We start from the raw sequence: 377,721 nt of genomic DNA, 5'->3' as shown, positions 1-377,721 counted from the left end.
TAATAAAGAAGTACAAGGGAAAGAAGAAAAGCCAGTTCAACCACCTCAAAACAATCAAGATGGAAATCAGAAAAAAAATGAGGGGGAAAATAAGACTGTTGATGGAAAAACATATACAGCTCCTGAAGTGAAACAGTTGGCTTATTCATTGGGATTTTTCGATGGAGAACAAGGGTTAAAATTTAATCAGTATGGTAAACAAGGTGATAATTCTTACATTATTTCTAATTTATACACACCTGGAAATGGAGAATGGGATGTGACCATATTTATTTATAATGGAAACAAAGCTATTGATGAACCTTTAAAAGCATTATTCAATAAAATGTTACCGACAAAAGGAAATGAATTATACACTGTCGTAAATACACCAGAGGTCAAATCTCAAGAATTAATTTTAGATGGAAGAAAAATTAGAATTGATAAAACAAAAACATTGTCGATTAAATTTGGACCAATAGAAAATTAGTGTCGAATCATGATGTTTCATGTGAAACATTGTTAAATTTAAATGTACTTTTTGAAGAGTATCCTTTGGATACTCTTTTTATATAGAACTCGATACACATGAAAAAGTTGAATAAAAAGTAATATTATCTTCCTCAAGATAACTATAATGAAATATTAAAATAAAAAATATTTTTATTAATATAGATTTGAATATATTTCGAAAGGGGATGTCTATGATGAATAACAAAAATTTTGTTATAAGTATAGGTGGTGGTGTATCTTTGGGATTCTTAGCCTTATTAATGAGCCCTATGCAAGCTCATGCTTTTGATGGTGTGGAAGGAAATGAGGGACTAAACAGCACATTAGAATCGGTATGGGATGGGGTTCCTGAACACTTACAAGGAAAGATAAAGCCTCCTATCATGAGATTTACAGATAAAGATGGAAAGAGACAATCTTGGTATCATGGAATTGGTGGGAATCTTATGTTTAGAACGAATTATCATGGAGTTGTTTACTACTCACCAGTTCCACCTAAACAATTAGAGTATATGACTTCTATGAGAACCTATTTTTATGACTTTGAAAACTTCAATAATAGGAATGTGGGCGGTGGTTATGCGGAGAGATATGATAAGTCTTATCCTAATTTCAAAACGAAATCTACGGTGCTAAATCAAACAAATAGAGAGTCACTTAGAGCACCAAACTATTATAACCAATATAATGAATATCGCGGAGTAAGTGGTGAGTGGAGACACTTAGGATACACCCAATTTGGCTCACCTGTTGAGAACCCGTATTTCCCAGCAGATATCTTTACTGGTGAAACACCAGGTAGTTATCCTTGGGATTTATTTCCGTATAACTTAGGCTCAAAATGGTTACCAGATGGTCCTTCTGAATGGGATAAAACTGATAATAAAGATTTTTTCTCTCAAAAAATAAATGCGATTAAAAGATTGTTAGACCAAGAACCATCTATGAAGTATAAAAATCCAAATCCTTATTATTGGGCTGACAGATTATCTTTAACTTCGGACCCAGAGGCTGAAATGGCTGTATTTAACGGGACAAGAGAAGGTGGTCGTAAATATAGAACATTAACCGTAAAATCTGATGAATCGAAGAATCTTCGCATTACTGATTATACAGTTTTAGATGACAACGGTAATGTTGTAGGTACTTATACAAGAAGAGATGGTGTAGACAATGGAAGTTCTCAATCATTTAGAAAATTGATTAGAGGAGAGAAATATAGAATTGTTGTTAGAGTGAAAAATGATTCCCAACAAGAAACGACTTTAAAACCAACTAAATTAGACATTGGATATAGCTTATCATCTACAACAGCGAATAAAGGTTGGAATGACTGGGAAACAACTTTACCGCAAGAAAAAACACTCGTGCCAGGTGAATCTGCGACATTTACATATGATAATTTCGTTGTTCCACTAAATTCGAAAAAATATATTGGATTAACAGGTAATATTAATAAAGACCATTTCTTTGCAGGAGATAATACGAATCCGAATGATGATGATGCTAACTTAGTGTTACCAGTTGAGGGCTCAGGGAATATGAATGCTGAAAATATCACTTTAATTGATAGGAATGGAAATGAAGTTGCAAAGCCTATCCCAGGCGAAGACTACAAAATTAAGTATAAATTCAAATATCAAGGTGTTGACATTAGGGAAGCTGTTTATAGGGATGAAGGCTTTTGTGAAGCTCACAATGATAGTGGAGCATGTATATCTTGGGGGACAAGAGAAGTCTTTGACCATTACTACTATCCAGAGGTAAATATTGACGCTTACTACACTATTAATAGAAAACTACCTAAGGGTGAAAGTGATGCCCTTAATGGTCATCTAACACAAAGAATGCAATTAAGAAACGGTACAACTTTCGAATTCATCACTCCAGAGTATACAACTTATGAAGTGCCAATTATTGATACTTCTATACGTATGAGCTTAGAAAATAACTATGACTATGCGAATATAGATAAAGATGATGATACTTCCAGAAAAAAATGGCATAGTTTCTATAATTACAAAGTAAAAAATGTAGAAGTGCTTCCTAAAACAGAAAGACCTACAGAAGCTGGTTATCAAACCTTTGCGGTGAAATTTGATGTTGTAAACGAAGTACCTGACGAAGTGAATGATTTTGAAAAAGATGTTCAAATCGGTGTTACTGTAAATGGTGATAGACATGTATTTACAGAGCATCTGGGAATAGGAGAAAACAAAAACATTGTAAAAGAAGTTAAAGTATGGGTTGACCCTAAAACAACATCTAAGGTTGATGCTCAAGTTTATGTGAATCTTGATAAGAATGCATGGGAAGAAGACTTGAGTACCCAAGCAGATAACAAAGGAGATTCTGCGACAACTGTAAGAGACTCAGGAACAGCAGGAGCGAAAATAGAACAACCATTAAATCCGTTTGACAAGGCTTGTGCTCTTGGTAAAAACACAAAAAATACATGGAACCAATTCTACGAATTACATGGATGGAGTGGTCAATTAAAACGATACTCTGCGAATGGAAAATCGTATGAGTTCTATAAATATAGTGCAGGAAATACACAGAGGACAAATGTTCCACAACAAGAAGAATATAAAATTAATAAAGTCTTGTTTAAATCAAAGTTAACGGAAGACTTAAAACTTGGCTCTTCGAAAGATGGTTGGGTGGATTTAGCTAAAGGTGAAGTTGGTAAAATTAAAGCGGGATATGGCTATGAATTAAAAGTGGATGTAGATTATAATACAAATGCTTTTGAGACAGAGCCTCAACCTTGGGTTTCGAATGGGTCAGGTCAATGGGTTCGTCCGAAACATGTAGAGCCAAACATTCCGAATGAGCTCTATGTAAAAACTCCAGATGGAAAAATCTTATCTGTTTCAGGTGTTCATGGCACAAATAAGGGTCTTGATGTAAAGCGTACAGGTGATAAAAATAAGGTAATTATGACCTATTCGATAAAACCAAAAGACACATTGGGCATTAAAAAGACTCCAAAAATTTATGTTGACCCTAACACGAAAGATGGTACGTATAAATTACAGGTGTTTACGCCTGAAATTAATGGAATACCTACTAAATCAAAATTAGAAGGTAATACGTTAACGAGTATTGGAAATATGCTGTGTGACAATTTAACAGATTTAAAACTTGAAGTTACAGGCAGTGCAACAGATGATTTAAAAGGTCATATTGTTCAATAAAAAAAGAGGTGGAATTCTCCATCTCTTTTTCTCATTCTTATTTTTTTGAACTAAATTCAATTTTCATTGTTCCTTGTCTTGTAACTTTCATAGTTCTACCATCTAATTCAAATATTTCTGTTTTAGGTCCCTTTTTATTGATAGCGTTATAAAAATTCTCGCTTTGAGTAGGTAGAATAACTTTTAATATTGCTTTTAGAGGTTCATCAATAGTCGTATTCCCATTATAGATAAATAGATTCACTTCTAATTCTTTACCTTCGTTAATATACATACTCATTGAATTGTAAGAGGAATCCCCTTCCTTTCCATAAGGGTTAAAAGCATATCCGAATTCTGTAGTGAAGAATCCATTTTCTTCAGCAACACGTTTTAATTTGGTCATGTCACTTTGATTATCTTCTACTGGTTTTTGATTCTGGTCTTTATAGATGGAATTATACATAAACTTAGCGAATTGTTCCCTTGTTACATCGTATTGTCCACCATATTGATTCTGACCAACGCCATTTGTTACACCATTTGTATATAAAGCCTGAATAGCCTCTTTTGCCCAATGACCATTCGGAATATCATTAAATTTCATGTTTCCTTTAACTGCTAAATCAAATGCATGTTGTAAAACAGATGACATTTCATAGCGAGTTAGCGTAGCGTCTGGTCGGAATTTATCCGTTCCATCACCCTTCATAATCCCTGCTTGAATAACAGCGTTGATATTGTCTTCAAATGGGTGATTTTGAATATCTGTAAAGGAAGTATTTTGTGAACCATTATCTTGTAGTTTAAAGTATCGAGTCATAATAGAGGCTACTTGTCCACGAGTGACGTTATCACCAAATCCATAGACTCCATTACCGTATCCATACACAATTCCATTGTCAGCTAAATAGCTAATAGCTCCTTCAGACCAATGACCACTTGGTACGTCATTAAATTTTGTTGTTTGTGCCTGTGCTGTCATTGTTGCTCCAAATAGAGTTGCAGTGATTAAACCTGTTGCGATTACATTTTTAAATTTCATAATATTTTCCTCCTAAAGAAAATGTTTTATCTATAATTATATTTTTTAATTTTGTCTTATTGAATATAAATCATATATTTCTTGTATCTCTATAAACAATTATAGCAATTTTACTCTTATTTGTCAATTATTTTTTACTAAAATAAAAATCTTCTTTTTTCCTCGATAATAGAAAAAGAGATAGTATCTCTATCTCTTGGTATTTTTCTTGTTTTCTGTAACAAATATTGTAAAAAAATCATAGTTATATAATTTTGTTTTAGTAACAATTTGTGTTTTATTAGTATTGAACAATTATCACGTTCAAATCTCCACTGAATGCATTACATTCTTCATATATAATCTCCATGCATTTTTCTTCACTGAATTTTCCTGCACCACAGCCAATCAAAGGAACTGCAATAGATGTAAATGAGTGTTTTATACATAACTCCAATGCGTTCTTTACGGATAATCGAATGGCTTTCTCTGATGAATTCCATAGCATTCCGATTCCTGCAACATGTATGATGCCTTTGCACTTTAATTTACCTGCTGAAGTTAGCACCGCTTCCCCTAAAGACAATAGACCTTTACGCTGAACTTCATTAAATGGTTTTAAACCTGCTTCCTTCTTAATTGCTTTTGATACACCATGAGGAAGTAAAATCCAATAAGGAATAAAATTTCGATTCCATGCATTCACAATCACATCAACTTCTGTATGAAAATCTGTTATATTTCCACGTTTAACAATAATATTCATCTCGATAACTCACTCCGTTTACTATAATAAATAAAAGTATATTGTATTGACTATAGTCTATATGATATCATAAAAATAACAATTTAATATATAGGAAGGTTGTGCATTTATATGAAACAAAAAGATTCCTTTTTGAAGGGTTTCATCACTTGTTTTGTTATTACACTTATTATTTGGAGCTTGTATACATACCTGAATACAACGCCATTACACATTAGGTGGGGGAGTAAATTAAACATTTTCTTGATTCTTTTTATTTTGTTAAGTGGTGCATTTGCATACTTTAGTGAAGGTGTAACACAGAAGAAAACAATATATTCGGTGTTGATTGCCAGTGGTCTATTAGTAGTCTCGAATATTATCTTCTTTTGTATAACAACCCCTTTATTCCATAGTTCAGATTATCGAGCTTTAATCGGAAACGTTGAAGAAAAGAAATTTGAAAAAGATGTTTCTCATGTGGACTTAAAAGAGTTACCAATAATTGATAAAGAATTAGCGAGGAATTATGCAGACAAAAAGTTAGGTGAAATTCCTGCTTTAGGTAGTCAGATGGAGGTTGGTGATTTAACTATCCAACAGATAAAAGGGAAGTTGTATTATGTTGCTCCACTTGAACATACAGGGATTTTTAAGTGGTTTAAGAATAGCAAGGGTACGAAAGGTTTTATAAAAGTAAGTGCAACAGATTCTCAAGATGTTGAGCTTGTAACATCTGTAAAAGGAAAAGATGTAAATCTAAAGTATTTGCCAAGTTCTTATTTCAACTCAAATCTGTATAGACATGTATATTTAAATCACCCAACAAAGGGTGTGAAAGGTTATACATTTGAACTTGATGATGAAGGGAATCCTTATTGGGTGGCATCTGTTTACAAACGCACGATTGGACGTTCAGGAGAAGTCATTACAGGAACACTTGTTATTGACCCTCAAACAGGCAAGATGAAAGAATATAGTATAAAAGATACTCCTAAATGGGTGGATATTATTCAGCCGAAATCAACAATAGCGGATTACTTAGATTATTGGGGAGAATATGTACATGGCTACATTAACTTTTCAAATCAAGATAAATTAGAAACTACAGAAGGAATGCAAGTGATTTACAATAATGGCGAATGCTATTTCTATACAGGAATTTCTTCAGTAGGAAAAGATGAATCTACAGTAGGATTTGTATTAGCGAATACTCGTACAGGAAAAACGAGCTTCTATAAGGTATCTGGTGCTACAGAAACAGCGAGTATGCAATCAGCAGAAGGTAGTGTGCAACAATTAAGATATACAGCTACATTCCCTATATTGATAAACGTACAAAACGAGCCAACGTACTTTCTAACATTGAAAGATAAAAAAGGATTAGTGAAATCCTATGCAATGGTCAATGTAGAAAATTACAACATTGTAGCGATTGGAGATTCATTGCAAGCTACACTAAATAATTATGTCAAATCATTAGCGGGTAAGAGCTCGCATACAAACTTAAATTCAAATGGCCTTGAGAGAATTGAAGTGGGAACAATTGAAAGAATTGGCTCTCTAACAAATGAGAATGGACAAGTCTTTTATATCCTACTAAAAGAAAAGCCAAACACACTACTTATGGTTCCATCTTCTATTTCAAAAGAATTACCTTTAAGTAAAGAAGGCGATAAAGTGAAGTTTTCGTACATTGAATTGCCTAATATGAGTGGCATTACTGCTAAAGAATTTGAAAATGAAAATATGGATATTAAATAAGGAGAGTCTTTCTCCTTATTTTTCATGTAAAGAAGCGAGGTAAAAAAATGCAAAATGTAGAAAGTTGGTCTTTTGATGAGAAGGTAACAAAAATATTTGATGAACATGTGCGTCAATCCATTCCATCTTATGAAATGCTTCAAGACTTAATATGTGGTATTGCGCAATTTTTTATAGTTGAGAACGGTGTTGTAATTGATATAGGTTGTTCAACGGGTGAGACGATAAAGCAATTAAAAGAAGTTACACCTAAAACATTTAGAGCATTTGGATTAGATACCTCTCAATCTATGTTGGAAAAAGCAAAAGAAAAGTTATCTACCACTGAAGATGTTTATTTATTCGATGAAGATATTTCAAAAGTGGCATTACCAAAAGCAGACGTTATCATCAGTTGTCTAACAAATCCGTTTATTTCAGTAGATGAGAGAAAAAAACATATGAAACGATTAGTAGCAAAGCTGAAGAAGGGTGGAGCGTTGATTGTTGTTGAAAAGACTTACGCAAAACATTCCATGCATCAGGATATTTTCACGCAACTACATCATGATTTTAAAGAACAACAAGGTTTCTCAACAAAGGAAATTAGGAATAAAGATAAGTCTTTAAGGGGTGTGTTTCGAGTAAGTCAGGTAGAAGAAAATAAACGGTTTTTAGAAAGAAAAGGAATGCTCGTTGAAGATTTTTTTAGATGCTTGCATTTTGTAGGATACGTTGGGATAAAACAAGCTTAAACGCTTGTTTTATTTATGTCTACAACTATCCAAACTATAATTCTATTAACAATAGTTAATGGAATTAGGGGGATTAGGATGAGAATGAACGAAATGCGATGGGGGATGGTAGCAAGACCTCAAAACGGATTGATTTGTGTAGATTTATTTTGTGGAGCAGGAGTAGGTGCTTGTGGCGTTAAATTAGCAGGTTATCATATGGCTTATGCTGTAGACAATAACCCATATGCTGTTAAGACTTACAATAAAATGATTGGTCCACATGCTGTTTTATCTGATATTCGAAAAATAAATTCAAATGATATTCCAGACCATGATTTAATGATTGCTACACCTGTATGCAAGAGTTTTAGTGTAGCAGGAAAAGGAGACGGATTTGATAATAAAGATTTCGGAGATTTACCACATGAATTCTTAAGAATATTAAAAGCGAAAAAACCAAAAGCGTTTTTATTTGAAAATGTGAATGGAATGGTAAATAAGAAGAATAGACCAGGATTTGAAGCCTTTGTGAAAGAGATTGAAGACAGCTCATATAATGTTACATGGAAGCTTGTAGATTGCTATGAATATGGGATTCCACAACACAGAAAAAGAGTATTTATGGTAGGGATTCGAAGTGATTTAGGGAAGACATTTGAATTTCCAGAAATAGTTTCTATAAGTGAAAGGAAAACGATACGTGATGCAATAGGAGATTTACCTAATCCTGATAAGGTGATGAATTCTTTAAAAGATATACAATACGAAGCACAAGAGCAAAGTTCTGTTCATAACCACGTAGGATATGGAATTCGAAGTGATAAAAAAGAATTTGTACATAAAATTCCTGTGGGTGGAAATTGGAAGGATTTAAACGAAGAAGATGCTCGTAAATTTATGGGTGGAGCATTTGAAAGTGGTGGAGGAAGAACGGGATTCTTAAGAAAAGTATCCTTTGACCAACCTGCTTATACGATTACAAGTCTAATGAACGGAAAAAATAACGCCCAAATCATTGATAATCAAGATAAGTATTACGAAGGTGGATTTTCTCCAAGGTATGTAAGTAGGAATAGACAAAAACAATGGAATGAAGCATCCTATACAATTGTCTCTGAAGCCCGTCAATTACCTCTGTATCCTGAACCTGCTAATTATGATATTCGCAAAATGGATACATATGACGTCTTACCACCAAGGAGATTTACAGTGAGAGAATGTTTGAGGTTACAGACTGTCCCAGATTGGTTTTCTTTTGATGAAGATGTTCCGTTGAATAAGCAATATGAACGATGTTCTGGCATTCCATCATTGATGGCATATAAATTAGCGATTGAGATAGAAAAATATTTAATTTGAGATATTATGTTCATGAATGATTGGCATCAGAAATCAATAAAATGTAAAAAGGGGGTGAAAAGGATGGATACTACATATATCATTAAAGAAATTTATTTAACGAAGAAGATGGAAGATGTGTCATTGAGTGAAAAGGAGCGAAAATTAGCAAGAAATGAACTAAAGGCATTACAAAAAAGTCTAAATAAAAAAAGAGGTTAATTTAAATTAACCTCTTTTTTTATTTTAAGCTACTTTCATAGACCCTCTCTTGAAATCCGCTATTTGAAAAATGATGGATATTTCCTAAGCTGTCATATTGATACACAGCTTCATGAAGGGGCTTGGAATTTAATCGCTCTAAAGTTGTAAAGTATATATTTTTAATGCCTACCAAATCATTGGCTATTTCCAAATCGTGAAAAGCTTCTACTTCATTTTTAACGAGGATTAAATAACCGATTTCCCTACCAAACCTTCTGTGAAATGAAGCGATATTTCTTTCGTGATAAGCAATTTTTTTTAAAATAGAGAGTGGTTGAGAAGTGTAGTCATCAAATAGGAACTCTTGCACTCGACCATTTTCGATTAGTAGATTATTATCCTGTTTGATTTTTCTTATATAGAATCCATAATCCGTATCGTGTAAAGCTTTTCTTAATTTCTCCCCATTTGAAAAGTGAAATCCGTGTTTTTCATGGATAATTCTTAATACCTCTTCCTGTCTCCAATTACTATGTTGTAGATTTGGAATCAGCTTATTACACATTAACTCTAATAATTCCTTTGTTGTACCAATGTATAATTCAAATTCATTATCGAAACCATCCAATAAAGAATCTACGGCTGTAAAACGAACAAGGTCTTTTCTACTCTCAACCTTCTCTGTATTATCAATTAAAAATAATACAATAATCTTTTTATCTTTATCTTTATAGTAATACTCGCTTGATTGTAAAAAAGAACGGTAATGATTCCACTTTTCTTTCAGTTGTTTCTTGCTCTCTGTAGCCATGTCCATTTCTAAGAAAAAATCAGTATCAAATATTTGAATAAGCCCATCTGGTCGAATGTTTTTATATTGAGATACATATTTCTCATCGAAATATCTCCATTTAATATCACTTTCTTGTGTCTTTTCTTTAAAATCTAAAACAAATTGATTTAAATGAATTTGATGATTGATTAAACGTGGATTCATCTTTAGTTCTCCTGCACGGTAGTAACCTCTTTTGATTATTTTTCGTTTAGGGTCTAAGATATCGGTTGGAAGGTCAAACTGATAACGAACAATTTCAACACCTTGAGAAGTTAAGAAAACAGCTTGATTTGTTAAATTAAATTCTACACAATCAATAACCTCTAATTCGATTAAATCTAAAAACTTTGTCTCCATAAACAATTCAAAAGAATCAATTGTATCAGAGAAAAAATATTTATAAGCTTGACGTATTGTTAAGCATCTCAATAGATAGACATTATAAAGAAAATCTAAATCTTGATTTTTTAGCTCTTTTGCTATTTCGTAAGTTGAAGGTTTCAAAATCATGCACCTCTTTCATTTTGTTCTATATATACTATTTATACTAAAAAAAGCCCTATCTCATAACAGAGACAAGACCTAATTCATTAACTAAAGTTTGTTAAAAATTTAAATTAAGTTTTCAATGAATTTAATGAAATCTGATTGACATCAACATTAGTCAATGATAAGATATTTATGAATCACAGGTGAAAAATAATGAAAAAATCAAGAGTTTTTTACATATTTGTAAAAGTACATATCAATTTTTTCGAGGATACTTTTCGTTGTTTCTAAACCCATCCTCTTTAATTGGTAGTCTAAATTAAATCCTTCATATCGTTCTTCGACAATCTCAGCGATTTTTGCACAGATTTCATAACGATTATTTTCATAACCAGGCTTGACTTCATCTATTGCAGTCTGAATTAATTTTTTTGTACCTCTTGTTAATTTTTCTTGTTCCATAACTTCCATTTTTCCATTCTCCTTTCAAAATGAATGGAAATGCGTTATGGATGAACTAAATCCTACAAATAAATTATAACTTTTTCATAGACTAAAGTCAATGAAATTTCTCTAAAAATTAAGGGGGTTATTTGAATGGCTATTCAAGACCAATGGAAAGAATTAAATAACGAAATACAAAATGATGAAAATCATATTCTAAAAGATATTGTTGAAACAATTAATGACTCTTTAAGGGACCCTAAAGAAGAAGATGTTCAGTCTTTAAATGATAAATTCGATGAAATAGAAGAAGAATTAAAGAAACTATATAAAAAAACAAAATACTCTCAAGTAGAAAAAACAATCAAAACATATATAAATGACATAAGAGATACTGTATATAGAAAGAAAGGTATAAAACTATCTAAATGGGATGCTTTTGTACTGGAAGCGAAAAGGTATAATTGGGAATGTGTATTAGAATTAATAGACTTAGTAAATATAATAGATAATAGTTCAGATGAAGAAATGGAAGATTACGCAAAAAGGTTTGAACAAAAATATAAAGAAGATGTAATGCCGTTTATAGAGAGAAATTTATCTCCATTTAATAAAGATTTAGTGAAAAGGGAATTCAATAAAAAACAAAAAGCTTATGCAAATCTAACTAAGAAAAACGACCAAGAGAACTTTGGAGCATTACTTAAACATCTAAGATTATCAAAAGGATATGCTTTAGAAGATGTAGGGAGACTTTCAGGAGTATCTGCTTCTTATATACATTTACTTGAAAAAGGACAAAGACAAAGCCCTACACTTGAAACTGTTGAAAAACTGGCTGAAGGTCTTGAGGTACCTGTACAGTATTTCTTCAAAAACAGAGGACAAGGTAACGGTGCAAACGATACCGCTATGACAGGATTTGCTGAAATGGTTATTCTGCAAAACTTCACATTAAATGGAAAGAAAGCATCGAAAAAACAAAAAGAGGCTATAGTTTCCTTGTTTAATGGAATCATGAAAGCAGAATGGACACCTGAAACAAAACTTGCAGAAAGCATGGAATTGATTCAAAAAATTGAGGAATTCATCTCTCTAATGGACTAATAATCTCAGCATGGTTTTTCCGAAATTTTTATTTTGTAAATCTAATTAACATGTTTTTAAAATGGATTCTTAAACAAAAGTGTTGAAATTTGAATACTGAAACATGAGAAGTATTGGCATTTGCCGATACTTCTTTTTTTTATTCCATATAGAACATACCTCAATCAATAATCCTCAATAAATTTTCTTCTTTTTAAATAGTATGTTAATAAAAGTATGAAAGTTGGTGAAATCCATGGAAAAGGTTTTATTAGCGATTGGACATAGACAAGTTGAAGATTTTATAAAGGCAAAGTCAAACGGTGAGTATGCAATTGTAGGTACAACTGTGTATCGTGGAGGGATTATAAAAGCGATAAAAGAAAACAAACCAGATGTTATTGTGTTATTTGAATCATTAAAAGGGAATGAAAATATTTCAGACATTATTTATGAAATTAGAGCAAATTACAAGAATGTAAGAATTATTTTCGGTTCTAACAAACGTGAGCCAGGGGATGTACTGTTAGCAACTATTGTAGGGTATGGTATTTATGACATTTTATATGGAGAAAAAATAAATGCGAATGAGATTATTCGATTAATAAAAGAAAAGAACGAGTTTTCGGATGTGTTTCATTTACGACCTAAAACAACAGTAGACGAAAAAACAAATCAAAAATTGTATGATGCACCTACAAAAGTAATAGAAAAGCCAGTAATCAAAGAAATATATTTGGATAAAACGAATCCAAATGAATCTGGGAAAGAAGAGGATGAATCTCCTAAAGAAACAAATCTGAAAGCAGAAACGGAACAAACTATGGAAAAAATCGCTGAAGATGAAAGTGTGAATCTTGAAGAAACGAAATCAGAATCAAACGGTGATGAAGTAATTGACATTGAAGGTGACTCTGTAAATCTTGAAGAGGAAGTTTTCAATCTTGAAGAAGTTGAAAAGAAAGAAGAAAACATTAATCTTGAAGAAAAGGTAGTGGAAGAACATGAAATGACAGAAGAACCTCTTCCAGAAAGAAATACAGAATTAGATAAAAAAGTGGATGAGAAACTTCAGAATATCAATGAAAACCTAAAGGGAATGAAAAAAGAAAAGCCCGAAAAAATTGGATTTTTCGCAAGATTAATGGGTGCAAAAGAAAATACAGAAAAAAATACTGAGCACGAAGTTCAAACAATACAGGAACCAATCATTGAACAAAACCCACCTGAACCCGAAGTTGAAGTTAAACCTGAAATTATTCCAGAGCCTAAAATCGAAGTCCCAATTCCAGAACCTAAAATTGTCACAGAAACGATAATTAAGGAAACAATTATGCCAGTTCATATGAAACAAAAAATCCTAACATTCTTAGGAAGTGAACAAGGTGTAGGGAATTCTCAAATCGCCTTTAATACGGCATTACATTTGGCGAAAAGTGGCTTTAGAACAATGTATATTGATTTTAAAGAAACAGGCTCAACAGTGGAGTACTTATATCAATTAGGTACATTCGAAAAAGGTTTAGATATCGCTTTACGTGGCATGGAGAATCAAAACTATACACAAGTTGAAGATTCTATTATTTCAATGAGTAGCATTATCAGTAATACACCGAAAAATTCTATGATGCTGAAAAACTACAAACAGTTTCCAGACTTGTTAGACTTACTCTTTTACTCAGAAGATTATGTTACAAAAAAAGATAAAGAAAAGGAACAAATCAATAGTGCTTGCTTAAAAGATTTATTCATGTATTTCATTATTCAGAAAAACTATGATTTTATCATTTTAGATGTTCCTTCTGATTTAAAGAATGAATTCACGAAAATAGCCATGGCCTATAGTACAAAAATATTCTTAACACTAACACAAGATGTATCACACATTGGAGGATGGTTAAGAAAATTGCCCGAACTTACTAAACGAATAAATTTAGATAAAAAAATATATTATATTATCAACAAATACGAAAAAGCAGAATTAAACCAAAGGGATATTTCAGAGTGGATGAAAGTAGACATTCCTATTACCATTCCTTCTCTGAATAAAGATTTTATTAATGCAAATTATATTGGTCTTCCTGTTTTGTTGTATTCAAAGAACAAAGAGCTTAAAAAAGCTTTTGCTTCTATTGAGAAGATAATATTCGAATAAAGTTAAAAGGGGGAAGGATATATGAAAACTAAACAAGTAGCAATTACGATTGCTCAAATGGGAGCGGTTATTCTATTTGCAGGAGGGTTTTATTACTTCACACAAAAACAAATGGAGCCAACAACAGTATGGCAATTTAATCGAGATATCCCTGCTAATACGCAGATTACAGAGGGTGATTTAGTGAAAACAACTATTCCTGCTCAAGCAGTAACAAAAGGATTTGCTCTTTCACCAAAAGATATCGTTGGTAAATACAATAATTCAAAATTAGTTACGGGTGAATATGCATTGAAGAAAAAATTAGTTGATAAAAAGAATATCGACCCATTCGAAAGTATGGATTTAACAAAATATCGAAAAATTTCACTTCCTATTACTTATATTGATGGATTAGGTGGAAATGTGAAACGAGGAGATAAAGTAGACCTTGTATTTGTTGGAGAAGGTGAAAAGGCAGGAGAAGGTTCAGGAAAAGGATTTAAATATTCAAAAGCTTTCTTACAAGATATTCTTGTCTATAATGTCACAACAGATGATGGTTTCCGTTACACGGATAGAAGTGAGGGTGTGAAAGGAGACGAAGCAGGAGATATGCAAGATGGTAAAGACATTCAATCTGGTGGAGAAGGTGGTAAATTATCCACTGTAACATTAGCTGTAACGCTTGACCAAGCTGAACAAATTTCTGCTCGATTAAAATCTGGAAACATTCGCATTGTGGGACGATTTGACGATAGTCAAAACTATGACACAGCAGGATTTATTGTGGGTGAATATGACAAAGTATTCTCTGGAGAAGGTTTAGCTGAAAGCAATAAATAGTTAACAAATTTAATAACGGAGAGTCATTGTATTCTCCGTTATGTTTTTAATACAAAGGGGGAAGTAAATTATGAATAAAGTTCTATTAGCTACAGGTCATGAAGCTCTTGATAATGTAATTAAAAAAATAAAAGAGTATGAATTTGTCGGAAGCATTGAATATAAAAGGGACTTAGTAGAAGCGTGTTCTTTCTATAATCCTGATATTGTTCTTATCTCAGATTTTCTAACGGGAAAAGAATCTCTGTTAGAAGAAATGATTATGGTAAAACAAAAACACCCGCAAATTCGAATTGTTTACGTGACAAAAACATTAGACATGAAAAATGTAGAACGAGTAAATCAATTAGGAATGTTAGTACTATCTGGTATTTATGATATCTTAACAGAGAGCAAGTTAAATGCAGTGTTAATTAAACAATTATTAGATAATCCTCGAAATAAAGAGAGTGTAGATTATTTACTTCGTAATATCAGAAGTGCATCAACAGATAATACAGAAGATATAGAAGTAGAAGCGATTGAAGAAACAGAAGAATACGATATTGAAAAATACGGATATAAAAATGTATATCTTGTTTCATCTATCAAACCTGGAACTGGTAAGTCATTTGCTTCTACGAACCTTGCAACGACAATTGCAAAGTACGGAAAGAAAAAAGATGGAAAACCACCAAAAGTTGGATTGATTGAAGCTGATTTACAAAACTTATCTGTAGGTACATTACTTCAAATTGAAGACGATAAACACAATTTAAAAACTGTAATGGATAAAATAGCGACTATTATGACAAGTGATGGAAGGCTCATTGAAGATGAAGCAAGAATTGAAGAAGTAAATAAATATATTAAAACTTGTTTTAAATCCTATTACCCTTGCAAAAACTTAGAAGCATTAGTAGGGTCACAATTAACAATGAGTGAAATTGAAGATATTAAACCATTCCATTATATTTATTTAATTGAAGCTATCGTGGATGAGTATGATGTTATTATTATCGACACAAACTCCTCATTAGCTCATGTCACTACATATCCGTTGTTAAGATTATCGAATACTGCTTACTACATTATTAATCTGGACTTTAATAACGTTCGAAATAATGCTCGTTATAAAGAGACCCTAAAAGATTTAGATGTGTTAGACAGAGTAAAATATATTCTTAATGAAGATATTGAAGAAACTGGAGCATCTAACGAGAATGAAGGAGAGAAACTAATCTTCACTTCTGAGCATTTAAGTCAAAGTGGTTTTGATGTAGATGTAAAAATACCATTGCTACCAAAGAATATTTTCTTAAATAGATTATATGAAGGGACACCAGTAGTATTAGATAATAACGCAAATACATTAAAGGCACGATTAGAATTTGCAAAATTAGCTAACCAGATTTGGGAAATGGAAAATTTACAATTCTTAGAACAAGAATATGAAAACATAGACAAATCGAAAGAACGAAAAAAACGTTTCTAATTGAAACGTCTTTTTTTTATGCAAAACAAGGTAAACCCTCTTGTTTGTTATATTTCATCCCCTTTTTATCTACAACAACAATAGCAAATAGAAAAAGGGGGAATTTGAAATGGCAATGGAAACAGATTTCAAATCAATAAGAAAAGACTTACAACGGGTAAAAGGTGCAAAACATACTTCGGGAGTGTTAGGATTTGAAGATGCTTTAGAACTCGTTAGAGGGGAAGTAGCGAAAAAATTAACAACCGAGATGGATGAACAAAAAGAAGAAACAAAAGAAGATGCCATAATTAAAGATAAGAAATATCTAAGAAAGCGAAAAGAAGAGTATAAAAAGAGAATTGAATCTATTGTATATGGTCAAAACATAAAAGTTAGAGGTTATGAACACAACTCAGAGCTATTCATTGCAGAAATGGTTGAGGAATTTTCGGGATACTCAATTTTAGCTGATGCTCAGAACAACCCTGGCATATCGGATATATTCTGTCTTGAATGGGATAAAATCTATGTAGAACAAAATGGTGTCAATGTTAAATACAATAAAACATTTAGAAGTGCAGAACATTATAAAGCGTTTGTTGATAGATTGGTTCGAGAATCGGGAAACGAGATTAACAATGGTAATAAGAAAATTGTTAACTTTGAGCTATATGGTGATAGATATACTGCTACATCTAAGGCTGTTTCGCCTAAAGATTTCTCGTTAACAATTCGTAAACATAAAGAAGACCAACTGCAATTGAAAGATATTATTGCTTTCAATGTAATGAGTCAAGAAATTGCAGACTTATTAGGTACGATAATTTTAGGAGAATGTAACGTTATTTATGGTGGATTAACAGGTTCAGGGAAAACAACATCTATTCGTGCTTTATTAGACCACTATGTATCACAAGCAAATAAAAGAATGTTAGTGTGTGAAGATACGCAGGAGCTATTCCCAAAAAATGACCATACGTTAGAGTTAGTATCCGTAAGAAATGATGACCCTAAATTGGAAATTACATTGCAAGAAATTATCTATACTGCATTACGTTTAAAGCCGAAATATATTTGCGTTGGTGAGGTTCGTGGCTTAGAAGCGGAAAGTGCGGTAGAGGCTATGGAAACAGGTCACAGTACAATATTTACCATGCATGGTGGTAAACCTATGAATATTGTAAACAGGCTTGTAACGAAGTATCTGAGTGCTATGCCAACGTTAGGCATTGATGTAGTAGAGCGTATTATAGGTAGTGCAGTGGATTATATCGTATTACAAGATGACATCCCTGATATCGGAAGAAAAGTAACAAGTATTACAGAGGTTAGCTTTGATTTTGAAAAAGGTAGAGTCGCTTTAAAAACGATTTTCGAATATGACTTCTTAAAAGGAGACTTTGAAATGGTCAATAAAATCTCTCAAGAAAAAGCAAAAAATATGCTACGAAGAGGCGTGAAAATTGAGACATTGAAACCTCTTGTTGAGGGATGGTCTGAAGAGTTAAAAATTGCATAAACATGTCTTACTAAAAGAGAGCTTGTTCTTTATGACAAGCTCTTTTTGTAGAACGATATTCGCCAATGAAAGACTATTAAATAATTTTCAAAATGTAATAATAAAATAAAGAGATGCTGAAAAGGAACATGAGCATAAAAAAATAAAAAGGTGGTGTTGTATATATGGGATATGCGATAGTTGTATTTACAGTTTTTATGTTAGCCATTATTTTCATTTCTACCAAAGAAAAAATGAAAGAAGATAAATCGGTGTTAACAATGAGAAAATCTCAAGCATCTTCAAAGTTAAGGGAAAATGCATTGAAATTAAAGTTAGAAAGAATGGTAGAAACAAAAGCGAAAGTTTCCACAAAGAATACAGTAGAAACGATGTGTTTACAAGCGGGGTATAAATTGACATATGGTGAATTTAAATTAATGTCGTTCACATCTGCTATTGTACTACCAATCCTTGTACTGGTGATGACATCAAACCCAATTTTAGCTTGCTTATTTATTATGGTAGGGTATATGATTCCTGGTCAAATTATTGCGTTTATTAAAAATAGACGATTGAATATGATTGAAGAACAAGTTGGTTCATTTATGAATTTAGTCGTAGAACGTTATAAAGCCCAAAATGATTTCCCTAAGTCTATAAAAGAAAGTCTATATGATTTCAAGGGGCAAGAACCTATGTACAGTGAAATTAGACAAACTGTATTAGATATTGAGTTAGGGATACCAACAACAGATGCAATGGATAACTTAGCAAGACGTACAGGAAATAAATATTTAGAAAGATTATCTAACTATTATCAAATTGCCATGACCTTAGGTACAGAGGATGCAAGAGAAAACTTATTAGGTGAAGCATTCCAACAATTTGAAGAGAATCGAAAAATGAAATCTACTCTAAAAAAAGAAATAGCAGGACCTGTACGAGAAGCTTATATTATGGTTGCGGCCATTCCTCTGCTTATTAGCTATCAAATTGCAACCTCTGATAGTTATGTAGATTTTATGTTAAACACGACACCAGGGAAAATTGGTTCAACTGTAATTTGTGCAATCATTATGGGTTCTATTTGGTTCATTAATAAAAAAATTGGTGCACCATTAGAGTAAGAAGGGAGATGTTTTCGATATGGTAATAATGAAGTATATTTTTATGATTTTGGGGACGATATGTTTTCTGTTTTTTATTCGAAATGTTTTCATGTTCCTTTTTCTAAATGAAAACCATTCAACACATAAAAAACGGTTAAAACAACTACAATTCAATAATAAGGAAGAGTTAACAAATGATGAGCAAACAAGAGCGTTTATCGACAAAGTAACAAGACCTGTATTGAAATACGTTGTACCTAAAATGAAAGTTAGAGATAGTCAAGAATTGGAAAAAGATTTAAAGTTAACGAAATGGGATAAATACTTTAATGCGAGTCAATATATCGCAATGAATATTACTTTAAAAATTATAGGTGTAGTTGCTCTTATTGTACTAATACCTGTATCCGTTCCATTTGCATTAATATGGTTCTCTGCCTTTTTCTTCTTATTTGGATTTCTGTTTAATAATTCAGTTACAGAAGCGAAAGAGAAATTGCTTGGAGGATTTCCAGATTTCATTCGTATTACAAGAGGATATTTAACAGCAGATATTTCATTTACAAAAGCTGTTGAGGGTAGTATTCCTTATGTAGGTGACGCATGGAGACCGCTTCTTCAAGAGTTTATTGTAAATTGCGATATCCATTCTGTAGAAAAAGCAATTGATAAATTAAAAGACCAAGTTGATGTGTTTGCCGTAAAAGAATTATTATCTCTTGTACGCTTAAACTTAGAACAAGGTGTTGACGTTAGAGAAAGTTTCGAAAGACAGATTGATAAAGTAAGAGAAATGCAACTGGAAGCCATTATGAATAAAATTGCGAAACGACAATTGTTAGCGATGGTATTACAGGGACCTCTATTACTTACATTAATTGGTGCTTTTGGATTACCAACATTCTATTCTATGACAACTCTATCATCTATGTAAGTTATGTATTAGACAAGGTTCGGACAATAGTTCGACCTTTTTTTGTTATAGATGTTATCTATTTACAGTAAGATACATCAGTAAAAATAATTAAGGTTATAAACGATAGTAAACAGGTATTGAACAATTATCAGACGGTTTAATCGTTATAAACAAGATATAACTTTAATACAATAAGATAATAAATCAGAGAGGGGATGTTGCAATGAATAACTTAATGAATCGAGCAAAATTTGTATTAAATGGAGAAGATGGTGCGTCAAACGTAGAGATTATCGTTTGGATTTCGGTAGTATTAGTATTAGCAACTGCATTATTTATCTTTAAAGATAAAATCGTTGGCTTCTTAGGAAAAGCAGGTGGAACTGTAGATAAACTACAAGTTAAGTAGTTTAATATAAGCCATAAAAATCACAAAGAAGAAACAGAGGTGATAGAATGAATAACTTAATGAATCGAGCAAAATTTGTATTAAATGGGGAAGACGGTGCATCTAACGTAGAGATTATTGTTTGGATTTCGGTAGTATTAGTATTAGCAACTGCATTGTTCTTATTTAAAGACAAAATCGTTGGCTTCTTAGGTAAAGCGGGCGGAACTGTAGATGGCTTAAAAGTAGCTTAATACAACGTAAAAGGAGCGTATAGGTATAACGCTCCTTTTTTTATAGGAAAAGAGAAAGGGGTGCGAATATGAGTAGATTGAAAGAGAAGTTAAAAGAACAAAAAGGATTTGGTTTGTTTGAATATGTAATAGGCTTATTAATTTTTGTTGCTCTTATATGTTTCTTATTTGATGTTGTTACGATTACCTATAAACAATATGTTGTATCACAACAAACAAATGTCATAGCACGTCAGTTAGGTGTACAGGGAGGAATTGCGAATCAAGTACCAAAAGGCTTCCCAGGTGGAGATAAAGCGTATGTAGATTCAAGAGAGCTTGTGCAACAAGTGAATGACCATCTTGAGGGAATTGGTATAAAAAGCAATAAATGGGACCTGAATTTAATTCGATACGATAAAAATGGAAGAGTTGTAGAGACAAAGAAATTAACAACTGCCACAAACTTTAAAGTAGATTATCAATCTGCAATGGATATTGAGTTGACTTATAAATATAAATGGAACGTTTGGGGTCAAATCATTCCTGGTACATCAGATGAAAAAGAAGCAATACAAAAAAGATACGTAACATCCGAATTTAAGTATAACTACGATGTTTGGGAAGGTGAAAGAAATGAGACGAATTAAAAAAACATTAAAAAATACAAAAGGTGTCTTCTCTATCCTAATTGTAATAACTGTATTTATTGTTCTTTTAGCGATTACAGCCTTTTCAGATATAGCATCTAAATCTTGGGCTGTAAATGAAATCCAGTCTATTATGGATACATCAGGGATGAATGCCTTACAAACGACTGTAGATACAAATAAATTACGTGATGAAATATTCTCCATTGATAAGGAAAATGAAATAGACACTGAAATCAATTCTGTAAACTTAACAGATTATGAAAGAAAGATATCTGCTAAATATAAAGAAGAAATTCGAAAACACGTAAAAACAAACAAAAACATTGTTGCTTTAAACGTTGAGCAAGTAAAAGTGGATTGGGGCAATGATACTTGGGGATTAGGAGAAACAAAAAAGAAACGTCCTCAAATTGTTTTAGATACAGTGAGTAAAGTCAGAATTAAAAACAGTTCATATTTCGATGATTTAGGTGGATTATCAAAAGATATGTATAATGCACGTAATGGTTCAAACTTCACAGTAACATATAATGGTCAAAAGGAAGATGGTACTGTGGAATTAATTATTAGAAGTGTTACAAGAATGGTATACAGATAAAAACATCATGTGAAATGGTGTTTTTTTATTAGACAGAATCAAACAAAAATTAGGTATGTACTTGCTTCTAAAAATCTACTATAAAATAAAAGTTTTTAGGAGGGGATTTTGTGCCTGAGATACAACAATTCTTATTAAATATTAAAAATGAAATATTATATGTAAACAGTCATATTTTTATTGTAGCCATATTGTTATTATTTTTATTTATAGCGACTTATACGGATTTAAAAAGCATGAAGATTTATGATAAGTTTAATGCAGTGTTTTTTGCAACTCGATTATTAATAATTATTCTACCGTTTGGAATTACTTATCAATGGACCCATTTAATTGGTGGTCTGATAGGAGGTTTGTTCCTATTAATACCTGCAATGGTATTAATGCATAAAATGGGTGGAGATATCAAGTTCATGTTTATATTTGGGATGTATTTAGGAGGCTACTACACAATCGTCTTATTATTGTTATCTTGTCTCATTCACTTTATTTATTCTATTGTATCTATATTTATATTTAAGAAACAGAACAAGAAAACAATGGTACCATTCGCACCATTCTTCTGTATTTCGTATAGTATCTTAACTTTAGTAGGCTTTCTATATCTCTAATATATAGCATTCGGTTGTACTTTTTTTACAAAAGTCATCGGATGCTTTTTTTATGAAATGTAGTCTATATAAATTATAAAATTTTTATTTTTTATATTTGAATAAAACGATTACATACTGTAAAATAATCCCTATATATAAATATAATGTTTTTAGAACATGGGGGAGAAAAATGAATAAAAATGAACTCTTAGAAAAAATGAAGGAAAGGAATAGATTGTCAAAATCGGAGAATCAATTAGCTGTAGATACATTTATTAATATTATCTATGAAGCATTGCAAAATGGAGAAAAGGTATCTTTAAAAGGGTTTGGACAATTTGTAACAAAAGAAAGAAAAAGTAGGAGCATTAGAATCCCCTCTTCAGAAAAACAAGTGAGAGTTCCTGCAAAGGAAATTCCTGCGTTTGAGCCAGGTGAAGAATTTAAAAGTAAGGTGGAAAGAATAATTGAATGAAGCGTAATAGAACTTAATAGAGCATGAAACGCCTCTTTTTTTTATTGACTATATGATATGATTTTTTATATAGAAAAAGGAAGGGTGTGAAATTCATGATAAATATCGTGATTAGTAAAATGAGTTTTCAAGGAAAAACATATATTAAAGTTTTTTACGTTATGAATGAACATGTTATGAATATTAAAGTTTTAGAGAAAAAAGATGATACCTATAAATCGGTTAGCGTGGAAAGTTTAGGTAAGACGAAAGCGTTAAAATTGTTAACAGAATCAAAAGATGATGTTCATGTAGACCCAAAAGAATTAATTGACGTGTATGAATATATGGACAATGCTTTTGAGAACGCAAAGCATCAAATGATTAACCATGTGAATCAAATGGAGTCATGGGAACTACTTTCGTTTAATGAAATAGGAGGTCAGTATTTCGCATTAATTGATGACAGAAATACACCTATTCATAAGATGTTTGAAATCGGAGTTGATGATGTTGGTCAAGTTGATAGAATGTCACCAGTACCTTATTCGCATATTCATGAGTTAACAAAGCTATTGTTACCTGAGTTTCTAAAAAATAATAAACGATTCTTATTACATACCTCAGAAAATCAATACTTAGGAATTATAAAAGAAGGAAAAGATGTTGTTGCGTGTATTTTTTCTCTTAAACAAGGCGTGGAAAATGGACAAGAGGGAATGATTTATGCTGATGGTGCTTTTGCATTCAAAGAAACATCTGAAGGATACATGAGATATACAGAGTTCCCTGAGAAAATTGAGAAGAAAATTGAAAAGAGCTCTAAAACATTAATGAATTTCTTAATTGAATTATTTGAAAAAAAATAAGAGCAAGGGAGATTCCTTGCTCTTTTACTTATTAATCATATCTCTTACATCAAAATAATCTATTCCAAAAGAAGCTAATTCTTCCTTTGAAATAATATAGTTTGTAGTCGTATTTACATCAACACCACTCTTTTTAAATGCACGAGTTGCGATTCTTCTTGGTTGTCGAGATAGGGATGCAACGAATTTTTTTAAATTAATTACATGATAATTGTGCATGGTGTTTCTATATTCGTTAAGTAACGCTTGTCGCTCTTCTTTATCTGTTAAAGAAAAGATATAAGCTTCTAATGGGATTGCTTTTACTTTCTCCACTATGTATCAGTCTCCTCTCAAGTAAAAAGTGCTCTATAGAAGAGCACTACTTATTTACTTTATTTGTTTTCTTTATTAGTTTCTTCTTTTTTCGGTTCGACTTTTTCTTCTACGACTTTACCATTCTTGTCTACTTTTTCTGTTTTAACAAGGTCATATAGTTTGTTTTTACCGAATGCTGTATCCATTGTATCCTTGAAGATTTTCTCATCAGTTGAACCAATCCATGTATATGAAATTTTTCCTGATTCATCAATGAATACAAAGCTTGGAACGAGTTTTAAGTTGTAATTTTTAACAATAGATAAATTATCTCCGTTATCTTTTCCTGCAATAGAATTCTCATTTACTTCGAGATTCAAATCTTTAAAGAACTTCTCAACATCTTCTTTTGAATCTTTTGGGAAGATAGGTAGAAATACTACATCTTTATAAGATTCTTTTACTTTTGCTACAGTAGGCGAACTCTCTTTACATACAGGACAATCATCTCTCATAAAATCAAGAACAACTTTTTTTCCTTTTAATTCGGATAGCTTAACTATTTCTCCTTTGATGTTCTTATATTCAAAGTCAGGAGCAGTCTTACCAATAGACGTCAAAGCAAAGTCCATTGCCAATTTATCAGGGAAGTTTCTTTTGAATTCATTCATCCCTTTTTCGCTATAAGAAAGAAGAATTTCTTCAGCAGGTTTAGAATAGTCCACAGATACTTTTCTTTCTTTATATGTTACTTCTTTTTGTGTTTCCTTTTCTTTAGGTGCTTCTTTTGATTGACATCCACCCAACATCATTCCAACAACTGCAAACGCCATGAGTCCCATAAAAGACTTACGAAATTTCACATTATCAACTCCTTTTATTATGTAACTAAATTCTAACATTATCATTAACTATAGTCAATAAAATTGATGGATTGATGATTCTTACTAACCTACTCACATATAATATAAAAATTATAAAAACAGGTATTTATATAAATTAAATTTATAAGGAGTGGGGTTTTACAATGGGAAAATTACCAAACAGAATAGAAGGTTACAATCCAGAATTAGGGTTAAATGTTGTGGGATATCGTCTTCTTGGAAAGACTGACCAGTTTCCGATTTTTTCAAAATCTGCGGATTTCTTTTGTAATGGAGAAATTTTAGATTATAAAACATATTACAAAAGAGTATTAGAAAAAGGATATGGGGTTATATACAATGACTACATTATTTTTAAGAAAAATGCAGGTTCAATGGCATATAAAGATTTCATTAGAGAGTACAACTCTAAAACAAATGAAGGGAAAAGTTTCATGAATGGAAAGTTATATGATGCTTTGTTCGATATATACAACTTTGAAATGATAAAAGGATTGTTGTTATCAGCGAAACATAGTTTTATGAGCGTGAATCAACTAAGAGAAAAGTTATGTCAATTTGGTGACCCAACAACGATGAATAATCTATTAGAAGAGTGCTTACAATAGCACTCTTTTTGTTGTTTTAGTTATTGTTTTTGTATAGAACATTGTCAGTCATATTTACTATAGTTAATGAATAAAATATGGTTTATTGTAAAATTAATAACTTTGGAAGAGGGGATAAACCATATGACACACTTAACAGAAATGGAAAAAGAAATTATTGCAGTAGAAAATCAGAGGCTTGTTTATTATGTAGTAAAAATGTTTGAGAACTCTCAAATTGACCCAGATGAATTGGTAAATGCAGGGATGGTAGGGTATGCAAAGGCCTTAAATGCATTTGATACAACTCGTGAAGTAAAATTCTCTACATATGCTATTAATTGTATTAAGAATGAGATTTTATTCTTTTTAAGAAAAGAAAAGAAACATAGATTGAATAATGTTTCTTTAAACACTGTTTTATCTGTTGATAAAAATGGAAACGGTTTTCATTTAGAAGATATTGTTGCGGAGAAAAATAACGGGGAAAAGTCTTTAGAAGATAGAGTAGTAGAAGATGACCACAAGCGTTTGATTCGAGAAGCGATTAAGATGTTAAATCCAGAAGAACAATATATTATGACGTATCGTTATGGTTTAGATAAAAATGGAACAGAAAAGACACAAAAACAAATAGCTGAAGATATTAACATGAGTCAAGCGAATGTATCTAAAATCCAAAAACACTGCTTGTTAAAAATTAAGAGATTAATTAAAGAAGAAAAGGTTGCCTAATAATATTTTTATCAATGTACAGTAATAATAAAATTACTGTATTTTTTATGTCCTTAACTATTTCTGTTTTTTTGTAAGGGCGATTTTTAATAAATGAATTAAATTCTTAGATGAATAAAATATCTTGTATATAGGTTTATGTTTCGGAGGGGTTTTTCTTTTTAAAAAAACAGGAGGAATTTAATCCCCCTGTGAGTTACGAAATGCCAATTTAAATGTAATGATGTACGGTATAGTAAATAATAGCAATTCTACGAATATACGTCCCCACCCTAACAAGTAATAGTAGTGAACGAATAGAGAACTGTTGATGTACAGTGGAATACCTATGAAGAATACGCCACCACCACCAATATAAATATTACATAAAGCCCAAACAATTAGACTTATGATATATCCGTTTAATTCTTTTTGAGATTTGATTTTCAATCTCTTTATAAAAAAGAGCACACATCCGATTTCTAATCCAATACAAATTAAAGATACGACTCGATGTGATTCAAATACAATAGATAAAATCCAAAACGCTATGGTCATCAATAAATAATAGCTTGATAATAAAATGAAATTATTTACATGCCGTTCTTCGATTTTGCTAAATGTGTTAGTCATATTTTTCACCTCTTATAAAAACAAGGAAGCTAATAGCCCCCTTGTTTACTTTTTACTGTTTCCAGTATCTGTTTTTGTTAGTTTTGTAATTAACTCTTCCAGTTTTTTTGAAGTTTCTTTCAGTTCTTTAAGAGTTTTTTCTGATTGTTCATTCGAATACTTTGCAGTAATATACGCATCAATATGTGTTTTTACAACAAGGGCAAAACGTTTGAGGTCATCACCTTGCATTGGGATTCTAACCAGTTGTTCAGGAGTTGTGCCATAACGAGGTACAATTAAGCCTTTCTCATTTTTTTCCCCTTTACCAAGTTCTGCTTGGAAAAGGAACGGAAGTTTAGAACCTGGGAATAACTTTAGAACACGAGATTCACTCATTCCATCTTCACGCTCTTTCCCACGTTGTTTTAATGATTCAGCAGGTGTTCCACCCATATCATCAAAGATTTTACCAGGATACTTCGCACCTTTTGCTTTTTCATTCTCAGCTAACTTATGGATTTTTCCTGACATGATATCTGCGGAAAGAACTAAGAATTTATCAATGTCCATATAGATAGGGATTTTGGCTGTGTAGCGTTCTCCTGCTTTTTTGTTTTGGTCATAAGTAATGAAATTCATATAGACCTTTCCGATGTCAAATCCTGTGTTTAGAACCTCCATGAAACAATCTCTTCCATCGAATCGAATAATTTGTAACGGATTAGTTTCTCTTGCCATTGTTACATCAGCTCCTCTGAATATTAAGTTTTTCATCAATATGTAAAAGTAAAATTGGTTTAAAACAATTCATTTACTATAATTGATTTTGTTATTTTTCTTTGACAATAGTCAATGAATTATATAATCTTATTATAGTTTCTGATTCATGAAATTACAAGGTATTATTTTATAATTTGAGGTGTTTTTTAGTGAACTATTATGAAGATGAGATAGCTTTATTGCTAAAGGAAGAGCTAAGTATTCTGTATGGTATCAGTAGTTTTGATGTGCTATATCGTTATGTTGTGTTGCGATTTGGATGTGATAGTATAGATGATAAAAAAAAGAAAGAAGTGTTTATATATAAAAAGAATTTTATTCAATTCATATTGAATGAGTTACAGATTGAGGTTAAAAAGGATAACGTTAACTATAAGGGAGAGTTTATCTCTATCAATCCGATTATAGGGAGTTGTTTTGCAAATGCTATTGAAGATTGGTGTTTTTCATCAACGTTCTATCCTGTTACAACTGAAGAAGGTTTATCACAAGATGTAACTACGTATTTGTCTGATTTGGAAAAAGACTTGGTGAAAAGGGCTAAGAAGAAGAACAGGAAATATAAGAAGGAAAGTGATTACTGGTATCGAGTGAAGTACGAATATTTGATGTTATTAAATGAATTGTTTCAAGTGCAAATTTCAAGTCCAAATAGAATCAGAGGATTTGCTTGTGTTGATGGTAGGGTGTCAATTGAAACCTTAGAGAGTCGTTATAGTCGAATGTTTATATCTGATGTTCAATATAGTTCAAATGTCGAGTTGATAACAGAAGCGATGTTGGAAGAATATATGAAGCGTAACTTATCGTTAGTAGAGAGTGGACTTAAATTAATTGCTACTCAATACATGCTTCCAAAGGGAAGGATTGATATGTTAGCGAAAGATTCGAGCGGTTTGTATGTAATTATTGAATTGAAAGTAGAGGAAGATACTGACATTGTATGGCAGAGCTTGTATTATAGAAATGAGATTAAAAGAATAAAGAATGTGAACAAAGTTAGGTTCATAACTGTCATGCCGAAGTGTGAGAGTCATATTTTCGATTCCTTGCAATCTGTTGGTGGTGTGGAGATTTTTGAGTACATTCCAACGATAAAAAATGAACAATTAATTAAGGTAGAATTAAAGAAGAAATCTACTGACTCAACAAATATTAATAAAATTGCATAAATGGAGGTGTTTGTATGTTGATTCCTAAAAATGTTCATTCATCATGGGATGAGTTTTTGACAAAGGATAGAGAAGCAGAAATAGATGCTATTTTTAGTGAAATAGAAAAAGACTTTACACCTTCCAACCCAAAACTTGTACTGAGGTTTTTAGAGAGAGATTTAAGCAAAGTAAAAGTAATTTGGCTTGGACAAGACCCATACCCGATAGAGGGGAAAGCTTCAGGTCGAGCGTTCGAGGATGCAACGATAAAGGATTGGGGAGATAAAGAAGTAGGGAAATCAATTGAGAATATAATTAGAAGCATTTATCGAATGGAGAATAACATAAAAGATTATAAAGAGGTAAAGGCATATAAAAAAATCCAAAAAGAAATTAAGAATGGGGAGTTTGAAATCAAACCTCCTAAAGAATGGTTTAATTCTTTAGAAAATCAAGGTGTATTGTTCTTAAATGTATATTTTACCTGCAAAGTTGGTTCAGGTAATGAAGGGACTCATAAAGGGATATGGAAAGATTTTTCATTTGAACTGCTTAAGTATATTAAGAGTAAGAACCCCGATATTGTTTGGTTCTTATGGGGAAATCCTTCGCGAGAAATTGGAGAAAGATTGCAGTTTGTGAATACTTATTGTGGTATTCATCCTTCACGTCAGAACATAGCTTCAGGAGAGGATATATTAGATTTTGAGGGATTTAGAGGGACAAATCATATGATTAATTGGCTTGGAAAGTAGGAAAAGAAGCAGAACTAAAATCTGCTTCTTTTTTGTCTTTTAATCTACAAATTCAGCTAAATTCTCATTGATTAGTTGGTAAATCGCTAATGATAAGAATCCAGATAAGAGAATAAATACGTAGAAGAATAATTGATTCCATAAAAATCCTGCTCCAATAGCACATCCAATAGAAAAGATGAATAAGATGAAGCATGTAAATACTGTGGATTTTGTATGTTTTTTTATTTCATCAGGTAGGTGACTATGTACCTTAAAAGTTTTTGTTAAGTTAATAAGTGTTAAAATGATTGCCATGCAAGAGATGGCAACTAATAGTACATTAATGACAAGTATCAGCATATTTCATTTCCCCTTTCCTTTCATAGTTATATCCCTATTATATGATTTTATTATGGGGTTAAAACTTGTATGTTGTTTGACTACAACCTGTTATTTCATTGACAATAGTCAATATAAAATGTATCATACGTGGTGAAGAAAGACAGTAAGGAGATGATAGTATGAGTGAAGAATACAATGGAGATTCCATAGAGATATTAGAGGGATTAGAGGCGGTTCGTAAACGACCAGGTATGTATATTGGTTCAACGAATACCAAAGGTCTACACCATATGATTAAGGAAATCACCGATAATTCCGTGGATGAAGCAGTAGCAGGATATTGCGATGAAATTATTACTCGGATACATAAAGATAATTCTATTTCTATAGAAGATAATGGTCGGGGAGTCCCTGTTGATGTACATCGAAAAGCAGGGTATTCAACTGCAAGGGTGATTTATACTATCCTTCATGCAGGTGGTAAATTCGGTGGGAATGGATATAAGGTGTCTGGTGGTTTACACGGTGTAGGTGCATCTGTAGTGAATGCATTGAGTTCTTATTTAGAAGTAGAAATACATAGGAACGGAAAGATATATAAAGACCGCTATGAAAATGGTGGAGTCCCTGTTATACCGTTAACTGAAAATGGAGAACTTCCTTCAATTGGGGATACAGACAGACGTGGTACAAAGGTTCGTTTTTTACCAGATAACACAATCCTTGAAACTACAGAATGGAATATTGAAACCATTGAAAAGAGATTACAAGAATCTGCATTTTTAAATAAGGGATTGAAGTTTGTTTTTATAGATGAAAGAACAGGATATGAAAAGACCTTCTGTGAAAAAGATGGAATTGGGGGATTAGTGAAGGAAATAAATCATTCAAAACCTACATTAACAGATGTCATATCTTTTTCAGGTGTATCGAAAGATATTGAAGTTCAAATCGCTTTTCAATATGTACAAGAATATAACGAACATCTTATCAGTTATTGTAATAATATTATTACCCCTCATGGTGGAACTCATATAGTAGGTTTAAAATCAGGTATAACACGATTAATTAACGGTTATGCAAAAGAACTCGGTCTATTAAAATCGAAAGACAACACGATTGATGGTGCTCATATCCGTACAGGAATTGTGGCTGTAGTGTCAATTCGTCATTCGAACCCACAATATGAGGGGCAAACAAAAGAAAAGCTTGGCAGTACGGATGCGAAGGGTGCCGTAGAGGAAGTCATTAAAAATGAAGGCTCCAAGTTCTTTGACTTACATGTAGAAGAAGTTAAACGGATTATTGAAAATGCAATGAGGGTGTCCAAGATTAGGGAAACAGAAGAGAAATCGAGGGATAATAGTCTCCAAAAGAAAGATGCCCAATTACAGACGAATGGAAAATTAGCATCTGCTTCTTCAAAAACACCTGTAAAAAAGAAAGAGATTTACCTTGTAGAAGGTGATTCAGCAGGTGGGACAGCAAAACAAGCAAGGGATAGAAAAACGCAAGCTATACTTCCTGCAAAAGGTAAGATTATCAATGTGGAAAAAGCCAGAATTGATAAAGTTCTATCAAATGAAGAGATTCAAAGTATTATAGTTGCAATTGGTGGGGGTCACGGGGAGGCCTTTGATATTTCGAAAGTTAATTATGGTCGAGTTGTTGTTATGACAGATGCCGATGTAGATGGTGCTCATATTCGAACGTTATTGCTTACTTTCTTCTATCGTTATATGCGTCCTCTTATTGAAGAAGGGTATGTTTGGATTGCAGTGCCACCGTTATATAAGATTGTATATGAAGAACAGAAAGGAAGGAAAAAGGTTGAAACAGAGATGTACGCTTATTCAGTTGAAGAATTAGATTCGATTATGAGTGCAATAGGGAATAAAATAAAGGGTATTCAACGTTATAAAGGATTAGGGGAGATGTCTGCAACTCAATTATGGGATACGACATTAAATCCCGAAACAAGAAAGCAAATACAAGTAAGGATAGAAGATGCGAAAGAAGCAGATGCTGTAACGGAACTATTGATGGGTGACAAGGTAGCACCGAGAAGAGAGTTTATTATCAGTGAAGCTCATAAAGCGAATATAGATATTTAAAAGAAGGAGGAGAAATCTCCTTCTTTTTTACTAACAGCTATTTACAATTGTATAATCTTCATAATAATATATATATGTATACAAAAACTGTAAGTGCAACCTAATTAAAAAAATAACATTTTTAAGTAATAAATAATTGACTAATGAATGTTATTGAGTTACAATGAAATCAAGTTAGAAAAACAAAACAACTTTTAAAACTTTTAAGTAATAAATAATTGACTAAATAATACTAAAGAGTTATAATAAAGTTAAGATAAGAAACACGGAAACAATAAGGAAATTTAATTTTAATCAATTAATTATTATAAAAATATATTAGGATAATATAGGAGGAAACAAAAATGAAAAACATCACAAAAGGTAAAGTAGTAGGAACGGCATTAACAACAGCATTAGCTTTCGGAACATTAGGGGCTTTAGGAACAACTGCTCATGCAGACCAATTAAAAGATTCAGAGGTAAACTTACCAAAGACTGAAATCGTAGCTCCACAACATGCTCAAGTAGCACCAGTGAAAGAAGTAAAAGAAGAAGCGAAAGTTAAAGAAGTGAAGGAAACTGCTAAAGAAGTAAAAACTGAACAACCACAAAAGGCAGAAGCGAACAACGTGGTGGAAAATAAAAAGCAAGAAGTTAAGCAAACGGTAAAGCAAGAAACAAAGCAGGAAGTTAAGCAAGAGGTAAAACAAGATGCGAAGCAAGAAGTAAAATCAATTGCTCCACAAAAAAATGTAGTTGCACCTCAGCCGAAGGTAGCACAAGCACCACAACAACACACTGTTAAAGATGTGAAGTTCGTAGACCACTTCTATCGTGTGCAAGGTCAAGACCCGAAACGTCAACCTATTGAGAAATTTGTTGTAAGTGGTTTAGGGAATGGTGTAACAGCGAAAGTGTTACATTCATTTGAAGCTAATGACACTGAATATGTAAAAATTGAAGTAAAAGATGGATTCGGAAATACTATCACACATGATATTCCTGTTTCTGTAAATACAATGCCTGTCATTACGTTAGACAAACATAGAGTGCTTGTAGAACAAGGTCAAGGTGTTAATGTCTTAAATGCGTTAGGTGCAAAAGGTTATGATGAAGAAACTGGTGTTCTTAATATTAAAGTTACTGGTAATACAGATACATCGGTATTAGGCGAACGTTCACTTAATTTAAAAGTTACTGACAATACTAATCTATCGGTTTCTGAAAATGTTATTATGAACGTTGTTCGATTTAAAGGTGTTCTACAAATTGAACAAAACGAAAATATTAATTACATTGATGCTACTCGATTTGTTGAAGGTCTATCTAACACAGCTCGTGCAATTATCACAAATGTTGACGAAGTGAGTGGTATGGTAACTGTAAAAGTAACAGACGGTGAAAATTCAATCTCAAAAGCAGTAAAAGTAACAAAAGCTCATGTAAATGAAGAACCAAGTATTAGCGTTGAAAATGACTATGTATTTGCAAAACAAGGTGAGGTTAAAGATATTATTGCATCAGCGAAAGTAACGGCAAGTGACCGAGAAGATGGAGATTTAAGCAAATCAATTAAAGTAAGTGGATTTGACCCTCAGGCTTCAGGTGTACAAACAGTAACACTTACTGTAACTGATAGCGAAGGTGCGACTGTGGAACGAAAAGTGTATGTTCGCATGATTAATTTCGTAGACTCAATTAAAATTGAAAAAGGATTTAGAGTGGAGAACATCGCTAATGAGAAATTAGTTACAGGTCTAAAAGGTTCAGATGGTGTTTCTATTAAGGATAATGGAAATGGAACAATTACAGTTTCTGTAAGAGATAATGCCTTAAACACTACAATTCAATCTGTTGTAAAAGTTGAAGTAGAAGGTAATAAAGAAGAAGATAAAGGTACAAACGAAGATAAAGGCACTAATGAAGACAAAGGTACAAACGAAGATAAAGGTACAAACGAAGATAAAGGCACTAATGAAGATAAAGGCACTAATGAAGACAAAGGTACAAATGAAGACAAAGGTACAAATGAAGACAAAGGTACAAATGAAGACAAAGGTACAAACGAAGATAAAGGCACTAATGAAGACAAAGGTACAAACGAAGATAAAGGCACTAATGAAGACAAAGGCACTAATGAAGACAAAGGTACAAACGAAGATAATGGTACAGTAACGGAAGATAAAGGCACTAATGAAGACAAAGGTACAAATGAAGACAAAGGTACAAACGAAGATAAAGGCACTAATGAAGACAAAGGCACTAATGAAGACAAAGGCAACAAAGATGATAATGGTACAGTAACGGAAGACAAAGGCACTGTAACAGAAGACAAAGGTACACAAACAGATGATGTTGTAACGGAAAATAAAGATAATAAAATTGAAGACAAAGTAACTGCTGAAAAAGAAAACAAAGAAGACAAAGAAACAGTAACATCTACTAACAATGAAGGTAATGAAAAAGTTGCTGAAAAACAAGTGGATAAAAAAGAAACTGTTAAAAATGAAATTAAAAAACCTACTGATAAAAAAGTAGAAAAAGATACAAAAGCGACATCTAAAGAAACTGCGAAAGAAACGAAAGTAGAATCTAAAGATAAAAAATTACCAGAAACAGGCGGTGACCAATCTACTGCTATGGGAAGTTTAATTGCGGGTGGATTAGCGTTGCTTGCGAGTGTGGTAATGAGACGTAAATCAAAAAAACAAAACTAATTCGGTAAATTAACGTAAGGTAGTCCAGTAAATGGGCTACCTTTTTTGTGTTTAATTAATTTATTAAAGGAATGTGTCTTTTGAAATGAGAGGTGTGATAGTTATAAGTTTTATTGACAATAGTCAATAAAACTATGTTATAATTACTCTATATTTCGTGCATGTTTATATAGTGTGATACGAGTTCTATAGAATTATGAATAAAAAATAAATGTAATAGAATGTGTTGATAGATAGCAAGTTATATAGATTAACTTGTTGTAAAATAAAAGGAGTTGATACAATTGGGAGGAAAAATTGAAACTATATCATATACAAAAGAAATGAAGAGTTCATTTATAGATTATGCTTTGACTGTAGTTACAGATAGAGCATTGCCAGATGTTCGTGATGGACTAAAACCTGTACATCGTAGGATTTTGTATGCGATGGGTGATTTAGGGATGTATCCTGATAAGGCATATAAGAAATCAGCACGTATTGTGGGGGAAGTAATTGGTAAATATCATCCCCATGGAGATACAGCAGTATATGAATCAATGGTAAAGCAAGCACAGGATTTTGTGAAAAATGCTCCACTTGTTGATGGGCATGGTAACTTTGGTTCAGTAGATGGAGACTCTGCGGCCGCAATGCGTTACACAGAAGCGAGGTTATCTCCTGTAGCAATGGAAATGATACAGGATTTGTCGAAAGGTGTAGTTGATTTTAGAGACAACTTTGATGCATCTGAACGAGAGCCAGTTGTATTACCTGCGAAAGTTCCAAATCTATTAGTAAATGGTGGGGTAGGTATTGCGGTTGGTATGGCTTACAAAACACCACCTCATGGTGTAAATAGTGTTGTTGATACATTGATTGCATATGCAGATAAAAAGGATATTGATATAGAGTCATTAATTGATATATTGGAAGCACCCGATTATCCGTCTGGAGGTATTATTACAAATAAGAATGAACTGAGAGACTTATATAGAACGGGTATTGGTAAGGCGGTAATAAGAGCCAAAATAGATATAGAGGATGCAGGATATGGTAGGACGAATTTAGTGGTAAAAGAAATTCCTTATCCATATTCAGGCTCTAAAACGAATTTAATTAACAAGTTAATAACAATGGTAATTGAAAAGAAATTAGAGGAAGTTGTGAATGTAACAGATGAAAGCGATAAAGATGGCATTAGGATTGTATTGGAAGTGAAAAAAGGTGTAGATATAGATAATTTATTAAACAAGCTGTATAGCAAAACACCTTTACAATCAAGTGAGTCTTATCAATATTTAGTTTTAGTGAATGGAGTTCCAACTACAATTAATTTAAAGGATTACTGTAAGCATTATTTTGATTTCCAAAAAGAGATAACAAGAAAGAAGTATGAATATCTTCTTATCAAAGCACAATTTCGAAAAGAGATTTTAGAAGGATTAGTAAAAGCAGAAGAGGTAATGGATACTATTCTTGAAATGCTAAGAGGGGCAAAAAAATCTAAAGAAGCGAAAGCATGTTTGATAAGTGGGGATACAGAAGGAATTTCTTTTAAAACGAAAAAGCATGAAAAAATAGCGAAAGGTTTTTCATTTACAGAAAATCAAGCACAAGCAATTTTAGATAGGCGTCTGCTAAAACTAATCGGATTAGAAGTTGAGCAATTAAATCAGGAATATAAAGAGGTACTTGCTGAAATGGAAGAGTACGAATTGGTTTTAGGTAGTGAAAAAGAGATGTTAAAAGTTATTAAGAAGTATTTAAGGGGTTTTAAAAAGGATTTCGGAAGAGAGAGACGAACTGAAATTCAAGAAAAGAAAACAATTGAATATGTAGAAGAAATAAAAGAAGAAGATGTATGGGTATTGATTGATAAGTTTGGATACACAAAGTCAGTAGATACAATTTCTGTTGAAAGAAGTTCAGAAGAAACGTTGTCTGAGTATAAACAAGAGATTCTAACAAAAAATACATCTAAGCTTTCAGTTTTTACAAATCAGGGACGACTATATCAAATTAAATTAGCGGATATTCCGAAGGTAAAAATAAAAGACAAAGGTGTACCAATTCAGCGATTAGGAAAAATGCAAAAGAATGAGTATCCATTATACATTACAACAAATACTGAATTAGAAAAAGAAAGAGTAATCATGTTAACAAAGACAGGTTTGATTAAACAAACGTTATGCAGTGAATTAATTTCAAGTCGTTCAGTTGTAGTAGCGACTAAATTAGAAGAAGATGATGAAGTTATTCAAATAACTCCAATTAATGAAGTAGATGAAGATGTTCTTGTGTTTTCGAAAAAAGGTTATATCTTACGATTTAGCATTAATGAAATCCCTGTTCTGAGGAAAAATGCAAAAGGTGTTAAAGCTGTATCGCTTATGGAAGAGGATGTAATTGAAGGGGTTTACATTGTAAATGAAAACAATAAAGATGTGAAACAACTAAATGGAAAACAGATAGAATTATCGAAGGTAGAACGAAAGACGAGGGGTAAAAAAGGTATTAAGTTTTAGTGCATAATAAAAGGGTTTGTCTCTAAAAGGTAGAAAAGAGATGAACCCTTTTTTCGTTGACTATAGTTTATTAAAATAAGATAATTTAAGTACAAAAACAATAAAAGATAGAGGTGTCATAATGAATAAAATTACAGTAAAAAATACAGAGGATATTCAAAAATTATATGCGGAGATGCTATTGACTCCATTTATGATTTACTCGATGTTAAACAATCAGAATCAATTAGAATTAATGTGGACTAATCAAGAAGGTTATACTCGAATTTTAAACGTTTTATCCAGATATATTACAAAGGCAGGATTCAAAAAATACTGTGAAGATGAAATGAGAGAAAGAGAATTTGAAGAAGCATATATATCAGCTTGTTTAAGTCATGAATTACTCCAAGAAGTGGAGCAAATGTCCCCGCTTGTTGAAACTACCAGTAACAGGTTGAACGGGGTGTTAGAATCACAAAAGAAATTGGATGTTGAAACATATATTTTATTTAATACTTCTGAACTAAAAAGAAGTGCAGTTTTATTTGTGGATAGTATGGAGAATGCATTAACAAATGTCGAACAAGATGTAGTAGAAAAAGATGTTGCTTTAATTTGCTTTCAAACGTTACTGAATAAAGGGAAGTCATTACGTGCATTTGAACATCTGGAATTATTAGTTATAAATGAGCGAGTTGAAATAAAAGATTCAGATGGTGATATTTATACGTCTATTACAATGAAGGAATGTTTTGGGATAGAGTTGTATGATACCAGAGTGAAAATGAATTCGCTAATTCATGATTTGAGTTTTGTTACGGCACTTGCATTACTAATGGAGACAGAATCAATTACTATTTCTTATGCAAACCCAGAGTTTTTAGATTTATTAAAGACATCATTTGATGAATTTGGACTAACAATAGAAGTTCAGGTTAATGACTAAAATTATTGCATGTGGAATAGACCAAGGTTTGGCGAACTTGGGATATGCATTTATTGAATATGATATAGATACAAATCAATACACGAAACTTGATACAGGAACGCTAAAAACAAAATCCAGTGAATTGTTGGAAGATAGACTACTTACCATCTATGAAATGATAAAAACTTACAATCTTAAATATAATACAGATATCATAGCTTGTGAAAAGCTATTTTGTAATCCCAAACAAAAAAATGACAATAGAAATAAATCTGCATCTATTATGACGACAAATATGGTTACTGGTGTTGTATTTCTTGTAGCAGGAGAATTAGGTTTATGGATTAAAGATTTTGTTCCAGGTACAGTGAAAAAACACGTTGCAGGGTATGGGCGAGCAACAAAAGAAGACCTGCAAAAAGCAATAGAAGATTTTTGTGAACAACATGGGATAAAAGCCAAAACAAATCACGAAACGGATGCGATTGGTATAGCTTTAACAGCCATTAAAGCATATATCGAAGAATTTGTAAAAAAAGGAGCGTGAAAGTATGGATAGTACAAAAATGAAATATTTATTTCAAAAACATAAAGATAAATTACTTGTAGGATTAAGTATAGCTGTAACGATTGGGATTGGAACTGGTGTGTATTTTGTTTTCTTTCATAACAATGATACTAAAAGTAAAAATGAAACACTCTTTGATAAAAATATTAAACTGGCAGATACGATTGTCACAGGAGACAAAAATGGGAAGGTGTCATTATTGGATACAAAGAGTGGAGATGAATTAGACAATGTTTCTTTAGGCGATGGGAAAGGGAATGAATTTAAATTTGCAAGAAGTAAAAATTTAGAATCTGTGTATGCATACAATCAGAAGAATCACACTTTTTATGAAATCACAGTAAATGAAAAGCAGTTACATAAGAAAGAGATTGTATCTGTTTCAGATGCTTTAGTGGATTTTGATTCATTCCAATCAGATGGAAAGAATATTGTATTCTTGTCAAAAGATAAAAAAGAATTAACGCATGTCAAAGATAAATCAACGTATAAAAAATATGCATCTACTGAAGAAGTAAGTGACTTTTTAGTTGATAAAGGACAGTTGGTATTTGCTACAAATAGTTTCATTCATAGTGTTGATTTAAAAGATGAGAAAGAAAAGAAAATTGAAATTGGTGATAGTACAACAGGTTTATTTGCAGTTAAAAACGAGATTATTGCCTATAACAAATTCGGAAATGGAAAAGAAGACTCCATTGTGTTACGTTTACGAGCAGATGACTTATATGTAAAAGAGATGCATAAATTTGAGTCTAATCGGGTAGAACCATTAGTCCCAGATGGAGATGATGAAACACTTATTTATTCGCAAAAAGTAAATGAGAAAACACATCCAAAACAACTCATCCAAGTTTTAAATAATAAGGATAAGTTTAAGAAAGATGTACGACCATTCCAGACTCCTAATAATCGTAAGATTGTTGATTATGAAAAAAGTAACAGTGTTGCTTCGAAGGGATATGTGTATTCTAAAAAAGGAACTCGTTTAGAAATTACAGATATTCGTGGCGAGAAAATTGCATATACATTAGATGTTCCGAAAGAATTTGCAATGCCTATCATTCAATAGCAACAGGGAAGACAAGTAGAATATATCGCTTGTATTTTTTATTGACTTTAGTAAAAAAGTGTTTTATCATTAACTTTAGTTATAAAAAACTTATAGATAAAATACAATACATATAAGTATATAAATTAGGTATTTTTATAAAATCAAATAAAATCTGAGGAGTGTTATTTATTATGGCAGAGAGAAAATATTATTCATTCGTATCATTTCGAAATACTGAGGAAAACAAAGCGTTTGGTGCAATTGAAGGTTACATTACAAAACCTGTGGAATTAGAGGATACTACTAATGGCAAGAAGGTAGCTAAAGTTTCAATGGTTTCTCAAAATGTAACGAAGAAAATTGGTAAAGCTTTAAAAGTCGAAGTACAAGAAAAAGACAGCGAATTTATCAACATTACAGGTTGGGAACAATTAGGTGAACGTATGTCTAAAGCAGTTCAAAAAGGTGACACTGTAATATTTACTGGTGATTTAAAAAGTCGAGAATATAATGGCAACAAATATTTCGATTTAACAGCTTGGGATTTCACGATTAAACGTAAAGGTAACGGAAATCAAAGTTCTAATGAAGAGCCATCGGGTAACAATATTGGTCAGCCGATTGATATTGCTGATGACGACTTACCATTCTAAGTAAAAGGGATGTACAAAGGAAAGAGAGTAAGGACATGTCCCTTGCTCTTTTCTTTTGCATAATTTAAACAGGAAACGTTAAGGAGAGGTAATTATTATGAAAATGAATAGAGAAGAATTTATTGAAGAAGTTATTGCGAAGGTGAAACAACTTCCTATTTCAAGTGTGATGGAAACTCGCATTGATGTAGTGAGACGTGGACATTCATTTCAAGCCAAATGTCCATTTCATAATGACAATAAATTAGGTTCCTTTTCAATTAGTAATAAAAAAGGAATATTCAAATGCTTCTCCTGTGATGAAGGAGGAGATTCGGTAAAATTTATTGCGAAGTATGATAAGATTTCATTTGGTGCATCAGCAATTAAAATTGCACTGGAATTTGGTTTGATTACAAATGAAGAATATAAAGAAGCGTTTGGTGATAAAGCAGAGGTAGATGTTGCTGAAACAGTAAGAAAAACTTACATTGCATCTATGGATAAAGTGGATTATGAAGAAGAAAGAGCGGATATTGAAGTTCTTCATAATGTGTTTTCTGTATTTAGCAAAGGGATTTCTTTATGTGAAGGACATGATAAGTTAACGGAAGAACATAAAGCTTATTTGAAAGGAAGAGGCTTATCGGATAAGGATATTGAAGAAGATGGTTACTTTTCATTCCCTGGAAGACATTCTGCTTTCTTGACAAACTTTTATAATACAATGTATGAAGAGTTTGGTTATACGCCAGAAATTTTGAAGGATATCCCAGGTTTCTTCTGTACAGAAAACTGTAAGATGGACTTTCAAACGAAGGATGGAGAAATTACAGTTCCGATATATGCATATAGAAGACAAGAAGGTATCTGTATCCCAATGAAGAATGCAAAAGGTCAAATTGCAGGAATTCAAATTCGTTTAGATGAAGTGAAAGATAGTTCCAGACGTTATATTTGGTTCTCATCTACATTTGCAGATGCAGAAGATAGAAGTAATATGTACATCAATGGAACAGGTGCAGGGGCTCCTTTAGATGTTGTTTATCCAGAAAAGATAAAACATACAACATTATTTATTACAGAAGGACGCTTCAAAGCAAGAAAGATAGCAAGTACATATGGATGTATTGCTATTTCTGTTCAAGGTATTGGTAACTGGAGAAATATCGAAAAAGAAATCAAAGATATTGAGGAAAGAACGGGATATGATATTAAACATATTTGCATTGCTTATGATGCTGACATGTCATATAACATAAACGTCTATAATCAATTCAAAAAAATGACAGATAAATTAAAAGAAGAGTTTGATAAAAACATATATGTTTGTATGTGGGCAACTGAATTAGGAAAAGGGATTGATGATATTCTTGAGAATGATAAAGGGAATATGATTGATAAAATGGAAAAAACTCAATTTGACAGTTACTATGCTCAATATGTGAAGATGGTGACTGACAAAGAGGGGAAGAAAGCTTTTAAGGAAAAACCCAAACCATTATTAAAAGCTTACTTTGATAGAGAAGTCCTACCTAAATTCAACAAATACAAAGATATTGTGTAGACCGCTAATATAATGCGGTCTTTTTTTATTTAAAATATTATGTTTATAAAATAAAAATACTTTGTATTTTCTATTGTATTTCATATTAAATATAAAATTATAGATTTGTGAAATGTTATATAGATAACATTATTTTAATAAAATAAGAGGAATATATAAAACAGGTAAATGATGAATTTTAACTTAGGAGGTTAGTTTTCTTAGCAGGTTGTATTAAACAACAGGTATTCAATCAATTCTTGAAAATCCATCAATTTCAAGAGAATTTAAACAATTAAAAAGGGGAATTTTATTTTGATTAATGTAAATACGAAAGTAAAAGAACTAATTGTAATTACTCTAAAGGAAGAAAAAGATATGATTTTAGATAGAGTGAAAGGATATAGTCATACTATTAGTTCTCACGTATTACGTAAAATAGTTGCAGTTAATCCTTGTGTATTAAATGGGATTAATTACTTCATTAACACACATATTCATATGAATTAAAGTGATGTGCAAGACTATAAATTTATTATAGTCTTGTTTCTTTAGAAAGATATTTATAGTGTATAATAATAAAATCAGCAGGTATAAAGGAGTTAATTAATATGAGTTATGGTGCTTTTAGAAAGAGTATAAATTCAACGAGAATTGAAAATGATTTTATCGCATTGAAGACAATACAATCTATTGAAGAAAGAGAGAAAGCTCAGGAAATGGTTGAATTTAAAGTTCCTTTGTTTGATGAGGTTGTTGAAATTTGCGATGAATATGGAATTAATCCTGAAAACATGTATGTTTGTAATAATATTTCGAATCCATATTGGTATTGGGATGGAATCATATTTGTTTCTGTGTTTCAAATAAGTAAACAAGCATTTGAGATGTTTGAGATGGATAAACGAGTTAAAGTAAAAGAAGATATGGTCAAAAAGGCTTATGAAACAAAAGATTTTTATGAGGTAATTGCTTTTACGGAAGATTTTTTGAAGCCTTATATATTAAATGATATTTATAGAGAAGTACCTTGTGAAGAGAGATATGAACTATTCCGAGAAATATATACTTATATAGATTACAGTCATAAAGTCATAAAAAAAGAAGTGATAGATGAGGCGATTTCTTGTCAAACAGAAGCATTTAAGAAAGATTTAATGCTGAAATTGAATTCGTTAAGTAATAATGATTTCATCACAGTTTATAGAGGAGAAGGGACATATTCTATTTCTCATGAATCTGCAATGAGTTGGACTACAGATATTAATGTGGCCAGAAGATTTGCAGTAAAAGGTAGTGTATATAAAGGTGAAGTATTAAAGGGAAATGTAATTGATTATATAGAAGATAGGAATGAATCTGAAATACTGGTGTACCCCTCTAATGTTATGAACATAACTGAGGTTACAGAGAAAAAAGAATTTGATGTTATGAGAGAATTGAACTTAATGCAAGATGAAGGATTTACGGATGAATTCGCTATGTATAGAGATACTTTTGTATTGGACGAATATTATCACAACCCATCGAGTGTACATGGTCCATTACATGTGAAACGAGTTTTACTTCATGTATTATCTTTAGCTCGTACTTTAAAGTTATCAAGTGTAGAAAGAGCAATTTTAGCGAATGTAGCTGTTTTTCATGATATTGGTAGGACTCATGATGACCATTGTACAAAACATGGAGAATGGAGTTTAAAAAAGCATGAGGAACTGATTGAAGGGAGTTTTCCGTTTATTGGAGTGAATTATGTTACACCACGAACGGAAGGTCGTATGGATTATGATATTGAGTTTTTAACAGATGAAAGTATAGAAATTGTTAAGTTTATTATAGAGTATCATTGTAAAGATGATAAATTAGCGAAAAAGCACTTAAAGAAATCTAAATCTATTTTGAAAGAGAATAAAGAAATGGCTTGGAATCTTTATGAATGCTTTAAAGATTGTGATGCTTTAGATAGAGTTAGACTTGGTGATTTAGATGTAAGTTATTTAAGAAAAGAAGAATCAAAAGAAAGAGTTGCATTAGCCCATCAATTATTAACAGGTATTCGTTAAGAGAGATATTTCATCTCTCTTTTTTTATGTCCTCGAACAGAAATGATATTGAAGGGAGAGAGGGGATGTGTTATTTTTGACTAAAGTCAATAAAAAAGAAAGTAGTGGGATTAGATGTGACCTTTTAGAAAACAAGAAACTTCTCAAGTTCAATGGAAAGAACGAGTGAATATTAAAGACGATGAAGTAGATGAGTATGAAGAAGATGGTGATGATAAAGAAACATTGTCTTTCCTAATTCATTTCACGAAAAGTAAAGTGTATGTGTATGTTGCAGATGATGAGTTCTATGAAGATGAAGGAGTCATGAAGACATGTGGTAAGGATTACTGTGTGTATCGCTTTATGGGAGAATGTGTTTCCTTGCAAAAGAAAGTCTTAGTTTCAAGAACTGATACAATTAATGAAGTTTTAGATATGTATGATTTGAAAGAGTCAGAGAATACACCATATAAGATTATAGAAATTGAACCATATCAGGATGACGATGATGAATAAAATGAAAAATAGAAGAGCATACTGATTTTATGGTTGAGATGGAATGCATGTCAACCTTACATCAAGAATCGACAGAAAAAAGAGACTGTAGCAAACTACGGTCTCTTTTGTTTATTTGATATAAGAGTGCATTTCCATCAATGTCATTTCTGTATTCGTTGTTCGATTCAAATAGACAAGTTCTGCATTTGTCCTGTTAACTTCCTTCATAATTTTCTCGTAAAATGTATGATTAAAGTAATGTGTATTTACAAACACATAGTCCATGTTTTTAATAAATGAAATACTCTTGTTTAAACTATCAACATCTATTACTCGAACGTGAGGTAAAGACTCTCTTATTTTTAGTTGCCAATTCGGATGACCACCAAACACAGCTATTTTAACTTTCTTTAATGAATGGATAACGTCATCAAGTTTTATAGTATCTTGAGGGATGTCACTATTCATGCCATAAATAAAACTTCTTAAAGAAGAGAGTTCTTTCTTTTCTTTAGACAACGTTTCAACCTCTGACTCCAGTCGAGCGTTTTGTTTATCTAATTCTTTTACTTGTTTTTCCAGTGCTAAACGTTGCTCTTTCGCCTCTTTTAATTTGAATTCCGTTGTTTTCTTTAATTTCTTTAAAGATTCTTCTTTTTCTTTTAATTTTTTCTCTTTTATTTTATTAGCAAGGTACGTTTCTTCTTGCTTATCCTCTAAATATAGTTTTTTAAGGTCTTTATACATTTTTGCCATAGCCATCATGTAGAGGTATGCAGGTAACAGTAATTCGAATTTATTGGAAACATTCTCGTTTTCAATGTCTGCAATTAATAGCTCTTGGAATGTTAATTCCATTTCTTCTCTTGATAAGAAAACTTTATTTTGTATTTCTACAGGGTCTAAATCTAATGTTTCTATCCAGTTACCCAGTAACATAAAATAAGAGTTCATTTCTTCTTCTTTTTCGGGTAAAAATTTTCCTTCTTTTTCACTTATTCTTTTTAGATAGTTCACTGCCAACCAATGGAATAGGGATTGATTGGCATCTATTTTTGTTGTTCCAAATTGCTCCATGCATTCTTTTACACCTGCTTTATTCTTTGCTAAGAAAAATTTTTTAGACTGGTAAGAATGAGGACTGTTTAGCATTTCATCATATGTACTTAAGAATTCTTCAGGTATCAAAGCTCGCTTTTTCCATACGGATGCCAAGTAAATACAAATGGCAACAGAATAAATGAAGTCAACAGTGTACGGATTATTCCCCCCGCTTTTTTTCATAATATAATCTGTGTAATCAAGAAGGTTAAATTCAGACCTTTCATTTACAAATCTATAAGCCCTACTATATCCCTTTTTAATAATGGTTATGAGAGGTTCCATCTTTCTTTCTTCAGAAATGTTTCTACTATCATTTTTACAGTAGGCATAAATCCCAATAAGTTTTCGTAATACAGCTTCCGTTTCAATAAGGTAAATCTTTAATAATGGTTCTTTTGAATAAGGACTCTCTTTATACGCCTGATAATATTCCCATTCATTTTCTTTGTATTTTGCATGAATAAGAGAATGTGCATTTGGAGCAGAAGCTAAGGCAATAAACATGATGAAGTCAATATCAAGTTTATTTCGTTGCATATAATAATAATCATTTAATAGGGGGTTCGTTCCGTCATTTAAATTTATGTGCATGTAATCATCTCCAGGCAATAGTCATGATTTCATTGTATGAAGAAGTGAGACGTTCGTCAAACCAAATAAAAAAGTCGTTAGTTACTCTGGACTAACAACTTTATATTCATGTATAGAAGTGTCAATATTCTTTGTGGTTTTATCTGTGATGTTATTTGTATGACTTGAATAATTGATGACTAAAAACATGGAGAATGCAATGACTAAAGAACTGATAATCATAGATTCAATTGAAACATAACCTTTTTTATTTTTTAATGTATTCATTTTATCACCTCTCCTTTTATTGTTTATATATTATATGCGATAAAATCTGAAAAAACAGAGATTTAGGGTGAATATATTTCTATCATTTAGGAAACTACTAAGCACTCATTGAATTGACTATAGTTAATAAATTTAATACTATAATAGTATACTGTTGAAAGAAAGGAGGCGGTATAGATGAATCCGAATGTTGCTATTTTTGTGATGATTGGTTGCTGTATTGGTTCGTTATTAATGGGGCTTATTTTTGGCTATTTAATATGGGGATTTAAAGCAAGCGATTTAAAAGATGAATTAGAGGAAGAACAACGATTAGCGAAGATTGAAAGAGATAAACAAATTGCTGAAGTGGAACAATTAAAGAAGTTGAAACTTGAAGCTGAAACAGCGGTTTCTAATCAGGTTGAAAAGATGAAAGATATGGAAATTGAAAACAAAAAGTATGAGAAAGAGTTATCTGAAGCGAAATCACAACTTTTCGTATATGAAAAGTTATCACAACAAAATCAAAAATAGAGTGACTACAGTTGTAGTCATTTTTTGTAAAGAGAGGTGTTAGAGATGAATAAACAAATGTCTATTAATCAAAAAAGAGATTTAGACTTAGTGAGGCGAATTCAGTACCAATTAGAACTATATGGAATTCGAAAGGATATGTCTCCAGAAGAGCTGTCTGCATTGTTAGAGGAATTGGCAACATTGTCAGTAGATGTTGTTAGAGAGATGAAAGAGTTAACGGAATAGAATTTTTATATGGAGGAATGGATAAATGGTGAGGAACTCAAATGATACAGTGGAAGCAGGAATGATATTTTTCGCGTGTATGATAGTTTTTGCTTCAGTTATAGTTGGGTATCTTTTTTTAACGAAATTGTTAGACGAAGAGAATAAAAAGATTGAATATAAGCATGAGCAATCCCATAAGAACGCTGAAATATCAGAGGATTTAATAGCTAAAGAACTAAATACAGAAAAGAAAAAGTTTATACTTTCTGATAGAGGGGGAAAGGTGTTAGGTGAGTCTTATTCAAGTTCTTGGATAAATAAAGATTTGTCAGGAAATGTGAAGACAGATGACGGTGAATACATCGTGTATTTTGACACAGAGCAGGTAAAAAAAGAAGATGTGGAGATGTACAAGCCAGTGAAAATAAAAAAGATAGTCAAGGAGGGGTAAAGTGGATGGAAAACTAAAAAAAACGCTAAAGGAAATACATAAAGTACATCAAAAAAGAAAGAAACAAAAAGAAAATCCGAACAAGTTTTGGAATAAGTATGAAGAGGCAATTCAATTCCTAATTATTTTCTTTTTTACATTCATAGTGCCCTGCATTGTTGTTTATGGAGCTATTCATCTTATTGAATGGATTAAGAGCATAATACATTTCTAATGAGAATAATTTTCCTGCACATTCAAAATCAAAAGCCTTATAGTTGTGTATAAAAATAGACCATTGTTTTCATATGGTCTATTTTCTATGAAAATAAAATTGACTATAGTATAAAGTAAGTTATATAATTGACTATAGTAAATAAGAATGTGAGGGATAGAAATGTTATACGATTCATTAATTGGTAAGAAATTTGTAGAAGTAAAAAAGAAATTGCTAAATAGTCCTGATTTAAAACGATTTCCTTTTATGATTGCATTCGAATTAATGAAGGATGGTTTCGTTTGTATTTCTGAAAAAGATGGTGTGAAATATACCGTTTTGAATGGTTGTCTAAATAAACAAAATGAATTTGGTGCTTGGGAAGTTAGTTTGTTGTCCGTGTGGCAAGCAGATGGACTCTGGTATATAGAGCCAAAAGAGGATTTGACTGATGAACAAGAAGATAAAATTGAATCTCTCTTTTCTTCAAGTGAGCTGATTCGTCCTTATATTTCTGATGAATCAGAATTGGACTCTATGACATTAAAAGAATTAAAAAACAAATTAGCAGAGATGAAAATTCTGTTTGATAAAGGAAATTTAATGAATGCAACGGACTTTGTTTCTGTAAAAATGCAGAAAGAAATCATTGAGAAACTAATCTCAAATATAGAGAGTGATAAAAACAAATGGGAACAAATCAAAAGAATTGCATAAAGGAAGAGGATGTACTATGAAAAACATTACGATTGAACAACTACATGAATTAGATTCTTATGATTATGCATGGTTTGCTATTAAATTTATGGGTCATAGGAATTATAGAAATCCAGAATCTATGGATAAGCAAGTTTCCAAATCTTGTACACCGAAAAAAATGAAGGAATTCTTAGAAAGACAAGGTGTAGTTTCATTCGAAGAGTCAGATGATATTCATTCTCTTTGGGAGAAAGTAAAAGAAACTATTAAGCAACTAAATAAATAGAAGGTTTGTAAATTATGAAAAATTCGTCAAATATGGGTTCGAGTAAATATGAATATAATCCTGAAAAATTTGAAAAGGATGTTCTGAATAATGAAGAAAGATATCATGGGAAATTACAGGAGATTAAAGAGGAGCTTAGTATATTACTGAAAAATGAGCCTTCTCGAATGAACGAAACATTCTCCATGATGCTTCAATCCTTAAGAGAATTAAAGGAAGAATATCATTTATAAAAATAGTAAAGGTGGTTGTAACGATATGAATATTGAAATGGTTATTAACGAGGTACCTCTTACAGTTGTTGCTGATTTTGAAGGTATAAAAAAAGACCTGGAATTAAAGAAGGTAGAAGTACAAGAGGCAGAAGAACTATTTATGAAATTACATGAAGTTGATGAATATGCAACGAAAGAAGAATCTTTACGTGATATTGAACAAATGCTGAAGTTTGTAAATTCTCTTGAGCATAATGAAGACGCATTGATTGAACATGTTCGTGATGTTCGAAAAAAGAAAAACGGGAAGTTTTGGTTGAATTCAGGGACAACACTTTCTCGATTAGAGTGTGTAACAGAGTATTTTACAGATTATACAAATGCATGGAGCACACCGCAATTACGACTCGAAGTAATTGATGCTGATACATGTGAATTAGTCTTTAGAAATCGAACGGAAACATTATAAAAATGGAGTGAGAATTCATGGAACAAGGACAATATAAACATGTAAATGCATTGGTTGTGGAACGTTGTTTAAATTGGACAAAAAGAACAGTTCCTAACAATGACCAAGGACTTCCTTATTATGCAGAGTTTTGGGTAGATAAAAAAGGTGACAAGATGGAGCCTACAAACTTCTGGGGTCCTGCCTCTAATGAAGGTGATGGTATAAAATTCGCATCCATGCTATTAGGTATGGGATACATGGTAAATACATACAGGATTAGGGAACATCATACCATTGTTGAAATAGTTGAGGATAGAGAAGGTGGACAGAAGTGGACAGCAGAAGCAACTGTTTGGCAATTGGCTTTGTGTTTATGTGCATTGAAAACGAAAAATGTAGATGTCTCCGCATGGGAAGATAAAGAAAAGAAAGGCATTGAATATGGGATTGAGTTTTGTCAGTAGTATATTGGAGGGAGTAGGGTGATGAATAAAGTGAAAAATCTTGTAATTTATACAAATAAATATTTTAAAGATGATGAGAAGGCTTTGTTTGATGTTGATACAGAAACAGTCCTGTTAACAGGAGATTATTATCATGACAAAATTGATTTTAAGATAGAAGGATATCTACTGGCCTTAAATATTAATAAAGATGATGTTCCAACGGAGGAAATTGATAACTCCCACAAATATTTCGAAAAATTTAATTTTATGGAGGACTAAACAAACTAAGAAGAGAAAGATGCTTTTTCTAAAAACGATTAAATAGAAACTTCTACGAGATGAATAATAAGAACAGTAGCTTTCTTTATGTATATAAAAGGAGCAAAGAATCATGAGAGGGAATAAGAAAAATACAATTTATCACTCTGTTTTTTATTTTGATAAAAAAGAAGAGTATGGAGTAGAAGTTAGCTTTGAGCCCTATGGACTTATCTATAGGGTTCTTTTAAAAACATGTAATGTCTTCAATAAAGAAGATAAGTCACATCATTTTTATTTGCTACGAAATCCATTTTCTTCTCAAATATTTACAGAGAGAATTCAAAAAAAAGTAAGTTTGCATCTAAGGAAACTTCATTCGCATTATAAAAAATGGGGGGTTCCAGAAGATATAGTTGGGTTTCCGTGGAAACAAGAAGAAGAGAATTAAAGAGGTGAAAGTTATGAAGATAACAACATTCAAGGAGAAGCGGTTCAATTGTAAGTTTTGTGGTAGAGAAATGAATACAAATGATAGAACATATAGAGCGAACTCATTCTGCTCTCACTGTTACGAAGAGAGATTAGCTTCTTCAGGTGCTATAGACTTACGGGGGAATCATCAATCTCTACAAATGGATGTTGATTATTCTGAAGTGATTCCAGTAGATAAAGAGAAAGCATGGTGTAAGAAAGAATGAGTTACGTATGACAAAGAAAAAGACACATGAAGAATTCGTTGAAGAGGTTAAAACCTTTGTAGGGAATGATTATGTTGTTATAGGAACCTATAGGGGAAGTAAAGAAAGAATAAGAATAAAACACTTACTTTGCAATCATGAATGGGATGTGTTTCCGTATCAATTTTTGCATAGGAGTAAATGTTCTCACTGTGGAAAAGGTAGAAAGACAAAAGAACAATTCCAAAAAGATGTTTCAAATCAGTGGGGTGATGAGTATATTGTTATTGGAGAATATATTAATAACCGCACGAAAGTACAAATGAAACATTTGGTTTGTGGCAGGGAGTGGGCATTTACACCTTTGAATTTAAAAAAATGTAAAGGATGTACAACTTGTAATAGTAAAAGAATCAAAAGATACAAAAAAACACATGCCGATTTCATAAAAGAAGTCTATGAAAATGTTAAAAATGAATACAAAGTTTTAGGAACTTATAAAAATAATAGAGAGAAAATATTAATGCAACACACTACATGTGGTAATGAGTGGTTAGTCACACCTAAGAACTTTTTAACGAATAATAGCAGATGTCCAGAATGCAATTCTAAACAAAAAGGGATAAAAGATTTTAAAAAGAAAGTAAATCAAGCAGTTGGTGATGAATATATAGTTGTTGGTGAGTATATAAACAATAAGACAAAAATAAGAATGTTGCACAGAAAATGTGGTGAAATAGTTGAAATTGCACCTAATAATTTTTCAAAAGGGTGTCGTTGTTCTAACTGTTCATCTAAAAAAGCTAATATCAAAAAACGGAAAACACACGCAGAGTTTGTATGTGATATTTATCGTTTAGAAGGCGACAAATACACCGTTATAGGTATATATATTGATTTCAAAACTCATGTGTCTTTAAAACATAATGAATGTGGTCATATATGGGACAGTACACCACATAATTTTTTTGCAGGTAGAAGATGCCCGAAATGTAGAGCAAGTAAAGGTGAAAAAGAAATAGAAAAATTCTTACAAGAGCATAATATCGTTTATAAATCTCAATATATTGCACAAGGGTGTAGATACAAAAGAGACTTGAGATTTGACTTTGGTATTTTCAGTAATAATAATCTTGTGGCCGTAATTGAATATGACGGGCAACAACATATTACGCCAGTCTCTATTTTTGGTGGGAAAAAAGCTTTTGAAACTTTGCAAAAACGAGATGAGATAAAAAATAATTATTGTAAGGTAAATGGGATTAAAATGTTTAGAATACCATTTTGGGATATAGAGGATATTGATGAAATTTTATCTGACTTATTTATACCTTTTATCAGAGAAGCGGAAAAAATAGCATAATTTCCATACTTTATATTGACTATAGTAAATGAAAGTGAGAAGATATTGCTAAGATACTTGTACATAAATAAATAATAAATTTAGGAGAGATTTCATATGTTAGTAAAATTACCAGTTAATGTGTCAGCAAATTTGCCATTTAATGTGTTAGCAGATTTACCATTTCATTTATTAAAAGAACTACGAGTAAAACACTTTTCTCATAATGACTATGATGGGGTTGGTTGTGGCATTTTAACAAAATTAGCATTTAAGAACAGGAACGTTCGTTATTTAGATTATAAGCGAGTAGATGAGGAAGTTCAGAGGTTTATCACCAATGGCTCTTATAAGAAATATGATGTTGTTCTTATCACAGATATTTTTATTAGTGAGGAAAACTGTAAGGCGTTAGATAAGTTACATAAGAATAAGGACATCATTGTCATTTATATTGACCATCATGCAACAGAGAAGCGACCATGGATTCTTGAATATGAATGGGCATTGATTGAATCAGAGACATCTAAAACGAGCTTTTCTACACCTGTAGATGAAAGAATGGACGCTAAGACATCTGCTACCTCATTGTTGTTTGAATACTTCATGTCTCAAAATGTAAAGTTCAATGCTAATCTAAAGGCTGTTAAGAAATTTGTTGAATCTGTTCGAAGATATGACACTTGGGAATGGCATAAAGTGTATGACGATATTGAACCGAATAGATGGAATGCATTACTTTATTTATATGGTCGTACAGATTTTGAGGCGATGGTGTTGGAAAAATTAAAGACAGAATATACATTTAATCAATCGGAGTTAACAATTATTCAAATTGAAGAGAAACGAATTGAGAATTATATTAGAGGAAAAGAACAAACAATCATTGAAAAGAATATCTTGGGTCATACAGCAGGAGTTATTTTTGCAGAACAGTATCATTCTGAATTAGGAAATGTTTTAGCTGAAAGAAGACCTGATTTGGATTTCATCATTATTATTAATCCATCTCGAACAATTAGTTATCGAGGGGTGAAGGATGATATTCATATTGGAAATGATATTGCCTATGTATTCCGTGGTGGTGGACACCCACAATCAGCAGGTTCTCCAATTGATAAATATCTAATAAACACATTTATTGATATGTTATTTGGAGAGACACAAAAAAGAGATAACTACCCTTTATTAGCATAAAGGGTAGAATTCTAATGTATTTTTTGAAAAATAAGATATATTTATCTATAGAGGATAGAGAATGTTTAGGTATATGGTGGATTTCAAATTTAAACATTATTGATACTGACACTGCACATATAGAGTATTTTGTATTGGGAGTCGATAATGAACGTTTTTTGAAGGTAGTGAGAAGAAATTTTCTACAAAGAATAATGCGGATTGAGATTTCTACACTACTGGATAAAGAATTAAGCCTTTTAAAAGAATCCTTAATTCATTGGGAAAAGGAGTGTCAGCGGGTCAAAGAAAATGTAGAATTTTCATCTGATTAAACAAAAGTAAATTCATTGTCCGAGTGTATTTATGCAATGATTTATGATTTTTTGACTAATTGTTATTAAAATGACTATGACAAATCCAATCATGGATTAAGAAGCATTAGCCTATATAACTTTGTGTTATTATAATCTATCAAAATGTATCGCTCAAATTAGGGTTTAACTAAATGTTATTACGATTATCGTGGGATACATATCAAATCTGTTTTTTAAAATTTTATAACAAACTAATTGTTATTTAAAAGACCAATTCGAAGGGATTAGTGGGATTTTAAAGGAGTTTATTTTAACTATGTGTTATTGAAATATGTGCATGTTACGGCGGTCACCTTAAAACTATTTTTATAGAACTAAATGTTATTTTAAGGTGAAATTTTCGGAATGGATTATTTACTTTATTTTTAGGGAAACTTTATGTTATTCTTCCAGAAGAATCTTTATTGGAATTTTTGAAATGTAGCAGAGGATAAAAAATAATTCAAACGAATGAAAAACTCACTATAATTCAGTGAGTTTTTCATTTATTCCTGAGTAGTTATAGCTTATTCATTAGCAATCTAAAATAAAGAAATGATTAAAAAAGAGGTATTGCAAATCAATTATTTAAAAAGGGGGGTTATAAAATGAAAAATAAAATGTTTGATGTAGAGAAAGTTATTGCAACTGCTAAAGAAATGGGGATGGATGTAGAAATCAATTCTGATAATCCTGGATTTCATTTTATATCAGAAAATAAGGAAGAACGAATCGTTTCGTATGATGATGTTTTGATGAGGATAAACCTATTACAGAAACTAAAATAATAGATATTTAATGTGATTTTATTATTGGTATAATAAGAGAATAGAAATGAATAAAAAGGGGTTTTATAATATGAAAAAAGAGAATAAAGAATTATCATATATATTGGATTATGTCTTTGAACATTATTTGGACTGTGACCTTTCAGATGAACAAAGAGAGGACGTTGAAGCAGGATATAAGCAAATTAAGGGTATGATAGAACAGGCTGATAAACAGGGGTTTCTGCAAAGTGTAATTGAAGGAAAATGGTTTCAAACCAAAACAGAAAATAAACGAGTTTTCCTTGTAAAAATACAATTGGCCCATTCTGTGAAGTTAGATGGTGGTCGTAAAGAAAGAGAATTAAAAACTTTATGGTTATCAAAAGAAGACCCTGAAGGAATGGCGTTTAGTGATGTGAAAGAAAGCTCTTTTGATTTCAAAGAAGGGGTTTTAACAATTAATGAAGCATCATCTTATAATTTTGGTTCGATGGAGCCTGGTGATGATTGTATTTATGATGAAAATGGAGTGTTAGATGAATTTAAATTACAGAATGTTGTAGTTAGAAATAGTCGAGATGGTTTTGTTTATGAACCGGAATTTATTGAAGTGTGGAATAGATTAAAAGAATCTAATCTTGATGGGATTCCTGTATTAAAAACTAACTAATAGGATAGTAAAAAGTGTGAATATTAGTTTCGCACTTTTTTTATAAATAAAAATGGAAAGAGGTTGGACTATATGGAACTACAGGCAAATCATGTACAAGCATTAAGAGAAATAGATGGTGGAGCAACAATATTTGATTTTTTCCTTGCTAAAGACCTAAGAGAAGTACAAAAGGTAGATAGTGAATTGTTAACGATTGTAGACAATATGAATGAACTGAGTAAGATAACAGGAATTACATATAATGGGGCAGAACGTCTTCCTTATTTTGGGGCGATTTTAACTCAAAAGGGTAAGGATGTAATCTATAAATAGTATCTTTGATTATATATAAAAGAGCAGATAAAATGTCTGCTCTTTCTTGTGTTTATGCAATTTGTTTTAATTCATGAGAGTGGTTCCATGAATATACATAGTCATCATCATTCTCTTTAAATCCCATTCTCATCCAGAATGATTCTGCTTCAGATAAAGAGTAGAGTAATAGTGTTTTGCTTGCAAATACACCTTTTAAAAACTGAACGATAATATTTCCTATACCTTTTCCTTGATGTTTGTTTGCCAAAAATAAATTTTCGATGACTACAGTGTTTTCTTCCTCATGAAAGAACGATAAATCAAACGGCATGTCATCTTCTCCATAATCTTGTTGAAACGACTTGGAATTAAATTGTTTTAACTGTAAGAAGCCAATAAATTTATTATTTAAATAAATGATTGAAATGTTTTTGTTTGAAACATCTTCCATAATCCTTTTTTGTATAAACTGAAAAACCTCTTTATCAAATTCAAAATCTAAATTTAAAGGTTTTAATGAAAGTTTTCCATTAGTAAATGAATGAAAATTATGGTTAAATACATAAGCCATGATAGTATCTCCTTTTTATAGAATCTAATTGATTACCTGTTTTATAAACTCTATAAATCATATGTATTTCAAAAAGGAAATATAAAAGACAGACCCAAAAAAAGAGTCTGTCTATTGTTATAATTCTGTATGGGTGATAGTGCCTGTTGAATTTTTGCCACTGCGATATTCAATGGTATTACTTTCACTAAACGCTACCTGAGGTTGAATGTTTTCTGGAAGAATATATCGAATAGAAAAGTCCCCATTTTCTAAGTGTTTAATAATGAGCTGTTTTTCTTTGACATCTGGAGAACTACTAATATCAATATAATAACGGTCTTCAGGAAAAGTAAGATAACCATAATGTTTCATTTTGTCATTATCTGTAATCTTAGTATCATTTTTCAATTCGTATGGTACTAAGAATTGATAAGTTCTGTCACCTTGATTATCCGAAATGATATAAGAATGTGGGATGTCTGTATAAGTTCGCTCTTTCCCTTTAGGGATTGTGTCTAAAACTTTATGAGTTAACTCACGAGTCATCTTGTCGTACTTTGTATAATTGCTTATTTCTTTTTCTGCATCTTTAGATAAGTCACTGTCATTTCCACACCCGCTAATGAGTAACAAGGATAGAGCTGAAATGGCTAAAAATAAGGATTTTCTTTTCATCGTATAAATTCTCCTTTATTAAATTAATGGATACGTGTTAATAGCATGGGTAGTTGATACTTTCCCATTTGAAACTTTATATTTAAGTGTTTGCGTAGCAGTGAGTAGCTTCTCATCTTTTTCAGGAACCAGATATTGAACAAAATATCGAGACTCTTCTATTCTTTTAATTACAAGCTTTCTTGTATTTTCTTCTGTTGAAACAATAATATCAATGAATGCATTGTAATCATTTACTGTTAACTCTGTGTAATGCTTGCCTTCTGCTTTATCTGTTTCTTTCGCTTCTCCCGTAAAATCATAAGGAACTAAGAATGCGTATGTTTTTGTGCCATCTGAATTTACAATTACTGAAGCATTTCTCACATCTGGAATTTCTTTGGTATCTCCTATAGCAATACTATTCAAAATAGCTTTTGTCATAGTCGCTGAAATGTTTTCAAATTTTTGATATGTAATATCCTTTTTCTCTTCAACGGGTGGCTTGTTATCTATCTCGGTGGAGATAGAATCACATCCGTTCAGAGCAAGTAATGTACCAATTGAACAAGCGTATACCATCACTTTTTTTAGATGTATCATAATCCTCCTTTATTTTTATTGACTATAGTTAATATAATATCATATAATTCAGATTGAATACATAATGGATTAAAAAACAGAAGATAAAAGGTAGGGAAATACGATGAAAGAATTAGGACGGTATTTTTATCAGGTGTTTAGAAAGTCAGTCTTTGAATTAAGTAAACGTGGATATACGACAACTGCTTATAAGGCAAATGCAGAATATAAGAGAAGACCAAATAAATTCCCATTTATTGCTCCCTCTACACTGTATGTATTAGTGGGAACAGAGGATTCAAGAGATAATAATTGGATGGAGGTAGGAGTCGCTGAACAGCCGTTTATTGAATTGCTTTCTTATGTGATTACTTCTAAAAATAAAAAGAAAACATTTATGAAACTATTGAAAAGATTAGATGAAAAACCAACACCAAATAGATTTGTAAATTTACTACATTTTTTTAAAGCTCTAAAATTTTCATATGAAAAAGAAACGGGAAGTTTAGAAGAATTTGAGATTTTACAGATTGATAATGTTGCAATGCATAACCAAGCCAATGCAAGTGTTGTTCGCATGAAATTAGAGAAAGAACAAGCGTTATATCAAGCTTGTTTAGATAAAGCGGAGTTTCACAAGCGAAATATCAAGATGTATGAAGCAAGTTTATTGAATGGGGTTAAAGAATGAATATAATTCTATTGATAGAATACCGATAAACTGTTGATTTCTACTTAACAAGCATTAATGTTATTTCTTACTTCGGCAAAGATACCTCTACTTTTATGAAACCCTATAGCTAAATTGTGACAGGTACTATTGAAAACTTGAAACGTTATAGCTATATGGTGGCTACAACTCTTGTATTCGAGGGTATAAGATATAGGTTTTATTATAAACTCTTATGTTATTTCTATAATAAAAAGAAAACATTATAGAAGGGAAGGGATACTATGAGGAAATCACCTGTTGTAACAACATTGAAGTGGGTTACATTTGGAGTAGAAGCCTTTTTTGCTATTCCGATTGTAGGTGGAACGTTTATCTTGAGCTTCTTATGGATACCACTATTTATTGCTTTGCTTTTACATATTGCAACAATCGTTATGTGTAAAAAGGAAGAAGGTTCGATTGGGGGTAATGTGGTAGGTATTATTGCATCTGTTTTAGGAGCCATTCCATTCTTAGGTTGGCTATTACACCTAATGACAGCAATCGTCCTATTGATTGAAGGTATTAGAATGTCAAAATCAGAATAAAGCATGAAAAAAGCAGGTTGTGATTTAATTTCATGACCTGCTTTTCGTAGTGAATGATAAAGATTACATCTCCATCATTTTTAGTAACTCTGGTCTTTTACGCCAGTTTATCTTTTTAATTGTTCCTGCTTTTGTGTCAATCTTGAATAGGAAACCTTTACTTGATTTAAGTTTTTCACGGTATTGATAAAGAACTGCCTCTAACCAACTAACATCTTCATCTGCAATGATATGTGTTGCACACATTGAACACATCCAGTAGAATTCATGTTCTTCTTTTTCGTAAGCCTTTGTTAATCTTTGTTTATCATGAACCTCAAAATCATCCATATGAGACTTCATTACCATTTTTACGATAGCTTCCATTTTTACGAATAAATTATTCATTATAAAGCGCTCCTTTAAAAATAATTTTAATAAATACCTGTTTTATATAATCTATATATCTTATATAATCCGTATATTTTATATTCCTAAACTTTATATATATTTATGTATGTATTATACGATTATTAGATGTGATATCAAAATAATTCAGCTCTCACCTTGTTGCTGTGGGGAATATTCTTGCTAAATATGATAATAAATGAGAAAGAAAAGTAGAATAAGAAGAATTTATAAATTAGGTATATATGTACGTATCAAATGATAAAGGGGAGATTAAAATGTTAATAGTGTATGCTTCAAAAACTGGAAATGTAAAAAGATTTGTAGGAAAGACAGGGTTAGAAACTGTGCAAATTAGTGACGGATTACTTGTTAATGAAAAATATGTACTTATCACTTACACAACTGGTTTTGGTGCAGTTCCAGAAGAGGTATCAGCCTTTTTGAAGAAAAACAGTAAGAGTTTAGTAGGAGTAGTAGCGAGTGGCAATCGAAATTGGGGAGATATGTTCGGAGCAAGTGCAGATAAGATTTCAAAACAATATGGGATTCCTGTATTGATGAAATTTGAAATGTCAGGTACAAATAATGACGTAGAGATGTTCAAAACAAAAGTAAGAGAAATATCTCATGACGTTTTACAAGAAGCGGTTTAAGAAAAAGACTTCATTCTCTTTTTAGGAGAAGAAGTCTTTTTTATATTGAACAATTAGCTATTAATGAAATTCTTAATTTTCTCTACGGACTCTTTCTGATAAACGGTAATACTGGCAGTTGAGTATTTGTGTTTTCGAAGATATTTCTTATCTATATCTATTATAGATGAAATGGAATTCACTAACGATTCATAAAAAAAGGGCTCAGAATTAATAGTCAAATATCCCCGTTTGGATGCAAAGCTCGAAGAACCTTTTAGGTAACCTTTTAGAAAATGTTCTAAATATTTTTCTTCAAGAGCAGGAAATGTCATGTCACTTCTAAAATTTAACCCTAATTTTTTAAGAGAATTATACAATTTTAAAGAACAAATTCTATCTTTATAACAATTATCTGCGGAGACATAAAGCAATTCTTCTGTCTTTTTGTTTGTCAAAGCCTGAAATATTTCTTCTAATATCGAGACTCTATCTTTTTTTACAACCATGGATAAGGAATAAGATTTGTAGTGCTCCAGTAAGTTTCCAGAACTAAATACCAACCCTAATATATAAGCTTTATAAGCTGAGTCAATTTCTTCAAAAAACTCTTCATCGACTTCATATTTTCGAGAGGATTCACTATATGAGCGAATTTCAACTCCTGCGTCATTTAAGTAATTCAATATGGCTTGTCTGGATACACCTGTCTTATCGCTAATATAAGTCAAGTCATATCCTTCTTCATATAAAGATTTAAAAGTAGGTAGTAAATGCATCAACTCTTTTTTCCGACCTTGCATCTCTACTCCTTTTTCAGTACGTAGGATTTTGCCAACAGATACAGCCGAAACGTTGTATTTTTTGGCAATAGCAGATTTGCTCCATCCTGATAAATAAAGTTCATACCATTCATCGGCATATTTCTTATGAGGAGCCTTTTCTCTAAATGTAACGACACCAGTCAGATGCTTTCCTACAGTTGCTTTCGACACACCATGTTTTTCACCAATTTTCCGAAAGGATGCTCCTGCTTCGTATTCTTCTTTCCATATATAGATTAATTCAGCCGTTATATCCTTTTTTGTCATACTTTCAACTCCTGGTATACATCACTAATTAACTTTATTCATATAACTACACAATAAAATCATCACATTATCTGAGATTAATCATAATGCATTATAACTCCTAATTCAAATACATAGAATACAGAGATTATACAAAACAGGTATTTTAAAAATTTGATAAAACAGGAGATGTTTATTTTATGGTAACTTTATTTCATTGTTCAAATCGTGTATTTGATGAATTTAAAATCAGTAAGGAATTAGCGGTATATAAAGAATGTGAGCTAACAGAAGGCTATGGTATTTATATGACTGAAAACTTTTCAGTAGCAAGTCATTATGGGGATTTTGTTTATTCAGTTGCCATAAAGGAAGAAGATGTTTTTGATAGTACATCAAAAGAGGAAATACAGAATTTATTAGATAAGGTAGAAAAAGAGGTTAGAATCAATTTAGCTGATTATATGGATGTAGATGATGTGATTTTGGAAATTTTAGAAGGTGAAGCATCTGTAAGAAAGTTGTATAAAGAGTTGAATTTGCGATTAGATAGCAATGAATCTTTCTTTTCAGATTTTGAAGACAGAATTACATATGAATCTGATTGTATTCAACGACAAATTGAAGATGTTGTAATAAAAAATCTGAATAAGATAATTAAATATTATAGTAAGACACAGGGAGACGTGTATATTTGTCATAAGAATCCAGAGGTTTTAGAGATTGTTAATATGCAAGAAAAAAAGCTTATTGCATAGAAAAATTGGAATTAAAATTTTAAATATATAATATGTAAATAAAAAAGGCATTCGCTTATTGCGAGCCTTTTTTGTTTTGCGTTCAGGTTTTCATCCCTTATTTTGCATGTATAGAACAAAAGACATGATTGCCAATTGTCGTTACATATGCTCTTGTACGTTCCATCCAGTTATGAGGAGCGTATCGTGGGTCATAGAAGTATACAGTACCTTCAGGTAAATTCCTTACACCTTTGTCGAATACTTCTGCTACTGCACGTTTTGTTTCTTCACTTGGCGTTCGTTTGTAAATAGCACCATCCATCCAAGGAGAATACTGTTTAGGAGCTTTAATGACTTCCATCACTGTATCAGGAAACTCTGTTTTATCGTCTACTCGATATGCAATAGTTGTTGCAACAGCTATTTTTCCTTCATATGGCTCATCGGCCGCTTCAGCTTCTACTAACTTTTCTAACCAATAACGTTCGTCTTCCGTCATCTCGATAGAAGCGCCTTTATTAATAATAGTAGTCTTTGAAACTTCTTTTTCTTTTAGTTGAGTTTCAGAGATTTGTTCTTGCTCTACAGCTTGTGTTTTTTGAACTTGTTTTTTCTCTTGAACTACTTTTTTATCAATTTTTTCAACATTTTGATTTTCTTTTTGCTCTTCAATATGTTGTTCAGGCTTTGGAACCTCTACATTATCGGTTCCTTGAGTGGTATCTTCGGGTTGTTGTACTGGTTGTGGTTCAGTTTGTTGCACTTCTGGAGCAGGTTCAGGTGGTGGTGGTTCAGGTTTTTCATGATTAATATCACATTCAACAGGAAGAGGCTTTACCACCTCACAACCCTCGATAGGCATATATTTTTTAACCATATAATCCTCGATAATATCTTTACCTTCATCACTAATCTCGCAACCTTCTATAGAAGTATGTTTTTGCGTAAATGTTTTCTCTACATTATTTATGGGTTCTTTTTTTACAGATTCATGATTAATTGGTTCTTTTGATTCTGCATGAACGATATGAGGGAGTGTACATAGTGAAAATAGACCACATAATAACCATCTTTTTTGTAATTTCATTATTACCATCTCCTTTCTATGAATTAAAAATATCCATACTTTAAGGATATGTATTTCATTGACAATAGTCAACGTAAAGTTGGTTCTACTATGCGGAATGTTTTGGGCTAAAATGCAGTACATTAATATGTATAAAAAATAAAGATTGGGGTGACTTCATGAAAAAACAGTTTATTATGCAATGCTTTAAACACGCTATTTATGTATTATCATTCTTTTTTATGTTCTTAGCCTTTCAAGGGGCAATTCCTTTGTACGAGAAGTTATTCCGATTTGGCATCGTATTTTATTTAGTGGTTTTATTTAATTTATTTTTTGATAAAAAACCACCAACATATTTTGCCATTATACGATTCTTTTCAGATGAATATGAAAAAGAAAGCAACGAGGAGTATTTGAATAATTTAGTATCCATTTCTCACTGTGCATTAAGTGGAATGGGACAAGTACGTCAAAATAATTTATCAACAGAGGAAAAGAAAAGAGAATTTGATTTAAATATAAGAAAAGTCGAAGTGAGTTATGAAAGGATTTGCGAATTAAAACCTCCAAAAAAATATGCTGAGAGACATGATGAAATCATGCAGGATATTAAGGGCTTCTTATCTTTATATCAAAAAGACGAAATGTACACAGAAAGCAAGTAAGGAGGTGATACTATGAACATGATTATTGTATTCATCATTATAATTGCCGTACTTGCCATAATTGGGTTTGTCGTGAAAGAATTTGCGAAGTTAGCTTTAGTCGCTATGGCGATTGTTATTTTATTTGGAGCAGGATTTGTTTGGGGACCAAAAGACTTGAATGAAAAATTAGGGTTATCTGAGCTTTTAACCGAAGACTCCTCGCGTGAAGTAAACACATTTGCAACGGAATTTGATAAGAAACGAGAAGAAAATAAAATTGTTGATACACAACACATTGCAGATAAAACAACTGAAACTGGTGAAAATGTAATGACAAAAGCAAAAGATAAAGTGGTAGAACTGTTTCATTAATGAAAAATTGAATATAAGTATAATGAAATGTATATGATATAGGGTCATGACAAACAAGGTGCCAGGAGCGAATGAACGGAACGTCAAAATGGTTCTGACGCTCCTGCTCAATGTATTGTTATAACAACCGAAAGGGGGAGACTTCATGAAAAGAAAAAGAACGATAAAATTTTCAGAAGTAGTTCCTATGTTGTATCCCCTAACAGGAATTACAATTATTACATTTGATTTATTTACAAAACGAGAAAACGTAGTCATAGAATGTTATGGATTAGCATTTTTTTTATTTATTTTCAGAATGGAATATCTGACATTTAAAGAAAAACGCATAACAAATAACACGAATATGAACAGCACTTAATTATATAAGATGAAAGTAAAGTCAGCGAAAATGCGGGCTTTTTTTATTTGCCAAAAGTAATAATTCATTGAATATCTCCTATGAAATTTAATTAATATAAAGGGAATATAAAAAAACAGGTACTTTAATAACTTGAACTAATACCAAGATGTTAAAATTTGACATTTTTATTTTTGAGAGTTAGAATGAAGTTATCTTCATAACTTTGGTTTAATCATCAAACAGGTATTTAAAATTAAAAAGGAGTGTACATAATGAAAACAGTTAACACAGTACAAACAGAAGAGATTTTACAAGGATTACAAGATGATGGAGTAAATGTAACTGTAGAAAATGTAGATGAATATTTACAGAAACAAGGTGTTTTAGTAAAAGTTCATGTGGGACGTTTACGTAACTATGTAGAAGTTACACCTGGATTATTTGGGGTAGATGTAAGTCAATCTGAAGAGTTGGGTTCTTTCTTTAAGAATTATATTCGAAACGGAAGATTGAATTTCATTCCAAACGATTATGAGAAAAAGCTAAGAAGCATTGAAGCAAAAGTGAGAAAAATGAAAGCAAGTATGGCAATTGGTTATGATAATGAATATTTACCAATTGAAATATATAAAGATTTTTCAAAATACGTCAAGGAAGCAAGAGTTGAGTATTTTGAAGTGAGAGACAATATCTTAGCTAACTGGATTCAATTGATTAAAATCTTTGAAGAATCATTAGAAAGTAGTTTGGAACAAATGGGAGCTTTAAATAAAGAAGGCATTAAAAGAAGTATTATGAGTCGCATTCCATCAGAGGATAAATACGCTGAAAGCTTTTATTTACGAACAAGCTTAAAAGCATTTCCTGTTATGGCGAATGTAAACTTATTTGATGATGATGTGGCAGAAGAAGTAAGAGAAAGTCTTCGTCAAGAAAGTGTAAGAAGTGTATATGAAATTATGGGTAATGTATTAAATGATGCATTCCAAGTTGTAAACCGTTCATTATGTGTTTACGAAGAGAATCATCGTGTAACAAAAACAACATTAAACAGTATTAAAAATAATTCATATCAAATTAAGAAAAAGAATTTATTTAAAAATGCTTTTGTAGATGAGATTGCGAATGATATGTACACTTTATCTGGTACACCTCAATCAGACCTTTCGGAAGCAGGGGAGATTTTGTTAGCTAAAATTTATGGATACGCTTATGAAATTGGTGTTACAAATGAAATCGACATGAAGAAGAGTATCTTATCTGAAGAGGAATTGGAGATTTTATGTAGTACATTTAGTCAACAAACCAAAGAAGCAATGAGCATGTAAGAATATAGGGAAAAAGACTTTGACATCTGTCAAGGTCTTTTTTGTTGTCACTAATTAAACGAATAAAATCACTCAACTTTTCTATAATGAGTTAAATAAATTTTCAGATTGGAAAAGAGGTGATGGGTATGAATCATTGTGTGCTTTTTTCAACGATTTCTGCATTGTCTTATAGTGGTTATATTTATTCTTCAATGAATTGTGCATCTATATTTACGCAATTTGTATTTCTTTCAGTTAGTATTGTCCATGTATTGTTTGCGGTATACTTCTTAATTAAAGAAGCTCAAATGAATTAAATCATATTGACTATAGTTAATTAATGTTTTACTCTTAATATAGATTAAATATATGGAGAGTGAATAGGATGCAACAAAAATTAAACAAAATTCTTGAAGAAATCAAAGTAGAAACAGATAAATGGAAGTTAAAAGCTTTACATGAAGAAAAATCATCTATTTTAGAGGAGTTAAAGCCTTCCACAAAAGAACTTATTATTTACTTTGAGGAATCAGAAGTGGCATTTGTTCCAACTGGATTTACAAATATGGAAGCAATTATTGATGCTATGCAAACCGTTCCTGTATTAGTGGAACGAAGAAGTATCCTTGAATACAATGCGGTGCAAAGACATCCCATTCCGTATGTAATTGTAAAACATCAAAACAAATACTTCTTTATTATTCGAGAAGGTAATAGTGGTGAAATTCGATTGATTGGAAAAATGGGGATGCTTGGTGGTCATGTAGGTGAAGAAGATATCCACGTAAGCAATAAGGATGTAGACCTGTTTAAAACGATTGAGAATGGTTTGTATCGAGAGTTAATGGAAGAAGCGGGTATTACTTCAGAAATGATTGAATCTATTCATTTAGAAGGGTTAATCAAACTATCTGGCGGTGTAGAAGATGACCATTTAGGGTTTGTTTATATGGTAGAATTACGTACAGATGATATTCAAAGCCAAGAAGAAGGCGTGATTAAAGGACTTTGGGTAGATAAAGAAGACCTACCATCTATTAAAGACAAGTTAGAAAATTGGTCTAAAGTTGTATACGAAGAAATTCTCCAGAAAAAATAAGCACTGATAGTATCCGTACAAGAGACTGCAAATATTGTTTTGTGGTCTTTTTTACATGATAAAAGTTCTATAGCGTGAATAAATTTTGTAGATAATTAGAATGGGAGAGTGGAGTTTATGAAATTAAATGAACAGCAAATGAATTTATTAGTAAAGATACATAGCAATAAAGACCTCTTGGTAGGTTCTCCTAAGTATTTGGCGATGGATGATGATGGAGAGTTAAGGTCTTATGTAGGAGGTATTCCTACTAAAAACATGCATGGTTTTTGGGGAGATTCTTGGAACGCTATTCCGTTTGATTCATATTCTCAATCAGATGCAAATATTTTGTCTTTTATTCAAGTGAATCATGACGTTCCGTTCGATATCGAAAAAATGCTGAGAACTGGTTTAGTAAAAACAACGAATCCGCATCCTTTATTAGATGTACTTAACGAGTGTCAACTCAAAACGTATAAGAAAGAAAAGAGTGATATAGGTGGTTTTATTGAAGAATGTCTTTGTTATGACGAGGTAACAATTTTTGGGGATGAAGATAAGTTTTTCCCTGATGGATGTAAATCGAATGTTCACTTTTTTGATAAAGAAATTTTTCAGAATTCGCTTAGTAAAGGAGTAATTATGTTACTATCTCGCTCTAAATTAATTGTTGTAGATGCTACTTTGCAGAATCAAGAAAGTTCAATAACATTGAAAAATGCTAAGGAACTAAATCGAATTGGTCATTCAATTATATTCATTGAAGAACAAGAATAGACAAGGATTTTTCTTATCACAAAGGTCTTACATGTATTGTATAAGACCTTTGTTTGTAATAATTAGATTTACATAGTAGCTTGTCGTTTTAAAAGTGTGGTTAGTCCATCTAATTGATTAACCACAACACCATCAAAACCTAAGATGTTATCTTGTGCTAATTTTTTCAATTTATCATTAACAACACCTGACATTAGACAATTTTCAAAGCAACCTAAGTCTTTATTATAAGCACCAAGAACTATAACACCATATTCAGCTAACATGCTATCAAACTTTTCTTCAATGAAAATTTTCCCATAATATACATCGTTCATAGTTAACATAGAAATCCCTCCTGATTGTATAAGGTTACATATTTTCTGCATCTCTTTTTAATAAAGTTTTCCATAGAAACGCCTTATTTAATGTGTACTTTATATTATATATTCGAATGTGCTGAAAAATAAGGGAGTGAATGAGGATTTCGTTTGCAAAGGGAAAGATATATAAATATTTCTATTAATTTGATTATAAAAATAAGGGGGAAACAAAAGTGAAAGGGTTTGTTTGTATTACATCATTTGAGAATTTACACGACTTTGACCTACACCCATATGCTGTGCGTCTGCATATTACCCGAAGCATAAAACAAGGGATTATGGTTGGAAAAGGATTTGTTCATGTACCACATCTATCTCCATCCTTACATCTCTTTTTTCAAACAAAAGATAAATGGAAAAAGTTAAAATTTACAGAGGAAGAGAAAGAGAAATTAGAAAAAGGAAATACAGGGACATGGTATGATTTGTATGAAGAATCGTTTATTAAAGAAGCAACAGAAAGAAAGGACTTTCAAAAAGCGTATAAACGTCTTAAAGAGCGTTTAGAGGCAGGAGAAAATGCAGTATTGGTTTGTTATTGTGAGAACAAAGATAAGTGTCATAGGGGGATTGTAGGGCGTTTATTAGAAGAAGATGGTTATCAAGTAATCTATCAATAATAAAAATAAGAAGGTGAACCCATGCGTTCTAAAATTGTGCCGAAAGAAATGATACCTGAGATTACAAGAGGAGTATTTGTCGAATATGAACCAGAGTTGCCATATCCATTTGTTCACTATCCTACAAGAATGGGAGTATTTCATGCCTTCCAACAAGAGAAAGATGGTCCTTTATTTTATTGTTCGTGTCAAAAGCAAGGTGTTGAAAATTATTTAAAAGTAAAAGAACGTTTATCGTTTAGTGGTCTTCCGAAAGCATCACAGTTAGAATTAATGGAAATCTTTATTCAAAACATTAAATTCGAAGATAATTTATGCCACATCTGTAATAAAGTTTGTCCGAAGTATGGACATGGAAAAACAATGAATGAAACAAAGTTTTATTCTATTTATGGATATTATATAAAGGCATTGTCCTATTCTTATGGATTAGATAATAGATTTAGAGATATTTGCTACCCGAAGCATATTCCTGGGGACATTGTCCCGCTTCTAATTGCAGAAGAGCAATATGGGGGACGACTGGTTCTGGACGAGCAATCCTCTAAAGATTTCAAACGATACTGTGAAAATGTTATAAGAACTCGAATGGGGTACTTTGCAATAGGGAAAAAGTGGACATCTGAAATTAAACTTTTAGAATTAATTAAAGGGATTTTTCCTGGATACACGGTTATTCATCAATATGAGTTAGACCATCTAAAAGCGGATATCTATATTGAAGAATTACAGCTTGTCATTGAGTATCAGGGGGAACAACATTACAAACCTATTCCGTTCATGGGTGGAGAAGAAGGACTGAAGAAAAGGCAGGAAAGAGATAAGGAAAAAATAGATTTATGTAAGTATTATAATTTGGATTTAGTGTATGTAACATATTTAGATGAGTTGTCAGAGAAAGTGATAAAAAATAAAATATCTCCTTATTTGAGGGAGAGAATAAATTGAACGCAGGTTCTGTATAGAATCTGTGTTTTTTATTTGATTTATTGCTAAATAATCCTCTATAAAGATGATTTTGTTAATAGAGGATAACAAAAAGGCATATATTCTATAAAACTTCTTTTTATTGACTTTAGTCTATAAAATAAATAAAATTAAATAAGGGAGTTGATGTCGTGAATAAAACTGTAAAAAGGTGTCTATTAGGGATTCTAAGTATAGGTGTGTTAGCCATTTCTGTAGGTTGTGGGAATAATGAAGAAGAACAAAAAACACAAACTACAAAATTAACACAAGAGCAATTGCAAAAAGTTTTAGATTCTCAAAATAAGAAAAAAGATAAAACAGAAGAAAATAAAGATGATAATAGCAAAGAAAAAGAAAAGCCAAAGTTGGTAAAAGATAAATTCATAAACGAAGTGAATTTAATGATGGGTGGGGAATACATCAAGAAAATTGATGTGGCTGATACTCACGCTACCTTAACTTACTATGATTCTTATCAGTCTGTCGTCTCTGAAAACTCTGCAATGAAAGATTTAAAAGAAGAAACATATAAAGAATATTGGAGTACAGGAGATAAGATTGATAAATTGTTTGTAATTGAAACAACGAGACTCTTTAAAAAGAATCCTGCGTTAGAAAACTTAGAAGTTATCCTTCCATTTGAAGGGAAAACATATGAGGCTTCTATCAATAAAAAAGAATTAGAAAAAGTTCTGAAAGTAAAAATGGATACTTTGAATGAAAGTACAAATTGGAAAGAATTTACGGATAAATATGCCTATGGATTAGATAATGTAGAGAGACAAAAGGTATTCAAGCACTTTGTTACGATTGAATAGGTGTATGTAGAGAGTGAAAGGAGGTGGAATATATGATACAGATGCATCAACCAAGAATGAGAATTCCTCATTTCACAGTCCATTAGGTGGACCAAATAATGGTCCCTAAGAAAGGGATGTGATATATATGAGTAGAAGTTATAAAAAAGTACCATGTGTAAAAGATAATCAAAAAGCAGAAAGAAAATTTGCCAATCGAAAGGTTAGAAAGTTTAAAGGTGAGCTTGCAAACGGAAGTGCATATAAAAAACTATATGACCAATATGACATTTGTGATTGGAAAGTTACCTATTATTACAATACATATGTTAAAGATAAAGAAGCAGAAGAAAAATCATTATTAAACTGTGGGCAAAAATGGTCTTATTGTGATGATTATTCATATAAAGATTGGTACAAACGATACAAAAGAAAATAAAGGAGCTAATACATGAAAACAATTCAAGAAATACAGGACGAAATGCAATCTTGTTTCTTAACTATTAGAAACTATAAAAATGCGTTCAATAATAAAAAAATTCCTGAAGATGTCCTGCAATCTGTTGTCTTGGAAAATGAATCAATGATACTATCGCTTAATTCAGCTTTGGAGATGACAGCAGAGCAGGAGATAAGAGATAAGATTAAAGATTTGGATACCAACGAGAATGCTATACGGGATTCTTATAAGCAAGGGGAAATAGATAGACAAGTCTTTCGTTCGGAATTGTTGCAAAATAGCTCGCAAATTTCAGCTTTGAAATGGGTATTAGGAGAAAATGATAGATTTGATTAAAAGAACAGTAAAAAATTACTGTTCTTTTTTATTATGTATAAATACAGATGCAATAAAACCAATTGTGGAGCTTATAAAAACAGTTGTAGATAATACACTTACTCCTATAATAAACCAACCATCAAAAAGGAATGCAGACACATAAAAGGTTAAGCAGGACATAGCAATAAGAATTGTAGGTAGCACAAACTTTAGACCTGGCTTTTCAGGATATTTTTGTTCGATAAAAGCAGAGAAAGAAATAATCAATATAAATACAATAAGACCAAGAAGAATTATCTCGAAAAATCCATCCATACTATCAACTCCATTCTATACAGTTATACTTATTATATGGGGAATCAATGAAAGATAGATTGTTGTTTTTAATTATATTACTATATAAAAGAGAAAAAACACCTTTTGAGATGCTTTTCAGTGCTAACTTGTAAGGAATAGTATAATCCAAGGTATAAATATGATAGATGCAATAAACACTCCTATATGTGCGAATAAACTACCTATATTTTTTGTATTTGAACGTAGTAAGTAAATAAAATAAATAAGAGAGAGAACAGGGAATGCTAATACGAATAAACTAAACATGGATTTATTCTCTGCAAAAGGAATTGCAAGAGCAAAAATTCCTGATATCCCCACGCCTCCACCTAAAATTAAAGTTAGTAAAAAATGAATAAACTTGTTTTTATTATTCATTTTTTTATTTAAGATTCTGCATGGCATATAACTGCTCTTGTGATAGAATCATCGTTCCAATACATTCGTTATCTTTAAAGGAGAAAGAATGGATAACGCCATCTGCAAACACTTTAGAAAGCACCTCTGTACCATCATGTACACCCACACTTTCATATCCTGCTTTCTTTAAATTCTCATACATTTGTTTTCCGTCAATTGCTTCGTTCATTCATGACACAACCTTTCGTTTTTTCTTTTTTAGTTCTTCATTTTCTATTGCAAGTTATTTAATAATCTTCTAATACTTTTCCTTCAGTAATTTCAAGACTCTATGTATCTCATCATTTGTTAAGGCTTTTATATTAGGAGCATATCCTAAGGCTTCATTCATAACGAAATATTTTTCAGGAAGTGTAAAACCACGTTCTTTGAATTGTTTTTGAACTTCACGTCTTAGGTCATTTGTATTTTGAAAGAACTCTACCAGTAACATGTTGTATCCTCCTTTTATTTATAAGCGGTTGCTAAACGTCTTTTTATCCATGTGCTTATATTGTTTTTGGTCGTTGAATCCATTTCTCTTCTTTCAACATAAATACATAGTGTTTTAACGTCATATTTTCGGTTTTCAAGCTCTTTTAAAACATTCTTGAAGTAATCATTACCGATTAAGTCAAATGCAATGAGAGAGCCATCTGACTTGTTGGGATAGCGTATCATCCACTCTTTTGTTTGGTAGTTCCAGTAAACGGCCAGAACATTTTCCTTTCTAAAATGACTTGTTCGTTTTCTCGGATGGGATTCAGAAAATTCGTTTGTATGAACTCGGAACAAAAAAGTAGAGAGGTCATAATTTCTATTTAATAATTCCTGTAATAAAGAAAGGAAGAAACGTCTTTCAAGTAGTTGAGAATGTAAATAAGAACCACTTCCTGACCTTGGAAAATAAATCATCCAATCATTTTCTTTTTCTGACCATTTAAAACCTAATGTAGTCTTCGGGTTAAGAGAGTAGTTCATCGTACTTTTACTCCAAACTCTTCTTCAATTCGTCTTTCCATAATTTGAACTTCTTCATTCTCCGTCATATCATATGACCATCCTGTAAACAGTCTTTTTAAAATATCTTGTTTTGAAGAGAGAGCATCTTGAAAAGCTTTATTGCTTTTCTCCTTCATTTCTCGCAAGTGTGTTTCTGCTTCTATTTTGTCAAAGAAGTAGATTGTCCCAATATGATTCGCATCAAACCCGACACTATAATATTTCTCTTCCTCAGATAAGCATTTTAAATTCCATTGTTCATCATGATAAGGATTCGTTAATTTTCTTACTTTACATGGTTCAACTTTTTTGCCTCTATATGAATCCATGATTACGTATATAATCATGCCTTCTTTTAGCGGATATTCTTTTGTCATTTCATTCACTCCACTCTTTTTCGTTTCGGAACTTTCTATTTAATGTACTTGTAGAAAGGGTACTAAGGATGTCTATTAATGTAGAGCATAAATCATCTGCATATGGGGAGTCTTCATGCTTTAATGTCTCTTGAATAGCCCAAGCGTCATAATCTAAATAAGAGATATCCTCTTTGGGAATAGGTAGTTTTGATATGATAGTCTCTAAATGAGCAATCCCTTTATTTAACATCCACTCCGTACATAGTTCTGCTGAACGAGGCATCTCTAATTTTTTCACCTGTTCAAAGAAGTTCGTTATATTTGTAGATGTATGAATGTTGTAATACTTCATGAGTGCTGATTTATATAAGCGTAAAAGATTATTGAATGAAATATCGCCTGGATGTAATAAGTTAGATGATGTTGAGATGTTGAACCAATCCCTAATATCATCATCTTTTACTTCTATATTCTCTTTAATATTTATCCATATCACTGCACCGAGAGGGTGAGAGTAAGGAATCGGTTTTGGAAAGATAACCGGATTTCTAAAGACCCATGCGTGAGTTTTTTTATAAGGTGGTTCTGTATCTCCAGTCACAGGGATTTTATGGTGTTCATGAGTGCTATTAAAGGCTTCTTTCGTTAAAGGAATACAATCTACTAAATCGACAGTTCCAAATACCATACCTGAACCACTTTGAATCAACGCAATTGTTCCTCTGATTTTTGCATTTCTGCTTCGAATTTCCCAATCTTTTTGACCGCTTAATATAAGATTTATCCAATGTTTCTTAATTACAATGCCTTTCATAACCTTCTTTCACCGTCCTTTTGTTGATAATATTATAGTAACAATTTAGTTAACTATAGTCAATGAAAAAAAGCAACACCTATTAGGTATTGCTTTCATTCTGTTATGCTATTTTTTTAACGCTTTGATGAAATTCAAAGTATTCTTCAGGTTTTAACTGATGTGGAGAATCTAATAAAGTAGCACTTCGATAAAAACCGTTAGTTAATAAGTAATACATTACTCTATTATCTACTTTCTCATTTTCATATCTATTTAAATAATATTGAAGTGAAGAGTGATTTTCCTTTTGCTTCGTTGGATGCTTTAATTGTTCTTGAATTGCGTCACATAATTCTTTATTTCCCCAAAATGCATCCTCTTGTGCGAATAACAGATGAGCATAAGACGCTCCTTGTAAATATGGGTTACGCTCTAATGCCACTTTGAAATAATTCTCAATGATTTGCATCAGATTTTTATATCTTGGGATACCAAAAACCTGCTTGAATAGATTTTGAGCACAGATAAAATTATCTCCTTCGATTTTATCAGCTTTTTCTTCAATCAGAACACCATTCATATAGTGTCTAAAATAGCCTGTATCCGTTACGCTATGGAAATGGAAGACGATGAAATCCTGCAAAGGAATTCTTTCTGATAATTCCTTTGCTAATGTCTCATCAGCAAATGGTGTAATTTCGTGATTCAAAATACTTCCGTAATTGATAACCTTGAAATTATATTTTTCATCTACAGGTAGCGTGACTAAGCACTGACTTCCGTAGTTAACTTTTAATTCGTTGTCCTTTAAAATTTCTAATGTTTTTTCTGCTAATACTTTGTTTGAAATAGAACCATGAACCATGATTCCGTAAAATTGTCTACTCATATATTCATCCTCCTTCATTTTATGATGCGGTTGCTAATGGTTTATATTGATGATTCAGTTTTAGCACACAAGGGAATAATTTATCTATTTGCATAAACTGATTAACAGGAAGTCGATGAAGCTCTAATTGAGATGTAAAGATTACTCGTATGCCTTTCTCATTTAATCGTTCTACAAACTTTATAAATGAGGGGAAAGGTACTTCATTTAGTAGTTGCATTCCTTCATCAATCATTACCGTTTTTATTCCACTTTGAATTATAGTTTCAAAACTACTTACAAATTCCATGAATGAATGTTTGACTTCATCTAATGATTTTGAAAATGGATTAATTTCAACGATTTGAAATAAAGAACCATCAATATCATCATTTATTTTGGTAGAAGAAATCGTTCTACCATTAAATGTTGTAACAGGTGTTTTAAATTCATTTATATTAGGTGTTAGTAGTAGGGTGTTTTCGCTTTTCGTTAATAAATCCATAAGTGATTCATTTAAGAAAAAAGTCTTTCCCACTGCGATACCACCTGTAACCAGTAAGTTTTGATTTAAGATATGTACTCTGAACACAAGAAAAACCTCCGATGTGTATTTATAAGTTATATTATAAATAAATTATTAACTATAGTCAATAAAATTAAAGGAGGTTTGCTCGTGTGTATTAAATTGTAAGATTTCTATAATCCAATGTTAATTGGAAATAATTATTAGGTGATAGATAGGTGGGAGCATCTTTTAATGTTGCGTCACCCTCGAATCCATGCGTAAACAGATACATTTTTTCTAACGCTATATTTTTATTTGACTCCATTATGTAACGTTGATAATAAGGTCGAACGATAGAAGGCGGGAAACTGTGGGAACCTTTCAATGTACCTAATTCTTCATCCGTTACATTAGGATTTTGAATCAACGCTTGTACTTGTTCATACAATGCTCTACGCATCGGTCTTTTTTCGGATACAGAAGAGAAATGCAGGTGAGCATAAGAGATAAGAGAATAGGGATTTCTCTCATGCAGAAAAGAAAAATAAGAATCAATTGATGATAGGATAGATTCAGAAGCAGGGAAGTGTAAGGTATCAGTTAATAACTGTCGTCCTATTTCTAATTTATCGAGTTCTGGACTTTCAATTTTTTGCACAAGGCATCCATTTCTAAAATGCGAGATTAACCCTTGGGCAGTTCCGTCGCAATAATTGGCAATGATAAAATCCTCATTTCTAATTACGTTTGATAATTTCAGTGCGAATTCCCTGGGTGTAAAAACAGGAGATTCATAATTTCCAATAGAATCTAATGAGATTTTTTTGAAATAAAAATCAGGTGAGGGTGGGGCTACCATTAAAACATGGCTGTCCATTATTATCTTTGGTTCATCCTTAAGTATTTGATGCGTTGATTGAATTAAGTCTTCATTTTTAATTGTTTTTGGTAGTAATAATACTTCAAAACGCCAACCCATTTATATTCATCCTTTCTAATTACTGCTTGGTTTCATTTTCTTCCTCTATTTTGCGAATGATAGAGGAGATACTAATGTATGTATCTTGTGTTATTTGATGAAACTCTTTGATTAACTGTTTTGCTCTTTGATAGCAAGAAGGGCAAATATAAATAAATGTACCTCGATTAGAAGGGATTACACCCCATCCTGCATCTATTAGTTCTTTATTTAGAGAGTTTTTATTTGCCTCTATACTATGCTGTCCACATGTACAAGTTACTTTATGCATCATTCAATCTCATCCTCTAAGAATTGGTCTATAGATATATAAGGCTTTTCAAGAAGTTGATGCATGGCTACAGCATGTTCTTTTGCTTTAGTCCAACACGTAGGGCACAAATGAATGCACTCTGCATCAAAAGTAAATATAGTTTAAAATCCTGTATGTAAGAAGATATCTCCAACAGATGCGATACCTCTATCAATAGTTTTCTTCTCTCCGCATTTACATGTAATGGTTCTCATTAATAACTACTTCCTTTCTTTACATTTCTTTATTTTCTGAACTGGTTACAACTGATAAGCAATCAGCAGGAATAGGGGAGCTTAACCACACCTCGTCACCTGCATATTCAAAAGTTACGCCAATATTCTTGGCCATAATGGTATCTACTTTTAATAAAACAGGAAACTGATTGCGTTTCGCAGATTTATTTGCAAAAAAGGTTGTTTCTGCTAAGTGAACATTTACTCGTTTCATTGGCAGTAACCCCAATTTTTGAATAGAGTCCAAATGTTCCATACCAGTACCATGATAAAGAATATCTGGCAACACTCGATTTTGCTCTTCATCACTTTTTACCGAAATACTATGACCGTATCGAGCTTTTATTTTTGTTCCTGTAGAGTCGAGTTTGTAACGTTGTTTTTCGTCTGTTTTAACAACCTCTAAAATCATCTCAACAGTCACAAGATTAGCCCATTTTTCATTCGAAGAAATGGCATTTAATAGTTCATCAATTGGTGCATAACCATATTCATCTAAAGAAACATGGAATTGAGAAGGGGAATGACGAAGGATTTTACAAAGGAATCCACCGAGTTTATTTGCTTTTGTTTTTGATAAACGAGCCATGTGTAAAATACAATCCTTTCTTTAGTGGGGTTTTTTATTAGGTACAAAGAATATTAATAAGGGCATAGCAATAAAACAGACAAAAACATTTATTGTGAGTGCATAATATAAAAATCCATTATGAAACAAAAAAGATTCAAGCTCTTTATCATTCATTAACAAAAGAAATAGGGAGCTGAATATTACAGCCAATGTTGTCTGTAATAAAGTAAGATATGTATTTTTACTGCAAAAGTATAACTTTATTAATTGAATTCTATCATTTATAGAAGTCACGTCCTTTATCAGTGTTAATCGTATATAGCTATTGTAAAACGTAATTAAACTATTGTAAATAAAATATATAAAATAAGTAAAAAATATATTACTTAAATGGACAATCATTATTGTTTTTTGAGATTATATAAAATAAAAAACACCGTATTACAGTACGGTGTTTTTGTAAGAAGTATATAAGTTTATACTCCTATCTCCATATTGGATGTTTACCAATTAATCAACATTATATCTTACTGCAAAGAGAAAAACAAATGTTAGTTAACCTTGATTTTTCCGTTCTTCTTTAAGAAACGTAGTAATTTTCTTTCTTTTCTTTCAAGAGCCTGTTTTTCGGAGTTATTCATATCAAAATTATAGTTAAATTGAGAACCTGAAATTGTTTTGTTAATTCCTGCTAACGTTGTTTCAACTATGTAATTATGGCAATTTGGACATTCTTCTTTAACTGAGATTAACACACTACTATAATTAGAAGATTTCTCTACTAATGTAGACCCACAAACCATGCATACATTTTGTTTTATTTGTTTTTTCTTAATTCTCTTGTTCATCTGCTAAAACATCCTTTCAATGTATACAAGCTGAACAATGTATACACTTTCTTTTTTCAGCATATCGAGAAGAAACTTTTTCGTCAACTAATTTATTGTATAGATGTATTAGATTTATGAGATTTTCTCTAAGTTTTTCATATGTAAAGTAGAACCATTCTTGCTTTTGAATTGCCCGTTGCCTACATAACTTTCAATGACATGTGTTTTACCACTTATTTTGTTAAGAACTGAATCCCCTTTGAAAAACGGATATTTATCAGAATTATCTTCTTTAGGTTCAAAAGTTTCTAAAATACGGATGGCGAATTCAATTTTTTTGCTATTTAATTCGCTTTTAGGAATTAATAAATTTTGAATAATTTCCGTACTTGTAGGATTTTCCCGTGCTTGTTTCTTGTAATTCTCGATATCTTCTTTTATACACTCTAAGTGTTTATTAAGTATCATAAGAGGTGCATCTAATGTACCCATTCTATTCACTTCCTTATTGTTTTTAATAAATTTACAAAAAGGCATTCGGATGAACTGTAATGCCTTCTTTTTAGTTATTGAGTTATTCTTTTAATCAGTTCAGGGATAGGAGGGAGCAATACAGGTAGTTTTTCTTTAAACTCCTGCCAATTGTTCACTCGCGTAATATCCGCTGATACCTCTTGGTTCCATGGTTGATTCATACATACAGTAACACGCCCTAATGAATGAAACTCTTCTAAATTATGAGGAGCATCATCAAATAGTAATGAACCTGTTACTAAATATTTTGAAGAAGTAAAAACAATGTTCTTTTGCTGAACAAATGGAAAATATTTCTCCACCCATTTTCTTTTATCGTCAGCAGGGTTAGAGGTTTTACAATACTTGTGGCAGTGTGCTTCGCCATTAGCATGTCCTCTTGGGCTTGCTGAGACTAATACGATTTCATAGGTATCAGATAGCTCTTGTAATACGTCAACAGCCCCAGGCAAGGGTTTAGGATAGTGTAAGTATAATCCTGGATGTTTTAACAAGTCATAGATTTGTGCCCCGCAATAATCTTTCGTATAATGCTGAACATCCCAACTTAACAATTGTTCTTTTTTTAAATTATCTTGATAATGATTGTTGTAAATAGATAACCATTCATCTACAAAATTAGCAATCGTATCATCCATATCGAATAATAAGATTTCTTTTCCTTCACTTGTAAAAAATCGCTCTTTACCTTTATAAAATACTCTTTTAATCATGCTTTTTTCCTTTCTCGTATCCATACAATATCTATTATAAAATCAAAGAATTTCAAACATTACTTCGAATAAAACGTCTTCTTCAAAAACAAGTTCATCTGAGAAGTTACCCATGCCTAACTGGAACAAATTAGTTTCTCTATTATAAGAAATATGTAATGGTTCCGTAGGACGTGGAGTGTCAAATGAATCAGATTTAACATCGACACTTACATCGTTACAAGTTACTTTTGCAAGAAGTAACATTCGTTGGAATAGAGCTAATTGAATGGAAATCTTTCGTTCTGAATAACCTTCTGGTTCACAGCTATTTTCGCTACGAAATACAAGTCTAATATCTTCATCACCTAAGTATTGAATGACTTTTACTGTGTCATAGAAATCATATATGTGTTTGCTTTTATTCTCTAAAGTTACGGTTATTTTTTTGAGTCAACTCTTATCCCTCGCAATCTTTTATTATACGTTTAATTATATATTCGCATTTAACTATAGTCAATATTATGTTATATTTAAGTAAATAATAATTTGCGGTGGTGTAAACAGTGGAAGAACTAATTTACCTAAAAGGAGAAAACAAGACAGAAATAACAGCAATGCATATTGCTCAAGAATTAATTAATAAAAGCAAACCAAATACTAACGAATCTATCACACATCTAAAATTGCAAAAACTGCTGTATTATGCACAAGGATGGAATTTAGGAATTCATGGTGAGCCGATGTTTACTGATGATATTCATGCGTGGGTACATGGACCAGTTGTTCCAACCATTTATAACCGATTTAAGCGATATGAGTATTTTGAAATTGGGAAGATTAATTGTTTCTGGGATGAAAAAACAAATAAACCATTTGTAGACCATGAATTTAAACGAATCTATTGTTCTAAAGAATTATGGTGTCACATTATAAAGTCTGAAATCATGAATAAGTCCAAGGAAAGATTTTTTAATTTTGGAAGTAAGAATATAAGAGAAGAGAAGAGTGAAGAAATTATAAGGGAATTGAAAAAATATCAAGATTATAATTTTTATCCAGAAGGAAGAGAAATAACATGATTAAATCACTATTATATAAAGGACTTACCAAAGAAGGGAAATGGGTACGAGGTAACTTAGTATACACAACCGATTGCGAGAAAGAGCATCAGGCAATTATTATCCCTACTGAAAATAATGGTATGTATACACAAGAAAATACTTCATATCCTGTTTCAAAGAGTGATAAAGAATACTTAAGAAAGATGGGAAAGGAAAAGTTTGAATCGACTGATTTAGGTTTTGAGAAATGGTATCCAGTTGATATTAATACTGTAAAAGTTATTAATAAGATAGAAAACGAAAGTAACGCTGACCTACTCATGAAGAACGACAAAATAAAAGTTACGAAAGAAATTGCTGATGCATTATCTGAACTATTAAATATGTGCAGAAATGATATAGTTTGGGCAGTAAATGAATATTTTGATATGCGTTTTGAATGGGAGGAGCAAGGTGATGGACTTAAAGTTCTTACTGAATTAGGGACAGATAATTTTATAAAAGCGATGTACTTCGGTTATGAAGTTAAAAATGAAAGAGCAGAAAATGAAGTTGAATAGAAGTTGCTTGTAAAAAATTAGTACAGTAACCAGTATCCTTAAACGAAAAAATCACTTTCTCAATTATAGGAAAGTGATTTTCAAGGAGAATATGTTATACTTCTTGTAATGTGATTATTAACCTAATACTCTGGCAATTTAAAGTGATATCGGTGCGCTTGATATACTTATGCGTAGAATTAGACTATTTATCCATTATAATCATAAAAACAATTTATAACAATGATTAATTTTTATATTTTTATAATAAAATTTACGAATTTATTGCAAGCTTACAACAACCACAATCGTACAAATAATAGTTGTAAAAAAACAAGGGGCTAATTAGGCTCCTTGTTTTTGTTTTGCAACTAAATCTTCTGCGTAATAGGGTCTCAATATATCTTCAATTGTAAATTCTTCATTTTTATCTCTATTGAAAAACAGTTCGAATGGTGTTTCAGATGGCCTTTCTAAACGTAATTCAAATGTATATGGTGCTGTCATGATACTTACGGCACAATCACTGCCGATATAGCTACCGTTATCTGTTTGGATATGCTTTACAAATATTGATATAGTCAGTAATAACTGACTGTTATGTAAGTATGCATCTAAACATTGATATAACTGTTCATGAACGGAATGACCATTGTCTTGATATTCTGCTTCTGTAATTAAATCAAAGTTATCTTCATAAAAATGAATGAGTCGAGGTAGCCTATCTCCTAAGTACATTTCCTTCCATAATAAATTTGATTGCAATAGAAGTTGCTTGTGATTTGCATGACGATTTCGAATGGATGTTATATGTGAGCCATAACCAGTCCCTAAATTATCAAAATCAAAATCAATTAAATCTTCTTCACCAAAAACACGCAATTCATCGTTTTGCAACTCGTATATATCAAAGAATAAACCTGCGTAAAAAGCGAGTTGAGATAAATCAAGTTCCTTTCCAACAACTGCTTCAATAAACATCAAAATATGTTCTAATTTTTCTCCAGTCATTTTTGTAGCAAAGACCTTTTTCATTTTAGGTTCAGTTTGATGAATTGTAAATATTTTAAACTTATTTCCATATAATCTTTTTCCATTCACTGTTTTCATTACAGGGTTTAGCCCTCTGTAGTAGGAGTATATAGCATGAAGATTTTCTCTGATGCATCTTGCATTGTCATCATCGTCTTGTAGAAAATAATTACTTGCTTGTATGTATCGTTGCAAAACTTGCTTATAGGATTCCTCAGAAAAGGAATCTAATGATGTATCAATCCCTTTTAATATCGTTTCTTTTGCTATTTCATGAACAGAGAAGAAAGATTTATCTCCTAATTGATTGTATTTCATATTGAATTCTTTAATTAATTCAAGCATTTCTTTATCCATTATCATCACCTCAATTTTAGTTTTTATATGTTATTGATAAAGATAAGTGAATATTCCTCATACATTTCTCTATCGCATATTTATAAATCAAAGGAAATGTTCTTTTAACTTAAATAAAAAAGAACCCTTGGTACTATCATTTGGGCTCTTTAATCTGGTCTTTTATGGGTGCTACAAATAAAAAAAATATTAAAATACTGGCACTTGAGAAATAGGAGATGTCAAAACATAGATTTTCTCTACAAATTCTCATAGAAGAGCAGAGAACTAAAATGAAATAGATAAAAAACAGAAGTTTAATAGAAGAGGGGAAGCCCTTGATTTTTTGTAAATCTATTTTGTCTTTCATTTTTATAGATTCCCTAACCGATAATAGTTTCCATCACGCTTTGCTCTTAAATCCCAGACTTTAGAATAGGCTTCCTTGAACGTTAAACCTTTTTCTAATTGTACAATTTTTCCTAATTTGTCTTGCATGAGAATCCCATCTTTTTTTGGTTCTGTCATGTTATTCATCCTCTCTGATATATCTAATCTATTAAAATTATAAACATAATCATTTGCTATAGTCAATTAATAAACTTAATAAACTTAATTAAGTAAAGTATTCTTGATATTAATAATTGTTTCAAAGATGCGTTTTCTAATAAAAAAGACCTTTTCTATGAATATAGAAAGGGTTTTTTACCAAAAAATTCATGCCGTTATTTGGCTGGAAGAAGAGTATATGACGGCATATTCTTTTTTTGTGTAAAGATATTCATATCGAGCGTTGGTAACTGCACCGATTAAGGAAAGGGTATTGCCACCTTTGTATTTTTCCTTGCTCTTGATATTAGACGTTTTCGGTAGTACTGTTCCTTCTATATGGACAGTTGTATATCCATTATCTTTCCTTACAATAACGTGTACACCATCCCAATTCGAAATCTCTGAATGCATTTTGTAAACGGAAGCATGTTCTGATTTACTGAGTAAATGAATCAAATCAACCATTTTTATTCTCCTTTTTTTCAGAATCCTTATTTTTATATACAAAGAAAAATGCAAGAATGCAAAGCCACCATAGGAATATAGCAACTGCATAACTCTTTACAGCATCTTTGAAGTTAGAAGCTCCAAGCATAAGATTGATACCTGATTTTTCTTTCATAGTTCGTGCAAAAATCATAGATAATAAAAATAAAAACCCTGCCAGTAAATATAATTTTCCGATAAACACCAACATAAATATCCATCTCCTTTCCTATTAAACCCATCCACCACGTTTAGACATGCAGATGAATACAAATAAACAAAGCCACCATAAGAAAATAGCGAGTGCATAACATTTTATTGCATCCAGGTAAGTGTCTTCTCCGATTTTAAAATCAGGTTTTTCCTTATCTCTAATAGCCTTTGTAAATATCATTCCAAATGTAAAAATAATTCCTAAGGATATATATATGATGCAAATTAGTTTAAATAATTCCATTTCAATCACCTGCTTTCATATTTTTTTAAAGCCATCTACCACGACTCTGTGCAATAATGGCACAAGCAATGGCGATAGGCCATGCAAAAATGGAAATGCAATAGACTTGTATAATATCCACGAGTTTTGTTTCGCCAAATGTAAAATCTGGTTTTTCTCTATGACTAATGGAATTAAGGATAATACCTACTAATGGAGTTAGACATCCAATTAATAGATAAGTTTTTGCAATGAAAAAGAATGTATCCATATACATCACCTACTTTCTATTCTTCGTTTAGCTTTTTCATAAATCATGTCAAATCTCATTTTCGCCAGTCTTCTCTGTGCAATAGGGATATTAATATTATTTATTATATGTAGATTACGTTCTAATGATTTTATTTCTTCAATTGATACGTAAACCTTATTTGTCATATCCATCCTCTACACTTTCAGGTACTCGTTTAATATCCATATAAAACGTTCCTAAGAGTGGGTCTTTCGAAATAATATAGACTCTTGTTCCCGCATATGTCACGTTTTTAATGGATTCATTATCTCTCAATAAATCGGATATTTCTTCTGCTAAATAAGACCGATGATAAAGAGAGTTAATAGATAAGAACTCGCTTTTTGTAATTCGAGAATCTTCACGGTGATTAATTTTTTTAAATAAAATAGAATCATCCTCATACGAAATATTTAATACCTCTGCCCATTGTTTAGGAGTCAAGATAATAGGGGAAGAGGGTATATCTGTCCCTGAATTTGTGACATTCACTTTCTTTTTACCTAAAATAGATTTTAAAAATCGAAACATCAGAACCAACGCCTTTCCATCAAATACAAAACCCCTCCGAAACATAAACCTATATACTTAAATATTTTTTTCTTAAATTGAATTTATTTAAATAAAACATAAAGAAACCATTTACATAAAAACAATATAAATAAAAAACGGTTTTTGTTATTTCTGGATAAATTAATATCCTTATAAATAGATTACTATTTTTCGTTGACTATTGTCAATTTAATTTAGGTCATAGAAATAAAAAAGTCCTTCACATAAAAAGGTGAAAGACTCATTGAATAATTTATAGTAAATGTTAGTTCGTAAGAAAAGACCCTTTATAAAAAGAGTCTTTTCTTACGAACTTGTGGTAGATTGTATTTTCGTAGCCCAGAAGTTTAATACGTTTTTATGAACACTTTCATACAAATTATAGCATTTTTAATGAGCGACATTCAACAATATTTCCTTTATATATAAAGTGCCTTTATTCTGAAATTATTTCTTTTTCGTATTGAAATTTGATGATTGCATTTCTTTCAAAAATGCAGGTAAAATACAACTCCATATAATATGCTCCTATTCAAGGATTTCAGTATATAATGCTTCAACTTTTTCAAGATGTTCTTTATCCATAATACGACCAGTCTTATTAAGGCGAATAAAATATTCTAATTTCTGTTTTTCTGTTAGTTCGTTTTGACTTTCGGCTAATGAAATGGAGTAGTTCGCAAAATGATTCTGGTCCCGTTGTGTTAATTGGCTAAAGTACTTTCCTCTGTAAGTGAATCTATCTTCAAAAAACTCTTGTAATGCAGATAGCCGTTGTTTTCCATCTAACACTTCATACATATCGCCTTCGTATCCTTTAAAAACAAGAACGAATTTACCAATTTCAATGTGATTAAAAATGCTATCAATTAAAGATTCTTTGTCTTCTTGAGACCATACATAATCTCTTTGATAAAAAGGTGATGTATCAATACCTAAATGGTATAACTTGTGAAGAAGAGAATTGATAGTTACTTGAAAAAAATCCAAACGAACATTATCTTCTTTAACAAAATTCGTTGCAGATTCATCAGGAATAGCTCTTACCTTCATCCACTCAAACCAAGCGATTCTCTCTGTATATTTATGTTCTCCTCCAACTCTAAAACTTTTCTGATAAGAAATTTCATAAAAACGACCATCATCGTAAACAGCTTCTACTTTTGCATTTCTTAAATGACTAACATTTACGGTATCTCCAATTCTATGTTGATAAGTAGGAGTGGGAGTGAATGGCCGACCTGTTCTAAGCTTATGTAGCTCTATTTCTCTTATTTCTTCAATTGTTAATGGTTTGCTTTCTTCTGTTTTTCGAGTTTTTCTTGGCATGTTTATCACTCTTTTCTTTACTAATTAACTAAGTAGTATCCTTAGTGCAAATACCTCCAAAACTTTTTCTGGTGTATCTGGGTTGCAAGGCACAAAAACTTTATATTTCTCATTTTTAAAAATAATATTTACATATTTTCCGTACATGTTATCTCCTTGTATCTATCTGTAAAATCTAAGGTGATTATCACCGATAGTTCTGTTTGTCACTTTATATTTATGATATAATCATTAAAAACTATAGTCAATAAATTTGTATATAATAGTAAAAAATAAATTACTGAAATTAGAGAGAATGGAGAGGTATTCTTTATGAATGAAAATCAAGCAAAAGCAAAAGAGTATATTAGGAAACTATCAAAAGGATTAGTAAAATCTTTTTGCTATACGATATTGGTGAAAAGATTTAATCTATCAACGCAAGAAGCCATTGAAGTATGTGAAGAGCTTGTATATGAGGGATTATTGGTTCAGAAGAATGATATTTTATGCTATGAATGTTATCGAGTAATGGACTCGTATGTAGAAGGTGAAAAATCAAAGATTTCATTTCCCTATGATTGTGATTTATGTGGATTTGAACATGAAGAAATAGAGGATGCTTTAGAAAAATCGGATTCTTATCAGTTTGTCAAAAAGGGGGCGTGAGAGATGAAAGAGTTTGCATTTGATAAAGAAAAAGAAATTGCATTAGCTGAACAATTAGGTCTTACAGTGAAGTTGAATTCGGATACGCCTGGTATTTACTGTAATGGTAAAGAAGTGAATGTAAAAGAGATATTCCCTGAATTAAGGAAATCAGAAGAAGATAAGTGTCTAATTTTATCAGAAGATGAAGCGGTAAAACATCAATCAGAATGGGAATACCCTGTTCTAATTCGCATTGCAGATAAAGATGGGGATTTACCTCCACTGGATAATCAAAATCAATACAAAGGGATATTAGAACTCTGTTTCTATGATTTACGAATAACAGAAAAAGAATGGAGAGATAGAGAGTTGGAACAATATCCTATTTTTACAGATTTACAAGCATATCAGTTATTTTCATTCGTTAGGCAACATAAGGGGGCGGATTCCTTTGTAATTCATTGTGGAGCAGGGGTAAGTAGAAGTCCTGCAATTGCAATTGGTGTAGCAATATATTTGGGGGATACGGATTTGGAAAAAAGGATTATGGACAGCAATAGATATTCTCCTAATCAACATGTATTAGATGTGATAAATAAGAAAATGGATGAAACTATGTTATGAAGATAACTTCAGAAATAAATTTTATTTGAGGTATTTTCTAAAACGATTAAGAGGTGCTAAACATGACAACAAGCATAAATAAAAACAAATTAAGAGAAGTTGGAGAGGGATTTTTCCCGATTAGTAGTAAATTGCATGTACCTATTTTTGTGAGCCAACAAAACAAAGTAATTATACGAGATAAAACAGGTGTATATATAAATCAATTTCTTCCGTTTCCTACAAACTTACTGGTTGGTTCTGGAAAGAAGTGTACTTTAAACTGTATAGGTAAATCTTCAGATTATGAATGCGTACTTAATTGAAGAAGTTAATAAACAAACAATGCTCTTTCTGTTGATTATGATATAATAATGTAAAATTTAACAATTCAGGAGGTCTATATGAATAAAGATGAGAATGTAGAGTTAAGTAAGATTATAGAGAAATATCAATATGAGAAAAGCATTCGCAAACATGCAGAGAAATATTTTGATTATTATCAAAGAAGTAATATTCACAGTAAAATTAAGACCAATGATGATGTGTTATTGGAGAAAAAAGGGATTGAACATAGACTGCAAAGTTATAAAGAAGTATATCCTCTTGTTGCCGAAGACATCGCTGATATGGAACGGTCATTAGCACTATATGAAATTGCAATAGGGAAGGTAATCCAATGTCCTTCGAAATTCTCTTTTACTGGACAAGAATTATTAGATTTAATTTCAAATATATCAGTATATGAAAAAGAAATTGCAGGTTTTCGTATGAAACGTGCTTATCATGATTAACAACAGATTAGAAGAGACCTACTCAGGTCTCTTTTTATTTTCTATAAATTAATGGTTTCAGTGCAAAAATCGTTTATTCCAGGACATTTTATTTGTGCTTAGAGCGACTACACGAGTTGTTAGAGCGGAAAAAAGTTATAACATTCCTCTTCTATTTATATTATTAACTAAAGTCAATAATTAAGAAGGGGGAATTAACATGAAAAATAATAGTTTATTTGTTGGAACTGATAAGGAGAAGAAAAAGAAAGTCTTTTTAAAAGAATCGAGTAGAGGACTTAACACCTTGATTGTAGGCAGTGTAGGTACTGGAATATCAGGGATGTTTCACATACCAATGATAAAACAAGATATAGAACAAAAGAATCATGGTGTCACAGTCTTTGATAACCAAGGGGATGTAGCAAAGGTTGCTTATACATTAGCGAAAAGTAATCGAAGAAACGTGATTTATTTTAGTCCCTACCTTAAAAATGTGAAATTTAACCCATTAAGGGGAGAAGAAGAATTCGTTATTAATCTAATAAAAAAAATAGTGAAATGGGAAGGGAGAGATACCCCTAAATTTTTCTTAGACACACATGAACGTATATTAGAAGCATCTATCAAAATTCTAAACAAAATTTTTGATAATCATATTACATTGCAAGAATTAAGTGATTTTGTTAACAATACAAATAGAAAAGGAAAAGAATTATTTGATTTATATTGCTCATTAGAGGATGCTGATAGTCTTACTGTATTGTGTATTGGAAAATATTTTGAAGAAGGCAGTAAATCATTTGAGCATAATAGTGGATTGAGAATGATGTTGTCTCGCTTAACATCAAACGCTAAAGTTTCTCACATTTTTAATACGAAGGAAAAAGGTGAGTTTGAGGAAATTGATTTTGTTAAACACATCAAAAACAAAGAAGTTGTTATCTTTAATTTGGAAGGGTATTCATTAGATAAGGATATTGCGAGAATGCTCCCACAATTAATATCTGGTGTATATAAACAAGCATGTATTTGTAACAAACGAAATAATGGAAAGAATAACAATAATTTGTACGTTAAAGATTTAAATGCTTGGATGAATGGCTTTGAGGATTTCTTTTCAATTAATTATGCAATGGATGTTTCAATTATTGCCGATATCCAAAGTCTGTCATTACTAAAAATGAATGTTTCTGATTATGAGAATTACTTAATTGCTAATTTTAAAAATTTCATTTTGATGCCAGGTCTAAATCCTCAGGATATAAATGTATTCAAAGAATATTTTGTAATGGGTAATGAAATTCCTAAACTATATTTGTTAGAGCATGGTGAATTCTTCTTTTATCATTTCAATGATGAAGTTCCAGGGTTTGTAGAAAAAAGATTTTGTAAAGGAAGCCTTTTATCAAAGGAAGACCATGTTTTTATTGATAAACGTTGGAAACGATACAAAAGGGAATTTGAGAAATTAGAAAAAGGAATTGCTCATTTATAGAGCAATTCCTTTTGTATGTTTTAGATGATAATTTATTTATTATTCTTCTTATAATTTTTAATAGAAGCTATCATGTTCTCCCAATGTTCAGTATGTAGTTCATCGCTTTCAATGGATTTATTTCTTTCTATTTTGTAGTTATTCTCTTTTACTTCATTTAACAACAGAATTAAATCATTAATGTCTTGTTTATTTAGAATCATAGGTCTTGAATTTTTGAATAGGCAGAAACTGCCGTCAGTTAGGTCATGAATAGATAATCCTTTCTCAGATGAATCATTTAATGATAAATATCCATTTCCTTTTTTAATTTCATTCATAAGTAGCACTCCTATAGATAAATAATTTATTTCTATTATTATAGCATGTGTGTATGAATTTGAGTTCTACAACAAAAAAGCGTAATAAAAAGAACCTTTCTATAAAAGGAAGGTTCCCAATGTTTTATTAACTCTTTAGCTTTGAATAACTTTCTGAAATTTATCAATACTACAATCGCTACACCACTCTAAATCAGCACTTTTGGAAGTCGCCAATTTGAAGCATCTCTTTTTCCAATTGTAATTGAATTCGAAGGCAAATCCCACACGGTTACCATCTGTAACAATTTCCTCTTCTTTTATATCAGTTGTCAGCCTATACATCCCTGTTATTATTGCACGATTAATACTATCTTTTTGTTCTCTTGTATAAGAATTATATGTATCCCACATAGTTACATACTCTGTATCATGCATTTTACGTTTAGATGGTGTTTCGCAGTCCATGTAGTATTTTACGGCAAGCTCACCTTCTGGAAATTTATCTCTGTTTATTTTATGCAGTACCCACACAACAACTTTCTCATGTTCTGGTAAAATTACTGGTACATTCAATTCTTTTTTCATTTTATTCGCTCCTTCATTGTATAAATCTCTTATCCTATGCTTCTTCTTTTAAAGTGTACTTCGATAAATCAATATCTACTTTATTCCCATTTTTATCTTCAACCCATTCGCCTCTATAGTAACAATTTTTCATATTTTCAATGATTTCATCAATAGAATCAAATGGCATAGATTTTTTGTAAGTTCCCTCATCTCCCCATTTTGGTGTGTTAATCCAACATAATGAGTAAGAATTTTTCATAATAAAACACTCCTTGTAATTATATTTTTTAAAAATACCAGATATGTAAACTCTTTTTATTATAGACTGTTTAGTACTTTATATTAATATTAATTGATATATAAAAGCTACACTGAATACAAAGATAGAGAGCATGAGAGCTCTCTAATCAGAAGGTTTTATTTCAGGAACAACGGCCACTTCAACATCAATTTCAAAAATTACATAATTCCCTCCATCTGCTCCACGAATGACTTCTCCAATTACAAATGGACGATTTTCAGTAGGAAATGAATATTGACGAGTATAGTTGTTACCATCTTGTTTGTATACTGCTACTGTTCTTTCTGTGACCATATCGAATCACCTCTTTCTTTTTTATTAGTAAAAATAGTTTCTATTTCTTATACGCATTTCGTAATCGTTTTACGCTATATTTCTATTCGTTTTATTAATCTAATATTATCTTTGCCAAATCAGATATTCGAATTACATAGGGTAGGGATTGAATCATTTCTTTATCTTTTTGATTATCAATATCTACTCGCCATAAATATAAAGACTTGGTGTATTGAATTTTGTTAAAGAACCATCCTTGCTCATTTAAAAACGAAATAAATTGATTCTCTTGTTGTAAATCAATCTCAACTTTCAAACTAATTTCTGCTTGGGAAGGGTCATTCACTTTACGCCACCTTACAACCTTTTTTTGATTGTCAGAGTATGCCCATTTAACCAATAATTCCTGTTGAATAGAAAGGATAGACGTTTCTAACTCACGCATATTTTTAGATGTAATTTTTTCGTCATGGAATTTACCGCATCCATCAAAAAATCTAATTTTTGTTTGCATTCTATTTTTCACTCCTGAATAAACGTATTACACACTCAAAATAGAGAGCCATGATTACAATATTTTTGACCGTTAATCGAATTTGAACTTTTAATTTTTATAGATTTAGTTTATCATTATTTATATACTATAGTCAATGAAATAAGAGGTGTTTTGATTGGTTAGAATGAGTGATAAAAGTAGGTTGAAATTCATTTTTAAGTCCTATATGAAAGACAAGGGCATCGGATTGTCAATCATATTTGGAGCCGTTATAACGATACTCCTCATACAAATATATACAAACACAACGGATTGGGTAATGATGACAATGCTTATATCAATTTTAAGTATTGGTTTCGTTATTGGGTTTGTTCATTGTTATAAGATAATTTCGCCTATGATTGACGATTATGAAAAACGTATGTATTTAAAAGAAAAGTATCCAGATTTATTATACAAATTCAACAAAATTAACTAAGAGGGAGATGTGCATTATGTGTAAAAAACAAATGATTGTTTCACCGCAATTCACAAGAGATATACAGAACTGTTTATTTTGTAATGAGGTAGCAGAAATGCATGTGCAGGTAATAGATATGGGGTTTAAAGTATCAGGACATTTTTGTAAGAAGTGTGTAGATGAAATGGATTCAGAACAGATTGAGTTTTGTCCGTTTCAAAATCTTGTATCTGTTTTAAGAAAAAAAGGAATGCAAGAGTGGATAGTGGTTACGAATAAAAAATATGAAAATAATAGTGTGACTTTTAAAAAGATGCGTTTTCGTAAAAAGTCGAGATATTTTGTCGAAATAGAAGTCATATGTAGTGGAGAATTAAATCACACTCTAATTCATGAATCTGATTTTAAATTAATGTTAGAAGATATTGTATATGGAAATTGGTTCATTGAAAAAGAGAAAGAGGGCGGGAAGTAATGAATATCTTAAGTTTTATAGCAGATGTGATAGCAGAAAGATGCATGGGATGGAAAGAGATAGAAAGACCGTTTAGTGAGGAGAATTGGAATCCTATTCGTGTATATGTAGATAAAGAGGGACGAGAAATCATGGAAGTTCGCAAGTTTAATCCTTTGAGGAAAGAAGGGCAAGCTTTCATGATTTTAGATGAATTGAAGAAACAACATGTGAAATTCTCAATTGGAGTGAATGAAAAACAAACGGCCTATAATTTTAAAATATTCGATAAAGGGAACAACGTTATACATGAAAAAGAACATGTAGACATAATAGCTGTTATTTGTTTAGGAGTTCTGGCGTGGTCAGGTATTACTATTACATCTGAAATTGCTGGGGCTGTCGATATTGAGGTTATTTCCTAAAATGAATGAAATGAAAACCTATGATGTAATTCTACATAATACGAATGATGAAAAAAATGATATAGATTTTTGGATAGTTATAGAATGTTTGAATGGTACAAAGTATCGAATAGAAGATATCTACCTTTCTGTAGATGATATAGATAATACATTACAATTGATAAGAAAAACGATGAAAGAAGCAATACAACAAAAGTTGCCATTGTCCATTACTTATGCAAGAAAAGATTGTGATGAGAATCGCTATTTTTGTATAGATGGAAGTCAAGTTCTTTCTTTTCAAGTGCTTGCTTCAGGTATTAAGAGTAGAAAACAAAAAAATGTATCTTAAGAAAAATCTAACATGTATTACATAGAAAGAGAGAGATTCATATGAATAATATAAAAATACCTTACTTTGTAGCTATTAAAATACAAGAAGCGAAACAAAGCGTAACATCTACTGTTGATGTTTTGAAGAATGTTTACAAGGTATCTCAAGACAATGAGGAATTAAAATCCTGGTTGAAAATCGAAGGGAACTCCGTCAAATTGTTTATCGCAGTTGAAGAAGATTATGATGTTGAATACATGGACATTTTTGATGCTATAGAAAAATTAGAAGCAGGATATATTTGCTGTTGCATTCAGGCGGGAATAAACAAGTATTGCCGATTTAATAGTGAAAGAGGGATTTATGAATACTGGCATAAAGAAAAAGATACTCATGTAGATGAATGGAAAAAGATAAACACAGATTCTCTCGAAAACTTAAAAACGGGTTGGTATGTAGTTCCAAAACAATGTGCAGAAAAAATGTTCAAAAGTGAACCCGTTTAATGAATTTGTATATTTATTAATACATATTACTGAATAAAAAATGAAAGGGGTTTGATAATTATGTATGAATATGCTGAGAAATACGGAAGTATATATTTGTTTGATGAAAGGGGAGAGGTTCTGTTTGAAATGAAAGAACCTGCCATTCTGTTTGATAGAAACTTCTTTACTCGTCATCAATTAGGTAATAAGAAAGACGTTGAAAAGTATTATGAGGACTGCATAGAGAAGTGTAGGGTCGCAAACAGCACCTTATATGAAGATTGGATGATTATGGATTTACCAAAAGATGTAGAGTTGCTTAATAAGTTACTACATACGATTGATTACATGGAGGTTTTCTTACGGAAAGAGGGTTTAATGAAATTAATAGAAAAACAACAATAGACAATAAAGGGAGGGATAGAAATCATGGAATGTTATCATAACGCAATTTCACTTGCAAAAGGATACCCTCAATGTTTGGATTGTGGCAAAGAGTTTAAAAATGGAGAGTTAGGGAGAATCCGAAAAGAGCGGGAGGGCAAATGTAATCATCCACGTTTAGAGCATGGATATGCATCTAATCCACCTACGTCTTGGTGTCCTGATTGTGGAGGGTATTTCAGCGATTTAGAACTTAAGAAGATGAAAAATAAGCAGTTAAAGAAAGAGGAGATTTAGCTGTATGATGAAAGATTTTAGGGGCGTTGAAATAACGCACGTTCGTACAATAATGAGAATGAGAGAGAATGGGAAAATCCTCTTGTTTGAATATGACAAGCAATATGCAATTGAAAAAGTAACGAAAAAATATATGTATGTTCGAAATGAGTTAGGGAATTTAGACTCTTTTTCTTTGGATATGATGTCTCCTATATATTATGAAAGATTCTTCATTCCTGTAACACCAGATAATTTTTATGAAAGATTTTATGAAGCACAAAGAAAAGGAATATAACAAAAAAAGATGACTTATAAATAGTCATCTTTTTTATATGCTCTGTACATCTTTTAAAGATATTCCCTGCCTTGGGAATCTATCTTTTATTTCCTTATAGCTTTTTAATGGTTTTCTCGGATATAGTTTACTATCAATTTTCCCAATCCTCCATATATTATTCGAGGTAAAGAAAGCATCAGATATGGGTATCTCAGAGTTCATTAACTTAGAAACAGTAGTCTCATTTACTTCGCTGAATAATAATTCTCGAATGGTTATTACTCCAAAATTACTTTGTTTTGAAGTGTCTTGTAAAAGATAAACCAAATACGTTTCATTTTTATAATTCAACTCCCAAATAATTGGTTGAGAAATTTCTAAGATGACTTTTTTTTGAACAAAGGGATGATTTGTTAGTTCCCTAAAAATAGCGTCAAATAATATAGCATCCTCTATCTGTAAGTTCATATGCCTGTCCTCCTATTAGATAATTTGTTATTTTTGTAAAACCCACAAAGCATCATCTACAACAAAAGGTGTCATTCTTAATGTTCTTTTTTTGCCAAATAACCATCGAATAGAACCATCCTTATATTTCTTCACACAATAAGCATTGTTATATGCAGGACATAAGTCTAATTCATTTGTGCGTGGGCTATTCATACACTGTGCAATTTGCCCAACTTGTATTGTTTGAATCATCGTAGCGGTTGACACACCGTTTGAATCGAAGTACACATTTAGCAAATCAATTGCCTCTGAAAAATGTCCAATTTTATTTTTAAGCATTTGATATGAGGAAGAATCCTTATCAAGTTGGGATAGTTTCTTTTCTAATTCACTTTTAATTTCTTTTAATCTATTAATCGAATCTTTACGCTTCATTCTGCATCATCCTTTCATTTTTGTTTTTTCTTTCTTTTTCCTCGTAGTTTGAGTCAACTACAACTTTGGTTCCATCTTCATGGATTTCAATTAATTGGTTATTCGAAACTGCTCTAATTGGTTTTGTCATATCACCATCTTTAACCATATCCATTAATTCTCGATACAAACCAATGAAAGAATGGTTATTTCCTGCAATATACCCATCATAATCTGCACCAATCGCCCAAAACATCATTAAATGTTGCGTTGGATATTTTAATTGCCAAGAGCAAACCGTATTGTAAAATATATCAAAAAAATTCTTTATTTGTGCATCAGAATAAGAAGAGGGGTTACTTTCTATATCGAGAAGGATGTTGTTTTGTTTATGTAACCAATCTGTTTCTTCAGCGTTTGTTTGTAAAACCATTTTCATTCCCCTTTCCATTACTTCAAAATAGTAAGTCATAATCATTATTATACACAAAATAAAATAATTGACTATAGTAAATGAATGAAATAATATTAACTATAGATAAATAGAGTTCGGTAACTATTTTGATTGAGGTGAGTGAATGATGATATCGGCAGAAATGGGCTCTATATTTGGAAAAAACAAATTTGTCATTAAAGGGAAAAACAAGTGCTATGTATCAAAGGTTATAAGAGAAAGACATGATGGAGCGATGGATTGGGAAGGGAATGTGATTCGAAAATCTGAGTATATTGTCATTCTTATTCCTAAGTCAAAGATACAGAAGTTAGAGAAACGTGAAATGTATCAAAGACCATATAGATTTAGGCGTTCAGGATTTCAGATTGTTGATAGGGGTTTGTACATTGAGCTAAGTGGTTTTTTTGAAGAGTTATTGACGACAACATTTGTATTACATTACTTAAGAATGGATGGATACATAAAATTCGTAAAGAAAAATTACCCTGATAAAGCAGGAGAATATCCTATGTTTTTAGATGCTCATACACCATATCAAGTCACTTACAATGTCTTCTCTGTACTCGCAAGTGGGATATATAAATTATTTCATTGGAATAAAAAGAATAAGAAACAAGGGAATAATGGAGGTGATACAACATGTTAGGTAAAAAACAAGAACTTGATGAACTTGTAGAAAGCTCAAGAACATTGATAAATGAAGCAACTCTTCTATTAAAAGATAAAAGCATAGAAAATTGTTTGGAATTTATAAAGAATGAAAAATTGTGGAGTGTATTAAGTCATTCGAACAAAATGGTTATTACCAAAAATATTGAGGATTATTTAAACAAACATATAATTCCTTCAAATAGTATTTTTCGCTTTGGTATGCATGGTAGTTTTGAAGTGGTCATCTATTTGTATGTAGAGGATGAAGTTATTGGCTTTCTGCATTTGGGAAGTTCAGAACTACATATATATAATTCGTTTTGTAGTCAATATACAGTATTACCCGCAAATATACTTCAAACAAAAACAGAAGGAGCTTATTTCAAATATCAGCTAAAAGAAATGGATAAACATCAAAAGAAATTAGAAGGATTTCCAAAACGACTACTTAAAACAACTGCAAATGAACTAAAATCTCTCGTGGAGAAAAAACAAGAACTGGAGAAACGAGAGTCTTCTTTAGAAATGAACTTATCAAAATATCAAGATGCATATGAGAAAGCTAAAAGTGAAGAAACGATTCATAGGGCAAGAGCAGAACTTTTAGTAATTGCTGATAATTTGAAGGAGCTTCAGATACATACTCGTTATAGAGAATGGGAGCCTTCTAAGGTATATCAAATTTTCAAAAAGAAAGATAAAGAGATTTGCTACGGAAGTAAATGTTTAGCAGAAACAAAAAGTAGGGTCATTGTGTATCAAGGGGATTTTTCGAAAAAAGAGTTTTTGATTTGGAAATTAGATAAATTTGACTTTATAGATTTCAAGCAAGTATTTGAAAGAAATGGATTCAACTGTTCGATTAAAGATGAAGTTTTGTTTATTGAAAAGGACGGAATTATTTATGAGTTTTATTTGGATGGAACAATTGAGACTCATGATAGTAAAGCAAGTTTAGTTGATTTATTGCAAGTAGAAGAAGTATTACGAATGTTGTTAGGGGTTGACCTAAGTTGCTGTATGGCATAGATGAGGAAAAGGTATTAGTTATAGATTCCGAAGCAAAGGCATTACATGCAATGGATTTTACGTACAAAGGCTTTCTCTTTTATACCTATGATAAATGGGAAACAAAAGGTGTTCGTGTCAGTAGTTCATTACTATGTTTGAAAGCAATACATGAAAAAACAGGGATAGTACTTTGCGGACCAGAGAATAGCTCAGTTATTAAGAGTCGAAACATTATGTGTAGCTTTATAGATATGTATTCAAATTATGAATAGTTATTCCGCTATATTTTTTGCGTAATTTTTAATGCCACGTATATCTATAATAAATAGATATGAAAAACAAGGTATTAATACTAATTAATTTGAGAGGATGTTTTAAATGGAACGTATCTATGAAGATATTTTTTATGTGAGGGAATATACCTATGACTCTCCAGAGGAAAGAGATTTACATTCCAAGGAAATGAAAAAGAAAGGGTTTGAAATGGTAGCGGAAGACCATCCGTTATATACATACTATAGCAAATTTGAAAAGGCTGTACGTACTCTTAGTTTTACTGAAGGTCAAATTGTAACAAATGGCTCAATTGTTGGATTTGCAGAAAATATTAATAATGAGAACGAGACATTTGAATTATTTGCTTCAAAAGGAAAGGCGATAAGTTTGGGCATATGTTCAAAGGATAACTTTACTCCATTAATTAAACAGTAAATAAAATAAATCAATAGGATAAATTAATTTGAAAGGGTGTTTGTTATGGTAAAGGTAAACGAACAAAGATTAGAAAGAGTAGAAAGAGTAAAAATGGTAAATGAATTAATTAAGTTTATTGCAGATGTTGATATGGCTTGCACAGAAAAAAGTAGTGCAATGTTCTTTTCGACTGAATCAAGTAAAGGAACACAAAATCACTATGCATCGTTTGTTTTAGAAGGAAGAAATATTTATTACATTGATAATTATACGGAAGAAAGAGTATCTTTCCATCCTGCAAGTAAACATCGAGGATTTTCTTCTGGTGGAACAATGTGGGGTCTTGTTAGTGATTTTAAAGAGTGGATTAAGACAGGAGAACCATCAAATGGAATTCATGGATATAGTGGATTATACGCTTTAAATTGGGGCAGTCGTATTCCTTTATTAGTTAGGGACATGATTATTAACAAGGCAAAGGAGATGGGATATTTAAGAGCTGATGCAACGGAATTTAGTACGTATGTAATAGGCTATGTTGGTGAGAAATATGAGCACGTTATTCAGTGGCATTTAGAAGAAGCTAAAAGATTTATAGGTTGTGTTCAACCTGTGGAATCGTTAGCGGAGGTAATGATGGATAGAAATATTTCTCTAATGGATTTAGAAACTGTAACTGGAATTCCTGTTAAAAATTTATTGAAAATCTTAAGTGCAGAAACTCGCATTACAGAGGAAGTTGCAGAGAAACTTGAAATTGCTCTTGCTATAAAGAAAGAGTTTTGGATTAATCTTGAAAATAAATTTCAGAAATCTGCATTAACTAAGTAGATAAACAAATGAAAAGAGTGTGATGATTGCACTCTTTTTTATCTGTTAATAAAAAAGGAAAAGAGGAAATTAAGATGGCCAGAAAACAAAAAGATAAAATCGTAAGGGTTCAATTTGCAAAAGAAAATGTCATGATGTTTGGTAATTCCTATAAACCATGGGAAATGCAGTTTGAGGAATACTTACAGATATTGAGACAACACAATGAGCTTACATCTGTAGAACAAGTCAGTGTTTCTGATAATGCTTGGGTATCATGGGGCGGTTTAAAGTGGTGTCCTGAAGAGAATATGCAACATCAGTTCAATCGTGAAGGTTGTCAATCGAATGAAGAGGACAATCCGAATCCTCGAAATTATAACGAAATGCAATTCTACTCTGATGTAACTGTAGCTGAAAAGGTTAATAAACTCATTAAAAAATATAAAAAGAAATAATAAATATAGCGTTATTTCCGTTTATATAAATAAAATCGAAAAGGAAGATAGAGATGACTAAAAAAATTAGATTAATTCGAACAATGGTAACAGAATACGTACCAAACCCGGAGTGTTATGACAAAGGGATGACGATTGAAGAAATGGCTCAATCTGATGCAGAGCAGGATGATTTAGAAACTATCTTTAGTGAGATAGAAAAAGATGAAGTAAAATGGGAAATTATTAACGGAGATTCTACATGCTTTGTGAAAGATGTTAGTGAAGCAGAAGCAGTGGAAGTTATAAATGTTATACCGACAATCTTAGAAGAACAGGAAGTTGTTGTAGCCTGGGCACGAAAGAAAAAAGAAGATTATTGGAGTGTATCTTCAATTATTACAGCCTTAGTAAGTGAAAAGCCTTCTAAGACATTAAAGAAAGATGAAGAATATATGCGAGCAAGAGAAGTATACAGAGGAAAAAACAATAGTTGGCAAGATTCTGTTTTACTTGCGATTCAAATGAATATATATCGAATGGAAAATGACATTAAACAAGGACAGTTAGTTACAAATGGATGTGCAATTGGTTTTGCAGGGGAATTTAATTTCTCAGAAAGAAGCTTTCATTTATTTGCTACAAAAGATGAAAGTATCAAAATTGGGAAATATCTAATGGATGATTTCCAAGCTGTAAAATAATCTATCTAACTGCATTTCTCTTCTATATATGAAGAGAGTGCAGTTTTTTAGAGAGATTAGTAGAACTATACGAACAAAGAAAGATGGGAATAATAATGAAAAAACATTGATTGCATTAGGAACAGTATTTTTATTAAGTGGCTGTGTGGGGTTGCCAGAAAAGGATGTAAAGTTGCAATTTTTGAATAATAATGCTGAAGTAGTAAAAGAACTTAAAATTGATGACTATGAAATTATGGATGGAGAATTAAAATATCGTATTGGTAAAAAGGTATATATTTCTCAGTATGCACCATTTATCATTGAAGGAGAAAAAAGTACAGAGGATTAATTAAGATTGAGATTAAATATCTGATTATGTGTACAAAAACAATGAAAGAGCGGATATATCATTTGCTCTTCTTATATAAAGGGGAATAGAGAATGATTGATTTTACAAGTATTTCAGAAGAAGATTTGGCACGATTAGAAAAACAGAGAGAAAAACAAATTGAGCAAGTGATGAAAGGAATTTTTACTGAGAGTCAATCTGATAATCGCCTTATTAACGAGTTAAGGTTCAATCATAATTACTTGTATATGGGGAAGTTTTTAATACAATCGCAAACGGGAGCTAAGTTTGAAATACATGAGATTAATGATGAACATGTATTTATTGCTTTTATTGGTGTTCCTACTGAGAAGAGAGGACAAGGGTTAGGAACTCAAATGATGGAAGAGTTAACTCGCATTGCAGATACACATGGATTTAAACTGTCTTTAAATATTGACCCTAAATTCGGTGTAGGGAAAAGAGTATTGAAGAAGTTCTATAAAAAACATGGATTTGTAGAATCTGAATGGTATAAGAATAATGCGGAAATGATTCGAGAGGCTATTAATAATTAACAGAGTTATGAAGATAACTTAGAAAAGAAAGGGACAGTTTATAATGAAAAAATACGGAATTGTTAAAAACGGTGTAATTCTTGAAAGATTTTCTGATAGCGATGAAATGAAGCGGGAATTCATAAAACTTAGAGAAGAGGATAAAGAATTATGGGGTAGAGAATTAAAGTTTGATGAGCTTTTAGAGGATGAAAAACTGGAGGTAATGGAAGAGAGATTGAAAGGAATTCGTGACTTCTTGGACTTTGCACATGAAAACTATGATGGAAGAACAATCCAAACTCATACAAGAATCTATGCTGATGAGCTACAATGGCTGATAGAACATGCAAAAAGAAATATGGGACATAAAAAATAGTTAGATAAAGTACGTAAAAAGCAGAGAATAGTTCTTTGCTTTTTATTCTTTTTCTAATAGTATTAGAGGTTTTAATTTGTAATTTAATTATATATGAGAATAAAGAGATTTTGAAATATCTATTATAAAGAGATAAATATAGATAGGTATTTTATTAAATTCATTAAAAAGGAGAATGAAAGATGCTTAAAAAAGGTGACAAAGTAGTAATGCATACATGTGATGAGGCGAAGGCATATAACGGGAAAATATGGACTTGTAAAAGTGATGAATTTGTGCAAGCGGAAATACCATTTGAGCAAAATTTAGTCTTTTTAGAAGGATTCAGCGGGTCTTTTTGTACTCAATATCTTCAAGTAGTAAAAGAAGAAATAAGCAATAATACACTGAAAGAAACGCTAATAAAGCTGAATATAAAGCATGACCTGACAGTGTACGAGGGGGAAGAAGAAAAACTTGAAGAGTTCCTGAAAAATACTGGATTTAAAAGTTTATACGAATATTACAAATCAATGACTGAACAACAGTTGTTGAAGATTTATGATGATTATTATGGATTTGATAAGGAATTATAAAGTGAAAATTGATGAATAGTAGACACGTAACACGAAGAAAGAAAAAGGAGTGCATTTATATGATAAAGTTTTTTAATGGGATGCCAATTAGTATAAACAACACAATTACAAAAAGTAGTAAAGAAGAAAAGTATTATATCAGTTATAATCCTTCAAAAAGAGATTATGGAGTAGATACAACGGCTTTAGTTATAACAATAGGAAATAATGAAAGAGAGGTATTTTATATACTAAAGGGTAATCATAAAGAACAATATGCAAACTGTAAAAACTTAAAAGATTGTATTACTTATTATATAAGTAATAAGGAGTTTATACATAAATTTAGTGATATATTTGAGCATGAACATTTAAATTAATACAAATATAGTGAGCTCGAAATAAAAATAAAATAAAAACCACAAAAGAATTTTTGTTCTTTGTGGTTTTTTGTTTTTTTATTAGCTAAATCTTGTGTTAATTGCATTGTGCATATCGAAGCACCTCGTTATATTTGTTTATTTTCTTCTACAATCATATCTAAATATTTATCATTATCTGGAATATCTTCAACTTGCTTCTTGCAACATTTACATTCAAAAGAATTTTTATTTCCAAATTCGAAAGAAATCCAACCACCACCGATAAAATACCAGTCATGACCTCGGAGAGAGCAAAAGAAGTAACTTTTCCACCAACCTATCGTAACAAAGAACAGGAACCGTAATAGGTAATCAACTCCCATCAATAATAGGATAGGAATATAGCATATGTAATATAAAAGGGACGAAGTGAGATGTCTCATCATGTAAAATCTCCTTTCAAAGTATTATATTGTCTATCAAAAAAGGTAGAATGGTTACCATATCTACCTGCAAATGTTGAATTCTATTTTTCTTCTCTTATTTTTTTAATTTTAGAAAACACTTGCATGAATCGTTCGGTTTCATCTTGACTTAATCCGATAGATTCTGATTTTCTAATAGCTCGTTGTAAAACATAGAATAAATTATCATCTGTTAGAATACTCTTCATTTCCTCTGCGGTTTCTGTCAATTTGAACACCTCTTTCTGAGATTAGTATACTACTTTATATTTACTATAGTCAATATAAACTACATAATAATTCCGTGACTCTTTAAAGTTTCTTTTCCTAATTCGGAAGTAGGTGCATAACCTTTTTTAATTAATTCACGGATGTAAATCTTATTATAAAAGAAGGCAAAAATAATTCCTGCAAATCCATATGTGCAAAGTCCTGCAACGATAAGGATTAAGAACCATTTCCAATCACCACGTAGCAATGGGACAAGTGCTCCAAAGAAAAATGTTGTCCAACTAAATCCTACTTTTACTTCTTCTCTTAAATTGTTTTTAGCGTTTATCATTTCAATAATCATAGGTATCCCTCATTTCAATATGTATTTTATAAAGCTAATCTATTATAGTGAGAATCAGTTCGAAATAATCAAAAAAGAATGCTTACATATTTGTAATAAAAAAAGATAGTAGGTTTATATACTCTACTATCTTTGCTTCATCTTTTATTTTTCTTCTGATTTCGTTTCCCTTACTCGTACACCTGTTGTTTCTGCCGTATGTGAAGCCTCTAAAATTGCAGAAGGGTCAATTTCTAATACTGTATCTTTTAATTTTGAATAGGTTACTCTGCTTGTAATGCAGTAGATAACTTTCTTTGCATCTCCTTTGTAACCACCTTCGCCATGTAGGTAGGTGATAGAAAGATTCAATTCTTTCATTAATTCCTGTCCAATTGCTTCTGCTTTATCAGATATAATCATTACAGATTTTCCTTGATTGAATCCATCTAAAATAAGGTCAATCATTTTCGTTACAATATAGAAGATTGCTAATGAGAACATGGCTTGCTCTAAAGAAAATACAATTGCTACTGCAATTAAAATGATAGCATTAGCACTTAATAAAATGGTACTTACTGCAATACCATAATTTTTATTAACCCATACAGCTAACATTTCCAGACCATCAATCGCTCCTCCAAGACGTACGACAATACCAACACCAAGACCAAATAATAAACCGCCATATAATACAATTAATAATTCAGAAGATGTAATAGGCGGGAATTGTTTTAAGAACATCATAGAGCCTGTTGCAACTAAATTTGCATATAATGTTCGAATCGCAAATTTTTTCCCCATTGTTCTGGATGTGAATAATAGAATAGGGAGGTTCAAACTAATAAACAAGACATAAACAGGTAATCCAAATAATTCATTCCCTATAATAGATAAGGCGGTTACTCCACCATCTACTAAATTATTGGGGGATAAAATCAAATCAATAGCAACGGCTGAAATCATTGCACCAATGGTTAGTAATACGTATTCTATATATCTTTTCATTGAATCCACTCTTCTCTTTTTTTCGGTAATACTCCTGCGAGCTTTTCATTTCCTACCCATGCAGGATATACAAAACATGCAGAACATCTTGCCTCATAATCGGTTGTATCTCCAATCAAAACTTCATCTCCAGGAGGAGCAGGTTCATTGTTCACAAGTCTTTGTGTATGAATAGCATCATAACTTCCACACGAAAGACATACAGCAGATAGTTTATGAACAACGTTAGCAACTGCCATAAGTTGAGGTGTAAAACCAAATGGTTTCCCTTCATAAGACATGTCTAATCCACTCATATAGACAATTTTCCCTTGTAGTCGAAGTGTTAAAGCAATGGTGACAATCTCTTCAGAAAAAAACTGTACCTCATCAAAAATAACAATCTCATAAGAAGAAGATAGATTACAAATCTCTCTCGTCTCTTTTTCTGTAAGTTGCCTTGGGAGGTTATGACATGGTAATTCAAACATTCTATCTCTATCAGTAATTGTATTTTCACTAAATCGGTTATCAATCATTGGTTTAAAGCCAATAATACGTTTTTTTGCATACTGATGTCGTGTTACTTCTCTTCCTAAAAACTGTGTTTTTCCTGCAAACATGGGACCTACAATTAACGATATATTCCCTTCTTGTGGTGAAATCATGATTCCCTCTCCTTTTATTCAAACGTATTAAGCACATAGTAAATCCTAACAATTTTATTGACAATAGTCAATGTAAAAAGTACAATTATTCCATAGTTAATCTTATGTGGAGATGATAAATGATGAGTAAAACAGTCTTGTTATTAGTAAATGGAGGAGAATATGCTTCTTGTCGTTTTGAAGAGGACTATAACCCTCAAGAATTTTATGAGCAAATGGTCGATATCGGAATTACCAAAAAGGAATATCTGCACGAAGAGGGAACTACCATTGTGGTTTCTATTCATGAATTCCCTTATATTAGTCCTTTATTTATTGAACTGGTAAAGAAGGAACTGATGGATTATGAACATGTAAAGGATGTAAACATTTACGAGGTAAAAGGCATAGATGTGGAGCAGAAAATTAATGTTACTGAAGTTAGAGGTACAGAAGTATCAGGTTTAATAAAAGAGATGGGATTAGGAAATAAAACTGCTACGAGAGAGTAGTTGTTATACATGTGAAAATCAATATTAATTCATGTTGTAATCAATGAGAGAGGGATGGGTAGGTTTGAAGAAAATAATTTGTTTGTATATAGATGGAGATTATTTTGCTTATCAAAAATTCAAGGAAAAATACAATCCTGAAGATTTCTTTAATAAAATGAAAAAAGAAGGAGTTACCTCTAAAAATTTAGTTATAGAAGATGATTGTGATGAAACAGAGGTTTGTGTGGAAGTGGAAATTAAGGAGTTTATCAATGTAGATGAGGAATTCCTTGAATTTCTAAAATTTAATTTTATTCATAACTCTGCTGATGATAAGAATCTTTATATCGTCAAAGAAGAGGAAATGTGAAACGAAAACAATAGTATTTCAAAAAGATTAAAATGAAAGTAGGAGTTAATATGTCAGGTTTAATTTGCTTACATGTCAAGGGTGACGAGTATGCGGCCATGTACTTTAAGAAAAGATACGAGGAACAAGAATTTTATGAACGAATGAAAAAAGATGGTGTTGAATCCGAACAATTGAATGTTGATGGATTATATGTAGAAGTAGCGATTAAACGATTTGGAGCAGTAGACGATAAGTTTTTAGATTTTGTTACCGATACATTTATTGACTATGACAACGCTAAAACAGAAGATTTCTTTATTGTATACGATAAATAATTTGTTTTGTATATAAGGATTATATAATTTAAGAAAAGGTGTTAAAAAGTGAAATTAATTTTAAATATAATAAAAGGTCTTGGGATTCTGCTCTATTTATTAGTTGCATTTATTCTTGGATATGTGTGGGAATTTGTTTCTACTACAATCCTGATGATTGTAAAATTCCCAAGAAGATTTACCTGTAGAAAAGATGGTCATGAATGGATTTGCCATGGAACGGGTGGTTTCGGTTTTTTAGGTCCACTCTATCCATTTACTTGTGAAAAATGTGGAAAGCGTAGCAGAGGGGATATGAAAGATTTTGACAACCAACCTTTTACTGCGAAACTAAAAATTTAGGAGTGAGAAAATGTTAGTCTATGATTTTACGAATAAAGAAAATGAAGTAATGTTAGAAGCAAAAAGAAATACAGTTATGATTATGGCACGAGTACCAAAAATAATAATGTTTGAAACTGGTGATGAATTAAGCACTATGGCTGATGTGTTAGAACACCTTTCAGAACTGGCTGATGAGCGTGAAGACGGGGATGGTGAGATGGCTCTTGGTATGTTTGACGAATTCCAAAAAGAAAGCTATATGAAGGATGAAGACGAGTATTCCTCACGCAATTTAAAGATTTTTACTTGTAAAAATAATGCTCTCCTATATGATGATAAAGTTTCAATCTTTTTTGGTGTATTGAATAGTGGAGATTGTTTCATTGAGCCTGAGGATATCCAAGTAATTGTTAGATATTTTAAGGAGTTTACGGAAAGTGATATGTGTAAAGACACAACAAAAGAAATGTTATTACAAATTGTTCAAGTGTTAGAAGAAGACTTGCAAGCGTTAAAGGGAAATAAACCTTATTTCAAAGTTGAAGTTGATGGAAATTAATTCATTTCGAGAATCGTTTCTGACGATTCTTTTTTCTTGGATGCAGAATGAAATAATCTTAAATATCTATAATGTATAGATAACTATAAACAGGTATTTTCTAAAATTGATTAAAAAGGTGGAGTTTAAAGTGAGTGAGAAAACTTTATTTTTAGAGAAAGAAAAACATTGTACAAAAAAAGATTTATTAAATGCATTAGATGTTTTGAGTAATAATGGTTTGATTTTCATTTCGAATGGAGAGGATTTTTTCCCCATAAAAGAAATTGTCCAGGATGAAGAAGGGGACGACGTAATTATCAGAGTCTCGGATAAACCATATTGAGAAATGAGCTATATATATATGTTTAATAACTCTTTGCAGATATAAATATGTCTAAAATAAAAAATATAAAAGGTAGGTATTTTGAAATGAGCTTTAAAAGTATGATTAACAAATGGAAACAAGATGTAATGAAGGAAATTCATAAGAAACCGCATTTGATGGATAAAATCGGTTTGTATGATAAAGTTGAAATTCATGTAGATGGTTCATTAATTATTAAATCTCAAAATGAACATATCTCAAATGAAACGATTACTGATGTTGTAACACCGTTTAGAGATTGGAAGAAAAGAAGAACTGCTTAAATGCGGTTCTTTTTTTATGTTTCATAGAATATGTGGAGCAAATGATATCTATTATATAGAGATAAATATAAACAGGTATTTTATAAAATTAATTAAAAAGGTGGAGTTAATATGTTAGAACTTACTGAAAAGGAATTACAAATTGTAGCAAATGAATTTAAAAGGACTGTAGAAAGTTTGAAAGAGGATATTAAAAAGGAAGATATTCAGATTTTCCCTTCATATGAAGCGTTTTTCTATTGGTTACACGAAGATTTAAAACTACAACAGTGTCTTAAAATGTTGTTTGAGAAAAAGACATTAGTAGATGAAGCAGAATATCTTATTTTAGAAACTGGTAAAACGGTTTATGTGCGTTAAATTATAGTTTGGTATAAATAGGTGTTTTATAAAATTAATTAAAAGGTGGAATTGTAATGACACAAGTAAATGAAAATAAATCAATTAAATTCGGTTTAAATACTGAAGGAAACAATAATCAGACATTGAATGGTTCAATCATCGAACCAGGATATTTAGTAGGGTGTATTAATTCAATGAAAGTAGTTGGAGCAATTAAAACTCGATTCTTTTATCTTTCTATGGAAACGAAAGAAGTGAGAGATGTAACTCGTGAATTATCTTATGCTATTGATAAATTTAATGAAGAAGCCAAAAAGATTAGAGAAACTGGAGAATATTCTATGCTTATTCCATATGACTATGTAGATGGTTTAGTGGAATATAGTCATGGATGTGGTCTATCACATTATTTACAAGAAAATGTATTTGAAAGTTTAACGGAAGTAGGTAAAGATGTTTTAACCTTCCCTTTAATGGGTTGTACATTGTCTATGTATACACCTGCTGATGTTAAGAATATTTTAGGATGTGTCGGTAGTTTTGACTTGAACATTACAGATGCATTAAGAGAACAATTTCTATATTTCTAATATAGATAAACAGATTAAATAACGTTGCCTATAAGGTAGCGTTTTTTCTTTTCCTTTAAAGCAATGTCGAGTGAACATGTATCCACCTTCTTCAGTAAGGGATATTTTAGTGTTTGATTTAAAAATAGAAGATGCGTTAATGCGAGAACGTTGCCTATAAGGTACGTTCTTTTTTATTTTTTATATTTATAATGAATGCACCTATTTTCTATAATATAAAGATAACTATAAACAGGTATTTTAAAAAATTCACTAAAAAAGAAGGGGCTGTTTAAAAATGTTGAGTGTACAAGAATATCAATCTGTAATGCGAGGAAGTAACTATAAGGAGCATTTAGATTCTGCGGATAGTTTTTGGTTTGGGAAGCCAGATAAGGTAGATGAGACGGATTTTTTTGGTTCTCACAAATGGGTTTTTCGGTATTATGAAAGAAATGTAGGAGTAATGCATAAAACTGATGAGTTTTTTAAACCATCTGAATGTGAACCAGGGAAGTTTCTACACGATTTATTAACAGAAAATGAACAGTATTATATTTATAAACGATTTGAAAATGGAATTTTGAGAATAACAAAGGAAAAATATTTGTCTTAAATGGAGGTACTAACATGTTTCAAGTCTATACATATATAAATGGAATTAAGTATTATACAAATTACGATACGGAAAAAGAATGTGATGATTATGCAAAAGCAGAAAAATGGGACGTTTATTGGATTACAAAATTATAAACAATTATTTTAGTAAACAAGAATTATATTTCTTTGTAAGTCTATTTTAAATAGATTTATATAAATAGATATTTATTAAAAATTATTTAAAAAGGTGAGGAACTAAAATGAGTAAAAATCAAATTTCAACTTCAAAAGAGAATGTATATAGTGAAAAACTATTAGATGAATTATACGAATTAACAAAAATTGAATCTAATGATGAAAGAAAACTTACTGAAATTGAAGCGAAGCGATATATGGAAATTGTGGAATACTGCCAGGAAAACAATATAGAAATTCCTTTTGGAATACAATATTAAAATTCAGAAAAAGCAAGGAGTAATTTAATCCTTGCTTTTTATTATTTCATTGAGTAAAAATCAAATCATTACCATTTCTTAAGATAAAAAAACGCCCACAATGCCGGCAAGCGTTCGAAGGGCGATTCTAAGAAAAAATAAACTTTTTTAGCAACCATCCACCTTGCGGTAACAGTTACATAAGGCGAGATGTTGGAGCACTTCACCTTGTATAAATATTATAACATAATTGATATACTTTGTTACCTAAAATTCATTCAATAGTTGAATCGCTTCTTCTCGTTTTATTTCATCTAATCCATCTTCATAAGGGCTTGTCAGAATAAGTCTATCTGATAAGTGTAGCATGTCATCGCCATCATCTATAATAATAAATCTATCAATAGGTCTCTTAAACCCATTCATAAATGCTTGTATTTCAGCTCCTCTTGGTTCGCCTCTTAATTCAGGTGTTCTGCCTATAATATATTTTTGTAAACCGTAATGAGAGAAAATAGCCTTCTTGAGTGTTTTTACCGAGCCGAGTTTTCTCCAAGTAGAAGATACTACGATTTTCGCATTGCACTTTTCAAGTATTTCTTTTAGATTTGCTAATGCTTTTGGACAAAATGCCTGTAGCATATGCTGTTTGCTTCTCACAAAATAATTTGAATGATTCATAACACCATCAATATCTAAGAAAATAAGATTCATGTATATCACCTATTATTAATAATTTTAGTTAGTAGATTTAGATTCTCTTGAAATTTCCATGATAAATGCAAAATCATTTACAAATGACATTAAGTTAGCTTTTGCCCTATTTGATTTAACTTCCTGTATAGGGGAGTTATAAACCATATCCTGCTTTCTAATGTTTGCATCTGTAAAGTAAACTGGCTCACACATGAGAACCTGACAAATATAGTCCATATCTACTTCATGTACTTGTTTCATTGACAGTGAATTATTCAATAATCCATTTATAACATGAACATCCACCGTAGATTCTTCAGATAAATGATTCATGTCATACCCAAGAGAAGACATGCGTTGTTTCAGTATAGCTCCGATAAACATATTCATCACAACCTTTTACCAAAAGATAATTTCGAATCCATGATTTGCGGGACAATTCTTTGCCCATTGAATGATTTCTTTAAACATTTGTTCAGGCGTTGTAGCTTTTGAAAATTCTTTCTTTCCATCACGGAAGATTTTATTTCCTTTGGTAGGATAATGATATTTAAAACGTACCATTACATAAATTTCATCATCTACTCCATCATCTACATTTGCATCTAAGAATCCCATAAATAATAACTCTTCTTTTAAATCCATGTTGTATCGTATCCTTTCAGCATTCATTTGCTAAATGCTTTAATTTTTTGGCGTACTTTTCTAAGCTGATTTTTTCCTCAGTCAAAACTCGAATTGTTTCTCTGTTTCTTGCAATCTGGAATTCGTTAGCAAAAAAATCTTTTTCTTCTTCCTGTTTTAATAATCTTTGTTCCGCTTTAATCTTCTTTTTCAAGTGTTTTACACAATCTTTGACACCATCGCTCTTTGCTAATAAACGTTCTTTTTCAGTCATAATATGGTTCATCCTTATGTCAAATTTCAATTTCTTCTAATTTAAAATATCTTCCTAAGTGTTCGAATATAGGAGTAATTTGTAGCTCACCCAATGTAGTGTTTTTCTCTGTATCAACGACAGCATACTCACTACCATAAATAAGAGATGCCTTAACGATATAACCATTAAACAAATAGGAGTCCTTTAAAAGTTCATCTAAAACCTCTTGTTCGTCATCTTTCGAAACAAATGGAATGACTTCTGTATCTTCTCCAGGATGGAAGAGCAAATAGTTATTTCTCTTGATTTCAACTAAGTGTTTCATTTCCATTTATTACTCACTCATTTCTGATTTTATGTATTTTCAAACTTGACAACTTTCCTATAGCTACAATTTAAGCATCTTTAGATGGAGAAACTTCTTTATTAATCCCTAAAAACATATCAAATTCATCCTGCATTTCTTTTGTGGGAGGAGGGAAACGAATTGTTCCTCTATAGTTACCCTTAGAAGTAGGAAGTAGTGATAAAAGAAGTGCTATAGATAAAGCCCCCACCACAAATAGGTGGGAATTTTCAATCATTTTATGGATGAGTGTAAGCATGTTTATATGCAACTCCTTATATAGTAGTTAGCCTACGCTACAATCGAATCGTAGTGCTTTGATTTTTTAATTAAATTTTTTGAAACATCCATATAAACATCTAAATTAATTTCCACTGTATCTCCGAAAGTTTGGATAAAGACATATCGAAGAACAACAGCAAAGTCTGATAGAGTTTGGATAGAATGTTCTTTAAAAGCATCAAAAATTGTTTCAGTTATTGACCGTAATTCGTGGTAATGACTATTTTCAATTCTCTCTTTTTCACTTATATTACGGCAAGACGGAATCAAAATTTTAGAATCATAGTATTCACTCAATAAAGATTGAAGTTGTTCTTTTGGAAGATTCAGCTCAACTTTTCTTGAAATCATTTCAAATTCACTGAAGACATGTTGGTCAATATAATCTCTATCTTTAGAGAACTGAGGTGTGTTAAAGTCTACATCCCATTTTGTTCTTGTAGCAGTACCTTTTAAATAGGATTGTTTCGTAATACATACACCTCGTTTTTGCCAAATAGGGAGGTTGTTCCAGTTAATGTTCTTCTCTGTAAATAGTTTTTCTTGTAACTGAGAACCGTTATATCCTTGTAATTCTTTGTGTTTAAAGTTTGATTGAGCAACCATTGCAATACTATTTTTCGTAGCGTCTTGTTGTCTCCATAAGAAATAGTTCGTCACTTCTTCTTTCGGCAATACAAATGCTCTACTGTCAAAAAATGCAAGTGTTCCTGTAATAGGGAACATAATCTCATTGAATTTTGCAGTGGCCATAGAAGCAGATACAGAAACCATTTTTTGCAAGTCATTACCGAACCATGATTGAGTTGTTACTTTTTCATAGTTTGTTAATAATAATGAAATTTCATCGCTTTGGTGGTAAACCATTTTGCACCCCATAATGTTTTGAGCAAGATATTTCGCTGTTTCCCAGAATGCTTTTGCGAGTACCTCGTCAAACGGTTTTTTCATATTTTTTGTATATGTGTGAAAGTGTGTACCGTCAATACGAATAATTACGGGGCTTCTTTTTGTTAATTTTGTTTTATTTTCGTACTCTTTCATTCGAGCACCTAATTTGTTTGAACTCATAATTACATCTCCTAAAAATTAAAATTTATATGTCTTTTCATTTACTTTTTTCTTTATAATCTATAATCAATATTACATTTGTTATTAACTAAAGTCAATGATATACTATTAAAAAGTAAAAAATAATTTACGAGGTGTAACAATGGAAATACAAGAAATTTTAAAATTAAAAGAAGCATATGACGAAGCGATGAAGAAAGGGGAAAAAGAAGTTGCTCAAACGACGGCAATAATGCTTGTTGAAAAGGGAGTACCAGATTTATTGAAGATGTTAGAAAACGAGAAGTTTGCAGTGAAGCGAACAAAGAGTATTTTGAAGCGTAAAAAAAGTGAGGTGGCGTTATTTGAGCATTTGTTTTTAGAAGAACAACAAAAAGTTAGTGATTTAAAAGGGGAACCTGCATTGGTTGGAAATAAAAGAAGAATATATGGAGAATATTTTGATTTAGATGAGCTCTTGTTTGAAGGTAAGAACATTCAAATTATCACAGCATCACTGTGGAATCAAAGAGTGGAAAGAATAGAAGATATGTGGAAGGGAATTTATGCAAAATGGAAAGATTCCAGTGTTGAGTCCACTGAATTCTTAGCACAACTTGAAGGTTATGAACATAACGATTGGATTTTATTTACGTATAAAGGACAGAGAACAGCAAATGATACAAATTTTGAATTTGATGGGAAAATAACTGTAAAGCCTTATGAGATAAAAGAAGGAGAGTTGAATTTTAGATACTATTTTTATACTTATATAGAGTTCAAAAAAGTGGGAGAAGATGTGGTTAGTTATAAAAAAGTAGATGGTGTAACAGTAGAAGGTAAAGAAGAATTACTGGAAGGATTAAAACGTCATTTAAATGAACAAGAAAAAGCTCAATGATTACAAGTCATTGAGCTTTTCTATTTGTTATTTATTATTGAATGAAACCATGAGCTTTTGCTTCTTTAATCCAAAGAGGAAACTCATTCATAAGCTTTTCATATAGTTTTTCTTGAGACATGCTATTAATTTCTTCTTTGGTAAATCGAACAAAATTAGCGTTGTCAATTACACGACCACTCATATTATCTAATTTTTCAAGGAATGAAAAGTTTCCTTCTTGACCAATTCCAACAAATTGCCAGAAGATAGGTTGGTCAGAAGACTCGCGGATAATACGTTCTGCTTCTGGTTTATCGAAATTATCACCATCTGTAATGAATACTACAAAAGTTGGATGCTTTACAGGTCCCTGTTCTTTGTCAACTTTTACAACTTCTGTTTTTCCTAACAATTTTGATAAAAATCCGCTTTTAGGTTGTTCGATAGTTTTTGTTGTAGTTTTTGTTCCGTACTCGTTTACAATTTCGTTCATAACACCTGCATAAGCAGTATAAGGCTCTAAATCGAACTTCTTCAGAAAAACATTTTGAATGTAATTACGGTAGTTTGCTCGACTTACATCACCAATATTTCTGTGGCTTTTACCGAATCCATAAACATCAATAGAATTGTTATCATCAATATTTAAAGCGACAGCTAAGATGGATTCTGTAACGTCCTGTACAGTGTTGTTTTTATATAAATGTGTCATAGAAGTAGAACCATCGAGCACAAAAACAACTTGAGCAACGACCCCTGTAAGGTTTACCTTTTCTAATACAATTTTTGCAATTTCCGTTTTTTTCTCTAATGTAATAGCCATTTTAATATCTCTCCTTAGTTATCTAAACGTATGTATCTATAAATAATTATAAAACGTTTTATTAACTAAAGTCAATAAAATATTATTATTTATGTTAAATATAAATTTCTATACTTGTTATGGGATGAAGTCCATCTATCTATAATATAAGGATTATATAAACAGGTGTATTCAAAATACAAATTAATTTTAGGAGGAAATAATCATGACAACAATTTTATCAACAGGAGATTGCCAAGAAGCATATAACAAGGTTGAGGATGTTTGGCATATCGGTAATGACTTTAAAGAAGAAGATGGATTTGATGTGAGTACAATTCAATGGTCAGACTCTGCTTGGGAAAGTGAAAAACGATATTTTATGGATTTCTTACAATCAGAAATTGAACAGTACGAAAAACGATATAAAACAAACGTTGAACGTATTGCTCTTGTAGGTCATGTAGGACGTTGGAATGGAAATCCTGTAGGAGGCAGAATGTTATCGTATGATGAGAATCCATTAGAATGTATGGGACGAGTAGAATCTATTGACGTAAGTGTAGATAAAGATGGTTCAATTATCATTTCTGGTCATCATCATGACGGTTCACATGCTATGCAGATTTATTTCTTGTCTGAAAACAAACTAAATAAACTGGATAGAGAGTGGGATGCATGTTGGTTTGATTTTGATGCGAATCATTTTGAACAGATTTATAATGATTTCAAACCTTTGAAATTAAAAAAATCTGGTCGTGCATTTTACAATCCAATTATTCATTAAGTTGAAGGGCTTGTATTCGTTATGAATACAAGTCTTTTTATTGTGTCTTTATATGCGTGTGAAATAAAATACTTTTAACAATTTATCTACATGATATTTTATTTGTTGAAAATAAAATAAAAAGCAGAGAACTTTCTCTGCTTTAAAATATTTGTAATCGCAACTATTTCATCTTTTCAAATAGCTCTTCTTCAGAAATAATAGGACACTCAAACTTAACAGCATTTTTATACTTAGAGCTATTAGTTTCTTTTTCAGGTAATTCACCTGTTACATGATTGTATCCACCAAGAACTAAGAAGTCTGTCTTTGCAGATACTGAACCTGATACTTTTCCACCACGAGCTTCAATTTCTTTTTTGATATCATTACGAGGTTTAGATAATGAGCCTGTAATGACGAAAATCTTACCCTCAATTTCTTCAGAGGCGATAATTTCTTCTACTTCTTCCATCATTAAAAATCCAATTGAATACAAGAATTCAATAAGCTCAATGTTGTGAGATTCTTCAAAGTAACTTACCATACTACTTGCTACTGTCTCACCGATGCCATCAATTTTCATTAATTCTGTTTTTAGCACAACAGGGTCTTTTGAAAGTTCGATTAGATGTCTCATTGTTTTAAATTTATTTGCAATGTCTTTTCCTGTACTGGAACCAACGTTTGGAATAGCTAAAGCGTATAAGAATTTAGATAGGGGGACATGTTTGCTTTCCTCAATCCCTGCTAACATTTTTTGAATCTTCTTTTCCCCGAATCCACGTAATACAGATAATTTATCTAAGTTATCTTTTAAAGTATAAATATCAGAGATAGAAGAAAGGATACCTTTTTCGTAAAATGTTTCAACTGTTTTTGCCCCTAATCCATCAATATTCATTGCATTTCGAGATACAAAATGTTTTAAAATACGTTCTTGTTGAGCACTACATGTACTGTTAATACAGAAATAATGAACATTATCTTCTTCTTTTACCACTTCTCCATTACATACAGGACAACAAGTAGGCGGTAAGATTTCTTTTTCTGTTCCATCACGTAGTTCAGTAACAGCCGATACAATTTGTGGAATGACATCATTTGCACGAGCAACAACAATTGTATCTCCAATACGGATATCACGTTCTTTTATGTTGTCGTAATTTGCAAGAGAAGCTTTTTGAATAGTAACACCATCAATCTCAACAGGTTCAAAAATACCATTTGGTGTAATTTGTCCAGATTTACCAACGGTCTCTACGATATTAAGTAGTTTTGTTGTGGCATCAAGACTATCAAATTTAAAAGCAAAGCCCCAACGAGGGAACTTAGATGTATAACCTAAAGATTCTCGAACAGCTAAATTATTAAATTTAAGCACAAGTCCATCAATCATATGAGGAATTGTTGGTCGAACTTCTTTGTTGTATGTTAAGCAATATTGAATCAATTCTTTTATTCCTTCAGGTGTGTTTTTAAACACTTTGTATGGAACCACGTTAAACCCTTGTTCTTTTAAAAATTCCAATTGCTCAGTATCCTTTTCAAAGGTAATTCCCTCTGCTTTAACTAAATCAAAAGCAATAATACTTAAGCCACGTTCTTTAGCAATATTCGCATTTAATGTACGTACAGAACCAGAAACTAAGTTGCGAGGGGATTTATATTTACCATCTACATTAATTCGTTCAAACTCAGAGAAAGGAATAACGGATTCAGCACGAACCTCAAGATACCCTTTAAATGAGATTTTCTTAGGAAGGTTAGTAATAGTTCTTACAGTGTGTGTTACATCTTCACCAATATAACCATCGCCTCTTGTTGAAGCCTCATAGTAGATACCGTTATTGTACTTTAATACAATCGTTAATCCGTCTTCTTTATCTCCCGCAATAATTTCATCATCAGATTTGTTTGCGAATTTCACAATATCTTCTTCTGTATGGCCTTTATCTTGTGACAACATGGGTGTAGAGTGTTTTACTTTTTTTAAACTGTCAACTACAACTGAATAAATCCGTTTGGTAGGAGAATTTTCATCAGCAAATTCAGGGTGTTTTTCTTCCAATGAAACCAATTCATAATACATTTGGTCATATTCGCTATCAGTAATAATAGGAGTACCTTCATCATATAGCAAATCATGTTTCATAACTTCTTCACGTAATTGTTTAATTTGTTGTTCAATCATTAGTTTTGCTCCTCTTTTAATATCATTGGTTTTACTTTCCATCGTTTAATCCATTCTTTATCCGCTAAATCTTTAGCTAATTTTTTGCGTTCAGTTAAAGATAACTCTTCATTTTGATAATAACCTTCTCCATATTCATAAAAACGATTTGCTTCAGCGGTACAAGCACTTTTTGCAATTTGAATAGCTTTTCCCTCATCATAATATACCTTAGCAAATGTTTCTTGAGAAGCACCAGACCATGGTTTTCCGTCCTTTAATATGATATGTAATTCTTTATTCATGCTGTCACCACCTTTTGTTATCAATAACTCTCTATAACATTAACTATAGTCTATATAAATGGTAAAGTAAATAAAAAATATTTTACTTAACAACGAAGTGGGGAGAGGCTAAATTATGCGATTTATTTTTATGTATAAATAAAGTAATATATTTCTTCGATTTCTTAAAACATTAATAAAAAGAATGATAACTACACAGTTAGTTTTATGATAAACTTGAGGTAAATGTTGAATGGTATGGATTGGGGATGTAATAGATGACGACAGATACATATAAAGGTTTCTTAACAACTGAAATAGAAGGGGAGGATGTGCAATTACCTCCTGTTATTTTGAGAAATGATGAGGAAATTATTCGTTTTTGCTATCGAAATAGACAAAAAATGAAAGAAGTCATTGTCCAAGATAAAGATGAATTTTGTTTATTTCATATAAAAAATAACAAAACGATTTTTCCATTAGAAGCTGTTGAACATGAAAAACAATTAGCAAAGCAGTGGGGAGTAGAGGTTGCCGAAATAAATTGGGAGCAGTTATCTCGCATGTAAAGTTATGAACATAACATAGAAAAAGTCGCAGAGAAATTGATTTTCTTTGCGACTTTTTTATTAAATGAGATATAAACTTTCTAAACGCTCTTTTAGAGTGGTGTTACGCTCTCTTGACTTGTACGTTTTAATTGCGTGTTTAATCGCTCTTTCTTCACCAATTACCACATTAAATTCTTGAGCTCGTGTAAATCCAGTATAGAACAAGCTATTATCAAGCATTCTGTAGTGAAGCATAGAAATTGGCATGATACAAGCTCTCCATTGTGAACCCTGAGACTTGTGAATAGAGAATGCGTATGCATGGTCTAAATCTTCTTTTTCCTTGTTATCATAGAAGATATAACCATCATCGTATTTTACAATTATACGAATGATTTCCTTCGTTTTTGCAGGAATAGCACCCTTTATATTCTCCTTATTATCAACTGGTTCTTTGATTTTTCGGATTGCTTCAATTACACCAGTTTCACCGTTTGCAATGCCACCTTTAGCATCTTTATTCGGTGTATATTGGGTAAGAAGAACGTTACTGTCTTCAGTTGAAACGTAACTTTTTTTGTACCAAACTTTTAAGTCGTTATTACGCATGTTAATGACTTTATCGCCTTCTTTAAAGTACAGAGAAAAACGTTCATTATCTACAGTGAATTCTTTATTTAAAGAAGTAACAGTAGATTCAGTTTCGTTAAAAGCTTCTTGCATTAACAAGTTAATCATATATGTTCCTAAAATACCTGTTTTTTGAGGTGATAGAACTTGGATATCATCCAGTGTATAATCAGGGAACGTAAGGACACGTTTAACAGATTCGAGAATGTTCTTCAAAATAACCTTAGGTGAATCACGAAATACAGCATAGGAATCCTTTGTATCCTCGCAAGTTTCAATCATTTCACCATCAATGATTTTTTTTGCGTTTTTTGCAATACCTGATTGCTTTCCTTGACGCTTTACTACATCTAATGTAACAACTGGAAGAACTCCACTTTCAATGATATCTTTTAGAACACTGCCTGGACCAATACTCGGCAACTGTTTAATATCGCCCATCCAGATAACTGTAGCACCACGTTTAATTGCTTGTAGTAAATCCTTAGATAATTCCACATCTAAAAACGAGCTTTCATCTAAAACGATAATGTTCCCTGGTAAAGGATTGGATGCATTGAAGGTAAATCCTTCTCCTCCACGGAATTCTAATCCTCTATGTACAGTAAGACATATTTCATTTGTTGATTTCTTAGCAACTTTAGCGGCCTTTCCAGTTGGAGCCAATAATTGAAGGTAGGGAGTAATGCCATTTGATTTACATACAATATTGAAGATTTTTAATATGATTTTTAAAACGAATGTTTTCCCACAACCTGCGGAACCATTTAGTACATAAAAACCACCACGTCTTTTCGTGAATGTTAAAATGGCTTCTTCTTGTTTTTCTTCTAATTCAATACCTTCAGCAGATAGATACTTGTCTAATTCAGCCTTAATATCTATTTGATTCTTCCATTCTTGCGTATCTGAAAGACGATAAAGCTCTTCTGCCACACGGACTTCAGCACTATGGATGTATTCTAAATACACACGGTCTTGTTCTATGACAATTCTCTCAAAAGTAAGCAAATTCTCAATTTCTTCCTCAATCAGTTCATACGGAATATCAAATAAAGGATACAAACACTTTTCTTTTTCATTTTTATAACGAGCTGATTTCCAACGTTCATAATAAGCGTTTAGTTCATCCCTTGGAATCATAACTTGGATTGTACCAAAGTAATAAGAGATTTTTTCATCTATTGTTTCTTTTAATAAACGTTCGCTTTCTTTAGAAGGAAGTGTAACTCTCAATATCTCTCTTGTTTTTTCAATTAAATCATCTTTATGTAAGAAGCAGTGACCTTCTTTTGTTGCCTCATCAAGTCCATTAATAATCCCTTCTTGAATACGTTCATCACTTAGCATGTCAAAGTGAATATCTTTAGCGATTTTGTCACATTTTTTAAATCCGTATCCTGGAATTTTTCTTGCTAAAAGATAAGGATTTTCTGAAATTAAACGAATGATATCATCTTTATATTCGCTGTATAAGCTTTTTGATTGCTCAAACGACAAACCAATATCTAATAAATAAGACAATGTATACTGTGAATTTGTTAGACTTTCAAGTTGTTTTTTCCAAGCTTCCACACTTTTTTTACCAATCCCTTTAATTCTACTAACAACTTCTTCAGGGTTTTCTATCAACATATCAATAGATTTATCACCGAAAACGCTATAAATATCCTCTGCTCTATTTTTCAGACCTTTTAAAGTTCGTAAGTAACGAACGATGCCTCTTTTCCCAATTGGCTTTATAGGTGAAACCCGATTCATTTTTACTTGTTTTTCACCTTTATAAAATACAATAACTCCATTTACCTGATAGTGAATATTCGGATTAAGTGGCATGATGAATTTTCCGTTCATTTTAAATGACTGACCTTCTTCACTTTGACAAGCATAAACACGATAACCCGATTCTGAATTTTCGTAAATTGTATCAAGTGGAAGGGTGACAATGGTAATTTCATCATCGACTTCGAAATCATCTAAAGCTGACTTTGGTTCACTAAGATAATTTTCTAAATTAAATACAGACAAATTTTTCACCTCTCCTTTTCTAACTAATTCGTACATATTTTTTTATATTTGTATACATATATTTTAACTTATTTTATTAACTATAGTCAATGAAATAAAATTAATTCATAAAAAATAGAGGGGTTTTCCCTCTATGCATTTTCTTTCTTATTTCTTTTTGTCCGATTCTCTGTTAGTTTTTTTAATAAAATTTCATGTTCTTTTTCTTCAATAAAAGTAACGATAAAACATTCATCACACAACTCGCTAATATTTTTAACTTCAGAACGATAACGAGTGCCTTGAACGGTAGCTAATCGGTAGTAGTATTTGTTTTTCTGGTCTATATACATCTGGAAGAAGTGGTCATGATTTTTCTGATAGAAGTGACAAACATAAATGAGTAGTTCTTCTAAATGAGAGATGTATTTTTCTTCTTCTGTATTTTCGAATTCGTAAAAATCATATTTTGTTCTTCTCGCCATAATCTCAAATGGCATAGAGTCTTTTATATAAAAAGAAGTGTATTTCAATTTAGATATAGACTTAACAAGAGAAGCAAGGGGTAAAAATCCGATTTGTTCATATTCTGCGAATGCTCCATAGTGTTCAGTTTTCTGTAACTCTAAGAATCTATCAAAGTTATGTTGATAACCATCACTTACAAATATTAACCAATTCTCCAACGATTCAATATAGGCAGAAGGAGAGATAGTAAGTTTTTCTGCACCGTAAAATAAACTTTCAAATTCGGATTCAGATACAACAATAATGGAATCAAGAATAATAGATTTTTTTGTCTTTGGTTCAATTGCACCCATTGTAAAATATACACCCGTATCGTCTCGTTTTTCTAAATCGTCACACTTCATCCAATCATGATACATAAATGTTTCTATCGCCTTTTTGTTTGTTGCTTTTGTACTTTTAAAGAAATGATATATTGCTGAGATTTGCACTTGAAATCTGTTTTTCATGCGTTAAAACTCCTTTTTTAACGAAAATAAATTCATAAAATATTCTTTAGATAGTACCATAGATGAAACAGGGATGAATCGATTATCCTTATCGACAGCTTGTACTAAATAAGTAGTGGTGTCGTTAGGATAGGGAATAGGCATTGCTGTAAGATACCAAGTGTTTAGTTTTCTATTCAACATAAATGACTCTGCTAATTCTAATAGCTCTTTTCCCTCTAAAGCATCTATAAATGTTTTAGCTAAATACAATGGTGTATAGAAAATTTGTACTCTATCAAATTCTAATTCTGTCATTTTTGAGGCTCCTTTTTATCAACGCTTTCTAAAGCACCTGTAGAAAATAGGTTGAACCACATTTTAATATTCATTCTTCTTGTTAACGCTTTTTCTACAGGCTCTTTATCCCTAACTAAAGCTAAAACTTCTCCAAAAAAATAGCAGCAATTATTAACTTTGTTATATCTTTTGCAGGCATCGAATTCATTTTCTGCTTCAATAATTTGAAAATCATTATATGAGATATCAGGTCGCCCCACATCTCCACCTTCACACAATGCAACTAAATAATTATTCATTTTTTCATCTCCGTTTCGTTAAATTGAAAACATTTAATATATTTTTAGTTTGTAGTTAAAATATCGAATGTCTTCATTAATTGTTCTTTAGTGAAAATAATAGATTCTAAACCACTCACACCTTCATCTGTACCATTAGAAATTAATGGTGATACGACAAAATGAACTTCGTCATTGGAGTATAGAATAGGCATGGAAGTAGCGACCCAATTGCGATTAGAATTTAAGAATAATTTATTCTCTGAAAAGCTTGTTCCTTCTGATACTTTTAATTCTTCTTTCGCCTGTTCATTTACTTTTAACTTTGTTTCCCACATTCTAAAATTACGATATTCTTGCTCAGTCATTTTTCCACGTCCTTAATTATTTGTTTTATAAATAAATCATAACATTTTATTTACTATAGTCAATAAAATATATTATAATTCAAATGAAATGTTGTGAAAGGATGAATCGGAATGACATATAAAGAAGTTTGGAACGAACAAAAGGAATGGCTTATAAATAGCATGAATTATTTAAAGGGAAGAATAGCAAACACAAGTGGTAAAGAGAAAAAGAGACTGCAAGCGAAATTAGATGGATTGAATGTAGCTTATCAGCACATGGTTGAATCAGATAAGATATATCAATTTGAAGACGAATGAGAGAAAAGTAGGGATTAAGATAAGAAATCCGAAAGTAATCAATAAGTATTATTTGACCTTTTTATATGTAAAGAAGTTACTGATTGCAGATAGAACAAAACTAAACGGCAGGGGATAGAAGGTTCTGCAAATTCTTTCCTTTCGATATACGGAATACGAATGCTACAAGTTCTGTATCATACTATGACGTTAAAAAGACAGGTTCTTATACAAAGAAGAATAAAAAGGAGAGATTTAGAATGCTTTATGGTATGACTCAAATCGAATTATTTCAGAAAGAGGATAACGAGTTGTCCAATGGAAGTGGTGTATCTGGAATAAAGGATTTACTTAAAAATACAAAAGTTTTGTTTCCGAAATCATTTATTAACGATAGAAATGAATTGATTTTTGAACCAATAAACAACATTTATTTTAGATTGGAAGATACTCAAAATGAACTGGATTTCAAATGCAAAGTATTAGCTTGGTTATCAAGACCAAGTTGTAAAGGGACAACGATATACTGGCAAAGTAAAATCCTGAGAGGTGTAAATGGATTGTTAGGAACTCATTTTTCGAAGGATGAAATGAGAAAGGTATACACTGTTTTAGGAAACGATACAAATAGAGAATTATCTATAAAGTTTATCCGTTCAGATTATGACTTGGCTTTACTGAAGGAATAGACAAATAATAAATAAAAACGCAGGGAGATAAGTCTCTGCGTTTTTTGTCGTGATTTAGAGCTGAAAAGAAGTGTTTTGTTGAACTATGAATTCTTAATTGCATGACATAGATAATCGCAAACACCTTCTCGAACTTCTCCTACAACTATAGGTTTTGGCGGATTGTTATCAATAGATTCTTTAATCATTCGTTGCATCTCTTTGATGGAAACATTCATTGTAAATACACGCTTCTTTTTCTTCTTAACATGCTTATTGAATTGATTTATCATATAGTCGAACAAATCATTTATGTCTTCGTCCATATAACGCCAATCTCGTTGATTATTAGGGTCTTCTTTCTTCCAATAAGCATTAACCCATTCTGATATATTTTCCTTCTCAAGAACTTGATAAAAGCCATTGGTTAATGGAACAAGCAAGAATATATGTGTATGCCCTCCGCACATCAAATAATTATCAACAAAGAAGTATAGATTTGAAATCATTTCTTCTTTTTTAGATGTATAGGTAGCAGAATATGTTTCTTCGGGGTCTAATTTCATATGTTGAGAGAAAGTTGATAATTCGTCTTCTATTAAAACACTACCTTTATGATGAATATCTGCTTGAGAAAATGAAATGATAGGACTTCTTTTACTCATTCTTTTTAGGTGTTTTTTATATCTGCTTTTCATAAAAAGTCTCCTTCTGCAAGTTAATATTTATTTTTGTTTTATAATAGCATTCGTTATCAATAGATGAGATAATTCCAAATCAAAGGCATCGCTTTTCATCCAATTTAAGTTGTTGTAATAACTTAATAAATCGTGTAACTCATATTTTTCACAAGTTGTTTTTACAGCTTCCCACCAACCAATCGTGCATTCAAGATGAATATAGGTGTTCTCATAGGTAAGTAGAGAATCAGTGTTATTTATTTTAAAAGTAGTGTCTATATTTTTCTTGAAATCTTTCAAAAAATCTACGGTAATTTGTTTTTGATATTTTTTAAGAATTGCATTTTTAGATTTCTTTTTTACATCCTTTGTAGGGTGCATATCATCACCTCCTCAATTTTAAAAGGTAAGTAGTAACTTTTCACTTCAAAATAAAAAACAGGCATTTACCTGTTTAAAAATGCTCCATGAAGGATTCGAACCTTCGACCATCCGTTTAGGAAACGGATACTCTATCCTCTGAGTTAATGAAGCGTATATATAAGATTGATATTTTATAAACCTATAATTCAGTCTGTGTCTTACACAGTCCCTTATTCCGCATCGGAATCTATTTGGGTCCCTGTAACAGGTCTGAAAAAAACTTAAAATATCACAAAAGGAGGAAGTTGTACTTACCAAACATTGCTTCTCTTATACTTTCCTTTTGAAGTTTTTCATTTGCTTTTATCATGTAATTGGGTAAGTCCAATCAATTCACATGACTACTGTAAAAAGGGAATACGCCCCGTACAGGACTCGAACCTGTAGCCTACGCATTAGAAGTGCGTTGCTCTATCCTATTGAGCTAACGAGGCAAAATATGAAATAAGGAGCAGAAGGGATTCGAACCCTCGCATGATGTAAACATCACCTATCTGATTAGCAATCAGACCTCTTTACCAGTTTGAGTACCGCTCCATAATAGAAACTCCCTCGACAGGATTCGAACCTGCAACCTATTGGTTAACAGCCAACCGCTCTACCATTGAGCTACGAGAGAATAATTTAAATAATTTCAACAACTGCTAATACAAATAGTAGAGCAACTAAAACAAAGGGGTCATTCATTAAATAAGCTAATGTAGAAATTGAAATAACTCCTACACAAGCAGTCAGAGCCTTTGCCCAATAACGACCATTATTGTTTTTCTTTAAATCCATAAGTAACCACCGACTTTATAAAAATGAATTGGAGCGGATTAACGGAATCGAACCGTTCCTTCTATCGGCATATATGTACACTCGTCCAATAGCTGTTCTGCCTTATACTATTCCGCATAGGAAAGCTTTATCTATATAGATAAAGCGAATTATTCAGCGTGAGCATATTTGAAGTATACATTTAATACTTCGGAATGCTTATGTAACTCTAATTTACGAAGGTCTTGTGGATGTCGATTAAAGCCTTTTTCTTTTAAGGCTTTAATGCATTGCCCCTTTGTAGTTGGATACGTTGCCCCCATAGTAAACACCACCTTTTTGTTAATTAAAATCGTAAATGTAATACTTTCAAACCTGTAAATCAACAGCCCCAAACTGTCGAAACAGTAAAACCAGTCGATAACACTATCCAAAAGTAATATTCCATGAATAAACAAAAGCGATTATTTCTACAAAATATAGTGGGAATCGCCCAAAACCTCAAAGTGGTTTGAGTTGGAATCGAACCAACCTCCTCAGTGCTTCAAACTGATGCTAATCCATCTCAGCTATCAAACCATATAAAATGCTGAAGGGAGGAATCGAGCCTCCTACAAATTTGCATGTCTTTTATAACAATGGCAAAGATGTAATCCAATCAACAGCAATTGTTGTGACTGTTGGTGGGGTGGTAATCCCCACATCTCTTAGCAATTAAGCTTTTTTTAAGACTCGAACTGTTCGAAACATATTCAAGCGTGTAGCTACCTGTTCTACCTCAACAGTCTTAGATTTCTTATAAAACTCCCAACTTAGAAATCTTTCGTTATAAGAAGAAGTTCTACCTACTCAAGAGAGCTTCTTCAAGTATGCTATTATAACTACAAGTTTTTTCTACTGATAGCGGTAGGTTAGCACATGTATCAGTAGTATTGAAGAAAGTTCAAGCTTTGAAACTAATTAAATAGATGATTTTTCAGGTTCTCGCCATGACTCGAAAGAGTTTAATAATGAACGTGTATTTTCCACAACAAAATCAAAATCTTCTTCAGTTAAAATATTTTTTAATTCTTCAATAGAATTTGCTAATATTACAACTTTTACGTTTGATGAACGACCAAAAGCTAAAAAGTTCTTGGTAACCGACAAAACCAATTCTTTATTCAGTTCTTTTACAGGAACAATCAAAACTGATTCATCTTCTTTAAATCCAAACGTGTTACTTGCAACAACATGAGGTGTCATAATAAAAACTCCTTCATCATTATTAATTACAAAAGTAAAATTCACTTGTTAAAAACGGTAAGTAGAAGTCTTGAACTTCTCCAAAAGGATAAATAGACACGCAAGCGTTGGTCTTATTCATAATTCCTTCTTGCACTCCATACGTGCACAAACCGATAATAAAATTGGCAACGCATAGGGGATTCGAACCCCTGAATGCTCGATAGAAAGTCGAGTGTGTTAGCCAGTTTCACCAATGCGTCATATGGCTAAAAGGTTCATTTGGTTTTTTAATCGAACACCTTTTGAAGATAAAACTCTCACTGGAATATTTGGATTAGGGCATTATCCGTGCCTTCCGATAGAAAGAAACTCTTTAAGTTCTAATGCCAACTGTAGGAATCGAACCCACGACCTATTGATTACAAGTCAATCGCTCTACCTGTTGAGCTAAGTTGGCGAATAAAGTGCCATCGAAGATTCGAACTCCGACCTCACGACTGTTTTATGCTCAAAGAGTCATATGCAGAATTACGTGGCTCTACCAATTAAGCTAATGGCACATATGGGGGCAGGAGAGGGATTTGAACCCCCGAACTCCGAAGAGAACGGATTTACAGTCCGTTGCGTTTAACCACTTTGCTATCCTGCCATAAATTAAACATCAATTTATAATGTTTTATTAATATTAAGAAGAGGTTAGGGACATAATCCACGAATAGTATGGTTGCAACCTAAAGTGCTACTATTCTTTACCTCTTCTTAATGAATACCGACTAATGGATTCGAACCATTGACCTACGCCTTATCAAGACGGTGCTCTACCACTGAGCTAAATCGGTGTAATAAATATCATAGGAGGGTCGGCATATCCCTCATCTCTGGTGACTTAGTTATTACTAAGCGTGTAGAGAACCTTGTCTACCTCTATGAAATTTATAAGTTAACGCTAAAGAACGGTGACGGATTCGAACCGTCCATTACGGTTTTGCAGACCGCACTCCCGTACCATCAAGATTACCGTCCATGATAGGGAGCAAGAATGATTTTATCATTCAAAACTCCGAAAATGTGCAATTCGCACTGGCTCAAAAGGCCTAAGAAAAAATGCCTGGTCTCTAAACCTCTAAACTTGACCTGGTGGGTAGAATTGCTTGTGAGAACAATCTGAGTTTTTAAAAGCATAAGGACTCACTCACATTAAAATTGTCCTTAAAAGGAATCTCTATAGGTCACATTTACGGTAGTGAAACACCTTTTTATAGAGCTTACAAACCACTTGGACGACTTGGTCTCTAACTTCAGCTCTTGAGGACTCCGTGGTATACTTGCCATATGCCATAAACAAGTCGTTTTCGCCTAACCTATCCTCAGTTGCTCCCCTTTGCTACACCCCAAGATAGGCACATTCATCAATTTAAGAGGCAGGGAGTGGTATTTAATTTTGTAAGAATATATCCTTGCGAACAAAAGGCGCCCATATATAAATACGTAACCCTTTGCTAACTGGTCTGCAATATTTGCTGATTTGGATATTTCTTATAAAGCGACCAACGGGATTCGAACCCGTGACAACAGATTGGAAGTCTGTTATGTTACCACTACACTATGACCGCATGTGGTTACTGAGGTGAGTATCGAACTCACTCCCTTAAAAGGTATTAACTTTTAAAGTCCCATATGCTCAGTAATAATAAGTTTAAAAAGCCGAATGTAGGAATCGAACCTACGTCCAATAGTCATGTTAATGAGTACTCCTAATCGCTTTACCACTAAGCTAAATCGGCATGATAAGAAGGTGGTAGGGAATTGACCCTACGGTATCTGCTTTACACGCAGTCTCCAATTTCCAGTTCACCTTATAAGCTTCCATTTATTTAACGTGTTAGGATTCACCGCATTTCGCTAAGATGTTTTCACCTTAGACCGTCTGCTTGACTAAATAGATAACTTACTAAATCATGAAAATAATTGAGAGTCATCTTATGCCATTTGTTATGGCTCTAAAACTAAGCGAGAATAACGGGATTTGAACCCGTGCTACCTGGTAGACAGCCAGGCGTGTTTACCGCTACACTATATTCCCATATAAGCTCCCTATTTGACGTGTTAGGGTTCACGGGTACATACCAGTTCATTTTTTCTAAGATGTTTCACCTTAGACCGCCTGATTACTCAGCGTAGACTTTATCCTAAAAAGGAAACACGCCCAAGTGGAACATCGCATACAGGATTCGAACCTGCGAATGCTCGGTAGAAAGCCGAGTGTGTTAGCCAATTTCACCAATGCGACATGGTTACAAGGGTTATTTTCGTTTTTTTTTTAGGTCGGACACCCAAGCAACATAAAACTTTCTATAATTAGTGACACTTACAAGTTATTACACTTCATAAGTGCCTTAATTAGAAAGAAACGTATTAAGTCCTAAACGAGGATAACGGGACTCGAACCCGTGCTACTTGGTAGACAGCCAAGCGTGTTAAACCGCTACACTATATCCCCATGAATGGTAGGGTATAGGGGACTCGAACCCCTGAATCTCCGATAGAAAGTCGGATGTGTTAACCATCTTCACCAATACCCCATAAGTAGTGAGGGAGCTACCCTCACACTCTAATATCGCACAAACGATAGCGAATCATTTGCCGTATTGTGGCGAGACTTAGGAATCTAACCCAAGTTCGATTACATAAATCGAAAAGAACAATCCTCGCATGTTATAAAGCGGAAGGAGAGGGACTTGAACCCCCATAACGCTCCTCACGTCCACGCCTGTTTTCAAGACAGGTCTCTTACCAATTAGAGTATCCTTCCATGATAATAATGGCTTCTGGAGAAGGCTTCGAACCTCCAATGTCAATACTGACGCCTGTGTCAAAGACAGGTGACTTTACCAATTTGTCCATCCAGAAATAATATGGCGGTGCATACGGGATTTGAACCCGTGACCTCTTACGTGACAGGCAAGCGAGCACTCCAACTGCTCCAATGCACCATTTGGTTGAACTACCTGGGCTCGAACCAGGGCTAACAGGATTCAAAGTCCTGTGCCTTACCAACTTGGCTATAGTTCAATAGTAAGGAGAGTGAGTTGAGACTTATAACGGGCTATCAACTCAACCCCAAGTTTTTTCCGACTCTGTTAACAAACGTATCTCTCCGTTCTTTGTTAATGGTCGAATTGTCAAAGGTGGCAATGATGGGATTTGAACCCACAATTACCATATATGGCTCACCAGGTAGGACTTGAACCTACGACCTTTCGCTTAACAGGCGACTGCTCTAACCAACTGAGCTACAGGTGAATAATAAGATGGTTCAGGGTGGACTCGAACCACCGACTTAACGCCTATGAAACGCTCTCTCTACCAACTGAGATACTGAACCACAATAGAGAAAGTGTAAATTTCTCTATTAAAAAGGAGAGACAGAACAAGTTTAGTTTACACACTACTAATCGCAGGTAAATAGCGTGTAGATATCGTTCTGAATCTGTAACAACTTATATTAGTATATTAACATTTTTATTAACTATAGTCAATAAAAAATATTAAAAATTTTGTTCTACTAATTATTATTGTTAGAAAGTGGACCTGATAGGATTTGAACCTACGACTGTCATCTTGCAAGGATGGTGTTCTCCCAATTGAACTACAGACCCATAATGTAGAAACATATACTCGTCACAGTTTACGTCTTTTGCTATCGGGTTTTGAGGTTTTCCCTTAACCTTCGTTCATCGTGTGACCCCATGAGACACGACTTATGGCGATAGCGACCATATTTAGAGGCAGTCATCAATATAAGGATACAAGTCCTTAACGATACAGTTTGTTATCGGGATAACCCGCCCTCGATAATTGGATGATACTTTTCGGAAGATAGGACTCGAACCTACAACCCTGCCTACCTCGTTTCCTTCATGGGTATTTCACCAAACGGTTGGCTCCTCTACCAATTGAGATACTTCCGCATAAAAGGGTGAATGACAGGATTTGAACCTGCAAGGGATTTCTCCCACCTAATCCACAGTTAGGCGTGTCTACCAATTCCACCACAAACACCATAAATAATTGAGACTAAATGTACTCACACAGACTGCCCCACGCTATAGAAAAATATGATTCTTCTAATTTCAGGATTCGAACCCCACATCCATGGACTAAATTATTGCAAGTAGAACCAACTCTTTTAGGTAAACCCTTTTCTCTCGAATCGAACGAGCACTCACGCATTAGCCTGTGTCAATACACTTAATTTTTTTAGGACGCTTGGATGGAATCGAACCACCGACTTGTCTACACAGTTGGGTGTAGCTTCTACCACTGAAGTTACAAGCGTCATGAATATCAGGATAGCAGGACTTGAACCTGCATGAACCACATCCCAAATGTGGTGGGTGACCAAATTACCCTATATCCTGTTAATAAAAAGGGCTATATCGGAATCGAACCGATGTTTCCTGCTTGGAAGGCAGGGGTGATAACCGCTACACTAATAACCCGCAATGTAAATAAATAATATTCTTTTTGATAGAAATATATTCAATAATGATTGTTCTACCTGTTTTCTTTAATCTTTTCATAACCAGCTTCAATAAACATTTGTTCTATTTCTTTTTGAGAGAATAAATTCTCTGCATTTGGTATTAATTCGTTTAGCTTTATGCTCATTTTCGATACACCTCGCTACAAAAAGCAATATTATAGATTTTAAAAAGCGACTAACGGGAGTTGAACCCGTACTAACAGGTTGGCAACCTGTCGTGCTACATTAAACACTATAATCGCATATTGGAAGGGCGTATGGGATTCGAACCCACGAATAATTGATAGAAAGTCAATTGGCTTAAACCACTTGCCTAACGCCCCATAATAGATGTACTCACACAGACTGCTCCTTAAGCGTAAAAAGTAATTGCGTATATTACCTTTCCAGGAATCGAACCTGTAGTCTATGGGATGCGATAATGGTAACCATTTATAGAATTCTCGCCAGAATTCTTTTCGACTCGAACGAACATTATGCAGAGCCTGTGTCAATACACCTAATTTAATTAATGATACGGATAGTAGGATTCGAACCTACACGCCACGAACGGCAACTGCTCCTAAGGCAATCGTGTCTACCAATTCCACCATACCCGCATGTTATAGACTGATGTTTTAGCCGTACATCAGAAACGCTATTGCCCCTAATCAATGTTTAAATTGTACATTGAGAAACATTTAAGTGCGGATAGCAGGACTTGAACCTGCACGTCACAAGGACATCGGATTTTAAGTCCGATATGTCTGCCAATTCCATCATATCCACAAGATAATTTGGTTCGCCCGATAGGATTTGAACCTATGACCTCTCGATTAAAAGTCGATTGCTCTACCAACTGAGCTACGAGCGAATAATAGTGATAATATTATGTTCGGAATAAACCCACTCACCGAACTATGTCTGCTCCTCGTCATATATATCCATGCAGACTTTCCTAATCGCTTGGTTGAGCCAATCACAGCTCTTTCATGTGTGTGAAATCATACTACTGCACTCTGTCGTGCGGAGGCGTAAAGCCTAAAGTAATAGCAGGGGAGGTGTGTGGAATTGAACCACATTTAAATTAAAACCGTTCACCTCCATAATATTGGCGAGGGCAATAGGAATCGAACCTATATTCCTGGTTTTGGAGACCAGTGTCCTACCTAATTAAACGATACCCCCATAACATTTATAAACTAATATATATAATAGATAAGTTTATTTTTTTTATAACAACTTTTTTAAAAAAACTTGTCGAACCTATGATTTTTTTGTTCTATAAGCTGAATTAGTCAAAACAACTTATAGAACAATTAGGAGTTAAACAATTATGTTACAGTCATCACACTGCTGAATTTAATCCCCTCCAATTAAATTCTTATTGTAAGTTCAGGGAAATGGTATTCCTATCATTACTCCCAACTACAATACTTGTCACAACGACTAAGCATCAAGAATTCTCACAACAGTAATCCCACTTACATAGAGAATAGGACTCTCTATGTATAGCACTTACCTAAAATATAAATATTAGTTGTACAAAAGTTATTTAATGGAGCCTACAGGTTTCGAACCTGTGACCGTTCGGTTATGAGCCGAATGCTCTACCAACTGAGCTAAGGCTCCGTGATATGAATAAAGGAGGAGTTTCCTCCTTTATAAACAAGAGAAATACAACTAATAATAGAAAATCGTTTTTTTAAAGGTATTAATTACCTTACACTTATAATAACATTTTTATTTACTATAGTCAATAAAAAATAAAAGAAAAAGTGTCGAACCTAAGAAACATTATATATAAAGATATTTTCTTCTAATATATAGGAAGAAAACCTATAAGGAGATGATACCTTTGTTACAAGAACTGAATGAATTATTAAATGGGAGTGTAATTCAAATAGAAGAGTGTAAAAAAATATTAAATAAAATAGAGGAAACACCTTTTTGCATTATGACAGAATTATTTAGTGGAGATGAAAATCTATTACCGTATTTATTATTACCATATGGTGAGGATGCGTTATTGTCATTTCAAAACATGTTATATGAATATCTTATCCCTGAATTAGAAAAATTCATTGCTTTAGAAAAAGTGGAATTAAGTTATGATGCCAACATTTATCCTTCACCTATTATTATTTCAATAGATGGGATAGAAATGGGCTATATCAGTATTCAAGAACGAAAAATACATTGTATTGAAAATGAACAAGAAACCATTATTCAAATACAAATTAATGAGGCGTATTTAAAGTTAGAGCAATTAAGGGAAAGTAGAAAAGAAATAGACATATACAAGCAGAATCCGTTAGCAATTGGTGGAGGAAATCCATTCAAATTAGCAAAAATAGCATTACAAAAAAAGAAATACATAAAGAATTTAGATAAAGATTTGTTAAATATAGATAATGAAGCTTTTGAAATAACAAAACAAATACAAACATTAGAAAACAAATTACAAGCTATTCAAGATGATTTTATTGAACATGGATACTTTCTTGAACGGATTGTACGTAAGATTAAAAACAAATTTAATTACAAAGTCGAAAAAGAAGAAAACTTGTAATGTTAATAATAAACAGGGGATGAAGGTATATCTTCTGTTTTTTTGTAAATGATTATTTTTTTATTAAATTTATTAGAATTAAAAAATCATGTATATAGGTTTATGTTTCGGAGGGGTTTTGTGTATGTTGAAAGTCTCTAAAACAAGTGTTAATATATTGACTATAGTAAATAAAAAAGAGGTGTTTGATTTGGAAAAAGAGAATCGTGAAGAAAAACAAAATTATGGATTGATTTTTTGGGATTATTTCAAATACATGGCGGTTGCGGTAATTATCGCTATTGTTATTACTTGTTTTGTTGCTCCTGCCAAAGTTGTAGGTCATTCCATGGATAATACATTAGCAGATGGAGATTATTTGTTTGTTAATAAAACAGCATATAAAGTAGGAGAGCCACATTACAATGACATTGTTGTGTTGAAAGCTCCAAAATTGGATGGTCGCATTTTGATTAAACGGGTAATTGGTTTGCCAGGTGATGAAATTGAAATTAAAGACAATCATGTATATCGAAATGGAAAAGAGTTAAAAGAATCATATATCAAAGAAGATATGAAAAATAATGCAGATGCAAAAATAAAAGTAGCTAAAGAAAATGTATTTGTGATGGGGGATAACCGAAATAATAGTATGGATTCTCGTAGTCCTTTTGTAGGAACAGTGTCTATAAAAGAAGATGTAATTGGAAAGGTATTTGTTAGACTGTTACCTTTTGGGGATGTTAAATCGTTCTAAACAATATAAAATTATGTTTCTCGTTTTATTTGAATATGATAAGTCATTAGAATAAAAGGGGGAATGCCTACATGAATAAATATAACGTATTTGGAATGGAATTAATTAGCTATAAAACAGAGATTTTAAAAGATTATCCTGATATCGTAAAACGTTCGTTACATGATACATTTGATAAATTGTTAGAACATAATGCAATTGATGAAGATATTCATTTTTCATTAAAAGATGATGGGATGGATACTGATAGATTTAAGAGTTTCATTTTAACAAAAATAAAATGTATTAAATCAAATGAAGAATTATTAGTAGAATATGAAGTGATTAGAGAAAGATTAGAATCTCACATTCAAGAACTTATTCAGTCACAAGAATTAGAGACAGAAAGTTTTGTTGAAAAAGAAAATATTTCTATTATCAAGAAGTTTGTGATTGATACAGAATTTGCACAAGAGTATTTTGGTATAGAGGAAAAAGATTTGGAAAAATCAATGAAACCAAAAGGATTTGTGGAGAAATTTGCAGTATTACGTTTACCAAAAATTTTAAAGGATTTTGTCCAAATAGATGGAGTTCAATCAGAATACTTTAACTATGAAGCAATTAATTCTTTCTTGGTATATCGTGAAGAAGAAACAACTAACTACTGCATTGACTTATGCCTATCAATTCCTATTGATATTGCAGAAGATGAAACAAAAACGGTAGCTATTATGGAGGACGTTTCAAATGTCGTAAGTAAAGCAGAAGAGTATTTCGGTGAAAGATTAACAATTTAAGTTAGTGACTCCCTTTGAAAGGGAGTTTTTTATTGACTAAAGTAAATAAAAAAATTAGTATATTACATATATAGTAAATACGGGGGGTTGTTAAGATGCAATATATAATAGCGGTAGGGGTTTGTTTTTTCTGCTCTCTTCCTTTTGTTTTCTCAAAAAGTAAAAAGAGTCGTATGTTTAGTATCATTCTTTTAGTGATTGGTGCTTTAAGTGCCATCGTAATAGGTACTTCTACGTGTGAATCCTATTATAGAGATTTTAAAGTGGTAGGAAACTATTATATAACGAATTATTCTTTTGATGATAAGAATGATTCTTATACGATTGAAGCATTAGATGAAAACGGAAAAGAAATCAAAAAACGTGTTATCAAAAAGGCAGATGCAAACATTATGAATAATGGTGTTCAAGATACATTAGTAGAAAAAGAAATTGATAAAACTTTTGAAATTAAACTATTCAATACGTATACGATATTTACTACTACAAAGAAAGAGCCATATGTACCTGACTTAATTTTTGCGAATCAGCCTGAAATGTAAAAAAGCACCTAATAAGGTGCTATTTTTATTTACTATATTAAATAAAATATTATAGTATAGTATAGACACATAAATAAAAGGTGGTGTTGGTATGAAAATCTTAATACCTATGTTCACAGCCATTGCTCTTACTACAGGAGCGGTAGGTGATGTTCCAATTGCGAACGTAAACAAAACAGAGAGTTATTATAACGAAAGAAAAGTAGTAGATATAGATTTTGATAAAGAACGAATTGAAAATAAGATAAATAAAAAAACATATGATTCTTCGAATCAAAATGAGGTGTACGTACCTGGAAGTAAAAACAAAGGAATTCAATTGAATTCTGGAAAAGTTACAATTCCGTCTTCGGATTTAAAAATAGACAAAGAAGAAACAATCACAGTATCTCTTTGGATGAAATGGGATGGAAATGATAATGATTTTATACCATTTGCTTTTGGGGAATATACACTATGGTTTCACAATGGGAACTTTGGTTTCAATACAGGTAAAAATGATATTTATGGTATGGAGAAAGGCTTGAAAGCAGGACAAATGACGCATGTGTTAGCTGAATTTCACAAGAATGATGTTATGAAAAACAAGCTATTCATTAATGGAAAAAAACAAGAACTTTCACAATTGGAAGGAAGTCCTGATAATAAAAAAGCTACATTTGATGACTCGCTTCAAATAGGTGGATTGAAATATGATAACTATCACGATATGGATGAGGGTATCATACTTGATGAATTCAATGTTTTAAAAGATTCAATACAAGACGGAGAAGAGAAAGATTTATATCTTTTATCTAAAGTTCCAGAATTGAATGTGTATCAAAATGAATTATATGCGAAATCAGAATGGGCAATTGATATTTTAGATAGTGACTTACTGTATCAAACGGATTTTGAAACGAATGATTTTATACCGAATTTTAAATGGGGATATGATGAGTTTTATGGTGATGGAGGTCAGTCTATTACAACAGAGGATAAGTTCTCTGGCAAGCAATCTATTAGAACAGAAGATACGTTTAAAAATGGGAACTGGATTCAATGGCCGAATAGAAATAGAGAGCGTTCTATAAATGTATGGGAGAGGTTTAAATTTAAGAATGGAATACCATTAAGTGTTACTTACTATGCAAAGAATAATGGTGGAACTAAGTCGTTAATTATGGCAAATGGAGATGGTGGATGGGCAGAAAGTTTTTATGACCACGATTTACCACCAGTAAAGTTAACGAAACCTATGAAAAGGGGAGCTAAAGTTGCACATATTGACAATCCAGATGCTTTCAAAGTAGGAAAGCATGGATATACACTTGACCAAGATGAATTAAAAATTGGTGCGGTGATGCAAGTGGAAAGTGTAGATACAGAAAATAAGACGGTTACATTTCGTAATTCTGATGGTGTAGATAGAGATGTAGAAGAAGGAACGCCATTTCATTTTCGCCAATGGAGAGGAGCTTGGTCGTTCCCTGCTCGTAATGTAGCAAACGAGGAAGGGTGGAAAAAAGTAAGTGTTAACACCTATGTTACTGATTATAAAGATTATGATGTGAGTAAACGAGGAGGTTCCTATTACATGGCTTCCTTAACTGACAAGGTTGTGTATTTAGATAATGTAAAGTTTGGATATGCAACGGAAGTAGAATTATATCGTGATGGTAAAAAGGTATACAAAGGTTTAATGTCTGACTTTGCAGATAGAGAAGCAATTGATAAAGAAAAACCAGACATGGTTAGGAAGATAACTTTTAATGGAAATAAAGATGATTTATCTATTTCCTTTGATAAACCAAAGGATGTAGGCACGAAATATACGTACAACATTAAAGGATTATCAAAAAATGGAGAAACACCATTATCAAAAAATAAGGAAGTAGAGGTTACGGCGGGAATTAAAGGTTACAGTTATTTGATTGATAAGAATCCAACTACAATACCATCTAATAATGTGAATTTAGCAGGAGAATCATTAAAAACTTCATTAAGAGAGAGTGGACCGTATTATTTACACATAAAGACAGTTGATAATCAAGGAAATGCAAGTGATACAAAACATATTCCGATTGAGATTCCTACATTAGAGGCAAAGGCAAATCATAAAGATAATTTAATTGAGTTGAAGTGGAGTGGTGGTAAAACTGAGCCTTATACGTATAAAGTGTTTAAAAAGAAAGAAGGAGAAAAACAATTTCAAAGTGTGTCAGCAACGGATTATAAGAAAAAAGTAAAAGTTTTAAACTTGTATCCATATACCGCTTCTCTTATGAAAGACATTACTTTTCAAAACTGGAAAGGAGAGAATATCACTCTTCCTCAATCAGCATTGCTTAAGCAATGGATGGAAGAACCGAATATTGAGGATGCAAAAGGATATGGAAAGGGATTAATAGATGTTGACGCAGTAGAATTAAATCAGTTTAATAAAAACCCTAATGAATACCTAAAAAGCCCAGATGGTTCTTGGCGATATGATGTAGTTTATGCAGGGGCTTGGGATACAAATAGGCAACAAGATTTAAGCATTCAAGGAGAGCAAGTCATAGAGGATTTTATTAATTCTGGAAGAGGGTTCTTAGCAGGGCATGATACAATTACGCAATATCACAACTTAAAAAACTTTGTGAAATTGAGTGATTTCCTTAGAATAAAAACGTATCCGTTTAATGGAAATGTCTATGAAGCGAGAGCTTCAGCGATTCAAATGCCTTGGATTGGTAGTCAGAACATTGAGGTTAAGAAAAAAGGGTTGTTAACAAATTTCCCTTGGGCGATAGGTGATATAGGCTCTAAGTTATCTGTTCCAATTTCGCATACGAATTCACAAGTATCTTTAGGGGATGTGTGGATGAATTATTCAGATTGGAAATCGCCATTTGTGGACAAGGACGTTGGAGTGGGACCAGAGGTTTCAGACCCCGAAACAGGATTAGGAACAAATAATTTCTATCTGACCACATGGAGTAATACAGCGATGATTCAAACTGGTCATTCTAATGGAAAAGCAACACCAGACGAACAAAAGGTATTAGCGAATACCTTGTTCTACTTAGCTCAATTGACTTCAGATACAAAGTTAGCTGATAGAAGTGGTCAAGATGTAGACGCACCTACACAGCCTAATATTAATAAGGCTGTGTTGAATGAAAATGGTACAGTAGATGTTTCTTATAATGAGTCTGTTGATAAAGGGACTTCCTATGAGTATTATGTTGAATCAAAAGGTAGTGACACACAAAGTGTTGTAAAGTCTAACATTGCAAAAGCTGAAGTAAAAACAGGTCTAAAAGGATATTCTATTGCTATTGATGAAAACCCATATACTATACCCGATGAAAAAACGGAAACAATAACTGCTTCTTATCAGTTAACTGTTCCTAATACCAAAGATTTCTATATCCATGTAGCAAGTGTGGATAATGCAGGTAACATCTCGGAAGTATCTCACTATCACTATCAAGATAAATTTTCTCCTGAATTAACAATTACTGCAAGTACGAAGGATTGGACGAACAAAACAATAACATTACATGTAGTTGCTACAGATAAGGATAGTAGGGTGAAGAAAATAGGGTTACCAAATGGACAATGGATAAATGGAAGTAAAGCCGAATTCATTGTAAATGAAAATGGTATCTATTACTTTAAAGCGGTGGATGAAGGTGGTAATGAAACGATACAATCTATTATCATTTCGAACATTGATAAAAAGAATCCAACTGTACAAATAAATGCTCCAGATAAATGGGTAAATACAGATGTAAAAGTTGAGATAATAGGAAATGATGAATAGCACCTGTTAAGGTGCTATTTTTCATTGACTTTAGTCAATGTTTTTAGTCTATAATAGGTATAATGTTTTTTAGGGAGGCGAGTATATGAAAAAATGTATTGCAGTATTATCAACGGTAGCAATGATGACAGGAATGATAGCATCAACTCAATATGCCTATGCTTCCAGTTATGGAAGTGTAGATTCATATAATCAAAGAAAAGTATTTGAAATGAATTTTGATAATGAAAAAACGATAGATTCAGTGAGTGGTAAAGAGTATAAAACAACATCAAATAAAGAAACGTTCGTCCCAGGTAGTAAGAATAAAGGGTTACAAATAAATGGGGATGATATAAAAGTTCCGATTAAAGATTTGTCTATAGAGCAAGACGATACGATTACCCTTTCGTTTTGGTTTAAATGGGATGGAGATTTAAAAGGGAATTCAAATCGAGATGGAATCATTCCGATTGGTTTTGGTAAATATGGCCTTTGGTTAAATAATGGTGATTTTGGATTTAATACAGGAAATGATGATATATATGGTGTGAAAGATAAGATAAAAGTAAATCAATTTTCGCATGTCATTGCTGTGTTTCATAAAAACGATGTTGAAAAGAACGAATTGTATATAAATGGGGAAAAACAGGATATTAAGCAGATAAGAGGGACGGTCAATAATAAGAATGCAATATTTAATACGAATTATTTTCAAATAAGTGGTTGGAATGGACAAGAGGTTCATAAGGTCACAGGGAATTCTGTAATAGATGAAGTGAACTTATATAAAGGAAGTACAGATGAGAAGCAAGCAAAAGAAATGTTTCTACTTTCGCGGGTGCCTGATTTATCAGTAAGACAGAATAATTTACATGCACGAGTGGATTGGGCAACTGAAATTTTAGACACAGACTTATTTTATAAAACGTCTTTTGAAAATGGAGAAGAAAAACCTACGTTTCCTCCAAGGTCAAATACACCTGATGGCTCACAGAGTTTTACGAATGAAGAATCGTATGATGGAGAGACTTCTGTGAAAATTGGGTCAACAGTAAATGGTAAGGGGAATAATTGGTTTAATGAAAGTGAGGATAAGTCACAACATAAGTCTGAAACGAGCTATATGAATTTTAGTAGAAGACAAACCGCTCCAAATGGCTCTCACTTTAGTATGAGTGTAAAAGTGAAACCAAAAGGACATTCCACTATTACTTCAACTGCTATTGGGGGACCTATCAATAAAACTTTTACTTTAGCTTCTATATATGGGTATAGCAAACCGCTTACTTTATTAGAAGATGCAAAAGCGGGTAGTAAACGTTTAAAGGTAGATAATTTAGAACAATTCCCTATAGATGTAGTGAATAAACGAATGAGAAATTATTATTATGCCGATAAAATTATTCCTGAAGCTAACCCAGATAGATTTTATGATTACGGATATATTACTCACATTGATTTAGAAACAAAAACAATGGAGTTGAGTCGCCCTATTGCAGAAGATTTCCCTAAAGGGGCTGATGTACCAGGACATACACATTTTAACCCTGCATATTTTCCTACAAAAGAACTCTTTAACTCTGACACATGGAAAACGATTAATCTAAATACAACGGTTGATAACAAGGATTATTATGATACTGCGAAAAGAGGATTTACTTATTTTATTACCTCATGGGTTTTGAATGGAATGTATATAGATGATGTTCGAATGGGGTATGCAACAGAAGTTGAATTATATCGAGATGGAAATAAGGTATATAGAGGGTATAATTCTGAATTTGAAGATAAGGGAGCAACGGATAAAGAAAAACCAGACATGGTTAGGAAGATAACTTTTAACGGGGATAAAGATGATTTATCTATCAATTTCGAGAAACCTAAAGATTTAGGTACAAAATATGTTTATAACATAAAAGGGTTATCCAAAACAGGTGAAACACCACTTTCTAAAGAGAAAGAAGTCACAGTTACGTCAGGCGTAAAAGGATATAGTTATGTCATTGATAAAAATAAGAATACGATTCCTTCAGATAAGATTAATTTAACAACAGAAGCATTAAAAACATCTTTAAAGGAGAAAGGACAACATTATTTACATTTAAAGGCGATTGATGGTCAAGGGAATGCAAGTGAAGTAAAACATATTCCTATTGAAATTCCTGAGTTAGTAACAAAAGCAAATAATGAAGAGAACTTTGTGCATCTGGAATGGACAAAAGGTAGTGTTGAACCATATACCTATAAAGTATTTAAGAAACAGGAAGGTAGTAAAGAATTCCAAACAACATCAACAAGTAGTTATAAAGATGGGATACATGTATTAGAGATTTATCCAGAAACAAGAAGTCAAGATAATACAAATAAAGATTATATTCCAATGATAGATTTTTCTAATTGGAAAGGCGAGGCATTTACACTTCCAAAATCTGCTTCGCTAAAAAAATGGATGGAAGAGCCTAACAAGGAGAATGAAAAAGGTTATGGGAAAGGGTTAATTCATGTGGATGCTGTTTCTATCACTGAATTCAATAAAAACCCATCTATGATACATAAATATGATGAGCTTGTGTTTGGTTTGTGGAATAACAATAACTGGCAAGATATTTCTAATGATTCGGTAGCCGAAGTGAATACATTTGTCGCTTCAGGAAAAGGTCTTCTTTTTGGTCATGATACCATTCATCACTTACGACCAAATTTTATAAAAATTGGTGAGGGTAATGGGATAGAATATGTAAATGAAAATGTGAATATTTATAATGGGAATAATGATAAAAAGCAATTCGTAACAGGTAATTCTACTGTAGAAATTAATAAAAAAGGATTGTTAACAAATTATCCTTGGGCAATTGGAGATATTGGAACAAAATTAAAAATTCCCTTTGCACACACCTATAAACAAAAAACAGCAGGAGATATATGGCTACGATTTAATTATGAAAACATAGGTATGGATGACCCATTAAACTTCTATTTAACAACTCGTAATAACATAGCGATGATACAAACAGGTCATTCGAATGGAGAGGCTACTCCTGATGAGCAAAAAATATTATCAAACACACTGTTCTATTTGGCTCAGTTAACTTCTGAAACAGAGTTAGATGATAGAAGTAGCCAAGATGTTACATCGCCTACAATGCCATATATAACGTCGATGAATTTAGGTTCAGATGGAAATGTGTCTATTGACTATAAAAATGCAGTGGATAAAGGGACGGATTATGAATATTATGTAGAAGCAACTGGTGGAAATAGTAATAGTAAATTAAAGTCTAACATTTCTAAAGCAACTGTAACTTCTGGATTGAAAGGATATTCAATTGTGGTTGATGAAAAGTCAGATACAGTTCCTGATGCTGAAATAGAAACAAAAGGCACATCTTATACCGTTTCACCTCCTAATACAAAAGACTTTTATGTGCATGTAGCAAGTGTGGATAAGGTAGGAAATGTTTCAGCAGTTTCTCACTATCATTACGAGGATAAACAGGCTCCTGTATTAATGATTGAACCGAATGTAAAAGAATGGACTAATAAGGAAATTGTATTACACGTTACAGCTACAGATAAAGATAGTAGAGTGATGAAACTACAAATGCCGAATGGCGATTGGGTAAATGGCAATAAATCAACTTACATTGTGAAAGAAAACGGAATTTATTACTTTAAAGCAGTGGACCAAGGAAGAAATGAAACAGTACAATCTATCGTTGTATCAAATATAGATAAAAAGAATCCAAAAGCTGATATAAGTGCTCCTGAAAATTGGATGAATAGGGATGTTGAAGTGAAAATTGTAGGAACTGATGAATAACACCTTTTTAGGTGTTGTTTTTTTATTGACTTTAGTTGATGAAATGAGTCTATAATAGTAAGGTAGAATGAGTAAAGGAGGCGATAAATATGAGAAAATACACATCTATCATATCAGTAATTACAATGCTAACGGCTATGGTAAGTTCACCTCAAGTTGTTCAAGCTTCCAGTTATGGGGATATTGAATATTACAATCAAAGAAAAATACTTGAAATGAATTTTGATAAAGAGAAGATAGAAAATACAGTGAATGGAAAAGTTTATAAAACAAATGAAGGAAAAGAGAACTTTGAACCAGGGAGTAGGAATAAGGGATTAAAACCAAATGGTGACAAAGTAGAAATTCCTTTATCAGATTTAGACATAAAAAAACAGGATGAATTAACATTCTCATTTTGGATGAAATGGGATGGGAAGAAAGATATGTTTATGCCTATTGGTTTTGAAGAATATTCATTATATTTCATAGAAGGTTCTTTTGGTTTTAATACAAACAATGATGACGTATTTGGTGTTCAAGACAAGATAAAACCAAATGAATTAACCCATGTTGTGGCAGTATTTAATAGAAGTGATGTAAATAAAAACAAACTTTATTTAAATGGAGTAAAGCAAAATTTATCTCAAGTAAGAGGGAAACAATTCTCTGAAAAAGTTGGTTGGAACAACAAGTTAGTAATTAGCGGATATAGCTACGATAATCAGTATGGATTAGATGGAGAAAGTATTTTAGATGAGATTAACATATTTAACGGTGGGACAGATGACAAGGAAATAAAAGATTTATATTTAATGTCCAGAATTCCAGAATTAAGTGTTTCTCAAAATGGTTTACATGCAAGGGCAGATTGGGCTACTGAAATTTTAGATAGTGATGTACTATGGACAGTTGGATATGAAGAAAATGAAAAACCTAAACCAGAATTAGTCTATGATGGAAATAATGGTTTAGGTGATGGTGGACAAAAAATTGTTCATGAAAAAGAAAATGTTTATGCGGGTACAGGAGCATATATGACTCCGAATACATTCCCTGATAAAGGGAATTCAGTGTGGTGGCCATATGCTATAACTTCAAGTTGGAACCATACTTGGTTATACAACCCTATAGCCTTGCCAAATGGAAAGCCTGTTTCTGCTTCTGTAAAAGTAAAAACGGACAACGAAGGGACGGTTTCTCTCTTTACAGATTGGACATATAGAAATTCTTTTACATATAAGAACATTTATTTTGCAGAAGATGTAATGCCTGGAACAAAGACATTTAAACTGAATACAGTTTCAGGAATTGGATTGGGCACCCGTATTACGTCAGATACAGACCCGTATGACCAAAAAGAGAACTTAAGTGTAAGAGAGATTGATAAAGATACAAATACGGTAACATTAAATGCACCTATTAAAGGTAGTTTTAAAAAAGGTGAAAAATGGAAAGAAAGAAATATTGGAGAACCAATTAGATTTGCAACAAAAACAGTAAAGCATAGTGAAGGTTGGCAAATTATTAATATGAATAGCAATGTAACTGATTATCCAGATATAGATTGGTTAAAAAATCCAAGACAATTGAGGCAACAAGTAGAGTCAAAAAACGGAAATACGTATGTGGATGATATCAAGGTAGGTTATGCTACAAAAGTTCAGTTGCAAAGAGATGGTTCGAAGATATATGAAGGATATGGTTCCGAGTTTGAGGATATAAATGCGATTGATAAAGAAAAACCGAACAAAGTTATGAAGGCAACCGTAGTGAAAGAAGACAAAAACTTAAATGTAAAATTCGATAAGCCTAAAGATATAGGTACGAATTACAAATACAAGATAAAAGGTTTATCTGAAAATGGAGAAACACCTTTTTCAACAGAAAAATCAGTAGAAGTAATATCGGGGATAAAAGGCTATAGTTATGTATTAGATAAAAATCCAAAAACCGAACCAGGAAATACAATAAACACAACGGATGAAAATATTTCATTTAGAAATATCAAAGACGAAAAACAATTTCTACATATAAAGGCTATAGATAATCAAGGGAATGTAAGTGAAACAGCTCATATTCCAATTGAAATCCCAATATTAGAAGCAAAAGCGAATCATAAAGAGAATATGGTTCAATTAACTTGGGAAGGTGGAAAATCGGAGCCATATACGTATAAAGTATTTAAGAAAAAAGATGGAGAAAAAGAATTTCAAAGTGTTTCTGCTACTGATTATAAAAAGAAAGTAAAAGTATTAAACATCTACCCTACTAAATGGAAAGATACAACGCTTTCTACAATTGATTTTATAGATAGAGATGGCAAACGAAACGTAATGCCTGTATCAGCCAGTTTAAAGAAATGGATGGAAGAATCTAATTCTGAAAATAGTAAAGGTTATGGGATGGGAGTTATTGAAGTGGATGCAGTAACGCAAGAAGAATTCAATTCATCACCCAATTCCTACATATATGATGAAAAAGGAAAAGATAAATATGATGTAATGATGATAGGTACATATGATGCAAACGGATGGAGCCCTTTGGGAAAAGAAAGTATACAGGCAATAAAGGATTTTGAGCGGAGAGGAAAAGGGGTACTCGCAGGTCATGATGTAATGACAAAAATTTCATCCTCAGTTGATTTCTTTGATGCGGTCAAAGATGATTTCAATGTATCAGACCCTACAAAATTCAGAGGGATTGGTAGTGAAAAAATAGCAATTACTAAAAAAGGATTGCTACTGGAATATCCATGGAAAATAGGCAATGTAGGAACTGAATTAAAAATTCCAATGGCCCATACAATGAATATTCATTTTAATGGTGATACATGGATGAAATTCGTGGGAAACAGTTGGGGTAATCCTATTACGGGAAGTGCAGTTGATGATTCCTTAAATAGTAATACAAATGCTTATTTACACACATGGAATAACACAGCTATTATTCAAACTGGTCATTCTAATGGGCAAGCAACACCTGATGAACAAAAGGTGTTAGCGAATACGCTGTTCTATTTAGCTCAATTAACGTCCGATACGCATTTAGATGATAGAAGTGGTCAAGATGTGGATGCCCCTTCGAAACCTGATATTAACAAAGTGACGCTGAATTTAGATGATACGGCAATAATCAATTTTAAAGAATCTGTTGATAAGGGAACTACTTATGAATATTATGTAGAAGCTAAAGGTAGTGATACGAAAAGTCAATTAACATCTAATGTTGTAAAAACGGAAGTAAAAACAGGTTTAAGAGGATATTCCATTGTTATTGATGAAAAATCAAATACCATACCCGATGAAAAGATAGAAACGACAAGCACTTCTTATCAACTCGATGTTACAAACAAAAAAGAGTTTTATATTCATGTAGCGAGTGTTGATAATGCAGGTAATATTTCAGAAGTAGCTCATTATCACTATGAGGATAAATTCTCACCTGAGATAAGCATTACACCAAGTACAAAAGAGTGGACCAATAAAGAAGTGACCTTACAAGTGGTTGCCACTGATAAAGATAGTCGTGTAATCAAAATTTGTTTACCAAACGGAGATTGGATTAATAATGATAAGGCAACCTTCATTGTAAAAGAAAATGGGATTTATTACTTTAAAGCAGTGGACCAAGGTGGAAATGAAACGATTGCTTCAATTGTAGTTTCGAATATTGATAAAGAAAATCCATCGGTAGATATAGAAGCTCCATCTACTTGGCAGAATAAAGATATTCAGGTGAAAATAACAGGAAAAGATTAAGAGGAGGGGGAATACCCCTCCTTTTTGTTTTGACTATAGTTGGTAAAATTTTATATAATAAGTAAAGAAATAGAAACGGGGGGTGATGATATTGTTTAAAAAAAACATAGCACTATTATCAATAGGGGCACTATTATCTTGTTTAGCTCCTGTGCATATACATGCTGAAGAAAATCCGAGTCCTAAAAAGAATTTCTTAATCGAACAGTCTGCATCAGGTAGGAAATTATATGGGAGTTCATATTGGACGAGTTCAAATATAAGAGAATGGCTAAATAGTGATGCTAAGAATGTTCAATTTACAAATCAGCCACCAACATCAGCAAAAATAAAAAATTTCTCTTACGATAAAGAATCGGGGTTTCTACATAGTTTTTCAGAAGAAGAATATGACGCAATTGCTATTACAAAGCATAGAGTCAATGTTACAGGGTTTGATAAAAAGTCAGGAGTTCATGATGGAGGGGACTTAAAACTTCCGTTACTTAGGTATTACAATCCTTCTATTACGTTTAGTCAAAGTGGTTTAGTTATGAATCATGACAAGTATTATTATAAATATGAAAATGATAAGGTTTTCTTGTTAAACGTATATGAAGTTTATAATTACTTACAGAAAAGAGGTACACCTTTACGAAAAAACATCTCAAATGAAGCGAAACAGAAAAGAAATTACTATGAGGAATCTATAGAATGGTATACATCAAGTGGGGGAGAAGATGTAGGAAGTGAAGCCCTCTTAACGATTGATGGAATAACAGAGGCAAGTGTTAGAAGAAGAAACGCTAATAATTCAAAGGGTATTGTACCTGCCATTCACTTAAAGCCAGAATACAAGTTAAGTAATGGGACGATGGCAAAAGATTTAAAAATAGGTGATGTATTAAATTTCGGTATATACAATAATGTACCTATTAAATGGAAAGTTATTAATAAAACCGAAGATGGATATCCATTGCTTTTATCTGAAGAAATATTAGATATCAAACCATTTGATACGCAAGGTGACGAATCTTATGCTTATTCTGATACTGTAAACTTTAATAAAGAAGACGTAAGTGTTATAGATGAAACGTACACACCTAACGAAAATCAAAAAGATGTTCAACCACCAATCATCGAATTATTAAATAAAGAATTAATCAATCAGACCCAAAAGGGCGAATTCATATTAGATTTTAAAGTAACTGATAAAGAATCAGGGGTGGATTATATCCAATTACCAAATGGAAATAAAGTAAAGTCTTCATCGTTTAAATATACTGTTTCGGAGAACACGGAATATCTATTTATCGCAAAAGATAAAGCAGGAAATTACAGATATTATACAGTCCCTGTAGGAAACATCAATACACCTTCAAAGGTTCTGGTGAAGTCTTCAGGAAACGCAAATGGATGGACAAATAAAGATGTAAAAGTAGACATTAGTGCTTCTAACCAAGTTGGTTTACATACAAGCTATACACAAGACTATAGAAGTAAGTACCATTCGATTTGGGAAACTTATACAACCTACAAAGGGAAAAGAATAAAAGTATCGGGTTCTGTAGAATTACTAAATGCTACAGAATCCGTTGATAAGATAAATGCTCAGATAGGATATGCATATGCTTCAAATAAAGAATATGATTCAGAATATAGTTTGGTAAAAACATGGGTAATTCCCAAAGTAATTCCGCTAAAGACACTGAAGGAACAAGGAAAACAAACATTTGAATTTATCTCTACTGTACCAAATGATTATCACTCAAATTTCGAGCCATATACAGGTATGAATATTGATGTGTATAAAAAGGATTATAAAATAAAATGGACAGATTTAAAGTTCGAGTTATTGGATGATGATGACTTTAAAATAAATAAGATAGAGTTACCCAACGGAAAGGATATACTGGATTCTGTTTACACGGATACCTTATCTAAAGAAGGTGTTTATACGTATAAAGTACATGATAATCGTGGGATGGTAACGGAGAAGTCTATAGAAGTAAAGATTGATAAAACATCTCCTACCATAGAATTTGAGCAATCTCAAACGGAATGGACCAATACAGATATAAACATAAAAGTAAAAACTTCTGATGCTCAAAGTGGTATAGATTACACCATTCTCCCTAATGAGAGCAAGGTAGAGAAAGATATCTTTGATTTTAAAGTATATGAAAATGGAACCTATACATTTGAGGTACATGATAAAGCAGGGAATGTAACGAAAAAAGTTTTAGAGATTAAGAATATAGATAAAGAAGCCCCTACTTTTTCGACTCAGGAGAATTATATTTATGAGAACGATAAGTATGACAAGACTCGTAGAGTAATAACGGTTATAGGAAAAGATAATGATAGTGGTATGGATTCTATTCAATTGCCAAGTGGTGAATGGGTGAAAGGAGATAATGCGACATTTACTGTATCTGAAAATGGAAGATATCCATTTAAATTAAAGGATAAAGCAGGGAATATAAATAGCACATCAATAAACATTACAGAGATAGAGAAAGTATCTGTCTCTGGCATTCAAAAGATAGAATATAAGTTAGACGGTGCAGAAACTAAAGGATGGACTAATTACAGTGAGCCGTTTTTCGTAAGAAAAGAAGGTCTTACAACGATTACGTCCAGAACATATGACCAGGCAGGTAATGTTTCAAAAGAATCAACAAGAATGGTTAAATTGGATAAAACAAAGCCAGTTAACAACCAAATTTTAATAGAGTTGAAATAAAAGAGCTGATTCTAAGGCTCTTTTTTCTTATATATAATTTCATATACCGTATCTGGATTACTTGTCAACATATAAAGATTCATAGAGGTTTGGAATGAGAATCGGAATGATTTCGAATTTTGATTTCTATAATAAAATAATTGAATTTATTAGAAAGAATACAAAAATACGAGAGGAGGACTAAAAATGAATACATTTAAAAAAATAGTAAGTTCGTTTTTAGGAATTTCCCTTTTAACTATTCAATGTCAGCCTATTTATGCAGATGGTGTGAAAGAAAATGAACTTATTCAGCCATCCATGCAATCAAGAAAAACATATGGAAGCAATTACTGGACAACCTCTAATATTAGAGAGTGGTTAAATACTGATAAATCTTATATAAAGTATACAAATCAAGCACCATCTTCAGATAAATTAGGCAACTTTGCTTATGATAAAGAACCAGGTTTCTTGTCAAATTTTAATGTGGAAGAACAAGATGCAATTGCAGTTACTAAACACCGTGTATATGTTTCTACTACAGATGCACAAGCGGGAATGAAAGATGGAGGGAATACATCTCAATCAGATGTAGCCTATCCCAATCAATCAATGACCTTTAGTTTAAATGGCTTATTGAATAATAATAAGAATTTCTTTTATAAAATGGAAAATGATAAAGTGTTCTTTTTAAATGCTTATGAGGCTTATAGCTATTTACAAAAAAGAGGTTGGTCGTTACCTAAGGAATTAACGCCTGAAGCACAAAAGAAACATAGTTATTATAACAACTATGAACATTGGATGTTAAGTGGTGGAAGATCAAACATTGGATACGACCTGACATTTTTAATTACACCTGATTCATCGAGGTCACTTGTATTTGGTTACACAAATAGATTAGGAGGCGTAGTACCTGCTATACATATCAAACCAGATTATAAGTTTCCGAATGGGAAGATAGCTAAAGACATTCAGGTTGGAGAGAAATTATTATTTGGAAACTATAATGGGGCTCCTATTGAATGGAAGGTTGTCAACAAAACAGAAGAAGGATTTCCACTTTTATTATCTGAAAAAATCATAGACTTAAAGCATTATGATGCTCCTGGGGATGAGGCTTATAAATATTCAGAGGTTGTTGATTTCCAAAAAGAAGATGTGAATATCGTAGAAGAACCTTATCAAAATATTAATAACAGCAAGGATATAACCCCACCAGATTTTAAAATACTAAATGAAGATAAATTGAATAAAAGAAGCAATGATGAGTTTACACTTGAATTGGAAGCAAGTGATGAATCTGATATAGAATATGTCATTTTGCCAAATGGAAACAAGGTGTATAACAAACGAGTTTCTTACACGATGTCGGAGAATAAAGAATACTTATTTATTGCAAAAGATACGGTAGGTAATTTTAGATACTTCGTTATTCCAGTTGGAAACATCAATATACCACCAAAAGTAATTATTAATCCTTCTGCAAATGGATGGACAAATAAAGATGTAACGGTAGATATTTCAGCATCAAATGATGTAGGGAGTGCTTTTGCAGAAAAAATTCAAAATAATCGTGATAGAACAGAAGCGATGTGGCCGAATTATACAACATATAAGGGGAAAAGAATTCGTATATCAGGAGATGTTGAATTTATTGAAGCGAAAAAACCTGTAGGAGATTATTTTACAGGGATGGGATTCGTTTTTACTTCGGTCAATAAATCAGGTTCAGAATATAACTTGCAAAAAAATTATCATTTACCAATACGTTATTCTCTAAAAGAATTGCAAGAGAAAAAGAAAGCTCATTTTGACCAGGTTTTCACAGTTCCTGATTACTATTATAAGGATTTAATTCCATGGTCACAAATCAATGTAGATGCACAGGATACGAATTATAAAGTCAAATGGACAAATGTGAGATATGAATTGTTAGACAAAGATGATTTTGCTATTGAAAAAATCATACTTCCAAGCGGAAATTCAATTGGTGAAAAAAGTTATAAAGATACACTAACAAAAGAGGGGAATTATACGTACCAAGTGTTAGACAACCGAGGCATGATAACAAAAAAAGATGTGGAAGTAAAGATTGATAAAACACTACCTACAATTCAAGTTGATGGGATAAGTGACAAGTGGACAAATCAAGATGTTAAGTTGAATGTAACGGTTTCTGACTCTCAAAGTGGCGTAGCAAAAACAATCTTACCAAATGGGAGTGAAACGACAAGCACCTCGTTTGAATTTGTTGCAAAGACGAATGGTGATTATCAATTTCAAACATATGATAAAGCGGGTAATGTGGCTCTAAAAAAAGTAGCCATTCGAAACATAGACAAACTACAACCTTATCATCACATTCAATCATCATTCTTATTAGATGAAAAACATAATGTGGATAAATCTGGTAGAGAGATTCGAGTAATCGCTAAAGATGATGAAAGTGGTGTAGATTCGATTCAATTACCAAGTGGTGAATGGGTGCAAGGAGATACAGTGAAAATTAATGTATATGAAAATGGAGAATATCCATTCAAATTAAAAGATAATGCGGGAAACATAAAGGAAATAACATCTAAAATTTCGGATTTAGAAAAGATATCTATCTCTGGAATTCAAAAGATAGAATATAAGTTAGATGGTGCAGAAAATAAGGGGTGGACTAATTATACTGAGCCGTTTTTCGTGAAAAAAGAAGGTCTTACAACGATTACATCAAGAGCTTATGACAAAGCAGGAAATATTTCGAGTGAAAAATCAAAAGTGGTAAAACTTGATAAGACTAAACCAATAAACAATGGAATTTTAATTACGTTAGAATAAAAAGAGACTCGACTAAACAGTCAGGTCTCTTATTTTTTATTGTAAGAATTAAAAATTGCATAAGAACTATATAATAATAAAAAGATTTAGGGAGGAGGATACATTATGAGAAAATATAAAGCTATGATTATAAGTGCCTTAGTTACTTTAGGTATAAGTAGTTATCCTATTTCTGCACATGCTATTGATACATTTGAAAATAAGCTTGTAGGGAGTGAAAACTCATATTTAAGAAGGGATGTATGGGGAAGTTCATATTGGGGGTCTTCTAATATTAGAGAATGGTTAAATAGTACAGAGAGTGTAGTGAAATATACCAATCTACCTCCAAGTTCTCAAAAATTAGGTAATACTGCATACGATATGGAACCAGGCTTTTTAACTACATTTACAAAGAGTGAACAAGAAGGTATAGCTGTTACGAATCACAGGGTCCATGTGAACTTCCATGATGCGAATACTGGTGGGAAACATGGTGGTGGATTACAAAGACCTCCTGCACATGTTGATAACCAATCCCTATTGTTTCAACTTCCAAATATAGAGAGAGAAAAGATGGATTATTTTTATCGGAACGAAAAAGATAAAGTGTTTTTATTAAACATATGGGAAGTGTATGACTATATCCAAAAAAGAGGACTCCCCTTAACGAAATCTATTAGTAAATCTGCAAAAAATAAAAATAGTTACTTTAACGATACAATTCCTTGGCTTACATCGACTGGTTATGCTGAACAAGCTTCAGATAATGTTTCAACAGTAGGATGGGAAGATTCAGCTACAAGAATCTCCCGTGCTCAAGAAGCAAAAGGTGTAGTCCCTGCCATTCATTTAAAACCTGAATATAGATTGTCCAATAACATGTTGGCAAAAGACATGAAAATTGGGGACGAAGTTAAATTCGGGACATATTTAGGAGAAGAATTAGTATGGATGGTTGTCAATAAGTCCGAGGATAATTATCCATTATTAATCACTAAAGAAGTCATTGATATAAAGCCTTATGATACACCAGGGGATGATTCTTATTTATACTCTAATTATGTAAGGTTTGAAAAGGGAGACGTCGATATTACAAATGAACCGTTTCAAATGAGAGAGGAAGAATCCGATATAACACCACCTGTTTTTGAAGTGTTAAATAGAGAGGAATTAAATAAAAGACAAAACAAACAATTTGTTTTAAAGGTAAAGGTACAAGATAGTGAAAGTGGTTTAGATTATGTGCAATTACCTAATGGAAACAGAATTAAAACAGGGGAATTTGAATACACTTTTGCAGAGAATAAAGAATACAACTTTGTGTCGAAGGATAAGGCAGGTAATTACAGATACTCAGTTGTTCCAATTGGGAATGTTAACATTCCTTCAAAAGTGGAGATAAAAGCATCTACGGAAGGTTGGACGAATAAAGATGTATCTGTAGACATTTCTTCTACGAATGACGTGGGATATGAAGGGACATATAAGCAAGATACCAGAGATTCTTGGCTTCCTATGTGGCAAAACTTCACAACCTATAAAGATAAGAGGGTGAAAATTACTGGAAATGTGGAGTTTATAAATGCAAAAAGAGAACCTGTGAATGAAACTATAGGTGTAGGGTTTTCTTATATTCACATGGGTAATGTTGGAAGTGAATACACATTAAGAAGAACATGGACAAGAGCAAATAATTTTAAGTTGATTGACTTGAAAGGAAAAGGGAAGGTTCATTTTGAAGAAATATTCACAATTCCTGATAATTATTATAAAGACTTACAACCATGGACACAAATTGATGTTCCTCACATTGACCATGATTTCACAGTGGAATATAGTGACTTAAAATACGAATTATTAGATAATGATGATTTTCAAGTAGATAAAATTACGCTACCAAATGGTCGTGAAGTGCACCAGAACGCCTATAGGGACACGTTAAGTGAAGAGGGCACTTATGTCTATAAAGTATTAGATAATCGTGGAAAAGAGACAGAGAAGACCGTAAAAGTGTTAATAGATAAGGATAATCCTGTATTAAATATTGAAGGAATACCTAACACTTTCACAAATAAGGAAATAGAATTAAAATTAAAAGCCAGTGATAGTAAAAGTGGTGTTTCCCGAATTGAATTGCCGAATAGCAGTCAAACAAATCAAGAAGAGATTTCGTACAAAATAAAAGCGAATGGAAGCTATACATTCAAAGTGTATGATAAAGCAGGGAATGTTACGGTCAAAACCATACAGATAAATCAAATAGATATAACTCCTCCAGAGGTTTCGACAAACGTTTCTATTTCTCAGAATAAAAAAGAAGGATTTATTGATGTGAAGGCTACGGATAGTCAGAGTGGTGTAAGCGAAATAGTATTACCTAATGGGACAAAGCAGAGAGAATCATCAGTTCAATTTAAAGTAGACCAAAATGGTGTATATCCGTTTGTCGTATTCGACAATGCAGGAAATAGAAAAGAAGTAAATGTAAAGGTGAATGGATTAGAAATTCCTGTTTCTTCAGGTATTCAAAAGGTTGAATATACATTGGAGGGAGCGATTAATCAAGGATGGACTCTTTATAAAGAACCATTTATGCTTATGAATGAAGGAATTACGACTGTTAAATCAAGAGTATATGATAAGGCAGGAAACATTTCGGAAACAAAGACGAGAGTTGTTAAGATTGATAAAACAAAACCGAATCAGAATCAAATAAAAATAGAGTTGACTGAATAGAGGGTCAGCTCTTTTTGTTTAGTTTTTTCATTGAATATAGTCTATATAAAATATATAATATAGGAATAAAATGGAGGTGCATATACATGATAAGTAAAAGGAAATTAGGCATAATGTTATTACTCTCTATCACTACAAGTGTATTTGTTGGCTGTTCTAATGAGAATACACTTATGAAAAAAGATACATGGACTGTCAAAGAGTTAAAAACACAAAAAGAGATAAAATATGAATTGTTAGATGAAAGTGTATTGAATGAAGGTGAAATGAAATCTTGGTATGAAAAAGCATCAAAAGAAAAAGGTGTTCATTCTAAAACGGGTAAAGAATACACTTATATTGTAATAGCAGACGGAAAGAAATTCACAACTGGATATGGTATTGAGTTGTTTGATGTAAGAAAGGTAAATAAGGAGATTGTCGTTGGCTATAACGTAGTGGAACCTGAAAAGAACACAAGTATAGAAGAAAAAGAAAGCTATCCTCATATGATTCTTCGTATAAAAGCTGAAGATGGAAAAATTGTAGGAAAGAAAATAAAAGAAAAATAAAAAAAGAGACAGATTCTGTCTCTTTACCTGTATATAAAGGAAGATTAAAAATTATAATCGTCCCATCTCTCTCAAGTATTGTTCTCTGTTCTTTTTAAGTTCAGGCATTTCTTGAACAGTTTCTACACCTGCAACAATAACTCGATATAGAGAGTACGCAACTAAAAATATTAAATAACCATCCAGTAATTCTTGTAACATACTATCATCTCCTTTTTTTTGTAGAGTTATCACAAACCCTTCCTGATTTCTATATTTACTTATCTTTAATTATATTATAATTTATTAACATTAATTCGTCAATTATTTTTTCCTAAATAGTTATAAAAGCTACACTACGTGCATAGAGTGTAGCTTTTTTGTTATCTAATCTCATTGAACTTGATTCTGTCTTTAATGAAGCCATCAACAATACCAATGTGTGCTTTTCCGTTTTTATCAGGGAAACTATCTTCTAATACAACCTCTCCTTTGTCAGTTTGTAACGTTGCTTTTAAATGAGAAGATACATACACTTTTGCGTTCCTTGGTGCATTTTCTGGAATTAATGTATTCAGGCTAAATCCTTTTTCAGGACGAGGTAGCTCATTCACATATTGATTAGAAGATGTGTAATGGTAACCATTATCCCCAACAATATCAATCGTATATTTACCCTCAATACGTGATGATTTGATTCTTTCATCTCGATATAAATCATAGTAAATTGCAAATTCAATATTGCCTCCTGCCATCATTTTCTGTGGTTCAAAAGCCCATTTAACTGGTTTAAATGTAGTTTGTGAAGGATTTACAACGTTCAACAATTCGAATTCAGTAATATTTAAAGTTGCTAACATAACTTGATTACTTTCGATTCTTGCCACATTTCCTGCATTATCTACTAATACTAATGTAACTTGGCTATTAGATTTTCCACTTAGTTCCCAAGGAATAGTAATCTTGTCTTTTGGAACAGTAGGTAGTACATATTCTTTATCTCCATCTATAATTTTCACCTTATTTATTCCAGATAATTTATCCCCTAATGTAATTGATAAATCTACCTTTTTAGAAGGAACAATTTGAGCACCATTATTGATAGCAATAGAGCCATAAGGAACTGTTTTATCTAAAACAATCGTTTGTTTGACCACTTTACTGACATTTCCAAGTGCATCTGCTACTTTCACATATACATCTTTTTTACCATCGCCTAAAGGTAAGGTGAATGGCAGTTTTTCACTAAATGGTTTTTCAATCCAATTGGTACCATCTACACTAATATACATCTTAGAAGGATAAGAATAGTTATCCTTTGCTGTAATAGAGAGCGTCACATTCTCCGTGTTTGTATAAGTGCTTCCATTATTAATTTGAAAGGAAGTCTCTGGTCCAGACTTGTCTAAAAAGATTCTATCAAAAACATCATCTGAAATGTTTCCTGCTAAATCTTTGTATTGTACAGAAACAGTTCGTATCCCTTCCTCATCTAATAGATTCCAATCTTTATCTTGTTTAAAAGGCTCAAACACAGACCAATTTCCATTGTCATTTTTAAAACGCATTTCATGATTTCCAGAAAGTAAATCCTGTGTTTTTAACTTCAATTTTACTTGTGTTTTATTTGTAACTAATAGTTCTTTTCTTAAATCTGCTATGTTTACGCTGTTTTCCATTTTCTCTGGACTTTTAGCCACGTCAGAGAATCCATAATTCCCATTTCGAGAGGTAATGTAATCTATCTTTTGTTGGTGAATAATGTTTCCATCTGGAAGACGAATTGCATTTAATCCTGTTGTGTTTACCTGAATGAGAGCATGTTCTTCATTTTGTTTCATGTATTGCACATCTAATTCCGACTTTGGTGTGTCTTCTGCATGTACTGGCATACAAAAAAGAAAGGGAATTAGCAAGCTAAGTGAGGCAGTTAGTGAATATTTTGTTTTCTTCATGGATATCAACTCCTTTCGAATTATAAGATAAATCAAAATTGAATAAAGTAAAAGATGAAAAATATCTTATTTCGTTTTATCCTCGTTATTCATTTTATGTGATAACTATAGTCAATATAATAATGACGAAGGTCGAACAGCATAGAGCCGAAATAGTGGTTACCTATGTTGATATTTAATATATGCTAAATGCAGAGAAAAAACATAGGAGGTGTGGCAGATTGGATAGTCAAAAAAACAAAAAAATGTTATATGCGGTAGGGGGTTTAACAACACTCGCTATTTTAATGTTTGGATATCAGAACTTCTATCTCGCAAATCAACAAGAAAAAGTTGGAACAACTATTTATGTCGCAAAAGAGGATATTCAAGCAAAAACAGAAGTAAATGAAAGTATGTTTACACCTGTTCATATTGCCAAGGGTGGTCTTTTAAAAGGCTATGTGACAGATATTAGTCAAATTAAAGGAGCTCAATTAAAGGGTGGTTTGTTAAAGGGTGAACCTATTGCAACACAACGTTTAGAATCGAAAAAAGAAAACACGGATGAAAAGTTGAAAATAAAAATTCAATCAGAATTTATGCCAGACATAAAGAATGCAGATAACGTAAAAGTCTTTGTGTTACTAACAAATAAGCATTCAGAGCAATCAGAAGTGCAGACATTATTTGCAAGTAAAAAAATTGAGGTTTCTGCACAAGCACCTGAAGCAACACAACCATCTAAACAAGAATATTATCTTCAATTAACGGAAGATGAAGTGAAACAATATTACGATGCTCAATCAAAGGGGAAAATTATTATCTCAAAAATGATGAGCTTAGACACGTCAGAGATTAGTTCTGAAGGGGGATATAACCCAAACAGTGAGGTAGCAAAAGGAGCTTCAAATGAAGAAAAGAAAAACAATATGTCTGTAATTAGTTATGAAGTACAAGAAGGTGACACATTAGATGGTTTAGCAATTAAGTTCAAAACGGACAAAGAAACAATCAGTAAATTAAATGGTAACAAAGAAACATTCAAGTCAGGAGAAAATATCACTGTTCCTGCAAAATAAGAGGGGAGTTGGAGAAAAGTGAACAAAGAGAATACAAGCAAAATGATAGTATGTTACCCAATTTTATATGGAAATGGAATGAAATATACAGCTACAAGCATTGCTCATTATTATAAACAAAAACACCCTGATAAAAAAGTAGCATTAGTGGATTTTGATGTAAAGGTTCCTTACTTATGTGCTAATTTTTCGATGGAAGATAAGATTCATGGAATTGATAATTTAATTGAAAAAATTGATGGGGATTTCTTAAATGAAGAGCTGTTTAAAGAGAATATGATTTCCTTGAAAAATAAAGTGGATTTATTAAAAGGTACGAAATTACTGAAGAATTACAATTTAATTGAGAAAAAGCATGTTGAAAAAATGATTGATTTGTTACGTGCTATGTATGACTTTATCGTTGTAACAGTTTCACCAGACATTGATAATGCAGGAACAATCAACGCTTTATTTCATGGAGATGAAATTCTATTAATTGGAAGAAATAATTTTAATAATTTAGAAGCTCTTCCATCTGCTGTTCGAACAGTTACGCATTTTAAACAGAATCATGTATCTGTAAAGTTACTATTTAACATGTTTAATGAACATTCAAATATTGATTTTAGTAGATGTGTAGGAGAGAACAATTTAAGTGTGATTGGCACTATCTTCTATAACGAATCACATATTGATAATCAAAACCTATTTAAATTTGGAGCGACAAGCAAACTGTTTTCGAATAAAAAACAGCATGAATATACCGAAATTATTGAAGCGATAGAGTAAAAGAGGTGAATGTACATGAATAACGTAAAAATACCAATGGTAATTCGTGATAATGAAGAAGCATTTAAGATTATCGAATTAAAACATAGTGTAGGGAAAACATTTCGATTTTTAGAAGTACAAGATATGTGTAATGCTCTGATTGTACGATTTGATGTGTATGAAACAGGTTTATTATCACTGGATAGACGATACGGGAACGTAAAATTTATCTATAAGGATGAAACGAATGAGTTTACGGATGAAGAAATTGTAGATTTATATGTATCTGATATACAAGATGAAACCCTTCCAGAAGAAGAGGTCATATATCGAAGATTAAAAAATGAAATTCAACTTGAAATGGAGAGCCCAGGGGGTACAACGAAAGAAATAGAAAAACACACAGAACTATTAAAGAAATCAACGATTGATGAAAATGCAAGAAAATACATCATGAGTAAGATTCGAAAAACATTAATTACCTCCGATGAAGTGGATAAGTCAGATGTAGAAAAAATTTCGTATCGACTGTTCGCTGATTTGTATGGAATGGGTGTTCTACAAGAATTAGATGATGACCCTGATATGGGTGAGATTATGGTGAATGCTTGTACGTTTCCACATTTTAAATCTCGTATTTACTACATTAAAAAAGGAGTCAAATACGAATATGATAGAGAGTTTGAAACGTTAAATGAATTGATAAATGTGTTTAATAGGGTAATTGAATTCAATAAAAAGGAATTAAATGCTGTTGAAAATGCGATTGTCGAAGCAACCAGACCAAATCAAGACAGGGTAAACATCATTATTCCTGATGCCTGTCAAAACTATATCTTAAACATCCGTAAATTTACGAACTTTGTTCCTAACTTGAATATGATGAAGAAAAGTGGAACAGTTGATGATTTTATAGATAGATTAATGGATGTTTTAGTTCGTGGGAAAGCAAATATCGGGATTGGTGGACCAATGGGAACAGGTAAAACAACATTTATCAACTATGCATTAACGTACACTGAAAAAATCGAGAGAAAAGTTGTTATTGCTTCTGTAGCAGAAACTGATGTAGAACGTGTTTTGAAAGGTCACGATGTTGTTATTTTTAACGTAGATGAAGAAAAAGATTTTACATTTGATAAGCTTCTACGCACATCATTACGTACTACAGCAGACAGAGTAATCATCCCTGAAAGTCGTGGTGGAGAGTTTAAGCAATTATATGAAGCCAACTTGAAGACCAGAGGGAATATGTTTACAGCCCATGCATTAGATGATTATTCATTTTTAGATATGTGTGTGGATATGTATATGTCCTCTCCTGATGTAGGAAACGAAAGTACCGTTCAAATTCGAAATAAATTATGTAAAGCGATAGATATTATTATTATGATGAGAAAAGTTGGTCGTGATATTCGTATTAAATCTATTTCAGAAATCGTAACAAACGATAAAAATGAATTTACGAAAATGAACTGTCTGTATGAATGGGACTTTGACCCAGAAGACCCATTAGTAGGGAAGTACAAAAGAACAGAAAATCGTATGTCAGATGCTTTGAAAAGCAGATTAAACGAATGGGGCATTCCAATGTCAGAAATGAAAGACTTGTAATCCGTTTTTTACGGCTTGCAATATTTAGAAGGGAGGTATTTCACTTGTTCCAATTACCAGATTTTAATATGAGTGGTTTAAAAAATCAATTATCTAATATCTTTACAATGGATAAAGTCTTACCAGTTATTATAAATGGGATTTTGATTATATCCGTTGTCATCTGTGCGATGGTTATTTTAAATTTAATCAATGAAAAACGCATGAGAGATAAATTACATGGAAAAACAACAAAGAAAAAAGCTGAAGATGTCTTTTTAAATCGAGTTAGTTTATTTAAGCGATTTTATCAAAACTTAGAATTCTTCTTAATAGAAAAAGGAAAAGAAGGGTTATTAGATATCTATTATTATGGATTTTTAGGTGTGAATGCTTGTATTCTGATTGGATTTATTGTTGTGAAGCAGTATTTCCTTGCTATTGTGATTCCTTTATTTCTACTTTATATAGCAAACAAAATCATAAAAATGTTAGCGGTAGATTTAATGGAGCAAATTGAAGAACAATTACCATCTGCAATTGACCATATTATTCGAGTTTCTTCAAAATATGGAGATATGAAAAGTATCATCTATGAAACAGCTCGTTCATGTGATAATCCTTTACGAGAAATATTAGAAAACATCTCTCGTAAAATGATTTCGGGAGATGCAGAAACGGTACTTTTACAATTTGGTGAAGAGTACGACAACGTATGGATTAATAGCTTGGTCTTTACGCTTATCAGCTATATGGAAGATGCGAGTAAGACTACAACGATTGAAAATCTTCGTCATTTAAGAAATATCTTAGAAAAAGAGAATAGATTGAAAAAATCTCGTGTAACAGATGCGAAATATTCTGTGGCAATTAACTATTTTATTGCTGTATTAGCTTCAGGAGCGGGACTACTAAATATTGTTTTAAACCCAAAAGGAAGAGAATTCTTCTTTAGTTCTTTCTTAGGTCTAATTTGTTTCTTATTAGGCTATGGAGCTGTATTGGGAACGATTATGTTAAATATTAAAATGACAAGAGTGAAAAAAAGTAAATAATGAGTAAAAGGAATACACTGTATATCTTTTTACTCATTTGAAAGGAGTTGTTGGTTTCATGCATAATCTTTATATTCTTCCGTTACTGATTGCATTTGCTTTGATTGGACTACATTTTCTAACATCTCAAAAGAGGGTAATGGAAAAGCCGTTTATGAATGACTGGTCCAACACATTGCATATTTTATCATTTGCAGTACCTTTTAAATGGTTTATCCAAACAGATACAAACGATAAAAAAGTAAAAGATATTAACCGTTTAATTATGGAAGCGAATGTCTCAAAGAAAATGAACTATCGAGTGTTCACAACGCTACAAATAGCTATTTTAATGATGTCTTTAGTAGTATTTTTCATTTTAGTTATGCTCATGGATAATATCACTTTTTTAGTAAGTCTTTTATTCAACATTGATTTAACAGAAACGATGAAAAGTCCTGATGGTGTAATTAAGTTTAAATTCATTGTGGGAGCAATCTTACTGCTATTATGTTTAGTTCCTAAGTTTTGGTTAAAGCGAAAAGCAAAAAAGAATAAATTTTCGTTTTTAAAAGACTTACCAATTCTGCAATTATTTATTATCTTAATGCTTCGCTCAAAAAGACCCATTAATGAGGTGCTATATTCATTAGCAAAAACAAAAACGAGATATAAGAGTATTTTTGAGGTAGGATATCGCATTTATGTTCGTGATAAAAAAGAAGGATTTAGATATTTAGAAGAATCGTTCGCAGGAACGAAATTCATGGATACAATGCGTATTTTATCTGAGTTCAATGAGTATTCACGAGAAGATGGGATTCAATCATTGGAGAATAACATGCAAGAGATTATCGAACACACGAATAATTTGAAGAGAAGCAAAGATTTATCCAATCTTGTGTACTCTCAAGCTTCTTTATTTATTCCGTTCTTGGCTGTTATTCTATTAGGACTGATTCCAATTGCAATGTACGGAAGTTCCTTACTGGATTCTCCTGCGGGACCTTAACGAAAAGGAATATATTAAACCTGAAAGATGAGATATCTCATCTTTTTTATTCGCTATCAATCTTTAAAAACTTAATATTATACTGTTGTGATTAGATGAAAGGAGGTATTGATTTTATGAATAAATGTGTTTTAGGAACGTTTGCAATAAGTTTTTCACTGTATAGTGTAGGCTTTATAATTGGATATATTCTCAGTAATGGAATGCCGATAGGGGAAACGGAGTGGATTTTATTAGGGCAAAGAACTTTATTGTTCTCAGGTGTTCTAACATTATGCCTATATATCGAATATATTTTAGGAAGAAAAGGGATAATAAAGGACTGATGTGAAGATACGCAGAGCATTGGACATAATTAGAGATGAGTTACATTATGTAACTTGTCTTTTTTGCATAGAATGATGGAGTGAAAGAAAAGGAGGGTGCTTATGGAATTCAAAAAAGTAATAGATTATGTAGAAAAGCATAAAGTATCTCACTTTAGAGATATTCTTAAAAAGAATATCGAAATAACTAATAAAAAGGGGAATGAAAACGAGGGGGGATTATATGGGGATAACAAGAATCAAAGACATAATGAAGCGTGATGGAGAAGAATACTACAAGAATATTTGTAAAGAAAAAATGATTTATAAGATATTAAATGATTACGAGATTAGAAGGTATAAGCCAAGAGGTAAAAACGCCTGTTTAATTCGTGTTTTAGAGCCAGAATATAAAAAATACGGAATTCCTTATAACGTAAACCATTTAGCTGAATTCCATTCTGTCATGGAATTGTATTTTCATGATATTAGAGAATGTTTGCCAAGCCAAGAACGATTTATCTTATTTAATAAAGATATGGCCATAAGCGTTATAGATTTAATAAATCAAAATCAATTTGACGAAATTATTGTTCATTGCAATGCAGGTCAAAGTAGGAGTGTAGGAATAATGATAGGAATATCTATGCTTCTGAATGATAGTAGATTGAGAGAGTTTATTGAATTAGATAAGTTTTACATGCCAAATCCAATTGTTGTGGATGTTTTTAAACAAGTATTGAACCATTGATATAACATTACAACTGAATATTAAGTTGCGTAAAAGCATATAAGATATTATGAATCAAAAAAACAATGATTCGTCAAGCTCAGACAGGTATTAAGTGGTTTGAGCGAATAACGCAGATGAATCAATATATAATAATAAAAAAATGTAATGGAGGGATGTTTAATGAAAAATGTAATGCGTAAAATTAAAAATTCTAAGGGGTATGTATCAATTGAAACAATTATCGTAGCGGGTCTGATTATTGGTTTAGGTGTAGCAACAGTAATCTTATTCCAAAATAAAGGAAATACAGTTACAGATAAAGCGATGACAAATATTGATACTGCAACAAATCAATATAAAGTAGTTGACCCAAGTGCGAAACAATAAGGTAAAAAACTACTTAAAAATTATCGTATAGAAGAAAGACTTTTCCGTAAGGTCGTCTTGTAATAGGGATAAAAGCTTATGCAAGATTAAAGGAGCTAAAAATAAACTTTAAAAGAAAATGGGGGAATGCGAAAATGAAAAATATGTTAAAGAAAATTAAAAACTCAAAAGGATATGTTTCGATTGAAACAATTATCGTAGCAGGTTTAATCATTGGTTTAGGTGTAGCGACAGTAATCTTATTCCAAAACAAAGGAAATACAGTTACAGATAAAGCGATGACGAATATTGACACTGCAACAAGCCAATACAAAGTAGTTGACCCAAATAAAGGGGCTAACTAATTACCGTAGTCATTTAAATAGAGACGAAAGACCCTTCCGAAAGGTCGTCTGGTGATGAGGGTAATAGCTCGCACGGGATTAAAGGAATGAAAAACAAAAAAAAAAACAAAAATAAAAACCAAAATGGGGGAATGTAAAAATGAAAAATATGTTAAAAAAAGTTAAAAACTCAAAAGGATATGTATCAATTGAAACAATTATTGTAGCAGGTTTAATTATCGGTTTAGGTGTAGCAACGGTAATTTTATTCCAAAACAAAGGGAATACAGTTACAGATAAAGCGATGACGAATATTGATACTGCAACAAATCAGTATAAAGTAGTAGACCCAAGCACGAAGTAATATAAACTACTAAATTGAATAGAATGATTAAAACTATAGATATTTTATGTCTATAGTTTTTTAATTTATCAACAACATATAGTAAAGATTAGTAGTGTATCAATATAAAATAAAATAATACAAAAAAATATATTATATAACATAAACTTTATAAAATATCGTGTTGGACAAGGGAGGTTAGTATATAATGAGTATTTTGAAACGAATAAAAGGATTTGTTTCTATAGAAGCTGTCGTGAGTATGTCTGCGATTTTAATCGTTGTATTTTTAGGGATAGGATTTATTAGTTATATGTATCCAAAACTAACATTGGAAAAAGAAGTACATCTTCTTGCACAGAAAGCAAAAGTGCAGGGGGGACTAACAAATCAGCAATCAGAACCGATTAATAGTGATTTAGAAATATTCTATAAGAAAATGCAAGAAAAGGGATATAAACGGGAGGATGTAAAGGTAATAGCTAAAACATATACAGGTGGATTAAATTGTATTGGTGTTACACCTATTAATGGAGAAGGCTTGAATTACATAAAAAAAGATAGCAAAGACCCTATTGAAATTACTGTTACATTACCTGCGAATAAACAAGGACTATTAGGAGCATTTGCATTCTTTAATTATAAAGATAAATCAAGTAATGTTTACATTTTTAAAGAAACTGTAATGTCAGAGAGGTGGTAAAAATTGAAGAAAATATGTAATCTCATTAAGAATAAAAAGGGTGTGACTTCCGTATATGTCATCCTTATTATTTCCGTATTATTACCTTTAATTATGTTTCTATCTATAGATGTACCACACTACTTAGATTCAAGTAGAAAAATTAAAAATACTTTGGATAATGCAAGTTCATCTGCCATTACACTGTTAAATGACCAAAAAATATCAGAAGGTGTATTAGAAGTAGATAAGCAGGTTGCAGATGCTATGATAAAGAGAATTATAAAAAATGACTTATCTTTAGATGACAATTATATGCCTTTAAAAGGGAGCATTGTTTCTAAAAAACCAAATATAAAAACATATGTTGTTAATAACCCAAAGGGAATTGAAACAGTTCAAACACCTATTGATAACGTAAAAGTAAATAAAACAAGTGTAATTATTTATGCTGAAATACCTGTAAAAGGATTATTCTTCACATTTAATGAAGTGACAATGAGAAAGGTAGCAGTCAGTCAAGCTCAGTTCTAAGTTTTATTGACTATAGTTTTCATAAAAAATATAATTGTAATGAATAAGGTACCGTATGATGCGGTGCTTTTTTATTTATGGAGGTGTAAAATAGAAATGATTTTTATAGTGATTGGATTATTGGGGATGTTAGTTGGAGCTTGCATGTTATGGAGTGTAAGTAAAGTATATGAAAAATATAGTTTTCATAAAAAAGAACATCTAATGAGTGCAATTTTAAATGGCCTCTTTTATGTGCTTATCTATATGAAGTTTGGATTCATTCCTTATGCATGGTTGTTAATGATTCTGTCTATTATTCTTACAGCATTATTCGTGATAGATTTTAAGTATCAAGATTTGCCTGATGGATTAAATGTATTGGTATTCCTGTTAAGTGTTGTTTATCTTGTAGCATGGAGGATAGAGACCCCTATTCCTTATGTAATAACAGCTATTTCACTTTTTGTAGGATTTCTACTCTTGGCACTATTAACAGGTGCTTTAGGTGGAGGAGACATTAAATTTATTGGGGCAATTGGGTTGTTCTTTCATTATAATCAAATTCCTCAACTATTGATGTATGCATTCTTTACAGCATCTATATTTGCTGTAGGGTTAATGATTTTTAAGAAAAGTAAAAAAGATGATATGTTTGCATTTGGACCATTCCTTATTATTGGTGTACTTGCAACATTACTTGTATAAGTAGTCTATATGACTGCTTTTTATTTTAATTGTTTTTTATAAATGGAATTTTAAAATGTTTTGTATATAGGTTTATGTTTCGGAGGGGTTTTTGTTGCTGTTTCTTTCTTTTGTTTTATAGTGTTTGTTATACTTATTAATATTGGGGCTTTAGTGGATTTTTATGTTTGACAAGCAAGTTAACGTTTACATAATCAAAGACAGATGAGGAGATGATGTTTAAATGAATGGGTCATTTAAGGTGGTAGATATTTTAACAAAAAGAGTAATAAAAGTGTATTCTTATGCCACTATAACAGATAAAGAGAAAAAGAAATTAAGAGAGAACAATAACATTCTTATGTTTTGTTGTTGTGGGAAAGAGGATATAGAACAAAAAATCAGTTCAGATTTAAAAATATATAATGCGGTAAATGGAGCAGTTCATGATATAGACTGTTATAAACATCATGATTATCAACCAATTGATTATAAAAGTGGTTGGGGAGAAGAGATGCAAGATGGTAAAATAGTTTATACTGCAAATCTTGTTGGTCTAATTCCAGAGAATAAAAAGGAAACACTTCCTGTAGACGATAGGATTGGTACTACATCTAATATGGGAAATAATGCTTCAACAAAAAAGGTTGAAGGTAAAGTAACAATAAGAGGTTTTTGCACAAGATTAAATTTGTTGACTTGGAAGAAATACAGATATTTTCAAGCAAAAGAAAAAGTGAGTATAGAAGAGTTTGGGAAAAAGATATTTGCAATGAGTGGTCAAATACAGATATCAAGTAAAAAGAAATTTTTAGGGGATTTATGGTTTAAGAAATCAAAAGTAAAAACATTAAATCCTAAAAAGGATAGTTTGTTTATCTATATGAAGTATATAGATTATGAAGAGAAAGAATATGGTGTTAAGGTTCAATGTGTAGACAATTTTGGCAAAAAACATTTTTTCTTTGCAGAAAAGGATGTACTTGACGATAAATTAACAAATGAACGAGTTGTAAACGGAACTATGATTATTAGTGGATTCGTGCATCGTAAAAAACTAAACTCTGAAGTATTATACTTGGGGGAATTTAGTTTATTTAAAGTAAATAAGTATGGTTTATTTTCAGAAAGTAGCCACGAAATAGAAGTATATGAAGAAATGACTAATAAAGATATTCCATTTTACAAGCCATTTGAGGGATTATTGGAGTTTAATGATTATAAAGCGGATTTTATTATTGATTCTACTAAAAAAATTGTAGGAGAAGTGTTTGGGGTAAACACAGAGCAGTATCTAATAGATAGAGAGAAGAAAATACAGCTTATGAATAATTTAAAAGATACCTATGATTTTTGGTATTGGGATGCATATACAGGGGAACTAATGCCACGGATTCCAGATGAATGGAGTAATTATTAGTATTTAATAAATACATGCATATGTTTAAGATTGTTGAAGTTGAAATATAAAAAGTTGCCATTAAAAGGGCAACTTACATGATTTTTCCGTCAAGAAGGCAACTTATATAAATAGTCACAAGTATTTATGTTATGCAATAAGTGTTTAGCTTATAAGAGGAAGTTAAAAATAACCGCCCTACCAGTGAGCGGTTATTCTTTCTAAGGCATCCGCAACTACCTTAGAAATCCTTTCTCTTCCTTAGAGAAACTGAAGTGACCCTATGGACTCTTTTCATTTTTATTATAGCATGTTTGTTATAATAGAAATACAGATAGATTCATTTTAAAGTGTTTTTTGAAAGTAGGTAATATTTATGAGCCCAGTATATGCTTCTTTTTTTGTATCTATTTATGTGGGAGTAGGTATGTTGTTTATGCATTACCTTTTAAAGAAAGCGTATCATGCACAGGAAATAGAGAATGATGTGAATGAAGAAGAAAATATGTACTTAGGATTGGCTAAGATGTTTGAGAACATACAATCAATAGCAGGACATAGATTTGCAAGTATGGTATATGCAATAGGTGGCTTAATAGGGTTTCCTTTATTCATTATTTTTGTAGTTGTTGAAATGTTAATTGGTCTGCTTTCTATTTTCGAAAAAATATTTTTATCAGATATTGATGAAGACGAAGAAGAAGAAGAAATACACGATAAAAAGATGTAAATCAGATTAGAAGTGAATGACAAGCTCATTCGCTTCTTTTTTATTTGTAAAATAAAATTTACTAAAATATTGAAGCGGGAACAAATATGTAGTAGAATGACAATATTAATTGACTATAGTTAATGGAAAATTAACGTTTAAGATGGGAACTATAACTTTGAAATCCATGAAAACAGAAGCAATTTTACAAGAAGACGGATTCAGTAGATAATGCATTTCAACTTGCAAAACAAAGATATGAAGATGCTGAGAGGAACAGAGCTGAAAAACTACATGCATACCGTTTAGCAGATGATGAAGTGAAAATGGCATTTAGGCAGTTGGAATTACTCTGTCCTCATGAAAATATGAAAGGTATCTTCTTCAAGGAATGTGCAGACTGTAGTTATAGTAAATTTCTTTTTTAATGAATGATAGGAGAAGTGGAGTGGATAAATATGTATTTATCAGGAATGAGAAAGAAGATAACAGACCTATTAAAAATGGCAAAGGATAAATATGAGGGGGAACTTGTGCTTCTACCTTTAGGATGTGTAGAAAAAGAAATGCCTATGGATAGATATTTAATTGCCCAGGTGTTTGAAGTAAACATTGTAGAGAATTATGTAGAAATTGTCTATGATTTTGACGGATGTACAGAGTTATCTGAAGTCTTAACTGTAGAACAGTTTGATAAGCATGTAGAATTATTGGAATTAAATAATTCACTTCGAGAAATAGCTTTACGTTTACTGTTCGGAATAAAGATAGACATAAATGCATGTACGAATGATTACATTGTGGAATTCAGAGAGTCAAGATTAATAGATGAAACGCCACTGAATTATCTAATAAATAAAGGATACTACGTTCGAAAATCTATGTTAGAAAAAGATACTTATCATATTTCAAAAACGAAAAGAAAGGGGATATAAGCAATGAATAAAAGAATGAAACTTAAAACAGCGAAACGAGTAAACACGCAACGTCATGAAAAATTGTTGTCTACAATTCAAGAAGTATTCACGGTAGATACGAAACGGTTTTTAAACGGATATTTTGTTTTTGATATGGGAACACGTTCAGTATGTCATTTTACTTTGAAAGAAACACCTGATTGGAAATATGCAATTTGGTTGTATCCGAACAATGTTTTTACTGTGTTTGGGGAACATAAAAAATTAATTGATAAGTTTAAGCCAAGCAGAACATATATAAGTTTTGCTAATAACGTTGAAGGATTCTTAAATTTGGTTAAAAAAATTGAAGAGAAACCGAAGTTATATTTTGTAGATTCCTTAACATATGGAGATGCATTGAAAGATTTTTCAAGAGATGAAAATGGTTTTTATTCGGGTTACCAGGTTATTAGAGAATTTAATGAAGATAGCGGTTGTTGGGACAAGATTTCAAGAAATGTTGAATTAACACAAGAAGAATATGTAAAGCAGAAGTATGAAGAGTTTATGAAATATGAGCAAATTCATAAAAATAATGTTGAAGCTGATAGAAAGAATACATTTGAGTTCTTTAAGAAACTGCCATATCAGTTTGAAGATATCGTCGCAATTGGTGTTGTTGATAGAAACGAAAAAGGAATAATTTGTTATCCGAGATATGATATTGGTGTTGTTGTAAATCCTAACATGTCTGATGAAGAATTCGATGCATTTCATGATAAAGTAGATAAGTTTATTACAGATTCTGTTTATTCAAAAGAAAGAAAAACACATGAACATCAATTTGATTTATATGGATTCTACGATGAATTAAAAGACATTAACGAAGCAGATTATAAGTTTTATAAAAACTAAGTATGGGGGAATGAACGTGATTTTTGAGGGGGCATTTAATGTTTGAAGCGGGGGATTATGTCATGGTTAATCATCCTGATTATCCAGAATCGGAAGGATTAGCACGAGTGATAAGAGCAACATCTAAAATTCTATGGGTGGAGTTCCTTGAACGTAAAGGAAAATGGATGGTTCATGAGGATTATCTACGAAAAGCAACAAATGAGGAAATCGAGGTGAAGAACTAAACAAAATTGTTCTTAAAATGGCTTTTGAAATTTAAAAAGAGATGGAGGGTTCTAAATGCAAGTAGTAATTCATTTGAAGCATGGTGGGTTTTCGGTAATTGATTCTGAGGATAATGAAACAACGATGGAAGTTTTTAATGCATTCAAGAAAGTTAATTTTAATAGAAAAGGGAATTACGTTTCTGCTAATGTGGTTATTCCTTATAATGAAATCAAATTTGTAGAGCTTAAAGGAATTTAAAAATTCGTTATTTGGGAGAGAAGGAGAATGCGAAATGAAAAACAGAGAGTTGCATATTTTGATTGCGGAGCAGGTAATGGGATGGAAAGTAGAGATTGCACCTGATGGAACTGAATTTTTTGATACAGGTATTTTCTGTGGGGGAAGAGATATAGACGATGTTGGAATCCTTGAAAAAGATAATCTAAATGTATTTAAACCAACTAAGAAGCTACAGGATACCTGGTTAGTAATTGAAAAAATGCGAAAGGATTATCATTTTAACTTCTTGTTAACTACACCAGAAGAAGGTTCTTTAAAAACAAAGTGCTATTTTCAATTAGGTGACATTGAAGTGAGTGCTGTCTGTGAAACTGTACAAATGGCTATCTGTAAGTCTGCATTGTTGGCAATTAATGCCTTAACAAAATCAGTATTGAATGGAAAAGAGGAATGAAAGATGGAAGAACAAAAAAAGTTAGTTGTTTTAAATGAAGATGATAGGGCAATTGCCTTAAAAGGATTAAAAGATTTAAGTTTCTCGGCACATCAAATGCACGAATTGTTATCTCAAGGTAAGCTAACGGAAGAAGCGAAGTCTCTGTTTATCTCTTTATCAGAAAGATACGTTTCAGATGTAGCGAAAGCAACAAACTATGAATCTGATTTAGCGAAGGAAAGAGAGAGACGAAGTGCAGACCTTAGAAATGCAAATTTACGTATTAGAGAATTAAAACAACAGATGGCTGAAATGAAGCCTATTGATGGTTTGAAGGAGCAACTTCATTCATTAACCAATACAATTAAAGACTGGTGGAGAGAACTTGGATTTAATTATATTTCTGAAATGACTTTCACTGATTATGGTGGATTGAATGTGAAGTTTGCTTTTAATTTGAATCGGTGTAGCAGAATATTTAGCAGAAAACCAGTGTCAGATAAAAAAGAAGCAGTAGATAAAATTCAACAACTATGTGATAAAGGATTCGTTCTTATAAAGGAAGGTAACGAATTACAATTAGCAGATAATGATGAGAATAAGAAATTATTAATAAACCTTTTAGAAGAAAGGTTCCCAAGTATACAAATAGAACGGATAGAGGCTTCTTTCGAAAGGGATAATCAAGTATCTTATATAGAATCAGTTAAAGCATATATTGGAGAGTTACATGAAATTTAACAGAAAATGAATACTTAAATAAGTGAAATAGAGGAATACAAATGGAATCTAATTTTATTACATTTAGTCTATTGCTAAAAGAACTTGAATTTGGAATTGATTTAGGGTGTGTAATAGATGCACCAGATGGTAAAGACGTGATTGTAAGAGAAATATCAAGTGTCAAATATACAACTGATAATCAAGTCGAAATACGAATCGTAGGTGAATATATCTGGCATAGATAGTATGAGTAGAGAGAAGGAAAAGATATGGATTTAATAAATAAATTAAAAAATACATTCAAAATGAAAGTAGATTGGGAGAATGATGGTGTATATGCATTATCTAATGAATGTATTTGTCTTATGTATATTGAACCTCATGAAGGAACGGACTGGAAATATCTAATAAGAATCGACTACCGAAAAACTTTTGAAAGATGGTCTGCCACATGGTATGAACATGAAATTGCAGATATTATAGATGAAAATAAAGTTAAAGATTTAATGCACGATATAAAGATTATTATCGAATATGAAAATATAGTTATTGCAAAAATTTCTAATGATAAGGAAGGTAATGATTTTTATTATGAATTAAATGAATCGGTCTTAGAAGAAATGCCATTGACTATTTAAGAATAATGAGGTTATCTTCATAACCTTGCTGAAGCGGAGGGGGATAGAATGGAGAAAGAAACAATGAGGTTTCATGCTGAAGATGTCTTCTATAAAGTGGAGAAAAAGAAAGATAAATATTTTCAAATCTATAAATGTAAAAGTAGGATAAAAGAGCCCATTACTCATAGAGAAAGCTTTAGAAGTGCTTGTAAGGTAGCTAAACTATTAGCGGATACATATTCTGAAGGCTATGAATCAGGTAAGGATTATGGAATATCAGTTTATGGTTGGGGTATTACGGGTGGTTCTTAAAAGGGGTAGTTTACTAAATATTGTTTGAATAGGAGCGAGTATAAGATGTGCAAATTTAATAAAGCGTGGATTGGTATTTGTAAGGAAAAGAACGAAGAAGGACAAACATACTGTATGGAACATAAAGAAATGACTTGTTCTGTTTGTGGAGAACAAGCTACGCATGATTGTGCTGAAACAAACCAATTTGTATGTGGAACTAACCTTTGTGATAAAGAAGAGTGTAAACTGCAACATTTTTATCAAGCACATGGGTATGCGTTTTTCTCAATTATTAGATTGGAAGAGAAACTAAATCTATTACCATTCAAAATTGTGGTTTCTAAAGTGAACCATGGGTCAGGTGAGTTAGAACAGTGGATGAATGAAAAATATAAAGATAGACTGGAAGTATTGCTTATGACATTTGGAGAAGATAATCAAATTTCGTTTCATCGAGCAAGCTTTATGCAATCTATTGAGAAAAAAGAGGATATTCAACAATTCTTTAAACATTCTTTCTATGAAAACGAAGTTAATCAAAAAGGTGTCTACTATTCTTCTGAAGCTATTCTTTTGGAACAGAAACATGAATCCTTTGATATGAATCAATTAGAAAAAATTATTTAATTAAAAAATTAATCCAGAAAGGGAGTATCTAAATGGAGACTAAAAACGTAAATGCATCGGAAAGAGAACAACTTAGCTTTCAAGTAGGATTTATTATGGCGGCCATTGATTATAATATGGTGAATTGTGACGTAGTAGAGGGATTTGAAACGATTTGCAAGGAGATTGTATTAGATAAGGGGTTTATTCAAAAGGGAATGCAACACTATGCAACAGAAAGCAATTTGATTATTTGTCATGAAGACATGCAGAATATTTTAAATGAATATGAAATGAAGGAATGACAGGCATTTTCTAAGGAAGATGCTTTTTTTATTTCATTTCAAGTAAAATAAAATTTACAAATTAATAATCATGTCATATACTATAGTTAATGAAAAAGTTAGTGAAGAAAGTTAACGACATTACAAGGGAGTTGTATAAGGTGAGAGACTTGTTTTTAGTTGAAGTGAAACATGATGAATTTATGTTTAACGGCAAAGAATTTCAGTTAATGCAAGAAAATGTTATTTCCAATGACCAATATCTTGCATATGTAGAAAATGCAGAAGACATCAAGGCACTATTAGTAGAACATCAACCTCATTATTATTATGAGCTTCCTAATAATCCACTACCAGGTGATTCTGAATATCAGTCACAAATTTGTTCGGTTACAGACATTTCAGATGATGGTGGTAGTCCATTATTACAAAGTTTTAGTCAATTAGATAGTTTTTTATCTCACGTTTCACAAGGAAAAAATGCAGTTATTAAAATGCGTTAATTTGAGGAGGAGTAATTATGGTAGTAGTAACAGACCGATGGATTGAAAATGGTGAAAAGGTTGTTCTGTTAGAGCCTGTTTCAGTAATGAAAGATGATACGTTTGAACATGCAGTTGCATTTGCAAATAGAAAAAAAGATGTAGATACGTTTTTTTTACAATTAAACGAAGGAACTTTGATTTTCAAAAGTGACGTTACGATTGAAACTTTAAGAGAATTATATAGTGACCTGAATCGAAAAGATGAATTGATTCAGCAAGGATGGGAACTGTTGGATGTTAAATTCAACGTATATCTATTTGGTAATGAAAATGGTATTGAACATCCAGTACAATCAATGAACGAAACAACAGCTTGGTTACAATTGTATAGTGAATTACAAGAACGAATTTTTGAGACATGTGAAACAGATTGTATTGTATCAGTTGCCTAAAAAACTAATTTTCGAGGTGAGAGTATGCGTAGCAGAGAACGAAAAATAGAAGAATTTAGAGAAGGTATTGAGAAATTCGAGAAGTCACCCCGTAATGCAGATGATTACATGGGGTTAATGCTAAGTATCCGCAAAGCTTCAAGTTTTGGGGATGGACTGGTGTATTCAGCACTTAAAAAAGAAATAGAAGAAGTTTTAAAGAATATGAGGGGTCACAATTTTAATCATGAGAAAGGATGAGGAACTTGAAAGAAGGCATTATTTATAAAGTTTTATCGGCAAAAAAAGTAGATGTATATCATTATCACGGTTCTTGGTTTGAGTATACATGGAAATTAAAGTTGATGGATGAGAATGGAGAAATTATTGAATGTAAAGAAGATACATGGGACGATTTCAAAAGTTTAGATGGCAAAAATATTCTTAAGAAAAAGTCATGTTCCGTGTTTGGTGTAGCAACAATAGAATCCAACAAATAAAAAACGTCTGTAAAAGGAATGAAGATGGGATGAAGGTCGAACAAGTCGCTGAAATTATAGATGCAAATGCAAGAATGGCATATAAACATGCTTATAGTGGTGGAACTCATAAGTCAGAAGAACAGAGAAAGAGAATGGAGCAGGTAGAGGTTAATGACTTAGTTACTGTGACTTTATCAAGTCATGTTTCTGCTATCAATCGGGTGGGGTATTTACGAAAAAGATTTCAGGATAAACAAAAGAATGAATGTTATTTAATTGAACGTTTAAATGGTGAAGTTGCTGAATGGTCGGATTGTAAATTGATTAAAGTATATGAATCATATGTTTTTTAATTAATGATAAAAGGTGGTATTTATGATGATAAAAAAATACGGTTTCAACTGGAAAGAAATCACTGTGCCTGAAATTAAAAATCATTTGGGTAAAAAAGATTTAATGTGTTTGACGGAAGACGATTGCTTTTTTATAGAAACAACAGATGTTGCACCCGACTATATTCGATTTGACATGTTATTACATGGTAAGTGGTATATAAAAATTGCTTGTAAAAAAGAAGATGTTGAATCCGAGGGGTTCGAAAATGAATGATTTGGTAACAAAATACTTATCAAAGATGGGTTTAACGGGAACGGAAGTTTTTAGTCAGTCGGAATCAAATCAATTAATGAATAAACATGTGATTGGGTTATATAGGGGGCATGTATCATTGACAGAAGATAAGGATTTTACAGCCCATGAAATTGCGGAAAAGCTTTCTTTCATAGAAGATGAATGGATAAGAAAGTTTGATGAAGCTTGGGATGAAGTATTTAGTGAGTAATTAATAGAAAATGTTTTATTTTAGTAGATTTTGAATTTTAGCAAGAAATGGAGAGATAAAAATGGGTAATACGTATGAATTATTAGCAGTTCGTTATCGTGAAAAAGAAGAGGATGGAATAATGAGACGTGAGTTCATCCCTGATGAAAAGGTTGAAGCAGAAGCATTTGAAAAAGATTTAAAAGAAAAAGGGTATTCGTTTGTGGAAATGACAACTGTAGTGGCAAGAAGAAGTTAAAACCAAATAAAATTGTTATTTGATAGAAATGGGGAATGAGTCATGGAAACATTAGATGCACCAATTTATGAGGTTAGTAAAGAGAGTGATTGGTATAAGTCAGCAATAAAAAGAAAATATGATATAAATCATTTTTTTAAGTCTTTTAAAGAAAAATATGGAACAAATAAAGGATTCGTGTTTTATCATTCAGATTTCTTTGGGGTTCGAATGGGGACTGAAGCTTATGAATTGTTTAAAGATGCAGTTTTGAAAAATCCAAAAGAAAAAGATTTTTATCCATTTAAGAAACGTTCAAAATATTATAAAGAAATCAAAGCACTTATTGAACAAATTGAAGACATTTGTCCTTTTAAAGCTCATGATGTTTTTGGGACGAATAACTTTTCTGGCAGTCAGTGGGTAGGAGATAGATGGTTCTTCGGAGTTAATAATGAGGAATATGTAAAGAGCACTGAAGTTATTCCAGTTGATTTCAAAGAGTATTTGAAGGCAGTAATGGAAACGTTAGATTAATTAGAGTAGTATTATGGATTATAAATTTAATGAAAATTTTGAAAAAATTATTTAGCAAAGAGGGATTTGAAATGGAAGAAAAATTACAAGGAGAACAATTGTATTGGAGTATGAATGGAAATTTTGGAGCGTGGACTTCAATTTTAAAATTAATTAAAGAAAATAAGGTGGCGTCTTTAGATGACTTATATCATCTGGGAATAATGCAATTGGAACATCTTCATGAAAAAATGAAAGAAATTGAACCAAGTAGTTTAGAAGACTAATTAGATATTTAATTTCATAGAAACGTAGGGATGAAAATGGAACTTCATTATTGGGAAAAACAGCTAATTTTATATACAAAAGGACATTATAAACGCATTGATTACAAAAAAGATATAAAGTTGTTTACAGCTAAATTGTATGCTTTGAGTTTAGAGGATGTAGGTTTCAAAAGTGTTTTGCATATGGTATTAGATGTATACGAAACGTTGTGTGATAACGGGTATATCAGTTTCAATTTTAAAACGTTTATTTCTACTCTTTTAAGGGAATCTGCTTTTAAAAGCGAAGACCATAAGATTGATGAGTATGATATTTTACATAAATTATTAGCGGAAATTCAAAATATTCCTGTCTTGAGCAAAGGGTTAGATTTGGGGGAAGCTGACGCTAAATTGTTAGAGGAAATAATGACAGATATTTGTAGGAAAGTAGGTAATTAAGTTGGATAGAGAACGTTGGGTTATTAAAACGAATAAAGGACGATATGTAGGAATTCCTTTTATTTTAAGTAGTGGGCTTAAAAGTTTTTTAGATGAAAAACCAGTTTGGAATAAAACGAGAACCTATCATACACGAGCAGAAGCAGAAGCAGGTTTAGCGAAATATCTATCGCCAGCAAATAATCATTATGTCGATAAATACTCTTTTGAAGAAGGGGAAAAGTTAGATGGTGTGGAGAGAGTGTTTGTTTAAATTAAACAAAAATGTATTTTAATGCAATTTGAATTTTTTTATAAAAGAAGGTGCATTAATTGAGGGTTGATAAAACTTTTTCAGAACTATGGAATTTATATTTAAGAGAGAATTTAAACGCTGAATTAATGAATGTCGAAGAATATGAAGAATACGAAAAAGAAGTTAAAGATACATCTTTAATGGCTATAAACACAATTAAAAAATTGCAACAAAAAATACGTGAACTGGAATTAGAAAATAATCAGTTAAAAGGAATAAATAGGTTTTCTTAATGAAATCATTATTTTGTAGAGTCTAATACAATTCAAATTTTATTAAAAATGGAGGAATGAATTATGAATACAGTAACTAAAAAAGTGATTGTATCACCTGAAGCAAATTTAAAAGGATTAAGTATTAAACCGCCAAACTATTTAATAGAAGGTAGAGATGGAGATAGTTATTCAATATATAGGGAAATTGAGAAAGATGAAGAATGGGATTTTGAAGGTGAGTTTGTAATAACTTATCAAGATAAGTGCTATATAAAATTAACGAATGTACCTAATGAAGAACATGCAATGGCAGTTATTAAGTCGTATTTTGGAGCAACAAAAGAACTTGGTAATTTAAGTTAATTGAATTCGAATTGCGTAGAAAAGTAGGTGAAAGAGTATGCCAATCAAAAAAGGGACACATGAGGACTTACCATTGTCATTATGTTGTCAGTCAAAATGCAAACGAGGATATAAATTAGCACAAGATTATAAGTCTATTTACTGTTGCAATTGTGGTAAGAAACAAAACTAAGCTAAAAATTTAATATAGTATTTTGTAAAAAGCAGGTGACGTAATGGCGTACCAAGTTCCTAAATGTGACTGCGGTAATAAATTAATATACATGTTTGATAAGTTGTATCATTAAGAGTTTAAAATTGCAAAGAATGGAGGTGAGTTGCCTTGTTAAGTGGTATTGGATGGGTTGTGCTTGGTCAGTGGACGTGGCAATTAGTTAAGTGGATGACACCTGGATTCTTATTAGGTATAGGCACAGGTTGGCTTATATGGGGATAAGATAGATAAAAAATTTTGATTGTAATACAACTTGAATATATAAGGAATGAATAATCAATATGGATAATTGGAAATGGAAATATTATAGTACGACTCAGGGGAGTTGGCATAGCACATTCACAGCTTTTTATAAGGTTAAGGTAGATAAGATGACAGGTAAAGAAATTGGGGAGCCTGTATCCATCTCTTATGAAGAATATTTAGCTAAGTAAAATGGATGCATAATGGAGGATTTTATATGAGTACAGGTCTATACATAATAATTGGCATTCAAGTTCTTTTGTTACTAACTCAAGTATTTTTTATAGAGAAGGAAAAGATGAGGGAAAGAAATGAAAAAATAACAGAAAATGTAGTATTTCAAATAGTAACAGGTATTGGGACCTTTATTCTTCTATATTTTATTGTTCGTAATTATATGACACCAGATATGTTTAGGATTTGAGGAGAAATAAAATATACAGAGGAGAAAATGGTATGAAAACACCACAAGAATTAAGAGCATTAGCAGATAATCAAAAGAAAATCGAAGGAGATGTTTTTGCATCTTCTATGATTGAGGAAATCGAAGTAGAGATGATAGAAAAAGCAAATGCAGGGAATTATGAATTAAAGATTCATGCCAATTCTGGTTTGAATAGGGATAATTGGTTAACGGAACCTCATTTATATAATGCACTTATTTTAAAATTAAGAAGTTTAGGTTTTGAAGTTTCTCATAGTGATGAAATGCGAGATGGGACATATATGATTATCAAATGGTAATGAAATTAAAGAGGAGAAATGAGTCATGTTTTGTGAAATCTTAGAGTTAGATTTGACACAACCTTTTGGTGATTTAAAAGGTTCTAAGTTTATTAAAGAAGTAAGGGCACAATCAGGAGAATTATTTAAACAAATTTTACTCATTAATGGGAAAATCTATCATCCTTGTGTTGCTTATTCTTGCATTCTGGGAGTTAGAGAAATGAAATTGAACAAAAATCCAGAAAATCATGTAATCAGCGAAGAAGGTTTGGAATGCCCTTATTGTGAATATGTTCATGATGAAAGATATTTATTGAAGAAGAATAAAGGTCATATGGAATGCCAATACTGTCATTCTGAAATTAAGTTTGTGATAGATAGAGAGGTAACCGCATCCAGGAAATGTTTGAGAGAGGTTTATCATACGGAGCCTGTAAAATTAAAGGAGCCTATTGAGCTGTAAGTGAGTGAATAAATATCACATAGATAGGAGTATGTAAGATGGTCACAAAATCAAGAAGAATAAATCTTTATATTTTATTAAATGGATTATCTAATAATACGTTGCAAGTTCAATATTGTGGTGCAGATATAGATGATGATGTATAACTATATATTTTTAAATGATTTTTATATACATAATGTTTGAAAGATAGGGAGATATTGAAATGGATTTGTATTTATATGAAGAAAATGTAACAGAGCGTTTAATTACGGAATGGAAGAAGTATGGTTCCCTTGTAGTAGCGTATGACTTTGATAATACAGTATACGATTACCACAAAGAAGGACACTCATATGAGTATGTTATTCAATTATTAAGAGAAGCTAAAAAACTTAATGCATATCTTATGGTTTATACAGCGAGACGTAATAGTGAGCTATCCTTTGTTAAGCAATATTTAGAAGAGAATGATATTCCATTTGATTCCATCAATGAGACTCCTGGGTTTATACCATTTACAGATGGGAAGAAACTATATTACAACATTTTGTTAGACGACAGAGCAGGTCTTCCTTCTGCATATCGTTGTTTGTTGAATGCTGTTAAATATATGGATGAGATACAGAAAAAAACGAAACAAGGTAGTCAAAAGGGAGAGAGTTAATATGGAGTATGACTTAAAAATTAGACAATCGTATCATGGTACAGGTGGTATAGAGGGATATAGATATGAACTGTATAACATCAATGGAGAAAAAATAGGTCGATTACATTCTGTACCTATAGAATGCAATTGTGATAACACCCTTAGTATAAATGGTGTTGGTTATATAATTTCATCAATATATGATTCTCAAGACCAAAATGAGGAGAAAGAAGAAGTAATTTATTATGAATTAAAAAGATACGAATGTAATCCTGATTTTGATTTGGGAGAAACAATTAAATAATGATTGGATATTGTTAAGATGAAGTTTTTTGAAATTCGTAAGTTATGAAGGTAACTTAAAGAAAGTGAGAGAGGTTTATGCCATTAGCTAATTTCCAAAGAAACGTCTTAGTAGGCGTAAGGGATAATAATTTTGACATCTGTAGTGAAAGAGGATGGAGTATTGAAGAGCAAGACACTCATATTAACGTGTATGACGAAAATAATAAATTGATAGATAAGTTTTTCGGTCATATGATGTTAAGCAAATTTTTGAAGAAGTAAGCTTACCAAAAATGTGAATATTATTTTTATAGAAAAGAGGAACGAGAATGAAAGGTCACATTAATGTAGAACAATTAGTATTACTAAGTGCAGAACAAGTTTTGACTTTGAGTAATTCGAAATTTATAGACACTGTTTGGATGGATTGGGATAATGTAAGTAAAGTACAAAGTGCGTTGGACATATTTAAAAACAAAGGGTGGAAACATAATACGCTAATTAAAACAGCAAAACATTGTAATACATCGAATATGATAGCAATCCTAAACGATTATGGAAAAGTAGTAATTGAAAATTCTCATTCCGAATATGGAACGAAATGGTTTGTCAGTATAAATCATGATGTGGAGATGGATAGATTCCACTTTGAAGGGGAAGAGCTGTGTGACGCATTATGGATGGCCGTTCAAAGGGCTATCTTTTAATATCTATTAAATCTTAATAGAAATGAGGATAGTAAGTTGAATGGCTAATGTAGTTTGACAATTACCAGTAAAGCAGAGCAATACAACAAGCCATGATTGGGTGCATCCGAAAGCAAAATATCATGCTTTTATAAACGATGACTCGCTATGTGGAAAGTATAGTCAATCCACAAGCTTCTTTGAAACCACGATTGAATCATTTGAGTTAAGGATAAATGAAGAACTGGCATGTAAAAAATGTCTTAAGAAATTGGATTTAAACATATAAAAAATAATTTATACCGATAACCTATTATTTTTATTAAAAGAATAGTAAATGCATATAATAACTGAACAAATATAAAACAGGTAGTCTCAAGCACTTTAATAAAAAGTTATTATACAGAAAAGAGGAAATGAAAATGATAGTAGGACATTTAATTGGTGGAAATGAAATTGAAGGAATTCGTGAAGGAACTGTAATTATTAACGATGAACAACTAAATGTTAGTTATGAAGATTTAGTTGCTGTTTGTGGAAATATTTCATTAGGCGATTTAGATACGAGCATCACTACTTTTAGAAGTGAAGAAGCTGTTGAACGTGACTACATTAAGTTAATTCAAGCATATGATGATGAAATTGATGAAGATTTTGTTATTGATAATCATTTAGCTAAACAAGTTTGCTATAGTTCATATGAGATTAATTTTGAAAAGAAAACATTAATACTAAAGATTGAAACTTATGAATAAAACGCAGATTTTAGCATGTGAAGAATTAAATTAAAACAAAAAGGAACCTATAAAGGTTTCTTTTTTATTTATATTAAATTGACTATAGTTGATATAAATATTATAATTTACCGTGAAGATTAATAGCTCATATTGTTAATGTATCTGAACTAACAATTAAAATCTCGGAGGTTATAGTTATGGAGACAAAACAGATAAATGATTTTATTAATAGTGTAATGGGTTCGAATGAGTTTCAAAGATTACAACAAGAAGTGGCAAATCAAATAATTAATAGAATGAATGATTTTCCATTTGAGTCTGTTGACGATGTTAAATTGGTATCAGCAAGGCTTAGAGATAGTTTTTATTTAAGCGTGAATTATCAAGTGTCCAAAAAGATGATTTCTTTAATGGGAAAGAAAAAATGCATGAAAAAGACGAATGAATTAAATGTTTGAATATGTAATTTATCTTTCAAGTGAAGAAAAACCAAAGGATGCAGGTAATTCATATGGTTATTGGAAAGGGAAAAACCATATTTATGGCGGTATCCTCATACCTTTAACAAGAGATGTTGTTGACGAGTATACAAGAAAATATAAATCAAGAAAGAGAGCCGAAAACATGGCTGAAAAATTAGCTGATAGATGTGGATATGTAATGTCATGGGTAGTTGAAGAAATTAAATCTAAATGAAAAGGATGAGGCGAATATGATTGGAACAACGCGAAAATCGTGGATGCTTATAGGATTTGTTTTCTTGATGTTATTAGCGATTGTAGGAGAAATGCTGAACTATACACATATTACAACTGTAAAAGGTGAAGTGATAGAAAAGTATTCAAAACGTCAGGAAGAAGTAGATAAGTTTTATATAGTTGTAAAACAGAAAAATAATTCTGAAACGGTTATTGTAAATGAAGATAGTTTGTTAATGTTCAAGTTTGATTCAGCAGATGTACAAGCTAAGATTCATCAAGGTGAGAAATATGAATTTAGATTGCGTGGTTATAGAGTTCCTATATTATCTTTATTTCCTAATGTAGATACAGTAGTTGAAAAACAATAAAAATATAAAAAGGATGATTATGAATGGAGAAGTTTGAATATAAAAAAGTTGAGTTCCAAAAGTTAACACGACCGCATCATTCTGAACTTGATGTGAACAAGCTGAATGAGTTAGGAGCAGAAGGTTGGGAGTTAGTCATGATTGATAGTGGAGAGTATGTGTTCAAAAGAAAAATCGTTTAAGGAGGATATACCTATGAATGAATACCAAGAGCAAGGATATAAGAATGATGCAGAAAAAATTGAACATGAAATGCGTGAAATGGGATATTTGTCCTCTGATATTGTGGTAGTAGCATATTTCCTGCTAAAGAATAATATCGACAAGGCAGAAGGACAGATGAAGGTAGAAAATAAACTGCAAGAGATGATGCAAAGAGCAGAAGAACTGTTGAAAGAATAGTAGAAATAATCAAAAGTGAGGGCGTGTAAAAAATGGATATTAAAGATTTGATTCAGAAAATCAAAGAGAGAAGACTATTGTTACAAGCTTTGAATCCTGAAATTGGTACAAAGGTAATGGGATGGAGCATTGAAACTTCAATGGATGGATTGAATGACTATTATGAAGATGGAAGCTTAAATGGTGGTTTTTGGGTGGAAGACATTCAAAGAGGTTTTTCGATAGATGATTCTAATACTTTTAAGCCATCAGAAAATATGAAACATACATGGATGGTTATCGAAAGAATGATGGAACATTATAACTGTTCATTCTCTTTAAACAGTACAGAGTTAAACAATTTTAAATGCGAATTTCGTTTTGGTAACGAAATTGTAGAATATATTGACCCATGTCAGTGCGTTGCTATTTGTGTAGCTTCTTTAAAAGTTTTAAGTGTCCTTGATGGGCAACAAAACAATGATAAAAGGGACGAGTAATATGGATAGAAAAAGAGAATTCAAGTTTCAGGGTAAGGAAGTATCCTTTACAGATACGCTTATCATGGGGAAATTAGAGGAGAAGATTCAAAAGGGTATTGATGAAATAAAAGAAGTAAAGGGTAAAGAAATAACCATTACGATGACATTGGATGACCTCTATTATATGAGAAGATTATTGATTACTCAGGCATTTTCTACAAGATTAGCAAGAGAAAACTTAGTGGATGCAATGGAATATACTAAATCTTTGAAAGAAAAACCCGTAGAGTGACGGAAGAAAAGGAGTGTTTTGTAATGTTCGAAGATATGTATGTGGTGTTCTATTCAGAGGGAGAGCGTATAGAACTCTCATTTATTTTAGAAGTTGAAGGTAAACGATTTTATGAGTTCTATAAAAAACAATATAAAAATCCTAATTCTGATTTGTCGTATTACTTCCCTGAGTATCAAGAAACATATGAAGATTATTTAAAGAATTTCTTATTGCCATACCTTCAAGGATATAAGGAGCTTTACATTGGTTACGATTCTTGGAAAGAGGAAGGGATTTGGAATGCTAAAAATCATGATAATCAATTAAGAGGTATTTTGTTGCCACGTCTAAACTATGGCTTTTACAAGGGAGTTTTAGCCTATAGAAAGTGGAAAAACATAAGGTAGGCATAAGTGTAAAAAGAAGGTAAAACCCTATAAGGAGCAGTGCAATGGATAAATATAATGTGTATGGAAAAGGGAAACCTGTAAAAACAAAGTACGAATACAAAATTGGAGAAATCATCATGTTATATACTTCAAATGGTCATTATCCTGTAAAATGCATAAACAGAAAAGTGGTTGATGGTAAATTAATTCAATACTTCAATAAGGGAAGAACTGCCTCGGATTATTAGTGGATTCATATATGAAAAGAAAGGATAATTGAAAATGAAATACCATATAACACCTAAACAAGCGAAAGAAATTACTGAAGAGCAATTTTATTCTCTATTTAATGAGATTGTGCCAAGAAAAGATTGGGCGAATTATCACCATAAAAAAGTAACAATTGGGAAAATGATAGATTATTTGGATGAAGTAAATATTAGTACAAGTCTATTAACAAAGAAATTTATAATAAATGTAGATGACATAGAATATGAGGCAATGGAATTGACAGATGCTTTGTGGTTAGCTGTTAAAGATTGCATGTAGTTATATATAATATTCCATACATATTCTTCAGGAGGAACCTATCAAAGGTTCTTTTTTTTATTTAAATTGACTATAGTATATAAAAATATTATAATTTTATCATAAACAAATACGAAATCGTAAGTAAGGTGTGGAGTTTATGGAGAACGTTAACCTTAGAGAAGGCATATTTAAAACCTATATCTTGCCATTGTTATTCCTATCCTTGGTGGCATTACCGATTATCCCTCTTGAAATCTATATTTTTGATTCGTCAAACATTGAATTTGCAATTGTATCAGGATTATTTATGATGCTATTTGCTTCATTCTCATCTGAGTTACATGGAAAGGTAATGATGACATCCGCTTTATATATTTGTTACTTCTCTCATTCATGGACTGTGTATGGTCTTGTTGCTGTCGGTCTATTTTTCCTATTATTATCTGCGATTGTTATTGAGAAAGTATCCGAATGGAAAAAGAAAAAACAAAAAATAATGATGAAAGAAATGTACCCGATATATTCAAACATTTTAGATGAAAAGGAAAAATCTTTGCTATCTTCTTTATACGGGAAAAATGGTCATTATTATCATATCATTCAAACAGGCTATGTAACAGAAGAAGAGCTATCAGCGATTAATGCAAGGTTGAAACGTGAGATAAATAAGTAAATAGATATACGACACATACAAAGAGGGTGTTTTGATGATAGACCATATAAATGGTGAATTGAAATTACATAGCGGTTTGATACCGAAAGAAAAGGTTCATTCGTTTAAAGAAAAGTGTGAATTGGTAGCAAGTGCATTGTTTAAAGATAAAAAGGGCTTTGAGTATCAAATAAAATATTACGATTTAGATGGAGACGATTTTGGTACAGAAGAAAATCCATGTGTTATGGAAAAATGGATGGCCGAGATTACTTTTTATTCGGAAGAAGATTACCCTAATGCTATTGAAGAATTAATTAGTAAAAAGAATGTAGGTGAAAGTGATGAAGAGTTGGATTGATACGTATCCGCATAAAATACATGCAAGTGTCTTGTTGTTAGAAAATGAAATACACAATTGGAAAGTGGGAGAGAATTATTGGACAAGTCCTTTCTCTATGAAATGGTCGTATCCTTTTCCTGTAAATGTGGGTGAGTATATTGTGAAACATAATACATGGATAGTTGATACTCCAGAACAGCATAGTAAGGTGTTTCAAGAGCTCGCTCCTGAATGGATGAAACAGTGGGTTGTTGCAAAAGATTATGTTGGGGATAAGTCATATAAATAGATATAGATTAAATTGAGAGGATGATAGATTGTGAATATCCTTGGTACATTAAGAACCATTCAATTCAATAATGATTTATTGAATAAAGAGTTAACTCGTATGAAAGATGAAAATTATTATTTAAAAGTCGAAAATTTAGAGTTAAAAAGGCAACTTGCTAAAGAACGATTAGCAAAAAGGGGGGCATGTAAAAAATGATTTCTATTTGGGTTTGTCCTATTGCAATGGAGAAATATACGTACGGTGCAGAAGTAACAGGAACTTCTGTTATGACCAGGGAGAATAAAATAAATATGTTCGTGCCTGTGAGAGAAATTGTTGATACTGAATTAGAAGATGATTATTACTTGATTACTGTATCAGGTCAATAGAATGAAGAGGTGTTGATAACATGGAGAAATGTAGTAGTTGCCAACAAGAAAAAGAAATCGTTAGTTGTGATGCATATGGTCAGTATTGCAAGAAATGTGATGAGTTGAATTGGATTCAAGATAATTTTAAATAGGAATAAAAGGAGAATTAGAAATGAAATACGGAGATTTGTACAAGCATTATAAACAGAAAGAATATTGTTTTCGTTGTATTGCATTACCAGTAAGTGAATTTACAGGTGATTTTGTTGATTTAAGAGAGAATTTGGTTGCTCAAGATGCTCATACACCTGATGGAGAAGCAATTCGAGAAGTTCGTTTGTATTGTTACAAGGGAGTAGTTTTTATAGATAGAGAAAAGCCTCATGTCATTTATCAAGCAGAAGTCGATTATGGGACAGACAAAATTTGGGCACGAGAAGTAGATGAGTTTTTCGGTATGCAAAAATTACCCTCAGGAGAATTGGTAAAACGATTTGTAATGTTGGATAATAAATAGACAGATTGATATCTAACGTTCTGAGTTATGAAAATAACTTTGGATATACAGAAAGCGGTGTGCTAAATATGGAAATCGAATTAACTATAAAATGTACAAAATGCTCAAATAAAAGGACGATTCCTTTAAAAAGAATTGTAAATCATAATGATGGTAAAGTTTACGATGATTATTTATCTCTTGAAGATTCAATTAACAACGACGGAAACTTTAAAACAGATATGACGCATCCAGATGGGTTTGATGTCATTTGTGGTCAGTGTGGACATAGACATGAAGTGCTTATCTGAAGAAAAGATTTGTACATGTATTATTAGGAGGATTTTTCAATTTGGATGCTAATAGTAAAGACTTAATGACATGGAAGAATGATTTTATGAAAAGGTTTCGTAATCCGATATTATTCGTAAAAAGTGAAAATCTGTATTCAATTATTGCAAGGATAGAATCTGAGGAGAAACGTGGAAATCCTTTTTGTAGACTTAGCAAACAAAAGGATAGTAATGGAGAGTTTATTATTACAAGATGTAGAAAGAAAGTATATAGGGATAAATGGCGGTATATTGAAGGATATAAATCTTCAGGGACGGAATAGCTGTATGTTATTGAAAGGGTGTTGAAGATGAAAAAGGAAAAGATTGAAGAGGTATCTTTTAATAAAGAGGATGAACAGTTACAGATTATTAAAACGAATATAGATTATGCTAAAGAATGGTCCATTAAGCATTTAAAGGAAATATTGGGTTATACACCTGTGGTTCATGTGAATAGAAATATAAATTATCTAAACTTTGATATTGAGGAAGGTCTAATGACTAAGGATGAATTTGATGTTTATTGCAAATATTTCCGTCACGATAGAATTCAAGAGCATCAAATGGATTTCGAGAAATTACTTACATATGTTTTTGGTAAAGCTTTATATGTAGTTAAAATGATAGATTTTGAAACGTTATATATTATTAGGGATACAGAAAGAAAAGAGGATTATTTCCAGTAATACTCAGTCGTTATTATATATCTTTTGCTACTGCATATAATAAAATAATTGCGGTGTAATTTCTGCGGAGTACACCTAAGGGAGTTCCATGAGTGGGGCTCTCTTTTTATTTTACTCATAATACTTTACAAGAATGGATTCTATAATACAAAGAGTAAAAAAGAAAAATAGGGGTTTAATCAAATTCACTTAGGAGGAAAGTAATGATGAATCAGTTAAACGTGTATGACAAAGATGTTGTAGAGAGGTTAAATAAATGGATGGAAGAACGAGATAGTGTTATTCGATTTAGTGTAAATCCCAAGTCGAATATTATGGGCACAATCAATATTGAATTAAGAGAAGATGAATTTCTGCAAAAAGGCGAGGATTATAATCGTTTGGTATTATCAGATTCATTTTATACTGCATTAGAATCCCTTCTAAGAGTAGAATTTAGCTTAAATGATATTCGGTATAATAATTCACGTTCATGTTTTTGGGATTATGGCATGAGAGCTTATAAAGGATAGATAGAAAAGTAAGCGTAATGTTTATTAATATAAAATAAGAACACCCTAATATTAGGGTCATGAAAGCTGAGATAAATTTTCTCAGCTTTTCTTTTTTATTGAATTTCCTCTTTTTGAATGCCATATGATAAAACGAATATATAAAACAGGTATTTTACATTTGAAATGATTAAAGAGGAGTGTTTTCGTGATGACAGGTTATTATTTATATGAAGGTATGCAAATGGAGTTTAACGGTGAAAAGGTAGCGATTTGTGGTGATGCAGAAGCAGTAAATCCACGAGAAAAAAGAGGAAATTTAGGGAGAATAGTATGCTTTGATAAAAAGCATAGATTAGGTGATGAACATGTTTATGAAACCGAATTGGATTTCAAAAATGAAATAAACGATAAAAATGCAGTTATCTTACCCATCTATCTGCATAAATGTCGTACACTTGAGATAAGTGTTGTACAATATACAGAATTAGCAAGACATATCGGTTATATTTATGTAAGTAGAGAAATGATTCGTACAAGATATCAAGTGAATCGAGTATCAAAAGTGCTAAAACAGGAAATTGTTCAGGAATTAATGAAAGAAGTAAAACAATATGATTACTATCTAAAAGGTCAAGTATATGGATATCAAGTATTTAATCCATCAGGAGAAGTAATTGAAAGTCGATTTGGATTTTATGGCCCAAATCCGATTGCGAATGGATTAACAGAGTTCTTACCAGGATTTTTTATGAAATAAAAGTACAAGGAATCGAGATTATATTATAATAACTATAAGAGCTAATAAAGGAGAAATATGATGAATACTATTGAAATTGAGCAATTAAAAAACAATTTAGCTGTAAAAGTTGGGATTTTAGAAAATAAAATTAAACATGGAGAAATTAATGATGATACATCAGTTGAGTTAATCAATCTCTTCAAAGAATATGAAAAGCATGGTACAACTCTTGAAGAATTGAAACTCCTTTTTGAAGATGTTGAATTGGCATTAAGCTAAAAACTTTTAAGCACAGAGAATCATTCTTTGTGTTTTTTTATATCCACCAAAAGAACATACGTTTGATTTTGACGTGGATTTGTTTATAATATACATATAAGACTGTGGAGGGGATAAATGTATGTTGCAAATTTCTACTACTGATGAAGTACAAGGTTTGTATGTATTAGTGGATGAAATAATAAAGGTGTATACTCCCTTTATTAAAGGTCAAAAATTTAATGAAAAAAGAAAAGGGTTATCCATAAAACTAATAAATGAATTAAAGTTTATAGGATTTGAACATAGAAGAAACATTGGGAAATTAGCGGTATATGGATTAAAGTATATGGTCTCTGACACAAAGGAGATTCAAGAGATTATGATTTGGATAGGAGAAATGAATGGTGGCATGGGGGAATTAATTGTAAATCATTATAATCAAGGACAAATAGACACTACCTCGAACGTTATTTGAATTGAATTAAAATGCTCGCATGATAAAATATAGAGTGTAGAGATTAATCACTTCGATAAATTCTTTCATCATTATAAAAACCTACCAAAAGAAAAGAGCCCACCGACCTATTGGGGCTCTTTTTATTTTATGCATATATCTGCGGGATGACCAGACCATCTCTGTTTATTATGAATTTTCCACTCTGGGTCAATTTTTGCTGTTTCTTCATCTAAAACTTTATATATTTCATCAGAAGCCCTTGGGGTCGAATAAAGTTCATTTATAGTATCTATTACCCCTTGACCATATTTTTGAAGAAGAAGTCCTGCGAGATGTGGGGTTTCTGCACCTCTTGCAACACTTTTTGCTCTATCTTTAGCGTGTTGTCGGATTTGCTGAATCATTTTTTCTACGATAATTGAATTTCCCATTGTATGTTTCCACCTCTCTAAAAAATAAATTTAACAATAGTCAATGAAATTGTTAGTTGTGACGAATATGGTTAATATTGTAACAAATATGATTCATTGTGTAAATGTATAAAAATAGAGTTCAAATTGAAGATATAATCAATTGAACTCTATTTAGATTATTATGCTGTTTTCTTTTCTTCGTTTGAATCTGATTTACCTTTTCGTAAGTAGTGAATAATGAATGTTCCTACAAACGCTAAGATAATTATAGAGAAGAATACTGTATGATTAATTTCAATTCCAATTTGGTCAATGCTTAATAGCATTTTCAAACCAATGAATGCAATTAATACATATGCAGTTGTTTCTAATTCAGGAATTTTATCAATGATAGTAATAAACACTCCTGCGATACCACGCATCATCAGAATCCCTAAAACACCACCCATGAATAATACCCATACTTCGTTACTTACGGCAAATGAAGCTAAGATGCTATCTACAGAGAATGAGATATCCATTAACTCTACTGTTGCTACCGTTGCCCAGAATACACCAATATAACGAGCTAAGAAACCATCTTTTACATTTACTGCTTCATCCTCAGGATTATCGGCATCTTTTTTGTCGATATATCGTTCTTTAAAGAACTTAAACGATAACCAAAGTAAGTAAAGTGCTCCAAATACTTTTACAATCGTAAATTTGACTAAGTAAGTACCTAATCCAATTGCAATAAATCGGAAGATATAAGCTCCCCACAATCCGTACATTAAGGCCTTTTTACGTTGTTCTTCAGGTAAATGTCTTACCATAACGGCTAATACTAAAGCGTTATCCGCAGAAAGTAATCCTTCCAAAAGAACTAAACTACCAATTAAGCCCCAGGCTACAGGGTCACTTAATACTTCTTTCCACATATGTAAATCAAAGAAAGACGCATAAGTTGATAAGATATTTTGTAACATCAACAGTCACTCCTATTAAGTTTTCGTGTTTCGTATGAACATATCTTACAACTTTTATTAACTATAGTCAATATATAAATTTTAATGTATACTATACTTGATGAAACGAAAGTGATGAAGGAAGTGAAAAGAAGAATGAAACAAACATCGGAATTGTTAAATCGAGTATTAAAACATCCTATGTTAGAGGATAGAAAGATTCATTCTCAAACATTACATATGGAGATGAGTGAAGGGATTACTTTCAGTAAGGCTTCCATTCATAGAGATGAATTAATTGTTTTACCATGGAAGCCGTATACGAGTGAACAGAATCATATATATGGAGCATATATAGATGAATCAGAAGAATTAGATGAAATAGAAACGTATGCCAACATCATAATTCAGTCTTTTACAGAAGAAGGAAGTCATTTCGAATTTTTCATACAAGGATGGGATGATTATCTATTTTTATTAGTTATAGAGCATAAGGGATGTGAAGTGTAGTATGGAACATTTCAAAGTTATAGAAGTATTTGTATTTGCAATCGGATTATTTGTAATCCCTATTATACTCACAACTTTTCTTTATTTTATTAAAAAGGAACATTTTAGATGTAGTTGGCGTCCAGGTCCAGATTATATTTCTCTGATTTACATATGGAGCCTTATGATTGTTAGTCTGGGTGCGATTATTGTTTTAGGAACGATGGGTTACTCATTGATAACGGGAAAAGAATTATTTCAAGAGAGAATGAACCTTGTAGAGAAGACGAAGCGAGAAGTCATTGCAAACGTATTAAACGTTCAGAAAGACAAACTACAGATGGATGACAATGAGGAAGGTACGCTAAAAGGAATAAAAATGTATCGAGTAAAAGTAAATAACGAAACATTGTCAGTGTTTCTAAAGTATGAAGATTACTTAAAGTATAAAGTCGTCAGGATTGATAAAATTCTAACTGAAAGTAATGATTCGTAAAAACAAAATAAAAAGATGAAGGGATTTACAACGAATGAAAACAATAAATGAGAAAAAAATAATGTTGAAACGTAAAATGCAGGAGTATTTTAGAACAAAAGATAAGGAGAGTTTGCAAGAATTCCTTCAAGAGCATGATTATAGCAAGGTAGATAGAATGGCTATTTTTGAGGAGGTATCGAGAGAATACAGAAAAGTTACTGCTTATAGAATCATTCTGTTACCTATGAAGGATGTAACCGATAAGAAAACTCGTGAACAGTTAAATGAGTATATGAATGATTGGCTAAAATCAGAAGGGTTAACAAAAGAAGAAATGGATGAAATGCTGAAACAATATCCCAACGTATTAGAAGAGGAGTGATGACATATGAGTTTGACAGACGAACGATTTCAAAAAGCGAAAGAAGCGGTAAAAGATTTTTTCAATACAAGCAATCAAGATAAATTAAAAGAATTTTTTATGGAAAATACATATTCGCTTGAAGAAATGCAACAAGTGGTACAGGAGGTTCAAAAGGAGCAAGGTAGGGCTTTTTCTTATCAAATGCTTGATGAGTTAATGCAAGAGGCTACAGATGAGTCCGAGATTGCATTTTTTAAAGAGGCTAAAAGTAAGTTTCTGGTAAACCATGAGACGACAGAAGAAGAGATATTAATGTTGTCGAAGAAATATCCCAGAGAACCTACTGATTTATCAAATGTAACAATTATCAACAAAGCAACTCCAAAAAAAGAAAATAAGTTTAAAAAAATAATGACTTCAATTGGTATTTCTGTCTTGGTTATTATAGGATTTCTATGTACTATGTTTTGGCTCTATAATTTATCAAAAAATGAAATTAAGACTGCCCAAAAAAATGCGGATATTCGGCAGGACTTGGTTTCAAAGGAGCTTGGAATCTCTGTAGATGATTTTATGATGAATAAATCCACTCAACAAACAGGATTCATCGTAAAAACAAAGGATAATATCTATTTCGCTGATTTTAAACAAGAGAATACAGAAGACGCACCAGAGCTAATGGATTTGCGTCCTATAACGATGAGAGAAGTAGGGTATTTACAGGCTAAGGCTAACTAAACAGTTTTCATGAAGTTCTCAGATAGCATGAGAGCTTTTTTGTATACAAAAAAGTGATAGAGCAAGGTCGAACACCTAAAGCATTCTTATATAAGAGCTATATATCTAAAATTAAATATAGTCTGTTAGATAAGGGTGTGATAGTATGAAGAAAATCTTTGTTTTGTTAATTCCAATCGTGCTATTGGCAGGATGTATGACTCCACAACCGCCAAAAAAAGCAGAACATAAAGACATTTTTGCAGAGTTAAATAAGAAACCCGATTTTAAAAAAGATTCAAGAATGCAGATTTTAGAACAGAATGATGTTCCATTTGAAGAGAAAAGCAATTTGTCTGAAATAACAATTTTGCAGGATAAAAAAACATACTGTAAATATGTTTATACCTATACAAAATCATCAGGTTCAGCAGGGGTGACAATGAATCCTCTATATAAATCAGATGGAACCATTGATTGCGATAAGTAGTTTTATTCATAATCTGATAGGTAGTTTCATACTGATTTAAAAGACTTTAGTAAATTATTTTTTACAAAAGTCTTTTTTTGTTATATAATATAGTTAAATAAATTGTACTTGCTTAGGAAATTAGTGGAGGTTATTTTATGACGAATACAGATTTACGGGTAATAATAAGAAATAAGAATGGTGATAAAGAAATAGATGTTAATGAAATTCTTGTCGTATATACAGTTGCAAGTATAGCAGTGCATAAGGAATTAGAGGAAGAGTTAGCATCTTTATATAAAGAAAATCAACAGGATTGCATGATTGCATACAAAAACAGTCGCTTTTATGAAAATCCTTTATTTTCAACATATACAGCAATAGAAGAGAAAAAGATGAGAGAAGCTTTAGCTCTATATGCTTGGTATGAAGAGATGGGTGAGGGGGATGCCTTTTTACGAAAGTTCATTAAGAAAGGATATAAGAGACTTAGTGATTATGTAGAAAGAAACCCAACCTTTAATATCAATCATTTTGTAGACTTTTACAGAGGAAGAAGTGATTCCTATTTATCTGAGTCTAAATTGTTATTAGTCATTTCTTGTGTAATGTACTTATATGAGAAGAAACAAATAAATTGGCGTAGTATTGAGATTCAAGAACACTTCAGGAATGTTGTTGTAAATATCAATTCTATAGCCGTAACTGATAAAGAAATGTTAGAAGGTAGAGCAAAAAACCAGATTCCTGCATTATCCAAGTTTCAAGAAGTGACAGGCTGTAAATTTGGAAAAATTGAAAATATAGATGATATGATAGTGAAAATGGAGGATAAATTACTTAAAGAATTAAATAAAGAAAAACCAATAAAAAGAATGGCACCAAATGAACTGTTTAATGAATTGTATAAGAGAGGTATGTATAAATACATTAAACCTTTAAGTGGTGTATTGCGTTTGCAAAATTTAAATGATATGAATTTTTATGCTACAACTGAAATTACAAGAGAAGAATACATTGATATTTATCAAATGTTTTCCGCTTCAAAAGACAGGGGACGTTTGACCGATGAAGATTTTACTTTTTATTTAAGTGCATCGTTATTAATTTGTATGATGGCGAAACAATATAAAGAGCTAAGAGATGAATATCTAAATAAAGATGATTCTGCTTTGTATCAAGCCATTGAAAAAGAAAAGCTTGCGAATGAAAAAGTAATCGAATTAACAAAAAAAGAAAAAGAATTTGAATCAAGAGAAAAAGAACTGAATGACAAAATCTCTGAACAAGAGGCGTATATTAAAGAATTAGAACGTAAATTAAAAGAAAAAGAAGAAACAGTAAAAGAAGATGAAATGCTTCGTAAAGAAGTAATTTCATTAAGAGAGTATGTATTTAAGGAGCAAGAACAAATAGAGCAAGAAGATATGGTAGAAGAAAATTATTCTGCTCAATTAGAAAATGTAAAAATTGCAATTGTCGGTGGCCATCAGAATTGGCATCAACGAATCAAGCAAGTTTATCCTGGTATTCGAACGATTCTACCTGATGAAAAAGGAATAGATTTATCATTCTTAAACAACATGGATATTGTGTGTTTTGAGACATCTCATTCAAATCATGCCATTTATAGAAAAGCACTAAGTAATGTTAAAGATAAGGACGTTCATATCCACTATTTCAATGGTCAACGTAATATCAATGCTTTAGGGTTAGAATTAAGTAAACTGGTGTAATAAGAAAAAAAGCAGTGATTAAGTTCACTGCTTTTTTTATGCTTGTGTCTGCACTTCATAATTCCAACCTATTAAGACTTGAATCTTATATCCATCTTCAATTTTATGAATAAATTGAGGATGTTTCTTTAGGTATTGAAGTAAGTCATCTTCTTGCTTTTCGACGTCAGATGTAGGATTTCCTGACCATTCTAAGGCTTCTAAAAAAGCATCATTTAAAGACACTTTTCTCGCTACTGTATCCAGTTCGTGTTTAATTAATACCATCATCATGTATAATTCCTCCTAAAGTTCATTTCTTGTGAAATGCCAATTTATAAAATCTATATATTATATATATTTTATCTAATATTATTCAAAATGTTATGATGATAACTAAAGGATGAGCAAAGGGGAAATGCGAATGCCGAACTTACATTGGGAAAAATTAGAGAAATTACAAATAGGGAGATATGGCGAATATTTTGCAAAAATGGAGTTTGCATCATATGGACTACAGGTATACTCTCCAGAAATTGATGACCACGGAATAGATTTTATTGTAAAAGATAAAAAAGGTAATTTTAAAGAAATTCAGGTAAAATCAATAAGGGGTATGCGCTATGTCTACATGGAGAAAACCAAATTTGATATAACAAATAAACATTTATATCTTGCATTATTGGTTTTTGAACATGGGCGATTTCCAGATGTTTTTCTAATACCCGCAGAAGCATGGTCTGAACCTAATGGTGTTTTTGTTGATAGAGGATATACTAAGCCTGGGCAAACATCAAAACCAGAGTATGGTGTAAATATTTCTCGGAAAAATTATTCAATCCTTGAAATCTTTTCAATGGAAAATTCAGTTCAAGAATTTTTATAATAAGATATTTATTACTAAGAGGTAGATACGTTTATTGTATCTATCTTTTGTTTATGAAAAATAGATGTGATGAAGTGAGAATTTTGCTATAATACAATGGTTTATTAGGTTTATAATTAATGATTTAAATAAATGTAGGGGTTTAAAATGACAGAGGCAATGAGTATTCAATTAGAGAAAGGAACTGCGGTTCCAAATATAGAATTTATTCGAAAGAAATTCAATGAGAATGGTTTAATTTTGCTTACAAATCACTATATTGACCGTAAAAGCCCATTAAAATTCATTTGTTCCAAACATGGAACATTGGAAACAACCTGGAGTAAGTTTATTAGAAATATGGGTTGTCATGAATGTAAGGGAAAGACTGTTAGATGGGAAGATGTAGAAAAAGAGTTTCGCAATAGAGGATATCAACTGAAAACTAAAATATACATAAATAATAAACAAGAATTAGCTTTTGATTGTCCAGTACATAAAGAACAAGTTACAACATGGGCGAATTTTAGAAGGTCTAAGATAGGTTGTAAGGATTGTTTGAAGGAAAGAACAAACAAGAACATGGGCATTAAACGTACAAAGCTCAATGAGAAGGATAAGCATATCGTAGGGAAACGATTTTCTCGTTTATTGGTTATAAAAATTCATTCGATGGAAAAGAAAAAACCAACAAAATTCTTATGCAGATGCACTTGTGGTAAAGAAGTAATTACGACTCGATTTAAACTTGAATCTGAAAACACTCGGAGCTGTGGATGTATAAGGAAAGAAAGCAAAAAAGAGCGTATTACATTAAATGGCGAATCTTTAACAATGAAAGAATGGGCACAATACTTCAAATTAAGTCAAAAAAAATTAAAGCAATTATTATCACAAGGTTATGATTATGAAGAATTAAGAACTACCTGTAATGGATTATATAAAAACCAAACAGATAAGGAAAAAGTGATATTACATATTAAAGACAAATTAAAAGAGTTCAATAATGCATTTGAGTGTACTAATATAGCAAAACAAAATTGTCTGATTTTAAACGAACAAAAGGTTCTTATTAAATATGCAATTGGAAATAGCAATAACAAAGGATGTTTTAACTTAACGCAAACCCCCAGGAGAAATGGGGAGTTATATAATAATGAAATTGTATTAGCCAATGGACGAATACGAAAGCAGTATCATATGTCTTATTCGCATATCATATTTGTTGTAGACAATAAAGGAAGGTATGACTGTTGGATAATTCCAACGCATCGAATAAGTGATGAGTTACAATCTATTTCTTTCTCTCCTTACAGAAATGGGAAATATGATAGTTATAGAGAAAACTGGAATATAATTTAAGAATTAAATTTATATATATTGTATATACCATCTATAATATATAAACAATATATAAATAAGGTATTTTTAAAAATTATTTCAAAGGAGAATTTATATGACTTTATATGGTTTAATCGAATTATCAAATGCAGGACAATTAAGAAGAAATCTGGGGGATAATTGGGAATATGAGCCTACTAAAAATGGGTTCAAAATTACTTATAAAGATAATTTGGGTGGTATTTCTGTTAAAATATTTGAAGGAACAGAAGAAGAAGAATACGACAAACCTATATATGTCTATCGTATCATTAATGGTTCAGAAGAAATGATATTTAATGGTTTTGAACAAAGAGCGAGAACAACACTATTAGAGAATATTCATTGGGGTGTAAGTCAGCGTATGAAGTATATTTTTGGATTTTAATAGGGTAAGAAGGTAGACCGTTTAGTTATTATACTAAATGGTCTTTTTTATTGTGATGAAAGAGAGGATGACAAATAATTCTAATTTTTATTGACTATAGTTTATGAAAGATGTAGAATCAATCTTATAATTCATGGTGAGGATGATTCAACTTGTATAGAAGGATTACAATAGAGGAAATCAGAGATAAATTTGAAGCGTCTGGGTACGAATTGTTAACAAATGTATACAGAAATTATAGACAACCGCTTCAATTCAGATGTAAGTTGCACGGAGTTAAAAAGGTGGAATGGGGAAATTTTAGACGTGTAGATGTTGGTTGTTCTAAATGCAGGAGTCAATTTAGAAAGAAAAAAGGTAAAGGTTCTTCAAAAAACTCGAAACCAATTCTTATTATTGATGAAATAAAAGCAAAGGTTGAAGAGTGGGGATATAAACTGCTAACAGAAATATATATTGATAGCACTCAGTTTATAGAATTTGAATGTAAAACACATGGAAAGAAAAAAGCAAAATGGTCAAATCTTAGACGATTACAAATTGGATGTCCAGAATGTAGTAAACAGCGTAGAAAAGAAAAAGGAAAGAAATATACGAAAGTAGCTTTAAACGAGAAGGAAAAAAAGTTTGTGGGGAAAAGATATACTCGCTTAGAAGTAGTTGGATTTCACTCCGTTTATAAAGATGGCAAAACATTGTTTAAGTGTAAATGCGATTGCGGAAATATAACATTTGCAAGTAGAAATCAGTTGATTAGGAAGATTAAACAAAGTTGTGGTTGTTTAAAGAAGCGTCCACGAAAATTTTTGAAGCTAAATGGAGAGAGTAAGTCAATAAAGGAATGGTCTACTTATTTTGGTCTTTCATCATCAACACTGCAAGAATATCTAAAAATGGGTCATACATATGAAGACTTACTTTATAAAAAGTTAAATAAGTATGCTTTATCAAACAAATTACAAAAAAAAGAAATGAATTATGTTCTGCATAAGTTAAAAGATATGTATCCGAATGTGAAACAAGTGAAGCACAGAAGGCATGACATAGAAGTTTGTGGTAAACGAATTTTAATTAAGTATGCAAATGCAAACGATAAAGGAAGAGCACGTTTTTCCTATGTCCAAAGAAAAAGAAAAAACAATGAAATCTATGCAAATGAAACCGTATTGAAGAACGGGAAGATAAAAGATATCAATGAACAAAACTGTGATTATGTGTTGTTTCTTGTGTCGAATGGAGCTGAGTATAACACTTGGATTATTCCTATTGAAGATATTAGAGAAGATGCACAAGGCATTTCATTGGCAACAGGAAGAAGAAGTAAGTTTAGTATATATGAAGAAGCTTGGGATTCTATTTTTGTAGATGAATTCGAGCAAATAGAATTGACTAAAACCGCCTAATATTATAGGTGGTTTTTTTATGTCATTTTTACCAACAACGAATAAGTAGGATTCTTAGAATCTAAAATAAATGGAATATATAAAACAGGTAATTTAAAAAATTTATTAAAAAGGTGGATTCTTATTATGAGTGAAGCAGTATATGATGTTGTAACACAAAATATTATCAAAAAGTTAGAAGAAGGTACAATTCCTTGGAGAAAACCTTGGGTAGGCGAAGCGGTTGCAGTGAATTGGAAAACTCAAACCCCTTATCGTGGTATTAATCAATTTTTATTATCAAGTGGGGAATATGCAACGTATAAACAAATTAAAGAAGCAGGTGGAAGAATTAAAGAAGGAGAAGGTAAGAAATATAGTATCGCAGTATTATGGAAATGGATTAAGAAAAAGGGAAAGAAAGATGAAGAAAATGAAGAGGACACATATCCATTATTACGTTATTACAGAGTTTATGAAATTAATACGCAATGTGAGGGGTTAGAAAGTAAGAGAGTAAATGAATCTTTTGAGCATGACCCTGTAGCAGAAGCTGAAAAATTAATTGAAGACTTTATGAATAAACCAGATATGACTTATAATCCTGGCTCGGCATTCTATCGCCCATCAATGGATGTCGTAAATGTACCACCAATGAAACATTTTCCGAACGTAGATGGATTTTATTCTACATGTTTTCATGAATTGGTTCATTCAACAGGTCATAAAAGTCGTTTGAATCGACCAGGTATCGTAGAACAGGCTAACTTCGGTGATGAAGTATATTCCAAAGAGGAGCTTGTTGCTGAACTTGGTGCATCAATGTTATCTGCAATTGCAGGTATTGATAATAGTACATTTGAAAATAGTGCGTCATATTTAAAAGGATGGTTAGGAGCATTAAAAGGTGATTCTCGTTTAATTGTACAAGCAAGTGCCCAAGCACAAAAAGCTGTAGATTACATTCGAGGAATTAAATATGAAAATTAAGCCGAATCTTTGATTTGGCTTTTCTTACACACATTAAAAAGTTATGAAGATAACTTTTAAAAAGGGAGAAATAGAGAATGGAACAGTTCGTTGGAGCAAAGAGATTAAAACCACTAAATGATTTTATTTTTAAGAAGATTTTTGGTGAAAACACGGATAAAGACCTATTAATTGGATTCTTAAATTCAATTGTATCATTCCGTATTGAAGATATTGAAATAAGAGAAGAAAAGCTTACAAAGGAATCCTTAGTAGAAAAACAGGGAATTTTGGATATTAAAGCTATTACAAGTAAAAAGGAAAAGATTAATGTAGAGGTTCAATTGCTCAATCAGTATAATATGGTTCATCGAACTTTATTTTATTGGTCTAAACTATATACAGAAAACTTTAAGTCAGGACAAAACTTCAAAGAATTATCCAAAACAATTACCATCAATTTGTTAGGATTTGAAATGTTGGAGTTAGAAACATATCGTTCAACGTTCCATCTATATGAAGATACGCAGAAATGTATGTTAACTGATTTATTGGAAATTCATTTCATAGAATTGCCTAAGTTTGATAAAATAGAGAATAAAGATTATTCAAACCCACTTCACAGATGGTTACTGTTCTTAAAAGAGGATGTACCTACAGAGGAATTGGAGGTGTTACGAGAAATGGATGGATTAATTAGTAAAGCTGATAAAAAATTAAATTATCTGAGTGCAGACGATGAAGTAAAGAGAGAATATGAGTTACGAGAAAAACATTTATCAGATGAAAAGACTCGTATTGAAGGTGCGAAGGCAGAATCGAAAGAAGAAGGGATTAAAGAAGGTAAGGAAGCTAAAGCGATTGAAATGGCAAAAAAAATGTTGAAAAAGAATAAGTCAGTAGAAGAAATAGCAGAATTCACCGAATTAGATAAGGATTTCTTAGAAAAATTAAAACAGAATCTGGATTAATTACACTACCTACTCATTAAGCGAGTAGGTTTTTTTGTCTCTATCAATATATGGTAAAATAATGTAAAAAGGACGGTGTTGATAATTGGTGGATATAAATAATACAAATAAAGTACAAGAAGCCATAGAATTACTTAAAGAAGCGACTAATGTAACGGATATCACTGAACAAACTGGTCTCAAAAAAGAAACTATTACCCTATTAATGGATTCGGATGCAGAAATGATAGAAAGAGTTATAAATAGTTTCTTGAATGATGAGGGTTATGTATTAGAAGAACCTTTTATTAATGAATTGAAAAGGTCTATCGAATTAAGGGATAAATATTTATCTGACCAAAGAACACGGATAGAAGGTGCTTGGGAAGAAGGCATGAGAGTTGGTAAAGAACAAATGAAAATTAAAGTAGCAAAAAGCTTGTTGGCAGAAAATTGGTCATTAGAAGAAATATCAAAGTATATCAAATTAGAAATGGATGTTTTGAAAGAGTTGAAGAATGAATTGAATTGATGATGTCCTGAAAAATAACGAATTCTTTTAAAGAAGAGATACTATCTCTTCTTTTTTATTTCGTCTTTCAATAAAAAATAATTTACTAAATAGAATATATGTTATATACTATAGTCAATTAAAAAAACGAATCGAAATAAAAGGGGTTGTACATCAAATGGTAGTAAATCTTAGCAAATTAAAAAAAGGTGACAAAATTAATGGTGTGTTTTTATTAAAAAACATAAATGAATCTATTGCACAAAATAAGAATCCTTATTTTAAGTTTAACTTAGCAAATAAAACAGGTTCATTAGAAACGATTTGTTGGTCCATTACGGAAGAACTTCGTACTCTTTTTGAAAAAGATTTTCCAGTCGCTCATTTAACAGGTGTGGTTACAGAATATGGAGATAAATTACAAGTGAAACTATCAACGATTAAAGAAGCTACGGAATTTAATAAAGGTGATTTAGTTGAAACTGTTGCTATGGATGGAGATATCATTCGTGCTGAAATTGAATCAACAATTGAGAACATGAAAGATAAAGAGATTAAATTAATTACAAAGACAATCTTTGAACCATGTAAGGAAAAATTCTACGAACATGTTGCGGCCAAGAAATTTCACCATGAGGTAGTTGGTGGCTTGGGATATCATGTGTACACGATGTTATTATCAGCCAAACAATTAGCTAAAATATATGGAGCCAATGAAGACTTACTTTGTGCAAGTATTATTCTACATGATTTAGGGAAATTAATTGAAATTGAGAATCCCCTAAATCCCGCTTACTCAGTAGAAGGTAATTTACGAGGTCATATTGCTATTATGGATACAGCTATTCATAAAACAGTTGTAAAGCTTATTCAAGAAGAAAAGTTGGACAAGAACAGTGAAGTACCAATGCTACTATCACATATGGTTCTTAGTCATCATGGGCAATTGGAGTGGGGTTCACCTGTTGTACCAAAAGTAAAAGAGGCACTTTTACTACATTTTATTGATTCTATTGATGCGAAGATGTATCAGGTAAATAAACACTTACTAAGTGCTGAATCAGGGGCAATGTTTAACATTCCAGAAATGAGAATTGACTTCTATAAGCCTAAATACTGCTAAACAAATCATTAAGAAGGGTTCCTTTTAGGGACTCTTTCTTTTAGGGGGTATACATATGAGCAAACGGATTTCGCCAATGCAAGAGAAGATTTTAGCATTTGCAAAGAACCTTATAGATAATCCTGATAGTTATAAGCACCTATCTACAGTAGAGAGACAACAGTTATTTTCAATGAGTAAGTTATATGAATTAAGGAACCAAGCTGATGCAGAGGAAATAGATTCTATAGGTGATGCAATTTATTATATATCTGTGGATAAACAGATTTATTATCAGAACAAATTGTTATTTCAATTACTAAGAGAATTTTTAGGGGAAAAGAGTTTAAAGGATTCTTTACTAAAGAGCTCTGAATTATTATGTCTTGTTAAAGAAAAAGAATCAGAGTTGAATAATAGAATTCAATTACAAATGGAACATGTGGATGCTATGAGGAAGTTAGTAGAAACTTTTAAGCAAAATGAAAAGCAAGAAATCCAAGAATAGGAGATTTTGAGATATGAATAATCAATTGGTACTTATGCAAAATAATACTTTTTATGGATTAGTCGGAGAAGAAACAGAAGTTTATCTCAATGGTCATCCTATTTGTGTAGGAGATACTGTCAAAGTCATTTTAGAGCATAATGATGTAGAAATAGTAAATGTAGTCTTTCAAGAAAAACAAGCCTTCAAAGTGATGGGAATTCATTCTGCACCTATTGAAAAATTAAACATTGTTGAAATTTGTAAGAGCCATACCTCTCTACAAGCAGGTGACCATTTAAAGTTTCGATTAAGTGACATAACAACGCTTGGATATCCATTAGATGTTACTGTTGTTAAAACTTCAAATGAATGAAGAAGGAAGTGAGTCTTAATGGGATTTGTTAAAACGCAAATTTATTTTAGAGAAATGATGAATGCAATAGTTTTCCTACAAGATAAAGAAAAACGAGCAATTCAGAAAGATTTTCGAGAACAAGGTTTATTTATATCTTTCAAGGAAGCAGAAGCGATTTGGTATACATATGGGTTAAATCATAGTGATTCAATTTGGAAGTCGTATAAAGAAGAAAAACAAAACATGGATATTAAAGAACTTATGGATATTTATGTTGAAATGTCTGAAGTAGAAAAAGATAGGAAGAAAAAATTCAGAAAAACTATCTAAAAAATAGATAATATGGAGGATTAACCGAATGATACCCTTTAATTTAAAAGAAGATGATTATAAAAATCACCCATTGGACGGAAAATACGGAACTATCATAACAAATTCCATTTATGCGAATTGTCCTGTCACAATCGTTGATAACCATGAGGAAGTCATAAATGGGAAATATACAAAAACCCCTGCATTATGCTTATTACATTTATCAGAAGATGTAAGACAATACATGTCATTACGATTATTTGATGATTTCTTATACAAGAGCTTTGCTTTTGATAAATCACTTTATCGAATATATGAATATAAAAAAGAAACATTATCAGATGAAAAGATAATTGAGATATTAAAAACCGTTTTTTACCTTATTCAACCAACTTTACAAAGCCATTCATTAGTAGGTTCAAAAAGTAAACGATTAGAGGATGACCCTAACTATTATGAAGGTTATTATGTGTTAAATGATGAGGAAGAATATACAATTTTAAAATGCAGAGATTCATATAAATTCTATAAAGGTAGAAAGACATATTATCCAAATTGGGAAAATACACAAGATGAAGACCTTCTATATGAAGGGCTAATTAATTTTGATATTTACAAGATTTCTATCGAAGTAGAGCGATTAAGAGGACGTATTGTGAGATGTACGAATCAAATATTAGATGATGAGCAAGATGATTCTATTCAAAAATACAAGGATTTGAAAAAACAACTTGAAGCGTCTTTGAAAGAAGTTGTTAATCTATAAAAACGTTTAAAGACATAGAAGGAGAATTATGAAATGCAAAGTGAATTTTTAAAACAATCAACTGTTTTTGATACAGCAAAACTCTACCCAGGAATCCCTATTTATCTCATTGAACCAACTGGCAATATTGGGGAGCCTCAACGAGTATATAATTGCTTAATAAAAGCTGTTACTCCAACTGAACTTACAATTGTTCGCATTAATTACGATGATGAAGTAGAAGAGCACACATATCCTGTGGGCTATTTTGAGGGTGTTGGGGCAAGAAAGATAGAGTTTACTCCTAAAAGAGAAAAAGGAACACAATAATCTATTACTAAGAAGCGAAAAACGGATAATAACTTAATCGAAATCAATGAAAATTCATAAAGATAATTTAAAAAATGCTAATAGGAGGATATTAAAAATGAGCAAGAAGAACCTCTATCGAGATAAAAAAGAAGGGAAAATCCTTATATTAACATCTATAGGTCTTTCAGGGATTAGTGGGGAGTTTATAGATACTTTAGGTACTCCGTATCGTGCAGGTTTTGAGTATTTAGATTATATGGGGTGTATTTCAAAAAAAGAAGAAATCGAATTGTCTTATTTATATTTAGGCGGTTATCGTTATCTTACAAAAGAACAAGATGGGAAAGTAAAGCTATGGAGAAATCTTCCTAAACGCTTTAAATTAGCAAAAGGAAGCTTCTGGACAGTGCAAGAAGGAGTATCGTATGAAGGGGATTGGTGTCGTCCTACACACGGAGATTATAACTTTACGAAGTGGGAAGATGCTCCTATCGCTATTAATGAGATTGTAGATGTGAGAATGTATTAAATAATTGTAAATAAGCAATACATAATGTAAAAGCAGAGAACAAATGTTGTCTGCTTTTTTATATTAGATGCAAACTATTAATATAATGTATAGATAATATAAAACCAGGTATAAGAAATTATGATTTATAAAGGAGAACGTACAAATGAATAAATTAGGTAAATCTTTAACAAAAGCAGAGACTATAGAATTGCAATATTTTTATTTAAGTGGATGTCGATATATTACCAAGGGAGGGTTTAATTATACTTCCGTATGGAGAGTGAAACCAACATTACAAAAAAAAGATTCTTTCGATGTTTGGAGAGATGAATGTGATGTTCATCCAGAAGGTGAATTTGCGAAATTTGGAATGTATGAATCTATCACTTTAGAAGATGGACCAATCTTGATTTCAGATTTAGTAGATATTTCAGAGCTAAATGCATAGAAAATCACGCAAGATGTAAACTCTACTATTAAGGCTAATTATTACTTATTTGCACTAAAAGATAAAAAGTTCTCTCTTTAGAGAGCTTTTTCTTATAAAACAGTAAATTTATTAAGAAAAAATGCGTAAAATAGTCTATCAAATTTATGATTGGGGGAATGTATGTGTCTGACTATTTTCAGAGAAATATGATTGAAATTGTGAAAAATGAAGAAGTATATGAGTATCGTATAAAAGGGAATGTGCCACTTGCTATATATCCTATGATAATGCATATAATTGAATCCTGGTTATTGGATTATCGTTTTAAGGACAGAAAAGAAGCAGAAAGGGAGTTACGACCTTTTATAATGTGTTTAAAACAATATTCATTAAACACTAATGAAATAAAGAAATATTGTATGTACAACGGAATACCTTGGGCAGAGGATGAAGTTGAAAACAAAAATATATTATTAGAAATAGGGATTGAGTATGTAAAGGAAATAGACCTTTGGATTTTACCGAATCGTGTTTCAAAAAAAGAGATGTACTTGTTGTGCTCTTAATGGATAAAGTGCTTATAAAATTATTATGTTAACAAATAACGGATGGAGAAATATAACTTGGATGTTTACGTTCTTCATCGTGAATATTCAAATTTAAGAATATATTTTATTATTCCTTATAGCTGATTATATAAATAATAAAAGACACTGGAAACGAGCCAGTGTCTTTTTAGAGTTTATAACACTCCGTAATAATGTGAAACATTATATATTCTGTTATTTCCAGTTAAACCTTTATAGAAGTTGATGCTGTCTTTATACCAAGTTTTCTTTGAACTCTTATAGTGATATAAATTCCAACGAAGAGTGAAGTTATTCGAAGAAACTGCCCCCAATATTCCAGCCGCTACTGTTACTCCAGCCGTTTTACCAGGACTTTTCTTGAAAACTGTAGCAATAAGAATTGCTCCTAATGTGACTGCTGTAGCTGAAATGACATTAAATGAACCTTCGTCATAATACTTAAAGTCATAGACACCGCCACCTTTATCTGAACCAATAGTTAAATCATTAAGCTGTGGTGCCATAACTCTTTCTTTAGTAACTACATTGTTTGCAACCAATTGGCCATCAAGAGTAACTTCGCCTTTATTCATGTCATAAATGGCTACGTTTCGTTCCTCTCCTTCACCAAAAGCAAATTCTCGGATTCCTTTGTCTAAGTCCTCCTTGAATTCATAGTTGTAATCGACTCCTTCAAGTGTGAACGTTCCTTTATCACCAATATCATCATTGTTTTTTGGTGGAAGTGGGATAAAGTTTTTCTGAGATGAGGTGTTAGTTTGGTTATGAATATTTCCAACATTTTCTTCTGCACTCGCAACAGTTGTAAAGCTTCCCAAAAGCAAAGTAGCGACAGTAGTGTTAGCTAATATTTTCTTTATTTTCAAATTAATACCTCCCTTTCAATTAACACTATACAATATCTTCCAGTATTAATCTACCATTTTTTTGGAATTTTTTAAATAATTTGTTATAATTGGTTTAGTAATAGTAAAGGAGGGACTTAAATGAACGAGAAGATTATTAAGCGAATTCACTATATAAGTTTAGTAGCAATAATATTGTTGATTATTCCTTCTGGTCTAAATCCATTTTATTTTAGTATTTTCTTTTTAGTTTTAGGAGTGAATATGATTAATGGAGGATTAGGAGTCTATGAGCAGTCGAAGAAGAAGCATATCGTTCCGATAATATGTGGAGTAGTTGCAATAGGGTTTGGAATATATAGATTAGTCTTCTGATAGTTGATGCAGAGTATTTTAAAATTTAAATACTCTGCATTTTTTGTAGTTATCACAGGTGATTTATATGGTCTTTTATTTCAAGAATATATAAAATTTCACATACCGTAATTGTAATAAAAAAATAAACAATAGCAATAAGCTTACAATTTCTTGCTTTGTGTTACAATGAATAAATAAATTTACAGTTTATTATACATAGGGGGCTTGATTTTTAATGAGTACCGAAAACTTTGATTTTGAAACAGAATTTAAAAAAGCAACTGCTTCTTTAAATGGTGAGGCATCCGCATCTGTGTTAACATTTGCTCAAATGGGTGTGTTTATTAAAAGTGGCATAAAAGATATGGAAGACGCACGAGAATCTATTATGGAAGAACTTCAGGACATGCTTGATTCTTTTACATATACACAATTAATGACTTTATACATGATGGGAATGCAATTTAAAAGAGATTATGATTCAGCTTTAATAAGAAAAAACAATAGAGAAAAAAGAGAAATAACTATTGCAAATAAAGAAACTGAGATTAAAGAAAAAACTATTTACGATGAAGGATATAATAATGGAGTAATAGAAGGAATTGAACGTGGAAAAAAAGAAGTGGAAGCAAAACAAACTGAAATTGGTTTTAAAACGGCATATGAAAAAGGATACAAAGAAGGATTTCAAAAAGGAAAAGAACTACGCATTAAAGAACTAAAAAAAATGAGAGAATGGGAGTGATTTGCATGAATAAAAAGAGGGAGGAAACAATGAAGAAAATTGAAAATATAGTTGAGCCTTTCGATGGAGAAATTCAAGCCTCTTTACTTATGCAAACTTATATGAATGTGTTTATTAATAAGGGATTGGATGATTCTTTTCAAGGAAGAGAAGCACTAAAAGAAAAGATTCAACGACTTATTGATGATTTGTCTTTTTACAAACTATTGTCTATTCTTCCTCTTATTGTGAATATGTCTAATAATCTTGAAGAATCATTGACCAAAAGACAAGCGGTTGACGATAACCAATCTGCTTTAGAAGAAAAACTATTACATAACCTTGTATCTTCAGGGATAAATGGAAGTTATGAGGATGGCTATAGAAAAGGAATGGAAGATTTCAAAAGCATGTTTGCAGAAACAGAGCTGAAGAAAGAATTTAAATTTGCTTATCAAAAAGGTTACCAAGAGGGATTAGAAAATAATCGTGCGTATCAAAAAGGAATAAGAGAGGGGGAACGTTTACAAAGCAAACAAAAAAAGAATCTGTATGAAGAGGCGTATAATGATGGTTTTGAAAAAGGGAAAGAGCTTCGTATAAGAGAGCTTAAAAAAATGCGGGGATGGGAGTAGGGAATTATAAGATATGAGAGAATAATGGGATTATAAAAAAGACAAGTAACTAATTACTTGTCTTCAATAGCCAAATTATCTTTACTAAGCCCTTTTAGTTCTTTTCCACATAATAAAGTTTTAACATTCATTATAATATCGCTCCTTTTTGTTTTGAATTTATATTTCCTTATATTATGACCTAAAGGTATAAAACGCCAAATGGAACCTCTGCAATTACTTCATCTTCTTCTAATAAAGCATTAATAACATCCGAATAATTCCATTCTTCCGCTTCGTTTTGTATTTTCGTTTTAATAACCTTTGCTTTTTCTTTTAATTCCTCTAAATCTGTATCAACTTTCACCAGTAATACTGCCTGAACATCTAAAGTTTCCTCATCAGCAAGTAAAAATGTTTTGTTCATTATAAATCTCTCCTCATTTAGTTAATTATTTTAAATACCTGTTTTATAGAAATCTATATATTATATGGTGTTTCTGAGTATATATAATAAATTCCCCTTATCGAACGTTTCTTTTTTATGACATGTAGCTGTAGCAAATATAATACTACATACGAAAATATGACCATGAAAGGAAGGGATATGTTATGTACTGGATACTCAACACTGAAGAAGAAGTAAATGAAGTAAAAACACTATTGAATATATTGAACGACTATACACAAAAAATGAAAAATGCAGGTGAGAAATCGCTTAAACAAAAGATAAAGCAGGACTTTAAAAAAGAATTGAAAGATAGGGGACCAGTTTTGATATTTGATTTAATAAACAGGATTGGCAATCAACTGCATATACCTATTGCTGTATATCGTAAAGTAGCGAGTAAAAATAAAGACAAAACAACATTGAATAGAAAATTAGCCTATGAATATGCAAAAAAACTAATTCGTGACACTGCGGTAGAGAATGCAGAAACACAAGAGTTAGAAATGAAAGATATGAATAAAGAAGAATTAATCGTTATGACTACTTTTATCTACATGTTTTATGACATAGACAATATAAAAGAGTCCATTAAAGATGCAAAAGAAGTTGCAATGATAACAGTAAAAAGGAAATTTGAAGCAACATGGAAAACAAAGTTGTATTGGAAGTTTAATTTACTTGATATTTTGGAGGACCTTAAACAAAAAAATAAATAAATAAATAAATAAACTATTAAAGAACAATAGGGCATATTTGATGGTTAAATAGAAAACTCCTTTCGAGTTATGAACATAACTTAAAGAAGGGTTGATAATTAATAGAAAAAAGAACAGTGTGAATACTGTTCTTTTATTGTTGCTTATTTTTTCATAAGAAGAGAGAAATACTCTACTACCTGTAATCCATCTGTTTTACTTTCTTTTCCTCTACGAATAAACTTATGTGGTCGCAAATTCGTTATATCTGTAAGACATGTTATAAGCATCCACTCTGTAAATGAAAGTTTAAATTGTAATAGATTTTCAAATATATTCACTTCCGTATACGCAATCAATACAATAGCTGTTAGTAATGTAAAGATTACACCACCTAAAGATATAATGATTTGTTTTAATGGATGCGTATTCTTAGGTACATCATATCTGCATCTTCCTTTGAAGCCCCAAGAAAGTGTGAATTTTTTAATTCGAAATATATTTTTACCTGAACCCATTTCAAATTCTGCAATTGTTCCTTTATTTAGCAATACCATACACGCATGACCTAATTCATGAATAAATGTAGTGAGGTACAAAGCTGTTAAACCTTTTATGAAACATAATACGCCTAAAAATACATACATCATATAAAATCTCCTCCTAAATTCAATTCGTTTCGAATACCTATTTTTATACATTCTTATATTATATAACAGGAATGTTATTCTAATAAATCTAACGTTAAAAAACATATCGCTCTAAAAAGAAAAAAAGAGTAAGATTGAGACAGGAAATGATTGAAAAATGTTTTAATTTAGCAAAGAAAATGCCTGTAGAAGATGAACATTTACAAGCTATTGCAGGTATATTAACTGCTACTGACAAATTCATTGATGAAGGTTATGCTCAACAAATAAGGGAGTGGATAAAAATGACGAAAGTAGGTCGAATTATCGAAGAAGAAAAAGAGCGATTAAGAGTGGAAACGAGAGCTGAATCTATAGGAAATACGTTACGAGTTCTTACTCTATTTCAGCAAGGGAAAAATATTGAGCAAATTGCTCATCAGTTAGAACTTAGTAATGATGTTGTGAAAGAAATCGTAACAACAATAAGAAACATCCCTAAATAAACAATGAACCCCGTATCTATATGTGTACGGGGTTTTTATTTTGATATTAAACGTACTCTTGTTTAAATTTAGAAATACACAAATAAATTCAAAACTAAATTTAATATTGAATTTAAACCTAAATTAAGTGTTGTTTTCCATTCTATTTATGTGATACTATGTAATTATCATATGGAACGGAGATGGAATCATGAAAATACCTAACCTACATCAATTAATTATCAGTCTAACGGATTTTAAAAAGAAAATAACAGATATCATTAACAAGAAGGAAACGAAAGTCATTATGAAGAATAACGAGCCAATTGCTGTATTTATGCCGTATTCCGAATATCATTCAATGGATAATCAGATAAAATCAACAGGAGAAGATATTACATTGCCAAACGGGGTACAGATTAAGGTAGTGGTTGATACTAAAGGAGACGATATTTTTAGAGATACTATTACTATTAAGACGTATATAAAAATGAGAACTTCAGGAGAGTACAAATTACATTTTACTCAACATTTAAGTGCTCCCGATGCAGAATCTAATTTAACGAGCGAAGAATACATAGCTTATACAGATGAGAAATATAACAACAAAGATAATTAGTCATTATTCTAACGAAAACAGGGAGAATCTATTGTAGGTTCTCTTTTTTTATTTCATCTCTATAATATAATGGACTTTTCTTTCACTCAGATGAGTAATACAATTGTAAGTAGTATATTGAAATGTACACCTTTTATAACTTAAACTTTTGATTAATAAAGTAGCTCTGTTCGAGAAAAGTCACTATAATGAATATAGGGAAGTGCAATATGACAGTAAGATTAAAACCACTAAATGATGTTATTTTTAAGAAGCTTTTTGGGGAAGAAGATAGTTTAGATTTTTTAGAGGGTTTTTTAACAGCCTTGTTAGGATTTGAAGTAACTGACTTACTTATAGAATCAGAAAAATTAAGTATCGAAAATATTAACGACAAACAAGGAATTCTTGATATCAAGGCTACTATGTCTCAAACAAATGAAAAAATTAATATTGAAGTCCAATTATCGAATCAACACAATATGATTGAAAGAACTCTGTTTTATTGGTCGAAACTCTATACAGAAAACTTTAAAAAGGGCGAAGATTATACTACTTTAACAAAAACCATAGCAATTAATATTCTTAATTTCGATATGCTACCAATCAATAATTTTCATTCCAAGTATCAATTATTTGAGAGTCAAGAAAAAACACTTCTTACAGAGCTATTAGAAATTCATTTCATTGAGTATCCTAAGTTTAAGAAGTATACTGCTGACTTGAATAATAACCTTCATAGATGGCTACTCTTTTTACAAGAAGATGTTCCTGCGAAAACTTTAGAGGAGGTAATTGAAATGGATAAAACGATTGCCAAAGCTGAAAGCAAATTAAAACGTTTGAGTGCAGATGAGGAAACAAAACGGATGTATGATTTGCGTGAAAAATTCCTCTCTGATACTAAAACTCAAATTAATGGAGAAAAGAGAGAAATAGCAAAAAAACTCTTAAAAAAATATAAAGCCATGTCAATAAGTGATGTTGCTGAAATGACAGATTTACCAATTGACCAAATTGAACGATTAGAAAGAGAAGTTCGACCATAAGACAAAAAAGGGAATCTATTGTAGATTCTCTTTTTTTATTTCAAAATTACAATTATATTTTTATTAACTATAGTAAATAAATGTGTTATTATGTAGTTACTCAATGTAAAGAAGAGGTACCAATGAGCAGTGTACAATGAGACATGATTGAATACCATGCTCAAACAGCCGTAGCAATTCAAGATTTCATGTAGGAAGGAAAACCTTTTAAGAGCAAAAAGAAAGAACATACTGCGAAAAAATACTCACTATAATATAGATAAGTATTGTATTAATTTCAATAGTAATTATAGAAGAAAGGAAGTTGAGGGCAATGATTGAATTTATAGGAGAGGCAATAGGACAACTTTTTCTTTTAATCCCTTCCAAGAAACAAAAAATATTTAAGAAAAAGTTTAAAATATTAAAACAAAAGGAGTGGTTCAAAAATAAATACAGCTCAGGAATTTTATTTGATAATCAGGTTAAAGAGTTTATTGTTAATTATGATATTGATAACATGATAAAAAGTGATTCGGAAATTGAAATATTTAAGAAAAAACTGGATGAATTATTATTAAAAAATGATGTTAGATAGTGTTTATATAGATGTTATTAGAATAAAATATTTGAATTTTAACCCTAAATCACTAAAAAAGCGAAATTAATGTTATTAAAAGCATTTACATGTTTTGATATGTATAGAAAGAGTATTTAATATAAACTATATGTTATTGTAATTAATATTTTTTAAATGTAGCCTGTTTAATAAAAAAAACTAATTGTTATTTCAAAGTTTCAGTATAATGTCAAATTTTATTTTGAAAAGAACTTTCTGTTATTAAAATTTCGGGTCATTTACTACAAAACTTTTTTTAAAAAGAACTTCCTGTTATTGAAACACCAGGCTTGTTAGATATCATCTATAAAAAAACTAAATGTTATTAAAATTTATTAGACCCAACAGTTCTCTCTCCATTCCATTTGTGAAATCGAGTATGGGCTGTTTTTTAATTTTTCTTCATCCCAATCTTTATGCTCTGACAGCCATTGTTCACCTAATGCAAATAGAGCATCAATATCACCTTTAGAACGTGCTTCTAATGTACATAGACCTGTTGTACCACGTTCATATAATTGAACCGTGTAATAGCCAAAATATTGACTCACATAGCAATATACATCCCGGTTTACTTTTTGGTACACATTAAACGTTGATGTATAGTACCATCCTTCTTTTTCTGAGATTCCAAAATAAAACATCCGTAAAAACCCCTTTATTTACTAAATTCTATACGTTATTTTACCAACAAGAAAGATAGAGAACAAGACATTTGTTGACTTGAGGTAAAATATATTTTACTATAAATGTGTAATACATAGACAGGGGTTGTATTTGATTGATGAAAATTTCAATAGAAAAACTAACCGACTTTGCAAAAGAATTCTTGAGAAAAGAATATGATATTTCTTTTGTGATAAATATCGAAATATCGAAAAGAATGACTCGTAGATTCGGAATTTTTTATGGTGAAATAAACGAGTATACAGGAGAACGTACTCCGAAAGTGATTCGGTTATCTGAGAATCTACTCTTATATCATGAGAAAGAAACGATTTTGGATATTTTGAGGCACGAATTGATTCATTATGCCTGTTTTGTAAATGGAAAGCCTTATACAGATAGTAGTCCTTACTTCAAACAAGAGCTACAACGATTAGGTGTTTTGGAATCAAAGAAATATCCTTACAAAGGAATTGTTTATTATTATGAATGCCAAAAATGTGGGTACTCTTTTTTTCACCGAATGAAGCATTTTGAAAAGAATTATCTGCATAATCATTGCAATGGACAATTTCGTTTTGTAGGGGAAGGCATCTTAAAATAGAATTGATTATTAATAGAGAATAGAGGGGAAAGACATGAAATTTTCGGTAGAAGAATTAACAGAAATTGCAAAAGACTTTTTACAAAAAGAATATGGACTTCCATTAACCGTAAATATTGAAATTAGTTCTAAAATGACAACTACTTTCGGAACGTTTTATATTAAAAGTGTAAAAGAGAGAATTCCTAAAGTAATTCGACTGTCTAAAAATTTTGTAACTTATCAAGAAAAAGATGTTATTATTGACGTTTTAAAACATGAATTGGTTCATTTTGCTTGTTTTATGCAAGGAAAACCATATAAAGATAAAGATGCGTATTTTAAACAAGAATTAGCAAGAGTTGGCTCTGCAAGAACTGGAACATATACATTCAAAGGAGAAAGAAAAAGAAAAGTGTATTCCTATGAGTGTAAAAAATGCGGGGAAACCATACAAGCTCGAATAAAAGGGTACGAAAAAAAGTATATTCATAGAAATTGTCATGGAGAATTCAAGTTTACTGGAGAGGTCATAGGGGCTTAAATGTATTGAACCATATAATTCTTATAAACGCTCATGATTTATAAACCGAAATAGGAGGATGCACAATGGATTTTAAGGGGTTTAAAAGTAAATTAGTGGGGCAGTTAAAAGACTGTTTTAAACGTGTGGAAGCAAATACCTCTCAAAAGAATGAAAACAAGAAAGAGAAGGAAGGAATTTGATATGTCATTCGGAATTCATACGGGACTATCAATAAAAAAAGTAGGTTCATTAGAAGAATGTGTCTCTATCTTAAAAGGGTTACAAGTCATGCAAGCTTTTGAAGTCATAGAAACAGGTCTGGACGTGGCATTAAGGATTCTTTATCCTGGGGAGCACTTAACTATTGAAGACAATAAAGGAAAAGAAATCAAAGTTAGTAAACTTACACAAAAAAGAGGGCGTTATTCATGACAACAACTACATTTTTCCAACGAGAACAAAAACCGATTCGTGGTCTGAATGAAGAACAATTAAAAGAAGCTTTTATGCTCTATGAAGAAAAAGTGGCCAATGATATTTTTAGCGAAATCGCTTTAGAATATGGAGTTGAATTTAATGATGAAAAAACTAAAGACTTTTTACAAGTCTTTATTAATAAAGCAATGACACAAGGAATGGAATTAGCGGGTAATCCTTCTTTAGTTACGGACTACTATAAAGTGCAGAAACAGATTGAAACAGATAATAGACGTGGGGTAATTGATGTAACGGATGATACATTCTATCCATGTGGCATAGGGGAACACTGGCTAACTCTTTCAATTATATTAAAGAGGAAATACAATCATCTACATGAGGCATTTATTCAGCTTATGCATTTACATAAAGGAGGGGTAGGTCAGTTCAATGGTATTACAAGAGAGTATTTAGATGAATTCATTATAAAAACCTTTCAGTTTGTCGGTGAATTGCAACCTATTCAGGAACATATAGCAGATGCTCGTTAACCATCTGTATTTGCTTAAAAAGAGAAGGGAAGTGTAATCTTATGAATACAAAATTAAAAGAAGGACAAGTTGTAACATCTGATGATTTCATTAAAGGTAATACTAAAGATGGCATTATATATGTTGGTCATTATAGTAATGAATGGGTTTATGAAAAGTTTTTAGGAAAATATGATTTTGTACATGGAGAGCCCAATAACGATGAATCTCGTGGTCAAAGACAATACCTAATATTGAATGTAACAGAATCTCTACCTTATTTTACGGTTGGAAATCGAACAGCTTCCTATGAAAATCGAATTCTTGCAATTGAATTAAATGATGATGGTACATACGATGAAAATAATCAAAAAATCTCCTTCACAACTGCGGGATGTTTTACAGGAGCAATTAAGGAAGATAGCATAAAAATTGTAGCAGAAATGAAAAAGGTTTATGTTAGACAATAATTATAGATTTTACAAATAAGCTCTCTAATAGGGCTTATTTTTATTGTATTATGCATATAATACGAGGATATAATAAAACAGGTATTGATTAAAATCAATTAATTAAAAGGGAGAGAGTTAATATGGAAAACACTTATTGGAATAAAAATGGTAAACATCAAAAGGAAGTTGAAAAGCTTAATAAATTATTGCCGAGTAATGGCATGACTAAAAATATGTATATGAACTTATTTATTACAGTCGCTAATGTTTACTATGATGTGTACAATAATGATGGATGTAATCTTGCAGATTGCTATGAGGATGATATAAGAGAATATATTATGCCTTTTGCAGATGACATTAAATCCTTACGATTAAATGTTCAAATGAAAACATTGATTAGGAACTTCAAGAACGAAACGAAATTAGAGCGATTTATGGATGAAGTAATTCTATATTTAGAGGATAAAGATTTAAATTTTGAAATGCTTCAAGTATTCTTTAGTAATGAAAAAGAAGAGTTATCAAAGAATATGAAAGAAGGGTTTTCAGATGTAACTTTTGGTCTACAAGAAGATTACGATGATTGGGTAAATCATCGAGTAGTCAATTGGAAATTCACATGGGTAGAATAAGTTATGAAATAAGCTCTTTATAGGGCTTATTTTTTTATTTATTATATAATAAGAACAGATAATTAACAGACAGGTATTCATTAAAACTAATGAGTGAGCAAAAAGGGAGAGAGTTCATATGAAAAACATTTACTGGAACGGAAATGGTAAATGTCAAAAGCAATTAAATATATATGATGGATTAAAACCAAACATTGGCATAACATTAAATAAATATATGAATTTATTTATAACTGCATCAAATGTGTATTATGATGTCCATAAAAATGATGGATGTAATCTTTTAACTTACTATGATGAAAAAATAGAAAAATATATTATACCATTCGCTAATGACATTCAGTTTTTACAATCAAATGTTCCAATAGACCTGCTAATTAAAAACTTTAAAAATAAAAAGCAATTAGAAGCATTTATGGATGAAGTTATCTTATATTTACAGGATAAAGATTTAACTTACAAAAAATATAGCGTATTTTCCCATTATCAAAATAAAGAACTATGTAAAGAAGCAAAAGAAGGGTTTCAAGAAATCTCTTTTGGAAATGAAAACAATTATAATAATTGGGTGAACCACAGAGTCACAAACATGCAGTATATATTCGTAAAATAAATTGAGGATATTATATGCAATACATAATTATCTACTATCAAAAACATTTAGACCTCTTGTTGAGGTCTTTTTTATATACAAAGCATAAATTCAACCATCGTTTAATAATCAACTTCACAAACAAACAATCCAAGGTCAAATATTTGCATGTTTGATAATTTTATCGAAATCCTAAAAATATAAGATAAAAGAGTTTATAGTCAGAAGAAGGAGAGTTTTTGATGATTTTTACCGATTTTTTATTTATGGTGAAAACGTAACTTTTCGGAATAAATAACCGCAAATCTCATTAAGTAAAGAATACTTATCATTTTGAGACGACAAAAAAAAGACACCGAAATGAATCAATGTCTTAATTTTGCAATGCTTGATATTTATATTTCTGGCACAACGGAATTATTTGATTATATAAAATCCCTTTATACTTCTGCAATTCACCTTCAAAAACATGAACGCCCCATAATGTTTTATTTATAGCATTATTTACAATTGCACAATCGCCCCTTAAAAAATCCGTATGAATAAATCGTTCTCCTCCAGTAAATGATTTAAAGCCTAATACAATTAAACTCAAAACTGCCTGATTTGGAATACGAATAACATACCTTACATTCAGATAACTTAGCGTTGTGTATGCACAATTTAATTCAACAATTGTTCCTTCTGGTAGTTCTCCAAATAAATTCTTGTTTAAAAATATATGAAACTTTTCAAATGCCTCGACTGAAACGTCTGCATCTTCCGATAATTTCTCTTTAAAATTTATCATTATAAAATCCTCCGGTGTTTATACTTAAAATGAATCAATCTCTTTTAAAGTAAAATAATGTTTGATTTAAGAGACACAAACGCTTTACCATTATCAGGAGTATAACCATCTATATTATAAAGATACTGCTCTAATATCTTTCCATCTATTGACATAGTTTGCTCTCCAATAATCTCAACTCTATTATCGCTAAAAATTGAAAAACCTTCCTTTACTTCTTCATACATTTTAACCTGTAAAATTTTCGATTCGTCTTCTTTTACTTGGTTATAAGCTGTATTTGTCATCTGCTTTTCTCTCCTCTACCTTGTTCGTTTTTTATGCATAAAAATGAAGAAAACCCTTAATATATCAATGTTGTTCTATGGAAAAGTTCACAACTTCATCTTCGAAGGCATCTAAGATTTCTCCTGAAGATAATTGAATTTTATACATTCTGCCAACATCTTCAAAGTCAGCTTCTTCCTCTGTTAACATTCTTAAAACAGTAAATGGTTTTCCATTATGCTTTAGTAAATCACTTTGTGTTGTTTTAAATCCTTTTGCGAAATATGTAGAATCTATTCGAGCTTGCTGAACAAATTCATTTTCTGGAATATGATATTCTTCAAGCTTCTTCATGTTATTTAAGCCAATAATAAAATACGCATGTTTTTGATAATCAGTTTCAATTACTTCTAATCGCTCTCGAATTTCTTTTTCAGTTAACAATCGAACAGTTTCCTCATTTACCACTAATCCTCCGAATTCTGCATCTGTTTCATCATCAAATACATGAATTTTTTTGTCATTAGCATGTAAAGAACTCTCAATATCCGTAATAAGTCCAATATTTTCTCCATTTGTTGTTACGAATTGTAATTTTTTTAAGTTTGTCATTTTAGTCTCTCCCTGTATATACGAATTTGAAATTCACCTATCATTTATAAATCTACTTATTATAGTAGGACGACAAGACCAATATTCATGTTAAAAACACCCTTCTAAGTAAATTATATTTTACAATATTTAATTATTGTTGTAAACTATAGTTAATAAAAAAGAGGTGATAGAGCGTGAGTAAAGAAATTGTTCTATACAGAAAATATGGTGTGTTTTCTCTTTCTTCTGAAGCTGTGCAATGGTTAATGAAAGAACGAAAGTGGTCTTGTACCACTTTTACCGAGGAACATAAACCTTTGGATGCTAATGCAGATATTATTTATAAGGCTCCCGAAACAAAATTTGGCTATGCAAAAGAAGGCTATCATATTAACTGGTTTAAGCACGAAACAGATGATATTCCTTTCCGTACAAATACAGATGTCATTGATGCCATCAAAACCCTTGGGGCAGATGCCAGTAATGACTATGATTATTTATTAGAAGAAAAAACGAATCCGTTTAAAATTGTGGCTATTCCTACTGGATGTCGTTGGAGAATTAAATGTCATGATGGTTTTGAAACGATTGCTATTCAACAAGAAATGGAGTATTAAACATGATTCAAATACTGTATGCTTATAAGCAATTCATAAGTATCCAATACCCTTTCTTAATGTGGCTTATTTATGGAGTACAAAACATATTGCTCTTTTTATTTATAACTGACATTAATTTAAAACGTATTACATCATCCAATAAAGTGCGGATTTTATTAATGATGGGCTGTGTCTTTTTTACTATTATGCTTCTACCCTTAGGAATGAAATGAGATGAGATTATGGAAACAGATACACAATATAGAGTCATGGAAGAAACAAAAATAGAAAAAATAATTATTGAAGATAACTTATCTTATATGAATGCACTCGATTCCCTTTCAAAGATAAGTGTTCAATTTCCTGAAAGACGATTTTATATGGAGCCATCTTCAAATATTGTGAATCTACACATACAGGTCGGGAATATACCGAATTTAAAGGATGGTAGAACCTTTGACCAAAGTATAAAAACAACGTATCATTTACTTGATATGCGAATGATGGATGAATTACTAAAACAAATGAACACGAATACACTTCAAGTTGGTGACCAATTGGAGATTCAAATAAAAATTAATCGTAAGTAATTCTAATTAAACTATAACAATAACTCTCTTTCAGAAAGGATTATGACATGATTCAATTAAATACTTCTACACAAGAATTCTTAGAACAATACGCACCTTATTTAAAGGTTCGTAAAGATAAAATAATGATTAAATCTCGTGAAGGGAATGTAACAGTTCCATCTAAGCTGTATCCCCTCACAAACAAGCGTACAATCGCCTTCTTCTGCTTCTCTAATACAAAACCATTAACACCTGAAGTCGAGCATTTTGAGACGATTAAGAAGGTTTTTGATGAACAAGAGCTAATGACTGGATATTGCTATCGAAATACAGAACGAGTATATGCAGGGCTTTTAGAAGCGGGTATTCCCCAAGAAGATGTAAAAACATATGTAGGTTGGCTTTTATCAGGAAGTCGCCCTGTTCATCACTGTTGGTTAGTCTATAAGGATGAATATCTATTTGATGGAAGTACCTTTATTGCAGACTTGCAAGCACGAGAAATGATTCATGAACAAAAAATTACTGACATGCAAAAACAACGAGAATTACTAACTGAACTTATGATAGAGAATATGAAACGACCTAATTCCGAGACAAGAGCATTCGGAAAAGCTCTTCCAACCTATGAATATGTCGGGACTGTCTGTGTGCCAAACGATGGCCGTAAAATTTACAATGACCTAATTGATGCACATCCAAACCATCCTTCTTATAATCAATCAGGGCAAAATCCACATGGAGCATCAAAAACACAGGAAATGTTGTACAGTAAGCTAAAGAAATAAGCAATTTAACCAATTAATCATAAGAAAGAGACATTTATCGGTTGATTCTCAATACAAATGTCTCTTTCTTTATCTAATGAGGTGCAATATGAAGATTTGTGCAATATGTAAAGGTAATTATACGGATAAGGAATCAAAAACTCGTCTGTGTAAATTCTGTAAAGCCTGTAAAGCAAAACGAAATAATTCAATCTTGAAAAAATAAGGAGTTAAGAAACATGGAACAAAAACGTTTTATGCTATTTGCTTTTAATAAAAGTTTCCCTTCTGGTGGATTCGATGATTTTTTATTTGCATTTAGTACAGTAGCAGAATTTGAAGTGAAAATGAACGAATGGATTCAGAAATTTGATTTTTATCATATTGTAGACACGAAAGATTTAAAACAGCATGAGCTTTATGACGAAGGCGATGTAAATGGTTGGTATGGTGATAGTTCTGCTTCCACTGAATTATTAAAAGAGAAATTAACGAAATTACTAAAGAAACTATAAGATACATAGAAATGAGGTAGTTCTACTATGGAATGCAATGAAAAAGAATTAAACACTCTACTGGTAACCTGGGAATCATTTATTGATAAAACTGCAAAAAGAATCGGTGAAAACCACGGTTATTCTGTAGAATGCAGTACACAAGAAGCCCTTCCACAAATAGTTATTCAAGAGATTTATCGGAGAATTTGGAAAGACTATGCTATTAAGGACGTTCATATTGTAAGCTTCCATTGTAAAACCTGTGAAGAAAATGATAAAAATAGACCTTTCCATATGGATACAAATAGCGTTTTAGACCCAAAGGAAAATGACTTGAGTCATTGGGAAACTAATCGCTTACAAGAAATGAAGACGCATGTGAATGAAATTGAGGAATCAATTAAAGATATTACCCCTTCTTCTGATGCTGAAGATAGAAATCATGCTTTTAAGCTTTATAACGTATTATACAGAATAAAAGATAATAGAGGTTACTATTCTTTTGTTCAGATAGATAAAGCTTTTTATTCCAAAATGAGAGCCTTGCAAATCCCTAAAATTGAAGAACTACTAAACGATGCAGAAGACTTATATGAAGTAATTCCTAACCTTAAACAAGGTTACATGCATCCGACAAACAAACCAAGTAATACGAAGTAAATAGCCTATTAAATATCATTACCACACGATTCATAAGATGTGATATGATTTTATGAGAAATTGAACACTTACATTGTCCAAACCTATAATATAAGGATTACAATAAATTAGGTATTAAAAAAATGAATTAAAAAAGAGAGAACATTAGCAAGAGCAGGATATATTCTTGCTCTTGTTTTTTTATTTGTTAGATAGAAAGGAGTTTGATTATGGCTAATAACGATATATTTGAGTCCATGGAACAAGTAAAAGAATATGCCAAAGAACTAAAGAAGCAGGCTCCACCAAATACGGATGAGGATTTTATTGATTTACTATTAGGTTTATATCAAGGTGGAGATGCAGTGCATGTAGATAGTATTGGACTAATAGATAAAAGCATTGCCCCTATTGTTCAATCTTTAAATCAAAAAGGATTTCAAACATTATCTTCTTGTTCAGGAATAAAATCAGAACATACTCATGCTAAGTTTAGCTTTGCTCCTGTTTTGGTGTTCAAGGAAACTGAAGATATAGAAAGAAAAAAACGTGTTCAATCAGTTGCTACAAATTTAAAACTTAATTTTCATGATAATGTCGATTGCTATTTACAAAAAGGTTATCGAGTAGAGTTACCCTCAGATATGGATGATGACAAATTACTATCACTTTGGAAAGAGTTATATGTAAAACTTATTTCTGAAGGTGATGAAGTTTAAAATCTTCATATATAGACTAAAATGAAGTTAATTTTATTAAAAGTGGTTCAAGTCAAAAAAGACACTCAACTGAGTGTCTTTTCTTAAACTTTATTTTCTACCTTCATAATGACCTAATGCACTACCATCTGAAAATACTTGAACTTTCCCTTTAAAGTACCACTTAATGCCTTCACTCTCAAAATAACTTGCAAACACACCATCATGTCTGTAAAAATCATAAGTTTTATAGATTTGACGACCTGGGTCCCAAGTGTAAGTAAAATTAAACTCATTATTAGTTGATGAGTAGTTTTTGTCCACTTTGATTTCTTGCACAATTGGTGCCACTTGCTTTGTATTCTCTACACCTTCTGTACTTGCCGATGCAGAACCAATTCCTCCCGTTAATGCGATACCAGTTGCTAATGTTCCAACTACTAATTTCTTAAACATACTAATTCCCCCTTGATAGTTTTATAACTTACATATCAACTGTAACACAATTTACTTTAATGTTAATATATTACAACTGTAGAAATATTTATCTGTATTTTGGGAATATTAGGAATTTTATTTCAGGACAGATAGAATTTATGTTTTTTAACTTGGGAATACTTACATATAAAACCTCTTTTTAAAGGAGATACAAATGAATTTTCTAAACGAATTTATTTCCATTCATGATGTTCAAATCAGGCAAAACCCTATATATACACAAATACTCTCTGTAATAGATATAGATGAATTTCTTACACAGTATCAGAGAAGTACATCCGTCCCCTATGCAGAAGCAACTCATTTGGCTTGCAGACAAGCAACAATGTATATCTTATATAAATTAGCATCGGCAATTGAAAATAAAGAATCTGCACTTAATACTATTCGCATTTGTGAAGGGTATGTATCTCAACAACATCACACTTGGATTCTTATAGAAGATGAGTTTTATGTCGATTTAACATTAGCTCAATTTTTCCCTAATCACTCTATTCCGAAGATATCTATCTTACCAGTACATACAGCACCCTACAAACATGTAAAACATTACTCATGGAACCATTGGGTTCAATTGCAACCAATAGAATAGCAAAACCATACAATCAGACAAATTGACAACCTAAAACAGCATCAAGCTCACATGCTATCGAATCTACTTCCTATCTGGTATAAGCTTAATTTACAACAGATATTAGGAGGTTTTTTTGATATGTTAAAACAATATATAAACGAGTATTTAGAAGAGACTATATACAATGAAAATAGCGTGGCTCTTTTATTTAGTGGTGGAATGGATAGTTTATCTCTTTTGTTATCCTGCTTAGAAATTGGCATCCGTCCTACTCTTTATACGTTCTATCTAAAAAGCTACACTTCTTCAGATATAGAATGTAGCAGAAGAATAGCAGATATTTTTAATTTAAAATTAACTGAGATTCCAATTGAAGATGTATCAATTACTCAGTTAGAAGCAGACGTTAGATATATCATTGAAACATTTAATGTTAAAAAGAAAACAGCCATACAATGTATTTATCCTTTTCTATACACTGCTCCTCAGATTAAAGAAAAATATGTATTAACTGGAATTTGCGCCGACCTACTATATGGAACACCTCGTAGCATGGCAAAACACGCTAAAGATTTATCACAATTCAATGAGATTAGAGATAAGCGAATGAAAGACGATTCCACTTCTTCTTATAAACAAATCAAACAACTGCTAAAAATGCATGATAAAGAACTTATCGCACCCTATAAAGAGTGTATTCCTCTTAAGAACTATTTACGAGGAATGACATTTAAAGAGATGAATTCGCCTAAGCAAAAACTTCCTGCCTATCTCTCCTATCAAGAGGACATTGAAAAATACAACCTCTATCGAAGAAATGAAAGTTATCAGATAGCATCAAGGATTCGGGAATGGCACGATTCTTTATTAACTACCCATCTTAATAGTAACAATCAATTCAAAACCATCGTATCTCTCTACAACTATCTATACAAAGAAATTCATGGAGATTCTAAATGAATCTCTATTTTTATCATCAACTATTGTAAAAATATGTCGAAAATAGTATTTTTCGGAATAAATACGAACATTAGTTCTTGTTTTTTCTGCGCTTCTATTGTATATTAGAGTTGGGAAAGAATTTCCTCAGATGTTTAACTTTTAAAAGTTATGAACATAACGATAATTATTACACTGAGAAATGTATGTATTACGTCCTCCCTACTTTTACAATATTTTTATGAGAAATAGAAAAATAGAATCGTTATCTTTTTAATATGGCGTGAGTTTTGGAGGTCTTCTCCCTTCTATTAGTTTCGGTGTTTATTTATTTTTATTCACTTTTTAAAATATAAACCCCGAACATTTTGTAAGAAAATGCATTGATTTGGTATTTTTATTCACTCGATATTAAAAGCAACTTCTCTTCCCTACTATTTTGAAATACGAAAGGAGATTTTTTATGGAATTGCAATTTCTGAAAAATGGCTTTGTTTTAGATGGTAATAAATATAAATTTGGTAGTCAGTTCTATCCTCTATCGAATCTATCTAAGCTCAAATGCTTTTTTCATGACAATACTCTACCCTTACCAGTAGAAACTGTCGATAAATTAGATGAGCTATTTCATAATATGACTTTTGAAACAGGCAATTGTTATGAGAATGCGAAAACCATTCATGATTTGATTAAGAAAAATTACAAGGAATTAAAACCTATGATTTATACAGGTTGGATTTTTCCTACCCCATCCTATCCTGTTCACCATTCATTTGTTGTATTAAACCAAAAACATATTGTAGACCCAGGCGTTCCTATTTTAGAACTCGAATATATGTTGGAACAATCACAGAAAAACAGTAGTGCAGAAGAAATCGCAAAAGGTATTGCAAATATAAGGAATTCATCGAAAAACAATCGTTTTTCAGAGCAATATGTATTAGGAAAAGGATATCACTTAGTAATCTACTATGCCTCTCCTGATACATATGAAAATTCTCTTACGATTCGAGACTATATAAATCGAATTGCCCATAAGCATCCATCTTATAAGGAAGCTATACAGCGATTAAATTCTGGTACACATTTCAAACAGTTAATTCAAAAAGAACAATAGATGAACTCTACAAATATGAGGAGGTTTAGACATGAAGAAGGATATTGAAATTAAACGTCAAGAGAAATTACGAAAAAAGCTCCTCTCTCTTCCTGACTGTGCAGTGGACTTCATTTATTCATTAGAAACATCAAAAGAATTAAATACTCGTATCGAATATGCTAAAGACCTGAATCTGTTTTTTGATTTTCTTCTGCTCGATAACAAAGTTTCAGCAAACCATACCAGGGATATTACAACAGTAGATTTAGATTCTTTACGAGATAGAGATATTATTGATTTTATGGATTACTTAACACATTATTCAAAAACCTTTTTCACTTCAAAAGGTAAAGAAACCACACAAGAATTCACGAATACATCCAGTGGGAAATCAAGAAAACTTGCTACTTTGCATAAATTTTTCGGATATTTATTTAAGCAAAAGCGGTTATCAAAAGATGTAACAGCAGGTATTGAAATGAAAGTACCAACGAAAGCGAAAATCAAAAATAGATTGAGTCCTCAAGATATAGAGATATTCTTCCAGACGATTTTGGAAGATGTACAGATTGAAAACACAAGAAAAGAAAGCTTTCATAAAAAGGTTAAATTTAGAGATTACATCATGGTATTAACTATGGCTTATACGGGTATTCGAGTATCCGAATTGGTTCAGTTGGATATAGATGATGTATATATAGAAAAACAGATGCTCGTGGTCATAAGAAAAGGTGGAGATGAACAAGCTATTCCAATGCCAGGAAGGATTCTTGATGATTTAACAGCTTATCTTGTAGAGAGAAAGAAATTAACCGATGTAAAAAAAGAAGATGCAAAGGCCCTATTTGTTTCCCTTCATAAAAAACGGATGAATGAAAGAACAGTGCGTTTAATGTTGGAGAAATATAGAGTTCGTAGTGGTTTAGATATAAAGATAACACCACACGTTTTTAGACGTACATTTGGAACAAATCATTACAATACCTATCAGGATATGTATTTGACGGCACAGGTGTTAGGACACGGGTCCGCGGAAACAACGAGACGATTTTATGCCGACCCTTCTCAAGAACGTGTCTCTGAGTCAATGAAACAGTTTGATTACGAATATGAAAACAAGGAAAAAACAGGCGAGTCCATTCAACTCTCAAAATTAGAACAACTTGCAAATAAGTTGGGGATGGATGTTAATGATTTAATGGCTGAATTAAAGTAAAAAAGCAGAGACAATTCTCTGCTTTTTCTTTAAATAACAAATAGTTTTCCTTAACTCCGTAACTAAAGATAGAAGCTTCTCTTTTTAATAACAAAAAGTTTAGATATAAAATATACTCATACGATACGAAAAACGTTGTTTAAATAACAAATAGTTCTATATAATTGTTTACTTGCTGATATGGTTACTATTGCACTTTTCATTTTTTAATAACACTGAGTTCCTTGTACAAGCTTCAAAAATACTACCAGTTCCTCGCTTATAATAACAAATAGTTTTTACATAACATAGGCGAGCAATCGAGTGACTTACTTAACAATAAGTTACATTTGTACTTATCTTCAATGATTCTCTGTCTTCTGCTCTCTTCTTTCAATAACAAAAGTTCTTACTTAACTACTACTTAGAGTTTCGATACATCTATATTACATCCACAATAACTTCTTGCATATAGATAAACGGTTCGACCATTCAAAATTTTTATCCTTCCATTTCCTTCGATGCTTCTTCCATTGCATAGCTCAATCGAATCAAGAAGTCTTTACACTCTAATTGCTCTACTTCTGCTTCTATCATATTTCTTATCCTTGTTGCTTCAAGTTTATTCTCTTTATTTGCTTTCAATTGTTTTTTTAGAAAGGCAATCCTTCTCATGTTTTCAATTACATACGGTTGCAAGTTTTCTCTCATTTCTTCTGCATTCATAAAGACACCTCATCCAATCAACATTTGTCTCATTATGAACATAATCATTACGATTCATTCATTTTTAGATTTATACACAGTCTATTACATAGAAAAGAACCAATACCTATACAGATACTGGTTCTTCTACTAAAACACTATGCTCTTAGAAACTTCTCAACACTTCCCAAACACATAAAGCAATTAAAATCAACCCTACTAATGTATACAACATACGTTACACCTCCTGTTTCACCAAATGATAGACGATGTTAGATATAATTATTAGTCTGTGTACTTAATAAGCTCGTCTTCCCTTATAATAATTACGTCTATATGAAAGTTTAAAAACACACACTCTTTTCATAAAAACACACATTATTTCCTGTAGACTCTTCTTATTTCCCGCAGACTCTCTTTGTTTCCTATGAGTTTGTCACTAAAAAATTTACAACTCACATAAAATTCACGGTCTTTGCAATAAAAAAGAAGAACACGGTGGGATTTTCGTGTTCTTCGTCATTTTACTAAGTTCATAATATTCTTTTGTAGTCTTCTAATCTTTCTCAGTCTAAAGTACGACTTTGTATCTTGTATGACTTTATACCCGTCTGTTTGATACTCAACTTGATTATCTATAAACGTTTTCGGTATGAGGTTTCTTAAATCCAAGAAACAAAACAATGTTACACACTCGATAAACGTAATATCCCCTTTTATCATACCTACTGCCAAATGATAAAAATCAAAAGAACCTGTTCCGACTAAAACTATCGCCAATATAGATGTAAATAAAACACCACCTATAGAGATGAGATTTTTCATTAAAAACTTTCTCTCGTTTGAATCATCAATTTCAAAATAACAACGTCCTCCTGTTCCTGTAAGGAATTGTAGTTTACCGATTTCAAAGAGTTTTTTATTTCCACCTATCTGAATAGCAGTGACTTGATTCCTTGTAATACAGACAAAAAATGCATGACCTAATTCATGAATAAGCACTACACATTTACTTGCAAAGAATACTTTGCATATTAGAATAAAAGTAAGACCTATATAAGACATCATTTCCACGTTACGTCCTCCTAAATAAATTCAAATTGAATACCTAATTTATAAATTTATTTATTATAGACTTTGGCGTGTATTCTTATAAAAAAAGAAAACTCCTTGCTCTTAGCAAGAAGTTATGTTCATAACATTTAGTTTTTACTTTAAAATACAGAACCGAACGGAATCCGCAAACATTCTAATAACACATAGTTTTTGATAAGAATATCATTCTTCTTTTAGATTACGTTAAGTTAATGAACTTGTATATAACAAAACGGTTCGAGCTCAAAACTTTTGGAGACCTTTTCAACATTAAAAGTGTTTTTCTTTTCTTATGTAAATTCACCTTTTCTATTTGTTTTTCATTTTCAATATTTCAACCCTTATCTCATCAATTAATTCGTGTGTTTTTGAAGGGAAGTTCTTAAGGTGTGGTGCATACGTCACAGTTTTCACCTTTAATAAATTACTTTTAAACTTTTTCTTCATTTCATCACCTTCTACATCATATATAAATTCATTTTCATCTATTTTCTTAGAGCCCATCTTTTAATTTATCAATAGCATGTTCTTGTTTTTCTATTAATTCTCTTGTGTATTTAGCCATAGGTACTTCAATTGCTTCCAATTTCTCTTTTCGAATATAATCAGGGTAATTGAACTCTGATAATTTATTAACTATCTCTTCCTGAACGGATTTCTCAAGTATTTGAATCAATACTTGCGGTTTTTCCTTTAATAAAATTGACAACACTGGATGCTGTTTCACTTTAGATAAAAAAAAGAATTCATTCTCTGTGAATTGATAATCTTTCCTTGAATCCATATTTAATCAGCTCCCTTTATTCATTTAGATAATTGAAAGTATTTAAAGAAAAAAGCATGGATTAACCATGCTTTTATCGTCTTCTAAGTTTGCTAAACAAACGTTTATTTTCAGTTAATAATTGTTGAGTATGTAAAGCTGTTGGGATTTGAACAACCTCACAGTTTGGGTCCTTGCTTAAAAAGAAGGGAATATTTTCTGTTTTTGAATCTCTTATTTGTTTTTCGTTTTCAATAACCATCATTTTGTTCATAATATCTCCTCCACTTCCTTTACCATTATTCTATCATATAGTTATTTTTTTAACCAACTATGAATAATAGCAAGGTCATATACATTCGATATGTCATTATCAAGCATTATACTTTTTTGACTTGTTACTACGATTACAATGTTTTCGACAATAGATGTAGCTACCATTACCATATTCGTCTCTGGTTGTAACACCCCTTTTTCAACATTTAACTCATCATACTGCTCTTGTGAAATCTTTATTCCATATTGAGTCGTTAATTGTTGCATCAATACTTGCGGGTTATTGTTTTGATAAACATCAATTTTATAATCGCATAAATTAGCATACAAATTCATAATGCTACCTAAAGAATTCAAGTATTTAGCTGAAGTATTCATATCCACCTGCTTAAAGTAATTAGGATTCATACTTCTAATTACTGCTGAGAAATTTGCGTCTCTTGCTTTGCCCATCTCAATCGTTTTCGTTAAATCTTTATTATTTTTCTCAATGGCTGTTAATTCAGTTCCCCATATTTTTGATATTCGTGGTGTTTGAAAAATTGCCAAATCCACAAATACAAAAATAGAAACATACAATAGATAGTCCTGCCAATCTTTCGCATTAAAACCTACCGCATTAAAATGAATTCCCATCGCAAAAATCAATAAAAAATACCAAGTTTTTCGCAAATTATGAGTTAATTCTTCATAAACTGATGTCTTAAACCAACTCAAATACAATGAATATACCAAGAAACATATTGGAACAATCCATTTAAACTTTGCTATAAAACTACCAACTTTAAATAACCCTGTAAAAATACCAATTCCTGTAACCATACAATATCACCTCTTTAAAATAAAAAGCAAATCAACTACATACATATAATTGATACAGAACAATAAAAATCCTTTTTAAAAACATAACTTTTTTACATTGTGAAATTATCACTCCTTTTTCATTAAATCTATATATTATAAGCAAGTTATATCGGATACATAAGAGAATAAAAGACAAAATAAAAACAATGACTACAATAGCCATTGTTCGTAATAAATAATAGATAACATATAGTTTTTATGAGTTTTTGCTAAATAAAGGCGTCCTTATAATGCTAATAACAAATAGTTCATAATAACTGTGAGAACTTCTCCACAAATTTCAATAACATCAAATTCTTTATATACTTCATACACTCTATTGTTCTGGAACAAACTTCAATTCAGCTATATCACCGTGATTAATTTTCTGTTGGACTCTTTCTTTAATGTCTTCTGAGATTTCAGCGTTTAATTCTCCTGCTAACTTCTCTGCAATCTCCATTTGCTCTACAAGTGTTTCTATAACTAAATTTGGGGCCTTTTCTTTTTTTAAATGCTCCACTGTTTTCTTAGCCTGATTAGCAAAACCATTCAAAGCATTCATTGTAACTTCTTTTTCTTTTAACAGTTTAATATTCATTCTCATCACTCCCTATTGTTTACTATCATTTCAATAACATATAGTTCGATATAAATAGCATAAAAAAAGATTCCGTTCTCTCAATAACTTTAAGTTCTATATAAAAATAAAAACAAGACTCCCTAATCCTAATAACAGACAGTTTTATATAAACAAAAGGAATACACTCAATTTTTTAATAACATGAAGTTATATATAATTAGTAACAAACAAATGTATCTACTTTAATAACAATTAGTTCCCACTTAATCAATTCATTTCTGCTTGATGATTTCGCAAATATATTCTAATAACAAAAAGTTCATAGATAATGACAGGCTCATACACTATGTAGCATAATTTCTATTCTTCTATTTTACCTTTACTCAATCTATATAGATAGAGCAAAACAGTTCGAGCTTATAAAAAAGAGCCATTCATGATGACTCATTAAATCAAAGTTACTTCAAATCTTATACATCTGCAATTTATTAAATGGAAATAAAAAAACACCCATCAAAATGACGGATGCTCCACAAAAAATATAGAACAGATATGTTTTTATTATATCGTAGAAACATATGAAATGATACCTAATTCATATGCTCCTCATTCAAATTCTACTTGTAATTCACCTTCTTCAATATATATTCGTTTAATAATTGGATTTTGCTCTGGAATAGGCTCAACCGCCAGTATATGAAGCAATTTACTATATTTCATGATTTCATGTACGCTTAATGAATCAGCAGTAAGAGAACCAATTCCAAATCCATGGAACCATTTCTCTGCTTCTACACCATACGCCCCATCTAATAGCTCATCCCGATAATCTTCACTACCTATAATGATAACTTCATTCATATATTCAGGAAGAATGGTATCAAGAGAAGCAATGGTTCCTTGTTGTAAACATTCTTCTACTGAGATATCATCTGGTCCTTCTATTTCTCCATTCTTAATTTTCGTTTTAATCCCCCACTGATAGACGACATCTTCATCCAATACCAATAATTCTTTAGGTACTTCACAGACAATATAAACAGGAAAATCTCCAGTCTCATTCCAAAGTGAAGTAATAGATTCAGATTCGTAACGTTCTTTGCCTACTTGATTAATGAGTGACTTCTCATTTGCATAGAAAGCATACCAATAATGCCATTTTGTTGATAAATAGACCAATTCAGGATTGGAAGGTACGTCAACAAAGTTATTTATTTTATTTTGATTTCGAGGTGTAATTCCATGTCGTAAAATATCATTTAATCTCTTAGTTGTCGTTCCATGATATAGCGTAATCGTGTTCCATGGCTCTTCTACTTCTGTAAATGCCTGTTTCTTTTTTACTGCATTTTGTTTGATTAATTCTTTCATATCTTCTAAATTCATTATAAATAGCTCCTTTAGATACAATTTATTTAAATACCTGCTTTGTTATGTTCATAACATTATACTACATCATCAATATTCTTCATTCTATTACACAAAATAAAACTACCTATTATTAAATTAAATAGGTAGTTTTATCCATAATTATACATTTTAGTGCTAATTCACTTAATTCAATTCCAGTCAAAATCAATTTGTAATTTCTCGTCTTTAATATAAATACTTTTTATTTTAGGATTATCTTCAATAATTGGAGAAAACACCACAACTTTCACTAAATTACCATAAGCTACTTGCTCATATAAATTTAATGAATCAGCAGTTATTGAGTCAGTCCCAAATCCTTTAAACCAAAGATTCACTTCTTCTCCATATGCTCCATCTAACAATTCATCCCTATATTCTTCACTACCAATAATGTTAACCTCATCTATATACCAAGGTTTAATCGTATCAATCGAAGCTACCATGCCATGTTCTAAACAATCCTCTAACGAAATATCATCTGGGCTTTCAATATCTCCATTTTGAATTTTCTTTTTAATATCTAATTGATGAACCACATTTTCATCTAATACCAGTATTTCTTTTGGCACTTCTAAAGAAATATAAATTGGAAAGTCACCTGTTTCATTCCAAAGAGAAGTAATAGACTCTGATTCATATCGTTCTTTCCCTACATTTTCAATTAATGATTTTTTATTTTCCTGAAAAGCGTACCAGTAATGCCATTTTGTTGTTAAATAAACCAACTCAGGATGTGAAGGTACACCATTTTGAGGAGTAATTCCATATTGTAAAATATCATTCAATTTTTTACTTGTTGTTCCGCAATACACCCTAATAACTTCCCAAGGTTCCTTCAATTCTGTAAACATTTGCTTTCTTTTCATTGCATTTTGTTTAATTAATTCTTTCATTCCATCTAAATTCATTTTAAATAGCCCCTTTTACATTAAATTTATTTAAATACCTGTTTTGTTATATTCCTATCATTATACTATTCCAATACTTCATTCATTCAATCAATAAAATATCTGTCAGCATACATATTTCCCTTCATAGTTCGTCTTCTATTAAAAAAACTATATTACATCCTTTTATTTTAATTTTTAAAGGTTAAATAATTGCAAAATATAGTCAATTCTCCTTATGATAAGAAGATGACGGTTTTTATTTCCTATTCAAATACGGTTAAGGAGCGTGAAAATATTGGCTATTTTTATTATGATTTTAGTTATTGTTATTATTGGTATTGGAGGTTTGTTTGTAATCAAACAGTTTTCAAGCCAAAATAAAGAACAAAGCTTATCCTCCTTGTTAATTACAACGGGTCTTTCTTTAGTTGTCAGTGCTTTTGGTTCTCCCTGGGACAAACCAATACAAACCCTATCTATCTTAAAAAATAGTGAAACAGCGAAAGATTCCATCGCTATTACAAAAGAAATGTCCGAACCTAATGTTCTTCAACTTATTGTCGGTGCACTATTATTCTTGGCAGGTATTTACTTCTGGAGATATATTAAAAATAGAATATTCATTTTAAACATCAACGGTTATTTTGATAAAAGAATTGAAGGACATAATCGTGATTTAGGTTTAGGAACATTTGAATTCAAAGAAAGAGAAATTGATTTCATTCAAACCTATAAAAAAGGTATAAATCCTACTACTACAAAAGATATCGCTAATATGCTGAAAGAAAAAATAACTTCCTTTAAAGATGAAAGTAAAGAGTTTAAAAGAGGTTACACAGGTATCGCTCCTATCCCGTTTGTAGCATTAGCAGGAACACATTTACAAAGAGAAAAAATAGACCATTATTTCGAGTTCGACAAAAAAGAAACAGAAAAATTCTATGAGTTAAAAGAAGGTAATGGATACTCCGCTTTGGAGGTTAAAACAGATTTGAATCATTTAAATCCAAATGCAACAGAAATAGTATTATCTGTTTCTGTCACAAAAGAAATTAAGGACGCTCAATTAACTCAGTTTCATGGCATAGATGTCGTCAAACTGGAAGTAGATACACCAGATGATAATAAAATACGCTATACCAATCAACTTATAGAGTATGCAAATATTATCATGGATACAATTGAAGAAATCGGGGCAACAAAAGTTCATTTGGTTTGTTCAAGTCAAAGTTGTTTAGCATTAGAAATAGGAAAAAGAATTGAAAATTATAGAATGGCACAAGTTATCTGCTACTTCTTTGATATGCATACCCCAAAAAAATATCCTTGGGGCATTGTTCTTAACGGTGACGAGAAAGGTAAATACATTCAAGCGTAATGGAGGATGCTTATGTACGACTTAAATAACAAACTTATGAAATTTTACAAAAAAGATGTTGTATTACAAGGAAAAGAAAAAAATCAATTATTCAAGTTTAGAACATTGAATCTTGATAGATTAAAAGACGGATTAAAAGAATACAATGAGGAAAAGAAAACGAATTATTCAATTGTAGATACCGTTGTTCAAGGAAGTGTAGCTATGTCTACAGTTGTGCAAAATGAAAGTAATGATTACGATATTGATGTTGCTATCATTTTTGATAAGGACAACTTACCAGAAGGAACAACCGCAACAAAGAATATGGTAGTAACCGCACTGAAAAAGAAATGTAAACAATTTAAAGAACCACCTACAGCAAAAACAAACTGTGTACGAATTGTTTATGAAGAGGGCTATCACATTGATTTTGCTATTTATCGAAGATATAAAGACGAATATGGTGAATATAAATACGAACACTGTGGAAGCGAATGGCGACCAAGAGACCCAAGAAGTATTACCAAGTGGTTTAATAATGCAAATAAAGAGAAGAATTATAACCTTCGTATTGTAGCAAGACTGTTGAAAATGTTTTGTAAATCCAGACCTAAATGGGAAATGCCTGGTGGTTTAGTCCAATCCGTACTTCTCAACGAATGTTTTCAAGCTGAAACACGCATAGATGAAATGTTTTATCATACATTAGTTGCAGTAAGAGATAGATTGGCCATAGATAAAGAGGTAAATAACCCAACTGATGAAGAGCAAAGCCTTAAATTAATTCAAAAAGATGATGTTCGATTGGACAGATTAGAAAGAAGATTAACAACTTATTTAGGTAAGTTGGATGTTTTATTTGATGCAGGTTGTACATCCGAACAAGCAATTAAAGCATGGCAAGAGTTCTTTAATCATGAATATTGGGAAAAACAATTAGAACAAGAAAAAGAAACAAATTCGGCTGTGAGCAAATCTTATGCTTCTACAGAGAGTAGACTATACAACGAGTCTGAGGAATTTATTGAATATATGTTCCCTGTAAATATTCAGTACCACTTATCTTTAGACTGTCGCATTACACAGGATGGTTTTCGACCTTACTTTTTAAATGATTGGTTAAAAAGAGGTCTGCATTTACCAATCAGCAAACAACTTGATTTTTATATAAAAGACAATTACGTTACAAAACCATATCATGTGTATTGGAAAGTTAAAAACCGTGGAGATGTAGCGAAAGAAAGAAACTGTGTAAGAGGACAAATTATTAAAACCAATTCAGAAACACTTAAAGAATGTACATCTTTTAACGGTGAACACTTTGTTGAATGTTATATAGTTAAACAAGGGGTTTGCGTAGCAAGAGCTAAAATTGATGTACCAATTCAGGTATAAGTCATATCAATTAAATATTCAAAGAGCAGTGAGTATTTAACCCACTGCTCTTTAAACTGTCCAAAAGTACAATTCATCTTCTTATAATTTATATATATACATTACTTATCTTTTAACAGAGTATTTATTTGTAATAACAAAATAAAAGAGAGCAAGTTTACACTCGCTCTCTCCATTAATAAGGTAATATTAACCGCTCATCATAGACTTTGTTTGATTCTTCCCCTACTTCTTTTATATAAATAACAGGAAGTTCTTTCTCTTTGCTCTCAAACATTGATTTATCATTAAAAATTGTAGTAATTCCATGGGCTTGAACTGTTACATTAAAATGCTCTTCTTCTTTATCATCATCACAAATTGGCATAAAAACACCAGTATCCCCAATCGGAATCTGAGTGCAGTCGCCTTCAATTTTCACTTTTTCTATTTGTCTATCTACTACTTGTCCTATCACATTTTCTTCTGTTCTAACTGTATGCTCACAACCGAACAAAAAAGATGAACAAGTTAATAATAGAATACATACTTTAACTGTTTTAAGTGGTTTTTGCAGTTTCATTTCTAACACTCCTATATTCAAGCTATTATATTGGAGAAATCAACGTCTGATAACTTTTCTTTCTTAATACCAAAAATTAAATCAAATGGTCCTCTCTCTGCAACAAAAGAATATGTTCCTTTTATTGTATATACTTGGTACTCATCTGCTCTTAAACGTTCAATAATTACCTGTTTCCCTCCTGGTGCAAACTCAGGAGCAGGAAAGGCTCTATAAATCATCTTTCTTAACCGTTCGTCTTCCTCTTTTTTATTTCTTTTTTCGGCTGAGTTTCCTACATCATTCATTACAAGAATACAGAGCAAGACTAAACCACTGAATATAATAAAGTCATGAAACGATGGAAATTTATAAAATAAAAAGATAGAACTGCCTCCTAATAGTAGATACTTCACCTTTATCAGTCCTTTCCTAACATAGGTTTTTAATGGAATCAAAATACTTCCTTGAAGAAATTTATATCTGATAATTTTTCCTTTTTCATGTGCAGTATTGCATCTTCTTCCCCTCGCTCAATAACAATGGAGTAATCTCCTTTTTTTGTATAAACCCGATACTCATCTTTTTTAACAAATTCAATAATGGCCTTTTTTCCTTCAGGAGCATATTTAGGAGCAGAAAAGACTATATGAAGTGATTCCCTCAATCCGATATCTTTGTTCTTATCATCTACCTTTTCAAGATATGTTTTTAAATCATACAAAATAAAATATACACAAACTGCAACACCGATTAAAACACCAAGCTCATCAACGTATGGGTATATATATATTCCAAAAACAAAAATTAAACCTACCAATAGATACTTAGCCTTGCTCATCCTTTTTTCACCCCTTTATTATTTTGCTTCCATCACGAAATTTCTTTGAAATAATCTACATCTGATACTTTCTTATACTCATAGCCAATTCCTTGTGCAGAAGAATGTATAGTGAGTACATACTCCCCTTTTTTTGTGAAAATTCGATATGTATTTTCTAACGATTTTTCGAATAGGACTGTTTTTCCTTCAGGAGCATATATAGGAGAATAAAACTTTTCATAAATACGAGCTTTCACTACGCTATCAGCTATGATGGACTCTCCTTTTAGCTTTTTTTTATAAATATATATAACCCCTAATAATGAAATAAAAAGAACACCCCCAGAAAAGATATTCATGTTCAAAATAGAGCCAATTATAGCAAACAAAAAACCTATTACACTACAAATAAATTCTTTTCTATACATGTTATTTACACCTCACATTTCCATTAATCAGACACTCTTTGTAATGCATCTTTGAAATTTGTATCAGATACCATTTTGGCATCAGTAAGTTTTGTATTACCATCATACATGTCCATTTTGAAAATAAATTCTCCATGCTCACAAAACACACGATATGATTCTGCTTTCTTTGTCATATATTCATAAAATCCCTTTAACTTAGAAGTCGATTTATTTTCTAAACATTCTACGACTATTGATTCTTGTTCTACTCCAAAGCATTTTGAAACATATTCTTTAACTGTTACAATTCTTTTCTCTGCCTCTACTTTTCTATTCTTTATATACCTCATATATACAGGGACTAAATAAAAGAGAGGGCGAATAACAACCGCAAAAAATGTGATACCCCCCAATATTCCTAATAAGACATATTTTGAATTTTCCACATGAGATGTTATATTCATCATTATTCCCCTCCACATTTTTCTACTGCTGAACACACTCTTTATGCTTAATAATAATTTCTTTTGGTGTTACCTCAACTAAAATGGTGAATTCCCCATTTGCGGTTAAGACATTGCATGTTGAAAGGTAAGATTGTTCTTTTCCAATTAATACATGTATAAAAGGAACCTTTTGGTCACACTTTACAATGCAATCATCATTTTTTAACTTCATGACACTTTTTAATTTCCTATGAATTCTCTTAAAATTAACCTCTTTCATATCAATTAATTTAAATAAAGAGATGAAATTGTAAATAAGTACAGCATATATGGTCAAAATAACAGAACCTGATATATTATGATTCACAACAAACTTTGTTAATAAAACAAAATAAGGAACTACTACTACTGCGATTTGAATTTTATTCGTTTTCATTTGAATTCCCTTTCTTATTTATCTTTAAAAAGTCGTTTTTTTACTGGTTCGTTATACTTAAAAATTAACAATCCGATAATGATAAACAGTGTGATTTTAGGGAATAACCAATTGAATAGAATTGCTCCTCCCCCAATACAAGAAGCTGAAATTACATTCTGCATTGAACCTACTTTTTTTAACCAATTTTTTAACATTTTAAATCTCTCCTTTTTATCTATTATCAATTCTTATATAAACCCAAAAATATTTATTATGTATTTATTTTGCAAATTCTTTTCTATAATCCGTATGAGAAATACGCTCAACGTTTTTCACTCGTATTCCTTCTTTATATACCTTCACAGTACATAAAAGTTCTCCATCTGGAACGAACACCTTTAACTCTATATGATAGGAGGCAAAGCATCTCTTTAAAAAATCTTTCCTTGTTACTCCTTTTTCTTCTTCTACTAAAACAAAACTATCATTCTGACCAGTAAAATAATTTTCGTTAAGATACTGACTTAATAAGCGTTTAACCCTGTCAAAATCATATTTTGTAATACGTTCATATTCTTTCTTGATAAAATACATCGAAATACCTACTCCGATAAAAACAATCCCTGTAATTCCATACATAACTACAGTTAGATTATTCATAACAAGATTCTTAACCCATAAAACACCCCATACTATGATGTTCAAAACGATTAATCCTATTCCCAAAAAAATTGTATATTTCATCAGAGCTACTTCTGGGTCATCTTTATGAAACATTTCTACATCTCCTTCCTTATTTATATCTTTTTATTAATATAATAAAATGTTGATTTTTAACATACCCATTTATTTATATACATATAGCTCTCTACCATAGCTTACATGTGATACCCGTTTAGAGTTTATTATTTCTACATCCTGTTCATTAACCTTCACTTCATATAGAAACTCTCCACTCGGAGCAAATACAGGAACTTTCACTTTATATGTAGAAAAACATCTTTTTAATATTTTTTTTCTTGTTAGATTTTTCTCCTTATCAATTAAAACAAAGCTGTCTTGCATTCCTAAGTAATAGTGCTCTTTTACATGCTGTGTGATTTGTTCTTTTATCCGAACAGAATCTTTCATTTTAATGCGGTTATATTCTCTTCTTAAAAATGTTATAAAAATACATACAACCACAAATACAAAAAAGCCTATTAATTTAACAATAAATTTTATAACATTCTCGGAATTCAGCTCTGGTGTAAGAATGGGAATAAAGAACGCTATTAAAGGCAGTATTGCATATAGGAATAAATTTGAATTAGAGTGTTCTTCCGACTCCTTATCAAACATTTTAAGCCCTCCCTTAAACTGTTAAACTTTAAATATTCTTGGATTTATATAGGAATTGATAAAGTATCTATTCCTATATTTTTTATTTCTTATAAAATTCTTTTGCAAAATTCACATTTGAAACTTGTTTGAAATCTTTGAGCCATACCTCATTTTTATTCACCTTCACTTGATATACCAATTCTCCATGATGAGCAAAAACATGAATCGACAATTCGTATGTACGAAAACATCTTTTCAAGATTTCTCTTTTTGAAACTTCTTTTTCATCAATTAAAAAGAAAGTCTCTTCTGGATAAAAACTACGAATATGTTTTTTGATTTCTTCTTTTATTCGATTGAAATCATTTGTTTTAATTCGGTTATATTCACAATACACATTTCCTGCAACTAAGCTAACAAAAGCAGAAACCCCTGTTATAAAGTAAAATATATTTGAATTATAGAGATTAACAAACATATGTACAAAAGAGATAATTAGAAACGCTATAATCGTAATAGCTACTGTTGCAAACATTATACAAACTAATAAATCATCAGATTCATCATCAAACATCCAAATCACTCCATCTTCCTATTTTTTAATTCACATAAAGTTCTTTATTTAAATTCATTTTTGATACTCGTTTTACTTTCATAACCTTCTTTCCACTTTAAGGACTAAATTCTAAAATTCTAAAAACAAATATTACTATTTTCAAATCCCTTTCAACGCTTTATCAAAATCCAAATCAGAAATTTGGTCGAGATTTTTCAGTTCACCTAATCCATCTTTTAATACATTCACAGTACAGGTATACTCTCCAAACATTGTAAAGAATCGGACGTCTTCTTCGTAAAAACCTTTTAAGCATCTATCTTTGAAAGAGCTTTTATTCAACGCTCCGTTTCGATGAATGATAATGTTCATTTCTCTAACTGTCTCTAAGAATTTCTCTTCCACTTCTTTAGGGTGCTGATTTTCGTAAAGTTTATAATAGGAGTCATTTATTAATTTTGTAAAACCCTCTCTCACGCATTCTTCAATGACTAACATATTTTTTGTTTTTGATTTTTTATAATTGAGGAAGAAATGAATCATAGTAATGAAGCATATATATATCAATAAAATAATAAAATATCGTTGAAAATTCTCTTCCACTACAGCCATAATCGACATAATTGTCAGACCCATCATGAACAAACTTTCATAATTCTTTTTATCCATATAGACACCTCCCTAAAAATTCATTCATATAAAAATGAAGAGAATATGTAAAAACATATCTTGTTGCAACATCCATCAATAAAACGCATAACCATTATGTTTACACCTCTCTTCATTTTGTTTAGTAGTTTAATTCTTTCATATAATCGACATTTGAAATAGAAATCAAATCTATACCTACCCATTCACCATTATCTCTATGTATATTGACTTCAAATTCTCCCTTTGATGTAAAAACATATAGTTTTTTCCATCCTAAGAAAGATTTTTTCGTTCGTTCAACATCAAATAATATCTCTTTCTGTGAAATTGACAGGTTATGAGCTATTACTTCTTTTAACTCTGTAAGCTCTTCTTTTCGTATGTAATGACTAAATACGACAATGCCAATCAATAGCATGATTAAGAAAATGATTCCAATTATAGGAGATAAACGAAAAATAGCTATAATCAACCCAACTATGAGCCCAAAGACCATTAGAATTTCTGCTATCATTATTGATTCGACTCCTTCATGAAATCAACATCAGATACTTGCTCTAACTCAATATCTTTCTTATCTACATCTTTAATCTTTACAATGAATTCTCCTCTGGAAGTGAAAATTCGAAAGTCTTCGTATTTCCATGAAGATTCACCTTTTTCTCCGAAATCATAAATCACTTCATCTTTTGTAATCCTAAGCTTCTGTGGTATATCAGACTGCAAATCAGTAAGAAACTTTTTTCTATTATCTTTAGAATCAGAGTGAACTACCCAAACACCAATTATTATAATCGTGCATGTAATAACAGCCATAATAATTGGAAAACAGTAGAACAATGCTCCTAAAATTGCCAAGACACCAAAACAACCTACAATTCCTTCTCCATCATCCATTAGCTACCCCTCCTATCTCATATATTTAATTCATCTATGAAATTAACATCCGATACTTGGCTTAATTCAATCCAATAGAAGTTGTTATATTCAATTCCTAACTCCAGAATAAATTCTCCTTTTGAAGTAAATATTCTATAGTTTCCAGGTCTCAAATAAGTAGCGTTCATTTTGTTTAAATCAAAGAAAATTTCGCTCGTTGATATGTCTAATCTATTAGATATGGATTCTTTCACATCACTAACTTCCATATAAGAATCTGTAATCATACACCATATAGAAAATAGCAGACAAAGTCCCAAAACTACTACTATCGTTATAATCGGGAATAAGCAAAACAATAGAGAAAGCATCGGTATTCCAATGAAAAAAAGTACAAGTATCATATTTTCATTTGGCACTAAAATCTCTCCTTACAAAAACCTCCCTCCTACTATATAAGAGAGAGGTTTTTCTTTAACTTACGCTTCTTTTGTTAGTGCAACTTCTTTAGACTCTTCACTTGCCATTTGAGCTTTTAAAGTTTCTAATTCAGTTTGAATTTCTTCACTTACTTCATTTGCTTTAATTTCTTCAAATTCACGTTCTACATCTGATTTTGTAATAATAGAGTGAACGTCTTCTTTTGCAGAAATTAAAGATTCTTTCTCGTCAATTTTTCTCTCGATTTTACCAATTTCAGTTAGAGTGTTTCCTCCATCTAAATCATGGCGAATCTCTTGAGCTGTTTTTTGAGCTTGTGCTCTGTTATTCTTAGCAATAAGTAATTGTTTTTTCGTTTCGGCTTTTTTCATTACTTTTGTCAAACGTTTTAATTCATCTTTTAATGACTCTTCTTGTCTCTCGGCCGTATCTAAGCTCAATTTGATTTCATGAAGAATCTCCTCTTCATCTTTCTTTTGCTCTAAGAAATCAGTAGCAAGTTTATCATTCCCTGCTTTAATAGATGCTTTCGCTTTTGCAACTAAGTCATCACATTTTTTCAATTGAGCTTCATAGTCTTTTGAAACCATTGCTCGTGAGGAAATAGCTTTCGCAGTTTCAATCTGTACTTTTTCATACTTTGTTTTACTTTCTGCAATTAATTGCTCTAACATCACTTCAGGGTTTTCTGCTTTTGTAAGCCATTTATTAAAATACCCCTTACAAACATTTTTAAAGCGAGTTACTAAACCCATCTCAATCACACTCCTACATATGTATTTTTCCTTGCTATGGTTACATTATAGAATATTTTATTTACTATTGTCAATAAAATATAAACGCTTTATACTTTAGTAAAAATAAAAAAGAATGTATCACGCTACATTCTTTTCTTTACATAGTTGATATTTTATATTTTCAATCATGACAAAATCTCCTTGCCAAACCTCATCTAACGTTACAAGACCTGTTTCTAAAACTAAACTATCTTCATACGAAACATCTGGAACTACTATTTCCTTATATGAATCTAAAGTAATACAAAAAACATTTTTAGGCTGTATAGATTCATTTACAATCCAATGCTCATTCGTATACATTGCATCAGGAACAAAACCTTTTTGATATAGTGTCGATGGAAAAATTAAATTCTCTTGATTTACTAAATCATTTGTATCAAACTCATAAACCGTAATCACTTTATTATCATGTAAACTTAATGACTCTCCACCCCAAGGAACCGCAGATAAACATCCTTCAATAGTCGTAGAGACACAAAAACGGGCACTGGTACAATCTTCTTCTGCCAATCGCATTTCTTCCTTTGGAACTCTTGGAGCAAATACATTCGTTTTCTTATTGTCTAAAGAAACATGGTACACCTTCATTTATACACACTCCCTATCTAAGTTTATTTCACGCAATAAAATACCTAATTTATAAATAACTACCTATTATAGATGGTTGTGTGTCTGTTTATATCTCTAAATAAGTCTAAATTTCTTTTGATGTTAGTCATTTTTTATGCTTATAAAATTATGAATCTCTTATCTTCTGCATATAATATGAGGATAATTTATAAAACAGGTATTTAACTAATTTATTTAACAGGGAGAGAATTATAATGACAAACACAACAACAATTATTGAACAAGGTACAGAAACTAAGAAGGAAGTTCGTGTTATCAAATGTACATCTGATATGAAAATTAACTTTGTTTGCTTCGATGCAACAAAAGATGAAATGTCAGTTGCACAATTTATGGAGCGTCAACCAGTTTTCTTATTTAATGACCCAATTCAACGTGATTCTGTTTGGACTGTTGAAAAGAAATCTTTACTAATTGTTTCAATCTTAGAAGAAGTTTCAATTGGTGAAATTAAGACGCAAACAATTCGTAAAAGCAAGAAAAAATTCAGAAATGTTTTAGATGGAAAACAACGATTAACAACAATTCGTGACTACATTCGAAATCGTTACGCTCTTAAAGATTCATTTGTACAGTGTTTTGATGTTGAAAATGAAGGTGAAGAAGTGCTTATGGACGTTAGTGGTATGTACTTCAGAGATTTACCAGAACAATATCAAAATCGTATTATGGCTTTAATTCTGGATATTAAGAGTTATGAGGATTTAGATGACTCTAAAAAATCCGACCTATTTAAGCGTTGGAATAATGGACAGGCATTGAAACCTTCACAAATTCGTAAAGCTATGATGTCTTATGAATTACTTCATGCTATTGCGGAAATGAAGGAGTTAGAATTTACACAAGCGGGATTTAGTGCGAGTGGTCTTAAAAATGATAATCATTCAGATATGTTACTAAAAGCATTATGTGTTTTAAAAACCCAAAATAACACTGCTTTAGATAGCAAAACAATTGATGGGTTCCTTAATCAAGATGCCTTCAAAACAGAAGACATTCAGGAATTGAAAGAACTTACAAACTATCTAAATGAATCATTCAAATTTATGGATGAAAAACATGCTAAAAAATCATTTGGTGCTTCAAAATCTATAACTTTAATCTTTGTTGCAAAACAAGCAATGAAAGATAATTGTTCACATGAAGACTTCGCTAAATGGATTCATGCAGTATTCGTAAAAGACTACAATCACATTGGATACGCAACAACTTCTGGTACTACTAAGTTAGAATCAGTAAAACGCAAAAACTCAATTGGCTTAGAACATTACACAAAATTCTTTGCTAAGTAATATGCATTAGAGGGACATTCAATAGAATGTCTCTTTTTTATTCCATTCTATTTATTTACTGTTCTCTAAGCATAAAAAAAGCAGATGCCACTATAATGACATCTGCATTCAAAAAGATAAGATATAGGGTATCTCGTCTTCTTCATTATACCTTATTATGTATATAAAAGCATTATTTTACATATAAAAAGGAGCCATAATAGCTCCTTTTATTAACTTGCTTTTTTAGTTAACTGCACTGTTTCAGCGACTGTAGCAATTGCTCCTACGCTATTCATCATATCTGTTGGAATGACTAATTTATTTGCAGGACCATATGCCATTTCTTTATTAGCTTCAATCTGCTTCCATCTTAATACAGCATCAATATTATCAGATTGTGTAATTGCTTCATTGATTCTAATGATTTTTTTCGCCTCTGCCTCTGAAACAATTTCAATAGACTCAGCCTGTGCTTGTGAATTCAGTAATGTTGCTTCTTTTTTACCTTCTGCTAAACGAATACTTTCTTCTTTCTGTGCTTCCGCATTTAAAATACGAGCTGATTTATTACCCTCTGCTTCTGCGATTTGACTTTCTTTATGACCTTTAGCTCGCAAGATTGAAGCTTCTTTTTCGCCTTCAGCTTTTAAAATACCTTCTCTTCGCAAGCGCTCTGCTTGCATTTGAAGTTCCATAGCCTCTTGAATTTTTGCAGGAGGAATGATGTTGTTAATTTCAACAGATAAAATTTTAACTCCATAACTATCTGTAATCTTATCAACTGTATTTAGCAAATCGCCATTTAGTTTGTCACGATTCTTAGAAACATCATCTAAATCCATATCCCCTACAATGTTACGAACGTTTGCAATGGTGGAATACACGATTCCATCTCTATAATTCTCAATGTTATACACGGCCGCTTTAGCATCCATAATTTTAAAGAAAACCACATTATCCATATGTATTGATACATTATCCTTAGTAATTACCTTCTGGGGTGCAATATCAATAATTTGTTGTTTCGTTGAAACCTTTGCACGAACAAAATCAATAAATGGAATAATAAAATACCACCCTGGTTCTAATTGACGATGGAACTTACCGAACCTCTCTACAATATAAACTTGACCAGTTGTAACAACTTTAATTGAAGAAATTACAACACCAAGTACAAGCAATCCAATAATACCAGCAATAATCATTCCCATGACTATTCAAACTCCTTCCATTACGCCATTTTCTTTAGCGTTTTCCTTTTTTTATACTCATTAAAATTAACGAGGTTTGAAGGACGAGTAGCTTGAATCATATTCAATTGTCTTTTTTGTTTCCTATCGTATCGAAAGTTCAAAACTGTTCGCACAATAAAACTTCCTAAAAAGAAAATTAATGCAACCATCGCTGATGTAGATATTGTTCCACCAAGAATAATACACATGTCTTTAGAAAACTCAACAATAGACTGAAACAAGTCTCATTCTCCTTCCTTCTTGATAAGCAATTTATTGCCTTTATATCCAAGAACAATAAAATTCTCACCTTTTTTTATAGGGCTTCCTTGATTAATAACAAACCAATGTGTATCACCAAGAGAAACTTGTTGCTCAACTTGTTCTTCAATTGCAACTGGAGATGTAAATGTTTTTCCCTCTAATGAATTTGAAGGTAGTTCACCCCCACTATCCCTTGCAAAAATGCGTCCACGCAATGGATACATCATGCCTAAGATAAGTGTTCCAACAGTAAGAAATACTGCAATTTGAACAGTAACCGAAAAATCTCCTGCCAAGAAATAAGAAACAAGTGCTCCTATTCCAAATCCAAAAATAAGCAGTGTTCCTGAACATAATTCAATCACAATAAAAGCAAGCGAAACAAGAGCCCATACAATTTGCATGGCAATCAATCCATCACCCTCTTTCAATTGACTATAGTTAATATATTACAACAATATATAGACTATAGTCAATTGAAAAGTTTTAAAAAGTAGTTATAAATCAATTGACAGAATATTAAAACCCTCCGAAACATAAACCTATATACAAGCAATAAAAAACACTTACTTAAAGAATATTAATAATAATTAAATGCATTTAAACGGTTATTGACATTTGTACAGTAAATAAAAAAGCCATGCAGTTAAGATGGCTCAGTTATATGACCTATAAGGTTTTCAAAATTTCTTTTATCTTTTCTCTCTTCTTTTGTTCATTTTCTGTTATATTCTTTATTTCCTCGATTTCCTTTTTATCATTATACTTTACGATGTATGTATCTGTTTTACTTTTTGCAATCATAGAGGTGTCATCTGTTTGTTTTTCAATTGTCACATCTTTCTCCAAATTTTTCTCTATCTGTGCATGTAGCATACTGTCTTCCATTACAGGTCTAATAATTTGTATACATATAGGGCCCAATATAATGTAAACCCCTGCTAACGTCCATATAAATATAGCAATTCCATTGTTAAATCTTTTAATTACTCCCCCAATACCAATAATTGCTGTCAGAAAAAATATAAAATATGTAAAATCATTCAATTCATTTCCTCCTCTAAAGTTACGTTATATATTTTTTAAAAGTTCTTTTGTTTTTTCTCTTTGCTCTTTCTCTTTACTCTGACTTCCTGTAATACTTTTTATCAATTTAATATTGGTATTATCATTATAAGTAATTTCAAAGGTCCCTTCTTTACTATAAACAATCAATTTATCATCAGAAATATTTTCTTTTTTTATATCATCTCCAAAGATACGAGCCACTTTTTCTTCCACTAATTCTAAATTATGTGCTTTGTTCATCATAGGAATACTCAATGGACCCATTACTATAATACATATACTTATCAGCAGAGTTACAGGTGCTGGACTTTTTGTTACTTCTGCTTCAATCATTGCAATTATCACACTTAAAATGACTACAATAATATAAATAATTATAAGTTTTGTTAAAAAACTCATTGATTTTCCTCCTTCTAATATAGTCCTTATTTCTATTTTATTTTGACTATAGTTAATGTATAATGATGATATATTCAAAATAAACTATAGTCAATAAAAAAGGAATGATATAATTGAATAATCATAAGATGTTAGAAAAGAAGGTTTTAAATTACGCTTCATTAGGTGCAAATAGTAATAAATTTTATATTCTCGAATTACGAGAATTAGCAGATGGAACTTATATTGTCCACTCTGAATATGGTCGTGTAGGGAAGACACCTCAAACAGTGTCAAAAAACTGTGAGACACTTCCAGTAGCAAAGTCAAAGTTCAAAACGACATTGAGTCAAAAAATTCGTAAGGGTTACAAAGAAGTAGAATTAGATGTAAGCGGAAATTCTCAGAGCACAGTAGAGGTATCCAAAGATACGAAAAAAGAAGACTTGGACAAGGTAAAAGATAAAGTATTGCGTTTTATTGGCACACTTTATAAGTCTTCTACAAGTTACTTAGTAAAATCTATTCAAACACCTTTAGGTGCATTAAGTGGAAACCAAGTTGCAAAAGGACATGCTATTTTAGATAAGATTGAAGCATTGTTAAACTCTCCTAATAAAACAACTAAAGAGTTTGAAATTCTATCCGATGAATTTTACTCGATTATCCCCTTTGTATTTGGAACAAGAGTTGATTATTCAAACATGATAATTAATTCATTCCAACGATTAAATGACCGTAAAGACTTATTAGGCGTTATTGAATCTGTTGTAAAGGTACAAAATAGTTTAGAAAAAACATTAGATGATAAATACAAGGCTCTCGGTGTTAGTTTAAAAGTTTTATCAAAACGAACAAAAGAATATAAACGCATTGTAGAAAAAGTTATGTCTACAAAAGGACATAATCACCACTTTGATTTCGAGGTTCATGAAGTGTATGAAGTGGAAGATATGGCAGGATATAATTCTTTCAATCCTTATAATGTTTCAACAATGGAGTTATTCCATGGTTCTCGTAATGAAAACATCTTAAGTATTCTTCAGAGTGGATTAAAGGTAAAACCATCGTCTGCCGTTCACACAGGTTCGATGTTTGGTGGGGGTATCTATACTGCGGATTGTTCAACGAAGAGTGCTAACTATTGTTGGGGATTTGGAAGTCGTTCAGACAATGACTCACACTACTTATTCCTTTGTGATGTAGCAACTGGTAAAATCAAAGAATATGATTCTGCTCAGTCCCACTTACGTTCTGCTCCTTGGGGATACAACTCTGTAAAAGGTGTGAAAGGTAGACACTTATTACATAATGAATACATTGTTTACAAAGAAAGTCAGGTAAAGATTAGATATATTATTGAATTTAAGGCTAAACGATAAGAGAGAGTTTTTACTCTCTTTTTCATTTATTAAACTATATATACGAATAAAAAGACCACTTTAAAAGTGGTCTTTTACAGTTCAATGAAGATATCCTCATTGATTATTTTTATACTATTCTCATGGTTGTATTGAAAAATAGAAATCAAGAAACGAGATAGTATAGAGAATCCAGACTTGTTGCATATGACATAGTATTAGATTCTCAATCGTATACATTATTTTTGTACAAGCATTTGGGAAGACAAATACGTTGTACCTATTAAAATTTGAGTTTTTGTGCTTACCGATGTAGAACATTCATCTTATTTGTTTTTTTATTATCATGTTCTTAAGCACAAATTTATAATAACACTTTTATTAACTATAGTCAATAAAAAACAGATGGCTATATTGCCATCTGCTCTTTTTTATCTAATTGGTACGTTTATTGCTTTTTCACACATTAAACGGTCATTTCGATATACCCTGCACAACATTCTGTGAACACCTCTGTAGGAAGTTCTTTCTATAGCAGTCGGTCCTATCCTTTGATGAGTGATATCATCTCCACATTCATCACCCTGATTCATTACCGTCCACTGAATTTGAGTATAGTCAGTGAAGTTTGGATGAGCAATAAATTTCAACTGTCTTCCTTTTGGAATTTTACCCTTATACTCGTTGAAGTTTATTTCCACACCAGGAGCAAATAAAATTCGCATTTCCACATCTACTTGCTCTTTACTGTTCATGAAACGAGCACTTTTTTCGATGCTTTCATTTTCTTGAACCAATCCACCCCAATAAGAATGGTTAAAGAAGTTTTTCCAAGCGTTTATAGCATCTTGCTCTGTGCATTTCCCGTCAAACAATATATCCAACTTCTTAATATAACTCTCTAAGCGAGTATGCAAATTCTTTACTTTTTGATAATCCTTTGCTGTGTACATCAATGTTAACGTTTTATCTGATGGGTTATAGACTTCCTTGTCTTTAGCTAATCTATCTCTAATACCACAAATAGATTCATAGAAGGTCACATCTAATCTTTCATTAGATGATATAGCTTCAGAAGCTAATACGGACTGTATTAATCCACCTGGCATCGACCAACCATCATTTGATTTACAAAACATCTTAAGCAGTCGCACTACACTTCTCAGATTACTTTCAGATGCTTTGTTTTCTTTGTTAAACCAATTTGTTATAGCCCAAGGATTTCTACTTCTCCATTCACTTCCACAATGTTCATACTCATACTCCCCATTATCATTCTTAAATCTACGATAAATCGCAAAGTCAATATGATAACCACTGGCATATTCGATACGAATACAATTTGTCTTCTTTTCTGGTTCTGTACGAAATCTCGTGCATTTTCGCTTTAATGCATTTACAACGAAATCTTTTACCCTCTTTGTTGAATCAGGAATTTTATCCTTATCAAAAATAATGGCAACGTCAATATCATATTCGTTTTCATCATTTTGCGTAACAGTATGCATAGCAACGCTTCCCTGAACTTCATAACCCATTAATGCATAGTCCGTTCCATATTCAGCGTTGTATTCACTTAAACCGTCATTTAATCGTTCAATATTTTTCTCCATTTTATCTTTTAGCTCATCTTGTTTCGTTTGTTGTAAAACAACATGGTTCTTATAAAATGTATTGAATTTTGAACTTAAATTATACATGCCTTCCCCTCCTTCCTTATTTTATGGAGCCGTAATAAATGTTCCCTTGTTGCTTTTATTTACAATAAGTCCCCATCTATACGTTGGGTTTTCATACTGATAAGAAACAATTTCAGGCATACTTGTGTCATCTAACAATCTTCCTAATTCAAAAGGTACACAACTTTGAGAAGATATCAGTAGATGAACCCTTTGAATAGCATGATTTGATGTCTTTATATCTCTTATCGTATCGTAAATTTTCTTGACGTAACTATCTAATTGGTCTTTTCCGCTAACTAAGTTTTCATTAGGTGCGTCTACCTTTAGTTCTACTACTGGGACATTTCCAAACTGAGACGTATCTTGCGTTGAAATATCAAAAGTAATACTCACTTTTAATACAGCTTCTGTTACTTGCATATTCGCTAACGCTTGTAAATTTGTTTGCAAATTCAGTTTTTCGTAGTTTTTCTTGCTCTTATCTAACTTGTAATACTGCTGTGTAAATTTATTTCGTTCATAGAAATGATTGATTTCATGACCATCTAATATTTTACCTGCATATAAAATAAGCGGAATAGGAGCAATTCCCGTATAACCTCTTTTAACCTTTCTACTTTCATTTTTGAAAGCTTCCAGTTTAGGAACCAACTCTTCAGTAATTTCAGGGATTACGTCTTGCTCTGTTGCATTTCTTTGTGCTTTCTTGAATCGCTGAATGAATTCAATTTCTCTTTCTTTAAAATCAAATTCATTTAAATTTAGGGATTTCCGATTGTTTTCAATTCGATGGTCAGCATACCCATTAATGTTTAATATATAAATGCGGTTTTTCAATTTATATATATACCAAACACCAAGAGCAACAAAAGCAACCCCTGTAGCCAACTGAATATAATTTACATCAGTAGCATCGGTTAATGTCTTTGCTTGCGTTTTATCATTTGTGACTTTGATAATTGCCATGACGATTGAATATAACTTATCTACAAGCGTACCAAATGAGCCTGTAATTAAACCCAAGCCAAACGAGATAAACGTATGTCCTCCAAAAGTTTCTACGCCTTTTGTGCGGTTAAAAAGATAAAGAATTATCATAAAGAATGCAGAAACACCTAAAATAATCCCAAATGTTACAAGATTCATATTCTTATTAACCTCCTTCCTTTTAAAATATAAATATCCTTATGTAATAATGTAATTATTACGTTTTTCTATAATAGCAGAGATTTTAACATTTTCCAAAGCAAACGCTTATTGTTTTACACATTATTTTTTAAAAGTAAAATCTATAAAACTATGCAACTTACACACACAACAAATGGTAAAATATAGATATTAAGAAAGGATGTGTTTTGGATGGAGAGTTTTTTAAACAAAGTAGCAAACTACGATGTAAAGTTGGAAGCTAAATCATTAAATTATGAAGGATTACGGAATCATGCTATAACATGGCTTGAACAGACCTTGCCTGACGCAGAGATGGGCAGTACACCTAATTATAGTGATTATCCACTGATTACTCTTGAGTTGCGTAGCGAACCTACCAGTGATATCTATTCGCACCAGGTAGAATTAGATGTGTACTACAAGATAGACTATACAAAAAAGATACAAATTGATGAGAGAAATGATATCTACTATCGTATTCGCAGTGATATTTCAGGGTATGAGGTAGAAGTTGCTTATGTATCAATAAATAATATTAGCAATGCAGAAGAACGAGCAGTAAATATACTTGAAAACTTTTTGGACTACATGGTAAAACATCATATCCCTTCGTTACAATTAGACTAATCACTTTTTAAAGTAGCTTTATATAAGTTAAAAGTCCCTATTTTAGGGACTTTTTTGTTATTATCTCCCATCTTATAATCTAAAATATGAAGATAAGTTATAAAACAGGTTCTTTCAAAAGATGAATATAAAAGGAGATGTTTATGTTATGAGTATCGTTGTAACAACAAAATCACATTTAAAAAAGGTTCATGAAATTTCTAAAAAATATCCTGCTTTTAGTAGTTTTGTTCCAGAACAAAGACGAGTATTAGATAATATCCAAAAATACTCTCCTAATGCACATGGGAATGATGTGGCCATTGATTCTGCTGATATGAAATACTTCGAGGTAGAAGCACCAATTGATGCTTTGAACAGATTAATGAAGCTGTACGGTAAAGAAGAAATGATGCCATTAATGAGGAAAATGATGTACTTATAATCGAAAAGGTGGTTTTTAATATGAAAAAGATGGTCTTAATTGATATAAATGCTTCTGAAATTGCAAAGCATAATAGATACATTCAATTAACGAAAACAGGTGTTACAACTACAAATAAAAAAGAAAAAGCAACTTCATTTACAGAAGATAAGGCTGTTATATTTACTTCTTATAACGAAAATTTAAAATCAGAAACACGTTAATAAAAAAAGCATGTTAGTAATTATAACTAACATGCTTTTTTATTTTATCAATTCAATTCTGTTTGTATCGCATCTTTTATCATAATTTTATTCTCTTTTACATAGTTGAATATTTGAACCTCTTCTGATTGAGATAAACTATCAAAAGTTTGTTCTCCTTCGCTATCAATCCCTAATCCTTTATTTTCTGCTTCTTTTACATTTCCATCTAAATCCACTGTAACAGTTGTAAATGGGTTTATATATGCTTTCTCGTTCATATATTGTTGACTCCATTCAACATTAATCATAACATGTGCAAATCCCTCTTCTTTAAATACATTTACAAAAGCAATCCTCATAATTTCCATTTAAAAATCCTCCATTTAAATATAGTCTTTGTGACTACCTCATTTTTATATTTCACTTATTATATAAAACTATTATTTGAATTATTTCTCCCTTTTGAACTGCATATAATACATGAATTTATATAAAACAGGTCTTCAAAAGAAGAGATAAAAAAAGGAGAGATTTTTGATGATGAACAAATTTTTAGGACAAGTAGCAAAACATAATGTAGGTATGAAAGTAGAGTGTTTATCAGTAACAGAAATGCGAAACAAGGCACTTTCTTTTGTGGAACGTAATTTAGGAAGTAATTGTAAAGAACATTGTCCAAACTGCGGTGATTATACTTTATTTCATATTGAATTAGGTTCAGAACACGGTTTTGAAGAAGGGGCATCTGTTCAAATGGACGTTTTCTATGACTATGTAGAAGATAATAAAATTTCAGTTTCTTACCGTGTATTTATTGAAGTAAATGGAGAAATCGAATTTGATGAATGTATTTCACTTGGACTAAAAAACGCTGAACAAATTGCTTTAGAAGCGCTTGTAAAAGCTCTTAACAATGCGTTAAAACAGGAGGAATTAGGAATGAAAGAATTCTTAGGACAATTAACGGATTTAGGTGTGAAATTAGATATTAAAAACACGAATTTTAATGGACTTAAAGATATTGCAAATACATTTGTAACTGAAGATGCTTTATCTCCAGAGGACACCCCAACATATGGTGGGTGCGTACTAATGACTGTTCAATTAGATAAAAAACACGGTTTTGTAAATCCTGCTCATGTCTATTTAGATGTTTATTATGAAGTGTTAACTGATGGTAAACAGTTAATTGTAGTTCCTGCATACAGAGTATTTTCGAAAGTAGATAGTGTGGTTGTCCATGAAGACATCAAGTACATTCCTTTCAGCACAGAAAGTAATGAGCACCATGTTTTAACTGCTTTTATGGAAGTAGTAAACAAAATAATTCAAAAAGGAAAAGAAAATAAAGAAAGAATGGCTAAATTCTTATTACATACAGTTGTATTAAGAACAAATACTGGTCTTACTTTTTATGAAGCAAATGATTTAAGTGAAGTTGCTGATGAGTGTGATATTGAGGACATTCTTCGTATTTATGCAAAAGGAACCAATATTTCTCATGATGCATTAGCACAAATGCCAGATGACTTAAGAGGAAGATGGTTTATTTCTCATATTCATGATAATAGTGAACATCACGGATATGAATTTTCAACTGCAAAAGAAGTGAAAGATATGCTACCTGAATTATTAAAGAACGCACATACATGTGATGGTGATGAAGGTTATGTATTAGTATATCCTCCTCATGCAGTTCTTGTAAGCCTATAATCATAATTAAACCCCTCTCTTTTAAAGACAGGGGTTTTTCTTAGTATTTAAATAACATCGTAATGATTTGCCAACCAGTACCTACAGACCAAAACACTACATGGTCTCCTCTTTTAATTTGGTCACTTTGAATTCCTTTATATAGAGCAATAAACGGACTACTTGTTCCTGTATATCCAAATTCATCTCCTACATATACAAACTTAAGTTTATCTTCTCCTAACTTCTCTTGAATTACCTCGATGTTTTTTAGTGAAAATTGAGAGAAACAATACGAGCTAATATCTTCTTTTTCTAAACCATGTTTTGTTAGTAAAGATTTGATAGATGATACGGCAGGTGGCACACATACAGTTCCATCAAAGGGAATCCAATTAATCTGCATATCTTTTGGTTTGTTTTCTGGATTATATATATTTGATAGTCCACATGCAGGGAATAAAATATTATGAGCATCTTTGCTATCTGTGTAATACACGGAATCAATAAATCCTGTATCCTCTTCCACTTTTTCTAAAATAATTGCAGAAGAAGCATCTCCATAGTTTGGATAAGTGATTTCATCATCTGGATTACAATGAATCGAGTTATGGTCAGAACCTACAACTAATGCATGTTTTACATTCGGATTAGACATCATGTATCTACACGTTTGTTCCACTGCTACGAGCATTCCTGCACAATTTGAATTGGAATCCATACAAATCGTTTGAGCCTTACCCTGAATCTCTTTATGTACTAAAATCGCATTAGTAGGGAATGTATACTCTGGTGTTTGCGTTGAAAATACAATCATGTCCATTTCTTCCCCTGACATGTTTACTTGTCGTAACACTCGTTTCGTAGCTTCAATTGCCATCGTTAGTCCATTTTCATTTTTATCTTCAATGATATATCGACTTTCTCTTCCCATCATTCTTAAAAATCGAGAAATATCCTTTCCCTTTTCTGCAAAATGTTTTAAATAAAAATCGTTCGTTCGTGCTGTATTTGGATGATAAATATCAACAGCTTTAATTCTAATGTTTGTCAAAGCTATCTCCTCCTCTTGTTGTATATATTAAGATTATGTATTGTATTTCATTGCGAAACTTTTTATTACAATCATTTGTATGAGTATGCATAAAAAAAGAAGAGCGTCATGCCCTTCCTTCTTTCATCAAACTTCTTTGATTTCGTAATTTGCAAGACCTGTATTTTTTGCTACTCGATTTAATTGCATCTTTAGGATAGTGCTTTTCGGAGCAATCTTGAAGATTACCTTTGTAAATCCATCAGCGATATATAATTTATAACAATTCTCCAACATAGGTACTACATCTGCTGATGTTACATTTAGCTTTGTACAGTCTAATTCAATTACATATTCTTTAGGATTAATTCCTGCGATTTTTTGTTTGTAGTCTTTGATGAAGTTCGCTCCATCTTCAGATGACATACTTCCTTCAACAGAAACATGAAATACTTTTTGAATTCGATTTGCTTGTAATGTATATTTTCCCATAGTAGATATCTCTCCTAAATCTATTGTTTTGAATATTTCTTTATCTGGATTTAATATTATCACCAACTCGAAATTCAGTCAACAATTTTTTACTAAAAACTTCTATTCTATTTTTATTCAACCGTTTTCATATACTTTCTGAAATCAAAATGTTCATATCCAACCTCGTCCTCATCCATTAAATCTAATGATAAGTGAGTTACTGTGAAAGGAATTTGAATGTATACATTGACTTTAAAGAACGATATCGTTCCATCCTCTTTATTGTTAGCAATATTGATAATCTTTCCATATTGAAATTATTTTTCATCATTTATGAAAGGTAAGATATCTTCTTCATAATCTAAATCAATACTTCCTCCAACGAATCCACCATTAATCATCTTATATGAAAAAGCAAACTCATTATTGTCTTTATAGATATGAAAATTCAACGCTCCAAGTTTTAAATCCCCTGATGCAGTTGCATTACATAAGTTAATCATCTATGTAGCTCCTTTCATTTTTTATGAGGGTGAATAATACCTTGTTTCTTGTATATTTACGACATATGGTAACTGTTGTACTTCGTCTATATAGCTTTTCTCTATTAACACCTCAAAGAGTACAGTTTTTTCATCTGCTGATTTTGTCAAATCAGACACTGAAAAGCCCCTCATCTCTGCATATGCTCTAAATTCCTCTAAACTTTCTTTGTTTATTCGAATTGTCATTTCAGATTGATATTTAAACATACCTTCTTTCATGTCCTCTGTTATGATAATATCAAGCCCACGTTTTTCTCTGACATACTCCCAATTCACTCTGTTTTTAATGAATTGTGCAATAGAACGTGTTAATTCGAAATAATCCATTCTTCTTTTACAAGCCCGTTTGCTAATCATACAGCCATCTGCACCTGCAAAGACAGGTAATGAGAATACCTCTGTTTTCTTGTTTTTATCATCAATGACATATAAAACAACTTCATACACTATACCCACAAAACACTCATCTGCATCAGATGTTCTCATTCTGGCATTAACCTCAATACGAATAATATTCGAATTACTTAGATATTTATACAGTTTATCTAAACCATCTTGTACTTTATCAATGCTATTATTGAAAACTGTATCGCTTTTAAATTCCGTTAGTTTTTTCTGAGATTCTTTTAAATTCGCTACTTCTTCTTCCAATAATTCTTTTTCCTTTTTAACTTCTAAATACGATTTTTTATATGAACGCATCATTTTACTTCACTCCTCTATTCCGTTGTCTTTCATTCCACAACTTTGCATTCAATTTAATTTCCTCTAATGTTGTTATTTTGTCACGACTCATATATCTTTTATCTTCACCTTTTTGAATAAGTACAATATTCTCATTTACAACTTCCGTAACTTCATATTCAAAATCTCTTTGAATGTCAGGAAGTACCTTAGGTAATTCTGGATGATTTTCAGCAAAACCTATCATGAGATTAAATGTTAAATCACTATTATTTGTGATAAAAATCTTGTCTCCTACCCTTAAAGAGAGTTTTTTAATATCTTCTTCTATTAATTTTGCATAGATATTTACAGAATCTACTCGAATATAATAATGGTTTAACCCGTGCATCTTCACTAACTCGACTTTATCCGCAGTTCCTGATATAAATAGAATTTCTTGCAGTGCCCCATTAATCTCTTTTAAAAATCTTGCTCCTACACCCGAATACACTTCAATGACATCACAATCAACACGCCCTTGATAGCCAAATAAAACGTATTTAAAATCTGTAATGACCTTCTTTTCCCCTTGCTTTAACATCGCCATATTAATTCATCTCCCCTTTATTCTTTATTTGATTGGATTCATGTAAAAATAACTCTTTATTTAAGTGAAAAACACATTGTATAGCTTCCTTTATTTCTTCTTCTGTGAATTTCATTTTCTTCATACAATCCTTGCAAAGTAGCGATTCTTTAAACTCTTCATCTGAATCTAAATTCATAGGCTGTTTTTTATTGCAATTAGGACAAAATACGTGAAACCTTAAATCAATTAATCCCTTATTATCTGATAACCCTAAAAATAATCGAATACATTCTCTTTCAGGCAATCCAGTTAATTCAGAGAACCGAATGGGAGAAATCTTGTCAACCCCACGATAAATTACTTTTCGAATATATACTTCTATCATCGGCATAAGTAAATTTGGTGGATACTCATCCCTAAGAACTTCATTTTCCTCAAAGGATATATTTAATTGTTTCGACAGCATAAAAACACCTCTTTTTTTATTGACTATAGTTAATTATAACATTATTATTATGATTGCGAAATGTTTAAATGAAACAATTATACAACCCTTATACGGCACTATAATATAAGGTATTTAAGAGATATGGAATTTTAAAAAATTAATTTAAAAGGAGAAAATGATATGTTTTCATTAGAGCAATTAAATGAATTAAAAAAGTCGAATAAAGGAAACGAAATAGCAGAGGAATTGATTGCCAATATTGAGGTTTTACACAAAAGACTAAAATATGCTCATCGTTTTGCAAGACGAGACGATTGTTACGATGCTCCTTATGTAGAGGAAACATTGAGCGAAATGGATGGAGAAGGAATCGAGTTTAGTGAAGAACGAATGAAGAAGTTAGCTAAAGAAGATGCTTTTATTAAGTCTCAGGTAGAAAGATTGAGTCTTGAGATTGTTTTTAATACTTTTGTCTTGGGTGATTCAAACATGGAACGCATTTACAAAAGTTTATAACAAAAAAGAAGCTGTTTTTTCAACAGCTTCTTTTTTTAACCATTAGTCTACAAAACTAAATTCATATTCTAATATTTTGACTGTATCTCCATCTTTAGCTCCTCGTTCACGCAATGCTGAATCTACCCCCATATTACGCAATTGACGAGCAAAGCGTTGTACAGATTCGTGATGTGAGAAGTTAGTCATCTTGAATAGTTTTTCAAGCTCTTGACCAGATACAACGAATGTCCCATTACTTTCTCTTGTGATATATAGCTTATCTCTATCACTTTCGAATTTATAGGTTACATTCCCAACTTCTTCTTCGTGTTGAGCAATAACACTTGATGGCGTTTTTTCTACCAAATCAGCTACTCTAAATAAGAGTTCTCTTATTCCTTTTTGATTCAGTGTTGATATAGGGAAAATAGCTATATCATCTTCTATTTCTTTTTTAAATATTGCTAAATTTTCTTCAGCATCAGGCATATCCATTTTACTGGCTACAATAATTTGTGGTAATGCAACTAATCGTGCATCATATTCTTTCAATTCATTAATGATTGTTTTGTAATCCTCATAAGGGTTTCTTCCCTCTACTCCAGACATATCAACCAAATGAACAATTACTTTAGTTCTTTCAATATGTCGTAAGAACTGATGTCCAAGTCCAACTCCTTGATGAGCTCCTTCAATCAGTCCTGGCAAATCAGCCATTACAAAGCTTCTATTGTCTTCTGTAGCTACAACACCTAAATTAGGTACTAATGTTGTAAAATGATAATCAGCAATCTTAGGACGTGCTTTTGAGACAACTGATAGTAATGTTGACTTCCCTACACTTGGAAAACCAACCAATCCAACATCGGCCATTACTTTTAAATCTAAAACAAGGTCTCTCTCTTCACCAGGTTCTCCATTTTCAGCGATGTTTGGAGCAGGATTTTTCGCAGTAGAAAAGCATACATTCCCTCTACCACCACGACCTCCTTTTACTATAATCGCTTCTTGTCCGTGAGTTACTAAATCAGCCAGTATTTGACCAGAAATTTCATCTTTAATAATTGTTCCTGGTGGAACTTTTAACATTAAATCTTCCGAATTCCTTCCATGCTGACGTTTACTCATACCATGTTGTCCATTATCTGCTGAAAAGCGTCTTTTATAGCGGAAATCCATTAACGTTCGAAGTCCCTCATCTACTACAAAAACTACATTTCCTCCATTTCCGCCATTTCCACCCGCAGGACCACCGTTCGGAACATACTTTTCACGTCTAAAGGATATCATTCCGTTCCCGCCGTCTCCACCTTTTACACTTATCTTTGCTTGTTCTATAAACATTTTTTCACCAAACTTTATTTTATTTTTCCTCTAAAGAAATGCACAATTCATCTTCATTCATTTGATATGTAATAGAAAAATGATTATTCATTTCAAGATATTGTTGTATTGCATTGAGATTTTGTATCCGACCTCTATAATCAAAAAAGAAAGAATTTTTTTCAAGTATCTGGATTGTAATGCATATGTGATTCTCCATACACATATCAATTGAGTTATTTAATATAAAAAATAGTTCTTTTGTCCAATAAAGCAATTTTTCATCTAAATATGAAACATCTTTATTTTCACCAAGAACTTCAAATGATAACTTACATGGATTGCTACACCAATTATAAGTGAGAATAAACTCGGAAAATTGGGGCATCTTTAAATCCATAAGATGTGACTCATGATTCGCTTCTGCTACAAACTCACGAATTAAACCATCTATTCGATGCATATCTCCCATGGATAAATGTATTTTAATCAATTGTAATCGGTTAAGCCAATCATGTCTGGAATGACGAAGTGCATCAAGAACCGTACTGTTTTTAGACATAAAAGAACCACCTTTTTATATAGAAAAACTCTAATCTCAACAAAGATTAGAGTTTCCTTTTATAAGAGTTATATTATGCTTCTTGAGAAACAGGATATACGCTTACTTGTTTACGGTCACGTCCAAGGCGTTCGAAACGTACAACACCGTCTGTTTTAGCGAATAAAGTATCATCTCCACCACGACCAACGTTAACTCCTGGATAAATCTTAGTTCCACGTTGACGGTAAAGAATAGAACCACCTGTTACAAGTTGACCATCTGCACGTTTTGCACCAAGGCGTTTTGATTGAGAATCACGACCATTCTTTGTACTACCTACACCTTTCTTAGATGCGAAAAACTGAAGTTCTAACTTTAACATAGTTACACCTCCTATTTTATTGTATGAATTTTTACGAATTTGCTGTATTCAGATTGGACAGTTTCCAACGAAACGACCATTCCTAATAACAAGACTTGTGCATTACGGTAAGCATCTCCTGATAAACTTGGTAAAGAATATTGAAGGAATCCATCATTCATAGTTGTATGATGGTCGGCATGAACGCCACAAATCCTTTCAATGGCATTTACCGTTCCTATTACAACCGTGGATACTCCCGCACATACAATATCTTTTCCATGTTCAGCAAATTCAGCATGTCCTTTTACACTAAAAGACACAATATTTGAATCTTTTTTATTTATCACTATTTTTATCATTTTAAAATTTAAGCGTTGATTTTTTCAATTACAAGCTTCGTATAAGATTGACGATGACCTTGCTTTTTACGGTTGTTCTTCTTCGCTTTGTATTTAAAAACGATGATTTTCTTTGAACGACCTTGCTTTTCAACTTTAGCTGTTACTGAAGCGCCTTCAATTACAGGGCTTCCTACTTTAACAGCATCACCGCCAACGAATAAAACTTTATCAAAAGTAACAGTTTCTCCTGCTTCTATGTCCAACTTCTCAACATAGATAGTTTGACCTGCTTCAACTTTTAATTGTTTTCCGCCTGTTTCAATAATAGCGTACATACCTGCACCTCCTCATTTTACTAAGACTCGCCATAACAAGGTAGATAATAATTTATCATTTAGAAACCTTTCATGTGCGGTTGTAGTATATAGCTAATAGGTGCTATAAACTATAACAACGAGTATCTTATCACTTATTCTTTTTCAATGTCAACAGTTAATTAAAAATAAAAAGCCCTTATTTAGAAGGGCTTCAGTTTGTATCTGATTAATAATCAATATCGCATATAAGACAAGTGGTGTACTTCCACAAAACTGCATAGGTAATGCTAATGACTATTTGCAACGATTTTCTATATGTAGTTTATATATGAATGTGTTTATACTTTCTTCAATTCTTTCTTTAAATACATGAGGTACAAATCCGCAATGGGGAACATAAGTAACAAGGACCATTTCAGTGCCGTAACTGTATCACCTTGATTTTGGTTCAACTGTCCCAAAATAGCCCATTCATATATCCACCACCCTACAGATAAACAAGTCAATGCACCGATGTAAGATAACAGAAACCCGATAATGTACAAAGGAATTACATACTCGTCATGGATATAACCTTTTAATCCAATCATTATCTTGAATCTAAGAATAATTCCTTTTATTAGTAAGTAGAACATCTTCACTTTGATTCATCGCCCTTTCGTTCGTCCATCCAACTTTATTTAAGTTATGAAGCTAACTTTAGCCCTTTATGCATTTTCAACTTATGTACGATATCTATGAAAGCAAATCGGTGTTCTTCTTCCAGAAAATCTAAATTGTTGTTTTTATAGTGAAAGAGCATGTACTGTGCCAACAACACATAAAAATCATCCTCGTATTTTACAATGAAGGGTTCCAACCTCTCTTCTTTTAAAAACCACGGCATAAGCCTTATATAACACTCTTGAATAAAATGTAGGGCATATTCGGGATGCCTCTTCTCTCTATTTTCAAGAACTGACCATTCCAAAGAAACAAAGCCATAGAATTCTAATAAAACTTTATTTATTTGAGGTTCAAGGAATCTAAACTTCATTGTGTTTGATAAAACAGGTTCTATCAGCTCAACTTCCTCTAATTTTTTCTTTTCAAAAAACTTATCAATCATCATCTCACCCGCTTTTTTCATTAACTATAGTCAATAATAACATACCCAAACAAAAAAAGCATGTCTTTATAAACATACTTTTTATCAAGATATTTAATTTAAAATGGTGAAATCTAAATCTAAAATCATTTTTTTGATTAGTAGTTTATACTCTTCTTTATTACTTGATTTATCATATAAATATTTAATGATTGAAGGCAGAAAGCCTTCTCCCAAAAGTAAAAAATAATTAATTCTCATAATAACCAGATACTTATCATATAATTCTTTCGAATATTTATGATTCATCATACCTGAAGTGTAAGTCTGATACTTATATTTTAAGGTTTCTGGCATCTTGCCAAGAATAAGGAATTTCATCCAATTGCATCTTCTCAATACGTCTAATTCCGAAATTAATTGTTCATCATCCCAACCTAAAATATCCTGTATTTCTTTATAATAAAAAGTAATGTCCCATCTATGAACCCTATTTTCAACTATTGTAGTATTAAAAAAAATTGCATATACAAGCTCTCTTGTTCTGGGGTTGAATTGATTCAGTATTCCACCAAATTTATCTATTCCTGAAATTAATTGCTCTGTATAATACCCTAATGAATTCATCGGAAGAGAATTTGTAAATCCTTGATAATTCTCCCCTCTTTTAAATTTAACTTCACGAGAATAATCTTCAATTATCAATTCTTCATTTATAAACTGAAGAATTTCTTCTTGTCTCTCTATAGACAACGATTCAATAATGGGTTGAATATCATAAATATCAATTACTTGTAACTGAAAAGAATCATAATTAGGAAAAGGCTCGTATTTCTTCTTTTCGCCAATGATGAATACATTTAATACATTATACTCTTTATCTAAATTGTGCCTTTTGAATTTCTCCACACAATCCAATATTTTCGTTCTTGTATTTGTTGAAGTGATTTGATAACTAACTCCTGCTTTCAAGTCTCCTAAATCAATTGCAGGTGCATTTAAAACCTTATAATTTAAGTTTATTAGTTCCAGACCATAAATTAAATTAAGTAGCCCACAAAAGAATGATTCTGCTCTTACATTTTCTGTAACAGTATTCCATTTTGTGTCAAATTTGATTTCGATAGGAATTATAGAAAGTTTCTTTTTGATTTCATCTGCAATTTCTGTTCTTTTAAATATAGGCACGTTTTAATCACTCCGTTTACTCGTTTGTTTTTTCATTTTATCATAATCGAATGACTGTTTATAAAAAAAAGGAGACTCAGTGAGTTTCCTTAATTTAATACTTTAAAATTCAAATCTAATATTAGTTTTTCCATGTATTCATCGAAGCGTTTTTTATTTTTGCTTTTGCTTTTTAAAAAGTCATACATCATACTAAACCATTCGTTTCCATCTTTACTATATGAAAGACATACCAAATCTCTGGTATAGTATTCTATATCTGTTATTCCATAAATTTCATCCTCCGTGTCCATCATAAAGTTAACATCTATCCAACCTTCTCTTTTTAATATGTTTAATTCTTTTATAAGAGTATCTTCACTCCATTTTAGTTTCTTTGAGATTTCATAAAAACTAAAAGAAACCCCCATACCATCGACGATAACTGATTTCATTAGAATGACATAAATAAGTGTTCTCGTAGTGATATCAAATTCACTTAACTCTTCAGCTAACTGATTGATTATTTTCTTAGCTGTTTTCCTATATTCACTTATAAAATACTCTTTTAAAAATTTTGAATATGTACTCTTTTTCAATATTACTGTTTGATACGCATCATCTATATCTGGCAATGGGTTATGGAGCTTTACGTAAGTCCATATATCTATTTGTTTTTCCAATGGTAAATCATCTATTTCTTCTCTAATTCCAGGGATATCAATTATTTCAAGTTTAGAATTGCATGGAGGCAATTTACGATATTTCTTCTTTGTACCAATGATAAAAATATTTAATGTATCATAGTCCTTATCCCATTCATACTTTTCAAATTTTTTTATTGATTCATCAATTTTTTTTCTTTCATTTGTTGAAGTAACTTGATAGCACACTTTTGTTTTTTTATCTCCCAAATCAATGCCTGGAGTGTTTTTTCGTTGCTTATTCAAATTCTTTAGTTTATATCCATAAATTAAATTAAATAAACCTTCGAAATACTTTTCAGCTTTTATATTATTATCTGTGAAGTTCAAACGATTATCAGTTTTGATTTTTGCTTCGATAAAATTTAATCGTAAAGCAATTGCTGATGAAAAATCGTTAAATAAAACATCCTCTTGAGAAATTGGCTCCATTTTATTTCATCCTTTCAAAAATACAAAGAGCATACAGAATAATCCTGCATACTCCCTATTTTATTAATAATTTATATTCCCCATTCTATACTTAGCAGATTCGAATGTCTCAAAACAAATTGGATATACTAATTCTTTTACATCTACTATTACTTCTTTTTCTATTATCTCATCCTTATCTAAAACCTGTAAAATAAATGTTTTTTCTTCCTCATTCCAATTTACATATTTACAAACTTTCTTTTCTCCATCTACTTCCCTAATGAGAAATGGCTTCTCTTTTAAAGAGAACTTAGCTTTATTCATTTTAAAGAAGTCCCAATCAAATTCTCCATCTTTAATCCGACCAAATTTTGCGTTCTCATTATCTCTCATGTAGTACCCTTCCGCAGTTCCACCTAACGCACCTTTTTCATACCCATAACACTGACAATTTGTAGCAAAGTCACAGGTAGATGATAAGTCGCAAGAACCACAGCAACGGTTATCTTGAAAGACTGGACATTGATTTTCTTCTAAAGGGATTCGAAACGCCTCTCTTCTTCTTTCGTTACGTCTTCCCAAGCTTGTACACTCGAATACTTCTCTTTTCCGTAAACCATGCTTTTCATCATGCTTATCCACAATTCTTCTCAACATATTAATTAATACACTCATTTTCATTTCCTCCTAAAATCAATTCAAATAAATACCTGTTTTTTTATCTTCCAGACATTATATGCAATAAGCATTAAATCTAAAAGTTTGTAGGTATGAATAATAGAATGCAAATAGAGAAAAACAACTATATTGATAAAAACAAAGAAAAAAGGAGTGTTTTATATGGAAAAGATTATTTCCACAACAATCTCTTTGCTCTGTAGTTTATATACTTAATATGCACTAACAAGGAATATAGAAGATATACATCATCCTTCAGAAAAAGTTTATATCATTAAAGGTAGTGTATCTATTGTTAGCACATTATTTGCGTGGTTAACATTAAACAAGCAATTCATTCTATTTATAATCGTGTAAAAGAGGTGACACTATGATATTTAATATCTTTATTTTTGTTTTAGTAGTAACCATTATGTTTTATGGAGTTTTTCTTTTCATTATCGCAACTCCATGTTTAGGGTCTTTTAATAGACCTCTTATGATGAAGTCTCTAATCATAATGGTTTTTTCGTTATCATTTGGAATTATCTATATGTTTTTCATGAGTGGATTAATAACATAGACTTAATACAAGAGCAGGTATTCACCTGTTCTTTTTTACTATCTACAATTGTCAGACATTTTTTGAGAAAATTAAGTTTTTCGAATATTTAATTTACTAAAAACTGGTTTGTTGATATGATTTAATTACAACATTTGGGAAGAGGGGATTTTTATGAACACTAAGTTTTTGACCCAAGAAGCTTTGGCTAAACTCTTAGATGAATGGTATAGAGAGATAAAGAAACAAAATGTCGATATGGCCACGAAATTACGAGAAGAAGTAGTTGGATATGTCAAAAATAATAAGTTGAGTGAAACATCTCAATTCCATTATCACTTAATCTCATTTCGCCATCAGGTTCTAACGGATGGAATTCATATCGGGCAAGACTCATTTGATAAAATCAATGAGTTTCCAGTTCCTTCAGATAACGTATTATCCTACTATTATCACCTATTCAAGGCGATTTACTGCACTTTCTTATTGAACATAAAAGAAGCTCATTATCATTTTGATGAAGCATCTTACCTCTTAGAGAGTATTTCGGATGAATTAGAAAAGGCAGAGTTCTATTATCGAACTGCTGTATTGTATCACCATAATAACCAATCTATGTTGGCAATTAAAAATACATTAAAGGCGAAAGAAATTTATGAACAATATCCAGGGAACGAATTGAATATAGCATCCTGCGAAAATGCATTTGCCTCTACATGTGTTTTGTTGCAACAATTTGAACAAGCTGAAGAGAGCTACAATACCGCTATTACTCTATTGCAAAAAGCAAATAAAGATGATTTAGTTCTACGTATTCGAAATAACTTAGGTTGGCTTTATGCGAGTCAAAACCTATCTGAATTGGCAATACGTCACTTATCTGAAGTATCAGAGAACATACCGAATCATTTTAAAGCTATTTTTCTACAAGCCAGAGAGTATTACAAATTAAATGAACTGACAACAGCAGAGACATTTATTGAAAAAGGTTCTTCTATCTGTCAACAGTTAGGAAATGAAGAATATAAATGGCATTTTTCTATTTTAAAAGCATTAACAAGTGGAGCTTCTATTGAAGAAACCGATGAAGTGGTGTCGTTAGGACTTACTTATTTCGAAAAAGAAAGTCTATGGGAATATGTAAATGAATATAGTGAAATGTTAGCAGTGAAATACTACAGTGTAGAAAATCATCAAAAAGCTTCTCATTATTTCTTTAAAGCACATGAAGCGAAAAAAGAATTGGATAAAAAAGGAGCGTTACAATGATGAAAAAAATCAAAATTGCCCTATTAGGTTTTGTATCTGTAGCAGTATTATCAATTGGATTAAATTCTGGAACCGAAACACAAAAAGCATCCCCTGTTACCGAGAACGCAACTCATGTCATTTACTACTCACACGCTGATGTTTGGTAAGTTATGTTCCTGACATACAAAAAGGAGATAGATTCGTTTCTACCTCCTTTTTCCTATTTAACCTTAAAAATTCTATAGCAATAGATTTCATCAATAAAATCTTCATCATATAAATACTCGGCAGTCGGTGTTTGTGTACCGATGTATTTCCCCCACTTACACCATCTCCAACCACCCCATGGAGACTGGTTCACCTTCCTTACTCTTGTCAAAGCAACTACATATTTCTCTTTTGACGTTTCTAATTCAGGAATATACTCTAAAATTTGTTGAGGATTATCGCAAACACCATTGCAACTAACATAACGTTCTTCTGTGTCTACAATTGGTTCATACTTATCAATAATCTGAACACCACAAATTTCTAATAAGAAATGAAAATTAAATTCAAATCCTGATTTCGCTAAATACATCCCTTTACCCATTCTCATTTTATTTCTACGCTTTTTTAACGCCTTTAAATCTACTAACATTAGGATTCACAACCTTCTTTATTAGTTTCAATGTTTTTATTTTTTTGCTCTTCTAATTCTTGTAGTAATTTTTGAATTCCTTCAATTGATTCGAGCTTTTCACTCTTTAAATCTTTTACAGTTTCATATTCCTTAAATACCATCGAATGTAATTCTTCCATAGATAACATAGATTTCGAAAGTCCTTTTCGTTTAAGAAATTTCCAAAGAAGTTCTTGTAATAGATAACTCTCCACTGTTTGCATATTCAATGTGCGTAAATTGTAATATTCATCCTCTAATAGTTCATTTTTATTTGGAGCATTTTCGATTTTCAAGAGAGGTCTGTAGATATTCACCGCATGATTTAAATAATTCCTTTCAATATCTGATAAGGAATCATAACGATTCACCATTTCCAATAGAACATCTTTTCTTTTCATTCCAACTTCATCCCTTCTGCTTGATTCAGGAAGTCTAATCCCTTTTGGTATCGCTTCTGTAGGCTTACATGCTCTTCAGTGATAACAGGAATGCGAGATGAATCCATATTATGTAAAACATCTTCTTTCTTCACCTTACGACCAAGTTTATCTTTTGAAGAGCGTTTAATGAATTCCATATAGGTTTCATCATGTCTACGAGTAACAGAATCAATACCCTGAATGATTCTTTCTGGGAACCCTTCTGAACGGAAAAATTCATCTGTTAGTCCTGCATCCTCTTTTGTATCATGTAAAACCCCTACTATCTTCTCATCAATCGTTTCTAACTGATTCATCACATGCAGAGGGTGTAGAATGTATGAATTTCCACCTTTATCTGTCTGTCCTTCATGAGCCTCAAATGCGATTTGAATGGCTTTTTGTAATAGAGGATATCCTTCAGCTTTTTTTATTTCTTCTTTCACTATTTGCACAATCTCTTTAGTCATACTAAACCGCTCCTTTAGCAAACAATCCATATATATTTATAATTCTTTCGAAATCCCATATTTCTCAACAAACTTATAGAAGTTACTATCAGGTTGAATATTTAACGCTAATTTAGCAAATCCATCTGCTAATTCATTAAAATCATCACCAGTATGTGCATCTACTTTACAGAACGTCACCTCAATATCAGGGTTTTCAGCAAAGAATTTCTGCATCCATTGATAATAAGTCTCCGAAAATTTATTATCTCTTTTCCAATATCCAGTAGCGTGGAGAGCAACACCTTCATAATCAAAGAAAATGACCAACTTTTTAGGCTTTTTCTTTTTCGCTACTAAAAGAGCTTTCATCGTACCAAGTAATTCTCCACCTATTTGTTGCATAGTAACTGCATCTTTATTACTTCCCACTCCATTATCAACATGAACGACTGTTTTTCCATCTTCTACACAAATCAATCCATATGAGTAATTCTCGATTTCTTTACTGAAACTTCCGTCAACATAACAATGAAGAGCATCTTTTGGATAAGACTCCTCACTTTTATGTATGTATGGGGCATCTTTTTGCAGGAACGCTTCAGCTTCTTCTCTTGTAGGGAAGCCTTTGTATTCAGAAGCAATACCATGCGATTTTTTATTCACACCTTGAACCAACGATGCTGTTTCATTCCATGAAGTTAAAATAACATCCGTAACAACTTCATTCTTTTGTTTGTCAAATCCCTTTTTGACTGCGTAAAATTTGTTTTTAGCCATGTAATATCTCTCCCTATAAAATATTAAATCGTTCTTTGTATATAAAAGTGTTTGAAACGCTGTATTTTAAATAACCTTTTATTAAATCATACATTTTACATAAACTATAGTCAACATAAAAAGTGTATAAAAATTATACACCTTTTACAATTCAACTTATCTCGTTCTTCCATATTGATAGCCTTCAAATACAACTAACTGAATCTCAATCCTAATTTAGATATGATGTCAATTTCATCAAAGACTGCTAATTCATTGTTTTTCCATGAATACGACTGTATGAACCAGGATAACGTTTGTTTCACCATATTGAGGTAGAATAACAAATCAACATGTAAATCGTGATTAGTTTTACCTTCTATAGAGTCTTGATAAGACACCCTATCCGAATTTGGCTTAAGGTTAACATTACCTAACCAAAATGCAATTTGTTTGAATCGGTCTTGTAAATCCTTAGGCTTCTTATAAACCACAGCCATATATAATCTTTTCTTTTCTTCTCTTTCATCTAAACAGTAAATGCTTTCTTCTCCTTCGATTATTTTAGATTTTAATAAAGAAGGACGATTTGCATCGCTTGAGAAAGTATTTGATTTTGTTATCGAAAAACATTCCTGTATAATGTCATTTATTTCTTCCCTATACTCGCTTGTAAATGGTGCATAAGCAAAGCGTTCATGAGTTAGATAGTCTAATGCTAACAGAAGCGTTTCTATAACGATTAATAGTTGTTCTTCCATCGCTCCTTTTTCTTTTAATTTCGGTAGCATCTCTATTAATTCTTGCGTATACATATATATAAGATGTCGTTCATGAAAGCTTTCAGGAGATAATAAGTCTACTTCGTCATGTAAGTAAGGCAACCATTCTTTTTCAATTGCTAATTTTACCTCATCCCCATCTTTAGCGTAATGATGCAGAGATAGTAGTTTCGTTCCATTTTTGAATTCTTCAGCTATGATATTCTTGATTTCTGTTGTCATAATTGCACCTATCCTTTTTCATATGTAAATTAACTACACCTTTTGTATAAACCTTCTCTATTTTAGCAAAGTTGTATCTGCTTCATAACTAATTACATTATTCAATTTATATAAAACAATAAAAAGAGTAGCTATCTGTATAAAACAGCTACTCTTCTGATTTTATTTTAGTTCTTTATAATCTACTGGTAGTTCTGATGGAAGGTTTTTATCCTTGAAAAGATTACGATTCACTTTAGAACTATTAGAATTGTAATCTTTCACAATACTTTGATATTGCATAAGATATCCATCTATGTTTTGTTGTAAGAAAGAATGTTTTGAACGAATATCTTTTGTCCATGTGTTTGGCTCACCATATAGAGATTCTATATCTTTTAAACTCTTCTCAGCGTTTTTAATGTTTTGAACCATCGCTTTCGCTCCATTATACCCATCTTTAAACTGTTCATAGTTTGTAAGTGCATTATCAGTATTAAGCGTTTTGTCAATAACTCCCGTTGTCGTGTCTACCACTTTATTCGCTACATGTGCGGGGAAAAAGATAACTTTCACTGCTACGCCCACAAACGATAAAGCAAAGAGGGTCAGAATAATTTTAAATGTAGTTTTCATTATTGATTCTCCCCTTGTTCTTTTGGATTTGAAACTTGAACCTTTTCGTTATTTTTCGAAAGTTCCTCCATTTGTTTATTCGCTACTTCCATCTGTTTTTTATATTGAGTTGTGTTTTGTTGTTCAGACTCATCAACTTGTGTAGAAATAGTGCCATACCCTTCTTCAATCTTATAAGGAACAGGACTAACAAAATAATCCCCTCTATGCTGATGAATAAGACCCGCAGGGTCAAACCAAAAAACATACGTTTCACTTGAGCCATATGTACCCATTTCATCTGGTGCCTCCACAAGTGTACCTATCCCTGAACTATACGCTTGCGATGTAGTAAGTCTTTTATTTCCACTGGTTACTTTCCCCTTTACAGGAAAACGACCAATTACACGACCTGCACTCATAGGATAAATCCATTGAAGAGTATTGGGGTCATTTGACACCAATATACGTTGACGAATATTTTCACGTTCCAAACTCTTAGTAATATTAGGTGTTTTTGTTTCCCCCATTAAATGTTTTGCATTTGCAACTTTCGCTTGTTGCTGTCTGCTCATTTCATCATCTTCTACACAACCTGTTAACATAACTGTTGCAATTGCCATTGGTATTGCAAATTTAAGCGCCTTCTTCATTTTTCTTTTTTCTCCTCTCATGTCCTTCATTACCAATCCGAAATTTCAAGTTTTACAATTAAATCATATATTTATTCATTGACTATTGTCAATGAAATTATTTTATAAAATAAAAAAGAACGCAAGGATATTAACCATACGTTCTTTTACCGACCTTATTTTTTCACAACTAAGAATTTGTAATCATCAAAATATGTAGAGTCATCTACCACAATTAGATTAAAGAATTTTAAAATTTTATCTAATGAAGTATGACATTCGTCCCACATATTCGTATTGCTAATAATCGCTTGTTCTGTTTGCCCAACTACGATTGAATAAATTTCAGATAGACCTTGCTTTAGAATGGAAATATCACCTTCAATATCTCTTCCATCGTCTTCTAATTCACGAATTCGTTCAATTTCATCTTGTACGATTTTATAATCAAAGATACTTGCAGTGTTATATTCATAACTTGCAATATGTCCGTTTTTATTCCCTTGATGAGTATAAATTCTAAAAATATCGTTATCAGAATCCAATTCAACTACGGTGGCAAGCTTTCCATTAATCATGACTCTGATACATGGATACGCATCATCATTTACTGCCATTGCTGAGATTTCACCTTTTGCTGTTTTAATTACTATTGTCTTTTGAATTGCTGTCATTTTCTTTTCCTCCAATATTAATTCATTCTAAATACCTGTTTTATCGTTTCATTTATTATATGTATCTATTATTCAGTAATCTTTCCTCTTAACTTAATACATTCTCTAACCAGACTTGCAAAGGCATCTAAGGAATAGTTAAATCCATTCATTTCAGAAAGAAGTTTGCGAAATTCAGCATCCTTCATACACTCTTCATCCAAATCTAACAAGACCTTATTTAATTGATTTAATAATAAAATTTGTTTCGCTTTCACTGTAAACCCTCCATTAATATAATTGATTTCAATACCTGTTTTATAAATTCAATTATTATATGTATATACAAAGTAATTTATCTATGCAAAAGAAAAAGACTATAGATATCTCTATAGTCCAGTCCTACTTATAATGATTTAATAAAATCTAAATTATTTTTTATGAATGAGATTGTTTTCATTTTTACTTTCCAATCTTTTTCATCTTTTAATCTTTCAAGAAGTTCTCTATCTATAGATGATAGACTTGATGCTTCAAAATTAAACTCATAGAAATCTAATTCATTCGGTTCGTTATTGTCCTTTATATACCAACCACCAAAATGTTTCACAATAGATTCTATTACTTCAAAGGAGCACCCACCTTTACTCATATCAATTAAGACTAACTCTCCATTATGACCTGTTTCCTCCACATAGTCCCGATTATTAGTAAAAAATGATAGAACTCTTTTCTCAATCGTTACTTTCTCTGTAAAGTATATTTCAAAATATCTGTCCGTAACATGTTCTACCCTTGCATCATTACAAATGTTTTCTTTTATGTAGTGAAAAACATCCCACACTGAAATATTTTCGTTTAATAAACCTGTTGTACATGCACCCATTGTTATGAGCCTCCTATAATAAATTTTAAAAAAAATCCCTTGTTTCTATAATTCATGTATTATACTGACTCTATTTATCTCTTATTCCACATGTCTCTATGCAAATACAAAAAAGAAGCAATGGATTACACCTTCACTTCTTCCTCTTTCTCTATTCCATCCTTAATCATCTAACTCTACTAATTCACATGTGAAGTCTTCATTAACTTCAAATCCGTAACTTCCTAATAAATCCCCAAGTTTACTTAAGAATTCATCTTTTTCCTCTTCTGAAATAGACTTATTACCTTTATTCAGCAAGCAATTTAATTGAATTCCCATTTGCTTACCATCTGTAATTTCATCCAGTTCATAGTCACTTATTTCTTGTTCTGTTAATGGTCTATCATATGCTATGGACCCGAATCTTCCATAGTCGTCATTTCTATCAATAAAACCTTTCGGCTGACAACTTGGGCTAAAGCCTCTTAATCTATACGCATACCAATATAATGTACTCATTACTTACACCGTCCTAATGAATTTTGTATTTTTATATGTTAAAGTCTACATTTAAAATACCTTCTATTTAATACTTAACCATTTCCTTTAATTTATGTTGATTTACTGCAAAACATCCTCCAAACTCTTTTACAATACCATGAATGATGTCAGGAGCTCCATACCCTCTCATACTAAGGAACACATGTGGACTATTCATTTCTGTGTACTCATAATCTTCCTTATACACTTCATTAAAATATATTTCTCCCGTATATGTTCTGTCCTCTACTTGATATTTAACATCCATTAAACCACTTGTATTCAAAAAAGAAAAACGTCTAATTCTTATAACCTCAGCATATTTCTCTTTAATTGCCTTTAAAATATCATCAAATACTACGGCTTTGTTAACATATCCATTTGAGTTTACATTCATTTACACTCTCTCCCTTTTGATTAGATTCATTGAAACACCTGTTTTTTATATTCATTGCTATTATAGAAATATATTTAATCTCCTATTCAAAAAAGAAGCATTTAAATTATGCTTCTTCATACATTTACTTATTCTCTTTAAAAATCTTGTGTATCATTTCTTGATGATACGCTCGAAACTCTTGTAGTCTTTGATTATATTCCTCTACTAATTTTTTCTTTTCTTCTGTTACCGCAGTATGGGTTGTAATTCGTTTTTTTAACCGTAATGGAGAACGACCTCCATTTGCTTCAATTAGAATTTCTTCCTTTTCAATGAATTCTTTTTCTGAGATTCCAGAATTCGAAGATAGTAAGTGGGAGCCTAATAAGAAGAACTTCTTTGGCGTATCTACTTTCTTTTTAGAAATCCCTAAGTATTCTTTTAAGGCCCTTAAATGTCTTCCTCTTGCTCTAATAATTTTGTTGTAATCCAAGTCCTCTTTTCTCTTATCTATTAAAATCTTATTTACACATTCCTTATCTAAATATATATTTTTTAACTCCAATTCAGAGTTCCATACTGTTTCCCATTTTTGATAACTATGATAACAAGCTCTATTTACATAACCGCCATCTGTTACATCTGATACTATATACATCCCATTCTCTTCATTAATTTTCAAATTTGACATTTTAAAGCACTCCTCCATGTATTTTTATAAAAAAAGAGACGAATTTTCGTCTCTTTTAACCTAATGAAAGGATTTCCTTTGTAACTCCCGCAAATTCTTCTAAATAAATAAAGAAGTCATGCATACAAGAATGTTTATCATTGTAAACATATCCGTATAGTTTCTCAGCTTGAGCTTCATTTAGACCGTAATCTTCTTTTAAGATTTGAACACAGTCATTTTGTAACTTAGCATTTAATCTGCCCTTTTCAGAATTCCATTCCGTTTTACGTTGTTTCAATTGTTCATTTTGTCTCTCTACTTCTTCTCGATTCCATTTTACAGATTTTTCTTCATCAAACACATGGTTTTCTGAAAATTTTCTGTGAGATGGATATTCTTGAAGAGGCTCATAGAACTTATTAACAAACGCATTTGAAATTTCATCAATACAACTATAAGAAATTTCTTTTTCGCTTAGTTTGGTCCAAATAATTTCATGTCCCTTATGACAGAATTCACAATTTCTTAACGTTTCTAATGCACTATCAACTCCACCTTCTTTTGAATTGATTGTACAGTCTACTATGCAAATTCCTATTTTTTCTTTTTTCTCATAAGTGAAATTTGCTAAACGACCTTGAATAAAACCATCTGCATTACAAAACTCGCAATACATCATAGAGTTTACTAAATCATAAGCATCATTCTCTTTTTTTAATCCTTTTACTTTCAATTCAACTACAACTTCATGTTTAGCCATTTTTAATTCTCTCCCTGTCAAATAAATTAGTTAAATACCTGTTTTTTATATTCAAATTATTATACATTCGAAAAATAAGATTTATTCCCTATTGATTTCATTCTAACTCTTTTCTTTTGAAGTATAAGTCGATGCAACTTTTAATTGCTCCAATATTTACATAAAATCCGTGATTTAATGAAACATCAAATGGTGCATCTGTGACTGTTAAAAATCCTTTCCGATTCATTTCATTTGAGGTGATTTTATGAACGTTACACTCAATCCCTCTATATACTAATCTCTCAACGAACTCTTTGCTTCTCATTTTAATTCCACCTTTTTAATCAATTTATAAAAATACCTGTTTTTTCATGTTCTCTTTATTTTAGATTTTGATAATGGGGTTATTCATTCTTCTAAAATTTCATAAAAATAAATGATGAACCAAAATAAAAAAGAGCATTATGCTCTTATTTTTGAAGGGATTGATAAAATCTATTAGCTAAATCATATATATCCGATTTTTTACTAATCGTTCGCATCCACTTTTTTGGAATATTGTTTTCTCCGTAGAATATCCCTGCTAAACCACCAGTTAAAGCTCCGATTGTATCCGTATCCTCTCCTAAATTCACAGCTTTTAATACCGCATCAGAAAAGGTTTCTGTTGTTAATAAGGACCATAAACAAGCTTCTAAAGAGTCTACAACATATCCTGTACTTTTTATCTCATGCTCCTGATACGTATAGATATCCCGTTTTATAATTCGTTCAAAGTGCTTTAATTCTTCTTCACACCCTTTGTTATTGTAATAAGAAATAATAACTTCTTTCATTCCTGCATATGCCTTTTCTCGTGAATGATATTTTATCAATTGAATAGCAAACTCTACATAAATACTACAAGCAATCTTTGAACGGATATGGGCATGGGTGATTCCTGATACTTCTTCTATAATCGGGAATTTTTCTTCATCTTTTTTATCTATTAAATAGTAAGCTAACGGCAATACTCTCATCAACGAACCATTTCCATTATCTTTTTCACCTTGCTCTCCTGCTTCTTCCAAAGCTATCCCTGACTTTATTTTTGAAAGAGCTTTGAATGTTGTTCTCCCAATATCAAATGGCAATTTATCATTGACATTCCAATAGCCAAAGTAATACCAATCACACATCTTTTGTTTTATATCGTTTAAATCATAGCCATGAATTAGACTTTCTGTTAGGCAAAAAGTGAGGGAACTGTCATCTGACCATGTACCTGGTGGTTGATTATGTGTCCCATAACCCGTCATTGTCATTATCTTATTCATTTTATCTCTTGGCTGAAACTCAAAAGGAACACCCAAAGCATCACCTATACAAAATCCTAATAACCCCGATAGAACTACATTTGATTTTAGTTTATTACGATTCACATTAAACATTTTTTGTAGAATGGATTGTTTAATTGTATATAATCTATTATTCATATCGTCACCTCCTTATCACTCTTCATTACCATTCTTTATGTTTATATTAATATTTTCTTTTCTTTTTTATGCTCTGAATCCGATTGAATACCATCCATACAAACTCCGTATAATATTTTGATATTAAAAAACTGGTTCTTATATTAAGAGATATAAAGAGGAGAGATTTATTATGGTGGCAAAAATGTATGATGTTGACGAAGTAGCAAAAATGTGTGAAATAGCTGTAATAGCTACTACATTTGAGAAGTCTGGAAAAATTGATTTTGAAGTTGATGACCTCCATGACTTCTATGAAACAATTGTTGAACCTATTTATACTGAATGGGTAAATCAAACAGGTTCATTCAAAGATGAAGAAGAATCGGTTTATATTACAGCCTATGCAAACAGAGTATTGCTTGAACGATACGGCACAAAGAATTAGGTAGGTTTGAGAATAGTATAAGAGGAATGGATTGCGTCTATATCTTATCTTTTTACACTTCTAAAATAAAAGGATGTGATATAATTTAGAAAACAATTCCTTGAGAAGGTGAAATTATGAAAAAGACTGCTGAAGAAATTATGAATTCTATTGATGAAATGGATAATAGCGAACGGATAAAATTATTAGGTAGTCTATTTGATAAGTATTTTGACAATAGACCACCCAAAGAAGAATTAGAAAAAGAAAAAGAAAAAATGCTTTGGGGAGATAATGATGAAGAATAAACGTGGCGAAATTTGGTTTTTAGAATTAAACGGTAAGAAACGACCAGTTGTGATTATCAGTAATGATAACATCGTTGTTGAATTAGACCGTTTAGTTGCTACTGTAACCAGTCAAGAAGCAAGAAATGAATTTGATGTAGTTCTTGAAAGTTGGGAACAAGCAGGTTTAGATAAACCGTCTGTAGTCAGATGTTCAAAAATAAACACTGTCCATTACAAAGAACTATTGTTCAAAATCGGTAAACTACAAGAGCAGGATTTAGAACGAGTATTAAAAACAATAAGAAGCTATTTTTAGACTTGGATATTATTTATCCAGGTCTTTTTTATTTCATTATAAAAACATTTATTCTCTCATATGATAAGTAAATATTTATAAAACAGGTATTGAAAATCAATGAATTATGAGGAGATGTAGGACATGATTACTTACACACAGGATTATAAGGTTATGAAAGAAAAAGTATCTGGAGATATTTTAAAGCACTTAAAGCATATGGAACATAGAATATTGTATCTAAACAACGATGTACCAATCGCTTATGGAGAAACTACATTTGAAGAAGATGGCTCTGTATACATAGAATATATTCAATGTATAGAAAAGAGAAAAGGCCATGGCAGAGACATTATCAATCATTTTAAAAATCAGGAAACCATTACTGAAATTTGGGGCGAAGCTATCCCTGATGCTGTACCTTTTTGGCATCGAATGGGAGTGAAATTTGAACAATCAGCATTTAATGAATTTATAGAGGAAGATGAATTAGCAGAAGGATTTTTAATTCCTTTTTCGCTGAAATGTAGTTAAAAAAGTATTTATAGTTGATATTACATAAAAGAATCGCAGTAGCGGTTCTTTTTTTTCGTGGAGTAGATAATCAAATAAATGTTTGAAATTACATGGCTTATGTTATAATGTATTTGAGGATTCAATTTGTGAACCTCATAATTTCGAACAAACAACGTATACTAATAAAGCGAGAGTGCTCCAACACTCCCGCTCTTGTAACCAAATTACTTGCAAAGTGGCTTGGTTCATAATTTAATTATTTGTTTCTTTTTTCGAACCATCCTGACTCTTCGACTTGTGCAGGGTGGTTTCTTCTTTATCTGAAGGCTTTTTCAGAATATGTTCAGTAATTGCTCTTGAAACACCACTGGACATACCCTTAATAATAGCTAAGAAGATTTCATCCATATTCATTCACCTCCTTCCTACTTGAAGTAGAAAAGAGTGAACCAATACCACCCTACAATTCGATTCAGTTACCCTTTAATTATACCATATTTTTCATAAAAAACCCTTATTTTACGGGCTTTTTTACATATAAATTTAGTCTATTAACCGTTCCTTTTATAAGTTTTTTATTATGATTTTATATATAAAGAACTCCAGTTAATCTCTTGTTAGAACCTCTCCTACACGCAGAATCCCTAAACTTCCTACAACATCATTTAATTCTTCAATTGATTCGAAGATAATGTTGTTTTCTTTATATACTTCGTACCCCATTACTTCATTTACCGCTTTAATAGATGCATGTAATTTTGAATTAGCTTCTACATTTATAATTTCCCAATCATCATATCTCAGATAAACAATCACAACATATTTATTCATACCTACTCATCCTTTATTTAAATCATTTGATTTTTCTTTCACTTGAAATAGTGCCTTTGCTTCTTCAATTGATTTCCCACACATAGGTTTTTTTGTCTCACCATCCAATAAGTAGTTAGATGTCATAATAGGTATACTATATCCGTCTTCTACCATATGTTGTTCGGATACACATTTATTTGCATGATTATAATAAACTCTGTAGTAGTAATCTTTATATCCATCATCTCTACTGTCCACTTGTTTATATATCAATTCTTCAATAGGTTTTACCCCTTGAGTACTAACAGTTTCCTTTTCTTTTTCTTTGCGATTCGCTTCTTTTGTATCTTCTGAACTACATCCAAATAAAAGGAACGAACAACCTAATAGTAAGGCTAATGATTTGGCACTGAGTTTCATACAATTTCTCCTTTCTAACGCCAATGTGTAAAAACAATTAAGGTAGGCTCTATATCCATATCAAAATGTTCTTTCACATGTTCTTTAATCTCTTTTTTATCCTCCACGTATAACGATTCATTGTATTCAAACATAGATAACCCTTCAAAACCTTCTGGGTCATATGCTAATACTTTACCAACGACAAAGTATTTACCCGTATTTCCATCACTTATATATCGTATTTTAGATGGATGATTCCCGTCTCTATATACCTCATACTTTTCCCAATCCTCTTCATTCTCTTTCTCGTACCCAATGTTAGCTCCAATCATGATGTAATGTGATTGCACACTCATTTTTAAACTACTCCTTTTTCTCTTCAATTGACTTTCTAATTTCTCTACTTTTCCCTCTAATAAACATTCCCGAATTACAAACCATACAGCTATCCCAAACAGTAATCCATTCACAACTACATAAAAAAAGAATCCTTTGATAGTTGAAATGTCTACCCAATTTGGGAAGTTTCTCCCCAAAACAATCTTAAAGAAAGAGAAATAAACTGCCCACCCTAAAAATGAAAGAAATGTATATATTTCATTTATGTCTCTCTCTGCTTCTATGTGGTTTATCTCTGCTTCAATCAAGTTTTTCTCCATTATTTCCTCCTCCCTTCCCCTTCTTCTTCCAATCGTTTTCTCAGCTGATTCCCTAACCTTCTACATGAGAAGGTATTTTCATTGATACTACTTTCATATCCTTTAAATCTATCTATTTGTTTAACGAATTCTCTATTTGCCAAAACATTGTATTCACTAACCATACCTTTATAGCAAATTTCATATAGTTGTAATTGTTGATTTATCCATCTTTCAGCTTTCCTTCTGTTTGAAACGAATTGCAAACAAAAATGGTCATCAATCCCTAAAAAATATACATACATGCCTCATTCATCCTTCATCCATTAAAAGTTATGAAGATAACCTTAGTTCTTAAAGCCATTTACAATCATGATGTTGTAAAATCCTAAAGAATTCTTTCTCAGTTAGTTTTGCATAAATTGTAATGTCATTATCCTTTGGTTCTTCTTTCCATAATCTTACGTCTTCTGTTCGCATTTCAAACTCTTTCAGACTGGTCATACGGATTAGTAAAAGAGTTAATAATTCATACTCTTGATGGGTTTTCACATGAATCTTTGCTTGTTTTAAAACATTTTCATCAAAATTCTCTTCTTTCAAATAAATACTATCAATAATGAGAGAATTCAATTCCGTAGTGTGTAATATTCGTTCCATTCCTAACGAATCATATGCAGGAAAACAGCATCTCTGGTTCCAATCTAACCAATGAATCCAAAAACTTGAGTCTTTGTAGATTACAAGACCTCTCGCAAATGGAAACTGTAAAATATCACCTTCTGTTATTAACGTTCCTCTTTCATCCTTCCGTTCAGAAACATGGAGTAATTTTGCATAAGGAACCTCTACTAATTCAAAGACATTCATAGCTTTATATACCTTTCCATCTAAGCCTATTTGATAAGGTATATCTTTTCTCAAAAAATCCTGGTAATCGTATAATCTATTACTATTTTCATCAAAAATCTTAAACATTTCATCAGTCTCCCCTTCATAAGGTATCTATTTTTTATTATAACAACAATAAATTGTATTTACTATAGTAAATAAAAAAGACATTCATTTCATCATAATCGAAACGAATGTCTTTTCATTTTATTGTGGTAACAGAACTAAGTGAATTCTTTAAGTTCATTTTTAATATTTGTCATTTATAAGCTCTCCCTTTTTATCACGAATTAATTTCATTTGAAATACCTGATTTGTATATTAATAACTTATAATATATAAAAGTATGCTAATCTATGACTAAAAAAAGAGACTTCTCATATATGAGAAGTCCTTTCTATATTTATTACAAATACATCATTATCACTAATTATTTCGGGTCAAAAATAACACAAGAAGAATAATTACCTAAAAGTCTGGCTACATATTCATTACCCTCAATTACAACTGTTTCTCCATTTTTAATTGGAGCGTATTCTCTCATTCTTTTACTATGTAACTTATCATCTTCACTATAATTTGCTTTCATAACAGTAGCATGTTGCATCCCCCATAATACACCATCATCTTCTGTTTTGTATCCTCTACGAAGACTTACGTCCGAAGTAACGCCTTCAACCTTGAATTTATTTTCATTTTTTATAAATGAAGTTTCTGAAACAACTAATGTTCTCATATAAAAATCTCCTTTTTAATTAATTTATTTATATCCATTTATGCAATCTTACTTCTTTTTTCGATTACACTCAATAATCCTTTAATATCTTTATCATAACCTTCCCCTAAACAATTTTCTAATTCTTTCTTGAAATACTTTGAAAAGAAGGGATGATTTAAAATATTCTCTTCTGTTACTTTACCTGAGTAACCAAAAATCTCTAAATTTCTCACGCCATTTTTAATCATTTTTCGTTGTACATCTGTAAACATTTTAAATTCTCCTTTTTAATCAATAATCTTTTATACCTTATTTATATCGAAATCTATTTATTATATAAAAAAAGACGCTACTTTATAGCATCCTATTATTTTGTATTTTGTTTTGTTATGTACATATTTTTTTAAATACTGCATATAAAATATAACATAAAATTATATTATTTTAAAAAGATAATACTTAATTTTATCTGCAACCTCTATATCTGCCATCTTTCTTTAAATTCTCAATCATTTCTTCTTTTGTAGTGGCTTTTTTCTTTTGTATACCTACTTTAGTACAATTCTCAATGAAATCCATATAAAGTTCTATTCCTTTAGCACTTAGATGGTTTATTAAAGTATTATGTAAAAATTCTATTTCACTCTGGTCATACTCGGAAAATCCGCCTTCTTCCGCTAAATCTGATTCCACTTCTACTTCATAAAGCATTCTTTCCAAAACATCTTTTTTATCAGACTTTTTCATTATTCTTTCCACCCTCTTTTTTCTAATTAACTATCCCATCTTCCAAATGACTTAAAAATTCTTTCTTTAAAGAATCTGTTCGTTCACGCTCTTTATTAAAATCCACTTTATTACCAAAGTCTAACATTACTTGGATTTTATCAGAACTCCCTCTATCAACTACTTCTTCAAACATTTTGTACAGTTTTCGTTGAACAGATTTACTTATTTTCTTCATTGCTATCGCTCCTGTTTATATTCAATACCAACTCACCATCTGTTTCAGCTACCCATCCTATTTTTTTACTAATTGCAAGAATACACATCTTAATACCTTCTGTAATTTCCACTGATTTATTTTCTCGTTCCCATTCTTTATAGAATAAGCAAAACAAATCTCTTGTAGCTTGTTTTTTTAAATCCTCTTTTTTATATTTATAATGTATATGTAATTGAAATAGGAGATTGTCTCTTAATTCAGATTCCCAATCTATCTTAGCATCATTCATTATTCCATCCCCCTTAAACATTATTTTTATTGACTATATATAATGAATTATATAGAATTTCAATTAGAAAGTCTACAGAATGATTTAAAAGAAGGTGACGTAAGTGGAGAGCATAGAAGAAATGGAAAAACGGATTATAAACATGTTTAACAACATGACAGATGAAGAGTTTGATAAAGAGTTAACTGAAGCAGGATTCGAGGTTATTAAAGGGGGAAACGGAGAGATTATTTTTACAGATTCCGAAAAGAAAGTTGAAAAATCATAAGAATACATACAAAAAGCCATCATTAAGACGGCTTTCTCTTTGCTTTATGTTTTAAACTTCTGTCTCTTCTGCCATTTTTACAATGGTAGATTTTCCTGTACTAAATGTAGTAAGGAATGGAATATCTCTTTCTTTACACAGTGCCTTGATTTGCTTCATCGCAACATGTTTAGATACTTTGAGTAAAAATATAACCATATCAGATTTCTTTACAAGTGGCTCCAGTATCGTAACGTGACTTCTTGCATCTGCCCATAGAAAAGAACCTCCTCTTTGCTCAATACTGGCTTTATAGATGGCCTTTTTAGGCTCATTCCCTATAATGAGAATACTTTTTCCCTTTAAAGCATCTTCATCTATTACAATTTCATCTTCTTCCACATGTTTTTCTTCTTTTTTACTTGCTGTACGCTTACTTTGAAAAACCAATGTTGCTTCTGGTTCACTATCTCTTACATCATAAATCCAAATAACCTTTACTCTATCTGGTTTATCAGCAGGATAAGCAATGTCTACAATCATTTCTTCTTTTAGTTTCAAATCAATAACTTCATCCACATTTAATAGGAATGAATAGGGTACCTCTCCAAACTTTATATCTCGTCCATCTTCTAAACTTTTCCGTACAACTAACATGTTTCCATCTTTTTCTATCGGGCATAAATTAACTTGAACTCGGTTATCATCAACAGGTTTTTCTGTTCGTTTCGCTAAAGAATATTGATATTTTTTCATGTCTCCATTCGCATAACCATCTTCTATTGCATAGACATAATCATGATGTTTCAACCCTAAATCTCTAATCACTTTCTCAGGTACAAAACCATCAATTTCAGGTACGAATCCACCTCTAATTTTTCGTTCAAATAAATACATTTTGTTTTTTGCAATATCTAAGGAGTTATGTATTTTATCATCTTCTATTTCTTTATCTTCACTCTTTATGCTATCAGATTTTTTCTCCTTAAAATCTGTAGTTTCTGCTTCTACATTACTTCTTTCTGTATTCTCTATAGAAGCATCTTCTTGTATCTGTCTTGTATTATCAGCAAGAACACCCTGTAAACTCCTCTTCTTCTTCTCTAAACCTTTAATATTCTCCAATACATCAAAATATTTCTTTATTACCTTTTTGTGCTCATCTAAATGCTCCAATTTTAAACATTCAATTGTTTGAACTAACTCTTTTTTTATTTGTTCAACTAATACATTATCCACAGAAAATAACCCCTTTCCATTCATATATTCATATTATATAAAGAGGTGAATAATTGCAAAAGGAAATCAAGAAGATATTGGATTTTATACAAAGAAAAAAGACTACGAGTTTCGTAGCCTTTCTATCTTGATGGGCGATATTACATATCAAATTTATCGTTAAAATCTTCCTCTGATACGCCATATCTACGCTTATATTCATCTGCTGATAAAACATGTAAATCTTTTTCATCGTCCACAGTTTTAATTTCGACAACATATGTTTTGTTATCCATCACAACTGCAACATCTGTACATTCCTCTTCTAAACGTTCAAGAACCTTGTTCAACTCTTCTATAGATAGGTTTTCAATCAATGAGTCATAACAGCTTAATTGAAAATATTCATCCATCGTTTCTATTTTCTTTTCGATTAATTCTCTGTTTTGATTATCTTTCAATTCACTAACTACCCAATCCATCATACGTTTTGGTTGACTCGCTTTATACAATAGCTTTGCAGGTTCAACTTCTACACCATATTGATTTTCTTTTGCATCTTTAAATACTTCATAAATTGCCATGCGATGACTCGCACCTTTTAAATCAGACAACTCATCATGTCCCCAAACATCAACAAGAATGCTTCGACCTGTTAATGGATTGGAAACAGCAACCACTTCACCAATTCCTTGATAATCTAATCCATGCTCTTCTTTCTTTTTGTGTAATAAATCCAGTAATCTATCCATATTTTCATCCATTGTAAATTGCTTTTTCATTATTAGTCAATCTCCTTTTTAATTCATTCTGTATTGAATACCTATTTATATATAATCACTTATTATAAACGATTGTAAATGTCATTATTCTATGTATAAAGAAAAAGGCAGAGATATACTCTCTACCTTACTTTACAATATTCCTTTCTTTATGTACATGATATCAACGCACTTCAATTTGAATGTCTTTAAATTTATCATCTGATTTTCCAATACGAAGAGCCTGGTTAAGTGGTTTACACTTCTCTAATAATGCTTTCCCTCTTTCGTCTTTCGCATACCATTCATCATTTTCATTTTTCATATATTCTCGAATTGTATCTGCTTGACATACTATTGATTTTTTACTTTTAAACATATCATGGTACTCATCAAATTTAGCTAATACATCTATTAAATACTCATTACTTTTTAAATACTTGTACCAAAGTAATTCATAAAACATTGATAGATATTCAATTGATAGAATCGTATTTCCTATTTTACACGCAACTGGTTTTTTCCCTTTTGCATTCTCCCACTTTTTACAAGTGTAATAAGAACCACTTTCGTCTTTAAACACTTTAGACTTCTGATAATGGTTTTCTATAGTGTCAAATACGTCATGTACTGAAACTTTTGCAGATAGTGCTGAAAAACGCTTATCGCCTTTTGTAGAGCATTCTAATACGTTTAACTTACGTATCTGAAGGATATTTGGCGAAACATCTGCTCCTCTTAATATACCTACATTCTCAATTTCACGTAAAATCTTCTTTTCCACTTTTTCTCTCCCAATAACAAACATCAATAGTTCTTTTGCTTTTTCAATATCCATCTTTGCTGTACCTTCCATCACGTCTTCTTCCGTAAAAATGGCAGGAAATATATCTTTAAACTTCCCTAATTCATTAATTACGCCTGATTCCTCTACTAATTCAATTCCATAAAATACAGTCATCTGAAACCGCTCCTCTTCATCCAATATGAAATATACCTAATTTATAAAATATCTACTGTATTCTATTGAGTTTTCTCAGCAATTATAATTGCTGAGAAATTGAAGTATAATAAAATAACTTATAAAAACCAGGTAATGCAAACGTACATTGAAATAAAACTTAAGGTGGAATTACTTATGTTAGAAGACACATTAATTGTGGACCATACAAAAAGGAAACGAATTTTACCAGACAAATCACTATTACGTTGTCCAAAATGCAATAAGATTGGGGAACGTCAGGTATCTGATAGCAAAAAATACGTGCAATACATACATAAAAAATATAATTCGAATAGAATTCTATCCTGCATGATGAAAGCGCATCAGGAAAATTCACTAAAAAATAGTAAATAATAATTATAAAAAAAGAGATTATACTATTCTAAATTGAGGAGAATTAATAATGAAAACAATAACAATTGGTGGACATTATACTTATGATGATGGGCTAACAGAAAGCAAAACAATTATGTTTGTGATTCGAAGAGGGAAATATGAAGATGATGATGCAGAGTTTTATGACACCATCTCATTATTCGGTTCTTACGGAGTACATCAGCGTGAATTTGAAGTAGAGTTTTTCCAAGATAAAAATGTCAGACTTGCTACACAAGAGGAAGTTAATAAATTAAGAAGTCATTGTTCATTTACCCCTTCAACAGTAAGAAATAAAATGGACTATCTTATTTCAAAACACTGGGGCATAAACAATCGACCAAACATTGTGTTTGACCCATATGAACCTTTGGAAACAACGTATTTGGGTGCATATCACGCAGGAACAGAATCTCTTATTTTCAGGTCCGAATTTTTGATTTTGGTTGAAGAAAATGAATTTGAGAAGATTCTTCTTCATGAATTATGTCACTGGTACTTACATATAACTGGTGAGGAATATCGAGATAGAGATGTTCGTTTTGCAGAAGAATTAATAAAAGTTGGAGCAGGTGAAACTGCAAATCTTCATAATGACGAAGCAAGAAAAGCATTCGAGATAGCATCTAATAATCTTAGGTAGCACAAAAAATCCCTTGTACTAATAATTATAAATTTATCCGAATCCTACAAAAATATCAATTAAAAGTTAGGCATCCATATTAGGATGTCTTTTTTCATGTATAATACATATTAACAACATTTATTTAAATTTGAAAGGGGTTTTCCATCTCATGAGTGAGACAATTCGATTAATACAGATTGATGGTGACACAGCTTACATAAAAGAGGTTCCGAATACATTAGAATCCTTAAAAGATTTAATTGGTGGCGGGTATTTAGAGCAAGTTTCATTTGGATTTGGTTTTGTAGGGTTATGTGATGAAGATGGTCTCATGAAAGAATTACCTAAGAATCCTTTGGGAATTGCAGGGCTGATGATTATTTCAAAATATGATACTACTCGACATGGAGAGTTAGGTAGTTTAACAGATGAGGATATTAAACAAATAGAACGATTAATTGCCCAAAGAGGCATTTACTTCTCTAAATAAAACGCAAAAGGTAGATGAATATATACCATTCATCTACCTTCTCTTGAGTACCCTTACACAGAAGGGTCTTACGGGTCGCCACCCGTATTATCGACTTTATCTGCTCGCTACACATGTTATTCGGTTCGCCATGTTTTACAGTGTTAATGCCATAGGTAGCCGAGCTGTTCTTCTCATAACATTAACTACAGAAACCTGTATGTATGCTTTTCAAAAGAAAAACTATTTTGTAGGTTTTTTACACCATATCTAATTATAGATGCGTATTATCATGTTTATTCCAAAAACAAAAGAACTACATCCAAAATAAATTTGAACATAGTTCTTTATGCTGATAATTGCATATTCTCTTCTTGATGAAAATAATGCTGATAGGCATATCTAACAATTGAATTTACATCCCTATCCGATACATACTTTTTCGAATTCCACATTTTAGACATGTATAAATACTTCAATAGCTTTAATTGCGTATCCCTGGTCCACTCAAAAGAAGTAAATACAATTGTATTTTTAAATACAAAATCATCTTCATTTGTTTGTAACATATACTGAATATGTCTCTCTCTTGACTTTGAAACCTCAATAATTTCTTTCACCTGTAATTCTGTATAATTGCAAGGCAAGAAAAACATATGAATGGATGATAAACCAAATAGTTTTTTTGCCTTTTCTAAAAATAGAAATAAAGATTTTTTCGGTATGTTATCATTGTAGATTTTTAGCATGTTGCCTCACTCACTTTCAGTTAATACCCATTAACACCTTGTTTATATATTCCAATGAATACTATAAGCATTTTAATAGAAGAATATTCAATCCCAATAAAAAACAGAGCACATGTTGTACTCCGCTTTTTAGGAATATAATTTATATCTTTTGTCGGATAAAAACTAATTTAAATTATTTATCCAGACTTACATTTATTAGAATTAATCCACTGTTTTCGTCTACTTCAACATCATCAATACTGTAATAGAGTAGACCATTTTTTATCATTACACACTTGTCATCATTTGCATCTAACACTTCTTTAAGTCTTTCAGCAATCATGGTCTTTTCCATTCCTTTCCCTTTTCAGGCACATAAGTTATATATTTGTTGTATCACGCTTTTGTTTACAATTTTCCCATGTTCTTCTGCATATACAAACAGAACAGGAACATTCTTTTTATCTGAATAGACTTTGCTTTTTTCTTTTGCTCTTTTTACATTTGGAGAAGGGCATTTTTTCCCTTTTCGACCATGCTTCAATTCTTTTTCTGATTTAATTTGAATGGCTCCCAATAATTTATCCGCTCTAAAAATTTTATAATCAATAGCGAATTCCATATCTTCACTATCTTTTGCCCTTTGAAATCTCAACCATTTGAATCTTTCATGTAACGTTGAAATGGCATTGATTTCACGAGCAAATCCCATCCAGGGAACATCAATGACGGAAATATAAATGAAATTCACATAATCATTTATAGAGACATATTTCTTTCCACGCTTTGTTGCTTCATCATACAGAAATTCACCCATTTCAAAAATATCTTCTAATTTTCGGCCATACTCGAAATTCACATTTCGTTCTTTGTAAGAGAGTACACTCTTGATGTTCTCTGCTTCTTTTTCATGAATAGAATATTTTCTTACCACATCTTGTTTTTCAGGTTTCATTCGTTTAATTAAACCGTTTCTTTTCTTACCACTTGCAAAGTAATAGGATTCCCACTCGTAAAAGTTTCTCGCTTTGCTTTTTTTACAAAGTTTTATAAGATGTCCTACTGCCCAAGTAGAATTCAATCCTAAAGATACGCTAAGTTTATTTATTTGAGAGAAAAGCTCTGTTTTTTTGAAATTCAACCGCTCTGCTCTTGTTTTGATAATGTATTTCATCTATATTCACCATCCTTTTCATCGACTATAGTTAATAACTTATTTTTATAATACTATCAATATAGACTATAGTCAATAAAAAAAATAAAAGAGACCTAATTGGTCTCTTCGGATAAATCTTCATATACAACCAAGACTGAACAACCCCATGAATAACTGGCAGTAACAAATTTTATAGATGGATTCGCTAAGAATTGGTTCAATTTTTTCTCTAATCCACTGTCTGTTAATGCTGTGAATATTTTAGTCTTCATATAAACACCTTCTTCCTGTTCCTCTAAATAAATCTTGCTTAGACAAATACAAGTGGAGAAGTTTTTAAGCCAGGTCCTTCACACCTCTCAGGAATTATTTTGCCAGGTCTCCCACACCTCAATGAGATTTTTTAGCCAGGTATCTCGTTCCTCTATCCACTTGTTATATCGGATTATAGTATTTATAACGACAAATAATAATCACAGAAGGGCATGAGCAGTTTCTACTTAATTCAGGGAATCATCCATTTCCCTTCATACTTACTACAATCAATAAAAAGAGAGCACAACTACGCACTCTCTCGTTCACTCCATATTCTTTTTACATCCAATGACTGAATCGTTACTGTATTAACTTCATCCACACAGCAATAATACGTTCGTGTTGATTGTAATTGCTGTTTAATTTCTGAAACAGTTGCCAAATTAAACCCTTCAGAATCCTTGTTTTCTATGACTTCACCAGATTTCAATTCAATATATACGATAGATGATTTGAACACTGGCTGTTCTGCTAATCGTACTTGAATTGACTCAAACTTAAATTTATTTTCCCCAACATGTTTATTCAAATAGGGAATTAAGTCTTCCATATCTCTATCTTCTATATGTTTCGCTTCCTGTAAATCTAATGTGAATAACACTGCTCGTCCAAATGATGAACCCTTTCTCATTTTCTTAACATATAATCCACCACTTACTCGAATTACCTTTTTACACATACAAAACACTCCTTAATAATTGATTTCTGTAAATACCTGTTTTGTTATAATCCATTTATTATAGATTTTCATAGGGAAAATATAAAAAAACCAAGCGAAATTATTTGCTTGGTTAATTTTATAATTATGATTCTTTGTAATACGCAATAAGAGCCCTATAGTCTATATCTTTAAAGCTATCAATCATTATCTCTGAAGCATATCCTTCACCTACAGGTAGTAATGTTTCTTCCATTTCTTTCTCAACGGTCTCACCGACTAAAGCCATCAATTCTACATCATCCATATTCAGATTTTCCAGAACAACTTCCTTTACTTTGTTTCCATGCCATTTTGAAACTAAAGTTGTTGCTAAATTATCGAACTTTTTCATAATAGGTTGCTCCTTCTTTTCTATATCATTCATTTTCATTTGTTTATCACAATCTTCACAAACTAAAATCCCTAATTTTTCACAATAAATTGTTTTACATTCTTCAATTTCTTTATATGTGAAAAAATGCTCACATTTTTCGCATCTTAAGTCTTCATCAACCATCATTATTCGCCCCTTTTATACTGCATTAACTCTGCTTATTTGATTTTTCTTATCAATCTTCATCTATGAAATAAATCTTCCATTCTTTTGAGCAGTCCGTTGCAAACGACTTTACACTCTTCGTTGTATGTCGCTTATACAAGTAACTTCCATCTTCATCAAACATTCCAAACATAGTATCACCCATTGCTTGTTCTAATCGAATTGGATACCATATATCGTTTTTCACTTGGAATACAAATACAGGGTCAGAGATAAGGTCTCCATTTTGTTTTCTATAAAAACCAATGAATAACATATCACCTGCTTTTTCAACAACAAATGGCAAGAAACTATCTTGTTCAATACGTATAGAAACTTCGTCTTTCTTAAAGAATTCTTCAACCGATGTTCTTCCATGTTTTACAATAATCTTTTCCATCACTTTGCGAAATGCTTTAAATTTAAAATTCATTTGAATCGCTCCTTTTAAAATAAATTCAATTAAATACCTAATTTTTATATCCTAAGTATTATACTTTTGCGATGAATTAAATATAAGAAAATACTTTATTATTCACGAAAAAAGACCTCTTTCTATAAAGAGGTCTAAATCAGATTATATACTTAATTATAATTTATATTCTCCCGTTTCTACTTGTGCATCTGGCTTTCTCCTTACAACCGTCTGCTTTACAAAGACCTTCCTACCATCTTTCAAATATCTCCAATGACCTCTTCTTGTCCAGGCCATTGTCTTTGCATGGTATTCTCTTTTAGGAAGTTCTTCACGGATGCTAAATCTATAGGTTTTTCTACCTATTTTTCTACTGTTTTTTCCGACCTGTGTTGTATCCTTTGTTTCTGTATTACTATAATTACTTTCTTTCATATGAACAACTTCTTTATCTTCCATAAAATTCATCATAAAGTAACTTACTTGCATAAAGATATTTAAGGAATATAGCATTAGCTTGTCTTTCGCTAACGCAAACTCTTTTTCTAACTTATATTTCTTTAAATCATAAGTATTTACAATTTTATTTCTGATTTTCCCTTTATATATATAAGAGTGAAATTCTATGATTATATCACCATATGCATCATAAAGAGTAACATGAATATCTTTTTCATGTAATTCAAACTGAAGATAAGTTCCCTGCGATAATCGATTCATTTTCACTTCCAGTTCAATTACGCCTTTTTCTAATGGGAAACCACCATTTTCAATATTATAATTTGCCTCGTACCATTTCTCGATTTTCTCCATTTGAGTAGCGGAGACTATGATTTTGTCATATCCTTCTGGCATTACAAATACCTTTTTATTTTTTGCTCCTAATAACGATAAGAAATTTTGATTTTTCATATGAACTCGTTCCTTTCAAAAGAATTTTTCAAATACCTGTTTTATAAATTCTTTATATCTTAGAACGAGAGGTTTACTTTCATAACCCAAATAAAAAACATCTTACTCTTTGGGTAAGATGCCTGGGATACACTCTTTACTTTCTTTCAATATTTCTATTGCAGTATCTATTTTCGTTAGCAATTCCTGATTTATATGATTAACCTGCGAAGAAGATAATGAAGGTTCATCCGTTCTTCCCAAAAGAAAATCCGATGACACATTCAATACATCGCATAATAAATCTAACATTTCTATAGAGGGCGTACTATAGCCTGTTTCATAATTAGATATGGTAGTTTTTTTCGTATTCACTTTTATCGCAAGTTCCTCTTGAGTGAGTCCACTCCATTTTCTTGCTAATCTTAATCGTTTTTTAAATACTCCCACTACGTCCAATGAATACCCATCCTTTACAAACTCATAATTAGTTCTATCATAAACAAAAAAAGAAAGGATTTCCACCTTTCTTCTTTTCATGATTCATCCTTATTCTCTTTCAAATATAAATTTACTTCTGACATGTTCTTAATTACTGGTTTATCTTTTTCATATTTGATTTTTACTTTGTAAGTTCCTTTAGACGTAGTTGCTGTATAAACATCATATGAATTTCCCTGCTCTAATACAATCTCTTTCTCATTCACACCAATTTCTTTAGCAATTACTTTAGTTCTTTCTATGTCACCATCAGTATCCTCTACTATTTGAAATAGCCTTTCTCCTTGAACCTTTAATGCCCAAAATCCACAAAATACAAATAATACAACAAGGATGAATAGCACAACTGGAGGAATCCATTCACTATCCATAAAATCATAAGTGAACCTTATATTCTTTTGTTTTTCATTTTCTTCTTTATCCAATTTAACCACCATAATTACTCCTTTTGTAAGATGTTCAAACGATTCATTTTCGTGATAATAGACTTGTCATTTTTTTATGTCCATTTTTAATTAAAAATCATCTTTTGATGTGCTCATAGAAAACACCGACTAACTACAATTTTTTCTAATAGACCCACTTAATTTTAATCAATTTATTTAAATTAATTGATTTACTTATCTGTAGAACTCATTTTTACTTGAGCTATATTTTCTATAACTGGTTTAGATTCCCCTTTTAACAGCTTACCAGCTTCAATTGTTTCTTTTATTTTAAATTTATATATACCTTTTGAAGTTGTTGCTGTATATAATCCTAACTCTAACTCTTCTCTGTCTTCATTTTCATTAATATCTTTTTTTATTACGACTTCTCTTTGAGGTATATCCAACTCATCAGCAACAATAGCCAGTATAGCAATGTTTTTGTTTTTTATGTATTTATTATCCTTTTCGTATAACGAAGTCGCTGTAAAATATAGTACGCATAGAACAGAAATAAATATGACTACAGCAATTACAACTTCCCAAGCTTCTTTCTTACTCATTTACCACAATTCCTCTCCATTAAAATTCATTTATTTTTAAAATATTTCTTATGAAACATGTTAGTGCAAAGAAAAGTCATTAGCTCACCATTTTGAACATCTACTCCCACTTCCATTTTGATATCAAACAGAAATTGAGTAGCAGTGAAATAGGATTTTAACCTTTACTTTTAAACAATTTCATCATTTTAAAAAATATGTTATAAAAATATACGTTATCCACATGATTCCCCACCATATTAAAAATCCATAAAGACACCCTTTAGCAATTTCCCAATCATATTTCTCTCCTTTTGGTGTTGTTATAACGCATATAATTGTTCCGATTATAGAACCTAATAAGGTTGCTAAAAATGCATAAAACAAAATCGTTCCATCCATTTTATTACCTCCTTAAAATATTTTTTATTTACTATCATCTACTTCTTTCGTGGTGATTTTTATTTCTACAATTCTTTTAATCTTTGGTTTTTCACTATCTCTATCATTTACTTCAACAGAATATACTCCTTTTTCAGTATCCGCTTGATAGATATTCGGTTCTTTATTCTTTAGAATAATTTTCGATTCAGAAACATGAACTTCTTTTGCAATCTCTTCTCTAATCTGAGACTCATATATTTGATTTTTGTGTTCAATTGACCCGATGAAACCACTTAAAAACAAATAAATCAGCGATATGCCGAACATAATAACAATAAATCCAATAAGTAACTCAATAAAATCATCCATATGAAATATCCTCCTTCATATAAAAAATCATACTAAATTTATTAACTATAGTCAATGAATTAAGTGAGCGAAATCAATCTTCTCTGCGGATTGCAAATCCATAAGAAAATAAAAAGACCATGTAACCAAGTTATCTTTCTAACTTCTTGTTTACTAACAACAAAAAAGACCACTAAAAAGTAGTCTTATTGTTCTTCTTCAGAGAAATATTCTATGTAGGCATCAAAATCTGAGTCTAAACATTTTAAAGATATTTTTTTAGACCTATCTAATTCACGATAATGTCTTTTGTAGTAAGGATTATCCCCCTTAAAATTTGGGTCATTCACTAATGTATTCTGGATATGTCTTTCTAATTTATCAAGTATAAACCTATCTACCCTTTTTATATCTAAACTTCTAATCTCATCAAACGCCTGTTTAATGTATGCATTGTATATATAAAACACAACCATTTCTGCTTCAAAATATCCTGAAGGAAAATAGCTTCTAAACTCAGGATTCACAGATTCTCTTGCTTTATCAAATAATGATTCATCTATATACACACACCCTTCTGGGTATCGCTTTACTAAGCTATCACAGACTTCTTTAAGTTCTAACAGTTCAGGCTTAGACTTACAAAGTAATGATATGTATTTCAATATGAAGACTTCAACATCGGAAATCTTCCTGCTTAATACAATCGTATATAATTCTTTTACTTCCTTTAACACTTCAACAATTAACTTATCGTCTTTTATCTTATTCGGTTGCTCTTGTGCCCTCATTTTCGGTATCTCCTTTTACAAGTTCACTTCCAATAGAAAATAGTAAATTTCTAAATGGGATAAAATCACCATCATTCGCATAACCTGGTCCTTTCGCATAAATACGAGGTTCATTCAAATTATGTGCTTGATACTCCATATAAGCTTCTGCTTGTGGCTTTATAAAGAAAATTGCTTTGTCTACATACGATTCTTTTCTCCATGCAATTTCTTTCATTTCAACCCCAAACACTTGAAAATAATCATTGTAATTCTCCACAGTAATTAACTCATCATATGGATTGGAATACTCCTTATAAAGCATTTCTTCATATGATTCAATCTCAATATGTGCATTTTCACCTGTAAATAAAAACCATGATTTCACAGCTTCTACTTCAGATTCTACCCACTCACTTCCATACACATTGACTTTAAATGCAAGTGGTGTGTCTTCAAACAAAGATTCAATTTCACTATTATATGGAATTGAATCATACACTTTACTTTGCACTACAAAATACGGATTTCCTGTTGCGTGATTTGCTTCTGCACCAGGAAAATGATGATTCGCAAATTCCTTCAATAATTGTTCTTGTTCCTTTGTGATTTCAATAGTTACTTTTGTCATAACATTTACATCCCCTTTTTATAAATTCAAATTGAATACCTGTTTTCTAATATCTACTTATCATAGAATTTTCTAAAGAGCTCTATAACAAGAAAAATAAGTTTATCTTTTGGCTACAAAATCAACATTCCCCAGATGTAGTGATTGTAATGGAATATAAGGAGCTTCACTGGAAATATGTTTATATAGTTGCACTTCGGTTACCAATTTTTGATTTGATTTTTTATAAAAAGGATTGTTCTTAAGATTTTCTACAACTGTTTTTATGTCTATATGAAACGATTTATTAACTTTCAAATAATCAAATTCCTTTCGAATTATTAAGTCTTTTTACATACTCCGAAACAGCATCTTCCTTTTCATTTAATTTATTAATGTCATCTCTTAATCTTCCTAATTCACAATCTGCATAAAAAGCTATACCAAGCAGAATGCAAAATATCAAAGTCGTTACAACGGTTAGCATATCTTCATCTTCGTTTAATTATTTTTGGGGAAGTCTGTAAAACTCCCTCCTTTTTCAAATGCTCTCTAATCTTATTTGATAATACCGTATCTTCTTTGCTACCGTTCCCTTCCATATTCCAAGCAAAATACCACTTTTCTAAAATTCGTTGTAAATCATCATTATTTAGCTCTAATTTTTTATCATCATCATTTAAGGTTTCTATCGTTTCAATACAGTCATCACCATAAGCACTTGAGGGATACCTTTCATAGAATTTTTCTTTTGCATCGCTCTCATTATCTGCGGTTGCTTTGTAAGTTTGAATTTCATTTACAAATCGGTTGTAAAAAATAACTACATACTTATTCATTGTTAACCTCTCTTCTATATACACATATAAATTGTTTATTCTTTCATAAGCATCATAAAAATCTCTTTTGCTTGATATTCTTTCGGGATTTGTTTCACTGCTTCCTGTGGTGTATTCCCCTCTAAAACTGTCCAGAACGAACGTCTAACCACTTTACCTTTCACCACAGACTCTCTTATGTAATTCGTGTGATACTTCATCCTATGCCCTTCTTCCTTTAAAATGTTTTATGCCACCATGCTTTAAATGTCTTCTTCCATTTTCCATTCACTAATTCAAATCCATCTATATAACACTTACCATTTATCGTTGTTATGTTTTGTCCATTCATTTCTTTATGAAAAGGAATAACAGAACTCCCTGAAACTACAACTCTATCCGTTTGATTTACAATGACTGCTCCTCCACAAAATGCTCCCATTTCCATCACCCCTTCTATTTAAAGTAAGATTTTATTCTATAAAAAAAAGAGGAAGCAAAATCTCCCTCTTTTTTAATTTAGTTATTAAGCATCTAAACCATATGCTTTTACAAGTGCGGCCAAGCCACCTTGGAAACCTGCTCCAACAGCATTGAATTTCCACTCACCGTTATGACGGTATAATTTACAGAACACAACAGCCGTTTCAATTGAGAAGTCTTCACCTAAATCAAAGCGGAAGATTTCCTCTCCTGTATCTTGATTCACTAAACGAACAAATGCATTTTTTACTTGTCCAAAGTTTTGATTACGGTTTAATGCATCGTAGATTGTTACAGTAAATGCAATTTCCTCAACATTAGAAGGTACTTTGTCTAAATGAACAACTAATTGCTCGTCATCACCGTCTCCTCCACCTGTTAGGTTGTCACCTGAATGAACAACAGAACCACAAGTTGATTTTAGATTGTTATAGAAAATAAAATCTAAGTCTTTTGCACATTTACCTGCTGAATTTAATAGAAACGCAGATGCATCTAAGTCAAAATCATGACCACCATCAAATTCATTAACATCCCAACCTAAACCAATCATTACATTTTTCAGGTTCTCTCTACCTTTTGTAAGGTCTACTTTTTGTCCTTTTTGCAATTGAATTGCCATAATCAATTCCTCCAATATGTATTAAGATTTAAGCTCTACTTATATAAAACCACATATATCAACTATAGTCAATATAAAAATAATAATATATAATATAGTTAATAAATAAAAACTAAAAGGAAGGAGATGAGGTTAAATGTTTTTTCTTTGGAATGCTCTTAATATAGGATTGCTTATCGCCTCAGGGATTGCAATTCATAATAACAATATGAAATCTGGAATCATTTATGGAGTGATTGGCGGGATATCTCTTTTACTCAGCATACTTTACTACTATAGAAGACAACTTATGAAAAATAATGCGGATTCAACTATGGGAGTTTGTATTGATAGTCTGGATTGTTTAGCTTGTGACATGAATCAAAAAAATGGATTTGATTGCGTGGATATTGAATGTGGTAAAATGCAGATTTTAGAAATTGATTGTGATGGTGTAGAATGCATGAACGCAGATTGCTGTAGTTTATAAAAAAGAAAGGGTGCTTTTAACATAATGAAACCTACAACGTTTTTATATAAGGCTTGTTTATTAATACCTTGTCATCGAAGAAAAGAAAGGTGCTTACATATAAGAGGAAAACAAATGCCTATATGCACACGATGTTTTGCTATACTCTTAGGACATTTGCTCATCCCCATATTCTTTATATATTCTGCACCCTTCTATATAGGTTTACTTCTACAGATTTCCATGGTAGTTGATGGATACACACAATTAAAGAAATGGAGAACCAGTAATCACGTCTTGCGGTTCCTAACAGGTATTATAAGCGGTGCAGGATTGTCCATCTTAATTATCGCTTTTGTACGTCTACTTACTAATTAAAAAACAGAGGAGGAATAGACCTTTAGATTAAAATTCATATTAAATCTATTAATAAGAATAGCTATTTCAATATTACTTTATGGTTCTTTTCACTTCATTCTGTTTTTAGAAAGTAATCGACTATAAAAATATTTAACCTTATTGACTTTTTTATATACATATGCGAAACTATTAAAGGCTGTTATACTTAAAGAATCACCAAAAAGAGGATGCATATGCATCCTCTTTTTATTTATACTATTAATGGCTCAACTCTTTAATCTCTAACTTTTCTACTTTGATAATGGCTCCTTCTTTGAAAGTTACATGATAGGAGCCTTCTTTTGTCTTTACTTCATAAAATGCTTTATTACGACCAATAGGTTCTATAGACTCTATTTCATCTGCATTTTTCAAATGCAAGCTATCTGCAACAGCTTTCCTTTCCTGCTTTGTTATTTCATTCATTAAAGCTCCTCCTGATAGTGCAAAACATAGAGCACTAATAACTACCAATATCAATGACCATGAGTTTTCAACAAAAAGAACTCTATACATAAACACAAATACCAGTATAAAAAATACCAAAGTTGAAATTTTTAATAAAAAATATAAATTTAACATCCTTCTATCCCCTTGTTAGTCTCAATAATACTTATATGTAATTTGAACGATTCTACTTTTCTCCATTTACCTTTTCTACCTTACTAACAGTTGGTACTAAGGCTCCACTTTCAAAAGTTACATGATAAAAACCATCTTTTATCTTCACTTCATAGAATGACTTGTCATGACGACCTATCGAATTCATTGACTCTATTTCATTTTCATTTTTTAAATGTAAACTATCCACAACGGCTTTCTTCTGATAGTTTGCTTGTAGCGGAAAGAAAATAAAAGAACTAACAATAAAGCATACAATTGTAATCATTGGAAGTTGGTATATGATATCTGATTTATCCCCAAAAAAGAGGACTCCCAGCATAAATAACATGGTTAATACTAAAAAACCAATAACAGTAAACTTAATCAAAATATAAAAAGTCACTTTCTTCACTCCTTTTCTGTTTCAGTAATTTTATATAATTCAGTAAGCCTTATAATCTTTGTTATTTTTATATCACTATCAAAAATAACAACATATTGTTTATCTAATTTCTTTATGATGTAGCCTTTTTGATTTTTTTGAACTTCCCCCTCACTATCTTCAAAATCATGAAAAACAATATCGTTTTCATTAACATCTAAAGCTTTTGCTACTGATTGATATTCTATTTTTACGGAGTTCTCTTTCTCTTCCTGCATGTTATTGAAATCTATCAAGAATACTGCCAGTAAGGAAACAAGTGCCCCACATAAAAACGAAACATAGAAAAACTCTGAAGGCATTCTTTTATTTGTAATTTTTTCATATTCCCACTCTTTCGATAGAATTGTAATAAATAAAATGAAAAAGCCAATGGAACTTAACGCGAAAACAAGAATGACTTTATAACAATCTTGAAAATGAAAAAACGTCAACACATTATCAGCCCCTGTCCTCATTCATCATAACATTACCATTGACTATAGTAAATAAAAAACAGAAGAGTGAACTCTCTCCTGTTTTTTAGTATCCATAATATAATTATTGTAAACCGGTATTATCCTTCTAATACATTTAAATTCTTTTCAAATTCCTTTAATTCACTAATATCTAAAGTATCTATATCTACAAGTCTCTTTTCCTCATCTCCAACTTGTGTAAACATTTCTCCACTTCGATAGTTTACTGAAACATAACCGTAGTACCAAGGGAATAATCCACTACCGAATCGAACCTTAAATACAATTTCTCTTTCTCTCTCATCGAATGCAATATCAGTAGCTCTTACAACAATATAATCCTTCTCTTTTCTATCCCCGTTTTTAATCATATACAATGCTGTTTTATAGAAAAGTAGAAGCCCTTTCTTTGCAAATTCAACGTCAATTCCGTAAGTATTACTAAATTTTTGAATTTGTTCCATCGTTTCTTGCTGATTAATTAATAACTTTACAACCATATATCTATCGCCTCTTTCTTTTTCAATGTAATTAAGATTTAATATTCTATTTCATACCTATTCTTTTTATAAGAATCTATCCTAATTTTTTGTTCGAGATATAATCATACTCCACAAAGTATTCATCCTCTGGAAAACCATCAGGGTTCAAATTATCTTGATTGATTGGTTCAAGCATCAGCTTCTCATCAACATGATTAGCAAATAGATAATATAAACGTTGGTTACGTAGCAAGTTTTTTAACAACGTTAAAGTCGAAATTTTTCGTTCCACTAATTGAAGTCTTTCATCATTTGAAATCTCACTAAATAACCATTTATCTGTTTTGTTATCTACATCCTCAACAAAATAGTGTAAATAATACTTTTCCTCTTTGGACTTAGTAATCCAGAATAAAGGGAAATCATAAAAATCAAAAATATGGATTGTCACCGTATTTAAATATTCCTCCATGGGTATTGAAATCATTCTAATATCCTCCTTAAAACCAACAATATTTATCTAAATTCACTTCGGATTTTAATCTTAAAATAACAGAAGATTCTCCTATGAAATGTACTATATAATTACCTTCTTTATATGAAACACGACCTACATTGTTCGTGTTATAAACAATATCAATTTCATTTTTAGGAAGATTAAGTTCTTCTGATACATTCTTTAATCTTTCTTCCTGAAGCTTATTTGGATTCTGTCCTGTCTGCACCATACAAGGATATGAACCTATTACAATTAGGATTACTCCAAGTGACATAAATAAATATCCTTTATATTCATTACCACTTTTATTTAATAACAAGATACTCCAACTAACGAAACCGCATGTAAATATTGTGATACCTGCTATAAGTACATACATGTGTACTCACTCTCTTCCTGATTTGTTCTTTAATGGTTCCATTTTTACAATGGTGGCTGTTTTTTGTTTGAATTGAACAAAATAATCGCCTTTTAATGAAATAGCATTTAGAGAATCTCTATCTTCAGATTCAAATCTTATCTGTTCTTTAGGAATTTTTAATTCTTTTGATATACTAATCTCTCTATCACTATTGAGCTTTTCTTGTGGTGCTTTAGCATTACTAAGTACATCAGATATGCCCAATACAATAAATATTAATCCTGAAAGAACTAACATAACTATTCCTGTTATACCTATGCCATCAGTACCTTTTTTATCTGCGATATGCATTAGTAATAGTCCAAATACAAAAATAATAATTAAAATAATATATATCATTCTTTTTCTCCTCTCTCTCTCTAATGCGAAACATTATACATTTCACAAAAACGAATGAATACTCATACACAAAATGGAAGAGTTATAAACACAGTAGCAAGATTATAGGTTTCGTCTTTAATCGTGTCATTATCGCTTTTCATTCCTTCATAAATACAAAATGCACCTACTAATAGTAGTGGCATTCCAAAAAACACCCCAAATAAATAATTCCACGTAACCCCCTTTCTTTATAAGTCTCTGTTTGTTTTCTCTTTTTTATGAATGGCTACAATCGAATCAGCATCTTTTTTAAATAGAATTGAATATTCTCCATCCTGTGTAATTGCCTCGTAATAATCTTTTCCTTCACTATCTCTTTCTTTTTTGATTTCTATTTTAGATTCTGGAATCTTCAATTCTTTTGAAATTGCTTTATACCTATTTTCTTTAAGGTCTTTAATTCCCTCAACGTAGTCAAGCCCAACTACAGCAATACCACTCAAAAACAGCATACATGCAAATACACCCAAAATTTCTTTCCATGTCATATTCATTTATCCTTTCAATTTTATAATCATCTCTATTTTATTGTTATCTTTTGATAACTCAATAAGGTAGTTTCCTTTTTCTGTTTTTGCAATATATTCTACCTGTGTTTCTTTTTCTAACACTATTTGTTCTTTCTTTACGTATAATTTCTCTGCTACAAGTTGTCTAATGTTAGCTAATGATTGTTGTTTATCTAATCGCTTTACTGCTACTTTATTTTCATCTGCAACTTCATAAGCACTATGTAAGGCTTTTAAACCTTGAAAAATCAAGCATGATGCTGAGATAAAACATAATAGAGTCCAATATAGTTTCTTTGTTTCTATTTCAGCCATTTGAAAGAAACAAGTTAAAAACAAAAATGTGATAAATAAGTAAATATCTCTTTCATTCATGTGTTGAATTGCATGTATCATTTTTATTAATCCTTTTATTGAATATTCAGACCTATTTATTCAGGTCTCTTATAAGATTCATTCGCAACGGTGTCTACTCGCAAAATCTCCGTAGTCCCATTTTTAAAGCGAACATTATATGTACCTTCCTTTGCGTATATAAGATATATGTTTCTATATTCTTTAGTTAAAGAGCTTAGAAAAGTTGGGGTCTGCAATAATTGTCCAAACGGTCATAATCCCGACAACAATAACTAAAATCAAAGTGGACCTTTTTGGTTTAATTTCATACAAAATTCTTGAAAGTACAAATGAAATACATTCTACTAACTGTATAACTAATAATGTTTCCCTACTTATATTTAGTAAAATATCCATCATTATTCCCCTGTTTCAATTCATTATTTTACAGCTTCTACATTGTTAACCTTATCGAGTTTAAATAGCATACCTTCTTTTACATAGGCTTTATAGGTTTCTGTTTTTGTGACTACTTCATACGAATTATAATCCAATTCGTTTATTTCCAGTTTAGTGGGGCTTATATCTAATTTTTGAGCAATTAAACCCTTTACTTGTTCCTTTTCACTTGAGCCTTTCTTGTTTACATATCTATCTAATCCTGAAGTAGGAATTGATTCAACGTAATTTAATTTATCCAGTTTAAATAGTTTTTCATTCTCATTGAAATATGCCTTATATGTTGCTGTTTTTGTTGCCACTTCAAAAATATTTCTTTTTATGTTGCTTATATTAAATTCAGTTGGTTTTAGCTGTAATTCACTTGAGATTACATTTTGAATGGATGCATAGTGCTTAAATTCTGAATTAAGCTTTTCATGGACAATATAAAGAGCAGTAACCATAACAAGGACCATTCCTACTACCATTCCTATAAACCCTTTTTTAGTTTTTGATTTTTCACTTATTGCCATTAACAAAATACCTGCTATAGCAATAGCCAAGCAAACAACTACTTTAAATGTCATAAAAATCTCCCCCTTTCTATACATATAGTGACATGCTCAATGAATACAAGAGAACTTATCACCTATATTCATTGAGAGAATCCAGAAACATAATATCATTTTATATAAATTAATAGTTATTGTTTCTTTACTATTCCATCTACATTTATCGTTCCTTCAGATGTTTGTACGTAATAAATACCTACAGAAGTAGTTGCTATATAACGGTTATCCTTATCACTCTCTTTTTCAATAATAACGTCATCATTGTTAATATTTAACTTTTTAGCAACTGCTTTTTTAACTTCAGATATAATATCTTTCTCCCTTATATTCGTTTTTTCTTCACTTTCTTTGATATCATGTAATGACTCACTATCCTTTATTTTTTCAACCTTGAATAAAGTTCCATTCGGGTTAAAATAAAATTTATATCTATTAGTTTTTGTTGCCACTTCATATATATCATCATCTCTATTTACGATTTTATATTCAGAATCATCCACATGTAATTCTTTTGTAATTGCATTATTGATTTTTTCGCCCCTCTCTATATCAGCCTTTGAAATCGGATAGGTTATTAGAATAAACCCGATGAAAATCGCAATTACTCCGAAAAACACCCCATCACCATATCGAATGGCTGAAATAAGTATGCTTGTTCCTACCAATAACAATAACCCTCCAACCAAAATACACAAAAACGTTATAACTCCACTCACATTAAACACCTACATTCATTTTTAGAAGTCCTATCCAATTGTTATAACTCATTTTATAATTCCGAAACTTTACCATTCGATAGAATATGAACCTTATATTGGCATGGTTCCTCAACTTTTGGCTCTTCTATTTTTTTAGAGAAATATTCAATAGCTTTTTTAATTGTTTCATTTATTTCTTCAGGAGTTAACGGTCTTTTAATTCTAAAACTATCCATATCTATAATAAATTCATTCGTATTTAAAGTTTTTGCTACGACTTTAAAATCTATAGCTCCATCCTCTTTTAAACAGTTATTATTCTCTGCCCATTCTTTTGTTACTACAAATAGATTATCTAATCCCATGTTTCATAGCCCCTCTCCCTATATACTTTTTCATTTCATTGACTACTTTTTCAGGAGTTACGATATCTTCCATTCCTGTACCTTTTAATTGTGGAGCAACATTTAAATCAACCGCTAATAACTCTTTCCCATCTTTAACATAATCAATTGCTACCAATGGGAACTCATATGGGTCTAAAATCCCTTCAAAGGAAGGCATTCGTGACCAACAATCAACAATAGTGATTTCAACGTCACCTACATTGCTTCTCCAGTCATCCTTACTACGATAATCAAGTATCGTTTTTCTACGACCAACATTTAGAACTCTCCAACTCTCACCCAAATTCCCGCAAAGTAAGGTACAGAAAGTATCTATTGGATAGGTTTCTAATGCTTCTATTAATGACATTCGAATTTTCCCTTCCCCTTGGTGTTTGCTAATATCTGTGTACACAACCACTTCGGTATATAGAGGGTATTTCTTTGCCATTTCATGAAGGTAACCATAAGGAACGGTTTTAATGCCTTTAGAAGACATATAATCAAGCATTTGAGGACGATTCATTCCCATATCATGTTTTCGTAAAAAAGGCACTCCACTTCCATCAAAATGATGGTCATAATAATCATGAAAATTCGTAATTAATTTCACTTCGCTACTCATGTTTATCTTCCTCTCTATTAATCAGAACAAACACCTGAATCACTAACACCGCAATCATTCGAACAAGAATTTTCTACCTCATGCGAACCCCATCCCCCTGTTTTTACCAGGTCATCATCACTTAAAGCTGTATGCGTTGGATTTAATGGATGTAACGAATTTGTTATAGTTCCTGAATACATTTCATTAACTCTTTTATTTTTGGCAGAAGTTACAGCTCTTTCTGGAACTTTATAACCCGTTTTGCCTGAATTCGTAGTACCAATCACAAGGTTATGAAACTGGCGTTCTTTTTGACTTTCTAAAATATCCAGTGGAATCTCACGAGCCATACTTTCTTGCTTCTTTTTATCTAAACGATTTTTTCTAAATCTCTTAAAAAACAAATTCATTCACTTCCTTTATGTCAATGTTAATTCATGACAATCATACATCTTTTTATTGACTATTGTCAATGGAATAAAACTAAAAAAAGACACATCTTTATTGACATGCCTTAAAAATATGAACTACCCTTTACACTTCTTAGATGATTTCTTATGACTGTTTTACCATCGCTTTAATAGTCGTAGCACTCTCTTCTGTTTCTACCACGTATTTACCTGATGATGTAATAGCTGTGTATACATTCTCTTTATCTTTTGTTACTACCACTTCATCTAATTTTAATTGTAACTTCTCTGAAACTAATTTTCTCACTGCTTCAGTATCACTTGTTTTAGATTCATTTGCTTTATCATTATTATCTTTCATAGAATCTTTATTGTTATTTTCTTTTGTTACTTCATATTTTATAATATCTGCTGATATTGATTTAAATGTGAATTTATATGTATGCTCTTTTGTAATTGCGATAACATCCCCTTTTTCATCCTTGAATTCAATTTGTGACCTTGGAATGTCCAACTTGTTGGCAATCGCAGTTTCACGACTATCTTTTTGAAAATCATTATAGCCTAATATCCCAAAGAAGATAGCTAACAATACTCCAAGGAATAAAGTCATTGCTTCTTCTTCTCTAATACCCCACACTACTCCAACTACAAGACATAGAATTGATGCAATAAATAACAAAATAAACATTTCACTTACACTCCTTTAGATTTTCTTTTATCCTTATTTCACCATAGCCCTCGCCTTTCCAAGGTTATCTTCATAACTTTTATTAATCATAATATTCAACAAGTTCTGCTATTTTTCGTAAAACTTCAGGATTCTTGCACAATTTCACTTTATGCCCGATACTTTCCCTATTTGCATATAACCAACATTCTTCTTCTACTTCTTTCTCTGTAGTATAGAAATTAGGTCTATCCTTTCTACATCTCTTTAGTATCTCTGCATCTTCCGACAGAGTTCTTCCAATAATCCAATACAATTCATTTTGGCTAATAATGTAGCCCTCAACAAAACGTTTCTTCATAGGAAGATGCCAATTTTCCCACGTTAAAGGTTCCAATATCCATACCTTATCTCCAATCTTCAAATTCCAGTCACATCTCCTTTTTCTTATAATCCATGAAATAAAACCCTGTTTTTCCTCCATTGTTAAATACAAAATGATGATAAGAAAAATAATCTTTCTTAAAAATCCAATCATCAACACCAGGAAAGTTTTTTGTGATTTTATCCACGTCTGATTTTTTATCACCATCATTAACATGTGGAATATAAATGTTTAGCTCTAATGGGTTTAATTTATTTATTTGATTCACTGTTTGAAACTGAACCAATCGAATATTCTCTCTGTTTTCCAACACAGTTTTTTCTTCCTTATCTACATGTAATAAACATAATAAATAAATCACATTTCCTTCTGCTGATAAGCTCGCAATTTTTTCAAACACATTTCTTAGAAACAGCTTTTTTTGACTATATTTCGCTCCTGCTAATGAAGATGTATTTAAGCTCAAGATGTTAATATCACTCTTAGTAAATACCTTTATTTTTTCTTCTACATCAGTTGTTCTTTTAGCATCAATATCCATTACTGTATACTTATGATAATGGGATAGATAACCTGCTATTTGTTCTGTTGTTGTAATTAATTTAGCAGGTACTCCCTGTTCTTGATACGCATGAAATAAGTGATGTAGGAATAGTCCTTGTCCACAGATAGCATTGTTATAAAACTTATTCCACACATTAATATCTTTCATATCCCGTAGAAAATCCTTAAAAAGTAATTCATTATTGAATTTCCCCTTATATCTATCACACAATACTTTTCTAAATGGAGCTTTCATGTGAATAGTTAAATTATGAATCTCTGAGTCAATACTGCCTAACAATAATCCCAAACCATTCATACTTACACCCCCTAAAGTTAATTGTCACATTTAAATCATACGTATTTTATTTACTATAGTCAATAAATATAATGTGGAGTATTCCAATAAACACAAAAAAGACACCCTTTATTGGATGTCTTCCTTATTAATCTTGATAATTTAAAATATCCGCAATTTGTTTTAACTTACCATAATCATTGCATCTATCTAATTTATCTTTAATTTTATATCTATGATTATGAATCCAACAAGCCTGTTCTACTTCTTCCTCTGAAATAAAAAATGTGCGGTCTTTCTTTTTTAGTTTCACACCTATATCTGGTGAAGTATCCATGCGATATCCAACAATCCAACTAACCCTTGTCTCACCGATAATATACCGTTCTACAAATTTCGCTCTAAAATTCGGTCTATATGATTTATTCCCATTTTCATCATTTCATCCTCCATCAATTAATTTTAATAAATACCTGTTTTATGTATTCGAAACATTATAGAAAACTAATTTATATTTTATGCGGATAAAATTTGAGATGTTTTATTAATAATCTCTTCAATGTCCTCTTTGGATAAGTGAATGTGCCCTCGATTATATCTATCTTTTTTCACATTATCATATTCGATTTCTAACCTTACTAATGCCTTGTCTCTTTCTAAATTCACAAGAAAAATACTATGTTGCCCTGCAAACTCCCAGGATTGACCATGTGTATCAACATCTTCCTTATTCATTTTCTGTAAGTAGTTAACTAAAATTTCTTGAATAGCAGAAAACTTGGGGTATGTTATGCATAAAGACACTGGATTCTCATCAAATGTTTGACCTGTTATTTTAAACTCAATGCGATTTCTATCCTCTTCTTTATTTACTGCTATCTTTGTCTTTTTATAAAAATCCTCAAATATCACATCAGTATGTAGTGCTTCAATTTTTGATATAGCATTTACTTCTCGTAATGGTTCTAATTCGACTGTCTTTACTGTCTTTACTGCCTTTACCATTTTTTCAACTTCTTCTTTTGTCTCTTCTTTCACTTCTTCTTCTATTTCATTCTTTACTACTTCCGTTACTTCTTCTCGCTGTTCTTCAACAACATCTTCTTGAATTCCGTTTAGTAAGAATTGAGATTGTTGTTCATTTAAATAAAATAATGATTCTTGTTGGATATCTTCACTCTTTTTAACTAACTTAATCTCAATCCATCTATTCTCTTCATTCAATGACAATTGTAGTTCTGCTTTCTTTGATGGAAAATTCCAGTATTCACTAAAAACCGAAATGTTAGCTCCGTTCATTTTACGCAAATAATTGTAAATAACCTTTTGCATTTTTTTTACTTTGAATCTTGTGATTGATAGAGATATAGGTCGTTCATTCATATTCAAGTTTTTCATACTTAAATTTATACTACCCTTTTGTTTCTGCTCTTCAATCATTAATGACGTGTGATTCAAATCATCTTGAAACTTCACCTGACTCCCTCCCAAATTACCTCTAATTCATACGATACACATTTTATATACTTTGTTCAATATCGAATACGTGATATTTAATGGACATTTGTTAAAATTCAAATCCTATAGGATTCATATTGCCATCATCTAAATCTATTTCTCTATTGATTAGGCTACTACTTTTAAAAACTATAGTCAATAAAAACATTATTGCATAAGATATCCACTCCCTTTTATTCTTTGTATAGCAAAATAAAAAGCAGAGGAATTATCCCCTGCTCTTATTTAGCGTACTCGATTTCTGTATAAAATGGTTTTATCACTTCTTCTAACCTATAATGTTTTAAAATGGTCTTTTCAAAATAGTGACGTACAAAAGAATTAAAAATTATTTCTTTCCCTTCTTTTCCATAAGTCTTACTTACTTGACGATACTCTTGCATTAAATCTTCTATTTTATCATTTACTAAATCAGCAAAATCAATTAAATCTATATTTTTCTTTGACACTCTTTCTACACTAAGTAAAACATCTGTTGCTACCACTGTTATTTCTATAATATCTAATTGTTCCATACTAAAAGCTCCTTTATCCAAATTCATTTATTAATACCTCTAAAACAATTCATTATCTCGATACACATCTGTTGGATAACGATAATTACCTGTGTCTTCTTCAATATTAAAATAAAATCTATATAACCCATCATTGTATTCTTGTTCTTCCTGGCTTAACTTTGCCTCTGTTTTGTACTCTGCTACAACAAACTCATAGCTACCATGTTCATCAGTCCAGGTAAATACTTGCTCTGCATCTGATTGAGTCCAATCATCACCATATGTATCTCTTATACTTTCTATTCTACCTTGATATTTTAAGCCCAAGTTGTAGTGCTCGTATATCTCTTTTTTCCCAAAGACCATAATAGTTCTACCATTATCTTTAACCAGATAATGAATATCCTTAGCCTTCATATATTTTTCTTTCACTGCCTTTACGTTCTCAATAGTAACGTCCCTTAAAGTTTTTTCAGAAAAACGATATGTATATGGTCTTTTATGAAACTTCACTTGACCTATAGCCTCTTCACTCATCATTCCTATCCAACCACGCTTACTATTCTTTAATGCCTGTACATTTCCTGAAATTTCATCTACCTCACATTTGATAGAATTTTTTTCATTTACAGAAACATATACTTCATTCAGAAATTGTAAATACTTATTATCTTTTGTTTTTTTAATTCTTTCACACAGTTTTTCATCTGTTAATAAAGCCTCGATAAATACCCTGTGCGCTTCATATTCACACTGTAATCCATTTAATAATTCCTCTGGTGTAACTTCAACAATAGATTCCATCAATAATTCTTTCACACTTTTACTTTGATTTGTCATAACTTCTCGTCTCCTTTAATGATATCATTTCAACACCTGTTTTACCAAATTTATAAAAATACCTTATCTCTATAATCTATGTATTATACTGCTAAAAATTAAGGAAGATTCATAAATAAATATAGAAAAAAGCACATGTTATATGTGCTTTTAAAAGACAAAAGTGCTTGAGTAATACATTAATTGTCTTTTTTCTTTTTCATATCCAAGACATATAGTTCTGAGTTTAAATAGTGTTCCTCATCTGCCTTTCTTTGCTTGTCCTTCTCACGAAGCATAGTTCTGTACTCTTCAACACTCATTCCTAAATCCCTTGCCCTAACCATTTCCACATCTTCCACCATCTTTATAATAGAGTTTCCGAACATACTTTTTCCTCCATACAATTATTATTTTTATAGAATACCAATTTATCATCCGCTATTTATTTACACGTAATTATTTGATTTAATCATACAATATTAAAATTTCTACGTATATAAAAATACACCTAACAATATAGTTAGATGTATTTACCCCTATCATATACTTTTTTATTTACTATGCAATTCTTTTTTACATGCAAAATACTTCTTTGTAGTCGAAATATTTAAATACACAGTGTAACAGAAAATAATAAATAATATTGCATACACAGTATAAGATAACCATTTAGAACTATCAAAATAAATCTCTAAAGTAGTACAGACAATTACTGAAAGGAATGATACAATTGCATGCATCAATAAAGATTCGTTATTTTCGTCCATTTCCTCTTTCAGCATTTCTAATTCTTTTTGATTTTCACTATACATCTTTATACATCCCTTCTTCAAAAAGACACAAATAAATGTTTCTGTGTCTCACCATTATTACAATTCAATTTCTATGAAATACCTATTCTATATATTTGTTTTTTATTATAGTTATTAAAATTTGAAAATATATCAAACTATAGTTTAAAAAACAAAACAAAAAGCACACTATCATATGTGTACTTTTTAAGTGCATCTATAATAAATATTTTTTCATTACTAAAAAATATATGTATTAAAGTAAATTTCTTATTGATTTTTAACCTTAACTATATAAAATTTTTATATTTAATTTATATATAGTTAATAAAAATGAAAAATACGTAAAAACAAATTTCATATTACTTATCCCTTTAGTTCAATTAAAATCTTCATTTTCTCGCCATTCTGGGCTATTCTTGTGTAATAGTGAAGAATATTACCTTTTAATATCTTGTAATCATGTACATAATCCTCAATAAACACACCTTCACGATGTTTCAAATGTAAATCTTCCAATCTTTCCACTGGTTTTCCTGTCAGAGGATTGAATTTACATGAATCCCACATCAACTGCTCATCATACACACTCCATATTCTCTTTATATCTCTTCCTTCTATATTATATGCATTTAAATCTAATGTTCCCCCAACTTGAATATCTAATATAATCCTCTTCATTTTATTCCCTCCAAAAGATTTTCTGCTTTCCGAACTTGTGCATTCACTAAAATCCCTACTATGATAGATAACATTCCAATTAAACTTTTAAAATATATTTTGATTTTTGTTATCCCGTTCCTCTTTAATAAGTAGATGGACATATTATACAACATATTCTCACATATATGGATATATATAGTCTACTAAAATGTTCGATAATGATATATTATCAAACATTTTTTAGAAATTAAAGAATATATCCTTATATAGCTATCTATAATTTATTAAGAATAATTATAAAAAAGGGTTTTGACAAAAATGAATTATAAAGGAGATACCAACATGAGAAAACTCTGGATTTACACAGGAAAAGAATATAATTTACGGACAAATTCAACCTGACCATTCACCTTAGCCTTACAACGATAGGTGCATTATTAGGATACGAACATGACGCTCTTGAATGAGTGGATTATTCAAACCAGAAATATTAGGAAGGAACTACTCCTTCTACTAATATATTTGATAAACACATATATGCTCTTTATGAGTGGGCAGTATTCCTCCATTACATATGGAAGAACTGCACGAAATGGTTCTTATGTCATTTCAATGATATAAGTCTACGATAATTACATTATGTAAACATTGTAGTAAAAGGGATTCAAATTTTTGATTCATTGTATACAATCTATATTATATATAGGAAGAAAAATTTAAATTTAAATGTTTAGTAATATATTAGATGAGAACTTTAAGCTAAATCGGTCAATGTATTCTTATAAAATACATTGAAAAAAGAACACCTGTTTGCTATAATAAGAACAGATGTTCCGAATGATTAATTATTCACAAACTCGAATTAGAATTAACTCATAGCAATCTTTATATGAGCATTGTCTATAGTATATAAAAGTGAATTTTCCTAATAAAAAGAAAATGCTTTATTATTCATATCTTTTTATTGTGAAACGTTGATATTACAATATAGTTCAACTGTTTTTACCATCAGATGGGACTTTCAGTGTTGATATTTTTAAAAAATTCATTGACTATATTCGAGATTTTGTTATAATTAATACGGAAACTTGCAGTTCATCCCGTTCGTGGATAATCTAAATATATATATATAACATATAATCAAGGAGTGGAAGTTCGTTATGACAGTTAACAAAGTAAAACAATATGTGAAGGCACTTATCCTAACAGAAGAGGATTTTATTCAAACTATAGAGGATACACTACTTGTAGATGGCATTTCAATTCGTTTGGTTAAGTCGAAGAGTGGAAACATGGAAGAAAAACTTTTCATTCCTGTGCTACCTGAACGTTTTAAATCAGATGCGGAATTACATAATCATTTTGACAAAGAAGTTGTCTATATTGAAGATGAAGTGGATGGCGAAATTGGTATTAGTATGAACCTTATTGATTCTAAGAATATCTTAGAAAAGGTGTATAGCACTTCTTTAACTGGAGAATACACATCACGAGATTTTGATGGTTTTACAGGTTCTTATGACGCATTCTTCTTCACAATGGCTTAATAGTTCTTTGTTTTTTTATTTTTAATATCTTTATATCTTTATATACTTTATCCAACACATGTGATTTATTTGGCGATGAATCTCATGTGTTTTTTTTATATTATATATCTATCAATATGCTATACACACTATCCCGATTAAACGTAACATAAACATTATATATAATAGACCCCCATTTAGTCAACGATTACTATCTTACATTTCGACATTTATCGACATATTTCTGTAATATTCTATGGAATCTTTACAAAATGTTTACATTCAAACCATATTTTTCTTTATATTAATTAAATAAACATATTACTTGACTATTACTTTATGAAATATTTAATATGGCTTACATATAGAATTATACAATTTTTGTGTGTTTTTTTCTTGTACTTTTTGTGTTTTTTGATAAAAAACATGTTGAGCACACATAAAACACACATAAAACACACAAAATGCATCTTAAATGGTTTTTTTTGGGATAATAAAAAAGAATGTATCTACTACATTCTTTTTATTATTTGATTAACTTACAGGTTTTGTTATTTTTGTTTTCTCCAACCAATTTGACAGTGTATAGACGAGCAAACAAGTCATAGAGTCAAACGGATTGATTGTTCCTACAAAAATTGCCTTTACAATCAAGATGCCTGTAGCAATTAATCCAAATGCACGAAATAGAACATATAAATCCCTTGTTTCTTTCTGGGAAAACAAAAACAAGCTCCCCATCATCATACCTAAAAATAATAACGCTGATAGAAATGGCATCACTAAATGAGCAATTAACAGTAATCCTCCAAAATAAATTACCATTTTCCTCCCTCTAACATAAAAACCATAACATTTGTTTTTAAATAAAGCAGACATGGTTGTAGTTACATTCCAAGTTAATAAATTGATATTATTTGTGTATTTGAATGGATACATATTATAAAAAAATAGAGTAATAAGTATCAAATATCCACCTGAAAACATTTCTCCAAACATTCCATTTGCCATAGATAAGAACAATACATATACACCTGTTAAGAAAAGCAAAATAAATGGTATTTCACTCTTAGAAAAAGACAGCTTTCTCATCTTCCATCCTATTGGAGGTTTTTTTACTTTGTTTTTTTCTGCTTCTTCTTTCTCCATTTTCTCAACTTCTTTAAATTTTGTGTTATAAGGGATAGTTCCTTTCTCATCTGTCCCTATCCCCTTTTCATCTTTTAAGTTTTTTTTAAAACTATCTGCTCGAATCAATTCCTACACCCCCTACATATTTTCTCTCCATTATATGTACATTAGAAATATTCTACTATTAAAACCATAACTGAGTACGTCTCAGTAAAACCCCTCCGAAACATAAACCTATATAACCTCAAAAATCATTTAAACAACACAGAAATTTATACAAAAAAATAGTAGTTTACTCAAATTTAGAGATTGTGATACCATGATTTTAAAGAAGGTGAAATTATGTTACATTCATTTAATATAGAACGTTCAATTGAAGATTTTTTACTTTACTTAGAAGGATTAAGATATGCACCAAACACAATCAAAAGTTATCGTTTTGATTTAGAAGGATTTTTCACATTTGCCATTCCACACAACAAATCTATGGATTTTGAGTTTAAAAGATTAGAACAACTACTATTGTTGTACATCAATAGTTTGCGTGTATACAACAACACGAGTGAATATGAAATCTCAACATTAAATCGAAAAAGGGCCTGTTTTCGTAAATACATTAAATTTCTGAATAAGTGGGAATATATTTCCTCTGATTTCTCTCATAAAATTGAATCTATGAAAAACAAAAAAAATCCCAACAAAGATATATTAAATCACGAAGAAGTTGCAAAGGTTCAATATTACTTAGATTCCATTCAGACTTCCCCTTGGCTTACACCTAAAAAGCAAGAAAAGTATATACGCAATCGTTTTATCTTTTATACACTTTTATATTCAGGTTTACGTGTGTCTGAACTTACAAATTTAAGATGGAAACATTTTAATATCACGGAAGGTATAATTATAGTAGATGAAGGTAAAGGGAATAAAAACAGAACTATTCCTATACATGAAGAATTAGTTCAAGAGTTTGATACGTATAAATCATCTCTTCTATCTATGTATGGCAAGGAACATCCTATATTAACAGGATACTTATTCCCAAGAAACGAAAAACACCCTGATATTTCATTAACTACAAAAACAATTCGATTAATCATTCGAACAATTGTAAAGGAATCGTCTATCGTAGATAAACATATTTCCCCACACAATTTACGGCACACTTTCGCATCTTATAGTGTATTAAACAACATTTCAATTCCTGTCCTCTCTTCTATACTTGGACATTCTAAAAAATCCATTACGATGGATATATATGCTCATGTTATTGATGATAAACAAAAAGAAAACGAACTAAAAAAACTATCCTTTCGCTCTGGTTGATTCCAGAGTGTTTTTTTATTACAAAAACTTATTTTATTGACTATAGTAAATAAAAATGTTAATATAGTCATATTGAAAACACAATTGAATATACAGCAGGAGGGTTTTATGAAAAAATTTAAGTTTAAAAAACCTAATAAGAAATGGCGTAATTTCTTATTATTTCTTACATGTTTCTTAATTATTGTAGGTCCGTTTATTTACCCACATTTTACGGAACAGCCTAAAGAAATATCGTATACTACCTTTACGAAAATGCTAAAAGAAAAGCAAGTAAAAGAAGTTACGATAATAAAAGGAACTGGCTCTATCGTATTAACAGATAAAGCAAATAAGGAATTCAAAACAGATAATCCTCGCCATGAAACATTTAAGAAAGACTTACTTGAGACTGGTCTTCATGTAGAAGAACATACTCCAGTTGATTTAGGTAAGTTAAGTGCTACAATTCTTTCAGTGGGTCTAACTGCCTTTATTGCTTTTGCTTTATTAAAACAATTAGCAAGTGGTTCATCTAAGAAAACATCAGAACCTGCTATTATAGATAAGAAGATTTCTTTGAAAAATGTCGCAGGAAACAAAGGGATTAAAAAAGATTTAACATTACTTGTTGATTTCTTAAAAAACTCCAAAAAGTTTTCGAACCAAGGTGCAGTAATGCCAAAGGGTGTCCTTTTATATGGTCCACCAGGAACAGGTAAGACTTTGATTGCAAAAGCATTAGCAGGTGAAGCAAATGTACCATTTTTCAGCATTTCGGGTTCCGATTTTCTTGAGAAATATGTAGGTGTTGGTGCTTCCCGTGTACGTGATTTATTTGCAAATGCAAAGAAACATGCTCCATGTATCGTATTCATTGATGAGTTAGATGCAGTTGGGGGTAGTCGTGAAGGTGATGAAAACTCTGAAAGAATCCAAACAATTAACGCCCTTCTTTCTGAAATGGATGGATACTCTTCTTCAAGTGGTGTATTAGTCATCGCAACAACAAATCGTATTGAATCATTAGACGAAGCTCTTATTCGAGCAGGACGATTTGACAAGCATGTGATGATTCCATTACCTCAAAATCCTCAAGAGCGTGAAGAAATCATTCATATTCATGCAGAGGGAAAAGTCTTTGCAGAAGATGTTTCCTTTAGTAACTTAGCAAAACAAACAATTGGATTTAGTGGTGCAGATATCAAATCTCTATTAAATGAAGCTGTTCTTATTTCTATCCAAGATGGAAAAGATGCGATTGATATGAATTGTATTGATAAAGCTTTATTTAAGGTCATCATGAAAGGTCATCCAAATGAGGATATGCCACGAAGCAAAGAGGAAATTCGATTAGTAGCTTATCATGAAGCGGGTCACGCCCTTGTTGCGAAGTTAATAACAGATATCTCAGTTCCTAAAGTGACGATTATTTCTTCCACTTCTGGTGCAGGAGGCGTAACATTCTACAGCCCTTCTAAATCAGGACTACATACGATTGAAGAGTTGAAGAATGAAATCAAACGAGCATATGGTGGTCGAGTAGCTGAATATTTACTATTTAATGACAACCAAAAAGTAACAACAGGTGCTCATCAGGATATCCTGCAAGCTACTAAGAAAATTAAAGAAATGATTTCTTCCTATGGTATGGATGAATCAATTGGTATGTTAAATCTTACTGTGTTAAAGGCTGATGAAAGCTCTATCTTAGAACGTGCAACGAAGTTATCAAGCCAACTTTACGATGAGACTGTTCAACTTCTTACAGACAATCGACATCTATTAGATGCCATTGCAGAAGCCTTAATTGAAAAAGAGACACTATCAGAAGAAGAATTGGATGCTATTATCAGTGTATATTCTGATGTACGAATTGCAAGTTAAAAGAGAGAGTTTATCTCTCTTTTTTATAACTATATTAAGTAAATACATAGCAAAAAAGGAGTATGAATTATCATGCTCCTTTTACCTATTTATAGATTAGTATTCAATTTCTCATAGTAAAATACCCAAATTGGATATCCACTTGAGACATTACAGCATTCCATAATTACAGTTAACTTCACTTTTTCACCAAAGTATTTACTTAGGAATTTCTCAATATCTTCTGGTTCCCTTCCATTAAATCCTTGTCTATGATTTCCCCAAACATCCATACAACACTCTTCGAACTTCTTGTAATCCCACTGTAAAAGCCTATCTGAGTAAACTGTATGGCTTTTTGCTTCAACATAATCTTTTTTCCACACTACATACGGGTCATAGCTATACGGATACTCTCTTTTCGTTTTCTTTACAGGATTACCGTTGAGGTTTACATATCCATTATTCACAAAAATTACTCCATCTTCTGTTTCATAATACATAATCTAATCTCTCCCTTTTCTACTAATAATTGATTCTTCTTGAATGAATTCCCTAAAATACCTCTTTTATATCAATATGTTTATTATATTCTTTTTAGATGAAAGAAATAATGCAGGACAAAACAAAAAAAGCGTTACGCATCATAATTTGATGCTTGTAACACTTTATTTAATATCCATATCCACAACTATGTTTGGACATCTCTTTTTTAATTCTTTTACAAACTTCTCTTGCTCTTTAGGAGAAATCTTTATACTGCCAAACGGTGCTAACTTGTAAAAAATCTCAATAGCATCTGATGAACCTACGATTCTATAGCCCATAATAATATTTGTCGCTTTTGTTACTTTTTGAATATCTTCATATGCAATATAAGAACGAAAAATACCTCCTTGCACGAGCAGATAATCTTTTTCCATCACATATTTAATATCAATAAATAGCTTTCCTAAAAAATAGGTAAACATGAATCCCATCACGAGAAACGCCAAACTACCACCGATAAATTCTTGTTGTTGAGACATGATATCCCCTAATGGAATACCTATTGTCGATAGTCCTATAGAAACCGTTAGAAACACCATAAAGCTTGTTAATAGGATTCCTCTCTTTGTTTTAAATAACATGACACACACCTCTTCCTTCTTCAATTCATATCAAATCACATTGTCATTATAATTACATACCTATAAAAACATAACTATTTTCCTTCTCAATCTCTTCTTATAACAACTTTGCTTGAATCACCAGATATTCTTCTGGATAACCCTTTATCAAAATCGTTAGCATAGATTCATCCATGTTTTCTTCACCCTTCATAATAACTTGTTTTTTGGGAACAACCCTTTTGTTTAGAACCACGTAACGAAACTCACCATTTAGCGTCTTAATGATGAAACTATCCTCTTTCTCTAATGAGCTTAGTTCTAAAATGGATTTCTTGAATTTTAAATGCGTAGACCCTTCTAATAAAACATCCCCCTTTTGCCCAGGTAATGCAGTATCCTTTATATGCCCAATCTCTTGGTCCACCTTATCAAAGTCCGTACCTTCTCCAATAGAAGCTTTATAATTCAACTTAGGAACTTCTAAAATACCTATTGAATTATCACTTAACAGGTACTCTTCTTTTTTAAACGTATCTAATATATCCTTTACATCTTCTTTTACTTCATCTGAGACCTGATGCTTATCAATTGCTTCTTCCAATATTTCTACCTTCTGATTGTTTTCTGTTTGATTTACTTGCCTAACACACGTACCTGCCACTACAACAATTACCACAACTAAAAGTATTATATTGACTATTACTCTCAATATTTTCTTCATACACAACACCTCACCTACTAAAAATGTAACTGTCTATTATAATCACCTACCCATGTGTTTTATGCCTAAATAAAAAAGCCCCTTGTAATAAGAGGCTTTTTACTATTGTATGTATGATTTTATGCTATTTGTGGTTCTGTATCATTTACATTCCCAATAATATCCCAATCTTTAATTTTAGGATGATTATTTAAAAATGCAAACAGTTTATCCGAATCTGTAAATGTATTAGGGATACGGAATGGAAGGTTCGGTTTTGTTGACATCAATTGAATGTAACCAGTTTGTTGATTTTTCAAAACGAAAAATCGAACATCTTCTTGATAACCATTGATTTCAAGTACCATCACATCTCCATGTTCCAATTCGATATCTTCATCTGGAGCCATTTGACTTCCCGTAAAGGTTTGAGCAAGACGCTCGATAGTAGAGAAAATATCTTCTGGATTCGCATGTGTAGTAAACGAATCAGACATCTTATGTAGAAATGGAATCATCCCTTCAAATACACCTTGTGGAACTGCATCTACAAAACCAATTTCACCAAAAGGATGACCAAACAGCTTGAAGATTTCATGAACTTCTTTCATTTCCTCCATGAATTCTTGGTATTCTTCCGTCTCTTTCAATTCTTTAGGTAATTTCGGCAAACCTAACAAGTTTGCGAAGAATCGTTCCCCGCCGAACGGACAAGAACCACCACTCATGCAACAAACATTTTCCATAGCTTCTTCTACTCCAAATTCCTCTACAACTTGATGTGCAATAATTTTAAGGATTTCCTCATTTTTAACTACCGTTTGAATTGCCTTTTGATAATCATTCGGGTTTCCGTTGAATTGAATCTGAACACCTTCACCAGTAAAATCAATCTCAATCGTTACTTTACCCTTTTCCATTTTTGTCTCTTCTTCAATAGGTTCATCAGTAAATTCATCAGTGAATTCTTCTACTTCATACCCATTCACTAACGCTTCCATTAAAATTTTGAAATTATAACTTGATTCGTTTAACCAGGCAGTGGTATGTGGTTTTTTCTGACTTACTAAAGCGGCCATTACAACTAATACATCCACTTGAGGAATGCCAGTCGATTTTCCTTTCATAGAAGCTTTCACTTCTTCAATCTCCATATCCATCTCCGCTGATAAAACAATTGTATTTTTATTTTCCATTTCTAATCACCTCATAATGTTATTTGTATTCAACGAATCATTTGAATTTGATTCAGTATTTTTTATTATATAAATGTAACGATTATTTCATTCCTTTTATGGAACCGAGTATTTTCTTTCAATAACAAACAAATTATTTTGTTTTCGTAATCAGTTAAATACTATTTTCGAAATGTACGAAATAATTTCTTCTATGACTTCATCATTTACAATTTCTCCATTTGTTTTCGAATATACATAAAAAACATCTACTTTATAATCTTGCTTGTATTTTTTATTCTTATATTCATTTACTTCTTTTGTTTCTCGTAAATAAGGAGTGTCTTGTAAATAGCTTGGTGGTTTCACTTGGATACCACATAATAATGTATCATTTTTAAATAACTCATAATCTACTTCGTATTTGTAATCAATACGACCCGATGTTTTTTTACAAGATACAATAACACCTTGTTTCTTTAACTCCGTTTGCAGTGCATCCATTGTATTACGTTCTCTAACGACAACGCCATTCCAACTTTCAGCAATCACTCGATAAAACACTGCATATTGGCATTCTCTCTTCGTTAACCCGTAAGGATTCCCTCTTTTAACGATTTCGTTATAAAGAACATCTCCCTTAAAGGCTAAACTCCCTCTGGTTCTTCCATACTCATAATTCAATTGCTTTACGGCATATGGAATATCACCGTCAGGTCGAATTAAGATAACCTTTCTTTTTAAATCCTCGCTTAAATTCATTTGTTTTAATTTTTCTAAACGTTGATTTCCAGAATGAAAATAAAATTCTTTCCATTCTTCTTTTGTTCGAAAAGTACCTTTTTCTATAAGAGATGCTACAGAGCCAATACTCCAAGAAGTATTTAATCTTAACTCATTCCAAATTGCATTTGTATAACGGAATTTATCGGGTTCCATTTCATTTTCGAATAAGTCAAGTTGCAAAGTAACACCTCACTTTTTGGTTTTGTATAGGTGTAGGATATAGTTCAACCAAATTGAACGCATTTCCATTACCTGTTGTTTTCTCGTCTTGTTTTACCTCTTAAGGTATAAACTAATCATACACTTTTCATTTACTATAGTCAATAAAAAAATCCTTGTTTTTATACAAGGATTTCTTTTTTGTATTAATTTTCGACAACTTCCGTTTTACATTCAAAAACAAGTGTTTTTATCGTCTCTAAAATGCTTTCAATTTGATACTTCATCGTATAGATGGCATCTGCGTATTTCGGACACATATCACTTACGTAGCTACAAAGTGGTAATGCATACTCTTCTGTTTCTTTAATATATCGTTGAATTTTCGCTTTTTCGAAGAAATACATCGTACTTACGTTGTGACATCTATCAGCAATTTTAATTAGACAAGTTTTAAAACATACTCTCATTTGTTCATAATACACATCTGTTGTCATTTCTGGGATTTCTTCTTGCATTACTATTGTAGTTTTTGTTAATCGAATGATAATATCTACAATTTTTTTAGGTAAGTAATATACATTCAATAACATATCTACGGTAACTTCTGTATCCTCTAAAATATCGTGTAGCAAAGCTCCTGAAATGACTTCTTCATCGTGAATGCCTAAAGAAATAATTGCATTCGCTATGCGAACAGGGTGGCTAATGTAAGGCTCTCCACTTTTTCTCGTTTGTCCTTCATGCATTTTTTCTGCTAAGTTCAATGAAACAATAGCGTAGTTGAAATTTTTACCTTTTAAATATCCTCTTAAATAGGCTAATTCTTTGTGCATTTGATTTGTATACATCTAAACACCACCCTTTCATTTGTTGCTATTTATCATAAATCTTTTATTGACTATTGTCAATAAAAATACGGTTGATTTCAGCATATATTTATATTATAAATCATCTATAATAACTATATCTTTTCCCGAAAGGAGGATGCCGTATGGAATTATTTCTTTTTATTGGCTCTTTTGTACTGACGTTTTTATTTGTAACCGTAACACTATACTTACTAATCAATAGATGGAATTATCATGATTCTACCTACAAAGACATAACAGGATTTCATTACAAAAATATAAATCAAGATAAAAACATATTAGCAGAGTGGAGAATTTTTAGAAGGTTAGAAAAGTCTTTTCCTGATAGTATGTTATTAGCAAATGTACATATCCCTTATCAAGATGGGCAAACAAATGACATTGACATCGTTCTTATACATTCCAGTGGTGTATACCCAATCGAATGTCAAACCTTAAAAGGGAAAGTATACGGCTCTGACAAGAGTAAAGAATGGGTTCAATGGATTACAGCAAAAAACAAATGTCAATTTCCAAACCCTCTTCAAAAAAACAAGCAATGCACTCGATTCTTGTCGCAATACTTATCTCTTCCTTATGAAGGATTAACCCCTCTTATTGTTTTTGGGAAAGAAACGTTAACAGTAAAAGTTAAATTGTCATCCAGTACAAAAGCAAAGGTAATACAAGTAGATGATATAGAAAAAACAATTCAAAATCTCATAAAGGATTCATCTCCCGTATTAACCACAAAAGACATGAAGAATATCTATCAAAAACTATCCTTATTTACGTCTATTTCAAATACACATAAACAATAAAAATAAGCTATCAATGTTGATAGCTTATTTTCTAATCTTTTCTAAGAATTTCAGTATTTCAAGGTATAACCATACAATTGAAACCAATAAAGCAAATCCGAAGTATGACTCCATATATTTTGGAGCTTTTGCATTTACACCTTCTTCAATGAAGAAGAAATCTGCAAGAAGATTTAAAGATGCAATTCCGATAATTAGTAAGCTGATACCGATACTTAATGGACTGCTATCATGCAGGAATGGAATTGGTACACCACATAACATAAGAGCAATATCTACTAAATAGATAATCAAAACAGATAACGTTGCAATCTTTACTACGTTTAAAAACTTTTCATTTACTTTAATGATTCGAGTTGTGTATAAGAATAGCATAGCCATCACAACTGCAATAGTTGCTAATACAGCTTGTAAAACAATACCTGGGTATTTATGTTCTATCATCGTAGAGATAAAACCGATTAAAACCCCTTCTAAGGTTGCATAAATAGGAGCTGTTAACCATGCTATTTTAGGAACTGATGCTGTTATCAATGAAATAACAAAACTGGCAATTAAAATACCAATGATTAGCCCTACAGATGTTTTCATCCCCATGGTACCATTCTGTATTTGCATAAACGAGTATAAACTCGCTCCTAATAACAGAATTAAATAGATAAATGTTTTTGCTACTGTTCCTCCTACTGTCATATGTTCTTCATTGATTGATGATTGCTGAAATTTCTCTTTATCTTTCAACATTGGATTTTTCAATGGAATAACCCCCTTTATTTGATATACCTTATATTAGATTTTAGTAGCAGGTTTTATAAATCAATTTGGTCGAATATAAGCAAAAAGGACGAAATGATATCATTCGCCCACTATCTACCTGCTTATTCATTTGATGAGAGTTTGTATTTCTCAAAAGTTTCTTCAAAGACCGCTAATTTGATTGTTGTAGTAATTGGAAGTTTCGAGTAAACCCATTCTGAGTATTCTCGTATGAATCCATATGCGATTTCACATAGTTTGTAATGTCCATCAAAATAAGTAGTTGATATTTTTATACGCTCCATTATGATAGCTAAACAAATCGGATGAGAAAAATGTTCTTTGTTTCCCATAACATACGCATCAAACTTTGAATCTTCTATTTCGCCAATAGCAACTAAGTTATGTAAGTCTGCTAATTTTCTAATAAATTCTTTATCTTGTTCTTCAACTTTCTTTGGTTTGTTCATTGGAAGCATCCCTTTCTTTTATCAAACAGAAACTCCCAAGAAACGTTTCTTGAGAGCTTATGTATCTGTATTAATTTAACACTCGTGTTGCACTTGTTACTCCACTTGGATTCATTTTAGAGATTTTAATTACATCTCCTGTTTGTGGAGCGTGAATGTATTGACCATTACCAATGTACATTGCTACGTGATGTGCAGGTTTGCCCCAGAAAATTAAATCCCCTGGTTGAACTTCACTTACAGGAATTTGTACACCTGCATTTTGTTGTTCTCTCGCAACCCTTGGTAATTTCACTCCTGCAACATTTTTAAAGATATATTGCATGTATCCAGAGCAGTCAAATCCAGAAGGTGTTGTTCCTCCCCATACATATGGAAGACCAAGGAATTTTTTCGCTTCAGCAATCACATTTTGAGCTTTATCTGTAGATACAGGAGCTGTTGGAACGGATACAGATACTGGAGCTTTTACACCATCTGTATTCGATGTTGGAGCTTGTGCAGTAGCATTACGACTCCCTTGAATTCCTGCAATCACTGGCGGTTGTACTGTAATACGGAATTGATTTTGCTCTTGTGATTGATTTTGAGCACTTGATTCGACTTGTTTTTGAGCTTCTAACTGAGCTTGGCGATTTCGTTCTGCTTCTTCAGCTTTTTGTCTTTCAATCTCAGCTTGACGAGCACGTTCCTCTTCTTCCGCTTTCAGCTTTTGAATTTCCACTACTACCTGTGCTTTGTTTTCTTCGAGCTTTTGTTTTTCCGTCTCTACTTGCTCTTTACTCTCTTTTAATTTAACAGTCTCTTTATCTAAAACTTCTTTTTTCTCCTTTAAATCAGTCTCTTTTTCTTTTAGAGAACCCATTATATCTGTATCAGCTTCTACAATCGTATTGATGGCAGATACTTTGCTAATAAAGTCTGTAATTCCTTCAGAAGAAACAAGAGCATTAATATAACTGAATTTAGGAGCATTCTTTTCTTGAATTACACTTAATCTATTCTTAGAAATTCCTTTTGTACGTTCAAAGCTTTCCTGTGTTTTCGCTATATCTTCTTGTGCTTTTTCTACTTTTTTCCCCGACTTTTCAATGTCTTTTGTTAACTTATCAAGCTTTGTCATGGATTCGATAATCTCATTATCCATTTTTTGAACTTTCGTTTCTGCTTCTTCAATCTCAGGATTCGCAAATACCTGTAATGTATTAAATGATAATGCAGTAGCTAACGTTGCTAAAGCAATAACCTTTTTACTTTTCTTTCTCATAAACTATCATCTCCTTTTAATTTTTATATATGCAATTTAAATTATTGTCATTTACTATAGTTTATGATATAAATTTTATTGACTAAAAACAACGCAATTATCGTTATGTAAACGACTCTTAACAGTTTGTATTGTTATTGTAATTTTTCTGACAATTGATATTTTTACAGAAAAATAGCACCCTTTACAAAAAGAGTGCTACATGAACTATTGTTCTCGGAAATATTTCTCCCATTCTTTCATTTTTTCGAAAGATAATTTTCTTTCACCATCAATTGTAAATTTATCAATCCCTTTATCTTTGAAAACTTCAACAATGGGTTTCTTTCTATTGATAGTTTTGATTTGAATATCTGGGGTATCTAATTCTGTTCCTGTAATTAATTTTTTCGCTTTCTCTTTTGTGGTAAATAAGAATGCGAGGTTTTCATAGTTTTTATAGACTGAGTTTTTTCTGTTAATTGTCACATATGTTCTGGTTCTTTTATCCCATAAGGAATAGATACATGGTTCAAAAAAGAATAGGTTATAAAACTTGAAGTTTTCAGCTTTAATTTCATGCTTCGAAAATACATATTGTACTCTACCTTCTATTTCATTTAATAACCTAACTCTAATTCCTTTTTTATTATTGGATTGAGATAGAATTTCTTTTATGTATCCACGTTCTATCTCACCTGTGGATGTTTGAACTTCTACATACAACCCGACAATTAAATTTTTTTTAACTGTAACATCAATATCCATGATTCTCACCTCACTTTTTAAAGAATTATATGCAAATCTTTATATTAAAAATATATATTTCTGTTCTACTGCTTATAATAAGTAGATTTGAAAGAACAGGTATTTCATAAGGAATCTATTATACAAGGAGTGTTTTTATAATGAATACAAACGAAACAAAGCAAATTTTATTGCAAGTTGCTCAAGAGATTAAAAATCATGGAGGTCGAACATTTTATGTTGGTGGTTATGTTCGAGATATGTTCATGAATAAGGAAAGTAAAGATATTGATGTTGAAATTTATGGTATTACACCTGAAACGTTACGCACTATCTTATCTCAGTTTGGATATGTTGATGAGTTCGGTGCTTTCTTCGGAATTTTAAAAATCTACGGAGTGGATATCGACTTCTCTATGCCTCGTAAAGAGGTAAAGACAGATGATGGCCATACAGGATTTGATGTTGTTGTAGACCCATTTTTGGACACGCTAACAGCCTCTAAACGTAGAGATTTCAGAATGAATGCTATTATGGTAGATGTGTTAACTGAGGAAGTAATCGACCACTTTAATGGTGTCTCTGACATTCAGTTAGGCATCATTCGTCACATTGATGAAAATACATTTATTGAAGATGAATTAAGAGCATTTCGAGCTTGTCAATTCGCTTCAAGGTTCAACTTCACAATTGCAGAAGAAACAATTGATTTATGTAAGGGATTTCGATTTTCTCTTCCACGAGAAAGAATTTTTGAAGAGTTTTTAAAAGCATTAATGAAAAGCGAAAAACCTTCCATTTTCTTTTTATATATGAGAGACATGCTTATCGTTAAAAAGTTGTTTCCTGAATTAGATGCATTAATTGGATGCCCTCAAAATCCTACCTTCCACCCTGAAGGTGATGTATGGACACATACAATGATGGTAATTGATGAATTAGCAAGCTTAAAGCATCTATCTTCAAATCCTCTTGCATTTATGTTGTTGGGACCTACCCATGATATGGGAAAACCTATTACAACTGTTATTCAGGAAGATGGACAAATAACAGCTCGTGGACATGCTGAAGAAGGTGTACCTGTTGCGAAGCAATTTTTGAAGAGAATTACTAATGACAAACGATTGATTAAAAAAGTTTTAAATATGGTAGAAAATCATATGAGACCAAACTCAATTGCATTTGGTTCAGACAAGGCTGTTCGAAAATTAATGGTTGCTACTAACATCGAAGACATTGTGTTGTTCGGAGAAGCAGACCATAAAGGTAGAGGTATTTCTGAAGAAAAGAAAGATTACACAGAAGTAAAAGAATGGTTCCATCAAAAAATAGAAAAACTGCAAACAGTTGGAGAACAATCTACTATCTCCCCTCTTGTTTCAGGAAAAGATTTAATTGATGCAGGATTAAAACCTGGTAAAGAATTCAGCATTTTACTAAAAAAAGCATTTGATTTACAAATTGAAAATGGTTTATCGAAAGAAGAAATTCTTGAAAAAATATTGTTATAAGAGACCTTTTTTAGGTCTTTTTTCTTGCTATTTACACAAATGTTGTTTATCCTTTTTTATTTTTGTTTTGATTTATTATTTATAAATACGGTACGTGAAATTTTGGAGTAGTAAAGAAAATATTTTTATCTATAATATATAGAATTTATAAAAAACAGGTATTGATTTTATCAATTTAATTAGAGGAGATGTTTCAATATGTACGCAAAGATAATTCTAAAAACAGGTGAGTATCATTTTAAAACAGAATCACATTATAGACACGAAGAACTGGAAAAATTAATGAACAGAATAAATAATTATTGGGAGCAATTTAAAAAAGACAAAGAAATTTCCGATGTTTTTATCAGTAAGGTCAATATAAAAGACAGATTCATCATTGAATACTTAGAGTGCTTCCAGAAATGGAAATTAACAGAAGCAGAAGATATTATTTCATTTGTTGACAATACTTCAAAAAAGAAACAATTTTATGTTAGTTTCATTTCGTTATGGCATTTAGGATTTTTCACTGTACCAAATAAAGATTTATTTAATACTCGTTGGGAATGCGACGTAAATGACCGACAAGTTTCTCACAAAGGATATTCATATCTATAATAAAAACATAAAAAAGAGGTTACCTGATTTTTTCAGGAACCTCTTTTTAAATAACCTCGTTGTTATATGCTTTTGATGTACACTTTGGACAAATGTGTTCACTCCAACCTACTTTACTTGCTAATGTGATAGATAAAGCATTTTGACCGTAAAATTGTTTTGTTTTTTCATCCCATAAATGCATAGTTGATTCTTCTTTACATGTCGGACATTTAATATTCTTACTCATATAAACCCTCTCCATTTCTTTTATTTTTATTTGTTATATTCATTATCTAATAAGTCTTTGTTATCATATATATTCCCAATTACTTCAATTGATTCAATAGAATGAAGGTCTCCCCCACCAACTCCATTTACCTCAAACCCAAAGTTAGTGTCCGAAAAACAGACTACTCCTTTTACATTGTCATACCCACCATGCCAATGAGATTGACGCTTTCCAACAACAACGTCACCTGCAAACACCATTTTTTTCTCATCACTTGTATCTTTCAGCCCAATATATTGACCAACTGATTCCCATTCTACTGGAACAAAACCTTGTCCTGGCGATTCAATATAAGCTAAGTTATCTTCATAATTCATTATGGCATTGCCATAAAACCATTTTGTATCACCATAATCTTCAATTGGTTTTCCCCTAAACAAAATCACATTTATCCACTCCCTCTACTTTTAAAATACACATTTAATATTGCCCAAGCCCAAGACTACTTACAAGAATCTCATTTTCCTCTAAAGCTGATAATTCTGATTTCCCATGGTCACATTTTGTACAAAGTACATTATGAAACTTACCACTGTCTAAGTAAAAAAGAACATGGTCTCCCTTTTGAATACGGTCTTTACAGTCTCCACATTTTAATCTTGATGACCTTGCAATAGAACTATGAATTGTGATACCCATTATATCCCTCTTTCGTTAACATATTTTGGATTCTATGAAACTGATTCTTGTACTAAGTTGCATTTCTTACAATAAACCTTTTCTTCTACTACAACTGCGTTTTCCTCAGTACATGTAATTGAGCATTTTTGACATGTAAACCACCAACCGTTTTTTAACAATTCATTTTTTGGCACATATCCCAAGTCAGCATATTTATCAAACTCTATTATCCTACTCGCTCTAATTTCCGTATAATCGCACCATCTATACGCTTCACTCTTCACTTTCGCTTTACCAACGGTCTCAGCAAACACTATCTCTTGATTTTCACCATCACTACCTTGAACATGAAATGCTTTCATAACATACACCTACTTCCTTACTAAATACACTTTATATTCTACATTTCTAATGCTTTTGCATTTGCGACAGGAAAGATTTTAAACCTCTGGCTTTGTAGCGTTGTTGATACAATAAAAGTATCTATATAACTGTGCATTTTATTAGCATCTACTGTAACGAGCATACCATTATGCAACTTCACATATACTCCACTCTTGAATCCATCACCACGCATAAAACCCTCTCTATTAAGACACCTTTCAAGTGCTTCCATCAAGGTTAAGTCATATTTTGTTTTCATATACATTCCCTCCTTATTTGGATAGAACTCTTATTGCTTAATTTTATTGAATTACTGCCAATACTCATTATTGAAGTGTTTTCTTCCATACTCTTTTAACGCTTGGAGTTTGTTAATCATTTCATCAATATCGCAAATATGAATAGACATTGTATCTTCTCCTGCTTTATCCTCACGGGGTTTAACACCATTAAAACCAATGCTGTAATCAATACACCCATCCCACTTCAAAGTCACTTCATCCGTACCAAACTCCTCATCCTCTAAAACAATATTTCCACCTTCATATTCATGAATTTTTTTAAACATAATAATTCCCTCCATATCTAATTTCGAGAGTTAATCTCTTCCAAATTTAAATGCAAACGAGTAAACATCTTACCAGTCAAATCCATAGCATCTTCAGCACTTATTTCTTTCTGGATGTATTTTCGTTGTATTTCTGCTTGATATTCAATAAACTCAATCATGTTCAATGATTTTTCTTGTATAATTGCATCCATAATTTATTCACTCCTATTTGTAATCTACAAATCTTTGAAAGTTAATAATCTTTACTTCATCATACTTATACTTATTTTTAATTCTTGTTTGAACTTCTTTTATCCATAACATACCCTTTTCAGATGGGTGTTCAAATATATTAATGTGGTCATTATCAATGCCACGAAAACAACCATTTGTATATGAATACGATACAAAATATTCATAGTCCATCACCTTGTATGTACCATCTCTAACTCTTTTCACTTCTTCTTCCGTATATCCCATACGCAATAAATAACTACATTGCTTACACAGTTCCGATAGGTATTCAGATTCATCTACATTACAAATCCTGCATTTCACTTATCCTCACCTTCATCATAATCAGTAATTTGATAACCATCTTTTTTTGTATATGTTACTGTTGCAGTAACTTTCTCTTTTTTGATTAAATCTTTATCTGAATACATTCTAATGATAATTTTTTTATCCTTATTTTCATCTTTAACGATATTCTCTGCAACTGATTTCAAATTCTCTGGTGTTAAAAATTCATCAACAAGCACCGCATAATTTGCATCATCTTTTGTAATGTCTTTATGCACAACCGTAAATTCACTACCCGTAGGATGATTTGCTTTTTCAATTGATTTGTTCATCGCATGAATTTTATAGAATGAAAAAATTGCAATGACCGCAAATAAGGTATAGATTATATTTTTTAATCTCTTAATTTTTTTTAGTTCCATGACGGCCACAGTTCCTTATCTTCGAAAAGAATATCAACATCTTCTTTTTGTCTTTCATCCAAATCGTCATAATTCTCTTTGAACCATTTGATTTGAGCTTGTGTAATTTGATAAGTATGATTCTCATCAATAAGAAATCCTACAAAACCTCTCGAAATAGGAATGTAGTTCTTGAATCGTTTCAAGTATTCATCGTCAGGCATATGAAACTCTCTTAATTCACCCATTTTTTTATACTTATCTTCTTTCCAGTGTTGCTCATCTAAAACCTCTCTTGCAAAATACTGATGACCTCCATATTCACATGGAACTAATGTAGCGTTAGGTGTTAACCAACCAATTAAAGAAGTCATAATCACTCATCCTTTTCTATAAATTTCATTGACTATAGTTTATAAAGACTTTATGATAATATCATGGAGGAGATTAAAATGTCAAGAATTCAAATAACTGGAGATATACATGGTATTTTAGATATACAAAGGATATTAGATATAGACTACTTAACAACAAATGATTATGTTGTCGTTGTGGGGGATTTTGGATTCCCATGGAATAACTCAGAAAAGGAAAAAAATTTATTTCAGCAATTGGTTGCAAAACCATTTACAACTTTATTTATAGATGGCAATCATGAAAATTTCACGTTGCTAAATAAGTATGAGGAGAAAACATGGAACGGTGGGAAAGTTCACTTCTTAAGCGACAATATTATTCACCTCATGCGTGGGCAAGTTTTTACTATAAACAACAAGAAGTTTTTTACTTTTGGCGGTGCATCATCAACAGATAAATACAGAAGAATGAATGGAATTGATTGGTGGGAGGAAGAACTTCCTTCTTATGAAGAAATGGATGAAGGGATTTCTAATTTAGAAAAACACAACTATAGTGTTGACTATGTACTTACACACACTTGCCGTACAGAAACATTAGAAATGCTATGTAGACTATATGGGTTCCGTCCAAAACCAGATTGCTTAAATAAATACTTAGAATCTATATATGAAAATTTAAACTTTTCTCATTGGTATTTCGGGCACTATCATAAGGATTTACCACACGTAATGAGAAACGAAACAGTTTTATTTCGTGTGATAAAAAACATTGAGTAACCTATTGTCAGAATGGGTTGCTTTTTTTATATAAAAATAAAATGATATGTTCATATGATTTTATTTTATGCTCATATTTTGTTATCGCATTTACATTTAATAAATATAATATACAAACAACATACAATAGGAATACTTAATGGGTATAAAATTTAAAAGTTTTTTTACAATGGACTATTTTTACATCATGGAAATATACAGTCGTTATGGCATATATAGGGGAGGAACAAACAATGACAACGGTACTAAAATTAAAAACAGTAGAAACAATGGAGAATGAATTAGGAGCGTTTTTGAAATCAGAAAGAAACAAGAAAAAATTATCTTTAGAAAAAGTAGCGAAAGCAATCGGAGTAAGTGCATCATATTTACATCGTTTGGAGAATGGAGATAGAAAAAACCCTTCTATCGCAGTCTTAGAACAACTTTGTGAATTCTTTTCACTTAATCCTCAAAAGGTTTTAGAAATGGCAGGGCTTTCAAAAGAATCTATGATTCGTGTTGATAATATGAAGATTCCTTTATCACAAATAGAAAATCTTGCTTCATTCATCTTGAAGCTTGACCTCACGGACTTTACACAAGTCATTACTTTAAAAGAGGAAGTTGAAAAGTTTCAAAACAAATTTAATAAATAAAAAAAGACAGATACATTCTGTCTTTTTTTATTTATTCATTTACTTCATAATACACTCTTCCCTCAATTTTATCTTCTATCCTCTTAATATCTGGGTACTCTACGAGAACGGTTTTACCACCGTCTATATCCCCCACTTGGCATAATAAACCTTCAGATTTACACTCATAGGCATTTGCACGATATAACTTCTTACCCTTTGTTGTGATGAATAAGTCCGTTTTTACATCTTTTATAAAAAACATAATAACTGATTTTAAATCATTTAACGATTCGCTTTTTCTTTTCAAACTCATTCATATCTCTCCCCTGTCGATTCATTCTCTACCTATAGTCTAACCAAATTTTTTTCAGAAAACAAGCTTGATTATAGTCAATGAAATTAGGATTAATACTCCTCATCTGATTCAAAATCAGTTTGTAAAAACTGTTTCTTTTTGTTCTTCCTTTGATGTATCGCTTCAATAGATTTTTGAATAGGTTTTTGTTTTTCCTGTAACTGTACTATTTTTTCTGCTCCCTGTTCCCTTTCTATTTTAGGCATCTTTTTCATCATTTTCTTTTTATGATTCAATCCTATCCGCATACAATCTTCTGCGTCTTCTACAAGATTCAAAATACCTAAGACAACAGAACGTTCCCCTTTTTCATTTTTGGTTTCACAAATAATCTCATTTCGTCCTCTTCCTACAAATTCTTTATAACTGTAATAGACTTGTTGCTTTTGGTAATAAATAGAATCCTCATAAATGAGAGAGTTCATAAACACAAAGTTATTAATATTAGGCTCTAACATAGCCTCATAATCGCCCCGCTCATCAATCATTTGCTTTTTACTTTGCATAAAGAGTGTACTTCCAATACAATAATCATCTCCACAAGAGAGTAATAATTCCACAAATGGAAGATAGTATTGAGAGTCATCAATATAGACAAAGTGAGGCGATACTTTGGCATCTTCATTCACTTGCATACTTAGTTGCAATTGAGATAATAGCATTGCAGTAGCCCTAATACCGTCATCCCCATTCACTACGTATTCCATATCAATAATAACTATCATCTTTTTACTAATGACCTCTTCATAGTCAATAACCTCTTCCTTTACTCGGTTATATTCATAACTTTTAAATTCAAGAATTTTTCTTGCCTTTTCATCTATACTCGGTTTTAAGAATACAACTTTTCTCTTTGCTTTCTTGGCCATGCCGTACAACATACAAGAAATGTCTTTCCTTCCCACAATAAAAGTAGCACCACACTCTTTATTGTTAATATCTTGTTGTGCCATTAATGGTAGCATTTCCGTGGTTTTCCCTGTGTTTTTAGAGCCTATAACCAACGTATTCCCTAAACGATGAATTCCATTAATATTAGATTTATCAGTGATTTTCAATGCGAATTCTTCTTTTGTCAATAATTGTTCATTCATAGTATAAAACACCTCTTTCTATTAAATTATTTAATATATTATATGAACCTTATAAACAAATATATTATTCTATAAACACTTACACTTATCTGCAAAATAAAAAAGCTTGATATATAATCAAGCTCTCTATTCAGTCTTAGCAACTTTTCTACGTTTATTTAATTTTCGACCCTTCACTTGTTCTGCTTCAGATTTATGAGGTTTCGTCCTTCTAATTTTCTCTTTCGTAATTACTTCCTCGTATTGTGATTCGTCATAGTCTCGTAATTTCATTTTAAAATCGCTCCTCTTTTTCATTAAATATATTCAATGTTTTATTTATCTTTTTTAGATGCTATATTCTATACATATAAAACAAAAAATATAATCAATAGTTGATATTTTTTGAGCTTAATAGGTTCGAGCTATGAATAAAGGTTTAATTTCCTTTAATAATAGATAAGTGCTATGACATAATGAAATTAGGAGGGATTATAGAAAAGATGATTATAAGATATGTACATATAATAGTGGAATAAATAATAAGGATGTTTTTTACATTAACTGAATTCATTTGATATCCCATGGAGAGACTCACGACACAAGTATAGCTACTATTAAGTATAAAAAACACAAAGTTATTAGATAAAGTAACTTTGTGTTTTAAGCATTTACTCTTCATATTCACCTGTAAAATGCAAAGATTTTAGTTTTTTATCATACGTCAATCCAGTAATTCTCGCCCATATTCCTGTATCATTATTCATACAGTCAAGGTATACTTCAACCTCTGCATCCATAGGTCTATTATCATTCTGTAGCATCTCAATCAATTCTATTTTCTTCATTTTCACTACCTCCTGTTCAATTATATTTTATATAATACTAAGTTCCTTATCAGAAAATAATGTTTATATAATTTAGTTTGTTTAAGAATTCAACTCCATAATTTCATAATTAATAAAACAAAAACTCGCTTATTATAAGCGAGTTTCCGTTTTAAATATTTGAAGCTTTTCTTGTTTCTTTATTCAAAGCTTTAATTACTAATTTCTGCTCTTTTAGTAATTGCTTAAGATTTCTTCCTTCAACTTTTCTATTCTGTAAACCGACTGTTTTAATTCTTGTGTAATCATCTGACAATCTACTTACATTGTAAAATAGAGTAAATGATTGTTGTATACCTTTTACATTAATCATGCCATCTACACGAATGCTATTTCTCTCTATTTTTTGCTTCTTATATGTAACAGCACCTAACACTTGTTGATGCACTTGAATAGCAAAAAATCTACCTTCATATACATTCACTTCATTTAAAAAATCAATATTAAATTTCTCGATGAAATTCTTTATTGCAGATGCAATTACTTCTTCATTCTCTAAGTAAGCTTGCTTTTCCGCTGAACAAAATTCCATTACACCGTTATTACAAATCATCGTACCTTTTTTTCTTAATAATGAATTAATCGCATTAATCATCATATAAAACACTCCTCTTTTTTAATTAAATGAATACCTGAATTTAGATTAACTTAATTAAGCAACTTGTTCTGCAAAAAATCCTGGCTTATACCACGAACGTAATACACCAGGTGTTTCTTTTGTTTTTACCTGAACAAAGTATTTAGATTCTTTATATGATGGTTTATTTGATACAATGTTTACATACTTCATTTCATCACGATTCTTAGCATTATCAGCTACAACCTCAGCTTCTTCGTAAGAATCACATTCAAAAATCACCTTATTAACTTTTCCTTCTGATTCTCCCCAACCACCTAAATATGTGTCTGTCATTGTTACATAATACTTTTTCATAATAAAATCTCTCCCTATTAAATAAATTTATCAAATACCTGTTTTGTTATAATCCATATATTATAGATATTTCCCTCCATAAATATAAAAAAAGTCGAGATTTATTTTCTCGACCTTTACTATGTTACAAAATAAAGTTTCCGTTTTCTTTCAGAACCTTACCATTCTTTTCTACATCTAAAACATCAAGTACCTACCATAATAAAAAAGAAGACACTTTAAAAGTATCTTCTTTTATTGATTATACAGCTAACCTTTCCCTCGGATAACTCGCCATCACGCACGATAACATCATTATATACATGTAAATTAATTTTATTCATATTCTTAATGTTTTTTACATATATAAAATAACTTATTATAGTAAATAATATTTTACTACTTTCTTATTTCATGTTATAATAGGTAATGAAACAAATACATTATTACGAGGTGGTAAATATGAAGAAAATGACAATTAAAATTGAAGGTGGACATTGGAAGTCTAAAATCGAAAATATCCATGAACATTTACATGAAGTGAATCGAGGAAATGGAAAACATCGTACTAAAAAAGGGAAAGGTTCTTATTCTCGCAAAAATAAACACAAGGAGCGTTACGACTCATCATCTGATAAACGTAACGCTCCTTTTAATTTATAATTTGTGTTGTTCCGTCATCATTTATTTTTATCATACCTACATAACTACCTTTGTATAGTAGTTGAGCAGAATAAGAATTCGAGAATAGAAGCAATCCATTTCTATCATCTTGAATTTTAAAAGCGGTCCCTTCACATAACCCCTCTAATATTTTTTTGTATAAGGTATTCTTCTTATATATATACACATCATCATATTCATACCATTTTGTTGTATACGCTTTTAAACATTGTTTTAAATACATTTGCCTGGGAATTCCCTCATCTTTTTGCTCTTGATATGAAAGCTCAATCCCCTCTAATATAGATTCTTTATTTTCTTCTAAATACGCATCTTTTACCTTCTCTTCAATTTTATTTCTATCAATATTGTCTACAATTTCAGCCTTAACAGGATTTATAAGTAGATGCCCATATTCACCATTATACGTAAGCAAAAAATCAGTTGGAATATCCATTAATTTATCTATCAGTCTCTTTTGTTTTCTCATTACTACATCCCCTTTCTTTTATTTTTTACAGTGCATTATAGATGATAGTCATTAAAAATATGCACGAATTGAAATAATAAGAAAGTCTGATGATAAAACATGTATGTTTCATATTCTTCTCATTGACTATATATAATAAAATATATTGAATTTTGAGGAGGATTTGCTATGAAATTAAAAAAGAAAATCAAGACTTTTTTAGAAAATAAAAAAGGTGTTGCTACGATTGAAATTGCGATATGTGCCATGTTATTCATCATTGCAATTGGAGCTTTTATTGACTTGTCTGCTATATTAAGTAAAATAAATTCCATTTCATCTACAAATGCCTATGTTTCAAGGGTCGTTGGAGCTCAAGGTGGTGTAAAAACAAGAACGCCTGAAAATTTCAAAGGTGAATACATTCATTCAAAAGAACTATACCAAAACGTTAAAAATTCCTTAGAGCGTTCTGGATTAAAAGAATCTGATTGGAGTATGTATATTGATGGTAGACGATTAACAAATAGTATAAACGTTCCACTAAAAGACTATGGTAATGAAATCACGATTAAATTAGAAACTACTTTAAAATGGGATTTATTAAGTAATTTCATTCCTGGAGACTTAACGAATAATCAAACATCAGAGAGAACCGTTGTTTCTTCATTCAAAGTTAGAACTGGAGATATAAAATCCGAATATAAACAATAAAAAGGCTTAGTATTTTACTAAACCTTTTTTATCTGACCAAATATGTGAAAAAGGACAGATAATATCTGCCCTCTTCCTTATTTTTCAGTTTTATAATTGTATTGCGTTGCTGTTGCTAATACTGTACTAAATTTTGTATTGTACTTATATGTATTAGAAATTCCTGCATTAACCGTAAACTCTACATCTTTTACATTTTTATCAGCATTTAATTTTTGAACCATATCTTGAAGACCTTTTAGTTGAGCTACGATGTCTTCTTGTTTTTTATTGCCTTTGATAGAAGTGTTTACGTAGAGAAGCCCATCTTTCATATCAGCCTTACTAATCTTCCAATCTTTTGTTGCGTTCATGTTTTTATCCACTGTAGGAATACTGTTAAACACTAAGAATTCAAGATGCTTTTCAGTAGCAATTGTTTTATTCTTTAAACCATCTACATAAAACTCTTTTGGTACATCTCTTTTTTCTTTATTATCAAAGAAGAAAAGCTCTACGTTTTTATGTGTTAAATCTTGTACTTTATCAGTAAGGTCTTTCATATCTTCATCTTTCAATTTAGTTGAGCCAATTACGAGTTTAACATCATTTTTTGAGAACTCTTTATTTATTACTTGATATTCTACTTTTATTAAATTATCAAAAGATACCTCTTTCAAATCTACTGGTTTTTCCTTAAATAAAAACATCACACCACCAATAATTGCACCAATTAGCAATACAACTACACCAATCATTCCAAATAAAACCTTTTTGTTTTTTAAATCAAATAAATTACTCAAAATACTCCATCTCCTTACTGTTTATTTTCTATCTAATTTATATTGTCGAGATTTCAAAAGTATCTAACGGACATTATATTTCTATAAAAAGAGGAGCAGGTAGTATTCTTTATTACCTGCTCCTCTTGGTTTATTCACTTTGCGTATTTGACTGCAAAGGTTGTTCTTCTACTTTCGGAAGAGTAGGTTGCACTTCAGTTTGAGATTGAGCTTGGTCTTGTGATGTATTTACCTCTTGGCCATCTTGCGGAACTATTGGATTTTCATTCACCGTATTTGGTGTTGGTTGACTCACATTTTGTTTCGCTTTATTTGCTTCTTTTTCTTTTTGAGATGCTTCAATTTCTTTTTTCTTTGCATCTTCAATTCTTTTTTGCTCTGCCATCTTCTTCGCTTCTTCAACCTCTTTCAATCTTCGTTCCTCTTCCAAACGTTTTCTTTCTTCTTCTTGTTTCCTTCTTTCTTCAGCTAATTTTTCTTGTCTGATTTTCTCTTCTAAATTAGCTTTATCTCGTGCCACTTTACGTAACGATTTATTGAATTCTACTTTTAAGTCATCGTATGCTGATTTGTGTTTCACTCTGTCCAATCGTTTCCAACCATCTTCTTCTAATGTTTTAACCGCATCATATTGAGAAGGTTCTGTAGCTGAGAAATCATTAATTTGAGTGATTAACTCTTTCATGTATCGCTCTCGTTCTAACTCTTCAGATTTCGTTAGTCCATGAATAATACGATAGTCTTCAGCATCTAAACGTTCTTGTTGAGCATTTGTTTCTTTTCGAATTCGTTTTGACTCATTACGTTCACGCACATTTTGTTTTTGCTTCACAGTATATAAGCTATTAACCAATTTACCATCTTGTACGAAAACAGTATCTGGTTTTTCAAAGTCTTTGACTTCTAAACCTTCATGAATTTGTTCCATGAACTTTCTCCAAATATCCATTGTTGTAATACTAATAGAGTTTGATTGTTCTTGCGGTGTATCATCACCCGTATACACAGCGGTTGTATAATAAGGTGTATATCCTACAAACCAAGAATCTTTATTGCTATCAGTTGTACCCGTTTTACCAACCGCAAACGGATAATTACTCATATTAGCTTGTTTACCTGTACCTTGGTCTCCATGAAGTACAGAACGCATAGTATCTGTCATTAAATAAGAAGCACCTTTGTCATATACTTTTACTGTTTTTTTGTCATTTTCATAAATCACGTCATTTGTAGATAAGAATGTAATCTTTCTAACATTTGTTGGACGAATGAATTGACCACTTCTTGCAATTGTAGAATATCCAGAAGCCATTTCTACTGTTGTAGCCCCTCTTGTCAAACCACCCACTGCAATAATTGGGTTGTTATCTTGTGGTGTTAAATATTTAAATTCCATATTAGTAAGATACTGCGTTATTGTATTACCACCAAATTCAGATGCTAATTTAAATGGTATCGTATTAATAGAGCTTTCTAAGGCATGTCTAACAGTCACTGCCCCTCTATATCCTCTGTACCAGTTTCTTGGTCCCTTGGGAACTTCACTATCCTCAAGCACACTATCTGGTGAATAACCTCTTTCAAAGGCAGGAGTATATGCAACTAAAGGTTTCATTGTAGAACCTGGCTGTCTGGCTCCTAAATATGCTCTATTGAAGTTATTTCCTTCTTGTGTTCTACCACCAACAATTGCAACAACTTCTCCAGTTGTATTATCTATTGTTGTTACTGCTGATTGTTTTTTATAAATCCCAGAATTCGGGTCTTTTTCTCTGAACTTCTTCATTTCAGCATCTACAACATTTTGAAGTTCTTCTTGTTTTTTAGGGTCAATAGATGTTTCAATTTTAAATCCACCCATTACAATTTTCTGACGCATTTCATCATATTTTTCTTGGTACTTCTCAAAATATGCTTTTCTGTCTGCATCATCTTTGAATTGATAACGGAAATTAAAACCATCCTCTTCCATCAACACTTTTACAGCGTTATCAATGGCATACGTAAGGGCACTTCCTTCAATCTGATTATTAATTGTATTCGGATTTACATTTAACCCTAATTCTTCAGCCACAGCTTCCTTATACTCTTTTTCACCTATATAGCCAAGTTCTTTCATTTTAAATAAAATGATATTTCGTCTTTTCTTCGCTTTTTCAGGATTTTTTACAGGGTCATAAATACTTGGGTTATTTGGAACACCTGAGAGCATCGCTACTTCTGAAAGCTTCAAATCTTTAGCTGACTTACTAAAATAGTATTGTGAAGCTGTTTCAATTCCATATTTACCATGACCGAAATAAATGTTATTTACATAGAATTCCATAATCTCTTTTTTAGAGTATTTTTCTTCTAATTCTTGTGCAATTACCATCTCTTCGATTTTTCGCCACATCGTCCTATCCATTGTTAAAAAGACATTCTTTGTTAACTGTTGTGTAATCGTAGAGCCACCTTGTACGGTTCCTCCACCACTTTTAACAAACGTATATACAGAACGTAGTAAACCTTTAAAATCAATCCCTCTATGGTCATAGAAACGCTCATCCTCAATGGAAACAAATGCTTTCTCAATAAATGGACTCATATCTTTAGAAGAAACATATGAAAATTCTTGTGCTTTTAGTTCTTTCAATATATTCCCATCTTTATCGAGAATCTGTGTTGATTTTTTACTATTAAATGTCGAAGCATTAATTTTACTTACTTTGTCATACCCTTTTGTGATAGACTTAGCAATTTCATCTCCATACTTATAATAGCCATACCCGAAAACACCACTTGCACCAATAAGCGATACTAAACTTGTGCCTAAGAAGAATTTCAAGACCTTTCTTTTTTTAGAGGTCTTTTTCTTCTTCTGTTCCTTCACTTTCTTTATACCTCGTTCTTCTCTGGTTTCCATAAACAACCTCCTTGCTAACGTTTCACAACTGGCATAATCAGTGATTGATAATGACCATTTTGTTCATTCTGATATTCAATAATTAGAGGTTCTTTTACACAACCAATTGAGCCCGTATTATAAATTGATAAATCTTCTTCTTTAATCCCTTTGACAATACTTTTAAAAAGACCATACTTTAGGATTGTGCAATTATTGACAAAGACCACTTCTTCGGAATGAAAGATTCCGATATTTCCAGGAAGTAATGCATTTACTTTTTCTTCTGTTAATTGCATTTTCGAAGGAGTTTCTGAATCCACGTCTATATGTTGTTCGTCTTCTACACTCTTTTCAGATTCATTCATCATCGACTCACCAAGAAATATAGTTCTTATTTTAGGTATTAAACCCTCGCAAAATTCGTCCTCTTCCTTAGGTGCATCAGGAACGATTTCAAATGGCTCATTTAATGTAATTAGAAGATGTGTATCTTTTGTATCTTTAATCCCTTTCTCCTTGTAATAAGCATCAATATCTCCCATTCGGGACATGACATCTTTCTTACACATAGGATATATATCTTTCGAAGTAATTAATGTCAAAATCTCTTTAACTCTTGGAAAAGCGATGGCTATTTCAATAGGTACTTTGAACTGCATCATAGTTGTTGAAATGTGGATTTCATTGTCGGATAAAAAGCATTCAAGCTCTTTTGACTTATCTTCTTTTAACAGACGAATCATACGAGCCACTACCTCTTTTTCAATGTAAAAAAGAGATTTATTATCAATATTTGCACTTACAGTTTTTTGAATGACTTGATGTAAACTTGTAGCACAAAACTCAATTGAATTGTCAACATTTACTTGTAAGTAACTCGTTCCTTTTAAATAAGTCTTTTTAACAGCAACTGCACATTCGTAAATACTGTTATGTAAAACCTCTTTATTTATAGAAAATAATTTATTACTCGAAATCGAAAAACCACTCTTTTCATACTCATTGACACGTTGAATTCTTTGAGGCTCATAAAATCCATCATCAATTTTCAGAAATTCCTCTTCAGATTCAAGCGTTAGTAGTACATTTTTCTTAAATGAAGCCTTAAAAACGCTTGTGATTTCTTCCAATGAAACTGTGATTTCCCCTGCTGTTATGACATTGGCATTGCTTACAAAGGTCATAACAGGAAAATCTTCGCTATCTCCCACAAAGACGACTTTTTCTTTTTCAGCAATCATTGTAAAAGTACCGTACTCTTCATCTTTCGATTCCTTAGAGGTCAACATTTTTTCTATCATTCCAAAAGCTTTACGTATATCATTTTTCTTCGCTTCAAAAATCATGTGTTCACCTTCTTCTTTATTGACTATAGTAAATTATAACACATTCCATTTACTATACAAAATAATAATTATCCCTCTTTTAAAATAGTGCAATCACTTAATGGCAACCAACCCGAATGCTCTAATTCAATATTTGTATAAATACGCACATTTCCATACGTGTCAATATCCACTACATCAAACTCTTCTCCAATATACTTGTGATACCATATGTGTTCTACTGGAGCTTTTTTAATACGAATTCTTTTCGGAACTAATCTCAATCTGTTTTCTTTTAAACCACCATTCAAAACTGTTAATTCCACTTTCTACACCCCCTTAACGATTAAATTGTTTGTATTCAAAAATTATCTATTGTTTGACCTTCATAGAAATCGAAATATTCTGTAGTGTAAGTTTCAAGCTCACCCAAATCATTTTCAACCTGAATTAAGTCGCCACCTACACATTCTTTTACTACATATACTTTGTTTCGAGTTAAATGAAAGTCACTTTCGTTAGAAACTACTAAATCAAAAGCATCTACTTGCTCTCCATAACAACTGCCTCGTTTCATAAAATACTTCCTCCTTGTCTTTATAAATCGTTCATTCACTATGAAAAGAACCATTAGCTATTAGTTTTTAAAAGAACACAATTCAATTGTTGAATTTAAATTTAAGAATTGTAATACTTTTTCATTCACGATTGAAAAATCCACTTCACCAGGATAATTGTTGTTGTACCAAGTCTGCGTAGGGATATCAAAATAAACTGTTCCATAATTCTTCTTGTCATTGATATTTACATACTGTCGTTTCATTAGTTTTGTACTGGAAACTTTCTTCTCCCAATATTTCACTCGCTTTACGAAAATTTCAGGTTGCGAAACCTTTTGAACAGGCTGAACTGGAACTGGTTCTTCTTTTACTACTGGTATTTCACTTGCAAATCTTCGTTTGAGTTCTAATAAACAATAGCCAGTCGCTTCTGCATCCTCGTATGCTCTATGACGATTCTTATTTAGATAGCCAAACGTTGTACAAAAATCATCAAGCTTATATTTTCCTTTGGTAGGACAAAAATGTTTAAATACTGCAACGCTATCCAATACCTCATTTTTCGGATGGACACCTACTTTTTCAAAATAAAATAATAAGAATCTATTCCAATCAAACTTCGCATTATGAGCTACAACTAAAAAACCATCAATAAATTGTTGAAAAATGGGTAACACCTGACCGTAGACTGGTTTTCCCTGAACCATATCATTTGTAATCCCTGTTAATTTTGTGATATTTGCAGGGATTTTCATTTCAGGATTAATCAATTGACTATATGTATCTACCAATTTACCGTCAACGTATTTTACAGCACCAATTTCTGTAATGCGTCCACCCTTCATTGGAGATAATGCAGTTGTTTCAATATCCAATACTACAAAATTGTTACGTCCTAATAGATTAAGCATCCTTTGTGTTTCTTTTTTTGTCGCCATAATAAGTAATCACCCTTTGTAAAGTTCTTTCACATTGACTATTGTCAACAAATTTATTTTACAGCTAACTATAGTTAAAATCAATAATTATTTATTGACTATAGTAAAAAAATACATTGCATTTAAATGCAATGTATTTTTTTTCGTTTTAATTACTTATAATTTTTCCGCATTCAAAACATTTCTCTTTCTGAATTTCTTCCGTATCAAATGGGTCATGTATTGGATGTGTTTCTTTATGAGGACAAAGGCTTTGCATCTTTTCTAATAAATGATTTTCTCTTTCGTACATTCTTGCTAACTCTTCTTGGAAGAGCCCATATTCTTCTTTTGCTTTTTCATAAGCAGTCATCTCTAAGGAATCTTTCAATTCATCGCCTTCCCACTTCCTTTTACAATTTAATAAGTCCTTTTCTGTAGATTTCTTGTTACTTCGTAAAACACTATCCATCTTAGCTTCTCTTGCTATTTCTCTTAATTTATTCATGTTTAATACACTCCTTTTTAATTTCAACAATCCTTTGACCATCCAAACCAATTGAAATATCAATTATCAGGAAATTCACTTCATAAAGCATCTCAATTTGCTTTTCTGTATTAGGCATAGCCCTTAGACGATTTAACATACGCAACCCAAAATTCCTCGCAGATGTTGTCAGAATTGAACTACCGCCTTGTAAACCCGATGTTACTGCAAGAAAATCCTCATCAGCCATTAATTCACCAACAATTAATCTGGATGGCTCATTAGAATCTTGCAAGAATCGTAAACTCCTCATACTAAAATCTCCGTCATCTCGAATAAGAAGATTCTTATTCTCAAAATCAATATTTGGCGAAATTTCAGGATAATTTTCTATTACCACTGACTTTCGTTCTGGGAATCTCTCTAATTGATACTTAAGTAAAGCATTTAATAATACAGTCTTTCCCGCTCCAGTAGTTCCTGTAATTACTATATTTTTATTTTCTTGAATCGCCTTTTTAAATTTTTCTATTTGTACAGATGAGAGATAATCACAACTTTCTAAATCTTTCAATAAAAATGTTTCATTTTCTAATATAGAACGAATCCACTTTCCATTACGTAACGTTTTTACATATTCCTCATTTTTCATCCGTTCGTCATTATACGTGTCTGGATTATTCAGTGCCATTTCAAGTAGCCTCGTTAATGGCTCCACACCTTCCTTCCTTAACAGTTCAATTAATCCTTGTTCTTTCGTATCCAATCTCATTACTTTTGTTTGTTCTTTCATATCAACACGCCCTTTCCATATTTTTTATTATTAACTTGTAACTTAGTTACATTGTAACTTTTTTATTTACTATAGTAAATAAAAACAATGTTCTATAACCGCATAATTTTAAAAATACACTTTACTGCAAGGATTCTAAAGGAAATAAAAAAATGATAGCATTATCGCTATCATTTTTTATTAATAGTTCCTTATGAAATTATCCAAGTATTGTCTTTGACCTTTACAATTGAAATAATATCCACTATCATTTGAATACAATCGTAATAAGAAAAATACATACTCCCCATTCACAAACTCATAACCAAACACAGAATCATTTATGCCATATACAACTTTACAAACAACAATCCCAACCCCTGTATAACTTAGTGCATTATACCCAAAAGACTCTTTGTTCATTTTCCCTTCTTTAAATTCTTGTATTAGTTCTTTTTTAGTCTGCATTTCTATTTACACTTCACTTTCATTTAAGATTTTCAAGGATTTTAGTGTGTCAAAGAACTCATCTTCGTCTGATTCTGTTGCGAGAATTCCATTTCTTGATAATTGATACGCACAACGATATACTTCAGGCAGATAAACCCCCATCTCAACCATCTTCCCTGTCATTTCAGTTACTTCTAATGTAATCGTGTCCATCAGCTTACCTAATTCCGTGTACATCCGATATGTAGCAGTGAAAGAAGCTTTTTGGATTCCATCCACTATGATGTTTTCTTGCTTCTCTTGTGTTGTTTGAACAATCACACGCTCTTTATATAGTGATTTGTTTTGTTCTCTCAATCTTCCATATAAATCTATTAATTCACTAATACCAATACTTTGATTAGACTTGCTGAATGACAAATGTGTAACTTTATTATCGAGTAAAAGTTTATGAAATTCTTCTTTTGAAATTTCTCTTATAAAACCAAATAGTCCCTGCTTCTTATAGAACTTTCCATCTTCTGACCAAGCATTGAATTTATTAAAGATTTTATTCCATTTAGTAGTTATGAACATAACTTTCACCATCCCATCACTACACAAGTTGATAAATATCCCCTACAATCTCAATTTCATCTGATTGATAAAGACTAAGTGCCATACTTAGTGTGTTATCCTTTGCTTCTAACATAAATGAGCCCTCTTGTAGCGTTACAATAAACGGAACAGAATGCCCTTTAACATACATAAGATGTCCATCATAAATCTCTCGATTATGCATGTCTTTTTTACCTGAAAACAAATAGAATGTCCCTTTCATTTCATATTCGTATCCACACTCATCTCTTCGACTCATGTCAAATAAAAACAATCCATCTTCGAATGCTCTAATTTCAAAATTCTCATTGGAACATAACTCACTCCAAGAAACCATTCTATTACTCTCTTCATCGAAATAATTGAATTTAATCATTTATAATACCCCTTTAACCAAATATCTCTTTAACTTTGTTATTCACATCCTTCACAAAATCTTCATCTGTTCCCAATAATTCATTCATCAAACTTTGAACAAATAAATGTCTGGATAGCATACCATTCATATTGTCACTTTTGTTTGTAATACGAATATATCTCTTATCGTAAACAAATGTTCCTAATACTCTCTTTCGCTTATGTAGCCTAAACGTGATTTTATTACGTGTATCACTAACGATATAAAACCCTCGTCTCTCAAGTATTTTCTTCATCTTATCTGCTAATTCTACGTTTGGCTTTGTGGTATTACTCGTTCTTGGTTTCTTTTTGTATAATAATTTTATGGCTACATCTTCTTCCTTTTTGCAATCACTCACAAAATCATTCCACTCATCGTAATGAACAAGAAAATAGCCACCTAACACAGGATTGTTAATTCGGTAATATTGCTCATCTTTATCAAAATATCTACCACATAATCTACATGCGTGAACTGGCCCTTCTTTTTCCCACATTTCTTTGTTCCCTATTGTATATACTGGCTCTTTAATCTGATATTTTTTGTTCTCCATCTTTTTCATCTCCTTTCGATTCATATATATATTTTTTCATTCCGAAACAATTTTCGGAGTGTATCCTCTAAGAAATTGATTAAACACTTTTCAAATTCGCTATTAGCAGTGGTAAGAACTTTTATTTGATTACTCTTCATAGAAAGTGAGAATTTATATTCTTTACAAGAAAATCTAATTTCCTCATCATTTGTAGAATCAATACAAAAATCTTCTTTTCGTAATTTTTTAAGAACATCGTCTTTGTTATTCATCTTCTTCATAGGCGATTCATATGCGAATGAAGAACATAATGTGCTTCCTGAAAAAATTGGATTTACAAGCATATCTACCATCTCCTTTATTCTACATATGCCTTTACAAAAACAATAACAATTTTATTAACTATAGTCAATAATAAAAAAACAGATAAATCTTTAAAACAATCTAATACCTAACAACTATTGTAAATAATATTCATTGATAACATACTATATATAGGAATCTACTAATAAAAAGGAGTGAAGCAAAATGATTAATATAGAAACTATCAAAATCTCATTAATGATAACGTTATCCATTGCTTTTGTTCATCTATCAATACATTTCTTTTTAATGGAATTGAAAAAATGCTGGGAAGCAGATTTGATGGATTTTTTACACAAATTAGAGGAAGAAGGAGCTAAGATTGAAGCTTCTAATAAACAGTATTAAATACCGAGATACAAACAAAACAAGAGCAAGATTCTAATCTCTCGCCCTTGTTTACTTATATACTTTGTTTTCAATGAAGTCTTTCAAAATTTTATTTTCTTTTAAATATATGTAAGCATAATCTGTACATTGATACTCTTGTCCTAAATAATGATAGATAAACTCCATTCTCTTTATTTCAAATTCTTCAATCTCTTGAATAGATGGTTCTTTATATAGTGGATTTGATATTGTTCTACTTGCACCAGAATCCAATACAAAAACCATGTATTTATTAAATCTTCTGACTTTAGGGTTTATATAAGGACATGCAACCTTCGCCTCCTGAACAGCTCTTTTATAGTGAGTCATTTCAATCATCCCCTTTTTGTTTTATCTTACTTCTCTACCATTCAAATTAATCCCCTTTTAGATACATATTTTTGAACTTTTTTCGAAATTAAAAATCTTGAAATTGAATATAATAATTGAATTATAAAAAACAGGTAATCAAAATGATTGATTAATAAGGAGAGACTAACACATGAATATTAACTGGAATACAATAACTGATTTTATCAATTTATTTGATTTAAAAATCTTGGTATATGGATTAATTATAGGAGTTGTCTTTTATTTGATTAAATCTGGTATAAAACGAGTTAAAAGAATGATTCGTAAAGCGAAAAGAGAAGCGAAGAAACTCACGATACGATTAATAATTAAAAGTTTTTTAGGTATATAGTAATAAAGATTTAAAGTATACTTACAAAATAGATATTTAAGTTGAACGAAAACATGTAGCGTAATAAATTAAAAATTCTATACAGGGGTGTTAATATGAGTGAACATAATCACATGGTTGAGAAAGATTGCACACTTCAATTTTATAAAGGAAAAGACAGAATGAGTGTAGATATAGAAGGAGGTAATATATTTGTTTTAAGAACCAAACTTGGAGATGGTATTTTATTGGAGAGCTACGATGAAATTAAAGATACGATAACACTTCTTACAAAAATTAAGGAAACAAAGTTTACAAAAGAATGAACTTAAAAAAGTAAAAACCACGAAGCATAGTCCTTTGTGGTTTTTTATTTCATTTTTCAATTGATAGATACATTTCTTTTAAACGCTTCAAAAATGGTCTAAATTCCTTATGAGGATATATATTCCTGCAACTCTTCACATGATTCATGGCCATTTCATAGTCCCCTAATTCATGACACACTAACCATAAACACAATACCGCTGACCTGGAAACACCCTCATAACAAGATACAAGAACTCTTTTTCCTTGTTCTTTATATAAAAGAATCTCGTCAAAACATTGAATCCATACTTTTTCTGCAACTATCAAGTTTCCATCATCGAAAGGAACATGGTGCATTGTTATATCATGCGGAACAACAAGATTTTTAGGAAGTGTTCTATCCCATCTAAAATCGTACCAAATATCTACTAACGGTATTGTTTTTCTTATATTTCCTGTCCCACCTATATAAAGCCAATCGAATACAGGTGTTATGTCATCATTGCACGGTCTTTTCATTCTATCCCCCTTTTCATTTCAATGGTTTTGTTAAAAACGGTTATAAATATCCCCGTTCTATTGTAAAAGTTAAAATATTATAAGCATATATACTTTTTACTGAATTTCAATTCATATAGGTTTATGTTTCGGAGGGGTTTTGAATTTCCTGTTTTTAAATATTCAACTCAATAGGTTCAATAACTTTCTATAACGGTCATGACCCCTCATCTATTTACATTGGGTTTTTATAAACTTCAGTATTTATATACTTTATTCGTTCATTCTCCATTATTTTCTCTTTTTTTAAATCTCCATCTATAGCATGAAATAGCATTATAGATAATGCAAGAATAGCTATTGCTACGACAGTTGCTACAATTTTATTTTCAAAAGTATTACCACATAAAGTTATTAACGATAACACCAAGATTATCTTCAATATCCACAATACAATTTCGATTATTAGGTTCGCCATACCATTTATCTCCCTTATTCTTATAATGCCTGCTTTATCTGCATTGCAATTCCCGCAAATATGCCGAATAACATGAGCAATGACATGAAAACCATCATATATTTCATCCATTTCTTTTTCATTGTATGTACACCTCCCACTTATACAAAATAAGTGTGATGGAAATCCACCACACTATTGAAGAGCAATATCTTTAACGACTACATCAACAGATGTAAGAAGAAGTTCTTCCTTTCGTTTCTCAGTCTTATAGATAATTTTAATGTAATCTTGACCGTTTATAGCCAGTCCAATGACAAGTGCATATTCATTTTTATAATCATTTACATAGACATGTAAAAACTGTTCTGAATCAATATCTTCTTGCGAGTATGTTACAAGCTTATGCTCTACAATATCTTGAACATTTGTAACAAATGAAGGATTAAGGTCTTTATATACATCGTTAAGCCTAATGCTTGTTCCTACATTCATTTCTAATTGTTTCAATAGTTCCTGTCTCTCAACGGCATTTTTATCCGAAATAATTTTCATTACTCATCACCCATTTCTATTTTCTATAATTAAATTTTACATTTTATATTAACTATAGTCAATAAAATGAGTTGTTTGTCATTGGTTTAATTCTTTATTTTTATTCTTTTCTGCTTCTATTTCCTCTACTGCTTTTTTAAACACGTATTCTTTTACTGCTACATTCACATCTTCTATTTCAAAGTCTAAAGGATTTTCATTTTCATATCGGGTTATGTACATAACATCAACAACTGTGTTGTCAAATTCATCTGTAGCTGTAATTAAGAAAATATGACCTTGGCGAATTGGCTTTAGATTAAAACTTTGTGTGGACAGGTTAGACAAAACTGAATTCACAATTATCTCTGTTGTTAGTTGCATTAATTCATTTGGAAACTCTCCATCTGCAAACTTCTTCCCCACCATTTTTTCTACTAATGCTTCTTTTGTTTCTGATTCAATTTCTTTTACAATTTGAACAATATCCATTTGTATTTCACTCCTATTGTCTATAAAAAAAGTGCCGATACATATCGGCACCTTTCCCAGGATTATATTTACTTGACGTTAGAACACACACGCAAAGCATGACTGTACTTTGTGTGCGAATCATTAAGAACTTTACATCCTTATGATAACATTTTTATTAACTATAGTCAATAAAAATTAATCTTCTTTGATATAGATTGTAAAGGGATAATCACGAAATGTTTCTTCAATCAATTTAAACACTTCATTCCAATCTCCCCCTGCTAATCCACATCCAAATTTGAAAGGTATGGCCACGGATAAATTATGTTTTTGAGCCCGAATCTTTAATGAATAAAAAGCTTTTTTTAATGCAACCATTTCAGTGAATACGCCATTTCTACCAAATTTATGTTGCCCAAATATATTCGCTATGTACTTATCTTTGCTTTTTACGATTTGACAAGTCCCTAATAAATGCTTCCCTTTGTTCTCCCGTAAACATAATTCTCTATACCTTTCAAATGCCTCTGGGTATTGTTTTTTTATTTCTGTTGCTAATCCTGCTCCCATTACACCTTGAGCGTTTACTTGATGGCAAATAATATCTTCCGTCGCCTGTAACAAATCCCCTTTTACTATCGTTATATAATCACTCATTTTAATCAAACTCCTTTCAGTTACCTTGTTTATATTCTATCTATGTATTCTATTCATTTTAATTTTGTTTCATAAAGTCTTAGGTTCAATCATTAAGTAGTAAAAAAGGTGATTTAATCTATAATATATGGATTTGAAAAGAGATGATAATAATGTCCATGAGACCAATATTAAAAAAAGTACATTGTATAAAATGCAAAAATGAATTTAGCGGAGATTTTTCAACGATAGGAATGGCACAAAAAAGACACAAGTTTTGCGAAGAATGTATAGATGCGATATATCGAAGTAATAAAAACAAAGTAAAACAACAGAAAGACAACGCTAAAAGCATTGTCTTTCAAAAGAAGAATAAATCTTCTCTTTTATTTAAAGATTGTACATGTCTATTTACTTCATCATACAATTCAAACAAATCATCATTCATATTATTTCCTTCAAAGAAATTCTCTATTTTCATTGTCCAAATATCCAATGCTATAGAGTACTTAATTTCCATTGATGGCGTTTTGTCATCTATATCACAGCATTTGATAGAATATGTTACCTTATCTCTTGTTGTTTCCTTTATAAGGTCTTTATATGGTCTTAATATATCATCCATTAAATTCATTTCAAATTCCATTTTCGGAAGAATTAAATCATCTAAATCATAATAATGAAAGTTTATGTCTTCTATATATCGTTGTATTTCACAATACAATTCATCTGCTTCTGGATATTCTAACACAACTTCATTTTTCATCTCTAAATAAACATTCCATCCCAATTGTTCATCACATTTCAATTGGAACAAATATGGATATTGACTAACATGAATACAAATTCCATCCGTATTATTTACCCATTCATAGGAAAGGTTGTTCTCTTTTAGTAAATCAGGTATTTTCTCATTAATCCATTCTATTCCCTTCACTTTACAACCTCCCTTTTTATATGTTTTCTATCTTATTTTATCTTTTTTAAGAATCTCTTTCAACAGAAAAATCTAAACTTTTAAACTAACTATAGTCAAATAAGCGATTGAATCAAGTCTTTCTTTTATTTTTAAAAAGTTGTATACTGAACTCACAGAAAATCAAAGTTTTTATCATAAAACTCATGTTCTCAGAATAAATAATTAAGGACGAAAGGATGAGGTGATTATATGAATCAAGACAAAGCGGTAAGCTTCAATAAAAAGAGTAATTTCGATTCAGAGAGATTATTAAAACGTTACAAAACTCGTAAATTGAATTTTGATTTAGCCATTCAAAGAAAAGAAAATATCTGGGATAACAAGAGGGCATCTTTATTAATTCATTCTATTCTATCAAACTACTATATCCCACCTATCGTAGCTATTAAAGATAATGACATGTTAAGCGTATTAGATGGAAAACAAAGGTTAACTACTTTATTTTCATTTATGCAAGGGGACTTAGTTTTAGATAAGAATACCCCATTAGTTGATGGAGAAAAAATAGCAGGTTTAACTTTCGAAGATTTATCTGAGGAATTCCAATCAACTATTAAGAAATACAAATTTGATTTCTCCATTTCTGAAAACTTAAATGAACAACAAATCGAAGAATTATTCTTCAGATTAAATAATGGTGTGGCTTTACGCACGATTGAGGTGACAAGAGCGGTCTTAGGAAATCGTATCATTTCTTTCTTAAAGAGAATTACAGATTTCCCATTTTTCCAATATAAAATCAACATTACAGCAGGTGCAAGAAAAAGATATACGGACCAAGAAATCGTACTTCAAATCTTAAAACTAATTTATGAACCTAACAGTGGTTTAAACAAACGTGAAATGCAACCATTTATTGATAAATTAAAAAGTGAAGATTTAAAAGCAAGACTAAAAAGCACATTAGATAATGCAATTTTTTACCTAAATGAAGCATTCCCTAAAAAGCAAAAGTTTTTAAAGAAAGTTAACGTTCCAATGCTTGTGATTTTGTCATTAGATGTTATTAATAACAACTTAAATAACAAAGTAACTCCTATCAAATTCGGAGATTGGGCCGAGGCATTCTTTGAAAATACGCCTGAAGATTATAGAATTGCTTGCCAGTCTGGTTCAGCAAGTGCCCAAAATGTAAAGAAACGTTTAACTTCTATGAGAAATCATTTCTGTAAACATTTTGATTTATCTTTAGAAGATTTAAACATAAAAGAAGATGCACCTCAAAAGGAAAAAGAATTAAATGAAGCTATATAAAAAATGAGCCCTAAGTGGCTCATTTTTTTATTGATTCATCATGCTTTTCTTCCGTACCTTCCATCAAGATAACTCTTCCGTCATAGAATTCTTGAATACGATATATTCCTTTTGATGTAGTAAAGTCAAATATTTGTTTATCTGCCTCTATGCTATAAACACTCAATTCTTTTACATCTCCAATTTTATCTTTATTTTTTAATACATATTTTCCTGTTCGTTTTGAAAAATCTGGTTTTGCATTCATTGTAAATACCGTCTTCTTTTCTTCCCCTTTTATTTCAACCACTTTCAAGACTTGTTGAAAACGAGTAAAGAATTGATAGGTTCCTTTTGTTGTAGTAATAACCTGCTCATTATCTGAATTAGAACTTTCTATAGATTTATATTCACCATACTTCTCTTTCTCCTTATTGATTTGAAGTATATTTTCAGGATATATCTCTATTCCTTTATCTTTTTTATAAATTTCTTTTCTATTTGGAAATGCCTGTTCAATTTCTTGTATTTGATATTCTAATCCGTTTGAAGATGTTAGATACACAAAATAAACGCCTTTTGTTGTGTATAGTTTATATAGGTCGAAGTTCTTTTTATTTACATGAACTGTCCCTTCTCTTTTATTATTTCTAAAGTCCCCCATGTTCAAATCTGCATTCTTGCCGATAAATTCCGTCATGACTTCTTTTGCTTTCTCATCATGTACTCTATTAGGGTTTAACACCATGTCTACAGATAGACCTATCATACATAGAAGTAGGACTGCAAATATAGTTGTTAATGCGGGATGAATTCTTCTTTCTTTATAAAGAATATAAATCCCATACGGAGGAAAAAGCCATAGCCATAAAAATAACTTCCTTTTCCCTTTCTTACTCGATTCCATTTCTTTATCAGTCTTATTCTCTGATTGCACAACGTCTTTCTTTTTCACTTCATTCTCCCCTTTCATATATTTTTAGTCTACTAATATATTCATTGGGGCTATATACTAAAACGGTTCGAGCTTGTTCAATAAAAAAAGAGCAAACGAATTTGCTCTTAAACAAAGGATAAAACAGGAACCTGCATTTCCTTATACGTATTTGCTTGTTCCTCTGAAATCATTTTTACTACTTTATCCATTAAACATACCCTTTCATACGATAAGCCATATAATGCTTCAGTGAGACTGAATGAACAGTAGGTATTATATATTAATACCATTTTATTATCCTGTTTATTTAGAATTCCGAAATATCTTCCTTCCATATATCTAATACACCTTTCTCTATACATTTACTTCAAGTTTTTATCTTTGCTTTCATCATCTTCTTTTGGAGCAAATAACAATACTCCTGGTAAAACGGTGATAACGTCAATACTAAAGAATAAAAAAATGGATGCTTTCAGTATCTCTTTGTTAACACCTACGTTTACATTCATTACTATTAAAAGACCAAGTAAGCAAGCTAACACTTTTTGTTGAAAAGAAAAAACGTTATATCGAAAGTCTTTGTTTTTAATCGAGCCAAGAGCTATTGAACCAAACACAACTAAAGCATTCATTCCTATAACAGCCCAAATGAATTTAGAAATCCCCTGAAAGAAAGGTAGGAAATATAGAATAACAAGAGGTATTAAGGGAAGAATCACTGAAATTACTAATTCTTTCGTTGTAACATATGCTTTGTTTCTGGACATATTCATTTTTTATTGCCATCCTTCTATGTAAATTTATTTAAAATGAACTTATTTACGAAAAATATACTTATTTCATATGTAAAAAAAGTAACAAAGATAAGAAATGATATGAACGTTGCAGAATGTGTGTCTATTTTTAAATATTCGCTTATTAGTACAATTGCAAGAATAGAAGCACACGATTCAGTCTGAACATCTACTACCCATTTCATAATCATTTTCTTTTGTAAAACTTCATATTTACTGACTGCAATACTAATGGATACAGAAAATAACAGAATAAAACACGAGAATAAAGCTATCTCTTTTTTATGTGTAGATATGAATAGCATACATAAAGAGATAAAAGATGTGAGAAACAGCCAATACTGACTGTTCTCCATCATAAATTGTTTTCTATCACCTTTATTACTTTCTGACTTACGCAGACTGTTCATTGCTTCTATTCGGCTCTAAAAATGTAGCTAATCGACCCTCGTGATAAAAAACTAAATCCTTATCATTTAATGGCATATTGTAAAAATCTTTATAGATTTGAGGGAATTCAATATTTGGAACACAAATAAATTCATATTCATTTGAATAGCCCATTGCATACTCTACAAAACGTTTCGCAAAATATTTACCTGCGGGAACCAATTCGAATACTGTAACTTTAGTAAGAATATTATTTTCAAAACAATCTCCAATAAATGATTCCGTTGCACTTCCGTTAAAGTTCATAGCTTTTTCTTTTGGGATTTCAAAGACAAACTCATCCTTCGAAAACATCCTTACATCTTCTTCTTTACATACACCTTCTTGTAAAAATAATTGCAGTACAGCATACGTAAGATACTCTTCAATCTTAACTTGCTTCTTAGGATTTAAATTACCAAAGATAACTTGTCGAAGGTATTTTGATTGGATGAAATACTTTTCATCCGTAAAAACTTTCATTAAGTCTTCATATGAATCCATTCCTAAAACCAGAGAGTTGTCATACCATTTTAAAGCCTGAAAATTAGCTGTTTTTAAATCTACAGAAACAAATACTTTACCGACATTTTCTTTTTGATAGATATTCTGCTTTGAAAATGAATGTTTTTGTACATCATATTCTTCTAATCTATCATGATTAAAAACATCAAATGCATTTGTTTGTTTAATTGTGTTAGATACTTTATCTTTTAATTGATTGTAATAATCCATAAATCCACGTTCTCCACCATTTTTTTCAACAGCGTCCTTGAACATATTATATTTTCTCTTTGTTTGATGTGTTTCATCATATAACTCTAAATAATACGAGAAATACGGTTCTTGAAACACTTTAATTGGTAAAGAAAAATCTTTTACAAATCTATTTTTTAAATCCACAGATAGCATTTGTATCATCTCCATTCTATTGACTATAGTTGATATTATAATTCATTTACTACCTTTTAGTCAATTAATTTTTACAAAAAGAGACACAATGTATTTTTGTGTCTCTTTCTTCTTGCTATTTATTTGTATTTTGATAGTTTCCTTCCCACGGCTTAATCTGAGCAATTGAAACAACTAAACAAGGAATTTCGTTTAAAAACATATCTACTGCTTTTCTACGTGCAGAAAACCCATCTTTACTTCCCTGTTTTTCTAATTCATAAAGAGTTTTTGACGCACCATCAGGAATAAAATAATTATCAAATCCGAAAGCTTCTTTTACAGGTTTGTTATTCACAATTCTTCCATGTACCGCTCCTTCATATAGATAAATTCGATTTCCATCATTTGCGGCCAAACAAACTTTCCAAGTTGCTGTTTTTCCTTCATATTTACTTATGTTGTCTAAAAGCCACTTGATGTTTACTCCTACATCTTCGCCCTCAATGTATAGAGCAGTGTCCTCTATAATTCTCATTGTACCTGCTTCTATAGATTTATACATAGCAACTACATCTACTGAAGGATGGTTCACTTCTTGAATATCTCGACCTTTTTCAATATCTATATTATAGATACCAAATCTTTGAAACTCTTTTAACTTGTCTTCATTCGAAGAAACTAAAATATATTTCGGTTTATTTTCGGGGTCATAATCTACAAATTCTGCATTATATAACCAATTAAATGAAGTCAGAGTTTCTATTTCTTCTTTTGTTTCAATCTTTAATGCATATAACAAACCATTGATAATTTTATAAGCATGACTTCTATCATCAGATACAGGCATCATCCAATGGGTTTCCATTCGGGCAATTGCCTGTATGCCTTGATAAGTCGGTTCTGTATCTGTATTAGACTCTATATTCAAAGATTCATTCGATACGGTGTAACCTGATTCAATTGCATTAGCAAAAACAGTTAGATTCCCTTTCTTTCTTAACCATAGAAAGACATCTGTCGCAAGAGAACTACTGTCATCATTTTCAACTTTGTCTAAAATGTAGTTAGCAAGAGTTACTTTACTCTCCATACCTTCCTGAGAAAAAATAAGATTACTCTTTAAATACTGATGCACAAATAAAGGGATTACAGGGTTATTCATTTTTATCCTCCATATTTCTTATTTCAGCTAATTCGTGCATGAAATACTCTTTTATTTTATCCACATCAATTTTGTCACTTGTACTTTTCTTAAGTCTTAAATCCTTTTTTACGGAAATCCATGGTGATTCTAACACAGGTAATTCTTCTAAAAATTACCTGAATAATGTCCATACACTAACCATACAGAATCTATAACTTCTTTTCTTTTTGAATCTATCATTTTCCACACGACCATATTCAGGTCTTTCCCTCTGTTCTTTTTATATAATCTATCTCTTCTATAAACTGCTTCTTCATTTCTTCTGTATCCATTATGATACTCTTCTTCTCTTTATTTCTTACCTTCTCACTTAGATTAAGAAACGGTAAATCTATTTCTATAAGATGATACATAAAACTATCTGAACATTTTCCATACCTTGACCATATCCAGTCAATGATAGCTTCTCTGTTCTTGTCAATCATAATCATGCACCTTTTCTTTATAAAATAATTAATTTAATTCATCATGATAGGGAAATTCCATCTCAATTAATTCGAAAATATCTTTTCGACCAAGGAGTTGTAAAGATTGCACGATTCCTGTAAGTACACCATCATAGTATTTTGCCCTTAGAGGATTAGTCATTTCTTGTATGGCACAAGTTATATAGTATTGAATCAGTTCTCTTTCATCATCTGTTAGTTTTGCCTCTAAAACGTAAGGAGATTTTAATTCTGCTTTTTTAATCATCCTTCATTCTCCTGTTCTGCTACTTTATTTTTCTCCAGTGCTTCCATTAAAGCTTGAATAGCTTCTAAATACTTAATTGGCTTTCCATAATACAAACCTTGTAATGCATTGCATAAGTTCATCCATTGCTCCCCTGTGCCAAATTTAGGTTTCCACCAGTCTTTTTTGTCAACGTTAAATGTAGGAATCTCTTTTGAAATAACAAATTCTCTGTAATGTTCTAAAATCCATTTTGCTTTGTCTGCACTACATGGAGAGCCTTCTGCTTGTTCAATAAAGTTTTCCAAATGAAGCTCTACAAAATGATAATGTTTGTATAAGAAAGAAATATCATAAAAAGAATTATCCTCTAACTCTGGATATAGATTCATTACACACACATCTAAGATGTTATCAAGCTCATAGTTTATGAAAGATTCAAACATAGATGGGTCTTTCAGAAATGCCCCATATTTTGAAATGATTTCATCAATTTCATAATGATATTTACGAACTATTTCGTTATTTGTACTATTTGCGAGTGCTTGAAACATATTAGACATCATTGATTCCAAGTCTTTTTTAGATTGTGTTTTTTCTGCCATTATTCCATATCTCCTCTATGTATTATTTCTTTTGTCCTTCTCGATGAGTCATTGTTGCTCTATTTTCCCACTCATCATAATAGATTATGTATTCTTCTCCTCTTTCTTTATCCGTAAGAATTTTTATACTTTCATTTATTTTCTTGATTGTAAATTTTTCATTTTCTTGTTCTTTTTCTTCATGAGTGCTATTATCTTTTTCCACCTTTAATTGTGGTTCTGTTTCTGGTGGGTCACATGCTGATAACAGGAACATGCAAAAAAATGTACTTAATATGGCATAAATAAATCTTTTACTTTTCACCTACATCACCTTCTGCTTTCATATCAACAACTACACTCCCTTTACCACTACAATCTGGACATGGCAATCTACTATCACTTACATGCTCTCGATAAGTTCCTGTGCCACTACACCAATGGCAGGACTGTAATATATAATTCGTTGGTATGATTTTATCTAAAGTTGTTTTTATGTCGTTTTCCTCGAAGAACTCTACATAAATCCACTCCGCATCCCAACCAATAACAAATCCTCGCTTTTTTTCATCCTCTGCAATCACAACATCTACTATTTGACCTGCTTTTATTTGCATTTCCTAATCACCCCTTAGGCTTTACTGTTCGTTTCATTCCTCTAAATTCATGAGCAAGAATTAACGCAGATGAAAACTCTCTATAATTAGGGTCTGAATCATGCTCTGGTAAATCTTCTGTAACGACATGCATATTCCCAATCCAACTATCTGTTAGCATTGTTTGATTATCTACAATAGCTTGCTTGAAACTATCATCACCTTGCCATAAACGTGCTTTTCCAATGTTCACTTTTCCGTGAGTATAATATTTTCCGCTTTCTTTAAAAAAAGTTACCTTAATAATCAAATCTTCTCTTTCTTCCATGCTAAAAACTCCCTATTAGTAGATTGAAATCATAGTTTTTCGTAACGATGTACCAAATCTTTTTCACTATTAACTTTGTATTCAATAATATTCAATGTATCTCTTTTTTCTTTATCTACTGAAAGGTATCCAAAATAAGCTAAATGACCTAATGCGTTTGTTTTTGTAGCAAATTTCTCATTAAGCAAAGAATTTAATTGTTCCTTGGAAATAGAAGGATTATTCATTACAGCATTTAAAATGAAATCCTCTTGTTCAATTTGATGATTAATTAATCTCGACCAAATTTTGTTCACAACTGATTTCTCGGCTCTCTTACCACACGCACTACATACTGGAATTCCAAATCCCAGACCACCCATGTTATAGCGTTGTACTTTGTTAAATGTATTTCCACACTGACATTTATAACGTTTAGGTTCAGTTTTTCTTACAATCCCCTTTTTTGTAAATAGTTCTGGAAATTCCTTTTTAACTACAGATAACATATCAACCATGACTCTCTATCTCCTTCTCTTTATCGTTTCTATTACGTTTATTTATTTTCTAAAGCAGAACAAAAAATCTTTATTCTCTTTTGTTTATTTCGCTGTACTTGTTTACACCCTTGAAAATGAGGGCAAATGTTTCTTTTTAATCCTCTGCCACTCAAAGCTTGATAACATACACACAACTCATAAGTGTCCTCTCCCTTCATTGCAATCGAATTCATCTTGCCTTCTTGTCTTTGAATCGGACAATCATCCATTTTTACATACACTTCATCGGACTCATCTGATGTAGCGTAGACAGAAGCGAAAATCTCTATTTCTTTTCGTTTCATACAAACACCTCTTCTAAATTCCATTGACTATAGTATAACAATTATCTTTGTTTAAGTAAAATAAAATTTACATATTTCTTTATGGTGAATAACATTAGATATATTGTATAAAATAATATAAAGATATAATATGTAAATAAAAGGAGGTAATTATATGGAACAAAAATATATGTTAAACTATTTACTAACAATTGTGGGTTTTATATTTCTTTTGCTATCCAATATACTAAATTTAAATGTATTTGTTTTTTCAATATTCATATTCATCAGTATAACTTCTAATTTTTGGGCGTTTGTCCTATGGATGAGAATGTTTAACGAACATAAACAATCATTGCAAGAAATGAAAGAGGAATGAATATAATCATTCCTCTTTCATTTCTTTTTGAAACTCCGTAACGCCTACCCCTGCAAAAACTAAGGCAGACAATGAAATCGCTAATTCTGGTGTTTTCGCCTCTACTTTCCAATAACCTTTCGATGACGTGATAGAAAATTCAGATTCCCATATACCACATTCAAAATTCAAATCAAATGAATCTAACTCTCTTACAAGCTTTCCATCTTGAATGAGTCCATTATCCTTTGTTAATTGATTCGCTATCATCCAAGCGTGTTCCAGATTTGTTGATGGTTTAAACGAACGAACAAAGGTGTATTCATTCTTTTTTTCCCCTTGAATCCAACCTTCTTCTTTAAAGATTTCATCCCTTCCCCATTTAAAGCCCATGACTTTTACTGCAAGTAAAGTATTAATTCGTTCCAACGTTTCTTTTTTCAAAATAATCATCCCTTTTTATAATTTAGATTAGCAATGTTCTAACATTTCTTTATTAACATCCTCCATTTTACAGTTCATGCTCTTTTCCACACGTTTCTTTTCATATTCGATTTGTTCTTTAATTGCTTCACATTGCTCCTTATAGCACTTTCTGCATTCTTCCTCTGTAAAGAAAATATTTAAGGATGTTCCTTTATTAGAGCGAAACCCAGTATTATCATATGGACCAATAATTGTACTTAATGGCTTTCCTTTTTTACCAATTGGTCGAAAGTGATAAGATGAATAATAGACTGTTTTGTTTTTTGGTAACTTATCATTATCAACTATTACCACTTCTTGAGGTGGTACATGACGGATTGGCGATTCTATAATATTATTATGACGATAATCGCAAATCCATACCTTATCCCCTTCCTTCACTGTATCCCCTATTAGCTGTTCAAAATCAACGTATTCCATCATTAATTCCTCCTTAATTTTTAATTAAAATCATTAAATAAAATAAATAATAAAGAAGCAGATTGGAAGCATACCTGCCAGAATCCAAACTGCTTCATATATATGATGTTTTGCTCTTTCTTTTTTAAATGGTGATTTCTCCGTTTTCAACTTATTCATTCCTAATATTCCCTTTATACAACCCAAAAATAAAATAGTTCCAATGAATGTAACAGAAAATATCGTTTTATCTTTATAGATGAAATAAATAATTATAAGTAGAATACTAAAAAACACACTAATTATTTCAGTCCAAAATATAATATCCCTTTTGTTAATTCTTGATGTAAGCATACTTTGACTCATTTCTTCTTAGAAGATGTAGTAAAACGATGTCCACATTACTGTTAAAGCAACCGCTTCAAAGGTGATTAGCCCAAGTAAAAATGGTGCATTTTTGATAAATGGTTTTCCTTCTCGAATCATAATAAATCTCTCCCTTTATAAATCATTTGTTTAAATAAAAATACAACTTCTCTCCTTTATATGATTAGAGATTCTGTAGCATTTTCACATACCACACATCGTTAATATCTGCATCTGTAATTTCTTTTAATTCTTCTTCAGAATTAATTTTGCCCCACCAACTACCCGCTCCATAAATAATTTCTTTCAATTCAGGAACAAAAATGGCAGGATTGTAATGCCTTGTAATAGATAACTCTTTACTTTCAGGGTTATGAGATACAAACAAACCAATATCTGCATCCCCTAAAAAAATTCCTAAGTATGTTTTTCCTTCATACTTTTCATTACAAGGTCTTACTTTTACTAATTGACCACATTTCCCATTATATGTTTTTGTTCGAATACCTCTATCTTTAGGTGTGTCAATACCACTGATTTCTAACGGATATTCTATATATTTTGATTCAAACTCTGTGCATTCAATTTGTTTCTCGATTTCTTCCTCATAGTTCTCTTCCGTAATATGACTAAATTCTCTCTGTTGCTTTTTACAAGTAATTTTTATATCAGTAATAGAATCACTAAAGCCTACTTTGCGATGCTTACAACGTTTACAGTTAACGACCCTCGTCATTGTACATTCTCCTTTTCTTCTTTATAAAAAGGAGCTAAATATTTATTTACAAATGCAATTAACATATCTATGTCCTCTGTTGATGCCTTTTCATTCATTACAAAGAAATTAATCTTAAGGAATTTACTGTACTCCCCACCACCATGGTATTCATCAAAAGCGACAACTACCAACTCAATGTTTTCCCCAATAGGCACTAAGTATTCTTGAGAACCTACTGTGAAAGGGAAATCCAATTTATAAGGATATTTTTCGATTTTATTATCCTCAATATATTCATTTACAGATTCTAATACATCTTCACAAATCTCTTCTTGAAATACGCCTGGATAATCACTGCATTTCTCTCTGAAGTAAGTCGATAATTCCTTGTTTAATTCCGTTCTAATTTGAGTAATTTCCGAAGTCATAGCGACTACAAGACCTCGCTCTTCTGCATCCCTAACAATCACCCATTCATGTTTTTGGAGTTCCATACTAAGACATCCCCTTTCTTTTTTACTTCATTGTTTTATTCCATAAAGAGTCTAATTCTTCTTCTGTATATGTACTAAGCTGAGTATTCGACAATCCTGTTTTTGATTCCAGTAAAACCCTCATCCACTCGACTGTTTCGGGGTTAAGACCACCATCTAATGTAACCATTCTTGTCTTTGCTTCATTTGGATGTAACACAACGACTGATGCTCTTGAAAGCCCACTCTTACTCGATAAGCTATCGTAAAATTGATTTAACACAATGCCTTTCATTCTCGTCCATCTCCTATCACAACAATTTCAAAATGCTCTTGAAACCAATCATCTCTTTCTCCTCTTGAGTCTGATAATCCATGCTTCTTTTGGAATTCACTCATAGATTCAATGTATACACCATTTTTTAATAATGGATAAATTTTTCCTTGTTTAAAATCCTCTCCTGCTGACTCATTAACAACGACAGATTTAATGCACTTCAATTGTCTTTCACTCTTTTTAAATCCCAAAACTTCATATTTTGCAGATATATCACTATGACTTAAGCACACTCGTTGTGAATCTGAAAAGCCATCTTCATCACAATAATTAAAAAGACAGTAACTTTCATACTCAAGATGATTCTCATCCTGTATTAATGGCATTTTTTTTATATACCAATTCTCTTCTGCATAATGTGCCTTAAATACCTGATTTGGCTTTGCATATGCAATAATGTCTGCCAAATTTACAACTTCACCTGTCATTAATGTTCGATTCATAATCCTTCACCTCATGAGTTAATTATGTAAAGCGACAATCCCTTTTGCTTCTATACAAATACCTACATGTTTTACAAACGTAGGATGATTCATTTCTTTGACAATCTTTCCTGCTTCCACTTTATTAAATGGGGTTGCATTTGATTTATGCTCTTCTCCAAATACATCCTCTATAAAATGAGGTCGGGAAGAAAATCTTGCATATTTTTCATTTGTTAATTGAATGATATAGAGCTCACCATCTTTCATTCTAATTACCTCCATTCATTTATTAACTCTACAAGGATTATATTATTTATATCAACTATAGTCAATAATAATTTACGAAAATAAAAAAGAGAGATTCCTCTCTCTTTTATCATTGCTTATTCTCTTGTGGAACTTCCATTTGTTGTGATGTCTCTTCTGTGCCAAATTCAATATCAATATACGTAGAAAATGGTTTCATAGATAAATCCTTGGCTTCGTTTTTCACCTGTTCGTTTATTTGACCATTTTGTTTCTCAATGATAGATAAATAGTCTTTTAACATTTTAGCTACTTGCGTGCCTTTATTTTCTTTAATAATAGACTCGAATTCTTTTTTAATATTAGGTTTCATCTTTCCATCTTCAACAAAGAACGTATGGTCAACACCTAATAAAATGCTATATAAGTATCTTCCACTGTTCGCCCAAGATTCTTTATAGTTTCCATCTTTCCATTTTGATTCATTTTTCTCAATTTCTTTAATTTGACTTGCAATCTCTTTTAAATCAAACTCTTCATTTTTCGAATCAAAAATTTCGTGCTCACTTTGCTTTTTGTTAAATTGAAGGAATGTTTTTAAATCATCATCCATATATTCCCCATAATTATCAAGAACATATTGATAATCTACAGCTAAGTAAAACGTTTCAGAGCCTTTATCTTGCTTCACTTTTAAATGTAGCTTTTCTGCTTCTGCCAATAATCCCTTCACTAATCCATCGTCTAATTTATCAATAGATTCATGTTTTGTGACATCTACTTTTTTATCTTTCATCACTTTTAGTAAATCAGATTGCAATGGCCCCATTTTTACTTTTAATTCACCACTGTCTTGCTGTACAGAGAACATATATGCATTTAGTACGTCTGAAGCGTGTTTCTTATCTAACTTCATAATTTTATTCTTAAAAGTAGACTCTAATTCCTGACCACTACCTCGATTTGAAACCATCTTATTTACATCATTAACAAATGAAGCTTGTTCTTTGTCATTTAATTTCTCAGTTGTTTTCGTCCCACAACCGACTAACATACTTGCCACTAAGCAAGTAACTAAAATTGGTTTTGACATTTTTGAAACCAACATATCCAACTCCCTCCAAATACTGTTTATCGAAGTAATACATATACTCGAATCGCATCTTCAATTTCATCTTTCAAATTATCCATATCTACTTGGCATTCATCCGAAACTAAAATATCAGCAATTTTATCGGCATTTTTAATTAGTTCTTCTTGAAATTCCTCATTAAAACCATCTGTATACACCCCTTCTTTACAAAAACGTATAAGTTCTTCTTTAATTCTTTCTTTTTGCGTATTTTGTGTTGTATTCATCGTATCCATCTCCTTTCTTTCTTTATATTTTCCTTATGTATTGTAGATAGTTGAGAAGGAGTATATTTATTGAAATGGTTTTATGATGGATTACTTTCTTTGAGACTAATAATTTTATTTATGCCCCTTTTAAACTCTATCTTGAAATGATGAATTCCTTTTTCTGTTGGAACAGACAAGGTATATACTGTAACAGCTCGAACATCTTTATCATCATGAACATAACTTGTTATCTTCTTCTTTTTCATTTCTTGTTTTGTAAGCTTTGATAGTTCATATAGTGTAGTAGCACTTTTTTCAGCCAATCCCATTTTTTTAGCAAGTTCAATAAATTCAGGACTATTCCCCTTTACTTCTTCATTTATAACTTGTTGATGTAGTCCTTTTCCATTCAGGCTATGTAAAAATGTATTTAACTCTAATAAAAACTCCTGATGAACATTTGCTTCTAAAGTGCTTTTCGCTGTTAATGGTGATTCTGTATGTTCGGACTCATGAATGTTACCAATTCTGGATGCATTCTCAATTTTTAATTTATCATCTAAAGTTAACTCGATAGTTTGAATATCAAATGTTTTGTCATCATCTACAGAATTAATATCCACTACGGCTTTATATTTTTCATTGTTATTAACAATCTGTTTACCAAAAGAAGTTAGTGTCATAGAATCTACTTTTCTATGTTCTTTTTTATACACATCTGCTAATGTTTCAAAGAATGCATCATCTTTATTTTTATAGCTACTGGAAAAAACAGAATCTAATAATTTATACATGTTTTTCCCATTCGACATTGTTTTTAAATAGGAGTCCTTGTCTTTTATGACAGACTCGATTGTATTGATTTGATTCTGCATGGTTTCTAAAAGATTTGCTTCATCCTGCACTTCTTCTATTTTAATCCCCATAATAGTAGGTATTTTCTTTTCCTGTTCTTCTGGTTTTACTTCTTTCACGAATGATTTGAATGGAATTTTGTAATACGTACAACCTGACATAACCAATGAACTACTTAATACCATTGCACACATCGTTACTAATTTGAGCTTCCGATTCATACAATCACCACTTTCTTCATGTTTAGAAACACATCTATTTGGGTCTCAAAAGTTGGAACACCACCAAGTATTTCAAACGTAACAAACGCATCGTTAGGAAGATAACTTAGTATTTCTTCATAAATAAGTAGTCCATCATTTAACTTTCGAGCGACCAATGTGTTCTTTTCTGTCTTTTTTAAATTAGCAAGGTGTAGCTCCTTGACATTTTTCCAATTCATATTCTTTAATGTTTCTATAAAACATGACTTGTCGTATCTACAAGCAATAAATAATTGTGGAATATCAATTGTCATTTTCACTTCATAACTAAGCGCTATCACTTCTTCTGGAAGAGATACATGTAATCGTGAATTGCTTCGATTTTCCACGAACACAGGGCAATTTGTTTCCTCTTCTACTCTTGTGCATAAACTTTTAAAAATATGCCATCCCATTTTCTTTTTGGACGGAGGATGAATGGTAATTCCATAAACAACTGTCACTTGTTGAAGAGCAATAATGATTTGTATATATTCTTTGTATCGAGACAGAACGTTATTTTCACTCTGTCCCTTTTTAGTCCAATCCCCATGTAAGATAACAGGTAATGGTGCATATATTTTGTATTTATCAAGTGCTTCTTCCACGGTTAACCCACAGATATCCAAGTGTACATAATCTGCTTTACCAGATACCTTCCGTATACTCATTTGACCAAACTTCATGTTTGAACCCTCCCTATACACAATTTTATTAACTATAGTCAAAATGAAGACCTTAAAAAACCTTACGCTGTAAGGACTTCGTTGACCCTATTTTCATCTATTACAATAGAACTTCTCGACTTCAAATTTAGTAATTCTCTTAATTCAGGATTAAGCCTAAATACCACACCATTTGTTCCTGATACAAGCTCTTTCCATATCTTATCTATGGTTTTCTCTTTCATCGTTGTAAGTGTAATTAAGTTTTCCTTTGCAACATAACCATACTCTTTATAACAGTGATGAAAATAATCCTCTAACATTCCTCGTTCATGCTTAAGCTTTTTTGACCCACCTGAAGTTTCTTGCACATAAATATTTTTTGAAAATTCATCCCCAAAAATATGGGATACCTTGTCTTTTGTTAATGTATGATATTTAATATTATGTTTTATTAATATTTTTGCTCTTTCTTCTGCAATTTCCATTGTATCTTCTACATTTTCTACTAAATAAAAAGAAACAATGTTTCGCTTTTCTTTATTCTTTTTCATTTCTTCTTTTGCTTGATTTAAAAATTCTAATGGAATTTCATCGTCTTTCATTTTTCGAACAAATCCTAATACTGCAAACAGATTCATGCATTGATTAATGACAGAAACTGAGTAGTTAGGGAAATAATTATATTTGAGATATTTTATTGATACGAAAAATATAGCCTGATTTTGATAGCTTAAATGTTTACTAACCAGTGTATTTAGCCCAATTCTATTCATCGCTTTCAAAAGCTCCCATCTATCGCCAACAAGTTTATGTAAACAAGGATATCGTTTAGGCAATATACATTCTAAAGAATCAATATTCTCTTCGTATCTTTTCGATTGAACATGTAGCCATCTATCTTCCCAAATTAAACCGAATTTATGATTTGCAATTCGAATCGTCTTTCCTATTTTTTCGTTATAATACACACTTAATAAATCAATTAAGTCCAGGGAATTTGTAACATCAGCTTTACTTCTCGTAAAATATCTACAATGACCTGTTTCACTCATGCTAATCCATGCATGATTCCCTTTTATAAGTGGACATTCGAAATAAGTATTCATTTCAGCCGAATTCAATATCACTTGTGTTAAGTCTACTTTTCCATAAATATCACTTATTCTTGTGTATCCATGTCGAACGTTTTCAATAACTAATTCTGTTATTTTTTTTATGTCAAATACTTCATTTCTTCTCTCGTGAATTAAATTATGGATTCGATTTCGTTGGAACATGTTTAATGGAAAAAAGTTAGGAATGTATTGCACTCAACATCCTCCTTTCATCACCCATTTACTATAGTCAATGAAAATTATAGCATATATATTTTATATTTCAATCACATCATGTATGTTTCATTAGATATTTTATACTTTTCCTGCAATGTTAGAATTTCATTTGGTAATTTTTCATACCATGCAGGTAAAGAAAATTTAAATAAGTAATGTCGGCAAGCCTTATATTGTTTTTGAATTAACTTAGAATGATGTTGATTCACATTATAAGCATTGCATTTATGAATCATTTCTAAAAAGGTTAATTGTCGTTGAAAACATCGTTGAACGATTTCAATTGACGGTTTTTTCACGCTTTTATCATGAATAAATCCCCATTTACATCCAAGTAAATATCTTAAAACGTCTTGTTCTTTGATAATAGATTCCTTTTCTGATAGTCTAATCCCCCATGTTTCTAACAATGAATGTCCAAATCTTAAATTATCAAATTGACATATCACATCTTCATAGTGATTTTGAATGTCTGCTATTGCTTGAAAATATTTTACATGCACTTCTATCACTCTTTTCTCTATTTATCTTCTAATATCGCTAATGATTCACGAACCACTTTCATTTCTTTTCCTAATACACACAAAACACTATACATGTCTATTCCGTAATCATATCTTGATAGATTCAATTCATCTGTAACATCTGCCCCATTAAATAGATTAAATGCAACAGCAATTATCATTCTTTTCTTTTCGCTTAACTCATTATTTAAAACTTTAAACAGTTTTTGATTGTACTCCATATAGGAACCGTCAAACGAATACAGTTGACTAACAATTTCATCTGAACATCCTACTGATGTTAACAAGTAAATAATTGCCTGTTCTTTTTTTGACTTTAAATAAGAAATAAAATGATTGTATTGTAATTGATGCGACTCATTAACAAAATCCATACATGCATCCACCCTTCTCTATTACGATTTACTTTCATTGTAAACAAATAGTACAATAATCATTAACTATAGTCAATGTTATAAGTTACTTTAAGTAAAAAATTATTTACGAAAAAGATTTATTTATTGTTTTCTATTTGATATAATAGAAAGGTAGCATACCTAATAAAGGAGCTGTCCCTATTGAAATTAATTATTTCTAATAAAAGTCCGTCAAAAACAATGTCTAATATACAGTCTGAACAAAAAACCACATTATTTCTTTCGGATGCAGAAATACAGGTGTCAAAAGCATTAATAGAGAAAGAGTTGTTTTTTATCAAAAGACAACAATCAAAGTCAATCGAAGAAAAAGATGTAGAAAGCATCTCTTTTTGGAACATAATGGAATCAATGTTTAAAAACACATATAAGAAGCTAAAACCCAAAACACAGTTAAATTTTGGTGAGTTAGATAGTTACTACGGGGTTATAGAAATGAATGTAGTCAATGTGGCAAAATCAATACTCACACAGGAATCTATCCTGATAATAAATGCTTTGAAATCAAAAATACAAGCTATACACCATGAATGTATAGTTGAATAAAGGAGAGTTTTTTTGTGAAAATCGGAGAAAAACATATTTGTCCCCCATTGTGGCAGTTCAAATACAAATTGTTTAGGTCATGGTGGTTACAAACAAGGTTCAAATGGATTCGGGGATAAGACAACATTAGTGGCTTATCAGTGTAATGATTGCAATAATAATTTCAAAGAATAATGAGATATGCAAGAGAAGCTTTGTACTAATTGGATTAGGAGGTGCTTTTTTACATGGATGGTTGTATAGATGTTTTAGAAATCGCAAAATATTTTATTTTTAAGGGTAAAAATAGTGAAAAATATAGGGTATCATACATGAAACTACATAAATTACTCTATTTTTCTCAAGGGTTTCATTTAGCTATTGAAAATAAGCCGATTTTTCTTGAAGAGATTTATATGTTTGAACATGGTCCACTTATAAAATCTGTTCATGACAAATACAGAAAGTACACTTATCATACAATTCCTGAAGAATGTAATGATGACTTTTCGTTTAATCAAGAGACAAGGTTATTTCTTGATGATATATGGAATCTATTTAAATTATATACGCCTAAAGTATTAGAAGAAATTATAACTAACGGCGAGCCATGGAAACGTGCAAGAAAAAATTTATTTTTATATGAAATACCTACTGAACCTCTTGATTTAAACTTCACCAAGGAATACTTTAAAAAAGAATACATAGTAGCATAAAACTTTTATATAAAAACACAAAATTTATGTAAGCACTATAAAAGGGGTGAAAACGTGATAAACCGATTTTTCAAAGATATGCCTAATGAATTAAACACAACAGGTAAATGGAGACTTGAGATATTAGCAATTTTCCCAATGAAAGAGAATGTTGTTTATAGCACTACTTATCAAGGACGTTTATGGGTTGCCTATATTAAAGTGAGGCTTAAAGCATTATTAAAGGATTGGTCAACAAGTGGAGATTACTATGGAGTTGGGTGGCTTATTAAAAAAGAAAGTTAATAAAAAGCATCTCGTTACATAAAAAAGACGCATAGAGAAAAAACTCATGCGTCTTCTTCGTGTGTTTATTGTTTGTTGTTCCTATTCCTATCATTTCTTGTAGTTAACAATTCTCCAGGACTTAAAGAATCATAGAATGGTGCAGTTGGAGCAACCCATAGTACGCCAGAACCTGAGAAAGTTTGTAATAACCCTTCACCACTTAGCATCGTTCCTGTTAAGCTCTTCGCTGATTTCTCTACACTGAATCGAATATCTCCAGAACGTAAGATTGCAAAATTACCATCTATTTGTGCTTTTTCGTTATCTAAGTAGTATTCGATAATTTCACTTCTTGGTACAGGTAATTCTAAAACAACTAAACCTGTTCCCTTCAATGAAGTTTGAAAAAAACCTTCGCCCCCAAAAACAGCAGAACTTATATTTTTTTGAGAAGTAGGCTCTACAGCTATGTTTGCGGTACTACAACAGAACATCCCTTTATCAACAATAACTTCTTCATTATTAAGTTGCATTATTGCATAATGCTTCAACGTTGGTTCTAAATAGATTTCTCCTACACCTCTATATACAGGTTTAACCGCAGATTCATTTGTTACAGTACCTTTCATAACATTTTTTAATAGTCCTGTTACACCACCATTTTTAACTTCACAATCAATCTTCCCTTTAAGCATATATAATGCCCCTGATTCTGTTTTTACAGAGCCATTTTTCAATGTGATTCGGATTTGTTTAAAAGTCACATGAGCTTCTTTTGCAAAATATAATTTCATTGCATTATCAACATCTCTCGCTCCTTTTAATTGGGGCACTTCTAATATTTCAATCTTCATTT

Annotated in this window: 569 protein-coding genes, 36 tRNA genes, 2 pseudogenes and 1 other annotated feature (1 of these 608 running past the window's edge); of the genes and pseudogenes, 283 read left to right on the top strand and 324 right to left on the bottom strand. The window is 31.3% G+C overall.

The genetic code is table 11. The features are described 5' to 3' along the window. Together V7S50_RS12795 and V7S50_RS12790 are read left to right on the top strand one after the other, a co-directional pair. Positions 1–469: pseudogene (locus V7S50_RS12795) on the top strand (hypothetical protein); the annotation flags it as partial. Between the two features lie 217 nt (positions 470–686). Beyond that, the gene (locus tag V7S50_RS12790) at positions 687–3,692 is read left to right on the top strand and encodes a hypothetical protein (protein WP_001060587.1); all 3,006 of its coding nucleotides are present in this window, start codon (positions 687–689) and stop codon (positions 3,690–3,692) included. Between the two features lie 37 nt (positions 3,693–3,729). On the opposite strand, the gene V7S50_RS12785 is transcribed toward V7S50_RS12790, so the two are convergent. Next, positions 3,730–4,716, bottom strand: a complete 987-nt coding sequence (locus V7S50_RS12785; RefSeq protein ID WP_000669586.1) for an S-layer homology domain-containing protein — start codon at positions 4,714–4,716, stop codon at positions 3,730–3,732. 280 nt (positions 4,717–4,996) lie between these two features. Next, the gene (locus V7S50_RS12780; RefSeq protein ID WP_277517942.1) at positions 4,997–5,461 is read right to left on the bottom strand and encodes a macro domain-containing protein; all 465 of its coding nucleotides are present in this window, start codon (positions 5,459–5,461) and stop codon (positions 4,997–4,999) included. A gap of 111 nt (positions 5,462–5,572) precedes the next feature. On the opposite strand from V7S50_RS12780, the gene V7S50_RS12775 reads away from it, so the two are divergent. The 4 genes from V7S50_RS12775 to V7S50_RS12760 all read left to right on the top strand — a co-directional run bounded on the left by V7S50_RS12775 (position 5,573) and on the right by V7S50_RS12760 (position 9,480). Further along, complete coding sequence (locus V7S50_RS12775; protein WP_336584328.1) at positions 5,573–7,204, top strand: cell shape-determining protein; 1,632 nt, start codon at positions 5,573–5,575, stop codon at positions 7,202–7,204. Between the two features lie 47 nt (positions 7,205–7,251). Further along, positions 7,252–7,938, top strand: a complete 687-nt coding sequence (locus V7S50_RS12770; RefSeq protein WP_336376231.1) for a methyltransferase domain-containing protein — start codon at positions 7,252–7,254, stop codon at positions 7,936–7,938. Between the two features lie 78 nt (positions 7,939–8,016). Beyond that, positions 8,017–9,279 carry a DNA cytosine methyltransferase gene (locus V7S50_RS12765; RefSeq protein ID WP_336376232.1) on the top strand — a complete coding sequence of 421 codons (1,263 nt, stop codon included), beginning with the start codon at positions 8,017–8,019 and terminating at the stop codon, positions 9,277–9,279. 63 nt (positions 9,280–9,342) lie between these two features. Beyond that, positions 9,343–9,480, top strand: coding sequence for a hypothetical protein (locus tag V7S50_RS12760; RefSeq protein ID WP_336376233.1), 138 nt, complete (start codon positions 9,343–9,345; stop codon positions 9,478–9,480). Positions 9,481–9,499: 19 nt separating this feature from the next. On the opposite strand, the gene V7S50_RS12755 is transcribed toward V7S50_RS12760, so the two are convergent. Together V7S50_RS12755 and V7S50_RS12750 are read right to left on the bottom strand one after the other, a co-directional pair. Next, the gene (locus tag V7S50_RS12755) at positions 9,500–10,807 is read right to left on the bottom strand and encodes a replication-relaxation family protein (RefSeq protein WP_242306103.1); all 1,308 of its coding nucleotides are present in this window, start codon (positions 10,805–10,807) and stop codon (positions 9,500–9,502) included. Between the two features lie 201 nt (positions 10,808–11,008). Continuing rightward, entirely contained in the window at positions 11,009–11,257 is a 249-nt protein-coding gene (locus V7S50_RS12750; RefSeq protein WP_000453488.1) for a hypothetical protein, read from the bottom strand. A gap of 126 nt (positions 11,258–11,383) precedes the next feature. Between V7S50_RS12750 and V7S50_RS12745 the strand changes: the two genes are divergently transcribed. The 14 genes from V7S50_RS12745 (at position 11,384) to V7S50_RS12680 (ending at position 24,066) form a co-directional block, all read left to right on the top strand. Next, positions 11,384–12,337: a helix-turn-helix domain-containing protein gene (locus V7S50_RS12745; RefSeq protein WP_098434148.1), complete on the top strand. Its 954-nt coding sequence runs from the start codon at positions 11,384–11,386 to the stop codon at positions 12,335–12,337. A gap of 235 nt (positions 12,338–12,572) precedes the next feature. After that, positions 12,573–14,471, top strand: coding sequence for an AAA family ATPase (locus tag V7S50_RS12740; RefSeq protein ID WP_336376234.1), 1,899 nt, complete (start codon positions 12,573–12,575; stop codon positions 14,469–14,471). A gap of 21 nt (positions 14,472–14,492) precedes the next feature. Next, positions 14,493–15,296: a Flp pilus assembly protein CpaB gene (gene cpaB, locus V7S50_RS12735; RefSeq protein WP_061662799.1), complete on the top strand. Its 804-nt coding sequence runs from the start codon at positions 14,493–14,495 to the stop codon at positions 15,294–15,296. A 70-nt stretch (positions 15,297–15,366) separates the two neighbouring features. Continuing rightward, on the top strand, positions 15,367–16,770 hold the full coding sequence (locus V7S50_RS12730) for an AAA family ATPase (RefSeq protein WP_336376235.1): 1,404 nt from the start codon (positions 15,367–15,369) through the stop codon (positions 16,768–16,770). 109 nt (positions 16,771–16,879) lie between these two features. Beyond that, positions 16,880–18,271, top strand: a complete 1,392-nt coding sequence (locus V7S50_RS12725; protein WP_242290181.1) for a CpaF family protein — start codon at positions 16,880–16,882, stop codon at positions 18,269–18,271. Between the two features lie 164 nt (positions 18,272–18,435). Continuing rightward, complete coding sequence (locus tag V7S50_RS12720) at positions 18,436–19,380, top strand: type II secretion system F family protein (protein WP_098297280.1); 945 nt, start codon at positions 18,436–18,438, stop codon at positions 19,378–19,380. A 19-nt stretch (positions 19,381–19,399) separates the two neighbouring features. Continuing rightward, positions 19,400–20,296: a hypothetical protein gene (locus V7S50_RS12715; protein ID WP_242290182.1), complete on the top strand. Its 897-nt coding sequence runs from the start codon at positions 19,400–19,402 to the stop codon at positions 20,294–20,296. A 205-nt stretch (positions 20,297–20,501) separates the two neighbouring features. Continuing rightward, the gene (locus V7S50_RS12710) at positions 20,502–20,687 is read left to right on the top strand and encodes a hypothetical protein (protein WP_001061354.1); all 186 of its coding nucleotides are present in this window, start codon (positions 20,502–20,504) and stop codon (positions 20,685–20,687) included. 47 nt (positions 20,688–20,734) lie between these two features. Continuing rightward, positions 20,735–20,920 carry a hypothetical protein gene (locus tag V7S50_RS12705; protein WP_001061355.1) on the top strand — a complete coding sequence of 62 codons (186 nt, stop codon included), beginning with the start codon at positions 20,735–20,737 and terminating at the stop codon, positions 20,918–20,920. 68 nt (positions 20,921–20,988) lie between these two features. Beyond that, positions 20,989–21,549, top strand: a complete 561-nt coding sequence (locus V7S50_RS12700) for a hypothetical protein (protein WP_336376236.1) — start codon at positions 20,989–20,991, stop codon at positions 21,547–21,549. Next, on the top strand, positions 21,536–22,150 hold the full coding sequence (locus tag V7S50_RS12695) for a hypothetical protein (RefSeq protein WP_001252699.1): 615 nt from the start codon (positions 21,536–21,538) through the stop codon (positions 22,148–22,150). The genes V7S50_RS12700 and V7S50_RS12695 overlap by 14 nt, the downstream gene beginning before the upstream one ends. A gap of 110 nt (positions 22,151–22,260) precedes the next feature. After that, positions 22,261–22,761: a prepilin peptidase gene (locus tag V7S50_RS12690; RefSeq protein WP_327819804.1), complete on the top strand. Its 501-nt coding sequence runs from the start codon at positions 22,261–22,263 to the stop codon at positions 22,759–22,761. Between the two features lie 172 nt (positions 22,762–22,933). Then, positions 22,934–23,218, top strand: coding sequence for an HU family DNA-binding protein (locus V7S50_RS12685; RefSeq protein WP_061662203.1), 285 nt, complete (start codon positions 22,934–22,936; stop codon positions 23,216–23,218). Positions 23,219–23,313: 95 nt separating this feature from the next. Further along, positions 23,314–24,066 carry a hypothetical protein gene (locus V7S50_RS12680; RefSeq protein ID WP_242306099.1) on the top strand — a complete coding sequence of 251 codons (753 nt, stop codon included), beginning with the start codon at positions 23,314–23,316 and terminating at the stop codon, positions 24,064–24,066. Between the two features lie 24 nt (positions 24,067–24,090). Here the strand turns inward: V7S50_RS12680 and V7S50_RS12675 are convergent, their stop codons facing one another. Both V7S50_RS12675 and V7S50_RS12670 read right to left on the bottom strand, forming a co-directional pair. Continuing rightward, positions 24,091–24,381, bottom strand: coding sequence for a hypothetical protein (locus V7S50_RS12675; RefSeq protein WP_098297283.1), 291 nt, complete (start codon positions 24,379–24,381; stop codon positions 24,091–24,093). Between the two features lie 59 nt (positions 24,382–24,440). Further along, positions 24,441–25,226, bottom strand: coding sequence for a TlpA family protein disulfide reductase (locus tag V7S50_RS12670; RefSeq protein WP_336376237.1), 786 nt, complete (start codon positions 25,224–25,226; stop codon positions 24,441–24,443). Between the two features lie 164 nt (positions 25,227–25,390). Between V7S50_RS12670 and V7S50_RS12665 the strand changes: the two genes are divergently transcribed. Together V7S50_RS12665 and V7S50_RS12660 are read left to right on the top strand one after the other, a co-directional pair. Further along, entirely contained in the window at positions 25,391–25,855 is a 465-nt protein-coding gene (locus V7S50_RS12665; RefSeq protein ID WP_336376238.1) for a hypothetical protein, read from the top strand. A 123-nt stretch (positions 25,856–25,978) separates the two neighbouring features. Continuing rightward, on the top strand, positions 25,979–26,569 hold the full coding sequence (locus V7S50_RS12660; RefSeq protein ID WP_336376239.1) for a sigma-70 family RNA polymerase sigma factor: 591 nt from the start codon (positions 25,979–25,981) through the stop codon (positions 26,567–26,569). A 180-nt stretch (positions 26,570–26,749) separates the two neighbouring features. On the opposite strand, the gene V7S50_RS12655 is transcribed toward V7S50_RS12660, so the two are convergent. Beyond that, positions 26,750–27,181 (bottom strand): iron permease, encoded by a 432-nt coding sequence (locus V7S50_RS12655; protein ID WP_098369039.1) that lies wholly within the window; start codon positions 27,179–27,181, stop codon positions 26,750–26,752. A 45-nt stretch (positions 27,182–27,226) separates the two neighbouring features. Next, positions 27,227–27,901 (bottom strand): hypothetical protein, encoded by a 675-nt coding sequence (locus V7S50_RS12650; protein ID WP_336376240.1) that lies wholly within the window; start codon positions 27,899–27,901, stop codon positions 27,227–27,229. A gap of 191 nt (positions 27,902–28,092) precedes the next feature. Between V7S50_RS12650 and V7S50_RS12645 the strand changes: the two genes are divergently transcribed. Together V7S50_RS12645 and V7S50_RS12640 are read left to right on the top strand one after the other, a co-directional pair. Further along, the gene (locus V7S50_RS12645) at positions 28,093–29,115 is read left to right on the top strand and encodes an endonuclease NucS domain-containing protein (RefSeq protein WP_336376241.1); all 1,023 of its coding nucleotides are present in this window, start codon (positions 28,093–28,095) and stop codon (positions 29,113–29,115) included. Between the two features lie 14 nt (positions 29,116–29,129). Beyond that, complete coding sequence (locus V7S50_RS12640; protein WP_333728617.1) at positions 29,130–29,852, top strand: uracil-DNA glycosylase; 723 nt, start codon at positions 29,130–29,132, stop codon at positions 29,850–29,852. A 39-nt stretch (positions 29,853–29,891) separates the two neighbouring features. Here V7S50_RS12640 and V7S50_RS12635 read toward each other — a convergent pair whose 3' ends face one another. Then, a complete protein-coding gene (locus tag V7S50_RS12635) occupies positions 29,892–30,194 on the bottom strand; it encodes a hypothetical protein (protein WP_000906491.1) in 303 nt (100 codons plus the stop codon). A gap of 161 nt (positions 30,195–30,355) precedes the next feature. Here V7S50_RS12635 and V7S50_RS12630 point away from each other — a divergent pair, with 161 nt between their 5' ends. From V7S50_RS12630 to V7S50_RS12580, 11 genes are all read left to right on the top strand, one after another. Next, the gene (locus V7S50_RS12630; RefSeq protein WP_336376242.1) at positions 30,356–32,290 is read left to right on the top strand and encodes a DNA gyrase/topoisomerase IV subunit B; all 1,935 of its coding nucleotides are present in this window, start codon (positions 30,356–30,358) and stop codon (positions 32,288–32,290) included. Between the two features lie 344 nt (positions 32,291–32,634). Next, positions 32,635–34,989 (top strand): LPXTG cell wall anchor domain-containing protein, encoded by a 2,355-nt coding sequence (locus V7S50_RS12625; RefSeq protein ID WP_336376243.1) that lies wholly within the window; start codon positions 32,635–32,637, stop codon positions 34,987–34,989. 284 nt (positions 34,990–35,273) lie between these two features. Beyond that, positions 35,274–37,496, top strand: coding sequence for a DNA gyrase/topoisomerase IV subunit A (locus tag V7S50_RS12620; RefSeq protein WP_336376244.1), 2,223 nt, complete (start codon positions 35,274–35,276; stop codon positions 37,494–37,496). A 121-nt stretch (positions 37,497–37,617) separates the two neighbouring features. Continuing rightward, a complete protein-coding gene (locus V7S50_RS12615) occupies positions 37,618–38,424 on the top strand; it encodes a hypothetical protein (protein WP_336376245.1) in 807 nt (268 codons plus the stop codon). Continuing rightward, positions 38,417–38,953: a crossover junction endodeoxyribonuclease RuvC gene (locus tag V7S50_RS12610; protein ID WP_242290379.1), complete on the top strand. Its 537-nt coding sequence runs from the start codon at positions 38,417–38,419 to the stop codon at positions 38,951–38,953. Before V7S50_RS12615 ends, V7S50_RS12610 begins: the two co-directional genes overlap by 8 nt. A 4-nt stretch (positions 38,954–38,957) precedes the next feature. Then, positions 38,958–40,046 (top strand): hypothetical protein, encoded by a 1,089-nt coding sequence (locus V7S50_RS12605; RefSeq protein WP_336376246.1) that lies wholly within the window; start codon positions 38,958–38,960, stop codon positions 40,044–40,046. A 173-nt stretch (positions 40,047–40,219) separates the two neighbouring features. Beyond that, entirely contained in the window at positions 40,220–40,681 is a 462-nt protein-coding gene (locus V7S50_RS12600; RefSeq protein WP_336376247.1) for a single-stranded DNA-binding protein, read from the top strand. A 97-nt stretch (positions 40,682–40,778) separates the two neighbouring features. Further along, positions 40,779–42,227: a CHC2 zinc finger domain-containing protein gene (locus V7S50_RS12595; protein WP_336376248.1), complete on the top strand. Its 1,449-nt coding sequence runs from the start codon at positions 40,779–40,781 to the stop codon at positions 42,225–42,227. A gap of 294 nt (positions 42,228–42,521) precedes the next feature. Beyond that, positions 42,522–42,716 carry a hypothetical protein gene (locus V7S50_RS12590; protein ID WP_000611380.1) on the top strand — a complete coding sequence of 65 codons (195 nt, stop codon included), beginning with the start codon at positions 42,522–42,524 and terminating at the stop codon, positions 42,714–42,716. Between the two features lie 101 nt (positions 42,717–42,817). After that, a complete protein-coding gene (locus tag V7S50_RS12585) occupies positions 42,818–44,269 on the top strand; it encodes an HD domain-containing protein (protein ID WP_336376249.1) in 1,452 nt (483 codons plus the stop codon). Positions 44,270–44,434: 165 nt separating this feature from the next. Further along, positions 44,435–44,767 carry a hypothetical protein gene (locus tag V7S50_RS12580; protein WP_336376250.1) on the top strand — a complete coding sequence of 111 codons (333 nt, stop codon included), beginning with the start codon at positions 44,435–44,437 and terminating at the stop codon, positions 44,765–44,767. Between the two features lie 111 nt (positions 44,768–44,878). On the opposite strand, the gene V7S50_RS12575 is transcribed toward V7S50_RS12580, so the two are convergent. Beyond that, positions 44,879–46,444: a hypothetical protein gene (locus V7S50_RS12575; protein WP_319790966.1), complete on the bottom strand. Its 1,566-nt coding sequence runs from the start codon at positions 46,442–46,444 to the stop codon at positions 44,879–44,881. An 81-nt stretch (positions 46,445–46,525) separates the two neighbouring features. After that, positions 46,526–46,711 carry a hypothetical protein gene (locus V7S50_RS12570; protein ID WP_098349643.1) on the bottom strand — a complete coding sequence of 62 codons (186 nt, stop codon included), beginning with the start codon at positions 46,709–46,711 and terminating at the stop codon, positions 46,526–46,528. A 177-nt stretch (positions 46,712–46,888) separates the two neighbouring features. On the opposite strand from V7S50_RS12570, the gene V7S50_RS12565 reads away from it, so the two are divergent. From V7S50_RS12565 to V7S50_RS12480, 18 genes are all read left to right on the top strand, one after another. Then, a complete protein-coding gene (locus V7S50_RS12565) occupies positions 46,889–47,227 on the top strand; it encodes a seryl-tRNA synthetase (RefSeq protein ID WP_098349644.1) in 339 nt (112 codons plus the stop codon). Positions 47,228–47,272: 45 nt separating this feature from the next. Then, the gene (locus tag V7S50_RS12560) at positions 47,273–47,455 is read left to right on the top strand and encodes a hypothetical protein (RefSeq protein WP_001041490.1); all 183 of its coding nucleotides are present in this window, start codon (positions 47,273–47,275) and stop codon (positions 47,453–47,455) included. A 25-nt stretch (positions 47,456–47,480) separates the two neighbouring features. After that, on the top strand, positions 47,481–47,888 hold the full coding sequence (locus V7S50_RS12555; protein ID WP_086877700.1) for a hypothetical protein: 408 nt from the start codon (positions 47,481–47,483) through the stop codon (positions 47,886–47,888). Position 47,889: 1 nt separating this feature from the next. Next, positions 47,890–48,102: a hypothetical protein gene (locus V7S50_RS12550; RefSeq protein ID WP_336376251.1), complete on the top strand. Its 213-nt coding sequence runs from the start codon at positions 47,890–47,892 to the stop codon at positions 48,100–48,102. A 162-nt stretch (positions 48,103–48,264) separates the two neighbouring features. After that, positions 48,265–48,801, top strand: a complete 537-nt coding sequence (locus tag V7S50_RS12545) for a hypothetical protein (protein ID WP_336376252.1) — start codon at positions 48,265–48,267, stop codon at positions 48,799–48,801. Positions 48,802–48,817: 16 nt separating this feature from the next. After that, positions 48,818–49,069: a hypothetical protein gene (locus V7S50_RS12540; protein ID WP_098368530.1), complete on the top strand. Its 252-nt coding sequence runs from the start codon at positions 48,818–48,820 to the stop codon at positions 49,067–49,069. A 14-nt stretch (positions 49,070–49,083) separates the two neighbouring features. After that, positions 49,084–49,302 (top strand): hypothetical protein, encoded by a 219-nt coding sequence (locus V7S50_RS12535; protein WP_336376253.1) that lies wholly within the window; start codon positions 49,084–49,086, stop codon positions 49,300–49,302. A 25-nt stretch (positions 49,303–49,327) separates the two neighbouring features. After that, the gene (locus tag V7S50_RS12530) at positions 49,328–49,753 is read left to right on the top strand and encodes a hypothetical protein (protein ID WP_336376254.1); all 426 of its coding nucleotides are present in this window, start codon (positions 49,328–49,330) and stop codon (positions 49,751–49,753) included. Positions 49,754–49,770: 17 nt separating this feature from the next. Then, positions 49,771–50,199, top strand: coding sequence for a hypothetical protein (locus V7S50_RS12525; RefSeq protein ID WP_336376255.1), 429 nt, complete (start codon positions 49,771–49,773; stop codon positions 50,197–50,199). Positions 50,200–50,220: 21 nt separating this feature from the next. Then, positions 50,221–50,460, top strand: a complete 240-nt coding sequence (locus V7S50_RS12520) for a hypothetical protein (protein WP_336376256.1) — start codon at positions 50,221–50,223, stop codon at positions 50,458–50,460. A gap of 112 nt (positions 50,461–50,572) precedes the next feature. Next, on the top strand, positions 50,573–50,890 hold the full coding sequence (locus V7S50_RS12515; RefSeq protein ID WP_001214850.1) for a hypothetical protein: 318 nt from the start codon (positions 50,573–50,575) through the stop codon (positions 50,888–50,890). Positions 50,891–50,903: 13 nt separating this feature from the next. Beyond that, positions 50,904–51,140, top strand: coding sequence for a hypothetical protein (locus V7S50_RS12510; protein ID WP_336376257.1), 237 nt, complete (start codon positions 50,904–50,906; stop codon positions 51,138–51,140). Positions 51,141–51,147: 7 nt separating this feature from the next. After that, a complete protein-coding gene (locus tag V7S50_RS12505; RefSeq protein ID WP_336376258.1) occupies positions 51,148–52,482 on the top strand; it encodes a DUF2726 domain-containing protein in 1,335 nt (444 codons plus the stop codon). 96 nt (positions 52,483–52,578) lie between these two features. Continuing rightward, complete coding sequence (locus V7S50_RS12500) at positions 52,579–53,658, top strand: DHH family phosphoesterase (protein WP_336376259.1); 1,080 nt, start codon at positions 52,579–52,581, stop codon at positions 53,656–53,658. A gap of 14 nt (positions 53,659–53,672) precedes the next feature. Continuing rightward, complete coding sequence (locus tag V7S50_RS12495) at positions 53,673–53,972, top strand: hypothetical protein (RefSeq protein WP_336584301.1); 300 nt, start codon at positions 53,673–53,675, stop codon at positions 53,970–53,972. 629 nt (positions 53,973–54,601) lie between these two features. Beyond that, entirely contained in the window at positions 54,602–54,781 is a 180-nt protein-coding gene (locus V7S50_RS12490) for a hypothetical protein (RefSeq protein WP_336376261.1), read from the top strand. 70 nt (positions 54,782–54,851) lie between these two features. Then, complete coding sequence (locus V7S50_RS12485) at positions 54,852–55,433, top strand: hypothetical protein (RefSeq protein ID WP_336376262.1); 582 nt, start codon at positions 54,852–54,854, stop codon at positions 55,431–55,433. 72 nt (positions 55,434–55,505) lie between these two features. Then, positions 55,506–55,748, top strand: a complete 243-nt coding sequence (locus V7S50_RS12480; protein WP_283747790.1) for a hypothetical protein — start codon at positions 55,506–55,508, stop codon at positions 55,746–55,748. Between the two features lie 52 nt (positions 55,749–55,800). Here V7S50_RS12480 and V7S50_RS12475 read toward each other — a convergent pair whose 3' ends face one another. From V7S50_RS12475 to V7S50_RS12465, 3 genes are all read right to left on the bottom strand, one after another. Further along, positions 55,801–56,301: a GNAT family N-acetyltransferase gene (locus tag V7S50_RS12475; RefSeq protein ID WP_336376263.1), complete on the bottom strand. Its 501-nt coding sequence runs from the start codon at positions 56,299–56,301 to the stop codon at positions 55,801–55,803. Positions 56,302–56,418: 117 nt separating this feature from the next. Then, the gene (locus tag V7S50_RS12470) at positions 56,419–56,958 is read right to left on the bottom strand and encodes a hypothetical protein (protein WP_336376264.1); all 540 of its coding nucleotides are present in this window, start codon (positions 56,956–56,958) and stop codon (positions 56,419–56,421) included. An 18-nt stretch (positions 56,959–56,976) separates the two neighbouring features. Further along, the gene (locus V7S50_RS12465; RefSeq protein WP_336376265.1) at positions 56,977–57,540 is read right to left on the bottom strand and encodes a hypothetical protein; all 564 of its coding nucleotides are present in this window, start codon (positions 57,538–57,540) and stop codon (positions 56,977–56,979) included. 103 nt (positions 57,541–57,643) lie between these two features. Here V7S50_RS12465 and V7S50_RS12460 point away from each other — a divergent pair, with 103 nt between their 5' ends. Further along, positions 57,644–58,210 carry a hypothetical protein gene (locus V7S50_RS12460; RefSeq protein ID WP_336376266.1) on the top strand — a complete coding sequence of 189 codons (567 nt, stop codon included), beginning with the start codon at positions 57,644–57,646 and terminating at the stop codon, positions 58,208–58,210. Positions 58,211–58,473: 263 nt separating this feature from the next. Then, the gene (locus V7S50_RS12455; RefSeq protein WP_336376267.1) at positions 58,474–58,779 is read left to right on the top strand and encodes a hypothetical protein; all 306 of its coding nucleotides are present in this window, start codon (positions 58,474–58,476) and stop codon (positions 58,777–58,779) included. 63 nt (positions 58,780–58,842) lie between these two features. Here the strand turns inward: V7S50_RS12455 and V7S50_RS12450 are convergent, their stop codons facing one another. Beyond that, positions 58,843–59,166, bottom strand: coding sequence for a hypothetical protein (locus tag V7S50_RS12450; protein WP_336376268.1), 324 nt, complete (start codon positions 59,164–59,166; stop codon positions 58,843–58,845). Positions 59,167–59,444: 278 nt separating this feature from the next. On the opposite strand from V7S50_RS12450, the gene nrdI reads away from it, so the two are divergent. Beyond that, positions 59,445–59,822 carry a class Ib ribonucleoside-diphosphate reductase assembly flavoprotein NrdI gene (nrdI, locus tag V7S50_RS12445; RefSeq protein ID WP_336376269.1) on the top strand — a complete coding sequence of 126 codons (378 nt, stop codon included), beginning with the start codon at positions 59,445–59,447 and terminating at the stop codon, positions 59,820–59,822. Between the two features lie 53 nt (positions 59,823–59,875). Here the strand turns inward: nrdI and V7S50_RS12440 are convergent, their stop codons facing one another. Continuing rightward, complete coding sequence (locus tag V7S50_RS12440) at positions 59,876–60,892, bottom strand: endonuclease (protein WP_336376270.1); 1,017 nt, start codon at positions 60,890–60,892, stop codon at positions 59,876–59,878. A 179-nt stretch (positions 60,893–61,071) separates the two neighbouring features. On the opposite strand from V7S50_RS12440, the gene V7S50_RS12435 reads away from it, so the two are divergent. After that, positions 61,072–61,629 carry a hypothetical protein gene (locus tag V7S50_RS12435; protein WP_336376271.1) on the top strand — a complete coding sequence of 186 codons (558 nt, stop codon included), beginning with the start codon at positions 61,072–61,074 and terminating at the stop codon, positions 61,627–61,629. A 97-nt stretch (positions 61,630–61,726) separates the two neighbouring features. Here V7S50_RS12435 and V7S50_RS12430 read toward each other — a convergent pair whose 3' ends face one another. Further along, positions 61,727–62,698, bottom strand: a complete 972-nt coding sequence (locus V7S50_RS12430; RefSeq protein ID WP_336376272.1) for a cell wall hydrolase — start codon at positions 62,696–62,698, stop codon at positions 61,727–61,729. A gap of 158 nt (positions 62,699–62,856) precedes the next feature. Here V7S50_RS12430 and V7S50_RS12425 point away from each other — a divergent pair, with 158 nt between their 5' ends. The 7 genes from V7S50_RS12425 to V7S50_RS12395 all read left to right on the top strand — a co-directional run bounded on the left by V7S50_RS12425 (position 62,857) and on the right by V7S50_RS12395 (position 67,210). Then, positions 62,857–63,345, top strand: a complete 489-nt coding sequence (locus V7S50_RS12425; RefSeq protein ID WP_061662246.1) for a hypothetical protein — start codon at positions 62,857–62,859, stop codon at positions 63,343–63,345. Between the two features lie 12 nt (positions 63,346–63,357). Further along, positions 63,358–63,699 carry a hypothetical protein gene (locus V7S50_RS12420; RefSeq protein WP_242298185.1) on the top strand — a complete coding sequence of 114 codons (342 nt, stop codon included), beginning with the start codon at positions 63,358–63,360 and terminating at the stop codon, positions 63,697–63,699. A gap of 145 nt (positions 63,700–63,844) precedes the next feature. Next, a complete protein-coding gene (locus V7S50_RS12415; RefSeq protein ID WP_098297321.1) occupies positions 63,845–64,060 on the top strand; it encodes a hypothetical protein in 216 nt (71 codons plus the stop codon). A gap of 254 nt (positions 64,061–64,314) precedes the next feature. Continuing rightward, positions 64,315–65,370 carry a hypothetical protein gene (locus V7S50_RS12410; protein WP_098297322.1) on the top strand — a complete coding sequence of 352 codons (1,056 nt, stop codon included), beginning with the start codon at positions 64,315–64,317 and terminating at the stop codon, positions 65,368–65,370. Between the two features lie 128 nt (positions 65,371–65,498). Beyond that, entirely contained in the window at positions 65,499–65,669 is a 171-nt protein-coding gene (locus V7S50_RS12405) for a hypothetical protein (RefSeq protein WP_170951652.1), read from the top strand. Between the two features lie 68 nt (positions 65,670–65,737). Beyond that, positions 65,738–66,451 (top strand): NUDIX domain-containing protein, encoded by a 714-nt coding sequence (locus V7S50_RS12400; protein ID WP_336376273.1) that lies wholly within the window; start codon positions 65,738–65,740, stop codon positions 66,449–66,451. Between the two features lie 117 nt (positions 66,452–66,568). Next, positions 66,569–67,210, top strand: coding sequence for a hypothetical protein (locus V7S50_RS12395; protein WP_336376274.1), 642 nt, complete (start codon positions 66,569–66,571; stop codon positions 67,208–67,210). Between the two features lie 68 nt (positions 67,211–67,278). On the opposite strand, the gene V7S50_RS12390 is transcribed toward V7S50_RS12395, so the two are convergent. Beyond that, on the bottom strand, positions 67,279–67,536 hold the full coding sequence (locus V7S50_RS12390; RefSeq protein ID WP_000957072.1) for a hypothetical protein: 258 nt from the start codon (positions 67,534–67,536) through the stop codon (positions 67,279–67,281). A gap of 209 nt (positions 67,537–67,745) precedes the next feature. Here V7S50_RS12390 and V7S50_RS12385 point away from each other — a divergent pair, with 209 nt between their 5' ends. The 5 genes from V7S50_RS12385 to V7S50_RS12365 all read left to right on the top strand — a co-directional run bounded on the left by V7S50_RS12385 (position 67,746) and on the right by V7S50_RS12365 (position 70,754). Next, a complete protein-coding gene (locus tag V7S50_RS12385) occupies positions 67,746–68,192 on the top strand; it encodes a DUF488 family protein, N3 subclade (RefSeq protein ID WP_257142901.1) in 447 nt (148 codons plus the stop codon). A gap of 21 nt (positions 68,193–68,213) precedes the next feature. Further along, positions 68,214–69,140, top strand: a complete 927-nt coding sequence (locus tag V7S50_RS12380; RefSeq protein WP_336376275.1) for a hypothetical protein — start codon at positions 68,214–68,216, stop codon at positions 69,138–69,140. A 170-nt stretch (positions 69,141–69,310) separates the two neighbouring features. Further along, positions 69,311–69,979: a hypothetical protein gene (locus tag V7S50_RS12375; RefSeq protein ID WP_336376276.1), complete on the top strand. Its 669-nt coding sequence runs from the start codon at positions 69,311–69,313 to the stop codon at positions 69,977–69,979. Positions 69,980–70,106: 127 nt separating this feature from the next. After that, the gene (locus V7S50_RS12370) at positions 70,107–70,397 is read left to right on the top strand and encodes a hypothetical protein (protein WP_242298176.1); all 291 of its coding nucleotides are present in this window, start codon (positions 70,107–70,109) and stop codon (positions 70,395–70,397) included. A 12-nt stretch (positions 70,398–70,409) separates the two neighbouring features. Continuing rightward, positions 70,410–70,754 (top strand): hypothetical protein, encoded by a 345-nt coding sequence (locus V7S50_RS12365; protein WP_336376277.1) that lies wholly within the window; start codon positions 70,410–70,412, stop codon positions 70,752–70,754. Between the two features lie 15 nt (positions 70,755–70,769). On the opposite strand, the gene V7S50_RS12360 is transcribed toward V7S50_RS12365, so the two are convergent. The 15 genes from V7S50_RS12360 to V7S50_RS12290 all read right to left on the bottom strand — a co-directional run bounded on the left by V7S50_RS12360 (position 70,770) and on the right by V7S50_RS12290 (position 79,159). Then, entirely contained in the window at positions 70,770–71,051 is a 282-nt protein-coding gene (locus V7S50_RS12360; protein WP_336376278.1) for a YesK family protein, read from the bottom strand. 123 nt (positions 71,052–71,174) lie between these two features. Then, positions 71,175–71,477, bottom strand: a complete 303-nt coding sequence (locus tag V7S50_RS12355; RefSeq protein ID WP_098297331.1) for a hypothetical protein — start codon at positions 71,475–71,477, stop codon at positions 71,175–71,177. Next, positions 71,455–71,661, bottom strand: a complete 207-nt coding sequence (locus tag V7S50_RS12350) for a hypothetical protein (RefSeq protein ID WP_061662259.1) — start codon at positions 71,659–71,661, stop codon at positions 71,455–71,457. Before V7S50_RS12350 ends, V7S50_RS12355 begins: the two co-directional genes overlap by 23 nt. Before the next feature lie 69 nt (positions 71,662–71,730). Beyond that, complete coding sequence (locus V7S50_RS12345) at positions 71,731–71,925, bottom strand: hypothetical protein (protein ID WP_098297333.1); 195 nt, start codon at positions 71,923–71,925, stop codon at positions 71,731–71,733. 14 nt (positions 71,926–71,939) lie between these two features. After that, positions 71,940–72,452, bottom strand: coding sequence for a hypothetical protein (locus V7S50_RS12340; protein ID WP_336376279.1), 513 nt, complete (start codon positions 72,450–72,452; stop codon positions 71,940–71,942). Next, positions 72,449–72,850, bottom strand: coding sequence for a hypothetical protein (locus tag V7S50_RS12335; protein WP_336376280.1), 402 nt, complete (start codon positions 72,848–72,850; stop codon positions 72,449–72,451). Before V7S50_RS12335 ends, V7S50_RS12340 begins: the two co-directional genes overlap by 4 nt. Before the next feature lies 1 nt (position 72,851). After that, positions 72,852–73,646: an ASCH domain-containing protein gene (locus V7S50_RS12330; protein ID WP_336376281.1), complete on the bottom strand. Its 795-nt coding sequence runs from the start codon at positions 73,644–73,646 to the stop codon at positions 72,852–72,854. Between the two features lie 103 nt (positions 73,647–73,749). Then, positions 73,750–74,517 carry a hypothetical protein gene (locus V7S50_RS12325; RefSeq protein ID WP_242298162.1) on the bottom strand — a complete coding sequence of 256 codons (768 nt, stop codon included), beginning with the start codon at positions 74,515–74,517 and terminating at the stop codon, positions 73,750–73,752. Between the two features lie 19 nt (positions 74,518–74,536). Next, positions 74,537–75,088 (bottom strand): hypothetical protein, encoded by a 552-nt coding sequence (locus V7S50_RS12320; RefSeq protein WP_098297338.1) that lies wholly within the window; start codon positions 75,086–75,088, stop codon positions 74,537–74,539. 91 nt (positions 75,089–75,179) lie between these two features. After that, positions 75,180–75,983: a hypothetical protein gene (locus V7S50_RS12315; RefSeq protein WP_242298160.1), complete on the bottom strand. Its 804-nt coding sequence runs from the start codon at positions 75,981–75,983 to the stop codon at positions 75,180–75,182. Between the two features lie 19 nt (positions 75,984–76,002). After that, complete coding sequence (locus V7S50_RS12310; protein WP_319788884.1) at positions 76,003–76,257, bottom strand: hypothetical protein; 255 nt, start codon at positions 76,255–76,257, stop codon at positions 76,003–76,005. 252 nt (positions 76,258–76,509) lie between these two features. Then, positions 76,510–77,100 (bottom strand): RNA 2'-phosphotransferase, encoded by a 591-nt coding sequence (locus V7S50_RS12305; RefSeq protein WP_336376282.1) that lies wholly within the window; start codon positions 77,098–77,100, stop codon positions 76,510–76,512. Positions 77,101–77,633: 533 nt separating this feature from the next. Next, on the bottom strand, positions 77,634–77,930 hold the full coding sequence (locus V7S50_RS12300; protein ID WP_086877786.1) for a hypothetical protein: 297 nt from the start codon (positions 77,928–77,930) through the stop codon (positions 77,634–77,636). 114 nt (positions 77,931–78,044) lie between these two features. Then, positions 78,045–78,404, bottom strand: coding sequence for a hypothetical protein (locus V7S50_RS12295; protein WP_319788882.1), 360 nt, complete (start codon positions 78,402–78,404; stop codon positions 78,045–78,047). 74 nt (positions 78,405–78,478) lie between these two features. Then, positions 78,479–79,159: a 5' nucleotidase, NT5C type gene (locus tag V7S50_RS12290; protein WP_336584291.1), complete on the bottom strand. Its 681-nt coding sequence runs from the start codon at positions 79,157–79,159 to the stop codon at positions 78,479–78,481. Positions 79,160–79,704: 545 nt separating this feature from the next. Between V7S50_RS12290 and V7S50_RS12285 the strand changes: the two genes are divergently transcribed. Together V7S50_RS12285 and V7S50_RS12280 are read left to right on the top strand one after the other, a co-directional pair. Continuing rightward, the gene (locus V7S50_RS12285; RefSeq protein ID WP_336376284.1) at positions 79,705–80,220 is read left to right on the top strand and encodes a Panacea domain-containing protein; all 516 of its coding nucleotides are present in this window, start codon (positions 79,705–79,707) and stop codon (positions 80,218–80,220) included. Continuing rightward, positions 80,217–80,762, top strand: a complete 546-nt coding sequence (locus tag V7S50_RS12280) for a hypothetical protein (RefSeq protein ID WP_336376285.1) — start codon at positions 80,217–80,219, stop codon at positions 80,760–80,762. Before V7S50_RS12285 ends, V7S50_RS12280 begins: the two co-directional genes overlap by 4 nt. 324 nt (positions 80,763–81,086) lie before the next feature. Here V7S50_RS12280 and V7S50_RS12275 read toward each other — a convergent pair whose 3' ends face one another. From V7S50_RS12275 to V7S50_RS12240, 8 genes are all read right to left on the bottom strand, one after another. After that, complete coding sequence (locus V7S50_RS12275) at positions 81,087–82,130, bottom strand: hypothetical protein (protein ID WP_336376286.1); 1,044 nt, start codon at positions 82,128–82,130, stop codon at positions 81,087–81,089. A gap of 351 nt (positions 82,131–82,481) precedes the next feature. Further along, positions 82,482–82,637, bottom strand: coding sequence for a hypothetical protein (locus V7S50_RS12270; RefSeq protein ID WP_336376287.1), 156 nt, complete (start codon positions 82,635–82,637; stop codon positions 82,482–82,484). A 189-nt stretch (positions 82,638–82,826) separates the two neighbouring features. Next, positions 82,827–83,126: a hypothetical protein gene (locus V7S50_RS12265; protein WP_098297346.1), complete on the bottom strand. Its 300-nt coding sequence runs from the start codon at positions 83,124–83,126 to the stop codon at positions 82,827–82,829. Next, positions 83,119–83,358 (bottom strand): hypothetical protein, encoded by a 240-nt coding sequence (locus tag V7S50_RS12260; protein ID WP_000959892.1) that lies wholly within the window; start codon positions 83,356–83,358, stop codon positions 83,119–83,121. The genes V7S50_RS12265 and V7S50_RS12260 overlap by 8 nt, the downstream gene beginning before the upstream one ends. A 21-nt stretch (positions 83,359–83,379) precedes the next feature. Continuing rightward, the gene (locus V7S50_RS12255; RefSeq protein ID WP_000418552.1) at positions 83,380–83,604 is read right to left on the bottom strand and encodes a hypothetical protein; all 225 of its coding nucleotides are present in this window, start codon (positions 83,602–83,604) and stop codon (positions 83,380–83,382) included. Between the two features lie 25 nt (positions 83,605–83,629). Next, positions 83,630–83,854 (bottom strand): hypothetical protein, encoded by a 225-nt coding sequence (locus tag V7S50_RS12250; protein WP_260857530.1) that lies wholly within the window; start codon positions 83,852–83,854, stop codon positions 83,630–83,632. A 156-nt stretch (positions 83,855–84,010) separates the two neighbouring features. After that, positions 84,011–84,406, bottom strand: coding sequence for a hypothetical protein (locus V7S50_RS12245; protein ID WP_098297351.1), 396 nt, complete (start codon positions 84,404–84,406; stop codon positions 84,011–84,013). Between the two features lie 549 nt (positions 84,407–84,955). Next, on the bottom strand, positions 84,956–85,756 hold the full coding sequence (locus tag V7S50_RS12240) for a DUF262 domain-containing protein (RefSeq protein WP_336376288.1): 801 nt from the start codon (positions 85,754–85,756) through the stop codon (positions 84,956–84,958). Positions 85,757–86,068: 312 nt separating this feature from the next. Between V7S50_RS12240 and V7S50_RS12235 the strand changes: the two genes are divergently transcribed. The 5 genes from V7S50_RS12235 (at position 86,069) to V7S50_RS12215 (ending at position 89,260) form a co-directional block, all read left to right on the top strand. Next, complete coding sequence (locus tag V7S50_RS12235; RefSeq protein ID WP_336376289.1) at positions 86,069–86,404, top strand: hypothetical protein; 336 nt, start codon at positions 86,069–86,071, stop codon at positions 86,402–86,404. Positions 86,405–86,407: 3 nt separating this feature from the next. After that, positions 86,408–87,010: a hypothetical protein gene (locus V7S50_RS12230; protein WP_336376290.1), complete on the top strand. Its 603-nt coding sequence runs from the start codon at positions 86,408–86,410 to the stop codon at positions 87,008–87,010. 62 nt (positions 87,011–87,072) lie between these two features. Then, positions 87,073–87,315 carry a hypothetical protein gene (locus tag V7S50_RS12225; protein WP_336376291.1) on the top strand — a complete coding sequence of 81 codons (243 nt, stop codon included), beginning with the start codon at positions 87,073–87,075 and terminating at the stop codon, positions 87,313–87,315. Positions 87,316–87,393: 78 nt separating this feature from the next. Beyond that, on the top strand, positions 87,394–87,783 hold the full coding sequence (locus V7S50_RS12220; RefSeq protein ID WP_336376292.1) for a hypothetical protein: 390 nt from the start codon (positions 87,394–87,396) through the stop codon (positions 87,781–87,783). Between the two features lie 199 nt (positions 87,784–87,982). Then, complete coding sequence (locus tag V7S50_RS12215) at positions 87,983–89,260, top strand: conjugal transfer protein TraG (RefSeq protein WP_336376293.1); 1,278 nt, start codon at positions 87,983–87,985, stop codon at positions 89,258–89,260. 32 nt (positions 89,261–89,292) lie between these two features. Here V7S50_RS12215 and V7S50_RS12210 read toward each other — a convergent pair whose 3' ends face one another. The 5 genes from V7S50_RS12210 to V7S50_RS12190 form a co-directional block, all read right to left on the bottom strand. Beyond that, on the bottom strand, positions 89,293–89,580 hold the full coding sequence (locus V7S50_RS12210) for a hypothetical protein (protein ID WP_277517505.1): 288 nt from the start codon (positions 89,578–89,580) through the stop codon (positions 89,293–89,295). Positions 89,581–89,715: 135 nt separating this feature from the next. Beyond that, positions 89,716–90,147, bottom strand: a complete 432-nt coding sequence (locus V7S50_RS12205; RefSeq protein ID WP_098368580.1) for a hypothetical protein — start codon at positions 90,145–90,147, stop codon at positions 89,716–89,718. A gap of 34 nt (positions 90,148–90,181) precedes the next feature. Continuing rightward, a complete protein-coding gene (locus V7S50_RS12200; RefSeq protein ID WP_242306454.1) occupies positions 90,182–90,388 on the bottom strand; it encodes a hypothetical protein in 207 nt (68 codons plus the stop codon). 144 nt (positions 90,389–90,532) lie between these two features. Continuing rightward, a complete protein-coding gene (locus V7S50_RS12195; RefSeq protein ID WP_336376294.1) occupies positions 90,533–90,724 on the bottom strand; it encodes a hypothetical protein in 192 nt (63 codons plus the stop codon). A gap of 94 nt (positions 90,725–90,818) precedes the next feature. Further along, positions 90,819–91,220 (bottom strand): hypothetical protein, encoded by a 402-nt coding sequence (locus tag V7S50_RS12190; protein WP_336376295.1) that lies wholly within the window; start codon positions 91,218–91,220, stop codon positions 90,819–90,821. Positions 91,221–91,386: 166 nt separating this feature from the next. Between V7S50_RS12190 and V7S50_RS12185 the strand changes: the two genes are divergently transcribed. From V7S50_RS12185 to V7S50_RS12150, 8 genes are read left to right on the top strand one after another with little or no spacing between them, the layout of a single operon-like run. Continuing rightward, positions 91,387–91,680 carry a hypothetical protein gene (locus V7S50_RS12185; protein ID WP_336376904.1) on the top strand — a complete coding sequence of 98 codons (294 nt, stop codon included), beginning with the start codon at positions 91,387–91,389 and terminating at the stop codon, positions 91,678–91,680. A gap of 16 nt (positions 91,681–91,696) precedes the next feature. After that, the gene (locus V7S50_RS12180) at positions 91,697–92,137 is read left to right on the top strand and encodes a hypothetical protein (protein WP_336376297.1); all 441 of its coding nucleotides are present in this window, start codon (positions 91,697–91,699) and stop codon (positions 92,135–92,137) included. Beyond that, positions 92,137–92,541 (top strand): hypothetical protein, encoded by a 405-nt coding sequence (locus tag V7S50_RS12175; RefSeq protein ID WP_336376298.1) that lies wholly within the window; start codon positions 92,137–92,139, stop codon positions 92,539–92,541. The genes V7S50_RS12180 and V7S50_RS12175 overlap by 1 nt, the downstream gene beginning before the upstream one ends. Position 92,542: 1 nt before the next feature. Continuing rightward, positions 92,543–92,872, top strand: coding sequence for a hypothetical protein (locus V7S50_RS12170; RefSeq protein ID WP_277517513.1), 330 nt, complete (start codon positions 92,543–92,545; stop codon positions 92,870–92,872). A gap of 41 nt (positions 92,873–92,913) precedes the next feature. Further along, positions 92,914–93,360, top strand: a complete 447-nt coding sequence (locus V7S50_RS12165) for a hypothetical protein (RefSeq protein WP_242306451.1) — start codon at positions 92,914–92,916, stop codon at positions 93,358–93,360. A 60-nt stretch (positions 93,361–93,420) separates the two neighbouring features. After that, positions 93,421–93,747: a hypothetical protein gene (locus tag V7S50_RS12160; protein WP_242298807.1), complete on the top strand. Its 327-nt coding sequence runs from the start codon at positions 93,421–93,423 to the stop codon at positions 93,745–93,747. 24 nt (positions 93,748–93,771) lie between these two features. Further along, the gene (locus V7S50_RS12155; protein WP_336376299.1) at positions 93,772–94,023 is read left to right on the top strand and encodes a hypothetical protein; all 252 of its coding nucleotides are present in this window, start codon (positions 93,772–93,774) and stop codon (positions 94,021–94,023) included. Between the two features lie 4 nt (positions 94,024–94,027). Beyond that, positions 94,028–94,300 carry a hypothetical protein gene (locus V7S50_RS12150; protein ID WP_242306449.1) on the top strand — a complete coding sequence of 91 codons (273 nt, stop codon included), beginning with the start codon at positions 94,028–94,030 and terminating at the stop codon, positions 94,298–94,300. A 33-nt stretch (positions 94,301–94,333) separates the two neighbouring features. Here the strand turns inward: V7S50_RS12150 and V7S50_RS12145 are convergent, their stop codons facing one another. The 3 genes from V7S50_RS12145 to V7S50_RS12135 are packed head-to-tail and all read right to left on the bottom strand — an operon-like array spanning position 94,334 to position 95,579. Further along, positions 94,334–94,750 carry a hypothetical protein gene (locus V7S50_RS12145; protein WP_242298804.1) on the bottom strand — a complete coding sequence of 139 codons (417 nt, stop codon included), beginning with the start codon at positions 94,748–94,750 and terminating at the stop codon, positions 94,334–94,336. 27 nt (positions 94,751–94,777) lie between these two features. Next, positions 94,778–95,167 carry a hypothetical protein gene (locus V7S50_RS12140; protein WP_242298803.1) on the bottom strand — a complete coding sequence of 130 codons (390 nt, stop codon included), beginning with the start codon at positions 95,165–95,167 and terminating at the stop codon, positions 94,778–94,780. Then, complete coding sequence (locus V7S50_RS12135; RefSeq protein ID WP_336376300.1) at positions 95,157–95,579, bottom strand: hypothetical protein; 423 nt, start codon at positions 95,577–95,579, stop codon at positions 95,157–95,159. Before V7S50_RS12135 ends, V7S50_RS12140 begins: the two co-directional genes overlap by 11 nt. 148 nt (positions 95,580–95,727) lie before the next feature. Here V7S50_RS12135 and V7S50_RS12130 point away from each other — a divergent pair, with 148 nt between their 5' ends. From V7S50_RS12130 to V7S50_RS12075, 12 genes are all read left to right on the top strand, one after another. Next, positions 95,728–96,249, top strand: coding sequence for a hypothetical protein (locus V7S50_RS12130; RefSeq protein WP_336376301.1), 522 nt, complete (start codon positions 95,728–95,730; stop codon positions 96,247–96,249). Continuing rightward, complete coding sequence (locus V7S50_RS12125) at positions 96,243–97,283, top strand: hypothetical protein (protein ID WP_336376302.1); 1,041 nt, start codon at positions 96,243–96,245, stop codon at positions 97,281–97,283. Before V7S50_RS12130 ends, V7S50_RS12125 begins: the two co-directional genes overlap by 7 nt. Continuing rightward, on the top strand, positions 97,268–97,537 hold the full coding sequence (locus tag V7S50_RS12120) for a hypothetical protein (protein WP_336376303.1): 270 nt from the start codon (positions 97,268–97,270) through the stop codon (positions 97,535–97,537). The genes V7S50_RS12125 and V7S50_RS12120 overlap by 16 nt, the downstream gene beginning before the upstream one ends. Positions 97,538–97,643: 106 nt before the next feature. After that, positions 97,644–97,976 carry a hypothetical protein gene (locus V7S50_RS12115; RefSeq protein WP_336376304.1) on the top strand — a complete coding sequence of 111 codons (333 nt, stop codon included), beginning with the start codon at positions 97,644–97,646 and terminating at the stop codon, positions 97,974–97,976. A gap of 45 nt (positions 97,977–98,021) precedes the next feature. Then, complete coding sequence (locus tag V7S50_RS12110) at positions 98,022–98,789, top strand: helix-turn-helix transcriptional regulator (RefSeq protein ID WP_336376305.1); 768 nt, start codon at positions 98,022–98,024, stop codon at positions 98,787–98,789. 74 nt (positions 98,790–98,863) lie between these two features. Then, positions 98,864–99,226, top strand: coding sequence for a spore protein H (locus V7S50_RS12105; RefSeq protein WP_336376306.1), 363 nt, complete (start codon positions 98,864–98,866; stop codon positions 99,224–99,226). Between the two features lie 53 nt (positions 99,227–99,279). Further along, the gene (locus V7S50_RS12100) at positions 99,280–99,909 is read left to right on the top strand and encodes a hypothetical protein (protein WP_336376307.1); all 630 of its coding nucleotides are present in this window, start codon (positions 99,280–99,282) and stop codon (positions 99,907–99,909) included. 37 nt (positions 99,910–99,946) lie between these two features. After that, positions 99,947–100,240 (top strand): hypothetical protein, encoded by a 294-nt coding sequence (locus V7S50_RS12095; protein WP_336584281.1) that lies wholly within the window; start codon positions 99,947–99,949, stop codon positions 100,238–100,240. A 92-nt stretch (positions 100,241–100,332) separates the two neighbouring features. Next, on the top strand, positions 100,333–100,797 hold the full coding sequence (locus V7S50_RS12090) for a GNAT family N-acetyltransferase (protein ID WP_336376309.1): 465 nt from the start codon (positions 100,333–100,335) through the stop codon (positions 100,795–100,797). A gap of 43 nt (positions 100,798–100,840) precedes the next feature. Next, a complete protein-coding gene (locus V7S50_RS12085) occupies positions 100,841–101,155 on the top strand; it encodes a hypothetical protein (protein WP_336376310.1) in 315 nt (104 codons plus the stop codon). 182 nt (positions 101,156–101,337) lie between these two features. Continuing rightward, positions 101,338–101,730 (top strand): hypothetical protein, encoded by a 393-nt coding sequence (locus V7S50_RS12080; RefSeq protein WP_336376311.1) that lies wholly within the window; start codon positions 101,338–101,340, stop codon positions 101,728–101,730. A 59-nt stretch (positions 101,731–101,789) separates the two neighbouring features. Next, on the top strand, positions 101,790–102,089 hold the full coding sequence (locus V7S50_RS12075; RefSeq protein WP_336376312.1) for a hypothetical protein: 300 nt from the start codon (positions 101,790–101,792) through the stop codon (positions 102,087–102,089). A gap of 128 nt (positions 102,090–102,217) precedes the next feature. Here the strand turns inward: V7S50_RS12075 and V7S50_RS12070 are convergent, their stop codons facing one another. The 5 genes from V7S50_RS12070 to V7S50_RS12050 form a co-directional block, all read right to left on the bottom strand. Further along, complete coding sequence (locus V7S50_RS12070; RefSeq protein ID WP_240522558.1) at positions 102,218–102,517, bottom strand: hypothetical protein; 300 nt, start codon at positions 102,515–102,517, stop codon at positions 102,218–102,220. Positions 102,518–102,597: 80 nt separating this feature from the next. Continuing rightward, positions 102,598–102,765 carry a hypothetical protein gene (locus V7S50_RS12065; protein ID WP_336376313.1) on the bottom strand — a complete coding sequence of 56 codons (168 nt, stop codon included), beginning with the start codon at positions 102,763–102,765 and terminating at the stop codon, positions 102,598–102,600. A 59-nt stretch (positions 102,766–102,824) separates the two neighbouring features. Then, complete coding sequence (locus V7S50_RS12060; RefSeq protein ID WP_086877862.1) at positions 102,825–103,109, bottom strand: HrgC protein; 285 nt, start codon at positions 103,107–103,109, stop codon at positions 102,825–102,827. A 144-nt stretch (positions 103,110–103,253) separates the two neighbouring features. Then, positions 103,254–104,096, bottom strand: a complete 843-nt coding sequence (locus V7S50_RS12055; protein WP_336376314.1) for a YitT family protein — start codon at positions 104,094–104,096, stop codon at positions 103,254–103,256. Next, positions 104,093–104,743 (bottom strand): thymidine kinase, encoded by a 651-nt coding sequence (locus V7S50_RS12050; protein ID WP_336376315.1) that lies wholly within the window; start codon positions 104,741–104,743, stop codon positions 104,093–104,095. Before V7S50_RS12050 ends, V7S50_RS12055 begins: the two co-directional genes overlap by 4 nt. Before the next feature lie 119 nt (positions 104,744–104,862). Here V7S50_RS12050 and V7S50_RS12045 point away from each other — a divergent pair, with 119 nt between their 5' ends. From V7S50_RS12045 to V7S50_RS11990, 12 genes are all read left to right on the top strand, one after another. Continuing rightward, positions 104,863–105,234 (top strand): hypothetical protein, encoded by a 372-nt coding sequence (locus V7S50_RS12045; RefSeq protein ID WP_336584278.1) that lies wholly within the window; start codon positions 104,863–104,865, stop codon positions 105,232–105,234. Positions 105,235–105,298: 64 nt separating this feature from the next. Continuing rightward, positions 105,299–105,586, top strand: a complete 288-nt coding sequence (locus tag V7S50_RS12040) for a hypothetical protein (RefSeq protein WP_336376317.1) — start codon at positions 105,299–105,301, stop codon at positions 105,584–105,586. 50 nt (positions 105,587–105,636) lie between these two features. Next, positions 105,637–105,903 carry a hypothetical protein gene (locus V7S50_RS12035; protein WP_257208653.1) on the top strand — a complete coding sequence of 89 codons (267 nt, stop codon included), beginning with the start codon at positions 105,637–105,639 and terminating at the stop codon, positions 105,901–105,903. Between the two features lie 48 nt (positions 105,904–105,951). Next, positions 105,952–106,245, top strand: coding sequence for a hypothetical protein (locus tag V7S50_RS12030; RefSeq protein ID WP_333728542.1), 294 nt, complete (start codon positions 105,952–105,954; stop codon positions 106,243–106,245). Between the two features lie 10 nt (positions 106,246–106,255). Next, positions 106,256–106,786: a hypothetical protein gene (locus tag V7S50_RS12025; protein WP_336376318.1), complete on the top strand. Its 531-nt coding sequence runs from the start codon at positions 106,256–106,258 to the stop codon at positions 106,784–106,786. 130 nt (positions 106,787–106,916) lie between these two features. Then, a complete protein-coding gene (locus V7S50_RS12020) occupies positions 106,917–107,111 on the top strand; it encodes a hypothetical protein (RefSeq protein WP_336376319.1) in 195 nt (64 codons plus the stop codon). A gap of 86 nt (positions 107,112–107,197) precedes the next feature. Continuing rightward, positions 107,198–107,416 carry a hypothetical protein gene (locus tag V7S50_RS12015; RefSeq protein WP_061662333.1) on the top strand — a complete coding sequence of 73 codons (219 nt, stop codon included), beginning with the start codon at positions 107,198–107,200 and terminating at the stop codon, positions 107,414–107,416. 111 nt (positions 107,417–107,527) lie between these two features. Then, positions 107,528–107,776, top strand: a complete 249-nt coding sequence (locus tag V7S50_RS12010; protein WP_333728539.1) for a hypothetical protein — start codon at positions 107,528–107,530, stop codon at positions 107,774–107,776. 56 nt (positions 107,777–107,832) lie between these two features. Next, entirely contained in the window at positions 107,833–108,348 is a 516-nt protein-coding gene (locus tag V7S50_RS12005) for a hypothetical protein (protein ID WP_336376321.1), read from the top strand. A gap of 277 nt (positions 108,349–108,625) precedes the next feature. Further along, entirely contained in the window at positions 108,626–108,943 is a 318-nt protein-coding gene (locus V7S50_RS12000) for a hypothetical protein (protein WP_000953874.1), read from the top strand. 14 nt (positions 108,944–108,957) lie between these two features. After that, complete coding sequence (locus tag V7S50_RS11995) at positions 108,958–109,080, top strand: hypothetical protein (RefSeq protein ID WP_336376322.1); 123 nt, start codon at positions 108,958–108,960, stop codon at positions 109,078–109,080. Positions 109,081–109,187: 107 nt separating this feature from the next. Next, complete coding sequence (locus V7S50_RS11990) at positions 109,188–109,382, top strand: hypothetical protein (protein WP_336376323.1); 195 nt, start codon at positions 109,188–109,190, stop codon at positions 109,380–109,382. A 246-nt stretch (positions 109,383–109,628) separates the two neighbouring features. Here V7S50_RS11990 and V7S50_RS11985 read toward each other — a convergent pair whose 3' ends face one another. The 7 genes and pseudogenes from V7S50_RS11985 to V7S50_RS11955 all read right to left on the bottom strand — a co-directional run. Continuing rightward, on the bottom strand, positions 109,629–110,075 hold the full coding sequence (locus V7S50_RS11985; protein WP_336376324.1) for an HAD domain-containing protein: 447 nt from the start codon (positions 110,073–110,075) through the stop codon (positions 109,629–109,631). A 24-nt stretch (positions 110,076–110,099) separates the two neighbouring features. Beyond that, positions 110,100–110,441: a hypothetical protein gene (locus V7S50_RS11980; protein ID WP_336376325.1), complete on the bottom strand. Its 342-nt coding sequence runs from the start codon at positions 110,439–110,441 to the stop codon at positions 110,100–110,102. Positions 110,442–110,456: 15 nt separating this feature from the next. Beyond that, entirely contained in the window at positions 110,457–110,702 is a 246-nt protein-coding gene (locus tag V7S50_RS11975; RefSeq protein ID WP_336376326.1) for a hypothetical protein, read from the bottom strand. 16 nt (positions 110,703–110,718) lie between these two features. Next, positions 110,719–110,955: a hypothetical protein gene (locus tag V7S50_RS11970; RefSeq protein ID WP_336376327.1), complete on the bottom strand. Its 237-nt coding sequence runs from the start codon at positions 110,953–110,955 to the stop codon at positions 110,719–110,721. A 19-nt stretch (positions 110,956–110,974) separates the two neighbouring features. Further along, complete coding sequence (locus V7S50_RS11965) at positions 110,975–111,268, bottom strand: hypothetical protein (RefSeq protein ID WP_336376328.1); 294 nt, start codon at positions 111,266–111,268, stop codon at positions 110,975–110,977. A 64-nt stretch (positions 111,269–111,332) separates the two neighbouring features. Beyond that, positions 111,333–111,542 carry a hypothetical protein gene (locus tag V7S50_RS11960; RefSeq protein WP_336584274.1) on the bottom strand — a complete coding sequence of 70 codons (210 nt, stop codon included), beginning with the start codon at positions 111,540–111,542 and terminating at the stop codon, positions 111,333–111,335. A gap of 371 nt (positions 111,543–111,913) precedes the next feature. Next, a pseudogene (locus V7S50_RS11955) lies at positions 111,914–112,636 on the bottom strand (tRNA(His) guanylyltransferase Thg1 family protein); the annotation flags it as partial. A gap of 142 nt (positions 112,637–112,778) precedes the next feature. On the opposite strand from V7S50_RS11955, the gene V7S50_RS11950 reads away from it, so the two are divergent. Then, on the top strand, positions 112,779–113,516 hold the full coding sequence (locus tag V7S50_RS11950; RefSeq protein ID WP_336376330.1) for a hypothetical protein: 738 nt from the start codon (positions 112,779–112,781) through the stop codon (positions 113,514–113,516). A gap of 34 nt (positions 113,517–113,550) precedes the next feature. Here V7S50_RS11950 and V7S50_RS11945 read toward each other — a convergent pair whose 3' ends face one another. Then, entirely contained in the window at positions 113,551–114,321 is a 771-nt protein-coding gene (locus tag V7S50_RS11945) for a VWA domain-containing protein (RefSeq protein WP_336376331.1), read from the bottom strand. A 205-nt stretch (positions 114,322–114,526) separates the two neighbouring features. Here V7S50_RS11945 and V7S50_RS11940 point away from each other — a divergent pair, with 205 nt between their 5' ends. After that, positions 114,527–115,087 carry a hypothetical protein gene (locus V7S50_RS11940; RefSeq protein ID WP_336376332.1) on the top strand — a complete coding sequence of 187 codons (561 nt, stop codon included), beginning with the start codon at positions 114,527–114,529 and terminating at the stop codon, positions 115,085–115,087. A 163-nt stretch (positions 115,088–115,250) separates the two neighbouring features. Here the strand turns inward: V7S50_RS11940 and ligA are convergent, their stop codons facing one another. Beyond that, positions 115,251–117,260, bottom strand: a complete 2,010-nt coding sequence (gene ligA, locus V7S50_RS11935) for an NAD-dependent DNA ligase LigA (RefSeq protein ID WP_336376333.1) — start codon at positions 117,258–117,260, stop codon at positions 115,251–115,253. Further along, complete coding sequence (locus tag V7S50_RS11930; protein WP_336376334.1) at positions 117,260–117,544, bottom strand: hypothetical protein; 285 nt, start codon at positions 117,542–117,544, stop codon at positions 117,260–117,262. The genes ligA and V7S50_RS11930 overlap by 1 nt, the downstream gene beginning before the upstream one ends. 257 nt (positions 117,545–117,801) lie before the next feature. Between V7S50_RS11930 and V7S50_RS11925 the strand changes: the two genes are divergently transcribed. Beyond that, positions 117,802–118,092, top strand: coding sequence for a hypothetical protein (locus V7S50_RS11925; RefSeq protein ID WP_086877910.1), 291 nt, complete (start codon positions 117,802–117,804; stop codon positions 118,090–118,092). A 60-nt stretch (positions 118,093–118,152) separates the two neighbouring features. On the opposite strand, the gene recD2 is transcribed toward V7S50_RS11925, so the two are convergent. The 5 genes from recD2 to V7S50_RS11900 form a co-directional block, all read right to left on the bottom strand. After that, positions 118,153–120,741 carry an SF1B family DNA helicase RecD2 gene (gene recD2, locus V7S50_RS11920; protein ID WP_336376335.1) on the bottom strand — a complete coding sequence of 863 codons (2,589 nt, stop codon included), beginning with the start codon at positions 120,739–120,741 and terminating at the stop codon, positions 118,153–118,155. 122 nt (positions 120,742–120,863) lie between these two features. Beyond that, positions 120,864–121,688: a hypothetical protein gene (locus V7S50_RS11915; protein ID WP_336376336.1), complete on the bottom strand. Its 825-nt coding sequence runs from the start codon at positions 121,686–121,688 to the stop codon at positions 120,864–120,866. Between the two features lie 3 nt (positions 121,689–121,691). Continuing rightward, positions 121,692–121,985: a hypothetical protein gene (locus tag V7S50_RS11910; RefSeq protein WP_336376337.1), complete on the bottom strand. Its 294-nt coding sequence runs from the start codon at positions 121,983–121,985 to the stop codon at positions 121,692–121,694. Beyond that, positions 121,982–122,266 carry a hypothetical protein gene (locus V7S50_RS11905; RefSeq protein ID WP_336376338.1) on the bottom strand — a complete coding sequence of 95 codons (285 nt, stop codon included), beginning with the start codon at positions 122,264–122,266 and terminating at the stop codon, positions 121,982–121,984. Before V7S50_RS11905 ends, V7S50_RS11910 begins: the two co-directional genes overlap by 4 nt. Before the next feature lie 44 nt (positions 122,267–122,310). Continuing rightward, positions 122,311–122,613, bottom strand: a complete 303-nt coding sequence (locus tag V7S50_RS11900; protein WP_336376339.1) for a hypothetical protein — start codon at positions 122,611–122,613, stop codon at positions 122,311–122,313. A gap of 111 nt (positions 122,614–122,724) precedes the next feature. On the opposite strand from V7S50_RS11900, the gene V7S50_RS11895 reads away from it, so the two are divergent. Both V7S50_RS11895 and V7S50_RS11890 read left to right on the top strand, forming a co-directional pair. Continuing rightward, a complete protein-coding gene (locus V7S50_RS11895; RefSeq protein WP_336376340.1) occupies positions 122,725–122,913 on the top strand; it encodes a hypothetical protein in 189 nt (62 codons plus the stop codon). Positions 122,914–123,152: 239 nt separating this feature from the next. After that, positions 123,153–123,581 (top strand): hypothetical protein, encoded by a 429-nt coding sequence (locus tag V7S50_RS11890; RefSeq protein ID WP_336376341.1) that lies wholly within the window; start codon positions 123,153–123,155, stop codon positions 123,579–123,581. A gap of 83 nt (positions 123,582–123,664) precedes the next feature. Here the strand turns inward: V7S50_RS11890 and V7S50_RS11885 are convergent, their stop codons facing one another. The 41 genes from V7S50_RS11885 to V7S50_RS11685 all read right to left on the bottom strand — a co-directional run bounded on the left by V7S50_RS11885 (position 123,665) and on the right by V7S50_RS11685 (position 132,806). After that, a complete protein-coding gene (locus V7S50_RS11885; RefSeq protein WP_336376342.1) occupies positions 123,665–124,258 on the bottom strand; it encodes a hypothetical protein in 594 nt (197 codons plus the stop codon). Between the two features lie 27 nt (positions 124,259–124,285). Beyond that, positions 124,286–124,621: a hypothetical protein gene (locus V7S50_RS11880; RefSeq protein ID WP_336376343.1), complete on the bottom strand. Its 336-nt coding sequence runs from the start codon at positions 124,619–124,621 to the stop codon at positions 124,286–124,288. A gap of 80 nt (positions 124,622–124,701) precedes the next feature. Then, a tRNA-Arg gene (locus V7S50_RS11875) sits at positions 124,702–124,774 on the bottom strand. 249 nt (positions 124,775–125,023) lie between these two features. Beyond that, positions 125,024–125,097: transfer RNA gene (locus V7S50_RS11870), tRNA-Arg, on the bottom strand. A 13-nt stretch (positions 125,098–125,110) separates the two neighbouring features. Then, positions 125,111–125,200 (bottom strand) — tRNA-Ser (locus V7S50_RS11865). A 10-nt stretch (positions 125,201–125,210) separates the two neighbouring features. Next, positions 125,211–125,282, bottom strand: a tRNA-Asn gene (locus V7S50_RS11860). A gap of 5 nt (positions 125,283–125,287) precedes the next feature. Beyond that, positions 125,288–125,443: a hypothetical protein gene (locus tag V7S50_RS11855; protein ID WP_003273270.1), complete on the bottom strand. Its 156-nt coding sequence runs from the start codon at positions 125,441–125,443 to the stop codon at positions 125,288–125,290. 149 nt (positions 125,444–125,592) lie between these two features. Then, positions 125,593–125,745 carry a DUF2639 domain-containing protein gene (locus tag V7S50_RS11850; protein WP_336376344.1) on the bottom strand — a complete coding sequence of 51 codons (153 nt, stop codon included), beginning with the start codon at positions 125,743–125,745 and terminating at the stop codon, positions 125,593–125,595. A 184-nt stretch (positions 125,746–125,929) separates the two neighbouring features. After that, positions 125,930–126,001: transfer RNA gene (locus V7S50_RS11845), tRNA-Phe, on the bottom strand. Positions 126,002–126,382: 381 nt separating this feature from the next. Then, positions 126,383–126,667, bottom strand: a complete 285-nt coding sequence (locus tag V7S50_RS11840; protein ID WP_336376345.1) for a hypothetical protein — start codon at positions 126,665–126,667, stop codon at positions 126,383–126,385. Positions 126,668–126,832: 165 nt separating this feature from the next. Further along, positions 126,833–126,909 (bottom strand) — tRNA-Glu (locus V7S50_RS11835). 124 nt (positions 126,910–127,033) lie between these two features. Continuing rightward, positions 127,034–127,106 (bottom strand) — tRNA-Thr (locus V7S50_RS11830). A gap of 6 nt (positions 127,107–127,112) precedes the next feature. Next, a tRNA-OTHER gene (locus tag V7S50_RS11825) sits at positions 127,113–127,209 on the bottom strand. A 3-nt stretch (positions 127,210–127,212) separates the two neighbouring features. Continuing rightward, positions 127,213–127,298 (bottom strand) — tRNA-Tyr (locus V7S50_RS11820). Between the two features lie 118 nt (positions 127,299–127,416). Beyond that, a tRNA-Ile gene (locus V7S50_RS11815) sits at positions 127,417–127,488 on the bottom strand. A gap of 111 nt (positions 127,489–127,599) precedes the next feature. Then, positions 127,600–127,672, bottom strand: a tRNA-Cys gene (locus V7S50_RS11810). A gap of 519 nt (positions 127,673–128,191) precedes the next feature. Next, a tRNA-Gly gene (locus V7S50_RS11805) sits at positions 128,192–128,262 on the bottom strand. 89 nt (positions 128,263–128,351) lie between these two features. Continuing rightward, positions 128,352–128,433: transfer RNA gene (locus tag V7S50_RS11800), tRNA-OTHER, on the bottom strand. 227 nt (positions 128,434–128,660) lie between these two features. After that, positions 128,661–128,732: transfer RNA gene (locus tag V7S50_RS11795), tRNA-Asp, on the bottom strand. Positions 128,733–128,865: 133 nt separating this feature from the next. Further along, positions 128,866–128,939 (bottom strand) — tRNA-Glu (locus V7S50_RS11790). A 137-nt stretch (positions 128,940–129,076) separates the two neighbouring features. After that, positions 129,077–129,149 (bottom strand) — tRNA-Asp (locus V7S50_RS11785). A gap of 5 nt (positions 129,150–129,154) precedes the next feature. Further along, positions 129,155–129,231: transfer RNA gene (locus V7S50_RS11780), tRNA-Glu, on the bottom strand. 141 nt (positions 129,232–129,372) lie between these two features. Beyond that, positions 129,373–129,461: transfer RNA gene (locus V7S50_RS11775), tRNA-Ser, on the bottom strand. Between the two features lie 10 nt (positions 129,462–129,471). After that, positions 129,472–129,559: transfer RNA gene (locus tag V7S50_RS11770), tRNA-Gln, on the bottom strand. A 6-nt stretch (positions 129,560–129,565) separates the two neighbouring features. Beyond that, a tRNA-Asp gene (locus V7S50_RS11765) sits at positions 129,566–129,642 on the bottom strand. Positions 129,643–129,645: 3 nt separating this feature from the next. Beyond that, a tRNA-Gln gene (locus tag V7S50_RS11760) sits at positions 129,646–129,721 on the bottom strand. Between the two features lie 154 nt (positions 129,722–129,875). Beyond that, a tRNA-Asn gene (locus tag V7S50_RS11755) sits at positions 129,876–129,952 on the bottom strand. A 9-nt stretch (positions 129,953–129,961) separates the two neighbouring features. Beyond that, positions 129,962–130,034: transfer RNA gene (locus V7S50_RS11750), tRNA-Met, on the bottom strand. 201 nt (positions 130,035–130,235) lie between these two features. Continuing rightward, positions 130,236–130,308 (bottom strand) — tRNA-Ala (locus V7S50_RS11745). 212 nt (positions 130,309–130,520) lie between these two features. Beyond that, positions 130,521–130,619 (bottom strand) — tRNA-OTHER (locus V7S50_RS11740). A 7-nt stretch (positions 130,620–130,626) separates the two neighbouring features. Next, positions 130,627–130,712: transfer RNA gene (locus tag V7S50_RS11735), tRNA-His, on the bottom strand. Positions 130,713–130,913: 201 nt separating this feature from the next. After that, positions 130,914–130,988, bottom strand: a tRNA-OTHER gene (locus tag V7S50_RS11730). 8 nt (positions 130,989–130,996) lie between these two features. Then, positions 130,997–131,070 (bottom strand) — tRNA-Pro (locus V7S50_RS11725). Between the two features lie 9 nt (positions 131,071–131,079). Next, a tRNA-Gly gene (locus V7S50_RS11720) sits at positions 131,080–131,151 on the bottom strand. Positions 131,152–131,365: 214 nt separating this feature from the next. Next, positions 131,366–131,437: transfer RNA gene (locus V7S50_RS11715), tRNA-Gly, on the bottom strand. A 4-nt stretch (positions 131,438–131,441) separates the two neighbouring features. Continuing rightward, a tRNA-Glu gene (locus V7S50_RS11710) sits at positions 131,442–131,518 on the bottom strand. A gap of 192 nt (positions 131,519–131,710) precedes the next feature. Next, positions 131,711–131,794: transfer RNA gene (locus V7S50_RS11705), tRNA-Leu, on the bottom strand. A gap of 86 nt (positions 131,795–131,880) precedes the next feature. Next, a tRNA-Leu gene (locus V7S50_RS11700) sits at positions 131,881–131,963 on the bottom strand. A gap of 9 nt (positions 131,964–131,972) precedes the next feature. Further along, a tRNA-Lys gene (locus V7S50_RS11695) sits at positions 131,973–132,048 on the bottom strand. Between the two features lie 238 nt (positions 132,049–132,286). After that, a tRNA-Trp gene (locus tag V7S50_RS11690) sits at positions 132,287–132,362 on the bottom strand. Between the two features lie 371 nt (positions 132,363–132,733). Then, positions 132,734–132,806, bottom strand: a tRNA-Ile gene (locus tag V7S50_RS11685). A 217-nt stretch (positions 132,807–133,023) separates the two neighbouring features. On the opposite strand from V7S50_RS11685, the gene V7S50_RS11680 reads away from it, so the two are divergent. The 11 genes from V7S50_RS11680 to V7S50_RS11630 all read left to right on the top strand — a co-directional run bounded on the left by V7S50_RS11680 (position 133,024) and on the right by V7S50_RS11630 (position 155,940). After that, positions 133,024–133,746 carry a hypothetical protein gene (locus tag V7S50_RS11680; RefSeq protein WP_336376346.1) on the top strand — a complete coding sequence of 241 codons (723 nt, stop codon included), beginning with the start codon at positions 133,024–133,026 and terminating at the stop codon, positions 133,744–133,746. A gap of 124 nt (positions 133,747–133,870) precedes the next feature. After that, positions 133,871–134,482 (top strand): signal peptidase I, encoded by a 612-nt coding sequence (gene lepB / locus V7S50_RS11675; protein ID WP_336376347.1) that lies wholly within the window; start codon positions 133,871–133,873, stop codon positions 134,480–134,482. Between the two features lie 71 nt (positions 134,483–134,553). Continuing rightward, positions 134,554–135,261: a hypothetical protein gene (locus tag V7S50_RS11670; RefSeq protein ID WP_061662364.1), complete on the top strand. Its 708-nt coding sequence runs from the start codon at positions 134,554–134,556 to the stop codon at positions 135,259–135,261. Positions 135,262–135,356: 95 nt separating this feature from the next. After that, entirely contained in the window at positions 135,357–135,803 is a 447-nt protein-coding gene (locus V7S50_RS11665; protein WP_336376348.1) for a hypothetical protein, read from the top strand. A gap of 91 nt (positions 135,804–135,894) precedes the next feature. Next, on the top strand, positions 135,895–139,593 hold the full coding sequence (locus tag V7S50_RS11660) for a hypothetical protein (RefSeq protein ID WP_336376349.1): 3,699 nt from the start codon (positions 135,895–135,897) through the stop codon (positions 139,591–139,593). An 85-nt stretch (positions 139,594–139,678) separates the two neighbouring features. Beyond that, positions 139,679–143,395, top strand: a complete 3,717-nt coding sequence (locus tag V7S50_RS11655; protein ID WP_336376350.1) for a hypothetical protein — start codon at positions 139,679–139,681, stop codon at positions 143,393–143,395. Positions 143,396–143,484: 89 nt separating this feature from the next. After that, on the top strand, positions 143,485–147,135 hold the full coding sequence (locus tag V7S50_RS11650; RefSeq protein ID WP_336376351.1) for a hypothetical protein: 3,651 nt from the start codon (positions 143,485–143,487) through the stop codon (positions 147,133–147,135). Between the two features lie 85 nt (positions 147,136–147,220). Then, on the top strand, positions 147,221–149,860 hold the full coding sequence (locus V7S50_RS11645) for an OmpL47-type beta-barrel domain-containing protein (protein WP_336376352.1): 2,640 nt from the start codon (positions 147,221–147,223) through the stop codon (positions 149,858–149,860). 186 nt (positions 149,861–150,046) lie between these two features. Next, positions 150,047–152,671: an OmpL47-type beta-barrel domain-containing protein gene (locus V7S50_RS11640; protein ID WP_336376353.1), complete on the top strand. Its 2,625-nt coding sequence runs from the start codon at positions 150,047–150,049 to the stop codon at positions 152,669–152,671. A 105-nt stretch (positions 152,672–152,776) separates the two neighbouring features. Continuing rightward, the gene (locus tag V7S50_RS11635; RefSeq protein ID WP_336376354.1) at positions 152,777–155,389 is read left to right on the top strand and encodes an OmpL47-type beta-barrel domain-containing protein; all 2,613 of its coding nucleotides are present in this window, start codon (positions 152,777–152,779) and stop codon (positions 155,387–155,389) included. 86 nt (positions 155,390–155,475) lie between these two features. After that, the gene (locus V7S50_RS11630; protein WP_336376355.1) at positions 155,476–155,940 is read left to right on the top strand and encodes a protease complex subunit PrcB family protein; all 465 of its coding nucleotides are present in this window, start codon (positions 155,476–155,478) and stop codon (positions 155,938–155,940) included. Positions 155,941–155,991: 51 nt separating this feature from the next. Here V7S50_RS11630 and V7S50_RS11625 read toward each other — a convergent pair whose 3' ends face one another. Both V7S50_RS11625 and V7S50_RS11620 read right to left on the bottom strand, forming a co-directional pair. Next, entirely contained in the window at positions 155,992–156,141 is a 150-nt protein-coding gene (locus V7S50_RS11625) for a hypothetical protein (RefSeq protein WP_336376356.1), read from the bottom strand. A 161-nt stretch (positions 156,142–156,302) separates the two neighbouring features. Beyond that, on the bottom strand, positions 156,303–157,874 hold the full coding sequence (locus V7S50_RS11620; RefSeq protein ID WP_336376357.1) for a hypothetical protein: 1,572 nt from the start codon (positions 157,872–157,874) through the stop codon (positions 156,303–156,305). A gap of 221 nt (positions 157,875–158,095) precedes the next feature. On the opposite strand from V7S50_RS11620, the gene V7S50_RS11615 reads away from it, so the two are divergent. The 74 genes from V7S50_RS11615 to V7S50_RS11250 all read left to right on the top strand — a co-directional run bounded on the left by V7S50_RS11615 (position 158,096) and on the right by V7S50_RS11250 (position 191,439). Further along, positions 158,096–158,935: a LysM peptidoglycan-binding domain-containing protein gene (locus V7S50_RS11615; protein ID WP_000378198.1), complete on the top strand. Its 840-nt coding sequence runs from the start codon at positions 158,096–158,098 to the stop codon at positions 158,933–158,935. Positions 158,936–158,953: 18 nt separating this feature from the next. Continuing rightward, positions 158,954–159,706, top strand: coding sequence for an AAA family ATPase (locus tag V7S50_RS11610; protein ID WP_001031299.1), 753 nt, complete (start codon positions 158,954–158,956; stop codon positions 159,704–159,706). A gap of 15 nt (positions 159,707–159,721) precedes the next feature. Beyond that, positions 159,722–161,302: an ATPase, T2SS/T4P/T4SS family gene (locus V7S50_RS11605; protein ID WP_001066995.1), complete on the top strand. Its 1,581-nt coding sequence runs from the start codon at positions 159,722–159,724 to the stop codon at positions 161,300–161,302. Positions 161,303–161,346: 44 nt separating this feature from the next. Then, entirely contained in the window at positions 161,347–162,336 is a 990-nt protein-coding gene (locus V7S50_RS11600; RefSeq protein ID WP_240522565.1) for a type II secretion system F family protein, read from the top strand. 58 nt (positions 162,337–162,394) lie between these two features. After that, a complete protein-coding gene (locus V7S50_RS11595; protein ID WP_000551757.1) occupies positions 162,395–163,327 on the top strand; it encodes a hypothetical protein in 933 nt (310 codons plus the stop codon). A 116-nt stretch (positions 163,328–163,443) separates the two neighbouring features. After that, on the top strand, positions 163,444–163,653 hold the full coding sequence (locus tag V7S50_RS11590; protein ID WP_001030568.1) for a hypothetical protein: 210 nt from the start codon (positions 163,444–163,446) through the stop codon (positions 163,651–163,653). A 102-nt stretch (positions 163,654–163,755) separates the two neighbouring features. Continuing rightward, the gene (locus V7S50_RS11585; protein ID WP_170951657.1) at positions 163,756–163,914 is read left to right on the top strand and encodes a hypothetical protein; all 159 of its coding nucleotides are present in this window, start codon (positions 163,756–163,758) and stop codon (positions 163,912–163,914) included. Beyond that, positions 163,877–164,383 (top strand): hypothetical protein, encoded by a 507-nt coding sequence (locus V7S50_RS11580; protein ID WP_336376358.1) that lies wholly within the window; start codon positions 163,877–163,879, stop codon positions 164,381–164,383. Before V7S50_RS11585 ends, V7S50_RS11580 begins: the two co-directional genes overlap by 38 nt. Positions 164,384–164,545: 162 nt before the next feature. Next, positions 164,546–164,752: a hypothetical protein gene (locus V7S50_RS11575; RefSeq protein WP_000800239.1), complete on the top strand. Its 207-nt coding sequence runs from the start codon at positions 164,546–164,548 to the stop codon at positions 164,750–164,752. A 134-nt stretch (positions 164,753–164,886) separates the two neighbouring features. Then, complete coding sequence (locus V7S50_RS11570) at positions 164,887–165,096, top strand: hypothetical protein (RefSeq protein WP_000794173.1); 210 nt, start codon at positions 164,887–164,889, stop codon at positions 165,094–165,096. Positions 165,097–165,235: 139 nt separating this feature from the next. Further along, the gene (locus tag V7S50_RS11565; RefSeq protein ID WP_000794174.1) at positions 165,236–165,439 is read left to right on the top strand and encodes a hypothetical protein; all 204 of its coding nucleotides are present in this window, start codon (positions 165,236–165,238) and stop codon (positions 165,437–165,439) included. A 187-nt stretch (positions 165,440–165,626) separates the two neighbouring features. Further along, positions 165,627–166,121 (top strand): hypothetical protein, encoded by a 495-nt coding sequence (locus V7S50_RS11560; RefSeq protein ID WP_000025582.1) that lies wholly within the window; start codon positions 165,627–165,629, stop codon positions 166,119–166,121. 3 nt (positions 166,122–166,124) lie between these two features. Next, a complete protein-coding gene (locus V7S50_RS11555; RefSeq protein ID WP_000717646.1) occupies positions 166,125–166,634 on the top strand; it encodes a hypothetical protein in 510 nt (169 codons plus the stop codon). Between the two features lie 96 nt (positions 166,635–166,730). Beyond that, positions 166,731–167,321, top strand: a complete 591-nt coding sequence (locus tag V7S50_RS11550; RefSeq protein ID WP_000576310.1) for a prepilin peptidase — start codon at positions 166,731–166,733, stop codon at positions 167,319–167,321. A gap of 241 nt (positions 167,322–167,562) precedes the next feature. Continuing rightward, complete coding sequence (locus V7S50_RS11545; RefSeq protein WP_336376359.1) at positions 167,563–168,720, top strand: hypothetical protein; 1,158 nt, start codon at positions 167,563–167,565, stop codon at positions 168,718–168,720. 355 nt (positions 168,721–169,075) lie between these two features. Beyond that, positions 169,076–169,429, top strand: a complete 354-nt coding sequence (locus V7S50_RS11540; protein ID WP_242289709.1) for a hypothetical protein — start codon at positions 169,076–169,078, stop codon at positions 169,427–169,429. Between the two features lie 422 nt (positions 169,430–169,851). Further along, positions 169,852–170,343: a hypothetical protein gene (locus V7S50_RS11535; protein WP_242298941.1), complete on the top strand. Its 492-nt coding sequence runs from the start codon at positions 169,852–169,854 to the stop codon at positions 170,341–170,343. A gap of 3 nt (positions 170,344–170,346) precedes the next feature. Beyond that, on the top strand, positions 170,347–171,222 hold the full coding sequence (locus V7S50_RS11530) for a hypothetical protein (protein ID WP_336376361.1): 876 nt from the start codon (positions 170,347–170,349) through the stop codon (positions 171,220–171,222). Between the two features lie 38 nt (positions 171,223–171,260). Further along, positions 171,261–171,449, top strand: coding sequence for a hypothetical protein (locus V7S50_RS11525; protein ID WP_000460991.1), 189 nt, complete (start codon positions 171,261–171,263; stop codon positions 171,447–171,449). A 55-nt stretch (positions 171,450–171,504) separates the two neighbouring features. Next, positions 171,505–171,690 carry a hypothetical protein gene (locus V7S50_RS11520; protein ID WP_086877972.1) on the top strand — a complete coding sequence of 62 codons (186 nt, stop codon included), beginning with the start codon at positions 171,505–171,507 and terminating at the stop codon, positions 171,688–171,690. Positions 171,691–171,724: 34 nt separating this feature from the next. Next, positions 171,725–172,126 (top strand): BC1872 family protein, encoded by a 402-nt coding sequence (locus V7S50_RS11515; protein WP_336376362.1) that lies wholly within the window; start codon positions 171,725–171,727, stop codon positions 172,124–172,126. A gap of 3 nt (positions 172,127–172,129) precedes the next feature. After that, complete coding sequence (locus V7S50_RS11510; protein ID WP_336376363.1) at positions 172,130–172,849, top strand: hypothetical protein; 720 nt, start codon at positions 172,130–172,132, stop codon at positions 172,847–172,849. A gap of 41 nt (positions 172,850–172,890) precedes the next feature. Then, on the top strand, positions 172,891–173,076 hold the full coding sequence (locus tag V7S50_RS11505) for a hypothetical protein (RefSeq protein WP_319788784.1): 186 nt from the start codon (positions 172,891–172,893) through the stop codon (positions 173,074–173,076). Between the two features lie 24 nt (positions 173,077–173,100). Then, complete coding sequence (locus V7S50_RS11500) at positions 173,101–173,469, top strand: hypothetical protein (RefSeq protein ID WP_098297417.1); 369 nt, start codon at positions 173,101–173,103, stop codon at positions 173,467–173,469. 48 nt (positions 173,470–173,517) lie between these two features. Beyond that, complete coding sequence (locus V7S50_RS11495) at positions 173,518–173,763, top strand: hypothetical protein (protein WP_098297418.1); 246 nt, start codon at positions 173,518–173,520, stop codon at positions 173,761–173,763. Positions 173,764–173,808: 45 nt separating this feature from the next. Beyond that, positions 173,809–174,372, top strand: coding sequence for a hypothetical protein (locus V7S50_RS11490; RefSeq protein WP_098297419.1), 564 nt, complete (start codon positions 173,809–173,811; stop codon positions 174,370–174,372). A 32-nt stretch (positions 174,373–174,404) separates the two neighbouring features. After that, positions 174,405–174,656 (top strand): hypothetical protein, encoded by a 252-nt coding sequence (locus tag V7S50_RS11485; protein WP_336376365.1) that lies wholly within the window; start codon positions 174,405–174,407, stop codon positions 174,654–174,656. A gap of 140 nt (positions 174,657–174,796) precedes the next feature. Next, positions 174,797–175,138, top strand: a complete 342-nt coding sequence (locus tag V7S50_RS11480; protein ID WP_336376366.1) for a hypothetical protein — start codon at positions 174,797–174,799, stop codon at positions 175,136–175,138. Positions 175,139–175,155: 17 nt separating this feature from the next. Next, entirely contained in the window at positions 175,156–175,572 is a 417-nt protein-coding gene (locus V7S50_RS11475) for a hypothetical protein (protein ID WP_336376367.1), read from the top strand. A gap of 24 nt (positions 175,573–175,596) precedes the next feature. Then, the gene (locus tag V7S50_RS11470) at positions 175,597–175,812 is read left to right on the top strand and encodes a hypothetical protein (protein WP_336376368.1); all 216 of its coding nucleotides are present in this window, start codon (positions 175,597–175,599) and stop codon (positions 175,810–175,812) included. Then, complete coding sequence (locus V7S50_RS11465; RefSeq protein ID WP_003320064.1) at positions 175,809–176,051, top strand: hypothetical protein; 243 nt, start codon at positions 175,809–175,811, stop codon at positions 176,049–176,051. Before V7S50_RS11470 ends, V7S50_RS11465 begins: the two co-directional genes overlap by 4 nt. 29 nt (positions 176,052–176,080) lie before the next feature. Further along, entirely contained in the window at positions 176,081–176,386 is a 306-nt protein-coding gene (locus V7S50_RS11460; RefSeq protein WP_242298927.1) for a hypothetical protein, read from the top strand. A 22-nt stretch (positions 176,387–176,408) separates the two neighbouring features. Further along, positions 176,409–176,642 carry a hypothetical protein gene (locus tag V7S50_RS11455; RefSeq protein WP_242298926.1) on the top strand — a complete coding sequence of 78 codons (234 nt, stop codon included), beginning with the start codon at positions 176,409–176,411 and terminating at the stop codon, positions 176,640–176,642. Then, positions 176,635–176,874, top strand: a complete 240-nt coding sequence (locus tag V7S50_RS11450) for a hypothetical protein (protein ID WP_242298925.1) — start codon at positions 176,635–176,637, stop codon at positions 176,872–176,874. Before V7S50_RS11455 ends, V7S50_RS11450 begins: the two co-directional genes overlap by 8 nt. 61 nt (positions 176,875–176,935) lie before the next feature. Continuing rightward, positions 176,936–177,112, top strand: a complete 177-nt coding sequence (locus V7S50_RS11445; protein ID WP_336376370.1) for a hypothetical protein — start codon at positions 176,936–176,938, stop codon at positions 177,110–177,112. A gap of 42 nt (positions 177,113–177,154) precedes the next feature. Then, a complete protein-coding gene (locus V7S50_RS11440) occupies positions 177,155–177,628 on the top strand; it encodes a hypothetical protein (RefSeq protein WP_242298923.1) in 474 nt (157 codons plus the stop codon). Positions 177,629–177,699: 71 nt separating this feature from the next. Continuing rightward, complete coding sequence (locus tag V7S50_RS11435) at positions 177,700–177,894, top strand: hypothetical protein (protein ID WP_336376371.1); 195 nt, start codon at positions 177,700–177,702, stop codon at positions 177,892–177,894. 36 nt (positions 177,895–177,930) lie between these two features. Beyond that, positions 177,931–178,335 carry a hypothetical protein gene (locus V7S50_RS11430; protein WP_336584262.1) on the top strand — a complete coding sequence of 135 codons (405 nt, stop codon included), beginning with the start codon at positions 177,931–177,933 and terminating at the stop codon, positions 178,333–178,335. A gap of 1 nt (position 178,336) precedes the next feature. Beyond that, complete coding sequence (locus V7S50_RS11425) at positions 178,337–178,588, top strand: hypothetical protein (protein ID WP_336376373.1); 252 nt, start codon at positions 178,337–178,339, stop codon at positions 178,586–178,588. Between the two features lie 59 nt (positions 178,589–178,647). Then, positions 178,648–178,863 carry a hypothetical protein gene (locus V7S50_RS11420; protein WP_242299230.1) on the top strand — a complete coding sequence of 72 codons (216 nt, stop codon included), beginning with the start codon at positions 178,648–178,650 and terminating at the stop codon, positions 178,861–178,863. A gap of 63 nt (positions 178,864–178,926) precedes the next feature. After that, positions 178,927–179,208 (top strand): hypothetical protein, encoded by a 282-nt coding sequence (locus V7S50_RS11415; protein ID WP_098297430.1) that lies wholly within the window; start codon positions 178,927–178,929, stop codon positions 179,206–179,208. A gap of 37 nt (positions 179,209–179,245) precedes the next feature. After that, positions 179,246–179,380 carry a hypothetical protein gene (locus V7S50_RS11410; protein ID WP_255258613.1) on the top strand — a complete coding sequence of 45 codons (135 nt, stop codon included), beginning with the start codon at positions 179,246–179,248 and terminating at the stop codon, positions 179,378–179,380. Between the two features lie 323 nt (positions 179,381–179,703). Further along, the gene (locus V7S50_RS11405) at positions 179,704–179,856 is read left to right on the top strand and encodes a hypothetical protein (protein WP_176520696.1); all 153 of its coding nucleotides are present in this window, start codon (positions 179,704–179,706) and stop codon (positions 179,854–179,856) included. 26 nt (positions 179,857–179,882) lie between these two features. Further along, positions 179,883–180,089, top strand: a complete 207-nt coding sequence (locus V7S50_RS11400; RefSeq protein WP_242298647.1) for a hypothetical protein — start codon at positions 179,883–179,885, stop codon at positions 180,087–180,089. Between the two features lie 32 nt (positions 180,090–180,121). Continuing rightward, positions 180,122–180,409, top strand: coding sequence for a hypothetical protein (locus V7S50_RS11395; RefSeq protein WP_242298645.1), 288 nt, complete (start codon positions 180,122–180,124; stop codon positions 180,407–180,409). Between the two features lie 25 nt (positions 180,410–180,434). Beyond that, positions 180,435–180,854 (top strand): hypothetical protein, encoded by a 420-nt coding sequence (locus tag V7S50_RS11390; RefSeq protein WP_336376374.1) that lies wholly within the window; start codon positions 180,435–180,437, stop codon positions 180,852–180,854. Between the two features lie 205 nt (positions 180,855–181,059). Next, a complete protein-coding gene (locus tag V7S50_RS11385) occupies positions 181,060–181,500 on the top strand; it encodes a hypothetical protein (protein ID WP_336376375.1) in 441 nt (146 codons plus the stop codon). Between the two features lies 1 nt (position 181,501). Beyond that, positions 181,502–181,786 carry a hypothetical protein gene (locus tag V7S50_RS11380; protein WP_242298631.1) on the top strand — a complete coding sequence of 95 codons (285 nt, stop codon included), beginning with the start codon at positions 181,502–181,504 and terminating at the stop codon, positions 181,784–181,786. A gap of 77 nt (positions 181,787–181,863) precedes the next feature. After that, positions 181,864–182,049: a hypothetical protein gene (locus V7S50_RS11375; RefSeq protein ID WP_319790864.1), complete on the top strand. Its 186-nt coding sequence runs from the start codon at positions 181,864–181,866 to the stop codon at positions 182,047–182,049. A gap of 47 nt (positions 182,050–182,096) precedes the next feature. After that, positions 182,097–182,474 (top strand): hypothetical protein, encoded by a 378-nt coding sequence (locus V7S50_RS11370; protein ID WP_144536553.1) that lies wholly within the window; start codon positions 182,097–182,099, stop codon positions 182,472–182,474. A 401-nt stretch (positions 182,475–182,875) separates the two neighbouring features. Further along, positions 182,876–183,208, top strand: a complete 333-nt coding sequence (locus V7S50_RS11365) for a hypothetical protein (RefSeq protein WP_336376376.1) — start codon at positions 182,876–182,878, stop codon at positions 183,206–183,208. Between the two features lie 179 nt (positions 183,209–183,387). Then, a complete protein-coding gene (locus V7S50_RS11360; protein ID WP_336376377.1) occupies positions 183,388–183,648 on the top strand; it encodes a hypothetical protein in 261 nt (86 codons plus the stop codon). Next, the gene (locus tag V7S50_RS11355; RefSeq protein ID WP_336376378.1) at positions 183,641–183,886 is read left to right on the top strand and encodes a hypothetical protein; all 246 of its coding nucleotides are present in this window, start codon (positions 183,641–183,643) and stop codon (positions 183,884–183,886) included. Before V7S50_RS11360 ends, V7S50_RS11355 begins: the two co-directional genes overlap by 8 nt. 16 nt (positions 183,887–183,902) lie before the next feature. Continuing rightward, positions 183,903–184,259 carry a DUF1523 family protein gene (locus V7S50_RS11350; RefSeq protein ID WP_336376379.1) on the top strand — a complete coding sequence of 119 codons (357 nt, stop codon included), beginning with the start codon at positions 183,903–183,905 and terminating at the stop codon, positions 184,257–184,259. A gap of 23 nt (positions 184,260–184,282) precedes the next feature. Further along, a complete protein-coding gene (locus V7S50_RS11345; protein WP_141528308.1) occupies positions 184,283–184,441 on the top strand; it encodes a DUF4177 domain-containing protein in 159 nt (52 codons plus the stop codon). A 13-nt stretch (positions 184,442–184,454) separates the two neighbouring features. Then, a complete protein-coding gene (locus V7S50_RS11340; RefSeq protein WP_242298625.1) occupies positions 184,455–184,661 on the top strand; it encodes a hypothetical protein in 207 nt (68 codons plus the stop codon). A gap of 32 nt (positions 184,662–184,693) precedes the next feature. After that, entirely contained in the window at positions 184,694–185,140 is a 447-nt protein-coding gene (locus tag V7S50_RS11335; protein WP_336584259.1) for a hypothetical protein, read from the top strand. Between the two features lies 1 nt (position 185,141). Further along, on the top strand, positions 185,142–185,414 hold the full coding sequence (locus V7S50_RS11330) for a hypothetical protein (RefSeq protein ID WP_336376381.1): 273 nt from the start codon (positions 185,142–185,144) through the stop codon (positions 185,412–185,414). 23 nt (positions 185,415–185,437) lie between these two features. Further along, positions 185,438–185,803, top strand: a complete 366-nt coding sequence (locus V7S50_RS11325) for a hypothetical protein (RefSeq protein ID WP_336376382.1) — start codon at positions 185,438–185,440, stop codon at positions 185,801–185,803. A 44-nt stretch (positions 185,804–185,847) separates the two neighbouring features. After that, positions 185,848–186,033: a hypothetical protein gene (locus V7S50_RS11320; RefSeq protein WP_336376383.1), complete on the top strand. Its 186-nt coding sequence runs from the start codon at positions 185,848–185,850 to the stop codon at positions 186,031–186,033. A 34-nt stretch (positions 186,034–186,067) separates the two neighbouring features. After that, a complete protein-coding gene (locus V7S50_RS11315; RefSeq protein WP_086878034.1) occupies positions 186,068–186,334 on the top strand; it encodes a hypothetical protein in 267 nt (88 codons plus the stop codon). Positions 186,335–186,473: 139 nt separating this feature from the next. Next, entirely contained in the window at positions 186,474–186,989 is a 516-nt protein-coding gene (locus V7S50_RS11310; RefSeq protein WP_336376384.1) for a hypothetical protein, read from the top strand. Between the two features lie 34 nt (positions 186,990–187,023). Continuing rightward, complete coding sequence (locus V7S50_RS11305) at positions 187,024–187,329, top strand: hypothetical protein (protein WP_336376385.1); 306 nt, start codon at positions 187,024–187,026, stop codon at positions 187,327–187,329. After that, on the top strand, positions 187,313–187,600 hold the full coding sequence (locus V7S50_RS11300; RefSeq protein ID WP_336376386.1) for a hypothetical protein: 288 nt from the start codon (positions 187,313–187,315) through the stop codon (positions 187,598–187,600). Before V7S50_RS11305 ends, V7S50_RS11300 begins: the two co-directional genes overlap by 17 nt. 30 nt (positions 187,601–187,630) lie before the next feature. Beyond that, a complete protein-coding gene (locus V7S50_RS11295) occupies positions 187,631–187,798 on the top strand; it encodes a hypothetical protein (protein WP_336376387.1) in 168 nt (55 codons plus the stop codon). Next, on the top strand, positions 187,795–187,971 hold the full coding sequence (locus V7S50_RS11290) for a hypothetical protein (RefSeq protein ID WP_336376388.1): 177 nt from the start codon (positions 187,795–187,797) through the stop codon (positions 187,969–187,971). Before V7S50_RS11295 ends, V7S50_RS11290 begins: the two co-directional genes overlap by 4 nt. 154 nt (positions 187,972–188,125) lie before the next feature. After that, entirely contained in the window at positions 188,126–188,470 is a 345-nt protein-coding gene (locus V7S50_RS11285; protein WP_141528553.1) for a hypothetical protein, read from the top strand. 5 nt (positions 188,471–188,475) lie between these two features. Then, positions 188,476–188,760 carry a hypothetical protein gene (locus V7S50_RS11280; protein ID WP_336376389.1) on the top strand — a complete coding sequence of 95 codons (285 nt, stop codon included), beginning with the start codon at positions 188,476–188,478 and terminating at the stop codon, positions 188,758–188,760. Positions 188,761–188,801: 41 nt separating this feature from the next. Beyond that, positions 188,802–189,065, top strand: coding sequence for a hypothetical protein (locus tag V7S50_RS11275; RefSeq protein WP_336376390.1), 264 nt, complete (start codon positions 188,802–188,804; stop codon positions 189,063–189,065). Positions 189,066–189,092: 27 nt separating this feature from the next. Next, on the top strand, positions 189,093–189,470 hold the full coding sequence (locus tag V7S50_RS11270; RefSeq protein WP_336376391.1) for a hypothetical protein: 378 nt from the start codon (positions 189,093–189,095) through the stop codon (positions 189,468–189,470). Positions 189,471–189,673: 203 nt separating this feature from the next. Beyond that, positions 189,674–189,982: a hypothetical protein gene (locus V7S50_RS11265; protein WP_336584255.1), complete on the top strand. Its 309-nt coding sequence runs from the start codon at positions 189,674–189,676 to the stop codon at positions 189,980–189,982. A 190-nt stretch (positions 189,983–190,172) separates the two neighbouring features. Continuing rightward, positions 190,173–190,721, top strand: coding sequence for a hypothetical protein (locus V7S50_RS11260; RefSeq protein ID WP_336376393.1), 549 nt, complete (start codon positions 190,173–190,175; stop codon positions 190,719–190,721). A 60-nt stretch (positions 190,722–190,781) separates the two neighbouring features. Continuing rightward, positions 190,782–190,982, top strand: coding sequence for a hypothetical protein (locus V7S50_RS11255; RefSeq protein ID WP_336376394.1), 201 nt, complete (start codon positions 190,782–190,784; stop codon positions 190,980–190,982). 121 nt (positions 190,983–191,103) lie between these two features. Continuing rightward, positions 191,104–191,439: a hypothetical protein gene (locus V7S50_RS11250; RefSeq protein WP_098297455.1), complete on the top strand. Its 336-nt coding sequence runs from the start codon at positions 191,104–191,106 to the stop codon at positions 191,437–191,439. A gap of 122 nt (positions 191,440–191,561) precedes the next feature. Here V7S50_RS11250 and V7S50_RS11245 read toward each other — a convergent pair whose 3' ends face one another. Then, complete coding sequence (locus tag V7S50_RS11245; RefSeq protein ID WP_336376395.1) at positions 191,562–191,852, bottom strand: hypothetical protein; 291 nt, start codon at positions 191,850–191,852, stop codon at positions 191,562–191,564. A gap of 161 nt (positions 191,853–192,013) precedes the next feature. Continuing rightward, entirely contained in the window at positions 192,014–192,808 is a 795-nt protein-coding gene (locus tag V7S50_RS11240) for a TerC family protein (protein ID WP_142288463.1), read from the bottom strand. Positions 192,809–192,937: 129 nt separating this feature from the next. On the opposite strand from V7S50_RS11240, the gene V7S50_RS11235 reads away from it, so the two are divergent. The 6 genes from V7S50_RS11235 to V7S50_RS11210 all read left to right on the top strand — a co-directional run bounded on the left by V7S50_RS11235 (position 192,938) and on the right by V7S50_RS11210 (position 197,034). Beyond that, positions 192,938–193,291, top strand: coding sequence for a hypothetical protein (locus tag V7S50_RS11235; protein ID WP_242306353.1), 354 nt, complete (start codon positions 192,938–192,940; stop codon positions 193,289–193,291). Position 193,292: 1 nt separating this feature from the next. Next, complete coding sequence (locus V7S50_RS11230) at positions 193,293–193,766, top strand: hypothetical protein (protein WP_336376397.1); 474 nt, start codon at positions 193,293–193,295, stop codon at positions 193,764–193,766. A 34-nt stretch (positions 193,767–193,800) separates the two neighbouring features. Beyond that, a complete protein-coding gene (locus V7S50_RS11225) occupies positions 193,801–194,130 on the top strand; it encodes a hypothetical protein (protein ID WP_336376398.1) in 330 nt (109 codons plus the stop codon). 6 nt (positions 194,131–194,136) lie between these two features. Next, positions 194,137–194,850 carry a hypothetical protein gene (locus V7S50_RS11220; RefSeq protein ID WP_336376399.1) on the top strand — a complete coding sequence of 238 codons (714 nt, stop codon included), beginning with the start codon at positions 194,137–194,139 and terminating at the stop codon, positions 194,848–194,850. A gap of 145 nt (positions 194,851–194,995) precedes the next feature. Then, positions 194,996–195,319 (top strand): hypothetical protein, encoded by a 324-nt coding sequence (locus V7S50_RS11215; protein ID WP_242306349.1) that lies wholly within the window; start codon positions 194,996–194,998, stop codon positions 195,317–195,319. Between the two features lie 137 nt (positions 195,320–195,456). After that, positions 195,457–197,034, top strand: a complete 1,578-nt coding sequence (locus tag V7S50_RS11210; RefSeq protein ID WP_336376400.1) for a hypothetical protein — start codon at positions 195,457–195,459, stop codon at positions 197,032–197,034. A gap of 36 nt (positions 197,035–197,070) precedes the next feature. Here the strand turns inward: V7S50_RS11210 and V7S50_RS11205 are convergent, their stop codons facing one another. Continuing rightward, the gene (locus V7S50_RS11205) at positions 197,071–197,307 is read right to left on the bottom strand and encodes a hypothetical protein (RefSeq protein ID WP_098368739.1); all 237 of its coding nucleotides are present in this window, start codon (positions 197,305–197,307) and stop codon (positions 197,071–197,073) included. A 130-nt stretch (positions 197,308–197,437) separates the two neighbouring features. Between V7S50_RS11205 and V7S50_RS11200 the strand changes: the two genes are divergently transcribed. The 16 genes from V7S50_RS11200 to V7S50_RS11125 all read left to right on the top strand — a co-directional run bounded on the left by V7S50_RS11200 (position 197,438) and on the right by V7S50_RS11125 (position 208,281). After that, positions 197,438–197,899 (top strand): DUF4365 domain-containing protein, encoded by a 462-nt coding sequence (locus V7S50_RS11200; protein ID WP_336376401.1) that lies wholly within the window; start codon positions 197,438–197,440, stop codon positions 197,897–197,899. 147 nt (positions 197,900–198,046) lie between these two features. Further along, positions 198,047–199,240, top strand: a complete 1,194-nt coding sequence (locus V7S50_RS11195) for a hypothetical protein (protein ID WP_336376402.1) — start codon at positions 198,047–198,049, stop codon at positions 199,238–199,240. Positions 199,241–199,334: 94 nt separating this feature from the next. Continuing rightward, complete coding sequence (locus V7S50_RS11190; RefSeq protein ID WP_336376403.1) at positions 199,335–199,646, top strand: hypothetical protein; 312 nt, start codon at positions 199,335–199,337, stop codon at positions 199,644–199,646. Positions 199,647–199,930: 284 nt separating this feature from the next. Beyond that, positions 199,931–201,049, top strand: coding sequence for a hypothetical protein (locus V7S50_RS11185; RefSeq protein WP_336376404.1), 1,119 nt, complete (start codon positions 199,931–199,933; stop codon positions 201,047–201,049). Between the two features lie 126 nt (positions 201,050–201,175). Further along, entirely contained in the window at positions 201,176–202,018 is an 843-nt protein-coding gene (locus V7S50_RS11180) for an ArdC family protein (RefSeq protein ID WP_319790851.1), read from the top strand. Between the two features lie 77 nt (positions 202,019–202,095). Beyond that, positions 202,096–202,968, top strand: a complete 873-nt coding sequence (locus V7S50_RS11175; RefSeq protein ID WP_336376405.1) for an Rpn family recombination-promoting nuclease/putative transposase — start codon at positions 202,096–202,098, stop codon at positions 202,966–202,968. 88 nt (positions 202,969–203,056) lie between these two features. Then, complete coding sequence (locus tag V7S50_RS11170) at positions 203,057–203,479, top strand: hypothetical protein (protein ID WP_336376406.1); 423 nt, start codon at positions 203,057–203,059, stop codon at positions 203,477–203,479. A 157-nt stretch (positions 203,480–203,636) separates the two neighbouring features. After that, a complete protein-coding gene (locus V7S50_RS11165; protein ID WP_336376407.1) occupies positions 203,637–204,581 on the top strand; it encodes a 3'-5' exoribonuclease YhaM family protein in 945 nt (314 codons plus the stop codon). Between the two features lie 55 nt (positions 204,582–204,636). Further along, the gene (locus V7S50_RS11160) at positions 204,637–205,068 is read left to right on the top strand and encodes a hypothetical protein (protein ID WP_336376408.1); all 432 of its coding nucleotides are present in this window, start codon (positions 204,637–204,639) and stop codon (positions 205,066–205,068) included. 13 nt (positions 205,069–205,081) lie between these two features. Continuing rightward, positions 205,082–205,423, top strand: a complete 342-nt coding sequence (locus V7S50_RS11155; protein ID WP_336376409.1) for a hypothetical protein — start codon at positions 205,082–205,084, stop codon at positions 205,421–205,423. An 18-nt stretch (positions 205,424–205,441) separates the two neighbouring features. Beyond that, complete coding sequence (locus tag V7S50_RS11150) at positions 205,442–205,735, top strand: hypothetical protein (protein WP_086878081.1); 294 nt, start codon at positions 205,442–205,444, stop codon at positions 205,733–205,735. Positions 205,736–205,763: 28 nt separating this feature from the next. Further along, positions 205,764–206,483, top strand: coding sequence for a hypothetical protein (locus V7S50_RS11145; protein ID WP_336376410.1), 720 nt, complete (start codon positions 205,764–205,766; stop codon positions 206,481–206,483). Positions 206,484–206,516: 33 nt separating this feature from the next. Next, positions 206,517–206,792 (top strand): hypothetical protein, encoded by a 276-nt coding sequence (locus tag V7S50_RS11140; protein WP_336376411.1) that lies wholly within the window; start codon positions 206,517–206,519, stop codon positions 206,790–206,792. Positions 206,793–206,889: 97 nt separating this feature from the next. Then, a complete protein-coding gene (locus V7S50_RS11135; protein ID WP_336376412.1) occupies positions 206,890–207,303 on the top strand; it encodes a hypothetical protein in 414 nt (137 codons plus the stop codon). Between the two features lie 145 nt (positions 207,304–207,448). Next, positions 207,449–207,733, top strand: coding sequence for a hypothetical protein (locus V7S50_RS11130; protein WP_336376413.1), 285 nt, complete (start codon positions 207,449–207,451; stop codon positions 207,731–207,733). A 158-nt stretch (positions 207,734–207,891) separates the two neighbouring features. Next, complete coding sequence (locus tag V7S50_RS11125) at positions 207,892–208,281, top strand: hypothetical protein (RefSeq protein ID WP_242299049.1); 390 nt, start codon at positions 207,892–207,894, stop codon at positions 208,279–208,281. A gap of 176 nt (positions 208,282–208,457) precedes the next feature. Here the strand turns inward: V7S50_RS11125 and V7S50_RS11120 are convergent, their stop codons facing one another. Beyond that, entirely contained in the window at positions 208,458–209,171 is a 714-nt protein-coding gene (locus V7S50_RS11120) for a hypothetical protein (protein WP_086877139.1), read from the bottom strand. Between the two features lie 120 nt (positions 209,172–209,291). Between V7S50_RS11120 and V7S50_RS11115 the strand changes: the two genes are divergently transcribed. From V7S50_RS11115 to V7S50_RS11105, 3 genes are all read left to right on the top strand, one after another. Beyond that, the gene (locus tag V7S50_RS11115) at positions 209,292–209,525 is read left to right on the top strand and encodes a hypothetical protein (protein WP_061662462.1); all 234 of its coding nucleotides are present in this window, start codon (positions 209,292–209,294) and stop codon (positions 209,523–209,525) included. 217 nt (positions 209,526–209,742) lie between these two features. Further along, positions 209,743–210,252: a hypothetical protein gene (locus V7S50_RS11110; protein ID WP_336376415.1), complete on the top strand. Its 510-nt coding sequence runs from the start codon at positions 209,743–209,745 to the stop codon at positions 210,250–210,252. A gap of 29 nt (positions 210,253–210,281) precedes the next feature. After that, positions 210,282–210,866: a hypothetical protein gene (locus tag V7S50_RS11105; protein ID WP_336376416.1), complete on the top strand. Its 585-nt coding sequence runs from the start codon at positions 210,282–210,284 to the stop codon at positions 210,864–210,866. 181 nt (positions 210,867–211,047) lie between these two features. Here V7S50_RS11105 and V7S50_RS11100 read toward each other — a convergent pair whose 3' ends face one another. Continuing rightward, the gene (locus tag V7S50_RS11100; RefSeq protein WP_336376417.1) at positions 211,048–211,272 is read right to left on the bottom strand and encodes a hypothetical protein; all 225 of its coding nucleotides are present in this window, start codon (positions 211,270–211,272) and stop codon (positions 211,048–211,050) included. A gap of 185 nt (positions 211,273–211,457) precedes the next feature. Between V7S50_RS11100 and V7S50_RS11095 the strand changes: the two genes are divergently transcribed. Beyond that, the gene (locus tag V7S50_RS11095) at positions 211,458–212,012 is read left to right on the top strand and encodes a hypothetical protein (RefSeq protein WP_336376418.1); all 555 of its coding nucleotides are present in this window, start codon (positions 211,458–211,460) and stop codon (positions 212,010–212,012) included. Between the two features lie 143 nt (positions 212,013–212,155). On the opposite strand, the gene V7S50_RS11090 is transcribed toward V7S50_RS11095, so the two are convergent. Continuing rightward, positions 212,156–212,641, bottom strand: coding sequence for a site-2 protease family protein (locus tag V7S50_RS11090; RefSeq protein WP_242299044.1), 486 nt, complete (start codon positions 212,639–212,641; stop codon positions 212,156–212,158). Positions 212,642–212,787: 146 nt separating this feature from the next. On the opposite strand from V7S50_RS11090, the gene V7S50_RS11085 reads away from it, so the two are divergent. The 4 genes from V7S50_RS11085 to V7S50_RS11070 all read left to right on the top strand — a co-directional run bounded on the left by V7S50_RS11085 (position 212,788) and on the right by V7S50_RS11070 (position 215,329). Further along, on the top strand, positions 212,788–213,126 hold the full coding sequence (locus V7S50_RS11085) for a hypothetical protein (protein ID WP_336376419.1): 339 nt from the start codon (positions 212,788–212,790) through the stop codon (positions 213,124–213,126). 190 nt (positions 213,127–213,316) lie between these two features. Then, positions 213,317–213,724: a type II toxin-antitoxin system Phd/YefM family antitoxin gene (locus V7S50_RS11080; RefSeq protein WP_336376420.1), complete on the top strand. Its 408-nt coding sequence runs from the start codon at positions 213,317–213,319 to the stop codon at positions 213,722–213,724. A 209-nt stretch (positions 213,725–213,933) separates the two neighbouring features. Then, positions 213,934–214,752 (top strand): Rpn family recombination-promoting nuclease/putative transposase, encoded by an 819-nt coding sequence (locus V7S50_RS11075; protein ID WP_061662470.1) that lies wholly within the window; start codon positions 213,934–213,936, stop codon positions 214,750–214,752. A 313-nt stretch (positions 214,753–215,065) separates the two neighbouring features. After that, the gene (locus V7S50_RS11070) at positions 215,066–215,329 is read left to right on the top strand and encodes a hypothetical protein (RefSeq protein WP_242289258.1); all 264 of its coding nucleotides are present in this window, start codon (positions 215,066–215,068) and stop codon (positions 215,327–215,329) included. A gap of 356 nt (positions 215,330–215,685) precedes the next feature. Here V7S50_RS11070 and V7S50_RS11065 read toward each other — a convergent pair whose 3' ends face one another. After that, positions 215,686–215,994 carry a hypothetical protein gene (locus V7S50_RS11065; protein ID WP_336376421.1) on the bottom strand — a complete coding sequence of 103 codons (309 nt, stop codon included), beginning with the start codon at positions 215,992–215,994 and terminating at the stop codon, positions 215,686–215,688. A gap of 140 nt (positions 215,995–216,134) precedes the next feature. Here V7S50_RS11065 and V7S50_RS11060 point away from each other — a divergent pair, with 140 nt between their 5' ends. The 7 genes from V7S50_RS11060 (at position 216,135) to V7S50_RS11030 (ending at position 219,772) form a co-directional block, all read left to right on the top strand. Beyond that, positions 216,135–216,620, top strand: a complete 486-nt coding sequence (locus V7S50_RS11060; RefSeq protein ID WP_336376429.1) for a SprT-like domain-containing protein — start codon at positions 216,135–216,137, stop codon at positions 216,618–216,620. A 34-nt stretch (positions 216,621–216,654) separates the two neighbouring features. Then, positions 216,655–217,143 (top strand): SprT-like domain-containing protein, encoded by a 489-nt coding sequence (locus V7S50_RS11055; RefSeq protein ID WP_336376422.1) that lies wholly within the window; start codon positions 216,655–216,657, stop codon positions 217,141–217,143. A gap of 183 nt (positions 217,144–217,326) precedes the next feature. Beyond that, positions 217,327–217,557, top strand: a complete 231-nt coding sequence (locus V7S50_RS11050; RefSeq protein WP_336376902.1) for a hypothetical protein — start codon at positions 217,327–217,329, stop codon at positions 217,555–217,557. Further along, positions 217,554–218,093 (top strand): hypothetical protein, encoded by a 540-nt coding sequence (locus tag V7S50_RS11045; protein WP_336376424.1) that lies wholly within the window; start codon positions 217,554–217,556, stop codon positions 218,091–218,093. Before V7S50_RS11050 ends, V7S50_RS11045 begins: the two co-directional genes overlap by 4 nt. Positions 218,094–218,134: 41 nt before the next feature. Further along, a complete protein-coding gene (locus tag V7S50_RS11040; protein ID WP_336376425.1) occupies positions 218,135–218,542 on the top strand; it encodes a hypothetical protein in 408 nt (135 codons plus the stop codon). A 122-nt stretch (positions 218,543–218,664) separates the two neighbouring features. Continuing rightward, the gene (locus V7S50_RS11035) at positions 218,665–219,159 is read left to right on the top strand and encodes a hypothetical protein (RefSeq protein ID WP_336376901.1); all 495 of its coding nucleotides are present in this window, start codon (positions 218,665–218,667) and stop codon (positions 219,157–219,159) included. Positions 219,160–219,277: 118 nt separating this feature from the next. After that, entirely contained in the window at positions 219,278–219,772 is a 495-nt protein-coding gene (locus tag V7S50_RS11030; RefSeq protein ID WP_336375989.1) for a hypothetical protein, read from the top strand. A gap of 352 nt (positions 219,773–220,124) precedes the next feature. Here the strand turns inward: V7S50_RS11030 and V7S50_RS11025 are convergent, their stop codons facing one another. From V7S50_RS11025 to V7S50_RS11015, 3 genes are all read right to left on the bottom strand, one after another. Further along, positions 220,125–220,541 carry a hypothetical protein gene (locus V7S50_RS11025; RefSeq protein WP_336375990.1) on the bottom strand — a complete coding sequence of 139 codons (417 nt, stop codon included), beginning with the start codon at positions 220,539–220,541 and terminating at the stop codon, positions 220,125–220,127. Positions 220,542–220,585: 44 nt separating this feature from the next. After that, positions 220,586–220,828: a hypothetical protein gene (locus tag V7S50_RS11020; protein WP_336375991.1), complete on the bottom strand. Its 243-nt coding sequence runs from the start codon at positions 220,826–220,828 to the stop codon at positions 220,586–220,588. A gap of 64 nt (positions 220,829–220,892) precedes the next feature. Further along, positions 220,893–221,420: a hypothetical protein gene (locus V7S50_RS11015; RefSeq protein WP_336375992.1), complete on the bottom strand. Its 528-nt coding sequence runs from the start codon at positions 221,418–221,420 to the stop codon at positions 220,893–220,895. A 176-nt stretch (positions 221,421–221,596) separates the two neighbouring features. Between V7S50_RS11015 and V7S50_RS11010 the strand changes: the two genes are divergently transcribed. The 6 genes from V7S50_RS11010 (at position 221,597) to V7S50_RS10985 (ending at position 225,195) form a co-directional block, all read left to right on the top strand. Then, positions 221,597–222,019, top strand: coding sequence for a hypothetical protein (locus V7S50_RS11010; protein ID WP_336375993.1), 423 nt, complete (start codon positions 221,597–221,599; stop codon positions 222,017–222,019). A gap of 224 nt (positions 222,020–222,243) precedes the next feature. Beyond that, positions 222,244–222,591 carry a hypothetical protein gene (locus V7S50_RS11005; RefSeq protein WP_336375994.1) on the top strand — a complete coding sequence of 116 codons (348 nt, stop codon included), beginning with the start codon at positions 222,244–222,246 and terminating at the stop codon, positions 222,589–222,591. A 47-nt stretch (positions 222,592–222,638) separates the two neighbouring features. Next, entirely contained in the window at positions 222,639–223,361 is a 723-nt protein-coding gene (locus V7S50_RS11000) for a hypothetical protein (RefSeq protein WP_336375995.1), read from the top strand. A gap of 218 nt (positions 223,362–223,579) precedes the next feature. Further along, positions 223,580–223,855 (top strand): hypothetical protein, encoded by a 276-nt coding sequence (locus V7S50_RS10995; protein WP_242306323.1) that lies wholly within the window; start codon positions 223,580–223,582, stop codon positions 223,853–223,855. A 27-nt stretch (positions 223,856–223,882) separates the two neighbouring features. Next, the gene (locus V7S50_RS10990) at positions 223,883–224,497 is read left to right on the top strand and encodes a hypothetical protein (RefSeq protein ID WP_336375996.1); all 615 of its coding nucleotides are present in this window, start codon (positions 223,883–223,885) and stop codon (positions 224,495–224,497) included. Between the two features lie 209 nt (positions 224,498–224,706). Then, positions 224,707–225,195 carry a hypothetical protein gene (locus tag V7S50_RS10985; RefSeq protein ID WP_336375997.1) on the top strand — a complete coding sequence of 163 codons (489 nt, stop codon included), beginning with the start codon at positions 224,707–224,709 and terminating at the stop codon, positions 225,193–225,195. A gap of 90 nt (positions 225,196–225,285) precedes the next feature. On the opposite strand, the gene V7S50_RS10980 is transcribed toward V7S50_RS10985, so the two are convergent. Beyond that, complete coding sequence (locus tag V7S50_RS10980) at positions 225,286–225,630, bottom strand: LCI fold-containing protein (RefSeq protein WP_336375998.1); 345 nt, start codon at positions 225,628–225,630, stop codon at positions 225,286–225,288. Between the two features lie 196 nt (positions 225,631–225,826). Between V7S50_RS10980 and V7S50_RS10975 the strand changes: the two genes are divergently transcribed. The 4 genes from V7S50_RS10975 to V7S50_RS10960 all read left to right on the top strand — a co-directional run bounded on the left by V7S50_RS10975 (position 225,827) and on the right by V7S50_RS10960 (position 229,500). Beyond that, on the top strand, positions 225,827–226,264 hold the full coding sequence (locus V7S50_RS10975) for a hypothetical protein (RefSeq protein WP_336375999.1): 438 nt from the start codon (positions 225,827–225,829) through the stop codon (positions 226,262–226,264). 120 nt (positions 226,265–226,384) lie between these two features. Further along, complete coding sequence (locus V7S50_RS10970; protein WP_336376000.1) at positions 226,385–227,206, top strand: asparagine synthase-related protein; 822 nt, start codon at positions 226,385–226,387, stop codon at positions 227,204–227,206. 442 nt (positions 227,207–227,648) lie between these two features. Further along, the gene (locus V7S50_RS10965; RefSeq protein WP_336376001.1) at positions 227,649–228,302 is read left to right on the top strand and encodes a hypothetical protein; all 654 of its coding nucleotides are present in this window, start codon (positions 227,649–227,651) and stop codon (positions 228,300–228,302) included. 31 nt (positions 228,303–228,333) lie between these two features. After that, on the top strand, positions 228,334–229,500 hold the full coding sequence (locus tag V7S50_RS10960; protein ID WP_336376002.1) for a tyrosine-type recombinase/integrase: 1,167 nt from the start codon (positions 228,334–228,336) through the stop codon (positions 229,498–229,500). A gap of 480 nt (positions 229,501–229,980) precedes the next feature. Here the strand turns inward: V7S50_RS10960 and V7S50_RS10955 are convergent, their stop codons facing one another. The 9 genes from V7S50_RS10955 to V7S50_RS10915 all read right to left on the bottom strand — a co-directional run bounded on the left by V7S50_RS10955 (position 229,981) and on the right by V7S50_RS10915 (position 236,065). Continuing rightward, positions 229,981–230,205 (bottom strand): hypothetical protein, encoded by a 225-nt coding sequence (locus V7S50_RS10955; RefSeq protein ID WP_144536697.1) that lies wholly within the window; start codon positions 230,203–230,205, stop codon positions 229,981–229,983. Positions 230,206–230,703: 498 nt separating this feature from the next. Then, positions 230,704–231,252, bottom strand: a complete 549-nt coding sequence (locus V7S50_RS10950) for a site-2 protease family protein (RefSeq protein WP_336376426.1) — start codon at positions 231,250–231,252, stop codon at positions 230,704–230,706. 336 nt (positions 231,253–231,588) lie between these two features. Beyond that, positions 231,589–231,726 carry a hypothetical protein gene (locus tag V7S50_RS10945; RefSeq protein ID WP_336584252.1) on the bottom strand — a complete coding sequence of 46 codons (138 nt, stop codon included), beginning with the start codon at positions 231,724–231,726 and terminating at the stop codon, positions 231,589–231,591. Between the two features lie 46 nt (positions 231,727–231,772). After that, complete coding sequence (locus tag V7S50_RS10940; RefSeq protein WP_061662499.1) at positions 231,773–232,063, bottom strand: hypothetical protein; 291 nt, start codon at positions 232,061–232,063, stop codon at positions 231,773–231,775. 73 nt (positions 232,064–232,136) lie between these two features. Further along, positions 232,137–232,316, bottom strand: coding sequence for a hypothetical protein (locus V7S50_RS10935; RefSeq protein ID WP_001038517.1), 180 nt, complete (start codon positions 232,314–232,316; stop codon positions 232,137–232,139). Between the two features lie 41 nt (positions 232,317–232,357). Beyond that, a complete protein-coding gene (locus V7S50_RS10930) occupies positions 232,358–233,140 on the bottom strand; it encodes a type II toxin-antitoxin system SpoIISA family toxin (RefSeq protein WP_000256069.1) in 783 nt (260 codons plus the stop codon). Positions 233,141–233,498: 358 nt separating this feature from the next. Further along, positions 233,499–233,762 carry a hypothetical protein gene (locus tag V7S50_RS10925; RefSeq protein WP_336376004.1) on the bottom strand — a complete coding sequence of 88 codons (264 nt, stop codon included), beginning with the start codon at positions 233,760–233,762 and terminating at the stop codon, positions 233,499–233,501. 588 nt (positions 233,763–234,350) lie between these two features. Continuing rightward, positions 234,351–235,130: a hypothetical protein gene (locus tag V7S50_RS10920; protein WP_336376005.1), complete on the bottom strand. Its 780-nt coding sequence runs from the start codon at positions 235,128–235,130 to the stop codon at positions 234,351–234,353. A 173-nt stretch (positions 235,131–235,303) separates the two neighbouring features. Continuing rightward, positions 235,304–236,065 carry a hypothetical protein gene (locus tag V7S50_RS10915; protein WP_336376006.1) on the bottom strand — a complete coding sequence of 254 codons (762 nt, stop codon included), beginning with the start codon at positions 236,063–236,065 and terminating at the stop codon, positions 235,304–235,306. Positions 236,066–236,333: 268 nt separating this feature from the next. On the opposite strand from V7S50_RS10915, the gene V7S50_RS10910 reads away from it, so the two are divergent. Continuing rightward, the gene (locus V7S50_RS10910) at positions 236,334–237,425 is read left to right on the top strand and encodes an SAVED domain-containing protein (RefSeq protein ID WP_336376007.1); all 1,092 of its coding nucleotides are present in this window, start codon (positions 236,334–236,336) and stop codon (positions 237,423–237,425) included. A 12-nt stretch (positions 237,426–237,437) separates the two neighbouring features. After that, entirely contained in the window at positions 237,438–238,802 is a 1,365-nt protein-coding gene (locus tag V7S50_RS10905; protein WP_336584251.1) for a nucleotide-binding domain-containing protein, read from the top strand. A 175-nt stretch (positions 238,803–238,977) separates the two neighbouring features. Here the strand turns inward: V7S50_RS10905 and V7S50_RS10900 are convergent, their stop codons facing one another. The 16 genes from V7S50_RS10900 to V7S50_RS10825 form a co-directional block, all read right to left on the bottom strand. Then, positions 238,978–239,364, bottom strand: coding sequence for a hypothetical protein (locus tag V7S50_RS10900; RefSeq protein WP_098297492.1), 387 nt, complete (start codon positions 239,362–239,364; stop codon positions 238,978–238,980). A gap of 17 nt (positions 239,365–239,381) precedes the next feature. Beyond that, on the bottom strand, positions 239,382–239,801 hold the full coding sequence (locus tag V7S50_RS10895) for a hypothetical protein (protein ID WP_336376009.1): 420 nt from the start codon (positions 239,799–239,801) through the stop codon (positions 239,382–239,384). Further along, positions 239,798–240,184, bottom strand: coding sequence for a hypothetical protein (locus V7S50_RS10890; protein WP_336376010.1), 387 nt, complete (start codon positions 240,182–240,184; stop codon positions 239,798–239,800). Before V7S50_RS10890 ends, V7S50_RS10895 begins: the two co-directional genes overlap by 4 nt. A 32-nt stretch (positions 240,185–240,216) precedes the next feature. Then, a complete protein-coding gene (locus tag V7S50_RS10885) occupies positions 240,217–240,594 on the bottom strand; it encodes a hypothetical protein (protein WP_336376011.1) in 378 nt (125 codons plus the stop codon). A gap of 23 nt (positions 240,595–240,617) precedes the next feature. Further along, positions 240,618–241,043 (bottom strand): hypothetical protein, encoded by a 426-nt coding sequence (locus V7S50_RS10880; RefSeq protein WP_336376900.1) that lies wholly within the window; start codon positions 241,041–241,043, stop codon positions 240,618–240,620. A gap of 19 nt (positions 241,044–241,062) precedes the next feature. Then, positions 241,063–241,458 (bottom strand): hypothetical protein, encoded by a 396-nt coding sequence (locus V7S50_RS10875; protein ID WP_336376013.1) that lies wholly within the window; start codon positions 241,456–241,458, stop codon positions 241,063–241,065. Between the two features lie 14 nt (positions 241,459–241,472). After that, entirely contained in the window at positions 241,473–241,655 is a 183-nt protein-coding gene (locus tag V7S50_RS10870) for a hypothetical protein (protein ID WP_242297580.1), read from the bottom strand. 64 nt (positions 241,656–241,719) lie between these two features. Beyond that, positions 241,720–242,217: a hypothetical protein gene (locus V7S50_RS10865; RefSeq protein WP_336376014.1), complete on the bottom strand. Its 498-nt coding sequence runs from the start codon at positions 242,215–242,217 to the stop codon at positions 241,720–241,722. 69 nt (positions 242,218–242,286) lie between these two features. Further along, positions 242,287–242,781, bottom strand: coding sequence for a hypothetical protein (locus tag V7S50_RS10860; RefSeq protein WP_336376015.1), 495 nt, complete (start codon positions 242,779–242,781; stop codon positions 242,287–242,289). Positions 242,782–242,863: 82 nt separating this feature from the next. Beyond that, the gene (locus V7S50_RS10855; RefSeq protein WP_336376016.1) at positions 242,864–243,337 is read right to left on the bottom strand and encodes a hypothetical protein; all 474 of its coding nucleotides are present in this window, start codon (positions 243,335–243,337) and stop codon (positions 242,864–242,866) included. A 141-nt stretch (positions 243,338–243,478) separates the two neighbouring features. After that, positions 243,479–243,988: a hypothetical protein gene (locus tag V7S50_RS10850; protein ID WP_336376017.1), complete on the bottom strand. Its 510-nt coding sequence runs from the start codon at positions 243,986–243,988 to the stop codon at positions 243,479–243,481. Positions 243,989–244,109: 121 nt separating this feature from the next. Then, on the bottom strand, positions 244,110–244,484 hold the full coding sequence (locus V7S50_RS10845; protein ID WP_086877223.1) for a hypothetical protein: 375 nt from the start codon (positions 244,482–244,484) through the stop codon (positions 244,110–244,112). After that, entirely contained in the window at positions 244,484–244,867 is a 384-nt protein-coding gene (locus tag V7S50_RS10840) for a hypothetical protein (protein WP_336376018.1), read from the bottom strand. Before V7S50_RS10840 ends, V7S50_RS10845 begins: the two co-directional genes overlap by 1 nt. Before the next feature lie 17 nt (positions 244,868–244,884). Then, on the bottom strand, positions 244,885–245,268 hold the full coding sequence (locus V7S50_RS10835; protein WP_336376019.1) for a hypothetical protein: 384 nt from the start codon (positions 245,266–245,268) through the stop codon (positions 244,885–244,887). A gap of 60 nt (positions 245,269–245,328) precedes the next feature. Continuing rightward, positions 245,329–246,045: a PspA/IM30 family protein gene (locus V7S50_RS10830; protein WP_336376020.1), complete on the bottom strand. Its 717-nt coding sequence runs from the start codon at positions 246,043–246,045 to the stop codon at positions 245,329–245,331. 120 nt (positions 246,046–246,165) lie between these two features. Continuing rightward, positions 246,166–246,678, bottom strand: coding sequence for a hypothetical protein (locus V7S50_RS10825; RefSeq protein WP_336376021.1), 513 nt, complete (start codon positions 246,676–246,678; stop codon positions 246,166–246,168). Positions 246,679–246,914: 236 nt separating this feature from the next. On the opposite strand from V7S50_RS10825, the gene V7S50_RS10820 reads away from it, so the two are divergent. After that, entirely contained in the window at positions 246,915–248,012 is a 1,098-nt protein-coding gene (locus V7S50_RS10820) for a DUF262 domain-containing protein (protein WP_336376022.1), read from the top strand. Between the two features lie 212 nt (positions 248,013–248,224). Here V7S50_RS10820 and V7S50_RS10815 read toward each other — a convergent pair whose 3' ends face one another. From V7S50_RS10815 to V7S50_RS10795, 5 genes are all read right to left on the bottom strand, one after another. Then, complete coding sequence (locus V7S50_RS10815; RefSeq protein ID WP_336376023.1) at positions 248,225–249,205, bottom strand: SPFH domain-containing protein; 981 nt, start codon at positions 249,203–249,205, stop codon at positions 248,225–248,227. 20 nt (positions 249,206–249,225) lie between these two features. Then, on the bottom strand, positions 249,226–249,468 hold the full coding sequence (locus V7S50_RS10810; protein WP_240522588.1) for a hypothetical protein: 243 nt from the start codon (positions 249,466–249,468) through the stop codon (positions 249,226–249,228). Between the two features lie 3 nt (positions 249,469–249,471). Beyond that, positions 249,472–249,894: an NfeD family protein gene (locus V7S50_RS10805; RefSeq protein ID WP_242306522.1), complete on the bottom strand. Its 423-nt coding sequence runs from the start codon at positions 249,892–249,894 to the stop codon at positions 249,472–249,474. Positions 249,895–250,159: 265 nt separating this feature from the next. Continuing rightward, complete coding sequence (locus V7S50_RS10800) at positions 250,160–250,537, bottom strand: hypothetical protein (RefSeq protein WP_336376024.1); 378 nt, start codon at positions 250,535–250,537, stop codon at positions 250,160–250,162. Positions 250,538–250,561: 24 nt separating this feature from the next. Next, a complete protein-coding gene (locus V7S50_RS10795; RefSeq protein ID WP_336376025.1) occupies positions 250,562–250,957 on the bottom strand; it encodes a hypothetical protein in 396 nt (131 codons plus the stop codon). A 113-nt stretch (positions 250,958–251,070) separates the two neighbouring features. Here V7S50_RS10795 and V7S50_RS10790 point away from each other — a divergent pair, with 113 nt between their 5' ends. Next, the gene (locus V7S50_RS10790) at positions 251,071–252,318 is read left to right on the top strand and encodes a WGR domain-containing protein (protein ID WP_336376026.1); all 1,248 of its coding nucleotides are present in this window, start codon (positions 251,071–251,073) and stop codon (positions 252,316–252,318) included. Between the two features lie 410 nt (positions 252,319–252,728). On the opposite strand, the gene V7S50_RS10785 is transcribed toward V7S50_RS10790, so the two are convergent. Together V7S50_RS10785 and V7S50_RS10780 are read right to left on the bottom strand one after the other, a co-directional pair. Further along, a complete protein-coding gene (locus V7S50_RS10785) occupies positions 252,729–253,997 on the bottom strand; it encodes a cyclic GMP-AMP synthase DncV-like nucleotidyltransferase (RefSeq protein ID WP_336376027.1) in 1,269 nt (422 codons plus the stop codon). A 21-nt stretch (positions 253,998–254,018) separates the two neighbouring features. After that, positions 254,019–255,125 carry an SAVED domain-containing protein gene (locus V7S50_RS10780; protein ID WP_336376028.1) on the bottom strand — a complete coding sequence of 369 codons (1,107 nt, stop codon included), beginning with the start codon at positions 255,123–255,125 and terminating at the stop codon, positions 254,019–254,021. A gap of 213 nt (positions 255,126–255,338) precedes the next feature. Between V7S50_RS10780 and V7S50_RS10775 the strand changes: the two genes are divergently transcribed. The 3 genes from V7S50_RS10775 (at position 255,339) to V7S50_RS10765 (ending at position 256,403) form a co-directional block, all read left to right on the top strand. Then, a complete protein-coding gene (locus V7S50_RS10775; RefSeq protein WP_336376029.1) occupies positions 255,339–255,776 on the top strand; it encodes a hypothetical protein in 438 nt (145 codons plus the stop codon). Between the two features lie 148 nt (positions 255,777–255,924). Further along, positions 255,925–256,200, top strand: a complete 276-nt coding sequence (locus tag V7S50_RS10770; RefSeq protein WP_000029650.1) for a hypothetical protein — start codon at positions 255,925–255,927, stop codon at positions 256,198–256,200. Between the two features lie 20 nt (positions 256,201–256,220). Next, positions 256,221–256,403, top strand: a complete 183-nt coding sequence (locus V7S50_RS10765; protein ID WP_336376030.1) for a hypothetical protein — start codon at positions 256,221–256,223, stop codon at positions 256,401–256,403. A gap of 47 nt (positions 256,404–256,450) precedes the next feature. Here the strand turns inward: V7S50_RS10765 and V7S50_RS10760 are convergent, their stop codons facing one another. Next, the gene (locus tag V7S50_RS10760; protein WP_336376031.1) at positions 256,451–256,753 is read right to left on the bottom strand and encodes a hypothetical protein; all 303 of its coding nucleotides are present in this window, start codon (positions 256,751–256,753) and stop codon (positions 256,451–256,453) included. Between the two features lie 169 nt (positions 256,754–256,922). Between V7S50_RS10760 and V7S50_RS10755 the strand changes: the two genes are divergently transcribed. Next, the gene (locus V7S50_RS10755; protein ID WP_336376032.1) at positions 256,923–258,098 is read left to right on the top strand and encodes a hypothetical protein; all 1,176 of its coding nucleotides are present in this window, start codon (positions 256,923–256,925) and stop codon (positions 258,096–258,098) included. A 40-nt stretch (positions 258,099–258,138) separates the two neighbouring features. On the opposite strand, the gene V7S50_RS10750 is transcribed toward V7S50_RS10755, so the two are convergent. From V7S50_RS10750 to V7S50_RS10725, 6 genes are all read right to left on the bottom strand, one after another. Further along, the gene (locus V7S50_RS10750; protein WP_336376033.1) at positions 258,139–259,131 is read right to left on the bottom strand and encodes a 3-oxoacyl-ACP synthase III family protein; all 993 of its coding nucleotides are present in this window, start codon (positions 259,129–259,131) and stop codon (positions 258,139–258,141) included. Between the two features lie 126 nt (positions 259,132–259,257). Beyond that, a complete protein-coding gene (locus V7S50_RS10745) occupies positions 259,258–259,602 on the bottom strand; it encodes a hypothetical protein (protein WP_000521666.1) in 345 nt (114 codons plus the stop codon). 299 nt (positions 259,603–259,901) lie between these two features. Further along, positions 259,902–260,087 (bottom strand): hypothetical protein, encoded by a 186-nt coding sequence (locus V7S50_RS10740; RefSeq protein ID WP_336376034.1) that lies wholly within the window; start codon positions 260,085–260,087, stop codon positions 259,902–259,904. Between the two features lie 21 nt (positions 260,088–260,108). Continuing rightward, positions 260,109–260,834, bottom strand: coding sequence for a hypothetical protein (locus V7S50_RS10735; protein ID WP_336376035.1), 726 nt, complete (start codon positions 260,832–260,834; stop codon positions 260,109–260,111). A gap of 1 nt (position 260,835) precedes the next feature. Beyond that, positions 260,836–261,402 (bottom strand): hypothetical protein, encoded by a 567-nt coding sequence (locus V7S50_RS10730; RefSeq protein ID WP_336376036.1) that lies wholly within the window; start codon positions 261,400–261,402, stop codon positions 260,836–260,838. A 1-nt stretch (position 261,403) separates the two neighbouring features. Next, positions 261,404–261,850, bottom strand: a complete 447-nt coding sequence (locus tag V7S50_RS10725) for a hypothetical protein (protein WP_336376037.1) — start codon at positions 261,848–261,850, stop codon at positions 261,404–261,406. A 162-nt stretch (positions 261,851–262,012) separates the two neighbouring features. On the opposite strand from V7S50_RS10725, the gene V7S50_RS10720 reads away from it, so the two are divergent. Next, the gene (locus V7S50_RS10720; RefSeq protein WP_336376038.1) at positions 262,013–262,348 is read left to right on the top strand and encodes a hypothetical protein; all 336 of its coding nucleotides are present in this window, start codon (positions 262,013–262,015) and stop codon (positions 262,346–262,348) included. A gap of 42 nt (positions 262,349–262,390) precedes the next feature. Here V7S50_RS10720 and obgE read toward each other — a convergent pair whose 3' ends face one another. From obgE to V7S50_RS10670, 10 genes are all read right to left on the bottom strand, one after another. Beyond that, positions 262,391–263,674 (bottom strand): GTPase ObgE, encoded by a 1,284-nt coding sequence (obgE, locus tag V7S50_RS10715; RefSeq protein ID WP_336376039.1) that lies wholly within the window; start codon positions 263,672–263,674, stop codon positions 262,391–262,393. A gap of 19 nt (positions 263,675–263,693) precedes the next feature. Continuing rightward, entirely contained in the window at positions 263,694–264,215 is a 522-nt protein-coding gene (locus V7S50_RS10710; protein WP_336376040.1) for a Spo0B C-terminal domain-containing protein, read from the bottom strand. A 73-nt stretch (positions 264,216–264,288) separates the two neighbouring features. Further along, positions 264,289–264,579 carry a 50S ribosomal protein L27 gene (gene rpmA, locus V7S50_RS10705; RefSeq protein ID WP_000915492.1) on the bottom strand — a complete coding sequence of 97 codons (291 nt, stop codon included), beginning with the start codon at positions 264,577–264,579 and terminating at the stop codon, positions 264,289–264,291. A gap of 11 nt (positions 264,580–264,590) precedes the next feature. Next, on the bottom strand, positions 264,591–264,920 hold the full coding sequence (locus V7S50_RS10700; protein ID WP_255805096.1) for a ribosomal-processing cysteine protease Prp: 330 nt from the start codon (positions 264,918–264,920) through the stop codon (positions 264,591–264,593). An 8-nt stretch (positions 264,921–264,928) separates the two neighbouring features. Beyond that, a complete protein-coding gene (gene rplU / locus V7S50_RS10695) occupies positions 264,929–265,237 on the bottom strand; it encodes a 50S ribosomal protein L21 (RefSeq protein WP_086877273.1) in 309 nt (102 codons plus the stop codon). A gap of 13 nt (positions 265,238–265,250) precedes the next feature. Next, positions 265,251–265,329 (bottom strand) — a sequence feature (ribosomal protein L21 leader region). 228 nt (positions 265,330–265,557) lie between these two features. Then, the gene (locus tag V7S50_RS10690) at positions 265,558–265,809 is read right to left on the bottom strand and encodes a hypothetical protein (protein WP_336376041.1); all 252 of its coding nucleotides are present in this window, start codon (positions 265,807–265,809) and stop codon (positions 265,558–265,560) included. Between the two features lie 95 nt (positions 265,810–265,904). Beyond that, positions 265,905–266,327 carry a hypothetical protein gene (locus tag V7S50_RS10685; protein ID WP_336376042.1) on the bottom strand — a complete coding sequence of 141 codons (423 nt, stop codon included), beginning with the start codon at positions 266,325–266,327 and terminating at the stop codon, positions 265,905–265,907. Between the two features lie 93 nt (positions 266,328–266,420). After that, entirely contained in the window at positions 266,421–267,494 is a 1,074-nt protein-coding gene (locus V7S50_RS10680) for an SMEK domain-containing protein (RefSeq protein ID WP_336376043.1), read from the bottom strand. Between the two features lie 89 nt (positions 267,495–267,583). After that, positions 267,584–268,609, bottom strand: coding sequence for an SMEK domain-containing protein (locus tag V7S50_RS10675; RefSeq protein WP_336376044.1), 1,026 nt, complete (start codon positions 268,607–268,609; stop codon positions 267,584–267,586). Between the two features lie 63 nt (positions 268,610–268,672). After that, positions 268,673–269,266, bottom strand: a complete 594-nt coding sequence (locus V7S50_RS10670) for a hypothetical protein (protein ID WP_336376045.1) — start codon at positions 269,264–269,266, stop codon at positions 268,673–268,675. 718 nt (positions 269,267–269,984) lie between these two features. On the opposite strand from V7S50_RS10670, the gene V7S50_RS10665 reads away from it, so the two are divergent. Next, the gene (locus V7S50_RS10665; RefSeq protein ID WP_336376046.1) at positions 269,985–271,079 is read left to right on the top strand and encodes a tetratricopeptide repeat protein; all 1,095 of its coding nucleotides are present in this window, start codon (positions 269,985–269,987) and stop codon (positions 271,077–271,079) included. Next, positions 271,076–271,228 carry a Phr family secreted Rap phosphatase inhibitor gene (locus V7S50_RS10660; protein ID WP_242306280.1) on the top strand — a complete coding sequence of 51 codons (153 nt, stop codon included), beginning with the start codon at positions 271,076–271,078 and terminating at the stop codon, positions 271,226–271,228. Before V7S50_RS10665 ends, V7S50_RS10660 begins: the two co-directional genes overlap by 4 nt. Positions 271,229–271,281: 53 nt before the next feature. Here V7S50_RS10660 and V7S50_RS10655 read toward each other — a convergent pair whose 3' ends face one another. The 16 genes from V7S50_RS10655 to V7S50_RS10580 all read right to left on the bottom strand — a co-directional run bounded on the left by V7S50_RS10655 (position 271,282) and on the right by V7S50_RS10580 (position 280,912). Next, a complete protein-coding gene (locus V7S50_RS10655; protein WP_336376047.1) occupies positions 271,282–271,701 on the bottom strand; it encodes a hypothetical protein in 420 nt (139 codons plus the stop codon). Next, positions 271,701–272,123 (bottom strand): hypothetical protein, encoded by a 423-nt coding sequence (locus tag V7S50_RS10650; protein WP_277517735.1) that lies wholly within the window; start codon positions 272,121–272,123, stop codon positions 271,701–271,703. The genes V7S50_RS10655 and V7S50_RS10650 overlap by 1 nt, the downstream gene beginning before the upstream one ends. Continuing rightward, complete coding sequence (locus tag V7S50_RS10645; RefSeq protein ID WP_336376048.1) at positions 272,120–272,614, bottom strand: hypothetical protein; 495 nt, start codon at positions 272,612–272,614, stop codon at positions 272,120–272,122. Before V7S50_RS10645 ends, V7S50_RS10650 begins: the two co-directional genes overlap by 4 nt. A gap of 36 nt (positions 272,615–272,650) precedes the next feature. Beyond that, a complete protein-coding gene (locus V7S50_RS10640) occupies positions 272,651–273,373 on the bottom strand; it encodes a ribonuclease H family protein (RefSeq protein WP_336376049.1) in 723 nt (240 codons plus the stop codon). 194 nt (positions 273,374–273,567) lie between these two features. After that, on the bottom strand, positions 273,568–274,356 hold the full coding sequence (locus tag V7S50_RS10635) for a hypothetical protein (RefSeq protein ID WP_333728391.1): 789 nt from the start codon (positions 274,354–274,356) through the stop codon (positions 273,568–273,570). Positions 274,357–274,518: 162 nt separating this feature from the next. Beyond that, entirely contained in the window at positions 274,519–274,971 is a 453-nt protein-coding gene (locus V7S50_RS10630; protein ID WP_336376050.1) for a hypothetical protein, read from the bottom strand. Continuing rightward, complete coding sequence (locus V7S50_RS10625) at positions 274,971–275,603, bottom strand: hypothetical protein (RefSeq protein WP_336376051.1); 633 nt, start codon at positions 275,601–275,603, stop codon at positions 274,971–274,973. Before V7S50_RS10625 ends, V7S50_RS10630 begins: the two co-directional genes overlap by 1 nt. A 155-nt stretch (positions 275,604–275,758) precedes the next feature. Further along, on the bottom strand, positions 275,759–276,256 hold the full coding sequence (locus V7S50_RS10620; RefSeq protein ID WP_336376052.1) for a hypothetical protein: 498 nt from the start codon (positions 276,254–276,256) through the stop codon (positions 275,759–275,761). Between the two features lie 68 nt (positions 276,257–276,324). Then, positions 276,325–276,513: a hypothetical protein gene (locus tag V7S50_RS10615; RefSeq protein ID WP_336376053.1), complete on the bottom strand. Its 189-nt coding sequence runs from the start codon at positions 276,511–276,513 to the stop codon at positions 276,325–276,327. 128 nt (positions 276,514–276,641) lie between these two features. Continuing rightward, a complete protein-coding gene (locus V7S50_RS10610; protein WP_061662554.1) occupies positions 276,642–277,121 on the bottom strand; it encodes a hypothetical protein in 480 nt (159 codons plus the stop codon). A 162-nt stretch (positions 277,122–277,283) separates the two neighbouring features. After that, positions 277,284–277,622: a hypothetical protein gene (locus V7S50_RS10605; RefSeq protein ID WP_336376054.1), complete on the bottom strand. Its 339-nt coding sequence runs from the start codon at positions 277,620–277,622 to the stop codon at positions 277,284–277,286. A 67-nt stretch (positions 277,623–277,689) separates the two neighbouring features. Further along, entirely contained in the window at positions 277,690–278,040 is a 351-nt protein-coding gene (locus tag V7S50_RS10600; RefSeq protein WP_144536812.1) for a hypothetical protein, read from the bottom strand. Between the two features lie 124 nt (positions 278,041–278,164). Next, complete coding sequence (locus V7S50_RS10595; protein ID WP_336376055.1) at positions 278,165–278,713, bottom strand: hypothetical protein; 549 nt, start codon at positions 278,711–278,713, stop codon at positions 278,165–278,167. Between the two features lie 55 nt (positions 278,714–278,768). After that, positions 278,769–279,455: a hypothetical protein gene (locus V7S50_RS10590; RefSeq protein WP_336376056.1), complete on the bottom strand. Its 687-nt coding sequence runs from the start codon at positions 279,453–279,455 to the stop codon at positions 278,769–278,771. Between the two features lie 97 nt (positions 279,456–279,552). After that, entirely contained in the window at positions 279,553–279,762 is a 210-nt protein-coding gene (locus V7S50_RS10585; RefSeq protein WP_336376057.1) for a hypothetical protein, read from the bottom strand. 145 nt (positions 279,763–279,907) lie between these two features. Beyond that, on the bottom strand, positions 279,908–280,912 hold the full coding sequence (locus V7S50_RS10580) for an ADP-ribosylglycohydrolase family protein (protein WP_336376058.1): 1,005 nt from the start codon (positions 280,910–280,912) through the stop codon (positions 279,908–279,910). Between the two features lie 172 nt (positions 280,913–281,084). On the opposite strand from V7S50_RS10580, the gene V7S50_RS10575 reads away from it, so the two are divergent. The 4 genes from V7S50_RS10575 (at position 281,085) to V7S50_RS10560 (ending at position 282,437) form a co-directional block, all read left to right on the top strand. Next, the gene (locus V7S50_RS10575; RefSeq protein WP_336376059.1) at positions 281,085–281,339 is read left to right on the top strand and encodes a hypothetical protein; all 255 of its coding nucleotides are present in this window, start codon (positions 281,085–281,087) and stop codon (positions 281,337–281,339) included. Positions 281,340–281,455: 116 nt separating this feature from the next. After that, positions 281,456–281,626, top strand: a complete 171-nt coding sequence (locus tag V7S50_RS10570; protein WP_333728382.1) for a hypothetical protein — start codon at positions 281,456–281,458, stop codon at positions 281,624–281,626. Continuing rightward, the gene (locus V7S50_RS10565; RefSeq protein WP_000792089.1) at positions 281,616–281,924 is read left to right on the top strand and encodes a type II toxin-antitoxin system PemK/MazF family toxin; all 309 of its coding nucleotides are present in this window, start codon (positions 281,616–281,618) and stop codon (positions 281,922–281,924) included. The genes V7S50_RS10570 and V7S50_RS10565 overlap by 11 nt, the downstream gene beginning before the upstream one ends. A gap of 123 nt (positions 281,925–282,047) precedes the next feature. Continuing rightward, the gene (locus tag V7S50_RS10560) at positions 282,048–282,437 is read left to right on the top strand and encodes a hypothetical protein (RefSeq protein ID WP_242306264.1); all 390 of its coding nucleotides are present in this window, start codon (positions 282,048–282,050) and stop codon (positions 282,435–282,437) included. A 234-nt stretch (positions 282,438–282,671) separates the two neighbouring features. On the opposite strand, the gene V7S50_RS10555 is transcribed toward V7S50_RS10560, so the two are convergent. The 11 genes from V7S50_RS10555 to V7S50_RS10505 all read right to left on the bottom strand — a co-directional run bounded on the left by V7S50_RS10555 (position 282,672) and on the right by V7S50_RS10505 (position 287,116). After that, positions 282,672–282,827, bottom strand: a complete 156-nt coding sequence (locus V7S50_RS10555; protein ID WP_000343341.1) for a hypothetical protein — start codon at positions 282,825–282,827, stop codon at positions 282,672–282,674. Positions 282,828–283,025: 198 nt separating this feature from the next. Continuing rightward, on the bottom strand, positions 283,026–283,250 hold the full coding sequence (locus tag V7S50_RS10550) for a hypothetical protein (protein ID WP_242297500.1): 225 nt from the start codon (positions 283,248–283,250) through the stop codon (positions 283,026–283,028). Between the two features lie 6 nt (positions 283,251–283,256). Next, a complete protein-coding gene (locus V7S50_RS10545) occupies positions 283,257–283,652 on the bottom strand; it encodes a hypothetical protein (RefSeq protein ID WP_336376060.1) in 396 nt (131 codons plus the stop codon). 14 nt (positions 283,653–283,666) lie between these two features. Then, the gene (locus tag V7S50_RS10540; RefSeq protein WP_336376061.1) at positions 283,667–284,293 is read right to left on the bottom strand and encodes a hypothetical protein; all 627 of its coding nucleotides are present in this window, start codon (positions 284,291–284,293) and stop codon (positions 283,667–283,669) included. Continuing rightward, positions 284,293–284,577 carry a hypothetical protein gene (locus tag V7S50_RS10535; RefSeq protein WP_336376062.1) on the bottom strand — a complete coding sequence of 95 codons (285 nt, stop codon included), beginning with the start codon at positions 284,575–284,577 and terminating at the stop codon, positions 284,293–284,295. The genes V7S50_RS10540 and V7S50_RS10535 overlap by 1 nt, the downstream gene beginning before the upstream one ends. A 49-nt stretch (positions 284,578–284,626) precedes the next feature. After that, positions 284,627–285,250: a hypothetical protein gene (locus V7S50_RS10530; protein ID WP_336376063.1), complete on the bottom strand. Its 624-nt coding sequence runs from the start codon at positions 285,248–285,250 to the stop codon at positions 284,627–284,629. A 343-nt stretch (positions 285,251–285,593) separates the two neighbouring features. After that, positions 285,594–285,899, bottom strand: coding sequence for a hypothetical protein (locus tag V7S50_RS10525; RefSeq protein WP_242297488.1), 306 nt, complete (start codon positions 285,897–285,899; stop codon positions 285,594–285,596). A gap of 38 nt (positions 285,900–285,937) precedes the next feature. After that, entirely contained in the window at positions 285,938–286,153 is a 216-nt protein-coding gene (locus tag V7S50_RS10520; protein ID WP_336376064.1) for a hypothetical protein, read from the bottom strand. A gap of 193 nt (positions 286,154–286,346) precedes the next feature. Beyond that, positions 286,347–286,628 (bottom strand): hypothetical protein, encoded by a 282-nt coding sequence (locus V7S50_RS10515; RefSeq protein WP_086877322.1) that lies wholly within the window; start codon positions 286,626–286,628, stop codon positions 286,347–286,349. A 22-nt stretch (positions 286,629–286,650) separates the two neighbouring features. Beyond that, positions 286,651–286,845 carry a hypothetical protein gene (locus V7S50_RS10510; RefSeq protein ID WP_086877325.1) on the bottom strand — a complete coding sequence of 65 codons (195 nt, stop codon included), beginning with the start codon at positions 286,843–286,845 and terminating at the stop codon, positions 286,651–286,653. Then, complete coding sequence (locus tag V7S50_RS10505) at positions 286,829–287,116, bottom strand: hypothetical protein (RefSeq protein WP_336376065.1); 288 nt, start codon at positions 287,114–287,116, stop codon at positions 286,829–286,831. The genes V7S50_RS10510 and V7S50_RS10505 overlap by 17 nt, the downstream gene beginning before the upstream one ends. A 103-nt stretch (positions 287,117–287,219) precedes the next feature. Here V7S50_RS10505 and V7S50_RS10500 point away from each other — a divergent pair, with 103 nt between their 5' ends. Beyond that, positions 287,220–287,384 carry a hypothetical protein gene (locus V7S50_RS10500; RefSeq protein ID WP_336376066.1) on the top strand — a complete coding sequence of 55 codons (165 nt, stop codon included), beginning with the start codon at positions 287,220–287,222 and terminating at the stop codon, positions 287,382–287,384. A 51-nt stretch (positions 287,385–287,435) separates the two neighbouring features. Here V7S50_RS10500 and V7S50_RS10495 read toward each other — a convergent pair whose 3' ends face one another. From V7S50_RS10495 to V7S50_RS10485, 3 genes are all read right to left on the bottom strand, one after another. Continuing rightward, positions 287,436–288,602 carry a DUF2325 domain-containing protein gene (locus tag V7S50_RS10495; protein WP_336376067.1) on the bottom strand — a complete coding sequence of 389 codons (1,167 nt, stop codon included), beginning with the start codon at positions 288,600–288,602 and terminating at the stop codon, positions 287,436–287,438. A gap of 140 nt (positions 288,603–288,742) precedes the next feature. After that, positions 288,743–289,363 carry a hypothetical protein gene (locus V7S50_RS10490; RefSeq protein ID WP_336376068.1) on the bottom strand — a complete coding sequence of 207 codons (621 nt, stop codon included), beginning with the start codon at positions 289,361–289,363 and terminating at the stop codon, positions 288,743–288,745. Positions 289,364–289,526: 163 nt separating this feature from the next. After that, entirely contained in the window at positions 289,527–290,303 is a 777-nt protein-coding gene (locus V7S50_RS10485; protein WP_333728361.1) for a DarT1-associated NADAR antitoxin family protein, read from the bottom strand. Between the two features lie 445 nt (positions 290,304–290,748). Between V7S50_RS10485 and V7S50_RS10480 the strand changes: the two genes are divergently transcribed. Beyond that, on the top strand, positions 290,749–291,363 hold the full coding sequence (locus V7S50_RS10480) for a protein sprT (protein ID WP_333728360.1): 615 nt from the start codon (positions 290,749–290,751) through the stop codon (positions 291,361–291,363). Positions 291,364–291,514: 151 nt separating this feature from the next. Continuing rightward, positions 291,515–291,835, top strand: coding sequence for a DUF3846 domain-containing protein (locus tag V7S50_RS10475; RefSeq protein WP_333728359.1), 321 nt, complete (start codon positions 291,515–291,517; stop codon positions 291,833–291,835). A gap of 326 nt (positions 291,836–292,161) precedes the next feature. Here V7S50_RS10475 and V7S50_RS10470 read toward each other — a convergent pair whose 3' ends face one another. The 19 genes from V7S50_RS10470 to V7S50_RS10380 form a co-directional block, all read right to left on the bottom strand. After that, positions 292,162–292,563, bottom strand: a complete 402-nt coding sequence (locus V7S50_RS10470) for a hypothetical protein (RefSeq protein WP_333728356.1) — start codon at positions 292,561–292,563, stop codon at positions 292,162–292,164. 175 nt (positions 292,564–292,738) lie between these two features. Further along, on the bottom strand, positions 292,739–292,900 hold the full coding sequence (locus V7S50_RS10465; RefSeq protein WP_327820086.1) for a hypothetical protein: 162 nt from the start codon (positions 292,898–292,900) through the stop codon (positions 292,739–292,741). A gap of 12 nt (positions 292,901–292,912) precedes the next feature. Then, positions 292,913–293,719: a hypothetical protein gene (locus tag V7S50_RS10460; protein WP_333728354.1), complete on the bottom strand. Its 807-nt coding sequence runs from the start codon at positions 293,717–293,719 to the stop codon at positions 292,913–292,915. Positions 293,720–293,814: 95 nt separating this feature from the next. Then, positions 293,815–293,973 (bottom strand): hypothetical protein, encoded by a 159-nt coding sequence (locus V7S50_RS10455; protein ID WP_170951674.1) that lies wholly within the window; start codon positions 293,971–293,973, stop codon positions 293,815–293,817. Between the two features lie 290 nt (positions 293,974–294,263). Next, positions 294,264–294,695, bottom strand: coding sequence for a hypothetical protein (locus V7S50_RS10450; protein ID WP_099009454.1), 432 nt, complete (start codon positions 294,693–294,695; stop codon positions 294,264–294,266). Between the two features lie 124 nt (positions 294,696–294,819). Continuing rightward, a complete protein-coding gene (locus V7S50_RS10445) occupies positions 294,820–295,236 on the bottom strand; it encodes a hypothetical protein (protein ID WP_336584250.1) in 417 nt (138 codons plus the stop codon). Positions 295,237–295,285: 49 nt separating this feature from the next. Continuing rightward, positions 295,286–295,687 carry a DUF6908 domain-containing protein gene (locus tag V7S50_RS10440; protein ID WP_336376070.1) on the bottom strand — a complete coding sequence of 134 codons (402 nt, stop codon included), beginning with the start codon at positions 295,685–295,687 and terminating at the stop codon, positions 295,286–295,288. Between the two features lie 156 nt (positions 295,688–295,843). After that, positions 295,844–296,581, bottom strand: coding sequence for a hypothetical protein (locus V7S50_RS10435; RefSeq protein ID WP_319790761.1), 738 nt, complete (start codon positions 296,579–296,581; stop codon positions 295,844–295,846). Between the two features lie 102 nt (positions 296,582–296,683). Beyond that, a complete protein-coding gene (locus tag V7S50_RS10430; RefSeq protein ID WP_336376071.1) occupies positions 296,684–297,100 on the bottom strand; it encodes a helix-turn-helix domain-containing protein in 417 nt (138 codons plus the stop codon). Then, positions 297,097–297,498: a hypothetical protein gene (locus V7S50_RS10425; RefSeq protein ID WP_242298910.1), complete on the bottom strand. Its 402-nt coding sequence runs from the start codon at positions 297,496–297,498 to the stop codon at positions 297,097–297,099. Before V7S50_RS10425 ends, V7S50_RS10430 begins: the two co-directional genes overlap by 4 nt. Before the next feature lie 179 nt (positions 297,499–297,677). Then, complete coding sequence (locus tag V7S50_RS10420) at positions 297,678–298,052, bottom strand: hypothetical protein (protein WP_242298909.1); 375 nt, start codon at positions 298,050–298,052, stop codon at positions 297,678–297,680. A 183-nt stretch (positions 298,053–298,235) separates the two neighbouring features. Then, positions 298,236–298,433: a hypothetical protein gene (locus V7S50_RS10415; RefSeq protein WP_336376072.1), complete on the bottom strand. Its 198-nt coding sequence runs from the start codon at positions 298,431–298,433 to the stop codon at positions 298,236–298,238. Positions 298,434–298,457: 24 nt separating this feature from the next. Further along, a complete protein-coding gene (locus V7S50_RS10410; RefSeq protein ID WP_336376073.1) occupies positions 298,458–298,784 on the bottom strand; it encodes a hypothetical protein in 327 nt (108 codons plus the stop codon). Between the two features lie 185 nt (positions 298,785–298,969). Continuing rightward, positions 298,970–299,554, bottom strand: a complete 585-nt coding sequence (locus V7S50_RS10405) for a hypothetical protein (RefSeq protein WP_336376074.1) — start codon at positions 299,552–299,554, stop codon at positions 298,970–298,972. After that, positions 299,529–300,164 (bottom strand): hypothetical protein, encoded by a 636-nt coding sequence (locus tag V7S50_RS10400; protein WP_336376075.1) that lies wholly within the window; start codon positions 300,162–300,164, stop codon positions 299,529–299,531. Before V7S50_RS10400 ends, V7S50_RS10405 begins: the two co-directional genes overlap by 26 nt. Positions 300,165–300,634: 470 nt before the next feature. After that, complete coding sequence (locus V7S50_RS10395) at positions 300,635–300,982, bottom strand: hypothetical protein (protein WP_336376077.1); 348 nt, start codon at positions 300,980–300,982, stop codon at positions 300,635–300,637. 35 nt (positions 300,983–301,017) lie between these two features. Beyond that, positions 301,018–301,182: a hypothetical protein gene (locus tag V7S50_RS10390; protein WP_242298904.1), complete on the bottom strand. Its 165-nt coding sequence runs from the start codon at positions 301,180–301,182 to the stop codon at positions 301,018–301,020. Positions 301,183–301,199: 17 nt separating this feature from the next. Then, entirely contained in the window at positions 301,200–301,403 is a 204-nt protein-coding gene (locus tag V7S50_RS10385) for a hypothetical protein (RefSeq protein ID WP_242248856.1), read from the bottom strand. Positions 301,404–301,487: 84 nt separating this feature from the next. Then, complete coding sequence (locus tag V7S50_RS10380) at positions 301,488–302,066, bottom strand: TerD family protein (protein WP_242248854.1); 579 nt, start codon at positions 302,064–302,066, stop codon at positions 301,488–301,490. 136 nt (positions 302,067–302,202) lie between these two features. Here V7S50_RS10380 and V7S50_RS10375 point away from each other — a divergent pair, with 136 nt between their 5' ends. Next, positions 302,203–302,535, top strand: coding sequence for a hypothetical protein (locus tag V7S50_RS10375; protein WP_242289098.1), 333 nt, complete (start codon positions 302,203–302,205; stop codon positions 302,533–302,535). 24 nt (positions 302,536–302,559) lie between these two features. Further along, a complete protein-coding gene (locus V7S50_RS10370; RefSeq protein ID WP_336376078.1) occupies positions 302,560–302,892 on the top strand; it encodes a DUF2085 domain-containing protein in 333 nt (110 codons plus the stop codon). Between the two features lie 240 nt (positions 302,893–303,132). Here V7S50_RS10370 and V7S50_RS10365 read toward each other — a convergent pair whose 3' ends face one another. From V7S50_RS10365 to V7S50_RS10245, 25 genes are all read right to left on the bottom strand, one after another. Then, on the bottom strand, positions 303,133–303,495 hold the full coding sequence (locus V7S50_RS10365) for a hypothetical protein (RefSeq protein WP_336376079.1): 363 nt from the start codon (positions 303,493–303,495) through the stop codon (positions 303,133–303,135). A 52-nt stretch (positions 303,496–303,547) separates the two neighbouring features. Continuing rightward, complete coding sequence (locus tag V7S50_RS10360) at positions 303,548–303,919, bottom strand: hypothetical protein (RefSeq protein WP_242298900.1); 372 nt, start codon at positions 303,917–303,919, stop codon at positions 303,548–303,550. 5 nt (positions 303,920–303,924) lie between these two features. Beyond that, positions 303,925–304,395: a hypothetical protein gene (locus V7S50_RS10355; protein WP_336376080.1), complete on the bottom strand. Its 471-nt coding sequence runs from the start codon at positions 304,393–304,395 to the stop codon at positions 303,925–303,927. 119 nt (positions 304,396–304,514) lie between these two features. Continuing rightward, positions 304,515–304,916 (bottom strand): hypothetical protein, encoded by a 402-nt coding sequence (locus V7S50_RS10350; RefSeq protein ID WP_336376081.1) that lies wholly within the window; start codon positions 304,914–304,916, stop codon positions 304,515–304,517. Positions 304,917–304,992: 76 nt separating this feature from the next. Next, positions 304,993–305,385, bottom strand: a complete 393-nt coding sequence (locus tag V7S50_RS10345) for a DUF6575 domain-containing protein (protein WP_336376082.1) — start codon at positions 305,383–305,385, stop codon at positions 304,993–304,995. 13 nt (positions 305,386–305,398) lie between these two features. Then, on the bottom strand, positions 305,399–305,671 hold the full coding sequence (locus tag V7S50_RS10340) for a hypothetical protein (protein ID WP_336376083.1): 273 nt from the start codon (positions 305,669–305,671) through the stop codon (positions 305,399–305,401). A gap of 111 nt (positions 305,672–305,782) precedes the next feature. Then, positions 305,783–306,157, bottom strand: coding sequence for a hypothetical protein (locus V7S50_RS10335; protein WP_336376084.1), 375 nt, complete (start codon positions 306,155–306,157; stop codon positions 305,783–305,785). 62 nt (positions 306,158–306,219) lie between these two features. Beyond that, a complete protein-coding gene (locus tag V7S50_RS10330; protein WP_336376085.1) occupies positions 306,220–306,342 on the bottom strand; it encodes a hypothetical protein in 123 nt (40 codons plus the stop codon). Between the two features lie 45 nt (positions 306,343–306,387). Next, the gene (locus V7S50_RS10325; protein WP_336376086.1) at positions 306,388–306,687 is read right to left on the bottom strand and encodes a hypothetical protein; all 300 of its coding nucleotides are present in this window, start codon (positions 306,685–306,687) and stop codon (positions 306,388–306,390) included. Between the two features lie 6 nt (positions 306,688–306,693). Further along, positions 306,694–307,104: a hypothetical protein gene (locus V7S50_RS10320; RefSeq protein WP_336376087.1), complete on the bottom strand. Its 411-nt coding sequence runs from the start codon at positions 307,102–307,104 to the stop codon at positions 306,694–306,696. A gap of 380 nt (positions 307,105–307,484) precedes the next feature. Continuing rightward, positions 307,485–308,072: a hypothetical protein gene (locus V7S50_RS10315; RefSeq protein WP_336376088.1), complete on the bottom strand. Its 588-nt coding sequence runs from the start codon at positions 308,070–308,072 to the stop codon at positions 307,485–307,487. A 116-nt stretch (positions 308,073–308,188) separates the two neighbouring features. Continuing rightward, entirely contained in the window at positions 308,189–308,773 is a 585-nt protein-coding gene (locus tag V7S50_RS10310) for a hypothetical protein (protein WP_336376089.1), read from the bottom strand. Positions 308,774–308,826: 53 nt separating this feature from the next. After that, positions 308,827–309,120 (bottom strand): hypothetical protein, encoded by a 294-nt coding sequence (locus tag V7S50_RS10305; protein WP_144536888.1) that lies wholly within the window; start codon positions 309,118–309,120, stop codon positions 308,827–308,829. Next, positions 309,107–309,766, bottom strand: coding sequence for a hypothetical protein (locus tag V7S50_RS10300; RefSeq protein WP_336376090.1), 660 nt, complete (start codon positions 309,764–309,766; stop codon positions 309,107–309,109). The genes V7S50_RS10305 and V7S50_RS10300 overlap by 14 nt, the downstream gene beginning before the upstream one ends. Positions 309,767–309,783: 17 nt before the next feature. Next, entirely contained in the window at positions 309,784–310,158 is a 375-nt protein-coding gene (locus tag V7S50_RS10295; RefSeq protein ID WP_336376899.1) for a hypothetical protein, read from the bottom strand. Between the two features lie 145 nt (positions 310,159–310,303). Then, positions 310,304–310,849, bottom strand: a complete 546-nt coding sequence (locus V7S50_RS10290) for a hypothetical protein (protein WP_336376092.1) — start codon at positions 310,847–310,849, stop codon at positions 310,304–310,306. An 82-nt stretch (positions 310,850–310,931) separates the two neighbouring features. Continuing rightward, on the bottom strand, positions 310,932–311,252 hold the full coding sequence (locus V7S50_RS10285; protein WP_319790733.1) for a hypothetical protein: 321 nt from the start codon (positions 311,250–311,252) through the stop codon (positions 310,932–310,934). A gap of 7 nt (positions 311,253–311,259) precedes the next feature. Further along, a complete protein-coding gene (locus V7S50_RS10280) occupies positions 311,260–312,075 on the bottom strand; it encodes a hypothetical protein (protein WP_336376093.1) in 816 nt (271 codons plus the stop codon). Between the two features lie 127 nt (positions 312,076–312,202). Then, complete coding sequence (locus V7S50_RS10275; protein ID WP_061662604.1) at positions 312,203–312,391, bottom strand: hypothetical protein; 189 nt, start codon at positions 312,389–312,391, stop codon at positions 312,203–312,205. Between the two features lie 179 nt (positions 312,392–312,570). Next, positions 312,571–313,530: a hypothetical protein gene (locus tag V7S50_RS10270; protein ID WP_336376094.1), complete on the bottom strand. Its 960-nt coding sequence runs from the start codon at positions 313,528–313,530 to the stop codon at positions 312,571–312,573. 263 nt (positions 313,531–313,793) lie between these two features. After that, positions 313,794–314,087: a hypothetical protein gene (locus tag V7S50_RS10265; RefSeq protein ID WP_061662835.1), complete on the bottom strand. Its 294-nt coding sequence runs from the start codon at positions 314,085–314,087 to the stop codon at positions 313,794–313,796. A gap of 39 nt (positions 314,088–314,126) precedes the next feature. Next, positions 314,127–314,909, bottom strand: a complete 783-nt coding sequence (locus V7S50_RS10260) for a hypothetical protein (RefSeq protein ID WP_336376095.1) — start codon at positions 314,907–314,909, stop codon at positions 314,127–314,129. Between the two features lie 179 nt (positions 314,910–315,088). Then, entirely contained in the window at positions 315,089–315,277 is a 189-nt protein-coding gene (locus tag V7S50_RS10255) for a hypothetical protein (protein WP_061662607.1), read from the bottom strand. 165 nt (positions 315,278–315,442) lie between these two features. After that, entirely contained in the window at positions 315,443–315,703 is a 261-nt protein-coding gene (locus V7S50_RS10250; protein WP_336376096.1) for a hypothetical protein, read from the bottom strand. A gap of 345 nt (positions 315,704–316,048) precedes the next feature. Beyond that, positions 316,049–316,363, bottom strand: a complete 315-nt coding sequence (locus V7S50_RS10245; RefSeq protein ID WP_336376097.1) for a hypothetical protein — start codon at positions 316,361–316,363, stop codon at positions 316,049–316,051. Between the two features lie 1,142 nt (positions 316,364–317,505). Here V7S50_RS10245 and V7S50_RS10240 point away from each other — a divergent pair. Next, positions 317,506–317,892, top strand: a complete 387-nt coding sequence (locus V7S50_RS10240; RefSeq protein ID WP_098349593.1) for a hypothetical protein — start codon at positions 317,506–317,508, stop codon at positions 317,890–317,892. A gap of 513 nt (positions 317,893–318,405) precedes the next feature. Here V7S50_RS10240 and V7S50_RS10235 read toward each other — a convergent pair. Further along, positions 318,406–319,128: a hypothetical protein gene (locus tag V7S50_RS10235; protein ID WP_336376098.1), complete on the bottom strand. Its 723-nt coding sequence runs from the start codon at positions 319,126–319,128 to the stop codon at positions 318,406–318,408. 216 nt (positions 319,129–319,344) lie between these two features. Here V7S50_RS10235 and V7S50_RS10230 point away from each other — a divergent pair, with 216 nt between their 5' ends. Both V7S50_RS10230 and V7S50_RS10225 read left to right on the top strand, forming a co-directional pair. Continuing rightward, positions 319,345–320,328, top strand: a complete 984-nt coding sequence (locus V7S50_RS10230; RefSeq protein WP_098434060.1) for a tyrosine-type recombinase/integrase — start codon at positions 319,345–319,347, stop codon at positions 320,326–320,328. Positions 320,329–320,436: 108 nt separating this feature from the next. Next, complete coding sequence (locus tag V7S50_RS10225; RefSeq protein WP_336376099.1) at positions 320,437–322,194, top strand: ATP-dependent metallopeptidase FtsH/Yme1/Tma family protein; 1,758 nt, start codon at positions 320,437–320,439, stop codon at positions 322,192–322,194. Positions 322,195–322,283: 89 nt separating this feature from the next. Here V7S50_RS10225 and V7S50_RS10220 read toward each other — a convergent pair whose 3' ends face one another. The 6 genes from V7S50_RS10220 to V7S50_RS10195 form a co-directional block, all read right to left on the bottom strand. Beyond that, on the bottom strand, positions 322,284–322,676 hold the full coding sequence (locus V7S50_RS10220; RefSeq protein ID WP_336376100.1) for a hypothetical protein: 393 nt from the start codon (positions 322,674–322,676) through the stop codon (positions 322,284–322,286). A gap of 165 nt (positions 322,677–322,841) precedes the next feature. Further along, on the bottom strand, positions 322,842–323,303 hold the full coding sequence (locus tag V7S50_RS10215) for a PH domain-containing protein (RefSeq protein ID WP_283747676.1): 462 nt from the start codon (positions 323,301–323,303) through the stop codon (positions 322,842–322,844). 97 nt (positions 323,304–323,400) lie between these two features. Further along, positions 323,401–324,006, bottom strand: a complete 606-nt coding sequence (locus V7S50_RS10210; protein ID WP_336376101.1) for a sortase — start codon at positions 324,004–324,006, stop codon at positions 323,401–323,403. A gap of 119 nt (positions 324,007–324,125) precedes the next feature. Then, complete coding sequence (locus V7S50_RS10205; RefSeq protein ID WP_336376102.1) at positions 324,126–325,181, bottom strand: hypothetical protein; 1,056 nt, start codon at positions 325,179–325,181, stop codon at positions 324,126–324,128. Between the two features lie 150 nt (positions 325,182–325,331). Continuing rightward, on the bottom strand, positions 325,332–326,126 hold the full coding sequence (locus V7S50_RS10200) for a hypothetical protein (RefSeq protein WP_336376103.1): 795 nt from the start codon (positions 326,124–326,126) through the stop codon (positions 325,332–325,334). A gap of 185 nt (positions 326,127–326,311) precedes the next feature. Next, positions 326,312–326,956, bottom strand: coding sequence for an HD domain-containing protein (locus tag V7S50_RS10195; RefSeq protein ID WP_319790717.1), 645 nt, complete (start codon positions 326,954–326,956; stop codon positions 326,312–326,314). 143 nt (positions 326,957–327,099) lie between these two features. Between V7S50_RS10195 and V7S50_RS10190 the strand changes: the two genes are divergently transcribed. Next, entirely contained in the window at positions 327,100–327,777 is a 678-nt protein-coding gene (locus V7S50_RS10190; protein WP_336376104.1) for a nuclease-related domain-containing protein, read from the top strand. Positions 327,778–327,801: 24 nt separating this feature from the next. On the opposite strand, the gene V7S50_RS10185 is transcribed toward V7S50_RS10190, so the two are convergent. From V7S50_RS10185 to V7S50_RS10170, 4 genes are all read right to left on the bottom strand, one after another. After that, positions 327,802–328,533 (bottom strand): Bax inhibitor-1/YccA family protein, encoded by a 732-nt coding sequence (locus V7S50_RS10185; RefSeq protein WP_253703165.1) that lies wholly within the window; start codon positions 328,531–328,533, stop codon positions 327,802–327,804. A 122-nt stretch (positions 328,534–328,655) separates the two neighbouring features. Then, positions 328,656–329,003 (bottom strand): hypothetical protein, encoded by a 348-nt coding sequence (locus V7S50_RS10180; RefSeq protein ID WP_253703167.1) that lies wholly within the window; start codon positions 329,001–329,003, stop codon positions 328,656–328,658. A 70-nt stretch (positions 329,004–329,073) separates the two neighbouring features. Then, on the bottom strand, positions 329,074–330,270 hold the full coding sequence (locus V7S50_RS10175) for a C40 family peptidase (protein ID WP_336376105.1): 1,197 nt from the start codon (positions 330,268–330,270) through the stop codon (positions 329,074–329,076). A gap of 207 nt (positions 330,271–330,477) precedes the next feature. Continuing rightward, on the bottom strand, positions 330,478–331,017 hold the full coding sequence (locus V7S50_RS10170; protein WP_333728811.1) for a DUF2196 domain-containing protein: 540 nt from the start codon (positions 331,015–331,017) through the stop codon (positions 330,478–330,480). A 140-nt stretch (positions 331,018–331,157) separates the two neighbouring features. Between V7S50_RS10170 and V7S50_RS10165 the strand changes: the two genes are divergently transcribed. Beyond that, a complete protein-coding gene (locus V7S50_RS10165; RefSeq protein WP_336376106.1) occupies positions 331,158–332,507 on the top strand; it encodes a CCA tRNA nucleotidyltransferase in 1,350 nt (449 codons plus the stop codon). A 198-nt stretch (positions 332,508–332,705) separates the two neighbouring features. Then, positions 332,706–333,107, top strand: a complete 402-nt coding sequence (locus V7S50_RS10160; RefSeq protein WP_336376107.1) for a hypothetical protein — start codon at positions 332,706–332,708, stop codon at positions 333,105–333,107. 46 nt (positions 333,108–333,153) lie between these two features. On the opposite strand, the gene V7S50_RS10155 is transcribed toward V7S50_RS10160, so the two are convergent. From V7S50_RS10155 to V7S50_RS10110, 10 genes are read right to left on the bottom strand one after another with little or no spacing between them, the layout of a single operon-like run. Continuing rightward, a complete protein-coding gene (locus tag V7S50_RS10155) occupies positions 333,154–333,336 on the bottom strand; it encodes a hypothetical protein (protein WP_242248583.1) in 183 nt (60 codons plus the stop codon). Positions 333,337–333,362: 26 nt separating this feature from the next. Then, complete coding sequence (locus V7S50_RS10150) at positions 333,363–333,764, bottom strand: YopX family protein (RefSeq protein ID WP_336376108.1); 402 nt, start codon at positions 333,762–333,764, stop codon at positions 333,363–333,365. 34 nt (positions 333,765–333,798) lie between these two features. Beyond that, on the bottom strand, positions 333,799–334,017 hold the full coding sequence (locus V7S50_RS10145) for a hypothetical protein (protein ID WP_336376109.1): 219 nt from the start codon (positions 334,015–334,017) through the stop codon (positions 333,799–333,801). A 32-nt stretch (positions 334,018–334,049) separates the two neighbouring features. Then, positions 334,050–334,361 carry a hypothetical protein gene (locus tag V7S50_RS10140; protein ID WP_000642906.1) on the bottom strand — a complete coding sequence of 104 codons (312 nt, stop codon included), beginning with the start codon at positions 334,359–334,361 and terminating at the stop codon, positions 334,050–334,052. A 38-nt stretch (positions 334,362–334,399) separates the two neighbouring features. Continuing rightward, positions 334,400–334,642 carry a hypothetical protein gene (locus V7S50_RS10135; RefSeq protein WP_336376110.1) on the bottom strand — a complete coding sequence of 81 codons (243 nt, stop codon included), beginning with the start codon at positions 334,640–334,642 and terminating at the stop codon, positions 334,400–334,402. A 51-nt stretch (positions 334,643–334,693) separates the two neighbouring features. Further along, positions 334,694–334,951: a hypothetical protein gene (locus V7S50_RS10130; RefSeq protein ID WP_336376111.1), complete on the bottom strand. Its 258-nt coding sequence runs from the start codon at positions 334,949–334,951 to the stop codon at positions 334,694–334,696. Between the two features lie 17 nt (positions 334,952–334,968). Continuing rightward, entirely contained in the window at positions 334,969–335,145 is a 177-nt protein-coding gene (locus V7S50_RS10125; RefSeq protein ID WP_336376112.1) for a hypothetical protein, read from the bottom strand. Positions 335,146–335,158: 13 nt separating this feature from the next. After that, entirely contained in the window at positions 335,159–335,491 is a 333-nt protein-coding gene (locus V7S50_RS10120) for a hypothetical protein (protein WP_336376113.1), read from the bottom strand. Then, on the bottom strand, positions 335,488–335,877 hold the full coding sequence (locus V7S50_RS10115) for a hypothetical protein (RefSeq protein WP_256941767.1): 390 nt from the start codon (positions 335,875–335,877) through the stop codon (positions 335,488–335,490). Before V7S50_RS10115 ends, V7S50_RS10120 begins: the two co-directional genes overlap by 4 nt. Further along, complete coding sequence (locus V7S50_RS10110) at positions 335,868–336,230, bottom strand: hypothetical protein (RefSeq protein ID WP_000202388.1); 363 nt, start codon at positions 336,228–336,230, stop codon at positions 335,868–335,870. The genes V7S50_RS10115 and V7S50_RS10110 overlap by 10 nt, the downstream gene beginning before the upstream one ends. A gap of 78 nt (positions 336,231–336,308) precedes the next feature. Between V7S50_RS10110 and V7S50_RS10105 the strand changes: the two genes are divergently transcribed. After that, positions 336,309–336,992 carry a metallophosphoesterase gene (locus V7S50_RS10105; protein ID WP_336376114.1) on the top strand — a complete coding sequence of 228 codons (684 nt, stop codon included), beginning with the start codon at positions 336,309–336,311 and terminating at the stop codon, positions 336,990–336,992. A gap of 233 nt (positions 336,993–337,225) precedes the next feature. Further along, positions 337,226–337,630, top strand: a complete 405-nt coding sequence (locus tag V7S50_RS10100) for a helix-turn-helix domain-containing protein (RefSeq protein WP_336376115.1) — start codon at positions 337,226–337,228, stop codon at positions 337,628–337,630. A gap of 31 nt (positions 337,631–337,661) precedes the next feature. Here V7S50_RS10100 and V7S50_RS10095 read toward each other — a convergent pair whose 3' ends face one another. The 6 genes from V7S50_RS10095 to V7S50_RS10070 form a co-directional block, all read right to left on the bottom strand. Then, a complete protein-coding gene (locus V7S50_RS10095) occupies positions 337,662–337,925 on the bottom strand; it encodes a hypothetical protein (RefSeq protein WP_098368880.1) in 264 nt (87 codons plus the stop codon). A gap of 92 nt (positions 337,926–338,017) precedes the next feature. Further along, positions 338,018–339,061, bottom strand: coding sequence for a hypothetical protein (locus tag V7S50_RS10090; RefSeq protein WP_336376116.1), 1,044 nt, complete (start codon positions 339,059–339,061; stop codon positions 338,018–338,020). A 126-nt stretch (positions 339,062–339,187) separates the two neighbouring features. Then, complete coding sequence (locus V7S50_RS10085) at positions 339,188–339,334, bottom strand: hypothetical protein (RefSeq protein ID WP_000776546.1); 147 nt, start codon at positions 339,332–339,334, stop codon at positions 339,188–339,190. 377 nt (positions 339,335–339,711) lie between these two features. After that, a complete protein-coding gene (locus V7S50_RS10080) occupies positions 339,712–339,888 on the bottom strand; it encodes a hypothetical protein (RefSeq protein ID WP_154698619.1) in 177 nt (58 codons plus the stop codon). Positions 339,889–340,039: 151 nt separating this feature from the next. Beyond that, positions 340,040–340,525: a hypothetical protein gene (locus V7S50_RS10075; protein WP_336376117.1), complete on the bottom strand. Its 486-nt coding sequence runs from the start codon at positions 340,523–340,525 to the stop codon at positions 340,040–340,042. A 54-nt stretch (positions 340,526–340,579) separates the two neighbouring features. Further along, on the bottom strand, positions 340,580–340,861 hold the full coding sequence (locus tag V7S50_RS10070) for a hypothetical protein (protein ID WP_098368883.1): 282 nt from the start codon (positions 340,859–340,861) through the stop codon (positions 340,580–340,582). Between the two features lie 441 nt (positions 340,862–341,302). On the opposite strand from V7S50_RS10070, the gene V7S50_RS10065 reads away from it, so the two are divergent. Continuing rightward, complete coding sequence (locus tag V7S50_RS10065) at positions 341,303–341,503, top strand: hypothetical protein (RefSeq protein ID WP_242248535.1); 201 nt, start codon at positions 341,303–341,305, stop codon at positions 341,501–341,503. Here V7S50_RS10065 and V7S50_RS10060 read toward each other — a convergent pair. Further along, positions 341,493–341,993: a hypothetical protein gene (locus V7S50_RS10060; RefSeq protein WP_001231276.1), complete on the bottom strand. Its 501-nt coding sequence runs from the start codon at positions 341,991–341,993 to the stop codon at positions 341,493–341,495. The genes V7S50_RS10065 and V7S50_RS10060 overlap by 11 nt on opposite strands. Before the next feature lie 168 nt (positions 341,994–342,161). Here V7S50_RS10060 and V7S50_RS10055 point away from each other — a divergent pair, with 168 nt between their 5' ends. Beyond that, positions 342,162–342,686, top strand: coding sequence for a TadE/TadG family type IV pilus assembly protein (locus V7S50_RS10055; RefSeq protein ID WP_336376118.1), 525 nt, complete (start codon positions 342,162–342,164; stop codon positions 342,684–342,686). A 77-nt stretch (positions 342,687–342,763) separates the two neighbouring features. Here V7S50_RS10055 and V7S50_RS10050 read toward each other — a convergent pair whose 3' ends face one another. The 13 genes from V7S50_RS10050 to V7S50_RS09990 all read right to left on the bottom strand — a co-directional run bounded on the left by V7S50_RS10050 (position 342,764) and on the right by V7S50_RS09990 (position 352,742). Next, a complete protein-coding gene (locus V7S50_RS10050) occupies positions 342,764–343,468 on the bottom strand; it encodes a hypothetical protein (RefSeq protein WP_061662636.1) in 705 nt (234 codons plus the stop codon). A gap of 130 nt (positions 343,469–343,598) precedes the next feature. Next, positions 343,599–346,373, bottom strand: a complete 2,775-nt coding sequence (locus tag V7S50_RS10045; RefSeq protein WP_336376119.1) for a transglycosylase domain-containing protein — start codon at positions 346,371–346,373, stop codon at positions 343,599–343,601. A 14-nt stretch (positions 346,374–346,387) separates the two neighbouring features. Further along, positions 346,388–347,701: a hypothetical protein gene (locus V7S50_RS10040; protein WP_336376120.1), complete on the bottom strand. Its 1,314-nt coding sequence runs from the start codon at positions 347,699–347,701 to the stop codon at positions 346,388–346,390. 68 nt (positions 347,702–347,769) lie between these two features. Next, positions 347,770–348,006 carry a hypothetical protein gene (locus V7S50_RS10035; protein WP_000424194.1) on the bottom strand — a complete coding sequence of 79 codons (237 nt, stop codon included), beginning with the start codon at positions 348,004–348,006 and terminating at the stop codon, positions 347,770–347,772. A 35-nt stretch (positions 348,007–348,041) separates the two neighbouring features. Beyond that, positions 348,042–348,257: a hypothetical protein gene (locus V7S50_RS10030; RefSeq protein ID WP_336376121.1), complete on the bottom strand. Its 216-nt coding sequence runs from the start codon at positions 348,255–348,257 to the stop codon at positions 348,042–348,044. A 60-nt stretch (positions 348,258–348,317) separates the two neighbouring features. Next, a complete protein-coding gene (locus V7S50_RS10025) occupies positions 348,318–349,178 on the bottom strand; it encodes a 3'-5' exonuclease (protein WP_336376122.1) in 861 nt (286 codons plus the stop codon). A gap of 148 nt (positions 349,179–349,326) precedes the next feature. Beyond that, positions 349,327–349,665: a hypothetical protein gene (locus tag V7S50_RS10020; protein WP_336376123.1), complete on the bottom strand. Its 339-nt coding sequence runs from the start codon at positions 349,663–349,665 to the stop codon at positions 349,327–349,329. Further along, entirely contained in the window at positions 349,658–350,437 is a 780-nt protein-coding gene (locus tag V7S50_RS10015) for an ATPase, T2SS/T4P/T4SS family (protein ID WP_333728789.1), read from the bottom strand. Before V7S50_RS10015 ends, V7S50_RS10020 begins: the two co-directional genes overlap by 8 nt. Before the next feature lie 180 nt (positions 350,438–350,617). After that, positions 350,618–350,884, bottom strand: coding sequence for a hypothetical protein (locus V7S50_RS10010; RefSeq protein ID WP_336376124.1), 267 nt, complete (start codon positions 350,882–350,884; stop codon positions 350,618–350,620). A gap of 6 nt (positions 350,885–350,890) precedes the next feature. Continuing rightward, positions 350,891–351,442 carry a hypothetical protein gene (locus V7S50_RS10005; protein ID WP_336376125.1) on the bottom strand — a complete coding sequence of 184 codons (552 nt, stop codon included), beginning with the start codon at positions 351,440–351,442 and terminating at the stop codon, positions 350,891–350,893. A gap of 19 nt (positions 351,443–351,461) precedes the next feature. Continuing rightward, positions 351,462–351,839, bottom strand: coding sequence for a YopX family protein (locus V7S50_RS10000; RefSeq protein WP_336376126.1), 378 nt, complete (start codon positions 351,837–351,839; stop codon positions 351,462–351,464). Between the two features lie 13 nt (positions 351,840–351,852). Beyond that, positions 351,853–352,416: a hypothetical protein gene (locus V7S50_RS09995; RefSeq protein WP_336376127.1), complete on the bottom strand. Its 564-nt coding sequence runs from the start codon at positions 352,414–352,416 to the stop codon at positions 351,853–351,855. 20 nt (positions 352,417–352,436) lie between these two features. After that, positions 352,437–352,742 carry a hypothetical protein gene (locus tag V7S50_RS09990; RefSeq protein ID WP_336376128.1) on the bottom strand — a complete coding sequence of 102 codons (306 nt, stop codon included), beginning with the start codon at positions 352,740–352,742 and terminating at the stop codon, positions 352,437–352,439. A 184-nt stretch (positions 352,743–352,926) separates the two neighbouring features. Between V7S50_RS09990 and V7S50_RS09985 the strand changes: the two genes are divergently transcribed. Further along, complete coding sequence (locus V7S50_RS09985; protein ID WP_000608114.1) at positions 352,927–353,109, top strand: hypothetical protein; 183 nt, start codon at positions 352,927–352,929, stop codon at positions 353,107–353,109. Between the two features lie 51 nt (positions 353,110–353,160). Here V7S50_RS09985 and V7S50_RS09980 read toward each other — a convergent pair whose 3' ends face one another. Beyond that, a complete protein-coding gene (locus V7S50_RS09980) occupies positions 353,161–353,460 on the bottom strand; it encodes a hypothetical protein (RefSeq protein WP_336376129.1) in 300 nt (99 codons plus the stop codon). Positions 353,461–353,632: 172 nt separating this feature from the next. Between V7S50_RS09980 and V7S50_RS09975 the strand changes: the two genes are divergently transcribed. Together V7S50_RS09975 and V7S50_RS09970 are read left to right on the top strand one after the other, a co-directional pair. Further along, positions 353,633–353,833 carry a hypothetical protein gene (locus tag V7S50_RS09975; RefSeq protein ID WP_001024902.1) on the top strand — a complete coding sequence of 67 codons (201 nt, stop codon included), beginning with the start codon at positions 353,633–353,635 and terminating at the stop codon, positions 353,831–353,833. Positions 353,834–353,928: 95 nt separating this feature from the next. After that, positions 353,929–354,138, top strand: coding sequence for a hypothetical protein (locus tag V7S50_RS09970; RefSeq protein WP_336376130.1), 210 nt, complete (start codon positions 353,929–353,931; stop codon positions 354,136–354,138). Between the two features lie 49 nt (positions 354,139–354,187). Here the strand turns inward: V7S50_RS09970 and V7S50_RS09965 are convergent, their stop codons facing one another. The 6 genes from V7S50_RS09965 to V7S50_RS09940 all read right to left on the bottom strand — a co-directional run bounded on the left by V7S50_RS09965 (position 354,188) and on the right by V7S50_RS09940 (position 357,657). Beyond that, positions 354,188–354,640, bottom strand: a complete 453-nt coding sequence (locus V7S50_RS09965; RefSeq protein ID WP_336376131.1) for a dual specificity protein phosphatase family protein — start codon at positions 354,638–354,640, stop codon at positions 354,188–354,190. Between the two features lie 214 nt (positions 354,641–354,854). Beyond that, a complete protein-coding gene (locus V7S50_RS09960; RefSeq protein ID WP_336584249.1) occupies positions 354,855–355,097 on the bottom strand; it encodes a hypothetical protein in 243 nt (80 codons plus the stop codon). 174 nt (positions 355,098–355,271) lie between these two features. Continuing rightward, the gene (locus tag V7S50_RS09955; protein WP_336376133.1) at positions 355,272–355,631 is read right to left on the bottom strand and encodes a hypothetical protein; all 360 of its coding nucleotides are present in this window, start codon (positions 355,629–355,631) and stop codon (positions 355,272–355,274) included. 78 nt (positions 355,632–355,709) lie between these two features. Next, positions 355,710–356,102, bottom strand: coding sequence for a hypothetical protein (locus V7S50_RS09950; RefSeq protein ID WP_319788569.1), 393 nt, complete (start codon positions 356,100–356,102; stop codon positions 355,710–355,712). Positions 356,103–356,279: 177 nt separating this feature from the next. Further along, a complete protein-coding gene (locus tag V7S50_RS09945) occupies positions 356,280–356,741 on the bottom strand; it encodes a macro domain-containing protein (protein WP_336376134.1) in 462 nt (153 codons plus the stop codon). A 340-nt stretch (positions 356,742–357,081) separates the two neighbouring features. Continuing rightward, on the bottom strand, positions 357,082–357,657 hold the full coding sequence (locus V7S50_RS09940; RefSeq protein ID WP_086877466.1) for a hypothetical protein: 576 nt from the start codon (positions 357,655–357,657) through the stop codon (positions 357,082–357,084). Between the two features lie 231 nt (positions 357,658–357,888). Between V7S50_RS09940 and V7S50_RS09935 the strand changes: the two genes are divergently transcribed. Further along, positions 357,889–358,953: a DUF262 domain-containing protein gene (locus V7S50_RS09935; protein WP_001070769.1), complete on the top strand. Its 1,065-nt coding sequence runs from the start codon at positions 357,889–357,891 to the stop codon at positions 358,951–358,953. Positions 358,954–358,972: 19 nt separating this feature from the next. Here the strand turns inward: V7S50_RS09935 and V7S50_RS09930 are convergent, their stop codons facing one another. The 14 genes from V7S50_RS09930 to V7S50_RS09865 form a co-directional block, all read right to left on the bottom strand. Further along, positions 358,973–359,887, bottom strand: coding sequence for a hypothetical protein (locus V7S50_RS09930; protein WP_336376135.1), 915 nt, complete (start codon positions 359,885–359,887; stop codon positions 358,973–358,975). Positions 359,888–359,994: 107 nt separating this feature from the next. Continuing rightward, positions 359,995–360,204, bottom strand: coding sequence for a hypothetical protein (locus tag V7S50_RS09925; RefSeq protein WP_000399092.1), 210 nt, complete (start codon positions 360,202–360,204; stop codon positions 359,995–359,997). A gap of 27 nt (positions 360,205–360,231) precedes the next feature. Beyond that, positions 360,232–360,642: a hypothetical protein gene (locus V7S50_RS09920; RefSeq protein WP_336376136.1), complete on the bottom strand. Its 411-nt coding sequence runs from the start codon at positions 360,640–360,642 to the stop codon at positions 360,232–360,234. A 414-nt stretch (positions 360,643–361,056) separates the two neighbouring features. Further along, positions 361,057–362,004, bottom strand: a complete 948-nt coding sequence (locus tag V7S50_RS09915; protein WP_336376897.1) for a hypothetical protein — start codon at positions 362,002–362,004, stop codon at positions 361,057–361,059. Positions 362,005–362,119: 115 nt separating this feature from the next. Beyond that, positions 362,120–363,148: a non-canonical purine NTP pyrophosphatase gene (locus V7S50_RS09910; RefSeq protein WP_336376138.1), complete on the bottom strand. Its 1,029-nt coding sequence runs from the start codon at positions 363,146–363,148 to the stop codon at positions 362,120–362,122. Continuing rightward, entirely contained in the window at positions 363,141–363,284 is a 144-nt protein-coding gene (locus V7S50_RS09905) for a hypothetical protein (protein ID WP_336376139.1), read from the bottom strand. Before V7S50_RS09905 ends, V7S50_RS09910 begins: the two co-directional genes overlap by 8 nt. 103 nt (positions 363,285–363,387) lie before the next feature. Then, complete coding sequence (locus V7S50_RS09900) at positions 363,388–363,615, bottom strand: hypothetical protein (protein ID WP_336376140.1); 228 nt, start codon at positions 363,613–363,615, stop codon at positions 363,388–363,390. Positions 363,616–363,643: 28 nt separating this feature from the next. Next, complete coding sequence (locus tag V7S50_RS09895; protein ID WP_336376141.1) at positions 363,644–363,883, bottom strand: hypothetical protein; 240 nt, start codon at positions 363,881–363,883, stop codon at positions 363,644–363,646. Next, positions 363,880–364,467: a hypothetical protein gene (locus tag V7S50_RS09890; RefSeq protein ID WP_336376142.1), complete on the bottom strand. Its 588-nt coding sequence runs from the start codon at positions 364,465–364,467 to the stop codon at positions 363,880–363,882. The genes V7S50_RS09895 and V7S50_RS09890 overlap by 4 nt, the downstream gene beginning before the upstream one ends. Positions 364,468–364,489: 22 nt before the next feature. Next, positions 364,490–364,771, bottom strand: coding sequence for a hypothetical protein (locus V7S50_RS09885; RefSeq protein WP_260857488.1), 282 nt, complete (start codon positions 364,769–364,771; stop codon positions 364,490–364,492). After that, a complete protein-coding gene (locus tag V7S50_RS09880) occupies positions 364,761–365,063 on the bottom strand; it encodes a hypothetical protein (protein WP_336376143.1) in 303 nt (100 codons plus the stop codon). Before V7S50_RS09880 ends, V7S50_RS09885 begins: the two co-directional genes overlap by 11 nt. Before the next feature lie 7 nt (positions 365,064–365,070). Then, positions 365,071–365,370, bottom strand: a complete 300-nt coding sequence (locus tag V7S50_RS09875) for a hypothetical protein (RefSeq protein ID WP_086877487.1) — start codon at positions 365,368–365,370, stop codon at positions 365,071–365,073. Between the two features lie 29 nt (positions 365,371–365,399). Further along, complete coding sequence (locus V7S50_RS09870) at positions 365,400–365,867, bottom strand: hypothetical protein (RefSeq protein WP_242298725.1); 468 nt, start codon at positions 365,865–365,867, stop codon at positions 365,400–365,402. A 38-nt stretch (positions 365,868–365,905) separates the two neighbouring features. Beyond that, the gene (locus V7S50_RS09865; protein ID WP_336376144.1) at positions 365,906–366,193 is read right to left on the bottom strand and encodes a hypothetical protein; all 288 of its coding nucleotides are present in this window, start codon (positions 366,191–366,193) and stop codon (positions 365,906–365,908) included. 154 nt (positions 366,194–366,347) lie between these two features. On the opposite strand from V7S50_RS09865, the gene V7S50_RS09860 reads away from it, so the two are divergent. After that, a complete protein-coding gene (locus V7S50_RS09860; RefSeq protein ID WP_336376145.1) occupies positions 366,348–366,551 on the top strand; it encodes a hypothetical protein in 204 nt (67 codons plus the stop codon). A gap of 6 nt (positions 366,552–366,557) precedes the next feature. Here the strand turns inward: V7S50_RS09860 and V7S50_RS09855 are convergent, their stop codons facing one another. From V7S50_RS09855 to V7S50_RS09785, 15 genes are all read right to left on the bottom strand, one after another. Beyond that, positions 366,558–366,983, bottom strand: a complete 426-nt coding sequence (locus V7S50_RS09855; protein ID WP_336376146.1) for a BC1872 family protein — start codon at positions 366,981–366,983, stop codon at positions 366,558–366,560. A gap of 18 nt (positions 366,984–367,001) precedes the next feature. Further along, entirely contained in the window at positions 367,002–367,436 is a 435-nt protein-coding gene (locus V7S50_RS09850; protein ID WP_336376147.1) for a hypothetical protein, read from the bottom strand. Positions 367,437–367,469: 33 nt separating this feature from the next. Beyond that, complete coding sequence (locus V7S50_RS09845) at positions 367,470–367,595, bottom strand: hypothetical protein (RefSeq protein ID WP_255288521.1); 126 nt, start codon at positions 367,593–367,595, stop codon at positions 367,470–367,472. 370 nt (positions 367,596–367,965) lie between these two features. Next, a complete protein-coding gene (locus V7S50_RS09840; protein ID WP_336376148.1) occupies positions 367,966–368,517 on the bottom strand; it encodes a hypothetical protein in 552 nt (183 codons plus the stop codon). Then, entirely contained in the window at positions 368,514–368,993 is a 480-nt protein-coding gene (locus V7S50_RS09835) for a hypothetical protein (protein WP_336376149.1), read from the bottom strand. Before V7S50_RS09835 ends, V7S50_RS09840 begins: the two co-directional genes overlap by 4 nt. A 22-nt stretch (positions 368,994–369,015) precedes the next feature. After that, positions 369,016–369,267 carry a hypothetical protein gene (locus V7S50_RS09830; protein WP_242306184.1) on the bottom strand — a complete coding sequence of 84 codons (252 nt, stop codon included), beginning with the start codon at positions 369,265–369,267 and terminating at the stop codon, positions 369,016–369,018. Next, positions 369,264–369,752 carry a hypothetical protein gene (locus tag V7S50_RS09825; RefSeq protein WP_336376150.1) on the bottom strand — a complete coding sequence of 163 codons (489 nt, stop codon included), beginning with the start codon at positions 369,750–369,752 and terminating at the stop codon, positions 369,264–369,266. Before V7S50_RS09825 ends, V7S50_RS09830 begins: the two co-directional genes overlap by 4 nt. A gap of 18 nt (positions 369,753–369,770) precedes the next feature. After that, positions 369,771–370,001, bottom strand: coding sequence for a hypothetical protein (locus tag V7S50_RS09820; RefSeq protein WP_336376151.1), 231 nt, complete (start codon positions 369,999–370,001; stop codon positions 369,771–369,773). Positions 370,002–370,110: 109 nt separating this feature from the next. Next, entirely contained in the window at positions 370,111–371,088 is a 978-nt protein-coding gene (locus V7S50_RS09815) for a hypothetical protein (protein WP_336376152.1), read from the bottom strand. A gap of 23 nt (positions 371,089–371,111) precedes the next feature. Beyond that, on the bottom strand, positions 371,112–371,339 hold the full coding sequence (locus V7S50_RS09810; protein ID WP_001098599.1) for a hypothetical protein: 228 nt from the start codon (positions 371,337–371,339) through the stop codon (positions 371,112–371,114). An 80-nt stretch (positions 371,340–371,419) separates the two neighbouring features. Continuing rightward, complete coding sequence (locus tag V7S50_RS09805) at positions 371,420–372,397, bottom strand: hypothetical protein (protein WP_336376153.1); 978 nt, start codon at positions 372,395–372,397, stop codon at positions 371,420–371,422. After that, entirely contained in the window at positions 372,394–373,104 is a 711-nt protein-coding gene (locus V7S50_RS09800) for a hypothetical protein (RefSeq protein ID WP_336376154.1), read from the bottom strand. Before V7S50_RS09800 ends, V7S50_RS09805 begins: the two co-directional genes overlap by 4 nt. 62 nt (positions 373,105–373,166) lie before the next feature. Continuing rightward, positions 373,167–374,396 carry a hypothetical protein gene (locus V7S50_RS09795; protein WP_336376155.1) on the bottom strand — a complete coding sequence of 410 codons (1,230 nt, stop codon included), beginning with the start codon at positions 374,394–374,396 and terminating at the stop codon, positions 373,167–373,169. A gap of 71 nt (positions 374,397–374,467) precedes the next feature. Then, positions 374,468–374,920: a hypothetical protein gene (locus V7S50_RS09790; RefSeq protein WP_336584248.1), complete on the bottom strand. Its 453-nt coding sequence runs from the start codon at positions 374,918–374,920 to the stop codon at positions 374,468–374,470. A gap of 17 nt (positions 374,921–374,937) precedes the next feature. Further along, positions 374,938–375,315, bottom strand: coding sequence for a hypothetical protein (locus V7S50_RS09785; protein WP_336376157.1), 378 nt, complete (start codon positions 375,313–375,315; stop codon positions 374,938–374,940). Between the two features lie 183 nt (positions 375,316–375,498). Between V7S50_RS09785 and V7S50_RS09780 the strand changes: the two genes are divergently transcribed. The 3 genes from V7S50_RS09780 (at position 375,499) to V7S50_RS09770 (ending at position 376,883) form a co-directional block, all read left to right on the top strand. Continuing rightward, complete coding sequence (locus tag V7S50_RS09780) at positions 375,499–375,903, top strand: hypothetical protein (RefSeq protein WP_336376158.1); 405 nt, start codon at positions 375,499–375,501, stop codon at positions 375,901–375,903. Positions 375,904–376,130: 227 nt separating this feature from the next. Then, positions 376,131–376,598: a Panacea domain-containing protein gene (locus V7S50_RS09775; RefSeq protein WP_061662684.1), complete on the top strand. Its 468-nt coding sequence runs from the start codon at positions 376,131–376,133 to the stop codon at positions 376,596–376,598. A gap of 54 nt (positions 376,599–376,652) precedes the next feature. Then, entirely contained in the window at positions 376,653–376,883 is a 231-nt protein-coding gene (locus V7S50_RS09770; RefSeq protein ID WP_336376159.1) for a hypothetical protein, read from the top strand. A gap of 65 nt (positions 376,884–376,948) precedes the next feature. Here the strand turns inward: V7S50_RS09770 and V7S50_RS09765 are convergent, their stop codons facing one another. Next, positions 376,949–377,721 carry the 3' portion of an AIM24 family protein gene (locus tag V7S50_RS09765; protein WP_336376160.1) on the bottom strand. Its footprint extends 34 nt past the window's final position, so only the last 773 of its 807 coding nucleotides appear in the window; its start codon lies off the right edge, out of view; its stop codon occupies positions 376,949–376,951.

Source organism: Bacillus sp. CCNWLW194 (assembly GCF_037120585.1).
Classification (GTDB): Bacteria; Bacillota; Bacilli; order Bacillales; family Bacillaceae_G; genus Bacillus_A; species Bacillus_A basilensis.
Note: the sequence above shows the minus strand (reverse complement) of the source record. Positions and strands in the feature narration are given on the sequence as shown.

Coding starts and splice junctions, on each gene's coding strand:
- V7S50_RS12790 (WP_001060587.1), top strand. CDS start 687: ATGAATAACAAAAATTTTGTTATAAGTATAGGTGGTGGTGTATCTTTG.
- V7S50_RS12785 (WP_000669586.1), bottom strand. CDS start 4,716: ATGAAATTTAAAAATGTAATCGCAACAGGTTTAATCACTGCAACTCTA.
- V7S50_RS12780 (WP_277517942.1), bottom strand. CDS start 5,461: ATGAATATTATTGTTAAACGTGGAAATATAACAGATTTTCATACAGAA.
- V7S50_RS12775 (WP_336584328.1), top strand. CDS start 5,573: ATGAAACAAAAAGATTCCTTTTTGAAGGGTTTCATCACTTGTTTTGTT.
- V7S50_RS12770 (WP_336376231.1), top strand. CDS start 7,252: ATGCAAAATGTAGAAAGTTGGTCTTTTGATGAGAAGGTAACAAAAATA.
- V7S50_RS12765 (WP_336376232.1), top strand. CDS start 8,017: ATGAGAATGAACGAAATGCGATGGGGGATGGTAGCAAGACCTCAAAAC.
- V7S50_RS12760 (WP_336376233.1), top strand. CDS start 9,343: ATGGATACTACATATATCATTAAAGAAATTTATTTAACGAAGAAGATG.
- V7S50_RS12755 (WP_242306103.1), bottom strand. CDS start 10,807: ATGATTTTGAAACCTTCAACTTACGAAATAGCAAAAGAGCTAAAAAAT.
- V7S50_RS12750 (WP_000453488.1), bottom strand. CDS start 11,257: ATGGAAGTTATGGAACAAGAAAAATTAACAAGAGGTACAAAAAAATTA.
- V7S50_RS12745 (WP_098434148.1), top strand. CDS start 11,384: ATGGCTATTCAAGACCAATGGAAAGAATTAAATAACGAAATACAAAAT.
- V7S50_RS12740 (WP_336376234.1), top strand. CDS start 12,573: ATGGAAAAGGTTTTATTAGCGATTGGACATAGACAAGTTGAAGATTTT.
- cpaB (WP_061662799.1), top strand. CDS start 14,493: ATGAAAACTAAACAAGTAGCAATTACGATTGCTCAAATGGGAGCGGTT.
- V7S50_RS12730 (WP_336376235.1), top strand. CDS start 15,367: ATGAATAAAGTTCTATTAGCTACAGGTCATGAAGCTCTTGATAATGTA.
- V7S50_RS12725 (WP_242290181.1), top strand. CDS start 16,880: ATGGCAATGGAAACAGATTTCAAATCAATAAGAAAAGACTTACAACGG.
- V7S50_RS12720 (WP_098297280.1), top strand. CDS start 18,436: ATGGGATATGCGATAGTTGTATTTACAGTTTTTATGTTAGCCATTATT.
- V7S50_RS12715 (WP_242290182.1), top strand. CDS start 19,400: ATGGTAATAATGAAGTATATTTTTATGATTTTGGGGACGATATGTTTT.
- V7S50_RS12710 (WP_001061354.1), top strand. CDS start 20,502: ATGAATAACTTAATGAATCGAGCAAAATTTGTATTAAATGGAGAAGAT.
- V7S50_RS12705 (WP_001061355.1), top strand. CDS start 20,735: ATGAATAACTTAATGAATCGAGCAAAATTTGTATTAAATGGGGAAGAC.
- V7S50_RS12700 (WP_336376236.1), top strand. CDS start 20,989: ATGAGTAGATTGAAAGAGAAGTTAAAAGAACAAAAAGGATTTGGTTTG.
- V7S50_RS12695 (WP_001252699.1), top strand. CDS start 21,536: ATGAGACGAATTAAAAAAACATTAAAAAATACAAAAGGTGTCTTCTCT.
- V7S50_RS12685 (WP_061662203.1), top strand. CDS start 22,934: ATGAATAAAAATGAACTCTTAGAAAAAATGAAGGAAAGGAATAGATTG.
- V7S50_RS12680 (WP_242306099.1), top strand. CDS start 23,314: ATGATAAATATCGTGATTAGTAAAATGAGTTTTCAAGGAAAAACATAT.
- V7S50_RS12665 (WP_336376238.1), top strand. CDS start 25,391: ATGGGAAAATTACCAAACAGAATAGAAGGTTACAATCCAGAATTAGGG.
- V7S50_RS12660 (WP_336376239.1), top strand. CDS start 25,979: ATGACACACTTAACAGAAATGGAAAAAGAAATTATTGCAGTAGAAAAT.
- V7S50_RS12655 (WP_098369039.1), bottom strand. CDS start 27,181: ATGACTAACACATTTAGCAAAATCGAAGAACGGCATGTAAATAATTTC.
- V7S50_RS12650 (WP_336376240.1), bottom strand. CDS start 27,901: ATGGCAAGAGAAACTAATCCGTTACAAATTATTCGATTCGATGGAAGA.
- V7S50_RS12640 (WP_333728617.1), top strand. CDS start 29,130: ATGTTGATTCCTAAAAATGTTCATTCATCATGGGATGAGTTTTTGACA.
- V7S50_RS12635 (WP_000906491.1), bottom strand. CDS start 30,194: ATGCTGATACTTGTCATTAATGTACTATTAGTTGCCATCTCTTGCATG.
- V7S50_RS12630 (WP_336376242.1), top strand. CDS start 30,356: ATGAGTGAAGAATACAATGGAGATTCCATAGAGATATTAGAGGGATTA.
- V7S50_RS12625 (WP_336376243.1), top strand. CDS start 32,635: ATGAAAAACATCACAAAAGGTAAAGTAGTAGGAACGGCATTAACAACA.
- V7S50_RS12615 (WP_336376245.1), top strand. CDS start 37,618: ATGAATAAAATTACAGTAAAAAATACAGAGGATATTCAAAAATTATAT.
- V7S50_RS12610 (WP_242290379.1), top strand. CDS start 38,417: ATGACTAAAATTATTGCATGTGGAATAGACCAAGGTTTGGCGAACTTG.
- V7S50_RS12605 (WP_336376246.1), top strand. CDS start 38,958: ATGGATAGTACAAAAATGAAATATTTATTTCAAAAACATAAAGATAAA.
- V7S50_RS12600 (WP_336376247.1), top strand. CDS start 40,220: ATGGCAGAGAGAAAATATTATTCATTCGTATCATTTCGAAATACTGAG.
- V7S50_RS12595 (WP_336376248.1), top strand. CDS start 40,779: ATGAAAATGAATAGAGAAGAATTTATTGAAGAAGTTATTGCGAAGGTG.
- V7S50_RS12585 (WP_336376249.1), top strand. CDS start 42,818: ATGAGTTATGGTGCTTTTAGAAAGAGTATAAATTCAACGAGAATTGAA.
- V7S50_RS12575 (WP_319790966.1), bottom strand. CDS start 46,444: ATGCACATAAATTTAAATGACGGAACGAACCCCCTATTAAATGATTAT.
- V7S50_RS12570 (WP_098349643.1), bottom strand. CDS start 46,711: ATGAATACATTAAAAAATAAAAAAGGTTATGTTTCAATTGAATCTATG.
- V7S50_RS12565 (WP_098349644.1), top strand. CDS start 46,889: ATGAATCCGAATGTTGCTATTTTTGTGATGATTGGTTGCTGTATTGGT.
- V7S50_RS12560 (WP_001041490.1), top strand. CDS start 47,273: ATGAATAAACAAATGTCTATTAATCAAAAAAGAGATTTAGACTTAGTG.
- V7S50_RS12555 (WP_086877700.1), top strand. CDS start 47,481: ATGGTGAGGAACTCAAATGATACAGTGGAAGCAGGAATGATATTTTTC.
- V7S50_RS12545 (WP_336376252.1), top strand. CDS start 48,265: ATGTTATACGATTCATTAATTGGTAAGAAATTTGTAGAAGTAAAAAAG.
- V7S50_RS12540 (WP_098368530.1), top strand. CDS start 48,818: ATGAAAAACATTACGATTGAACAACTACATGAATTAGATTCTTATGAT.
- V7S50_RS12535 (WP_336376253.1), top strand. CDS start 49,084: ATGAAAAATTCGTCAAATATGGGTTCGAGTAAATATGAATATAATCCT.
- V7S50_RS12530 (WP_336376254.1), top strand. CDS start 49,328: ATGAATATTGAAATGGTTATTAACGAGGTACCTCTTACAGTTGTTGCT.
- V7S50_RS12525 (WP_336376255.1), top strand. CDS start 49,771: ATGGAACAAGGACAATATAAACATGTAAATGCATTGGTTGTGGAACGT.
- V7S50_RS12520 (WP_336376256.1), top strand. CDS start 50,221: ATGAATAAAGTGAAAAATCTTGTAATTTATACAAATAAATATTTTAAA.
- V7S50_RS12515 (WP_001214850.1), top strand. CDS start 50,573: ATGAGAGGGAATAAGAAAAATACAATTTATCACTCTGTTTTTTATTTT.
- V7S50_RS12510 (WP_336376257.1), top strand. CDS start 50,904: ATGAAGATAACAACATTCAAGGAGAAGCGGTTCAATTGTAAGTTTTGT.
- V7S50_RS12505 (WP_336376258.1), top strand. CDS start 51,148: ATGACAAAGAAAAAGACACATGAAGAATTCGTTGAAGAGGTTAAAACC.
- V7S50_RS12500 (WP_336376259.1), top strand. CDS start 52,579: ATGTTAGTAAAATTACCAGTTAATGTGTCAGCAAATTTGCCATTTAAT.
- V7S50_RS12495 (WP_336584301.1), top strand. CDS start 53,673: ATGTATTTTTTGAAAAATAAGATATATTTATCTATAGAGGATAGAGAA.
- V7S50_RS12490 (WP_336376261.1), top strand. CDS start 54,602: ATGAAAAATAAAATGTTTGATGTAGAGAAAGTTATTGCAACTGCTAAA.
- V7S50_RS12485 (WP_336376262.1), top strand. CDS start 54,852: ATGAAAAAAGAGAATAAAGAATTATCATATATATTGGATTATGTCTTT.
- V7S50_RS12480 (WP_283747790.1), top strand. CDS start 55,506: ATGGAACTACAGGCAAATCATGTACAAGCATTAAGAGAAATAGATGGT.
- V7S50_RS12475 (WP_336376263.1), bottom strand. CDS start 56,301: ATGGCTTATGTATTTAACCATAATTTTCATTCATTTACTAATGGAAAA.
- V7S50_RS12470 (WP_336376264.1), bottom strand. CDS start 56,958: ATGAAAAGAAAATCCTTATTTTTAGCCATTTCAGCTCTATCCTTGTTA.
- V7S50_RS12465 (WP_336376265.1), bottom strand. CDS start 57,540: ATGATACATCTAAAAAAAGTGATGGTATACGCTTGTTCAATTGGTACA.
- V7S50_RS12460 (WP_336376266.1), top strand. CDS start 57,644: ATGAAAGAATTAGGACGGTATTTTTATCAGGTGTTTAGAAAGTCAGTC.
- V7S50_RS12455 (WP_336376267.1), top strand. CDS start 58,474: ATGAGGAAATCACCTGTTGTAACAACATTGAAGTGGGTTACATTTGGA.
- V7S50_RS12450 (WP_336376268.1), bottom strand. CDS start 59,166: ATGAATAATTTATTCGTAAAAATGGAAGCTATCGTAAAAATGGTAATG.
- nrdI (WP_336376269.1), top strand. CDS start 59,445: ATGTTAATAGTGTATGCTTCAAAAACTGGAAATGTAAAAAGATTTGTA.
- V7S50_RS12440 (WP_336376270.1), bottom strand. CDS start 60,892: ATGACAAAAAAGGATATAACGGCTGAATTAATCTATATATGGAAAGAA.
- V7S50_RS12435 (WP_336376271.1), top strand. CDS start 61,072: ATGGTAACTTTATTTCATTGTTCAAATCGTGTATTTGATGAATTTAAA.
- V7S50_RS12430 (WP_336376272.1), bottom strand. CDS start 62,698: ATGAAATTACAAAAAAGATGGTTATTATGTGGTCTATTTTCACTATGT.
- V7S50_RS12425 (WP_061662246.1), top strand. CDS start 62,857: ATGAAAAAACAGTTTATTATGCAATGCTTTAAACACGCTATTTATGTA.
- V7S50_RS12420 (WP_242298185.1), top strand. CDS start 63,358: ATGAACATGATTATTGTATTCATCATTATAATTGCCGTACTTGCCATA.
- V7S50_RS12415 (WP_098297321.1), top strand. CDS start 63,845: ATGAAAAGAAAAAGAACGATAAAATTTTCAGAAGTAGTTCCTATGTTG.
- V7S50_RS12410 (WP_098297322.1), top strand. CDS start 64,315: ATGAAAACAGTTAACACAGTACAAACAGAAGAGATTTTACAAGGATTA.
- V7S50_RS12405 (WP_170951652.1), top strand. CDS start 65,499: ATGAATCATTGTGTGCTTTTTTCAACGATTTCTGCATTGTCTTATAGT.
- V7S50_RS12400 (WP_336376273.1), top strand. CDS start 65,738: ATGCAACAAAAATTAAACAAAATTCTTGAAGAAATCAAAGTAGAAACA.
- V7S50_RS12395 (WP_336376274.1), top strand. CDS start 66,569: ATGAAATTAAATGAACAGCAAATGAATTTATTAGTAAAGATACATAGC.
- V7S50_RS12390 (WP_000957072.1), bottom strand. CDS start 67,536: ATGTTAACTATGAACGATGTATATTATGGGAAAATTTTCATTGAAGAA.
- V7S50_RS12380 (WP_336376275.1), top strand. CDS start 68,214: ATGCGTTCTAAAATTGTGCCGAAAGAAATGATACCTGAGATTACAAGA.
- V7S50_RS12370 (WP_242298176.1), top strand. CDS start 70,107: ATGAGTAGAAGTTATAAAAAAGTACCATGTGTAAAAGATAATCAAAAA.
- V7S50_RS12365 (WP_336376277.1), top strand. CDS start 70,410: ATGAAAACAATTCAAGAAATACAGGACGAAATGCAATCTTGTTTCTTA.
- V7S50_RS12360 (WP_336376278.1), bottom strand. CDS start 71,051: ATGGATGGATTTTTCGAGATAATTCTTCTTGGTCTTATTGTATTTATA.
- V7S50_RS12355 (WP_098297331.1), bottom strand. CDS start 71,477: ATGCCATGCAGAATCTTAAATAAAAAAATGAATAATAAAAACAAGTTT.
- V7S50_RS12350 (WP_061662259.1), bottom strand. CDS start 71,661: ATGAACGAAGCAATTGACGGAAAACAAATGTATGAGAATTTAAAGAAA.
- V7S50_RS12345 (WP_098297333.1), bottom strand. CDS start 71,925: ATGTTACTGGTAGAGTTCTTTCAAAATACAAATGACCTAAGACGTGAA.
- V7S50_RS12340 (WP_336376279.1), bottom strand. CDS start 72,452: ATGAACTACTCTCTTAACCCGAAGACTACATTAGGTTTTAAATGGTCA.
- V7S50_RS12335 (WP_336376280.1), bottom strand. CDS start 72,850: ATGACAAAAGAATATCCGCTAAAAGAAGGCATGATTATATACGTAATC.
- V7S50_RS12330 (WP_336376281.1), bottom strand. CDS start 73,646: ATGAAAGGCATTGTAATTAAGAAACATTGGATAAATCTTATATTAAGC.
- V7S50_RS12325 (WP_242298162.1), bottom strand. CDS start 74,517: ATGAGTAGACAATTTTACGGAATCATGGTTCATGGTTCTATTTCAAAC.
- V7S50_RS12315 (WP_242298160.1), bottom strand. CDS start 75,983: ATGGGTTGGCGTTTTGAAGTATTATTACTACCAAAAACAATTAAAAAT.
- V7S50_RS12310 (WP_319788884.1), bottom strand. CDS start 76,257: ATGATGCATAAAGTAACTTGTACATGTGGACAGCATAGTATAGAGGCA.
- V7S50_RS12305 (WP_336376282.1), bottom strand. CDS start 77,100: ATGGCTCGTTTATCAAAAACAAAAGCAAATAAACTCGGTGGATTCCTT.
- V7S50_RS12300 (WP_086877786.1), bottom strand. CDS start 77,930: ATGAACAAGAGAATTAAGAAAAAACAAATAAAACAAAATGTATGCATG.
- V7S50_RS12295 (WP_319788882.1), bottom strand. CDS start 78,404: ATGGGTACATTAGATGCACCTCTTATGATACTTAATAAACACTTAGAG.
- V7S50_RS12290 (WP_336584291.1), bottom strand. CDS start 79,159: ATGATTAAAAGAGTATTTTATAAAGGTAAAGAGCGATTTTTTACAAGT.
- V7S50_RS12280 (WP_336376285.1), top strand. CDS start 80,217: ATGATTAAATCACTATTATATAAAGGACTTACCAAAGAAGGGAAATGG.
- V7S50_RS12275 (WP_336376286.1), bottom strand. CDS start 82,130: ATGGATAAAGAAATGCTTGAATTAATTAAAGAATTCAATATGAAATAC.
- V7S50_RS12270 (WP_336376287.1), bottom strand. CDS start 82,637: ATGACAGAACCAAAAAAAGATGGGATTCTCATGCAAGACAAATTAGGA.
- V7S50_RS12265 (WP_098297346.1), bottom strand. CDS start 83,126: ATGGTTGATTTGATTCATTTACTCAGTAAATCAGAACATGCTTCCGTT.
- V7S50_RS12260 (WP_000959892.1), bottom strand. CDS start 83,358: ATGTTGGTGTTTATCGGAAAATTATATTTACTGGCAGGGTTTTTATTT.
- V7S50_RS12255 (WP_000418552.1), bottom strand. CDS start 83,604: ATGGAATTATTTAAACTAATTTGCATCATATATATATCCTTAGGAATT.
- V7S50_RS12250 (WP_260857530.1), bottom strand. CDS start 83,854: ATGGATACATTCTTTTTCATTGCAAAAACTTATCTATTAATTGGATGT.
- V7S50_RS12245 (WP_098297351.1), bottom strand. CDS start 84,406: ATGTTTCGATTTTTAAAATCTATTTTAGGTAAAAAGAAAGTGAATGTC.
- V7S50_RS12240 (WP_336376288.1), bottom strand. CDS start 85,756: ATGCCAAGAAAAACTCGAAAAACAGAAGAAAGCAAACCATTAACAATT.
- V7S50_RS12235 (WP_336376289.1), top strand. CDS start 86,069: ATGAATGAAAATCAAGCAAAAGCAAAAGAGTATATTAGGAAACTATCA.
- V7S50_RS12230 (WP_336376290.1), top strand. CDS start 86,408: ATGAAAGAGTTTGCATTTGATAAAGAAAAAGAAATTGCATTAGCTGAA.
- V7S50_RS12225 (WP_336376291.1), top strand. CDS start 87,073: ATGACAACAAGCATAAATAAAAACAAATTAAGAGAAGTTGGAGAGGGA.
- V7S50_RS12220 (WP_336376292.1), top strand. CDS start 87,394: ATGAATAAAGATGAGAATGTAGAGTTAAGTAAGATTATAGAGAAATAT.
- V7S50_RS12215 (WP_336376293.1), top strand. CDS start 87,983: ATGAAAAATAATAGTTTATTTGTTGGAACTGATAAGGAGAAGAAAAAG.
- V7S50_RS12210 (WP_277517505.1), bottom strand. CDS start 89,580: ATGAATGAAATTAAAAAAGGAAATGGATATTTATCATTAAATGATTCA.
- V7S50_RS12205 (WP_098368580.1), bottom strand. CDS start 90,147: ATGAAAAAAGAATTGAATGTACCAGTAATTTTACCAGAACATGAGAAA.
- V7S50_RS12200 (WP_242306454.1), bottom strand. CDS start 90,388: ATGAAAAATTCTTACTCATTATGTTGGATTAACACACCAAAATGGGGA.
- V7S50_RS12195 (WP_336376294.1), bottom strand. CDS start 90,724: ATGGTCACAGAAAGAACAGTAGCAGTATACAAACAAGATGGTAACAAC.
- V7S50_RS12190 (WP_336376295.1), bottom strand. CDS start 91,220: ATGCAAACAAAAATTAGATTTTTTGATGGATGCGGTAAATTCCATGAC.
- V7S50_RS12185 (WP_336376904.1), top strand. CDS start 91,387: ATGAGTGATAAAAGTAGGTTGAAATTCATTTTTAAGTCCTATATGAAA.
- V7S50_RS12180 (WP_336376297.1), top strand. CDS start 91,697: ATGTGTAAAAAACAAATGATTGTTTCACCGCAATTCACAAGAGATATA.
- V7S50_RS12175 (WP_336376298.1), top strand. CDS start 92,137: ATGAATATCTTAAGTTTTATAGCAGATGTGATAGCAGAAAGATGCATG.
- V7S50_RS12170 (WP_277517513.1), top strand. CDS start 92,543: ATGAATGAAATGAAAACCTATGATGTAATTCTACATAATACGAATGAT.
- V7S50_RS12165 (WP_242306451.1), top strand. CDS start 92,914: ATGAATAATATAAAAATACCTTACTTTGTAGCTATTAAAATACAAGAA.
- V7S50_RS12160 (WP_242298807.1), top strand. CDS start 93,421: ATGTATGAATATGCTGAGAAATACGGAAGTATATATTTGTTTGATGAA.
- V7S50_RS12155 (WP_336376299.1), top strand. CDS start 93,772: ATGGAATGTTATCATAACGCAATTTCACTTGCAAAAGGATACCCTCAA.
- V7S50_RS12150 (WP_242306449.1), top strand. CDS start 94,028: ATGATGAAAGATTTTAGGGGCGTTGAAATAACGCACGTTCGTACAATA.
- V7S50_RS12145 (WP_242298804.1), bottom strand. CDS start 94,750: ATGAACTTACAGATAGAGGATGCTATATTATTTGACGCTATTTTTAGG.
- V7S50_RS12140 (WP_242298803.1), bottom strand. CDS start 95,167: ATGAAGCGTAAAGATTCGATTAATAGATTAAAAGAAATTAAAAGTGAA.
- V7S50_RS12135 (WP_336376300.1), bottom strand. CDS start 95,579: ATGGTTTTACAAACAAACGCTGAAGAAACAGATTGGTTACATAAACAA.
- V7S50_RS12130 (WP_336376301.1), top strand. CDS start 95,728: ATGATATCGGCAGAAATGGGCTCTATATTTGGAAAAAACAAATTTGTC.
- V7S50_RS12125 (WP_336376302.1), top strand. CDS start 96,243: ATGTTAGGTAAAAAACAAGAACTTGATGAACTTGTAGAAAGCTCAAGA.
- V7S50_RS12115 (WP_336376304.1), top strand. CDS start 97,644: ATGGAACGTATCTATGAAGATATTTTTTATGTGAGGGAATATACCTAT.
- V7S50_RS12110 (WP_336376305.1), top strand. CDS start 98,022: ATGGTAAAGGTAAACGAACAAAGATTAGAAAGAGTAGAAAGAGTAAAA.
- V7S50_RS12105 (WP_336376306.1), top strand. CDS start 98,864: ATGGCCAGAAAACAAAAAGATAAAATCGTAAGGGTTCAATTTGCAAAA.
- V7S50_RS12100 (WP_336376307.1), top strand. CDS start 99,280: ATGACTAAAAAAATTAGATTAATTCGAACAATGGTAACAGAATACGTA.
- V7S50_RS12090 (WP_336376309.1), top strand. CDS start 100,333: ATGATTGATTTTACAAGTATTTCAGAAGAAGATTTGGCACGATTAGAA.
- V7S50_RS12085 (WP_336376310.1), top strand. CDS start 100,841: ATGAAAAAATACGGAATTGTTAAAAACGGTGTAATTCTTGAAAGATTT.
- V7S50_RS12080 (WP_336376311.1), top strand. CDS start 101,338: ATGCTTAAAAAAGGTGACAAAGTAGTAATGCATACATGTGATGAGGCG.
- V7S50_RS12075 (WP_336376312.1), top strand. CDS start 101,790: ATGATAAAGTTTTTTAATGGGATGCCAATTAGTATAAACAACACAATT.
- V7S50_RS12070 (WP_240522558.1), bottom strand. CDS start 102,517: ATGATGAGACATCTCACTTCGTCCCTTTTATATTACATATGCTATATT.
- V7S50_RS12060 (WP_086877862.1), bottom strand. CDS start 103,109: ATGATTATTGAAATGATAAACGCTAAAAACAATTTAAGAGAAGAAGTA.
- V7S50_RS12055 (WP_336376314.1), bottom strand. CDS start 104,096: ATGAAAAGATATATAGAATACGTATTACTAACCATTGGTGCAATGATT.
- V7S50_RS12050 (WP_336376315.1), bottom strand. CDS start 104,743: ATGATTTCACCACAAGAAGGGAATATATCGTTAATTGTAGGTCCCATG.
- V7S50_RS12045 (WP_336584278.1), top strand. CDS start 104,863: ATGATGAGTAAAACAGTCTTGTTATTAGTAAATGGAGGAGAATATGCT.
- V7S50_RS12035 (WP_257208653.1), top strand. CDS start 105,637: ATGTCAGGTTTAATTTGCTTACATGTCAAGGGTGACGAGTATGCGGCC.
- V7S50_RS12025 (WP_336376318.1), top strand. CDS start 106,256: ATGTTAGTCTATGATTTTACGAATAAAGAAAATGAAGTAATGTTAGAA.
- V7S50_RS12015 (WP_061662333.1), top strand. CDS start 107,198: ATGAGCTTTAAAAGTATGATTAACAAATGGAAACAAGATGTAATGAAG.
- V7S50_RS12010 (WP_333728539.1), top strand. CDS start 107,528: ATGTTAGAACTTACTGAAAAGGAATTACAAATTGTAGCAAATGAATTT.
- V7S50_RS12005 (WP_336376321.1), top strand. CDS start 107,833: ATGACACAAGTAAATGAAAATAAATCAATTAAATTCGGTTTAAATACT.
- V7S50_RS12000 (WP_000953874.1), top strand. CDS start 108,626: ATGTTGAGTGTACAAGAATATCAATCTGTAATGCGAGGAAGTAACTAT.
- V7S50_RS11995 (WP_336376322.1), top strand. CDS start 108,958: ATGTTTCAAGTCTATACATATATAAATGGAATTAAGTATTATACAAAT.
- V7S50_RS11990 (WP_336376323.1), top strand. CDS start 109,188: ATGAGTAAAAATCAAATTTCAACTTCAAAAGAGAATGTATATAGTGAA.
- V7S50_RS11985 (WP_336376324.1), bottom strand. CDS start 110,075: ATGAATCTTATTTTCTTAGATATTGATGGTGTTATGAATCATTCAAAT.
- V7S50_RS11980 (WP_336376325.1), bottom strand. CDS start 110,441: ATGTTTATCGGAGCTATACTGAAACAACGCATGTCTTCTCTTGGGTAT.
- V7S50_RS11975 (WP_336376326.1), bottom strand. CDS start 110,702: ATGGATTTAAAAGAAGAGTTATTATTTATGGGATTCTTAGATGCAAAT.
- V7S50_RS11970 (WP_336376327.1), bottom strand. CDS start 110,955: ATGACTGAAAAAGAACGTTTATTAGCAAAGAGCGATGGTGTCAAAGAT.
- V7S50_RS11965 (WP_336376328.1), bottom strand. CDS start 111,268: ATGGAAATGAAACACTTAGTTGAAATCAAGAGAAATAACTATTTGCTC.
- V7S50_RS11960 (WP_336584274.1), bottom strand. CDS start 111,542: ATGCTTACACTCATCCATAAAATGATTGAAAATTCCCACCTATTTGTG.
- V7S50_RS11950 (WP_336376330.1), top strand. CDS start 112,779: ATGGAAATACAAGAAATTTTAAAATTAAAAGAAGCATATGACGAAGCG.
- V7S50_RS11945 (WP_336376331.1), bottom strand. CDS start 114,321: ATGGCTATTACATTAGAGAAAAAAACGGAAATTGCAAAAATTGTATTA.
- V7S50_RS11940 (WP_336376332.1), top strand. CDS start 114,527: ATGACAACAATTTTATCAACAGGAGATTGCCAAGAAGCATATAACAAG.
- ligA (WP_336376333.1), bottom strand. CDS start 117,260: ATGATTGAACAACAAATTAAACAATTACGTGAAGAAGTTATGAAACAT.
- V7S50_RS11930 (WP_336376334.1), bottom strand. CDS start 117,544: ATGAATAAAGAATTACATATCATATTAAAGGACGGAAAACCATGGTCT.
- V7S50_RS11925 (WP_086877910.1), top strand. CDS start 117,802: ATGACGACAGATACATATAAAGGTTTCTTAACAACTGAAATAGAAGGG.
- V7S50_RS11915 (WP_336376336.1), bottom strand. CDS start 121,688: ATGAAAAACAGATTTCAAGTGCAAATCTCAGCAATATATCATTTCTTT.
- V7S50_RS11910 (WP_336376337.1), bottom strand. CDS start 121,985: ATGACAGAATTAGAATTTGATAGAGTACAAATTTTCTATACACCATTG.
- V7S50_RS11905 (WP_336376338.1), bottom strand. CDS start 122,266: ATGAATAATTATTTAGTTGCATTGTGTGAAGGTGGAGATGTGGGGCGA.
- V7S50_RS11900 (WP_336376339.1), bottom strand. CDS start 122,613: ATGACTGAGCAAGAATATCGTAATTTTAGAATGTGGGAAACAAAGTTA.
- V7S50_RS11895 (WP_336376340.1), top strand. CDS start 122,725: ATGACATATAAAGAAGTTTGGAACGAACAAAAGGAATGGCTTATAAAT.
- V7S50_RS11890 (WP_336376341.1), top strand. CDS start 123,153: ATGCTTTATGGTATGACTCAAATCGAATTATTTCAGAAAGAGGATAAC.
- V7S50_RS11885 (WP_336376342.1), bottom strand. CDS start 124,258: ATGAAAAGCAGATATAAAAAACACCTAAAAAGAATGAGTAAAAGAAGT.
- V7S50_RS11880 (WP_336376343.1), bottom strand. CDS start 124,621: ATGCACCCTACAAAGGATGTAAAAAAGAAATCTAAAAATGCAATTCTT.
- V7S50_RS11855 (WP_003273270.1), bottom strand. CDS start 125,443: ATGGATTTAAAGAAAAACAATAATGGTCGTTATTGGGCAAAGGCTCTG.
- V7S50_RS11850 (WP_336376344.1), bottom strand. CDS start 125,745: ATGGGGGCAACGTATCCAACTACAAAGGGGCAATGCATTAAAGCCTTA.
- V7S50_RS11840 (WP_336376345.1), bottom strand. CDS start 126,667: ATGACACCTCATGTTGTTGCAAGTAACACGTTTGGATTTAAAGAAGAT.
- V7S50_RS11680 (WP_336376346.1), top strand. CDS start 133,024: ATGATACCTTTGTTACAAGAACTGAATGAATTATTAAATGGGAGTGTA.
- lepB (WP_336376347.1), top strand. CDS start 133,871: ATGTTGAAAGTCTCTAAAACAAGTGTTAATATATTGACTATAGTAAAT.
- V7S50_RS11670 (WP_061662364.1), top strand. CDS start 134,554: ATGAATAAATATAACGTATTTGGAATGGAATTAATTAGCTATAAAACA.
- V7S50_RS11665 (WP_336376348.1), top strand. CDS start 135,357: ATGCAATATATAATAGCGGTAGGGGTTTGTTTTTTCTGCTCTCTTCCT.
- V7S50_RS11660 (WP_336376349.1), top strand. CDS start 135,895: ATGAAAATCTTAATACCTATGTTCACAGCCATTGCTCTTACTACAGGA.
- V7S50_RS11655 (WP_336376350.1), top strand. CDS start 139,679: ATGAAAAAATGTATTGCAGTATTATCAACGGTAGCAATGATGACAGGA.
- V7S50_RS11650 (WP_336376351.1), top strand. CDS start 143,485: ATGAGAAAATACACATCTATCATATCAGTAATTACAATGCTAACGGCT.
- V7S50_RS11645 (WP_336376352.1), top strand. CDS start 147,221: ATGATATTGTTTAAAAAAAACATAGCACTATTATCAATAGGGGCACTA.
- V7S50_RS11640 (WP_336376353.1), top strand. CDS start 150,047: ATGAATACATTTAAAAAAATAGTAAGTTCGTTTTTAGGAATTTCCCTT.
- V7S50_RS11635 (WP_336376354.1), top strand. CDS start 152,777: ATGAGAAAATATAAAGCTATGATTATAAGTGCCTTAGTTACTTTAGGT.
- V7S50_RS11630 (WP_336376355.1), top strand. CDS start 155,476: ATGATAAGTAAAAGGAAATTAGGCATAATGTTATTACTCTCTATCACT.
- V7S50_RS11625 (WP_336376356.1), bottom strand. CDS start 156,141: ATGTTACAAGAATTACTGGATGGTTATTTAATATTTTTAGTTGCGTAC.
- V7S50_RS11620 (WP_336376357.1), bottom strand. CDS start 157,874: ATGAAGAAAACAAAATATTCACTAACTGCCTCACTTAGCTTGCTAATT.
- V7S50_RS11605 (WP_001066995.1), top strand. CDS start 159,722: ATGAATAACGTAAAAATACCAATGGTAATTCGTGATAATGAAGAAGCA.
- V7S50_RS11595 (WP_000551757.1), top strand. CDS start 162,395: ATGCATAATCTTTATATTCTTCCGTTACTGATTGCATTTGCTTTGATT.
- V7S50_RS11590 (WP_001030568.1), top strand. CDS start 163,444: ATGAATAAATGTGTTTTAGGAACGTTTGCAATAAGTTTTTCACTGTAT.
- V7S50_RS11585 (WP_170951657.1), top strand. CDS start 163,756: ATGGAATTCAAAAAAGTAATAGATTATGTAGAAAAGCATAAAGTATCT.
- V7S50_RS11580 (WP_336376358.1), top strand. CDS start 163,877: ATGGGGATAACAAGAATCAAAGACATAATGAAGCGTGATGGAGAAGAA.
- V7S50_RS11575 (WP_000800239.1), top strand. CDS start 164,546: ATGAAAAATGTAATGCGTAAAATTAAAAATTCTAAGGGGTATGTATCA.
- V7S50_RS11570 (WP_000794173.1), top strand. CDS start 164,887: ATGAAAAATATGTTAAAGAAAATTAAAAACTCAAAAGGATATGTTTCG.
- V7S50_RS11565 (WP_000794174.1), top strand. CDS start 165,236: ATGAAAAATATGTTAAAAAAAGTTAAAAACTCAAAAGGATATGTATCA.
- V7S50_RS11560 (WP_000025582.1), top strand. CDS start 165,627: ATGAGTATTTTGAAACGAATAAAAGGATTTGTTTCTATAGAAGCTGTC.
- V7S50_RS11550 (WP_000576310.1), top strand. CDS start 166,731: ATGATTTTTATAGTGATTGGATTATTGGGGATGTTAGTTGGAGCTTGC.
- V7S50_RS11540 (WP_242289709.1), top strand. CDS start 169,076: ATGAGCCCAGTATATGCTTCTTTTTTTGTATCTATTTATGTGGGAGTA.
- V7S50_RS11530 (WP_336376361.1), top strand. CDS start 170,347: ATGAATAAAAGAATGAAACTTAAAACAGCGAAACGAGTAAACACGCAA.
- V7S50_RS11525 (WP_000460991.1), top strand. CDS start 171,261: ATGTTTGAAGCGGGGGATTATGTCATGGTTAATCATCCTGATTATCCA.
- V7S50_RS11520 (WP_086877972.1), top strand. CDS start 171,505: ATGCAAGTAGTAATTCATTTGAAGCATGGTGGGTTTTCGGTAATTGAT.
- V7S50_RS11515 (WP_336376362.1), top strand. CDS start 171,725: ATGAAAAACAGAGAGTTGCATATTTTGATTGCGGAGCAGGTAATGGGA.
- V7S50_RS11510 (WP_336376363.1), top strand. CDS start 172,130: ATGGAAGAACAAAAAAAGTTAGTTGTTTTAAATGAAGATGATAGGGCA.
- V7S50_RS11505 (WP_319788784.1), top strand. CDS start 172,891: ATGGAATCTAATTTTATTACATTTAGTCTATTGCTAAAAGAACTTGAA.
- V7S50_RS11500 (WP_098297417.1), top strand. CDS start 173,101: ATGGATTTAATAAATAAATTAAAAAATACATTCAAAATGAAAGTAGAT.
- V7S50_RS11495 (WP_098297418.1), top strand. CDS start 173,518: ATGGAGAAAGAAACAATGAGGTTTCATGCTGAAGATGTCTTCTATAAA.
- V7S50_RS11490 (WP_098297419.1), top strand. CDS start 173,809: ATGTGCAAATTTAATAAAGCGTGGATTGGTATTTGTAAGGAAAAGAAC.
- V7S50_RS11485 (WP_336376365.1), top strand. CDS start 174,405: ATGGAGACTAAAAACGTAAATGCATCGGAAAGAGAACAACTTAGCTTT.
- V7S50_RS11475 (WP_336376367.1), top strand. CDS start 175,156: ATGGTAGTAGTAACAGACCGATGGATTGAAAATGGTGAAAAGGTTGTT.
- V7S50_RS11470 (WP_336376368.1), top strand. CDS start 175,597: ATGCGTAGCAGAGAACGAAAAATAGAAGAATTTAGAGAAGGTATTGAG.
- V7S50_RS11465 (WP_003320064.1), top strand. CDS start 175,809: ATGAGGAACTTGAAAGAAGGCATTATTTATAAAGTTTTATCGGCAAAA.
- V7S50_RS11460 (WP_242298927.1), top strand. CDS start 176,081: ATGAAGGTCGAACAAGTCGCTGAAATTATAGATGCAAATGCAAGAATG.
- V7S50_RS11455 (WP_242298926.1), top strand. CDS start 176,409: ATGATGATAAAAAAATACGGTTTCAACTGGAAAGAAATCACTGTGCCT.
- V7S50_RS11450 (WP_242298925.1), top strand. CDS start 176,635: ATGAATGATTTGGTAACAAAATACTTATCAAAGATGGGTTTAACGGGA.
- V7S50_RS11445 (WP_336376370.1), top strand. CDS start 176,936: ATGGGTAATACGTATGAATTATTAGCAGTTCGTTATCGTGAAAAAGAA.
- V7S50_RS11440 (WP_242298923.1), top strand. CDS start 177,155: ATGGAAACATTAGATGCACCAATTTATGAGGTTAGTAAAGAGAGTGAT.
- V7S50_RS11435 (WP_336376371.1), top strand. CDS start 177,700: ATGGAAGAAAAATTACAAGGAGAACAATTGTATTGGAGTATGAATGGA.
- V7S50_RS11430 (WP_336584262.1), top strand. CDS start 177,931: ATGGAACTTCATTATTGGGAAAAACAGCTAATTTTATATACAAAAGGA.
- V7S50_RS11415 (WP_098297430.1), top strand. CDS start 178,927: ATGAATACAGTAACTAAAAAAGTGATTGTATCACCTGAAGCAAATTTA.
- V7S50_RS11410 (WP_255258613.1), top strand. CDS start 179,246: ATGCCAATCAAAAAAGGGACACATGAGGACTTACCATTGTCATTATGT.
- V7S50_RS11405 (WP_176520696.1), top strand. CDS start 179,704: ATGGATAATTGGAAATGGAAATATTATAGTACGACTCAGGGGAGTTGG.
- V7S50_RS11400 (WP_242298647.1), top strand. CDS start 179,883: ATGAGTACAGGTCTATACATAATAATTGGCATTCAAGTTCTTTTGTTA.
- V7S50_RS11395 (WP_242298645.1), top strand. CDS start 180,122: ATGAAAACACCACAAGAATTAAGAGCATTAGCAGATAATCAAAAGAAA.
- V7S50_RS11390 (WP_336376374.1), top strand. CDS start 180,435: ATGTTTTGTGAAATCTTAGAGTTAGATTTGACACAACCTTTTGGTGAT.
- V7S50_RS11385 (WP_336376375.1), top strand. CDS start 181,060: ATGGATTTGTATTTATATGAAGAAAATGTAACAGAGCGTTTAATTACG.
- V7S50_RS11380 (WP_242298631.1), top strand. CDS start 181,502: ATGGAGTATGACTTAAAAATTAGACAATCGTATCATGGTACAGGTGGT.
- V7S50_RS11375 (WP_319790864.1), top strand. CDS start 181,864: ATGCCATTAGCTAATTTCCAAAGAAACGTCTTAGTAGGCGTAAGGGAT.
- V7S50_RS11370 (WP_144536553.1), top strand. CDS start 182,097: ATGAAAGGTCACATTAATGTAGAACAATTAGTATTACTAAGTGCAGAA.
- V7S50_RS11365 (WP_336376376.1), top strand. CDS start 182,876: ATGATAGTAGGACATTTAATTGGTGGAAATGAAATTGAAGGAATTCGT.
- V7S50_RS11360 (WP_336376377.1), top strand. CDS start 183,388: ATGGAGACAAAACAGATAAATGATTTTATTAATAGTGTAATGGGTTCG.
- V7S50_RS11355 (WP_336376378.1), top strand. CDS start 183,641: ATGTTTGAATATGTAATTTATCTTTCAAGTGAAGAAAAACCAAAGGAT.
- V7S50_RS11350 (WP_336376379.1), top strand. CDS start 183,903: ATGATTGGAACAACGCGAAAATCGTGGATGCTTATAGGATTTGTTTTC.
- V7S50_RS11345 (WP_141528308.1), top strand. CDS start 184,283: ATGGAGAAGTTTGAATATAAAAAAGTTGAGTTCCAAAAGTTAACACGA.
- V7S50_RS11340 (WP_242298625.1), top strand. CDS start 184,455: ATGAATGAATACCAAGAGCAAGGATATAAGAATGATGCAGAAAAAATT.
- V7S50_RS11335 (WP_336584259.1), top strand. CDS start 184,694: ATGGATATTAAAGATTTGATTCAGAAAATCAAAGAGAGAAGACTATTG.
- V7S50_RS11330 (WP_336376381.1), top strand. CDS start 185,142: ATGGATAGAAAAAGAGAATTCAAGTTTCAGGGTAAGGAAGTATCCTTT.
- V7S50_RS11325 (WP_336376382.1), top strand. CDS start 185,438: ATGTTCGAAGATATGTATGTGGTGTTCTATTCAGAGGGAGAGCGTATA.
- V7S50_RS11320 (WP_336376383.1), top strand. CDS start 185,848: ATGGATAAATATAATGTGTATGGAAAAGGGAAACCTGTAAAAACAAAG.
- V7S50_RS11315 (WP_086878034.1), top strand. CDS start 186,068: ATGAAATACCATATAACACCTAAACAAGCGAAAGAAATTACTGAAGAG.
- V7S50_RS11310 (WP_336376384.1), top strand. CDS start 186,474: ATGGAGAACGTTAACCTTAGAGAAGGCATATTTAAAACCTATATCTTG.
- V7S50_RS11305 (WP_336376385.1), top strand. CDS start 187,024: ATGATAGACCATATAAATGGTGAATTGAAATTACATAGCGGTTTGATA.
- V7S50_RS11300 (WP_336376386.1), top strand. CDS start 187,313: ATGAAGAGTTGGATTGATACGTATCCGCATAAAATACATGCAAGTGTC.
- V7S50_RS11290 (WP_336376388.1), top strand. CDS start 187,795: ATGATTTCTATTTGGGTTTGTCCTATTGCAATGGAGAAATATACGTAC.
- V7S50_RS11285 (WP_141528553.1), top strand. CDS start 188,126: ATGAAATACGGAGATTTGTACAAGCATTATAAACAGAAAGAATATTGT.
- V7S50_RS11270 (WP_336376391.1), top strand. CDS start 189,093: ATGAAAAAGGAAAAGATTGAAGAGGTATCTTTTAATAAAGAGGATGAA.
- V7S50_RS11265 (WP_336584255.1), top strand. CDS start 189,674: ATGATGAATCAGTTAAACGTGTATGACAAAGATGTTGTAGAGAGGTTA.
- V7S50_RS11260 (WP_336376393.1), top strand. CDS start 190,173: ATGACAGGTTATTATTTATATGAAGGTATGCAAATGGAGTTTAACGGT.
- V7S50_RS11255 (WP_336376394.1), top strand. CDS start 190,782: ATGAATACTATTGAAATTGAGCAATTAAAAAACAATTTAGCTGTAAAA.
- V7S50_RS11250 (WP_098297455.1), top strand. CDS start 191,104: ATGTTGCAAATTTCTACTACTGATGAAGTACAAGGTTTGTATGTATTA.
- V7S50_RS11245 (WP_336376395.1), bottom strand. CDS start 191,852: ATGGGAAATTCAATTATCGTAGAAAAAATGATTCAGCAAATCCGACAA.
- V7S50_RS11235 (WP_242306353.1), top strand. CDS start 192,938: ATGAAACAAACATCGGAATTGTTAAATCGAGTATTAAAACATCCTATG.
- V7S50_RS11230 (WP_336376397.1), top strand. CDS start 193,293: ATGGAACATTTCAAAGTTATAGAAGTATTTGTATTTGCAATCGGATTA.
- V7S50_RS11225 (WP_336376398.1), top strand. CDS start 193,801: ATGAAAACAATAAATGAGAAAAAAATAATGTTGAAACGTAAAATGCAG.
- V7S50_RS11220 (WP_336376399.1), top strand. CDS start 194,137: ATGAGTTTGACAGACGAACGATTTCAAAAAGCGAAAGAAGCGGTAAAA.
- V7S50_RS11215 (WP_242306349.1), top strand. CDS start 194,996: ATGAAGAAAATCTTTGTTTTGTTAATTCCAATCGTGCTATTGGCAGGA.
- V7S50_RS11210 (WP_336376400.1), top strand. CDS start 195,457: ATGACGAATACAGATTTACGGGTAATAATAAGAAATAAGAATGGTGAT.
- V7S50_RS11205 (WP_098368739.1), bottom strand. CDS start 197,307: ATGATGATGGTATTAATTAAACACGAACTGGATACAGTAGCGAGAAAA.
- V7S50_RS11200 (WP_336376401.1), top strand. CDS start 197,438: ATGCCGAACTTACATTGGGAAAAATTAGAGAAATTACAAATAGGGAGA.
- V7S50_RS11195 (WP_336376402.1), top strand. CDS start 198,047: ATGACAGAGGCAATGAGTATTCAATTAGAGAAAGGAACTGCGGTTCCA.
- V7S50_RS11190 (WP_336376403.1), top strand. CDS start 199,335: ATGACTTTATATGGTTTAATCGAATTATCAAATGCAGGACAATTAAGA.
- V7S50_RS11180 (WP_319790851.1), top strand. CDS start 201,176: ATGAGTGAAGCAGTATATGATGTTGTAACACAAAATATTATCAAAAAG.
- V7S50_RS11175 (WP_336376405.1), top strand. CDS start 202,096: ATGGAACAGTTCGTTGGAGCAAAGAGATTAAAACCACTAAATGATTTT.
- V7S50_RS11165 (WP_336376407.1), top strand. CDS start 203,637: ATGGTAGTAAATCTTAGCAAATTAAAAAAAGGTGACAAAATTAATGGT.
- V7S50_RS11160 (WP_336376408.1), top strand. CDS start 204,637: ATGAGCAAACGGATTTCGCCAATGCAAGAGAAGATTTTAGCATTTGCA.
- V7S50_RS11155 (WP_336376409.1), top strand. CDS start 205,082: ATGAATAATCAATTGGTACTTATGCAAAATAATACTTTTTATGGATTA.
- V7S50_RS11150 (WP_086878081.1), top strand. CDS start 205,442: ATGGGATTTGTTAAAACGCAAATTTATTTTAGAGAAATGATGAATGCA.
- V7S50_RS11145 (WP_336376410.1), top strand. CDS start 205,764: ATGATACCCTTTAATTTAAAAGAAGATGATTATAAAAATCACCCATTG.
- V7S50_RS11140 (WP_336376411.1), top strand. CDS start 206,517: ATGCAAAGTGAATTTTTAAAACAATCAACTGTTTTTGATACAGCAAAA.
- V7S50_RS11135 (WP_336376412.1), top strand. CDS start 206,890: ATGAGCAAGAAGAACCTCTATCGAGATAAAAAAGAAGGGAAAATCCTT.
- V7S50_RS11130 (WP_336376413.1), top strand. CDS start 207,449: ATGAATAAATTAGGTAAATCTTTAACAAAAGCAGAGACTATAGAATTG.
- V7S50_RS11125 (WP_242299049.1), top strand. CDS start 207,892: ATGTATGTGTCTGACTATTTTCAGAGAAATATGATTGAAATTGTGAAA.
- V7S50_RS11115 (WP_061662462.1), top strand. CDS start 209,292: ATGAACGAGAAGATTATTAAGCGAATTCACTATATAAGTTTAGTAGCA.
- V7S50_RS11110 (WP_336376415.1), top strand. CDS start 209,743: ATGAGTACCGAAAACTTTGATTTTGAAACAGAATTTAAAAAAGCAACT.
- V7S50_RS11105 (WP_336376416.1), top strand. CDS start 210,282: ATGAAGAAAATTGAAAATATAGTTGAGCCTTTCGATGGAGAAATTCAA.
- V7S50_RS11100 (WP_336376417.1), bottom strand. CDS start 211,272: ATGAACAAAACATTTTTACTTGCTGATGAGGAAACTTTAGATGTTCAG.
- V7S50_RS11095 (WP_336376418.1), top strand. CDS start 211,458: ATGTACTGGATACTCAACACTGAAGAAGAAGTAAATGAAGTAAAAACA.
- V7S50_RS11090 (WP_242299044.1), bottom strand. CDS start 212,641: ATGATGTATGTATTTTTAGGCGTATTATGTTTCATAAAAGGTTTAACA.
- V7S50_RS11085 (WP_336376419.1), top strand. CDS start 212,788: ATGATTGAAAAATGTTTTAATTTAGCAAAGAAAATGCCTGTAGAAGAT.
- V7S50_RS11080 (WP_336376420.1), top strand. CDS start 213,317: ATGAAAATACCTAACCTACATCAATTAATTATCAGTCTAACGGATTTT.
- V7S50_RS11075 (WP_061662470.1), top strand. CDS start 213,934: ATGACAGTAAGATTAAAACCACTAAATGATGTTATTTTTAAGAAGCTT.
- V7S50_RS11070 (WP_242289258.1), top strand. CDS start 215,066: ATGATTGAATTTATAGGAGAGGCAATAGGACAACTTTTTCTTTTAATC.
- V7S50_RS11065 (WP_336376421.1), bottom strand. CDS start 215,994: ATGTTTTATTTTGGAATCTCAGAAAAAGAAGGATGGTACTATACATCA.
- V7S50_RS11060 (WP_336376429.1), top strand. CDS start 216,135: ATGAAAATTTCAATAGAAAAACTAACCGACTTTGCAAAAGAATTCTTG.
- V7S50_RS11055 (WP_336376422.1), top strand. CDS start 216,655: ATGAAATTTTCGGTAGAAGAATTAACAGAAATTGCAAAAGACTTTTTA.
- V7S50_RS11050 (WP_336376902.1), top strand. CDS start 217,327: ATGTCATTCGGAATTCATACGGGACTATCAATAAAAAAAGTAGGTTCA.
- V7S50_RS11045 (WP_336376424.1), top strand. CDS start 217,554: ATGACAACAACTACATTTTTCCAACGAGAACAAAAACCGATTCGTGGT.
- V7S50_RS11040 (WP_336376425.1), top strand. CDS start 218,135: ATGAATACAAAATTAAAAGAAGGACAAGTTGTAACATCTGATGATTTC.
- V7S50_RS11035 (WP_336376901.1), top strand. CDS start 218,665: ATGGAAAACACTTATTGGAATAAAAATGGTAAACATCAAAAGGAAGTT.
- V7S50_RS11030 (WP_336375989.1), top strand. CDS start 219,278: ATGAAAAACATTTACTGGAACGGAAATGGTAAATGTCAAAAGCAATTA.
- V7S50_RS11025 (WP_336375990.1), bottom strand. CDS start 220,541: ATGATAAATTTTAAAGAGAAATTATCGGAAGATGCAGACGTTTCAGTC.
- V7S50_RS11020 (WP_336375991.1), bottom strand. CDS start 220,828: ATGACAAATACAGCTTATAACCAAGTAAAAGAAGACGAATCGAAAATT.
- V7S50_RS11015 (WP_336375992.1), bottom strand. CDS start 221,420: ATGACAAACTTAAAAAAATTACAATTCGTAACAACAAATGGAGAAAAT.
- V7S50_RS11005 (WP_336375994.1), top strand. CDS start 222,244: ATGGAAACAGATACACAATATAGAGTCATGGAAGAAACAAAAATAGAA.
- V7S50_RS11000 (WP_336375995.1), top strand. CDS start 222,639: ATGATTCAATTAAATACTTCTACACAAGAATTCTTAGAACAATACGCA.
- V7S50_RS10995 (WP_242306323.1), top strand. CDS start 223,580: ATGGAACAAAAACGTTTTATGCTATTTGCTTTTAATAAAAGTTTCCCT.
- V7S50_RS10990 (WP_336375996.1), top strand. CDS start 223,883: ATGGAATGCAATGAAAAAGAATTAAACACTCTACTGGTAACCTGGGAA.
- V7S50_RS10985 (WP_336375997.1), top strand. CDS start 224,707: ATGGCTAATAACGATATATTTGAGTCCATGGAACAAGTAAAAGAATAT.
- V7S50_RS10980 (WP_336375998.1), bottom strand. CDS start 225,630: ATGTTTAAGAAATTAGTAGTTGGAACATTAGCAACTGGTATCGCATTA.
- V7S50_RS10975 (WP_336375999.1), top strand. CDS start 225,827: ATGAATTTTCTAAACGAATTTATTTCCATTCATGATGTTCAAATCAGG.
- V7S50_RS10970 (WP_336376000.1), top strand. CDS start 226,385: ATGTTAAAACAATATATAAACGAGTATTTAGAAGAGACTATATACAAT.
- V7S50_RS10965 (WP_336376001.1), top strand. CDS start 227,649: ATGGAATTGCAATTTCTGAAAAATGGCTTTGTTTTAGATGGTAATAAA.
- V7S50_RS10960 (WP_336376002.1), top strand. CDS start 228,334: ATGAAGAAGGATATTGAAATTAAACGTCAAGAGAAATTACGAAAAAAG.
- V7S50_RS10955 (WP_144536697.1), bottom strand. CDS start 230,205: ATGAATGCAGAAGAAATGAGAGAAAACTTGCAACCGTATGTAATTGAA.
- V7S50_RS10950 (WP_336376426.1), bottom strand. CDS start 231,252: ATGATGTCTTATATAGGTCTTACTTTTATTCTAATATGCAAAGTATTC.
- V7S50_RS10945 (WP_336584252.1), bottom strand. CDS start 231,726: ATGAAGAAAAAGTTTAAAAGTAATTTATTAAAGGTGAAAACTGTGACG.
- V7S50_RS10940 (WP_061662499.1), bottom strand. CDS start 232,063: ATGGATTCAAGGAAAGATTATCAATTCACAGAGAATGAATTCTTTTTT.
- V7S50_RS10935 (WP_001038517.1), bottom strand. CDS start 232,316: ATGAACAAAATGATGGTTATTGAAAACGAAAAACAAATAAGAGATTCA.
- V7S50_RS10930 (WP_000256069.1), bottom strand. CDS start 233,140: ATGGTTACAGGAATTGGTATTTTTACAGGGTTATTTAAAGTTGGTAGT.
- V7S50_RS10925 (WP_336376004.1), bottom strand. CDS start 233,762: ATGAATATTAAACTGTTAAAAGAAAAAGAAGTTACAATGAATGCTTTG.
- V7S50_RS10920 (WP_336376005.1), bottom strand. CDS start 235,130: ATGAATTTAGAAGATATGAAAGAATTAATCAAACAAAATGCAGTAAAA.
- V7S50_RS10915 (WP_336376006.1), bottom strand. CDS start 236,065: ATGAATTTAGATGGAATGAAAGAATTAATTAAACAAAATGCAATGAAA.
- V7S50_RS10905 (WP_336584251.1), top strand. CDS start 237,438: ATGTACGACTTAAATAACAAACTTATGAAATTTTACAAAAAAGATGTT.
- V7S50_RS10900 (WP_098297492.1), bottom strand. CDS start 239,364: ATGAAACTGCAAAAACCACTTAAAACAGTTAAAGTATGTATTCTATTA.
- V7S50_RS10890 (WP_336376010.1), bottom strand. CDS start 240,184: ATGAGCAAGGCTAAGTATCTATTGGTAGGTTTAATTTTTGTTTTTGGA.
- V7S50_RS10885 (WP_336376011.1), bottom strand. CDS start 240,594: ATGTATAGAAAAGAATTTATTTGTAGTGTAATAGGTTTTTTGTTTGCT.
- V7S50_RS10880 (WP_336376900.1), bottom strand. CDS start 241,043: ATGATGAATATAACATCTCATGTGGAAAATTCAAAATATGTCTTATTA.
- V7S50_RS10875 (WP_336376013.1), bottom strand. CDS start 241,458: ATGAAAACGAATAAAATTCAAATCGCAGTAGTAGTAGTTCCTTATTTT.
- V7S50_RS10870 (WP_242297580.1), bottom strand. CDS start 241,655: ATGTTAAAAAATTGGTTAAAAAAAGTAGGTTCAATGCAGAATGTAATT.
- V7S50_RS10865 (WP_336376014.1), bottom strand. CDS start 242,217: ATGTTTCATAAAGATGACCCAGAAGTAGCTCTGATGAAATATACAATT.
- V7S50_RS10860 (WP_336376015.1), bottom strand. CDS start 242,781: ATGTTTGATAAGGAGTCGGAAGAACACTCTAATTCAAATTTATTCCTA.
- V7S50_RS10855 (WP_336376016.1), bottom strand. CDS start 243,337: ATGTTTGATGATGAATCTGATGATTTATTAGTTTGTATAATGTTTGCA.
- V7S50_RS10850 (WP_336376017.1), bottom strand. CDS start 243,988: ATGGATAAAAAGAATTATGAAAGTTTGTTCATGATGGGTCTGACAATT.
- V7S50_RS10845 (WP_086877223.1), bottom strand. CDS start 244,484: ATGATAGCAGAAATTCTAATGGTCTTTGGGCTCATAGTTGGGTTGATT.
- V7S50_RS10840 (WP_336376018.1), bottom strand. CDS start 244,867: ATGGATGATGGAGAAGGAATTGTAGGTTGTTTTGGTGTCTTGGCAATT.
- V7S50_RS10830 (WP_336376020.1), bottom strand. CDS start 246,045: ATGGGTTTAGTAACTCGCTTTAAAAATGTTTGTAAGGGGTATTTTAAT.
- V7S50_RS10825 (WP_336376021.1), bottom strand. CDS start 246,678: ATGAAGGTGTACCATGTTTCTTTAGACAATAAGAAAACGAATGTATTT.
- V7S50_RS10820 (WP_336376022.1), top strand. CDS start 246,915: ATGACAAACACAACAACAATTATTGAACAAGGTACAGAAACTAAGAAG.
- V7S50_RS10815 (WP_336376023.1), bottom strand. CDS start 249,205: ATGGGAATGATTATTGCTGGTATTATTGGATTGCTTGTACTTGGTGTT.
- V7S50_RS10805 (WP_242306522.1), bottom strand. CDS start 249,894: ATGCAAATTGTATGGGCTCTTGTTTCGCTTGCTTTTATTGTGATTGAA.
- V7S50_RS10795 (WP_336376025.1), bottom strand. CDS start 250,957: ATGAGTTTTTTAACAAAACTTATAATTATTTATATTATTGTAGTCATT.
- V7S50_RS10785 (WP_336376027.1), bottom strand. CDS start 253,997: ATGTATAATTTAAGTTCAAAATTCAATACATTTTATAAGAACCATGTT.
- V7S50_RS10780 (WP_336376028.1), bottom strand. CDS start 255,125: ATGAATCTTGTAACATTTGGGATTATTTTAGGTGTTTCTGCATTCTTT.
- V7S50_RS10775 (WP_336376029.1), top strand. CDS start 255,339: ATGGAGAGTTTTTTAAACAAAGTAGCAAACTACGATGTAAAGTTGGAA.
- V7S50_RS10770 (WP_000029650.1), top strand. CDS start 255,925: ATGAGTATCGTTGTAACAACAAAATCACATTTAAAAAAGGTTCATGAA.
- V7S50_RS10765 (WP_336376030.1), top strand. CDS start 256,221: ATGAAAAAGATGGTCTTAATTGATATAAATGCTTCTGAAATTGCAAAG.
- V7S50_RS10760 (WP_336376031.1), bottom strand. CDS start 256,753: ATGGAAATTATGAGGATTGCTTTTGTAAATGTATTTAAAGAAGAGGGA.
- V7S50_RS10755 (WP_336376032.1), top strand. CDS start 256,923: ATGATGAACAAATTTTTAGGACAAGTAGCAAAACATAATGTAGGTATG.
- V7S50_RS10745 (WP_000521666.1), bottom strand. CDS start 259,602: ATGGGAAAATATACATTACAAGCAAATCGAATTCAAAAAGTATTTCAT.
- V7S50_RS10740 (WP_336376034.1), bottom strand. CDS start 260,087: ATGATTAACTTATGTAATGCAACTGCATCAGGGGATTTAAAACTTGGA.
- V7S50_RS10735 (WP_336376035.1), bottom strand. CDS start 260,834: ATGATGCGTTCATATAAAAAATCGTATTTAGAAGTTAAAAAGGAAAAA.
- V7S50_RS10730 (WP_336376036.1), bottom strand. CDS start 261,402: ATGGCGATGTTAAAGCAAGGGGAAAAGAAGGTCATTACAGATTTTAAA.
- V7S50_RS10725 (WP_336376037.1), bottom strand. CDS start 261,850: ATGCTGTCGAAACAATTAAATATATCCTTTGAGGAAAATGAAGTTCTT.
- V7S50_RS10720 (WP_336376038.1), top strand. CDS start 262,013: ATGTTTTCATTAGAGCAATTAAATGAATTAAAAAAGTCGAATAAAGGA.
- obgE (WP_336376039.1), bottom strand. CDS start 263,674: ATGTTTATAGAACAAGCAAAGATAAGTGTAAAAGGTGGAGACGGCGGG.
- V7S50_RS10710 (WP_336376040.1), bottom strand. CDS start 264,215: ATGTCTAAAAACAGTACGGTTCTTGATGCACTTCGTCATTCCAGACAT.
- rpmA (WP_000915492.1), bottom strand. CDS start 264,579: ATGTTAAAGTTAGAACTTCAGTTTTTCGCATCTAAGAAAGGTGTAGGT.
- V7S50_RS10700 (WP_255805096.1), bottom strand. CDS start 264,920: ATGATAAAAATAGTGATAAATAAAAAAGATTCAAATATTGTGTCTTTT.
- rplU (WP_086877273.1), bottom strand. CDS start 265,237: ATGTACGCTATTATTGAAACAGGCGGAAAACAATTAAAAGTTGAAGCA.
- V7S50_RS10690 (WP_336376041.1), bottom strand. CDS start 265,809: ATGATTGGATTAAAAGGTTATATCCATGACGAGTATGTAATTCCTTTG.
- V7S50_RS10685 (WP_336376042.1), bottom strand. CDS start 266,327: ATGATTGATAAGTTTTTTGAAAAGAAAAAATTAGAGGAAGTTGAGCTG.
- V7S50_RS10675 (WP_336376044.1), bottom strand. CDS start 268,609: ATGGAGCCAATTTCTCAAGAGGATGTTTTATTTAACGATTTTTCATCA.
- V7S50_RS10670 (WP_336376045.1), bottom strand. CDS start 269,266: ATGAGTGTATTAATTAATATGTTGAGAAGAATTGTGGATAAGCATGAT.
- V7S50_RS10665 (WP_336376046.1), top strand. CDS start 269,985: ATGAACACTAAGTTTTTGACCCAAGAAGCTTTGGCTAAACTCTTAGAT.
- V7S50_RS10660 (WP_242306280.1), top strand. CDS start 271,076: ATGATGAAAAAAATCAAAATTGCCCTATTAGGTTTTGTATCTGTAGCA.
- V7S50_RS10655 (WP_336376047.1), bottom strand. CDS start 271,701: ATGTTAGTAGATTTAAAGGCGTTAAAAAAGCGTAGAAATAAAATGAGA.
- V7S50_RS10650 (WP_277517735.1), bottom strand. CDS start 272,123: ATGAAAAGAAAAGATGTTCTATTGGAAATGGTGAATCGTTATGATTCC.
- V7S50_RS10645 (WP_336376048.1), bottom strand. CDS start 272,614: ATGACTAAAGAGATTGTGCAAATAGTGAAAGAAGAAATAAAAAAAGCT.
- V7S50_RS10640 (WP_336376049.1), bottom strand. CDS start 273,373: ATGGCTAAAAACAAATTTTACGCAGTCAAAAAGGGATTTGACAAACAA.
- V7S50_RS10635 (WP_333728391.1), bottom strand. CDS start 274,356: ATGACAACAGAAATCAAGAATATCATAGCTGAAGAATTCAAAAATGGA.
- V7S50_RS10630 (WP_336376050.1), bottom strand. CDS start 274,971: ATGAAAACTACATTTAAAATTATTCTGACCCTCTTTGCTTTATCGTTT.
- V7S50_RS10625 (WP_336376051.1), bottom strand. CDS start 275,603: ATGAAGAAGGCGCTTAAATTTGCAATACCAATGGCAATTGCAACAGTT.
- V7S50_RS10620 (WP_336376052.1), bottom strand. CDS start 276,256: ATGACAGCAATTCAAAAGACAATAGTAATTAAAACAGCAAAAGGTGAA.
- V7S50_RS10610 (WP_061662554.1), bottom strand. CDS start 277,121: ATGGGTGCATGTACAACAGGTTTATTAAACGAAAATATTTCAGTGTGG.
- V7S50_RS10605 (WP_336376054.1), bottom strand. CDS start 277,622: ATGAGTACATTATATTGGTATGCGTATAGATTAAGAGGCTTTAGCCCA.
- V7S50_RS10600 (WP_144536812.1), bottom strand. CDS start 278,040: ATGAATGTAAACTCAAATGGATATGTTAACAAAGCCGTAGTATTTGAT.
- V7S50_RS10595 (WP_336376055.1), bottom strand. CDS start 278,713: ATGTCAAATTTGAAAATTAATGAAGAGAATGGGATGTATATAGTATCA.
- V7S50_RS10590 (WP_336376056.1), bottom strand. CDS start 279,455: ATGGCTAAACATGAAGTTGTAGTTGAATTGAAAGTAAAAGGATTAAAA.
- V7S50_RS10585 (WP_336376057.1), bottom strand. CDS start 279,762: ATGAGAAGCAAAGAGTTCGTTGAGAGATTAGTATATAGAGGGATTGAG.
- V7S50_RS10580 (WP_336376058.1), bottom strand. CDS start 280,912: ATGAATAATAGATTATATACAATTAAACAATCCATTCTACAAAAAATG.
- V7S50_RS10575 (WP_336376059.1), top strand. CDS start 281,085: ATGGTGGCAAAAATGTATGATGTTGACGAAGTAGCAAAAATGTGTGAA.
- V7S50_RS10570 (WP_333728382.1), top strand. CDS start 281,456: ATGAAAAAGACTGCTGAAGAAATTATGAATTCTATTGATGAAATGGAT.
- V7S50_RS10565 (WP_000792089.1), top strand. CDS start 281,616: ATGAAGAATAAACGTGGCGAAATTTGGTTTTTAGAATTAAACGGTAAG.
- V7S50_RS10560 (WP_242306264.1), top strand. CDS start 282,048: ATGATTACTTACACACAGGATTATAAGGTTATGAAAGAAAAAGTATCT.
- V7S50_RS10555 (WP_000343341.1), bottom strand. CDS start 282,827: ATGGATGAAATCTTCTTAGCTATTATTAAGGGTATGTCCAGTGGTGTT.
- V7S50_RS10550 (WP_242297500.1), bottom strand. CDS start 283,250: ATGAATAAATATGTTGTGATTGTTTATCTGAGATATGATGATTGGGAA.
- V7S50_RS10545 (WP_336376060.1), bottom strand. CDS start 283,652: ATGAAACTCAGTGCCAAATCATTAGCCTTACTATTAGGTTGTTCGTTC.
- V7S50_RS10540 (WP_336376061.1), bottom strand. CDS start 284,293: ATGGAGAAAAACTTGATTGAAGCAGAGATAAACCACATAGAAGCAGAG.
- V7S50_RS10535 (WP_336376062.1), bottom strand. CDS start 284,577: ATGTATGTATATTTTTTAGGGATTGATGACCATTTTTGTTTGCAATTC.
- V7S50_RS10530 (WP_336376063.1), bottom strand. CDS start 285,250: ATGTTTAAGATTTTTGATGAAAATAGTAATAGATTATACGATTACCAG.
- V7S50_RS10525 (WP_242297488.1), bottom strand. CDS start 285,899: ATGAGAACATTAGTTGTTTCAGAAACTTCATTTATAAAAAATGAAAAT.
- V7S50_RS10520 (WP_336376064.1), bottom strand. CDS start 286,153: ATGTTTACAGATGTACAACGAAAAATGATTAAAAATGGCGTGAGAAAT.
- V7S50_RS10515 (WP_086877322.1), bottom strand. CDS start 286,628: ATGAAAAAGTCTGATAAAAAAGATGTTTTGGAAAGAATGCTTTATGAA.
- V7S50_RS10510 (WP_086877325.1), bottom strand. CDS start 286,845: ATGAAGAAAATAAGTAAATCTGTTCAACGAAAACTGTACAAAATGTTT.
- V7S50_RS10505 (WP_336376065.1), bottom strand. CDS start 287,116: ATGAATGATGCTAAGATAGATTGGGAATCTGAATTAAGAGACAATCTC.
- V7S50_RS10490 (WP_336376068.1), bottom strand. CDS start 289,363: ATGAAAAAGCAATTTACAATGGATGAAAATATGGATAGATTACTGGAT.
- V7S50_RS10485 (WP_333728361.1), bottom strand. CDS start 290,303: ATGACTGTATTTTATGGAATTGAATTAGTAGAGGAATCAGGCGTAATT.
- V7S50_RS10480 (WP_333728360.1), top strand. CDS start 290,749: ATGAAAACAATAACAATTGGTGGACATTATACTTATGATGATGGGCTA.
- V7S50_RS10475 (WP_333728359.1), top strand. CDS start 291,515: ATGAGTGAGACAATTCGATTAATACAGATTGATGGTGACACAGCTTAC.
- V7S50_RS10470 (WP_333728356.1), bottom strand. CDS start 292,563: ATGCTAAAAATCTACAATGATAACATACCGAAAAAATCTTTATTTCTA.
- V7S50_RS10465 (WP_327820086.1), bottom strand. CDS start 292,900: ATGGAAAAGACCATGATTGCTGAAAGACTTAAAGAAGTGTTAGATGCA.
- V7S50_RS10460 (WP_333728354.1), bottom strand. CDS start 293,719: ATGAAATACATTATCAAAACAAGAGCAGAGCGGTTGAATTTCAAAAAA.
- V7S50_RS10455 (WP_170951674.1), bottom strand. CDS start 293,973: ATGAAGACTAAAATATTCACAGCATTAACAGACAGTGGATTAGAGAAA.
- V7S50_RS10450 (WP_099009454.1), bottom strand. CDS start 294,695: ATGTGTAAAAAGGTAATTCGAGTAAGTGGTGGATTATATGTTAAGAAA.
- V7S50_RS10445 (WP_336584250.1), bottom strand. CDS start 295,236: ATGATGGTTGATGAAGACTTAAGATGCGAAAAATGTGAGCATTTTTTC.
- V7S50_RS10440 (WP_336376070.1), bottom strand. CDS start 295,687: ATGAATTTTAAATTTAAAGCATTTCGCAAAGTGATGGAAAAGATTATT.
- V7S50_RS10435 (WP_319790761.1), bottom strand. CDS start 296,581: ATGAAAAATCAAAATTTCTTATCGTTATTAGGAGCAAAAAATAAAAAG.
- V7S50_RS10430 (WP_336376071.1), bottom strand. CDS start 297,100: ATGAAAAGAAGAAAGGTGGAAATCCTTTCTTTTTTTGTTTATGATAGA.
- V7S50_RS10425 (WP_242298910.1), bottom strand. CDS start 297,498: ATGGTGGTTAAATTGGATAAAGAAGAAAATGAAAAACAAAAGAATATA.
- V7S50_RS10420 (WP_242298909.1), bottom strand. CDS start 298,052: ATGAGTAAGAAAGAAGCTTGGGAAGTTGTAATTGCTGTAGTCATATTT.
- V7S50_RS10415 (WP_336376072.1), bottom strand. CDS start 298,433: ATGGATGGAACGATTTTGTTTTATGCATTTTTAGCAACCTTATTAGGT.
- V7S50_RS10410 (WP_336376073.1), bottom strand. CDS start 298,784: ATGGATGATTTTATTGAGTTACTTATTGGATTTATTGTTATTATGTTC.
- V7S50_RS10405 (WP_336376074.1), bottom strand. CDS start 299,554: ATGAGGGCACAAGAGCAACCGAATAAGATAAAAGACGATAAGTTAATT.
- V7S50_RS10400 (WP_336376075.1), bottom strand. CDS start 300,164: ATGACAAAAGTAACTATTGAAATCACAAAGGAACAAGAACAATTATTG.
- V7S50_RS10395 (WP_336376077.1), bottom strand. CDS start 300,982: ATGAATAAGTATGTAGTTATTTTTTACAACCGATTTGTAAATGAAATT.
- V7S50_RS10390 (WP_242298904.1), bottom strand. CDS start 301,182: ATGAAGTATCACACGAATTACATAAGAGAGTCTGTGGTGAAAGGTAAA.
- V7S50_RS10385 (WP_242248856.1), bottom strand. CDS start 301,403: ATGGGAGCATTTTGTGGAGGAGCAGTCATTGTAAATCAAACGGATAGA.
- V7S50_RS10380 (WP_242248854.1), bottom strand. CDS start 302,066: ATGGCAATTCAATTGCAAAAAGGACAAAAAGTAGACCTTACAAAAGGT.
- V7S50_RS10375 (WP_242289098.1), top strand. CDS start 302,203: ATGTTTTTTCTTTGGAATGCTCTTAATATAGGATTGCTTATCGCCTCA.
- V7S50_RS10370 (WP_336376078.1), top strand. CDS start 302,560: ATGAAACCTACAACGTTTTTATATAAGGCTTGTTTATTAATACCTTGT.
- V7S50_RS10365 (WP_336376079.1), bottom strand. CDS start 303,495: ATGTTAAATTTATATTTTTTATTAAAAATTTCAACTTTGGTATTTTTT.
- V7S50_RS10350 (WP_336376081.1), bottom strand. CDS start 304,916: ATGGTTGTAAAGTTATTAATTAATCAGCAAGAAACGATGGAACAAATT.
- V7S50_RS10345 (WP_336376082.1), bottom strand. CDS start 305,385: ATGATTTCAATACCCATGGAGGAATATTTAAATACGGTGACAATCCAT.
- V7S50_RS10340 (WP_336376083.1), bottom strand. CDS start 305,671: ATGTCACTTGGAGTAATCCTAATTGTAATAGGTTCATATCCTTGTATG.
- V7S50_RS10335 (WP_336376084.1), bottom strand. CDS start 306,157: ATGATATATATTATTTTAATTATTATTTTTGTATTTGGACTATTACTA.
- V7S50_RS10330 (WP_336376085.1), bottom strand. CDS start 306,342: ATGCCACTACTATTAGTAGGTGCATTTTGTATTTATGAAGGAATGAAA.
- V7S50_RS10325 (WP_336376086.1), bottom strand. CDS start 306,687: ATGACATGGAAAGAAATTTTGGGTGTATTTGCATGTATGCTGTTTTTG.
- V7S50_RS10320 (WP_336376087.1), bottom strand. CDS start 307,104: ATGATACATGCAATTCAACACATGAATGAAAGAGATATTTACTTATTT.
- V7S50_RS10315 (WP_336376088.1), bottom strand. CDS start 308,072: ATGACATTTAAAGTAGTTGTTTGCTTGGCTATTGCTATAGCAGGTATT.
- V7S50_RS10305 (WP_144536888.1), bottom strand. CDS start 309,120: ATGGGATTAGATAATCTATTTGTAGTAACAAAAGAATGGGCAGAGAAT.
- V7S50_RS10300 (WP_336376090.1), bottom strand. CDS start 309,766: ATGAGTAGCGAAGTGAAATTAATTACGAATTTTCATGATTATTATGAC.
- V7S50_RS10295 (WP_336376899.1), bottom strand. CDS start 310,158: ATGAATTTGTTTTTTAAGAGATTTAGAAAAAATCGTTTAGATAAAAAG.
- V7S50_RS10290 (WP_336376092.1), bottom strand. CDS start 310,849: ATGTTTATTTTGTTATTTATTGCATCAATTCTATGTCTTGTAGTTGGA.
- V7S50_RS10280 (WP_336376093.1), bottom strand. CDS start 312,075: ATGAATGGTTTGGGATTATTGTTAGGCAGTATTGACTCAGAGATTCAT.
- V7S50_RS10275 (WP_061662604.1), bottom strand. CDS start 312,391: ATGGATACTTCACCAGATATAGGTGTGAAACTAAAAAAGAAAGACCGC.
- V7S50_RS10265 (WP_061662835.1), bottom strand. CDS start 314,087: ATGGAACAATTAGATATTATAGAAATAACAGTGGTAGCAACAGATGTT.
- V7S50_RS10260 (WP_336376095.1), bottom strand. CDS start 314,909: ATGACAAATCAAAGTAAAAGTGTGAAAGAATTATTGATGGAATCTATT.
- V7S50_RS10255 (WP_061662607.1), bottom strand. CDS start 315,277: ATGTTCGGAAACTCTATTATAAAGATGGTGGAAGATGTGGAAATGGTT.
- V7S50_RS10250 (WP_336376096.1), bottom strand. CDS start 315,703: ATGTATAGTGAAAATCAAAAAGAATTAGAAATGCTGAAAGAGGAAATG.
- V7S50_RS10245 (WP_336376097.1), bottom strand. CDS start 316,363: ATGAAGAGGATTATATTAGATATTCAAGTTGGGGGAACATTAGATTTA.
- V7S50_RS10240 (WP_098349593.1), top strand. CDS start 317,506: ATGACAGTTAACAAAGTAAAACAATATGTGAAGGCACTTATCCTAACA.
- V7S50_RS10230 (WP_098434060.1), top strand. CDS start 319,345: ATGTTACATTCATTTAATATAGAACGTTCAATTGAAGATTTTTTACTT.
- V7S50_RS10225 (WP_336376099.1), top strand. CDS start 320,437: ATGAAAAAATTTAAGTTTAAAAAACCTAATAAGAAATGGCGTAATTTC.
- V7S50_RS10220 (WP_336376100.1), bottom strand. CDS start 322,676: ATGTATTATGAAACAGAAGATGGAGTAATTTTTGTGAATAATGGATAT.
- V7S50_RS10215 (WP_283747676.1), bottom strand. CDS start 323,303: ATGTTATTTAAAACAAAGAGAGGAATCCTATTAACAAGCTTTATGGTG.
- V7S50_RS10210 (WP_336376101.1), bottom strand. CDS start 324,006: ATGAAGAAAATATTGAGAGTAATAGTCAATATAATACTTTTAGTTGTG.
- V7S50_RS10205 (WP_336376102.1), bottom strand. CDS start 325,181: ATGGAAAATAAAAATACAATTGTTTTATCAGCGGAGATGGATATGGAG.
- V7S50_RS10195 (WP_319790717.1), bottom strand. CDS start 326,956: ATGTATACAAATCAAATGCACAAAGAATTAGCCTATTTAAGAGGATAT.
- V7S50_RS10190 (WP_336376104.1), top strand. CDS start 327,100: ATGGAATTATTTCTTTTTATTGGCTCTTTTGTACTGACGTTTTTATTT.
- V7S50_RS10180 (WP_253703167.1), bottom strand. CDS start 329,003: ATGAACAAACCAAAGAAAGTTGAAGAACAAGATAAAGAATTTATTAGA.
- V7S50_RS10175 (WP_336376105.1), bottom strand. CDS start 330,270: ATGAGAAAGAAAAGTAAAAAGGTTATTGCTTTAGCAACGTTAGCTACT.
- V7S50_RS10170 (WP_333728811.1), bottom strand. CDS start 331,017: ATGGATATTGATGTTACAGTTAAAAAAAATTTAATTGTCGGGTTGTAT.
- V7S50_RS10165 (WP_336376106.1), top strand. CDS start 331,158: ATGAATACAAACGAAACAAAGCAAATTTTATTGCAAGTTGCTCAAGAG.
- V7S50_RS10160 (WP_336376107.1), top strand. CDS start 332,706: ATGTACGCAAAGATAATTCTAAAAACAGGTGAGTATCATTTTAAAACA.
- V7S50_RS10155 (WP_242248583.1), bottom strand. CDS start 333,336: ATGAGTAAGAATATTAAATGTCCGACATGTAAAGAAGAATCAACTATG.
- V7S50_RS10145 (WP_336376109.1), bottom strand. CDS start 334,017: ATGGGTATCACAATTCATAGTTCTATTGCAAGGTCATCAAGATTAAAA.
- V7S50_RS10140 (WP_000642906.1), bottom strand. CDS start 334,361: ATGAAAGCATTTCATGTTCAAGGTAGTGATGGTGAAAATCAAGAGATA.
- V7S50_RS10135 (WP_336376110.1), bottom strand. CDS start 334,642: ATGAAAACAAAATATGACTTAACCTTGATGGAAGCACTTGAAAGGTGT.
- V7S50_RS10130 (WP_336376111.1), bottom strand. CDS start 334,951: ATGTTTAAAAAAATTCATGAATATGAAGGTGGAAATATTGTTTTAGAG.
- V7S50_RS10125 (WP_336376112.1), bottom strand. CDS start 335,145: ATGGATGCAATTATACAAGAAAAATCATTGAACATGATTGAGTTTATT.
- V7S50_RS10115 (WP_256941767.1), bottom strand. CDS start 335,877: ATGGAACTAAAAAAAATTAAGAGATTAAAAAATATAATCTATACCTTA.
- V7S50_RS10110 (WP_000202388.1), bottom strand. CDS start 336,230: ATGACTTCTTTAATTGGTTGGTTAACACCTAACGCTACATTAGTTCCA.
- V7S50_RS10105 (WP_336376114.1), top strand. CDS start 336,309: ATGTCAAGAATTCAAATAACTGGAGATATACATGGTATTTTAGATATA.
- V7S50_RS10100 (WP_336376115.1), top strand. CDS start 337,226: ATGACAACGGTACTAAAATTAAAAACAGTAGAAACAATGGAGAATGAA.
- V7S50_RS10095 (WP_098368880.1), bottom strand. CDS start 337,925: ATGAGTTTGAAAAGAAAAAGCGAATCGTTAAATGATTTAAAATCAGTT.
- V7S50_RS10090 (WP_336376116.1), bottom strand. CDS start 339,061: ATGAATGAACAATTATTGACAAAAGAAGAATTCGCATTGAAAATCACT.
- V7S50_RS10085 (WP_000776546.1), bottom strand. CDS start 339,334: ATGAAATTACGAGACTATGACGAATCACAATACGAGGAAGTAATTACG.
- V7S50_RS10080 (WP_154698619.1), bottom strand. CDS start 339,888: ATGAAGAAAATAGAATTGATTGAGATGCTACAGAATGATAATAGACCT.
- V7S50_RS10075 (WP_336376117.1), bottom strand. CDS start 340,525: ATGATGATTAATGCGATTAATTCATTATTAAGAAAAAAAGGTACGATG.
- V7S50_RS10070 (WP_098368883.1), bottom strand. CDS start 340,861: ATGAAAAAGTATTATGTAACAATGACAGACACATATTTAGGTGGTTGG.
- V7S50_RS10065 (WP_242248535.1), top strand. CDS start 341,303: ATGAAGAAAATGACAATTAAAATTGAAGGTGGACATTGGAAGTCTAAA.
- V7S50_RS10060 (WP_001231276.1), bottom strand. CDS start 341,993: ATGAGAAAACAAAAGAGACTGATAGATAAATTAATGGATATTCCAACT.
- V7S50_RS10055 (WP_336376118.1), top strand. CDS start 342,162: ATGAAATTAAAAAAGAAAATCAAGACTTTTTTAGAAAATAAAAAAGGT.
- V7S50_RS10045 (WP_336376119.1), bottom strand. CDS start 346,373: ATGGAAACCAGAGAAGAACGAGGTATAAAGAAAGTGAAGGAACAGAAG.
- V7S50_RS10040 (WP_336376120.1), bottom strand. CDS start 347,701: ATGATTTTTGAAGCGAAGAAAAATGATATACGTAAAGCTTTTGGAATG.
- V7S50_RS10030 (WP_336376121.1), bottom strand. CDS start 348,257: ATGAAACGAGGCAGTTGTTATGGAGAGCAAGTAGATGCTTTTGATTTA.
- V7S50_RS10025 (WP_336376122.1), bottom strand. CDS start 349,178: ATGGCGACAAAAAAAGAAACACAAAGGATGCTTAATCTATTAGGACGT.
- V7S50_RS10020 (WP_336376123.1), bottom strand. CDS start 349,665: ATGAATAAATTAAGAGAAATAGCAAGAGAAGCTAAGATGGATAGTGTT.
- V7S50_RS10015 (WP_333728789.1), bottom strand. CDS start 350,437: ATGAAAGAACAAACAAAAGTAATGAGATTGGATACGAAAGAACAAGGA.
- V7S50_RS10010 (WP_336376124.1), bottom strand. CDS start 350,884: ATGCAGACTAAAAAAGAACTAATACAAGAATTTAAAGAAGGGAAAATG.
- V7S50_RS10005 (WP_336376125.1), bottom strand. CDS start 351,442: ATGTTCATAACTACTAAATGGAATAAAATCTTTAATAAATTCAATGCT.
- V7S50_RS10000 (WP_336376126.1), bottom strand. CDS start 351,839: ATGATTAAATTCAATTATTTCGATGAAGAGAGTAATAGAATGGTTTCT.
- V7S50_RS09995 (WP_336376127.1), bottom strand. CDS start 352,416: ATGGAGAACAAAAAATATCAGATTAAAGAGCCAGTATATACAATAGGG.
- V7S50_RS09990 (WP_336376128.1), bottom strand. CDS start 352,742: ATGCTTGTAAATCCAATTTTTTCAGGAAGCACATTATGTTCTTCATTC.
- V7S50_RS09985 (WP_000608114.1), top strand. CDS start 352,927: ATGATTAATATAGAAACTATCAAAATCTCATTAATGATAACGTTATCC.
- V7S50_RS09980 (WP_336376129.1), bottom strand. CDS start 353,460: ATGACTCACTATAAAAGAGCTGTTCAGGAGGCGAAGGTTGCATGTCCT.
- V7S50_RS09975 (WP_001024902.1), top strand. CDS start 353,633: ATGAATATTAACTGGAATACAATAACTGATTTTATCAATTTATTTGAT.
- V7S50_RS09970 (WP_336376130.1), top strand. CDS start 353,929: ATGAGTGAACATAATCACATGGTTGAGAAAGATTGCACACTTCAATTT.
- V7S50_RS09965 (WP_336376131.1), bottom strand. CDS start 354,640: ATGAAAAGACCGTGCAATGATGACATAACACCTGTATTCGATTGGCTT.
- V7S50_RS09960 (WP_336584249.1), bottom strand. CDS start 355,097: ATGGCGAACCTAATAATCGAAATTGTATTGTGGATATTGAAGATAATC.
- V7S50_RS09955 (WP_336376133.1), bottom strand. CDS start 355,631: ATGAAAATTATTTCGGATAAAAATGCCGTTGAGAGACAGGAACTATTG.
- V7S50_RS09950 (WP_319788569.1), bottom strand. CDS start 356,102: ATGGATATTGTTCAAATTGTAAAAGAAATTGAATCAGAAACAAAAGAA.
- V7S50_RS09945 (WP_336376134.1), bottom strand. CDS start 356,741: ATGAGTGATTATATAACGATAGTAAAAGGGGATTTGTTACAGGCGACG.
- V7S50_RS09935 (WP_001070769.1), top strand. CDS start 357,889: ATGAATCAAGACAAAGCGGTAAGCTTCAATAAAAAGAGTAATTTCGAT.
- V7S50_RS09925 (WP_000399092.1), bottom strand. CDS start 360,204: ATGGAAGGAAGATATTTCGGAATTCTAAATAAACAGGATAATAAAATG.
- V7S50_RS09920 (WP_336376136.1), bottom strand. CDS start 360,642: ATGAATATGTCCAGAAACAAAGCATATGTTACAACGAAAGAATTAGTA.
- V7S50_RS09915 (WP_336376897.1), bottom strand. CDS start 362,004: ATGCTATCTGTGGATTTAAAAAATAGATTTGTAAAAGATTTTTCTTTA.
- V7S50_RS09910 (WP_336376138.1), bottom strand. CDS start 363,148: ATGAATAACCCTGTAATCCCTTTATTTGTGCATCAGTATTTAAAGAGT.
- V7S50_RS09900 (WP_336376140.1), bottom strand. CDS start 363,615: ATGATTGACAAGAACAGAGAAGCTATCATTGACTGGATATGGTCAAGG.
- V7S50_RS09895 (WP_336376141.1), bottom strand. CDS start 363,883: ATGATTAAAAAAGCAGAATTAAAATCTCCTTACGTTTTAGAGGCAAAA.
- V7S50_RS09890 (WP_336376142.1), bottom strand. CDS start 364,467: ATGGCAGAAAAAACACAATCTAAAAAAGACTTGGAATCAATGATGTCT.
- V7S50_RS09880 (WP_336376143.1), bottom strand. CDS start 365,063: ATGCAAATAAAAGCAGGTCAAATAGTAGATGTTGTGATTGCAGAGGAT.
- V7S50_RS09875 (WP_086877487.1), bottom strand. CDS start 365,370: ATGGAAGAAAGAGAAGATTTGATTATTAAGGTAACTTTTTTTAAAGAA.
- V7S50_RS09870 (WP_242298725.1), bottom strand. CDS start 365,867: ATGGTTGATATGTTATCTGTAGTTAAAAAGGAATTTCCAGAACTATTT.
- V7S50_RS09865 (WP_336376144.1), bottom strand. CDS start 366,193: ATGAAACGAAAAGAAATAGAGATTTTCGCTTCTGTCTACGCTACATCA.
- V7S50_RS09860 (WP_336376145.1), top strand. CDS start 366,348: ATGGAACAAAAATATATGTTAAACTATTTACTAACAATTGTGGGTTTT.
- V7S50_RS09855 (WP_336376146.1), bottom strand. CDS start 366,983: ATGATTATTTTGAAAAAAGAAACGTTGGAACGAATTAATACTTTACTT.
- V7S50_RS09850 (WP_336376147.1), bottom strand. CDS start 367,436: ATGGAATACGTTGATTTTGAACAGCTAATAGGGGATACAGTGAAGGAA.
- V7S50_RS09845 (WP_255288521.1), bottom strand. CDS start 367,595: ATGAATAAGTTGAAAACGGAGAAATCACCATTTAAAAAAGAAAGAGCA.
- V7S50_RS09840 (WP_336376148.1), bottom strand. CDS start 368,517: ATGACGAGGGTCGTTAACTGTAAACGTTGTAAGCATCGCAAAGTAGGC.
- V7S50_RS09835 (WP_336376149.1), bottom strand. CDS start 368,993: ATGGAACTCCAAAAACATGAATGGGTGATTGTTAGGGATGCAGAAGAG.
- V7S50_RS09830 (WP_242306184.1), bottom strand. CDS start 369,267: ATGAAAGGCATTGTGTTAAATCAATTTTACGATAGCTTATCGAGTAAG.
- V7S50_RS09825 (WP_336376150.1), bottom strand. CDS start 369,752: ATGAATCGAACATTAATGACAGGTGAAGTTGTAAATTTGGCAGACATT.
- V7S50_RS09820 (WP_336376151.1), bottom strand. CDS start 370,001: ATGAAAGATGGTGAGCTCTATATCATTCAATTAACAAATGAAAAATAT.
- V7S50_RS09815 (WP_336376152.1), bottom strand. CDS start 371,088: ATGTTGGTTTCAAAAATGTCAAAACCAATTTTAGTTACTTGCTTAGTG.
- V7S50_RS09810 (WP_001098599.1), bottom strand. CDS start 371,339: ATGAATACAACACAAAATACGCAAAAAGAAAGAATTAAAGAAGAACTT.
- V7S50_RS09805 (WP_336376153.1), bottom strand. CDS start 372,397: ATGAATCGGAAGCTCAAATTAGTAACGATGTGTGCAATGGTATTAAGT.
- V7S50_RS09800 (WP_336376154.1), bottom strand. CDS start 373,104: ATGAAGTTTGGTCAAATGAGTATACGGAAGGTATCTGGTAAAGCAGAT.
- V7S50_RS09785 (WP_336376157.1), bottom strand. CDS start 375,315: ATGGATTTTGTTAATGAGTCGCATCAATTACAATACAATCATTTTATT.
- V7S50_RS09775 (WP_061662684.1), top strand. CDS start 376,131: ATGGATGGTTGTATAGATGTTTTAGAAATCGCAAAATATTTTATTTTT.